The organism is Phytobacter sp. SCO41, assembly GCF_003073275.1.
Taxonomy (GTDB): domain Bacteria; phylum Pseudomonadota; class Gammaproteobacteria; order Enterobacterales; family Enterobacteriaceae; genus Phytobacter; species Phytobacter diazotrophicus.
This window is the reverse complement of sequence record NZ_CP027225.1, coordinates 4,023,880-4,485,252: the sequence shown is the minus strand read 5'-3', so window position 1 is coordinate 4,485,252 and position 461,373 is coordinate 4,023,880. Positions and strand designations below refer to the sequence as shown.

427 protein-coding genes, 1 tRNA gene, 1 other RNA gene, 1 pseudogene and 1 other annotated feature (3 of these 431 running past the window's edge) are annotated in these 461,373 nt (G+C 53.6%); of the genes and pseudogenes, 189 read left to right on the top strand and 241 right to left on the bottom strand.

The features are described from left to right. The 5 genes in view from C5523_RS21865 to C5523_RS21845 are tightly spaced (at most 26 nt apart) and all read right to left on the bottom strand, a layout consistent with a single transcriptional unit that may run on beyond the window. Window positions 1–145, bottom strand: partial view of an ABC transporter ATP-binding protein gene (locus tag C5523_RS21865; protein ID WP_041852598.1) — the start only. 551 nt of this gene lie to the left of the window's left edge; only the first 145 of its 696 coding nucleotides appear in the window; its start codon is at window positions 143–145; its stop codon lies beyond the left edge, outside the window. Beyond that, window positions 138–920, bottom strand: coding sequence for an ABC transporter ATP-binding protein (locus C5523_RS21860; RefSeq protein WP_079497600.1), 783 nt, complete (start codon window positions 918–920; stop codon window positions 138–140). The genes C5523_RS21865 and C5523_RS21860 overlap by 8 nt, the downstream gene beginning before the upstream one ends. After that, on the bottom strand, window positions 907–1,956 hold the full coding sequence (locus C5523_RS21855) for a branched-chain amino acid ABC transporter permease (RefSeq protein ID WP_108701954.1): 1,050 nt from the start codon (window positions 1,954–1,956) through the stop codon (window positions 907–909). The genes C5523_RS21860 and C5523_RS21855 overlap by 14 nt, the downstream gene beginning before the upstream one ends. Beyond that, a complete protein-coding gene (locus tag C5523_RS21850) occupies window positions 1,956–2,855 on the bottom strand; it encodes a branched-chain amino acid ABC transporter permease (RefSeq protein WP_041852595.1) in 900 nt (299 codons plus the stop codon). The genes C5523_RS21855 and C5523_RS21850 overlap by 1 nt, the downstream gene beginning before the upstream one ends. 26 nt (window positions 2,856–2,881) lie before the next feature. Beyond that, window positions 2,882–4,018 (bottom strand): ABC transporter substrate-binding protein, encoded by a 1,137-nt coding sequence (locus tag C5523_RS21845; protein WP_041852594.1) that lies wholly within the window; start codon window positions 4,016–4,018, stop codon window positions 2,882–2,884. Window positions 4,019–4,669: 651 nt separating this feature from the next. On the opposite strand from C5523_RS21845, the gene dgcN reads away from it, so the two are divergent. Genes dgcN through C5523_RS21830 form a run of 3 tightly spaced genes read left to right on the top strand, consistent with a single transcriptional unit; the run spans window position 4,670 to window position 7,523 of the window. Then, window positions 4,670–5,671 (top strand): N-acetyltransferase DgcN, encoded by a 1,002-nt coding sequence (dgcN, locus tag C5523_RS21840; protein ID WP_071195882.1) that lies wholly within the window; start codon window positions 4,670–4,672, stop codon window positions 5,669–5,671. Beyond that, window positions 5,671–6,648, top strand: a complete 978-nt coding sequence (dgcA, locus tag C5523_RS21835) for an N-acetyl-D-Glu racemase DgcA (protein WP_041852592.1) — start codon at window positions 5,671–5,673, stop codon at window positions 6,646–6,648. Before dgcN ends, dgcA begins: the two co-directional genes overlap by 1 nt. A gap of 26 nt (window positions 6,649–6,674) precedes the next feature. Next, window positions 6,675–7,523 (top strand): D-amino-acid transaminase, encoded by an 849-nt coding sequence (locus C5523_RS21830; protein WP_071195881.1) that lies wholly within the window; start codon window positions 6,675–6,677, stop codon window positions 7,521–7,523. Window positions 7,524–8,084: 561 nt separating this feature from the next. Here the strand turns inward: C5523_RS21830 and C5523_RS21825 are convergent. After that, a complete protein-coding gene (locus C5523_RS21825) occupies window positions 8,085–8,918 on the bottom strand; it encodes a glycosyltransferase family 8 protein (RefSeq protein WP_108701953.1) in 834 nt (277 codons plus the stop codon). After that, entirely contained in the window at window positions 8,915–10,297 is a 1,383-nt protein-coding gene (locus tag C5523_RS21820; protein ID WP_079497595.1) for a D-arabinono-1,4-lactone oxidase, read from the bottom strand. The genes C5523_RS21825 and C5523_RS21820 overlap by 4 nt, the downstream gene beginning before the upstream one ends. Before the next feature lie 432 nt (window positions 10,298–10,729). On the opposite strand from C5523_RS21820, the gene C5523_RS21815 reads away from it, so the two are divergent. Then, window positions 10,730–11,758, top strand: coding sequence for a LacI family DNA-binding transcriptional regulator (locus C5523_RS21815; protein ID WP_108701952.1), 1,029 nt, complete (start codon window positions 10,730–10,732; stop codon window positions 11,756–11,758). A gap of 68 nt (window positions 11,759–11,826) precedes the next feature. On the opposite strand, the gene C5523_RS21810 is transcribed toward C5523_RS21815, so the two are convergent. From C5523_RS21810 to hemB, 19 genes are all read right to left on the bottom strand, one after another. Beyond that, on the bottom strand, window positions 11,827–12,591 hold the full coding sequence (locus C5523_RS21810; RefSeq protein ID WP_108701951.1) for an HpcH/HpaI aldolase/citrate lyase family protein: 765 nt from the start codon (window positions 12,589–12,591) through the stop codon (window positions 11,827–11,829). Between the two features lie 29 nt (window positions 12,592–12,620). After that, a complete protein-coding gene (locus C5523_RS21805; RefSeq protein ID WP_052249361.1) occupies window positions 12,621–13,403 on the bottom strand; it encodes a 2-keto-4-pentenoate hydratase in 783 nt (260 codons plus the stop codon). Between the two features lie 40 nt (window positions 13,404–13,443). After that, the gene (locus tag C5523_RS21800) at window positions 13,444–14,403 is read right to left on the bottom strand and encodes a D-2-hydroxyacid dehydrogenase (protein ID WP_079497593.1); all 960 of its coding nucleotides are present in this window, start codon (window positions 14,401–14,403) and stop codon (window positions 13,444–13,446) included. Window positions 14,404–14,476: 73 nt separating this feature from the next. Further along, a complete protein-coding gene (gene tcuC / locus C5523_RS21795; protein ID WP_071195874.1) occupies window positions 14,477–15,787 on the bottom strand; it encodes a tricarballylate/proton symporter TcuC in 1,311 nt (436 codons plus the stop codon). Between the two features lie 131 nt (window positions 15,788–15,918). Next, a complete protein-coding gene (gene eno, locus C5523_RS21790) occupies window positions 15,919–17,190 on the bottom strand; it encodes a phosphopyruvate hydratase (RefSeq protein WP_108701950.1) in 1,272 nt (423 codons plus the stop codon). Beyond that, the gene (locus C5523_RS21785) at window positions 17,187–18,215 is read right to left on the bottom strand and encodes a phosphotransferase family protein (protein WP_108701949.1); all 1,029 of its coding nucleotides are present in this window, start codon (window positions 18,213–18,215) and stop codon (window positions 17,187–17,189) included. Before C5523_RS21785 ends, eno begins: the two co-directional genes overlap by 4 nt. Window positions 18,216–18,682: 467 nt before the next feature. After that, window positions 18,683–19,129, bottom strand: a complete 447-nt coding sequence (locus C5523_RS21780) for a DUF421 domain-containing protein (RefSeq protein ID WP_041852583.1) — start codon at window positions 19,127–19,129, stop codon at window positions 18,683–18,685. A 10-nt stretch (window positions 19,130–19,139) separates the two neighbouring features. Next, a complete protein-coding gene (locus C5523_RS21775) occupies window positions 19,140–19,649 on the bottom strand; it encodes a hypothetical protein (protein ID WP_071195871.1) in 510 nt (169 codons plus the stop codon). Window positions 19,650–19,755: 106 nt separating this feature from the next. Then, entirely contained in the window at window positions 19,756–20,526 is a 771-nt protein-coding gene (eutC, locus tag C5523_RS21770) for an ethanolamine ammonia-lyase subunit EutC (protein WP_041852581.1), read from the bottom strand. Further along, entirely contained in the window at window positions 20,523–21,911 is a 1,389-nt protein-coding gene (locus tag C5523_RS21765) for an ethanolamine ammonia-lyase subunit EutB (RefSeq protein WP_079497590.1), read from the bottom strand. Before C5523_RS21765 ends, eutC begins: the two co-directional genes overlap by 4 nt. Window positions 21,912–21,920: 9 nt before the next feature. Then, window positions 21,921–23,300, bottom strand: coding sequence for an ethanolamine permease (gene eat, locus C5523_RS21760; protein WP_108701948.1), 1,380 nt, complete (start codon window positions 23,298–23,300; stop codon window positions 21,921–21,923). A gap of 997 nt (window positions 23,301–24,297) precedes the next feature. Continuing rightward, window positions 24,298–25,344, bottom strand: coding sequence for a ferric ABC transporter ATP-binding protein (gene fbpC, locus C5523_RS21755; RefSeq protein ID WP_041852578.1), 1,047 nt, complete (start codon window positions 25,342–25,344; stop codon window positions 24,298–24,300). Between the two features lie 12 nt (window positions 25,345–25,356). Further along, window positions 25,357–27,435 (bottom strand): iron ABC transporter permease, encoded by a 2,079-nt coding sequence (locus C5523_RS21750; RefSeq protein ID WP_103245873.1) that lies wholly within the window; start codon window positions 27,433–27,435, stop codon window positions 25,357–25,359. Between the two features lie 71 nt (window positions 27,436–27,506). Next, on the bottom strand, window positions 27,507–28,538 hold the full coding sequence (locus C5523_RS21745) for an ABC transporter substrate-binding protein (RefSeq protein WP_108701947.1): 1,032 nt from the start codon (window positions 28,536–28,538) through the stop codon (window positions 27,507–27,509). 4 nt (window positions 28,539–28,542) lie between these two features. Continuing rightward, window positions 28,543–29,853, bottom strand: a complete 1,311-nt coding sequence (gene uhpC / locus C5523_RS21740) for an MFS transporter family glucose-6-phosphate receptor UhpC (RefSeq protein ID WP_071195867.1) — start codon at window positions 29,851–29,853, stop codon at window positions 28,543–28,545. An 86-nt stretch (window positions 29,854–29,939) separates the two neighbouring features. Then, window positions 29,940–31,481 carry an MASE1 domain-containing protein gene (locus C5523_RS21735; protein WP_107223680.1) on the bottom strand — a complete coding sequence of 514 codons (1,542 nt, stop codon included), beginning with the start codon at window positions 31,479–31,481 and terminating at the stop codon, window positions 29,940–29,942. Beyond that, complete coding sequence (locus tag C5523_RS21730; RefSeq protein WP_071195865.1) at window positions 31,481–32,110, bottom strand: response regulator transcription factor; 630 nt, start codon at window positions 32,108–32,110, stop codon at window positions 31,481–31,483. Before C5523_RS21730 ends, C5523_RS21735 begins: the two co-directional genes overlap by 1 nt. A 175-nt stretch (window positions 32,111–32,285) precedes the next feature. Continuing rightward, on the bottom strand, window positions 32,286–34,004 hold the full coding sequence (locus tag C5523_RS21725) for a lysophospholipid acyltransferase family protein (protein WP_071195864.1): 1,719 nt from the start codon (window positions 34,002–34,004) through the stop codon (window positions 32,286–32,288). Window positions 34,005–34,135: 131 nt separating this feature from the next. Next, complete coding sequence (gene hemB, locus C5523_RS21720) at window positions 34,136–35,107, bottom strand: porphobilinogen synthase (RefSeq protein WP_108701946.1); 972 nt, start codon at window positions 35,105–35,107, stop codon at window positions 34,136–34,138. 471 nt (window positions 35,108–35,578) lie between these two features. On the opposite strand from hemB, the gene C5523_RS21715 reads away from it, so the two are divergent. Further along, entirely contained in the window at window positions 35,579–38,530 is a 2,952-nt protein-coding gene (locus C5523_RS21715) for an autotransporter outer membrane beta-barrel domain-containing protein (protein ID WP_108701945.1), read from the top strand. 94 nt (window positions 38,531–38,624) lie between these two features. Beyond that, on the top strand, window positions 38,625–39,251 hold the full coding sequence (locus C5523_RS21710) for a helix-turn-helix domain-containing protein (RefSeq protein WP_041852569.1): 627 nt from the start codon (window positions 38,625–38,627) through the stop codon (window positions 39,249–39,251). Between the two features lie 17 nt (window positions 39,252–39,268). Here C5523_RS21710 and ampH read toward each other — a convergent pair whose 3' ends face one another. Continuing rightward, window positions 39,269–40,426, bottom strand: coding sequence for a D-alanyl-D-alanine-carboxypeptidase/endopeptidase AmpH (gene ampH / locus C5523_RS21705; protein WP_041852568.1), 1,158 nt, complete (start codon window positions 40,424–40,426; stop codon window positions 39,269–39,271). 196 nt (window positions 40,427–40,622) lie between these two features. Between ampH and C5523_RS21700 the strand changes: the two genes are divergently transcribed. From C5523_RS21700 to C5523_RS21690, 3 genes are all read left to right on the top strand, one after another. Further along, the gene (locus C5523_RS21700) at window positions 40,623–41,156 is read left to right on the top strand and encodes an isochorismatase family protein (protein WP_108701944.1); all 534 of its coding nucleotides are present in this window, start codon (window positions 40,623–40,625) and stop codon (window positions 41,154–41,156) included. Between the two features lie 128 nt (window positions 41,157–41,284). Further along, complete coding sequence (gene sbmA / locus C5523_RS21695) at window positions 41,285–42,505, top strand: peptide antibiotic transporter SbmA (RefSeq protein WP_041852566.1); 1,221 nt, start codon at window positions 41,285–41,287, stop codon at window positions 42,503–42,505. Window positions 42,506–42,517: 12 nt separating this feature from the next. Beyond that, window positions 42,518–43,642 (top strand): DUF1615 domain-containing protein, encoded by a 1,125-nt coding sequence (locus tag C5523_RS21690; RefSeq protein ID WP_369943692.1) that lies wholly within the window; start codon window positions 42,518–42,520, stop codon window positions 43,640–43,642. Here C5523_RS21690 and C5523_RS21685 read toward each other — a convergent pair. Further along, complete coding sequence (locus C5523_RS21685) at window positions 43,639–43,941, bottom strand: YaiY family protein (RefSeq protein WP_041852564.1); 303 nt, start codon at window positions 43,939–43,941, stop codon at window positions 43,639–43,641. The genes C5523_RS21690 and C5523_RS21685 overlap by 4 nt on opposite strands. Before the next feature lie 253 nt (window positions 43,942–44,194). On the opposite strand from C5523_RS21685, the gene C5523_RS21680 reads away from it, so the two are divergent. Next, complete coding sequence (locus tag C5523_RS21680) at window positions 44,195–44,431, top strand: DUF2754 family protein (RefSeq protein ID WP_041852563.1); 237 nt, start codon at window positions 44,195–44,197, stop codon at window positions 44,429–44,431. On the opposite strand, the gene ddlA is transcribed toward C5523_RS21680, so the two are convergent. Next, on the bottom strand, window positions 44,428–45,528 hold the full coding sequence (gene ddlA / locus C5523_RS21675; RefSeq protein ID WP_071195858.1) for a D-alanine--D-alanine ligase: 1,101 nt from the start codon (window positions 45,526–45,528) through the stop codon (window positions 44,428–44,430). The two genes, C5523_RS21680 and ddlA, sit on opposite strands and share 4 nt — an antisense overlap. 84 nt (window positions 45,529–45,612) lie before the next feature. Here ddlA and C5523_RS21670 point away from each other — a divergent pair, with 84 nt between their 5' ends. The 7 genes from C5523_RS21670 (at window position 45,613) to C5523_RS21640 (ending at window position 52,974) form a co-directional block, all read left to right on the top strand. Further along, window positions 45,613–46,296: an extensin family protein gene (locus C5523_RS21670; protein WP_071195857.1), complete on the top strand. Its 684-nt coding sequence runs from the start codon at window positions 45,613–45,615 to the stop codon at window positions 46,294–46,296. A 170-nt stretch (window positions 46,297–46,466) separates the two neighbouring features. Next, window positions 46,467–47,657, top strand: a complete 1,191-nt coding sequence (locus C5523_RS21665; protein ID WP_041852687.1) for a multidrug efflux MFS transporter — start codon at window positions 46,467–46,469, stop codon at window positions 47,655–47,657. A 257-nt stretch (window positions 47,658–47,914) separates the two neighbouring features. After that, the gene (gene iraP, locus C5523_RS21660; RefSeq protein WP_041852560.1) at window positions 47,915–48,175 is read left to right on the top strand and encodes an anti-adapter protein IraP; all 261 of its coding nucleotides are present in this window, start codon (window positions 47,915–47,917) and stop codon (window positions 48,173–48,175) included. A 100-nt stretch (window positions 48,176–48,275) separates the two neighbouring features. Next, window positions 48,276–49,694, top strand: coding sequence for an alkaline phosphatase (gene phoA, locus C5523_RS21655; protein ID WP_108701943.1), 1,419 nt, complete (start codon window positions 48,276–48,278; stop codon window positions 49,692–49,694). Between the two features lie 92 nt (window positions 49,695–49,786). After that, window positions 49,787–50,107: a phosphate starvation-inducible protein PsiF gene (psiF, locus tag C5523_RS21650; protein ID WP_041852558.1), complete on the top strand. Its 321-nt coding sequence runs from the start codon at window positions 49,787–49,789 to the stop codon at window positions 50,105–50,107. Window positions 50,108–50,197: 90 nt separating this feature from the next. Then, window positions 50,198–51,310 carry a diguanylate cyclase AdrA gene (gene adrA / locus C5523_RS21645; protein WP_108701942.1) on the top strand — a complete coding sequence of 371 codons (1,113 nt, stop codon included), beginning with the start codon at window positions 50,198–50,200 and terminating at the stop codon, window positions 51,308–51,310. Window positions 51,311–51,450: 140 nt separating this feature from the next. Continuing rightward, window positions 51,451–52,974 carry an FAD-dependent oxidoreductase gene (locus C5523_RS21640; RefSeq protein WP_108701941.1) on the top strand — a complete coding sequence of 508 codons (1,524 nt, stop codon included), beginning with the start codon at window positions 51,451–51,453 and terminating at the stop codon, window positions 52,972–52,974. A gap of 43 nt (window positions 52,975–53,017) precedes the next feature. Here the strand turns inward: C5523_RS21640 and proC are convergent, their stop codons facing one another. Next, complete coding sequence (proC, locus tag C5523_RS21635) at window positions 53,018–53,824, bottom strand: pyrroline-5-carboxylate reductase (RefSeq protein ID WP_108701940.1); 807 nt, start codon at window positions 53,822–53,824, stop codon at window positions 53,018–53,020. Window positions 53,825–53,961: 137 nt separating this feature from the next. Between proC and C5523_RS21630 the strand changes: the two genes are divergently transcribed. The 5 genes from C5523_RS21630 (at window position 53,962) to ppnP (ending at window position 56,710) form a co-directional block, all read left to right on the top strand. Next, the gene (locus C5523_RS21630; protein ID WP_041852554.1) at window positions 53,962–54,426 is read left to right on the top strand and encodes a YaiI/YqxD family protein; all 465 of its coding nucleotides are present in this window, start codon (window positions 53,962–53,964) and stop codon (window positions 54,424–54,426) included. Between the two features lie 269 nt (window positions 54,427–54,695). After that, window positions 54,696–55,220: a shikimate kinase AroL gene (gene aroL / locus C5523_RS21625; protein ID WP_041852553.1), complete on the top strand. Its 525-nt coding sequence runs from the start codon at window positions 54,696–54,698 to the stop codon at window positions 55,218–55,220. A gap of 50 nt (window positions 55,221–55,270) precedes the next feature. Next, window positions 55,271–55,462, top strand: a complete 192-nt coding sequence (gene yaiA / locus C5523_RS21620; protein WP_041852552.1) for a protein YaiA — start codon at window positions 55,271–55,273, stop codon at window positions 55,460–55,462. A 197-nt stretch (window positions 55,463–55,659) separates the two neighbouring features. After that, window positions 55,660–56,337, top strand: a complete 678-nt coding sequence (locus C5523_RS21615) for an AroM family protein (protein ID WP_108701939.1) — start codon at window positions 55,660–55,662, stop codon at window positions 56,335–56,337. Between the two features lie 88 nt (window positions 56,338–56,425). Beyond that, a complete protein-coding gene (gene ppnP, locus C5523_RS21610) occupies window positions 56,426–56,710 on the top strand; it encodes a pyrimidine/purine nucleoside phosphorylase (protein ID WP_041852550.1) in 285 nt (94 codons plus the stop codon). Window positions 56,711–56,763: 53 nt separating this feature from the next. Here ppnP and rdgC read toward each other — a convergent pair whose 3' ends face one another. After that, complete coding sequence (gene rdgC, locus C5523_RS21605) at window positions 56,764–57,675, bottom strand: recombination-associated protein RdgC (protein WP_079497577.1); 912 nt, start codon at window positions 57,673–57,675, stop codon at window positions 56,764–56,766. Between the two features lie 99 nt (window positions 57,676–57,774). Between rdgC and mak the strand changes: the two genes are divergently transcribed. Beyond that, entirely contained in the window at window positions 57,775–58,680 is a 906-nt protein-coding gene (gene mak / locus C5523_RS21600) for a fructokinase (RefSeq protein ID WP_071195852.1), read from the top strand. A gap of 123 nt (window positions 58,681–58,803) precedes the next feature. Here the strand turns inward: mak and sbcC are convergent, their stop codons facing one another. Both sbcC and sbcD read right to left on the bottom strand, forming a co-directional pair. Next, window positions 58,804–61,950 carry an exonuclease subunit SbcC gene (gene sbcC, locus C5523_RS21595; RefSeq protein ID WP_108701938.1) on the bottom strand — a complete coding sequence of 1,049 codons (3,147 nt, stop codon included), beginning with the start codon at window positions 61,948–61,950 and terminating at the stop codon, window positions 58,804–58,806. After that, window positions 61,947–63,149, bottom strand: coding sequence for an exonuclease subunit SbcD (gene sbcD, locus C5523_RS21590; protein ID WP_108701937.1), 1,203 nt, complete (start codon window positions 63,147–63,149; stop codon window positions 61,947–61,949). The genes sbcC and sbcD overlap by 4 nt, the downstream gene beginning before the upstream one ends. Before the next feature lie 195 nt (window positions 63,150–63,344). Between sbcD and phoB the strand changes: the two genes are divergently transcribed. The 4 genes from phoB to proY all read left to right on the top strand — a co-directional run bounded on the left by phoB (window position 63,345) and on the right by proY (window position 68,520). Beyond that, complete coding sequence (phoB, locus tag C5523_RS21585) at window positions 63,345–64,034, top strand: phosphate response regulator transcription factor PhoB (RefSeq protein ID WP_041852545.1); 690 nt, start codon at window positions 63,345–63,347, stop codon at window positions 64,032–64,034. A 21-nt stretch (window positions 64,035–64,055) separates the two neighbouring features. After that, window positions 64,056–65,351 carry a phosphate regulon sensor histidine kinase PhoR gene (gene phoR, locus C5523_RS21580; protein ID WP_041852544.1) on the top strand — a complete coding sequence of 432 codons (1,296 nt, stop codon included), beginning with the start codon at window positions 64,056–64,058 and terminating at the stop codon, window positions 65,349–65,351. Between the two features lie 408 nt (window positions 65,352–65,759). Further along, a complete protein-coding gene (gene brnQ / locus C5523_RS21575) occupies window positions 65,760–67,079 on the top strand; it encodes a branched-chain amino acid transporter carrier protein BrnQ (protein ID WP_041852543.1) in 1,320 nt (439 codons plus the stop codon). A gap of 79 nt (window positions 67,080–67,158) precedes the next feature. Next, window positions 67,159–68,520, top strand: coding sequence for a proline-specific permease ProY (gene proY, locus C5523_RS21570; protein ID WP_041852542.1), 1,362 nt, complete (start codon window positions 67,159–67,161; stop codon window positions 68,518–68,520). A 44-nt stretch (window positions 68,521–68,564) separates the two neighbouring features. Here the strand turns inward: proY and C5523_RS21565 are convergent, their stop codons facing one another. Both C5523_RS21565 and C5523_RS21560 read right to left on the bottom strand, forming a co-directional pair. Continuing rightward, complete coding sequence (locus C5523_RS21565; protein WP_108701936.1) at window positions 68,565–70,799, bottom strand: hypothetical protein; 2,235 nt, start codon at window positions 70,797–70,799, stop codon at window positions 68,565–68,567. Window positions 70,800–70,896: 97 nt separating this feature from the next. Then, window positions 70,897–71,190, bottom strand: coding sequence for a hypothetical protein (locus tag C5523_RS21560; RefSeq protein ID WP_041852540.1), 294 nt, complete (start codon window positions 71,188–71,190; stop codon window positions 70,897–70,899). A gap of 12 nt (window positions 71,191–71,202) precedes the next feature. Between C5523_RS21560 and malZ the strand changes: the two genes are divergently transcribed. The 3 genes from malZ (at window position 71,203) to C5523_RS21545 (ending at window position 77,184) form a co-directional block, all read left to right on the top strand. Further along, a complete protein-coding gene (malZ, locus tag C5523_RS21555; protein ID WP_041852539.1) occupies window positions 71,203–73,020 on the top strand; it encodes a maltodextrin glucosidase in 1,818 nt (605 codons plus the stop codon). 85 nt (window positions 73,021–73,105) lie between these two features. Next, a complete protein-coding gene (locus C5523_RS21550) occupies window positions 73,106–75,811 on the top strand; it encodes a DUF2339 domain-containing protein (RefSeq protein ID WP_041852538.1) in 2,706 nt (901 codons plus the stop codon). Next, the gene (locus C5523_RS21545; RefSeq protein WP_108701935.1) at window positions 75,808–77,184 is read left to right on the top strand and encodes a DUF3999 family protein; all 1,377 of its coding nucleotides are present in this window, start codon (window positions 75,808–75,810) and stop codon (window positions 77,182–77,184) included. Before C5523_RS21550 ends, C5523_RS21545 begins: the two co-directional genes overlap by 4 nt. Here the strand turns inward: C5523_RS21545 and acpH are convergent, their stop codons facing one another. After that, window positions 77,185–77,766: an ACP phosphodiesterase gene (acpH, locus tag C5523_RS21540; protein ID WP_108701934.1), complete on the bottom strand. Its 582-nt coding sequence runs from the start codon at window positions 77,764–77,766 to the stop codon at window positions 77,185–77,187. It abuts the gene before it with no gap. Between the two features lie 199 nt (window positions 77,767–77,965). Between acpH and queA the strand changes: the two genes are divergently transcribed. From queA to C5523_RS21505, 7 genes are all read left to right on the top strand, one after another. Further along, on the top strand, window positions 77,966–79,036 hold the full coding sequence (queA, locus tag C5523_RS21535; protein WP_107223661.1) for a tRNA preQ1(34) S-adenosylmethionine ribosyltransferase-isomerase QueA: 1,071 nt from the start codon (window positions 77,966–77,968) through the stop codon (window positions 79,034–79,036). 123 nt (window positions 79,037–79,159) lie between these two features. Then, window positions 79,160–80,287, top strand: coding sequence for a tRNA guanosine(34) transglycosylase Tgt (gene tgt / locus C5523_RS21530; protein WP_041852534.1), 1,128 nt, complete (start codon window positions 79,160–79,162; stop codon window positions 80,285–80,287). A gap of 22 nt (window positions 80,288–80,309) precedes the next feature. Next, window positions 80,310–80,648, top strand: coding sequence for a preprotein translocase subunit YajC (yajC, locus tag C5523_RS21525; RefSeq protein WP_041852533.1), 339 nt, complete (start codon window positions 80,310–80,312; stop codon window positions 80,646–80,648). A 27-nt stretch (window positions 80,649–80,675) separates the two neighbouring features. Then, window positions 80,676–82,523 carry a protein translocase subunit SecD gene (gene secD, locus C5523_RS21520; protein WP_072039800.1) on the top strand — a complete coding sequence of 616 codons (1,848 nt, stop codon included), beginning with the start codon at window positions 80,676–80,678 and terminating at the stop codon, window positions 82,521–82,523. 10 nt (window positions 82,524–82,533) lie between these two features. Beyond that, a complete protein-coding gene (gene secF, locus C5523_RS21515) occupies window positions 82,534–83,505 on the top strand; it encodes a protein translocase subunit SecF (RefSeq protein ID WP_041852531.1) in 972 nt (323 codons plus the stop codon). Between the two features lie 171 nt (window positions 83,506–83,676). Then, window positions 83,677–84,024 carry an HNH nuclease YajD gene (gene yajD, locus C5523_RS21510; RefSeq protein WP_041852530.1) on the top strand — a complete coding sequence of 116 codons (348 nt, stop codon included), beginning with the start codon at window positions 83,677–83,679 and terminating at the stop codon, window positions 84,022–84,024. 50 nt (window positions 84,025–84,074) lie between these two features. Next, a complete protein-coding gene (locus C5523_RS21505) occupies window positions 84,075–85,289 on the top strand; it encodes a hypothetical protein (protein ID WP_108701933.1) in 1,215 nt (404 codons plus the stop codon). A gap of 141 nt (window positions 85,290–85,430) precedes the next feature. On the opposite strand, the gene C5523_RS21500 is transcribed toward C5523_RS21505, so the two are convergent. Both C5523_RS21500 and C5523_RS21495 read right to left on the bottom strand, forming a co-directional pair. Beyond that, window positions 85,431–86,309: a nucleoside-specific channel-forming protein Tsx gene (locus tag C5523_RS21500; protein ID WP_041852528.1), complete on the bottom strand. Its 879-nt coding sequence runs from the start codon at window positions 86,307–86,309 to the stop codon at window positions 85,431–85,433. A 296-nt stretch (window positions 86,310–86,605) separates the two neighbouring features. Beyond that, window positions 86,606–87,148 (bottom strand): DUF3251 domain-containing protein, encoded by a 543-nt coding sequence (locus tag C5523_RS21495; protein WP_108701932.1) that lies wholly within the window; start codon window positions 87,146–87,148, stop codon window positions 86,606–86,608. 153 nt (window positions 87,149–87,301) lie between these two features. Between C5523_RS21495 and nrdR the strand changes: the two genes are divergently transcribed. The 6 genes from nrdR to pgpA all read left to right on the top strand — a co-directional run bounded on the left by nrdR (window position 87,302) and on the right by pgpA (window position 91,401). Then, window positions 87,302–87,751 (top strand): transcriptional regulator NrdR, encoded by a 450-nt coding sequence (nrdR, locus tag C5523_RS21490; RefSeq protein WP_041852526.1) that lies wholly within the window; start codon window positions 87,302–87,304, stop codon window positions 87,749–87,751. 2 nt (window positions 87,752–87,753) lie between these two features. Then, window positions 87,754–88,857, top strand: a complete 1,104-nt coding sequence (gene ribD / locus C5523_RS21485; RefSeq protein ID WP_108701931.1) for a bifunctional diaminohydroxyphosphoribosylaminopyrimidine deaminase/5-amino-6-(5-phosphoribosylamino)uracil reductase RibD — start codon at window positions 87,754–87,756, stop codon at window positions 88,855–88,857. An 89-nt stretch (window positions 88,858–88,946) separates the two neighbouring features. Then, on the top strand, window positions 88,947–89,417 hold the full coding sequence (gene ribE / locus C5523_RS21480) for a 6,7-dimethyl-8-ribityllumazine synthase (RefSeq protein WP_041852524.1): 471 nt from the start codon (window positions 88,947–88,949) through the stop codon (window positions 89,415–89,417). 19 nt (window positions 89,418–89,436) lie between these two features. Beyond that, the gene (gene nusB, locus C5523_RS21475) at window positions 89,437–89,856 is read left to right on the top strand and encodes a transcription antitermination factor NusB (protein WP_041852523.1); all 420 of its coding nucleotides are present in this window, start codon (window positions 89,437–89,439) and stop codon (window positions 89,854–89,856) included. Between the two features lie 74 nt (window positions 89,857–89,930). Then, on the top strand, window positions 89,931–90,908 hold the full coding sequence (gene thiL / locus C5523_RS21470) for a thiamine-phosphate kinase (RefSeq protein ID WP_041852522.1): 978 nt from the start codon (window positions 89,931–89,933) through the stop codon (window positions 90,906–90,908). Next, complete coding sequence (gene pgpA, locus C5523_RS21465; RefSeq protein ID WP_041852521.1) at window positions 90,886–91,401, top strand: phosphatidylglycerophosphatase A; 516 nt, start codon at window positions 90,886–90,888, stop codon at window positions 91,399–91,401. The genes thiL and pgpA overlap by 23 nt, the downstream gene beginning before the upstream one ends. An 89-nt stretch (window positions 91,402–91,490) precedes the next feature. Here pgpA and C5523_RS21460 read toward each other — a convergent pair whose 3' ends face one another. From C5523_RS21460 to xseB, 4 genes are all read right to left on the bottom strand, one after another. Continuing rightward, on the bottom strand, window positions 91,491–92,465 hold the full coding sequence (locus tag C5523_RS21460; RefSeq protein WP_041852520.1) for an aldo/keto reductase: 975 nt from the start codon (window positions 92,463–92,465) through the stop codon (window positions 91,491–91,493). A gap of 186 nt (window positions 92,466–92,651) precedes the next feature. Continuing rightward, on the bottom strand, window positions 92,652–94,514 hold the full coding sequence (dxs, locus tag C5523_RS21455) for a 1-deoxy-D-xylulose-5-phosphate synthase (RefSeq protein WP_107223691.1): 1,863 nt from the start codon (window positions 94,512–94,514) through the stop codon (window positions 92,652–92,654). A gap of 80 nt (window positions 94,515–94,594) precedes the next feature. Further along, complete coding sequence (ispA, locus tag C5523_RS21450; protein ID WP_041852519.1) at window positions 94,595–95,494, bottom strand: (2E,6E)-farnesyl diphosphate synthase; 900 nt, start codon at window positions 95,492–95,494, stop codon at window positions 94,595–94,597. Beyond that, entirely contained in the window at window positions 95,495–95,737 is a 243-nt protein-coding gene (xseB, locus tag C5523_RS21445; RefSeq protein WP_041852518.1) for an exodeoxyribonuclease VII small subunit, read from the bottom strand. A 329-nt stretch (window positions 95,738–96,066) separates the two neighbouring features. Between xseB and thiI the strand changes: the two genes are divergently transcribed. Both thiI and C5523_RS21435 read left to right on the top strand, forming a co-directional pair. Beyond that, complete coding sequence (gene thiI / locus C5523_RS21440; RefSeq protein ID WP_041852517.1) at window positions 96,067–97,515, top strand: tRNA uracil 4-sulfurtransferase ThiI; 1,449 nt, start codon at window positions 96,067–96,069, stop codon at window positions 97,513–97,515. Between the two features lie 29 nt (window positions 97,516–97,544). Next, complete coding sequence (locus C5523_RS21435) at window positions 97,545–98,180, top strand: hypothetical protein (RefSeq protein WP_108701930.1); 636 nt, start codon at window positions 97,545–97,547, stop codon at window positions 98,178–98,180. 35 nt (window positions 98,181–98,215) lie between these two features. Here the strand turns inward: C5523_RS21435 and yajL are convergent, their stop codons facing one another. Both yajL and panE read right to left on the bottom strand, forming a co-directional pair. Beyond that, complete coding sequence (gene yajL / locus C5523_RS21430; RefSeq protein WP_108701929.1) at window positions 98,216–98,809, bottom strand: protein deglycase YajL; 594 nt, start codon at window positions 98,807–98,809, stop codon at window positions 98,216–98,218. Next, window positions 98,772–99,683 (bottom strand): 2-dehydropantoate 2-reductase, encoded by a 912-nt coding sequence (gene panE / locus C5523_RS21425; RefSeq protein ID WP_041852514.1) that lies wholly within the window; start codon window positions 99,681–99,683, stop codon window positions 98,772–98,774. The genes yajL and panE overlap by 38 nt, the downstream gene beginning before the upstream one ends. Window positions 99,684–99,823: 140 nt before the next feature. On the opposite strand from panE, the gene C5523_RS21420 reads away from it, so the two are divergent. Further along, entirely contained in the window at window positions 99,824–100,315 is a 492-nt protein-coding gene (locus C5523_RS21420) for a YajQ family cyclic di-GMP-binding protein (RefSeq protein ID WP_041852513.1), read from the top strand. 27 nt (window positions 100,316–100,342) lie between these two features. On the opposite strand, the gene C5523_RS21415 is transcribed toward C5523_RS21420, so the two are convergent. The 6 genes from C5523_RS21415 to cyoA form a co-directional block, all read right to left on the bottom strand. Continuing rightward, the gene (locus tag C5523_RS21415) at window positions 100,343–101,707 is read right to left on the bottom strand and encodes an MFS transporter (protein WP_041852685.1); all 1,365 of its coding nucleotides are present in this window, start codon (window positions 101,705–101,707) and stop codon (window positions 100,343–100,345) included. Window positions 101,708–101,998: 291 nt separating this feature from the next. Further along, the gene (gene cyoE / locus C5523_RS21410; RefSeq protein WP_041852512.1) at window positions 101,999–102,886 is read right to left on the bottom strand and encodes a heme o synthase; all 888 of its coding nucleotides are present in this window, start codon (window positions 102,884–102,886) and stop codon (window positions 101,999–102,001) included. An 11-nt stretch (window positions 102,887–102,897) separates the two neighbouring features. After that, window positions 102,898–103,224 carry a cytochrome o ubiquinol oxidase subunit IV gene (locus tag C5523_RS21405; protein ID WP_041852511.1) on the bottom strand — a complete coding sequence of 109 codons (327 nt, stop codon included), beginning with the start codon at window positions 103,222–103,224 and terminating at the stop codon, window positions 102,898–102,900. Continuing rightward, window positions 103,224–103,838 carry a cytochrome o ubiquinol oxidase subunit III gene (locus tag C5523_RS21400; protein WP_108701928.1) on the bottom strand — a complete coding sequence of 205 codons (615 nt, stop codon included), beginning with the start codon at window positions 103,836–103,838 and terminating at the stop codon, window positions 103,224–103,226. The genes C5523_RS21405 and C5523_RS21400 overlap by 1 nt, the downstream gene beginning before the upstream one ends. Further along, window positions 103,828–105,819 (bottom strand): cytochrome o ubiquinol oxidase subunit I, encoded by a 1,992-nt coding sequence (cyoB, locus tag C5523_RS21395; protein WP_071195838.1) that lies wholly within the window; start codon window positions 105,817–105,819, stop codon window positions 103,828–103,830. The genes C5523_RS21400 and cyoB overlap by 11 nt, the downstream gene beginning before the upstream one ends. 20 nt (window positions 105,820–105,839) lie before the next feature. Then, window positions 105,840–106,787, bottom strand: coding sequence for a cytochrome o ubiquinol oxidase subunit II (cyoA, locus tag C5523_RS21390; RefSeq protein WP_041852508.1), 948 nt, complete (start codon window positions 106,785–106,787; stop codon window positions 105,840–105,842). Between the two features lie 535 nt (window positions 106,788–107,322). On the opposite strand from cyoA, the gene C5523_RS21385 reads away from it, so the two are divergent. Both C5523_RS21385 and C5523_RS21380 read left to right on the top strand, forming a co-directional pair. Next, complete coding sequence (locus tag C5523_RS21385; RefSeq protein ID WP_108701927.1) at window positions 107,323–109,029, top strand: molecular chaperone HscC; 1,707 nt, start codon at window positions 107,323–107,325, stop codon at window positions 109,027–109,029. Window positions 109,030–109,032: 3 nt separating this feature from the next. After that, complete coding sequence (locus tag C5523_RS21380; RefSeq protein WP_155525419.1) at window positions 109,033–110,361, top strand: J domain-containing protein; 1,329 nt, start codon at window positions 109,033–109,035, stop codon at window positions 110,359–110,361. Between the two features lie 32 nt (window positions 110,362–110,393). Here C5523_RS21380 and ampG read toward each other — a convergent pair whose 3' ends face one another. Continuing rightward, window positions 110,394–111,869: a muropeptide MFS transporter AmpG gene (ampG, locus tag C5523_RS21375; protein WP_108701925.1), complete on the bottom strand. Its 1,476-nt coding sequence runs from the start codon at window positions 111,867–111,869 to the stop codon at window positions 110,394–110,396. A gap of 41 nt (window positions 111,870–111,910) precedes the next feature. Further along, entirely contained in the window at window positions 111,911–112,489 is a 579-nt protein-coding gene (locus C5523_RS21370; RefSeq protein ID WP_041852504.1) for a lipoprotein, read from the bottom strand. Between the two features lie 303 nt (window positions 112,490–112,792). On the opposite strand from C5523_RS21370, the gene bolA reads away from it, so the two are divergent. From bolA to C5523_RS21320, 9 genes are all read left to right on the top strand, one after another. Further along, the gene (gene bolA / locus C5523_RS21365; protein ID WP_041852503.1) at window positions 112,793–113,110 is read left to right on the top strand and encodes a transcriptional regulator BolA; all 318 of its coding nucleotides are present in this window, start codon (window positions 112,793–112,795) and stop codon (window positions 113,108–113,110) included. A 345-nt stretch (window positions 113,111–113,455) separates the two neighbouring features. After that, window positions 113,456–114,754, top strand: coding sequence for a trigger factor (gene tig / locus C5523_RS21355; protein WP_108701924.1), 1,299 nt, complete (start codon window positions 113,456–113,458; stop codon window positions 114,752–114,754). A gap of 286 nt (window positions 114,755–115,040) precedes the next feature. Then, window positions 115,041–115,664 (top strand): ATP-dependent Clp endopeptidase proteolytic subunit ClpP, encoded by a 624-nt coding sequence (clpP, locus tag C5523_RS21350; protein ID WP_041852501.1) that lies wholly within the window; start codon window positions 115,041–115,043, stop codon window positions 115,662–115,664. 126 nt (window positions 115,665–115,790) lie between these two features. Continuing rightward, entirely contained in the window at window positions 115,791–117,065 is a 1,275-nt protein-coding gene (clpX, locus tag C5523_RS21345; protein ID WP_041852500.1) for an ATP-dependent protease ATP-binding subunit ClpX, read from the top strand. Between the two features lie 183 nt (window positions 117,066–117,248). Continuing rightward, a complete protein-coding gene (lon, locus tag C5523_RS21340; RefSeq protein WP_079497563.1) occupies window positions 117,249–119,603 on the top strand; it encodes an endopeptidase La in 2,355 nt (784 codons plus the stop codon). Between the two features lie 210 nt (window positions 119,604–119,813). Further along, window positions 119,814–120,086, top strand: coding sequence for a nucleoid-associated protein HU-beta (hupB, locus tag C5523_RS21335; RefSeq protein WP_041852498.1), 273 nt, complete (start codon window positions 119,814–119,816; stop codon window positions 120,084–120,086). Between the two features lie 207 nt (window positions 120,087–120,293). Continuing rightward, the gene (gene ppiD, locus C5523_RS21330) at window positions 120,294–122,168 is read left to right on the top strand and encodes a peptidylprolyl isomerase (RefSeq protein WP_071195831.1); all 1,875 of its coding nucleotides are present in this window, start codon (window positions 120,294–120,296) and stop codon (window positions 122,166–122,168) included. Window positions 122,169–122,312: 144 nt separating this feature from the next. Further along, window positions 122,313–122,693: a helix-hairpin-helix domain-containing protein gene (locus C5523_RS21325; RefSeq protein ID WP_041852496.1), complete on the top strand. Its 381-nt coding sequence runs from the start codon at window positions 122,313–122,315 to the stop codon at window positions 122,691–122,693. 97 nt (window positions 122,694–122,790) lie between these two features. Then, on the top strand, window positions 122,791–123,198 hold the full coding sequence (locus C5523_RS21320; protein WP_041852495.1) for a YbgC/FadM family acyl-CoA thioesterase: 408 nt from the start codon (window positions 122,791–122,793) through the stop codon (window positions 123,196–123,198). A gap of 570 nt (window positions 123,199–123,768) precedes the next feature. Here the strand turns inward: C5523_RS21320 and queC are convergent. Both queC and C5523_RS21310 read right to left on the bottom strand, forming a co-directional pair. Next, window positions 123,769–124,464: a 7-cyano-7-deazaguanine synthase QueC gene (gene queC, locus C5523_RS21315; RefSeq protein WP_041852494.1), complete on the bottom strand. Its 696-nt coding sequence runs from the start codon at window positions 124,462–124,464 to the stop codon at window positions 123,769–123,771. A gap of 67 nt (window positions 124,465–124,531) precedes the next feature. Next, window positions 124,532–126,232: an SgrR family transcriptional regulator gene (locus C5523_RS21310; protein WP_108701923.1), complete on the bottom strand. Its 1,701-nt coding sequence runs from the start codon at window positions 126,230–126,232 to the stop codon at window positions 124,532–124,534. Window positions 126,233–126,330: 98 nt separating this feature from the next. Between C5523_RS21310 and cof the strand changes: the two genes are divergently transcribed. Then, window positions 126,331–127,149 carry an HMP-PP phosphatase gene (gene cof / locus C5523_RS21305; protein WP_041852492.1) on the top strand — a complete coding sequence of 273 codons (819 nt, stop codon included), beginning with the start codon at window positions 126,331–126,333 and terminating at the stop codon, window positions 127,147–127,149. A 41-nt stretch (window positions 127,150–127,190) separates the two neighbouring features. Here the strand turns inward: cof and C5523_RS21300 are convergent, their stop codons facing one another. Next, a complete protein-coding gene (locus tag C5523_RS21300; RefSeq protein WP_071195827.1) occupies window positions 127,191–128,237 on the bottom strand; it encodes a PLP-dependent cysteine synthase family protein in 1,047 nt (348 codons plus the stop codon). A 115-nt stretch (window positions 128,238–128,352) separates the two neighbouring features. Here C5523_RS21300 and C5523_RS21295 point away from each other — a divergent pair, with 115 nt between their 5' ends. The 5 genes from C5523_RS21295 (at window position 128,353) to amtB (ending at window position 134,305) form a co-directional block, all read left to right on the top strand. Continuing rightward, complete coding sequence (locus tag C5523_RS21295) at window positions 128,353–128,811, top strand: Lrp/AsnC family transcriptional regulator (protein WP_108701922.1); 459 nt, start codon at window positions 128,353–128,355, stop codon at window positions 128,809–128,811. Between the two features lie 45 nt (window positions 128,812–128,856). Further along, window positions 128,857–130,620 carry a SmdA family multidrug ABC transporter permease/ATP-binding protein gene (locus tag C5523_RS21290; RefSeq protein ID WP_041852489.1) on the top strand — a complete coding sequence of 588 codons (1,764 nt, stop codon included), beginning with the start codon at window positions 128,857–128,859 and terminating at the stop codon, window positions 130,618–130,620. After that, window positions 130,613–132,391: a SmdB family multidrug efflux ABC transporter permease/ATP-binding protein gene (locus C5523_RS21285; protein ID WP_108701921.1), complete on the top strand. Its 1,779-nt coding sequence runs from the start codon at window positions 130,613–130,615 to the stop codon at window positions 132,389–132,391. The genes C5523_RS21290 and C5523_RS21285 overlap by 8 nt, the downstream gene beginning before the upstream one ends. A gap of 255 nt (window positions 132,392–132,646) precedes the next feature. Next, a complete protein-coding gene (gene glnK, locus C5523_RS21280) occupies window positions 132,647–132,985 on the top strand; it encodes a P-II family nitrogen regulator (RefSeq protein ID WP_002891893.1) in 339 nt (112 codons plus the stop codon). Between the two features lie 30 nt (window positions 132,986–133,015). Further along, window positions 133,016–134,305 (top strand): ammonium transporter AmtB, encoded by a 1,290-nt coding sequence (gene amtB / locus C5523_RS21275; protein WP_041852487.1) that lies wholly within the window; start codon window positions 133,016–133,018, stop codon window positions 134,303–134,305. 67 nt (window positions 134,306–134,372) lie between these two features. Here amtB and tesB read toward each other — a convergent pair whose 3' ends face one another. After that, on the bottom strand, window positions 134,373–135,242 hold the full coding sequence (gene tesB / locus C5523_RS21270; RefSeq protein WP_108701920.1) for an acyl-CoA thioesterase II: 870 nt from the start codon (window positions 135,240–135,242) through the stop codon (window positions 134,373–134,375). Between the two features lie 214 nt (window positions 135,243–135,456). Between tesB and C5523_RS21265 the strand changes: the two genes are divergently transcribed. After that, window positions 135,457–136,023, top strand: coding sequence for a YbaY family lipoprotein (locus C5523_RS21265; RefSeq protein ID WP_071195825.1), 567 nt, complete (start codon window positions 135,457–135,459; stop codon window positions 136,021–136,023). Between the two features lie 34 nt (window positions 136,024–136,057). Here C5523_RS21265 and C5523_RS21260 read toward each other — a convergent pair whose 3' ends face one another. Then, complete coding sequence (locus C5523_RS21260) at window positions 136,058–136,369, bottom strand: MGMT family protein (protein ID WP_107222594.1); 312 nt, start codon at window positions 136,367–136,369, stop codon at window positions 136,058–136,060. 165 nt (window positions 136,370–136,534) lie between these two features. Between C5523_RS21260 and ffs the strand changes: the two genes are divergently transcribed. From ffs to C5523_RS21225, 7 genes are all read left to right on the top strand, one after another. Next, an RNA gene (ffs, locus tag C5523_RS21255) (signal recognition particle sRNA small type) lies at window positions 136,535–136,631 on the top strand. An 88-nt stretch (window positions 136,632–136,719) separates the two neighbouring features. Next, complete coding sequence (locus C5523_RS21250; RefSeq protein ID WP_108702368.1) at window positions 136,720–137,271, top strand: GNAT family N-acetyltransferase; 552 nt, start codon at window positions 136,720–136,722, stop codon at window positions 137,269–137,271. A gap of 449 nt (window positions 137,272–137,720) precedes the next feature. Then, window positions 137,721–137,972 carry a hypothetical protein gene (locus C5523_RS21245; protein ID WP_041852482.1) on the top strand — a complete coding sequence of 84 codons (252 nt, stop codon included), beginning with the start codon at window positions 137,721–137,723 and terminating at the stop codon, window positions 137,970–137,972. Next, a complete protein-coding gene (locus C5523_RS21240) occupies window positions 137,969–138,187 on the top strand; it encodes a hypothetical protein (RefSeq protein WP_041852481.1) in 219 nt (72 codons plus the stop codon). The genes C5523_RS21245 and C5523_RS21240 overlap by 4 nt, the downstream gene beginning before the upstream one ends. A gap of 248 nt (window positions 138,188–138,435) precedes the next feature. After that, window positions 138,436–139,518: a LacI family DNA-binding transcriptional regulator gene (locus C5523_RS21235; protein ID WP_108701919.1), complete on the top strand. Its 1,083-nt coding sequence runs from the start codon at window positions 138,436–138,438 to the stop codon at window positions 139,516–139,518. Between the two features lie 105 nt (window positions 139,519–139,623). Beyond that, a complete protein-coding gene (locus C5523_RS21230; protein ID WP_108701918.1) occupies window positions 139,624–142,698 on the top strand; it encodes a beta-galactosidase in 3,075 nt (1,024 codons plus the stop codon). Between the two features lie 62 nt (window positions 142,699–142,760). Beyond that, on the top strand, window positions 142,761–143,114 hold the full coding sequence (locus C5523_RS21225) for a DUF1428 domain-containing protein (protein ID WP_041852478.1): 354 nt from the start codon (window positions 142,761–142,763) through the stop codon (window positions 143,112–143,114). Between the two features lie 235 nt (window positions 143,115–143,349). Here the strand turns inward: C5523_RS21225 and C5523_RS21220 are convergent, their stop codons facing one another. Beyond that, window positions 143,350–144,909 (bottom strand): EAL domain-containing protein, encoded by a 1,560-nt coding sequence (locus C5523_RS21220; RefSeq protein WP_108701917.1) that lies wholly within the window; start codon window positions 144,907–144,909, stop codon window positions 143,350–143,352. A 99-nt stretch (window positions 144,910–145,008) separates the two neighbouring features. Here C5523_RS21220 and C5523_RS21215 point away from each other — a divergent pair, with 99 nt between their 5' ends. Continuing rightward, complete coding sequence (locus C5523_RS21215) at window positions 145,009–145,725, top strand: GntR family transcriptional regulator (protein ID WP_108701916.1); 717 nt, start codon at window positions 145,009–145,011, stop codon at window positions 145,723–145,725. 1 nt (window position 145,726) lies between these two features. Here C5523_RS21215 and C5523_RS21210 read toward each other — a convergent pair whose 3' ends face one another. After that, a complete protein-coding gene (locus C5523_RS21210) occupies window positions 145,727–146,926 on the bottom strand; it encodes an enolase C-terminal domain-like protein (RefSeq protein WP_079497551.1) in 1,200 nt (399 codons plus the stop codon). Window positions 146,927–147,203: 277 nt separating this feature from the next. Between C5523_RS21210 and C5523_RS21205 the strand changes: the two genes are divergently transcribed. Continuing rightward, complete coding sequence (locus C5523_RS21205) at window positions 147,204–148,571, top strand: PTS transporter subunit EIIC (RefSeq protein WP_108701915.1); 1,368 nt, start codon at window positions 147,204–147,206, stop codon at window positions 148,569–148,571. Between the two features lies 1 nt (window position 148,572). On the opposite strand, the gene C5523_RS21200 is transcribed toward C5523_RS21205, so the two are convergent. Genes C5523_RS21200 through C5523_RS21185 form a run of 4 tightly spaced genes read right to left on the bottom strand, consistent with a single transcriptional unit; the run spans window position 148,573 to window position 151,877 of the window. After that, on the bottom strand, window positions 148,573–149,232 hold the full coding sequence (locus tag C5523_RS21200; RefSeq protein WP_162303311.1) for a methionine ABC transporter permease: 660 nt from the start codon (window positions 149,230–149,232) through the stop codon (window positions 148,573–148,575). Beyond that, the gene (locus C5523_RS21195; RefSeq protein WP_108702367.1) at window positions 149,229–150,020 is read right to left on the bottom strand and encodes a methionine ABC transporter ATP-binding protein; all 792 of its coding nucleotides are present in this window, start codon (window positions 150,018–150,020) and stop codon (window positions 149,229–149,231) included. Before C5523_RS21195 ends, C5523_RS21200 begins: the two co-directional genes overlap by 4 nt. After that, window positions 150,017–150,823 carry a MetQ/NlpA family ABC transporter substrate-binding protein gene (locus C5523_RS21190; protein WP_041852472.1) on the bottom strand — a complete coding sequence of 269 codons (807 nt, stop codon included), beginning with the start codon at window positions 150,821–150,823 and terminating at the stop codon, window positions 150,017–150,019. Before C5523_RS21190 ends, C5523_RS21195 begins: the two co-directional genes overlap by 4 nt. Window positions 150,824–150,848: 25 nt before the next feature. Next, window positions 150,849–151,877, bottom strand: coding sequence for an isopenicillin N synthase family oxygenase (locus tag C5523_RS21185; protein WP_071195819.1), 1,029 nt, complete (start codon window positions 151,875–151,877; stop codon window positions 150,849–150,851). Window positions 151,878–152,142: 265 nt separating this feature from the next. Between C5523_RS21185 and C5523_RS21180 the strand changes: the two genes are divergently transcribed. Together C5523_RS21180 and ykgO are read left to right on the top strand one after the other, a co-directional pair. After that, on the top strand, window positions 152,143–152,403 hold the full coding sequence (locus C5523_RS21180; protein WP_041852470.1) for a type B 50S ribosomal protein L31: 261 nt from the start codon (window positions 152,143–152,145) through the stop codon (window positions 152,401–152,403). Between the two features lie 3 nt (window positions 152,404–152,406). Further along, the gene (gene ykgO, locus C5523_RS21175) at window positions 152,407–152,547 is read left to right on the top strand and encodes a type B 50S ribosomal protein L36 (RefSeq protein ID WP_003859006.1); all 141 of its coding nucleotides are present in this window, start codon (window positions 152,407–152,409) and stop codon (window positions 152,545–152,547) included. On the opposite strand, the gene C5523_RS21170 is transcribed toward ykgO, so the two are convergent. Next, complete coding sequence (locus C5523_RS21170) at window positions 152,544–153,245, bottom strand: GNAT family N-acetyltransferase (RefSeq protein ID WP_108701914.1); 702 nt, start codon at window positions 153,243–153,245, stop codon at window positions 152,544–152,546. The genes ykgO and C5523_RS21170 overlap by 4 nt on opposite strands. A 99-nt stretch (window positions 153,246–153,344) precedes the next feature. Here C5523_RS21170 and C5523_RS21165 point away from each other — a divergent pair, with 99 nt between their 5' ends. Next, complete coding sequence (locus C5523_RS21165; RefSeq protein ID WP_108701913.1) at window positions 153,345–154,790, top strand: PLP-dependent aminotransferase family protein; 1,446 nt, start codon at window positions 153,345–153,347, stop codon at window positions 154,788–154,790. On the opposite strand, the gene C5523_RS21160 is transcribed toward C5523_RS21165, so the two are convergent. From C5523_RS21160 to acrA, 6 genes are all read right to left on the bottom strand, one after another. After that, complete coding sequence (locus tag C5523_RS21160; protein WP_041852467.1) at window positions 154,768–155,235, bottom strand: YlaC family protein; 468 nt, start codon at window positions 155,233–155,235, stop codon at window positions 154,768–154,770. The genes C5523_RS21165 and C5523_RS21160 overlap by 23 nt on opposite strands. Before the next feature lie 99 nt (window positions 155,236–155,334). Continuing rightward, the gene (gene maa / locus C5523_RS21155) at window positions 155,335–155,901 is read right to left on the bottom strand and encodes a maltose O-acetyltransferase (protein WP_041852466.1); all 567 of its coding nucleotides are present in this window, start codon (window positions 155,899–155,901) and stop codon (window positions 155,335–155,337) included. A gap of 68 nt (window positions 155,902–155,969) precedes the next feature. Beyond that, window positions 155,970–156,188 carry an HHA domain-containing protein gene (locus C5523_RS21150; protein WP_041852465.1) on the bottom strand — a complete coding sequence of 73 codons (219 nt, stop codon included), beginning with the start codon at window positions 156,186–156,188 and terminating at the stop codon, window positions 155,970–155,972. A 26-nt stretch (window positions 156,189–156,214) separates the two neighbouring features. Next, window positions 156,215–156,589 carry an Hha toxicity modulator TomB gene (gene tomB / locus C5523_RS21145; RefSeq protein WP_041852464.1) on the bottom strand — a complete coding sequence of 125 codons (375 nt, stop codon included), beginning with the start codon at window positions 156,587–156,589 and terminating at the stop codon, window positions 156,215–156,217. A 520-nt stretch (window positions 156,590–157,109) separates the two neighbouring features. Beyond that, on the bottom strand, window positions 157,110–160,259 hold the full coding sequence (acrB, locus tag C5523_RS21140) for a multidrug efflux RND transporter permease subunit AcrB (RefSeq protein WP_041852463.1): 3,150 nt from the start codon (window positions 160,257–160,259) through the stop codon (window positions 157,110–157,112). A gap of 22 nt (window positions 160,260–160,281) precedes the next feature. After that, window positions 160,282–161,478: a multidrug efflux RND transporter periplasmic adaptor subunit AcrA gene (gene acrA, locus C5523_RS21135; protein WP_041852462.1), complete on the bottom strand. Its 1,197-nt coding sequence runs from the start codon at window positions 161,476–161,478 to the stop codon at window positions 160,282–160,284. Between the two features lie 141 nt (window positions 161,479–161,619). On the opposite strand from acrA, the gene acrR reads away from it, so the two are divergent. Together acrR and mscK are read left to right on the top strand one after the other, a co-directional pair. Continuing rightward, window positions 161,620–162,273 (top strand): multidrug efflux transporter transcriptional repressor AcrR, encoded by a 654-nt coding sequence (acrR, locus tag C5523_RS21130; protein ID WP_041852461.1) that lies wholly within the window; start codon window positions 161,620–161,622, stop codon window positions 162,271–162,273. A gap of 125 nt (window positions 162,274–162,398) precedes the next feature. After that, a complete protein-coding gene (gene mscK, locus C5523_RS21125) occupies window positions 162,399–165,752 on the top strand; it encodes a mechanosensitive channel MscK (protein WP_075203663.1) in 3,354 nt (1,117 codons plus the stop codon). 134 nt (window positions 165,753–165,886) lie between these two features. Here the strand turns inward: mscK and rsmS are convergent, their stop codons facing one another. Next, window positions 165,887–166,054 carry a pleiotropic regulatory protein RsmS gene (rsmS, locus tag C5523_RS21120; RefSeq protein WP_071195815.1) on the bottom strand — a complete coding sequence of 56 codons (168 nt, stop codon included), beginning with the start codon at window positions 166,052–166,054 and terminating at the stop codon, window positions 165,887–165,889. Between the two features lie 14 nt (window positions 166,055–166,068). After that, on the bottom strand, window positions 166,069–166,596 hold the full coding sequence (gene priC / locus C5523_RS21115) for a primosomal replication protein N'' (protein ID WP_041852460.1): 528 nt from the start codon (window positions 166,594–166,596) through the stop codon (window positions 166,069–166,071). 69 nt (window positions 166,597–166,665) lie between these two features. On the opposite strand from priC, the gene C5523_RS21110 reads away from it, so the two are divergent. From C5523_RS21110 to hemH, 8 genes are all read left to right on the top strand, one after another. Next, entirely contained in the window at window positions 166,666–167,043 is a 378-nt protein-coding gene (locus C5523_RS21110; RefSeq protein ID WP_071195814.1) for a DUF454 family protein, read from the top strand. Between the two features lie 151 nt (window positions 167,044–167,194). Next, window positions 167,195–167,746 (top strand): adenine phosphoribosyltransferase, encoded by a 552-nt coding sequence (apt, locus tag C5523_RS21100; RefSeq protein ID WP_047371543.1) that lies wholly within the window; start codon window positions 167,195–167,197, stop codon window positions 167,744–167,746. 178 nt (window positions 167,747–167,924) lie between these two features. Next, a complete protein-coding gene (gene dnaX / locus C5523_RS21090; protein WP_041852457.1) occupies window positions 167,925–169,865 on the top strand; it encodes a DNA polymerase III subunit gamma/tau in 1,941 nt (646 codons plus the stop codon). After that, window positions 169,198–169,262, top strand: a sequence feature (DnaX frameshifting element). Its footprint overlaps the gene before it by 65 nt. A 53-nt stretch (window positions 169,866–169,918) precedes the next feature. Next, window positions 169,919–170,251 (top strand): YbaB/EbfC family nucleoid-associated protein, encoded by a 333-nt coding sequence (locus C5523_RS21085; protein WP_041852682.1) that lies wholly within the window; start codon window positions 169,919–169,921, stop codon window positions 170,249–170,251. Continuing rightward, entirely contained in the window at window positions 170,251–170,856 is a 606-nt protein-coding gene (gene recR / locus C5523_RS21080; protein ID WP_071195813.1) for a recombination mediator RecR, read from the top strand. The genes C5523_RS21085 and recR overlap by 1 nt, the downstream gene beginning before the upstream one ends. A gap of 146 nt (window positions 170,857–171,002) precedes the next feature. Then, the gene (gene htpG, locus C5523_RS21075; RefSeq protein ID WP_041852455.1) at window positions 171,003–172,877 is read left to right on the top strand and encodes a molecular chaperone HtpG; all 1,875 of its coding nucleotides are present in this window, start codon (window positions 171,003–171,005) and stop codon (window positions 172,875–172,877) included. Between the two features lie 227 nt (window positions 172,878–173,104). Continuing rightward, a complete protein-coding gene (gene adk, locus C5523_RS21070) occupies window positions 173,105–173,749 on the top strand; it encodes an adenylate kinase (protein WP_041852454.1) in 645 nt (214 codons plus the stop codon). Window positions 173,750–173,861: 112 nt separating this feature from the next. After that, on the top strand, window positions 173,862–174,824 hold the full coding sequence (gene hemH / locus C5523_RS21065; protein WP_041852453.1) for a ferrochelatase: 963 nt from the start codon (window positions 173,862–173,864) through the stop codon (window positions 174,822–174,824). On the opposite strand, the gene aes is transcribed toward hemH, so the two are convergent. Continuing rightward, complete coding sequence (gene aes / locus C5523_RS21060; RefSeq protein WP_108701912.1) at window positions 174,821–175,786, bottom strand: acetyl esterase; 966 nt, start codon at window positions 175,784–175,786, stop codon at window positions 174,821–174,823. The genes hemH and aes overlap by 4 nt on opposite strands. A gap of 158 nt (window positions 175,787–175,944) precedes the next feature. On the opposite strand from aes, the gene C5523_RS21055 reads away from it, so the two are divergent. Beyond that, window positions 175,945–177,249: an inosine/guanosine kinase gene (locus C5523_RS21055; RefSeq protein ID WP_041852681.1), complete on the top strand. Its 1,305-nt coding sequence runs from the start codon at window positions 175,945–175,947 to the stop codon at window positions 177,247–177,249. 139 nt (window positions 177,250–177,388) lie between these two features. Here C5523_RS21055 and ybaL read toward each other — a convergent pair whose 3' ends face one another. Both ybaL and C5523_RS21045 read right to left on the bottom strand, forming a co-directional pair. Beyond that, complete coding sequence (gene ybaL / locus C5523_RS21050) at window positions 177,389–179,065, bottom strand: YbaL family putative K(+) efflux transporter (protein WP_041852451.1); 1,677 nt, start codon at window positions 179,063–179,065, stop codon at window positions 177,389–177,391. Between the two features lie 232 nt (window positions 179,066–179,297). Beyond that, on the bottom strand, window positions 179,298–180,518 hold the full coding sequence (locus C5523_RS21045; RefSeq protein WP_079497546.1) for an MFS transporter: 1,221 nt from the start codon (window positions 180,516–180,518) through the stop codon (window positions 179,298–179,300). A gap of 168 nt (window positions 180,519–180,686) precedes the next feature. Here C5523_RS21045 and ushA point away from each other — a divergent pair, with 168 nt between their 5' ends. Then, complete coding sequence (gene ushA, locus C5523_RS21040) at window positions 180,687–182,339, top strand: bifunctional UDP-sugar hydrolase/5'-nucleotidase UshA (RefSeq protein WP_041852449.1); 1,653 nt, start codon at window positions 180,687–180,689, stop codon at window positions 182,337–182,339. Window positions 182,340–182,500: 161 nt separating this feature from the next. On the opposite strand, the gene ybaK is transcribed toward ushA, so the two are convergent. The 3 genes from ybaK to copA form a co-directional block, all read right to left on the bottom strand. After that, complete coding sequence (ybaK, locus tag C5523_RS21035; RefSeq protein ID WP_041852448.1) at window positions 182,501–182,980, bottom strand: Cys-tRNA(Pro)/Cys-tRNA(Cys) deacylase YbaK; 480 nt, start codon at window positions 182,978–182,980, stop codon at window positions 182,501–182,503. 186 nt (window positions 182,981–183,166) lie between these two features. Continuing rightward, window positions 183,167–183,967: a TraB/GumN family protein gene (locus tag C5523_RS21030; protein ID WP_071195809.1), complete on the bottom strand. Its 801-nt coding sequence runs from the start codon at window positions 183,965–183,967 to the stop codon at window positions 183,167–183,169. A gap of 84 nt (window positions 183,968–184,051) precedes the next feature. Then, on the bottom strand, window positions 184,052–186,553 hold the full coding sequence (copA, locus tag C5523_RS21025) for a copper-exporting P-type ATPase CopA (RefSeq protein ID WP_108701911.1): 2,502 nt from the start codon (window positions 186,551–186,553) through the stop codon (window positions 184,052–184,054). Window positions 186,554–186,661: 108 nt separating this feature from the next. On the opposite strand from copA, the gene cueR reads away from it, so the two are divergent. After that, window positions 186,662–187,078, top strand: a complete 417-nt coding sequence (gene cueR / locus C5523_RS21020) for a Cu(I)-responsive transcriptional regulator (protein ID WP_071195807.1) — start codon at window positions 186,662–186,664, stop codon at window positions 187,076–187,078. Here cueR and C5523_RS21015 read toward each other — a convergent pair. The 7 genes from C5523_RS21015 to tesA form a co-directional block, all read right to left on the bottom strand. Continuing rightward, a complete protein-coding gene (locus C5523_RS21015) occupies window positions 187,068–187,769 on the bottom strand; it encodes a DUF3142 domain-containing protein (RefSeq protein ID WP_071195806.1) in 702 nt (233 codons plus the stop codon). The genes cueR and C5523_RS21015 overlap by 11 nt on opposite strands. Beyond that, window positions 187,739–189,895: a hypothetical protein gene (locus tag C5523_RS21010; RefSeq protein ID WP_108701910.1), complete on the bottom strand. Its 2,157-nt coding sequence runs from the start codon at window positions 189,893–189,895 to the stop codon at window positions 187,739–187,741. Before C5523_RS21010 ends, C5523_RS21015 begins: the two co-directional genes overlap by 31 nt. A gap of 22 nt (window positions 189,896–189,917) precedes the next feature. After that, a complete protein-coding gene (locus C5523_RS21005) occupies window positions 189,918–190,376 on the bottom strand; it encodes an NfeD family protein (RefSeq protein ID WP_041852442.1) in 459 nt (152 codons plus the stop codon). After that, window positions 190,373–191,290 (bottom strand): SPFH domain-containing protein, encoded by a 918-nt coding sequence (locus C5523_RS21000; RefSeq protein ID WP_108701909.1) that lies wholly within the window; start codon window positions 191,288–191,290, stop codon window positions 190,373–190,375. Before C5523_RS21000 ends, C5523_RS21005 begins: the two co-directional genes overlap by 4 nt. 85 nt (window positions 191,291–191,375) lie before the next feature. Continuing rightward, complete coding sequence (locus C5523_RS20995) at window positions 191,376–192,230, bottom strand: co-chaperone YbbN (RefSeq protein ID WP_108701908.1); 855 nt, start codon at window positions 192,228–192,230, stop codon at window positions 191,376–191,378. A 58-nt stretch (window positions 192,231–192,288) separates the two neighbouring features. Then, window positions 192,289–193,059: an SDR family oxidoreductase gene (locus tag C5523_RS20990; RefSeq protein WP_108701907.1), complete on the bottom strand. Its 771-nt coding sequence runs from the start codon at window positions 193,057–193,059 to the stop codon at window positions 192,289–192,291. 28 nt (window positions 193,060–193,087) lie between these two features. Beyond that, the gene (tesA, locus tag C5523_RS20985) at window positions 193,088–193,714 is read right to left on the bottom strand and encodes a multifunctional acyl-CoA thioesterase I/protease I/lysophospholipase L1 (protein ID WP_125125191.1); all 627 of its coding nucleotides are present in this window, start codon (window positions 193,712–193,714) and stop codon (window positions 193,088–193,090) included. Between tesA and ybbA the strand changes: the two genes are divergently transcribed. From ybbA to C5523_RS20955, 6 genes are all read left to right on the top strand, one after another. Then, window positions 193,682–194,368: a putative ABC transporter ATP-binding protein YbbA gene (gene ybbA, locus C5523_RS20980; protein WP_071195803.1), complete on the top strand. Its 687-nt coding sequence runs from the start codon at window positions 193,682–193,684 to the stop codon at window positions 194,366–194,368. The genes tesA and ybbA overlap by 33 nt on opposite strands. Further along, window positions 194,365–196,779 (top strand): putative ABC transporter permease subunit YbbP, encoded by a 2,415-nt coding sequence (gene ybbP, locus C5523_RS20975; RefSeq protein WP_108701906.1) that lies wholly within the window; start codon window positions 194,365–194,367, stop codon window positions 196,777–196,779. Before ybbA ends, ybbP begins: the two co-directional genes overlap by 4 nt. Window positions 196,780–196,961: 182 nt before the next feature. Next, complete coding sequence (locus C5523_RS20970) at window positions 196,962–198,107, top strand: porin (protein ID WP_071195943.1); 1,146 nt, start codon at window positions 196,962–196,964, stop codon at window positions 198,105–198,107. Window positions 198,108–198,515: 408 nt separating this feature from the next. Further along, on the top strand, window positions 198,516–199,352 hold the full coding sequence (locus C5523_RS20965) for a MetQ/NlpA family ABC transporter substrate-binding protein (RefSeq protein WP_071195801.1): 837 nt from the start codon (window positions 198,516–198,518) through the stop codon (window positions 199,350–199,352). A gap of 57 nt (window positions 199,353–199,409) precedes the next feature. Then, window positions 199,410–200,426 carry a virulence-associated ABC transporter ATP-binding protein SfbB gene (gene sfbB, locus C5523_RS20960; RefSeq protein ID WP_071195800.1) on the top strand — a complete coding sequence of 339 codons (1,017 nt, stop codon included), beginning with the start codon at window positions 199,410–199,412 and terminating at the stop codon, window positions 200,424–200,426. After that, on the top strand, window positions 200,419–201,078 hold the full coding sequence (locus C5523_RS20955; protein ID WP_108701905.1) for a methionine ABC transporter permease: 660 nt from the start codon (window positions 200,419–200,421) through the stop codon (window positions 201,076–201,078). Before sfbB ends, C5523_RS20955 begins: the two co-directional genes overlap by 8 nt. An 87-nt stretch (window positions 201,079–201,165) precedes the next feature. Here the strand turns inward: C5523_RS20955 and purK are convergent, their stop codons facing one another. From purK to ppiB, 4 genes are all read right to left on the bottom strand, one after another. Next, a complete protein-coding gene (purK, locus tag C5523_RS20950; protein WP_071195799.1) occupies window positions 201,166–202,233 on the bottom strand; it encodes a 5-(carboxyamino)imidazole ribonucleotide synthase in 1,068 nt (355 codons plus the stop codon). After that, entirely contained in the window at window positions 202,230–202,739 is a 510-nt protein-coding gene (purE, locus tag C5523_RS20945) for a 5-(carboxyamino)imidazole ribonucleotide mutase (RefSeq protein WP_041852432.1), read from the bottom strand. The genes purK and purE overlap by 4 nt, the downstream gene beginning before the upstream one ends. 146 nt (window positions 202,740–202,885) lie before the next feature. Next, on the bottom strand, window positions 202,886–203,608 hold the full coding sequence (gene lpxH / locus C5523_RS20935; RefSeq protein WP_079498654.1) for a UDP-2,3-diacylglucosamine diphosphatase: 723 nt from the start codon (window positions 203,606–203,608) through the stop codon (window positions 202,886–202,888). A gap of 2 nt (window positions 203,609–203,610) precedes the next feature. Continuing rightward, window positions 203,611–204,105 carry a peptidylprolyl isomerase B gene (gene ppiB, locus C5523_RS20930; RefSeq protein ID WP_041852430.1) on the bottom strand — a complete coding sequence of 165 codons (495 nt, stop codon included), beginning with the start codon at window positions 204,103–204,105 and terminating at the stop codon, window positions 203,611–203,613. Window positions 204,106–204,279: 174 nt separating this feature from the next. Between ppiB and cysS the strand changes: the two genes are divergently transcribed. Then, window positions 204,280–205,665, top strand: a complete 1,386-nt coding sequence (gene cysS, locus C5523_RS20925) for a cysteine--tRNA ligase (protein ID WP_041852429.1) — start codon at window positions 204,280–204,282, stop codon at window positions 205,663–205,665. A 69-nt stretch (window positions 205,666–205,734) separates the two neighbouring features. Here the strand turns inward: cysS and C5523_RS20920 are convergent, their stop codons facing one another. The 5 genes from C5523_RS20920 to folD form a co-directional block, all read right to left on the bottom strand. Beyond that, entirely contained in the window at window positions 205,735–206,259 is a 525-nt protein-coding gene (locus tag C5523_RS20920; RefSeq protein ID WP_071195797.1) for a metal-dependent hydrolase, read from the bottom strand. A gap of 334 nt (window positions 206,260–206,593) precedes the next feature. Then, window positions 206,594–207,610: a Mal regulon transcriptional regulator MalI gene (malI, locus tag C5523_RS20915; RefSeq protein ID WP_071195796.1), complete on the bottom strand. Its 1,017-nt coding sequence runs from the start codon at window positions 207,608–207,610 to the stop codon at window positions 206,594–206,596. Between the two features lie 92 nt (window positions 207,611–207,702). Beyond that, window positions 207,703–209,202, bottom strand: a complete 1,500-nt coding sequence (locus tag C5523_RS20910) for a PTS transporter subunit EIIC (protein ID WP_041852426.1) — start codon at window positions 209,200–209,202, stop codon at window positions 207,703–207,705. Window positions 209,203–209,443: 241 nt separating this feature from the next. Then, entirely contained in the window at window positions 209,444–209,656 is a 213-nt protein-coding gene (ybcJ, locus tag C5523_RS20905; protein ID WP_041852425.1) for a ribosome-associated protein YbcJ, read from the bottom strand. A gap of 1 nt (window position 209,657) precedes the next feature. After that, window positions 209,658–210,524, bottom strand: coding sequence for a bifunctional methylenetetrahydrofolate dehydrogenase/methenyltetrahydrofolate cyclohydrolase FolD (gene folD, locus C5523_RS20900; protein WP_041852424.1), 867 nt, complete (start codon window positions 210,522–210,524; stop codon window positions 209,658–209,660). Between the two features lie 222 nt (window positions 210,525–210,746). Between folD and C5523_RS20895 the strand changes: the two genes are divergently transcribed. The 5 genes from C5523_RS20895 (at window position 210,747) to C5523_RS20875 (ending at window position 218,358) form a co-directional block, all read left to right on the top strand. Next, window positions 210,747–210,823 (top strand) — tRNA-Arg (locus C5523_RS20895). A 193-nt stretch (window positions 210,824–211,016) separates the two neighbouring features. Further along, the gene (locus C5523_RS20890; RefSeq protein ID WP_108701904.1) at window positions 211,017–212,222 is read left to right on the top strand and encodes a tyrosine-type recombinase/integrase; all 1,206 of its coding nucleotides are present in this window, start codon (window positions 211,017–211,019) and stop codon (window positions 212,220–212,222) included. 308 nt (window positions 212,223–212,530) lie between these two features. Then, window positions 212,531–214,846: a TerB N-terminal domain-containing protein gene (locus C5523_RS20885; RefSeq protein ID WP_108701903.1), complete on the top strand. Its 2,316-nt coding sequence runs from the start codon at window positions 212,531–212,533 to the stop codon at window positions 214,844–214,846. A 3-nt stretch (window positions 214,847–214,849) separates the two neighbouring features. Then, on the top strand, window positions 214,850–216,163 hold the full coding sequence (locus tag C5523_RS20880) for an ATP-binding protein (protein ID WP_108701902.1): 1,314 nt from the start codon (window positions 214,850–214,852) through the stop codon (window positions 216,161–216,163). Next, complete coding sequence (locus C5523_RS20875) at window positions 216,160–218,358, top strand: DEAD/DEAH box helicase (RefSeq protein WP_108701901.1); 2,199 nt, start codon at window positions 216,160–216,162, stop codon at window positions 218,356–218,358. Before C5523_RS20880 ends, C5523_RS20875 begins: the two co-directional genes overlap by 4 nt. 184 nt (window positions 218,359–218,542) lie before the next feature. Here the strand turns inward: C5523_RS20875 and C5523_RS20870 are convergent, their stop codons facing one another. Next, complete coding sequence (locus tag C5523_RS20870; protein ID WP_108701900.1) at window positions 218,543–218,932, bottom strand: hypothetical protein; 390 nt, start codon at window positions 218,930–218,932, stop codon at window positions 218,543–218,545. A gap of 641 nt (window positions 218,933–219,573) precedes the next feature. On the opposite strand from C5523_RS20870, the gene C5523_RS20865 reads away from it, so the two are divergent. Continuing rightward, complete coding sequence (locus C5523_RS20865; RefSeq protein WP_223878732.1) at window positions 219,574–220,209, top strand: HNH endonuclease; 636 nt, start codon at window positions 219,574–219,576, stop codon at window positions 220,207–220,209. Window positions 220,210–220,294: 85 nt separating this feature from the next. On the opposite strand, the gene C5523_RS20860 is transcribed toward C5523_RS20865, so the two are convergent. Both C5523_RS20860 and C5523_RS20855 read right to left on the bottom strand, forming a co-directional pair. Continuing rightward, window positions 220,295–220,591 carry a restriction endonuclease gene (locus C5523_RS20860; protein WP_223878810.1) on the bottom strand — a complete coding sequence of 99 codons (297 nt, stop codon included), beginning with the start codon at window positions 220,589–220,591 and terminating at the stop codon, window positions 220,295–220,297. A gap of 21 nt (window positions 220,592–220,612) precedes the next feature. Next, window positions 220,613–221,724, bottom strand: a protein-coding gene (locus C5523_RS20855) for an IS3 family transposase (RefSeq protein ID WP_108701898.1) whose coding sequence is annotated in 2 segments (ribosomal slippage) — window positions 220,613–221,463 and window positions 221,463–221,724 — 1,113 coding nt in all. Because the reading frame shifts where the segments join, the coding sequence is not laid out codon by codon here. 77 nt (window positions 221,725–221,801) lie between these two features. On the opposite strand from C5523_RS20855, the pseudogene C5523_RS20850 reads away from it, so the two are divergent. The 3 genes and pseudogenes from C5523_RS20850 to C5523_RS27815 form a co-directional block, all read left to right on the top strand. Beyond that, window positions 221,802–222,017, top strand: a pseudogene (locus C5523_RS20850) (hypothetical protein); the annotation flags it as partial. Then, window positions 222,017–222,373: a nuclease domain-containing protein gene (locus C5523_RS28030; RefSeq protein WP_108701897.1), complete on the top strand. Its 357-nt coding sequence runs from the start codon at window positions 222,017–222,019 to the stop codon at window positions 222,371–222,373. The pseudogene C5523_RS20850 and the gene C5523_RS28030, both read left to right, overlap by 1 nt. Window positions 222,374–222,641: 268 nt before the next feature. After that, window positions 222,642–222,779 carry a hypothetical protein gene (locus C5523_RS27815; protein ID WP_223878731.1) on the top strand — a complete coding sequence of 46 codons (138 nt, stop codon included), beginning with the start codon at window positions 222,642–222,644 and terminating at the stop codon, window positions 222,777–222,779. Window positions 222,780–222,870: 91 nt separating this feature from the next. On the opposite strand, the gene C5523_RS20835 is transcribed toward C5523_RS27815, so the two are convergent. The 6 genes from C5523_RS20835 to C5523_RS20810 all read right to left on the bottom strand — a co-directional run bounded on the left by C5523_RS20835 (window position 222,871) and on the right by C5523_RS20810 (window position 230,539). Then, window positions 222,871–223,971 (bottom strand): acyltransferase, encoded by a 1,101-nt coding sequence (locus C5523_RS20835; RefSeq protein WP_108701896.1) that lies wholly within the window; start codon window positions 223,969–223,971, stop codon window positions 222,871–222,873. 786 nt (window positions 223,972–224,757) lie between these two features. Next, a complete protein-coding gene (locus C5523_RS20830; RefSeq protein ID WP_108701895.1) occupies window positions 224,758–225,876 on the bottom strand; it encodes a hypothetical protein in 1,119 nt (372 codons plus the stop codon). A 21-nt stretch (window positions 225,877–225,897) separates the two neighbouring features. After that, window positions 225,898–226,119, bottom strand: a complete 222-nt coding sequence (locus tag C5523_RS20825; RefSeq protein ID WP_108701894.1) for a hypothetical protein — start codon at window positions 226,117–226,119, stop codon at window positions 225,898–225,900. 292 nt (window positions 226,120–226,411) lie between these two features. After that, complete coding sequence (locus C5523_RS20820; protein ID WP_107222570.1) at window positions 226,412–226,615, bottom strand: hypothetical protein; 204 nt, start codon at window positions 226,613–226,615, stop codon at window positions 226,412–226,414. Between the two features lie 357 nt (window positions 226,616–226,972). Continuing rightward, entirely contained in the window at window positions 226,973–230,023 is a 3,051-nt protein-coding gene (locus C5523_RS20815; RefSeq protein WP_108701893.1) for an autotransporter domain-containing protein, read from the bottom strand. A 201-nt stretch (window positions 230,024–230,224) separates the two neighbouring features. Next, window positions 230,225–230,539 carry a hypothetical protein gene (locus C5523_RS20810; RefSeq protein ID WP_041852341.1) on the bottom strand — a complete coding sequence of 105 codons (315 nt, stop codon included), beginning with the start codon at window positions 230,537–230,539 and terminating at the stop codon, window positions 230,225–230,227. A gap of 178 nt (window positions 230,540–230,717) precedes the next feature. On the opposite strand from C5523_RS20810, the gene C5523_RS20805 reads away from it, so the two are divergent. Then, window positions 230,718–231,350: a response regulator transcription factor gene (locus tag C5523_RS20805; RefSeq protein ID WP_041852340.1), complete on the top strand. Its 633-nt coding sequence runs from the start codon at window positions 230,718–230,720 to the stop codon at window positions 231,348–231,350. Then, window positions 231,347–233,131 carry a hybrid sensor histidine kinase/response regulator gene (locus C5523_RS20800; RefSeq protein WP_108701892.1) on the top strand — a complete coding sequence of 595 codons (1,785 nt, stop codon included), beginning with the start codon at window positions 231,347–231,349 and terminating at the stop codon, window positions 233,129–233,131. The genes C5523_RS20805 and C5523_RS20800 overlap by 4 nt, the downstream gene beginning before the upstream one ends. 46 nt (window positions 233,132–233,177) lie before the next feature. Here the strand turns inward: C5523_RS20800 and C5523_RS20795 are convergent, their stop codons facing one another. From C5523_RS20795 to C5523_RS20705, 20 genes are all read right to left on the bottom strand, one after another. After that, a complete protein-coding gene (locus C5523_RS20795) occupies window positions 233,178–233,378 on the bottom strand; it encodes a hypothetical protein (protein WP_108701891.1) in 201 nt (66 codons plus the stop codon). Between the two features lie 479 nt (window positions 233,379–233,857). After that, the gene (locus C5523_RS20790; protein WP_071195767.1) at window positions 233,858–235,402 is read right to left on the bottom strand and encodes a methyl-accepting chemotaxis protein; all 1,545 of its coding nucleotides are present in this window, start codon (window positions 235,400–235,402) and stop codon (window positions 233,858–233,860) included. 374 nt (window positions 235,403–235,776) lie between these two features. Then, window positions 235,777–235,995 (bottom strand): acyl carrier protein, encoded by a 219-nt coding sequence (locus C5523_RS20785; RefSeq protein WP_041852336.1) that lies wholly within the window; start codon window positions 235,993–235,995, stop codon window positions 235,777–235,779. A gap of 17 nt (window positions 235,996–236,012) precedes the next feature. After that, window positions 236,013–237,446: an AMP-binding protein gene (locus tag C5523_RS20780; protein WP_041852335.1), complete on the bottom strand. Its 1,434-nt coding sequence runs from the start codon at window positions 237,444–237,446 to the stop codon at window positions 236,013–236,015. Further along, entirely contained in the window at window positions 237,443–238,561 is a 1,119-nt protein-coding gene (locus tag C5523_RS20775) for an MBOAT family O-acyltransferase (protein WP_101999298.1), read from the bottom strand. The genes C5523_RS20780 and C5523_RS20775 overlap by 4 nt, the downstream gene beginning before the upstream one ends. A 9-nt stretch (window positions 238,562–238,570) precedes the next feature. Continuing rightward, window positions 238,571–238,693: a hypothetical protein gene (locus tag C5523_RS27920; RefSeq protein WP_255423173.1), complete on the bottom strand. Its 123-nt coding sequence runs from the start codon at window positions 238,691–238,693 to the stop codon at window positions 238,571–238,573. After that, window positions 238,690–239,829: a D-alanyl-lipoteichoic acid biosynthesis protein DltD gene (locus tag C5523_RS20770; RefSeq protein ID WP_071195764.1), complete on the bottom strand. Its 1,140-nt coding sequence runs from the start codon at window positions 239,827–239,829 to the stop codon at window positions 238,690–238,692. Before C5523_RS20770 ends, C5523_RS27920 begins: the two co-directional genes overlap by 4 nt. Window positions 239,830–240,321: 492 nt before the next feature. Beyond that, window positions 240,322–240,456, bottom strand: a complete 135-nt coding sequence (locus C5523_RS20765; RefSeq protein WP_369944954.1) for an anion permease — start codon at window positions 240,454–240,456, stop codon at window positions 240,322–240,324. Continuing rightward, complete coding sequence (locus C5523_RS20760) at window positions 240,437–240,667, bottom strand: anion permease (protein ID WP_108701890.1); 231 nt, start codon at window positions 240,665–240,667, stop codon at window positions 240,437–240,439. Before C5523_RS20760 ends, C5523_RS20765 begins: the two co-directional genes overlap by 20 nt. A gap of 132 nt (window positions 240,668–240,799) precedes the next feature. Continuing rightward, complete coding sequence (gene acnB / locus C5523_RS20755; protein WP_108701889.1) at window positions 240,800–243,394, bottom strand: bifunctional aconitate hydratase 2/2-methylisocitrate dehydratase; 2,595 nt, start codon at window positions 243,392–243,394, stop codon at window positions 240,800–240,802. Between the two features lie 64 nt (window positions 243,395–243,458). Next, window positions 243,459–244,022, bottom strand: a complete 564-nt coding sequence (locus tag C5523_RS20750; RefSeq protein ID WP_108701888.1) for an alpha/beta hydrolase — start codon at window positions 244,020–244,022, stop codon at window positions 243,459–243,461. Window positions 244,023–244,053: 31 nt separating this feature from the next. Next, the gene (gene citG, locus C5523_RS20745; protein ID WP_108701887.1) at window positions 244,054–244,926 is read right to left on the bottom strand and encodes a triphosphoribosyl-dephospho-CoA synthase CitG; all 873 of its coding nucleotides are present in this window, start codon (window positions 244,924–244,926) and stop codon (window positions 244,054–244,056) included. Next, the gene (gene citX / locus C5523_RS20740; RefSeq protein WP_108701886.1) at window positions 244,901–245,446 is read right to left on the bottom strand and encodes a citrate lyase holo-[acyl-carrier protein] synthase; all 546 of its coding nucleotides are present in this window, start codon (window positions 245,444–245,446) and stop codon (window positions 244,901–244,903) included. The genes citG and citX overlap by 26 nt, the downstream gene beginning before the upstream one ends. Beyond that, window positions 245,446–246,963 carry a citrate lyase subunit alpha gene (gene citF / locus C5523_RS20735; RefSeq protein ID WP_108701885.1) on the bottom strand — a complete coding sequence of 506 codons (1,518 nt, stop codon included), beginning with the start codon at window positions 246,961–246,963 and terminating at the stop codon, window positions 245,446–245,448. Before citF ends, citX begins: the two co-directional genes overlap by 1 nt. A gap of 17 nt (window positions 246,964–246,980) precedes the next feature. Next, window positions 246,981–247,856 carry a citrate (pro-3S)-lyase subunit beta gene (gene citE / locus C5523_RS20730; RefSeq protein WP_041852328.1) on the bottom strand — a complete coding sequence of 292 codons (876 nt, stop codon included), beginning with the start codon at window positions 247,854–247,856 and terminating at the stop codon, window positions 246,981–246,983. After that, window positions 247,853–248,146: a citrate lyase acyl carrier protein gene (gene citD, locus C5523_RS20725; protein ID WP_108701884.1), complete on the bottom strand. Its 294-nt coding sequence runs from the start codon at window positions 248,144–248,146 to the stop codon at window positions 247,853–247,855. Before citD ends, citE begins: the two co-directional genes overlap by 4 nt. Before the next feature lies 1 nt (window position 248,147). Next, entirely contained in the window at window positions 248,148–249,245 is a 1,098-nt protein-coding gene (gene citC, locus C5523_RS20720) for a [citrate (pro-3S)-lyase] ligase (protein ID WP_041852326.1), read from the bottom strand. 62 nt (window positions 249,246–249,307) lie between these two features. Continuing rightward, on the bottom strand, window positions 249,308–250,171 hold the full coding sequence (locus C5523_RS20715; RefSeq protein WP_041852325.1) for a fumarylacetoacetate hydrolase family protein: 864 nt from the start codon (window positions 250,169–250,171) through the stop codon (window positions 249,308–249,310). Window positions 250,172–250,246: 75 nt separating this feature from the next. Further along, window positions 250,247–251,488: an MFS transporter gene (locus C5523_RS20710; protein ID WP_041852324.1), complete on the bottom strand. Its 1,242-nt coding sequence runs from the start codon at window positions 251,486–251,488 to the stop codon at window positions 250,247–250,249. Between the two features lie 94 nt (window positions 251,489–251,582). Then, window positions 251,583–252,671 carry a 4-oxalomesaconate tautomerase gene (locus tag C5523_RS20705; RefSeq protein ID WP_108701883.1) on the bottom strand — a complete coding sequence of 363 codons (1,089 nt, stop codon included), beginning with the start codon at window positions 252,669–252,671 and terminating at the stop codon, window positions 251,583–251,585. A gap of 154 nt (window positions 252,672–252,825) precedes the next feature. Here C5523_RS20705 and C5523_RS20700 point away from each other — a divergent pair, with 154 nt between their 5' ends. Continuing rightward, window positions 252,826–253,752, top strand: a complete 927-nt coding sequence (locus tag C5523_RS20700; protein WP_052249353.1) for a LysR family transcriptional regulator — start codon at window positions 252,826–252,828, stop codon at window positions 253,750–253,752. A 158-nt stretch (window positions 253,753–253,910) separates the two neighbouring features. On the opposite strand, the gene C5523_RS20695 is transcribed toward C5523_RS20700, so the two are convergent. The 6 genes from C5523_RS20695 to C5523_RS20670 form a co-directional block, all read right to left on the bottom strand. Further along, window positions 253,911–255,338, bottom strand: a complete 1,428-nt coding sequence (locus C5523_RS20695) for a methyl-accepting chemotaxis protein (protein ID WP_108701882.1) — start codon at window positions 255,336–255,338, stop codon at window positions 253,911–253,913. A 341-nt stretch (window positions 255,339–255,679) separates the two neighbouring features. After that, entirely contained in the window at window positions 255,680–256,699 is a 1,020-nt protein-coding gene (locus C5523_RS20690; RefSeq protein ID WP_108701881.1) for an NAD(P)H-quinone oxidoreductase, read from the bottom strand. A gap of 23 nt (window positions 256,700–256,722) precedes the next feature. After that, entirely contained in the window at window positions 256,723–257,916 is a 1,194-nt protein-coding gene (locus C5523_RS20685) for an MFS transporter (RefSeq protein ID WP_108701880.1), read from the bottom strand. Between the two features lie 108 nt (window positions 257,917–258,024). Continuing rightward, entirely contained in the window at window positions 258,025–258,945 is a 921-nt protein-coding gene (locus C5523_RS20680) for a LysR family transcriptional regulator (RefSeq protein ID WP_079497991.1), read from the bottom strand. A gap of 71 nt (window positions 258,946–259,016) precedes the next feature. After that, window positions 259,017–260,198, bottom strand: coding sequence for an MFS transporter (locus tag C5523_RS20675; protein ID WP_108701879.1), 1,182 nt, complete (start codon window positions 260,196–260,198; stop codon window positions 259,017–259,019). Continuing rightward, complete coding sequence (locus tag C5523_RS20670; protein WP_108701878.1) at window positions 260,195–261,340, bottom strand: serine hydrolase; 1,146 nt, start codon at window positions 261,338–261,340, stop codon at window positions 260,195–260,197. Before C5523_RS20670 ends, C5523_RS20675 begins: the two co-directional genes overlap by 4 nt. A gap of 112 nt (window positions 261,341–261,452) precedes the next feature. Between C5523_RS20670 and C5523_RS20665 the strand changes: the two genes are divergently transcribed. The 6 genes from C5523_RS20665 to C5523_RS20640 all read left to right on the top strand — a co-directional run bounded on the left by C5523_RS20665 (window position 261,453) and on the right by C5523_RS20640 (window position 267,344). Then, window positions 261,453–262,346 carry a LysR substrate-binding domain-containing protein gene (locus tag C5523_RS20665; protein ID WP_103245847.1) on the top strand — a complete coding sequence of 298 codons (894 nt, stop codon included), beginning with the start codon at window positions 261,453–261,455 and terminating at the stop codon, window positions 262,344–262,346. 277 nt (window positions 262,347–262,623) lie between these two features. Continuing rightward, the gene (locus C5523_RS20660; protein WP_108701877.1) at window positions 262,624–262,857 is read left to right on the top strand and encodes a hypothetical protein; all 234 of its coding nucleotides are present in this window, start codon (window positions 262,624–262,626) and stop codon (window positions 262,855–262,857) included. 536 nt (window positions 262,858–263,393) lie between these two features. After that, entirely contained in the window at window positions 263,394–266,231 is a 2,838-nt protein-coding gene (locus tag C5523_RS20655) for a YadA C-terminal domain-containing protein (protein ID WP_108701876.1), read from the top strand. 80 nt (window positions 266,232–266,311) lie between these two features. Continuing rightward, window positions 266,312–266,773 (top strand): hypothetical protein, encoded by a 462-nt coding sequence (locus C5523_RS20650; protein WP_155525418.1) that lies wholly within the window; start codon window positions 266,312–266,314, stop codon window positions 266,771–266,773. A gap of 1 nt (window position 266,774) precedes the next feature. After that, window positions 266,775–267,116 (top strand): hypothetical protein, encoded by a 342-nt coding sequence (locus C5523_RS20645; protein WP_108701874.1) that lies wholly within the window; start codon window positions 266,775–266,777, stop codon window positions 267,114–267,116. 9 nt (window positions 267,117–267,125) lie between these two features. Further along, window positions 267,126–267,344, top strand: a complete 219-nt coding sequence (locus tag C5523_RS20640; protein ID WP_041852315.1) for a hypothetical protein — start codon at window positions 267,126–267,128, stop codon at window positions 267,342–267,344. 22 nt (window positions 267,345–267,366) lie between these two features. Here C5523_RS20640 and C5523_RS20635 read toward each other — a convergent pair whose 3' ends face one another. Then, window positions 267,367–268,272 carry a LysR family transcriptional regulator gene (locus C5523_RS20635; protein ID WP_079497913.1) on the bottom strand — a complete coding sequence of 302 codons (906 nt, stop codon included), beginning with the start codon at window positions 268,270–268,272 and terminating at the stop codon, window positions 267,367–267,369. A 110-nt stretch (window positions 268,273–268,382) separates the two neighbouring features. Between C5523_RS20635 and eamB the strand changes: the two genes are divergently transcribed. The 3 genes from eamB to C5523_RS20620 all read left to right on the top strand — a co-directional run bounded on the left by eamB (window position 268,383) and on the right by C5523_RS20620 (window position 270,841). Next, window positions 268,383–268,970: a cysteine/O-acetylserine transporter gene (gene eamB, locus C5523_RS20630; RefSeq protein WP_041852313.1), complete on the top strand. Its 588-nt coding sequence runs from the start codon at window positions 268,383–268,385 to the stop codon at window positions 268,968–268,970. Between the two features lie 112 nt (window positions 268,971–269,082). Then, on the top strand, window positions 269,083–270,060 hold the full coding sequence (locus C5523_RS20625) for a fatty acid desaturase (RefSeq protein WP_108701873.1): 978 nt from the start codon (window positions 269,083–269,085) through the stop codon (window positions 270,058–270,060). Beyond that, window positions 270,050–270,841, top strand: a complete 792-nt coding sequence (locus tag C5523_RS20620) for a phosphate/phosphite/phosphonate ABC transporter substrate-binding protein (RefSeq protein ID WP_108701872.1) — start codon at window positions 270,050–270,052, stop codon at window positions 270,839–270,841. Before C5523_RS20625 ends, C5523_RS20620 begins: the two co-directional genes overlap by 11 nt. 138 nt (window positions 270,842–270,979) lie before the next feature. Here the strand turns inward: C5523_RS20620 and C5523_RS20615 are convergent, their stop codons facing one another. From C5523_RS20615 to C5523_RS20605, 3 genes are all read right to left on the bottom strand, one after another. After that, a complete protein-coding gene (locus C5523_RS20615; RefSeq protein WP_108701871.1) occupies window positions 270,980–272,581 on the bottom strand; it encodes an EAL domain-containing protein in 1,602 nt (533 codons plus the stop codon). 109 nt (window positions 272,582–272,690) lie between these two features. Next, a complete protein-coding gene (locus C5523_RS27950; protein ID WP_155525417.1) occupies window positions 272,691–274,367 on the bottom strand; it encodes a methyl-accepting chemotaxis protein in 1,677 nt (558 codons plus the stop codon). A 402-nt stretch (window positions 274,368–274,769) separates the two neighbouring features. Beyond that, entirely contained in the window at window positions 274,770–275,186 is a 417-nt protein-coding gene (locus C5523_RS20605; protein WP_223878730.1) for a helix-turn-helix domain-containing protein, read from the bottom strand. 625 nt (window positions 275,187–275,811) lie between these two features. Between C5523_RS20605 and C5523_RS20600 the strand changes: the two genes are divergently transcribed. The 3 genes from C5523_RS20600 to C5523_RS20590 all read left to right on the top strand — a co-directional run bounded on the left by C5523_RS20600 (window position 275,812) and on the right by C5523_RS20590 (window position 277,484). Next, the gene (locus C5523_RS20600) at window positions 275,812–276,621 is read left to right on the top strand and encodes a winged helix-turn-helix domain-containing protein (RefSeq protein ID WP_103245844.1); all 810 of its coding nucleotides are present in this window, start codon (window positions 275,812–275,814) and stop codon (window positions 276,619–276,621) included. Then, window positions 276,608–277,081, top strand: a complete 474-nt coding sequence (locus C5523_RS20595) for a hypothetical protein (protein ID WP_041852308.1) — start codon at window positions 276,608–276,610, stop codon at window positions 277,079–277,081. Before C5523_RS20600 ends, C5523_RS20595 begins: the two co-directional genes overlap by 14 nt. Window positions 277,082–277,235: 154 nt before the next feature. Beyond that, window positions 277,236–277,484, top strand: coding sequence for a biofilm development regulator YmgB/AriR family protein (locus C5523_RS20590; protein WP_041852307.1), 249 nt, complete (start codon window positions 277,236–277,238; stop codon window positions 277,482–277,484). 109 nt (window positions 277,485–277,593) lie between these two features. Here C5523_RS20590 and C5523_RS20585 read toward each other — a convergent pair whose 3' ends face one another. The 6 genes from C5523_RS20585 to C5523_RS20560 form a co-directional block, all read right to left on the bottom strand. Beyond that, a complete protein-coding gene (locus tag C5523_RS20585; protein ID WP_041852306.1) occupies window positions 277,594–277,806 on the bottom strand; it encodes a hypothetical protein in 213 nt (70 codons plus the stop codon). A 163-nt stretch (window positions 277,807–277,969) separates the two neighbouring features. Next, window positions 277,970–278,272 (bottom strand): hypothetical protein, encoded by a 303-nt coding sequence (locus C5523_RS20580; protein WP_041852305.1) that lies wholly within the window; start codon window positions 278,270–278,272, stop codon window positions 277,970–277,972. A 109-nt stretch (window positions 278,273–278,381) separates the two neighbouring features. Next, window positions 278,382–278,618 (bottom strand): hypothetical protein, encoded by a 237-nt coding sequence (locus C5523_RS20575; protein WP_041852304.1) that lies wholly within the window; start codon window positions 278,616–278,618, stop codon window positions 278,382–278,384. A 221-nt stretch (window positions 278,619–278,839) separates the two neighbouring features. After that, entirely contained in the window at window positions 278,840–279,910 is a 1,071-nt protein-coding gene (gene uxuA / locus C5523_RS20570; protein ID WP_108701870.1) for a mannonate dehydratase, read from the bottom strand. Window positions 279,911–280,048: 138 nt separating this feature from the next. Next, window positions 280,049–280,459: a GFA family protein gene (locus tag C5523_RS20565; protein ID WP_041852302.1), complete on the bottom strand. Its 411-nt coding sequence runs from the start codon at window positions 280,457–280,459 to the stop codon at window positions 280,049–280,051. Window positions 280,460–280,554: 95 nt separating this feature from the next. Further along, a complete protein-coding gene (locus C5523_RS20560; protein ID WP_041852301.1) occupies window positions 280,555–280,773 on the bottom strand; it encodes a hypothetical protein in 219 nt (72 codons plus the stop codon). Window positions 280,774–281,110: 337 nt separating this feature from the next. Here C5523_RS20560 and C5523_RS20555 point away from each other — a divergent pair, with 337 nt between their 5' ends. From C5523_RS20555 to C5523_RS20540, 4 genes are all read left to right on the top strand, one after another. Then, the gene (locus tag C5523_RS20555) at window positions 281,111–282,127 is read left to right on the top strand and encodes an iron ABC transporter substrate-binding protein (RefSeq protein WP_108701869.1); all 1,017 of its coding nucleotides are present in this window, start codon (window positions 281,111–281,113) and stop codon (window positions 282,125–282,127) included. Between the two features lie 21 nt (window positions 282,128–282,148). Beyond that, a complete protein-coding gene (locus C5523_RS20550) occupies window positions 282,149–283,723 on the top strand; it encodes an iron ABC transporter permease (RefSeq protein ID WP_041852299.1) in 1,575 nt (524 codons plus the stop codon). Window position 283,724: 1 nt separating this feature from the next. Then, window positions 283,725–284,759 (top strand): ABC transporter ATP-binding protein, encoded by a 1,035-nt coding sequence (locus C5523_RS20545; protein ID WP_108701868.1) that lies wholly within the window; start codon window positions 283,725–283,727, stop codon window positions 284,757–284,759. 79 nt (window positions 284,760–284,838) lie between these two features. Then, window positions 284,839–285,273: an EamA family transporter gene (locus C5523_RS20540; protein WP_041852297.1), complete on the top strand. Its 435-nt coding sequence runs from the start codon at window positions 284,839–284,841 to the stop codon at window positions 285,271–285,273. Here C5523_RS20540 and arnF read toward each other — a convergent pair whose 3' ends face one another. From arnF to arnB, 7 genes are read right to left on the bottom strand one after another with little or no spacing between them, the layout of a single operon-like run. Further along, entirely contained in the window at window positions 285,274–285,663 is a 390-nt protein-coding gene (arnF, locus tag C5523_RS20535; RefSeq protein WP_108701867.1) for a 4-amino-4-deoxy-L-arabinose-phosphoundecaprenol flippase subunit ArnF, read from the bottom strand. It abuts the gene before it with no gap. Next, window positions 285,660–285,995 (bottom strand): 4-amino-4-deoxy-L-arabinose-phosphoundecaprenol flippase subunit ArnE, encoded by a 336-nt coding sequence (gene arnE / locus C5523_RS20530; RefSeq protein ID WP_041852295.1) that lies wholly within the window; start codon window positions 285,993–285,995, stop codon window positions 285,660–285,662. The genes arnF and arnE overlap by 4 nt, the downstream gene beginning before the upstream one ends. After that, the gene (gene arnT / locus C5523_RS20525) at window positions 285,992–287,653 is read right to left on the bottom strand and encodes a lipid IV(A) 4-amino-4-deoxy-L-arabinosyltransferase (RefSeq protein WP_041852294.1); all 1,662 of its coding nucleotides are present in this window, start codon (window positions 287,651–287,653) and stop codon (window positions 285,992–285,994) included. The genes arnE and arnT overlap by 4 nt, the downstream gene beginning before the upstream one ends. After that, a complete protein-coding gene (gene arnD, locus C5523_RS20520; RefSeq protein WP_041852293.1) occupies window positions 287,650–288,549 on the bottom strand; it encodes a 4-deoxy-4-formamido-L-arabinose-phosphoundecaprenol deformylase in 900 nt (299 codons plus the stop codon). Before arnD ends, arnT begins: the two co-directional genes overlap by 4 nt. Then, window positions 288,546–290,528: a bifunctional UDP-4-amino-4-deoxy-L-arabinose formyltransferase/UDP-glucuronic acid oxidase ArnA gene (arnA, locus tag C5523_RS20515; protein ID WP_107222544.1), complete on the bottom strand. Its 1,983-nt coding sequence runs from the start codon at window positions 290,526–290,528 to the stop codon at window positions 288,546–288,548. The genes arnD and arnA overlap by 4 nt, the downstream gene beginning before the upstream one ends. After that, window positions 290,525–291,508, bottom strand: a complete 984-nt coding sequence (arnC, locus tag C5523_RS20510) for an undecaprenyl-phosphate 4-deoxy-4-formamido-L-arabinose transferase (protein ID WP_041852291.1) — start codon at window positions 291,506–291,508, stop codon at window positions 290,525–290,527. The genes arnA and arnC overlap by 4 nt, the downstream gene beginning before the upstream one ends. A 2-nt stretch (window positions 291,509–291,510) precedes the next feature. After that, window positions 291,511–292,650: a UDP-4-amino-4-deoxy-L-arabinose aminotransferase gene (gene arnB, locus C5523_RS20505; RefSeq protein ID WP_108701866.1), complete on the bottom strand. Its 1,140-nt coding sequence runs from the start codon at window positions 292,648–292,650 to the stop codon at window positions 291,511–291,513. A gap of 666 nt (window positions 292,651–293,316) precedes the next feature. Here arnB and C5523_RS20500 point away from each other — a divergent pair. Both C5523_RS20500 and C5523_RS20495 read left to right on the top strand, forming a co-directional pair. Beyond that, the gene (locus C5523_RS20500; protein WP_041852289.1) at window positions 293,317–293,703 is read left to right on the top strand and encodes a hypothetical protein; all 387 of its coding nucleotides are present in this window, start codon (window positions 293,317–293,319) and stop codon (window positions 293,701–293,703) included. Between the two features lie 5 nt (window positions 293,704–293,708). Next, on the top strand, window positions 293,709–294,251 hold the full coding sequence (locus C5523_RS20495; RefSeq protein ID WP_107222542.1) for an RNA polymerase sigma factor: 543 nt from the start codon (window positions 293,709–293,711) through the stop codon (window positions 294,249–294,251). 68 nt (window positions 294,252–294,319) lie between these two features. Here C5523_RS20495 and C5523_RS20490 read toward each other — a convergent pair whose 3' ends face one another. The 4 genes from C5523_RS20490 to C5523_RS20475 form a co-directional block, all read right to left on the bottom strand. Further along, window positions 294,320–295,024 (bottom strand): DUF2076 domain-containing protein, encoded by a 705-nt coding sequence (locus tag C5523_RS20490; RefSeq protein WP_108701865.1) that lies wholly within the window; start codon window positions 295,022–295,024, stop codon window positions 294,320–294,322. 215 nt (window positions 295,025–295,239) lie between these two features. After that, window positions 295,240–296,889 (bottom strand): methyl-accepting chemotaxis protein, encoded by a 1,650-nt coding sequence (locus C5523_RS20485; RefSeq protein WP_108701864.1) that lies wholly within the window; start codon window positions 296,887–296,889, stop codon window positions 295,240–295,242. A 278-nt stretch (window positions 296,890–297,167) separates the two neighbouring features. Then, on the bottom strand, window positions 297,168–299,777 hold the full coding sequence (locus C5523_RS20480; RefSeq protein WP_108701863.1) for an EAL domain-containing protein: 2,610 nt from the start codon (window positions 299,775–299,777) through the stop codon (window positions 297,168–297,170). 641 nt (window positions 299,778–300,418) lie between these two features. Next, a complete protein-coding gene (locus tag C5523_RS20475) occupies window positions 300,419–301,489 on the bottom strand; it encodes an SDR family oxidoreductase (RefSeq protein WP_108701862.1) in 1,071 nt (356 codons plus the stop codon). Window positions 301,490–301,591: 102 nt separating this feature from the next. On the opposite strand from C5523_RS20475, the gene C5523_RS20470 reads away from it, so the two are divergent. Then, entirely contained in the window at window positions 301,592–302,497 is a 906-nt protein-coding gene (locus tag C5523_RS20470) for a LysR family transcriptional regulator (protein ID WP_108701861.1), read from the top strand. 145 nt (window positions 302,498–302,642) lie between these two features. Here the strand turns inward: C5523_RS20470 and C5523_RS20465 are convergent, their stop codons facing one another. Continuing rightward, complete coding sequence (locus C5523_RS20465; RefSeq protein WP_079497931.1) at window positions 302,643–302,903, bottom strand: DUF2534 family protein; 261 nt, start codon at window positions 302,901–302,903, stop codon at window positions 302,643–302,645. 378 nt (window positions 302,904–303,281) lie between these two features. Between C5523_RS20465 and C5523_RS20460 the strand changes: the two genes are divergently transcribed. Together C5523_RS20460 and C5523_RS20455 are read left to right on the top strand one after the other, a co-directional pair. Further along, entirely contained in the window at window positions 303,282–303,596 is a 315-nt protein-coding gene (locus C5523_RS20460) for a PTS sugar transporter subunit IIB (protein ID WP_108701860.1), read from the top strand. 360 nt (window positions 303,597–303,956) lie between these two features. Then, a complete protein-coding gene (locus tag C5523_RS20455) occupies window positions 303,957–305,519 on the top strand; it encodes a methyl-accepting chemotaxis protein (protein ID WP_108701859.1) in 1,563 nt (520 codons plus the stop codon). A gap of 41 nt (window positions 305,520–305,560) precedes the next feature. On the opposite strand, the gene C5523_RS20450 is transcribed toward C5523_RS20455, so the two are convergent. Beyond that, window positions 305,561–305,902, bottom strand: coding sequence for a helix-turn-helix domain-containing protein (locus C5523_RS20450; protein ID WP_041852265.1), 342 nt, complete (start codon window positions 305,900–305,902; stop codon window positions 305,561–305,563). A 423-nt stretch (window positions 305,903–306,325) separates the two neighbouring features. On the opposite strand from C5523_RS20450, the gene C5523_RS20445 reads away from it, so the two are divergent. Next, a complete protein-coding gene (locus C5523_RS20445; RefSeq protein WP_079497933.1) occupies window positions 306,326–306,580 on the top strand; it encodes a DUF1471 domain-containing protein in 255 nt (84 codons plus the stop codon). Between the two features lie 41 nt (window positions 306,581–306,621). On the opposite strand, the gene C5523_RS20440 is transcribed toward C5523_RS20445, so the two are convergent. Further along, a complete protein-coding gene (locus tag C5523_RS20440; protein WP_103245841.1) occupies window positions 306,622–308,061 on the bottom strand; it encodes a heavy metal sensor histidine kinase in 1,440 nt (479 codons plus the stop codon). 9 nt (window positions 308,062–308,070) lie between these two features. Beyond that, on the bottom strand, window positions 308,071–308,763 hold the full coding sequence (locus C5523_RS20435; protein WP_041852263.1) for a heavy metal response regulator transcription factor: 693 nt from the start codon (window positions 308,761–308,763) through the stop codon (window positions 308,071–308,073). Between the two features lie 273 nt (window positions 308,764–309,036). Here C5523_RS20435 and C5523_RS20430 point away from each other — a divergent pair, with 273 nt between their 5' ends. Beyond that, window positions 309,037–310,488, top strand: coding sequence for an MFS transporter (locus tag C5523_RS20430; RefSeq protein WP_108701858.1), 1,452 nt, complete (start codon window positions 309,037–309,039; stop codon window positions 310,486–310,488). Between the two features lie 112 nt (window positions 310,489–310,600). On the opposite strand, the gene C5523_RS20425 is transcribed toward C5523_RS20430, so the two are convergent. After that, window positions 310,601–311,899 (bottom strand): McrC family protein, encoded by a 1,299-nt coding sequence (locus C5523_RS20425; protein ID WP_223878729.1) that lies wholly within the window; start codon window positions 311,897–311,899, stop codon window positions 310,601–310,603. After that, window positions 311,896–314,106: an AAA family ATPase gene (locus C5523_RS20420; RefSeq protein WP_108701857.1), complete on the bottom strand. Its 2,211-nt coding sequence runs from the start codon at window positions 314,104–314,106 to the stop codon at window positions 311,896–311,898. Before C5523_RS20420 ends, C5523_RS20425 begins: the two co-directional genes overlap by 4 nt. Before the next feature lie 283 nt (window positions 314,107–314,389). Here C5523_RS20420 and C5523_RS20410 point away from each other — a divergent pair, with 283 nt between their 5' ends. After that, the gene (locus tag C5523_RS20410) at window positions 314,390–315,709 is read left to right on the top strand and encodes a diguanylate cyclase (RefSeq protein WP_108701856.1); all 1,320 of its coding nucleotides are present in this window, start codon (window positions 314,390–314,392) and stop codon (window positions 315,707–315,709) included. A gap of 281 nt (window positions 315,710–315,990) precedes the next feature. On the opposite strand, the gene C5523_RS20405 is transcribed toward C5523_RS20410, so the two are convergent. The 20 genes from C5523_RS20405 to C5523_RS20310 all read right to left on the bottom strand — a co-directional run bounded on the left by C5523_RS20405 (window position 315,991) and on the right by C5523_RS20310 (window position 337,138). Next, the gene (locus C5523_RS20405; RefSeq protein WP_071193947.1) at window positions 315,991–316,233 is read right to left on the bottom strand and encodes a biofilm development regulator YmgB/AriR family protein; all 243 of its coding nucleotides are present in this window, start codon (window positions 316,231–316,233) and stop codon (window positions 315,991–315,993) included. A 267-nt stretch (window positions 316,234–316,500) separates the two neighbouring features. After that, window positions 316,501–319,128 (bottom strand): fimbria/pilus outer membrane usher protein, encoded by a 2,628-nt coding sequence (locus tag C5523_RS20400; RefSeq protein ID WP_108701855.1) that lies wholly within the window; start codon window positions 319,126–319,128, stop codon window positions 316,501–316,503. A gap of 87 nt (window positions 319,129–319,215) precedes the next feature. After that, complete coding sequence (locus C5523_RS20395; RefSeq protein ID WP_071193945.1) at window positions 319,216–319,935, bottom strand: molecular chaperone; 720 nt, start codon at window positions 319,933–319,935, stop codon at window positions 319,216–319,218. A gap of 45 nt (window positions 319,936–319,980) precedes the next feature. Further along, window positions 319,981–320,553 carry a fimbrial protein gene (locus C5523_RS20390; protein WP_071193944.1) on the bottom strand — a complete coding sequence of 191 codons (573 nt, stop codon included), beginning with the start codon at window positions 320,551–320,553 and terminating at the stop codon, window positions 319,981–319,983. 252 nt (window positions 320,554–320,805) lie between these two features. Beyond that, window positions 320,806–321,384, bottom strand: a complete 579-nt coding sequence (locus C5523_RS20385; protein ID WP_071193943.1) for a fimbrial protein — start codon at window positions 321,382–321,384, stop codon at window positions 320,806–320,808. A 65-nt stretch (window positions 321,385–321,449) separates the two neighbouring features. After that, entirely contained in the window at window positions 321,450–322,040 is a 591-nt protein-coding gene (locus tag C5523_RS20380) for a fimbrial protein (RefSeq protein WP_071193942.1), read from the bottom strand. A gap of 56 nt (window positions 322,041–322,096) precedes the next feature. Beyond that, window positions 322,097–322,684: a fimbrial protein gene (locus C5523_RS20375; RefSeq protein WP_172960908.1), complete on the bottom strand. Its 588-nt coding sequence runs from the start codon at window positions 322,682–322,684 to the stop codon at window positions 322,097–322,099. An 87-nt stretch (window positions 322,685–322,771) separates the two neighbouring features. Next, complete coding sequence (locus tag C5523_RS20370; RefSeq protein WP_052249340.1) at window positions 322,772–323,227, bottom strand: helix-turn-helix domain-containing protein; 456 nt, start codon at window positions 323,225–323,227, stop codon at window positions 322,772–322,774. A gap of 611 nt (window positions 323,228–323,838) precedes the next feature. Then, window positions 323,839–325,077, bottom strand: coding sequence for an EAL and HDOD domain-containing protein (locus C5523_RS20365; protein ID WP_041852254.1), 1,239 nt, complete (start codon window positions 325,075–325,077; stop codon window positions 323,839–323,841). Between the two features lie 291 nt (window positions 325,078–325,368). Continuing rightward, entirely contained in the window at window positions 325,369–326,655 is a 1,287-nt protein-coding gene (locus C5523_RS20360; protein ID WP_108701854.1) for a Zn-dependent hydrolase, read from the bottom strand. A 24-nt stretch (window positions 326,656–326,679) separates the two neighbouring features. Continuing rightward, complete coding sequence (gene hydA, locus C5523_RS20355; protein WP_107222529.1) at window positions 326,680–328,128, bottom strand: dihydropyrimidinase; 1,449 nt, start codon at window positions 328,126–328,128, stop codon at window positions 326,680–326,682. 194 nt (window positions 328,129–328,322) lie between these two features. Next, a complete protein-coding gene (preA, locus tag C5523_RS20350) occupies window positions 328,323–329,627 on the bottom strand; it encodes an NAD-dependent dihydropyrimidine dehydrogenase subunit PreA (RefSeq protein ID WP_071193938.1) in 1,305 nt (434 codons plus the stop codon). Beyond that, entirely contained in the window at window positions 329,620–331,008 is a 1,389-nt protein-coding gene (locus C5523_RS20345; protein ID WP_223878728.1) for an NAD(P)-dependent oxidoreductase, read from the bottom strand. Before C5523_RS20345 ends, preA begins: the two co-directional genes overlap by 8 nt. A 198-nt stretch (window positions 331,009–331,206) precedes the next feature. Further along, complete coding sequence (locus C5523_RS20340; protein ID WP_108701852.1) at window positions 331,207–331,890, bottom strand: TetR family transcriptional regulator C-terminal domain-containing protein; 684 nt, start codon at window positions 331,888–331,890, stop codon at window positions 331,207–331,209. Between the two features lie 42 nt (window positions 331,891–331,932). After that, on the bottom strand, window positions 331,933–332,949 hold the full coding sequence (locus C5523_RS20335) for an ABC transporter substrate-binding protein (RefSeq protein ID WP_041852249.1): 1,017 nt from the start codon (window positions 332,947–332,949) through the stop codon (window positions 331,933–331,935). 47 nt (window positions 332,950–332,996) lie between these two features. Beyond that, window positions 332,997–334,070: an ABC transporter permease gene (locus C5523_RS20330; RefSeq protein WP_223878727.1), complete on the bottom strand. Its 1,074-nt coding sequence runs from the start codon at window positions 334,068–334,070 to the stop codon at window positions 332,997–332,999. Next, window positions 334,067–334,948 (bottom strand): ABC transporter permease, encoded by an 882-nt coding sequence (locus C5523_RS20325; RefSeq protein WP_071193936.1) that lies wholly within the window; start codon window positions 334,946–334,948, stop codon window positions 334,067–334,069. Before C5523_RS20325 ends, C5523_RS20330 begins: the two co-directional genes overlap by 4 nt. Beyond that, on the bottom strand, window positions 334,938–335,777 hold the full coding sequence (locus tag C5523_RS20320; RefSeq protein WP_041852247.1) for an ABC transporter ATP-binding protein: 840 nt from the start codon (window positions 335,775–335,777) through the stop codon (window positions 334,938–334,940). Before C5523_RS20320 ends, C5523_RS20325 begins: the two co-directional genes overlap by 11 nt. Window positions 335,778–336,059: 282 nt before the next feature. Beyond that, entirely contained in the window at window positions 336,060–336,590 is a 531-nt protein-coding gene (locus C5523_RS20315) for a chromate transporter (protein ID WP_071193934.1), read from the bottom strand. Further along, on the bottom strand, window positions 336,587–337,138 hold the full coding sequence (locus C5523_RS20310) for a chromate transporter (protein WP_041852245.1): 552 nt from the start codon (window positions 337,136–337,138) through the stop codon (window positions 336,587–336,589). The genes C5523_RS20315 and C5523_RS20310 overlap by 4 nt, the downstream gene beginning before the upstream one ends. 208 nt (window positions 337,139–337,346) lie before the next feature. On the opposite strand from C5523_RS20310, the gene C5523_RS20305 reads away from it, so the two are divergent. Both C5523_RS20305 and accB read left to right on the top strand, forming a co-directional pair. Next, window positions 337,347–337,949 carry a cupin domain-containing protein gene (locus C5523_RS20305; RefSeq protein WP_108701851.1) on the top strand — a complete coding sequence of 201 codons (603 nt, stop codon included), beginning with the start codon at window positions 337,347–337,349 and terminating at the stop codon, window positions 337,947–337,949. A gap of 584 nt (window positions 337,950–338,533) precedes the next feature. Then, entirely contained in the window at window positions 338,534–338,995 is a 462-nt protein-coding gene (gene accB, locus C5523_RS20300) for an acetyl-CoA carboxylase biotin carboxyl carrier protein (RefSeq protein ID WP_041852243.1), read from the top strand. A 38-nt stretch (window positions 338,996–339,033) separates the two neighbouring features. Here the strand turns inward: accB and C5523_RS20295 are convergent, their stop codons facing one another. The 5 genes from C5523_RS20295 to C5523_RS20275 form a co-directional block, all read right to left on the bottom strand. Continuing rightward, a complete protein-coding gene (locus C5523_RS20295) occupies window positions 339,034–339,798 on the bottom strand; it encodes a GGDEF domain-containing protein (RefSeq protein ID WP_041852242.1) in 765 nt (254 codons plus the stop codon). After that, window positions 339,792–340,208 carry a DUF1987 domain-containing protein gene (locus C5523_RS20290; RefSeq protein WP_071193932.1) on the bottom strand — a complete coding sequence of 139 codons (417 nt, stop codon included), beginning with the start codon at window positions 340,206–340,208 and terminating at the stop codon, window positions 339,792–339,794. Before C5523_RS20290 ends, C5523_RS20295 begins: the two co-directional genes overlap by 7 nt. Then, window positions 340,201–340,782, bottom strand: a complete 582-nt coding sequence (locus C5523_RS20285) for a SiaB family protein kinase (protein WP_041852240.1) — start codon at window positions 340,780–340,782, stop codon at window positions 340,201–340,203. Before C5523_RS20285 ends, C5523_RS20290 begins: the two co-directional genes overlap by 8 nt. Window positions 340,783–340,790: 8 nt before the next feature. Next, on the bottom strand, window positions 340,791–341,999 hold the full coding sequence (locus tag C5523_RS20280) for a SpoIIE family protein phosphatase (protein ID WP_041852239.1): 1,209 nt from the start codon (window positions 341,997–341,999) through the stop codon (window positions 340,791–340,793). A 469-nt stretch (window positions 342,000–342,468) separates the two neighbouring features. Continuing rightward, on the bottom strand, window positions 342,469–343,482 hold the full coding sequence (locus C5523_RS20275; RefSeq protein ID WP_108701850.1) for a malate/lactate/ureidoglycolate dehydrogenase: 1,014 nt from the start codon (window positions 343,480–343,482) through the stop codon (window positions 342,469–342,471). A 256-nt stretch (window positions 343,483–343,738) separates the two neighbouring features. Here C5523_RS20275 and C5523_RS20270 point away from each other — a divergent pair, with 256 nt between their 5' ends. The 4 genes from C5523_RS20270 to C5523_RS20255 all read left to right on the top strand — a co-directional run bounded on the left by C5523_RS20270 (window position 343,739) and on the right by C5523_RS20255 (window position 346,947). After that, window positions 343,739–344,728 (top strand): ABC transporter substrate-binding protein, encoded by a 990-nt coding sequence (locus C5523_RS20270; protein WP_172600714.1) that lies wholly within the window; start codon window positions 343,739–343,741, stop codon window positions 344,726–344,728. Window positions 344,729–344,748: 20 nt separating this feature from the next. Continuing rightward, complete coding sequence (locus C5523_RS20265) at window positions 344,749–345,591, top strand: ABC transporter ATP-binding protein (RefSeq protein ID WP_107222617.1); 843 nt, start codon at window positions 344,749–344,751, stop codon at window positions 345,589–345,591. Beyond that, complete coding sequence (locus C5523_RS20260; protein ID WP_107222523.1) at window positions 345,563–346,429, top strand: ABC transporter permease; 867 nt, start codon at window positions 345,563–345,565, stop codon at window positions 346,427–346,429. The genes C5523_RS20265 and C5523_RS20260 overlap by 29 nt, the downstream gene beginning before the upstream one ends. Window positions 346,430–346,497: 68 nt before the next feature. Next, the gene (locus C5523_RS20255; protein ID WP_041852235.1) at window positions 346,498–346,947 is read left to right on the top strand and encodes a GNAT family N-acetyltransferase; all 450 of its coding nucleotides are present in this window, start codon (window positions 346,498–346,500) and stop codon (window positions 346,945–346,947) included. Window positions 346,948–346,991: 44 nt separating this feature from the next. On the opposite strand, the gene C5523_RS20250 is transcribed toward C5523_RS20255, so the two are convergent. Beyond that, complete coding sequence (locus C5523_RS20250; RefSeq protein ID WP_041852234.1) at window positions 346,992–347,459, bottom strand: helix-turn-helix domain-containing protein; 468 nt, start codon at window positions 347,457–347,459, stop codon at window positions 346,992–346,994. Window positions 347,460–347,833: 374 nt separating this feature from the next. Between C5523_RS20250 and pheP the strand changes: the two genes are divergently transcribed. From pheP to C5523_RS20220, 6 genes are all read left to right on the top strand, one after another. Next, window positions 347,834–349,231 carry a phenylalanine transporter gene (gene pheP, locus C5523_RS20245; RefSeq protein ID WP_041852233.1) on the top strand — a complete coding sequence of 466 codons (1,398 nt, stop codon included), beginning with the start codon at window positions 347,834–347,836 and terminating at the stop codon, window positions 349,229–349,231. 165 nt (window positions 349,232–349,396) lie between these two features. After that, window positions 349,397–350,635 carry an MFS transporter gene (locus C5523_RS20240; RefSeq protein WP_108701849.1) on the top strand — a complete coding sequence of 413 codons (1,239 nt, stop codon included), beginning with the start codon at window positions 349,397–349,399 and terminating at the stop codon, window positions 350,633–350,635. A gap of 15 nt (window positions 350,636–350,650) precedes the next feature. Then, on the top strand, window positions 350,651–351,715 hold the full coding sequence (locus tag C5523_RS20235) for a sugar phosphate isomerase/epimerase (protein WP_107222521.1): 1,065 nt from the start codon (window positions 350,651–350,653) through the stop codon (window positions 351,713–351,715). Continuing rightward, complete coding sequence (locus C5523_RS20230) at window positions 351,712–352,860, top strand: Gfo/Idh/MocA family protein (RefSeq protein ID WP_108701848.1); 1,149 nt, start codon at window positions 351,712–351,714, stop codon at window positions 352,858–352,860. Before C5523_RS20235 ends, C5523_RS20230 begins: the two co-directional genes overlap by 4 nt. Window positions 352,861–353,035: 175 nt before the next feature. Then, a complete protein-coding gene (locus C5523_RS20225) occupies window positions 353,036–354,016 on the top strand; it encodes a LacI family DNA-binding transcriptional regulator (RefSeq protein WP_108701847.1) in 981 nt (326 codons plus the stop codon). 64 nt (window positions 354,017–354,080) lie between these two features. Further along, window positions 354,081–354,950, top strand: coding sequence for a DMT family transporter (locus tag C5523_RS20220; RefSeq protein ID WP_079497961.1), 870 nt, complete (start codon window positions 354,081–354,083; stop codon window positions 354,948–354,950). 5 nt (window positions 354,951–354,955) lie between these two features. Here C5523_RS20220 and C5523_RS20215 read toward each other — a convergent pair whose 3' ends face one another. Beyond that, a complete protein-coding gene (locus C5523_RS20215) occupies window positions 354,956–356,377 on the bottom strand; it encodes an MFS transporter (RefSeq protein WP_108701846.1) in 1,422 nt (473 codons plus the stop codon). 107 nt (window positions 356,378–356,484) lie between these two features. Here C5523_RS20215 and C5523_RS20210 point away from each other — a divergent pair, with 107 nt between their 5' ends. Continuing rightward, on the top strand, window positions 356,485–357,357 hold the full coding sequence (locus C5523_RS20210; RefSeq protein ID WP_041852226.1) for a helix-turn-helix transcriptional regulator: 873 nt from the start codon (window positions 356,485–356,487) through the stop codon (window positions 357,355–357,357). Between the two features lie 7 nt (window positions 357,358–357,364). Here the strand turns inward: C5523_RS20210 and C5523_RS20205 are convergent, their stop codons facing one another. From C5523_RS20205 to C5523_RS20195, 3 genes are all read right to left on the bottom strand, one after another. Continuing rightward, complete coding sequence (locus tag C5523_RS20205) at window positions 357,365–358,162, bottom strand: PhzF family phenazine biosynthesis protein (RefSeq protein WP_108701845.1); 798 nt, start codon at window positions 358,160–358,162, stop codon at window positions 357,365–357,367. A 61-nt stretch (window positions 358,163–358,223) separates the two neighbouring features. Further along, complete coding sequence (locus C5523_RS20200) at window positions 358,224–358,592, bottom strand: MmcQ/YjbR family DNA-binding protein (RefSeq protein WP_107222517.1); 369 nt, start codon at window positions 358,590–358,592, stop codon at window positions 358,224–358,226. Next, entirely contained in the window at window positions 358,582–359,172 is a 591-nt protein-coding gene (locus C5523_RS20195; RefSeq protein WP_041852223.1) for a TetR/AcrR family transcriptional regulator, read from the bottom strand. The genes C5523_RS20200 and C5523_RS20195 overlap by 11 nt, the downstream gene beginning before the upstream one ends. 194 nt (window positions 359,173–359,366) lie before the next feature. Here C5523_RS20195 and C5523_RS20190 point away from each other — a divergent pair, with 194 nt between their 5' ends. Together C5523_RS20190 and C5523_RS20185 are read left to right on the top strand one after the other, a co-directional pair. Further along, entirely contained in the window at window positions 359,367–360,467 is a 1,101-nt protein-coding gene (locus C5523_RS20190; RefSeq protein WP_108701844.1) for an MBL fold metallo-hydrolase, read from the top strand. Between the two features lie 36 nt (window positions 360,468–360,503). Then, entirely contained in the window at window positions 360,504–360,845 is a 342-nt protein-coding gene (locus C5523_RS20185) for a RamA family antibiotic efflux transcriptional regulator (RefSeq protein WP_041852221.1), read from the top strand. A 137-nt stretch (window positions 360,846–360,982) separates the two neighbouring features. Here C5523_RS20185 and C5523_RS20180 read toward each other — a convergent pair whose 3' ends face one another. From C5523_RS20180 to C5523_RS20170, 3 genes are all read right to left on the bottom strand, one after another. Further along, a complete protein-coding gene (locus C5523_RS20180) occupies window positions 360,983–361,228 on the bottom strand; it encodes a DUF1158 domain-containing protein (protein WP_041852220.1) in 246 nt (81 codons plus the stop codon). Between the two features lie 71 nt (window positions 361,229–361,299). After that, complete coding sequence (locus C5523_RS20175; RefSeq protein ID WP_071193920.1) at window positions 361,300–362,418, bottom strand: YbdK family carboxylate-amine ligase; 1,119 nt, start codon at window positions 362,416–362,418, stop codon at window positions 361,300–361,302. Between the two features lie 71 nt (window positions 362,419–362,489). Next, on the bottom strand, window positions 362,490–363,953 hold the full coding sequence (locus tag C5523_RS20170) for a PLP-dependent aminotransferase family protein (protein ID WP_108701843.1): 1,464 nt from the start codon (window positions 363,951–363,953) through the stop codon (window positions 362,490–362,492). A gap of 233 nt (window positions 363,954–364,186) precedes the next feature. Between C5523_RS20170 and C5523_RS20165 the strand changes: the two genes are divergently transcribed. The 4 genes from C5523_RS20165 to C5523_RS20150 are packed head-to-tail and all read left to right on the top strand — an operon-like array spanning window position 364,187 to window position 367,156. Then, a complete protein-coding gene (locus tag C5523_RS20165) occupies window positions 364,187–365,035 on the top strand; it encodes a transporter substrate-binding domain-containing protein (protein WP_108701842.1) in 849 nt (282 codons plus the stop codon). Between the two features lie 45 nt (window positions 365,036–365,080). Next, complete coding sequence (locus tag C5523_RS20160; RefSeq protein WP_041852216.1) at window positions 365,081–365,722, top strand: amino acid ABC transporter permease; 642 nt, start codon at window positions 365,081–365,083, stop codon at window positions 365,720–365,722. Window positions 365,723–365,736: 14 nt separating this feature from the next. Further along, window positions 365,737–366,402, top strand: coding sequence for an amino acid ABC transporter permease (locus tag C5523_RS20155; protein ID WP_041852215.1), 666 nt, complete (start codon window positions 365,737–365,739; stop codon window positions 366,400–366,402). Then, the gene (locus C5523_RS20150) at window positions 366,395–367,156 is read left to right on the top strand and encodes an amino acid ABC transporter ATP-binding protein (protein ID WP_071193918.1); all 762 of its coding nucleotides are present in this window, start codon (window positions 366,395–366,397) and stop codon (window positions 367,154–367,156) included. The genes C5523_RS20155 and C5523_RS20150 overlap by 8 nt, the downstream gene beginning before the upstream one ends. A gap of 95 nt (window positions 367,157–367,251) precedes the next feature. Here the strand turns inward: C5523_RS20150 and C5523_RS20145 are convergent, their stop codons facing one another. After that, window positions 367,252–368,019, bottom strand: a complete 768-nt coding sequence (locus C5523_RS20145; RefSeq protein ID WP_041852213.1) for an SDR family NAD(P)-dependent oxidoreductase — start codon at window positions 368,017–368,019, stop codon at window positions 367,252–367,254. 183 nt (window positions 368,020–368,202) lie between these two features. Here C5523_RS20145 and C5523_RS20140 point away from each other — a divergent pair, with 183 nt between their 5' ends. Then, window positions 368,203–369,543 carry an aspartate aminotransferase family protein gene (locus tag C5523_RS20140; RefSeq protein ID WP_108701841.1) on the top strand — a complete coding sequence of 447 codons (1,341 nt, stop codon included), beginning with the start codon at window positions 368,203–368,205 and terminating at the stop codon, window positions 369,541–369,543. Window positions 369,544–369,780: 237 nt separating this feature from the next. Continuing rightward, a complete protein-coding gene (locus C5523_RS20135) occupies window positions 369,781–369,936 on the top strand; it encodes a Hok/Gef family protein (RefSeq protein ID WP_108701840.1) in 156 nt (51 codons plus the stop codon). A 77-nt stretch (window positions 369,937–370,013) separates the two neighbouring features. Here C5523_RS20135 and C5523_RS20130 read toward each other — a convergent pair whose 3' ends face one another. The 5 genes from C5523_RS20130 to C5523_RS20110 form a co-directional block, all read right to left on the bottom strand. Next, the gene (locus tag C5523_RS20130) at window positions 370,014–370,718 is read right to left on the bottom strand and encodes an ABC transporter ATP-binding protein (RefSeq protein WP_041852211.1); all 705 of its coding nucleotides are present in this window, start codon (window positions 370,716–370,718) and stop codon (window positions 370,014–370,016) included. Beyond that, on the bottom strand, window positions 370,705–371,541 hold the full coding sequence (locus C5523_RS20125; RefSeq protein ID WP_108701839.1) for an ABC transporter ATP-binding protein: 837 nt from the start codon (window positions 371,539–371,541) through the stop codon (window positions 370,705–370,707). The genes C5523_RS20130 and C5523_RS20125 overlap by 14 nt, the downstream gene beginning before the upstream one ends. Then, window positions 371,534–372,367, bottom strand: a complete 834-nt coding sequence (locus C5523_RS20120) for an ABC transporter permease (RefSeq protein ID WP_079497972.1) — start codon at window positions 372,365–372,367, stop codon at window positions 371,534–371,536. Before C5523_RS20120 ends, C5523_RS20125 begins: the two co-directional genes overlap by 8 nt. Then, complete coding sequence (locus C5523_RS20115) at window positions 372,367–373,389, bottom strand: ABC transporter permease (RefSeq protein ID WP_041852208.1); 1,023 nt, start codon at window positions 373,387–373,389, stop codon at window positions 372,367–372,369. Before C5523_RS20115 ends, C5523_RS20120 begins: the two co-directional genes overlap by 1 nt. 78 nt (window positions 373,390–373,467) lie before the next feature. Further along, window positions 373,468–375,036 (bottom strand): ABC transporter substrate-binding protein, encoded by a 1,569-nt coding sequence (locus C5523_RS20110; protein WP_041852207.1) that lies wholly within the window; start codon window positions 375,034–375,036, stop codon window positions 373,468–373,470. 407 nt (window positions 375,037–375,443) lie between these two features. Between C5523_RS20110 and C5523_RS20105 the strand changes: the two genes are divergently transcribed. Beyond that, the gene (locus tag C5523_RS20105; RefSeq protein ID WP_155525416.1) at window positions 375,444–375,596 is read left to right on the top strand and encodes a Hok/Gef family protein; all 153 of its coding nucleotides are present in this window, start codon (window positions 375,444–375,446) and stop codon (window positions 375,594–375,596) included. 71 nt (window positions 375,597–375,667) lie between these two features. On the opposite strand, the gene C5523_RS20100 is transcribed toward C5523_RS20105, so the two are convergent. Genes C5523_RS20100 through C5523_RS20085 form a run of 4 tightly spaced genes read right to left on the bottom strand, consistent with a single transcriptional unit; the run spans window position 375,668 to window position 380,432 of the window. After that, window positions 375,668–377,179 carry an FGGY family carbohydrate kinase gene (locus tag C5523_RS20100; protein ID WP_108701838.1) on the bottom strand — a complete coding sequence of 504 codons (1,512 nt, stop codon included), beginning with the start codon at window positions 377,177–377,179 and terminating at the stop codon, window positions 375,668–375,670. Window positions 377,180–377,211: 32 nt separating this feature from the next. Next, window positions 377,212–378,630 (bottom strand): L-fucose/L-arabinose isomerase family protein, encoded by a 1,419-nt coding sequence (locus C5523_RS20095; RefSeq protein ID WP_041852204.1) that lies wholly within the window; start codon window positions 378,628–378,630, stop codon window positions 377,212–377,214. A gap of 34 nt (window positions 378,631–378,664) precedes the next feature. Continuing rightward, on the bottom strand, window positions 378,665–379,609 hold the full coding sequence (locus tag C5523_RS20090) for a transketolase family protein (RefSeq protein ID WP_108701837.1): 945 nt from the start codon (window positions 379,607–379,609) through the stop codon (window positions 378,665–378,667). After that, window positions 379,602–380,432: a transketolase gene (locus C5523_RS20085; RefSeq protein WP_041852202.1), complete on the bottom strand. Its 831-nt coding sequence runs from the start codon at window positions 380,430–380,432 to the stop codon at window positions 379,602–379,604. Before C5523_RS20085 ends, C5523_RS20090 begins: the two co-directional genes overlap by 8 nt. A 316-nt stretch (window positions 380,433–380,748) precedes the next feature. On the opposite strand from C5523_RS20085, the gene C5523_RS20080 reads away from it, so the two are divergent. Further along, window positions 380,749–381,702, top strand: a complete 954-nt coding sequence (locus C5523_RS20080; RefSeq protein ID WP_041852201.1) for a sugar-binding transcriptional regulator — start codon at window positions 380,749–380,751, stop codon at window positions 381,700–381,702. A gap of 296 nt (window positions 381,703–381,998) precedes the next feature. Here C5523_RS20080 and C5523_RS20075 read toward each other — a convergent pair whose 3' ends face one another. The 6 genes from C5523_RS20075 to C5523_RS20050 all read right to left on the bottom strand — a co-directional run bounded on the left by C5523_RS20075 (window position 381,999) and on the right by C5523_RS20050 (window position 389,264). After that, window positions 381,999–383,087 carry an ABC transporter permease gene (locus tag C5523_RS20075; protein WP_108701836.1) on the bottom strand — a complete coding sequence of 363 codons (1,089 nt, stop codon included), beginning with the start codon at window positions 383,085–383,087 and terminating at the stop codon, window positions 381,999–382,001. Between the two features lies 1 nt (window position 383,088). Continuing rightward, complete coding sequence (locus tag C5523_RS20070) at window positions 383,089–384,615, bottom strand: sugar ABC transporter ATP-binding protein (protein ID WP_172600676.1); 1,527 nt, start codon at window positions 384,613–384,615, stop codon at window positions 383,089–383,091. Beyond that, entirely contained in the window at window positions 384,615–385,223 is a 609-nt protein-coding gene (locus tag C5523_RS20065) for a DUF2291 family protein (RefSeq protein WP_041852199.1), read from the bottom strand. The genes C5523_RS20070 and C5523_RS20065 overlap by 1 nt, the downstream gene beginning before the upstream one ends. A gap of 13 nt (window positions 385,224–385,236) precedes the next feature. Then, window positions 385,237–386,178: a D-ribose ABC transporter substrate-binding protein gene (locus C5523_RS20060; RefSeq protein ID WP_041852198.1), complete on the bottom strand. Its 942-nt coding sequence runs from the start codon at window positions 386,176–386,178 to the stop codon at window positions 385,237–385,239. Window positions 386,179–386,295: 117 nt separating this feature from the next. Then, window positions 386,296–386,958, bottom strand: coding sequence for an enterobactin synthase subunit EntD (entD, locus tag C5523_RS20055; protein WP_041852197.1), 663 nt, complete (start codon window positions 386,956–386,958; stop codon window positions 386,296–386,298). 50 nt (window positions 386,959–387,008) lie between these two features. Next, window positions 387,009–389,264: a TonB-dependent siderophore receptor gene (locus C5523_RS20050; protein WP_041852196.1), complete on the bottom strand. Its 2,256-nt coding sequence runs from the start codon at window positions 389,262–389,264 to the stop codon at window positions 387,009–387,011. 257 nt (window positions 389,265–389,521) lie between these two features. On the opposite strand from C5523_RS20050, the gene fes reads away from it, so the two are divergent. From fes to entF, 3 genes are read left to right on the top strand one after another with little or no spacing between them, the layout of a single operon-like run. Beyond that, window positions 389,522–390,736, top strand: coding sequence for an enterochelin esterase (gene fes, locus C5523_RS20040; RefSeq protein WP_369943595.1), 1,215 nt, complete (start codon window positions 389,522–389,524; stop codon window positions 390,734–390,736). 24 nt (window positions 390,737–390,760) lie between these two features. After that, the gene (locus C5523_RS20035; RefSeq protein ID WP_108701834.1) at window positions 390,761–390,964 is read left to right on the top strand and encodes an MbtH family NRPS accessory protein; all 204 of its coding nucleotides are present in this window, start codon (window positions 390,761–390,763) and stop codon (window positions 390,962–390,964) included. 10 nt (window positions 390,965–390,974) lie between these two features. Beyond that, a complete protein-coding gene (entF, locus tag C5523_RS20030) occupies window positions 390,975–394,850 on the top strand; it encodes an enterobactin non-ribosomal peptide synthetase EntF (protein ID WP_108701833.1) in 3,876 nt (1,291 codons plus the stop codon). Between the two features lie 81 nt (window positions 394,851–394,931). On the opposite strand, the gene fepC is transcribed toward entF, so the two are convergent. Genes fepC through fepD form a run of 3 tightly spaced genes read right to left on the bottom strand, consistent with a single transcriptional unit; the run spans window position 394,932 to window position 397,722 of the window. After that, window positions 394,932–395,732 (bottom strand): iron-enterobactin ABC transporter ATP-binding protein, encoded by an 801-nt coding sequence (gene fepC, locus C5523_RS20025; RefSeq protein WP_108701832.1) that lies wholly within the window; start codon window positions 395,730–395,732, stop codon window positions 394,932–394,934. Then, window positions 395,729–396,679, bottom strand: a complete 951-nt coding sequence (fepG, locus tag C5523_RS20020) for an iron-enterobactin ABC transporter permease (protein ID WP_255423463.1) — start codon at window positions 396,677–396,679, stop codon at window positions 395,729–395,731. Before fepG ends, fepC begins: the two co-directional genes overlap by 4 nt. Before the next feature lie 38 nt (window positions 396,680–396,717). Further along, window positions 396,718–397,722, bottom strand: a complete 1,005-nt coding sequence (gene fepD / locus C5523_RS20015; protein ID WP_108701830.1) for a Fe(3+)-siderophore ABC transporter permease — start codon at window positions 397,720–397,722, stop codon at window positions 396,718–396,720. A 110-nt stretch (window positions 397,723–397,832) separates the two neighbouring features. On the opposite strand from fepD, the gene entS reads away from it, so the two are divergent. Further along, on the top strand, window positions 397,833–399,089 hold the full coding sequence (entS, locus tag C5523_RS20010) for an enterobactin transporter EntS (protein ID WP_108701829.1): 1,257 nt from the start codon (window positions 397,833–397,835) through the stop codon (window positions 399,087–399,089). Between the two features lie 76 nt (window positions 399,090–399,165). Here entS and fepB read toward each other — a convergent pair whose 3' ends face one another. Continuing rightward, the gene (gene fepB, locus C5523_RS20005; RefSeq protein ID WP_108701828.1) at window positions 399,166–400,125 is read right to left on the bottom strand and encodes a Fe2+-enterobactin ABC transporter substrate-binding protein; all 960 of its coding nucleotides are present in this window, start codon (window positions 400,123–400,125) and stop codon (window positions 399,166–399,168) included. A gap of 187 nt (window positions 400,126–400,312) precedes the next feature. Here fepB and entC point away from each other — a divergent pair, with 187 nt between their 5' ends. From entC to C5523_RS19970, 7 genes are all read left to right on the top strand, one after another. Continuing rightward, window positions 400,313–401,488: an isochorismate synthase EntC gene (entC, locus tag C5523_RS20000; RefSeq protein ID WP_107224720.1), complete on the top strand. Its 1,176-nt coding sequence runs from the start codon at window positions 400,313–400,315 to the stop codon at window positions 401,486–401,488. A gap of 9 nt (window positions 401,489–401,497) precedes the next feature. Further along, the gene (entE, locus tag C5523_RS19995; protein ID WP_108701827.1) at window positions 401,498–403,108 is read left to right on the top strand and encodes a (2,3-dihydroxybenzoyl)adenylate synthase EntE; all 1,611 of its coding nucleotides are present in this window, start codon (window positions 401,498–401,500) and stop codon (window positions 403,106–403,108) included. A gap of 12 nt (window positions 403,109–403,120) precedes the next feature. Beyond that, the gene (locus tag C5523_RS19990; RefSeq protein ID WP_108701826.1) at window positions 403,121–403,972 is read left to right on the top strand and encodes an isochorismatase; all 852 of its coding nucleotides are present in this window, start codon (window positions 403,121–403,123) and stop codon (window positions 403,970–403,972) included. Continuing rightward, window positions 403,972–404,718 carry a 2,3-dihydro-2,3-dihydroxybenzoate dehydrogenase EntA gene (entA, locus tag C5523_RS19985; RefSeq protein WP_071193898.1) on the top strand — a complete coding sequence of 249 codons (747 nt, stop codon included), beginning with the start codon at window positions 403,972–403,974 and terminating at the stop codon, window positions 404,716–404,718. Before C5523_RS19990 ends, entA begins: the two co-directional genes overlap by 1 nt. Further along, complete coding sequence (entH, locus tag C5523_RS19980) at window positions 404,719–405,132, top strand: proofreading thioesterase EntH (protein ID WP_041852183.1); 414 nt, start codon at window positions 404,719–404,721, stop codon at window positions 405,130–405,132. Between the two features lie 308 nt (window positions 405,133–405,440). Then, window positions 405,441–407,546 (top strand): pyruvate/proton symporter CstA, encoded by a 2,106-nt coding sequence (gene cstA / locus C5523_RS19975; RefSeq protein ID WP_108701825.1) that lies wholly within the window; start codon window positions 405,441–405,443, stop codon window positions 407,544–407,546. A 99-nt stretch (window positions 407,547–407,645) separates the two neighbouring features. After that, complete coding sequence (locus tag C5523_RS19970; protein ID WP_041852181.1) at window positions 407,646–407,843, top strand: YbdD/YjiX family protein; 198 nt, start codon at window positions 407,646–407,648, stop codon at window positions 407,841–407,843. Between the two features lie 104 nt (window positions 407,844–407,947). Here C5523_RS19970 and C5523_RS19965 read toward each other — a convergent pair whose 3' ends face one another. Continuing rightward, entirely contained in the window at window positions 407,948–408,691 is a 744-nt protein-coding gene (locus C5523_RS19965; protein WP_108701824.1) for an SDR family NAD(P)-dependent oxidoreductase, read from the bottom strand. Between the two features lie 113 nt (window positions 408,692–408,804). Between C5523_RS19965 and C5523_RS19960 the strand changes: the two genes are divergently transcribed. Further along, window positions 408,805–409,392 (top strand): TetR/AcrR family transcriptional regulator, encoded by a 588-nt coding sequence (locus C5523_RS19960; RefSeq protein WP_052249346.1) that lies wholly within the window; start codon window positions 408,805–408,807, stop codon window positions 409,390–409,392. Between the two features lies 1 nt (window position 409,393). On the opposite strand, the gene C5523_RS19955 is transcribed toward C5523_RS19960, so the two are convergent. Then, on the bottom strand, window positions 409,394–410,482 hold the full coding sequence (locus tag C5523_RS19955; protein WP_108701823.1) for an oxidoreductase: 1,089 nt from the start codon (window positions 410,480–410,482) through the stop codon (window positions 409,394–409,396). Between the two features lie 160 nt (window positions 410,483–410,642). Between C5523_RS19955 and C5523_RS19950 the strand changes: the two genes are divergently transcribed. The 5 genes from C5523_RS19950 (at window position 410,643) to C5523_RS19930 (ending at window position 416,899) form a co-directional block, all read left to right on the top strand. Then, entirely contained in the window at window positions 410,643–412,145 is a 1,503-nt protein-coding gene (locus C5523_RS19950; protein ID WP_079498411.1) for a sugar ABC transporter ATP-binding protein, read from the top strand. Further along, complete coding sequence (locus C5523_RS19945; RefSeq protein ID WP_041852176.1) at window positions 412,142–413,137, top strand: ABC transporter permease; 996 nt, start codon at window positions 412,142–412,144, stop codon at window positions 413,135–413,137. The genes C5523_RS19950 and C5523_RS19945 overlap by 4 nt, the downstream gene beginning before the upstream one ends. 18 nt (window positions 413,138–413,155) lie before the next feature. Then, complete coding sequence (locus C5523_RS19940) at window positions 413,156–414,220, top strand: sugar ABC transporter substrate-binding protein (RefSeq protein WP_041852175.1); 1,065 nt, start codon at window positions 413,156–413,158, stop codon at window positions 414,218–414,220. Between the two features lie 145 nt (window positions 414,221–414,365). Beyond that, window positions 414,366–415,610, top strand: a complete 1,245-nt coding sequence (locus C5523_RS19935; protein WP_071193893.1) for an LVIVD repeat-containing protein — start codon at window positions 414,366–414,368, stop codon at window positions 415,608–415,610. 113 nt (window positions 415,611–415,723) lie between these two features. Beyond that, on the top strand, window positions 415,724–416,899 hold the full coding sequence (locus tag C5523_RS19930; RefSeq protein ID WP_108701011.1) for an IS4 family transposase: 1,176 nt from the start codon (window positions 415,724–415,726) through the stop codon (window positions 416,897–416,899). Window positions 416,900–417,006: 107 nt separating this feature from the next. Here C5523_RS19930 and mtnK read toward each other — a convergent pair whose 3' ends face one another. Beyond that, entirely contained in the window at window positions 417,007–418,206 is a 1,200-nt protein-coding gene (gene mtnK / locus C5523_RS19925) for an S-methyl-5-thioribose kinase (protein ID WP_108701822.1), read from the bottom strand. A gap of 106 nt (window positions 418,207–418,312) precedes the next feature. Between mtnK and mtnA the strand changes: the two genes are divergently transcribed. After that, window positions 418,313–419,332 carry an S-methyl-5-thioribose-1-phosphate isomerase gene (gene mtnA, locus C5523_RS19920; protein ID WP_108701821.1) on the top strand — a complete coding sequence of 340 codons (1,020 nt, stop codon included), beginning with the start codon at window positions 418,313–418,315 and terminating at the stop codon, window positions 419,330–419,332. A gap of 114 nt (window positions 419,333–419,446) precedes the next feature. Here the strand turns inward: mtnA and C5523_RS19915 are convergent, their stop codons facing one another. Together C5523_RS19915 and C5523_RS19910 are read right to left on the bottom strand one after the other, a co-directional pair. After that, complete coding sequence (locus tag C5523_RS19915) at window positions 419,447–420,298, bottom strand: Vmh family MBL fold metallo-hydrolase (protein ID WP_108701820.1); 852 nt, start codon at window positions 420,296–420,298, stop codon at window positions 419,447–419,449. Between the two features lie 8 nt (window positions 420,299–420,306). Further along, window positions 420,307–420,960 (bottom strand): DsbA family protein, encoded by a 654-nt coding sequence (locus tag C5523_RS19910; protein WP_223878726.1) that lies wholly within the window; start codon window positions 420,958–420,960, stop codon window positions 420,307–420,309. Between the two features lie 107 nt (window positions 420,961–421,067). Between C5523_RS19910 and C5523_RS19905 the strand changes: the two genes are divergently transcribed. Further along, the gene (locus C5523_RS19905) at window positions 421,068–421,946 is read left to right on the top strand and encodes a LysR family transcriptional regulator (RefSeq protein WP_108701819.1); all 879 of its coding nucleotides are present in this window, start codon (window positions 421,068–421,070) and stop codon (window positions 421,944–421,946) included. On the opposite strand, the gene C5523_RS19900 is transcribed toward C5523_RS19905, so the two are convergent. Continuing rightward, the gene (locus tag C5523_RS19900) at window positions 421,943–422,872 is read right to left on the bottom strand and encodes a LysR family transcriptional regulator (protein WP_108701818.1); all 930 of its coding nucleotides are present in this window, start codon (window positions 422,870–422,872) and stop codon (window positions 421,943–421,945) included. The genes C5523_RS19905 and C5523_RS19900 overlap by 4 nt on opposite strands. 223 nt (window positions 422,873–423,095) lie before the next feature. Between C5523_RS19900 and C5523_RS19895 the strand changes: the two genes are divergently transcribed. Both C5523_RS19895 and C5523_RS19890 read left to right on the top strand, forming a co-directional pair. Further along, window positions 423,096–424,520 (top strand): M20 family metallopeptidase, encoded by a 1,425-nt coding sequence (locus C5523_RS19895; RefSeq protein WP_108701817.1) that lies wholly within the window; start codon window positions 423,096–423,098, stop codon window positions 424,518–424,520. Then, the gene (locus C5523_RS19890) at window positions 424,517–425,791 is read left to right on the top strand and encodes an MFS transporter (RefSeq protein ID WP_108701816.1); all 1,275 of its coding nucleotides are present in this window, start codon (window positions 424,517–424,519) and stop codon (window positions 425,789–425,791) included. The genes C5523_RS19895 and C5523_RS19890 overlap by 4 nt, the downstream gene beginning before the upstream one ends. 33 nt (window positions 425,792–425,824) lie before the next feature. Here C5523_RS19890 and C5523_RS19885 read toward each other — a convergent pair whose 3' ends face one another. Beyond that, window positions 425,825–426,277, bottom strand: coding sequence for a hypothetical protein (locus tag C5523_RS19885; protein WP_107223628.1), 453 nt, complete (start codon window positions 426,275–426,277; stop codon window positions 425,825–425,827). A gap of 205 nt (window positions 426,278–426,482) precedes the next feature. Between C5523_RS19885 and C5523_RS19880 the strand changes: the two genes are divergently transcribed. After that, window positions 426,483–426,815: an SdpI family protein gene (locus tag C5523_RS19880; protein ID WP_108701815.1), complete on the top strand. Its 333-nt coding sequence runs from the start codon at window positions 426,483–426,485 to the stop codon at window positions 426,813–426,815. 122 nt (window positions 426,816–426,937) lie between these two features. Here C5523_RS19880 and C5523_RS19875 read toward each other — a convergent pair whose 3' ends face one another. From C5523_RS19875 to C5523_RS19860, 4 genes are all read right to left on the bottom strand, one after another. After that, entirely contained in the window at window positions 426,938–427,501 is a 564-nt protein-coding gene (locus C5523_RS19875; RefSeq protein ID WP_108701814.1) for a hypothetical protein, read from the bottom strand. A 139-nt stretch (window positions 427,502–427,640) separates the two neighbouring features. Next, window positions 427,641–428,183 carry an acireductone dioxygenase gene (locus tag C5523_RS19870; protein WP_071193883.1) on the bottom strand — a complete coding sequence of 181 codons (543 nt, stop codon included), beginning with the start codon at window positions 428,181–428,183 and terminating at the stop codon, window positions 427,641–427,643. After that, window positions 428,180–428,869: an acireductone synthase gene (gene mtnC / locus C5523_RS19865; RefSeq protein ID WP_041852163.1), complete on the bottom strand. Its 690-nt coding sequence runs from the start codon at window positions 428,867–428,869 to the stop codon at window positions 428,180–428,182. Before mtnC ends, C5523_RS19870 begins: the two co-directional genes overlap by 4 nt. Continuing rightward, window positions 428,869–429,480, bottom strand: coding sequence for a methylthioribulose 1-phosphate dehydratase (locus C5523_RS19860; protein ID WP_041852162.1), 612 nt, complete (start codon window positions 429,478–429,480; stop codon window positions 428,869–428,871). Before C5523_RS19860 ends, mtnC begins: the two co-directional genes overlap by 1 nt. Before the next feature lie 126 nt (window positions 429,481–429,606). On the opposite strand from C5523_RS19860, the gene C5523_RS19855 reads away from it, so the two are divergent. Next, a complete protein-coding gene (locus C5523_RS19855; protein WP_071193882.1) occupies window positions 429,607–430,767 on the top strand; it encodes a pyridoxal phosphate-dependent aminotransferase in 1,161 nt (386 codons plus the stop codon). A gap of 6 nt (window positions 430,768–430,773) precedes the next feature. Here C5523_RS19855 and C5523_RS19850 read toward each other — a convergent pair whose 3' ends face one another. The 3 genes from C5523_RS19850 to dsbG all read right to left on the bottom strand — a co-directional run bounded on the left by C5523_RS19850 (window position 430,774) and on the right by dsbG (window position 433,632). Next, window positions 430,774–431,400, bottom strand: coding sequence for a ParB/RepB/Spo0J family partition protein (locus C5523_RS19850; protein ID WP_041852160.1), 627 nt, complete (start codon window positions 431,398–431,400; stop codon window positions 430,774–430,776). Then, a complete protein-coding gene (locus C5523_RS19845) occupies window positions 431,385–432,560 on the bottom strand; it encodes a phosphoadenosine phosphosulfate reductase (protein WP_103245941.1) in 1,176 nt (391 codons plus the stop codon). Before C5523_RS19845 ends, C5523_RS19850 begins: the two co-directional genes overlap by 16 nt. Window positions 432,561–432,888: 328 nt before the next feature. Beyond that, window positions 432,889–433,632, bottom strand: a complete 744-nt coding sequence (dsbG, locus tag C5523_RS19840) for a thiol:disulfide interchange protein DsbG (protein WP_108701813.1) — start codon at window positions 433,630–433,632, stop codon at window positions 432,889–432,891. Window positions 433,633–434,028: 396 nt separating this feature from the next. On the opposite strand from dsbG, the gene ahpC reads away from it, so the two are divergent. Together ahpC and ahpF are read left to right on the top strand one after the other, a co-directional pair. Next, window positions 434,029–434,592, top strand: coding sequence for an alkyl hydroperoxide reductase subunit C (gene ahpC / locus C5523_RS19830; protein WP_041852156.1), 564 nt, complete (start codon window positions 434,029–434,031; stop codon window positions 434,590–434,592). A gap of 374 nt (window positions 434,593–434,966) precedes the next feature. Further along, window positions 434,967–436,532: an alkyl hydroperoxide reductase subunit F gene (gene ahpF / locus C5523_RS19825; protein ID WP_041852155.1), complete on the top strand. Its 1,566-nt coding sequence runs from the start codon at window positions 434,967–434,969 to the stop codon at window positions 436,530–436,532. Window positions 436,533–436,652: 120 nt separating this feature from the next. Here ahpF and uspG read toward each other — a convergent pair whose 3' ends face one another. From uspG to dcuC, 5 genes are all read right to left on the bottom strand, one after another. Beyond that, window positions 436,653–437,081: a universal stress protein UspG gene (gene uspG, locus C5523_RS19820; protein WP_041852154.1), complete on the bottom strand. Its 429-nt coding sequence runs from the start codon at window positions 437,079–437,081 to the stop codon at window positions 436,653–436,655. Between the two features lie 132 nt (window positions 437,082–437,213). Then, window positions 437,214–437,303, bottom strand: coding sequence for a small membrane protein YldA (gene yldA, locus C5523_RS27945; protein ID WP_271851235.1), 90 nt, complete (start codon window positions 437,301–437,303; stop codon window positions 437,214–437,216). A gap of 128 nt (window positions 437,304–437,431) precedes the next feature. Next, window positions 437,432–437,842: a nucleoside diphosphate kinase regulator gene (gene rnk, locus C5523_RS19815; protein ID WP_071193879.1), complete on the bottom strand. Its 411-nt coding sequence runs from the start codon at window positions 437,840–437,842 to the stop codon at window positions 437,432–437,434. 171 nt (window positions 437,843–438,013) lie between these two features. Next, a complete protein-coding gene (gene rna, locus C5523_RS19810) occupies window positions 438,014–438,823 on the bottom strand; it encodes a ribonuclease I (protein WP_041852152.1) in 810 nt (269 codons plus the stop codon). 97 nt (window positions 438,824–438,920) lie between these two features. Next, window positions 438,921–440,294, bottom strand: coding sequence for an anaerobic C4-dicarboxylate transporter DcuC (dcuC, locus tag C5523_RS19805; RefSeq protein ID WP_041852151.1), 1,374 nt, complete (start codon window positions 440,292–440,294; stop codon window positions 438,921–438,923). Between the two features lie 403 nt (window positions 440,295–440,697). On the opposite strand from dcuC, the gene C5523_RS19800 reads away from it, so the two are divergent. The 6 genes from C5523_RS19800 to cspE all read left to right on the top strand — a co-directional run bounded on the left by C5523_RS19800 (window position 440,698) and on the right by cspE (window position 447,736). Further along, window positions 440,698–441,057: a DUF2946 domain-containing protein gene (locus tag C5523_RS19800; protein WP_369943581.1), complete on the top strand. Its 360-nt coding sequence runs from the start codon at window positions 440,698–440,700 to the stop codon at window positions 441,055–441,057. A 54-nt stretch (window positions 441,058–441,111) separates the two neighbouring features. Further along, complete coding sequence (locus C5523_RS19795; protein ID WP_107223631.1) at window positions 441,112–441,456, top strand: copper-binding protein; 345 nt, start codon at window positions 441,112–441,114, stop codon at window positions 441,454–441,456. Between the two features lie 10 nt (window positions 441,457–441,466). After that, window positions 441,467–442,723 (top strand): TolC family protein, encoded by a 1,257-nt coding sequence (locus C5523_RS19790; RefSeq protein WP_108701811.1) that lies wholly within the window; start codon window positions 441,467–441,469, stop codon window positions 442,721–442,723. Then, on the top strand, window positions 442,720–444,192 hold the full coding sequence (locus tag C5523_RS19785; RefSeq protein WP_108701810.1) for an efflux RND transporter periplasmic adaptor subunit: 1,473 nt from the start codon (window positions 442,720–442,722) through the stop codon (window positions 444,190–444,192). The genes C5523_RS19790 and C5523_RS19785 overlap by 4 nt, the downstream gene beginning before the upstream one ends. Next, on the top strand, window positions 444,189–447,308 hold the full coding sequence (locus tag C5523_RS19780) for an efflux RND transporter permease subunit (protein WP_108701809.1): 3,120 nt from the start codon (window positions 444,189–444,191) through the stop codon (window positions 447,306–447,308). Before C5523_RS19785 ends, C5523_RS19780 begins: the two co-directional genes overlap by 4 nt. A 218-nt stretch (window positions 447,309–447,526) precedes the next feature. Then, entirely contained in the window at window positions 447,527–447,736 is a 210-nt protein-coding gene (cspE, locus tag C5523_RS19775; protein ID WP_012542460.1) for a transcription antiterminator/RNA stability regulator CspE, read from the top strand. Between the two features lie 55 nt (window positions 447,737–447,791). Here the strand turns inward: cspE and crcB are convergent, their stop codons facing one another. Further along, the gene (gene crcB, locus C5523_RS19770; protein ID WP_041852145.1) at window positions 447,792–448,175 is read right to left on the bottom strand and encodes a fluoride efflux transporter CrcB; all 384 of its coding nucleotides are present in this window, start codon (window positions 448,173–448,175) and stop codon (window positions 447,792–447,794) included. 88 nt (window positions 448,176–448,263) lie between these two features. On the opposite strand from crcB, the gene C5523_RS19765 reads away from it, so the two are divergent. Both C5523_RS19765 and tatE read left to right on the top strand, forming a co-directional pair. Next, on the top strand, window positions 448,264–449,052 hold the full coding sequence (locus C5523_RS19765) for a deaminated glutathione amidase (RefSeq protein ID WP_079498388.1): 789 nt from the start codon (window positions 448,264–448,266) through the stop codon (window positions 449,050–449,052). 127 nt (window positions 449,053–449,179) lie between these two features. Continuing rightward, window positions 449,180–449,383, top strand: a complete 204-nt coding sequence (tatE, locus tag C5523_RS19760) for a twin-arginine translocase subunit TatE (protein ID WP_041852143.1) — start codon at window positions 449,180–449,182, stop codon at window positions 449,381–449,383. 75 nt (window positions 449,384–449,458) lie between these two features. Here the strand turns inward: tatE and lipA are convergent, their stop codons facing one another. From lipA to C5523_RS19700, 11 genes are all read right to left on the bottom strand, one after another. Further along, window positions 449,459–450,424, bottom strand: coding sequence for a lipoyl synthase (gene lipA, locus C5523_RS19755; protein WP_041852142.1), 966 nt, complete (start codon window positions 450,422–450,424; stop codon window positions 449,459–449,461). Window positions 450,425–450,633: 209 nt separating this feature from the next. Continuing rightward, window positions 450,634–451,587: a YbeF family transcriptional regulator gene (locus C5523_RS19750; protein ID WP_041852141.1), complete on the bottom strand. Its 954-nt coding sequence runs from the start codon at window positions 451,585–451,587 to the stop codon at window positions 450,634–450,636. A gap of 308 nt (window positions 451,588–451,895) precedes the next feature. After that, window positions 451,896–452,537 (bottom strand): lipoyl(octanoyl) transferase LipB, encoded by a 642-nt coding sequence (gene lipB / locus C5523_RS19745; RefSeq protein ID WP_041852140.1) that lies wholly within the window; start codon window positions 452,535–452,537, stop codon window positions 451,896–451,898. A gap of 88 nt (window positions 452,538–452,625) precedes the next feature. Beyond that, complete coding sequence (gene ybeD / locus C5523_RS19740; RefSeq protein WP_007373847.1) at window positions 452,626–452,889, bottom strand: DUF493 family protein YbeD; 264 nt, start codon at window positions 452,887–452,889, stop codon at window positions 452,626–452,628. Window positions 452,890–452,991: 102 nt separating this feature from the next. After that, the gene (gene dacA / locus C5523_RS19735; RefSeq protein ID WP_041852139.1) at window positions 452,992–454,203 is read right to left on the bottom strand and encodes a D-alanyl-D-alanine carboxypeptidase DacA; all 1,212 of its coding nucleotides are present in this window, start codon (window positions 454,201–454,203) and stop codon (window positions 452,992–452,994) included. 138 nt (window positions 454,204–454,341) lie between these two features. Further along, a complete protein-coding gene (rlpA, locus tag C5523_RS19725) occupies window positions 454,342–455,487 on the bottom strand; it encodes an endolytic peptidoglycan transglycosylase RlpA (RefSeq protein ID WP_108701808.1) in 1,146 nt (381 codons plus the stop codon). A gap of 10 nt (window positions 455,488–455,497) precedes the next feature. Then, the gene (gene mrdB, locus C5523_RS19720) at window positions 455,498–456,610 is read right to left on the bottom strand and encodes a peptidoglycan glycosyltransferase MrdB (protein ID WP_041852137.1); all 1,113 of its coding nucleotides are present in this window, start codon (window positions 456,608–456,610) and stop codon (window positions 455,498–455,500) included. A 2-nt stretch (window positions 456,611–456,612) separates the two neighbouring features. Then, complete coding sequence (mrdA, locus tag C5523_RS19715; RefSeq protein WP_041852136.1) at window positions 456,613–458,514, bottom strand: peptidoglycan DD-transpeptidase MrdA; 1,902 nt, start codon at window positions 458,512–458,514, stop codon at window positions 456,613–456,615. 26 nt (window positions 458,515–458,540) lie between these two features. Next, entirely contained in the window at window positions 458,541–459,008 is a 468-nt protein-coding gene (gene rlmH / locus C5523_RS19710) for a 23S rRNA (pseudouridine(1915)-N(3))-methyltransferase RlmH (RefSeq protein WP_041852135.1), read from the bottom strand. A 3-nt stretch (window positions 459,009–459,011) separates the two neighbouring features. Next, window positions 459,012–459,329 (bottom strand): ribosome silencing factor, encoded by a 318-nt coding sequence (gene rsfS, locus C5523_RS19705; RefSeq protein ID WP_041852134.1) that lies wholly within the window; start codon window positions 459,327–459,329, stop codon window positions 459,012–459,014. A gap of 262 nt (window positions 459,330–459,591) precedes the next feature. After that, entirely contained in the window at window positions 459,592–460,203 is a 612-nt protein-coding gene (locus C5523_RS19700) for an adenosylcobalamin/alpha-ribazole phosphatase (protein WP_041852272.1), read from the bottom strand. A 97-nt stretch (window positions 460,204–460,300) separates the two neighbouring features. Here C5523_RS19700 and cobD point away from each other — a divergent pair, with 97 nt between their 5' ends. After that, window positions 460,301–461,373, top strand: partial view of a threonine-phosphate decarboxylase CobD gene (gene cobD, locus C5523_RS19695; protein WP_108701807.1) — the 5' portion only. 19 nt of this gene lie beyond the right edge of the window; 1,073 of the gene's 1,092 nt are visible here — the first part of the coding sequence; the start codon lies at window positions 460,301–460,303; its stop codon lies beyond the right edge, outside the window. Beyond that, window positions 461,367–461,373: the end of a nicotinate-nucleotide adenylyltransferase gene (nadD, locus tag C5523_RS19690; RefSeq protein ID WP_108702361.1), read on the bottom strand. It continues 635 nt past the right edge of the window; 7 of the gene's 642 nt are visible here — the last part of the coding sequence; its start codon lies off the right edge, out of view — the gene reads right to left on this strand; its stop codon occupies window positions 461,367–461,369. The two genes, cobD and nadD, sit on opposite strands and share 26 nt — an antisense overlap.

Here is a 461,373-nt window from a genome sequence, read left to right as displayed (position 1 = left end):
TGACGATACCGTTCAGCGTCGAGGTTTTCCCCGCGCCGTTGCTGCCAATCAGCGTCACAATTTCCCGGTCGTTAATCTCGATATCGATGCCTTTCAGCCCCTGAATAACGCCATAAAACACTTTCAGCTCACGGGCACTAAGCATAATTTACGTCCCCCAGGTAGGCGGAGATCACCTCCGGATGTTGAATCGCGTCGGACATCAGTCCGCTGAATAACGGTTTGCCATATTCCAGCACCATGACGCGTTCACACAGGGCGTTCACGAACGGCATATCATGCTCAATTAACAACACGCTGAGCTGGTAATCCTTACGCATGCGGAAAATCAGGCTTGCCAGATCTTCTGTCTCTTTGGGGTTCATCCCGGCGGCGGGTTCATCCAGCAACAGCAGTTTTGGCCCGGTCGCCAGCGCGCGGGCAATCTCCACTTTGCGCTGGTTGCCATAGCTCAGATTGGTGGCCTGCATGTTGGCGTATTCGGCGATACCGATATAGTCCAGTAGCGCCATCGCCTTTGCCCGGGCGGCACGTTCGGCAGGGAAATAGCGGCCAATGTGCAGCGCGGCTTCCAGCAGTGAATAGTGGCTGCTGTGATCCAGCCCGACCATCACGTTTTCCAACACGGTCATCGAGTTAAACAGACGGATGTTCTGGAAGGTGCGGGCAATCCCTGCGTTCACCACCTTGTTTGGTTTTAAGCCCTTGACCGATTTGCCCGCCAGCAGCACGTTGCCGCTGGTCGGCTTGTAGTTGGCCGTGATGACGTTAAACAGGGTGGTTTTCCCGGCGCCGTTGGGGCCAATCAGGCCAAAGATTTCGGCTTCATCAACGTGAAAACTGACGTTATCAATCGCCCGCAGGCCGCCGAACTGCATGACGACCTCCTGCACTTCGAGAATCGCGTTATTTGACATCATGACGGCGTCTCCCGAAGCGGACTTGCCACACTTCTTTTTTGCCCAACAGACCTTCACGGGCGAATAACATAATGATCAGCAGCAGCAGTGAGAACACCACCATACGCAGCCCCGGATAAGAGCCCAGATCGTGGCCGAACAGCGACAGCGGCTGGTCGAGGAAACGCAACCATTCGCCGCTGCCCACAACCACGATGGTGCCGAGCAGTGCGCCCGTGGTGCTGCCCAGACCGCCGAGCACGATAATGATCAACAACTGGAAGGTCAGCATAAAGTCAAACAAACCCGGTGCGATGGTGGTCAGCAGCGAGGCCAGCAACCCACCGCCAATGCCTTCGAAAAAGGCGCTGGTGGCAAAGGCACAGGTTTTGATACGAAAGGTATTCACCCCCATGGCGATGGCGGCGTCTTCGTCATCGCGGATCGCCTTCATCATGCGGCCATACTTCGACCACACCAGTTGCAGGATCATCCCCGATGCCGCCAGGGCGAACAGCCCGCACCAGAACAGCAGATGGGGCTGCTGAGGAATATCATTAAGTCCAATGGCGCCGTTGGTGATCTGCGGGTTATTAATAGCGAGGATCTTGATAATAAAGCCAAAACCCAGAGTCACAATCGCCAGATAGTCGCCGCGTACGCGAAACACCGGGAACGCGAGGCAGACCGCCAGGAAAGCGGCGCATAGTCCGCTTATCAACAGCGCCGGTAAGAAACTGGTGTGTAACATCAGGATAAACGGGCTTGGCGCGGTCATCTCGAACATATCGATTTTGCTGTCGCTTGAGAGAATAAACAGCGCGGTAACATAGGCACCCACGGCGACAAATCCATTGGGTTCCAGTGACAACTGCCCGGTGACGCCGTTAATCAGGTTGTAGCTCACCGCCAGGATCATAAAGACAAATACGGTGCTGATTACCCGAATAATGTAATCGTTGAAAACCAGATTCATCCCGGTCAGCAGCGCAATGGCGAGCACAATAATGACCAGGTTACGCCCCTGAGCGCCGAGAGTGGTTGAAGCGTTAAACATTAGAAGCGGCTCCTTTCCAGACGTTCGTCACCCATAATGCCCACCGGGCGGAACAACAAGACCAGAATCAAAAACATAAAGGCGAAGGCGTCTTTGTAACCCCCCAGTTCGGGGTACAGCGCGACAGCGACCACTTCGGTGAAGCCAAGAATAAACCCGCCGAGTACCGCGCCGGTGACGCTACCAATGCCACCGAGCACGGCGGCGGCAAACGCTTTCAGGCCAATCAGTACGCCCATCAACGGATCGATAGTCGGGTAGCTGATGGAGTAAAAGACACCGCCCAGCGCGGCAAGACTGCTGCCCAGGGCGAACACCAGCGAGATAATGCGGTTCGCATCAATACCCATCAGGCGCACGGTATTGACGTCAAACGCCACCGCGCGGATCGCCATCCCGTAGCGGGTGCGGTAGAGCAGCCAGAGGATCGCCAGCAGCAGAAGCACGGTGATCAGCGGCACGACCCACGCCACGTTAGTGATGATGATGTGACCAAAAGTCAGGGTGTTGTTGAACCAGTCCGGCGCAGAAAAGAAACGCGAGCTGCCGCCGAAGAGGACGTTAAACAAGTTTTCCAGGAAGAAGCTGACGCCAATGGCGGTGATCAGCATGGAGATTTTTGATGCCTGACGCAGCGGGCGATAAGCCACCCGGTCGATAAACATTCCCAACAGGCCGCAAAGCCCGAGGGTCAGTAAAATGGCTACCCAGAAGGGCAGCCCAATGGAAGAAAAAAGAAACAGGGTCGCAAATGCGCCGACCATCATGACATCCGCATGCGCGAAGTTGATCAGGCGCAGGACCCCATACACCATGGTATAGCCAATGGCGATCAGGGCGTACATGCCGCCCAGACTCATGCCATTGACGACCTGCTGGAGAAAAATGGTGCCATCCATCTCGTTTAATAACCTCTTATTACTGCTTACGGATTCACCACGGTTTTGAATGCCAGTTGACCATCTTTCACTTCGTTAATCACCGCGCTACGAATGGCGTCGCCGTCTTTCAGGGTTAACGTACCGGTTACACCCTGGAAGTCTTTGGTCGCGCGGATTTTCTCGTTAACGCAGACGCGATCGTGCGGATCGCTACACTGGTTCATCGCATTGACGATCACGTTGTAGGCATCGGCTGCCATTGCGCCCCAGGTATGGGTTGGCGATTTGAATTTCTCTTCCCAGCCTTTAATAAAGGTTTCGCCTGCCGGAGTCTGCTCTTTGGCGTTCGGTGAGTAGTAGTCGGTGGTCATGTACCCGTTCACCGCATCTTTGCCCACATCAAAGAACACCGGATCCGCCGCCAGACCATCGCCGCCAACAACCGGTTTGTTTAAGCCCAACTGTTTTGCCTGCACGGCAATCAGTGCGCCTTCGGTGTAGTAGATCGGCATGTAGATCATATCGACGTTTTTGGCTTTCACGCTGGAAAGCTGCGCTTTAAAGTCTTTGCTGCCCGCAGGTGCCTGGACTTCAATAGGAATGGTGCCGCCATTTTTCAGGAACTGGGCGCGGAAGGCTTTGGCCAGGCCAACGGAGTAGTCGTTGCTGCTGTCAAAGACGATAGCCGCCGTTTTCGCATTCAGATCGCGTGAGGCCAGGTTGGCACCCACCACGCCCTGGAAGCTGTCGGAGAAACAGACGCGGCTGACATACGGGTGGTTACGGGTGACGCGGTCGTTGGTTGCGGTAGAGGAGACCAGCGGAGTTTTGCTGTCATCGGCAATTTTGACCATCGCCAGCGTATTACCGGAGGTGACTTCACCGATCACCGCGTCGACTTTGTCGCTGGAGACCAGGCGCTGCATGGCGTTCGCGGCTTCAACTTTGTCACTTTTATCGTCAATCACGATAAGCTTGACGGTGTCGCCGTTTTTCAGGGTCGGGGTGATGCTCTGAATCAGTTCCAGGCCTTTCTGCGAAGGTTGACCATATCCGCTGAGCGGCCCGCTCAGGGGCAATACCACACCGATTTTAATCTCTGCCGCCAGTGCGCTGTGCGCCCCAGCCAGGCCGGAAATCAGTACTGCCATTAAAGAGACTTTCCCACAAAAACTCTTCATTGTTACCTCACCGTCCGTCAGTTAATTGTGAATGTTGAAGCATCAAATACCGCGTAACACTGAATACTGATGCGCCTGGCACCACGCGGCCGCTTCGTCTGGAATGCGCTGCATGTCGTACTAACTTCTTCCGTAAGCGCGAGCCTGATATTTCCGTTAGAAACGAAAGCCGGAAGAAATGAATATTAATTAAGGGCCAGGCCTTTTGATTTTCCAGAGATATTTCTGGCGACAATTTCCATCAATAACGGATTCACCTTACATCCATTAATTGGATTTTTCTCATCCATTCTTCTTATAGATTTATCGTGCGTAATAGCACTGTTTTGGATCGCTAAAATAGTGCATTGCGCTTTATTGGTGCGTGAATAGTGATGAGATCACATTATGATAAATATTTTTATTGCCTGGCTGATGGGAGGGTGTGGATTTAAAGATTAATATTTTCACAAGCGTTTTCTGGATTTCTTTTATCAGAATAAAACACTGCCTATTTGCAATAAACATGGTAAATAAAGCCTGCAATAGCGACAGTTGACAATAATAAAACCCTTGTTATTCTGCATAAACAGTCAGCCTTTATTTAATTTTTTCCAGAAATGTTATTTCTGCGTTAATTTATTTTCAGTCTTATCCTGAGGGGGATAAATAATGAATATCCAAAAGCCCTATCTGCTTTTTCTTGGTGATGCGCATGACCAACTGGCAGCAAAAGTTGCCGATGGGATTAAACAATGGCACCCGGAATATTGCGTGGGTCAGTACCGTATGGCGAATTGCCATGCCGATTGCCAATTAACGGATATGGATATTGATGCTGCGGTTAAGGCGGGGGCAAAAACACTGGTGGTGGGTGTGGCTAACCGTGGCGGTATTATTTCAAAAGAGTGGATTTCAGTACTGAGCGCGGCGCTGGAAAAGGGAATGGATTTAGCGGCGGGCCTGCATAATAAACTGGCCGATGTTCCTGAGTTAAAAGCGCTGGCCGACCGGCTGGGCCGCAATTTGTTTGATGTTCGCCATCCGACGCAGCAATACCCGGTTGCCAGCGGGCGCAAACGCAGCGGTAAACGCGTACTGCCAGTGGGCACTGACTGCTCTTGCGGCAAAATGTACACCGCGCTGGCTATTGAAAAAGAGATCCTGGCGCGCGGCGGGAAAGCCACATTTCGCGCCACCGGGCAAACCGGCATTCTGATTAGCGGGGCGGGCGTGAGTGTTGACGCGGTGGTCTCCGATTTTGTCTCCGGCGCGGTGGAAACGCTCGCCCCGGCGAACGAGGCCGATCACTGGGATATTATTGAAGGGCAGGGGTCTCTGTTTCATCCCTCTTTCGCGGGCGTGACGACTGGCCTGATTCATGGCGCGCAGCCGGATGCGCTGGTGTTGTGTCACGAGCCGACCCGCACCCATATGCGCGGCGTGGATTATCCGATTCCGGACATCGCTGACTGTATGGCGCTGAACCTGAAAATGGCGCAACTGACCAACCCGGATGCCCGTTTCGTGGGGATCTCTTTGAATACTTCCGCCCTGAGCGATGCTGATGCGCGGGCGCTGATGGCTGAACTGGAAGCACGTCACGGACTGCCGGTTGTGGATCCGTTCCGTCAGGGCGTTGGCGCGATTGTTGATACGCTGGCGGCACTGTAATGGAACTGACCATCGCCCATGAACGCTGGCCATTGCGCCATGCGTTCACCATCGCCAGGGGGAGTCGAACCGTGGCCGATGTGGTGAGTGTCACCCTTCAGTTGCAGGGATTTACCGGACGCGGCGAATGTCTGCCTTATGCACGTTATGGCGAATCGGTTGAGAGCGTCATGGCACAAATCGAGCGTCTGCGCCCCGCGCTGGCGGCGGGTATGACGCGTATGCAATTGCAAAGCGCACTGCCTGCGGGGGCGGCGCGTAATGCGCTGGACTGCGCGTTCTGGGATCTGGAGTGTAAGTCGTCCGGGCAGAGTGTCTGGCAGCGGGCCGCATTACCCGCACCACACAGTTTGCATACCGCGTACACCTTATCCCTTGATACCCCGGCGCGCATGCAGCAGATGGCGCAGGAAAACGCCTGGCGTCCGTTGCTTAAACTCAAGCTCGCCGATGATGAGGACATTGCCCGGGTCAGCGCTGTGCGGGAAGGGGCGCCGCAGGCCAGACTGATTGTGGATGCCAACGAAGGCTGGGATGAGACGATCTATCTGCGTCAGGCTCCCGAACTGGCGCGCCTTGGCGTCACGCTTATTGAGCAGCCGCTCCCGGCAGGCAAAGACGCGGTGCTGGCTCAGTTGCCGCATCCGGTGCCGCTGTGCGCCGACGAATCCTGCCACGATCTTGGCTCGCTTGGCGCTATTGCCGGGTGCTACGAGATGGTGAATATCAAGCTGGATAAAACCGGCGGATTAACCGAGGCGCTGCGCGTGCGGGAAGAGGCCACGCGTCTTGGCCTGCAGATCATGGTGGGGTGCATGGTCAGCACATCGTTATCGATGGCGCCCGCCGTGGTGGTGGCGCAGCAGGCGAGCGTGGTCGATCTCGACGGGCCACTATTGCTCGCCGAAGATCGTGAAGACGGGTTGCGTTACGACGGCAGCGAACTTTTTCCCCCGACCCCGGCGTTATGGGGTTAGTGGCGTAATGATGTAAGGAGATAGACATGTCACGCACGGTTTACCTCAACGGGGAGTATGTGCCGGAAGAAGAGGCCAAAATTTCCGTTTTTGATCGTGGTTTTTTATTTGCCGACGCAGTGTATGAAGTTACGGCGGTGGTGAACGGCAAGCTGGTGGACTTTGCCGGCCATGTTGCGCGGCTCGCGCGATCTTGTCGTGAGCTGGGCTTACCTCTGACGCTTTCGCAAGACGATCTGCGCGAGATCCATCAACGCCTGATCGCAGAGAATGGGCTCACGGAAGGGGGGATCTATCTGCAACTGACGCGCGGTAACAGTGGCGATCGCGATTTTCACTTTCCGTCGGCGCAGACGCCGACCACGCTGGTGTTGTTTACCCAGGCGCGTGCGGTTGTGGACCATCCTGCTGCCAGTAAGGGCATCCGTGTGGTGACCTGCCCGGATATTCGCTGGCAGCGGCGGGATATTAAAACCGTGCAGTTGCTGGCGCCGTGTCTGGCAAAAGCCTGGGCCGAGGCCAACGGCGCGGATGATGCGTTTTTGGTGGAAGATGGCTTTATTACCGAAGGCAGCTCTTGTAACTGTTATATCGTGACGGCGGATAAAACCATCGTTACGCGGCCGTTGAGCAATAATATTTTGCACGGCATTACCCGTAAGGCGTTGTTCCGTCTGGGTGAGGAGCACGGCATCACCTTTGAAGAGCGGTTATTTACGCCGCAAGAGGCACGCCAGGCGAGCGAAGTGTTTATCAGTTCCGCCACCACCTTTGTCTGGCCGGTGGTGAGTGTGGACGGTCAGCAAATCGGCGACGGTAAGCCTGGCGAGATAACGAAGCTGTTGCGCCGGATTTACCTTGAGATGGTGGGGTAACGCATTCCCGGATGCGGCGCAAACGCCTTATCCGGGCTACCACCGGTTTTCTCCCTCTCCCCTTGGGAGAGGGTTGGGGTGAGGGGAATATGCGGCTCGGAAGGTGGGTTCCGTTCACCTTATGTTCATGGCGAAATGTCACCTCCGGACACGTGAACGGGTAAAGGGGAACACCGCGTTCCCCTTTACAATCCCCGCGGCCCCGCAAAAAATCGGTGCTTCGCACTGCGTTCGCCTCCCGCCCCGCTGCCTGCGGTCGGTTTGACTCGACGTCCTGTCTCGACAAACCTCAGTCCGCCATCCCTGGCGGCCTGCCCTTGTCATAGGGTCTTCGTCTCACCGATTTCAGCGGGGACTCAACCCCCTCGCTGCACGCTCTGCGCCAGGGGGGCACAAAGATGTCGCTGTGGTTGTCATGCGGGAAAACGAGTCAGCCATGGTTAACAAGGTTGAAGACGTTCACAGTATCTACGATTTGTAGCCCCGGTAAGCGCAGCGCCACCGGGGATTTTTCCTGAATGTGCTCTGGTGAGGGGGAGCAGACCGCACAGATTTCCCCCCCTAATGCGGATAAAACTCCCACCACAGACGGTGCAATGCGTACCACTTATCGTCCGGCTCGGGGAACTTCTCCCAGGGTTTATCAATGATGTAATGCACATTCTTCACCCGGCTGAAATCCCACATCTTCGGGTGCTGCAACGCCAGCGTCTTTAATGCGTTATAACCATAATGCAGCGGCACCCAGCGATCGCGGAAAACATCGTTGAGAAAATCCTGCTCGGCAAACACGTAATCGGAGATATCCGCCATGGCGGCCAGTTGCGTCACCATCCTGTCGTACACATCTTTATCCGGCGTCAACAGCAGAAAACCGCCATTAAGATAATTATCCAGTGTCGCCGGTGGATGCGCCGTCATCTGCGGATCTTCACACCAACTGTAATAGCAGTTTTCAGGCTGCCAGCTTTCCGGGTAGCTGGCGATACGGTTGGGATTACACCGGCACGCGTGGCAGGCGGCAATAAAGCCCGCCTGTAGCGGTAACTCGAACACTTCATCCATGTTCTGTACCATCAGCATATCGGCGTCGAGAAACGCCACGCGCTGATACTCCTCAAGTGTCCATACCGCCAGTTTGCTCCACACCTCGGCAAAACGGGCATTAGCGTAGCGGTGTGCCAGCGCGGGATCGGGGCCAAGAATCGGCACCTCCCGAACCACACATCCGGCATCGCTCAACGACCTGCGTGTCGCGGCCTCAATGCCAGGCGTCACCATCACCACCAGCGGCCACGGTGAACCGCTTTTTTGCAGCGAGTGGCGCAACGCCTCCACGCCCGGTACGTAGCCGGGCTGGGTGAGCAACGTCACCCAGGCGAATGCGGCACTCATGACAACAGCTCCGCCATAAAGTCATTGAGGAATTTACCCTGCGGATCGAGCGCCTGGCGCACCTCCTTGAAAGCAGGTAACTGTGGATAAAGCGCGGGCCAGTCATACAGGCTGGCATCGAAATATTTCCCCCAGTGGGGCTTCCCACCCTCGCTTGCCAAAAGCGTCTCCACTGCGCGCAAAAAGGCCAGCCCCTCTTCGGAGAGTGAACCATCCTCAGCGTAATAGACCACAAAACCGAAGAAACAGGTGGGCTGCTGCCAGGATGGGCTCAGCCAGGCACCTGATGGCCCGGTACAGCGCAAAATGATCGGGTAGTGCATATGAGGTTGTTCGCGGGTGTGCCACTCGCGGATCCGCGTGATAAGCGCGGGGGCGCGGTCCATCGGTACGCCAATCTCTATATTGATCTGCGGCGTGGCGATGCCGCGACAGAAGACCTGATAGACATCGCCAATCACGTCGGAGAAATCTTTAAAGCGCGTCACTGTACGAAACGGCTTACCGTTTTCATCCACGATACGGGTGTCGTTGCGCATATTTTGCAGGGTGTTTTCCACCGCGACATTCATCTGATCACTGGTCTCTTCCAGCATCAGCAGGTCACCATGGTTATCCCGCCAGGCCTGTCGCTCATCGTCATGCGCTTCACGGGCATTCCAGGCGTGGACTTTGTTTTCATCTACAAACCACCAGGCCTTGCTGAATGTCCATTGCTGATTCCAGGCCACCAGATCTTCTTCGAGCGTATCGGCACTGTGCGCGCTTTTAAAACAGGTAAACTGTGTGTAAGGACGCGTGCGTAGCGTAACGGCGCTGATGGCGCCCAGCGTTCCCAGCCCCAACTGTGCCGCCGCAAACCAGGGATGCTGGTCATCCAGCGTATGAATCTGGCCCGCTGCATCAATAAGCCGGATAGCAAGCGCCTCATCCGCCAGCGAGCTTTGCTGCATACCCTGGCCGTGCGTGCCGGTCGAGATCGCGCCCGCCAGCGTCTGCGAGGCAATCACCCCCGGCGAGGCGTGGAGCATACGGTTCATGGCGGTCAGCACTTCATAAACCTCATGCAGCGGAGTACCTCCGGCAAAGGTGACGCTATCGTCGCTCACCGCCAGCAGGCCCCGCAGACGGGAGAGATCAATCAGGATATCCTGCGGCTGGGTTATCGCGAGCATCCTGCCCGGAGACATGCGACTGCCCATGATGCGTACCCGCCCCTGACAACTGGCAATCGCCTGCTGCAACTGCGCTTCAGTTTCTGGTGTGATAACCGCGCGTTCCTGTGCCAGCGTGGCGTTTTGCGCCCAGTTTAAAACAGCGTGCTCGTCTGCAACGGGATGCGTCTGGCGGCGGGGGAAAAGCGGTTGCCGGGTGGTCATTGGCGTCTCCTTAGAATGAAATTTGTCCTCCCTAACAGCATAGCCTGTCATATAAAAGTGTGAGGAATGTCTCGCTTGTTCTTGTAAAAGATCGGTACGACGGGCAGGAGAGGCGCACAGGGAAGGGGGCGTTTTGGGGAATTAAATATCATTTTTCATTATCAATAATAATAACTCTTAATTTTTTCTTAATAAGAAAACGATTCTTAAGGCAAGTTAAAATATTTATAAGTTTGCACTATGTCTAATTAATTCAGGCAGATGTTAGTATGGTAAAACGATAGTGCCAGATATAAGAATCTGTTATTATGGCTTCTGCACAATATTCTTGATGCATTTTCACAGCGAAAAACTGTAGGGATTATAATTTAATCCCCGGCTTTCTGAATTGATGACGGGAAAACCGCGCCAGGACGACATTAAGGTGACGCAGTGACAATAAAAAAATTGGCTGCAATATTGGGCTTATCTCATACCACGGTATCGCGTGCTTTAAACGATCACCCCGCCATTAGCCAGGCCACCAAAGACAGTGTGCTACAGGCTGCCAGAGATTATGGTTATATTCCCAATAGCGCCGCGCGCGCGCTGCGTAATGCCAGTACCGGCGCATTTGGTCTGGTGATCCCGGATATTCAGAACGATTTCTTTATCACCGTCACCAATGCCATCGCGCATGTCGCCGCCGAGCGCTCCTGGCAGATGATGCTGGGCATTACCAGCGACAAGCCGGAGATGGAACATGCCGCGCTGTTGCGCTTAATGACCGCCCGTGTGGACGGCATTATTTTCGCCCCAACCGCCAACCCTCTTGCAGAAACGCAAGAGCTGATTACCCGTACGAACGCCGTCCAGCTACTGCGCAAACATCGTAGCCTGCAGGCGCCGGTTATCGCTATAGACGATCGCCACGGCATTTCGCTGGCGGTAAAACATCTGCGAGAATTGGGTCACCAGCGTATCGGTTATATTGGCTCCTCCGAAGAGTTGAGCACCGGCTATGAACGGTTACAGGGCTTTCTGCAATGTTTCACCCCGGCAGAACAGACGGCGCTCCAGGCGCTTATTCATGTCGGTCCGCCGCAGGCTGAGTTTGGCGGTGAGGCTTTCAGGCGCGTGATGGCCGCAGAGGTGCCGCCTACCGCCCTGGTGCTCGGTAGCCCACGTTATGCCATGAGCATCTTACTGGCCGCGAAAGAGAAAAATATCCGTATCCCGGACGACCTTTCGCTGGTGGCTTATGGCGATGTCTCCTGGGCCAGCCTGCTGGAGATGAAACTGACCTATATTTCGCTGCCGGAAAAACAGATTGCGGACGCCTGTGTTGCCATCATTGATCGCCTGATGAATCAGGAGCAGACGCTTGCTCCGGAGGCCTTTTACGCCTCCACCGATAGCCAGATCTTTACCCCGCAACTGGTGACCGGCGACTCCACAAAAGCGGTTCGCCCCCGTCGCTAAAAGAAAAAACCGGATGAGGCTGCCGCGCGCATCCGGAAAAGAAACACCAAAACAAGTACTTCGGGAAACTATCTGAATTTCGCCAGCAGTTGCTCCGCGCCTTTGGTCAATAGCCCCTGGTCAGAACCAATGGCAATCATCTGGAAACCCAGCTCGATATAACGGCGGGTTTGCGCTTCATCCGTACAGAGAATGCCGACGGCTTTTCCAGCCGCTTTGATGCGTCGGCCGGTCTCTTCAATCACTTTAATGACTTCCGGGTGCATCGGCTGACCAATATAACCGAGGCTGGCCGCGAGATCGCCGGGGCCGATAAAGAAAGCGTCAACGCCATCAATGGCCGCCATCGCCTCGATATTTTCCAGCGCGAGGGCGGTTTCCGGCATCACGATGAGACAAATTTCTTCCTCGCAGGTGGTGGCGTAGTTTTTTATCCGCCCAAAGCCGGAGGCACGCGGCGCGCCACAATAGCCGCGCACGCCATGAGGTGGATAGCGCACGGCAGAGACCAGCGCTTTTGCCTGTTCGACGGTATCTACCTGCGGCACCATCAGGGTATTTACCCCCGCATCCAGATAACGCTTAATCAGCGAAATATCATGATTGGGGATACGTACGATGGGCTGAGTCGGTCCGCCAGCCGCGCAGGCCTGCAACTGTGAGTAAATTTCGATGTATTCACTCGGGCCATGTTCCGCATCGAGTCCAATAAAGTCATAACCACAGCCGGAGAGGATCTCAGCGGCGATATAGCTGCCCAGTTGAGTCCAGAGACCGAGCTGTACGCTGTTGTTTTTAATGGCATGCTTGAAATGATTTTTTTGCAGTTCCATAACGGCTCCTTTAAGCCTGCGAGACTTCCTTAGTCGGCAAAGCGGGTGCTGATGAGCCCCACACCAGTGATTTCTGCATCAAAGGCATCCCCCGGCCTGGCGGATACCGCCGGACCGATAGCGCCGGTGATAACAAACTCCCCGGCGCGCAGCGGCTTACCGATACGTACCAGGTCATCCGCCAGCCATTTCAGCGCATGTAGCGGGTGGCCGAGAATGGCGGTCGCTTTGCCCTGTGAGACCACTTCACCCGCGCGCCTGGTGACCATTTCGCTGCGTGTGATGTCGCAGTCGGAGAGGGAGACCGGCCTGGTACCCAGTACCACCAGACATGCGGCGGCATTGTCTGCAATAAAATCACAGGACTTCACGTTCCAGCCGGTGACGCGGCTGTCGCAGATTTCAAACGCCGGAAGGAGGTAATCAACGGCGTCGATGATGTCGAGGATGGTGTGTTCAGTTTGCGTCAGGTCTTTTTTCAGGACGACGGCAATCTCGGTTTCCACGCGCAGATCGCTGACGACCGGTTTAGTGATTTCCGCACCGTCGATCAGCACCATGTCGGCGTAGATATTGCCGTAACAGGGGTCTGAAATACCGAACTGCTTCTGCACGGCTTTGTTGGTTAAACCCAGTTTACGCCCGACCAGACGGCGGCCCTGCGCCTGCCAGATTTTGTCGTTGTAATCCTGAATCATGTACGCAGTCGTCAGGTTTTCACTGTCGACCAGCTCGCGAATCGGATCGCCCGCTTCGTTGTTATCCCAGGCCTGGCGCAGCAAGTCTGCCGCTTTGATAATGTTGTTTTCCATTGTTCTTGCTCTAGTTATCTATTTGATTTGTAGGGTGATATCAGTCGCCTACGCGATTTTGCGGTTGTCCGGCCAGATACGCTTTGACGTTATCAACGGTGGTCGCCAGAATGCGTCCGCGCGCTTCAACCGAGGCCCAGGCAATGTGTGGGGTAATAATGCAATTCTTCGCCGTTAACATTGGGTTTTCAGGCACCGGCGGTTCTTTGGAGAGGACATCGACAGCGGCACCGGCAATCACGCCGTTATTGAGCGCATCGGCAAGGTCAGCTTCGTTAACCAGATCGCCGCGCGAGGCGTTAAGCAGCAGGGCGGATCTCTTCATTTTGCGCAGGGATTGCGCGTTGATCATGCCCTGTGTTTTGGGCGTCAGTAAGCAGTGCAGGCTAATCACATCGGCTTCGGCGTAAAGGGTATCGAGGTCGACATAGCGGACGCGGTCGTTTTCCAGCGCTTTGTTCTGGTATTCGTCATAAGCCAGTACATTCATACCCAGCGCCTGCGCCACGGCGCCGAACGCCTGACCAATACGGCCATAGCCGATAATACCCACGTTTTTGCCTGCCACTTCGAGCATCGGTTTCAGCCAGTAGCAGAAATCCGGTTTTTTCCCCCAACCACCGGCGTGGACATCGCTGTCGTGCAGGCCGACCTGGTTACAGAGTTCCAGCATCAGCGCAGTTGTAAATTGTGCGACGGTAGAGGTGCCGTATGTTGGGACGTTGGAGACCGTCACGCCGTGGGCTTTTGCCGCTGCGAGGTCAATAACGTTATAACCGGTCGCCGTAACGCCAATAAATTTCAGGTTAGGACACTGGCTAAATTCTTTTTCGCTTAAGACGACTTTATTGATAATCGCTATTTCCGCATCGCCAATTCGTTCCACCACTTCTTCCGGGGCCGAGTTGTCATAAACGGATATTTCTCCCAGTTGCGAAAGCGCATCCCACGACAGATCGCCAGGATTAAGTACGCCACCATCTAAAATAACAATTTTCATACGTTACCTTTTCCAGTTTATTTTCAGCAGTACACCAACTTAATCGATGTACTGCTGTTTGGTCAGCAATTAATTAATGTAATTCTTTGGTCTGATTAATGGCTGTTTGTTTATGGTCGAGGGTTAATACGGCCAGCAAACTTAATACAGCGTTAAATCCAAGCCAGACGCCCACCATCGCATTACTGTTAAAGGTGTGGTTAAGCCAGGTACAAATTGCCGGCGTCAGGCCACCCAGTACGGCGGCGGCAACCGCCTGAGCAAAAGAGTAACCCGCCGTACGGGCATGTGCCGGTACCAGTTCGACCATCGCGGCAACCTGAACGGAGCTGTAGCAGGCATACATAAAAGAGAACCACAGTTCAAATACGACAAATTTAAACACCGTCGGGTCGGCTGCCAGCCAGGAGAGCATCGGCCATGCGGTGAGCGCACCGGTCAGCGTCACCACGATAAGCATCGTTTTTCTGTTGACCCGGTCAGCGATCATCGCTGTGATCGGCAGCCAGAACAGGATCGACAGGCCAACAAAGAACAGCGTGATAAAGCCAACGTTCTCACCGAGGTTCAGGCTTTTGATAAAGGTGGGGGCATAGGTGGTGACCGTTTGCGCGGTGACGGTTGCCATCGCCACCATCCCCATGCAGACCACAATGGTGCGCCAGCCGGTCACCAGGCTTGTGCAAATCTCTTTTACGGTCGGTGTGGTTTTCTTCTTCGCGAAAACTTCCGTCTCTTGCAGGTTTGAACGCAGCCAGAACATCAGCGGGATAACCGCGCAGCCAATCAACAACGGAACGCGCCAGCCCCAGTCGTGCAGATCTTCGGTGGACATGTTGTAGAGCAGTACCAGGCCGATAATAGACGCTGCCATGACCGCAAACTGCTGGGAACCCACCTGCCAGCAGGTATAGAACGCACGCCGGTTCGGCGGCGATATCTCTGCCAGATACACAACCACGCCACCCAGTTCCGCGCCGGCTGAGAAACCTTGTAGCAAGCGACCAAGAATGACGATGATTGGTGCGGCGATACCAATGGAGGCATAGGTCGGCGTCATGGCGACGCACAAAATACCGATGGACATCAGGGTCAGCGCCATAATTAACCCTTTTCGACGGCCATGACGATCGGTGTAAGCCCCCAGAATAATGGCCCCGAACGGACGGGCGAAGAAGCCTAAAGCGAATGTCATTAGGGTGAGCATTAATGACACGTATTCATTATCAGAAGGGAAATAAGCCTGCGAAATATAGCGCGCATAATAGCCATAGACCATAAAGTCATATATTTCGAGGGCGTTTCCGGCACCCACCTGAACAATGGGTTTGATCTGCATTTTCTTTTTGGCTGCAGGCAATGCCTCGCCGCTGTAATCGGTCATTTGAATCTCCTGAAATTATATATCGACAATTTGGAAAAACTCATACAACCAGAACAGACATCGAAAATTCAGGTCAATGCGTAGGGCCCGGAGATAACGCCTGTTCAGCTAATCGGAATAAAATTAAAAAATTATTTATGATCTAATGCGGCGATGCCGAAAAACGTCAGAGCATTGGCCTCTTCCAGCCGAATGGCTTCATTCCATTTTGATGTACGCTCTGAGCGGGTCATTGAGCCCACCTTTAATTGCCCGGCATTCAAACCTAATGCGAGGTGGACAATAATATTGTCTTCGGTTTCACCTGAGCGCGCGGAAACGATCGAGCCGTATCCTGCTTTTTGCGCTTCGGCAAATGCATGACGTAATTGGGTAATGGTGCCAGCCTGGTTGGCTTTTAATAATACGGCGTTACAGGCTCCTATTTCCGCCGCTGCTTTTACGCGCTCGCCATTTGTCACGAAATAATCATCACCGACAATTTGCACCCGAGAACCTGCGGCTTTCGTAAAGGCGATAAGACCTTGTTCATCATCTTCTGCCAGCGGGTCTTCAATAGAGAGAATCGGGTACCGATCCAACCAGCCGAGCAACAATTCACACATGCCGTCGGAGTCATATTCCGTGGCTTCCAGCGCCAGGCGGTAACGGCCCTCTTTGCCAAACTCAGACGAGGCGATATCCAGTGCGATAGAGACATCCTGGCCCGGTACATAGCCTGCGCTTTCAATCGCTTTTACCAGCGTGTCCAGCGCCTGTTCATTGCTGCTGAACTCTGGCCACCAGCCGCCTTCATCCGCCACGCCGCTTAAATGGCCGCGCTGTTTCATGATGCGCCCTGCGCTGTGATACACCTCAGCGGTCATCACCAGCGCTTCTTCAAAAGATTTCGCCCCGTTGGCGATAACCATCAAATCCTGAATATCGATACGCCGCCCGGCGTGCGCACCGCCGCCGAAAATCTGAATTTGCGGCAGCGGCATCGCCACTTTCCGATCGCCTGCCAGATATTTCCACAGCGGCAGGTGGGCATTGTTAGCCGCTGCATAGATAGCCGCCATGGAGCAGGCGACCGAGGCGTTGCCTCCCAGACGGGAGAACGTGCCCGTGCCGTCCAGTTCAATCAGAATGCTGTCGATAAGTTTCTGATCGTTGATATCCGTGCCGATAAGCGCCGGGGCAATTTCATGTTGAATGTTATGCAGCGCTTTTTGCACATCTTTGCCGGAAAGAACACTGCCGCCGTCGCGCAGCTCCACCGCTTCGTGCATCCCGCATGAGGCCCCGGCCGGTGCCATGCCGCGACCAAAAAGACCATTTTCCAGATGCACTTCAACCTCAACTGTCGGCCAGCCACGGGAATCCCACACGCGACGGCCAATCACATTTTTAATACGACTCATAACCCGTTCTCCTTCCGCCAGAATGATGTAATGTCTTTCAATTGCGTAAATTGACGCTCCAGTAATGCGCAACTTGCGCGACGTACGTTATTCGCATGCCTGCCCTGGAGATATTCCGCCGGTGATTTGCCGTCGACGCGGGCCAGAATTAAACAGGGCAGCAGTGTTGCGACACGGGCTTCGTATTCCCCGACAGGTTCCCAGGTGATGTGGTGAAAATAGCTTTGGGACATTGCATCAAAGGCGAGCATGAGTTTTTGCTGTGTCTCCTGCGACCCGGCAATCACCGTTTTCAGCAGAAAATGATTTAAGCAAAATGCTAAATCGAATGCCGGGTCGCCATACCATGCGCATTCCGCATCGAGAATGACCGGGCCATGTGGCCCGCGTAAGATATTTTTCGGGCTAATATCACCGTGCACCAGTGCCAGTCTGGTGGATTGTGTTCTGTGTAATACCGTCAAAATAAAATCAGCATAGTGCGGGTGAACGCGGGCGATCTCCCCCAGATAGGGATCCAGACGCAGCGAAAAGAAGTTGTCGTCATAGGCGAAGGTTTTTGCCAGCGCTTCGCTTTTCGCCGTCTTCTGATGAATTTCACCTAATATGCTGCCTGTCTGCGCGGCAAAATCGATATCGATTTCTCCGCTTAACAGTTGTGATTTCCAGTTATGAAACTGCTCTGCGGGCAGATAATCCATCACAAAACAGAGCGCGCTACGGTCGATGCCTGTGATATGGGGAACCGAGTGCGGCGCAATACCGGCGACGGTTTGCATCCAGTCTATTTCGGCAAAGACACGTTCAAGCGGTGCATACCACTCTTTGGCGACTTTCAATTTTGGCAGTGCCTGTTTCAGGCAAAACTGCCGTTCCCCGGTGCTGACTTTTAAAATGTTGGAAGAGACGCCGCCCGTGAGTGGGCTGACGTGCAGGGCTTCTTCTACTTCGAGGAGGCCCATCGTTTGCAATACATCACGTATTGCATCCTGATCTATCGACAGATCTTTGAAACACGTTTCCATTCATCACCCGTAATTGATGTATTTACGTAACTGTTTCTGATGAGTAAAAAGCAGCAGGCAAGCGTTCCCCTACGACTGAATTAGCCGTGGCGCAACGACGTTAATTATTTACAGCAATAGGGTATCTATCATGGCGAAAAGAATATGCCTTGATAAATGCTTACCGTCCCGAATGTAGCTTTTTAATCATACTGTATTTATTTATGCACACGTGTGCATAAGAGTCAATCAACCTGCGGATTAATTATGTTGATGCGCCTCTCATTTATTTTTTAATGAGTGTAACTTGCTGTTTTTTCTGTTTTTATATGGGTGTGATCTTGATCGTAATTATAAGAAATGGAATTTTTAAATGTCACTGTTGCGGGTTTTATGGAAAGATAATGAAATTAAAGGGACGGACAGAAGGCAGCGCACTGTGAACTGCCTGCGGCATAATTGCAGACAGCCACAGTGTAAATCGGGTTTTATGGCGACTTCGCAATAATCGAGATATGGCCATTGCGCTCAAGGATGGCGTACTTAATATCGTCAAGTTTATCAATGCCCTGATTATTACGTGCAGAGACCATGATGTCATCATAGGTGATATCAGCCTCTTTCATTTTGCCGCGTAACATCTGGCCATGTTCCACCAGGATGACCGGAGCACCGTCGATCATGTCTTCCGCGTTATTGATATATTTTTTGAGATAGCCGAACAGAATGTCCACCGTCACCAGGGTAATGATGGTTAGCGCCGCACCGGTGACGGAAAAATCATTCCCCAGTAACGCCTGTTGTGTGGCCTCGCTGATGATCAGCAGCAAGATAAGATCAAAAGAGGTCATTTGTAAAAGTGCCCGGCGTCCGGCGATTTTAAAAACCACCATTAACACCAGATAGATGGCGATTGCCCGCAATACCATTTCCATTGTCTCGCCCTCAGGGGTAAATAAATTGCCAGATACTGGTGCTGGATGCGCCTTCCACACCAATTTGCGACGTTACGCTGCCCGGAAGCTGTGGGGTCAGCCCCAGCCAAAGATCAAAGGCGTCTCCCGGATGCGCGTGGGAATATTCCAGACGCAGTATTCCGTTTCGACTGGAGACCTGGTCTGGCTGCGGCTGAAGCGTGCGTATCTCATATTGCTGCATAAAATCGCCGCCAAGCGTGATGACGAGCTGCTCATGCTTTGGCGCCCTGACGGTAATGGCCAGCGCCATATCGCTTTGTAAACGCCCGAATCGCTCGTAATGCACTTGCAGTTGTTTATCGCCAGTTTCCTGCGTTCTGTCGCTTAAAAATCCGTGGGAAAACAGGCCTGCAAGGGCGCTGATGACAATCAAAAAAAGCAGATAAGCGCCATATTGCTGTACCCGGGATTCGAATCTCAGCCAGCGCGGGTTCTCTCTTACAGGATGATTCTGGGGATCAGGTGCGGTCTCTTTCACCTTGGGGTCTCCACAAACGTAGAATGCACACAGGGTTAACAGAGTATGGAACAAAATTTGCGTTACGCGCCGCGCTTTACCCTTAGGCGATAAAGCGCGCGGGAGGCTAGCGAACGCGTGGGGTCACGCGTCCGTGCAGGGCAGGGTTATCGCTTTCGTCTTTTAACTTCACGCCGGTAAGCCTGCGCAGGAACGCCTGTTCCAACAGCCAGGCGAGCTTAAAGGCGGCGGCGTCATAGTTCAGCCCCTCGGGGCGAATGTTCGAAATGCAGTTGCGCTCCGACTCCAGCCGTTTGCGCTCGGGTTTCCATGTCAGATAGACACCCAGGCTGTCCGGGGAGGAGAGGCCGGGGCGTTCACCAATCAGGATCGCGACCGCTTTGCTGTTGAGCGTTTCGCCAATGTCATCCCCCAGCGCTACCCGTGACTGATGCGCCAGTACCACCGGGGCAAGTGAAATCCCCAGCGTCTCCAGATAGGGCAGCAGCGCTTTAATCAGGCCGACGGACTGGCGTTGCACCGCATGTGAAGAGAGGCCATCGCCAATCACCAGCAGCAGGTCGTGGGCGGGCGTCCGACTCGCTTTTAAGGCATCGCGGCTCTCTTCGCTGAGCATGCGCCCCAAATCCGGTCGATTCAGATAGATGTGCCTGTCTGTCGCCGCGCTGTGTGCATTCAGTGTTTGCAGCCCCAGCTCGTGTAGCTGCGTCGCCAGGCTTTCACTGTCGAACGGCTGGTGGATGGCATCGCGGGCCTGAGCATGGGCCAGGCCAAAGTTCAGCACCTCACGCGTGGGCAGACTGGCGCCGCTGCGCCCAAGCGCGATGCGGGCATCGGTAAATTCGCGCAGTAATGTCCAGGCATCGGGTGGATTCATGCGCTCACTCCTTGTGGTAATGCGGTCAGCAGCGGGTGGTTCGCCCCGGTTAAACGCAACTGTCCGTGGGTATCAATAATTTGCATACGGGTGAGCCAGTCGGCGAACTCGGGCGCATGTTTCAGCCCCAGCAGACGGCGGGCATAGAGGGCGTCGTGGAACGACGTACTCTGATAATTGAGCATGATGTCATCCGCGCCCGGTACGCCAATCAGGAACGTCAGCCCGGCGTTACACAGCAGCGTCAGCAACGTGTCCATATCATCCTGATCTGCTTCGGCGTGGTTGGTGTAACAGACGTCGCAGCCGATAGGCAGCCCCATCAGCTTGCCGCAGAAGTGATCTTCTAAACCGGCACGAATGATCTGCTTGCCGTCATAGAGATACTCCGGCCCGATAAATCCGACCACGGTATTGACCAGTAGCGGGTTGAAGTGGCGCGCCACGGCATAGGCCCGTGCTTCGCAGGTTTGCTGGTCAACGCCGTGATGCGCATTCGCCGACAGGCAGCTCCCCTGGCCGGTTTCAAAATACATCACGTTGTTGCCGAGCGTGCCGCGTTGCAGGCTCAGGGCTGCATCCTGCGCCTCTTTAAGCATCGACAGATTAATGCCAAAGCCGCTGTTGGCCGCTTCGGTTCCCGCCACCGACTGAAAGACCAGATCCACCGGTGCGCCACGTTCAATCAGTTGCAGCGTGTTGGTGACGTGCGTCAGCACGCAGGATTGGGTGGGGATGGCAAAACGGCTGATGATGTCATCCATCATATGATTGAGCCGTTCGAGGACTGGCAGGCTGTCGCTGGCCGGGTTAATACCCACCACCGCATCACCCGCACCGTAGAGCAGGCCATCGAGCATGCTGGCGGCGATGCCTTTTAAATCATCGGTGGGATGATTCGGCTGCAGGCGAACGCTTAAATGGCCGGGCAGGCCGATGGTGTTGCGAAAACGGGTAATCACGCTGCATTTGCTGGCCACCAGAATCAAATCCTGGTTACGCATCAGCTTGCTTACCGCGGCTGCCATCTCCGGCGTGATGGCCGGGGCGATGTGTGTCAGCGTGGCGGCATCGGTGGTATCGGCCAGCAACCAGTCACGGAAATCGCCGACGGTCAGGTGGCGGATAAGCGAAAAGGCATCGGCGTTGTGGGTATCAACGATCAAGCGGGTAACTTCATCGCTTTCGTAAGGAATGAGCGGATTGTCCAGAAGGTCACGCAGCGGGATATCGGCAAGGGCGATTTTTGCCGCCATGCGCTCTTCCGCTGAATCTGCCGCAACACCCGCCAGTACATCCCCGGAACGGGCCGGGGACGCTTTTGCCATGACTTCTTTAAGACTGGCGAACCGGTATGTCCGGTGCGCCAGGGTCGTTTTATACATTTCGCCTCCTCAGGAGAGCGCACGCAGTTGCGGATCCATCGCCGCACGTTCACGGGCTGACGCTGTTTTACGGAACCACATGTAACCGCCCAGCATCATCAGCGCGAAAATGAGCGCCAGCAGGGTGTTGTACCAGACCATCGCGACCAGACAGAGTACCGCCATACCCAGCGCAAACGCGGGCGCTATCGGGAACAGGGGCGCTTTAAACGGACGCACCAGGTTCGGCTCGCTACGGCGCAGTTTGAACAGCGCGGCCATTGAGATGATATACATAACAATAGCGCCGAATACTGACATCGTCACAATGCAGGCGGTCAGCGGCATACCGCTAATGGTTACCAGCGAATCGGAGAAAATGGCCGCGATCCCCACCACGCCGCCGGCCAGAATCGCCAGGTGCGGTGTGCGCGTTTTACGATTCAGGTTCGCCAGGCTGGCAGGCAGATAGCCCGCACGCGCCAGTGAGTAGATCTGACGGGAGTAACCCATGATGATGCCGTGGAAAGAGGCCACCAGGCCAAACAGCCCCAGCCAGACCAGCATATGCAGCCAGCCGCTACTGTTGCCCACCACGACTTTCATCGCCTGCGGTAAGGGGTCATTAATGTTCGACAGGGCGCGCCAGTCACCCACGCCGCCGGCAAATATCATTACGCCAACCGCCAATACGGTCAGCGTAAGGATACCGCCGCCCAGCGCGCGAGGAATGGTGCGTTGCGGGTCTTTGGCTTCTTCGGCGGCCATCGACGCGCCTTCAATTGCCAGGAAGAACCAGATAGCAAAGGGGATAGCGGCAAACATCCCCGACAATGCCGGGGCGCTAAAGCTTTCTGCGCCTGCCCAGCCGTTAGCCGCGAAGTTGTCCCAGGAGAAGCCTGGTGCAACAACACCCATAAAGACCAGCAATTCAAATATCGCCAGCAGGGTGACGATCAATTCAAACGTAGCGGCAATGCCGACACCGAGAATATTCAACGCCATAAAGATGATATAGGCGCCGCAGGCGATCCATTTTGGATCGAGGGACGGAAATTGCACGTTCAGGTAGGCCCCGATAGCCATTGCAATAGCCGGTGGCGCAAATACAAATTCAATGAGCGTGGCGAAACCGGCAATAAATCCGCCAGTGGGGCCGAAAGCCCGATACGCGTAAGCAAAAGGGCCGCCCGCGTGTGGGATCGCCGTTGTCAGCTCGGTGAAACTGAAGATGAATGCGCAATACATGGCGGCAATCGCCAGCGCGACAATCAAAAATCCCATCGTTCCGGCCTGGGACCAGCCATAACTCCAGCCAAAATATTCGCCTGAAATGACCAGGCCGACGGCTATGCCCCATAAGCGGAAGCTGCCGAGTGTTCTTTTTAATGTGGTTGATTCTGTGGTCATCATTTACTGCCTCGCCATTAAACACAGTGCAATGTCAGTAGCAAAGGCAGTGCCAAGCTTAAAAATTAAATAAATTCATTTGGTTATGGATGGCGCAAGGAATGGCGCGAAAAAAACGCGGCACCGATGTAGCGCCTGACGGGTAATTCTGGTGCATGCTGCCCCGCAATGGTGAAATTTGCCGTAGGGTAAAAGCTCTTGATGTTTTTCCCAGGAGGAGCTGGCTGAAAGCGAAGCGTAAAAATAATGCCTTGAGTGAAATTTCATTAGGCATAGCAGTTTGAATCTTTTATGGTTCAGGAAAAAACAAAATATTATAGGGAGCAGGCGGGGAATAAATCCGACAATTCTTACACCCTTTTTATCCCGGCGACGCTTTACTATTATTAATTATTGACGATATTTACTGTTTTTATTTCACATAGTTTTTACATTTTAGATTTCATTACCTTATAACATTGTTTTGTCGGTTGTATCACAATGTTTTCAGGTAATTACCTGATGTTAAATTTAATCATTGAGAATGAGTTGACCTGAATTGTTTCGCACTTTAGTTTGAGAGAAAAATTTTTCAGGCAAATCCAGGATTATATTTAACTAAGGAGGGGCATATGGCCTGGCGACCAATTTTATATGTCATTTTTACGACTAACCCACGGCTGAGCAGCAGGCGAGCGCGGCTGCGTGTGGTCGCAAACCATCCATAGTGAGGCTCCTGGTCAGGAAGGTTAGGTGTTCCGGTGATGCAGACGCATCCGGGAGCATCCCCCCGGTGGCGCTGACGCTTACCCGTTCACGTGTCCGGAGGTTCCATTTCACCATGAACATACGGTGAACGGAACCCACCTCCCGAGCCGCATTTTCCCCCTCACCCTGGCCCTCTCCCTCAGGGAGAGGGAACCGATCGTGCTCGCATTTTTTATGGGGATCCCTCCCCCTCTACGATCGGGCACCGAACCCGTAACCCGGATAAGGCGCAGCCGCATCCGGGATAAACTCACGCGGTTTCGGCCAGTTCGAACATGCCATAGGGGTGGATTTGCAGGTAATACTGCTCACCAACATCCGGTTGCAGGCGGGTAGCGTTAACCTGCAACAAAATGCGCTGGCCGTGCCATTCCACAATCACCTCGTACTGCGGCCCCATATAGGCCACATGCACGATCACGCAACGCTGGCTGTCATCACCCTGTTCACCCAGCGTGATGGCCTCCGGACGGACACCCACCGTGCCGCTTCCCTGGGCCGAGAAATGTGCCGGCACAGGCAAACGGTATCCATAAATATCAACGAATTGCGGGTGGAACGTTGCCGGGAACAGGTTGGCATCCCCCATAAAACTCGCCATAAAGCGTGACGCAGGCTGGCGATACAGATTCTGCGGAGAGCCCATCTGCATGATGTGACCCTTGTTCATCACCAGCACAGTATCGGAGACGGCAAATGCCTCGCTCTGATCGTGCGTCACATACAGCGACGTGATGTTGAACTGCTTTTGCAACTCGCGAATTTTATCGCGCATGCTGCGACGCAGGTTGGCGTCGAGGTTACTCAACGGCTCATCAAACAACAGCACCTTGGGTTTGAGGATCAGCGCGCGTGCCAGCGCCACGCGCTGTTGCTGCCCACCGGAAATCTGATCCACGTAGCGGTCTTCAAAGCCTTCCAGATCCACCATCGCCAGCGCTTCTTTCACCCGCGTTTTCACCTCCGCACGTGAAACCCCCAGCATCTTGAGACCGTAACCCACGTTTTCTCCCAGCGACATATGGGGGAAGAGGGCGTAGGACTGGAACACCATGCAGATATCGCGCTGCTGAATGGAGCGATGCGTGACATCCTCACCATCAATAAAAATGTGTCCCTCAGAGGGCTTTTCCAGCCCTGCCACCAGACGCAGCACCGTGGTTTTCCCACAGCCTGATGGGCCAAGTAACGTCACCATCTCCCCCTGAGGGATGGCAAGATTAATGTTGTCGATAACCGTGTTGTTACCAAATCGCTTGGTGACATTGCGCAGTTCAACGAAATGTTTTTGTGTCATGGTCGCGCTCCGTTAGGCCTGGTTTTTAGCTTTGGAACGGGAGATACGCGCCTCACCGATCAGCCAGTCAAAGATGAAGATGATGGCGAGCATCACCACAATAAGGATTGAGCCATAGGCAATTGCCACGCCGTATTCGCCGTCTTCCACGCGGTTCAGAATGTAGGCGGTCGCCACACGCGTATCCGGCGTTACCAAAAAGACAATGGCGCTGACAGTCGTGATGGCGCGGACAAAGCTGTAAATCAGCGCGGACAAAATCGCCGGGCGCAGCAGGGGCAGCAAAATCTGCGTAATGGTACGCAACGACCCGGCGCGCAGGCTAAGTGAGGCCTCATCCAGTGATTTATCAATCTGGCCTAAGCCTGCGATCCCGGCGCGAATACCCACCGGCACGTTACGCATCACCATCGAAATAATAACAATGGCGGCGGTGCCAGTGATGTACACCGGGGCGCTGTTAAAGGCGAGAATATAAGAGACGCCCGCCACGGTGCCCGGAACCGCAAAGCACAGCATGGTGGTGAACTCGATGGTCTTTTTCCCTTTGAATTGCTGGCGGACCACAATCCAGGCAATCAGCAGGCCGAAAATGGCGGTGATCGGGGCGGCAATCCCGGCGTAAAGCAAGGTATCGAGCAGAGAAGGCCACGCGCCATCGCTCATTCCCTGGCCAAACAGCTTAATAAAGTTATCCAGCGTCAGGGTATAATCCACGCCCCAGTTCACCGTGAAACTGCCGTAGAAAATGCTGCCATAGAGCAGGGCGTTGAAGGCCACCCAGACTGCCAGTAGCGCCACTACGCTCCATACCAGCGTGACCGGCAGAGGCTGCACATCGCCGCGATAGGATTTGCCGGAGACGGTGACGTAAGAGCGTTTGCCGATCCACATGTACTGCACGCAGAACACCAGCAGCGAGAAGAGTAGCAGGAACGCACCAAGCGTACTGGCAGCCTGATAATCAAGCTGCGAACCGGTGATATAGAAGTAGATTTGCGTTGCCAGCACGTCAAAGTTGCCGCCAAGCACCAGCGGGTTACTAAAATCGGCCAGCGACTGCACGACCACAATCAGAAACGCGTTAGCCAGCGCCGGTTTTAGCAGCGGGATAAATACCCCGTTAAAGGTCTGCCAGCGGCTGGCGCGCAGGGTGTACGAGGCCTCTTCCAGTGACGGATGGATGGTCTTAATCGCCCCGTCGAGGATCATAAAGGCCATGGGAGTGAACGCCAGCACCTGCGCCAGCCAGATACCGGTAAACCCATACAGCCAGTTGGTATTGGTGAGCCCGAACCAGTCGACCATTAATTCGGTGATATAGCCGGAACGTCCCATCATCAGGGTAACGCCGAGGCCGACGACAAACGGCGGGGTGACGATCGGCAGAATCGAGAAAATGCGGCCAATAATCGCGCTGCGCTGCGCAATGCGGGTTGTGTAAATCGCCAGCACCAGGCCGAAGAAGGTACAGCCGACGCCCACGGCAATAGAGAGCCAGATGGAGTTCAAAATCACCTGAATGATGTGCGCCTGGGCGAGCACATTCATAAACGCCAGCGGGGCAAATTCACCGCTGGCGGTGGTGAACATAGGAATAAAGATGGCAATACTTGGCCAGACGATAAAGACGCCGATCAGCGCCACGATGACAATCAGCGAACCAATAACAAAACGGTCGCCGCCGAGCCACTCCAGGCGGGTGAGCGCCAGAGTCATGATGGCTGCAAGGGCGACAAACAGCACAATCACCGCATAACCGAGGCCACGTCCTTCTACGGTGGCGCTGACAGCCACAAACGCCATGCACAGTAAGGCCCAGCCGGCGTCAAAGTAGTGGCGGCCTCGCTGCTCGCGCTTCGCTTCACTCAGTGGGCGAAGCAGTAACACGGCGGGCAGCAGATACCACAACCAACTGACGTTAACGTGCGACCAGCCGTAGGCGTCGATAATTTCATCGCGCGTGGACTCCAGCAGGCCATAATCCAGGCTCCAGCTTGGCAGCAGCGCAAAGGCCAGCCCGCCAAGCAGAACCCAAAGGAATATCGCATCCCGCTTGGGGGCGGGATGGAGTGTGAGTGTGTGTGACATAAGCATTCCGGTGTTGTAGGCCGGGTAAAGCCGTTACGCCGCTACCCGGCAATATGATCGCCAATGCGCGTTTACTGGCCCATCTTCACGTCGCTAACCCATTTGTTAATGAGCGCTTTACGTACGTCCGTGGAACCGTATTTATCCATGTCGTAATTGATAAGTTTCAGGTCGTCGAGCTTGAGCGAGTTCGGGGAGGTTTCGGCGGTGGTGTTGGTCAGGATCTGGTAAGACTTGCCCTTTTTCCATGCCAGCTCCTGTGCTTCTTTTGACAGCGCCCAGTCAACGAACAGCTTCGCGTTATCCAGGTTGCGCGCCCCTTTCAGGATGCTGATACCGCCAATTTCGTAGCCGGTGCCTTCACAAGGTGAAATCAGTTCCAGCGGCGCGCCTTGCTCTTTTTCCAGCGAGTAGTCATGCAGGAAGCCAATGCCGATGGCGGTTTCGCCACGCGCGGCGTTACGTGCCGGGGCGATACCCGATTTGGTGTACTGAGAGATATTGCTATTGAGCTGTTTTAAGTAATCGAAAGCCTGGTCTTCGCCCCAAAGTTGAACGAAGGTTGCCAGCGCGGTATAGGCGGTGCCGGAACTCTGCGGGTCGGCGATTTGAATTTCGCTTTTGTATTCCGGCTTCGTCAGATCTTTCCAGCACTTCGGAATGGGCAGGTTTTTCTCTTTCAGGCGTTGGGTGTTAACGCCAAAACCGAGAATGCCCACGTAAACGGCGGAAGAGAGATTGCCTTTCACTTTGGCCGGATCGCGGAATTTCTCCATGATCTGGCCCAGATTGGCTGATTTATAGGGCTGCAACAGTCCCATCTCCCCGGCCTGCGACTGTGGATCCAGCGTGCCGCCGTACCAGACATCCGCCTGCGGGTTTTTCTTCTCCGCATCGACTTTCGCCAGCGTGCTGCCTGAGCCGTTGCGGATAAAGGAGGTTTTCACATTGTATTTCTCGCCGAAGGCCTGTGTTTCGGTTTCACACATTTCGTTGGTCGCGCTGCAGTAGACCACCAGACGACCTTCTGCTTTGGCCGCGCTGCTGAATGCCGCCAGCGCCAAACCGGTCGCCACCAGGGTAGAGAGCAGGGTAACTTTCATTGTTTTATCCTTCCTGTGAGGTTGTAGGACTGCGAGACGTCATGATGCCCGCCATCAACAAGGGCATCAGAAGTAAACCCATTAATACGGCGGCGACGGAGAGCAAGCTGAACATCCCCGACCAGCCATAGTGTTCAATCACCTGCGACAGCGGCCAGCCCGCCAGCGCTGCGCCCGCATAGGCAAAGACGCCGAGAAAACCGGTTATCGATCCTGCCGCGGCCTTATGCCCGCATTCGACGGCGGCCAGGCCGATGAGCATTTGTGGGCCAAAAACAAAAAATCCCACGGTAAAAAAGCACATCGCCAGCAACGCGTAGTGATGTACCGGCGCCAGCCACAGTGCCGCGACCGAAACAATCAGCCCCAGCGTGAAGAGCAAAATCATCGGCGCTCTCTGCCCGCTAAACAGCAAATCCGATCCCCAACCGGCGAACAGCGCACCTAACAGACCGCCGACTTCAAACAGCATCACCGTGGCATTCGCGCTCAATAAATTGACGCCGTGGCTTTCTGCCAGCCAGATGTTGCCCCAGTCATTGAGCGCAATGCGGATCAGGTAGACCAGCACATACGACACGCCCAGCAGCCAGATCATCGGGTTACGCAACATGGTGATACGTAACATCTGCCATAAGCCCATTGGGGGGCTTTGTTGTTCCTGACGGAGCTCCAGCGGGTCATGCCGCCATTCGCCCACGCTCGGTAATCCTTCTTCCTGCGGTGTACCCCGCAGTTGCATTGTCAGCCAGACGCCGAGCGCCATGCTGATTATCCCTGGTGTCAGCATCGCAGCCTGCCAGCCCCACCAGTGGGCGGCAAAGGCACATATCAGCGGAATCACGGCACCGCCAATATTGATGGACATGTTCCAGCATCCCCACCAGAAGCCGCGTTCATTGCGGGAATACCAGTGGGTGAGCAGGCGAGCACAGGGGGGCCAGCCCCAGCCCTGAAAAAAACCGTTTAACGTCCAGACCACTAACAGCAGCGGCAGTGAGTCACCAAAAGCGAACAGCACGTTCAGTAAACCCGTGGCGAACAGCCCGCAGCCCATAAAAGCGCGCTGCCCGTGGCTGTCGTGCCATAGCCCGGCGGCAAACTTTGACAGGCCATAGCTGAGGTAAAACAGTGAGCCCATCAGCCCGATGTCGCCTTTGTCTAACCCCAGATCGCTTTGTAGCGCCGGAAGCACGTAATTGACGCTTTTACGCGTCAGGTAAAACGCCGCATAGCCCACCACCATGCACAGCAGTAACCGTGGGCGAAAAGCCCGGTAACGTTGTCCAACTTCAGCAGATGAGATGGCGTGCATAGCGGTCTCCAGTTGCGCTGACTATAGGTAAGCGCAAACGAAAGCGGATGAGAGAAACTCCCCATGTGACTAAGACTTTTTCCTGGTCAGAGCGGGTTTTGTTGCAAAATTGTGGGCAGGTTAACAGTTACGTGCGTGCCCTGACGCGACTCAAGCGTTAGCTCACCCCCCAGGGCATGGACACGTTCGCGCATTCCCTGGATACCAAAGCCCGGCATCTTCTCAGCGGCTATACCGAGGCCGTTATCATGCACTTCGAGACACAGACGGCCGTTTTGCTCGCTGAGGGCGATGCGCACTTCACTGGCGCAGGCGTGTTTGCAGACGTTATTGAGTAACTCTTGCAGCAGGCGATAGAGGGTGAAAACCAGGGTTTCGCTGGCAGGAGGAGCACTTAGCCGATAATCGAAATGGCAGGCAATACCGCGCTCGGCAAAGGCAAATTCGTTAACCAGATGGTGCAGGGCTTCTTGCAGCGAGAGCTCATCCAGCACTGGCGGGCGAAGCTGGCGCAACAGTTGCCGGGTAGAGTGGTGGATGCGCCTGGCGAGTTCGTTGATTTGATTCGCGGCTTCCAACGCCCGATCTGTTTCGCCCGCCCGCTTCACCAACTGTGACTGAATTTGGATGGCGGTAATATTCTGGCCAATTTCGTCATGCAGTTCGCGGGCGAGACTTTTGCGGGTGTCCTCTTCTGTATGGATAAGTTTCTCGGTCAACACCCGGCGGGCCTGTAATTCCGCCTCCAGCCGTTTGCGGTAGTGGTGCAGATTTTGCGCCAGATGTTGCTGACGGCTGATGGCGATCCCCAGGCCAATCCCCAGTAGCGCTTGTGTCGCAAGGAAGATTTCCAGTTCCAACAGGTCGCTAAACCCCACCCCAATCTGACGGGCGATGGTGATCAACATACTGCCGAGCAGGCCAGACAGCACGCCGCCCTGCCAGCCGAACTTCCATGCCATCACCACGTTGGGTAAAAACACCACGATCAGTAACAGGCGTTCGATCTGCGGTGACAGCACCATCTGCGTGCCGATCCCGATAATAAAAAAGAGGCTGCACCAGATGATAAGCGAGGTCCGTAACGGTGGCGCTATCGTGTCAAGGCCAAGCAGATGATGGCGATGTTGCTGACGTAAGAATTCAAAAATGAGATAGACAAAGGGTGTCAGCAGCACCCCGCCAGTGAACGAAGCCAGGCCCGCCAGCAGCATGGTGCTTTGCAAAAAAGGGGCGAGCAGCAGGGTATGCAGCAGTGCGCTGGCGGTAACGGCGGTCAACAACAGGGACAATCGCTGCCAGTAGAGCGGAAAGCGGTGCCAGAAATGTTGCGTCATCAGCGCCGGAAGCAGGCTGATGATGGGCGCGGCCAGCATCGTATAGCCACTCAGGAGCTGCTCGCTGTGCAGCCATAAAATCAGCGCCAACTGGGGGAGCAATAAGGCTGGCCAGAAACGACGCGAGAGCAAAATCAGCAGTGCCAGATAGACGCCATGCGGTAGAAAGAGCACCGCCTGCTGGCCGTTATGGGTGAGGTAGAAACTGAGCGTCCACAGCATTAGCCAGCCAGGCCCCCAGGCCAGCACAATAAACAGCGAGATGATCCCGTGGCGTAATGAACGCGACATCAGTGATTCGCCAGCAGATTATGGTTAAGCGCAAAATGGACCAGCTCAATGGTGGTGGCGCAGTTCAGTTTACCGAGCACATTGGCACGGTGAACATGCACCGTTTTATGGCTGAGATCGAGTTTGAACGCGACTTCTTTGACGCTATCGCCTTTTACCAGTAAATCAAACACTTCCCGCTCGCGTGGTGTCAGAGACGCCAGGACTTTGTTCGGTTCGATCCCGCCGCGCAGCGCCTTTAGCGCATCGGCACAAAGATAATGGCCGCCAAGACCGACGGAACGCACCGCGCGCACCAGTTCTTCCGGGCCGCAGCGTTTGGTCAGATAGCCGCTGGCTCCCGCATCCAGTGCGCTTTGCACAAAGGCAGGGGTATCGTAGATGCTTAGAATGATGGCGCGAAAATCAGGGCGCTGCGCCCGCAGGCGTTTCAGCAGACTCAGACCATTTTCATCCGGCATGGCGACATCAAGGACGGCGACATCCACATCACTTTTTAATAGCGCAGGCCAGGCTTCGGCGGCGGTACTGTATTGCCCGGTGATGCTGAGATCGTCTTCAAGGCCGAGAAGTTGGGCGAATCCTGAACGCACCACCACATGATCATCCACCAGAACCACACGAATCATAACGCACTCTCATAAGCCTAAAGCTTTATGATGCCGTCTGGTTTTTGCGTGGCAATGCTCTGGTCAATGATATGTAAGCGGTGTAACAAAATTGCAATATTTAACCTGTTCCGGGAAGGGAAAGAGGGGTCGCCATTGAGGCCATCCCTGGCCATCCACGAATCCTTTCGGAGGATCAGGCTGCTGTGTCATTCAAATGTGCGGCGATATAACGTTCATAGCGGTTCGCTTTCAGATAGGTCAGGTCGACGAGCACCAGACCGTCTACGCAGTTGTTGAAATCCGGGTCACAGCCAAAATCGATAAACTGCACGCCGCCGGGGTCGCACAGCTCGGAGTATTGCTTGTAAAGCGGCGGAATACCGCAGCCCAGGTTGCCCAGCAACGACTTCAGACGCGTCAAATCTTCGGTGTAATCTTCGCCCGTAAACTGTGCCAGCACATCCGGTAGTGTCGCAGGCCAGGGGCGGCGAGATTCGGCCAGCGGCCATCTTGCCGGAAACCACAACCGATAGAAGGCAATCAGTAAATCCCGTGCCGCGGGCGGTAAGCCGCCGGAAATAGAGACCGGGCCGAACAGATAGCGATATTGGGGGTAGCGTGCCAGATAGGCGCCAATACCGGACCAGAGATAGTCGAGACCACGGCGTCCCCAGTAACGCGGCTGAATAAAGCTGCGCCCCAGTTCAATGCCGTGCTCTAACACCTCTGACATCCGTTCGTCGTAATGGAACAGGCTATAACTGTACAGCCCCTCCGGGCCATGCGCCTCCACCTGACGCGCCGTGGGCGTAAAGCGATACGCGCCGACGATCTCCAGATCGGTTTCATCCCATAAGATCAGATGCAGGTAGTCATCATCATAACGATCTGTGTCACGACGCTTGCCGCTACCTTCACCAACCGCACGGAAAGCAATTTCGCGCAAGCGGCCTAACTCACGCAGCAACGGCGCATCTTCTTGCCCCTGACGCTGCCAGAGGTAAATGATTTTGCCGTCTGCGGTGCGTCCCAGACACTCCGCCCGGCTAAGTTCGCGGCGCAGCGTAGCCCGGTCTTCCGGGCGGGCTATCGCACACTCGGTTTTAAAGACGCCCGGCGCTTTTTTGCCTAAACGTCGCACGTGTTTACGGCATTTATCCGCCAGATCGCGAGGAGCCAGCGAGGTCGAATGCCAGCTATCCCAGGGAATACGCTGACCGATGGTGATGGGCAGTTGGGTACCACGGCGACGGAACATCTGCTGCATAAGGAGCAGCATTGGCAGCGTATCGGAAAGCAAGGCGCAGCCATAAAAGAGGGGGCTGTTTCGGGCATTGATCCACACCGGCAAAAGCGGGGTGCGGAATTTGGCGGCCAGTTTGATAAAACCGGGGTGCCATTTGCCGTCGCGAATCCCTTTGCGGGTCAGGCGTGAAACTTCACCAGCCGGGAAGAAAATCAGCACGCCGCCGTTCTGCAATTGGGTTTCCATCTGCTGCAGCGAGGCCTTGCGGGTGCGACCGCCACCCATATTATCCACCGGGATAAACAGGGAGCTGAGCGGTTCCAGATGGCTCAGCATGCGGTTGGTCACGACTTTTACGTCGCGACGCACGCGAGAAACCGCATACATCAGCGCCAGACCGTCCAGCGTGCCTGTCGGGTGGTTGGCGATAATCACCAGGGGGCCTTGTTCGGGGATTTGTTCAAGATCGTATGCGGGGATGGTGCAGCGAATTTGTAGATGCTCCAGGACCTGCTCAACCATATCCAGCCCTTTCAGATGGGGATGGTTTGCAGCGAACTGCTGGAACTCTTGTTCGTATAATAAACGCCTGAGCAGATTCTTTTGCCAGGGCGCGGGTTTGGCCTGTGGCCAGAGGTCGTCGAGTACATTGTCGAGACTAAACATGGTGGCTCCTCCTGCCGTCTTGCGATGACAGTAGAAGTACGGGATGACAGTTGCATTTCAGCTTTATGAATAAATGGTAATGCGGGGGATGTGAGGAGAACAGGCCCGGCAGCCGCGCCGGGCCTGAGGGCTTACAAAATCTTACGTTCAGCCAGGTCGAGTGCGAAGTAGCTAAAGATCAAATCGGCACCGGCGCGTTTGATGGCGCCCAGACTTTCCAGTACGACTTTCTCTTCGTCAATGGCTCCCGCCTGCGCGGCGAATTTAATCATCGCGTATTCGCCGCTCACCTGATATGCGCCCAGCGGCAGCGTGGTGCGCTCGCGGATATCACGCAGGATATCGAGGTACGGACCTGCCGGTTTGACCATCAGACAGTCGGCGCCCTGGGCTTCATCCAGCAGCGATTCGCGAATCGCTTCACGACGGTTCATTGGGCTCATCTGGTAGGTTTTACGATCGCCTTTCAGCGCTGTCCCTGCCGCTTCACGGAACGGGCCGTAGAATGATGACGCGAATTTGGTGGAATAGGACATGATGGCAGTGTCGGTAAAGCCAGCGGCGTCCAGCGCCTGGCGAATCGCCTGCACCTGACCGTCCATTGCGGCGGAGGGGGCAATAAAGTCAGCGCCAGCGGCGGCGGCAACCACTGCTTGTTTCCCGAGATTAATCAGCGTGGCGTCGTTATCGACGCCGTGGTCGCAAAGTACGCCGCAATGACCATGTGAGGTGTATTCACAGAAGCAGGTGTCTGACATCACAATCATTTCCGGCACCGCGTCTTTGGCAATCCGTGACATGCGCGCTACCAGGCCGTTTTCCTGCCAGGCATCGCTACCGGTCGCATCAGTGTGATGAGAGATACCAAAGGTCATTACAGAACGAATACCGGCCCTGGCAATGCGTTCAATTTCGCGGGCGAGGTGTTTTTCCGGAATGCGCATCACGCCAGGCATGGCGCTGATGGCTTTGTAGTCGTCGATATCTTCTTCAACGAAGATAGGCAGCACCAGATCGTTCAGGCTGAGTGTTGTCTCTTCGAACATAGCGCGGAGCGAGGCAGATTTGCGCAGGCGGCGCGGACGGGTGATTAAGTCGGTCATGATTTGCCTGATGTCTTAGGAACAGAGGGCACAGTGTATCCGAAAAGTGGCCGGTATGTTTCACCAAAATCGGCGTTAAAACGGCAATATATGAAGGGCAATGCGCAGAGACATTAAAATGCATTAAATCATTCATCAGTTCAATTTTGATTGGCGTGATTTATAGTGCTTCATGATGTTATTTTTATTGTGATTGTGAATTGTATTTTTATTTCTCCTGTTAATATCTTTTTTTGGCGATTCAATATTCATTGAATTAGTATTATCTGTTTGATTTTAAAGTATTTTACAATATTTATATATTCTGATTTCTTATGTTTATGTTTTATGTGTCCGAATTCGGACTTTACGTGAACTTTAATTGAACCATTTTCTTTTTCTGCGGCATAATTTCCCCGCAAATAATTTTATTGCATTTGATGCATTAATAATTGATGGACCAACGATAATGTCCCTGAGGAGGGATGACAAATGCACTCGTGGAAAAAGAAACTTGTAGTATCTCAATTAGCATTAGCCTGCACGTTGGCAATTGCTTCTCAGGCAAATGCGACGACTTATGATACCTGGAATTATATTGATAACCCTAAGACAGCTCTTGACTGGAGCAATATGGATGCGCCAGGTACAGTAGATGGTAACTATGTAAATTATAGTGGCTTTGTATACCATAACAATGCGAATGGTGATTTTGACCAGACGTTTAAGGGTGATACCGTTAATGGCACCATCTCTACCTATTATCTGAATCATGACTATACAAATGGTACTGCTGGCTCAGATAACACATTGAACGTGACTAATTCAGTTATTCATGGCTCTATCACATCTCATCTGCCTATTGGGGTTGGCACTGATGGTAGTGCTTATCAATATCATGAATACGGCACCGATCGTGTCATTGACGAAAACTGGCATGATGGCGATGTATTTACGCTGAATATTTCTAACTCCATCATTGATGATGACTATGAAGCACTGTACTTCACTGATTCTTATCTTGATGGTGACGTCACGAAATCCACTCATGAAACGTTCACCACTGCGGCAGGTGAAGGTTATCAATTTGCGGACGGCGCTGGTCTTGGTCTTGCAGTAAACCTTGATGTTGAAAGCAATATCAATATCTCTAACAACTCTCGTGTTGCAGGTATCAGCCTGACGCAAGGTAATACTGTTAACAACGCTTATACAACTGAATCCCATACCTGGGACAACAATATTAGCGTCTCAAATTCTACCGTGACTTCTGGTTCAGTTGAGTCACTGGAAACTCGTGGTTTCTATGGCAACTCAAGAGAGCCGAGTGAATACAGCGGAGACGGTACCGTTAATGACGTAGCACTGTATTTCAGCGATAGCTCAGCATCTCACTATTCAATGAAAAACAACGTCAACTTTGATAATTCAACCCTGCTCGGCGATGTTGTTTTTGAAAGTACGTTTAACGCTGGGTTCTATCCTCAAGGCTACGACAGTAATTCTGTTGGCTCTAAAGATACCAACGGTGGCTGGGCTGACGACGCACTGAATGTTGATGAGCTCAATATTACTCTGGACAATGGCTCTAAATGGACAGGTTCTGCGACCACTTCTGCCAACGTTGATGTTGAGTCTATGCCTTCAACTGATTGGTATGATGTTACAGGTAATAGCCTTTACCCTGGCGCAATTATCGAAGCAAATGCCTGGGGACGTACAACTGATAATAAGGTCTTCCAGAGCGGTGTATTCAATGTAGCGTTGAAGAATGGCTCAACATGGAATACTGTCAATGCTTCTAATATTGACACCTTGACTATAGACAGTGGATCTAAAGTAAATGTTGGTGATTCCACACTTATTTCCGATTCCATTAAATTAACAAATAACTCTTTGCTGAACATTGGTGAGGATGGTCATGTTGCGACCGATAGCCTGTCTATTGATAACAGTACCGTAAAACTGGCCGACGATATTGCCTCGGGCTGGAACTATTCAGCTGCGCTGTACGCTAACACCATTACCGTTACGAATAATGGTCTTCTGGATGTTAACGTTAATGAATTCGATGCTTATCCGTTCCAGGCAGATACCCTGAATCTGACCAGCGCCACCGATACTCGTGGTAATATCCATGCAGGTGTGTTCAATATTCATAGCAGCGACTATGTTATGAATACCGACCTGGTGAACGATCGTACTTCGGATAAAACCAAAGCTAATTACGGCTACGGCGTGATTGCGATGAATTCCGATGGTCACCTGACTGTTAACGGCAACGGAGACATCAATGGCGGTAATGAACTGGATAATAGTGCTACCGACGACGTAACCGCTGCCAAAGGTAACTACAAAGTTCGTATCGATAACTCTACTGGTGTAGGCCGTATCGCTGACTACAAAGGTAAAGAACTTATCTACGTCAACGATAAAAACACCACTGCAACCTTTAGCGCAGCAAACAAAGCTGATCTCGGTGCGTATACCTATCAGGCTGAGCAGAAAGGTAATACCGTCGTTATGCGCCAGATGGAGCTGACCGACTACGCGAACATGGCGCTGAGCATTCCTTCTGCAAATACCAACATCTGGAATCTGCAACAGGATACTCTGTCTACCCGTCTGACCAATGGTCGTCATGGCCTGGCTGACAACGGTGGCGCATGGGTGAGCTACTTTGGCGGCAACCTGAATGGCGACAACGGCGTGATCAACTACGATCAGGACGTTAGCGGCATCATGGTCGGTGTTGATACCTTCGTTGACGGTAATAACGCGAAATGGATCGTCGGTGCGGCAGCAGGCTTTGCGAAAGGTGATGTAAGCGATCGTTCTGGTAAAGTTGATCAGGATAGCCAGTCCGCGTACATCTACTCTTCTGCGCGCTTTACTAACAACATCTTCCTGGATGGTAACCTGAGCTACAGCCGTTTCGATAACGATCTGTCTGCCAGCATGTCCAACGGCCAGTATGTTGACGGCGACTCCTCAACGGATGCATGGGGCTTCGGTCTGAAACTGGGTTACGACTGGAAAGTTAACGACAAAGGTTATGTTACTCCGTATGCCGGTATTTCTGGTCTGTTCCAGTCTGGTGATAACTTCCGCCTGAGCAACAACATGAAAGCGGGCGATCAGGACTACGATAGCCTGCGTTATGAACTGGGCGTGAACACAGGTTATACCTTCACCTATGGCAGCGATCAGGCTCTGACTCCGTACTTCAACCTGGCATACGTTTACGATGACTCTAACAACACTGCAAAAGTGAATGGCGATTCTATCGACAACGGTGTTGAAGGTTCTGCAGTTCGTGTTGGTCTGGGTACGCAGTTCAGCTTCACCAAAAACTTCAGCGCATACACTGATGTGAACTATCTGGGCGGCGGCGACGTTGAACAGGATTGGGGCGCAAAAGTTGGCGTGAAATACACCTGGTAATAAATCTGGCAGGGAATATATTTTCCCTGCTATTTTATCAGTATCCAAATTCCCGCCACGGATTGGCGGGAATTTTATTTTATAAGGGACTTGAATGATTTCATTAAGTAAGCCGCTTGCGGAGTTATATTTACTGGATGAATGTTTTTCCGCTCATGGTATTCCTTTTGAGTTAGCCAATGACGCCATTCTGACTTTCAATAAAATCGACCCGAATAACATTACCCTTGTCCTTCTGCAGGGTGAAATAGCTATTAGTCGAAAATATAACGATGTGCTATTAGGTATTGCCAGGGCACCGTTTATCAAAGGGCTAAGTACAGGCCTTATTCAACGCCCATCCGAGTATATATACACCGCGCAAAACGAATGCTCGGGATATTACTTGTCTTCTGATTTAGCGATGACGCTCATAGATAAAAACCAACTGTGGCGTGAAGCGTTTGCGTGGCTGACATGGTGGCACCGCATTGCTGAAACCCGCGATTGTCAGCTTATTGGCAGCAGTACCTACGACCAAATTCGGGCATCGCTGTTAACCATGTCTGACTGGGACGAACAGCTTAGAGCGCGCGTTGGGGTTATTCAGTACATTCAGCGACGCACCGGGGTTTCTCGCTCTGTGATTGCCGAAGTCCTGTCCGCACTGCGTAAAGGAAACTATATCGAAATGCATAAAGGCAAGCTGTTGAAAATCAACCGCTTGCCTTATGAGTATTGACCAACTGCCTGGCCAAATCAGGACGAAGGTGCAACCACCGGTTTATTGTTGCTCAATTCACTAACCAGATCGTTTACGCCATCGCTCATATTCACGAAACGCGTTAATGGCGAACGCGTGATCACCACGAACACACCGACATTACTCTGCGGGATCATCGCCATATAGGTAATGAAACCGCCACCACCACCCGTTTTCTGAATAATTCCCGGATGCCCGTCTTTCGGTGCCATATACACCCAGCCCAGGCCTAACGCATCGGCTTTACCCGGCACATCCATTCCGATAACACGTGTAAGCTGATTGCGCTGATAAATCAGCGTCTGCATACGATCTGCCTGGCTGTTACGGCTGTAGAAATCAGAAGAGAGGAATTGCTGCATCCAGCGCATCATATCGCCCGGTGTTGAATAAACACCACCGCTACCAATAGCCGCCAGGGTGTTATCGCACGGACTCGCGCCTTTTTCCGCCACCATCAGGCGACGACACTGGTCAGGTGATGGCGTAAACGTGGTGTCTTTCATCCCCAGCGGACGCGTAATTTGCTCTTCGAAAAGCTGAGAGTAGGGTTTCCCCGCCGCATTCGCCAGAGCGTCGGCCAACAGATCAAATGCCAGGTTAGAATACGCCGCCTGGGTTCCCGGTGCCGATTTTAAGGTCGCCGTAGAGAGCCAGTTCCAGCGCTCTGTGCGGGTCGGCCAGGTAAATACGGTTCGCTTTGCTGCACCACCCGGTTGTTCACGCGGCAGTGCGCTGGTATGTGTCGCCAGGTTAACCAGCGTAATCGGCGCACCCTGATAAGTCGGCACACGCGCACCCGGTGGCGCATATTTGCTTAACGGATCGTTGAGTTTCACTACGCCCTGATCGAGGAGCTTCACCAACATTTCGCTGGTCATAAGCTTGGAGAGCGAGGCAATGCGAATAACCGAATCAAGCTGCGGGCGCACGTTCGAACCAGGACGCGTTTCACCAAAGCTTCTGAATACCCGCTGGTTACCGTCAATCGCCACCATCGCCATCCCTGTTGCGCCACTGCCATAAAAAATATGGTTGGCATAACGATCAACAATATCAGACGCAAATTCAGCATCAGGCGACTGTTGTGCTGCATGCGCGCAAGTCAGTGTTAACGCGTAGAGCGTCGCGGAGAAAAACAAACAACGTTTCAACGAAAGCATCCGTAAATGAAAGAAATGGATAATGCGTATTTATACTACCAGGCGGCATATTTCAAAGCACCGAAAAGCGCATTATTTTGCGAAATAACGTAACGAGGGGTAAACATGAACTTTTTTCCGGACCACAAAATAGCCGCTTCGTTGTGATACCCTTTTTCTTTCCGCGGCGAATTTCTGGAGGCGATCAATGTCAGGTAAGCGAGTGGTGATGGTAGTGGATATGCAAAACGGGGTTTTTGCGACGCCACGTTTTCGACGCGAAGCGTGTGTAGCGCGGATAAATCAGCTCACACGGGCGGCGGATACGGTGATTTTTATCCAGCATATCGAAAGCGGTGGACTGGAAGAGGGGAGCGAAGGGTTCCAGTTGCTGCCCGATCTTTACCAGCCTGATAACGCTTTGTATGTCACCAAAACCGCCTGTGACAGTTTTTACCGTACCCTGCTGGCGGATGTTTTACGCGAGCACGATATCTCTGCATTCGTCATGTGCGGCTGTGCGACAGATTATTGTTTCGATACCACGCTGAAAAATGGTGCCAGCCGTGGGTATTCAATTACCGTAGCTGAAGACGCCCATACGACAGCCAACCGACCAGCGGCTCCGGCTGAAACACTCATCGCCCATTATAATGAAGTCTGGCGCACACTTACGGTGCCGGATAACCCCGTTTTTGTGAAACCCGTCGAAACAATTCTTCACGAGTGGCAAACGAACTAAGGCGTTACGCTCAGGTCTGATTCTACAGTTCTCACAACGCTCCCCCACCGCAGGAAGCTCCTGTGGCGGAGGTGTGTTGTGCGCCGTATGAGTAATGCACAAAAATAAGAAGTGAGCAGGAGAGTATTATGTTTAAGTCTTTTTTCCCAAAGCCGAAGCTGTTCTTTCTCTCGGCCTTTATTTGGGCACTGATCGCAGTCGTTTTCTGGCAGGCCGGTGGGCAGGTCTGGATAATGCGGCTGGTTGGCGCTTCTGAGGATGTTCCCATCAGCGCGGCGCGCTTCTGGTCCCTGAACTTCCTGCTGTTTTATGCCTACTACGCATTATGCGTTGGCCTCTTTGCGCTATTCTGGTTTTTCTACGCACCGCATCGCTGGCAGCGCTGGTCAATCCTGGGAACGGCCTTAATCATTTTCGTGACCTGGTTTCTGGTGGAAATCAACGTCGCGATTAACGCGTGGTACGCGCCATTTTACGATCTTATTCAAAAAGCGCTGAGTGCGCCGAATAAAGTCAGTATTGGTCAGCTTTATAGCGAAATCGGTGTCTTTTTGTGGATCGCCCTGATTGCGGTCACCGTTGCGGTGCTGAACAACTTCTTCGTGAGCCACTATGTCTTTCGCTGGCGTACGGCAATGAACGAATTTTATATGGAGCACTGGGACCAGTTGCGCCATATCGAAGGGGCGGCGCAGCGTGTTCAGGAAGACACCATGCGTTTTGCTTCTACGCTTGAAGACATGGGTGTTAGCTTTATCAATGCGGTCATGACGTTGATTGCTTTTTTACCGGTTCTGGTGGCACTGTCGCCACACGTACAGGAGTTGCCGCTGGTGGGGCATCTGCCGTATGGTCTGGTGATTGCGTCCATCGCCTGGGCGCTCTCCGGCACCTTTTTACTGGCGTTTGTCGGGATTAAACTGCCGGGGCTGGAGTTCAAAAATCAGCGCGTAGAAGCCGCATATCGTAAAGAACTGGTGTATGGCGAAGATGACGTCAACCGCGCGAAACCTCATACAGTGAAAGAGCTTTTTTCTGCCGTCCGACGTAACTATTTCCGTCTTTATTTCCACTATATGTATTTCAACATTGCCCGTATTTTGTATCTGCAGGTTGATGTGGTGTTCGGTCTGGTTGTCCTTTTCCCGACCATCGCCGCCGGGGCGATTACTTTTGGTCTGATGCGCCAAATCACAAACGTATTTGAACAGGTGCGCAGTTCATTCCAGTATCTGATAGCTTCCTGGACCACGCTGGTGGAACTGATGTCCATCTATAAACGTTTGCGCAGCTTTGAAAGCGAGTTGAATGCACCGCCAGCATCGCAAATGACCAACACTTTCAGTTAAGCAAGGAACGATATGCCTGTTTGCGCGCCGCGTCTTATCGCGACCACAATGACACTGCTGGCGGGAATGATTCTCGCCGGTTGTACGACACCGAAAAACACAACCAGCGCAGAAGAGACGAAGGAGGCCGAAGCGGAGAAGCCCCGCGATGTGGCGAGCGTGGTCAGAGAAAAAATGCCCGCGAGTGTGAAAGACCGGGATGCGTGGGCGCAAGATATTGCCACCACTTTTAGCAGCCAGTCGATTGCACCGACGCTGGAAAATATCTGTTCGGTGCTGGCGGTTGCGCAGCAGGAGTCTAACTATCAGGCCGATCCGCAGGTGCCGGGGCTGAATAAAATCGCCTGGAAAGAGATTGACCGCCGTGCGGCACGTTTACATATCCCACTTGCCCTGGTACATACCGCGCTGAAAATTGAATCGCCCAATGGCAAAAGCTATAGCGAGCGTCTGGACAAGGTTCGCACCGAAAAACAACTGAGCGAGATTTTCGACGATTTTATCAACGTCGTGCCGATGGGGCAGACGCTTTTTGGTTCTTATAACCCGGTGCATACCGGCGGGCCTATGCAAATTAGCGTTGCGTTTGCTGAGAAGCACACCGACGGCTACCCGTGGAAAATGGAAGGCACGGTGCGACAAGAGGTCTTTACCCGTCGCGGTGGCCTGTGGTTTGGCACATACCACCTGCTCAATTATCCGGCAAATTACACGGCACCCCTTTATCGCTTTGCTGATTTTAATGCCGGACATTACGCCAGCCGTAACGCGGCATTCCAGAATGCACTAAGCAAAGCGACCGGCGTTAAACTGGCGCTGGACGGCGATCTGATTCAGTACGGCAGCAACGATGCAGGTGCAACGGAGCTGGCAGCCAGAAAACTGGGGGCGAAACTGGGAATGAGCGACAGAGATATCCGCCGACAGTTACAAACCGGGGACAGTATTGCCTTAGAGAAAACGGCGTTATACCAGAACGTTTATCGTCTGGCAGAACAGAAGAGCGGAAAGACGTTACCGCGAGAAATGCTGCCGGGGATCCAACTGGAAAGCCCGAAGATCACGCGCAACCTTACAACTGCCTGGTTTGCTAAGCGTGTCGATGACCGCCGGGCGCAATGTATGATGAAAAACTAATGATGGCGTCGCCAGCGCAATACCAGGGCAATCACGCCCAGAAATGCGCTGCCAATCAGGAAAGGCACCAGACCAAAAATGGTGCCAACACCTAACCCCATCTCGACGTGTGGTCGGTTGGTGTCCTGCATTTGCATCAAATGTTCAAAGACCCCGGGCGCATGCACCAACAGGTTCAGCAGTTGCGCGCCCGCCCAGAAGCAGAGCAGCACAAACACGGCATAAGCGATATTACCGGGCGTAGAGGCGTCGCGAGTTTTTTTACCCGAAAAGGGTTTCGACAGGGTAAAGTCAGCCATATAGACCTCCGCTACGTTTAATTACGTTGGCTCATTGCCAGTGAATCGGTGTAATTTTGACAGTTCAATTAAATTGTCAACATCGGAATGGTGATAATTTCGCAGCGGGAATGATTCCGGATGTGTAAATTTTGTACGCGCTCACATTTCTGTAACATTTAGACCATCAAATTAACATTTCAGAATTTCCGTATGCGCCACAGACGTGCCATGACAAATATGCGAGGATGGCGTTTTTATTGCCGGAGTTGTCATGAAGCTGCCTTCAAAAATACGCCGTGACTGGCACTACTATGCGTTTGCGATTGGTTTGATCTTTATTCTGAATGGCGTTGTGGGTTTGCTGGGTTTTGAAACGAAAGGCTGGCAAAACTATGCCGTCGGGCTGGTGACCTGGGTTATCAGTTTCTGGCTTGCCGGGTTTATCATTCGCCGCCGCCCCGAAGAAAACGAAGAAGCGGCGAATGAGGACGAAAAAACGCAGAATTAACCGTTCATCGAACTTTTCAGCGCGCTATCGGCCTGATGGCGCGCCAAAGCCAGTTCAATCAGGCGCGTGATCAAATCGGTGTAGCCGAGACCGCTCGCCTGCCACAGTTTCGGGTACATGCTGATATTGGTGAAACCAGGCAATGTATTGATCTCATTGATAATCACTTTGTTGTCCGGTGTCAGGAATACGTCGACGCGTGCCATACCCGCGCAGCCCAGAGTCTGATACGCCTGTACGGCGATGGCGCGAATATGATCATTCACTTCGGGGGCGATCGCCGCCGGTACAACCACTTGCGCACCGTTATCGTCAATGTATTTGGTATCGTAAGCGTAAAACTCACTGTTAAGCACAATTTCGCCACAGGTACTGGCTTGCGGATCGTCATTACCCAGCACCGCACATTCGATCTCGCGACCGGTGATGCCGGTTTCGACCACCACTTTATGGTCAAATTCGAACGCCAGGCTGACGGCGGCATGGTACTGCGCTTCGTTGGAGACTTTACTGACGCCAACGGAAGAGCCCTGGTTGGCTGGTTTTACAAACAGCGGCAGCCCAAGTTTCGCCTGTATCTCTGAGAACGTCATACGATCGCGATTGCTGCGGGTTAAGGTGACAAACGGCGCAATAGCGAGACCCGCATCACGGAGCAGACGTTTGGTCACGTCTTTGTCCATACAGGCGGCGGAGCCCAGCACATCTGAGCCGACAAACGGCAGGTTTGCCATGCGCAGCAGGCCCTGTAGCGTACCGTCTTCACCCTGCGTACCATGGACAATCGGGAAAATCACATCCACTTGTGGGAAGGGTTTGGCATCCGTGGCATTCATCAGTTGCTGTGACGGTTGTCCCGGCACCAGCGCAACGCTGCTTTCAGAGGGATTAAGTGCAATTCGCGCCGGATCGCTGGCATTTTGCAGATAATTATTCGCGTCGTTGATATGCCACTGACCCTGCTTATCGATCCCCAGCAATACAACATCGAAACGCGATTTATCCATTGCATCGACGATATTTTTTGCCGATTGCAGCGACACTTCGTGTTCAGCCGACTTGCCGCCGAACACGACCCCTACCCGCAGTTTTGCCATCTCAACTTTCACTCACATGAATCAGAAAGCACATACCATATCACTTCTGCCATACTGTTTTGCAGTGATTAATGGAGGGGATGCGTGAAAGGGAAAGGCTTCATCGGTTTGTTTATTTTGCTCGGCGGACTGGCGGCGGGTTGGCGCTATTTGCCCGCCTACTACAACCCCTTCGCACCATTACAACTTAATGATCCGCCAGGCCGTATTACCCAATTTAAGTTACGCCGGCTCGATCCGGGGCAGTGCGTTGAGTTGCTGCAACAGGCAAACCAGCAGCAACTCATTTCCTCAACATCTGTCGCCGATACCCAGGGTGACTGTCCGCTGAACAATGTGGTACGGGTGCGCGATTTTGGCCCGGTCAAACTTAGCAGCAGTTTTCTTGCCAGTTGCCCGCTGGCACTCAGTTCAGCGCTTTTTGTTGAACAACAGGCCCGGCCGCTAACGCAGCAATTTATGGGCAGTCCGCTCATTCGCATCGACCATCTGGGAAGTTACGCCTGCCGTAATATCTATAATCGACCCGATGCCCGTCTTAGCGAACACGCCACTGCTGAAGCACTGGACATTAGCGGTTTTCATCTGGCAAACGGTCAACAGGTAACGGTACTGCGAGGCTGGACGCGCGATGATACGCGCCCCTGGCTACAGGCGATGTTAAGCGCGAGTTGTGGGTATTATGGCAATGGCCTTGGGCCGGAGTACAACGCGGCGCACGCCAACCATTTTCATCTTGGGATGCGTGGATTTGGACTATGCCGCTAAAGCATAAACTACCGTGATAAGTGTGGTTGATATTCAGGGCTGTGGCCTGTGGCAGAATAGAGAAGATAAAACACCAAAAAAAAGCTAATCGCACCTCTGGTGCGTATTCTTATTACTGTTCTTGTTAACCTGTGTCTAATTTGCCAAAAACTGAATAATAATTGCTGTTTATGGAATCCTGGAGAATTAACCTTATTTCCGTATGGTTCGGCTGTTTTTTCACCGGTCTTGCCATCAGTCAAATCTTACCGTTCTTGCCCTTATATGTCTCCCAACTGGGGGTCTCTTCTCACGAAGCGTTGTCGATGTGGTCCGGGTTGACCTTTAGCGTCACGTTTATGGTTTCCGCGATAGTTTCACCGCTATGGGGCAGCCTTGCTGACAGAAAAGGGCGCAAGTTAATGCTATTGCGCGCCTCTCTGGGGATGGCAATCGCCATTTTACTGCAGGCTTTTGCGACAAATGTCTGGCAATTGCTCATCTTACGCGGCGTCATGGGGCTCACGTCTGGTTACATTCCCAATGCGATGGCGCTGGTCGCCTCTCAGGCTCCCCGTGAGCGTAGCGGTTGGGCCCTAAGCACACTCTCGACGGCGCAAATCAGTGGGGTGATTGGCGGGCCGTTAATGGGCGGTTTTCTGGCGGACCATTTTGGTTTACGAACCGTTTTCTTAATCACCGCAACGCTGCTGATCGTCAGTTTTCTGGTCACACTGTTTCTGATCAAAGAGGGGGCGCGTCCTAAGGTCAGCAAGGCGCAACGGCTGAGCGGCAAGGCCGTCTTTTCCTCGCTACCTTATCCGGGCCTGGTGATCAGTCTTTTTCTGACGACGCTGGTTATCCAGTTATGCAATGGCTCTATCGGGCCTATCCTGGCGCTGTTTATCCAGTCTATGACGCCCGACAGCAGCAATATCGCCTTCCTCAGCGGGATGATTGCCGCCGTACCGGGTGTTTCCGCGCTTATCTCGGCGCCGCGTCTGGGAAAACTGGGCGATCGAATTGGTACGGCGCGCATTCTGATGGCAACGTTAGTCTGCGCCGTGGTGCTATTTTTCGCCATGTCGTTTGTCACCTCGCCGCTACAACTGGGCATTTTGCGTTTTATGCTTGGCTTCGCCGATGGGGCGATGTTGCCTGCCGTTCAAACGCTGCTGCTTAAATATTCCAGCGACCAGGTGACCGGACGTATTTTTGGTTATAACCAGTCGTTTATGTATCTGGGTAACGTGGTCGGGCCGCTGATGGGGGCGTCTGTCTCGGCGATGGCCGGATTCCGCTGGGTATTTGTCGCCACGGCGCTGGTGGTTTTATGCAATATTTGGCAACTGGCGCTGGCATTACGTAAAGCGCGACGTTGAACGGATATCCAGATCGGAAGCTTCTGGCTCCGCTCTGGATATAAATTTTCTTTATAGAAAAATATATTCTTTTATCTCCCGCCTCGCTTTGACACAGGAATAAATTTACGTCTATGTCAGAGAAACGTTTCGTTACTGGCTTTCCTGTTTTACGGTTCTACATAGCGCAAATTTAGCGAAAAATAATAGATGCATCCACTTTGCAACTACAGAACAGAGTGCTAACGTCATCGAATATCACATAAGGAAATAGCGCTATGAAAAATCTCATTGCAGAGCTGTTGGTAAAACTCGCGGAAAAGGAAGAGGAATCCAAAGAACTGGTTGCGCAGGTGGAAGCGCTGGAGATCGTGGTCACTGCACTTTTGCGTCAGATGGCGCTGCCTGAGCAACAGGCGCTTATCCAGAGTATTGAAGGCGCGATGGATGATGTTCATCCGGGAACGGACGTTTCCGATCATGATACGGAGTTGCTGCAACAGTATATAAAAAAGCTTTTAAGGCACCCGCGCAACTGAGACTTTGAGATAAGTCACGCTGTCATCTCACTGTCATACGCGGTGCCTATAGTCGCTCTGTTTTATTTCTTTTTAAGTATTTATACACGGAGAAAATAAAGTGAAACAGAGCGCATTATTCGTCGCCTTATTCCCTATGCTATTTACCCCTGCTATTTATGCGGATACCACTTCCGCCACCACTGTGCTTGAGAATCGTGCCGCACAGGGCGATATTACGACGCAAGGCGGCGCCCGCCGTTTAACTGCCGATCAAACTGACGCAATACGTTCCTCGCTCAATGACAAACCGGCTAAAAATATTATTCTGCTGATCGGTGATGGCATGGGCGATTCAGAAATTACCGCTGCGCGAAATTATGCCGAAGGGGCGGGCGGTTATTTTAAAGGTATCGATGCGTTACCACTGACGGGTCAGTACACGCATTACGCGCTGGATAAGAAAACGGGCAAACCCGATTACGTGACCGACTCTGCGGCATCCGCAACGGCATGGTCTACCGGCGTGAAAACTTATAACGGCGCATTGGGTGTCGATATCCACGAAAAAGATCATATGACGATCCTGGAGATGGCAAAGGCCGCGGGTCTTGCTACCGGTAACGTCTCTACCGCTGAATTGCAGGACGCTACGCCTGCCGCGCTTGTTTCCCACGTGACGTCGCGTAAATGCTACGGCCCGAGCGTTACCAGTGAAAAATGTGCCAGCAATGCGCTGGAAAAAGGCGGCAAAGGCTCCATCACCGAGCAGTTGTTGAATACGCGTGCCGATGTCACCCTCGGCGGCGGTGCGAAGACCTTCAGTGAAACGGCAACCGCCGGTGAGTGGAAAGGCAAAACGTTGCGTGAGCAGGCACAGGCGCGTGGCTACCAGTTAGTGGGGGACGCCTCGACGCTGGCGGCTATCACCGAAGCGAATCAGGATAAACCGCTACTGGGGCTGTTCTCCGATGGCAACATGCCGGTTCGTTGGGAAGGCCCGAAAGCCACATTGCACGGTAATCTCGATAAACCTGCGGTGACCTGTACGCCAAATGCTAAACGTACCGATAGCGTACCGACGCTGGCGCAGATGACCGAAAAAGCGATCGACCTGCTGAGCAAAAACGAGAAAGGTTTCTTCCTGCAGGTGGAAGGCGCATCGATCGATAAACAAGATCATGCTGCCAACCCGTGCGGCCAGATTGGTGAAACTGTCGACCTCGACGAAGCCGTGCAAAAAGCGCTGGCCTTCGCCAAAAAAGATGGCAATACGCTGGTCATCGTTACCGCTGATCATGCTCACGCCAGCCAGATTATCCCCCCTGACACCAAAGCGCCTGGCTTGAGCCAGTTGCTGAACACCAAAGACGGTGCGGTGATGGCGATAACCTATGGTAACTCTGAGGAAGAGTCGATGGAGCATACCGGTACACAGGTTCGTCTGGCAGCCTATGGTCCACATGCGGCTAACGTTGTGGGCCTGACCGATCAGACCGACCTGTTCTTCACCATGAAAAACGCGCTTGGGCTGAAATAAGTTGCTGCCCGGTGGGAAATCTCTCCTGCCGGGTGGTTTTTTCTCCATGACAGACCATCCTTAAGGGGCAAGGCTTACAGAAGGATGGTGCTATGAAAATAACATTACTTGTTACGCTCCTGTTCGGCCTGGTGTTTGTTACTGCACTGAGTGCCGCTGAGAAGACTCTTACCCCTCAACAACAACGTATGACCCTCTGCAATCAGCAGGCTACGGCGCAGACTCTTTCCGGTGATGCCCGCAAGCGGTATATGAGCGATTGCCTGAAAAACACCAAAACCGAGCCCGGACAAAAAAGTCTGAGTCCCCAACAGCAAAAAATGCGCGAATGCAACGCACAGGCGACGCAGCAGTCGCTTAAAGGCGAAGATCGCAGCAAATTTATGAGCGCCTGCCTGAAAAAAACAGGCTAATCCAAACGGGTGAGCTCGCCACGCGACTCACCCGAAATTTCATACTTTCCCCGCATGACCCCTCTCTATAATTTGGGAAAATGTTTCAGAATGTTCCCAATAATGATGAATGATAATAACTTTTATACAACAGAGAGTGGCAAGGAGAGACGTAGCGCTCTGCACGATGACGATCCCCATTCAATGGGGCTCCAGTTCGCGCAGCGGGAACGGCTGCCACGGGCGGTAGGGCTGGCCTGCCTGTTTATGCCGCTCGCTGGGGTACTGGTATTACAGCCGGTTGCGGGAGGCTGGTGGATTTTATTGGTTTTATGGACTTTCGTCTGGCCGCATCTCGCCTGGCAACTGGCGGCCCGCTCAAGCGATCCCTACGCCAGTGAAACCCATAATTTGAAGGCAGATGCCCTGCTGGCCGGAATGTGGATGGGGCTCATCGGTGTGAACCTGCTCCCCTCTATCGCCATGGCAATGGTGGTTTTTATCACCACGATGGGGGCAGGCGGGCCGCGACGGTGCCTTGCCGGGGTTATTTTGATGGTGGTTGCCTGCCTGGTTACCCTCCAGCTTACGGGTATTGCCATTACCCCCGACAGCCCGTCACTGATTATCTGCCTGACGGTGCCGGTACTTCTGCTGTATCCACTCCTCTTTTCCTGGATGACTTTCCGTAACGCCGCGAGGCTTGAGGAGCATAAACGCCGCCTGCAGGTGATGAGTATCCGTGACGGTATGACTGGCGTTTACAATCGTCGCCATTGGGAGAGTCTGTTGCGTGATGAATTTGACGATTGTCGCCGTCATCAACGGATCGCGACGCTGTTGCTGATCGATGTCGATCATTTCAAAACCATTAACGATACCTGGGGACATGACGTGGGGGATGAGGCGATCATTGCCATCACCCGTCACCTGCAACTCACTTTGCGCGGTAGCGATCTGATTGGGCGTTTCGGTGGTGATGAATTCGCCGTCATCATGTGCGGCACGCCGCCTGAAAACGCGATTGCAGCCATGGAGCGTGTTCATGACCGCCTTACCGCCTTCCGCCTGCCTTCTGCTCCGCAACTGGCGCTGCAAATCAGCGTCGGTGTTGCCCCTCTGACCGATGAAATGACCCACTACCGGGAGTGGCTAAAATCTGCCGACCTGGCGTTATACAAAGCGAAAAAAGCCGGGCGCAATCGCACCGAAGTGGCTGCCTGACTCCTCGCCTGGTTGCTATAGGCCTATTCTCTGCCAGGCTTAACAGGTCATCATTACAGATTGAGTGCTTTTTATTTCCTCGTGGTGTGCGCTGTCTGGCGTTACGTCCGTATCTCCAACACTGACACGAGAGCAATGTTATGAGCTACCAATACGTCTTAGATATCAATTCACTACCGGAGAGCAAGCCGGTAAAAGTCGAAGTGGCGGGTACCGCCATGATCCTCATTCGCACCTTAACGCAGGTGCGCGCATTCCAGAGCAAATGCCCCCATGCGGGAGCTCCCCTTGAGAAAGGGGCTGTCTGCGAAGGGCGGCTGGTTTGTCCGTGGCACAAAGCTGAATTCGACATTAAGAATGGACAGTGGCTTGAGCCGCTAGCGCTGACCAGCCTTAAACAATATCCGGTACTGCTGGAACAAAACCGCGTTCTGGTTAATCCACGTCCGATGTCCCCTGCCAGCAGGCCGCTGATCCGCGGTGAACAGGAACAGACCACGGTTATTTTGGGTACCGGGGCCGCGGGGAGTTCCGCCGCCATAACGCTGCGCGACTCGGGTTACTCCGGGCGTTTAGTGCTTATCGATAAAGAGAACGATGCTCCCTATGACCGTACGGCACTGAGCAAATTTGTCCCCGCAGGCAAAATGAAAATCAGTGAAGTGCCGCATGTGCTTGATGATGCGTTTTACCAGCAGCCGGGCGTTGAAAGCCTGCGAGAAGAGGTGACCGACCTCAACAGCCGCGAGCGCTTTCTTACCCTGGCCAGCGGGCAAAGGCTCCATTTTGACAAACTGTTGTTGGCGACCGGTGGGCAGCCGCTGTGTCCTGATATTGAAGGTAACCACCTGCAAGGCGTTCATGTTCTGCGAGATCTCCATCAGGCACAACAGTTGCTCAACGATGTGGAGCAGGAACATCAATTAGTGATCATCGGCAACAGTTTTATTGCCATGGAGCTGGCGGCAGCCTTACGCAACCAGGATATTGACGTGACGGTGGTGTCGCGCCACGAATTGCCTTTTGTTCCGCAGTTTGGTGAAGAGGTGGGCCAACACTTTCTCAATATGCATAAGCAGAATGGCGTGAAATTTGTGACCGGTGAACCGGCGGCACTGGAGGGCAACGGGCATGTGCAGGGGGTACGCCTGAAAAATGGCCTGACGCTGCCTGCACATGTGGTGGTGTTTGCCACCGGGGTTCGTCCGTTTACCGATCTGGCTCATGATCTTCACCATGAAGAAGACGGTAGCCTGACGGTGGATGAAACCTTATGCGCCGCGCCGGGAGTGTGGGCGGTGGGCGATATCGCCAGTTATCCGGCGCCGGAAGGCAGACGGCGAATTGAACACTGGCGCGTGGCGCAGCAGCAGGGACGACTGGCGGCTAAAAATATTCTAGGTGAGCACCATGCGTTTGATCGGGTACCGTTTTTCTGGACCACCCATTTCGGTACGCGCTTTGAATATCTGGGTTATGCGCGGGAATGGGACAGTGTGAAAATGCTTGGTTCGTTTGAGGATAAGCGTTTTGCGGTGCTTTATGGCGAAGAGGGGATGCTGAAAGCGGTATTGAGCTGCGGTGAAAATACCGCAACGGCAGAACTGTTGGTGAAAATGCAGCAGCCGATGCCTCTGCGTCAGGCCAGTGAGATGCTGGCCTAGCACATGACTGCGCCGTAGGTGGCCCGGCGGCGCAGTCACGGTCTTATTTACTCATCTGTTCGGATTTCGACATACAGGCCTGAATGGCGTCGATAACGGCCGCGCGGAAGCCTTTCTCTTCCAGTACCTTGACCGCTTCGATGGTCGTACCGCCAGGGGAGCAGACCATGTCTTTCAGCTCGCCCGGATGTTTGCCGGTTTCCAGCACCATTTTCGCCGATCCCATCACCGCCTGCGCGGCAAACTTGTAAGCCTGCGCGCGTGGCATTCCGCCCAGCACGGCGGCATCGGCCATGGCTTCGATAAACATAAACACATACGCCGGGGCGGAACCACTGACGCCTACCACCGGGTGAATCATCGGTTCGGCAATAACCTCAGCAGCACCAAAGCAGCGGAAGATGTTAAGTACGTCGGCGATATCTTCCGGTGTCACCAGGGCGTTCGGCGTGATGGAGGTCATACCGGCATTTACCAGCGACGGTGTGTTAGGCATGGTGCGGACGATTTTTCGATCGTGGCCCAACGCCCGCGCCAGTTGATCGAGGGTGACGCCTGCGGCAATCGACACGACCAGAGACTCTTTATTCAGGCTGGATGCGACGTCGCTAAGCACCTTGACCATAATATTCGGTTTTACGGCGCCAAAGACAATGTCGGCTATCTGGGCGACTTCCTGCGCGCTCTGTGCGGCGTTAATGCCGTACTGGTCATGCAGTGCGGCGACTTTTTCTGGCGATGGGGTATAGACCCAGACCTGTCCAGGTTGTACCTGGCCGCTGGCGATCAGACCGCCGAGAATGGCTTTGCCCATGTTGCCGCAGCCGATAAAACCGATTTTTTTCTCCATTACGTCTGTCTCTCTGCTGTTACGTGTTGTGAGGTATAGCTTAACGTGGAAAGGCTTACAGGGCGAAAGCTAACGTCATGCTTTGCGAAGCGGGGCATTTAACGCGACAATGCCCGAAATGAGAGTGAGGAGCGATGATGGCGATTTGGGTTGATGCGGACGCCTGTCCGAATGTGATTAAAGAGATTCTGTTTCGTGCAGCCGAGCGCACACAAACGCCAGTGACGCTGGTGGCGAACCAAAATATCCGTGTGCCCCCCTCGCGCTTTATCCGTTCCGTGCGCGTTGCCGCGGGGTTTGATGTCGCCGATAACGAAATTGTGCGTCTGTGTGAGGCGGGCGACCTGGTGATCACGGCAGACATCCCATTGGCGGCGGAAGTTTTAGCGAAAGGCGCGGCAGCCGTTAACCCGCGCGGTGAGCGCTACACCGAAGCGACGATTCGCGAACGTCTGACGATGCGAGATTTTATGGATACGCTGCGCGCCAGCGGGATTCAGACCGGTGGTCCGGATAGCCTGTCCCAGCGTGACCGCCAGCAATTTGCCGCCCAACTGGATAAATGGCTGCTCGAGCGCCAGCGCCGCAAGGCTGACGAGTAGTATCATCAACGGTTATGAGAATATGTTACGCTAAACGAGCCTGTGGGCTTGTCAACAGACAATCTTTTAAAGTAAGGTTATCGCTACATAGGTTGCATTAAAATCTTTACACTCAAATGTGGCGTCGTCTCTGGGTTCTAATGAGGAAAGATGCAAGTTGTTTTTGAAGCGTAACGATTTGTTTACGATTACTCAACGCCCGGCAGGGTGATTTACCATTATCTTATTTTCTTTTTTTCACCTTGCGATATCAGAGGGAACACCCGTTCATGACGTTACCCATTTTTTTAGTTGGCGCACGTGGTTGCGGTAAGACTACCGTTGGTCATGCGTTATCACAGTTACACCTTTGTCAGTTTGTCGATACAGACCACTGGTTGCAGGAGCAGGCGCAGATGACCGTTGCCCAGCTCGTAAGCAAAGAAGGCTGGCATGGTTTTCGTGCGCGTGAAACCGAAGCTCTGGAAGCTGTTACCGCGCCTGCGCGTGTTGTTGCCACTGGCGGCGGTATCATTCTGAGCGAGTACAATCGCAAATTTATGCGCGAGCAGGGCGTGGTGATTTATCTCTCTGCACCTGTCCCGGTACTGGTTGATCGTCTGGAAGCGTACCCGAAAGAGAGCCAGCGTCCGACCCTGACCGGTAAGCCTGTTCGCGAAGAGGTGGGCGAAATTCTTGCGGTCCGTGATGCCCTCTACCGTGAAGCTGCACATCATGTTGTGAATGCCGCGCAAGATCTTGATTTGGTGATCGCTGAAATTCAGACGGCTCTGCGTCTGGCGCGCGCCAGTTAGCGAAACGATTGTCTATACTTAAGGCCTGACCCCGTAACTGAGGTAACGTCATGCCTGGTAAACCACCTTATCCTCGTGAAGCCCGTGTTGTTGCTGTCGAAAAAGGCACAGCCGGGCAGACCGTCACCTGGTACGAATTACGTGCCGACCATCCTAAACCTGACTCTTTAATCAGTGAGCACCCCACTGAGCAAGAAGCCCTGGATGCTAAAAAGCGGTATGAGGATCCAGATAAAAACTGATTGCCTTGAAAAAGTTCTGAAACATGAAATAAGCGGGGCCTCATCACATTTTTCACTCTGGCAAGATGGATGAGGACCGTCAATAATCAGACATTACTGGCGTATTTGGGAATCTTTAAGAACCTGGAAGTTGCCTGTGCATTTAGGCTGCGTCAAAGCATTAACGAAAAAGCAGTGTTGCAAGGTGGATGAACAAGATGAGTTCAACGATGGCGATCCTCACCGTGGGGGTGGTGCCTGTTCAAACGATATTACCGTTGCTGACCGAGCATATTTCTGAACAGCAGATAACCCATTTCAGCCTGCTGGGTAAAATGGATCCCCAGGACGTCCTGACAGATTACAAAGTTGATCCGGGCGAAACGCCGCTGCCTACGCGCCTGTGCGATGGCAGTATTGTGATGGTCTCGCGAGAGAAAGTGGAGCGTGATCTGCAAAGCGTTATCGAAGTGATGGACAACCAGGGCTACGACGTTATTTTGCTGATGAGTACAGCAGATATCCGTGGGCTGAATGCGCGTAATGCCATTTTGATCGAACCACAGCGTATTATTCCGCCCCTTGTTGCCTCGATTGTTGATGGCCATCAGGTAGGGGTGATTGTGCCGATTCCTGAACTGATGGAACCGCAGCAGCGAAAATGGAGCGTGCTGGAAAAGACGCCATTTTACACGCTGGCACACCCGTACGAGGCGACTGAGTATCAACTGGTTTCGGCGGGAAAAGAGCTTATTGAGCAGGGTGCGGACGTATTAATGCTTGATTGCCTCGGTTTTCATCAATGGCACAGAGATTTACTTCAAAAATCATTGGATGTACCAGTATTACTTTCTAATGTTCTGGTGGCGCGGCTCGCCTCGGAACTGCTGGTATAAGCCGTGTTACCCTGCAATTTCGCGTGACAGAAGCGAAGTCTGGCCTCTATAGTGTTTTTCCAGACATTTTCTTTATAAGGGCCAGTTCATGCTTCAAAGTAACGAATACTTTTCCGGTAAAGTGAAATCCATTGGTTTTACCAGCAGCAGTACTGGCCGCGCCAGTGTGGGCGTGATGGTGGAAGGTGAATACACCTTTGGTACCGCGCAGCCGGAAGAGATGACGGTCATTAGCGGTGCGCTTCATGTTCTGCTGCCTGGTGAAACCGAGTGGAAGACTTACTCTGCGGGTGAAGTGTTCAATGTTGCCGGCCAAAGTGAATTTCATCTGCAGGTAGCCGAGCCGACCTCTTACCTCTGCCGTTATCTGTAAAAAAACGCCCGGCTTAACCGGGCGTTCTGCTTTTTAGCGTCTGATTTTTTGTCTTAGCGCTGAGCTTCGCCGCCGAGCCCTTCTACCAGGCTGTGGATCAGCGTCGCCAGTTCACCGGTCATCAGAATAAAATCGGCATCAAAGCGCTGGGCGACATCATCGCGGTCGATATCCTCGTTCTGGTCGCGTAGCTCGTCACCAAATTTCAGGCGTTTAATCGAGCCATCATCGCACACCACAAACTGAACGCGTTGCTGCCAGTCGAGCGCCAGTTTGGTTACCACTTTACCCGCTTCGATATGCACGGCGATCTCATCGCTGACCAGTTCCTGTTTTTTACAGCGAATCACGCCGCCATCTTCCAGAATAGCTTTCAGTTCGGCCTCGTCGAGAAGCTGGAAGCCTTGTGCCACCGTACCGGAACGTACCCATTCCGTCAGTGTCAGTTCAATAGGGGTTTCCAGCGTCAGCGGGACAACCGGCAGAGAACCCAGGCTTTTACGCAGCAGCGCCAGCGTGTCTTCCGCTTTTTTCGCGCTGGCGCAGTCCACCATAATGAGACCATTAACGGTATCAATCCACATCATGGTCTGGCTAAAACGACTGAAGGCGCGCGGCAGCAATGAGTGCAGCACTTCGTCTTTCAGAGAATCTTTTTCGGTTTTTTTCAGCTTGCGGCCCTGGTCGGCCTCAAGACGGGAAATTTTGGCTTCCAGCGCCTGTTTGATCACCGGCGCAGGCAGGATTTTCTCTTCTTTGCGCGCGCAGATAATAATCTGACCGTTCGCAGTGTGGGTCAGCGCATCACTGTGTGAACCCATCGGTGGAACCCAGCCGGTTTTCGCCATATCCTGACTACCGCACGGGGTAAACGATAGTGGGGCAAGCTGTTTTTCCATCTCTTCCGCCCGCAGCGCTACATCGCGGCTGAGACGGTATACCATTAAATTTTTGAACCACAGCATGATATTTTCCACGGTCTAGTCGTTAATTGCAGCGGGCATGATAACCAATTGTCGCCGCGCTTGCATGTGAATGCGTTGTCCAACTATGAGGAGCATTATGTGCGTATTGGTATCGATTTAGGCGGCACAAAGACGGAAATCATTGCGCTCAGCGATAGCGGCGACGAGCTGTTTCGCCATCGTCAGCCGACTCCGCGTGATTACCATCAAACCCTTGATCTGCTGGTCTCTCTGGTGGCGTTGACTGAGAAAGAAACCGGGCAAACGGGCACCGTCGGTATGGGGATCCCCGGCTCTATTTCTCCCTATACGGGCGTGGTAAAAAATGCCAACTCAACCTGGCTCAACGGTAAGCCGTTCGATAAAGATTTAAGCCAACGTTTAAACCGGGAAGTTCGTCTGGCGAATGACGCTAACTGCCTGGCCGTTTCTGAGGCGGTGGATGGCGCAGCGGCCGGTGCGCAGACCGTGTTTGCGGTGATTATCGGTACAGGCTGCGGAGCGGGTCTGGCGTTTAATGGCCGCTCGCATATCGGCGGCAACGGGACGGCGGGCGAGTGGGGGCATAATCCGCTGCCGTGGATGGATGCAGATGAATTGCGTTATCGGGAAGAGGTGCCGTGCTATTGCGGCAAGCAAGGGTGCATCGAAACCTTTATCTCCGGCACGGGCTTTGGTACCGATTATCAGCGCTTAAGCGGACACACGCTTAAAGGCAATGAAATCATCCGCCTGGTGGACGCGCAGGATCCGCTTGCCGAGCTGGCGTTAAGCCGTTATGAGCTGCGTCTGGCGAAGTCGCTGGCCCACGTGGTGAATATTCTCGACCCGGATGTCATTGTGCTTGGCGGCGGGATGAGCAATGTCGAACGGTTGTATAAAACCGTGCCAAATCTGGTGAAAAACTGGGTTTTCGGCGGTGAGTGTGAAACCCCGATCCGTAAAGCGCTGCACGGTGATTCCAGTGGTGTGCGTGGTGCGGCATGGCTGTGGCCACAGGCGTAAATTAACGACTCCCCGGCGGCGCTGTGCCAGCCGGGGCGACTAAATTGTGGTCTGGTTACTCTCAAAAACGAAACGTTCGCTAGCCCGGAAAAGGCCCTTGCACCGCATCCGGGTATTCACTGGTTACGTGTGTGGCACCGAAAATGCGCTATCCAGCTTGCTGTAACCCAGCCCGTTAATTTTCCTGACTTTAATCTGCACCGGAATACGCTCCTTCATCGCCTCAACGTGACTGATAACGCCTATGGTTTTTCCACTGGCGTTCAGTGCGTCTAGCGCATCCAGGGCAGTATCCAGTGTTTCGCTGTCGAGCGTACCGAAACCTTCATCGAGGAAGAGTGAGTCGATGCGGGTTTTATGGCTCACCAGGTCCGACAGCGCCAGCGCCAGCGCCAGGCTCACAAGAAAACTTTCGCCGCCGGAAAGGGTGCGGGTATCGCGTATCGCATCGGCCTGCCAGGTATCGACGACCTCCAGCTCCAGCGCTTCGCTGACCTTGCGTTTAAGCAGATAGCGCCCGTGCAGGCGGTTCAATTGATTGTTGGCCAGCCACACCAGGTTATCGAGAGTTAACCCCTGGGCGAATTTACGGAATTTATCCCCTTCTTTTGAGCCAATCAGCGCGTTGAGATGCCCCCAGTCGTCACAGCGCAGCGCCGCGCGTTCAATATCCAGCATCAGCGCCTGCTGGCGCTGGCGATTGTCTGCATCCTGTTTAAGTTGCTGTCGGCACTCCCCCTGGCGGGTAGTGTTTTCACGCAACTGGCGGGCCAGCAACTCCAGCGCTTCACGGGATTTTTCGGCGTCCGTATCGTCAGTCAGGGCGGCAGGAGGCTGCGCGCTATGCGCCGCGAGAGCCTGTTCAGCGTTGGCGACCAGTACCTGTGCCTGTTGTTCGTCACGGTCGAGACGCTGACGAAGCTGCTCCAGGCGCGCGCGCTCGTCATCGCTCAACAGCGCAGCAAGAAAGTCTTCCCGATCGGCAAACTCACTGTTTGCCAGCGCATCGGCAAACTGTTTCTCCAGTTCAGCCAGGCGCTCCGTCTCATGTCGCAGTTGCTGTTGCAGCGTTTGCCACTGACTGTGCAGCGACACGCAATCGTTATGTACCTGCCGCCAGTTGTCCAGGGCAACGGTTTTTATCGCGTCCGGTACTGCCTCTTCCGGCAGCGTGTCGAGAAGCGGTGTTAGTTGTGCAATCTGCTCGTGCAATGCGCTAAATGCGCTCTGTTTTTCCTGCCAGAGTTCCGCTTCCGAGGTACGTGCTGCCAGCCATTGTGCCTCTTCACCTTCTGGCGGCAGTGTCAGCCCCAGTGGCTCCAGCATCGCGGCCAGACTGGCCCGGCGCGCCTCTGCCGCCTGCTGGTATTGCTGAACCTGCAGGCGCAACTCGTTGATCTGGCTTTGTAATGTCAAACGCTGGCTCAACTGATAGAGCTGATGTTCGTAGGCATCCTGCGCGCTTAACCAACTGGAGATGTCTTGCTGCGGCCGCAGGGTGACATTCAACATCAGGCACAATTCCTGCCACTCGTTGGTAAGCGTTTGCTCCTGCTCGCGAAGTGATTTCGCTTCGCGGTCGTCTTTTTCAATGCGCTCACTTATCCCCTTCAGACGCTCGCTGAGTGCCACGCCATCCTCTTTTACCTGACGGACTTCGAGATCCAGCGCATCGCGGCGGGCATGATTCACGCCGGGGACGATGGCCTGATATTCAGCAATCGCAGGGTGCGATGTCGAACCACAAAGCGGGCAGGGATGACCCGGTTGCAGACGGGCGCGTTCGCTTTCCAGGCTGTGGATGCGGTCTTCCAGCTCGCAAAGGGTGCGAACATCCGTCAGCAATTGGTTTTTTTCTTTATAAAGCTCACGCTTACGCGCCAGCTCGGCCGTCAGTTTTTCCTGCTCAGCTTTCAATTCGGTCAGGCTTTGCTGCCGCTGGACGAGATGTTTTTGTAGCGGGGCAAAACGTGCATGCAGGGCGGTCAGGCGTTGACGCAGCGGGCGGTTCTGCGCACAGAGCGTCATCGCTGCGTTAACCTCATCGGTGGTCATCTCCAGCGAGACGGTCATCAGATTACGTAATTTGTACTCGTTTTGCTGAATGCGTTCCTGCAGGGCATGCCACGGCTTTTTGTCATCTTCCTGCTGGCTTAGCATCGCCCGCCAGCCGGTTAACTCGGTCTGCCAGCGCTGGAAGCGTTTGTTGTCTTCAAGCCAGAGCGACAGCGTTTTTTGCGACGCCATCAACTCCTGATGCTGGCGTTCGGCGCAGGCGCGGATCTGGGCCCGCAGCGCGAGGCTCGCCTGTAAGCGAGTATTTACTTCTTCATTCTGGCGACGACTGCTGTCCTGTGCTTTTCGCTGCTCCAGTAACCGTTCCCAGACGGGCCGCAGCAGCAGGGCCGGTTGAACCCGCGCAAGCCGCGCCAACTGAGGCTCGGCGGCAGTGCGTGCCTGTTGTGTCTGCTGCCGGGTTTTGTGTGCCTGGTCGCAGGCGGCTTGCAATTCACCGCTGCGAATAAGCCAGTTCAGTTGTGCCTGCACACTCCGCTGCCCGTCTAACAGACGCTGTTCTTCGTCAGTGAGTGCCTGCACACTTGCATTCAGGGATTCCCGCTGCTCATCGGTAAGCAGAACCACGCCTTCGGCCTGCGCCTGCAGTTTCTCCAGCTCGATTTTGGCGACTTTATGTTTTTCAAACACGTCGGCAGAAATCTGCCCGTAGATTTCGGTGCCGGTCAGTTCTTCGAGCAGTTCTGCGCGCTCTTTCGGTTTGGCGTTGAGAAACGCGGCGAATTGCCCCTGGGAGAGCAACATGGAGCGGGTGAAACGGCCATAATCGAGCCCGGTTAAGGCGGCAGTTAGCTCCAGTTTGTCTTTTACTTTGTCGGCGAGGATCTTGCCGTCAGCACAGCGGGCCAGCTCTACACGCGGAACCTGTAAATTACCGTCCGGCTGATTACGCGCACGGCTCTGGCTCCAGAATGCGCGATAAGCGACCTCTTTAACTTCAAATTCGACCTCTGCCAGGCAGTCGGCGGTGTCACGGGTCATCAGATCATTCTGCGACTGTGAAACGGTATTCAGACGCGGTGTCTCGTGATAGAGCGCCAGGCAGATGGCATCCAGCAGGGTCGTTTTCCCGGCGCCGGTTGGCCCGGTGATGGCAAACAGGCCGTTACTGGCAAACGGCTCGGCGGTGAAATCAATCTTCCATTCGCCTTTTAATGAGTTAAGGTTTTTCAGGCGTAGGCTGAGGATTTTCATGCGTCATGCTCCTGATTGAGCGAGTGGAGCGTTTCGGAAAAGAGCGACTGCAGGCGGGCAATCTGAATGTCATCGAGCTCCTCCTGCGCCAGGCGACGCGCGAAAACCTCTTCCACTTTTAACTCGCTTAAGGTTTCGCGGCGCTCACCTGCGAGGATGCGCTCCCGCTGTTCGCGGCTGCGGCGAACCAATAACACCTCGACCGGCAGATCGGCGGTGAGTGCCTGAATTTTTCGCTGCATGTTGCTCAGATAATCCTCGGTCGCGATCTCGATATCCAGCCACACGGGAGCGTCGGTTGGGCTGCCACGCCACTGCTCAAGTTGCTGACGAATCGACTCAATATCACCCTTGATAACCGCCAGTTGCTGTGTAACAGGGACTTCCAGCGCTGTCACATCCGCCAGTTTTCCTGCTGAAAATGTCACCAGATTGACATATTTGCTGTTACCGGTTTCATCAAAGCTCAGAGCGATAGGCGAGCCGCAGTAGCGGATATGCTCTTGCCCACCTGGCTTTTGCGGGCGGTGAATATGCCCAAGCGCGATGTAATCCGCAGGCGGAAAGTTTTGCGCGGGGAAGGCATCCAGCGTACCGATATAGATGTCACGTACGGCGTCACTCTTACTGGCACCGACGGTGGTCAGATGCCCGCTGGCGATTATCGGCAGCACGCTGTCGCCGCGTAATTCGCAGGCGGCCTGATACTGTTGCTGGTAGTAATCGGTGATGGCTTGCAGCAAATGTAGCTGTTTTTCTTGCCCGGAAAGTCCCGCCTGGCTGGTCATGATGTCGCGTGGACGCAAAAAAGGCACCGGGCAGAAAACCGCGCCGGGCGAGCCGTCACGCAACGGTAAATAAAAAGGCGCGCTGCCTGCGCTGGCAACAACGGTTGTCTTCAGCCACGCAAGAATATCTTTCGATTCATTAAGGGTGGCTACTGAATCATGATTACCTGCCAGCACAACCAGATGACAACCCGTCTGCTGTAATTTCACCACAAAACGGTTGTACAGCTCGCGCGCATAGCTGGGCGGGGAGCCGGTATCAAAGATGTCGCCCGCGACAATAATGGCGTCGACCAGGTGCTCCTCAGCGGTGGCCAGCAGCCAGGTGAGGAAAGCGTCGTGTTCGGCGGCGCGGCTTTTACTGTAGAAGTTCTGACCCAGGTGCCAGTCCGAAGTATGAAGGATGCGCATAGCGGTTCCGTGGCAAAAAAGCGTAAACGCGATTATAACATTCAGGGGCACACGAGCCGCCAGTGAAAGAATTTCCCACTGTCATAAAACAAAGGCTTGGGTCACCTGTTGGTCATTTGTTTCATAAATCTGTCACAAAAGTGACGCATAATGGCGCCGCACTTAGCTGATGACTTAATTTAAACAGGGCAAATTATGGCAAGACGCATTCTGGTCGTAGAAGACGAAGCGCCAATCCGTGAGATGGTGTGTTTCGTGCTCGAACAAAACGGCTTTCAACCTGTCGAAGCGGAAGACTATGACAGCGCGGTGAACCAACTTAATGAACCCTGGCCCGATCTGATTTTGCTCGACTGGATGCTGCCAGGTGGCTCAGGTATTCAGTTCATTAAACATCTCAAGCGTGAAGCGATGACCCGTGATATCCCGGTTATGATGTTGACCGCCCGTGGTGAAGAAGAAGACCGCGTGCGCGGACTTGAGACGGGCGCGGACGATTACATTACTAAGCCGTTTTCGCCCAAGGAACTGGTGGCACGTATTAAGGCTGTCATGCGTCGTATCTCGCCGATGGCGGTAGAAGAAGTCATTGAAATGCAGGGCCTGAGCCTTGATCCGAGCTCTCACCGTGTAATGACCGGTGAAAATCCTCTGGACATGGGGCCGACGGAGTTTAAGCTACTGCATTTCTTTATGACGCATCCTGAGCGTGTGTATAGCCGCGAACAACTGCTGAACCATGTCTGGGGAACGAATGTGTATGTTGAAGACCGCACGGTGGATGTTCATATTCGCCGGTTGCGTAAAGCGCTGGAACACAGCGGCCACGATCGTATGGTTCAAACCGTTCGCGGCACGGGTTATCGTTTCTCGACCCGTTTCTAAAATCTGAAAGGAGTGTGACGCGTGCTGGAACGGCTGTCATGGAAAAGGCTGGTACTCGAACTCATCCTTTGTTGTCTACCCGCTGCACTGCTCGGCGCTTTCTTTGGTTATCTGCCCTGGTTTTTACTGGTGGCAGTCACCGGGTTACTGGCCTGGCATTTCTGGAATTTAATGCGTCTTTCCTGGTGGTTGTGGGTCGATAAAAGTATGACGCCGCCGCCGGGCACGGGAAGCTGGGAACCCCTGCTTTATGGTCTGCACCAGATGCAGATGCGTAATAAAAAACGCCGTCGTGAGCTGGGTAATCTGATCAAACGTTTTCGTAGTGGCGCGGAGTCGCTACCTGATGCGTTAGTGATGATCACCGAAGAGGGGACAATGTTTTGGTGTAATGGCCTGGCACAGCAATTGCTGAATCTACGCTGGCCGGACGATAACGGACAAAACATTCTCAACCTGCTGCGTTATCCGGAATTTACCCGCTATCTTAAAACGAAAGATTTCACCCGCCCGCTGAATCTGGTGCTGAACAATGGTCGCCATCTGGAGATCCGCGTGATGCCCTACAGCGAGCAGCAGTTATTGATGGTGGCGCGTGACGTCACGCAAATGCATCAGCTTGAAGGGGCCCGGCGTAACTTTTTTGCCAACGTCAGCCATGAGCTACGCACACCGCTGACGGTATTGCAGGGCTATCTGGAAATGATGCAGGAGCAGACGCTGGAAGGGCCGCCGCGTGACAAGGCGCTGCACACCATGCGTGAGCAGACATCGCGAATGGAAGGTCTGGTTAAACAGTTATTGACATTATCCAAAATAGAAGCGGCGCCGACGTTACCGCCGAATGAAACTATTGATGTGCCGATGATGCTGCGTGTTGTGGAGCGCGAGGCGCAGACGTTAAGCCAAAAGAAGCATGAGCTTGAATTCGTGGTCGACAACGACCTGAAAGTGCTGGGGAATGAGGATCAGCTACGCAGCGCGATTTCCAATCTGGTCTATAACGCCGTGAACCATACGCCAGCGGGAACACACATTACCGTGCGCTGGCAGCGTGCGATCTCTGGAGCACAGTTTATCGTTGAAGATAATGGGCCGGGGATTGGGCCTGAACATATTCCTCGCCTGACAGAGCGCTTTTACCGCGTTGATAAAGCCCGCTCCCGGCAAACCGGTGGTAGCGGTTTGGGGCTGGCTATCGTAAAACACGCGCTTAACCATCACGAAAGTAAGCTCGAAATCGACAGTACGCCGGGTAAAGGCACCCGTTTCAGTTTTACATTGCCCGCACGTCTCGTCGTGAAGAACGCAAGCTGACACCTGAGGTGTCAGTTTTTCTTTCCACTTCTGTCATAGACCCGCTTTTCACACTTCGTTTTTCCCGAATCTTCAAACAGATTATGTCTCTGACTATTTTTTGTTCGCATGATTAGCCATCCGTTTTTCTTATATACAGTATCTTCATCTGGCATTTATTGTAGAGTTGGTATAACCATCTGGTTTTGCGATCCCTTATTGCCTTTAAACGTTATAAGCGTTTAAATTGCGCCCCGTATGTCGTCAGACCGACTGTATTTGCGTGGTAAATCGAAAAACTATTCTCCGTCACGCAGCGCGGGAAGTGTTTCCCGCTACGTTTAAAGGTTATTTCCGCCGTAATGTTCCGCTGAAATAAGGCGAAAATTTCAACACTTACAACATCACATCCACAGGCAGTAAACGTTTATGACCCATCATTTAAAACCACGAGACATTGTTGCTCTGGGCTTTATGACTTTCGCGTTGTTCGTCGGCGCCGGAAATATCATCTTCCCTCCGATGGTTGGTTTGCAGGCGGGCGAGCATGTCTGGACTGCCTCAATTGGCTTTCTGATTACCGCTGTGGGCCTGCCGGTGCTGACGGTCGTCGCGCTGGCGAAAGTGGGCGGAGGGGTGGATAGCCTCAGCACGCCGATTGGTAAAGTAGCCGGCGTACTGCTGGCCACCGTCTGCTATCTTGCCGTGGGGCCGCTGTTTGCCACGCCGCGTACCGCGACGGTATCGTTTGAGGTGGGGATTGCGCCGCTGACCGGTGAAGGCTCACTGCCGCTGCTGATTTACAGCATTATCTACTTTGCGCTGGTCATTCTGGTGTCGCTCTATCCGGGCAAATTGCTGGATACCGTCGGGAATTTTCTCGCGCCGCTGAAAATTATCGCGCTGATCGTTCTCTCTGTTGCCGCTATCATCTGGCCAGCCGGTCCGATTAGCCATGCGATGGATGCCTACCAGCATGCGGCGTTCTCGAACGGTTTTGTGAATGGCTATCTCACCATGGATACGCTGGGCGCGATGGTGTTCGGCATCGTTATCGTTAATGCGGCACGTTCACGTGGCGTAACAGAAGCCCGCTTGCTGACCCGCTATACCGTCTGGGCTGGCCTGATGGCCGGTGTCGGTCTGACGCTGCTCTATCTGGCGCTGTTCCGTCTGGGTTCTGATAGCTCGACGCTGGTGGATCAGTCTGCCAATGGTGCTGCGATTTTGCATGCATATGTTGCCCATACCTTTGGTGGCGCTGGCAGCCTCCTGTTGGCTGCGCTGATTTTTATCGCCTGCCTGGTTACGGCGGTGGGGCTGACCTGCGCCTGCGCGGAGTTCTTCTCGCAATATCTGCCGCTCTCTTATCGTGCGCTGGTGTTTATCCTGGGGATCTTCTCCATGGCGGTGTCGAATCTGGGGCTGAGTCATCTGATTCAAATCTCTATTCCGGTGCTGACAATGATTTATCCGCCGTGTATCGCACTTGTGGTGTTAAGCTTTACGCGCTCCTGGTGGCATAATTCGACCCGCGTAATTGCACCGGCGATGTTCATCAGTCTGGCGTTTGGCGTACTGGACGGTATCAAAGCATCTGCATTTAGCGATATGCTTCCGGCCTGGACTCAGCGTCTGCCGCTGGCAGAGCAGGGGCTGGCCTGGTTGATGCCAACAGTGGTGATGGTGGCTCTGGCTGTGTGCTGGGATCGTGCCGCCGGGCGTCAGGTGACATCCAGCGCCCATTAATTGCGCAATAAGGTTTACTAACCACGGGACGTAAAGTCCCGTGGTTTTTTGTTTTTTTTAGATCCTGGAACAGGAAACCATGGAAAGTACGAACAAACTAAAGCGAGGTCTTAGTACCCGGCACATTCGCTTTATGGCCCTGGGGTCGGCGATTGGCACCGGGCTGTTTTACGGTTCAGCCGATGCCATCAAAATGGCCGGGCCAAGCGTATTGCTGGCCTATATCATCGGTGGTGTGGCGGCGTATATCATCATGCGCGCGCTGGGCGAGATGTCAGTACACAACCCGTCCGCCAGTTCATTTTCCCGATACGCGCAGGAAAACCTCGGGCCATTGGCCGGTTATATCACCGGCTGGACCTATTGTTTCGAAATCCTGATTGTGGCGATTGCCGATGTGACCGCCTTTGGCATTTATATGGGGGTCTGGTTTCCCGCCGTACCGCACTGGATCTGGGTGCTCAGCGTGGTGCTGATCATCTGCGCCATCAACCTGATGAGCGTGAAAGTCTTTGGTGAGCTGGAGTTTTGGTTCTCTTTCTTCAAAGTCGCTACCATCATCATTATGATTGTCGCTGGTTTTGGCATCATCATCTGGGGGATTGGCAACGGCGGCCAGCCTACCGGTATCAGTAACCTGTGGACCAACGGCGGTTTCTTTAGTAACGGCTGGTTGGGGATGGTGATGTCGCTGCAAATGGTGATGTTCGCCTACGGCGGTATTGAAATCATCGGCATCACCGCCGGGGAAGCGAAAGACCCTGAGAAATCTATTCCGCGTGCGATTAACTCCGTACCGATGCGTATTCTGGTGTTCTACGTGGGCACGCTGTTTGTCATCATGTCTATCTACCCGTGGAACCAGGTGGGGACCGACGGCAGCCCCTTCGTGCTGACCTTCCAGCATATGGGGATCACTTTCGCGGCCAGCATTCTTAACTTCGTCGTACTGACAGCTTCATTGTCGGCGATTAACTCCGATGTGTTTGGCGTGGGGCGTATGCTGCACGGTATGGCGGAGCAGGGCAGTGCGCCCAAAGTGTTTGCCAAAACGTCCCGTCGCGGCATTCCGTGGGTCACGGTAATGGTGATGACCATCGCGCTGCTGTTTGCGGTTTACCTCAATTACATCATGCCGGAAAACGTCTTCCTGGTGATTGCCTCTCTGGCGACATTCGCCACCGTGTGGGTATGGATCATGATCCTGCTGTCGCAAATTGCCTTCCGTCGTCGTTTGTCGCCGCAGGAAGTGAATGCCCTGAAATTCAAAGTGCCGGGCGGCGTTGCCACCACCGTGGCTGGCCTGGTTTTTCTGGTCTTTATTATCGCCCTGATTGGCTGGCATCCGGACACGCGCATTTCGCTGTATGTGGGTTTCGCGTGGATTGTTCTGCTACTGATTGGCTGGATGTTTAAGGCAAAACCCGTTCTCAATAAATAAAAAGACGCCCGGGTAAGCATTACCCGGGCGTCATAACGTACTGCCTATTGCCCGGATGCGGCTAAATAGGCTTTAAGCTTTGTTATTTGTTTCTGAATATACTCTGCTTCAGGGTATTTTTTCTCGAGCTCGCCGTAATAGGCCAACGCTTTGTTACCGTCCTGCGAAACGCCAAAACCATAGCCGTATAGCGACGCAAGTATTTCTAACGCGCCGCTATCTTCTTGCTGTTCTGCCGCTTTATTTAGCCAGTACAGCGCTTTTTTCATGTCAGCGGTTGGATAGCGGTATTTGGCATCGCAACTGGACATGACTTTTTGGCAAACCTCAGGCGGCAGAAAATCTATCCCCGCCCGATACTGCGCCTGAGCAATGCCTGCTTCTGCCGCCTGCTCGTTGTACTGCAGATATTTCGGGATATCTTGTGCAATGACATCCTTTTGGCCCTTCAGGTAGAGCTGAGCGAGCCAGTCCAGCGCCTCGCCGTTTTTCTGCTTCGCGGCCTTTAGCATCCAGGTTTCAGCCTGTTTAAATTCAGAACAGCCGTCATAATACTGACCAAGCTGAACCTGTGCTTTGATGTCACCTTTTTTAGCCCGCGCCTTCACACCATCGGGATCTTCAAGAAGCGTTGTTATATTGCAGCCAGCAGCGATCAGCTTGCCACTTTTATATTTCTTAATGGACGGTTGGTTGTTAACAAATTTATTAACGTCAGATAAACCTTCACTCCATTTTTCCAGTATCAACTCACCGGTCTGTGGATCATATTCTTTACGCAGACCATGCTCGAAGCCCTCTTTATAGCTTGTTTCGAGGATCAGTTTACCGGTGGTTTCGTCCCATTTTTTAGAGGGACCTGATTGTTGATAGTCGTCGTAGTGCGCCTGGGAGATAAGTTTGCCGGTTTTTATACTCCAGTGCTTTTTGACGCTCTGGTTGCTTCCTTTTTTATAAATAACTTCGCTTACCGGGGCGCCACTTTCTGTCCACTTTTTATCCAGTGAGAGCTTGCCATGGTTATATTCTTCCTCGCTGATAAGTTGGCCGTTTTCAGTCCATTTCTGGTGCTTACCATTTTTTTTGCCATTCTCATCGTACTGTTTGAGGGATGCTTTTTGGCCGTTTTGATACCACCTCTCAGCAGAGATATGCTTATCCTGTTTGTAGATTTCTTTGGATATTAGGGTACCGTTTTCACGATAAACTTCCTGGAGACCCTCTTTGTTGCCCTGTTGGTCATATTGTCTCAGGATCCGAAGCTGACCATTGGCGTAGAACTCTTTGCTATCGCCGACTAGTTTTCCCTCTTTATAGAAGTTTTCGAGCTTTATTTTACCGTCAGCAAAGTAATCAATGTATTTTCCATCATATTCGCCGTTGCGGTAGCTGTGTTCCCGCAGCAGCTCTCCCTTGCTGCCATAATGTTTGCATGGGCCGTCAGTATGATGCCCATCTTTAAAAGTACTTTCACTTGCTAGTGTGCCGTTCTCATTCCATTCGAGGAATTTGCCATCCGGCGCGCCGTTTTTATAGGTAAATTTCTGAGAGGGCTTGCCGTTTTCATGCCTGGAATTCATTTCCCCCTGTCGATAGCCGTTATCGTCATAGGTAAATTGTGCCGATTTTTGGCCTGAACGATGCCAGGCGGTAAAGGGGCCGATAAATTTTTGTGAGCTGAAATCAGGTGTATCCGTATAGCCTTCAAAGGCTTTTGTTTTACCTTCGCCAGAGGTATCAAGATTATCACCAAGATACCAGCCAGTGACTTTCCAGGTATTTTTACCTTCGGTCAAGGGAAGCCGGATAAAGAAATTAGCATCATCAACGGCTTGATTGCGATTGACGAGATAGAACTGTGAGAGATCGCCGCCAACCCACAGTATCGTGTCGTCAACCACGAATTTGCTGTCACATATATCTTTATTACAGACTTCAATATTACTGGCCATCTGTGAGCCTTCGCTATCACAAGATGATGCGGTAAAACGGAAATAGTACTCATTGTCCGCTTTCTGCCAGATTTCGTTAAGTCGTTTTTTATAATCATCCTGCGACAGTTTTAATGAATCGGCAGTCACATAGATCGTATCTTTATGACAGGGCGAATCGCTACTGAGATAAATTCTTGCAGCACTTATAAGACCACCTTTTCTGTCTAATGCGCCGCTGGTCATTTTTATGTTGTCAATTTGCGAAACGAATTGAATATTATCCTCAGCGAAGACGGAACCGCTTAGAGCCGCCAGCAAGGTAAACGTGAAAATAGTTAACTTCATTGATCATCCTTTATCAAATATTAAAAAACAAACAGCAAAATCACCCTGATTCGCTGATGATGGTAAACGGAATGCACTACGTCCGCTTACATCCCTCTCAATTTTTCAGATAAGGTAAAGCGCTTTTGCATGCGGTCAGAAGCTTGATGCCCGAAATACACCCCGGACCATTGCCATAATGCGAAAGGCCGCACAGCAGGCTGGTAACAAAAGCCAGCGAGAGCGCCATCATCATCGACGGTACCCGGCGTAAAACCCGGCGGATCACATTTGGCTTTGCGAAAAATATGCGCAGCGAGTTTTCTGCGCCCTGGTTCTCAACCCCATAAAAACGCAGAAAAGATGAGCTGTCGAGACGAGATTTGTGCAAGAGTGAGGTCATTTTTGACATAGGGGAAAGTCGATGTTGCAAGCCTGGCATCTGCCTGTCGCGCCGTTTGTAAAACAGAACAAAGACCAACTGGTGATGACACTCTGGCTAACCGGAAGTAAGCCTCCGTCTCGCGTCACGTTACGTGCCGAGATAGATAATGAAGAGACCTCGATACCGATGCGGCGGGTCCGCCTGACGCCAAAACCTGGCGTGACGGCCTGGCGTGCAGCCATCTCACTGCAAAGTGGCCAGCCGCGGCGTCGTTACAGCTTTAAGCTACTCTGGGACGACCGCCAGCTCTGGTTTACCCCGCAGGGGTTCAGCCTGTTTCCCCCTGCACGGCTGGAGCAATTCGCCGTCGATTCCCCTGACTGTGGGCCGCAGTGGGTAGCAGAACAGGTGTTCTATCAGATCTTCCCCGATCGTTTTGCCCGTGGTGAACAACATCAAGATCAACAGAACAACGTTTACTATCACCATGCCGCAGGCCAGGAGATCGTGCTGCGCGACTGGGATGAGCCGTTGAGCGGCGAGGCCGGCGGCTCGACCTTTTATGGCGGCACGCTGGACGGTATCAGTGAAAAGCTGCCTTATCTGCATGAACTGGGGGTAACTGCGCTCTATCTGAACCCGGTCTTTGTCGCCCCTAGCGTGCATAAATACGATACGGAAGATTACCGTCACGTGGACGCACGTTTCGGCGGCGATCAGGCACTGCTTCGCCTGCGTCGGAGTACCCATCGTCTGGGGATCCGTCTGGTACTGGACGGGGTCTTTAATCACAGCGGTGATTCACATGCCTGGTTTGACCGACACAACCGCGGCACCACTGGTGCCTGTCATAACCCCGCTTCCGAATGGCGTGAATGGTACAGTTTTGATGAGGATGGCCGCGCGCGTGACTGGCTGGGCTATTCCAGCCTGCCAAAGCTGGACTACCAGGCGCAAACTCTGGTGGACGAGATGTACCAGGGCGAAGACAGCGTGGTACGTCACTGGCTGAAAGCGCCCTGGAATATGGATGGCTGGCGGCTGGATGTGGTGCACATGCTGGGTGAGGGGGGCGGTGCGCGCAATAACCTGCAACATGTCGCCGGAATAACCAAAGCCGCCAAAGAGACACTGCCTGAGGCCTATATCGTCGGCGAGCATTTCGGCGATGCGCGCCAGTGGCTACAGGCGGACGTGGAAGACGCCGCCATGAACTACCGCGGTTTTACCTTTCCGGTATGGGCGTTTCTGGCGAATACCGATATTTCGATGGATCCCCAGCGTATTGATGCGCACACCTGCATGGTGTGGATGGATAACTACCGCGCCGGGCTTTCGCATCAGCAACAGTTACGCATGTTCAACCAACTGGATAGCCACGACACACCGCGTTTTAAAACGGTGTTGGGGAAAGATGTGGCCCGGTTGCCGCTGGCGGTGGTTTGGCTGTTTACCTGGCCCGGCGTGCCCTGCATTTACTATGGTGATGAGGTTGGGCTGGACGGTGCCAACGATCCCTTCTGCCGCAAACCCTTCCCGTGGGACAAAGCGAAACAGGACACGGAACTGCTGGCGCTCTATCAGCGGCTGGCCCGTCTGCGCAAACGTAGCCAGGCGCTCTGTTACGGCGGCTGTCAGGTTATCTACGCCGAAGGGAACGTGGTGATCTTTTTGCGTTTGTATCAGCAAGAAAGGGTGCTGGTGGCGATTAACCGTGGCGAGCCCTGCGAAGTTGTCCTGCCGGAATCGCCGCTACTGGATGTCAAAGTCTGGCACGGTAAAGAGGGCAAGGGCACATTGCAGGATGGGGTGCTGTCCTTACCGGCAATCTCTGCCTCTGTGTGGCAGGGGAACTAACACCTACCAGAAAGCGCAGCGGGAATAGCGCAATTCCGATACTTTGTGCCAAAGTATATGCACGCTCCGGAATGAAGGTGAAATCATGGATGGACTGGTACTGATAGCCTGTACTGTGTTGTTTCTATTGCTGGTGGTTATCCCGGTAATGTCGATTCTGGCTTACCGGCGTAGTAATGCGGCCAGAGATGAGCTGTCGCGCCTGCGCCAGCGCGTGGCTCTGCTTGAACAGCAGATGAGTGGTTATGCGCCGGGACATGCGCCTGCAGCGCAGGAGACCGCTTCTCCTGTTGACTCGCCTGAGGTTATCGTACCTGATGTTGTCGTACTTGAGGTTTCAGTTCCGGAACCGCAGCCAACGCCTGAACCCGAACCGGTTCCTATCGAACCGGCTCCGGTGAATGTCTGGGCGCGAGGGACGCCGGCGGCAACCGTGTCGGTCAGAGGTTCCGTTCCCCTACCGGAACGCGAGGAGCCCGCGTCTGGCAGCCAGGCTGGCGGTATGGTCACCGCGCTGTTGCGCTGGTTTATGCAAGGAAACCCGCTGGCAAAGCTGGGTATCATCCTGCTGTTTCTTGGGCTGGCCTTTCTCTTTCGTTATAGCGTTGAACGCTCGCTCTTCCCGTTGGAGCTGCGTCTGGCCGTTGCCGCGCTGGGTGCGATGGCGCTGTTATTCCTCGGCTGGCGTTTGCGACACAAGCAGCCTGTTTTTGCCTTAATTCTACAAGGTGGTGCAACAGGCGCGCTCTATTTAACGGTCTTTGGCGCGTTTCGACTGTGGCAGATGCTCCCCATGTCGCTGGCGTTTGCGCTGTTATTGCTAATTTGCGCGGCCAGCGTCGGGCTGGCGGTGCTACAGCGCGCGTTGAGTCTGGCCATGCTGGCGAGTCTGGGCGGTTACGCCGCGCCGCTGCTGCTGTCTTCGGGCGGCGGCAGTCATGTCACGTTATTCTCTTTCTATTTATTACTGTCTGTCGGTATCCTGGCGATCAGCGTCTGGCAGCACTGGCGCGAACTCAACCTGTTGGGGATGTTCTTCACCTTCGGGGTGGGGGGAGTGTGGGGTATCGCCGACTACCGGCCTCAGTACTATCTGAGCTGCCAGCTCTTCCTGATTGCTAATCTGTTGATCTTCGGCGTATTGAGCGTGGCGCTGTCACTGCGTGCGCAAAAGAAAGGCAAGCGCATTATCGATGGCGTGCTGCTCTTTGCCCCGCCGCTGATAGGGTTTGGCATGCAATATGCCATCACACAGCACCTGACATATGGCCCGGCACTCAGTGCGCTGGGTTACGGCGCGTTTTATATGCTGCTGGCCTGGAGCGTCGTAAAACGCTTTCCTGCGGCGGGAAAACCGCTTGTTCTGGCGGCGCTGGCACTTGGCGGCGCATTCACCACGCTTGCTATTCCGCTGGCGCTTTCAGCCCGCTGGACTGCGATGGCCTGGGCGCTGGAAGGGTTGGGCGTACTGTGGCTTGGCGTGATGCAAGGGCAGCGTCGCATGAGCTATAGCGGTACGGGTTTGTTGGTACTGGCGCTCGGCAGCGCGCTATGGGCGATGACCGACGGCACAACGGCGTTCTCGGTGATGGTGATTTTTGCGGTATTGAGCGCGACCTGGCTGGTTGCCGCCAGATTGTGGCGTCGCCTGCCGGCACCAGGCAGCCTGGTGCTGTTGGCGGGCGGTATCGCCTTCTGGCTGGTGGCGCTCTGGGGCGCGTCTGACTGGATACTCAATAAAGGCATTCCGGCGGCGGTACTGGGACTGCTGGCGCTGTCGGTTTGGGGCTGGCGCTATATGGCACGGCGGCTTCACTGGCGGGCGTTACACTATGCTGTATGGCTGCTTTGGCCCGTGATGCTGGTGGTTTTGCTCTGGCAGTTGACTATCGAGCGACAATTGTTGGGGGCGGGCTGGCAAAACCTCGCCTGGTGCGTGGCGCTGCCCTCGGCGTACTTACTGTTATTGCGGGAGCGCAGAGTTCCTGCCCGGTTGTCGCAAGGGCTTCATATTTCGCTACTATGGATGATTTTACTGGCGGCGGGAACCGAGCTTTTCTGGTTTGTTGATGCACTGCCCTGGGGAATGGATGCCTGGCGTATCGGCTTGCCGATGGCGGCTGGCGGCATTGTTATTCTGCTGCTTCACGGCGGCATTCGTCGCAACATTTGGCCGCTACGCGTCTGGCCTGCACTCTATGGTCAATTGGGGCCGCTGCCGCTTATCCCGCTGTTAGTTTTTCTGCTGGTGGCAGGCAATATGCATGACGGGCGCGTTATTCACTCCCTTTATCTGCCGCTGGTTAATCCGCTGGAGGAGGGGGCAGCCTTCGCGCTGCTCGGCGTGTGGTTCTGGTGTCGTTATGCGCGGCCGCGCCTGCCTATGACCGTTACGCCATTGATTGCACCTGCGCTGCTGGCGCTGGCTTTCTGGTGGATTAACGGACTATTGCTGCGCCTGCTTGCGCACTATGGCGGTGTGGACTGGGATAGCGAAAGCCTGTGGAATTCGCGTCTGATTCAGACCAGTTTCGCGCTGTTCTGGATGCTGGGTGCGCTGGTGGTAATGCTGCTGGCTACCCGGCGTGGGTCACGGCACCAGTGGCTCGGCGGCGCGGCGTTGCTAGGGGTTGTCATCGTGAAATTAATGCTGGTAGACAGCGCGGGCGGTGGCGGCCTGGCGCGGGCTATCGCCTTTATTGGCGTGGCGGTGCTGGTGTTAATCGTGGGGTATTTCTCTCCCTTACCGCCTAAAGGGGCGAAGGCGTTCAGCGAGGAAGAAAAATCATGAAATGGAAGATAGCGATTTTTACCGGCGCGTTATGGTGCGCGGCGTTACCGGGGCTTGCCCAGGAAACCGCCCCGGAGTCGCCGCAGGATTATGCCTGGGGCAGGTCGCTTACGACAGCGGCCTCATCGCCCTGGTACCGGGTTGCGTTACCCGACGACGTTTACCAGCAAAGCGTCTGGCCCGATCTGCGCGATGTTCGGGTGTTTAACCATCAGGGTGAGCGTGTGCCCTTTACGCTCCAGGTGCAGCAGGAGGCGCAGCCCGCGCCGAAGGAGCAGGCTTTACGCCTTTTCCCTCTTGCAGCTTCACCTGTTGAAAAGCTGTCAGATTCCGGGGAACGGGTCTGGCTGCGCTCCCCGGAGGGTTATGAAATCAAGCTTGAAGGGGAACGCATTAACACGATGGGCGAGAGCTATCTGCTGGCGCTGCCGGATAACGTGCAAAGACAGAACGTCACACAGCTTCAGCTTAGCTGGGATAAACCGGCGGTGAACTGGCAGGGGAAAGCATCGCTCTACTACAGCAATGATATGAAAGAGTGGGATTTAATGCAGGCGGATGCGCCGCTGATGGACGTCGCGAGCGGCAGCGATCGCCTGACGCTGAATACCATCAACATTACTCTTTCGATGGTTACCAATACCCCGCGCTATTTACTGCTGGTGTTTGATAAGCCGCAGTTGCCTGTCACGCTTACCCGCGCAGTGGTGATAGAAAACCCGCAATCGACGGAGATAACGAACGTGGCCCTGCCCGCCGCCGGGCGTGCGCTCTCGCAGGATAAGATGCTTTACCATTGGGCCAGCCCGCAGCCTGTGACCTCCATTTCCCTGAGTCTGGAAGAGGAGGGTACGCTGCCGGTAGAGATCGCCTGGCGCTCCGGCGCCGATGAGGCGTGGCGACCGCTTGCGAAAACAGTGCTGTGGAATTTAAATAACCAGATATCAGAGCCAATCCCCGTCACGGTGGGTAACGTGCAGGAGATTCAGGTGACAACGGTCAACGCTCACCTGCCGAAAGTCGTGCCGCAATTGACAGGGCTACGACCAGGCCAGACGCTTATCTTTAATGCCCAGGGGAGCGGCCCGTACATTCTTGCGTGGGGGAATAAAGCGGCGCAAAGCGTGGCAACGGATCTCGATGCGTTGATTCCTGCGGCTTTACGCCAGAAGCATGCGCCGGAAAGCCTGCCAGAGGCGTGGGTCGGCGACGAGGTAAAACTGGGCGGCGAAGCGCGTCTGAGCGCCATCTCACCGATTGAGCAGCGTAGCCAGTGGCTTACCGGCCTGGTCTGGGCCGCGCTGGTGCTGGGGGTACTAGCGCTGGCATGGATGGCGCTGCGCATCTGGCGCGAGGTGAAAGAGAAGGCGTAATTACAGCGTTCTGGCTTCTGCCTGCGCCATCATGTGTGGGTAGAATTGCCAGAACTTCTCTTCCAGCGCCTCGTAGTGGTTATCCAGGTCCTGCCACGAGTCACGCAGGGCATCGAGTCGCGGTCGGCGGCTGGCCATGCCGTTTAGCACCCGTTGGATAAAATCCATCTCCCGGTAGCGCTCCAGCCAGCGCTCCGACCATAAATAGTCATTTAAATTGACGAAACGTGGCGGCGCCTCCGGCAGGATCACACTGACTTGTGCATGCGCGTAGCCGACAAATTCGCTAAGCGGCATTGAGGGCGAGATCTGCTCCCAGTGGCGCGAGACGAAATGATCCCACATCACATCAAGCGTGATTGGCGCGACACGGCGTGTTTCAGGACGAAACCAGCCGCGCGCTTCTTTGACTTCCGGCAGGTTGTCGGTCAGTACGTCGATACGGCGGTGCATATGGATGCCGGAAACCACGTCGGGCGCGTAGAGTTCATCCGGGTTGCCGCGAACAAAATCCGCCAGCAAATTACCGGAAAGCGAACTATTGGCGAGGTGAGCCAGGTGCAGGTGTGCGAGAAAATTCATCGTTATACTCGTTTTTGTTCAGGTCGCATATCGTAGCGGCGTGGGTCATTCACCAGCGATGATTGGGAATTTCCTGTGCTGCCGCCATTTGTAATGCGAATTATTTAGAGTATATGAACTCTCCGGAGGGGTAAAGGTTGCAGGGAGAACGCCCCGGCACTAGACTACCCGCCTCTTATTTACGTCTCGAGTTAGTGTCATGCGCGTTGCCGATTTTTCCTTTGAATTACCTGAATCCCTGATTGCCCATTATCCGCAGCCTGAGCGCAGCAGTTGTCGCTTGCTGTCGCTGGACGGGCCGACAGGCGCGCTTGCGCACGGTACGTTCACGGATTTACTCGACAAACTGAATCCTGGCGACCTGTTGGTCTTCAATAATACCCGCGTGATCCCGGCGCGCCTGTTCGGGCGCAAAGCCAGCGGCGGTAAGATTGAAGTGCTGGTTGAGCGTATGCTTGATGATAAGCGCATTCTGGCGCACATCCGTGCCTCTAAAGCACCGAAACCGGGCGCGGAACTGTTGCTGGGCGATGACGAGAGCATCCATGCCACTATGGTGGCCCGTCATGATGCGCTGTTCGAAGTGGAATTTAACGACGAACGTCCGGTGCTTGATATTCTTAACGCCATCGGCCATATGCCGTTGCCGCCTTATATTGACCGTCCTGACGAAGACGCCGACCGTGAGCTTTACCAGACGGTCTATAGCCAGAAGCCGGGTGCGGTTGCGGCGCCCACCGCCGGTCTGCATTTTGATGAACCGCTGCTGGCGCGTTTGCGCGAGAAGGGGATTGAGATGGCATTCGTTACGCTGCACGTCGGGGCGGGAACCTTCCAGCCGGTGCGCGTGGACAGCATCGAAGACCATATTATGCACTCTGAGTACGCCGAAGTGCCGCAGGAGGTTGTCGATGCGGTGCTGGCGGCCAAAGCGCGTGGCAATCGTGTTATCGCCGTGGGGACCACCTCCGTGCGTTCGCTGGAGAGCGCGGCGCAGGCGGCGAAAAATGCATTGATCGAGCCCTTCTTTGGCGATACGCAAATCTTTATTTTTCCGGGCTATCAATATCAGGTTATCGATGCGCTGGTGACCAATTTCCACCTGCCGGAATCGACCCTGATTATGCTCGTTTCGGCTTTCGCTGGTTATAAGCACACCATGCACGCCTACCAGGAAGCGGTTGCGCACAAATATCGCTTTTTTAGTTACGGTGATGCGATGTTTATCACGTACAATCCGCAGGCAATTAATGAACGTCCGGGTGAGTGATCTCCCCTGACCGTCGTAGCCCGGCTAAGCGATAGCGCCAGCCGGGGCACTATTAGCACCCTGGCGTGATGCCGGGGTGAATTGTTAACCATCAGACTGTCTCTCTGATGCAGGAGAAATGAAGTGAAATTTGAGCTGGATACCACCGATGGTCGCGCACGCCGTGGCCGTCTGGTGTTTGATCGTGGCGTAGTGGAAACGCCTGCTTTTATGCCTGTCGGCACCTACGGCACCGTTAAGGGGATGACGCCGGAAGAAGTGGAAGCCACTGGCGCGCAGATTATCCTCGGCAATACCTTCCACCTGTGGTTGCGTCCGGGTCAGGAAATTATGAAATTGCACGGCGACCTGCATGACTTTATGCAGTGGAAAGGGCCGATCCTGACCGATTCCGGCGGCTTCCAGGTTTTTAGCCTGGGTGACATTCGTAAGATCACCGAGAAAGGCGTGCACTTCCGTAACCCAATTAACGGCGATCCGATCTTCCTCGATCCTGAAAAATCCATGGAAATTCAGTACGATCTCGGCTCCGATATCGTCATGATTTTCGATGAATGTACGCCGTACCCGGCAGACTGGGACTACGCTAAACGTTCAATGGAGATGTCGCTGCGCTGGGCAAAACGCAGCCGTGACCGTTTCGACTCGCTGGAAAACCCGAATGCGCTGTTTGGCATCATTCAGGGGAGCGTTTACGAAGATTTACGCGATATCTCTGTGAAAGGTCTGGTAGAGATTGGCTTTGATGGCTACGCTGTCGGCGGTCTCGCTGTGGGTGAACCAAAAGCGGACATGCACCGTATTCTGGAACATGTTTGCCCGCAAATACCGGCGGATAAACCACGTTATCTGATGGGCGTGGGTAAACCAGAAGATTTGGTAGAAGGCGTTCGTCGCGGCATCGATATGTTTGACTGTGTTATGCCAACACGTAATGCCCGCAATGGTCATCTGTTTGTGACCAACGGCGTGGTGAAAATCCGTAACGCGAAATATAAGAGCGATACGGGTTCACTCGACCCTGAGTGTGATTGCTACACCTGTCGCAATTATTCCCTCGCTTACTTGCATCATCTCGATCGTTGCAACGAAATATTGGGCGCGCGACTCAATACCATTCATAACCTGCGTTACTACCAGCGCTTGATGGCGGGTTTACGTAAGGCTATTGAAGAGGGTAAATTAGAGAGCTTCGTGACCGATTTTTACCAACGTCAGGGGCGAGATGTTCCGCCTTTGAATGTTGCTTAATTTTAATAATGAGGGAATTTGAATGAGCTTTTTTATTTCTGATGCGGTAGCAGCAACAGGCGGCGCGGCAGGTGGCAGCCAGAGCCCGATGTCTCTGATCCTGATGTTGGCGGTGTTTGGTCTGATTTTTTACTTCATGATCCTTCGCCCACAGCAGAAACGCACCAAAGAACATAAAAATCTGATGAACTCCATCGCGAAAGGTGATGAAGTGCTGACCAACGGTGGTCTGGTTGGTCGCGTAACCAAAGTAGCGGAAACTGGCTACATTGCTATCGCGCTGAACGATACCACCGAAGTGGTTATCAAACGTGACTTCGTAGCTGCCGTTCTGCCGAAAGGCACCATGAAGGCGCTGTAATTTCTTGTTTTCCCAAAGGGAACTGCCGTGTTAAACCGTTATCCTTTGTGGAAGTACATTATGCTGGTCGTCGTCATTGCCGTCGGCCTGCTCTACGCACTTCCCAACCTGTATGGTGAGGATCCGGCTGTTCAGATCACTGGTGCGCGCGGTGTCGCCGCCAGTGAGCAAACGCTGATCCAGGTCCAGAAAACTCTACAAGAAGAAAAAATCGACGCGAAGTCTGTGGCACTGGAAAACGGCGCTATTCTCGCTCGCTTTGACAGCACTGACGTTCAGTTACGCGCGCGTGAAGCGCTGGTGTCTGAGCTGGGTGACCAGTTTGTCGTGGCGCTTAACCTTGCACCGGCCACCCCGCGCTGGCTGAGCGCAGTCAATGCCGAACCCATGAAACTGGGTCTTGACCTGCGTGGCGGCGTGCACTTCCTGATGGAAGTGGACATGGACACCGCGCTTGGCAAACTCCAGGAACAGAATATCGACAGCCTGCGTAGCGATCTGCGCGATAAAGGCATTCCTTACACCACTGTGCGTAAGGAAGATAACTATGGCCTGAGCATTCTCTTCCGCGATGCCAGCGCACGTGACCAGGCGGTCACTTATCTGACCCAACGTCACCGTGATCTTGTTATCACCAGCCAGGGCGACAATGCGCTGCGTGCGGTGATGTCCGACGCGCGTCTGAGCGAAGCCCGCGAATACGCGGTGCAGCAAAACATTAATATCCTGCGTAACCGTGTGAACCAACTCGGCGTCGCTGAGCCGCTGGTACAGCGTCAGGGTTCAGACCGTATTGTGGTTGAGTTGCCGGGTATTCAGGATACGGCGCGTGCGAAAGAGATTCTGGGTGCAACGGCGACGCTGGAATTCCGTCTGGTAAACAGCAATGTTGATCAGGCCGCCGCTGCCGCGGGCCGCGTTCCGGGCGATTCCGAAGTGAAGCAGACCCGCGAAGGCAACCCGGTTGTGTTGTACAAACGGGTGATTCTGACCGGTGACCATATCACGGACTCCACGTCCAGCCAGGATGAGTACAACCAGCCACAGGTGAACATTTCCCTGGATAGCGCTGGCGGTAACATCATGTCTAACTTCACTAAGGATAACATCGGCAAACCGATGGCGACCCTGTTCGTGGAGTACAAAGACAGCGGTAAGAAAGACGCCAATGGCCGCGCTATTCTGGTGAAAGAGGAAGAGGTGATTAACATCGCCAATATCCAGTCTCGTCTGGGTAACAGCTTCCGTATCACTGGTATCAGTAACCCGACCGAAGCGCGTCAGCTCTCTCTGCTGCTGCGTGCCGGTGCGCTGATTGCGCCGATTCAGATTGTTGAAGAACGTACCATTGGTCCAACACTGGGGATGCAGAACATCACTCAGGGGCTGGAAGCCTGTCTGGCAGGTCTGGTGGTCTCCATCATCTTCATGATCTTCTTCTATAAGAAGTTTGGTCTGATCGCGACGAGCGCACTGATTGCCAACCTGGTACTGATTGTCGGCATTATGTCCCTGCTGCCAGGGGCGACGCTCACCATGCCGGGTATTGCGGGTATTGTGTTAACCCTTGCGGTCGCGGTCGATGCTAACGTACTGATAAACGAACGTATCAAAGAAGAGTTGAGTAACGGTCGTTCGGTGCAGCAAGCCATTGATGAAGGTTATAAAGGCGCGTTCAGTTCCATCTTCGATGCGAACGTCACCACGCTGATTAAAGTCCTGATCCTGTACGCAGTGGGTACGGGCGCCATCAAAGGCTTTGCCATTACAACCGGTATCGGTGTGGCAACGTCGATGTTTACTGCCATTGTCGGCACCCGTGCCATCGTGAACCTGCTGTACGGCGGCAAGCGCGTTAAAAAGCTGTCTATCTGAGGAGTGCGTTGTGGCACAGGAATACACTGTTGAACAATTGAACTACGGCCGTAAAGTCTGGGACTTTATGCGCTGGGATTACTGGGCGTTCGGCATCTCAGGTCTGCTGTTAATCATCTCTATCGCTATCATTGGCGTGCGCGGGTTTAACTGGGGTCTGGATTTTACCGGCGGTACGGTTATCGAAATCACGCTGGAAAAACCAGTGGATATGGACCAGATGCGTGAAGCACTGCAGAAGTCGGGTTTTGAAGAGCCGCTGCTGCAAAACTTCGGCAGTAGCCGCGACATCATGGTACGTATGCCGCCTGTACACGGGGAAACCGGTGGTCAGGAGCTGGGCAGCAAAGTCGTTAAAGTCATTAACGAAACCAGCAGCCAGAATGCAACGGTCAAACGTATTGAGTTTGTTGGCCCGAGCGTGGGGGCAGACCTTGCGCAAACCGGTGCTATGGCGCTGATGGTGGCGCTGATTTGTATCCTTGTTTACGTCGGGTTCCGCTTTGAGTGGCGTCTGGCGGCAGGGGTAGTTATCGCGCTGGCGCATGACGTCATCATTACCATGGGCGTGCTGTCGCTGTTCCATATCGAGGTTGACCTGACTATCGTGGCATCGCTGATGTCCGTTATCGGTTACTCGCTCAACGACAGTATCGTGGTGTCTGACCGTATTCGTGAAAACTTCCGCAAGATCCGTCGCGGAACCTCTTACGAAATCTTTAACGTGTCGCTGACCCAGACGCTGCATCGTACGTTGATCACCTCCGGGACAACCTTAGTCGTGATCCTGATGCTGTATCTGTTTGGTGGTCCGATTCTGGCGGGCTTCTCCCTGACCATGCTTATTGGTGTCACCATTGGTACGGCGTCCTCGATTTACGTGGCCTCTGCGCTGGCGCTGAAACTGGGCATGAAACGCGAGCATCTGATTCAGCAGAAAGTGGAAAAAGAAGGGGCGGATCAACCGTCAATTCTGCCGTAATCCGGCTCTCCGCTTAAAAAAACCGCAGCCGCAAACTGCGGTTTTTTTATGGCTGATGCGGCTGCGTTACGTCGACGGGGACTTTCTCCGTCCAGATGCGGGAATATTGATAAAAACGCTGGTGCGCGCGAAACTGACGCTAATCCAATATTTATCCAGGTACTGACACATATGGCGATTATCCCTAAAAACTATACGCGGCTGGAAAGCGGCTACCGTGAAAAAGCATTAAAACTGTTTCCATGGGTGTGCGGGCGCTGTTCGCGGGAGTTTGTTTATTCGAACCTGCGTGAACTCACCGTTCACCATATCGATCACGATCATACCAATAACCCCGAAGACGGCAGTAACTGGGAATTGCTTTGCCTGTTCTGCCACGATCATGAGCATTCGAAATATACCGAAGCGGACCAGTACGGTTCGACGGTTGTTGCAGGGGAGGATGCGCAAAAGGATATTGGTGAGGCGACCTATAATCCGTTCGCCGACCTGAAAGCGATGCTCAACAAGAAAAAATAAAACAAAAGTGAAAACCACGGATGGTTTTCTGACGAACAAGGATGTCTGCTATGAGTAAACCTCACTATTTTACATTCCGCTTTCGCGGTTTTGCCGTGGGTAACGATCCCGAAAGCGGCTATCTGCGCCTTATTACCCGCCATCACACTTTTTATACCGATAAGCGCTTTTTCAAGGATGATTCAGGCTTTGACCAGCTTCAGCCAGACAGTCGAATCTACCTTGGAACCCACCGTTTAAAAGATGGCAGTTACTGGATTGACTGGATAACTGATGGCACGACGACGCTTGAGATCGCTCACGCACGTCCCGCGTTACTTTTCCCGCTTAGCCGCCTGCTAACAGGAATTCCGGCTTTTTTTATCTCTGGCTCAATGATGTTTAGCTGGGGATTTGCTTTTCTTATGCCGCTGCTGTTTCTGGCCGTCACGATGATGCTGCTAACCTGGGGACTGGCGGACCTTCATGCGGTCTGTTTGCGCTTTTCCCCACGGGTTCGTGATCTTCTGGCAAAGCTTGAGCAGACAAAGCGGGGTGATACCTCCTTTTGCGAAGATATTGGTCGGGCGCTGTTAAACCCGCCGTATCCCGATTCGATGCCGGAAGGCTTCTCTGACTTTGGCCCAACGTTGAGTGAAATAAAACAGACGGTCTCGGCTGTCAGAAGCGGGGAGTGGAAATCGTATGTTGCCGACAATTCCGGTGCGGCGCTGGTATATGTATGTCAGGGGCGAGGGTTATCGCTGTCATGGCGGATGGGAGATCCGGCGCTGCGCAGTCAGATCGATAAAATTTTGCCTTTTTTCTACCGGACCCACGCGCCTTTTATCAGTCAGGGCGATCATGTTCTGACCATTTTCAACCACCATTCAAATAAAGCGATTGGCGTCTATAACTTTACCGATGGCGGCTGCTACATCGCCAACGGCAACTGGTATCGTAGTGACCAAAGCATGGCGGCATTTTATCGGGGGATGTTGTTTATCTTCGCCCCATGCATGATGGCGCTGATGATGCTTTTTAGCGCGGGCTTTGCATTGAGCGCGGGCGACGTATGGCGCTGGCATGCAGTTTGCGGGGCACTGAAAAGTATGTTTTCCGTCCTCTGCATCCTCTGTGGCGCACTGCTTGGGGGAAGCGACCTGGCTATTCAACTGACACGCTTATGCTCATCTCGGGTCAGCGACTGGCTACGCCTGCGCAGGCGGCTTGAAAAATTGCGTCAGGAACAGCAGCACCCACCTTACATTCAGGAGATTTGGTAATGTTCGCTACCTTTCCCCGGCGCTGCCTGTGCGTGGCGCTTTTGTTGGCGCTCGGTTACTGGCTGAGCCCGTTTACTGTTTGAAAATAAAAAGGCACCGACGCAAATCGCGTTCGGTGCCTGATTTTAAGCCGAAAAGCGCTTAGAAGTTGTAACCCACAACCAGGTATCCACCCCAACCCGTAGAGCGTACGTTCTCTTTCATCCAGACCAGGTCGGCATCATTATTCCACTGACCACCATTGTGCCAGTAACGCGCAACAGCAGAGTAGTGCCAGTGATCGTAGCTCAGAGACAGGATGTGGCTGGACGCGATAGAGTTGTTGGTGCGCTGCTTGATGCCGTTTTCAGCATACGCACTCTTATCGCCCAGATCTGAACCCCAGTCAAAGTTGGTGAAACCGATATAGCTCAGGTTGCCGCCCCACAGGGAGGTGATCGGCACAAAGTATTTCACTTTGAAACGGTAGCCGTCCCAGTCGTTCTGGTTTTCTGCACCGTAGTTCTGCCACTGGTATTTCGCGTACACGTTCAGAGACAGGCTCATCGGCAGACCGGTATCGATGTCAGTACCCAAGCCCATGTACCAGGTGCTCTGGCGGCCGGATGCGTTGCGACCCATGTCGTAGATGTAGTTGTTCGCGAAGTACCACTCTTTGAACGGGCCAAAGCTCAGGTCGGTACCGGTCAGCTTATCAATCGAGAAGCGCGGTTCAATTTCCATGAACAACGGCGAGCCGTGGTTCCAGATACCTTTTGCGTCGGTGTTACCACCGAAGAAGACGGGGGCATCGGCATAGCCATAAAAATCGAACCAGTCTTTTTTAGCAAATGCTTCATATTCCAGATAGGTATCGTTACGAATCTGCGGTCCGAAGCGGGTGTGATAGCTGCCTACCACGTTAACGCTCTGGTGCCACCAGTCAGACACGTATTCCGGTTTGCTGTTATCCGCTGCATTCACGGAGAAAGAGGTCGTAAAAGCCAGTGCAGCGCCGGCTGCGAGTAATGTTTTCTTCATAATTATGCCACTGATAAGAGATCCCTTACGGGAATGAAAGAATGCACGCATTGCGTTTCTAAATATTTCATGTTTCTGCGGGCTTATTATAAGTATCCTTGCTCACAAAAATATGTGTTGTTTCACATTAATGAAACACACGTAATCGATTGCGTTCACGTTTGCGCGTATTAAGCAGCGGGGATTGTACTGATGATCATCATTGTTGCCAATAAATGACACCCACCAGATTCTCATCCGGCGGGTGTTCAGACGTAACAAAGTGTGAATAAGAGCGACGGCGTCGCCGGGGAAAATTATTGCGGATTGGCGGGCTGAATATCGTGGATGCGAACGAAACCTAACTGATCCGGCGTGATGCCATTGAGTTGTAGCGCGACGTCAACATCACTTGGCGCGAGCGTGCTGGCCGGAGCACTAATGAGCTGGTTTTGCACGTTAACTTCCTGAAAGTTCTGCGTGGTGCCCTGAATTTGTCCCCACTCAACGGTGCCGCTGAATGCCGGGAGTGGATCGTTAGACTCCCCCTGAATTCGCAGCGTGGCCCGCGTGCCGTTCGCATTTGGCGTGATGTCTTTCAGCGTCATACGTAGCATACCGATCTGGCTGTTCAGCCGGGCAGGGGTGTTGGAGCCGGGTAGCAGGTAGACACCATTGGTGGATTTAGCATTCAGCGCGTTTTGCTGGGTGATTTTCACCGTCTCTTTGTTCAATTTGGCCATTTCATTGTTCAGGGTGCTGACATCCTGATGCAATTGGCGGACCTCGCTTTGCTGTGCACAGGCGCTAAGGGCGAAAACGCTTCCCAGCAACAGGGATCTTAGGTAACGTCTTGTCATTCTGTCTGTTTCCTTGAAGATGAGGATGTTCTTTATGGTAGATCGCAACAGCTACGTTGCCATCGATCCATTGTCTCAAAATCGGCTCGTCTTTGTTGTCATGCCAGTTCAGGGTAAAATAGATTTCAGTTAACTCACTCGCCAGGACGTCGTATGCATTGCCCATTCTGTTTCGCCGTGGATACCAAAGTAATTGATTCTCGCCTTGTCGGTGAAGGTTCCTCTGTTCGCCGCCGCCGCCAGTGTCTGGTATGTAATGAACGTTTCACCACGTTCGAAGTGGCTGAGCTTGTCATGCCGCGCGTTGTAAAAAGCAATGAAGTTCGCGAACCGTTCAACGAAGATAAGCTACGCAGCGGCATGTTAAAAGCGCTGGAAAAACGCCCGGTGAGCTCTGATGACGTTGAGATGGCGTTAAATCACATCAAGTCACAATTACGTGCTACCGGTGAGCGAGAAATTCCCAGCAAAATGATCGGCAATCTGGTCATGGAACAATTGAAAAAGCTCGATAAAGTTGCCTATATCCGTTTTGCGTCGGTATATCGCAGTTTCGAGGATATCAAAGAGTTCGGCGAAGAGATCGCCCGTTTACAGGACTGATCATGCACGACGAAATGTACATGGCGCGCGCGCTTAAGCTCGCGCAACGCGGGCGTTTCACCACTCATCCGAACCCGAATGTCGGCTGCGTGATTGTGAATAACGGCGAAATCGTCGGCGAAGGCTTCCACTATCGTGCGGGTGAACCGCACGCTGAGGTACATGCATTGCGTATGGCGGGTGAGCGCGCTCGGGGTGCTACCGCGTATGTGACGCTTGAGCCGTGCAGCCATCATGGGCGTACACCGCCGTGCTGTGAAGCACTCATTGCCGCTGGTGTCGCTCGCGTTGTGGCGGCCATGCAGGATCCGAATCCGCAGGTTGCCGGGCGGGGGTTGTACCGCCTGCAGCAGGAGGGCATCGAGGTCAGTCATGGTCTGATGATGTCAGAAGCCGAAGCGCTGAATAAAGGTTTTTTAAAACGCATGCGTACCGGTTTCCCCTGGAGCCAGCTTAAACTTGGCGCATCCCTTGATGGCCGTACCGCGATGGCCAGCGGCGAGAGCCAGTGGATCACGTCGCCGCAGGCGCGACGCGACGTACAGCGTTTACGCGCCCAGAGCCACGCGATTTTAACCAGTAGCGCGACGGTACTGGCGGATGACCCCAAACTGACCGTCCGCTGGGACGAGCTGAGCCCTGACATACAAAAGCTTTATCCGCAGGAAAACCTGCGCCAGCCGGTGCGTATTGTCGTGGACAGCCAGCATCGTGTGACGCCTGAGCATGCCATCGTTCAGCAGCCGGGAGAGACCTGGTTTGCGCGGACGCGCCACGATAGCCGAGCCTGGCCTGAATCAGTACGTGAGATCCTCGTGCCGGAACACCGTGGTCATGCAGACCTGGTCACGCTGATGATGATGCTGGGCAAACAGCAGATCAACAGCATTTGGGTAGAAGCGGGGGCTAACCTTGCGGGCGCGTTGCTGCAGGCGGGGCTGGTCGATGAACTGATTGTCTATCTTGCGCCGAAACTGTTGGGCGCGGATGCTCGGGGGCTGTGCGTGCTGCCAGGGCTGGAAGCGCTGGCCGATGCACCCTCTTTTAAATTCAATGAGATACGTCAGGTTGGGCCAGACGTCTGCCTGCATCTTACCCACGCGTAGCCTCTGCTGTAAAAGGGAGGCAGCGCGTGAAATATTATGATAAAATCCGCCCCCCTGCGGGGTCTGAACTGAACCTGTGAAGGAAGAGTATGAACATTATTGAAGCTAACGTTGCTACCCCGGACGCTCGCGTCGCCATCACCATTGCGCGTTTCAACAACTTTATCAATGACAGCCTGCTGGAAGGTGCGATTGACGCCCTGAAACGCATTGGTCAGGTAAAAGATGACAACATTACCGTTGTTTGGGTGCCAGGCGCGTATGAACTGCCACTGGCGGCTGACGCGCTGGCGAAAACCGGTAAATATGACGCGGTGATTGCGCTGGGTACCGTTATCCGTGGCGGCACCGCGCACTTTGAATATGTGGCTGGCGGTGCAAGCAATGGTCTGGCGCATGTCGCTCAGGACAGTGGGATCCCGGTAGCCTTCGGTGTTCTGACCACTGAAAGTATTGAACAAGCCATCGAACGTGCTGGCACCAAAGCCGGTAACAAAGGTGCAGAAGCTGCACTGACCGCGCTTGAAATGATTAACGTATTGAAAGCCATCAAGGCCTGAATTTTGTAAGGGGAATTCCGTGAAACCTGCTGCTCGTCGCCGCGCCCGTGAGTGTGCCGTCCAGGCGCTCTACTCCTGGCAGTTGTCCCAAAACGACATCGCTGATGTTGAATACCAGTTCCTGGCGGAACAGGACGTAAAAGATGTGGACGTTCTGTACTTCCGTGAACTGTTGACCGGGGTGGCGACTAACAGCGCGTATCTCGACGGCCTGATGAAGCCGTACCTGTCCCGTCTGCTCGAAGAGCTGGGCCAGGTTGAAAAAGCGGTGCTGCGCATTGCTCTGTTCGAGCTGTCTAAACGTGATGATGTCCCGTACAAAGTTGCGATTAACGAAGCTATCGAACTGGCGAAAACCTTCGGCGCAGAAGACAGCCACAAATTTGTAAATGGCGTGCTCGACAAAGCAGCCCCCGCGATCCGTCCCCACAAAAAATGATCCGTAAGCCGGAGCCGGGCGTTGTTTTGACACGCCCGATCCGGCTTTTTCTTTTCTTTGCTGAGGCATAACGTATGGCATGCGGCGAATTTTCCCTGATTGCCCGTTATTTTGACCGTGTAACAAGCTCGCGCCGTGACGTCGATACCGGCATTGGCGACGACTGTGCACTGCTCAACGTACCCGAAAAGCAGACGCTGGCAATCAGCACTGACACGCTGGTGTCAGGCATCCATTTTCTTCCTGATATCGAACCGGCTGACCTGGCATATAAAGCCCTGGCGGTGAACATTAGCGATCTGGCGGCCATGGGGGCTGATCCGGCATGGCTAACGCTGGCGCTGACCCTGCCGAATGTCGATGAAGACTGGCTTAAAGCGTTTAGCGATAGCCTGTTCGAGCAACTCAATTACTACGATATGCAACTCATTGGTGGTGACACAACCCGTGGCCCGTTGTCGATGACGTTGGGTATTCATGGCTATGTTCCCGCCGGGCGCGCTTTAAAACGTAGCGGCGCTAAGCCTGGTGACTGGATTTATGTCACAGGCACACCGGGCGATAGCGCAGCCGGGCTGGCTATTTTGCAAAAGCAGTTGCAGGTTGCCGACGCACAAGATGCCAAATATCTGTTGCAGCGCCACCTGCGCCCTGTACCGCGCGTTTTACACGGGCAAGCGATGCGCAATCTGGCAAGCTCGGCTATCGATCTCTCCGATGGGCTGATCTCGGATCTTGGACATATTCTCAAGGCCAGCGGTTGCGGTGCGCGAGTCGATCTCAATGCGTTACCTTATTCGCAGGCGATGTTGCGTCATGTGGATGCGGAACAGGCTCTGCGCTGGGCGTTGTCAGGCGGAGAAGATTACGAGTTGTGCTTTACCGTACCGGAAATTAACCGGGGCGCGCTGGAGGTAGCCGTGGGCCATCTGGGTGTGCCTGTGACCTGTATTGGGCAGATGAGCGCGGATGTGGAAGGACTGAATTTTACCCGTGAAGGTAAAACTGTGACGCTTGACTGGAAAGGATATGACCATTTTGCCGCGCTTTAAAGACATTGCCAAAAGCCGTTTGAAAATGAGCAACCCGTGGCATTTGCTGGCTACGGGTTTTGGCAGCGGATTAAGCCCTGTCGTGCCAGGCACAATGGGCTCTTTGGCCTCTATCCCGTTCTGGTATCTGATGACCTTTCTGCCGTGGCAGCTCTATTCATTGCTGGTGATGCTGGGGATTAGCGTGGGCGTTTATCTCTGCCATCGTACGGCGAAAGATATGGGCGTGCACGATCATGGCAGCATCGTCTGGGATGAATTTATCGGGATGTGGATCACCCTGATGGCACTCCCGACGAATGACTGGCAGTGGGTAGCCGCCGGTTTTGTGATCTTCCGTATTTTCGACATGTGGAAACCGTGGCCGATTCGCTGGTTTGATCGGAATGTGCATGGGGGCATGGGGATCATGGTTGACGATATCGTGGCCGGGATTATCTCCGCAGGTATTTTGTATGCGGTCGGTCACTACTGGCCTATTGGTATTCTCTAACCGTTGCTTTTATCAGAGGTTGCCCGGATGGTAAGGCGTTTAACGCCGCATCCGGGACATTTCAGACCGTTCAAAAAACCACTGACGAATCACTTAAACCCGACCACCGGATGCTGTTTGTACGGTGTTTCCATTTCGGCGATCTGCTCTGGTTTTAGCGTTAAATCTACCGCCTGTAATAGCTCTTCGAGTTGCTCTTCGCGTGATGCGCCGATAATCGGGGCGGCAATACCGGGTTTGCTCAGCAGCCATGCCAGCGCGACCTGCGCGCGCGTAGCGCCCGTTTCTTCGGCAATGGAGCCCAGACGCTCAGCAATCTGCGCGTCGTTCTCATCGCTTTCGTTGTAGAGTTTTTTCCCCACTTCGTCTGATACGATTCGCGCGGTGGTTTCACCCCAGGGACGAGTCAGGCGACCGCGCGCCAGCGGACTCCACGGGATCACCGCCACCCCCTCTTTATAGCAGAGCGGCAGCATTTCACGCTCTTCTTCACGGTAGATGAGGTTGTAGTGATCCTGCATAGTGACAAAGGGCGCCCAGCCGTGCTGTTTTTGCAATTCCAGCGCCTGTGCGAACTGGTGAGCGTGCATGGAAGACGCGCCGATGTAACGCGCTTTCCCGGCTTTTACGACATCATTGAGCGCTTCCAGCGTCTCTTCAATCGGCGTGTTGTAGTCCCAGCGGTGGATTTGCAGTAAATCGACATAGTCCATCCCCAGGCGTTGCAGGCTATCATCAATGGAGCGCAGAATTTGCGCACGTGAGAGGCCTTCTTTGAGCGTGCCGGATGCATGATAGACCTTGGTGGCTACCACCACGTCTTCACGGCGGGCGAAGTCACGTAGCGCACGGCCCACGATCTCTTCACTGCTGCCATCGGAATAGCTGTTTGCGGTATCGAAGAAGTTAATGCCGCCATTCAGGGCGTGCTGGATAATCAGACGACTGCTCTCTTCCGGCAGCGTCCAGGCGTGGTTGCCACGATCTGGCTCGCCAAAGGTCATGCAGCCAAGGCAAAGGCGGGAAACTTTAAGATCTGTTTTTCCTAACGTGTTGTATTGCATGGGTCCACTCCTGCTTATACTCGTTATATTTCGAGTGACAGGTGCGTTGCCTGCGTCAGCGCGCCCCAGTCACATAGGTGTCTATGCTCCTGGGGACTTACTGACTTGCCGCCTTCCTGCAACCCGAACTATTTAGAGTAGGATTACAAACATTACCGTTAAGCATAGCAGGAGCGACAGGGGAGGTTATGCGAGCCAGCTTGTGATACGTGCTTGAATACCCGCAGCATCCAGCCCCAGTTCGGCACGCGCTTCATCCTGGGTTCCCTGCGGAATGAAGAAGTCCGGCAGGCCGAGGTTCAGGACAGGAATCGGCTTACGCTGCGACATCAATAGCTCGTTCACGCCGCTGCCCGCACCACCGATGATGGCGTTTTCTTCCAGCGTAACCAACGCCTCATGCCGTGCCGCCATCTCCAGAATCAGCGCGTTATCAAGCGGTTTAACGAAACGCATATCGACCAGTGTGGCGTTGAGTGCTTCCGCGGCTTTTGCGGCTTCCGGCAATAAGGTGCCGAAGTTAAGGATGGCGATTTTCTCACCTTCGCGCTTCACTACGCCTTTACCTAACGGCAGTTTTTCCAGCGGTTCGAGCGTCACACCAACCGCGTTACCACGCGGGTAACGCACGGCGCTCGGGCCTGCGTTGTGGTGATATCCGGTAAACAGCATCTGGCGGCATTCGTTCTCGTCGCTTGGCGTCATGATAATCATGTCCGGGATACAGCGCAGATAGGAAATATCAAACGCCCCCTGGTGAGTCTGTCCATCAGCACCGACGATCCCTGCACGATCAATGGCGAACAGCACCGGCAGTTTCTGGATAGCGACGTCATGGATAACCTGATCATAGGCGCGCTGCAGGAAGGTGGAGTAGATAGCGACCACTGGCTTATAACCGCCAATCGCCAGCCCGGCGGCAAAGGTCACCGCGTGCTGTTCAGCGATCGCAACATCGAAATAGCGATCCGGGAATTTGCGGGAAAACTCCACCATGCCTGAACCTTCACGCATCGCGGGGGTAATCGCCATCAACTTGCTGTCTTTTGCCGCCATTTCGCACAGCCAGTCACCGAAAATCTTCGAATAGCTCGGCATGCCGCCACTGCTTTTCGGCAGGGTACCGCTGGTCGGGTCGAATTTCGGTACCGCATGGAAAGTGATTGGGTCTTTCTCGGCGGGCTCATAGCCACGGCCTTTCTTGGTCATGATATGCAGGAACTGCGGGCCCTTCAGACCACGCATATTCTTAAGCGTATTGATAAGCCCCATAACATCATGGCCGTCAACCGGGCCAATGTAGTTAAAGCCCAACTCTTCAAACAGGGTGCCGGGCACTACCATGCCTTTGATGTGTTCTTCGGTACGCTTGATGAGCTCTTTGATTGGCGGCACGCCGGAAAGCACCTTTTTGCCGCCTTCGCGCAGCGTGGAATAGAGCTTACCGGAAAGTAACTGCGCCAGATGGTTATTCAGCGCGCCGACATTTTCAGAAATCGACATCTCATTGTCGTTCAGCACAACCAGCATATCCGGGCGGATATCGCCCGCATGGTTCATGGCTTCGAATGCCATCCCGGCGGTAATCGCGCCATCGCCAATCACGCAAACGGTACGGCGCTGTTTACCCTCTTTCGCGGCGGCAACGGCAACACCAATGCCCGCGCTGATGGATGTGGAGGAGTGACCGACGCTTAACACATCGTATTCGCTCTCACCTCGCCACGGGAAAGGGTGCAGGCCGTCTTTCTGCCGGATAGTACCGATGCGGTCGCGTCGGCCTGTAAGAATTTTGTGCGGATAAGCCTGGTGGCCAACGTCCCAGATTAACTGATCAAATGGCGTGTTATAGACATAATGAAGCGCCACGGTCAGTTCAACCGTGCCAAGCCCGGAGGCGAAGTGTCCGCTGGAGCGGCTCACGCTGTCGAGCAGGTAGCGACGCAGTTCATCGCACAGCTTCGGCAGGCTCTCTTTTGGCAGCGAACGCAATTCCGCAGTGGAATCGACAAGTGCCAGGGTCGGGTATTTGGCTATATCAAAACTCATCAGAGACTCATCGTGTTGCTCGTCATCCATTGGGCGATGTTTTTGCCTTTCGGCAACCCGGACGATTCGGAGCGTATTGTTTATTTATCACGCTGGATTATGTAATTCGCCAGTGCTTCCAGTGCCGTTGTATCCAGTGATTGCGCCGCCAGGAGATCCAGAGACTGGCGAGCGTCGGCAATCAGATCGCGGGCTTTAATCCGGGCTTGCTCAAGGCCCAGTAACGCAGGATAGGTGCTTTTGCCGAGCTGCTGATCGGCACCCTGGCGTTTACCAAGTGTCGCAGTATCGCCGACAACATCCAGGATGTCATCCTGAACCTGGAAGGCCAGACCGATGCTTTCGGCATACTTATCCAGCACCGGCAGCCATTGATGTCCTGAATTACCCGCACTGAGTGCACCCATTCTTACCGCCGCGCGAATCAATGCGCCCGTTTTATGGCGATGAATGCGCTCCAGCGCGGCTAAATCGACCTGCTGACCTTCTGCGGCGAGATCCAGAGCCTGACCTCCGCACATGCCGGCAGCACCGCTGGCAATCGCCAGTTCGCGTACCATGGCAAGGCGGTCCTGCGTTGCCACTTCTGGCATGGGCGCATCACTGAGGATAGTAAACGCCAGCGTTTGCAGCGCGTCTCCGGCCAGTATCGCATTGGCTTCGCCGAATTTGATGTGGCAGGTGGGCAGGCCACGACGTAAATCATCGTCGTCCATGGCAGGCAAGTCATCGTGAATCAGCGAATAGGCGTGAATACACTCAACCGCTGCAGCAGGGGCATCCAGGGTTTCCCGGCTGACGCCGAACATACCGCCGGTCGCATAGACCAGGAACGGACGCAGGCGCTTACCGCCTAATAATGCGCCATACTGCATGGCCTCAACCAGAGGAGTGTTCTGAAAGGGAAGAGGGGCAATAAACCGCCGCAGTGCATCGTTGGCATGTTCGACACAGGCCTGTAATTGTTGGCTAAAGTCCATTTACTCGTTATCCGGTGTGAACGGCGTGAGAGGTGCCTCTTCATTGTCGGACAGCAAAATCTGTACGCGCTGTTCCGCCTGCTGGAGTTTCACTTGCCCCTGACGGGCAAGCTGTACGCCGCGTTCGAATTCATTAAGGGCCTCTTCCAGCGGAAGATCGCCGCTTTCAAGACGGGTAACAATCTGTTCCAGCTCGCTCAACGCCGTTTCAAATGTGGCGGGTGCGTCGTTTTTCTTTGGCATAGTGAATGTCTGACTCTTATTGATACCGACTACGATATGGTAGCGAAGTCGTGAGGCTTAGCAAATAACGCGCAATGGTCATGCAAAATGCGCAGGAGCTTCGCGATGGTGGTATACTTCCGCGCCTGGATGGCAGCCGCGGTATACACTTCATCCTTCAAACTGCTTCTTTGTTGGCTGCCTTTGTTCACCCCAGTCACTTACATGAGTAAGCTTCTGGGTTCACTCAGTTGCCGCCGCGAAGCATTTTGAATGATTTTGTGTATAAGGGCTGCTGTACTATTTTCCATTTCTAGCCCCGTCGGGCTTACCAACGAACCATTGCCGCCATGAAGTTTATCATTAAATTGTTCCCGGAAATCACCATCAAAAGCCAATCTGTGCGTTTGCGCTTTATTAAAATTCTCACCGGGAACATTCGTAACGTTCTTAAGCAGTATGATGAGACCCTCGCCGTTGTCCGTCACTGGGATAATATCGAAGTGCGCGCCAAAGATGAAAACCAACGTCTGGTGATTCGTGACGCGCTGACCCGTATCCCGGGTATTCACCATATTCTGGAGGTGGAAGATGTCCCGTTCACCTCTTTGCACGATATTTTCGAAAAAGCGCTGGTGCAATACCGCGACCAGATCGAAGGCAAAACGTTCTGCGTGCGTGTAAAACGTCGTGGCAAGCACGAGTTTAGTTCTATTGAAGTGGAACGCTACGTCGGCGGCGGTTTGAATCAGCACGTAGAGTCCGCCCGCGTGAAGCTGACGCACCCGGATGTCACCGTGAATCTCGAGATCGAAGATGATCGCCTGCTGCTGGTAAAAGGCCGTTACGAAGGCATCGGTGGTTTCCCGATTGGTACGCAGGAAGATGTTCTGTCGCTGATTTCCGGCGGTTTCGACTCCGGCGTCTCCAGCTACATGCTGATGCGTCGTGGCTGTCGCGTACATTATTGCTTCTTTAACCTGGGCGGCGCGGCGCATGAGATTGGCGTGCGTCAGGTTGCGCATTACCTGTGGAACCGCTTTGGCAGCTCCCACCGGGTACGTTTTGTGGCGATCAATTTTGAACCAGTGGTTGGCGAGATCCTCGAAAAAGTCGATGACGGCCAGATGGGCGTAGTGCTCAAACGCATGATGGTGCGTGCTGCATCCAAAGTTGCCGAGCGCTATGGTGTGCAGGCGCTGGTAACGGGTGAAGCGCTCGGTCAGGTCTCCAGCCAGACGCTGACCAACCTGCGCCTGATTGATAATGTCTCCGATACCCTGATCCTGCGTCCGCTGATCTCTTACGATAAAGAGCACATCATCGATCTGGCGCGTGAAATCGGTACCGAAGATTTTGCCCGTACGATGCCGGAATATTGCGGTGTTATTTCGAAAAGCCCGACGGTGAAAGCCGTGAAGGCCAAAATCGAAGCGGAAGAAGCACATTTCGATTTCGAGATCCTGGATCGTGTGGTTGCGGAAGCCTCGAATATCGATATTCGTGATATCGCCGCGCAGACCAGCGAAACGGTTGTTGAGGTCGAAACGGTCAGCGGATTTGGCCCGAACGATGTGATTCTCGATATCCGTTCTATTGACGAGCAGGACGATAAACCGCTGGCGGTGGAAGGTATCGACGTGGTGTCGCTGCCGTTCTATAAGCTGAGCACCAAATTCGGCGACCTCGATCAGAGCAAAACCTGGTTACTGTGGTGTGAGCGTGGGGTGATGAGCCGCCTGCAGGCGCTCTATCTGCGTGAGCAGGGTTTTGAGAATGTGAAGGTGTACCGACCTTAAATTCAGTAAAACAAGGATGTTTACCCATAATGGATTATGAATCTGTATCCGCACGTCATGATGACGTGCGCTTTTCAATTAACGTACCCGCGCAGTCTTTATCTTTTGAACATTATTTACGAGGCTTGGGTTTTTGCCGTGCGACATTACCTGAAACTCGTCGCCGCTTTGGCAGATTGCCCTTGTTTATCATTACGGCATTCTTTATGTGGCTGGTAATAGCCCTTGCGGTTTCACTGTTTAACGGCAATTTTCATTTCCGTTTTATGGGCTGGGTTGCAGACGATACAACAGATGATTATCTCTTTTATTTTCGCGATGGTGCGGCCCTGTCGCTATTGGTGCTGTGCTATATCGCAGGTGTATTGACCGTAAAGATAACGATGACCCGGCGTTACAGGCAATGGTCACGCAGATATTATGAAGTCAATGATGCCAACCGTTATGGCTACTCGCTTGAGCTGACAAATGAAGGGGTACGGTGGACGCATGCTGATAATCACGCTTCTCACGCCTTTATGGCGTGGAGTAAAGTCACATCAGTAATGAGTGATGGTACGCTTGATTATATCGTCATGGGGCCGGCAGGGTTTTTATGGATCCCCATTCATTTACCGGATTACCCACAAGAAAAGGTAATCGCGTTTATTAAACAACATCTGTAATCCGTTTAGCGGCGGAAACTACTCCCGCCGCCTGTTCAGGCTTCGTAGTAATTATAAATCCCCGCCGCCATCACCAACTGCGATGCCACTTCATAGGCTTTTTCCCGCCCGACCAGCAGATCAATAATCTTTAAGCCAAAATCAATGCTCGTGCCTGGCCCCTGACTGGTGAGCAATTTTACGCGTGGATCCCAGACAACGCGTTTGTCCTGCCACTGCTCCGCCGGTATTTTCTCTTTCAGCGCCGGGAAGCCGGTCATATTGCCTAGTGGGAACAGGTTGTGAGGCACCAATACGGTAGCTGTCGCTGCGCATATGGCCGCGACGATACGTCCGGAGGCATGGAATTGCCGTACGGTCTCTACCAGCAGTGGGCTGTCACGGAAACATTCTGACCCCTTAATTCCGCCCGGTAAGACGATAATGTCGTAATCACCGTCTGCCACAGAGACCAGCGGCGCATCTGCCAGCAGCTTGACCCCACGCGAGCAGGTGATCGCAAGATTACCGTCACTGGCAACGCTGGCGGTGGTCACGCTGATGCCGCCACGAACAAGCAGGTCGATAGTGGTGACCGCTTCGGTCTCTTCACTACCAGGGGCGAGACATACCAGAGCTGATGCGCTCATACTCACTCTCCTTACGTTTCACTAAGTCATACAGGCGGGCGTTTTCCGGCACCGCGATACCGTGGGCACGGGCGCGTTTGAGCAGGTAGCCTGTGATGTAATCGCACTCGGTATGACGCATGGCGCGAATGTCCTGCAGCATTGAGGAAATATTATCCGCCGTGTTATCAATCACCTGGTATACATAGCTGAGTAACTCATCTGCCGAGATATGGTGGCCTTCACGTTCGATAACGGCAGCGACCTCGTGGGTGATTTTCTTGATTTCATCGGGAAAGTTACGTAAATCGCCGTTTCGGCAATTTTCCAGCGCGCTCAGCGGATTCACCACGCAATTAACCGCCAGTTTGCGCCAGAGGGCCGGGCGAATGTTGTTGTGCCAGGCGACGTCCGGAAGCACCTCCTGCAGACTATCAGCCAGATAGCTAAAGTCGCCGTCCTGCTGCCTCGCCGGGCCAATATGCGTCGTGCCGCTGGCAACATGCACAATGACATTGCCGTCGCGGCGCGCCGCGTGCGTCGTGGTGCCAATCAGTAAGGGCTGCGACAGTGATTTCAGCTCTTCTACCGTGCCCATGCCGTTATGAATCAGCAAAATGGGTGTGGTGGCTGGCAACATCGCTGCCAAACCTCTTACCGCGTCAGAAACCTGCCAGGCTTTAAGCGTGACCAGCAATAAGTCGCTGCTCGCCAGAAATTCGGGATCGTTCGCGGTCAGGGATTCGTTAAAAATGGAGCCGTCTTCATCAACCAGGTTCACACTGCAAAAGGGTTGCGGTACGCGCAACCAACCCTGTACTTCGTGTCCATGCTTGCACAGAGCAGTTAACCACAATTGCCCTAAAGCACCGCATCCGAGTACGGTAATTTTCATTGTTCCTCCTCACCTGCAACTGCGCCAGGTGTCACTGCTTACAGTATAGCGCCGTCAGCACTGCATTCGGCTATTACAAGTTGAGTTATGCTTGGTTGCGGGTATTATGCATCGCAATAAACACTGAGGGAGAAGAAAAGATGCCATCTTTCGATATTGTTTCTGAGGTTGATCTTCAGGAAGTCCGCAATGCCGTTGAAAATGCGACCCGTGAAGTCGAAACACGCTTCGATTTTCGTAACGTTGAAGCCACTTTTGAGCTGAATGAACAGAATAAGACGATCAAAGTTCTCAGTGAGTCCGATTTTCAGGTCAATCAATTGCTGGATATCCTGCGCGCGAAGCTGTTAAAACGCGGTATCGAAGGCACATCAATTGATGTTCCGGAAGAGTTTGTCCACAGCGGCAAAACCTGGTTCGTTGAAACCAAACTCAAGCAGGGCATTGAAAGCGCCGTTGCCAAAAAAATCGTTAAGCTGATTAAAGACAGCAAACTGAAAGTGCAGACGCAAATTCAGGGCGAAGAGATTCGCGTCACCGGGAAATCCCGCGACGATCTGCAGTCGACAATGGCGCTGGTACGCGGCGGTAATCTGGGACAGCCTTTCCAGTTCAAAAACTTCCGCGATTAATAAAAAAGCGGGATTTCCCCGCTTTTTTTATGCCCCTTTGATGGCTTGCTCAACCTCAAAACGGTTGGTGACTTTGCTGTCTATTTTGACGTAGGCGCTGCGTTCCTCCGCGACGACCAGCACTTCGCTTACCCCGCTAGTTGCCAGCAGCCGCGCCTGCAGTGAGGCATCTGGCGTGACACCTTCCGGTATCGCAATACGCAGGCTACTGACATAGGGCGGTTCCTGCATACTTCCGGCGACCAGCAGCCAGATCATGGACAGCAGCGCGCCTGCCAGAAAGACCGTCTGTGAGTCGAACAGGCCGTCGACCCAGCCACCGAGCGCGCCGCCAATCGCCACCCCAAGGAACTGGCTGGTGGAGTAAATCCCCATCGCCGTGCCTTTGTATCCGGCAGGGGCTTCTTTGCTAATAAGCGACGGTAGCAGGGCTTCCATCAGGTTAAAGGCGAGGAAGAAAATCTGAACCCCCAGCACCAGTTCCCAGAAATGGGGACCCGCCCCCCAGAGCACGATCTCCGCAATAAGCAGCAGCGCGACGCAAAATACAAACACGCGCTTCATGCGGCGCTTCACTTCCGCATAAATAATAAAAGGCACCACGGAAACAAACGACACCAGCATCGTAACAAGATAAATTTTCCAGTGATCGCGGGCGGCAAATCCGGCGGCTTCAAGCATGCCCGGCAGGGCGACGAAGGTGGACATTAGCAGGATATGCAGACACATAATGCCGAAGTTCAGTTTCAGCAGTTTCGGACTGGCGATGACCTGACTAAAGCAGCCTTTTACCATCCCGGAGTCCCGGTTAAGCACGTGGTTGTGGCTGTTTGGCACCACCCACAATGTTAATGCGATACCCAGGGTCGCCAGCGCGGCAATCAGCCAGAAGAGGGCGTGCAGACCCAGTGTGTGGGTGATGATCGGGCCAAGCACCATCGCGATAGCAAAGGTCACGCCGAAACTGACGCCAATAAACGCCATGGCTTTCGTGCGATTTTGTTCACGGGTTAAATCAGAAAGCAGAGCCATCACCGCGGCGGCAATGGCGCCGGAGCCCTGGAGCGCGCGCCCAAGAATAATGCCCCAGATGGAATCTGAGAGGGCCGCAATAATGCTGCCGATCACAAAGATGGCGAGGCCACCGACGATAAGCGGTTTGCGACCAACGCGGTCTGAAAGCAGACCAAAGGGAATTTGAAACACCGCCTGTGCCAGGCCGTAAATGCCAATCGCCAGACCAATCAGCGCCTCGCTGGCACCCTGTAATGCCATGCCATACGTGGTCAGAACGGGCAGGACCATAAACATGCCAAGCATGCGCAAGGAAAAAACAGTCCCTAAACCCCAGGTTGCGCGCAACTCGCCTGGCGTCATTTTATAATCGTTCATTACCACCTCAATCGAAAAACAGGCCATAGTTTAGGCGGGGCGCCAGGCGCGGTAAATAGGTGATTGTTTAATAGATATTACGAGGCTGTGAACGGTATTTATTTCGCTGCCAGCACACATTAACTACCCAGCCGAAACGGACCGACTCTGGAAACGTGCCGCGAAAGAATTATAAAGGCCATATCGTGGTAAAGAGACGAGGGGAGGGGGCTATGGGGAGGTGGAACGCTGTAGCCAACTGACAGACATAAAAAAGCCGGGTTATCCCCGGCTTTTAAAAGGCGTTATCCGTTACCAGACAGCCGCGAGCAGACTGTGAGAGTCAGGGACCATAAAATCCACTGACATCATCACGCTTAACGCGGTAATTGCGATGATGGAAAAGCCGAACAGCTTACGCGCCCAGACTTTGTCATCTTCCACTTTGTAGCCACGCAGCGCCATACCCAGCCACCATACGCTTACGGCCGCGGCAACCACCAGATATTTGTACCCGGCGTAACCGCCAAGGGAGAGCATCAGTGTTGCGACCGCAAAAGCGATGATATAGAGCGTGATATGGTTTTTGGCGACCGAAATGCCTTTCACCACCGGTAGTACCGGGATGTTTGCCGCCTGGTAATCTTTAAAGCGGAAAATGGCGATGGCGTACGAATGAGGCATCTGCCAGAGGCTGAAAATCGCCAGCAGAATAGCCGCACCGCTGTCAAACCCGCCGGTGACGGCACAGTAGCCAATCACCGGAGGCGCTGCGCCGGAAAGCGAGCCGATCAGCGTGCCGTAGACCGAGTGGCGTTTCATATACAGGCTATAGACGCCCACATACACCACAAAGCCCATCACCCCCAGCCAGCAGGCCAGAGGATTCGCGCCAAACCACAGCAGCATGAAGCCAGCAATACCCAACAAGGCAGCGTAAACCAGCGAGACTTTCGGCGAAATCAGGCCCCGGACCAGCACGCGGTTTTTCGTCCGCTCCATCTTCTTATCGATGTCACGGTCAATGTAGTTGTTAAATACACAACCGGAGGCGACAACCAGCGACACGCCAACCAGCGTGTAGACGAACAGCGGGTAATCAATATGGCCTTTAGAGGCCAGCAGGAACCCACCGATCACCGAGATCAGGTTGCCAAAAATAATGCCAGGTTTCGTTACTTGCAGGTATTGCTTCAACATACTCGCCGCTCTTAGTGAACCATCATGTTGTAGTTGAGGTTCCACATGATCCAGATGGAGCCGACTACCAGGATTGCGATGATAATCACGGTAAAGACGAAAGCTGTCATATTCCAGCCTTCATCGGACTTCGTGTTCATGTGCAGGAAGCAAACCAGATGCACCAGAATCTGCACAACCGCGGTAACCAGTACGGTGCCCAGAATCGCAGCATGAGATGCCGTGCCGCTCATCACCATCCAGAACGGAATAACCGTCAGGATGACCGACAGGATAAAACCTGTCATGTAGGTTTTTACGCTACCGTGGGAAGCGCCATGTTCCGTTGAATGACTCATTACATCGCCCCCATCAGATAGACTACAGAGAACACACAGATCCACACCACGTCCAGGAAGTGCCAGAACAGGCTCAGGCACATGATACGGGTACGGTTAGTGCTGGTCAGGCCGCGAAGCGAAACCTGGAACATCAGCACTGCCATCCATACCAGACCCGAGGTTACGTGCAGACCGTGGGTGCCGACCAGCGCGAAGAACGCGGAGAGGAAGCCACTGCGGTCCGGACCCATACCTTCTGCGATCAGGTGATGGAATTCATAAATCTCCATGCCTACGAACCCGGCACCGAACAAGAAGGTCAGTGCCAGCCAGGAAATAACCTGGCTTTTGTTGTTTTTGTACATGGCGATCGCGGCCATGCCGTAGGTGATGGAGCTGAATAACAGCAGTGCGGTTTCTACCAGGACGAACGGCAGCTCGAAAATGTCCTTGCCAGTCGGGCCACCCGCCGTGCCGTTCACCAGAACGGCATAGGTAGCAAACAGGCATGAGAACAAAATGCAGTCGCTCATCAGGTAGATCCAGAACCCAAATACCTTAGTCGGGCCTGCATCGTGGTGCCCATGTTCGTGCGCGTGGGCATTCGCATGCGTTAAAGTATCAGTTGCCATTTTTCAGCCCTGCCTTAGAAATCTCATCGAAATGCTGTTTTTCCAGTTTTTCGATTTCTGCAACCGGTACGTAGTAATCCACGTCCTCGTCGAAGCTTTTCACAATCCAGGTAATGATCATGCCGGCGAAGCCAACAATCGCCATCCACCAGATGTGCCAGATCATCGCGAAACCAAACACCGTTGCGAAGGCGGCAATCACAACGCCCGCACCGCTGTTTTTCGGCATATGAATTTCTTCATAATGCGCCGGTTGCTTGTACGCTTCGCCTTTTTCTTTCATTTCCCAGAAGGAATCACGTTCGTGAATCTCAGGAACCACAGCGAAGTTATAGAACGGCGGCGGAGAAGAAGTCGCCCATTCCAGCGTACGGCCACCCCACGGGTCACCGGTCAGGTCACGGTTCTGGTCGCGGTCGCGAATAGACACGTAAATCTGAATCAGCAGGCAGAGGATACCAATAGCAATCAGTGCCGCACCGCAGGCTGCAATCACCAGCATAGAGTGGAACTGCGGATCAATCTGCTGGCTCAGGCGACGGGTCATACCCATAAAGCCCAGCACGTACAGCGGCATAAATGCCACGAAGAAGCCAATGATCCAGAACCAGAATGCGCGTTTGCCCCAGGTTTCATTCAGCGTGAAGCCAAATGCCTTCGGCCACCAGTAGGTCAGGCCTGCGAAGCAACCGAACACCACACCGCCGATAATCACGTTATGGAAGTGGGCAATCAGGAACAGACTGTTGTGCAGGACGAAGTCCGCACCCGGCACCGCCAGCAGAACGCCGGTCATACCGCCCACCGAGAAGGTGACGATAAAGCCGATGGTCCACAGCATCGCAGAGTGGAACACGATGCGACCTTGGTACATGGTGAACAGCCAGTTGAAGATCTTCACCCCGGTCGGGATAGCGATGATCATCGTCGTAATACCAAAGAAGGCGTTTACGTTCGCGCCTGCACCCATCGTAAAGAAGTGGTGCAGCCAGACGATGAACGACAGGATGGTAATACAGATGGTCGCCCATACCAGCGAAGTGTAACCAAACAGACGTTTACGCGAGAAGGTCGCTGCGATTTCGGAGAATACCCCGAATACCGGCAGAACCAGGATGTACACTTCCGGATGGCCCCAGGCCCAAATCAGGTTGATGTACATCATCATGTTGCCGCCCATATCGTTGGTAAAGAAATGGGTACCGATATAACGGTCGAGGGTCAACAGCGCGATGGTCACGGTCAGAATGGGGAACGAGACGATAATCAGTACGTTGGCGCACAAAGATGCCCAGGTAAAGACTGGCATCTTGAACATACCCATGCCCGGCGCACGCATCTTCAGAATCGTTACGAAGAAGTTGATACCGGTCAGCGTCGTACCGATACCAGAGAGCTGGAGTGCCCAGATCCAGTAATCGACCCCGACACCAGGGCTGTATTCAATTCCCGACAGCGGCGGATAAGCCAGCCAACCCGTCTGCGCGAACTCACCGACGCCCAGAGAGATGTTAACCAGAATCACACCGACAACCGTGAACCAGAAGCTCAGGTTGTTCAGGAACGGGAACGCCACGTCACGCGCGCCGATCTGTAGCGGAACCACGAGGTTCATCAGACCGATAACGAATGGCATCGCCACGAAGAAGATCATGATCACACCGTGAGCGGTGAAAATCTGATCGTAGTGGTGAGGTGGCAGGAAACCTGCTTCCCCGGCAGAAGCCAGCGCCTGCTGACTACGCATCATCACGGCGTCTGCAAAGCCACGCAGCAGCATAACGACTGCAACCGCAACATACATAATGCCAAGACGTTTGTGGTCTACAGAGGTAAACCATTCATTCCACAGCCATGCCCACTTTTTGAAGTAAGTGAGCAGACCGACTACCGCCAGTCCCCCGACGATAATCGCAGCAACCGTGACCATAATAATGGGTTCATGGTACGGCACTGCATCCAGTGTAAGTTTTCCGAACATCGTATTCTTCCTCGACCCCTTTAGTGAGAGGCTTCCGCGTGGCTCATGTCCATGCCTTCCATACCTTCATGCGAGGCGTGCTCACCTTCTGGCTGGGTCATGTCCATGCTCTTGCCGTGGCCCATAAATTTGTTGATAACGTCTTTAAACAAATCGGGTTTCACGCTGGAGAAGTATTCAACCTTATTGTATTCGCTTGGTGCGGCAACTTTCTCGTAAGCATCCATGTCAGCCATGGTGTTCTGAGATTGTTTCACTTTAGCGACCCATTGGTCGAACGCTGCGCGGTCCGGCGTGGCGATAGCTTTGAACTTCATACCGGAGAAGCCTGGTCCGCTATAGCTGGCGGAGATACCGTCGTAGGTACCGGCTTCATTGGCGATAAGATGCAGTTTGGTCTGCATACCCGCCATCGCGTAGATCTGGCTGCCCAGACGCGGGATAAAGAACGAGTTCATCACGGAGTTGGAGGTCACCTTGAATTCCACCGGAGTGTTCGCCGGGAAGGCGATTTCATTCACAGTAGCAATGCCTTGTTCCGGGTAGATGAAGAACCATTTCCAGTCCATGGCGACAACTTCAATGGTGACAGGTGTTTCGTCATGCGCCAGCGGTTTGCTCGGTTCGAGCGAGTGAGTAGTTTTCCAGGTGAGTACAGCAAGGAACAGGATGATCAGAATCGGCACCGTCCAGACCACAGCTTCAACTTTGTTGGAGTGTGACCAGTTAGGGCTATACTTCGCATCTTTATTGCTCGCACGGTACTTCCAGGCGAAACCAACGGCCATCAAGATGGCGGGAATAACGACAATCAACATCAGGCCAAATGCCGTCAGTATCAGCGAACGTTGCTCCAGTCCAATCTGTCCTTTGGGGTCAAGTAGTGCAGAATCACAGCCACTGAGTAAAATCGTGCCTGCAAATAATGACAACCATCCCAAACTTTTATTGTATTTCCTGAGTCTCATTTACCGACCTCAATTCCACGGGGATCTGGTGGCGTTTAAAGTGTGCGGGCATTTTACGGGAAGGTTACATTACTGTAAACATGAATGGCGTAGTGTCAGTATGGTGTTACTGGGTTCTGCCGATTATGTCACACGAAATGCAACAACCTGTAAAATCGGGTGTTCGCACAGCCTGCCATTAAGGTTATAACGAAATCCCAGGAATACAATAAGGGGGCGGGTAAATTGGTATAACCAATCAAAATCATAAACAATTGCTTAACAATATTTCAGCATTTATTGAACATTACTGGAAACATATAATTAATAACCGTGCTGAATCGTTCAAGAGTAACCCTTAATTAATACCGCACAAAATAATTAAAGAAATTTTCTTACCCTCTCGATAAATATTCGTATGTTGAATATTTTATTCTTGCTCGTTTATTGAACGAAATAATAACTGAAAGGTAATATCTAAAGCGAATCCGCATAACTTGCTGATTATTATATTGCGATTCGTTTTTGCTTTTTTATCAGCGACTAAGGGATGGAAATGGCCATAACAGGAAACGACTCGCCAATTATTGGGATAGATCTGGGAACATCGAACAGTGCAGTCGCGTGGTTTGACGGTGAAAACCCACAGTTGCTCACGGGCGCGCTGGGCGAACGATTGACCCCCTCAGTGGTTGGACTGGACGATGACGGTAGTCTGCTGGTGGGTGAAGCGGCGAAAGCGCGACTGGTCAGTCATCCTCACCTGACCATTGCCAGTTTCAAACGCTACATGGGAACAGATAAGACGTGGAGTCTGGGGGCACGCCGGTTCCGGGCAGAAGAGCTGTCGGCATTGGTGCTACGTAAACTGAAGACTGACGCGGAAGTTGCGCTGGGTGGCACTGTTTCTCGCGCCGTCATCACCGTACCGGCTTATTTTAATGACGTTCAGCGTAAAGCGGTTAAAGCGGCTGGAAGACTGGCCGGGCTTGAGGTTGAGCGCTTGCTGAATGAACCCACCGCGGCATCGTTGGCATATGGGCTTGCGGATAATCGCGAGCAAAAATTCCTGATTTTCGATCTCGGCGGCGGCACCTTCGATGTCTCCATCGTCGATATGTTTGAAGGGGTGATTGAAGTTCGCGCCAGCAGCGGCGATGCCTGGCTTGGTGGCGATGATTTTACCCAGGCTATTCGTCAATGGATGCAGGAGCGTTACCCTGCGCTAGCTCATCCGAATACAGAGTGTGCGGCGGAGTTAACCCGGATTGCCGAAGCGTTCAAATGCGCACTGAGCCAGCAGGATGAGACCAGCGCGACGCTGAGTTATAACGGTGAAGAGTACTGTTGGACATTAACGGCTGAGACCTTTGCTGGTTGTGCCGCCTCACTTCTCACGCGGCTAAAAAAACCGGTTGTACAGGCTTTGCAGGACGCGCATTTCGACCCCGAACACCTCGACCATGTCATTCTGGTGGGGGGCGCCACCCGGATGCCGATTGTTCGTCAGATGGCGACCCGCATGTTCGGACGCTTCCCGCGTAGCGAATTAAACCCCGATGAAGTGGTGGCCCTTGGTGCCGGTGTTCAGGCCGGACTGATTGCCCGGGCATGCGCGCTGGATGATATTGTCCTGACCGATGTCATGCCCTATTCCCTGGGGATCGAGGTTTCACGCAGAACTGGCGACAAAATCGATACCGGCCATTTCCTGCCGATTATTGAACGCAACGCCTTTGTACCAGTGAGCGTGATGAAAACCGTGAGCACGCTGTTTGATAATCAACAGTATCTGGAGATAGAAGTTTACCAGGGGGAAGCCCGTCGGGTCAGCGACAATCTGTTGCTGGACAAAATGAAGATTAATGTCCCGCGTCGTAAAGCCGGTGACGTGAGCGCTGACATCCGCTTCACCTATACGCTGGACGGCATTCTTGAGGTTGAATGTAAAGTTCAGGGTGAAGAGACCGCATCAACCCTGGTCATTGAAAAAGTGCCCGGCCAGCTCAGCGAAGAGGAGATACGTGAACGTCTTCGTCAGCTTGATGGCCTGAAAATGCATCCCCGTGATGTGCCAGAAAATCGTCATTTACTGGCAGAGGCTTCTCGTTGTTACGAACGGCATCTTGGGGAGCGGCGACAAATTATCGATCACTATACCAGCCTGTTTGAACAGTCACTTGATCGCCAGGATGTACGTATGATTGCCGCCGCGCGGGATGAATTGCGTCAGGTGCTCAACCAATTTGATGATGGGATGTAAGTGATGTCGACAATGTGGGAAACACTGGGCATCGAACCAACAACCGATGAGTCCACCATTCGCCGGGCATACGCGCGAGAGCTTAAGTTGCATCGTCCCGATCAGGATCCGCAAGGCTACCAGCTACTGCGTGAAGCGTTCGATGCGGCGAAAGCATTCGCAAAAGGCGAGATAATCTGGCTGGACGAGGACAATGTGAAAGCGGTCATCAATCTGGACCGGGCGTTGTCTGAGTTACCGCAAGCTGAATCACAAGAGGCCGTGCAGCCAGCGCTCCCACCGCAGCCAGACTGGCAGCGAGAAACCCTTGAGGAGGATGCCGAGCGCTTTTCCGTTCAGTTACTTGCTGATGAAAGTGACGCGCTAAATGCGCTGCGATTCTATCTTGATCACCACCTGCCTGATGCCCTGGAAGCCCGACGGGTATTTAGCCTTGAGCTGGCCCAGGCGTTGAGTCAACGACCGGGCATTTCCCGGAGTCTGGTGAACAATGTGTCGGACATTATGGGATGGGATCTGGGTGGGTATCGCGATTCCCAACTGCCTTATTGGATCGTTCACGCCCTGGAAACGCAAATTGAGGCGACTGCTGCGGACCATCATTGGGACTATTTACGCCGACAGGCTAGCCTGGATCGACAGAGCCGTCTGGCCTGGCGAATCCTCAGTGGCGAAATAGCACATTTACCCTGGTGGGCGCGACTCATTCCGGATTTTGTTCAGGGGTTGTTGAATCAGGTGGCTGAGATCAAAAATGCTTATCCACAGTTGCTGGAACGGGTTAACCCGGCGCTGCTCCGGCTCCTTTCGACTCCCACGCCAGCCGTCTCCTGGGGGGCGCTGATCGCTATCTGGTTCTGGGGATTCGCTCTTTATATCCAGGTGCGGGCTGATGAACATTTGGTCTGGCAGGCGGTAACCATGGTGGGGATTGTGATCCTGTACTTATGGGGGGCGCCTGTGTTGCTGGCGTGCTACGAACGTAAGGCACTTCTCGCACGCATAAGCCATATTTTCTTCTGGCTACTTTCATGGGTCATTATGGCGGTCCCGTTGTTCCACATCTACGCGCTACTGTATCACTATCCGCCAGCGAGTGCGGGCGTTGCGCGGGTCTGTATGTTTACTGCGGTGATTGCTTACCCTGTCTGGTGGCTGGTGCGCAGTAATTTACATCAGTGGTACGCAATACCCTTTAATGGCGTCGTGAAACTGATCATGTTGCCTATCTTGTTTCTCAAGCAGTTGCCGCCGATGGTCAATGTCGTCGGGCTTATCATCCTGCCACCGTTATACAGTTACGTGATTAAGTGGCTCTATTTTTTCAATTAATTACTGTGCGAGCGCCAGCGATGCTGGCGCTTTCAGACAACACGTGTTTTGCGTAGCGCCAGAAAATCTAATAATCCGCCATAGACAATACCCACCAGCGCCAGTAATGCGCCGAATTCCAGCAACGTACTGCCAATGTCGATATGGACCCATCCGCTGGCGTTCACTATCAGGATGATCAGCCAGAAACCCAGTAACAGACAGCCAGTAGAAAGCAGGCGTAATGCCAGGCGGTAGGCTTTGGCAAACTCAGTGCGTGGCATAAAACGTTCTGTGCGCTGCGTGAATTCAAGCGTCTCTTTACAGAGCAGCAGCATCAACAGACCTGGCAGGGCAGCCGCGATAGAGAACAGGTAAAACATCGACCAGCCATGGGCTTCAACAAACCAGCCTGCCAGCGGCCCAACGTAAACCCGACCAACAGCAGATAACGCGGAAAGCAGGGCAAACTGAGTGGCAGAAAAGGACTTGTTGCACAGTGTCATTAACAGCGCAACGAAGGCAGACGTGCCCATACCGCCGCAGAGATTTTCCAGAAAAACCGCTGACGCCATGCTGATCATATCTTTCGGCGTCACGGCAAGCAGCCAGTATCCCGCATTCGAAATGCCTTGCAGCAGACCGAAAATCAGCAACGCGCGAAACAGCGACAAGCGTTGCATTAATACACCGCCCCAGAGTGCGCCAATAATAGTGGCGATAAGCCCAAGGGTTTTGTTGACTACGCCCACTTCACCGGCATCAAACCCGACGCCGCGAATCAGAAAGGTGGTGGTCAGGCTCATCGCGAACGCGTCACCAAGCTTATAAAGGACAATCAATAGCAAGATAAGCCAGGCATTATTGCGACCGAAGAAATCACGCAGCGGTTCGACAACGGCTTGCTCCAGTGAACGCGGTGCCGGGATAGCGTCGGTCGGTTCAGGGGCCAGCAACGTTGCGATAATGCACGGGATCAACAGTCCGGCCATCAGCCAGTACATGCCTTGCCAGCCGAGCCAGCGGTCCGCCAGCCACAGCGCCAGACCACCAGACACTAACATGCCTAAGCGATAACCCAGAACGCTGATTGCCGCCCCGGTTCCGCGCTCCTCTGCCGGTAGCACATCCGTTTTCCACGCATCGAAAACAATGTCCTGTGAAGCAGAACAAAAAGCGATAACGACGGCCAGACCTGCCATCCAGCGCAAATGACTGCCTGGCTCAAGAAAGCCCATCGCAGCGACCGCGACAAGTAAACCCAGTTGTGTCAGGAGTAGCCAACCGCGGCGTCGGCCAAGGAAGGGCGGGGTATAGCGGTCCATCATTGGCGACCAGAGAAATTTAAAAACATAGGCCTGGCCGACAAGCGAGAAGAAACCGATGGTTTTCAGATCGACGTTAGCTACTGTCATCCACGCCTGGAGCGTACCGGATGTCAGCGCCAGTGGTAAACCTGAGGCGAAGCCCAGCATCAGCAGAATGGCTGATTTGGGTTGCTGAAATATACGAAGGTAATGACTGGACATGGTTGAGTACTGGCCCGGCGAACCGGGCCAGCGTGCGGAACTTAACGCGTGTTCTGCTTGATGAACTGATGAATTGTGGTGTCCTGAGACATATCCGCGATGGTGTCGGTCAACACGCTGTTAACGGCATTCGTGATCTTGTCGTTAGTCGCCTGGAGTGCGCCTTCAACGTTATAGCTGGCACGATAGTTTTTCGTCATTTTATTGCCGTTAGCTGCGGTTGCGATGATCGCAATATCCGCTTTCGTGGCAATGCTGTAACGCAGGTTGCCCTGAGAAACATCGGCATACAGCTGGTTAACAATGATTTGCAGGTTAGCCGCACCGCTTGGGCCGATCATATAACCGCGCGCAGTCATTTGTTTTTCCAACACTTCTTGTAGCAAGAAGCGCAGGTCGCGGGATGCCGTTAGGGTAACCAGTTGGTTATCGCGGGTGACTTTTGCCAGTGCCTGGTCAGGACGCTGGTCTGCGCCAGTGATGCTCACTGTAACGCCCATCAGGCTAGGATCCTGCTGTGGCAGCGTAATCTTCGGTGACACTTCAAGAGTGGTTGGCGGGGTGGCGCACCCGGCCAGCATAAATAAAGCGACCAATGGGAAGAGAAGTTTTTTTAACATGTTCAGGCTCTCAGTGGATCTTAAGCTTAGATAGGGAAAATTCTTGCCATCATAACATCGCCGTCAACAAGGGGAAGTCCTCAATGCATGTAAATTCATCGCCTTGTGCTTTTTTTAACCGCACGAACGATTTGCTCTGTCGAACATGACGTCATTTTTGACCTTTTCAGTAGAGTTCATACCTTTGACTGAGAAAATAGGACGAAAGCTAAATTTTTGTTGTTTTCTTGTTATGAACACGATAAAAGCGGCTAACATTTAAAGGGATGGGTCGCATCTCAGCGTTGTCGGAGGAGTCCTTTCATGATGATACGTGAGCAGATAGAAGATAAATTAAGGGCAGCGTTTGAACCCGTGTTCCTCGAAGTTGTTGATGAAAGCTATCGTCACAATGTACCGGCCGGTTCCGAAAGCCATTTCAAAGTTGTGCTGGTCAGTGACCGCTTTTCCGGGGAGCGTTTCCTCAACCGTCACCGTATGATCTACGGCACCCTTGCGGCGGAACTCTCGTCCACCGTTCATGCACTGGCTCTGCATACCTACACGATTAAGGAGTGGGAAGGTCTGCAGGACACCGTTTTCGCCTCGCCGCCATGCAGGGGAGCAGGCAGCATCGCGTAAAACGCATTTGCAACTGCCTGAGCTTTTCCAGTATGTTGCGTACAGTTTAAGTAAAAACGGCCTGCGGGCCGTTTTGTTTTGTCTGAGTTTTGAGCGAGAAGCGCAATTTTTAGGTCAAAATTACCTCGGAATTGTGAAAAATGGCGCAACAATGCGGCGTTCCCGTTCTCGACTCACTAAAGTGATGCCGCTATAATGCCGCGTCTTTATATATGAACGTCTTCGGGATGATTCTGGTGACAGGGAATGTATATCTGATTTGAGAGAGCATCCCGGTTCTGCGAAGCCCTATGACAGCTTCCAGAGTAGAGTTGACCGAGCACTGTGATTTTTTGAGGTAACAAGATGCAAGTTTCAGTTGAAACCACTCAGGGCCTTGGGCGCCGTGTAACGATTACTATCGCTGCTGACAGCATCGAGACCGCTGTGAAGAGCGAGCTGGTTAACGTAGCGAAGAAAGTACGTATTGACGGCTTCCGTAAAGGCAAAGTACCGATGAATGTCGTTGCTCAGCGTTATGGCGCCTCCGTACGTCAGGACGTACTGGGCGAACTGATGAGCCGCAACTTTATTGACGCGATCATTCAGGAAAAAATCAACCCGGCTGGCGCACCGAACTATGTTCCGGGCGAATACAAACTGGGCGAAGACTTTACCTACTCCGTAGAATTTGAAGTTTATCCGGAAGTTGAGCTGAAAGGCCTGGAAACTATCGAAGTTGAAAAACCGGTTGTAGAAGTGACCGACGCTGACGTCGACACTATGCTGGACACCCTGCGTAAACAACAAGCAACCTGGAAAGATAAAGATGGTGCTGTTGACGCGGAAGACCGTGTGACTGTTGATTTCACTGGCTCTGTAGACGGTGAAGAGTTCGAAGGCGGCAAAGCCACTGATTTCGTGCTGGCGATGGGCCAGGGTCGTATGATCCCAGGCTTTGAAGACGGCATCAAAGGCCACAAAGCGGGTGACGAGTTCACCATCGACGTGACCTTCCCGGAAGACTACCACGCTGAAAACCTGAAAGGTAAAGCGGCGAAATTCGTTATCAACCTGAAAAAAGTTGAAGAACGTGAGCTGCCGGAACTGACCGAAGAGTTCATCAAACGTTTCGGCGTTGAAGATGGTTCTGTTGCTGGTCTGCGTGCAGAAGTACGTAAGAACATGGATCGTGAGCTGAAAGTCGCAGTGCGTAACCGCATCAAGTCTCAGGCAATCGAAGGTCTGGTGAAAGCGAACGAGATCGAAATCCCGTCAGCCCTGATCGACAGCGAAATCGACGTTCTGCGTCGTCAGGCTGCTCAGCGCTTCGGTGGTAACGAGAAACAAGCGCTGGAACTGCCGCGTGAGCTGTTTGAAGAGCAGGCTAAACGCCGCGTGATCGTTGGTCTGCTGCTGGGCGAAGTGATTCGCACCAACGAGCTGAAAGCTGACGAAGAACGCGTGAAAGGCCTGATCGAAGAGATGGCTTCTGCTTACGAAGATCCGACCGAAGTTATCGAATTCTACAGCAAAAACAAAGAGCTGACTGATAACATGCGTAACGTCGCTCTGGAAGAACAGGCTGTTGAAGCTGTACTGGCAAAAGCAAAAGTGACTGAGAAAGCAACCAGCTTCCAGGAACTGATGAACCAGCAGGCTTAATTTACTCATCCGGTATAAAGAGTAAACAATAAGCCCGTCACCTTCTGGTGACGGGCTTTTTTTATCGCATTGATGTTATCAGAAGTGTGCTAAAAGGGCGTTTCAGTGTTAGCGTAACAGCAAAAGGTTGTTATGCTTGAAATAAGGTGTGGTCATCCCCATTAAGGGACTATCGACTGTGAACACTCTGGCTGATAATCCGTCCGTGAGGGGTCGTAGTCAGACCTGGCTCACTCAAGTACAATCAGTACAGCAGGTTATTTATTTTTAGATCCAGGAGACGGACATGTCATACAGCGGCGAACGAGATACCTTTGCACCCCATATGGCCCTGGTGCCAATGGTTATTGAACAGACCTCACGCGGTGAGCGCTCTTTTGATATCTACTCCCGTCTTCTTAAGGAACGTGTCATTTTCATGACGGGTCAGGTTGAAGACCACATGGCAAACCTGATCGTGGCGCAGATGTTGTTCCTGGAAGCGGAGAATCCGGAAAAAGATATTTACCTGTATATTAACTCTCCGGGTGGCGTTATCACCGCCGGAATGTCAATTTACGACACCATGCAATTTATTAAGCCTGACGTCAGCACCATTTGTATGGGCCAGGCCGCGTCCATGGGCGCATTCCTGCTGACGGCGGGAGCAAAAGGCAAGCGTTTCTGCCTGCCAAACTCACGCGTGATGATTCACCAGCCGCTGGGTGGTTACCAGGGGCAGGCGACGGATATTGAAATCCACGCCCGTGAAATCCTGAAAGTGAAAGGGCGTATGAACGAACTCATGGCGCACCATACGGGTCAATCTTTAGAGCAAATTGAACGAGATACAGAACGTGACCGTTTCCTCTCTGCGAACGAAGCCGTCGAATACGGTCTGGTTGATTCAATTTTGACCCATCGTAATTAATGCTCAGGCCGGAGTAGTGCCGCTATAATGAATATCGAGTGGCACTACGCTGGCAAGCGTTTTGCGCCTGGAATGGCATTTGCGTCGTCATGTGCGGCACAAAGAACAGAAAAGAGGTTTTGACTCATGACAGATAAACGCAAAGATGGTTCGGGCAAACTGTTGTACTGCTCTTTTTGCGGCAAAAGCCAGCATGAAGTGCGCAAGCTCATTGCCGGGCCGTCCGTGTATATCTGCGACGAATGTGTTGATCTGTGTAACGACATTATTCGCGAAGAGATTAAAGAAGTTGCGCCGCATCGCGAGCGCAGTGCACTGCCGACCCCGCACGAGATTCGCCATCACCTGGACGATTATGTTATCGGTCAGGAACAGGCGAAAAAAGTGTTGGCCGTCGCGGTATACAACCACTACAAACGTCTGCGCAACGGCGACACCAGCAATGGTGTTGAGCTGGGCAAAAGTAACATTCTGCTGATCGGGCCAACCGGTTCCGGTAAAACGCTGCTGGCTGAAACACTGGCGCGCCTGCTGGATGTTCCGTTTACCATGGCGGATGCCACCACACTGACCGAAGCGGGTTATGTGGGTGAAGACGTTGAAAACATCATCCAGAAACTGTTGCAGAAGTGCGATTACGACGTACAAAAAGCGCAGCGCGGCATCGTCTACATTGATGAGATCGATAAGATCTCGCGTAAGTCTGATAATCCGTCTATCACCCGTGACGTATCCGGTGAAGGCGTACAGCAGGCATTGCTGAAACTGATCGAAGGTACCGTGGCAGCCGTGCCGCCGCAGGGTGGTCGTAAACACCCGCAACAGGAATTCTTACAGGTTGATACCTCCAAAATCCTGTTCATTTGTGGTGGCGCATTCGCCGGTCTGGATAAAGTGATTTCCCATCGTGTTGAAACCGGTTCTGGTATCGGCTTTGGCGCGACGGTAAAAGCGAAATCCGAAAAAGCGAATGAAGGCGAACTGCTGGCCCAGGTTGAGCCGGAAGATCTGATCAAATTTGGTCTGATCCCGGAATTTATTGGTCGTCTGCCGGTGGTGGCAACCCTCAACGAGCTGAGCGAAGAAGCGCTGATTCAGATCCTGAAAGAGCCGAAAAATGCCCTGACTAAACAGTATCAGGCGCTGTTCAATCTTGAAGGTGTGGATCTGGAGTTCCGTGACGAAGCCTTGACCGCTATCGCGAAGAAAGCGATGGTGCGTAAAACGGGTGCGCGTGGTCTGCGTTCCATCGTTGAAGCGGCGTTGCTGGACACCATGTATGATCTGCCGTCTCTGGAAGAGGTCGACAAAGTGGTTATTGATGAGTCCGTCATCGCCGGGCAAAGCAAACCGCTGTTGATCTACGGTAAGCACGAAGCGCAACAGGCATCTGGTGAATAATTCACCAATCCATACATACAGTTAATGAAAAAGGGGGGATTTTATCTCCCCTTTTATTTTTCCTGATTCTCGCCGTTGAATGTGTGGGAAACATCCCCATATACTGCTTTACATGTTAATGGTGCGTGTTGCACAGTCACGTCACCGGATTACCTGGCGGACATTAAACTAAGAGAGAGCTCTATGAATCCTGAGCGTTCTGAACGCATTGAAATCCCCGTATTGCCGTTGCGCGATGTGGTGGTTTATCCGCACATGGTCATACCCCTGTTTGTAGGGCGGGAAAAATCTATCCGTTGTCTTGAAGCGGCCATGGACCATGATAAAAAAATCATGTTGGTTGCACAGAAAGAAGCCTCAACGGATGAGCCGGGTGTAAACGATCTTTTCACCGTCGGGACCGTGGCCTCTATTCTGCAGATGCTGAAACTGCCTGACGGCACTGTCAAAGTGCTGGTGGAAGGTCTGCAGCGCGCGCGCATTACCACGCTGTCGGATAATGGCGAACATTTCACGGCTAAAGCGGAATATCTCGATTCCCCGGCCATTGATGAGCGCGAGCAGGAAGTGCTGGTACGCACTGCCATCAGCCAGTTTGAAGGCTATATCAAGCTCAACAAAAAAATCCCACCGGAAGTGCTGACTTCGCTGAACAGCATTGACGACCCTGCGCGTCTGGCCGATACCATTGCCGCGCATATGCCATTGAAACTGGCCGACAAACAGTCCGTTCTGGAGATGTCCGACGTTAATGAACGTCTGGAATATCTGATGGCGATGATGGAATCGGAAATTGACCTGCTGCAGGTCGAGAAACGTATCCGTAATCGCGTTAAAAAGCAGATGGAGAAATCTCAGCGCGAGTACTACCTGAATGAGCAGATGAAGGCCATTCAGAAAGAACTCGGCGAGATGGATGACGCGCCGGATGAGAACGAAGCGCTGAAACGCAAAATCGACGCGGCCAAAATGCCAAAAGAGGCAAAAGAGAAGGCCGAAGCCGAACTGCAGAAACTGAAAATGATGTCCCCGATGTCTGCGGAAGCCACCGTGGTCCGCGGTTATATCGAGTGGATGATTCAGGTTCCGTGGTATGCGCGCAGCAAAGTGAAAAAAGACCTGCGTCAGGCGCAGGAAGTGCTCGATACCGACCACTATGGCCTTGAGCGTGTCAAAGACCGCATCCTTGAGTATCTCGCGGTACAAAGCCGTATGAACAAACTCAAAGGCCCAATCCTGTGTCTGGTTGGACCGCCGGGGGTGGGTAAAACCTCTCTGGGTCAGTCCATCGCCAAAGCGACAGGACGTAAGTACATCCGTATGGCGCTTGGCGGCGTGCGTGACGAAGCGGAAATTCGCGGTCACCGTCGTACCTATATTGGCTCCATGCCAGGCAAACTGATCCAGAAGATGGCCAAAGTGGGCGTGAAAAACCCGCTGTTCCTGCTCGATGAGATCGACAAAATGTCTTCGGACATGCGTGGCGATCCAGCATCTGCTCTGCTGGAAGTGCTTGATCCGGAACAGAACGTTGCATTTAGCGATCACTATCTGGAAGTGGATTACGATCTCAGCGATGTCATGTTTGTCGCGACGTCTAACTCCATGAACATTCCGGCACCGCTGCTCGATCGTATGGAAGTCATCCGTCTTTCCGGTTACACGGAAGATGAGAAGCTGAATATTGCTAAGCAGCATCTGCTGACGAAACAGATCGAACGTAATGCGCTCAAACCGACGGAACTGACCGTGGATGACAGCGCCATTGTCGGCATCATCCGTTATTACACCCGTGAAGCGGGCGTGCGTAGCCTTGAGCGTGAAATCTCGAAATTGTGCCGTAAAGCGGTGAAACAGCTACTGATGGATCCGACACTGAAACACATCGAGATTAACGGGGACAACCTGCACGATTACCTGGGCGTTCAGCGCTTTGACTATGGCCGCGCGGATGACGAAAACCGTGTGGGTCAGGTAACCGGGCTGGCGTGGACCGAAGTCGGCGGCGACCTGCTGACCATCGAAACCGCGTGCGTACCGGGCAAAGGCAAGCTGACTTATACCGGTTCGCTCGGTGAAGTTATGCAGGAATCTATCCAGGCTGCGCTGACCGTGGTGCGTGCACGGGCGGAAAAACTCGGTATTAACGGGGATTTCTACGAAAAACGCGATATTCACGTTCACGTACCGGAAGGGGCTACGCCGAAAGACGGCCCGAGCGCCGGTATCGCGATGTGCACCGCGCTGGTTTCTTGCCTGACTGGCAACCCGGTACGTGCTGATGTGGCGATGACGGGTGAAATTACCCTGCGTGGTCAGGTTCTGCCGATTGGTGGCCTGAAAGAAAAACTGCTGGCGGCGCACCGTGGCGGGATCAAAACCGTGCTAATTCCTTACGAGAACAAACGCGATCTTGAGGAAATTCCGGAAAACGTCATTGCCGACCTGGACATCCATCCGGTTAAGCGCATTGACGAGGTTCTGGCCCTGGCATTGCAAAACGAACCGTTTGGTATGCAGGTCGCGACCGCAAAATAGTGACCGCGCGCAAAGAGCGTTGATAAAAACAAGGCTGGTAAGGCATTTCGGACTTGCCAGCCTTTTTTTGTATAGCTAATTTAGATTGCTGGTTGGGTGTGTCATCATCAACTGGTGTTGTAAGGGCATGACAGGCCTGATATAACTGCTGCGCGGTCGCGCTGTGAAGGACTCAGGCGCGATATAAATTATAAAGAGAGGAAGAGAAGAGTGAATAAATCTCAACTGATAGACAAGATTGCCGCGGGGGCTGACATCTCTAAAGCGGCTGCTGGACGTGCGTTAGATGCTTTAATTGCTTCTGTTACTGAATCTCTGAAAGAAGGGGACGATGTAGCGCTGGTAGGTTTTGGTACTTTTGCTGTTAAAGAGCGTGCTGCGCGTACAGGTCGCAACCCTCAGACCGGCAAAGAAATCACTATCGCCGCAGCTAAGGTTCCGGGCTTCCGCGCTGGCAAGGCACTGAAAGACGCGGTTAACTGATCGCTTCCCTGTGGGAGGTGAAAAGTACAAGGGCGCATCGAGAGATGTGCCTTTTTTATTTATTCAGTCACTCTTATCTGAGTTTCTGCGAGTTGTGGGCTGACAATTGCCCCCTTTTCTTGTCAAAATACGACCCTATACGCAGCGTCGGGAAACTGAGTGACTGCGAGAGGTCTACAGTCACCTACAGCGGAGTGTTGTTACACCATGATGGACAATTTACGCACGGCAGCAAACAGCATCGTGCTCAAGATCATTTTCGGCGTCATTATCGTGTCGTTCATTTTGACCGGCGTCAGTAGCTACCTTATTGGCGGTAACAATAATTATGCCGCAAAGGTAAATGACCAGGAGATTGGTCGCGCACAATTCGAAAATGCGGTTGCCAGTGAACGTAATCGTATGCAGCAGCAACTGGGTGACCAGTTCTCAGAGCTGGCCGCGAATGAAAACTATATCAAATCCATGCGTCAGCAGGTGCTGAACCGCCTTATCGACGAAGCACTGCTGGACCAGTACGCGCATAACCTGCATCTGGGCATCAGCGATGAGCAGGTTAAGAAAGCGATTTTCTCCACCCAGGCTTTCCAGACCAACGGTAAATTCGATAACGACCGTTTCAACGGCATCGTCAACCAGATGGGTATGAATGCAGATCAGTATGCACAGGCGCTGCGCAACCAACTGACCTCTCAGCAACTGATCAACGCGATTGCGGGTACGGACTTCATGCTCAAAGGTGAGACGGATGAACTGGCGGCGCTGGTTTCCCAGCAGCGCGTTGTGCGTCAGGCGCTGATCGACGTGAATGCGCTGGCGGCAAAACAGACCGTAAGCGATCAGGAGATCGCCGGCTTCTATGAGCAGAATAAAACCCGCTTTGTCTCCCCGGAGCAGTTCCGTGTCAGCTATATCAAGTTGGATGCGGCCAACATGCAGCAGGACGTCAGCGATGCGGATATTCAGTCTTACTATGATCAGCACATGGATCAGTTCACGCAGCCGCAGCGTAATCGCTATAGCGTTATTCAGACCAAAACAGAAGATGACGCGAAAGCCGTGCTGGACGCACTGAGCAAAGGGGCAGATTTTGCCGCACTGGCGAAAGAAAAATCCACCGACATTATCTCTGCCCGTAACGGCGGTGATATGGGGTGGCTGGAGCCGGCCACCACACCTGACGAACTGAAAAATTCAGGTCTGAAAGACAAAGGCCAACTGTCAGGCGTGATCAAATCTTCCGTTGGCTTCCTGGTTGTTCGTCTTGATGACATTCAGCCTGCAAAAGCTAAACCGCTGAGCGATGTTCATGACGAGATCGCCGCGAAAGTGAAGCAGGATAAGGCACTGGATGCCTGGTATGCCCTGCAACAGAAGGTGAGCGAAGCCGCAAGTAACGATAATGAATCTCTGGCGGGTGCTGAGCAAGTTGCCGGGACAAAAGCCGTTGAAACGGGCTGGTTTAGCCGTGACAGCCTGCCGCAAGAACTTAATTTTAAACCGGTTGCCAATGCTATTTTTGACGGTGGTCTGGTGGGTGTGAACGGTGCGCCGGGCAGTAACTCTGACATTATTACTGTCGATGGCGACCGCGCCTTCGTGTTGCGTGTGAGTGAGCATAAAGCAGAGGCGGTTAAGCCACTGGAAGAGGTTAAAGCTCAGGTCAGTGAGATCGTTAAACATAACAAAGCGGAGCAGCAGGCCAAACTGGATGCTGACAAGCTGATCGCTGAACTGAAAGCGGGTAAAGGCGATGATGCGCTGAAAGCCGCAGGGTTAAGCTTTGGCGCGGCGAAAACCTTGACTCGTACCGGTCAGGATCCGATTAGCCAGGCGGCATTCAGCCTGCCGCTGCCGGAGAAAGACAAACCGGGTTATGGCGTAGCGAACGATGCCCAGGGCAATGTCGCGATTCTGGCGTTAGATGAAGTGAAAGCTGGCACCATGCCGGACGACCAGAAGAAAGCGATGGTTCAGGGTATTACCCAGAACAATGCACAGATCGCTTTCGAGGCGCTGATGACCAACCTGCGTAAAGAAGCCAAAATCAAACTTGGCGCGATTATGGAACAGCAGGAATAGCGAGACGCTTCCCACAAATATTGCAACGCTTTGCAATTCAAAAGGCCGCTTTCGCGGCCTTTTCCACATTTGCGCTTCGCCATTTGTCCCGTTTTTCCCGGTTGTTTATCGTAGCCTCGTTGTTAAACACCAAGGAGAAACAGCATGAAACATGGAATCAAAGTACTTTTACTGACCCTTTCTTTTGCCTGTGCTGGCATCAGCCATAGTACGCTGGCAGCCCCCAATGGCGGTGGTGCGAAAGCGCCAGCGGTGCAAACCAAAGCCGATAACGGTGCGACGCCGGGTGCTAAAACCCCCGACACGGCAAAAAGCACTGATGATGACGGTACAAGAGTTAGCATTAATACCGCCAGCGCTGAGGATCTGGCTCGGGTGATGAATGGCGTGGGCATGAAAAAAGCGCAGGCGATTGTGAGCTACCGGCAAGAGTACGGTCCCTTTAAGACTCTGGACGATCTGAAGCAGGTGCCTGGTATGGGGAGCGCGCTTGTTGAACGCAACCTCGGAAATCTGACCCTATAAAAGATGATGCTTGCGTAGTGGCGAAATTTTGCCAGACTAGAGAGGTCATACCAGTTATGACCTCTGTTCCTATAACAAAAGAAAAGGTTAAAGCGCTATGCAGACTCAGATCAAAGTTCGTGGTTATCACCTCGATGTCTATCAGCATGTGAACAATGCCCGCTATCTGGAATTCCTGGAAGAAGCGCGTTGGGATGGGCTGGAAAACAATGAAAACTTTAAGTGGATGACGACGAATAACATCGCGTTCGTGGTCGTCAACATCAATATCAATTACCGTCGTCCTGCCGTGCTGGGCGACCGCCTGACGGTGACCAGCCACGTTAAACAGATTAACGGACGAAGCGGCGTGCTCAGCCAGGTCGTGACGCTGGAACCGGGAGGTGAAGTGGTGGCCGATGCGTTAGTGACCTTTGTGTGTATTGATCTTAAAACGCAAAAGGCGCTGGCGCTGGAAGGGGAGTTACGTGAAAGGCTGGAAGAGATGATCCGCGAAGAGGCGTGACAGTCGCAAAAATCTCCCGGATGCGGCATAAATGCCTTATCCGGGCTACCACCGGTTTTCTCCCTCTCCCTCTGGGAGAGGGTTGGGGTGAGGGGAATATGCGGCTCGGAAGGTGGGTTCCGTTCACCTTATGTTCATGGCGAAATGTCACCTCCGGACACGTGAACGGGTAAAGGGGAACACCGCGTTCCCCTTTACAATCCCCGCGGCCCCGCAAAAAATCGGTGCTTCGCACTGCGTTCGCCTCCCGCCCCGCTGCCTGCGGTCGGTTTGACTCGACGTCCTGTCTCGACAAACCTCAGTCCGCCATCCCTGGCGGCCTGCCCTTGTCATAGGGTCTTCGTCTCACCGATTTCAGCGGGGACTCAACCCCCTCGCTGCACGCCCTGCGCCAGGGGGGCACAAAGATGTCGCTGTGGTTGTCATGCGGGAAAACGAGTCAGCCATGGTTAACAAGGTTGAAGACGTTCACAGTATCTACACGATTATCGCAGTGGATACAAATTGTAGCCCGGGGAAGCCATGTTCCCGGTTCATACCGCAGCGCATCCGGGAACCCAGAAGGGTACGTTACTTCAACCCGGTTTTCTTTTTCATGGCAGCCATCACCGCAGTCTTATCGGCCAGGTAATGGCTCAGGCCATTCGCCCGCAGGTTACAGGCGGCGCACTGTCCGCAGCCATCGCCTTTGATGCCGTTATAGCAGGTTAACGTCTCATTGCGCACCAGTTCCAGTTTGCCCCAGTAATCTGCCAGCGCCCAGGTTTCGGCTTTGTCTATCCACATCAATGGCGTTTCAAAGCGAATATCTTTCGCCATGCCCAGAGTAACCGCATGGTTCAGGGCTTTGACAAACTCGTCTCGGCAGTCCGGATAACCGGAAAAATCAGTTTCGCAAACGCCGGTGATCACCGCTTCGGCCTGCACCTGATATGCGTAAATGGCCGCCAGGGTCAAAAACAGAATATTGCGCCCGGGTACGAACGTATTCGGGATACCACTGGCATCAGGCTGATAATCCGGTACCGGGATGCTGTCGCGCGTCAGGCTGCTGACGGCCAGTTCATTCAGTAACGTTACATCCAACACTTTGTGCGCACGTGCGCCTAACTGTAATGCCAGTTCACGCGCCACATCGATTTCCGCACGATGACGCTGACCATAATCGAAGGTGACACAATGCACTTCATCGTATTGTTGCAACGCCTGAACCAGACAGGTTGTGGAATCCTGCCCGCCACTAAACACGACTACGGCACGTTTCATAATTATTCCCGGTATTCATTCATAAAGGCGATATGGTAGCGCGTGCGGATTGCCCCGACCAGCTTCTTCACCGCGCCGGTGCCGGTAGCCAGGCCTGGGTAAAATCAAACCAGCCACGGGTGTTCAGGCGAATGCCTTCTACGCCTGGTGGCGCGCTAATCCGATACTGATAATTAAACAGCGGTGTCAGTATTGCCTCATCCATCAGGTGGCTGAATACCGCCTGCAACGCCTCGCTACGCGCAGTTTCGTCCGCCACGCTTTGCACGGCATCGAGCGTAGCCTGCAAATGGGAGAATTGCGCACGGCTGAGTACATTGGGCCAGACCGGGTCGCAGCGCAGCCACTGTTCCAGCGCATATTCCGGGGCTTCGCCAATCAGCCTGTCGCCCATCAGTAAGTCTGCCTGCGCCAGCGCACTGCACCCATCCCAGGTTTTCGCATCATGAAAAATCAGCGTGACATCGCAACCCTGTTCGGCCAGATAACGTTTGAACTGTTGCGCCATAGTGTGTAATTCCACCGGAAGATGGTAAAGCAAAGTTAACGTGGGCGGTAACTCAACGCTCTCTTCCGGTGGCCACTGCGGAATCGTCCAGCCAGGGAGAAGTTCTTTACTGGGGGTAATGAGGTTTTCATCCAGCGGCAGTGTCTCCAGCAGCGACGTCTGATGGATGATTTGCACAAGGCGTCGTGACTGTGCCGGGGTGAGATTCGCGCCAATACGCTGTGTCAGATAACAAAACCCAAGGCTGACACTGTTACTCACTTGCTGCAAATGCACGAGTTCATCAGGCTCGCCAATCGCAATCTGCACCGGGTGGCGACAACTGGTCCCGAGATTCTGCTCAAAAAGCTGCGGTGTAATCCAGAACTCCACCGCTTTCAATAATGGATGAGTGAGGTGGTACTGCTCATGACTTTCCAGTCTGACCAGTTCCTTACTGAATGAGGCCAGACGGAACGGCCCGGTACCGATTAGTGGCATTTGCGGATGCGCCAGCGTGGTGGCATAGCTGGCAAGCCGGTGCGCCAGCCAGAAATCCGGATGGTGCAACGTAAATGTCAGACAGTGGGAATGGGTCGCCTCCACGCTTTTGACGCTGGCGAACAGCGTCCGTAAGGCGGGCAGTTCAAGGAGTAGCATGAAACGTGTTTGTAACTGGCGAACATTCACGACATCGCCGTTATGCCAGTGCAACGTCGTGCGGATATGAAACCGCCAGGTCAGCTTGTCCTCGCTAATATCCCAGTGGTGCGCTAAATCCCCCTGCGGTAAAAAGCTATCGTCAACGAAACGCGTCAGGCCAGAGAAGATTTGCCCGGCAAGATGCTGTTCCGCCCGACCGGGTAAGAAACCCTGCCGTAGCGGCTCCAGAGGGCGGTAGTAAGGAATGCGTAACGTCGGGGTATCGTTTTGCCAGAGCCCGCCAAGGAAGGGGTTCAGTAAAATGCGCAAATCTTCCGGCGCGAGCTGCGCCAGCGCCAGCGCGTTTTGCTGCTGGCCCTCATTCAGCGCCTGCTCCATCATCTCCTGGCGCAGGGATTCCGGCGTCCGCAAAAACTGCAACGCTGCACGCTTACCCCGCCCGGAGTGGGAATCCCAGTTCAGCCAGCCGGCTTCCTGCATCTGGCGTAATAGCGTACGCATATGGCGTTCGCTGCAAAAACAGCGTGCGGCAAGTTCGGCCACGCTGACCTGTTGCGCTTCTCCTGATGAGACCTGCCAGAGGCGCTGGTATTGATTGAGTCTGTTAAGAAGTCGCATAAACCCGGAACAATTCTCTCTATCTGCTCACTATTACTTCCGTATATATCAGGCAATACTTCTGCGCAATACACGGCGATCACATCTGGAGATGAAATATGGCCCGGCTGGCTGCTTTTGATATGGACGGTACTTTGTTGATGCCCGATCACCGCCTTGGTGAGCAAACTGTAGCAACGCTGCGCCGTCTGCGTGAACGCGACATTACCCTCACTTTTGCGACCGGCAGGCATGCGCTGGAGATGCGCAAGCTTATCGACATCCTCGCGCTGGACGCTTTTTTGATAACCGGTAACGGTACGCGCGTCCACTCTCTGGAGGGGGAGCTTTTACATCGCCAGGACCTTGATCCCGAAGTGGCTGAACTCGTACTGCACAGCAAATGGGATACGCAGGCCAGCATCCATGCGTTTAACGATGACGGCTGGATGACGGATAAACCTGTCCCGGAGGCGTTGGACGAGCATATCTACAGTGGATTCACTTACCAGTTGGTGGATCTCAAGCGACTGCCTGCCCATGACGTGACCAAAATCTGTTTTGTGGGTGAACATGACGACCTGTGCCGTCTGCGGATCCAGATGAATGAAGTGTTAGGCGGACGCGCCAATTTATGCTTTTCCGCCTCTTACTGTCTGGAGGTATTACCGCTCGGCTGCAACAAAGGTTCGGCATTGACCATGCTCAGCTCGCTGCTGGGCGTGCCGATGCAGGATTGCATGGCGTTCGGCGACGCTATGAATGACAGAGAGATGCTGGCAAGCGTAGGGCGCGGCATGATCATGGGAAATGCCATGCCACAGTTGCGCGCCGCGCTTCCACACTTACCGGTTATCGGACACTGCCGCGATCAGGCCGTGTCGCACTTCTTAACGCATTGGCTGGATACACCTAATCTTCCTTATTCCCCCGAATGATGAGATCTTTTCCAGCGGCCAGGTGTGAATGCCTGGCTTTTTTATTTTATCAGCGAGTTAATTTCTTCCCGCCACGGGCGAATATCGCCGATATTGGCTTCGACCCACTGCGGGTTGTAGTAGGTATCAAGATAACGTTCGCCGCTGTCGCACAACAGGGTCACGATAGAGCCACTCCGCCCCTCGTCGCGCATACGCGCCGCCAGTTGTAAGGCTCCCCACATATTGGTGCCGGTCGATGCGCCAACCCGACGCCCTAATTGTGTCTCCAGCCATTGCGCCGTTGCCACACTGGCGGCATCCGGCACTCGCAACATCTCGTCTACCACGTCAGGAATAAATGACGGTTCGACGCGTGGTCGGCCAATGCCTTCAATTTTGCTACCCACAGAGGAACGCAGCCTGGCGTCTCGGGTCTGCCAGAAATTGAGAAACACCGAGTTTTCCGGATCCACGACCATCAGTTCGGTGCTGTAGCCCTGACAGCGAATGTAACGCCCGATAGTGGCCGATGTGCCGCCCGTACCTGCGCTCATGACGATATAGTCCGGCACCGGATGCGGCTCGTTTTTCATCTGGCGAAAAATGCTATCCGCAATGTTGTTATTACCGCGCCAGTCGGTGGCGCGCTCGGCATAGGTAAACTGATCCATATAGTGGCCGTTCAGTTCACGCGCCAGGGTTTCTGAGGCCGCATAAATCTCGCAGGCGCTCTCCACGAAGTGACAGCGACCACCGTAGAATTCAATCTGCTCGACTTTTCGTTTTGCCGTGCAATAAGGCATAACGGCAATAAACGGTAATCCCAACAGACGGGCAAAATATGCTTCTGATACCGCCGTTGAACCGGATGACGCTTCAATGATGGTGGTGCCTTCTTTAATCCAGCCATTACACAGGCCATAGAGAAAGAGTGAACGCGCCAGACGATGTTTGAGGCTTCCGGTTGGATGCGTACTTTCATCTTTCAGATAGAGCCTGATGCCGGGGAAAGCAGGCAGCGCGAGACGGATCAGGTGCGTGTCCGCAGATCGCTGATAATCGGCATTGATTTCGTTAATGGCGTGCTTAACCCAGTCACTGTTCATACATCGTTTCCATTTATCATTTTGTGCCCAGATTAGCGGAAAACGCAGGAAAAATTGTTGCCATTTAAACTTTGAAATAGACTGTTAAGAGAAAAACTTTCTCCGGGAAGGCGTAATGCTAGATAAAATAGATCGTAAGTTGCTTTCTTTGCTCCAGCAGGACTGCACACTCTCTTTGCAGGCGCTGGCGGATGCCGTTAATCTGACCAGCACGCCATGCTGGAAACGACTAAAGCGGCTTGAGGAGGAGGGGATCCTGCTCGGACGGGTAGCCATGCTGGATGCGGAGAAACTTGGCCTGAGCCTGACCGCATTTGTGCTGATCAAAACCCAGCATCACAGCAGCGACTGGTACTGTCGCTTCACCGCCGTGGTCTCGGAAATGCCGGAAGTGCTTGGATTCTGGCGTATGGCGGGAGAGTATGATTACCTGTTACGCGTTCAGGTTGCGGACATGAAACGTTATGACGACTTCTACAAAAAACTGGTCAATAGTGTACCTGGCTTGTCCGATGTGACATCCAGTTTTGCGATGGAACAGATAAAATACACCACGGCTTTGCCCATTGAATAACCCTCCCGGCGGTAGCCGGAAAACTCACGTTCAGGATGTAACCGCGTGCGATTATTTGCTCAGTTAAGCTGGTACTTTCGCCGGGAGTGGCGACGCTATCTCGGTGCTGTAGGCCTGCTTATCATTATTGCGATTCTACAACTCGTCCCGCCTAAGGTGGTGGGGATCATTGTCGATGGCGTTACCCGCCAGCACTTTACCGCATCGCAGATCATGATGTGGGTCGGCACACTGGTGCTGATTGCTATCGTCATCTACCTGCTGCGCTATGTCTGGCGCGTCTGGCTGTTTGGCGCGTCCTATCAGCTCGCCGTCGAGCTACGCGAAGATTTTTACCGCCAGCTCAGCCGCCAGCATCCGGAATTTTATCTGCGCCACCGTACCGGCGACTTGATGGCGCGGGCTACGAATGACGTTGACCGTGTGGTGTTCGCCGCCGGGGAAGGCGTGCTCACGCTGGTGGATTCACTGGTGATGGGCTGCGTGGTGCTGGTGGTGATGTCCACGCAGATTAGCTGGCAACTGACGCTGTTGTCGCTGTTGCCAATGCCGATTATGGCCATTTTTATTAAACGTTACGGCGACCAGTTGCACCAGCGCTTCAAGCTGGCGCAGGCGGCGTTCTCCTCGCTTAACGATCGTACTCAGGAGAGCATGACCAGCATTCGCATGATCAAGGCGTTTGGTCTCGAAGACAGGCAGTCGGCGCTGTTTGCCGCGGAGGCCGCCGATACCGGGGCGAAAAACATGCGTGTCGCCCGCGTCGATGCCCGTTTTGATCCGACCATTTATATTGCTATCGGCATGGCAAACCTGCTGGCGATTGGCGGCGGGAGCTGGATGGTGATTCAGGGCTCGCTCACGCTGGGGCAGCTTACCAGCTTCACCATGTATCTTGGCTTAATGATTTGGCCGATGCTGGCGCTGGCCTGGATGTTTAACATCGTTGAGCGCGGCAGCGCCGCCTATAGCCGTATTCGCGACATGTTGGCGGAAGCGCCGGTGGTGACCGACGGTACCGAACCGGTTCCGGAAGGGCGCGGTAGCCTGCAGATTACGATTCGCGAATTTACGTATCCGCAAACGGCACAGCCGATTTTGAATAATGTGAATGTCTCCCTGCTACCTGGCCAGATGTTAGGGATTTGCGGGCCAACGGGGGCGGGTAAATCCACCTTGCTCTCTCTGATTCAGCGCCATTTCGATGTTGAGCAGGGGGACATTCGTTTTCATGGGGTGCCGCTGACGCAACTAAAACTGGATGACTGGCGCAGCCGCCTGGCGGTGGTGAATCAGACACCGTTCCTGTTCTCCGACACTGTCGCCAATAATATCGCGCTGGGTAAACCGGGGGCGACGCAGGACGAGATTGAACATGTGGCGCGGCTTGCCAGCGTGCACGAGGATATCCTGCGCCTGCCGCAGGGCTACGATACCGAAGTCGGCGAGCGCGGCGTAATGCTCTCCGGCGGGCAAAAGCAGCGTATCTCAATTGCCCGCGCGCTGCTGCTGAACGCAGAGATTCTGCTGTTGGACGATGCGCTCTCTGCCGTAGATGGCCGCACCGAGCACCAGATTCTACATAACCTGCGTCAGTGGGGAGAAGGGCGTACGGTAATTATCAGCGCCCATCGCCTGTCGGCGCTGACGGAAGCCAGTGAGATTTTAGTGATGCAGCATGGACATATCGGGCAACGTGGGCAACATGAACAGCTTGCGCGCCAGCCCGGCTGGTATCGTGATATGTATCGCTATCAACAACTGGAAGCGGCGCTGGATGACACGCCAGAGGAGGCGGTTGATGCGTAAGTTAATGCAACAGTGGCCCACCCTGAAACGTTTGCTGGTCTACGGTTCTCCCTGGCGCAAACCGCTGACCAAAGCCGTCGTGATGCTGTGGGTCGCGGCGGCGGCGGAAGTGTCCGGACCGGCGCTGATCAGCTATTTTATCGACAATATGGTGGCGAAAAGTTACCTGCCCGTTGGGCTGGTGGCGGGGATGGTCGTTGTCTATGTCGGCCTGCAGGTGCTGGCGGCCGGGCTGCATTATGCCCAGGCGCTACTGTTTAACCAGGCCGCCGTCGGCGTAGTACAGCGGTTGCGTACCGATGTGATGGATGCTGCTCTGCGACAGCCGCTGAGCGCCTTCGATACCCAGCCGGTCGGGCAGATCATTTCGCGCGTGACCAACGATACCGAAGTGATCCGCGATCTCTATGTGACGGTGGTGGCGACAGTATTGCGCAGTGCGGCGCTGATTGGCGCGATGCTGGTGGCGATGTTCAGCCTCGACTGGCGTATGGCGCTTGTCGCTATCTGCATCTTCCCGGCGGTTATCATCGTGATGTTGATTTATCAGCGTTACAGTACGCCAATTGTGCGCCGTATGCGGGCCTACCTGGCGGATATCAACGATGGCTTCAACGAAGTCATCAATGGGATGAGCGTGATCCAGCAGTTTCGCCAGCAGGCGCGTTTTGGTGAGCGCATGGGATCGGCAAGCCGCTCCCATTACCTGGCGCGAATGCAGACGTTACGTCTCGATGGCTTCCTGCTGCGTCCTTTACTGAGCCTCTTTTCCGCGCTGGTGCTGTGCGGCCTGTTAATGCTGTTTGGCTTTAGCCCGGCTGGCACGATGGAGGTTGGGGTGCTGTATGCCTTTATCAGTTATCTTGGTCGCCTGAATGAACCGTTGATTGAGCTGACGACCCAGCAGTCGATGCTCCAGCAGGCGGTAGTGGCCGGGGAGCGTGTCTTTGAGCTGATGGACTGTCCACGCCAGACCTATGGCTACGACGATGAGCCGCTAAAAAGCGGGTCTATTGATATCAACGATGTCTCGTTTGCCTATCGTGATGACCGTCTGGTGCTGCAGGACATTAGCCTGAATGTACCTGCCCGCAGTTTTGTGGCCCTGGTGGGGCATACCGGTAGCGGTAAAAGTACGCTGGCAAGCCTGCTCATGGGCTACTACCCGCTGACCAAAGGAGAAATCCGCCTGGATGGCCGGCCACTTTCCGCGCTGAGCCACAGCACATTGCGTAAAGGAGTAGCGATGGTGCAACAAGACCCGGTGGTGATGGCGGATACCTTCTTTGCCAACGTCACGCTGGGGCGTGACATTTCCGAAGAGCAGGTCTGGCATGCGCTGGAGGTGGTGCAATTGGCCGGGCTGGCGCGCGAAATGCCGGAGGGGATTTATACCCGCCTTGGCGAGCAGGGGAATAATCTCTCCGTCGGGCAGAAGCAACTGCTGGCGCTGGCGCGTGTACTGGTTGATACGCCGCAAATTCTGATTCTGGACGAAGCAACGGCGAATATCGATTCAGGCACCGAAAAGGCCATTCAGCAGGCGCTGGTGGCGGTCCGGCAGCACACGACACTGGTCGTGATTGCACACCGGCTGTCGACGATTGTCGAGGCGGAAACCATTCTTGTCCTCAATCGCGGTCAGGCCGTTGAACGTGGTACGCATCAGCAACTGCTTGAGGCAAAAGGGCGCTACTGGCAGATGTATCAACTGCAACTGGCAGGGGAGGAGCTTGCCGCCAGTGTTCGAGAAGAATCGCTAATCGCCTGATGCACCAAAATTAAGCATGCTACTAACAGGATCCGCTGTTGGTGCAAAAAAGTAACGCACCACGCACTGTCGTGGTGCGTTTTTCTTTTCCAGGAACAATCTGAACCATTCCCATTTTCATCGCTGCGCTATGACATCCTTCTTAGACGGCTTAACAGCCTGAAATTTTCCCGTTTTTCATTTTTGGCACACCGCTTGCAACATCTCATGCGTATTAGCTGCGGCCATTATCGATTTTCGACTGGAGGGGGATCTATGAAGCTGGTTACCGTGGTAATTAAGCCATTCAAACTGGAAGACGTTCGTGAAGCGCTGTCTTCAATTGGTATTCAAGGGTTAACCGTGACCGAAGTGAAAGGTTTCGGACGTCAGAAAGGACACGCTGAGTTGTACCGTGGTGCGGAGTACAGCGTTAACTTCCTGCCAAAAGTGAAGATTGATGTGGCAATTGCTGACGATCAGCTCGATGAAGTCATTGATGTCATTAGCAAAGCGGCCTACACCGGAAAAATTGGCGACGGCAAAATTTTCGTTGCCGAGCTGCAACGCGTCATTCGTATTCGTACCGGCGAAGCCGACGAAGCGGCACTGTAATACCTGGCACACAGTGAGGGGATGGGTAAAATGAAGAAAGCACTATTAAAAGCGGGTCTGGCCTCGCTGGCATTACTGCCGTGTCTGGCTATGGCAGCCGATCCGGTTGTCGTCGATAAAGCCGACAATGCCTTTATGATGATTTGCACCGCGCTGGTGCTGTTTATGTCAATTCCGGGCATCGCCCTGTTCTATGGTGGTTTAATCCGCGGTAAAAACGTCCTTTCTATGCTGACACAGGTTGCGGTTACGTTCGCACTGGTGTGCGTGCTGTGGGTGGTTTACGGCTACTCTCTGGCCTTTGGCACTGGCGGCAGCTTCTTCGGTAGCTTCGACTGGGTGATGCTGAAAAATATTGAACTGAAAGCGCTGATGGGCACCATCTATCAGTACATTCACGTTGCGTTCCAGGGCTCGTTTGCCTGTATTACCGTCGGCCTGATTGTCGGTGCGCTGGCAGAACGTATCCGTTTCTCCGCAGTACTGATTTTCGTCGTGGTATGGCTGACGCTGTCCTACGTGCCGATCGCACACATGGTCTGGGGTGGCGGTCTGCTGGCAACCCATGGCGCCATGGATTTTGCGGGCGGTACAGTCGTTCACATCAACGCAGCCGTTGCAGGCCTGGTGGGTGCTTACCTGATTGGCAAACGCGTCGGTTTCGGTAAAGAAGCGTTTAAACCGCACAACCTGCCGATGGTGTTTACCGGTACAGCAATCCTCTATTTTGGCTGGTTCGGCTTCAACGCCGGTTCTGCGAGTGCTGCGAACGAAATTGCGGGTCTGGCTTTCGTTAACACCGTCGTGGCAACAGCGGGTGCGATCCTCTCCTGGGTCTTCGGTGAGTGGGCGCTGCGCGGCAAACCGTCTCTGTTGGGTGCCTGTTCTGGTGCGATTGCTGGCCTCGTGGGTATCACCCCGGCGTGTGGTTACGTTGGTGTAGGTGGCGCGCTGATCGTGGGCATCGTTGCAGGTCTGGCGGGGCTGTGGGGCGTTACCGCGCTGAAACGCTGGCTGCGTGTTGACGACCCGTGTGATGTCTTCGGTGTTCACGGCGTGTGCGGTATCGTAGGTTGTATCATGACAGGTATCTTCGCAGCCACTTCACTGGGCGGCGTGGGTTATGCCGAAGGCGTGACCATGGGCCATCAGGTTCTGGTACAACTGGAAAGTATCGCCATTACTATCGTATGGTCTGGTATTGTCGCCTTTATCGGTTACAAACTGGCTGATATGACAGTGGGTCTGCGTGTTCCGGAAGATCAGGAACGCGAAGGGCTGGACGTCAACAGCCACGGCGAGAACGCCTACAACGCCTGATCGAACTGAGTTATCTCCTGAGCAACATAAGCCTCCCCATTGGGAGGCTTTTGTTATTGTACTGCGGTCAGACCGCCGCATCGCGGTTACGCATTACCCCTTCCTGGACGGTAGAGGCGACCAGGATGCCATCCCGGTTGTAAAACTCTCCGCGGACAAAACCGCGTGCGCTCGATGCCGAGGTACTTTCCACGCTGTAAAGCAGCCAGTCGTTTAAATCGAAAGGGCGATGGAACCACATGGAGTGGTCGATGGTTGCCACTTGCATGCCTTTTTCGAGAAAACCTACGCCATGGGGCTGGAGCGCAACCAGCAGGAAGTGAAAGTCAGACGCATAGCCGAGCAGATATTGCTGGACGCGTAAATCCTGCGGCAACGTGCCATTGGCGCGCATCCAGACCTGGCGGGTTGGCTCGGCGACGTGTCCTTTTAGCGGGTTGTGAAATTCCACGGGGCGGATTTCAATCGGTTTGTCGCCGAGAAATTTCTCTTTTACCAGCGGCGGTAAAAACGCAGACAGCTCGCGGGCAATTTCCGTTTCGGATTTCAACGACTCCGGTGCTGGCGCATAAGGCATCGCCTTTTGATGCTCATAGCCCGGTTCCGGTGCCTGGAATGACGCCGTCATATAAAAAATCGGTTTCCCGTTTTGAATGGCCGCCACGCGACGAGCGCTAAAACTATTACCGTCACGTAACACTTCGACGTCATAAATAATGGGTTTCTGGCTATCGCCCGGACGCAGAAAATAGCTGTGAAACGAGTGCACCAGCCTGTCTGCCGGTACGGTTTCTTTCGCCGCGTATAACGCTTGCCCAACCACCTGACCACCGAACACCTGGCGCAGACCTAAGTCTTCGCTCTGCCCTCGAAACAGACCTTCCTCTATTTTTTCCAGATTCAACAATGACAGCAGATTTGTAAGCGCCTGACTCATAGGTGTCCTCAATAAAAATAAAACCGACGCAGCGGATTCCTTGATCAGTATAACCTGGAAATAAAAGTGGTCCGATGGGTGCAATAATCTGAATAGATGGGGGTTTGCAGGCAAAAATCAGTGACATGTGCCACACTTGAACACGTTACGATGGTCCAACCACACATTCTGGCAGAAAACATTCTTGCTGGTGCATAGAAGATAAGGAGAACTCATGAAACTCGTGCACATGTTAAGTGGTTTAGCAGTCGCTGTAGCGCTGACTGCCTGCGCAAAAAAAGCCGCAGACATTCCAACGCCTGCACCAAACCCGCAGGCACCTGCGGCGAGTACGGCGGCGATAACCCAACCTAACGTCTCTGGTACGGTATGGATCCGCCAGAAAGTGGCGTTACCGCCTAATGCGGTCCTGACCGTCACTGTCTCTGACGCCTCCATGGCCGATGCGCCGTCTAAAGTGATTGCCCAAAAAGCGGTTCGCACCGAAGGTAAACAGGCGCCGTTTAGCTTTGTCTTGCCGTTTAACCCGGCAGACATCCAGCCTAACGCGCGTCTGCTGCTGAGTGCGGCTATTACCATTGATGACAAAATGGTCTTTGTAACCGATACGGTTAAACCGATCATTAACCAGGGCGGTACGAAAGCTGACCTGACACTGGTTCCGGTCCAGCAGACCGCTATTCCATTGCAGTCAGGCGGTGGCGCGACAACTACCGTGCCTTCAACATCCCCAACCCAGGTAAGCCCTTCTACGGCAACGCCTGCACCGACGCAGATGTAATGTGCGTGCCTCCTCTCCTGCGGGAGAGGAGGTTTCAGTAAATCCAGCGATAGCGCTGCATATCAATTTGTCCACTGCCGGATACCGCTACGCCTTCTTCCATTAATGCCTGTCGCTGACGTTGTAAATCCGGTCCGCTTAATGAAATTGAGCCGTGGCGATTAACCACCCGATGCCAGGGTAAAGTACTGCCCTCCGGTAAACGCTTTAGCACGCCACCGACCTGTCTGGCTGCACGTGGCGACCCCGCCAGCCTGGCGACATCACCATAGGTTGTGACATAGCCCTCTGGAATCGAGGCGACGATTTGCCATACCCGCTGTGGAAAAGAATCGTGATTATCCATACTGCCTTCCTGACTGACGAAAGGTCAGCATAAACAGCCTGGTCGTGACTGTGAAGGGGAGATTGCGCAAGAAATCGGCATCCGTCAGGGTGCGGCTTGCAATTGCGGCATGGGACATGGATAATGCGCCAGCGCGTTGGTTAACAACGCTCTCAATGGGGGCTCTGTTGGTTCTCCCGCAACGCTACTTTGTTTACCAGGTCAGGTCCGGAAGGAAGCAGCCAAGGCAAAGGACGTGTGTGCCGGGATGTAGCTGGCAGGGCCCCCACCCATTTCTGGTACCTTCTTTTATCTTGCCCTCTGTGCGTTTTCTGTTTTATGGTCAATTTACCGCCGTTTATGCAGAAAGGATGCCTGTGACCACACCGCAACTCGCCACCGAACGATTACTCCTTCAGCCGCTGGTTTCCGCCGATGCGGAACAAATTCAACGTGTCTTCCCTCGTTGGGAGATTGTGCGTTATCTGATTGGCACGATCCCCTGGCCTTATCCGGACGATGGCGCTGCCCAGTATGTTAATCATGTCGCTTTGCCAGCGGCAGAAGCGGGAAAGGGCTGGTACTGGACGATTCGGCGTAAAGCCGAGCCAATGCAACTGATTGGCGTTATATGTCTGATGGACCTGCCCGATAACAATCGCGGATTCTGGCTGGTGCCAGAGTGGCAGGGACAGGGCCTGATGTCAGAAGCCAGTGATGCGGTGACGCGCTACTGGTTTGAGGAATTAGATAAAGAGGTGCTACGTGCGCCAAAGGCTGCCGTGAACACACGGTCAGTTAATTTTTCGCAGCGTAGCGGTATGCGTCTGGTCCGTCGCGAAAAAGCACACTATGTGGCGGGTGAACTGGATTCCGAACTTTGGGAAATCACCCGCGAGGCGTGGCGGGATTTACAACGCTAACTCAGCGGTTGCCTCCGGTAACGGTGCTGCGCGATTTTTGAATTTCCATGGTGTTGCCTGCGGAGGAAACCAACGCCGTTTTATTAGAGTAGAGCTCCATATCATGCATCTCTTTTTGCTAAGTGATAATTAGCGGTTAAGGTTCTTCTTATTCGCATTATGCTAGTGCTGGCGAAGGGCAAGTAAAGCAATTTGCTGACTCGTTACACCAACGCTACCTCGAAAAAACACGCCACCGTCACCCCTTTCCGTGGCTGCCGTTATCCATTGCCAACATTAATAATGCATTGTCATATATTTGAAATATTACTTTCACTTAAATGTCATAAAACAAGGTTAAAATATTTGTGGATATTTTTAATTTGTCATAAGCTTTTAATATAACTCTGGATCAGTATGTTAACTTCGTGTATTAATACTTTGCTAACTTCACACGGGAAGGGATAATCATGACCAGTGCGGTATTGAACGTCAAAATTGATCAGACGTTAAAAGAAAAGCTCCGTCATTACGCAGAAGAAAATAATGAGAACCTCAGTACGGCGACTGAAAAACTGCTGCTGTTGGCGTTTCAGTCAGTTGAACAGGGCGGAGTATCGGAAGAGGATATCGATAACCAACACCTTGAAGAAGAAAGTACTGCTCCATTAAATCCAAAAGAGATCAAGGCATTACGTAAACTTCTGAAGAAGAAAAAATGAACCAACAACTGCTCTCAACGGCCAGCAATTATTGCGAGGCCTGTGACCTGTTACGATCAGGTTTTGTTAAACATGTTCGTCTGAACTGGAATATTGGTAGCGATGAGTTCTTTCGCATCGCTACCGACTGGTGTGATGCTGGCGCAAAAATAAAAAAAGAAGGCGATAGTTTCGTTATTTCTATTAAAGGGTTTCCTATTCCGCGTCAGCAGTAATTGTATTGTCATGAAACTGTCATTTAAATTGCACTCAGTTTTGTGATGATGATACAAAATATAATTCAGTTGTAACCATCTCATCATCACGGACGATGTTTACGACGGGCCAGTCTGGCTCGTCGACATTTCTTATCCCCGCTTTGTTTGCCTGACGCGTATAGCTTTGCTGGCATTTCTTACGCCTGCATAACAGTTGCTGGCGTAATCGGGTACACTGACGCGAAATCCGTCGCCAGATGAGTGCCATGAAAACCATTACGCTCTATGATGTCGCCCGCCTTGCCGGGGTCTCTTACCAAACCGTTTCGCGCGTTATCAATCAGGGCGAACATGTGTCTGCCCGGACGCGGGAGAAAGTGCTGGCGGCGATGGCGGAACTGCACTACATCCCCAATCGCGGGGCGCAGCAACTGGCGGGGAAACGGACCAAAACGCTGGGTCTACTGACTTCCGACCTGGCCCTGCATGCTCCCTCTCAAATTGCCTCGGCGGTAAAATCCCGCGCCACACAATCCGGCGTGAATGTGATCATTTCCATGCCGGAAGTGCAGGACACCCGGGGATGTACTGCTGCGTTGCAGGATCTACTGGCCCAACGGGTCGATGGGCTGCTGGTTAACGTTCCGCTGGATGATGAACAGGCAGAGGCCTTATCGGCACTGGCAGGCCCGGTGCCGGTCCTCTTCCTTGATGTCAGTGAAACGGCGGCCGTCAACAGTCTGATTTTTGATGCAGACCAGGGGGCACGGCTTGGCGCTGCGCACTTGCTGGAGCAGGGGCATCAGCGTATTGCGTTGCTGGGGGGGCCACAGTCATCGGTCTCTGCAAGGGCAAGAATGTCAGGATGGCTGGCGGCACTGGCGGAGTCGGGGCTATCGCCCTGTGGCTGTGAATACGGCGACTGGAGCGCGGCATCCGGCTATGAAAAAGGGCATCTGCTTCTGGCGGCAGATACGTCGCCGCAGGCTATCCTGGTCGCCAACGATCAGATGGCCCTTGGCGTGATACGTGTCTGCGCGGAGCGGGGCTTAACCGTACCGGGCCAGATTTCAGTGGTCGGTTATGATGATACCGCCGACAGCGCCTGGTACTCACCGCCGCTCACGACCATCCGCCAGGCGTTCAAAATCGCGGGCGAGCGTAGCGTAGAATGGCTCCTTGCACGCCTCGCTGGTGACGAAACCGTGATTGGCCAGACGCGGCTGCCGGTAACGCTGGTGGAGCGCGCCTCGACCTCACCGGTAACATCGATTAACGTCAGTGGCGAAACGCTGGCCAGACGACTGAATGAGCTGGCACAACTCGCCGCGCAGCTCGATCGTCGTTAACGCTTTTGTGATCCTTTTCGCTTTGCTGCTCGTAAACCCTTTACGTTAGCGCTGATTCGGTGCATTGTGCATAAAATTGTGAGCGCTTCGCAAAATGAGGTCAATATGTCTGTTTCCGCGTTAAGTTCGTTATTCGCTCGTCGGGACTGGGAAAACCCGGTCATCACGCACTGGCACCGTTTACCGGCGCACGCGCCAATGTCAAGCTGGCGGGATGTGGGCGAAGCGCTTCGTGATGAGGTCCCGTCAACCCGTCGTTTACTTAACGGCGACTGGCAGTTTAACTTCTTTTCATCACCCGAATCTGTACCGGAAAGCTGGATCACGGCCGATCTCACCGATGCGGTGCGAATGCCGGTGCCGTCGAACTGGCAGATGCAGGGCTTTGATACCCCCATTTACACCAACGTGACCTATCCCATCGCGGTGAATCCACCGTTTGTACCGCAGGACAATCCGACCGGTTGTTACTCGCTCACATTTAATGTCGAAGAACAGTGGCTGGCGAACGGGCAAACGCATGTTGTTTTTGATGGGGTCAACTCCGCGTTTTATCTCTGGTGTAATGGCCAGTGGGTCGGCTATTCCCAGGATAGCCGCCTGCCTGCGGAATTTGATCTGAGCAACGTGCTGGTGGCCGGGGAAAATCGTCTGGCGGTTATGGTGCTGCGCTGGTGCGATGGCAGTTACCTTGAAGACCAGGATATGTGGCGCATGAGCGGCATTTTCCGTGATGTCTCCCTGCAGCATAAACCCCATACCCGCATTGCCAATTATCACTACACCACCCAACTGAATGCGGAATTTACCCACGCGCAATTGCAAACGGAGATAACGCTCGCCGGGGAATTTGCTGGCTGCCAGGTGGTCGTCGCCTTGTGGCGAGGGGAAGAGAAAATCGCTGAGGCCAGCCAGAGACCGGGTAGCGCAGTGGTGGATGAGCGCGGAGCCTGGGCCGAGCGCGTAAGCGTGACGATGCCCGTTGAGCGACCGCTACTGTGGAGCGCGGAAACGCCTGAGTTGTATCGTTTGACGATGGCGCTGTATGACGGTGAAAACCATCTGCTGGAAGTGGAAGCGTGCGATGTGGGCTTCCGCCATGTTGAGATCAGCGAAGGGTTGCTGAAACTGAACGGTCAGCCGCTGCTGATCCGTGGCGTCAACCGCCATGAACACCATCCGGAAAACGGTCAGGCGATCGATGAAGCCACGATGCGCCGCGATATCGAACTGATGAAGCAGCACAATTTCAATGCCGTACGCTGTTCACATTACCCCAACCACCCGCTGTGGTATCGCCTGTGCGATCAGTACGGGCTCTATGTGGTGGATGAAGCAAACATTGAAACGCACGGCATGGTACCGATGAGCCGTCTGGCGGATGATCCGCAATGGCTACCGGCGATGAGCGAGCGTGTTACCCGCATGGTGCAGCGCGATCGTAACCATCCGTCGATCATTATCTGGTCGCTGGGAAATGAATCCGGTCATGGCGCGTCGCATGACGCGCTCTATCGTTGGGTGAAAACCACCGATCCAACACGTCCGGTACAGTACGAAGGCGGTGGCGCCAATACTGCGGCAACAGATATCGTCTGCCCGATGTATGCCCGCGTCGATCAGGATCAACCGTTTCCGGCGGTGCCGAAATGGTCGATAAAAAAATGGGTCGGAATGCCGGATGAAACCCGTCCGCTGATCCTTTGTGAATATGCGCATGCCATGGGCAACAGCTTCGGCGGGTTTGCCAAATACTGGCAGGCTTTCCGCGCTTACCCCCGCCTGCAGGGCGGGTTTGTCTGGGACTGGGTTGACCAGGCGCTGACCAAACTCGATGAAAACGGTGAGCCATTCTGGGCCTATGGCGGTGATTTCGGCGATACGCCAAATGACCGACAGTTCTGCATGAACGGGCTGGTCTTCCCGGACAGAACCCCGCACCCGGCGCTCTATGAAGCGCAACGCGCCCAGCAGTTTTTCCAGTTCCAACGGGTCAGTACCTCACCGCTGGCAATCGAGGTAACGAGCGAGTATTTATTCCGTTCGACGGATAACGAAGTTCTGCGATGGTCTGTTACCCGTGATGGCGAGGTGCTGGCGCAAGGGGAAGTGGTGCTGGCGATTGCCCCGCAGGGAACCCAGCGTATTGAACTTAACTGCCCGCCTTTGGCCGCGCAACAGGGGGATGTCTGGCTGAATGTGGATATCTATCAGCGTGATGCGACAAGCTGGTCACCCGCGCAGCACCGCTGCGCCTGGGATCAGTGGCAACTGCCGACAGCGCTCGCATTACCAGGAGAAAAAGCCGCACAACCGCGGCCCGCGTTACAGACTGACACTGCACATTTCGTGATTGAGCAGGGCGTGCATCGCTGGCAGTTCAGCCGGACGAACGGCCATCTGACGCAGTGGTGGCGTGATGGTCAACCGACGCTCCTTGCGCCGGTACTTGATAACTTTACCCGCGCTCCGCTGGACAATGATATCGGCGTCAGCGAGGCCACGCGCATCGATCCCAATGCGTGGGTGGAGCGCTGGAAAGCGGCGGGAATGTATGACCTGACGCCAGTGTTGTTGCAGTGCGAGGCGCTGGAAAACGCCACCGATGTGGTCATCGCCACGCGCCATGCCTGGCAGTACAACGGGCAGACGCTGTTTATCAGTAAAAAAACCTGGCGAGTGGCTGGCGATGGCGTTCTGCATGGCGATGTTCAGGTGCAACGCAATCTGGATGTGCCGCCGCCTGCGCGTATCGGCTTGCAGTGTCAGCTTGCTGAGGTTGCAGAGCAGGTCAGTTGGCGGGGACTTGGGCCGCATGAAAACTACCCGGATCGCAAACTGGCCGCGCGGCAGGGTCGTTGGACATTACCGCTCGCGCAACTGCATACGGACTATATTTTCCCGACCGAAAATGGCCTGCGTTGCGACACGCGCGAGGTGAATTATGGTGCGCATCGTCTGAACGGGCAGTTCCACTTTTCCCTGAGTCGCTACAGCCAGCAGCAATTAAGGGAAACCTCTCACCGCCATTTGCTGCGTGAAGAGGCCGGATGCTGGCTGCAACTGGATGCCTTTCACATGGGGCTCGGTGGCGACGACTCCTGGAGTCCGAGTGTGTCCCCGGAATTTATCCTCAGCGACGATGTCGTGCGCTACACCTTCTGCTGGTCTCAGGGCTAAACTTAGTCAGCCAGACGCAGCGGGAATCGTCCCGCTGCGCGGTTCACTTCGGAGGCTCACTCATGAAGTATGTCGATGGGTTCGTGGTGGCGGTTCCGGCAGATAAGAAAGACGCTTATTTGCAACTCGCGGCCAGGGCCGCCCCGCTGTTTAAAGCGTTTGGCGCAACGCGGATTGTGGAGTGTTGGGCCGACGACGTTCCGGCTGGAAATTTCACCGACTTTCGTCGGGCGGTAAAAGCAGAAGATCATGAAGAGGTGGTTTTTAGCTGGATTGAATATCCCTCTAAAGAGGTGCGTGATGCCGCCAATCAAAAAATGATGGCCGATCCCCGCATGCGTGAGCTGGGAGACCAAATGCCTTTCGATAGCAAGCGTATGATTTATGGCGGCTTTGTCCCATTGCTGGACGAATGAGCCTCAGGACACTTCTCTAACCATCCCCTCTGGCGTAATGCAGGGCTTGCGGTATGTCGGCTGAGAGCCGTCTGAGACCCTGTACTTTGCCAGCCCAGTGTCATGATTCTCTTTTCACGCTGCGGATGCGCACCACCGGACTGTATTTCAGCCAGTGGCGCACATCATGCAGCGGTGAGAATGGCTTTTTCATTGCGCTATCTCCACGAGTAAACCCGTTTCACAGGTCACAAACTCAGGAGATATTCCGGTTGCTTTCTGCCCAGCATAGAAACGCGTCTTTCGGCAGCGCTTTGCTGTATAGCCAGCCCTGGCCGTACTGCACGCCATGTTCGCTAAGCCATTTGAGCTGGCCTTCGGTCTCGATACCTTCGGCCACCATCGCCAGCTTTAGCGCTTTGGCCATTTCGATGATATGGGTGGTCATGTTTTTGTATTCCAGCGCATCCACAAAGGATTTGTCGATTTTGATAATGTCGACATCCAGATTTTGCAGATAACTGAGGCTGGAGTAACCCGTACCAAAATCGTCAATATAGATGGCATGTCCGGCCGCACGTAATGCTGTGATAGTGGGCATGCAGGTTGTGGGATCGGCAAAACCATGTTCGGTCACTTCCAGCGCGATTTGTGACGGCGAAATTTGCCAGTCATTAACCCGTTGCTGTAACTGTGCCGGAAGTGTCAGGGTTAAGAGATCGGAGGGCTCAAGGTTAATGGAGACATGCAGATCCGGGTTCTTCTGTAGCCAGGGTCCCATGTCCTCAAACACTTTTTCGATAATCACCTTTGTCAGTTGCGGCATCAGCCCCGTTTGCTCAGCCAGCGGAATAAAGGTGTCCGGCGCGAGGTAACTGCCATCCGACTGTCGCCAGCGGGCCAGCGCTTCCGCACCGACAATCTTCCCGTCTGCCAGCGTCACAATTGGCTGGTAGAACATCTCTATTTCCCGTGCGCGAATGGCATCCTGCATACGGTGTTGCGGTGATTGCAGGCGACGCAGCATGCGCAATAAAAAGAAGGCCAGCACCAGGCTCAGCAGCAGGCCAACAGGCACCCAAATTACCAATAACCGATGCCAGCTCTCCTTAAGCGGCGTCAGCGATGCCCAGGTGATGATGGTTACCCCCAGTTCGGGCACCTGTAACGTATTCCACGCTTCGCCGCCGATAAGCCTTTGAGTGGGGGTATTGAGGTCAATCTGCTTTAGCATCTCCGGATCCAGCGTACGGTTGCTGGCAATCACCCGTCCGCTGTTCGTCCCGACCAGCGCAATATTGATAGGCCACGGGCCATACGAGAGCACATCAATAAAAGAGAGTGGATCGGTAATAACAATATAGCGACGAGTGCCAAGGCCGACCATTGCACGTGTCAGGCCCAAATCGTTATGGCTGGTCAGCCAGGCGCGAAAACCATCTTTAGTTACCCTTTGCGGCGCAGGAAAGGGAGCGCTGCTGCTGTTTCTCTCCAGTGAAGAACAAAGCGGGATCGTTCCTTCGAGGTAAATGACCTCCTGGACATAACGGAATGTATAAGAGATACGTCGCATGGCCAGCAGGTGATCCTGACTACACGAAATACCATCGTAAGTTTCCAGTTGACGCAAGGCCGTTTTCCCCTGGCTCACCACGCGGTCAGCACGCATTTTTACTAATGCGGAGAAAGTATTGAGTTCGTTCATAAACGACTCTTCAGCCTGGCGATGCGCCAGCCAGACGCTTAAAGCCACCGGCAAGAGAACGGCGAACAGCAGTACGCCTGTAATAAGGCTAACTAATCGTCGGTTTGTCATGACCAAAAATCCCTGTTTGATACTGAGAAACAAGCGTATTTGAGACCAGCAAGTGTTATAACACGCGTCAATGAGTGATTTCTTTCAGGAATTGCAGGGATGAAGAAAAAAGAATTTGTGACGCAGGATCTCTTAAGTAAAATTTATCAAAATAACGACGCCGGCCCACGCAAACTTCCCCCTGAAAGGCAGCTAGCCGAAGAGTATGGCGTCTCCCGTTTTACCATCCGCCAGGCGGTCGAAAAGCTGGCAAGTATTGGCGTCGTGCGGATCGTACAAGGTTCCGGGATCTGGATTAACGAGCAGGCGCGCAACAACCCGCTGGTCTATAACTCCATCACTGAAAAGCGTTTCGATCAGATCCATTTTCGGCTGATTAGCCTGCACAAGAAACGTCCCGATCGCGATGAACAGCAGATCTTTGGGCTGACGGATGACAGCTTTATCTGGCAATTTTGTCGGCTGCGCTTTGTGGATGAAGAGGCCGTACAAATTGAAATCTCCCGTATGCCTGCTGCTGATTTTGCCGATCTGAATCAACAGATCATTGAGAGTTCACTGCAACAGTATGTCTTAGGCAAGGGGTATCAAATCTCACATATGCTGACGACCTACCGGGCGGTTAATGTGAGTCGTGAACAGGCGGCGCTGCTGGGTTGCAAGAAAGGCAGCCCGGCGATGCACATCAGTAATCGCGGGATTCTGGACGGCGGCAGGGTGTATGAAATTAGCGATATTATCGACATCAACTACACCTGCACCTATGTGATCCCGCATAACCGGGCGAACCTTGCCTTCCGTAAAGGCGACACCTGATTTAGGGCGTGTGGATTGCGCCATCCGGCAGGCGACTTTGCGTCCATTCATGCGGGCGGTACACCACCGGGTAACGCAGACCTTCCTCTTCATTAAAGGTCACGCCAATACCCGGCGTTTGCGGCGCATAGACAAAACCGTCTTTCACCACCGGAGCGCCGGGGAAGACGTTGTCGGTTTGTACGGAGCGTGGAATGTACTCCTGTATGGCCGCGTTATGCAGATGAATATTGAGGTGCGTATTCACCGCGACGCCAATGGGTGACATATCGCCCGGACCATGCCAGGCGAGGCGTACGCCAAAGGCCTGACACAGTATGGCCAGTTTTAACGCCGGGGTGATGCCGCCGATTTGCGAAATATGGCAGCGAATAAAATCTATACGCCGGTTCACTATCACATCGTGCCACTCGGCCGGATTATTAAAGAGCTCCCCCATCGCCAGCGGCACACAGCTATGCTGGCGTACCTGTTCAAGCCAGGCGCTCTGCTGCGGCGGTAAAATATCTTCAATGAAATAGGGCTGATACGGCTCAAGCTGCTTTGCCAGTTGTATCGCCTGCTGGGGGAAAAGACGTTCGTGCACATCATGCAGAATGTGCAGGCTATAACCGTATTTTTCCCGCAGCGCCCTGAACATGGCGACGGTGTTGTCCATGTATTCTTGCTGATCGAACCAGGCGCCGGGCGTTGGGTTTTCCGGCGTATGTAACTGCGCTGGCGTGCCGCCGTAGAAACCCAACTGGCAGCGAATATGGCGATAACCCTGTTCGCGCAGGCGGTCTACGCTGGCAAAGAGTTCCTCCAGTGTTTCACCGCTGGCATGGCTGTAAGCGGCGATGGCATCCCGGGATTGCCCGCCAAGCAGTTGATAAAGCGGCATACCGGCTAGCTGGCCTTTGATATCCCATAGCGCCATATCGACGCCGGAAATCGCATTATTCATCACCGGACCGTTTCGCCAGTAGGCATTGACGTTCATCATTTGCCAGAGGTCTTCAATGTGGTTGGCGTCACGGCCGATCAGAAGAGGCTTTAGATACTCATCGACCATGGTTTTGACCGCCAGCGGACGTTGCTGAAAGGTGGCGCAGCCGTGGCCTGTGATGCCTTTATCGGTCATTACCCGCACGGTAATCAGATTATGTCTGTCGGGGCGAGTGATAAAACATTCGATATTGTTAATTACGGTTGGCGTCACTGGGAAACTCCTTTACAACGACGTGATATGCCGGAATGGGTATTATCATCCCCTTAATTTTGCGCTGAGGTAAACCGTTTTTTTGATAAATTTTTTGGTCAGTTATTCCTTTTAAATTTAATTAAAAACCGTACCAATTTTGATTTTTATGTCTTTTTAAATGTTATGTAGTGGTAATTTGTGATGCTCATCATGTTTTATTGGTTTGTTTAGTTTTCTCTCTTTCTCTACCCTTGGATACAGATATTAAAACGACAATATTCCTGCAGGAGCATTTATGGGGACGCAAGAAGCCATCAACAATATTATTCGTCTGGTCGGTGGACAGGATAATATCAACAATGTCTGGCACTGCATGACACGCTTACGCTTTGATCTGGTTGATGATAATAAAGTTGATCAAGGCGCCATCAAGGCATTGCCGGGGGTTCTGGGCGCACAACTGCAAAGCGACCAGTTCCAGATTGTTATCGGGCCGAAGGTCAATAGCTGGTATGAGCAAATGCTGACGGTGCTGGGAAAAGCCCCGCAAGGCGAGACGCATATCAAAGGGCGTAAAAGTCTGGTCTCGATGTTTATGGATACGGTATCCGGCGTTTTTGGCCCTATCGTGCCTGCGATTGCCGGTGCCGGGATGATTAAAGGCCTGCTGGCCGGGCTGATAGCCCTGAAAGTGGTGTCGGCGAAAAGCGACACCGTGGTGGTGATTGATTTGATTGCCAGCGGTGTCTTTTATTTCCTGCCGTTTTTCCTGGCGGTCTCGGCGGCAAAAATTTTCAAGACCAATGAGTACCTGGCAGCGGCAGTCGCAGCCTGTCTGATGTATCCGTCGCTGATCGATGCCGCAAAAGCCCTGGCGGCGCATCAGGAAGGGGCGGTGAGTGCCTTCTGGCTACTCAACGCGCTACCGGTTTCAGTGTTTAACTACGCCTCAAGCGTCATTCCGGTCATTTTCTCTATTCTGGCACTGAGCTATATCCACCGCTGGGTGGACAGGATAATGCCGGACGTATTAAAAACGGTCTTCACGCCTACGCTGACTTTGTTCCTGGGGGCGCTGGCGGCGCTGGTGATTATCGGGCCGATTGGGATCTGGTTGGGGAAAGCGCTGGCTTTCTTTATTCAGGGACTTTTCGGTATTTCAGCCAGTTTTGCCGGGCTGGTCGTGGGGGCCATTCGCCCGGTAGCCATTCTCACCGGCATGCATCACGCCATGACGCCCATCGCCTTGCAAAACTTTAGTGAGCATGGCTATGACATGCTGATGCCGATGATGTTTATGGCGAATATGGCGATTGCCGGTTCGACGTTCGCCATCTGGCGGATAAGTAAAAACCGTCAGGAGAGAACGGTGACCCTGTCGGCGGCGATCTCCGCGCTGTTGGGGATTACGGAACCCGCACTCTTTGGTGTCCTGACGCGTTACAAAAAGGCGTTTATTGCCGCCACGGTGGCCAGTTCCCTGGCCTCTGCGTTTATCGCCTTCTTTGGCGTGCGGTTGTATGGCTATATTTTATCGAGCATTTTTAGCCTGCCGGCGTATATCGGCCCATACTTCGTCTTTGCGCTCTCCGGGGTGGCGATGGCGCTGGTGCTCTCCTTCCTGCTGACCACCGTGCTGATCGGCAAAGACGCGGTGGAATAACTTACCGTCGGTGCGCCAGTCGGCGCACCAGGCGATCGCCTGCCATCTGCACCCCCTGTACCATTGCCAGTAAAATCACCACAGTACCCACCATCACCTGATCGTTAAAGCGCTGATAGCCATAACGAATAGCGAGATCGCCCAGCCCACCGCCGCCAATAACGCCCGCCATAGATGAGAAGCCAATCAGCATCACAACGGTGAGCGTAATGCCCGCGAGCAGCGTTGGCAGCGCTTCAGGCAATAGGGCTTTCGCAATCACATGCCAGACGTTACCCCCCATCGATAAAATGGCTTCGATGCGTCCGTAATCCACCTCATCCAGTGCGCTTTCCGTCAGCCGTGCAAAGAAGGGAAACGCGCCAATGGTGATAGGCACTATCGCGGCGGTGCTGCCAAGAGTGGTACCGATCAGCAGGCGCGTGAAGGGGATAAGCGCTATCAACAACACGATAAATGGCAGCGAACGCCCGAAATTGACGACGGCCCCCAGCAGCGCATTGACACGTGGTAAGGGGAACAGGCCATCACGGCGCGAAAGAAACAGAATAACGCCCAGCGGCAGGCCGATAAGCACGGTAAACAGCGACGCCAAAGCAACCATGTATAACGTCTCCAGCGTGCCGTTGAGCAGCAGCGGCCAGAGGTCTTCCCAACTCATGCTACCCCGCATAAAGGCCTCCCGTTAAAACCGTGGCGGGCAAGGAAATCCTGCTCAGCCTGTGGATCGTGCAATAGCGCATGGCGCAGTTTGGACCAGGGCGCAACCAGCAGATCGGCGATTTTGCCGCTCTCCCGTACTTCGCCGTTTTCCAGCAATGCCGCGTGATCGCACAGAGTTTTTACGACATCCAGTTCGTGGGTGATCAGCACGATGGTCAAATTCAGCTTCTGGTTGATGTCTGCCAGCAGCGCCAGGACAGACGCGGTGGTTTCCGGATCCAGCGCGCTGGTGGCTTCATCGCACAACAGCACATCCGGCCTTGCCGCCAGCGCCCGGGCGATACCGACACGCTGCTTTTGCCCACCGGAAAGTTGCGAAGGAAAAGCATCGGCTTTATCGCTCAGGCCCACCAGATGCAGTAGCTCCTCCACACGTGCATGGCGCAGCGGTTTCGGCACGCCGGCGATTTCCAGCGGAACGGCGACGTTATCCGCCACCGTACGTGCGTGCAGCAAATTGAAATGCTGGAAAATCATCCCGGTGCGCAGCCGATGCTCGCGCAAACCGGCTTTATCCAACTGCGTAATGTCGCTGCCGTTGATGATGATGCGGCCCGAAGTGGGCCGCTCCAGCAGATTCAGGCAACGGATTAAGGTGCTTTTCCCCGCGCCGCTGCGGCCCAGGATGCCGTAAATAGCCCCTTTGGGGACATGCAGCGACACGTTGTTCAGCGCCGGTCGGCCTGTTCCGGCATAGGTTTTACTCAGCCCTTCAATATCAATCATGACTGCGGGGCAACCGGGATCACCGAGCCGTTGTAGGTTTTACGAATGAACTCTGCCACTTGAGGAGAGGTGAGATCTTTGGCCAGTTCTTTGATGCGTGGGTCGTTTGCCAGCGACGGGTTGGTTACCAGAATATTGGCGTACGGGTTATGCTCCGCACTCTCCAGTCCCAGCGCATCTTTGGCGGGCGATAAACCTGCTTCCAGCGCGTAGTTGCCGTTGATCACCGCCAGGGCGACATCATCCAGCGAGCGCGGGATCTGTGGGGATTCCACTTCGAGGATCTTTAAGTGTTTCGGGTTCTCAACGATATCTTTTGGTGTGGCCAGCGTGCTTGCCGGATCGGTAAATTTCGCATCCAGTTTGATTAACCCCTGGCTTTGCAGCAGGAACAGCGCACGGCTCAGGTTAGTGACATTGTTCGGGACCGCGACGGTGGCGCCATCCGGTACCGATTTAAAATCTTTGTATTTGTGCGAATAGATGCCCAGTGGTTCGATATGTACCGTGGCGGCGACGGCAAAGGTTTTACCCAGCGCTTTTTCCTGGCTTTTCAGGTAAGGCACATGCTGGAAATAGTTGGCATCCACATCACCACTCGCCAGCAATTCATTGGCATTTGCGCCACTGGTCAGCTCAACGATTTTGATATCCAGTTTCGGATCCAGTTTTTTGACATAGTTCAGGATCTCCGCGTGTGGAACCGGGTCCGCTGCGATACGCAGTGCTTCTGCCTGTGCAGTACCCCATGCCAGAGAAAGAGACAACGCTACCCCTGCCAGTTTAAAAGCGGCATATTTCATGATGTTTTTCCTGTGTTGTTATGGTTTATACGATCAATTGTTCACTGCGCTCACGCAGTACATCGCGGTAATAACGTTCGGCGACATCCGGGTGCGAACGTAAACGCCCTTTCAGGTAGTTCCAGCCGACATCGCGTAAAAGTGGGTTTTGAGGATCGCTTTCCGGCCCTTGCGCCTCACGCGCCAGCGCTTCCGGCAGGGCGTAAACGGGAACCACGGCGTCCAGTTGTGCGCCAAGGAAAAAGGCAATCGACAGGCGATCTTGTCCGGCGGGCGGCGATACCACGCGGTGGACCGTGGCGCGTAAATAGCCATTGGTCGCCAGCTCCAGCAGCTCACCGATATTGACCACAAAACTACCCGGCAGCGGTACGGCATCGATCCAGTGATCGGGGGAGACTTCGACCTGCAATCCTTTTTGCTCGTCCTGGAGCAGGAAACTCAGAAACCCAGAATCTTTGTGTGCGCCGACACCCTGATTACTCTGGGTGTTATCCTGACCGGGATAGCGAATCAGCTTGATATGTTCATTGGGCTTGTCGCCATACAGTGCGTCGAAGGCATTAGCAGGCAGGCGCAGCGCTTCGGCAAAGGCACGCAGTAACACGATGGCCATCTCGGTCATCGACTTTTGCCAGTCGAGCAGCGTGGTTTTCAGCTCTGGTTGCTCCGCTGGCCACAGGTTCGGCCCCTGCAAGCGCCGCCAGCGCGGGTCGCTGTCGCTCAACAGCAGTTCCGGGCGTTCCGCGCCGATATCGAACTGTTCTCGCCAGTCTGGTTTACCACGGGTGATTTCCGATGCCGCGCGGTTGTAGCCGCGAAAATGGGGGGAGTGAATCATCGCCACCTGCTGTTTTTGCTCATCGCTGAGGGCAAAAAAGCGGCGGGCTTCGTGTTGAACGGCGCGCTGCAGCTCGTCATTCACACCGTGATTAATAAGATAAAAAAAGCCGATGTCGCGTGCGCTGGTGCGCAGCTGATCGAGAAAGGCATCACGTTCAGCGGGGTTGAAGTAGCGGGCCAGATCGAGGATGGGTAATGTTGTCGCGTTCATTGTGTTCTCCGAATAGTCGTTCGCAGGTGATCATTTTTAGAGTCCGGGGTTGGGCACAACAGCAGCGCATCATGATGCTTTCCTCACAAGTGATTTAGGTTCAGCTTGCCTTAAGGCAAAAAAATCAACCAATAACATTCTTTTCTAATTTATGACCGTGCAGGGTTCGTTGCTTTTGCGAAAAATGCATTTAGCGCAGGAGTTGCTTAGGGAAAAGAATTTCGCTAGACTTTTGTTATGTTATAACAATACGTGCGAGAGCAAAATGAAACCTGATATCCATCCGCACTACCGCACGGTAGTGTTTCATGACACCAGCGCGAACGAATATTTTAAAGTCGGTTCGACGATCAAAACCGATCGCGAGATTGAACTGGAAGGGGTGACATACCCTTACGTGACTATTGACGTCTCTTCTGTTTCCCATCCGTATTACACCGGTAAACAGAAAGTGGTGGGTAATGAGGGAAGCGCGGCGCGTTTCCAGCAGCGCTATGGGCGTTTTATTGGCACAAAAAGAGGCTAACGCATGCAGGTACTGAACTCGTTACGCAGTGCGAAACAACGCCACCCTGACTGCCAGATAGTCAAGCGCAAGGGGCGTTTGTATGTGATTTGCAAATCCAATCCGCGTTTTAAAGCTGTGCAGGGAAGAAAGAAAAGGCGTTAATCGCGCAGGCTCTCAAGGGATTGCAACTGTTTGCCGTCGGCAGTGAAATTTCCGGCGGCAAGCCACTGTCGAAACGCCTTATCCAGGCGTGGCCATTCGCTATCAATAACAGAAAACCAGTCGGTATCCCGATTGTGTCCTTTCTGAACCAGCGCCTGGCGAAATCGCCCTTCATACTGAAAGCCCAACCGAAGTGCGGCACGACGGGACGGTTCGTTCAGGCTATTACATTTCCATTCGTAGCGGCGATACCCCAGCGTCTCCAGGGCATATCGCATCAGTAGCCACTGCGCTTCCGTAGAGGCGCGGGTGCGCATAAGCAGAGGAGAGAAATGCACACTGCCCACCTCAATAACGCCATTGGCGGCGTCAATACGCATGAGCGAAAGTGTACCGACAGGCGACTGCGTGCGGTTATCGATAACCGTGAAATGAATAGGGTCCTTTAATTCACAGACGCTTGTTACCCATGCGGTGAAGGCGTCGGGATCGTTTTCCGGTTCACGCAGCAGCCAGGTCCAGCTTCGGTCATCTCCGGCCAGACGATGGGCGGCAAACAGTGCCGGCGCGTGTTCGACCCTCAGCGGCTCCAGGCGGCAATACTGGCCTTCAAGCGTCACGCGTTCAGGAAAAGGGCGGGGCTGCCAGTCGGGAAGGGCATCGCCCACGGGTTGTCCGTATTGATTCAGTTGGCACATAGTGGCTCCTCTTTGCGATTCACCTAGCGTAGAATTTCACTGGTTCCATAAGAAGTGCCATCAAACTATATTTTCATGGGTCCACTAAGGAGCGGCGCGATGAATATTCCCGATGACGCTTTACAGGCACTGCTGCGCCCGGCGCTGGCTGAACGTGCCGGATTAACGCGGCAGCGGGCGCTATATATGGCACTGCGGGATGCTATCCGTGGTGGAACGTTAAAAGCGCATTCGCTGCTACCGGGCTCACGCGTGCTGGCAAAAACACTCGCCGTTTCCCGAAATACGGTAAACGCCGCGCTCGAACAACTCGCTATTGAGGGCTTCGTTCAGCGTGAACGGCAGGGAACACGGGTATTGATGTTGGCCAGTGCGCCTGTTGTACGTAACACGCCTGTGATATCCCTCGCACAACGGGTCCGGACCCTGCCGCAAGGGGTGAAGCGAAATTCCCCCGCACTTGCTTTCACCCCCGGTCTACCGGCGGTGAACTATTTCCCCACGGCAATCTGGCGAAGGCTGAGTGAGCGCGTCTGGCGTGACGAGGGCAGTGCGCTGCTGGGTTATGGCGAGTCTGGCGGAGAGCGGCGACTGCGCGCGGCTATCGCCCGACATCTCGCGCTGGCCAGAGGCATTCATTGTGACGTCGAGCAGATTGTAATTACCGAAGGCGCCCAGGATGCGCTGATGTTATGTGTTCATCTTCTCTGCGATCCGGGAAACAGTGCCTGGGTAGAAGAGCCGGGCTATAACGGTGCAAAAAGCGCTTTTTTGGCAGCCGGGTTGCAAGTGAAAGGGATCCCGGTGGATGAAGAAGGAATGACGCTGGCGGAGACGATAACGCCGCCGCGCATTATCTATACTTCGCCGTCACATCAATATCCGCTGGGCTATGTGATGAGTGCTGCCCGTCGTTTGCAGTTGCTGGAGGCGGCTACGCGGACCGAAAGTTGGATCATCGAAGATGACTATGACAGTGAGTTTCGCTATCACGGCGACCCGGTACCTGCCATGCTGGGAATGATCCCCAATCCACCGGTGGTCTACCTGGGAACATTCAGCAAGACGCTGTTTCCATCGTTACGTATTGGTTTTATGGTGATGCCGCCTGCGTTGGCGAACGCGGCGGCATCGGTTATCAATAGTCTGTTGCGCGGTGGGCATCGTAGCGAGCAACTGGCTCTGGCGCATTTTATTGAGGATGGTCACTATGCGCGCCATCTGGCGGCGATGCGCCGATTGTACCGTAAACGACAGGCACAACTGCGTGAGGCGTTACAGAACGGTCTTGATCTGGAACATCGGGTGTTGGGAGGCGAGGGCGGGCTGCATTTGACGCTTTCAGTACCGGGAATGAATGACCTGAATGTTGTGCGTGAGGCGCGCAGGTTTGGTCTTGCGCCTCATGCATTAAGCCGTTTTTATTTACAGCCATCACCGGTATCAAGTGGGCTGGTTCTCGGCTACGGTAATACCTCTGCCAGCCTGTTTCCCGGCGGTGTTCGTACGCTGGCGCGGCTGATTACGCAGTCTCGGGGCGGGTAAGGGTAAATACGTCGTAGAAAGAGAGTTCCCCCTTGCGGGATAACATCTGCTGGAGCTGTGTTTTACGCGTAGTATCGACCGCAGGCGAAGTAAGGATGGCGCTGATAAGCTCTTGCGGCACATAACGCGTGTTGTACCATTCGCCGTTATAACAGACGCGAAAATCGAGCACATCAATATCTTCGTAGCGATAGCGCGGGTAGACATCAAAGAAAAAGAAGCCATTCAATAAGACGAATAGCACCACCAGCAGCCACACGGAGTCCACCAGTGTTTCTGATTGCAACATAACGGCAAGCGTGGCCAGCCAGGCTATATACATGCCGACAAACAGGCCCGGATGTTTGCGAATAAAGCTGATGCTAAAGCGCGGACGGTTGTCTCGCTTTTCGCGCTGGTTAATGTCGTCGATTGTTTCGCTGAGCAGCCGCTGGATCTCTGTCATCTCACGCCTTCGTCTTTGGGGATATACCGATTAGAGCGTATTTTAGGTTGCCATTTTGTGTGAAAAAAGTAACAGTTTATCGACAAAAAAAGATAACAGTTAAATTGCTTCACCCGGAATGGCTTTAATAACTCGGGCGGGGTTGCCACCGACGACCACATTCGGCGGAACGTCTTTTACCACCACCGCACCGGAGGCGATAACCGCATTATCGCCAATGGTCACGCCTGGATTGATTACCGCACGTCCACCAATCCAGACGTTATTGCCAATGCGAACCGGTTTGCCGTATTCGAGACCGCTGTTGCGCGCATTGGCCTCCAGCGGATGTGTTGCCGTATAGATATGTACACCTGGCGCTAACATACAATTGTCGCCAATATGGATGGGGCAGACATCCAACATGACACAATCAAAATTGGCGTAAAAATCCTTACCCAGGAAAATATTGTAGCCATAATCACAGCGAAAGTTTGGTTCGATATAAACACCTGAACTTTGGCCGAGTAATGCAGCAAGAATCGCACTGCGTTCCGCTTTTTCGTCAGGGGCCGAATGGTTATAACGATGAAGCAGCGCTCTGGCATGCATGCGGTCAGCTCGCAGCGTATCGTCCGCAGGTCGATACGGTAAGCCGGAAATCATTTTAACTTTTTCTTCGCTCATGAAGATAACGTGCGCCTGCTAATGCCGCTGGATAAAAAATTAAAACCGTAAATAAACGTCGGGAAGACTTAGCGTACGAATTTCCACACAGAAGGAGGGATTTTGTCATACAGTTTATTCATGGTTAGCTCAGCCAGACGATGATCGGCTGCTGAATAAAACACCGTCAGTTCATGGTCAGGCAGTTCGTATTTATTTTTTTCAATAACGCGTTCGAGCGTGTCAATTGTCTGACAACGTCGTAATCGCATCAAATAATCAATTTTGGTTAATGGCTTATCAGACATGATTTTACCTTTACTGGTTGAAATATTTAACAGGAGTGACTAACAGGGTTAGCCTTGCTCACATTGACGAAACAGCGGAACAATCGGTTTCCCGATTTACGCCATTTCTGCAAGTCTTGTGTGTTGATACCGTAGCTACTGAACAGCATAAACGTATCATCAAGGTATTCGTCTATCTGCTCAATCAGTTTATTATCTTCATTATACTTAATTTTATAATTAAGTGCGAAGGTTGCTATATGTTCAATCAACTCATTTAACTGCAAATTGATTGCCGAAGTAGGATCGTTAACCCATCCATGATGGCTTTCTTCAAGATTCAGGAGACAATCATGGTACAACGTTTCGCAGAGAAATTTAAGCTGCGCGATATCATGCCTTTTTGGCGAGTATTCGTCCATAACACATCCCCTTCTGAGTCGCTTTTTTTACTCACTGAACACTGCTCCGGGGTGGAAACGTCTGATCTGACCAGCAGCATATGCTGCTTTTCCTCATTGATTTAACTATAAGCCAGTCTTAAAAAGATTTCATTGCGCTATTACGAAAAATTACAATTATCGCGTTTTGCTCTCCGAAAATGGAGGGATCGCGCAGTTTATTATCATGTTTTATGTGAGAATTTCCGACATCGAAATCAAAACTTTCCTTACTCTTCATTAGGTTAGTCAATGGTGCTGGATATTTAAGGTTATTTAAATATTCCAGAATCACTAATTACCAGGAATATTCTTACTTAAACTGATTGTACCAGATAATTAAGAATTTTACCTAAGGATATAAGGTGTTCTCCTAATGGAGTATTAATTCTGTACGCTATTACGACTGCACAAAATAAACGAAGAGACAATACGTACTTTTAATGATCAGAACAGCGAATAAGAAAAAGGCCGCTTTCGCGGCCTTTTTCATTCATGACTATCAGTGTTGCTCAACCTTATGGCTGTGCTCAACATCGTCACTTCTGCGGCTAAAGCGGCGGCGCACCACCACAAAGAACACAGGAACGAAGAATATTGCCAGTACCGTCGCGGTAATCATACCGCCCATTACACCGGTACCTACGGCGTTCTGCGCACCGGAGCCTGCACCCGTACTGATAACCAGCGGCAGAACCCCAAGGATAAACGCCAGCGAGGTCATCAGGATTGGACGCAGACGCATACGTACCGCTTCCAGGGTCGCTTCAATAAGCCCTTTGCCCTCTTTATCCATCAGATCTTTGGCGAATTCGACGATAAGTATCGCGTTCTTCGCCGACAAGCCAATGGTTGTCAGCAGGCCCACCTGGAAGTAAACGTCGTTAGTCAGACCGCGTAAGGTCGCGGCCAGCAGCGCACCAACAACCCCGAGCGGAACTACCAGCATAACGGAGAACGGAATTGACCAGCTCTCGTACAGGGCCGCCAGACACAGGAACACCACGATCAAGGAAATGGCGTACAGCGCAGGGGCCTGGTTACCTGACAAGCGTTCCTGATAAGACATACCTGTCCAGTCATAGCCAATACCCGTCGGCAGTTTACCGGCCAGTTGTTCCATCATCGCCATTGCTTCACCGGTACTTTTACCCGGAGCAGCCTGGCCGAGGATTTCCATGGATGGCAAACCGTTATAGCGTTCCAGACGCGGAGAGCCGTACTCCCAGTGCGACGTCGCAAAGGCAGAGAAAGGCACCATCGAGCCGCTTGCCCCACGGACATACCAGTTACCGATATCACTCGGCAGCATACGGTATTTCGCGTCAGACATAACGTACACTTTCTTCACACGACCACGGTCGATGAAGTCGTTGACGTAGCTGCCGCCCCATGCCGCGCCAAGCGTGGTATTGATGTCACTTAAGGAGACACCCAACGCCTGTGCTTTTTCCTGGTCGATATTGATTTTGAACTGCGGCGTATCTTCCAGGCCGTTCGGACGCACACCCACCAGCAGATCCGGATGCTGCGCAATCTCACCGAACAACTGGTTACGCGCCTGCATCAGCTTGTCATGCCCCAGGTTCGCCTGGTCAATCAATTGGAAGTCAAAGCCGGTCGCCGTACCCAGTTCAACGATCGCTGGCAGGTTAAAGGCGAAGACCATCGCATCTTTAATTTGCGAGAAGTGCGCACTTGCACGACCTGCAATTGCCGGTACTTTGTTCTTCTCACCCGGACGTTCATCCCAGCCTTTCAGCGACACGAACGCCAGACCGGTGTTCTGACCACGCCCGGAGAAGCCGAAACCGTTAACGGTAAACACAGAGTTCACGTTATCTTTTTCGTTTTCCAGGTAGTATTTCGACACTTCATCCAGCACTTTCTGCGTACGCTCTTGCGTCGCGCCCGCCGGAAGCTGCGCCATAGTCAGGAACACACCCTGGTCTTCATCTGGCAGGAACGAACTTGGCAGACGAACGAACAGGATGGCCATGCCAACCACGATAAGAACATAGAGCAGCAGGTAACGCCCCGTACTGCGCAGAATGTTACCTACGCTGTCGGTATAGTGGTGCGTGCTCTTATCAAATACGCGGTTAAACCAGCCAAAGAAACCTTTCTTGCCTTCACCGTGATCGCCTTTGGCAATCGGTTTTAGCATGGTCGCACAGAGCGCTGGCGTCAGGATTAACGCTACCAGCACAGAGAGCGCCATTGCTGAAACAATGGTGATAGAGAACTGACGGTAAATCGCACCGGTAGAACCACCGAAGAAGGCCATCGGGATAAATACCGCCGACAGAACCATCGCGATACCGACCAGCGCGCCCTGAATCTGGCCCATGGACTTACGCGTGGCTTCTTTTGGCGGCAAGCCCTCTTCGGACATGACACGCTCAACGTTCTCTACGACGACGATGGCGTCATCCACCAGCAAGCCTATCGCCAGCACCATACCAAACATGGTGAGGGTGTTTATCGAGTAACCAAATGCTGACAGTATGGCGAAGGTACCCAAGAGGACGACTGGCACCGCGATAGTTGGAATCAGCGTTGCGCGGAAGTTCTGCAGGAACAGGTACATAACCAGGAATACCAGTACGATCGCTTCAACCAGCGTTTTCACCACTTCGTTAATCGAGATCTTAACGAATGGGGTGGTATCGTACGGATAAACCACTTTCAGCCCGTGCGGGAAGAACGGCTCCAGTTTGGCGATAGTGGCGCGCACCGCGTTTGCGGTATCCAGCGCGTTCGCGCCGGTTGCCAGCTTAATACCAAGACCGGATGCGGGTTGACCGTTGTAGCGGGCGATAACGTCGTAGTTTTCGCCGCCCAGCTCAATTCTTGCCACGTCACGCAGACGAACCTGCGAACCATCCTGGTTAACTTTCAGCAGGATCTTACCGAACTCTTCCGTGGAGGTCAGACGTGTCTGCGCGATGATAGAGGCGTTCAACTGCTGGCCTTTCACCGGCGGCGTCCCACCTAACTGACCTGCTGCGACCTGGGCGTTCTGCGCTTTAATAGCCGTAATGACATCAACAGGAGTCAACTGGAAGTTATTCAGTTTGTTCGGGTCCATCCAGATACGCATTGCATATTGCGCACCGAACAGTTGTACGTCACCCACACCTTTGGTACGGCTGACCGGGTCTTTCACGGTGGCGCCCACGTAGTCGGCAATATCTTCCTGCGTCATGGAACCATCGGTACTGATCATACCGAGAACCATCAGGAAGCTACTGGACGACTTCTCAACGCTCACACCCTGCTGCTGAACTTCCTGCGGCAGTAATGGCATTGCCAGTTGCAGTTTGTTCTGCACCTGTACCTGGGCGATATCCGCGTCGGTACCAGAGTCAAAGGTGATGGTGATCTGTACCGTACCAGAGGAGTCACTGGTGGAGGACATATACAGCAGGCCATCGATACCGTTCATGTTCTGTTCGATAACCTGCGTAACGGTATCCTGCACCGTTTTTGCATCAGCACCTGGGTAGGACGCACTGATCTGAATTGCCGGTGGCGCAATCGTTGGATATTGCGCGACAGGCAGCTTCAGGATCGCCAGTCCCCCCGCAAGCATGATGATTATGGCGATCACCCAGGCAAATATGGGGCGATCAATAAAGAAATTTGGCATGTCTTAACGGCTCCTGTTTAAGTTAAGACTTAGACGGCTGTGACTGCGCGCCGGCCTGGGCTTGCTCTTTATTCTCAGCGGTCACTTCCTGTGCTTTTACCTGCGCACCGGGTCTTACTTTTTGAAGGCCTGTCACAATCACGCGATCGCCTGCTTTCAGGCCATCTGTCACCAGCCATTTATCGCCAATGGCCTGAGTCGCGGTGAGTTTACGGATTTCGACTTTATCGCCTTCACCTACGACCATCGCGGTAGCATCACCACGCGGGGTACGGGTCACACCCTGCTGTGGAACCAGCAGTGCATTAGGATTAGTGCCTTCTTCGAGTTTCGCGCGTACGAACAGACCTGGCAGCAGCGTCATATCCGGATTCGGGAAAATGGCGCGCAGGGTAATAGAACCGGTGGTTTGATCAACAGTGACGTCAGAAAACTCCAGTGTACCGCTCTGCGGGTATTTCGTGCCGTCGTTGGTCACCAGCTCGACTTTCGCTTTACCGTTTTCCTGTTTCAGCGTGCCGTTCGCCAGTTCCTGTTTCAGCCGCAGATAGTCATTGCTCGACTGTGTAACATCAACGTAGATCGGGTCGAGTTGCTGAACGGTTGCCAGCGCGGTTGTCTGCCCGGTCTGCACCAGCGCACCTTCGGTCACGGACGATTTACCAATACGGCCGCTGATCGGAGAGGTGACTTTGGTGTAAGCAAGGTTGATACGCGCGGTTTCAACCGCGGCTTTTGCCGCAACGACAGCCGCATCGGCCTGCTGTGCGTCAGCCTGAGCGGTATCATAATCTTGTTGGCTGATGTACTTGGTACCCAACAATTTCTGATAACGGGCAGCGGTCATGCGTGCGATATTTGCCGCAGCCTGCGCTTTTGCCAGATCGCCTTTCGCGCTTTCATAAGAAGCCTGATAAGTGGCCGGATCAATCTGATAAAGCGAGACACCCGCTTCTACATCACTACCTTCTGTGAAGTTGCGCTTTAAAATAATGCCACTGACCTGAGGACGGACTTCCGCAACGCGAAACGCGCTGGTTCTACCTGGAAGTTCGGTTGTGATCTGCAGAGGTTCTGTTTTTAGCGTGACGACGCCGACTTCTGGCGCCTGACCCGCAGCACCCTGCTGAGCGGGTTTTTCATCACATCCTGTAAGCGCTAAGCTGCCTGAAAGCATCAGAACGACCGCCAGAGGCGTTAACCCTCTGTTTTTGTTCATATGTAAACCTCGAGTGTCCGATTTCAAATTGATCAATGGATCAAATGTCCCAAACCCATTGCTGCGTTTATATTATCGTCATGCTATGGTACAAACATTCATAAATGTATGTAAATCTGACTCCTGTCAATTCACCAACATATGGCACGAAAAACCAAACAGCAGGCACAAGAGACACGCCAGCACATCCTTGATGTGGCCTTGCGTTTGTTCTCCCGGCAGGGCGTATCAGCGACCTCACTGGCAGATATTGCACAGGCAGCGGGGGTAACCCGTGGTGCGATTTACTGGCACTTCAAAAATAAGTCGGATTTATTCAGTGAAATCTGGGCGCTGTCAGAATCCAGCATCAGCGATCTCGAAACTGAGTATCGGGCAAAATTCCCTGACGATCCACTGTCAGTTTTAAGGGAAATTTTGGTCTATATCCTTGAAGCAACCGTAGTCGAAGAGCGTCGCCGACTCATGATGGAAATCATTTTTCACAAGTGTGAGTTTGTTGGCGAAATGACGGTCTTGCAAGAGGCGCAGCGTAATTTGTGCCTGGAGAGTTACGACCGCATCGAGCATACACTTAATGAGTGCATTAAAGCCAAATTGCTTCCTGAGAGCTTACTCACCCGCCGGACGGCAGTACTGATGCGTGCCTATATTTCCGGTGTGATGGAGAATTGGCTTTTCTCGCCCCAATCTTTTGATTTAAAGAAAGAAGCCCGAGACTATGTCGCGATATTACTGGAGATGTGCCAGTTTTGTCCAACGCTGCATAATAAAGCGTCAGGCCTTTCAGCCTGAGTCAGAATGAGCGGAAAAAGCGACTGCTAACATTACGTTACTAGGTTGTAACTTCACGGCGTGATATTCTTCGCGCGTGGCTAGCTTCGGCCATCTTTCCTGTTCACAGATTAATCACGCAAATGATGCTGCAATCCACACGCTCAAAAAGCGCGCTCCCGGTTTTGGCTGCCGCGCTGTTTTTTGTCCTTGCCTTTATTACAGGCAATGCCTTCGCGGCCCCGACAAATAACGACTTACCTGCTCGCTCCGATGTCCAGAGTCAGCTCGACGCTCTGAATAAGCAAAAAGATCCCACCGCTACGGATAAACTGGTTATTCAGGATTTAACGGAAACCCTGGATGTTCTGGATAAAATTGAACGGGTTAAGCAGGAAACTGTTCTCTTAAAACAGAAAATCACCCAGGCGCCGGACAAACTGCGTCAGGCGACTGATGCTCTCAATGCACTCAGTGATAAAGATAACGACGATGAAACACGCAAAACGCTGGCAACGCTTTCTCTGCGCCAGCTTGAGTCGCGCGTGGCACAGTTACTGGATGACTTACAAACGGCTCAGAACGATTTATCGAATTATAACAGCCAGTTAGTCTCGTTACAGACGCAGCCGGAGCGTGTGCAAAGTTCCATGTACACCGCTTCGCAACAGTTACAGCAAATCCGCAATCGTCTTAATGGCACGGCGGCAGGTGAGGGGGCTCTGCGTCCGACGCAGCAGACACTTTTACTTGCTCAACAGGCATTGCTGAATGCGCAAATCGAACAGTTGCGTAAGAGTCTCGAAGGTAATACTACGTTGCAGGACACGCTGCAGAAGCAGCGTGATTACACTACTGCGAACAGCAATCGTCTTGAACATCAACTGCAACTGTTGCAGGAAGCCGTCAATAACAAGCGGCTGACGCTGACAGAAAAAACCGCCCAGGAAGCCGTAACGCCCGATGAAACCGCGCGTATCCAGGCGATGCCGTTAGTGAAGCAGGAACTGGACGTTAACCACCAGCTTAGCCAGAAGCTTATTACCGCGACAGAAAACGGTAACTCGCTGGTGCAGCAAAACATCAAAGTAAAAAACTGGCTTGACCGCGCGCTGCAATCTGAGCGCAACGTGAAAGAGCAGATTTCAGTACTTAAAGGCAGCTTGCTGCTGTCGCGTATCCTTTATCAGCAACAACAAACGCTCCCTTCCGCTGATGAGCTTGAAGATATGACCAACCGCATTGCGGACCTGCGTCTGGAGCAGTTTGAAGTCAACCAACAGCGCGATGCCCTTTTCCAGAGCGATGCATTCGTGGCAAAACTGGAAGAGGGGCATTCGAGTGAGGTTAACGACGAAGTGCATGACGCGCTGTTACAAGTCGTGGATATGCGTCGTGAACTGCTCGATCAACTGAATAAGCAGCTTGGTAATCAGCTGATGATGGCGATTAACCTGCAGGTTAATCAGCAGCAACTGATGAGCGTGTCGAAAAGCCTTCAGGAGATCCTGACGCAGCAAATTTTCTGGGTAAACAGCAACAAGCCAATGGACGGGGACTGGGTTAAATCTTTCCCACAGGCGCTGAAAGACCAGATAAGCAAAATGAAAATCACCGGTAACTGGGAAAAAGCCTGGCCTGCGGTGGCCATTGCTTTCCTCACAGGCCTACCCCTGTTACTGATCGCTGGCTTAATTCGCTGGCGTCTTGGCTGGTTGCGCAGCTATCAGGCGCGTCTTGCGACCCAGGTAGGCCAGTTACGCAATGACAGTCAGTTACATACGCCGAAAGCGATTCTTATCGATCTCATTCGCGCGCTGCCAGTCTGCCTGATCATTCTGGCTATCGGCCTCATTTTACTGACGATGCAGCTTAATATCAGTGAATTGCTGTGGGCGTTCAGTAAAAAACTGACCGTATTCTGGCTGGTATTTGGCCTGTGCTGGAAGGTGCTGGAAAAAGACGGCGTGGCGGTCAACCACTTCAACATGCCGGAACAACTGACCAGCCACTGGCGTCGGCAGATTGTGCGCATCAGCCTTGCGCTGCTGCCACTCCATTTTTGGTCCGTGGTCTCTGAGCTTTCGCCACTGCACTTGATGGATGATGTGCTTGGACAAACGGTGATCCTGCTTAACTTGCTGGTCATCACCGGGCTGGTATGGCCGATGTTCCGGGAAAGCTGGCGGGATAAAGAGTCTCATAGCATTCGTCTTATCACCATCACCGTTCTGGCGATTGTTCCGATAGCATTGATGGTGCTGACGGCAACTGGCTATTTCTATACAACGCTGCGCCTGTCCGGACGCTGGATTGAAACTGTCTATCTGGTCATCCTCTGGAACCTGCTTTACCAGACTGTGTTGCGTGGCCTGAGCGTTGCTGCGCGTCGTATTGCTTACCGTCGTGCGCTGGCCCGCCGCCAGAACCTGATAAAAGAAGGGGCCGAAGGCGCTGAGCCGCAGGAAGAGCCGGGTATAGCCCTGGAGCAGGTCAACCAGCAGACATTACGTATTACCATGTTGCTGATGATCGCCCTCTTTGGCGTGGTGTTCTGGGCGATTTGGTCGGATTTGATCACCGTTTTCGCTTACCTGGACAGCGTTGTCCTGTGGCACTACAACGGCACGGAAGCAGGCGTCGCCGCCGTAAAAAGCGTGACCATGGGGAGCATGCTGTTTGCCTTGATTGCCACGGTGGTGGCCTGGGCGCTAATTCGTAACTTACCCGGTTTGCTGGAAGTTATCGTTCTTTCGCGGTTGAACATGCGCCAGGGGGCGTCCTACGCCATTACCACCATTCTGAACTATGTCATCATTGCCGTTGGTGCGATGACGGTGTTCGGGTCGTTGGGTGTCTCATGGGACAAACTACAATGGCTGGCGGCAGCTCTCTCGGTTGGTCTGGGTTTTGGTTTACAAGAGATTTTCGGTAACTTTGTCTCCGGCCTGATTATCCTCTTCGAACGTCCGGTGCGTATTGGCGATACCGTCACCATCGGCACTTTCTCCGGGTCGGTAAGTAAGATCCGTATTCGTGCCACCACGATCACCGATTTTGACCGCAAAGAGGTCATTATTCCCAACAAGGCGTTTGTGACCGAACGTCTGATCAACTGGTCGCTGTCAGACACCATTACCCGCGTGGTCATCCGTCTGGGCGTGGCGTACGGCTCCGATCTGGATAAGGTGAAAGAGGTATTGTTAAAAGCGGCGATGGAGCATCCCAAGGTGATGCACGATCCGGAGCCGTCGGTGTTCTTTACCACCTTTGGCGCGAGTACGCTGGATCATGAACTGCGTCTGTATGTACGTGAACTGCGCGATCGTAGCTATACGGTGGATGAGCTAAACCGCACGATCGACAGACTGTGTCGTGAAAATAACATCAATATCGCCTTTAACCAGTTGGAAGTGCATTTACGCAATGCGAGCGGTGACGAGCATACGGAAGTGAAGCGCGAGCTGAAAGGCGACGATCCGACGCCTGCGCAGAGTTGATTCAGATATCTCTCTTGTCGTAGCCCCGGTAAGCGCTGGCGCCACCGGGGATTATTCCCGGATGGCGGCGTGACCGCCTGTTCCGGGCTACGGTTTTCTCCCTCTCCCCGTGGGAGATAGCCGGGGTGAGGGCATCAGGCCGCACCAGGCTTAACCCTCACGCTCCTCACTTTGCGTTCAAAATCCCGCTGCACAATTTCCAGCGCTTTGAGCACGGTTTCCGGCGCAATAGCATGCTCTTCCAGCAGCATAATCAGATCGACCGCCAGCTTGACCTCATCCGGTGCATCTTCCAGCGACATACTCTCTCCTCGGGTTAACGTGTCAGGCGCGCCAGCACCCGCTCAATATTATCCAGCGCCTCGCGACAGCGGCGCAGCCTGCCTTCAAATGCGGTGATTTCTTTATGTAATTGCTGCTGTTCGGCGAAAGTTTCGACCTTTGCCAGACGCGTTTCCCGCTCACGTTTCATCGCCATCAGACGTTGTTCGAATTCCTGGTGTTGCAGTCGCTTACGCTGCCATTTTTGAATGCCGGGCGCGGAATTATCCCACTCACGCAGCGACCATGAGGCCGATTCGCGACTCAGGGCGGCAATCTGTGCCCCAAGGTGCTCTGCAAGCCATGCCACCTGCTCGATTTGCTGTGCGTCGACGGCATGGCGAAGCGCGCTCAGACTGTGCCGGGCTTCTTGCAGGCAGGCATCCATTGTGGTGCTACGTGTGCGGAACAGATGACGATCAAAACGTGGGCTCACCGTGGCGTGCTTTGCCTGAGGAGCGATTTGTCGCGCCAGCTCGTCCAGCTTTTGTTCCAGAGCCTGTAAAAGCAACGCGCTTCTCACGATTATCTCCCCTGTAAATGACGCCGACTATGCTACATTAGCCGCTCATCAATGATAATGATTCGCACTATGCAACGGACTATTTTAATCATCATTGGCTGGCTGGCGGTAGTGCTGGGTACTCTCGGCGTCGTTTTGCCATTGCTGCCGACCACGCCGTTTATTCTGCTGGCCGCCTGGTGTTTTGCGCGCTCGTCGCCCCGTTTTCATCAGTGGTTATTGTACCGTTCCTGGTTTGGTGGCTATTTGCGTCACTGGCAAACCTATAAAGCGATGCCGCCTGGCGCCAAACCCCGGGCCATCGCCGTGATACTGGTCACTTTCGCCATTTCGCTGTGGATGGTGAAGATTATATGGGTGCGATTGCTGCTGCTGGTTATTTTGTCTTGCCTGCTGATTTTTATGTGGCGACTGCCCGTGATTGACGCAAAGCAACAAAAACCATAAAGCTCACCGATGGAAGTTGCAATTGTCGCGTTCTGCCAGTAAATTCGAGCGTTTTCGAGCACAGGCGCGACTGGTTAAATGTTAACCGCAGGTTACATGCGAAACCTCCGTGTGCGCCGTGAGTAACACCGTTTCTATCAGGCAAAAATCCATGACAGCGACTGCGCAGCAGCTTGAATTTCTCAAAAACAGCATCAAAAGCATTCAGGATTATCCGAAGCCGGGCATCCTGTTCCGTGATGTCACCAGTTTGCTGGAAGACCCGAAAGCGTACGCTCTCAGCATTGAACTGCTGGTTGAACGCTACAAAGACGCCGGGATCACGAAAGTAGTAGGTACAGAAGCGCGTGGCTTCCTGTTCGGCGCACCGGTTGCGTTAGGCCTGGGTGTTGGCTTTGTACCGGTACGTAAACCGCGTAAACTGCCGCGTGAAACCATCGCGGAAAGCTACGAACTGGAATACGGTACCGATCAGCTGGAGATCCACATCGATGCGATCCAGGCTGGCGATAAAGTCCTTGTGGTTGACGATCTGCTGGCGACCGGCGGCACCATCGAAGCAACCGTAAAACTGATCCGCCGTTTGGGTGGCGAAGTGACCGATGCAGCATTCATCATTAACCTGTTCGATCTGGGCGGTGAACAACGTCTGGAAAAACAGGGGCTGACCTGCTTTAGTCTGGTGCCATTCCCGGGGCATTAATTATCAGACTGCTTTATTTGTCATTTTAGCGCCGGGCAGTGCTCGTAATCCTCACGTACTCCGTGTACGTTCCGGTTACAGTGCGCTGTCCGTCACTAAGAGACAACCTCGCTGATTAAGTGAGGTTGTGATAGCATTCCCCCCTATTAATCCACCTCCAGCGTTTCAGAGCCTGCCAATGAGTTATCAGGTCTTAGCCCGTAAATGGCGACCCCAAACTTTTGCTGACGTCGTCGGCCAGGAGCATGTGCTGACCGCACTGGCGAACGGCTTATCCTCAGGACGCATCCATCATGCCTACCTGTTTTCCGGTACGCGTGGCGTCGGTAAAACCTCTATTGCCCGACTGCTGGCAAAAGGGCTGAATTGCGAAACAGGTGTCACGGCGACGCCTTGCGGCGTGTGCGATAGCTGTCGGGAAATCGAACAGGGGCGCTTTGTTGACTTAATCGAAATTGATGCGGCATCCCGCACCAAGGTCGAAGATACCCGTGACCTGCTGGATAACGTGCAGTACGCCCCCGCGCGCGGCCGTTTCAAGGTCTACCTTATTGACGAAGTGCACATGCTCTCGCGCCACAGCTTTAACGCGCTGTTGAAGACGCTTGAAGAGCCGCCTGAGCACGTCAAATTCTTGCTGGCGACGACCGATCCGCAAAAATTGCCGGTGACGATTCTGTCGCGTTGTCTGCAGTTTCATCTTAAAGCGCTGGACGTTGATCAAATCCGTCACCAGCTTGAACACATTCTTGATGCCGAAAGTATTCCCCACGAATTGCGTGCGCTCCAGTTGCTGGCCCGCGCCGCAGACGGCAGCCTGCGCGATGCGCTGAGCCTTACCGATCAGGCAATTGCCAGCGGTGATGGGCAACTGACTGCGCAAGTTGTCAGCACGATGCTCGGGACGCTCAATGACGACCAGGCACTGGCGCTGATTGAAGCGCTTGTGGCTGCCGACGGCGAACGGACGATGGCGCTGGTAAATGAGGCTGCCTCCCGTGGTGTAGAATGGGAAGCCCTGCTGGTGGAGATGCAAACGCTGATGCACCGCATCGCCATGGTTCAGCTCAGCCCTGCGGCGCTCGGCAGCGATATGGCACCCATTGAACAACGCATGCGGGAACTGGCGCGCATAGTGCCGCCGGGCGATGTGCAGCTCTACTACCAGACGCTGCTCATTGGCCGCAAAGAGTTGCCGTATGCGCCGGACAGACGTATGGGTATGGAGATGACCCTACTGCGTGCGCTGGCGTTTCATCCGCGTGAGCCATTAACGGTGCCGGATGCGCCCCAGGCTTCTTTCGCGCCAGCCGCGCCTGCTGCGGTGTTGAATTCGGCGCAGGTTCCGGTGCAGGCGGCGCCATCGCAGCCGCAACAGCAGCCGCAACATGATGTCGCTCTGCCCGATGCCACCAGCCAGGTGCTGGCGGCCCGTCGCCAATTGCAGCGCGCTCAGGGAGCGGACAAAACAAAAAAGAGTGAACCGGCAGCCGCAGTCCGCGCGCGGCCGGTGAACAATAGCGCGCTGGAGAGACTGGCGTCAGTCACCGAGCGCGTGCAGTCGCGCCCGGCATCTTCTTCACATGAAGAGGCTGCGGTAAAAAAAGAGGCCTACCGCTGGAAAGCGACAACTGTCACCGAAGAGGTGAAAGAGACGGTAGCCACGCCGAAGGCGCTAAAAAAAGCGCTTGAGCACGAAAAAACGCCGGAGTTGTCGAAGAAACTGGCCGAAGAGTCGCTTGAGCGTGATGCCTGGGCGGCGGAAATCAGCCAACTCACCCTGCCAAAACTGGTTGAACAGGTGGCGCTCAACGCCTGGAAAGAGCAGGATGAGAGCCGAATTTGCCTGCATTTACGTTCTGCTCAGCGGCACCTGAATTCGCCGTCTGCGCAAAAAACGCTGGCGGACGCGCTTTCGGCATTACATGGCAACACGGTTGAATTGACTATCATTGAAGATGATAATCCGGCGGTGCGCACGCCACTGGAATGGCGTCAGGCCATATATGAAGAGAAACTTGCGCAGGCGCGCGAGGCGATTATTACGGATAACAACATTCAGACACTGCAACGCTTCTTCGATGCGGATCTGGATGAAGAGAGTATTCGTCCCATTTGATGGTAAGCTGGCTTGCTGTCAACCTTAACTATGACTTACTGAGAGAAGAGCCTATGTTTGGTGGAAAAGGCGGTCTGGGTAACCTGATGAAACAGGCCCAGCAGATGCAAGAAAAAATGCAGCAGATGCAGGAAGAAATCGCAAAGCTGGAAGTGACCGGTGAGTCTGGTGCTGGCCTGGTGAAAGTGACTATTAACGGTGCGCATAACTGCCGCCGCGTAGAGATCGATCCGAGCCTGCTGGAAGACGATAAAGACATGCTGGAAGATCTGGTGGCTGCGGCGTTCAACGACGCTGCGCGCCGCATTGAAGAAACCCAGAAAGAGAAAATGGCTTCTGTTTCCTCCGGTATGCAACTGCCGCCGGGCTTCAAGATGCCGTTCTGATGCAGACCAGTCCGCTGTTAACGCAGCTTATGGAAGCGTTGCGCTGCCTGCCGGGCGTTGGCCCGAAATCGGCGCAGCGCATGGCGTTTACGCTATTGCAACGTGACCGCAGCGGTGGAATGCGCCTGGCGCAGGCATTGACCCGCGCCATGTCGGAAATCGGCCATTGCGCCGATTGCCGCACCTTTACCGAGCAGGAGATCTGCAATATTTGCAGCAATCCGCGCCGTCAGGAAAATGGTCAAATCTGTGTGGTGGAGAGTCCTGCGGATATCTACGCCATTGAGCAGACCGGCCAGTTTTCCGGACGCTATTTCGTGTTGATGGGCCACCTGTCGCCGCTCGATGGTATCGGGCCGGACGATATTGGTCTCGATCGACTGGAGCAGCGTCTGCAGGCGGAATCGATGCGAGAGGTGATTCTCGCCACCAACCCGACGGTAGAAGGTGAGGCAACCGCCAACTATATTGCCGAGCTTTGCGCGCAATATGGAGTGGAAGCCAGTCGTATTGCTCACGGCGTTCCCGTTGGCGGTGAGCTGGAAATGGTTGACGGCACCACGCTGTCCCATTCGCTTGCGGGTCGCCACAAGATTAAATTCTGACCAAACGGAGGCTGCGACACGTGGCCTCCGCTTGAAAAAATCCTTCTCAATCCCCATCTCACCCTCATCATTTCAATAGCCTGTACATTCGCGGCGCGAAGAATGACGGCTATTACTTTTTAATGGCATTGTTGAGGTCGACTTACATGAAAGGACAAGAAACCCGCGGTTTCCAGTCAGAAGTAAAACAGCTTCTGCACCTGATGATCCATTCCCTGTATTCCAATAAAGAAATCTTCCTGCGTGAGCTTATCTCCAACGCCTCGGATGCGGCGGACAAACTGCGTTTTCGCGCGTTGTCCAAACCGGATCTGTACGAAGGCGATGGCGAACTGCGTGTGCGCGTCTCGTTTAATAAAGACAACCGCACATTGACCATTGCCGATAACGGTATCGGGATGAGCCGCGACGAGGTCATTGAGAACCTCGGTACGATTGCCAAGTCTGGCACCAAAGCATTTCTGGAATCGATGGGCTCCGATCAGGCGAAAGACAGCCAGTTGATTGGTCAGTTCGGGGTGGGCTTCTACTCTGCGTTCATCGTTGCCGATAAAGTCACCGTGCGCACCCGTGCTGCGGGCGAAAGTGCTGATAATGGCGTGTTCTGGGAATCTGCTGGCGAAGGTGAATATACCGTTGCCGACATCAATAAACCGGAGCGTGGTACTGAAATCACGCTGCATCTGCGCGAAGGCGAAGATGACTTCCTGAACGACTGGCGTGTGCGCTCGATCATCAGCAAATATTCCGATCATATTGCGCTGCCGGTGGAAATTGAGAAGCAGGAAGAGGTCGACGGCGAAACCGTGGTCTCCTGGGAAAAAATCAACAAAGCACAGGCGCTGTGGACCCGCAGCAAGTCGGAAATCAGCGACGACGAATATAAAGAATTCTACAAACATATCGCTCATGACTTTACCGACCCGCTGGCCTGGAGCCATAACCGCGTGGAAGGCAAGCAAGAATATACCAGTCTGCTGTTTATCCCTTCGCAGGCGCCATGGGATATGTGGAACCGCGACCATAAACATGGCCTGAAACTGTACGTACAGCGCGTCTTTATCATGGACGACGCCGAACAGTTTATGCCGAACTACCTGCGCTTCGTGCGCGGCCTGATAGATTCCAACGATCTGCCGCTGAACGTTTCCCGCGAAATTCTGCAGGACAGCACCGTTACCCGTAATCTGCGTAATGCGCTGACCAAACGCGCCCTGCAGATGCTCGATAAGCTGGCCAAAGATGACGCGGAAAAATACCAGAGCTTCTGGAAACAGTTCGGCCTGGCGCTGAAAGAAGGCCCGGCAGAAGACAATGCCAACCAGGAAGCGATTGCCAAACTGTTGCGTTTTGCTTCTACCCACACGGACTCTTCCGAACAGACCGTATCGCTGGAGGATTACCTCTCGCGCATGAAAGAAGGGCAGGAGAAAATCTACTTCATCACTGCCGACAGCTACGCGGCGGCGAAGAGCAGCCCGCATCTGGAACTGCTGCGTAAGAAAGGTATCGAAGTTCTGCTGCTCTCCGATCGTATCGACGAGTGGATGATGAGCTATCTGACCGAGTTCAGCGGTAAGCCGTTCCAGTCGGTCTCTAAAGCTGACGAGTCGCTGGATAAACTGGCTGATGAAGTGGACGAAACCACCAAAGAAGCAGAAAAAGCGCTGGAGCCGTTTGTTGAGCGCGTTAAAACCCTGCTGGGCGACCGCGTGAAAGAGGTACGACTGACGCATCGTCTGACCGATACCCCGGCGATTGTCACCACCGATAACGACGAAATGAGCACGCAGATGGCGAAATTGTTTGCCGCTGCGGGCCAGAGCGTGCCGGAAGTGAAGTACATCTTTGAACTGAACCCGGATCATCCGCTGGTGAAACGCACCGCCGATACTCAGGACGAGACGAAGTTTGGCGAATGGGTCGAACTGCTGTTGGATCAGGCGCTGTTCGCTGAACGCGGCACGCTGGAAGATCCCAACCTCTTTATTAAGCGTTTGAATACCTTGTTAATGTCGTAAATTCACCGTTATCCTCTCCCCGCAGGGGAGAGGATATGGCGCAGCGCACTTTTTTCTCCTTCGTTCCCCCTGAAGAGGACTGTTGTGGGGAGGATTGCCGCATTTTTTAAACATTCTTTCCCACTAACCGTTTCAGCCCCGTAGCCTTCCTTGAGCCATACTCATTCTGGTGGTATCGTTTAGCGCTTTTTTGAAAAATTGAATCGACATTTGAGGGGATTTCCGCAATGCGTATTATTCTGCTTGGCGCTCCAGGCGCGGGTAAAGGAACTCAGGCACAGTTCATTATGGAGAAATACGGTATTCCGCAAATCTCCACGGGCGATATGCTCCGCGCCGCTGTGAAATCTGGCAGCGAACTGGGCAAGCAAGCAAAAGACATCATGGATGCCGGTAAACTGGTGACTGACGAACTGGTTATCGCCCTGGTGAAAGAGCGTATTGCACAGGAAGACTGCCGCAATGGTTTCCTGCTCGATGGCTTCCCACGCACCATCCCGCAGGCTGATGCAATGAAAGAAGCCGGTATCAAAGTCGATTACGTCCTGGAATTTGACGTACCGGACGAGCTGATCGTTGACCGTATCGTAGGTCGTCGCGTACACGCCGCTTCTGGCCGTGTTTACCACGTTAAATTCAATCCGCCGAAAGTGGAAGGTAAAGACGACGTGACCGGCGAAGAGCTGACCACCCGTAAAGATGACCAGGAAGAAACCGTCCGTAAGCGCCTGGTGGAATACCATCAGATGACTGCGCCGTTGATCGGTTACTACTCCAAAGAAGCGCAGGCGGGTAACACCAAATACGCGAAAGTTGACGGCACCAAAGCCGTGGCTGACGTGCGCGCAGAGCTGGAAAAAATCCTCGGCTAATCGCCTCTATCCCCGGTGTTCGCCGGGGATAATCTTCCAATCGCTGTGATTGGTTTCGTTTACGCGCTTTTCAGTTACAATCATTAGCCAGTTCAATGGTTAAGAGGCGCGAATGAGTCAGACGAAAGCAGGTATTCTGCTGGCCAATCTTGGTACCCCCGAAGCACCCACTCCCGAGGCCGTTAAGCGCTATCTGCGGCAATTCTTAAGCGACCAGCGCGTCGTCGATACGTCCCGTTTATTGTGGTGGCCTTTGCTGCGTGGCGTCATTCTGCCTATTCGCTCTCCGCGCGTCGCAAAGCTCTATCAATCCGTGTGGATGGAAGAGGGCTCGCCGCTGATGGTCTACAGCCGCAGGCAGCAAGCCGCGCTGGCCGCACGTCTTCCTGATGTCCCCGTTGCGCTGGGAATGAGTTACGGTTCGCCGTCGCTGGCGAGCGCAGTGGAGGAACTCCAGTCACAAGGCGTTGAACATATCGTCGTGCTGCCACTCTATCCGCAATACTCCTGTTCAACGGTGGCGGCGGTATGGGACGAACTCGCGCGTATCCTTGCCCCAAAACGCCATATTCCCGGTATCTCGTTTATTCGCGACTATGCGGATGATCCCGCTTATATCAACGCGCTGGCGAATAGCGTGCGTGCCTCATTTGCCCGCCATGGCGAACCCGACTTGCTGCTGCTCTCTTATCACGGCATTCCGCAACGCTATGCGGATCAAGGTGATGATTACCCGCAGCGCTGCCGGGATACCACACGTGAGCTGGTTTCAGCCCTGGAACTGCCGCCAGAAAAAGTGATGATGACCTTCCAGTCGCGCTTTGGTCGCGAGCCCTGGCTAACGCCCTACACCGATGAGACCATGAAAATGCTCGGTGAGAAGGGCGTAAAACATATTCAGGTTATGAGCCCGGGTTTTGCCGCCGATTGCCTTGAGACTCTCGAAGAGATCGCCGTGCAGAACCGTGAGTTTTTCCTCGAAGCGGGCGGCGAGAAATATGAATATATTCCTGCACTTAATGATTCCCCGGATCATATCGAGATGATGGTCAGTCTCACGGAGAAATATCGCTAACGGTTGTTTTCGCAGAAAAATCGTGCGCCATCGCGTAGCGCACGATCTGCGGTCTCCATCATTCGTGAGTAATGCAGAAACGCGTGCAGCGTTCCCGGATACATTTGATACCGACAATGCGCGTTATGTTCCCGAATGATCGCGTAGAGGGTTTTGCTGTCATCTATTAAGGGATCATATTCGGCACTGGCGATAAAACAGGGAGGGACAGCCTGCGTCAGGTCGTTGTTAAAGATGCAGTAGTAAGGTGATTCGCGATCCTGTTCATCGCGCAGATAAGCCTGATCGTAACTTTGCAAATCTTTCCGGGTTAAACCATCCCAGGGGCCGCCATAGAGCCGGCGGCTACGTGAGTCCTGTAAACCATAGAGGCCGTAATAGAGCAGCAGCGCTGTCATTTGCCCGCAGTCAATGTTGTGATCACGTATCCATAATGCGGTTGCCATCGCCAGCATGGCGCCAGCAGAGTCTCCTGCGAGACCGAAACGCTGCATATTCAGGTTAAAGGTGTGAGCGTGTTGCGCATAAAACTGGCATACCGCTACAGCTTCCTCTATGGCTTGTGGAAATCGCGCCTCAGGTGAAAGCGTGTAATCGATCCCGACCACCGTACACTGTGTATAGTGCGCCAGCAGTCGCATGATACGATCGTGTGTGTCGAGGTTTCCCAGCACAAAACCCCCACCGTGAAGATAAAATAGCGTCGCCTGACTCTCTGGTTTTGGCGAAGCGTAAATGCGCGTACAAACGGTGCCATAGCGCGTGGGTACGTCAACGTCTTTAGTCGGTATGTCTGGCCCTCCGGCGTTCCAGTAGCTCCGTTCTTCGTTATAGGCCCGGCGCTGGGTGGGATAATCATTGCCGTCTGGTTCGGGCTGTGGGTTTTCCTGTTGAAAGTGTAATACTTGCTGCATTTCAGCAGAGATACGCTCAAGGACGCGTATTTTATTCCCTTTATCCATGGTGTCCTCCGGTAAATAATCCTTCATTGTAAGGGGCAAGGTGACCTGAACCGGGATCTGCGTAGCCGATATTGAACATGTATACGGTGTAATGCCGATCGCCAGACGCGGGGAATGTGCTACCATTCTTCGCCCAATCCTCACCCGTAACGATGACCATGAAATTTCCCGGTAAACGTAAATCCAAACACTATTTTCCCGTTAACGCCCGCGATCCGTTATTGCAGCAAATCCAGCCAGAGAATGAAGTCAGCGCCTCCTGGGTGGTGGGTATTGACCAGACGCTGGTGGATATCGAAGCGAAAGTGGATGACGCGTTTATCGCCCGTTACGGTCTGAGCGCGGGTCACTCTCTGGTCATTGCAGACGATGTGGCCGAGGCGCTATATCAGGAACTGGTGCGCGAAAACCTGATTACCCATCAGTTTGCTGGCGGCACCATTGGCAATACCATGCACAACTACTCGGTACTGGCGGATGACCGCTCGGTCTTACTGGGTGTGATGTGCAGCAATATTGAGATTGGCAGCTACGCCTATCGTTACCTGTGCAATACCTCAAGCCGTACCGACCTGAACTACCTGCAAGGCGTAGACGGTGCAATAGGCCGCTGTTTTACCCTGATCAGCGAGTCGGGCGAGCGTACGTTCGCTATTAGCCCCGGTCATATGAATCAATTGCGTCCTGAAAGTATTCCTGAATCGGTCATCGCTGGTGCTTCTGCCCTGGTACTGACCTCTTACCTGGTGCGGTGTAATCCGGGTGAACCGATGCCGGAAGCTACCATGCAGGCCGTGGCTTACGCCAAAAAGCATAACGTGCCGGTGGTGCTGACGCTCGGCACGAAATATGTGATTGCTGATAACCCCCAGTGGTGGCAGAACTTCCTGAAAGAGCATGTCTCCATTCTGGCGATGAATGAAGAAGAGGCGCAGGCGTTGACCGGAGAAAGCGATCCGCTGCTGGCCTCGGATAAGGCGCTGGATTGGGTCGATCTGGTGCTTTGCACCGCAGGTCCGGTGGGGCTGTATATGGCCGGCTTTACCGAAGATGAAGCGAAACGCAAGACGCAGCATCCTTTATTGCCAGGGGCGATTGCTGAGTTTAATCAGTATGAATTTAGCCGCGCGATGCGCCATAAAGATTGCCAGCAGCCGCTGCGCATTTATTCGCATATTGCCCCGTACATGGGCGGCCCGGAAAAAATTATGAATACCAACGGGGCGGGAGATGGCGCGCTGGCGGCATTGTTGCATGATATCACCGCCAACAATTACCACCGTATCAATGTGCCAAATTCCAGTAAGCACCAGTTTACCTGGCTGACTTACTCGTCGCTGGCGCAGGTCTGTAAATATGCCAACCGTGTGAGCTATCAGGTATTGAACCAGCATGCGCCGCGTTTGTCCCGCGGGCTGCCAGAGCGTGAAGACAGCCTGGAAGAGTCGTACTGGTCACGGTAGTTCTGTGCGAAGCCTTTTAATGGCTTCCCGGATGGCGCTGGCGCTTATCCGGGTTACCATTCGGAGGTGCGTGCGGGCTACGGTTTTCGCCCTTTCCCTGGGGGAGAGGGCGGGGTGAGGGCATCAGGCGGCCAGGCCTTTACCCGGTCATCGCTTCAACAACGGGGGGCTTCTCAATCAACGTCAGCATGGTGTTCGCAATCTCTCGCTCGCCCATCACCACCTGGTTTGCGCCACGTTCGACAATGTATTCCACCTCGTCGTCATAATGGGCGCGGGCGATAATCTCAATATTCGGACACTTCTCGCGCGCCGTTGCGACAATCTCGCCCGCTTCATAGCCGTTCGGAATCGTCAGCAGCAACCAGCGGGCGCAATCCAGATGCGCGAGATTCATGATCTCCTCGTTGGCCGCATTCCCCAGCACGGCACGAATGCCACGCTCGCGCAGTTCATCCACGCGGGTGCGCGATGTCTCAATGACCACCAGCGGGATCCCCTGGGCCATCAGCTTCTCGCCTAACAGGCTGCCGACACGACCAAAACCCACCAGCAGCGCGTGATTGCAAATATCCACCGGGATCTGCTTCTCGTCCTCAATGGCTTCTTCGAGGGTTTGCTCTTCCAGCGTTTCGGTTTTATCGAGATATTTTTCCAGCAGCGTGAACAGCACCGGGTTCAGCATAATGGAGAGAATTGCCCCTGCCAGCACCAGGTTTTGCCCTGCCTGCGGCAGTAAATCCAGCGCCATACCCAGCCCGGCGAGGATAAAAGCAAATTCACCAATTTGCGCCAGACTGGCGGCGATAGTCAGGGCCGTACGCGGCGAGTGACCGAACAGGCGAACAAGGAAAAAAGCGGCAACCGATTTACCAAAAATGATAATTGCCAGCGTGGCCAGCACCGCCAGTGGTTGATTAATCAGTACCATGGGGTCAAACAGCATGCCCACGGAAACAAAGAAGAGCACTGCGAAGGCATCACGCAGCGGCAGGGTATCGTGTGCGGCGCGGTGGCTCAGTTCGGATTCATTCAATACCATCCCGGCGAAAAATGCACCCAGTGCGAAGGAGACATCAAAAAGCTCGACAGCCCCGAAAGCGATACCGAGCGCCAGTGCCAGAACCGAAAGGGTAAAAAGTTCGCGAGAACCTGTTGCCGCGCTGCGCGCCATAATCCACGGCACCAGGCGGCGGCCCACCAGCATCATAATGGCGATAAAGGCGACCACTTTACCGATGGTTATTCCCATATCGACGGCGAGCGTCGCCAGCCCCACGTTGCCTTTTTCCACCATTCCGGCAACGGCAGGTAACAGAACCAGCGTCAGGACCATCACCAGGTCTTCGACAATCAGCCAGCCGATGGCGATTTGCCCGCGCTGGCTATCAATTAACTGTCGTTCTTCAAGCGCACGCAGCAGCACCACGGTACTGGCGGTGGAAAGACACAGCCCAAACACTATGCCGGTCATCAGCGACCAGCCTAATGTTGCGGAGAGCGCCATACCCAGGAGCGTGGCGACGGCAATTTGCGCTATCGCTCCGGGAATGGCGATGGACTTTACCGCCATCAGATCCTTTAAAGAGAAATGCAGCCCCACGCCAAACATCAGCAGGATCACGCCCAGCTCCGCCAGTTCCGGCGCCAGCTTGGTATCGGCGACAAAACCTGGCGTAAAAGGTCCGGCCAGCACACCCGCTAACAGATAACCCACCAGAGGAGAAATTCGAAGTTTATTGGCAAGCATGCCGAGGATAAAAGCGAGAACAAGCCCGCCGACAATGGTGGTGATAAGCGGTGTGGCGTGATGCATTCCGTCTCCTTTCGTTGATGCGTGGATCCATTTTGGTTTATTAACCAAAACCCAGGTTACAGTTTATGACAATTTTAAGCATCGTGTTCATGAATAATCGTTGAATTCTGAAGAAAATGGCACGTTGGGCGAAATTAAACGGCAACCCGGCCATAGAGAGCAGAGATCCCGTTGTAAGTGCATGTTTGCCTGAGAAGTATGAGGCCAAAGCCAGGCTTTGGCCGGAGGGAAATCACGCTTTATGGCGATTATCGGGCAGGAATATGGTCAATATCCCCAATAAGGGCAGGTAAGCACAGATTTTATAGACCAGATCGATACTGGTATGGTCGGCAACGACCCCAAGTACTGCCGCTCCAAGCCCACCCATACCAAAGGCAAAACCAAAAAACAGCCCGGAAACCATACCGATACGTCCTGGAAGCAGCTCCTGAGCGTACACCAGGATGGCGGAAAACGCGGATGCCAGCACAAAACCAATGATCACCGTCAATACACCCGTCCAGAACAAGGTTGCGTAGGGTAAAAGCAGGGTAAAAGGCGCAACACCAAGGATAGAGCCCCAAATCACATATTTTCGCCCGATCTTATCGCCGACAGGCCCGCCAATTACCGTGCCTGCCGCAACAGCGAACAAGAAGATAAACAGGTGAATCTGCGCATTCTGGACGGATAAATCGAACTTATGCATCAGATAAAAGGTGAAATAGCTACTGATGCTCGCCATATAGAAATATTTCGAGAAAATCAGCACTAAGAGGATGCACACTGCCAGAACCACTTTATTGCGCGGCAGTGGATTGATTACCGTCGCCGCATTTTTCCCTTTGTTGACCCGGTGCTGTGCGGCATACCAGCGGCTCACCTGCGCCAGTACCACGATAGCCAGCAGCGCCGCGAGCACGAACCAGGCGACGTTACCTTTGCCGTAAGGGGCAATGATAATGGCCGCCAGCAGAGGGCCAAGCGAGCTACCGAAATTCCCGCCTACCTGAAAGATAGATTGTGCCAGCCCGTGACGTCCGCCAGAGGCCATACGCGCCACGCGAGAGGATTCCGGATGGAACACCGACGATCCCGTGCCCACAAGTGCGGCGGCAATCAGCACCGTTTCAAAACTGCCTGACAGCGCCAGCAGAACCAGGCCGCTGAGGGTAAAGCACATGCCGACAGGAAGCGACCAGGGCATCGGATGCTTATCCGTCCAGTAACCGACAACCGGCTGTAGCAATGATGACGAAAGCTGAAAAGTCAGGGTTATCATCCCAATCTGTAAAAATGAGAGAGAAAACTCATTTTGTAGCAGCGGGTAAATCGCCAGAATCAGCGACTGGATCATGTCGTTAAGCAGATGGGAAACGCTAATCGCACCAAGGATGCCAAAGGCGGTGCGCGCCTTAGGGACTGCCCCGGAAGACGGGGTCAGTGGCTGAGGAGTTTCACTGATTGCCATAAATACTCTGTCAGGTTGAGCGATGTAAGAATTGTCAGAACTGAAATAGTTATCTGGCTAACATACCTGCGGATAAGGTTTGAAGGAAGTCGCAATTCTGAAAACTTATTTGTCTATTCTTTCAGAGCACAGTACTTTTGCGGTTGTTAATGAATCAGGGAGAGAAGCATGAAATTGTTAAAAAAGAGCATGGTGCTGGCGCTGCTGGCCGCCTTTACTCTGGCAAGTGGTTCGGCTCAAGCTTATGAGCAGGACAAAACCTATAAGATAACCATCCTCCATACCAACGATCATCACGGTCACTTCTGGCGCAACGATTATGGCGAGTACGGCCTCTCAGCACAAAAAACGCTGGTGGACGGGATCCGCAAAGAGGTGGCGGCTGAAGGTGGCAGCGTCCTGTTGCTCTCTGGCGGCGACATCAATACCGGCGTGCCGGAATCCGATCTGCAGGACGCAGAACCTGACTTTCGCGGCATGAATCTGATTGGCTACGACGCAATGGCGGTGGGCAATCACGAGTTTGATAACCCGATGAGCGTGCTGCGCCAGCAGGAAAAGTGGGCCAAATTCCCGTTCCTTTCCGCCAATATCTATCAGAAAAGCACCGGTGAGCGTCTTTTTAAACCGTGGATGATTTTTGACAGGCAAGGGCTGAAAATCGCCGTGATCGGTTTAACCACCGATGACACGGCAAAAATCGGTAATCCCGAGTATTTTACCGATATCGAGTTCCGCAAACCGGCGGACGAAGCAAAGCTGGTGATTGAAGAGCTGCAACAAACCCAGAAGCCGGATGTGATCCTTGCCACCACCCACATGGGGCACTATGACAATGGTGAGCACGGTTCCAATGCGCCGGGCGATGTGGAAATGGCGCGCAGTCTGCCTGCCGGGTCGCTGGCGATGATTGTGGGTGGTCACTCACAAGACCCGGTGTGCATGGCATCGGAAAACAAAAAGCAGGTGAATTACGTACCGGGTACGCCCTGTGCGCCGGATAAGCAGAATGGTATCTGGATTGTTCAGGCCCACGAATGGGGCAAGTACGTAGGACGTGCAGACTTTGAGTTTCGTAATGGCGAAATGAAGTTGGTGAATTATCAACTGATTCCGGTGAACCTCAAGAAGAAAGTCACCTACGATAACGGCAAGAGTGAGCGCGTACTCTTTACCCCGGAAATTCAGGAAAACCAGCAAATGCTCTCCCTGCTGACGCCGTTCCAGAATAAAGGTAAAGCGCAGCTCGAGGTTAAAATCGGCAATACCAACGGCCACCTCGAAGGCGACCGCAGTAAAGTCCGCTTTGTACAGACCAATCTGGCGCGTCTGATTCTGGCCGGGCAGATGGCGCGTACCAATGCCGACCTGGCAGTAATGAGCGGCGGCGGTGTGCGTGATTCCATTGAAGAGGGTGCTATTACCTATAAAGATGTGCTGAAAGTACAGCCTTTTGGCAACACCCTGGTCTATGCGGACATGAGCGGTAAAGAGCTGACGGATTATCTCACTGCGGTGGCGAAAATGAAGCCGGATTCCGGTGCTTATCCGCAGTTTGCCAATGTCGGGTTCGTGGCGAAGAACGGCGTACTGAGCGACCTGAAAATTAAAGGTGAGGCTATCGACCCGGCGAAAACCTACCGTCTGGCAACGTTAAGCTTTAACGCCACCGGTGGTGACGGCTATCCGCGCATTGATAATAAACCGGGTTATGTCAATACCGGCTTTATTGATGCCGAGGTGCTTAAGCAATTTATTGAGCAGAACTCGCCGCTGGATGCGAATGCTTACGAGCCGAAGGGTGAGGTGAGCTGGCAGTAACACTCAAGTAGATCCTCTTGTCCTGTTCCCTCTCCCCTTTGGGGCTGAGGAATCCCCACAAAAATGCGAGCACGAACGGTCCCCTCTCCTCTTTGGGGAGAGGGTTAGGGTGAGGGGAAAAAACTGCCTTCACCAATAGCGCCCTGTCTTCGCAAAAGTCGTTAATCCCGGCGGGCGATATCGGCAAACTTCGCGTCCAGCATTTTTGCCAGATCGCTCGCCGCCAGTTCAATATCCAGCCCGCGTTTGCCGCCGGAGACAAAAATAGTGGCGAATGTCTGTGAAGGGGCGTCAATCAGCGTGGGCAAACGTTTCTTTTGCCCCAGTGGGCTGATACCACCCACCAGATAACCGGTTGTGCGCTGTGCCACCATCGGGTCGGCCATATCCACTTTCTTCGCGCCCAATGCTTTCGCGACCTTTTTCAGATCCAGTTGCCCGGCAACCGGCGTCACCGCAACGGCCAACTGTTTCATATCGCCATTGACCGCAACCAGCAGCGTTTTGTACACCTGATCGGCATTCAGACCGAGCTTGCGGACCACCTCGTCTCCAAAGTTTGTCTCGTTCGGATCGTGGTCATAGGTGTGTATCTGGAAAGGAACCTTGTTTTTTTCTAATAACTTAACGGCGGGAGTCATAGCAATCCTTCAAACCACAGTAATTTCACGCAGCCAGCTTACGCCCGATTTATCACGCAAAAATAGTACTATCTTGCGCAATAGTATTGGCAGTGACGAAAAGTTTGAGCGACAATCCGCTAGTCCGAAGCACGAGCTTCGGTATAACTATAAAAACTGAAATTCCTCTTTGACGGGCCAATAATCTTATTGGCCATTTTTTTGCGCTAACAGCGACGGCAAATTCCCTTCACCATACAGATGCAGCGCACCTGCGGCGACCACATAACGCCCCGGCGGTAACGCCAGCAGCCGTTCACACCAGGCGCGGTTACGCTGATGCATCAGCACATCATGCAGCGACTGACTGAACGTCGACGGTAGCGACAGCGGCTCACTGGTGGGGGGCGAGTCCAGCCACCAGCTCATCATCACCTGCAGCAGCCGCGCATTTTCACGCCAGTGGGTCAGCGTATCCTGTAACAGTTCAAGACCGCCATCCGCCAGTTGACGCAAAATTGCGACCTGGTTCTCCGTCCCTTCCAGTTCAATCACCGGCGTTGAGAACTGACGCGCCGCCTGTAGCAACTGATAATCGATGCCGTAGTCGGGGCGAAGGCCCAGCCGCTGTGCCTGCATGGCTTGTAACACCAGTGCAATATGCCAGGCGGGACGTGTTTCAAACTCACTCTGCGACAGATCAAGACCTTCGATGGTCTCTCTCAACTGGGTGAGAAGCGCAGGGCTCAGGCGTTCGGCCAGGGGTGGGCTATCAGGGATATCGGCAAAGGGTGAACCGCTGCTGGCGACATCGGCTTCGACAATCAGCGCATCGGCTTTGCGCAGTTTTTGCAGCAGTTGGGCGGGCAGGGGGGACATCCCCTGAGTACCCATATGGATGCTGCCAATCAGATGCAGATGGCGATTGCCCGACAGCGTAATATCCACCGCGGGCCATGGGTAACGGCGCGTGCGAAAAAAGCTTTTTAACCAGTCAAACAGGCCCATACGCGCTTCCTGAAATGAAAACGCCATGCTAGCGCGTAGGGGAGAAAGGTGCAATTGCCCCGCCGGATGGCGGGGCGGCCGCGGTCAGTCTTTCGGCGTAAAGCGTAGCAGGCGGTTAGCATTGCTGACCACGGTAATAGAGGAGAGCGCCATCGCGGCCCCCGCCACCACCGGGTTAAGCAGGGTTCCCGTCAGCGGCCATAAGATCCCGGCGGCAATGGGAATACCAAGCGAGTTATAGACAAACGCGCCAAGCAGGTTCTGTTTCATGTTGCGCAGCGTTGCCTTCGAAATAGCCAGCGCGTCCGCAACGCCCGTCAGGCTATGGCGCATCAGGGTGATGGCGGCAGTTTCAATCGCGACATCACTCCCGCCACCCATGGCGATACCAACATCGGCCTGAGCCAGCGCCGGGGCATCGTTGATGCCGTCACCGACCATCGCCACACGGCGACCTTCGCGCTGTAATTTGGCAATGGCCTCGGCTTTACCATCCGGTAAAACCCCGGCAATCACTTCATCGATTCCGGCTTCTTTCGCAATGGCTTTAGCCGTAGTGGGGTTATCTCCGGTCAGCATCACCAGGCGATAGCCAGCAAGATGCAGGCGTTGCAGGGCATTGACGCTGTCTTCGCGCAGCGGATCGCGAATGGCGAGCAGGGCGGCAATTTTGCCATCAACTGCCAGCAGTACCGGGGTGGCCCCTTGCGCGGCCTGGGAGGCCATCTCGTCTTCCAGTTCGCGTACGGTGATCTGCTGTTGCGACAGCAGCGCCTGGTTGCCGAGCAGTAAGCGGCTGCCTTCTGCTTCGCCGCTCACGCCAAGGCCGCGCCACGTGCGGAAGCTCTGCACCGTCGGCAATGCCTCAGCGCCCGCTTTTTCGAGGATGGCGTGCGCCAGCGGGTGGCTGGAGCCTTGTTCCAGCGCGGCGGCAAAGCGCAGCGCCTGGTGTTCGGTAAAGCCATTCGCTGTTTTGATGGCCACCACTTGCGGTTTGCCGCGGGTCAGGGTGCCGGTTTTATCAAACACCAGCGTGTCGAGAGTGCTCGCTCTTTGCAGCGCATCGGCATCGCGCACCAGCACGCCAAACTCCGCCGCGCGACCCACGCCCGAAATGATCGACATCGGCGTTGCCAGCCCTAATGCACAAGGGCAGGCGATAATCAGAACCGTGGTGGTAATGACCAGCGTATAGACGATTTGCGGCGCCGGGCCGAAGAGATACCAGATAGCGCCGCTGAGCAGGGCTATCGCTACCACGACGGGCACAAACACCGCCGAAATTTTATCGGCCAGTTGCCCGATTTCCGGTTTACTACTTTGCGCCTGCCGCACCATGCGAATAATGCGCGACAGCGTTGTCTGGCTGCCTACCGCGCTGGCGGTAAACAGCACGCTACCGTCCTGTACCACCGTTCCGGCGTGCACGGCATCGCCAATGCTTTTCTCCTGGGGAATCGGTTCGCCCGTGAGCATGGCTTCATCAAACCAGGCATCGCCCTGGCTTATTTCTCCATCGACAGGCACCCGATCGCCGGTGGTTAAACGCAGTGTCATGCCGGGGTGAACGTCGGCGAGGGGGAGCATTTTCTCGCCCTCGTCGGTTACCACACGGGCGGTGGGGGGCGTCAGATCGAGTAATTTTTCCAGCGCTTTTGAGGACCGCTGGCGCGCACGCGCTTCCAGCATATGGCCGAGGTTGATCAAACCAATGATCATCGCACTGGCTTCATAATAGAGATGGCGTGCTTCCATCGGGAACCACTGCGGCCAGATGTTTACGCTCATCGAGTAAAGCCAGGCTGCACCGGTACCGAGCGCCACAAGGGTGTCCATGGTGGCGGTGCCGTTGGTCAGGCTTTTCCACGCGCTACGATAAAAATGGCCGCCCGCGACAATCATCACGCCCAGCGTCACCAGGCCAATAAACAGCCACAGGGAGCGGTTGGCGTCGGTGACCATCATGTTGTCACCCACCATCCCCCAGACCATCACCGGTACGCCGACCAGCAGGGCGACAATGGCCTGCCAGCGAAAACGCTTCATGGTCGCGTTGGCCGTTTCCTGCTGACGTTCGCGGCGTTTTATGTCGTCTTCTATGGCTTCCGCACCGTAACCGGCACCTTCGACGGCGCTCACTAAATCCTGTGCGGAGGCGCTACCCATCACCAGCGCAGTGCGCTCCGCCAGATTGACCCGTGCCTGCGTGACGCCCGGAACCGCCTGGAGGGCTTTCTGGACGCGGGAGACGCAACTGGCGCAACTCATGCCATTGATTAACAGTTGCTTGCTGTCATCAAGGTCATCCGTTGCCGGAAGCTCAGGAGTGGCCGCTGTCAGTGCTTCCGACGGGGTTGATGACTCTGCCAGCGGTTTAGCCTTTGGGTGGCTAATGCTCGCTCCGTACCCGGCTTGTTTGATGGTATCGATAAGCGCCGAAGCGTCGGCGCTGCCGGTGATCTGCGCATGGGTAAGGGTAACGTCTGCCTGCTCAACGTCAGCACGTTGTTCCAGACTCTCTTTAACACGTTTAACGCAGTGGCCGCAGGACAGTCCGTCCAGCTCCAGCTCTGTAATGTGAGACATAATTAATTTCCTGTATGATGGGCCGTATAAAGATTGACCTGATTAATTACATGTACTAACTGTGTAACAGGTTAAACCTTCCATCAAGGGGAAGGTCAAGGGGGAAAGGTGAATATCAGTATTGTGGCGAAAAAGACCGGCTTAACCAGCAAAGCGATTCGCTTTTATGAAGATAAAGGGCTGGTGACGCCGCCGCTGCGCGGGGAAAACGGCTACCGCAGCTACACGCAGCAACACATCAATGAACTGACACTGCTACGCCAGGCGCGCCAGGTGGGGTTCAACCTCGAAGAGTGTGGCGAACTGGTGAATCTGTTTAACGATCCGGCCCGTCACAGCGCGGATGTCAAAGCCCGCACATTGCAAAAAGTGGCAGAAATTGAGCGTCATATTGTCGAACTTGAAGCGATGCGCAAGCAGCTTATGTCGCTGGCGGAATCCTGCCCTGGCGATGACAGCGCCGACTGCCCGATTATTGATAATCTTTCCGGCTGCTGCCATCACAAGGCACACGCTAAGGGTTGAGCATAAAGATCACCGTGCCGCGATACCATGGCGAGGCGGCGAGGCGCTGTTCCTCTTGCGGATCCCAGACGCCGTTTTGCACGCGTCCGACTTTAAACGGAATGCGTAACCCGGCCAGCGCAGGAAGGTAGGCGGTATAATCCTCGACGGTGTTGCGCCCCTGATAGCTTTGCACCACCAGTTCATCCACCGGCAGGGCGTTCAGCGTTTTCACGCTGCCGGTTTTCGCCCAGTCCAGCAGCCCCGTCACCCCCAGCGCGAACTGCGGCGAGAGGATTTCCCGCAACCGGTGCAGAAACTGCGCGTAATGATCGAGGCGGTGCGTGGCGGCATCAAAATCAATCTGCAGACCCGTCACGTTGTTACCGGCAGCCTGCCAGCGCAGTAACAGACGGTTCAGGCGTGCCAGCATCTCATCAGAAACATCCAGCGTCGTCAGGCGCACGGTCAGCCAGATATGGGGAAACGTCAGGCGGCTAACCGGTAATCCTTTGCGTTCAAATACGGCGGTGCCTGAGAGGGCAATCACATCGCCCTGATGCAGATAGACGGTGCGGGCGTCGCGCAGTGCGTCACCTGTCTTAACGCCCGACCATAGCCAAAAATCCTGCCCGTCTGCGGCATTCGCCACAGACATAAACAGGGAACTGATAAAGGCGATTACCAGTAATACTTGAGGCTTTTCGCCCATACGCTTCCTGGATAATCGCGCTTGAGTTGCAGGAACCAGGCTTTACGCACGGCTTTATCGACATCTTCGCCACCGCAATCATTGTAGCCCGATGGCGCATAGCACATCACCGCGCGGTAAAGCGCATAGCTCTTGTCTTCCGGTTCGGCCTTCGTGTCGTTAATCACCTGTTGGTACCACGCCAGACGATGTGGTTTTCCGGAAAAATCGTCCTGACGTGTGGCGACATCCAGCGCATCGTTGCCGCCACGGTCTTTCGCCAGGCTGACTTCGGTTTGCGTGGTGCGGAAAAACTCACCCAGGCAGTTAAGGGCATGGCCATCCTGCGGATTCTTACTCAGCACGCCAACGGTGTCATTCAACGATGCGCAGGCATAGGCTTTTTCCGGGTCTGTGCCTGTCCATTTAAAGACGCTGACATCCACATCGTCAAACGCTTCGCCGGGAATGGCGGCGGTGATGGCCGTGAGCAGGGATTTATCCTGCAACCAGTCGGCATAGTGGCCCTGTGCCAGATCCTGCGTCAGCAAGGTATGCAGGGCAATGGTGCGCTCTTCGTTGTTTGGCCCCTTGCCCGCCTGCTGGCGTAACAGCTCAGGAGTGGCTTTGGTTTTCAGCACCAGTGAGCGGTAGCGCAGATTCGTGATGCGGCTATCGGGAGCGAAAATCTTCTCCAGCGCATTGCTGTTGACCAGCGTGGCCGCCAGCTTCGCCTGCAGTAACTGTTGTTGCTCAACATCTTTGCTGAGATCCAGCAGGTGCAGCCAGTGATCGCGTGCGGCATCCCATTGCTGCTGGCCCATCAGTGCATCGCCGTAGAGCGCCTGTTCGCTAAACGCGAGGATATTGTGCTCGGGCAGGCTCTGCGCCGGAGTAATGTCTTTCACCACCGCCGCGTAATCCTGCTTGTTGTAAGCGAGCATCAGGCGCAAATAGTTCCACAGATCGGCGCGTTTGTTTTTTTCGAAATCGGCTTTAAGGCCATCGAGATACGCCTGATCGACACAGTGGGCGTGATTTTCGCACTGATTATCGCGCATCAGCCTGAGCGTCTGGATAAAGGTCAGCAACGACGCATCGGGCGCACTTAGAAAATAGCTGTCTCCCCAGGTCAGGTCTTTGCTGAGCAACTTATTGTCGCTTTCGTTAATCAGGGCGCTCAGCGCATCGCTGTCGGCAGCCTGCGGCAGAATGTGTTCATAGAGTGTTGCCAGCGTATTCCAGTCCTGCAGATACCAGTTGATACGGCGCAGCAGCCCCTGTGTTGAGTCGGCGTATTTTCCCTGCGGCCATTTTTTGAGGTAGGTATCCGCGCTGTCCCGCGCCTGTTGCGCCAGGGCTTTATCCACTTTAGTGACGTCGAAATCACCGTATTCGCCGTTAGCATTTTCACTGCTGGCGTTGAGCGCGTTACGCATCAGCATGTAGCTGGCGGTTTCGGCGATCCACGGCTGCGGGTTCGTGCTAAGGGCGGTAAAGCTCTGCCTGGCTGCGGTGTAATTCCCTGCGTAAAACTGGTTTGCGGCCTGCAAATAGTCACGAAACGCAGCGGCAGAGCCTTCCGGTACGGTGAGTTTGTTGAGTTCATCCTGAGCATTGCTGCTGCCATCGACAAGCAGGCGCGTCTTCGCCAGCGTCTGACGTAGCTCGGGGGTCAGTGTTGTATCGGCCAGCAGCGCGGCGAAAAAATCCGATAGCGTATCGCTATTGAGCGACACAAAGCGGTTTTCGTTTTCGTCCTGCAGCGCCGTCAGGTGAGTGATTGCCTCGGCGTCGAGGCCCAGGGTCGCGATTTGCTGGCTGAGGGGATCCTCGCCAGGCGTCGTGTCCGAGTCGTCATCCACCGGGGGATCGTAATCCAGCATATGCATGCCGAAATAGAAATCCCGGCTGCGGGTAATATCCGTCGGGACAGGCTGGCGCAGGGATGAAAAGCCTTTTTGCTCATCCAGCAGTCGCAGCAGGTTATCGCGGGTATCATTCGCCACGCCAAGGACCGGCGGGCTGACCAGAAAACAGCCCGGGCTCGCCCAGGCACAAGAATCCATATCCATTGACGCCAGCGCAGCGCTGCTGGTGGCAAATGAGAGGCACAGGCCCAGCGTGAGGTGGCTTTTTTTCACCATCTTTCCTTGCGTATTATTACGATTATTCGACCGCAGCTTTGATGTGCAGCGTAATGCCTTCGACGGCGATAACTTCGACTTTGCTTCCTGCCGGTAAATCTGACCCGGCACTCACCGGCCAGGAGCTGTCTCCCACCCGCATGTGCCCGCGCCCGTTGACCAGCGCATTATCGAGGATAAAACGGCGGCCCACCAGTTGCTGTCCGCGCTGATTAAGCGACGCATCTGCCGGTTTCTGGTCACGTACCCGTCTGGATAGCCACAGCCACCACAGCCAGGCGGCGATAAGCGTGAGTACCGCGAAGATCACCCCCTGTAATTCCCAGCCGAACGGAACCAGCCAGACCAGCAGGCCGGTGACCACTGCCGCCACGCCGCTCCACAGCAAATAGCCGTTGCCGCCGAGCATCTCAGCGGCCAGAAGCAGGCCGCCAAGACTCAACCAGAAAATGTAGGCATGTTCAAAGAGCACGGCTATCATGATTTTTTCCGTTCACTGGTGCTGTCTTTTACCAGCTCCGCGATCCCGGCAATCGAGCCCATCAGGCTGCTGGCATCCAGCGGCATCATCACGACTTTACTGTTATTAGCAGAGCCAATTTGTTGCAGCGCTTCGGTGTATTTTTGCGCCACAAAGTAGTTAATTGCCTGCACGTCGCCCGCCGCAATCGCCTCGGAGACCATTTTGGTCGCCCGTGCTTCTGCTTCTGCCGAACGTTCACGGGCCTCTGCTTCAAGGAACGCCGACTGCCGTTCACCTTCGGCTTTGAGGATTTTGGCCTGCTTTTCACCTTCCGCTTTGACGATTTCCGCCTGGCGAATCCCTTCGGCTTCCAGGATGTAAGCACGCTTGGTACGTTCGGCTTTCATCTGGGCGTTCATTGAAGAGACCAGCTCCGCCGGTGGGCGAACATCGCGGATTTCGATACGGGTGACTTTGATGCCCCACGGATTGGTGGCTTCGTCCACGATATGCAGCAGGCGAGTGTTGATGCTGTCGCGCTGAGAGAGCATTTCGTCGAGCTCCATCGAGCCGAGCACAGTACGGATGTTGGTCATGGTGAGGTTAATGATCGCCAGTTCCAGATTGCTCACCTCATAGGCGGCTTTCGGGGCGTCGATAACCTGAATAAAACACACCGCATCGATGGTGACGTTGGCGTTATCTTTGGAAATGACTTCCTGGGATGGGATATCGAGAACTTGCTCCATCATATTGATCTTACGACCAATACGGTCCATAAACGGTACCACAAGGCTCAGACCCGGCTGGAGAGAACGGGTATAACGACCGAAGCGTTCTACCGTCCACTGATATCCTTGCGGAACGATTTTGACACCCGCGCCTACAATGACCAGCGCGACTAAGATAAGAACGGGGATGACGATGAGCATCAAATAAACCTCCTGTTTAATTTGATGTCATTCTAACCAAATTTGGGGATCTTAACAGCGCGACCCCCAAATTTAGCGGGCGGGACTAGTAAAGCAGGGAGTAGAGCTGGCGACGGTATTTCGAGGCCAGTGCATCGCCGGTACCCAGCGCGGCCAGGATCTCCTGCAACATTTTGCGCGCCTCACCGTCTGCTGCGCCTAAATCTTTACGCAGATGACTGAACAGCAGCTCCAGCGCCTCTTCATTGCGGACAACCTGATGCAGTTGCAGCGCCAGTTGCGTTGCCAGTTGCGCATCCGCCGGGTTCTTCTCGACCTGCTCTTGCAAATGCTGAATTTCCGGGGTGTCCGCGGCTTTTTTCAGCAGCTCGATTTGCGCCACCAGCCCTTGATAGCGGGTGTCCTGATCCTGCAGCGGAATGGTTTTCAGCACCGCTTCGGCATCATCAGAGCGGTTGAGCGCAATTTGCGTCTCCGCCAGCAGCAGGCCGATTTCACTGTTCTGCTGCGATAACTGCCAGGCCTCTTTCAACAGCGGCAGCGCTTCGGCATGTTTGCCTTCTTCCATCAGTTGCATGGCCTGTTGCGCTTTTAACTCTTCTTCGCGCGGCAGGACTTTATCCAGCAGGGCGCGTATGGCCTCTTCTGGCTGCGGCCCCTGGAAACCGTCGACCGGCTGGCCGTTCTGGAACAGGTAGACCGTTGGGATCGCACGTAAACCAAACTGTGACGCAAGCATCTGCTCAGCATCGCAGTCCACCTTCGCCAGAATAAATTGCCCGTTATATTGCGCCGCCAGGCTTTCCAGCACCGGGGTCAACTGCTGGCAGTGCTGGCTACGCTCGGACCAGAAATAGAACAGCACCGGCGTGGTCATTGACTGTTCAAGCGTCGGGTGAAGGTTTGCTTCGTTAATGTTGACGATGTTCTGTACAGACATGGGTCATTCTCTGTTTAAGTGTTTATTGATACATGGGGACAGGCGCTGTGCCTTCAACTCACCCGTGTAAAATTTTATCCATTGCGCGTCCCGGCAGTATGCGTTTCAGCAGGCTTACCACCCAGGTGACGACCGTGACCGGATAACGCAGTTTGGGTTTCGGACTTTCAAAAGCATGGCGTACTTTAGCGACGACCGCCTCCGGGCCGAGGGTAAAACGTGCGGCAATACCGGGGTTTTCCACCGGTTTGTCACTCTGCGTCTGGTTGACGTTCTCCGTAAAGCGGGTGCGGATAGGGCCTGGCTCAATCAGGCTGACCTTGATGCCGCTGTGGCGCAGTTCCATACGCAGCGCATCGGACCAGGCTTCCAGGGCGTACTTACTGGCCGCATAAGCGCCACGACCGGGGGTCGAAATCAGCCCCATTACCGAAGACGTCATCACAATGCGGCCTTCGCCGTGCGGGAGCATGGCGGGTAACAGGCGCATGGTGAGCTGGTGTGTGCCAAAAAAGTTGGCGGAAAACTGTTTTTCCATTTGCTCGCGGCTGATGGTAGACAGCGGGCCGTACAGGCCAAAGCCCGCGTTATTAAAAATGCCATACAGACAGTTTTCCGTCAGGGCAATGACCTCGTCAGCGGCACGTTCTACGCTTTCGGGGAGGTCGAGATCCAACAGCACGCCGGTAAATCCGGCCTGATTCATACGTGCAACATCCTCGCTTTTGCGGCAGGCCGCCAGGATGCGAAAGCCCTGACGCTTGAGTTCATGGGCGCTTTCCAGACCGATACCGCTGGAACATCCTGTTATTAAGATCGTTTTTTGCATAACTTTACCTGAAAGCGTCCCTGATAAATCAGGAGTCGTGATTAACTAATGGAGCCAACCGGGTCGCCATCCAGTCGGCAATAAAAGGCTGAGCGTCACGGTTCGGGTGGATCCCATCATCCTGCATCCATTGGGGTTTGAGATAGACCTCTTCCATGAAAAACGGCAACAGAGGAATATCAAACTCTTTGGCGAGCTTAGGATAGATGGCGCTAAATGACTCAGTATAACGGCGTCCATAGTTGGCGGGCAGCCGTATTTGCATCAGCAAGGGTTCGGCGTTTGCGGCTTTTACCGCCTGCAAAATGGTACGCAGCGTTTGTTCCGTTTGTTGGGGCGCAAAGCCGCGCAGACCATCGTTACCTCCCAGCTCAATCAACACCCAGCGAGGCTGATGCTCTTTAAGCAGCGCGGGTAAGCGTGCCAGCCCCTGTTGCGAGGTGTCGCCGCTAATGCTGGCGTTGATGACGGGCGGTTTTTGTTGCCACTTCTCGTTGAGCAACGCAGGCCAGGCGGTATTGGCCGCCATGCGATAGCCCGCGCTCAGGCTGTCTCCCAGAACCAGTAACGTGTCCGCAGCGGCGGCACGCAGGCTAAACAGAAGCAAAAACAGGAAGGCCAAATGCCAGCGGAAAACATTGTTGAAGTTCATCATCTTAAGAAGTCCGTCGGTCAGGGGGAGCATGAACTTTCCATCCTCACCGGAGTTGAGCTTGTTGTCAAACGGGCGCAAACCATCGCCCTGATTGGTGAATCAGGCTCGGGTAAGTCAACACTGCTGGCGATTCTTGCCGGGCTTGATGATGGCAGTAGCGGCGAAGTGAACCTGCTGGGCCAGCCGCTTCACGCGATGGATGAAGAGGCGCGGGCAAAGTTACGTGCCGCGCACGTCGGTTTTGTTTTCCAGTCTTTTATGCTGATCCCCACCCTGAATGCGCTGGAAAACGTCGAGCTTCCGGCGCTGCTACGGGGGGAAAACAGCGCGCAGAGTCGTGCCAGTGCTAAAGGGCTACTGGAAGAGTTGGGGCTGGGGAAACGTCTCGATCACCTTCCCGCGCAGCTTTCCGGCGGCGAGCAACAGCGTGTGGCGCTGGCCCGTGCGTTTAATGGTCGCCCGGCGCTGCTGTTTGCCGACGAACCCACCGGCAACCTCGACAGGCAGACCGGCGATAAGATTGCTGATTTGCTCTTCTCGATGAACCAGCAATATGGCACCACCCTGATTCTGGTCACGCACGATCCTCAACTGGCGGCGCGTTGCGACAGGCGTTTACGTCTGGTGAACGGCGAACTGCGGGAGGAAGCATGATCGCCCGCTGGTTCTGGCGCGAATGGCGCTCTCCTTCATTGCTGATTGTCTGGCTGGCGCTAAGCCTGGCGGTGGCCTGTGTGCTGGCGCTGGGCAATATCAGCGACCGGATGGAAAAAGGATTAAGCCAGCAGAGCCGCGAGTTTATGGCTGGCGACAGGGCGTTGCGCAGTTCACGTGAAATTCCGCAGGCGTGGCTGGAAGAGGCGCGAAAAGAGGGGCTTAAAGTTAGCGAGCAAATCTCATTTGCCACGATGACCTTCGCCGGTGACACACCACAACTGGCAAACGTGAAAGCGGTGGATGACAGTTATCCGCTCTATGGCGACCTGCAAACCACGCCGCCTGCGGTCAAACCGCTGGCTGGAACGGTGCTGCTGGCTCCACGGTTGATGGCGCTGTTAAACCTGAAAACCGGCGACTCGATTGATGTGGGGGATGCCACGCTGCGTATCGCCGGGGAGGTGGTGCAGGAGCCAGATTCCGGTTTTAACCCGTTCGAAATGGCGCCGCGATTATTAATGAATACGGCGGATGTGGCGAAAACAGGAGCGGTACAGCCGGGAAGCCGCGTCACCTGGCGGGTAAAATTTGCCGGGACACCCGCACAACTGGAGGCCTACGAAAAATGGTTACTGCCGAAGCTTAAGCCGGAACATCGTTGGTATGGCCTTGAGCAGGATGACGGCGCGCTCGGCAAGTCATTACAGCGCTCCCAGCAATTCTTGCTGCTGTCGGCGTTGTTAACCCTGCTGCTGTCAGTCGCGGCGGTGGCTGTCGCGATGGGGCACTATTGTCGCAGTCGTTACGACCTGGTGGCCATTCTCAAAACGCTGGGGGCGAGCAGGTCGCAGTTACGCAAATTGATCATCGGCCAGTGGCTGATGGTGCTCGCGCTGTCGTCCATCACCGGTGGCGCGATGGGGCTGTTGTTTGAAAAAATCCTGCTGATCTTGCTCAAGCCGGTTCTGCCGGTGGCACTCCCTGCCGCCAGCGGCTGGCCGTGGCTCTGGTCGATTGGCGCCATGCTGGTGATTTCGTTGCTGGTGGGGATACGGCCCTGGCGCTTGCTGCTGGCAACGCAGCCTTTGCGGGTATTGCGGCGTGACGCTGTCGCCGATGTCTGGCCGCTGAAATTTTATATTCCCGTTATCAGTATCGTGTCTGTGTTGCTGCTGGCCTGGCTGATGGGGGCCAGCATGCTGTTGTGGTCGGTGCTGGCGGGGGCGGTGGTCCTGGCATTGCTGTGCGGTGTAGTCGGCTGGCTGCTGCTGCGGGTAATGAAAAAGCTTACCCTCAAAACATTGCCGCTGCGTCTGGCGGTCAATCGTCTGCTGCGCCAGCCATGGTCGACGCTGAGTCAGTTATCGGCTTTCTCGCTGTCATTCATGCTGCTGGCAATGTTGCTGGTGCTACGTGGCGATCTGCTCGACCGCTGGCAGCAACAGCTTCCACCGGAAAGCCCGAACTATTTCCTCATTAATATTGCCCCGGAGCAGGTCGAACCGGTGAAAGCGTTTCTCTCTGAACACCAGGTGGTAACCCAGGCGTTCTGGCCTATCGTGCGTGCCCGACTGACGCAGATAAACGGTCAAAGTACGGAAGGGAACCCGGATGAGGCGCTGAACCGCGAATTGAATTTGACCTGGCAGGGGGCGGATGCAAACCACAACCCGGTTACCGCGGGCTCCTGGCCACCAAAACCCGGTGAGGTCTCGGTCGAAGAAGAACTGGCAAAACGCCTTAAGCTTAAGCTCGGCGACAGCGTGACCTTTATGGGTGATACCCAGGATTTCAGCGCTAAAGTCACCAGCCTGCGCAAAGTGGACTGGGAAAGTCTGCGTCCCAACTTCTTCTTTATTTTCCCGCAGGGGGCGCTGGACGGACAGCCGCAAAGCTGGCTGACCAGTTTCCGCTGGCAGAATGGCAACGGTATGTTGACCCAGCTTAACCGCGAGTTTCCCACCATCAGCCTGCTGGATATTGGCGCTATCTTAAAACAGGTTGGTCAGGTGCTGGAGCAGGTGAGTCGGGCGCTGGAAGTGATGGTTGTGTTGGTCACCCTGTGCGGCGTGCTGCTGTTGCTGGCCCAGGTGCAGGTGGGGATGCGCCAGCGTCATCAGGAACTGGTGGTGTATCGCACGCTCGGCGCCGGCAAGCGACTGTTACGCACCACGCTGTGGTGTGAATTTGCCCTGCTCGGGCTTGTCTCCGGGCTGGTGGCGGCGATCGGTGCGGAAACGGCGCTGGCGGTGCTGCAAACAAAAGTCTTTGATTTCCCCTGGGAGCCGGACTGGCGGTTGTGGTTAACGTTACCGCTGTGCGGCGCCGTTTTGTTATCCGCATGCGGTGGCTGGCTGGGCACACGGCTACTCAAAGGGAAAGCGCTGTTCCGCCAGTTTAACCAGTAAAATCATGTCATTTTGATTACACGTCGGTTAAATAATCGGCGTGTATTTTTTTAAGTGCACAAATTGCTAACTACCTGATTTTTAAGCGCACAAAGTACGAAAAACTCGACAACATGGCGTGCTTAATCGGCGTTAATATTCAGCTGGCAACTATTTGGCTGCTTATTAACCAAGGAAACAGCATGGCACATAAAATAAAAGCGCTGGCGATAACGATCGGCGCGGCACTGGCGATGACCTCATTTGCAACGCAAGCAGAGATCACGCTGTTGAAACAAGATCCGCAGGCGGGCGATCCGTTAAGCCGTCTGAATTTCACCGTGGGCGGCAGTATTCGTCCGCAGTTCAATATGATGACGGGAGATGGGGATAAAGGCTCTTACAAACGTAACGGCTTCGACGGCGGTACCCGTTTCCGCTTCGCCAGTGATTACTATCTGTTTGATGACATCAGTTGGATTAACTACTACGAGCTGGGCGTCAATATTCCGGCGGTGTTTGACTGGGATAACCACTATGCAAAAGGTGCCCACGACACCACGCGCCGTATGCTCTATACCGGACTGAAAAGCAAAACCTGGGGGACATTAACCTACGGTCAGCAAAACAGCATTTACTATGATGTGGTAGGGGCGAAAACCGATATCTGGGATTACGACATGATCGGTCAGGCGCCGGGTAACGGTATCAACGGCGACTATGATGGCTCTTATCGCTCACGCAATATGCTGAAATATAAGAATACGTTCGGGGATGCAGATCTTTACGCCTCATATCTGTTCGATGATAACGAATATCTGCCGGGTAACGGTCTGCGTTACAAACGTAAAGGTGGTGGCTCGCTGGGCCTGGATTACCATCTGACTAACACCCTGACATGGGGCGCGGCCTGGAACTATACCCGTGCCGAAATGCGCAATCCGGGCAATGACGACAGCAAAACGTACGACCAGAATATTCTCGGTACTGCGCTGAGCTGGACACCGGATAACTGGACCTTCTCCGCTGGCGGCGGGTGGTATCAGAACTTCCTGCTGAGCAAGAAAAACACGGTTCACAATTACTTCGCGGGTGATGCGTGGGGCGTTGAATATTTCGCCGGTTATAAGATCCCGGTTAATCAGTACGCTGTGAAATCTGTCCAGCCGTACTTTATGGGCGATCGCATCGAATACGTGAATGGACGCAACTATCAGCGTATCGATAACGGTGTAGGTATCAGCTTCCAACTGGATTATGGTTTCCGCGTGGATTACGAACACGTGTTTACCTCCAGCACCGACGATCTGGGCGATATGAACCTGGTGCGTCTGCGTTACGACTTCTAAAATTCCAGGCATTTGGCTATCTGACTTGCCAGTTTGAACCCGGCAGTGCTCGAAACCCCACGTACTGCGTGTCCGTTCCGGTTTCTGCGCGCTGTCCGTGTTCAACCTGCCTGCGCCGATAAGGCCAACTGACCCGGAATTAGCGTCCTGCACTTCTGCTTAGCAAAGATCTCACTTTGCTTATCTAAAAAAAGCATAAAGGAAGGCGACTGAATTTCGCTTTTCTTTATGCTTCATCGCCTTAGCTTTGCAAAATCTCCCATCATTCAGTGACATACTTCACAACAACATGAATTTATTTCAATTACCGCTGCGTTATGTTTATGCCATCTTATCCCTGTAATGAATATGGAGCGCGCCGCGTCGACGGTGCGCCACACAGCAGACACACTTCGTTAGGGAGAATGTATGGGACGTCGTCTCGGTTTACGTGCCACCGTTGGGGCGCTACTTCTGGCATGCGGTTTATCTTCCGCGCAGGCCAATAGCGATCCGCACACCATAGTCTTCGGCGTTGCGCCGGGGCCATACGGCGACATGGTCAAACAGGCCATTGAGCCGTCACTGAAAGAAAAAGGCTATAAAGTCGTGGTGCGCGAATTCAGCGACTACGTGCAGCCGAATATGGCGCTGTCGAATGGCAGTATTGATGCCAACCTGTTCCAGCACTCGCTCTATTTCGATAAATTCACTGCGGATAAAGGGCTGAAGCTGACCAAATTGATCACCGTACCGACGGCGGGCATGGGCTTCTATTCCCACAAAATTAAAAGCCTCGATGAGCTGAAAAAAGGCGACATCGTTACGCTGTCCAACGATCCGACTAACCTGGCCCGTGGCCTGCGTTTCCTGAAATCGCTGGATCTGATCACTATTAAAGACAATATCGATCCGACCAAAGCCTCTGAACGCGATATCGCCAGCAACCCGAAAGGGCTGGTGTTTAAACCTCTGGAAGCCGCACAGTTGCCGCGTACGCTGGATAGCGCCACCGCAGCCCTGGTCAACGGTAACTTCGCTATTGCCGCTGGGCTGGATCTTTCTACTGCGATCAAGCAAGAACATCTGGATGAGAACCTCAAAAACATCATTGCGGTACGCAGTGAAGATGCGGATAAACCCTTCGCCAAAGACATTGTTGAGGTCGTGAAATCTCCGGCTTACCGTGCGGTGATTGACGATCCGAAAAATGTTTACGGTGCCTTCCAGAAACCGGAGTGGATGACTGCCGCTGATAAAAAGTAAAGGCAGCGCTGGGTTAACAGGCAGGCTGCGGCCTGCCTTTTGCTATTTGAGGGACACATGATTGAGATAGATAAGGTGTGCGTGGATTTTCCCGCCGTACGGGGAGCGAAACCCATGCGTGCCGTGGACAACGTCAGCTTGCGTATTGCGCCCGGTGAGATTTTTGGCATTGTTGGCACCAGCGGCGCGGGGAAAAGCACTCTGCTGCGTACGTTGAATGCCCTGCAACGCCCAAGTGAAGGCTGCGTCAAAGTGAACGGCGTGGCGATTTCAAAAATGGAAGGCCTGACGCTGCGTAAAGCCCGTCAGCGTATCGGCATGATCTTCCAGCACTTCAACTTGATGCATACCCGCACCGTCGCGCAAAACGTGGCGTTCAGCCTGAAAGCGGCGGGGTGGGATCGCAGCAAAATCGCCCCGCGCGTCACGGAAATCCTTGAACTGGTGGGGCTGGGCGACAAAGCAAACCGCTACCCGGTACAACTGAGCGGCGGGCAGAAGCAGCGTGTCGGTATCGCCCGCGCTATCGCTAACCACCCGGACGTATTGCTGTGCGATGAACCGACTTCGGCGCTGGATCTGGAAACCTCGGCCACCATTCTCGAACTGCTCAAGCAGATCAACGCACAGCTCGGTATCACGATCGTGCTGATCACCCATGAGATGAACGTGATCAAATCCATCTGCGATCGCGTGGCGGTCATGTCCGGCGGTAAGGTGGTAGAAACCGGCGATGTGTTTGATATTTTCGCCCATCCGCAGCATGCCTTTACTCAACAACTGGTTTCACGCACGTTAAATCTGACATTGCCGGACCGTCTGCGGGAGCACCTGCCGGGGCAATTGTTGAAAATCCTGTTTATTGGCGATTCTGCTGAGCAGCCGGTTCTCTCCGATGCGGCCATCAACTTTGGTGTGGCGGTTAATATTCTGCACGGGAAAATCGAGTATATCGGTGAGCGCGCGCTCGGCATTTTGGTGGTGCAACTTACCGCAGAAGACCCGGCTGTTGTCGAACAGGCGGTAGACTACATTCGTAACCGTACCGCTCAGGTGGAGGTGATCCGTGGATAATTTACTGGCCGATTTGAGCCTCGCGTTTGGTGAAACCTTCCAGATGCTGAGCATCTCAACGGTGCTGGCGATCATCGGTGGCCTGCCGCTGGGGTTTCTGATCTTCGTGACCGACCGAAACCTCTTCTGGCAAAACCGCGCGGTCTATCTCATCAGTTCCGTGCTGGTGAACATCATCCGCTCCGTGCCTTTTGTCATCCTGCTGGTTCTGCTGCTGCCGTTAACTCAGTTTTTGCTTGGCAACACCATCGGGCCGATTGCCGCATCGGTGCCGCTGTCCGTGGCGGCGATTGCCTTCTATGCCCGTCTGGTGGACGGCGCGTTGCGTGAAGTGGACAAAGGCATTATTGAAGCGGCGGAAGCCTTTGGCGCCAGCCCGATGCGCATCATCTGCACGGTGCTGTTGCCGGAAGCCAGCGCGGGCCTGCTGCGTGGGTTAACCATCACGCTGGTGAGCCTGATCGGTTACTCGGCGATGGCGGGGATCGTGGGCGGTGGTGGTGTCGGTGACCTGGCTATCCGTTACGGTTACTACCGCTACGAAACCAAGGTGATGATTGTCACCGTGGTCGCGCTGATTGTGCTGGTGCAGGTCGTGCAAATGCTGGGCGACTGGCTGGCACAAAGGGCGGACAAGCGCGACAGGCATTGAGATGTTCCCGGATGGCGGCGTGACCGCCTGATCCGGGCAACAAGCTGAACCCTGGCCCCGGCAAGCGCAGCGCCGCCGGGGAGCCCGTCAGGCAAGTTTTGCCTGTGCCCAGGCGATGCCGCTGGCATACTCCGGCGGCAGCAGAGGCACCAGCGCTTCCAGCGTCGCGCTCAGTCGGGCGGTGTCGCTGTCATTCAGGTTAAGGTGCCCCACCTTACGGCCCGGACGCACCTCTTTGTCGTACCAGTGCAGATGCACCAGCGGCAGTTTTAACCAGTCATAATTCAAATCGCTGCCGATCAGGTTCACCATCACCGACGGGCTGTTAACCACCGGTGGCGGCAGCGGTAAATCCACCACCGCGCGCAGATGCAGCTCAAACTGACTGATAGACGCGCCGTTTTGCGTCCAGTGGCCGCTGTTGTGCACACGTGGCGCCAGTTCATTGATCAGCAAGCCCGCCGGGGTCACAAAGCACTCCATTGCCATCACGCCCACATAATTCAGCTCGTGCATAATGGCAGAGAGCATACTTTCCGCTTGCTGTTGCTGGCGCATGTCGGCCTGCGGAAAGACCACGCTGGTGCGCAGAATACCGTCCTGATGCAGATTGTGAGTCAGCGGATAGAACACCGTGCTGCCGTCATGGCCGCGTGCGCCCACCAGCGATACCTCACCGGAAAAATTGATACCCTGCTCAACGATGCATTCGCCGTAGCAATCCTCCGGCAATTGTTCCGTTTCGTCTGCACGCAGACGCCACTGACCGCGGCCGTCGTACCCGCCCACGCGGCGTTTGACAATCGCCAGCTCGCCCAGCGTATTGAAGACCGCAGGCCATTCGCTTTTGTCTGCCAGCAACTGCCACGGTGCGGTGGCAAGCTTAAGTTTGTCGAACAACTGCTTTTGCGTCAGGCGGTCGGCAATAATCGGGAACACATCGCGATTCACAAACGCCGGATGACGCGCCAGCTCGCGGGTCAGCGCGGTTTCCGGCCAGCGTTCGATCTCTGCGGTAATCACGCTCTGGGCGAACGGCACCGCTTCCGGGTCTGCATCGAGCCCCACGGGCCACACGGCGATGCTCAGCGGTTCGCCTGCCTGGCGCAGCATCCGACCAAGCTGACCGTTACCTAAAATGCAAACCTGTTTCATGCAACACCCCGTGGATCCGGGTTTTCCAGCACTTCATCGGTCTGGGCGCGGCGGAAGTCGGCCAGGCGCTGATGCAGTTCGGCGTCGTGCTGGGCCAGAATTTGCGCGGCCAACAGGGCGGCATTCGCGGCCCCGGCTTTGCCAATGGCCAGCGTACCGACCGGAATACCGCGCGGCATCTGGACGATAGAGTAGAGGCTATCCACACCGCTCAGCGCGGCGCTCTGTACTGGCACACCCAGCACCGGCACTAATGTTTTCGCTGCAATCATCCCCGGCAAGTGCGCCGCGCCGCCTGCACCCGCAATGATCACCTGAAAACCGTTCTCTTCGGCGCTTTCGGCAAAGCTGAACAGTTTATCGGGGGTGCGGTGAGCGGAGACGACTTCAACGTGGTGCGGGACATTCAGGATATCGAGAATTTCGGTGGCGAACTGCATGGTCGCCCAATCGCTTTTCGATCCCATGACAATGGCGATACGCGCCGGTTGGTTAACAGAAGACATGCGTTAAGAAAACTCCTGTGGGTGTGACTACGGACAGCTTTTGAGGGCACAAAGAATAGCACGGAAAACGGGCAAGGAAAACGGTTGCGTGGCGATGAATGCTGCAATCCGCTGTTGCGGAGCATGCGCATCAGCGGTTCAAATTCTTAGAACGGAAAAGGGATCAGCTCGACGTCGTCTGCGGTCACTTTCACCATAGAGCCCTGGGTGTGCCAGGCGCCGAGGACAACGCGCATGGCGGGTTTACCGTTTGCGATAAGCTCGTGCACGTCCGGGCGATGAGTATGACCGTGAATCAGGCACTGAACCTGGTGTCTTTCCATCGCGGCAACCACTGCCTGCGGATTAACGTCCATAATGGCCAGCGATTTGCTACTGTTGGCGGCTTTGCTTCCCGCGCGCATTCTGGCTGCGATACGTTGGCGAACAAACAGCGGCAGGGCAAGAAACAGCCTCTGTAGCCAGGGCTTGTGGACTTTGGCGCGAAACGCCTGGTAGCCTGCGTCGTCCGTACAGAGCGTGTCGCCGTGCATAATCAGCACCTTGCGACCATACAGATCGAGCACTTTCTCTTCCGGCAGAAGCTGCATGCCGCTTTCGCGCGCATAGCGTTGGCCGAGCAGGAAGTCGCGATTGCCATGGATGAAGTAACAGGGCACGCCACTGTCGACCAGCGCCTTAATGGCGGCGGCGATGTCACGGTGCAGGGGAGTGGGGTCGTCGTCGCCAATCCAGGCTTCGAACAGGTCGCCCAAAATATAGAGCGCGTCAGCCTGTCGGGCTGTGCCTGTCAAAAAACGCAGAAAACCGGCGGTGATCGCCGGTTCTTCTGTTTGCAGATGAAGGTCTGCGATAAAAAGTGTCGCCACGATTACTCGCTGACGGTCACGCTTTCAATCACGACATCTTCTTTCGGCACGTCCTGATGCATACCGCTGCGGCCGGTAGGAACGGCTTTGATTTTGTCTACCACGTCCATGCCTTCAACCACTTCGGCAAACACACAGTAGCCCCAACCCTGCAGGCTTTCGCCAGAGAAGTTCAGGAAGTCGTTATCCACGACGTTGATAAAGAACTGTGCAGTTGCGGAGTGCGGAGCCTGAGTACGCGCCATTGCCAGCGTGCCACGGGTGTTTTTCAGGCCGTTGTTAGCTTCGTTTTTGATCTGGTCTTTGGTTGCTTTCTGATGCATGCCCGGCTCGAAGCCGCCGCCCTGGATCATAAAGCCATTAATGACACGGTGGAAAATGGTGTTGTTGTAAAAACCTTCACGGCAGTAGTCCAGGAAGTTTTTAACTGTTTCAGGCGCTTTATCATCAAAAGTTTTGATTACGATGTCGCCGTGATTAGTGTGGAAAGTAACCATTTTTGCATCCTGTTCCGGTAGAGTAGTGCGCAGACCCGACTGTGGGTCAGTGATAGTCGCTTGTTATAGCATAACCGGGAGGTTGGATCACCTTGCAAAGTGTGCTGCTTCGGGATTGAATTACAGGTAATATATGCGTTTTTCCGTTCCACACACGTCTACATGGAATCTTCGATGTTAAAAATCTTCAATACACTGACGCGCCAAAAAGAGGAATTCAAACCTATCCATGCCGGGGAAGTCGGCATGTACGTGTGTGGTATCACTGTTTACGATCTCTGTCATATTGGTCATGGCCGTACTTTCGTGGCGTTTGATGTGGTCGCTCGCTACCTGCGTTTTATCGGCTATAAGCTGAAATACGTGCGCAATATTACCGATATTGACGACAAAATTATCAAACGCGCCAATGAAAACGGCGAAAGCTTTGTGGCGCTGGTTGACCGAATGATCGCGGAAATGCACAAAGATTTTGATGCCCTCAATATTCTGCGCCCGGACATGGAACCGCGTGCGACGCACCATATCCATGAGATCATCGAAATCACTGAACAGTTGATCGCGCGTGGTCACGCCTATGTTGCTGACAATGGCGACGTGATGTTCTCTGTGCCGACGGACCCGAACTACGGTCAGTTGTCGCGCCAGGATCTCGACCAGTTGCAGGCGGGGGCGCGCGTAGACGTCGTTGACGTGAAGCGTAACCCGATGGACTTCGTGCTGTGGAAGATGTCCAAGCCGGGCGAGCCGAGCTGGACCTCGCCGTGGGGCGAAGGGCGTCCGGGCTGGCACATTGAATGTTCCGCGATGAACTGCAAACAACTGGGCAACCATTTCGATATTCATGGCGGCGGTTCTGATCTGATGTTCCCGCACCATGAAAACGAAATTGCCCAGTCAACCTGCGCCCATGACGGCGAGTATGTGAACTACTGGATGCACTCCGGCATGGTGATGGTCGATCGCGAGAAGATGTCCAAATCGCTGGGTAACTTCTTTACCGTCCGTGATGTGCTCAAATATTACGACGCCGAGACTATTCGCTACTTCCTGATGTCCGGCCACTATCGCAGCCAGTTAAACTACAGCGAAGAGAATCTCAAGCAGGCGCGTTCAGCGCTGGAACGTCTGTATACCGCGCTGCGCGGTACCGACAGGTCTGTTGCGGCGGCCGGTGGCGAGGCGTTTGAAGCGCGCTTTGTTGAGGTCATGAACGATGACTTCAACACGCCGGAAGCCTATTCGGTGCTGTTTGATATGGCGCGTGAAGTGAATCGCCTGAAATCAGAAGATATGGCGGCGGCGAATGCGCTGGCCTCGCATCTGCGTAAGCTCTCTTCTGTACTGGGGCTGCTGGAACAGGATCCCGATGCGTTCCTGCAAAGCGGTGCGCAGGCAGACGATAGCGAAGTGGCTGAGATTGAAGCGTTGATTCAACAGCGTCTGGATGCGCGTAAAGCGAAAGACTGGGCAGCAGCAGATGCGGCGCGTGACCGTCTTAATGAGATGGGTATTGTGCTGGAAGATGGCCCACAGGGTACGACCTGGCGCCGTAAGTAATTACTGCTCCTGAGGGGAACGCGATGTTCCCCTTTCCCCACAGCGGATAAGGCGGTTACGCCGCCTGAGTTATCGGGACCGCCAGTGCCACAGCACGCCCATCAGAATGAGCCCGGGCACCCACACCCACAGCAATTCCGAAATGATCACCTGATGCCCGTAAGGCGTCATATACCGCGACAGGGCGAAAGGCGCGACCTTAATCACCTGCCAGGGCGCAAAAAAGCGTTCATCTGACCACGGCCAAAGCCAGCCGACCCCTTTGCCGCCGGTGGTAATCGAATCCAGCAAACTGTGCGACAGCAATGAGACGGTCAAAAAAGCCCAGCAGCGCATCAGGCTCGCTTTAAACCAGCGTCGCCCCAGCCATGTCACCAGAATCGGCACTACAAAGGCGAATAACAGCGAATGGGTGAAGCCGCGATGACCAAACACATTGCCGTACGCCACGCCAAATTTGAATGCCAGCACATCGGCATCCGGCAACATCGCAAGGGCAACGCCTGCCAGCAATAATCCCCTGGGAATCACCTTATTGCCCAGTCCTAATCCAAGGCAAAGTGGCACGGCGGCGTGAGTAATAACGGTTGGCATTGTCAGTCCTTGAACAAAAGAAAAGAGTATAAACGAGACGGCTTACATCGCCGGATGTGTGTTTTCTAAGAAGTCAGGGTATAAAGAAAAAAATATTTTTGCCATGCGGCAGGAAATTAACATCAGCGTTTTCTGATAGTTGGTCTGCCGTATAAACAGGGTGATGTTATACAAAAAAACCGAAATACCCGCTCTGATGCGCAAGGTGACTTATCCGGCAGAGTGCGCCATGACACCTGAAAAAATGAGGGATGTGGCGAATGCTGCCGCCGTAATGCAACGCGAATGACTCAGTATATGCATCCATTAAAAATGCGGGTCAATACTCGCTTTATTATGCGGATTCCCGCACTACCAGTTGCCCGGAAAGGGTAATCGTCTGCGTCAGCAAATCTGGCTCTTTCAGCTTACGTATAATCAGCCCCGCAGCCTGACGCCCCGCCTCTTCACTGGCCGACGAAACATAGGTAAAAGAGGGGGAGGTGAGGTTCACGTGGAGCATATCCTCGAAGCCTATCAGCGCCACCTGTTGCGTCAGGAAGACATCTTTACCGATGGTGCGCCCCACCTGATGAATACCGCTGATAGAGCCAATCACCGCGTTCGGCGAATGGCATAGCAGGGCGGTGATGGTGTTGTTTTTTTCCAGCAAATGACGCGTTGCCAGGCTGGCTGATTCAGTCGATTCACTGCAGGCGGGAGCATACTCATCGCGCAGCACCATACCGTATTGCTTGAGGGCACTATGTACGCCCAACAAACGCTGGTGGCGTACCAGGTCTTTTTCCAGACCGCCGATATAGGCGATGCTGCGATGCCCGCGTTCAATAAGATAGCGCGTGGCAAGGCTTGCGGCCTGGCGGCTATCGCGCATCACCAGATTACAGCTCTCGGCAGGCATGGACTGGGACACTACCACCATCGGCAGCGGACACTGGCTGATTTTTTCCGGTAAATGCGGATTAAGGGGATCCGAGGAGAGATATATCACGCCCGCCACGCCCTGTTGCTTAAAAGAGAGCAGGCAGCGTTCCAGGTGCTCATGATCATCCAGCGGCTGCCCCAGGAAGACCATATAGCCCTTACGTTCCAGCTCCTGGACAATGCTCGCCATCACCTTGATGGAAAAGCTGTCGCTGAAATCACGCAAGATCAGGCCAATCAGGTTCGAGGTATTGGCGCGCAGATTAGCGGCCGCGACGTTGTGCACATATCCCAGCTCATTGATAGCCGACTGAACTCTCTCGATGGTGGCATCGGAGATTTTTCCCTTTTGGCGCAACACCAGAGAGACGGTTGAAACCGAAACGCCCGCCAGTTTAGCGACATCAATGATGCTGACCTTTTTCAATCGTGCTCCCTGAAAGTACAGAATAATCAGTCAGAAATAGTAAAGCCTCCTGCATAAATACAGGAGACTTATTTCACCTTACCAGCACAAGGTTATTTGCCAAGCGATGTCGCCATAGCCTGAGCAATAAACTGGGCTCTGGCGCCGAAGATCACCTGCACGCCTTTATCCCCGACAAAGACCACGCCGCGTGCGCCCACACCGTTAAGTCCTTCTTTATTCACCTGGCTGCCGTCCAGCACTTCAATACGCAGGCGGGTAATACAAGAACCAACGGAATCAATGTTTTTCGCCCCGCCCAGCAGGTCAACAATCTCGGTAACCAACTCCTCGTCCGTTTTGTCTTTCGCATCCGCAGACACTTCGGTACGGCCCGGTGTTTTGACATCAAAGCGACGGATAACAAAGCGGAAAGTAAAGTAGTAGATCAGCGCCATCGGCACGCCAATGATCACCGCATTCAGGTAGTTTGTCTCATAGCCATTAAACGACGGCAGAATACCAAACGAAATGTAGTCGATAAGACCGGCTGAGAACGACTTCGCGATATGCGCATGCATCAGGTACATGGACATGTAGGCCAGGCCCGCCATGATCGCATTGAACACATACAGAATCGGCGCGACGAAGATAAAGGTAAATTCGACCGGCTCAGTGATGCCCGTTAAGAAACAGGTCAGCGCGGCGGAGAAGAGAATACCCGCAGCGATTTTTTTGTTTTTGGTATGCGCTTCGTGGTACATCGCCAGACAGGCGGCAGGCAGTGCGAACAGCATCAGCGGGAACTCGCCCTGCATGAATTTGCCGGCGTTCTGATAGGTGTCGCTACTGAATGACTTGGTGCCTTCTTCCAGCATTTTGAACCAGATTGTCTGGTCGCCGTGGATAACCTGGCCTGCCTGAGTGGTGTAGTCACCGAAGGAGTACCAGAACGACGGATACCAGATATGGTGCAGACCGAGCGGGATTAGCGCACGTTCCGTCAGGCCAAAGATAAAGGTTGAGGCTGCCTGATTATCGCCGTTAACGATAACGGAGAGCGCGTCAATGCCCGCCTGGATATGTTGCCAGACGTAGGGCAGCAGCAGGCCGAGAATAAACGACATAAACGCGGTGGCGATGGCGACAAAACGCTTACCGGAGAAGAAGCCCAAAAATTCAGGTAACTGCATGGTGTGGAAGCGGTTATAGCACCAGGCTGCGAGGATGCCGCAGATTAAGCCGCCAAACACTCCCATTTGCAGCGACGGGATACCGACCACCATCGCATATTTCCCGCCCTGTGAAGCCATTTCCGGCGTAATCGATAGCACGGTGCTGATGGTAATGTTGGTGACAAACACCGACACGGCCGCAGAAAGGGCGGCAATTCCGGATTCAGAGGCCAGACCAACCGCCGAGCCGATGGCGAACAGCAGCGGCAGGTTATCGAAAATAACCCCACCGGCATTCATCATCAGCGGTAAATGAAACTTATCGCCAAACGCCAGCAGCAGACCGGCGGCCGGCAGTAATGAGATGGGCAGCATTAACGCACGCCCAATCATGGACAACTTTGAGAGTGATTTAATAAACCCTGATAACACATTCATCGTGTGATTCCCCCGAATCCAGGCTTTTTTGTTGCGCGAAATACGCACATTTATTGTGAGTAGAACGTTCTAGTAAAACGTTCTACTTATCGTGTTAGAAGCGATTCTTCTCCGCAACTGAAATTTCACTTTCGGTCATAGCAAAATGTGATTATTTGAAGGCGATCAATTATTGACCGTGCGGACACTAAGGGAAATAGGGAGGGAAACAGGCCCGATGAACGGGCCTGTAGAAAAGATATCAGGCGACTACAGTGACGCTTTGTCCCTGAAATACAACGGTTTGCCCGGCAACGATCTTGCAACGCTTACGGGTTTCGACCTTGCCGTCGACCTTGACCAGACCGTCATCGATAGCGATCTTCGCCTGCGCGCCGCTTTCGCTCCAGCCTTCCAGTTTCAGCAGATCGCACAGTTCAACGTGCGGATGCTTGCCCAGTGAGAATGTTGCCATCTTATGCTTTCTCCACGTCGTGGTACTCTTCGCACGCCTGTAGTGTGTTCTGAATCAGGGTTGCGACGGTCATCGGGCCTACACCGCCCGGCACCGGCGTGATATACGAGGCACGCGCGGCGGCGTCTTCGTAAACCACATCGCCAACCACTTTGCCGCTTTCCAGACGGTTGATGCCAACATCAATCACGATGGCGCCTTCTTTGATCCACTCACCCGGAATAAAGCCTGGTTTGCCAACCGCTACGACCAGAAGATCGGCGTTTTCCACATGGTGGCGCAGGTTTTTGGTGAAGCGGTGGGTCACGGTGGTGGTGCAACCGGCCAGCAGCAGTTCCATGCTCATCGGGCGACCGACGATGTTAGATGCGCCGATGACCACGGCGTTCAGGCCGTAGGTATCAATGTTGTAACGCTCAAGCAGCGTCACGATACCGCGCGGGGTGCACGGGCGCAGACGCGGCGCACGCTGGCACAGGCGGCCAACGTTATACGGGTGGAAACCGTCGACGTCTTTATCCGGCGAAATGTGTTCCAGCACTTTGACATAATCGATACCGGCAGGCAGCGGTAACTGAACCAGAATACCGTCGATTTCGTTATCGGCATTGAGCTTGTCGATAAGTGTTAATAGTTCGGCTTCGGTGGTGGTTTCCGGCAAATCGTAGGAGCGGGAGATGAAACCCACCTCTTCACACGCTTTGCGTTTGCTGCCGACATAAATCTGCGACGCAGGGTTGCTACCGACGAGGATAACGGCCAGACCAGGGGCGCGTTTTCCGGCTGCCAGGCGGGCTTTCACCTTTTCAGCAACCTCAGAGCGCACCTGCTGCGCAATCGTTTTACCATCTATAATCTTTGCTGCCATCAGAGAGAAGATTCCATCTGTAACTAAAAAGAAGTGGGGATGTGTATATTTTGTCAGAAGTGGGCGGCGCTGTCAGTTACCGTTTATGTTTCGTGCGTAAAGGCAGGGCGGTGAAAGTGCGCAATGGTGCTCACTTCGCGAGCATCTGAGAGCAAAGTCATTGACTCGACAGGTGTTGACCGTATAATCCCGATCCGCAACTCTCCCGTAAGGGATATCAGTGCGCCCTTAGCTCAGCTGGATAGAGCAACGGCCTTCTAAGCCGTAGGTCACAGGTTCGAACCCTGTAGGGCGTACCATTTTCAAGTAAACTGACGTCAACCGACGTCTTTTTTTATGCCTAAAATTCAAGGGATTGGCTGAATTTAGCGCGTCGTTATTCTACCGGACTCTACTCGTATCAACGTACATCAAGTAGTATTTGTTGGTATATGTGATGGTATCTCCCCGTTCGATAAAATCTTGTACCAACAGCCAGCATGGGGGCCTCAAATGGCATTAACCGATGTGAAGGTAAGAAGTGCGAAGCCAATGGACAAGCCTTATAAGCTTACTGACGGGGAAGGGATGCATCTGCTGGTCCATCCTAATGGGTCTAAATACTGGCGATTGCAATATCGTTTCGATGGGAAACAAAAGATGTTGGCACTCGGTGTTTACCCGGAAATCTCGTTGTCCGAGGCCCGGCAGCGCAGAGTTGAAGCAAAACGGCAAGTGGCCAATTCCATTGATCCCAGTGAGAAGAAAAAGGTAGAGAAGCAGGCGCGTAAAGTCGCTGTAGAAAATACGTTCAAATCTGTTGCACTGGAATGGCATGAATACAAGCGCCCCAATTGGTCAAAGGGGTATGCCGAAGATCTGATGGAGGCATTTGAGAACGATATATTTCCTGACATCGGCAAACGACCAATAGCAGAGATTGAACCGTTAGAAGCTCTAACCACATTACGCAAACTTGAAAAGCGTGGCGTACTCGATAAATTGAGGAAGGTTCGTCAGGCCTGCAAACAGGTTTGCACTTATGCCATCGTTACGGGTAGAGCGAAAAACAATCCCTTTGCCGAACTTGCCAGCGCCCTGACTACGGCGAAATCAACTCACTATCCCCATCTTCTGGCGGATCAGTTGCCAGATTTCTTGAAGGCCTTAGAGGCTTATTCGGGAAGTCCAATAACACGGCTTGCGACGCGCATTTTGATGCTAACGGGAGCTCGTACCATTGAACTTCGTCTGGCAGAATGGAAAGAGTTTGATTTTGACAAGCGCGTTTGGGAAGTTCCGGTCGAAAGGATGAAGATGCGGCGTCCTCATTTGGTGCCTTTATCTGATCAGGTTATAGAGGCATTGCGTGAACTCCAGATTATAACCGGCAGGTATAATCTGGTTTTCCCGGGTCGTAACGACATTGTTAAACCAATAAGCGAAGCCAGCATAAACCAGGTACTAAAACGAATTGGTTATCATGGAAAAGCGACTGGGCATGGGTTCAGGCATACGATGAGTACGATTCTTCATGAGGAAGGATTTAACACGGCGTGGATTGAACTTCAGCTTGCGCATGTGGATAAAAATACCATTCGTGGGACTTATAACCATGCACAGCATTTAGAGAACAGGAGAGGGATGTTGCAGTGGTATGCTGATTATCTAGAATCATTAACAAACAGCTCTTCGTTACCTCGCAGAAAAGAGGCATAGAGGAAAAGGAACCTGCGCAAAAAAGTGTGCAGGTTTTTTTTGATATTTCTTTTGCATGAAATAGATGATTTTCCGACAATTAATTTTAAGTTAATTGGTTGCGGTTTTCGGATCTCTTACCACATTCACGTAGATTGTTGGCACACTATTCAATGATTTTATTATTTAAATCAGTGATTTGATTTTTATTACGATTTGCTTTTAACCCTCGCAGTTTAGACGTATTATTTTGAGAATATTCCCCTTGTCCTGATTTCTCTCGCCATTCGGTCGGTGTATGTGAAAAGTCATTTTTAAGGTTAATGCTCATGGAGTTATGGATATTTTTAGCAGCGATTTATGTTGTTTATTTTTTGTTTTTCAAAAAGAAAAAGCATAAATCTGCAGGGTCTCCTGTTTCCAGAAGCGTCAAAGCACCACCAAAAGCAGCAGAATGGAGCGCTGACACCAAGAAAAAAGGGACGGTTGTGCAAAAAGATGATAGCGAAGATGACAACTTGGCAACTTTTACACTGAGCAGCGGTCAGGGTGTCGAACTTCGGGTGACAACCAATCATTACCGGAATACCTCAAAGTCAGCAGGTGCATTAGCTCGATGGGTACTTCCGGGTGAGATGATAACTGTAGCTGGTGTAACAATTACCGGTGGTCACATTTATCTGGGGCAACGTATGAAGCCCACTGGACAGGAGCTAAACGGCTATTATGACGATGGAAGTGAGGCATCGTTAATTGATGACACATGTAAGATACAACCCACTTCTTATCTTTACGAAGACAGTTCATTAGGATACTGGCCAAGTTTTTCCTCTCTTTCCCCAGAAGCACGCGGTGCGTATGTCAGTTGGCTTGCCAGTGATAGGTCCGACTCATTGTGTCCTATAGGCTATGTCTTTATATATCTCTACGGTCTGGAAAGAAAAGCGCTTGTAGATTCCGCTGACCAAAATTTCCCTGATGCTGAATTCCTTAACCTGTTCAATGAAGTCGGTCGGTTAAGGTCGGTATTCAGCGAGAACCGTTCCTTCCGTGGATATTCGACACAGTTGCTCGAAGCCATGTCTATTCTGCGACCGGACATGGATTTAGCCACAGATCTCGATAGTGCATCAGGTTTCAGTAATGGCATGCAATTTAAGCTGGCTTTGGCTAAAACTGTACATGAGGGAATGCCTGTATCAGCCGAACTGGCGTTGGCTTGGGTAATAAACCATACCGAATATGCGCTGCGTACCCCCGCTCGCCGATGTGCCAAAGAGTTTGCTGCGCTTTTCAAACGGCGTTACACCCTCAAATATGGTGAAGGGATGGTCGTTAAGGCGAATAAAACACGTCTGCGGTTAGATTACACACCTGCAAGCCCCAGTTTGCGAGGCATTCGTCTTCCTGTTCCTGACTTGCCTGACCCAAGTGCATTGAAGGGCCCGGTTCAGAAAATTATTGCCCTTGCCGACATATGTACAGATGAACTTGATGCATATAGTCGCTATCTTGGCAGGAAAGGCACCTCAGTAAATGATACTGCTGCAATTATGTTGCTGCCTTCAGAGATCGTTAATGAAAGCGCAGAAAAAATATTAAGCTCATTCAAACGCTGGGCTGATGAGGCGATCCTCAATAAGGAGGGGTTAGTCTCAGTTGCTGATTTTTGGGCCCATATGAATGCCAGCTGTCCAGCGAAGATTAATAAAAAAGAGGCCGACTTGATGCAGGCCTTTGCACAGAAGATGGGTTACTGTCTGGCACCTGATCCGTATTACCACCATGTGAAGGCAGACGTCGATGGTGCTCTTGTTCTATTCCCTGCCGGTGAAGGTGGACGCTTCTCACCTTCTCCTGAATTTATCTCAGCTGTAATGATGCTCAGATTAGGTGCGATGGTCGCCTTGATTGACAATTCTCTTGATCAAGCCGAACAGAGAGTGCTTGAGAATGCCATCAACAACAATACTGGCTTCACCGATGATGAAAAGCGTTCTCTACATGCGTATTTAACGTGGCAGCTTCATACCCCAGCCAATATGACGGGAATGAAAAGCAGGATTGAGTTGCTGGGGGCTGCGGAAAAATCAGCGGTGGGTAAAGTTATCGTTAGTGTTGCCTGCTCGGATGGCACAATAGCGCCTGCCGAAATCAAACAGCTTGAGAAGATTTATTCAAGTTTGGGTCTGGACCCCTCATCTGTCTTGAGCAATATCCATCAGCATTCCGCAACTGAACATGATCTCGTCTCGTCTGTACCAACTGATCAGCCAACGGCAGGGTTCGCACTGGATGCTAATGTACTTGCCCGCCACGAATCTGCCACGAATGATGTTCGTAAATTACTGAACACGATTTTCACTGAAGAAGAACCGGAAGAACCAGAAAGCGCTCCAGCCTCATTAGCAGAGGAAGGAGGCCTTGACCCCGCACATAGCCAGCTTTATCGCAGTTTGCTGGAGAAAGAACAGTGGTCCCGGAAAGAGGCGACAGAATTGTGTGTAAATTTGAATTTGATGCTCGGCGGTGCGCTTGAGGTGATCAATGACTGGTCCTATGCGGTGGTTGATGCTCCGGTACTGGACGATGCCGATGATGATATCTGGGTTGACCTGGAAATTGCCAAAGAATTAGAGGGATAGTGAATGTCTGTAACACGTATAAGAGTGAAAGAACGCGACGCTATTATTCAGTCACTTAAGTCAGGTGTAACGCCAAGGATAGGCATTCAGCATATCCAGGTTGGCCGCGTGAATGAGATCACCGCTCTCCACCAAGATATTGAGAGGATTGCTGACGGTGGTGCAAGCTTCAGACTTATCATCGGTGAATATGGTTCTGGTAAAACGTTCTTTCTGAGTGTTGTGCGCTCTATTGCGCTAGAGAAGAAGCTGGTGTCAATCAGTGCAGACCTTTCTCCTGACAGACGCATTCACTCATCGGGAGGTCAGGCTCGTAATCTCTATTCTGAGCTTATGAAAAACATGTCCACCAGAAACAAGCCGGATGGTAATGCGTTACTTAGCGTTGTTGAAAGATTCGTTACGGAGGCAAGGAAGGAAGCTGACACGGACGGCTCCGAGGTTTCATCAGTTATTCATAAACGCCTGGCAGCACTATCAGATATGGTCGGCGGATATGACTTTGCGAGGGTCATTGATGCATTCTGGCGGGGGCATGAGCAGGATAACGAAACGCTAAAATCCAATGCTATTCGCTGGTTGCGGGGAGAGTACACTACTAAAACTGATGCCCGTAACGATCTCGACGTTCGGACTATTATCTCAGACGCTTCATTCTATGACTCTTTGAAGCTGATGAGCCTTTTTGTCCGCCAGGCAGGCTATGCCGGTCTTTTGGTCAGCCTCGACGAAATGGTGAACCTCTTTAAACTGAATAATACGCAAGCAAGAACAGCGAACTACGAACAGATTTTGCGGATCCTGAATGACTGCCTGCAAGGCTCAGCCGAGAATATTGGTTTTATCCTCGGGGGGACGCCAGAGTTCCTTTTCGATCCGCGCAAAGGTCTTTACAGCTATGAGGCGCTCCAATCACGTCTGGCGGAAAATCGGTTCGCGCAAAAAGCAGGAGTGATTGACTACTCGTCTCCCACTTTGCATCTTGCCAGCCTCACCCCTGAGGAACTGTATATTTTACTGAGAAATCTTCGCCATGTTTATGCAGGCGGAGATCCAGAGAATTATCTGGTTCCAGATGAGGCACTGACTGGATTTCTGCATCACTGTAGTAAAACCATTGGAGACGCTTACTTCCGTACCCCCCGTAATACCATAAAAGGTTTCCTGGACATGCTGGCCGTGCTGGAACAAAACAGAACGATGAACTGGCAAACACTAATCGAGGGTGTGGCGATTGAAGAGGACAGACCCAGCGACATGGATGATGTCATTGTGGAGGAAAGTGACGACGACGGCTTGGCGAACTTTAAGCTATGAGCAGTGCCTATGATAGTCTCGATCCCCGCGTCCGTAAGTGGGTTTACAAGCAGGATTGGTCTACATTAAGGCCCTTGCAGGAGAGTGCCATCCCGGCAATTTTAGCCCGTGATCGAGACGTGCTAATTAGTGCAGGTACAGCAGCGGGTAAAACAGAGGCTTTCTTTCTTCCTGCCTGTTCGGCAGTTGCAGATCTCACTAATGGATTTGGCATCGTCTATATCAGCCCGTTGAAGGCATTGATTAACGATCAGTACCGTCGTCTTGAGAGCCTTGGAGATGCATTGGAAATGCCAGTGACTCCCTGGCACGGGGATGTACCACAAAGCAAAAAGAAGAAGGCTCGGACAAACCCTGCTGGCATTTTACTGATTACACCTGAGTCACTTGAGTCTTTGCTCATAAATTCAATGGGCTGGCTCAAACAGGCGTTTTCGTCAGTCGCATACATCGTTATTGATGAGTTTCATGCTTTCATTGGCTCAGAGCGTGGTGTACAGCTGCTTTCTCTGCTCAATAGAATTGACCATGTGCTAGGACGCCAGGTAAATCCAATTCCCCGCGTTGCGTTGAGTGCCACGCTGGGGGAACTGGAGAAAGTGCCCGAAATGTTGCGCCCGGACAAACGACTCCCCTGCGTAACTGTTACAGATAGTAATAGCACGGCCACTCTTCAGGTACAGGTCAAAGGGTACCTGGAGCGAGTGATCCAAAAAGAGGATGAACTTCAGAGTTCAGCTGAACATGACGTTTGCGCTGATATATTTAGACTTTGCCGTGGCGATTCTCATTTGGTTTTTGCAAACAGTCGAAAGCGTACTGAAAGTATTGCGGCAACGCTGAGCGACATGTGTGAAGAACATATTGTCCCCAATGAATTCTTTCCCCACCATGGTTCCCTTGCCAAGGAATTGCGTGAGGCGCTTGAAACTCGTCTTCAGAAAGGAAATTTACCCACCACAGCTATTTGTACAATGACGCTTGAGTTGGGTATTGATATCGGTAAGGTTAAGTCGGTTATACAAGTTACGCCTCCGCATTCTGTTTCCAGTTTGCGTCAGCGTATGGGGCGTTCTGGGCGACGCGACTCCCCATCAGTGCTGAGAATGCTAATTACAGAAAATGAGCTTACCGCGACTAGCAGTATCGTTGACCACCTACGGCTGCAATTGGTCCAGTCGATGGCAATGATCAGATTGATGATCTCTAAACAATGGTTTGAACCAGCTGATGCCCAACAGATGCATTACTCTACGCTGCTACACCAGATTCTTGCTATTACGGCACAATGGGGCGGAGTTCGTGCCGATCAGCTCTGGTCACAACTATGCCAGACAGGGCCGTTCAAAAATGTAGATTTAAACGATTTTAAAAGTCTGCTTAAACACATGGGAACCTGTGGCCTGCTCACTCAACTTGCTAGTGGCGAAATGGTTGTTGGGGCAGAGGGGGAGAAACTGACTAACCATTACACGTTTTATACCGTGTTCAATACACCAGAAGAGTTCCGCATTGTTACCGGAAACAGAACCCTTGGAACAGTTCCTGTGGACTCTCCACTGCTACCAGACCAACACATAATCTTCGGTGGGCGGCGCTGGAAAGTTACAGAGATCGAGACAGAGAAAAAAATTATCTATGTAGAGGCAACCAAAGGCGGTCAGCCACCACAATTTAGTGGGGGAGGAATGTCTGTTCATGATGCTGTTCGTCAGGAGATGCTCGCTATCTACAGGGAAAATGATTACCGCATAGCGATAGGTAGCAAGAGAGTAGATTATGCCGACGCTACCGCCAGAGGCCTCTTTGCAGAAGGCTGTAGTAACTTCCAGCGTTATAACTTGCAAAATGAGTATCTTATTACGAGTGGGCAACACTGTTACGTAATCCCCTGGATGGGGGATAAAGTTGTGAATACGATTACAGCCTTGCTCATACGTTGTGGCTTTAAAGCCAATTCATTTGCTGGTGTTATAGAGATCGACAATTCAAGTGTAGCCACCGTTCAACACGCGCTTAAAGCCATGCTGTTATCAGGCTTGCCATCAGCGTTTGACCTTGCCACAGATGTTCCAGAAAAGTATTTGGATAAATATGACGAGTATTTACCAGAGTCCCTGCTTGCGAAAGGGTATGGGGAAAAAGCGTATGATATTGAAGGTACTTGTATTTGGTTGAATCAGTACCTTCAGTAAATTAGCTACGTAATAAGGGCAATCTGCTCTCCCGTAGATCGGGGCCGATTGATGTTAGCAATGTTCTCACTTGGCACGGATCGGACCAACCAGCTGGTTGAACTCACAGCGAAAAGCGGAAGTTTGCAACTCCAACAACATGACTAACATTGAGGTGTCTTAATCAATCGAGAGCAGATCTGAGTTACTTTAGTTGCTTCAATGGATAAGAGTTAGTGGTATTGGAACCGTCACTGTAGAGCTCGGTAATAATAATTTTTTTACCATCAATAGCATATTTGACCGTACTATCTGCAGGATCATCCCGCCAGCGACCGGTGCTGTCAGGATTGTCAGATGCCCACATAACTTGATCACCTATAAGTTTGCACTTGATTGCCCAACGGGTGCCATCGTTCTGTCGGATATAATGTACGTAGGCAATGCCTGATTCGACTTTATCCAACTGCATGATCTTATGGTCACGACCAAACATCGCAGCAGAAGCAGCCTTGCAAACCTGACCTACCGTGACTTCAGAAGCCTGTACCGGCACAGTAAACATCAGTGGAACAAGAAGTAAGAGTTTCTTCATACGGATCAATCCATTTTGTTTATTTTCAGGAATAACAGTAAATGTATATTTCGGCAGCCTAAAGCGTTTCTTGACGCTAATTTAGCTTTGCGATGACAGGACTGCTTAACTTAGTCCCTAGCGTAATCTCAAACTCTGCCTGACTGTCAGATTTGCTCTGACTTGCTCCCCGTTGAACAACACAGATTGTTCCACACCTGGACACAGAAGGAGTTCATGCTCGGCAAGGTCTGTAGTGAGCGAGAAGCGGAAGTTGGCGCTAAAAAGATGACTACCGATGCCGTGTCGATTCAGTCCTTGTCCTAGGGGATGTTGTCATGATCAATCTCCTTTGGGTTAGGAGATGTGATTATGGTTATCTCATATGAGTGAGGAGCGGGAGTTGGCGATTGTTGTCATCCGTCAGTAAGGTATTACTAGCATTATCATGTGTAAATTTAGGAAGCAGGCCTGCTTGAAATGGGGAGGCATTGTTTATTGTGCCCCAATCCTAATGCTGGCATAGTGCAAGGATAAAAAACGAAAAATTCATATAAAGGTCTCTCGTATGAGCGAATCACGTAAGCGATTTATATTATCTAAAGGTGCGGTTTGCAATAACTGGAACTGGAGTTGGTCATTTGCTAACCATGAAGAAAAAAATGGTTATCTTTGGTGCGTGGGATTTCAATACTGACAATGATAAATCGTTGATAATGCATAAAAGTTGGGAATATAAAAACAATCGCCGACAACCAGGATACTCTCAAGCAATCGAGCATTTGAAATTATTAGATCAAGGATATAGCCTATATATCTTTCATCAAGAAAATATTGGTGATGATGAAGATGAACCAAAAATTGGAAGAATTAGTGACAATATTTTAAAAGCTCACATAAAACATGATGGAGAAGCTTGGTATGCATACCGAAATGTATTCGACTATTTACCAGATGAAATAGGTGAAGAAGAAGAGTATTTTGAAGGGACTCGAAATTTAGTGTCTGTAAATTCTTATGAACGAAATAAGGATGCTAGAGAGAAATGCATTAAAATTCATGGTTATAAATGTAAAGCTTGTGGTTTTGATTTTGAAAAGAAATATGGTGATCACGGTAAAGGCTTTATCCATGTACATCATATCATACCCTTGAACATGATAGGAAAACGTTATAAGGTCAATCCAGAACATGATCTGATTCCTTTATGTCCCAATTGCCATGCTATGGTACATCGCTTTAAAAACAATGAATTAGATTTAGAAAAACTGAAGGAAATTATATCATTGTGCAAATAATAATATTAACTACCTTCTCGCCTTTAACCGTCATCAAGTAGCTGACATTAAATTCCTAGCGAGTAAACAACCTCAGTATCTGATTCTAATCGCCCATAAATACGCCTCTACCTACTCTGCGTAATTCATTTAACCACTGAATGACTTTTCCCCTATTTACTTCTCTAATAGGATATTTTTTAGCTTTACAAATTTCTTGAGCACCAGGAGAAAATGATGATGTTGTTACAATGATTCCACCCTTAGCATTTTCATCAATAACATCTGCCCAGAGAGATTTTACCAACACCTTGTCAATTTTTGATTTTGTTCGTTTGCATTGAATAAGCTGAACGGGAGGTGTGCTGGCATTTGCATTAGGGTGCCAAACTCGAACATCAATGCCACTGTAAATAGACCCGTTTTAGTTCCAGGCATTTTTTGAGATCCCGGCCAAATGATTGTGTTGCCGATATTCCTCCGGCGTCATATTGTTCAGTGATTGATGAGGGCGTTCACAGTTATATTCTGACACCCATCTTGCCGTGATTTCCCGCACTTCATTCAGCGTTCTGAACAGATAAAAATCGAGTATTTCTGTACGGTATGTTCGGTTAAAGCGCTCAATAAAAGCATTCTGCGTCGGTTTACCCGGCTGAATAAATTCCAGTTTTACTGCATGTTGCTCTGCCCATTCAGCCAGTACAAGTGAGATAAATTCCGGACCATTATCCATGCGTAGCATGACCGGATAGCCGCGATTTGCCGCGATCCTGTCGAGTACACGGACCACGCGCAGAGCTGGCAGATTCAGATCGATTTCAATCGACAACGCCTCACGGTTAAAGTCATCAACGACATTGAACGTGCGAAAACGACGACCACAGACCAGGGCATCATGCATAAAATCGACAGACCAGCTCTGGTTCAGCGCTTCCGGTGTGGCCAGTGGCGAGGGATTACGCACTGGCAACCGTTGTTTGCCTTTACGGCGAAAATTCAGCTTCAGCAGACAATAAATACGATGGATCCTTTTGTGATTCCACGGGTATCCCTGCCGCCGCAGAACCTGGAAAAGTTTTGGAAAACCGTACCGTGGGTATCGCTCTGCCATTGCCTGCAACGCGACAATAACGGGTTCGTCACGCGTGGTATCCGGACAGTAATGGTAAACCGTTCTGCTCAGGTTCAGACTCCGGCAGGCCTGACGGATACTGAGTCCAAATGTTGTTATCAGATGAGTGACCAGCTCACGCTTAAAGGCTGGTTTTAAAGCTTTTTTTCGATAACGTCTTTCAGCGCCCGGTTCTCAAGGCTCAGGTCGGCAAACATCTGTTTGAGACGCCGATTCTCGTCCTCAAGATCCTTGATCTTTTTAATATCAGAAGCCTCCATGCCGCCGTATCTGGACTTCCAGTTGTAGTAGGTGGCTTCAGATATACCGGCCTCCCGGCAGACATCTTTAACAGTTCGTCCGGCTTCAACCGATTTAATTACGGCAATGATCTGATGCTCAGTAAAACGGGCTTTACGCATAGCGATCTCCTTTGTTGGCAGATTGATTATGCCGGAGGATCTCTAAATGTGAATGGCACGATTATGCGGGATACTTACAAACCTGTCTCGACTGTATGGAGGTCACCTATACCGACTTCATTATCGGAGAGAAAACCACTCACGGGGAGCCGCGGCATACCTCCGATTTGGATACCGTTAAAATGTACGATTTTCTATGCAAAGTCGAAGCCTGGTGCGCGCAATTCGGCCTGGCTCTGACGATTCCACAGAACTGCGAGTTTCAGCAATTATGCGATAAGCAGGAGGCGTAATGACTGATTCATGTAAAGCAGCTCGTGGTCGTAAATGTACAGTCCGGATCCCGAGTTATTGCAATGGCAACCCAGTTGGGACGTATAACCCACAAACAGTCGGTGGAATAATGTATTACATGCATTTCTACAAATTCACACTATCGCAGGCAATGCCGAAAGGAATCCTAATCGCTATAGCGACACTGGTCGGTGGCCGGTTCGGGAAGCAAAATCCTGGATATAACGGTGATGTCAAAACGTGTCGTGATAACGATGACGGCTCCGGTTTGCTGAAAATCTATATCACAGTATCCATCAAAACCACACAAACCGGACGGGTCCCGTATTTTAATTTCAGAGTGGTAGGATATTGATATGAAATTTTTTACAGTATCAGCACGTAGGGGTTTTACCTGGACAATAATGTATTGGATGCGTATAAAACAACTGGCTCATTACCTGCGGACCCGTGAGAAATCAGCGAAGCTGATTATTTTGAGTTTTTAATCCACCGTCAGGTTATGCAGCCATATTTGACGAGAGCGGACCGCGTATTGAACGACTGCCAGATCAGGACCCTATGGCGATAGCAGAAAATCAACGGCGGCTATTGTTATCATAAATCGCCCCGACCATTTCTGTATGGCAGACAAAAATCCCGGTGGGGAACTGAGCGATTCAGAGACCACAGACCCGCATGCCTGGTTGGGTTACAGTGATGCGCTGGATATCACCCTGCCAGCTATTCATTGTCCAGAAAAACCCGACCCAACCACCTGAACAGCACGCTGCTCTGCATTATGAAACAAACCAGGCTCTTCTGGCGCAGATGGCTATGCCTTTTCTGCGCCAGAAGAGAAGAAACTCTAGACTATCTTACTAAGTAGGAAAGTCTTAATCGTGCCAGTAGCCCTGAGGCAATCATGCTAAGGAGCAACGCAACCAGCGCCATTATCATAGACATCACATATTTCTCGAGCAACGAGGAGAATTTAGGAATCACCATGAACATGCATTTCATAATCATATAATGAGTCAAATAAATTCCAAATGAACATCTTCCAATTCTCTCAATGATGTTTGATTTTATTTTTGCGTTCCTCAGGAATATAAATAAAAAAACTGCAGATGGGAGGAGGAATATAGATGAAGAGTAGTTGCTAAGCACTCTCCAGTCATTCTCATTAAAAAAACCAGAAGTGAACATGAAATTTTGACAAATGACGCTAATAATAGCGCTAATGACGGCTACCAGTAGTGCTAAATAAGGCTTGGTTTTGCAAATCATTAGTCTGTCGTTATGAATAGCGTAACCAATAACCATGTACATCAGAAATGTTGCTTTGTCACCTGCATCAAATAATTCAAAACCCTGAATATCTATAGTTGTCATTACTTTTGATAGTGGGCCACATAAAAACAATAATGAAATAGAGAACGTAAGAGCCTTGCCAGACATTGATCTAACAGCAAGTCCAATTAATGGTGATGCTAATAATAAAGGTATGTAAGCGCACAAAAACCATAAGTGTATTGCCTTGTCATAATTAAATGATGTTAACATATTATTAAACAACAATGCGTCTTTTATTTCAAGAAGTGCATTCTTACCATCAGCTATGTAGAATACGCTATTTGTCACTATAGAATATATTGACAGGATGATTGTTAACCTGAAGCATCTCTTAAAAAGTTTGGCTGTATCAAATGTGTCCTTTGATAAGAGCAATGCTCCTGAGCATAGAAAAAATAACAGCACGCCATTTCGGTCTAGCGAGTAGAACGCAGTTTTTAAAATAAACCCATAAAAGTTAGTTCCTGCCATTTCCCTTGCGTGGGTCTCTATAACAAGAAAGATGGCCAGACCTTTTGATAAATCCAAATAATTATGACGTGATTTATCAGTTGTTAAGCTGGCGCTCTTTTTTCCGGATTCTTCGACTTCTAAAGGGCTAAAAATTGTGCTGCTCATCCATATGTCTCTTTTGTGTTATTGATTTGAATGGAAATAGAAAGATTATGATAGTTCAACAACTGTTGTTTTGGAGGTAAGTTTTTAAATGAACTTAAGATTGTTGATTTAACTAGCTGATATGTCATACAGCGCTGAGATGATGCTCAGATACCTGATTGGGGTCTTGCCATCTCACGATCACATCCTCTTCGCCATAGATTCGAAAATTTCCACCGTAGCTGCTGGCTAAAATGGTATTCAAGATGCTGTTTTTATAAACAGTGTTTCAGTGGGTGGCTAAGCCCTACAGAAACGATGTTTTTGTCGCGTTTCGTGACGCTATTCAGCTTAATCCTAAGGATAGAAATTGTTAAAAACAGAAGAAGTAAACGAACGATTGGTGGTAGGCGGTTCAGTCAAAATTGTGCGTGAATATGTTTAGGTTGAAGTTGATAATCCGGTATTTGAGTCAATAAGCGTATTTGACGAAGATGGCCATTTCCTTGAGAAAGCGAGCGCTCCAAAAATGGAAACTGTCAAAGTTCCAAAGTAAAAAACGTTGTAAGGTTTGTTGAAGGTAAGCGTACTCATTATGGATATATAGCACAGGAAGTTAAAGCATCGCTAAACAGGATTGAAACTGGTGATTTTGGCGATTAATTCGAAGGTGAAGATGGCTTTCTTGGGTTGCTATATGACCAGTTCATTTCTCCAATTGTGTAAGCACTACAAGATGCAATTTCAAGCATTGGAAAACTGTAAAGTAAATAAATTTAAGGGGTGATATACATCACCCCCAATTTTTTATTTCTTCATTTCGCTCAATTGTTTTTCTAATTTTGAGACTCTCTCATCAAGAGCTAGCAGGTCGTTTATTTTTTTACCATTTATATATACATCGCCATTAATGTAAACTCCGCCGTCATTATCAACAGCAAATATTTCTTTAGTGTTATCATTCGAAACTATGCGAGCGCCACCCTGTCCATTTCTTATGGAAATCCAGTTTCTCTTATCATCTGATTCGTTCCATCTCAGGCCACCATAAATTTCGCCTGATTTACCTTCGTTCAGGATGATACCAGTGCCAACACCTTCTGAGCGGGCTTGCATGATACCTTCTCTGAATAGAGACTTCCTGAAATCAAAGCCCATTTTGGCTTTATCAAAGTCAGCAACGATAAGTCTTCCGTAGTCAGCTATGGAGTTTTTGAAATAAATTCCACTTTCCCATACACCGCGTCTCTTTTCGGCAGGAACGTCCTTATCGGTATCTTCACTGCGTACTTCCATAGCCATAGAGTTAGGATTACCGAAGCCAACTACCTGCAAACCAACTTTTGATTTGTTAGGAAAGACGCCTGGCTTTCCGCCGTTATGCACATCAATTTCAACACCAACAAGTTGGTTGTCATAATCGTCCGGGTTGAACGTGAAATCAGAGCCAGCAGGTGCCAGATCATGATACTTACCGTCTTTTACAAAGGCTTTAAAGTCAGACCTTGCACTAAACAATGCCCCCCATGCTTGTGAATCTTTAGCTATTGCAGCGGAATCGCCCCAAATAGAAACGGCATTAGTGTTAGGCTTAAAGTTCCATACTTCACTTAGGAAGTTTTGATAGCGGTTGTCAATGCTATTATCATTATCAGCATTTTGATTTGGTAAATTATGAGCGTTTACGGGTTCACCCTTCCAGTTATAGAACTGGGAATTAGGCTCAATGACATCCGTTATGATTTCATGACCACGGAGTGCTGTGTTAATGCCTTCGTATTGTGTCCAAATACCATTTGCTCTTGGGTGGTTTCCCCTTACAGTAACCTCATTTAATTTTTCGTTACCTTTATCATCTTGTGAATAGCCTGGCCCTGATATGAATAGGCAACTTAATCCAAAAACAAAAAATGAATTAATTTTCATCTTAAAAATTCCTCTCCATTATTACATTTCCATTTGTGGCAGGATGGTATGTTGCCAGATTTTGGGGGTTGCTATAATTAGCATAAAGTTTTTCAGTGTCTGAAATAAAATATTAAGTTTTATCCTTGTGTTTTCTCCATTTTTCTGTTTTATGTGATTATCAATTGCTGATGGCGCAAGAACGGAAAATAATATTATTGAAAAAGTAAAGGATATATTTTTAATTATTTTACCAATCTTCATGATAACTTTCTTTTGATATCACCGGTGGCGCGATTCTACCATGACATAAACATGGTTGGTAGCTTGCCAGATCCACTGGCGTAGCGAGTGAGTGCTTCGCAACCACTGATTCATCTGGAAGATAGGCGCAGCTAATGTGAGGTAGATTTGAGACACGCAAGCTTTGCAACTCTTTGCATGTATTCGCATCATAGGACATGTGAACGCAGAAATGACAAGGTAAATTACTGTGAACTTAGGTAGTTCCAGGAACGGCTAAGCCGTAGGCCACAGGTTCCAATCCTGTCGGTTTTCATCCACACAACGATTCGTTAAACCTGATGTGGTATGGCTGTTCCGCTGCTCTTTGTGCAAACGCCTTTTCGGAGCCCTTGCGTAATTCCAGCCGCGCGTTGATGGCTTCTGCCGTGATAGCACATCCTGTATTTTCTAACTCCATCACTGCGTAACCGATAGCTTTCGCCATCTCCTCTTTACTCTGTTCTGTTGCTCGCATAAAACCACCTCAACGATAAGGAAATCCACTTTCTCTGACTATTACACCTTCATGCGCAAGGTTACCAGGTGGTTCGATTTTCTCAGGGGGTTCCATGGACGCTTTTGGTGGTTAACTTAATGTATTTATAGAGTTATATGATTTATATATGGCCAGGTTGGGAGCCAGACTGCCAGATTATGGAACCATTACACTGAGGGAAGCAGCCAGAATTACAATCTGCGTGGGCGCGAGTTATGTCATTTACCTATTTTCTTTCCGTAGCGCGGATACTGACGAGTAAAACTCTTGACTATCCCTTCGCCCTGTTAACAAAAAAGCCGCCCATCGGGGCGGCCTGGTAACACGCTATATCACTTAGAATGACCAGCGGAGATTGGCGTTCACGGCGTTGACACGGGTGTCGGAACCGATTTGTCCTTTATAACCGACATTCAGCGTCGCTGAGTGCGGCAGTGTAAAGCTGACGCCTACGTCGCCTACCAGCATATCCTTGTCAACCGGGTTACCTTCGCTCGTGAAGCCGTCGCTGCCAGCAAACGCCATACGCGAGGAGGCTTTTCGGTCACCGTAGGCGTGCTGCCAGCCTAACGAGCCGTAAAGGCTGACGTTTTTCGGCAGTTCAGTCACCGCGCGTGCGCCGAGCGTCGAGAAGAAGGTATCAACCGTGTCGTTACGCACGCTCAGGGCTGCAGCACCGCCGTCCTCTTTGAAGTCATCCGTGTTCAGACGGATATAGCTCAGGTTAACGAATGGCTCGATATTTTGCTCCGGCTGGCCGAAGCGGTAGCCTGCTTCGGTGAAGGCCTGCAGTGAGTTGGCATCGTAATTGGCACTCAGGCGATCCGAGTAGCCGCTGAAATCAACCTTACGTTCGGCGTCAATTTTATGCCAGGTGTAAACCAGTGAGCCACGCAGGGAGAACGCGTCCTGACGCGCCGCTGCATACAGGCCGAGATGGTAATTATCGATATCCATTGAGGAGCGACGGCTGTCGACATCGTAATTTCCACGGCTGTAACCGAAGAAGCCGCCCACTCTTACGTTATGACTGTCCAGTTTGCGATCGGCACCCAGCAGGAAGCCCGCGGTGTTACCGTCCAGCTTACCGGTATTACCGTCGCCGTCGGTTTTCACCCAGGAGCCGAATGTCTGTCCCCACACACCGTTGTTCTGCACAGGGGCGGACTGAGCAAATGACATGGCCAGCGGCGGGATCGGCAGCGTGTCATTGTCGAATGAACTCGCCATGCGCTGATTCAACACGTTAAACAACTGAGTGCTGCCCGCAATAAGCGTGGACTGAACGGAAGGGTAAGCCTCGCCCGAGAGCTGATTGAACGCGTCGCGTGCTTCCGGTGCGCTTAACATCAGCAGCGAGTTATAGAGTGCCAGCGATGGGCCGCTTTGTGTGAGGGTCGAGAGTGCGCCTGCGGTATTCCACTGGTTGCTCGTTTGTGCCACAGTCTGGAAGATGCCCGGTTTGCCGCTACCGGGGTTGCCCGCACCCGGATTGCCGGGATTCTCGCCGCCCGGATTACCCGGGTTTTCACCGCCGGGGTTGCCCGGGTTTTCACCGCCCGGATTGCCCGGATTCTCACCGCCCGGATTGCCCGGATTCTCACCGCCCGGATTACCCGGATTCTCACCGTTCTCTTTCTGCGTGATGCTCAGGTCTACGGCATTCGCGCTCTGATTCAATGCCACATCCAGGAAGGCAGATTTAGAGACCGCAGAGGCGAACTGACCATCAATACCGCCTGCCGAGTTGAGAATGCGATAGACCTGGCCGCTCTGGTAGCTGGTCTGCGGATCGAGTGCGGTGACCTGCACGGTAGCCTGATTGCTGATGGTGGTTTTACCTTCCACGTTCAGCAGATCGCTGCGCCCGTCACCGGTAATATCGACATCATAGAACGACTCGCCGATAAAGTTCAGGTAGCGTTTCAGCGTCAGAGTGCCGATGCCGCCATCACCCGGAGAAATATGACCGCCGGAGAGGATCTCTGTTTGCCCGAGGGTGCCGTTGCCGCCAAGGGTACCGCCCGCTTTAATCGACGCGGCGCTACTGTAGCCAAGGCCGTTGCTGACGTCACTCCCGGCGGTGGCGTTGAGGATTAACGTCCCGCCGTTTTCCGCGCTCAGGGTCTGGATATCAAAAATATTGGTTTCAGGCTGCGTGTTGACATCACTGGCAATAATGATTTTGCCGCCACGGGCGAGGACATTCGCTTTGAGTCCGGTCAGGTCGCCGTTGAGTGTCGTCTGCCCCGAGGCGTTGATGACATCACCTTCGCCACTCATGGTGTTGGCGAACAGATAATTATCATCGGTGTGATTGAAGTAGACGTAGCTGCCGAACAGCCCACCGCGCAAGACAACTGCCGTCTGGGCATCAATGGTGCCCGCGCCACCTGCTGCGCCTAACGTTGGCTCAGTAAGGCCGGTACCGGTATCTATATTGCCGCGGCTACCGATAACCAGCGCTCCGCGGTTGGAACCCGATCCGGTATCGCCCAGTACGATCGCGTTACTGCCTGCGGAGATCACCGCCCCATCCACCGCTGACACGACGCCGTTACCGTAATCGCCCACGAGGATATTGCCACCGCTGGTGAAGCGGGAATTATTGCCCGCGACGTACAACTCGGCGGTTTTGCGCGTACCGGGAACACCCTCGACCTCAACGCTGCCGACGTTAACTGCGCCGCCGTTGAGCACGTCGAGATCGCCGTTAAGTGTCAGTAACTGGGTGACGTTCCACCGGGAGTTTTCACCCGTCACTGTGGCTTTCGGGTTCAGCTTGTCCGTTTCATCCGGATCGTAGCCATCGCCGATGCGTGCCTGGAGGTTGGTGGTAAGGAGCGCGCCATCCTCGATTGAAACGGTAGAGCGTGAACCCGCGGTGGTGCCAACGCTCAGATAGTTGCTGGTGACGCGGGAGTTCGCGCCAGTGGCGATAAGGTGGCTGTCATAGCCCCGGGTGGTGCCCACCACAATCTCTTTCGCGCTGGCCAGCGCACCATTTTCGACCCGTAGCGTGCCGAGGCCAAGGTCCATACTGCCGTGCAGTACGAATTGATCGTTCAGGGCGTTCAGCTCAGCATCCGGTCCGCTGACCGTCACCGTGCTGTTGAAAATCTGACCGTTATAGAGCCTGCCGATATTGACGTTGTAAGCCGTTATTTTCCCGTTATTGATGAGTAAGTTGCCGCTCTGCGTGCGGCCCACATAGACATCGTCGGTATAGACTAACGACTGCGTGACCTGGGTATCGCCGTCAAAAATCACATCGGCAGCCCGGGTATCCTCGGGCATCAATAACATCAGCGGGGCAGAGAACAGGGCGAGGTAAAGTTTAGAAAGTGAGGTTTTCACTTTTAATTGGTGCGAGAAATTGTCATTCACGTGCTATCTCCAGATTGATTAACGTGATGTCGCGAAGGTCATTGTTTTATAGAGATTAAATTCACTGACTTGTATGACGCTTTATTTCGCGAATTCAGGCGTGCAGGTAAATTATCCGGCGAAACGAAAACCTATAACTCCCTGGTTATTACGCTGCGGCGGGTGAATATAGAGAACGGCAATAACGTTCTCTGCGACAGATTATTTATGGGTAACAACCGGCGTACAGGTTGGTGCGCTCAGGGTCGGCGCAGAACCTAAAATTCCCGGCATCATCATGGATGAGCAATCAAAAATACGGCCTTTTTCTGTGGTCGCGCGATAGGTAAGTTTTTGCCCGCCCAGCGCATCAGGCTGAGCACCATTCACCTGGGTAACGGTAATTTCATCGGATGATCCCAGTCCCAGCATTTTTGCTGTTTCCGCCTGAAGGAGCGGAATAGCCTGATCGGTTTTCAACGTTGAACAACCCGCGACCATAATTGTAACGGCGAGTGCGATGAGTGGCTTTTTCATAAATTATCCTTGTAATCAGTCCGTATCGATTGCGCTATGGCAAAACATTTCTCTTTTTTAAGAACTGAAATAAGATATTTCTCTTTTCTGGAATACAAAACCCTCCTAAAGTAGGGAGTGTTGTTGATGTGGAAATTGGCAGAATATCGCCCTTTCCACTCACCAAAAGGAGATACCTTTGGGAAAATATTATGCGTTGGTTATTGATGACCACCCTTTGGTCGGCAGCGGAATTGCTAATTTTCTGGCGTCCCATTTAGGGTTCAGATCAGTCATGGTGGTGGCGGATGAGGAGAGCTGTTATCGGCATATCCGCGACAATGGCCCGCCAGACCTGCTGATCATTGATTTCTGGCTTTCATCTTCTACCGCACTGAAATTACTAAAAGAAATTAAGAACAACTTTCCTAAAGTGCGTTTGCTAGTGGTAAGCGGCGACGAAAATAATGATATCCGGATGAAAGTGCAGAATGCCGGGGGGCATGGTTTTGTGCTGAAAAACGAGGCGCCGGAATTATTTGGTGAGGCAGTTCAAGCGCTTATGAATAATCAGACATGGTTTCCGGAACCTCATGCTGAGATAAATGAAAAAGACAGTGCTATATTGCAAAAATTTAACTTAACGCCACGTCAGGGAGAGGTTTTACAGATGATGATGCGTGGATTGCCCAATAAAAGGATCGCTTCGCAACTTTCAATATCAGAGCCTACGGTTAAAGAGCACATCAGCAATATTTTAAAAAAACTGGGTGTGAATACCCGTGTGGAAGTCATTACACTTCTCCACGGCCAGCGGGACGAATCATCATGAAATGGATAGCCGATGTGGGTAATAGTGCCATTTCATCGCGCGCGCAGATCCGCCTGCTCAATAATACCTTTATCCGCCTGGTGTTCAGCTTTACTGCTGTGCCTTTTGTCGGCATTCCATTTGCAATCTGGATATATTGGTTAGGGGGAAACACCGGGCCAACCCTTGTCTGGATCGTTATTTACCTGCTCTGCGCAGGGTTAATCAGAATATGGCACCGACGCTATCTGCGGGAAATCAAAGAAAATAATGCAGATGATGTTCTGCGCCGCTGGCTGCCGAACCTTAATAAGGTCGCCTTCGCTCACGGGATGGGTATTTCTTCGCTTTACCTGATTACCCCGCAGAACCAAAACTTTGATTTTTTCCTGCTGCTGAATATCAGCATCGCTGCGATTGTCGCCGCCAACGCGACGCATTTAACACCGGTCATCAGTACCTTTAAACGGTTTTTTTTCTCTTCCTGGGGATTCTTAAATCTCGGCATCATCTGGCGTATGGACGACGTGATGTTGATCGTTCTGATGCTGAACCTGCTGTACGGTTTTGCGATCTACCGTCACGCGTTAACGTCGCATGCCTTTTTTATTCAGCAGGCCAGGCTGGAAGAGGAGAGTGCGCGTCTGGCAGAACAATTTCGCCAGGCAAAAGAGGAGGCTGAGCAAGCGCTGCGGGATAAAAATCAGTTTCTGACCACAGCCAGCCACGATCTGCGCCAGCCCGTACACGCCATGGGTTTTCTTATTGAGGCGATTATTCATAAAAACAGTAATGACGCGCTGATGCCGCAGTTGCTGGACTTGCAGCAAAGCGTGCGCTCCGTTCAGTTGATGTTCAATTCGTTACTTGATCTGAGCAAGATTGAATCGGGCAATATGATGACCACCACAACCCATGTGGACATCGGTGCGCTGCTGGATTCAGTCATCACGCTGTTTCGCGAGGAGGCGAAAAGCCGGGGACTGAAGCTCCGTACCTGGCGGCCCGGTCGGCGCATCTACGTGATGGGCGACCCGCTGCTGGTGCGCCAGTCGCTGATCAATCTGATCCAGAATGCCCTGCGCTACACGCCGCGAGGGGGCGTGCTGGTGGCGATCCGCCCGCGCGGTGAAGCGTGTCTCCTTGAAGTGTGGGACACCGGGGTGGGCATCGCCGATGACGAAAAAAACAAAATCTTCTCCCCTTATTACCGCCCCGAACTGGCGTGGAAAATCGACAGTGCCGGGCACGGCCTCGGGCTTGCCGTGGTGGCGCGCTGCGCGAAACTGATGAACGTCACTTACGGTATGCAATCTATTGAGGATAAAGGTTCCCGCTTCTGGATGCGCTTTCAGCAGCATCAGGGAGAGAGTAAAGCGCTCGATCCCACCCCAGCCATTGACGCCGTCGTACCGGTTACCCGCCGGGCATCGCTACGGGGAAGCTGTCTTGTGGTTGATGACGATCCGCTGGTCACCTCCGCCTGGGAAAGTTTGATGAGCAGTTGGGGGATCGTTGTACGCTGCGCCGCCTCCGCCGAAGAGGCTTTTGCTATTGTCGACGGGGGATTTACCCCAAGCGTCGTGCTGTGCGATCAGCGATTGCGCTCGGGCGAAAGCGGTTTTGAAATCCTCAAGGCGCTACTTGAACGCCTGCCAAAGGTCAGCGGGGCGATGGTCAGCGGCGAGTTCAACTCTCCGGTACTGCGCGACGCAGAAGAGGAGGGGTATCTGGTGCTGCGCAAGCCGCTGGAGCCTGCAACGCTGCATGCTCTGTTAACACAGTGGTCGGCCAGCCAGTAAGCGGCGCGCGATCGGCAAAAACGGGGGAGTGACAAATCTTCGCCGCTTAGAAATAGTGTGTTCTGGCGACAAAAACGGCGGCGGCGATAAGAGTCAGGACAACCGCAAGGCCCTTCATTTTATGCGTTTTCTCGAAAATGACGGCAATAAGCTGGATAACGATGATGCAGATAAAGATCAAAAGCGAGGTCAGGTCGCTGTTGCTGGTATCTGCGGTGATTGAACCCGCAGATAGTGAAGGATCCATTTCACTCATCCATGAATATTTATCGACGGAGATCAGGCATAAAAGTATAAGACCCAGGCAGTACGTCAACAGTAAAACAATCCTTACTAACTTATTCATGTTATCCCCAAATCAGTCTGCTGAATCGCTGCCAGTGATTGACAATAAAGTCGCCATACGACGTATTTCTCTTAATTTCTTCCAGCGTCGGGATAAGCCCCCTATTGTAACGTGCGCCGATAATCCGGACATCTTCCATGCTTAACATTGCGGGCAGTTTGTCATAATCGGCCAATTCCGGTGCAGAAATTTAAAGGATAACGTCACGGGTAGTCATAATACTGAGAGGCGATATCCGTCGGAATAGCAGATATTTAATACTGTAATCTGCCTTGCGCTTTATCTGACAGGGAATGGCTTTCTGGATGAGGGGGGCCTGGAATGACGATGTTAATTACCGGGAACCCTCGTGCACGGGTTCCCGGTGTGTTACGGATCGATTAGCGGCCCGTATTAAAGAAGGCCACGGTTTGGGTCAGCCGCCGGGTCTGTGCTTCCAGGGCGCTGGCGGCGGCAACGGCATGCTGAACCAGTTGGGAGTTCTGATGCGTCACCGAGTCGATTTGTACGATCGATTCATTCACCTGACTTATCCCGATACTCTGCTCATCGGTCGCCACCGAGATTTGCGACATGATATCTGAAACGCGCTGCACGGCTTCAATCATCTCGTCGATATGGCTTCCGGCGGTTTTGATCTGGGTAGAACCACTGTTGACTCGCGCTACCGACTCTTCGACCAGCACTTTTATCTCCTGTGCGGCTTGAGAGCTGCGCAGGGACAGATTTCGCACTTCACTGGCCACTACAGCAAACCCTTTTCCTTGCTCACCGGCGCGCGCTGCCTCAACGGCTGCGTTCAGCGCAAGAATGTTGGTCTGAAAGGCAATGCTATTGACCACCTCAATAATGTTGGCGATTTTACCGGCGCTTTCAGAAATGCCACTCATGGTGCCGTTCACATTCTGCATCATCACGCCGCTACGCGAAGCGATATCCACCGCGCCTCGTGCCAGCTCGCGCGCCTGCCCGGCATTTTCTGCGTTTTGTTTTACGGCAGCGGTAATCTCTTCCATGCTGGACGACGTTTTTTCCAGCGACACGGCCTGCTGCTCGGAATGTTCAGCAATCTCCTGGTTTCCGGCGACGATCTCATGGGTGCTAGTGTTAATGACTTCCGCGACGCCCCTGATCTCCGCGATAACCGAGGTCAACTGCTCGCGCATGACTCCCATTTCATGTACCAGACTTTCGTTATCGTTGGCTTTCTTGTTCACCGCCTGCGACAGGTCCCCGGAGGCGATCCGCGAGACGACTTCTGCGGCATAACGCGGTTCACCACCGAGCGTTTTCAGCGTGCTGCGATTAATGGAATAGACAAGAATCGAAAGTACAAGGCTGATGACAACGAATTCAATCATATTCTGGTAAAGCGAACTCATAAACGCTTGCTGAATATCATCGACATATAAGCCGGTAGTGATTATCCAGCCCCAGGGTGTCCACGGAATACTGTAGGCAACTTTAGGTTGCGGCTCTGTTTCGCCGGGGCGCGGGAAAATATACTGCGTGAAACCGGCGTTATCATTTTTGGTAACCGCCACCATATCCCGAAAAATATAAACCCCATTTGCATCGGAAATATCTGGTCCTTTGCCAATGAGCGCGGCATTTATCGGGTGCATGATGACCTGCGCCTGGTTATTCAGAATGGTAAAATAACCGGTTTCACCATAACGCAAATCTTTAATAGTCTGAAGGGCCCGTTGCTGAGCCTCCTCTTGTGAAATCAATCCTTTGTCGGCAAGTGCAGCCTGCGTTTTTACAACGTTAAGGGCTAACTGCGATACATGCATTAACTCCCGTTCTCGCAATGTGAGCTGGTTCTCTTTAATTTTTACAGAGCCGAAAAATAACGTTCCGGCAAGACATAACAGCGCGACGATGAGTGGGATCCACAGTTTCTGGGCAAAGGATAATTTCATAGCATGCTAACCTGTTGTTGTTTTATATGGTTGGTTTAGCGTCGGCAACCCTGGTATCAGACCGCGCTATATCTTTTATCGGGAATTAAAGAAAAGAAATTAATCGATAAAATCGATATAAATATTAAATATGTTCCTTTTTTGTTATAAAGAAATTAACTGCTTGGTAAATAAAGAGTTAATATTAGTAACGCGGCTGACGATTTTTATGTCATCAAGATAAATATGAGGGCGATCACACTAATATTTTTAATGGGATTAAAGTTATTTAATAACAAGCGAAATAGGGAGTGTCAGGGGAGATGAAATGGTATAAAAAAACCCCGAATCAAATCATTCAGGGTTTTCACAAAAGCCATTAACCTCACAAACGGTTAACGGTTTTCTTCAATGTAGCGCGCCAAATCCGCAGGGGTTTTCAGCACGGTGGCGACTTCGGTCGGCGGGATCATGCAGCCGTAAACGTCCTGCACTTCCAGCACCAAATCGACCGCCAGAATTGAGTCGAGAATATCAGACTCAATCAGTTCATCATGAAAGCCCACTTTGCGGGATAACACTTTTTCAAACAGGGCGAGAATTTCTTGTTCCATAATAGTTTCCTGGCTAATTAATTCGTGCGGGCATGGGTGTCCAGCAATTTACGATCGATTTTGCCGTTCGGATTAAGCGGCAATGCATCTTTAATAATAATTTGTGACGGCACCATGTAATGGGGGATCACTTTCGAAAGGGATGTTTTGATCACCTCTGGTGCCAGATCCGTCACGCAGAATGCCGCAATTCGCAGAACGCTTCCGCATGATTTCATCAGCGGCAGCACAACCGCTTCACTGATGCCGGACATCGCCAGCAGGCGATTTTCAATCTCGTTGATTTCAATACGGTAGCCGTTCAGTTTGATCTGGCTATCGTTGCGGCCCTGGCAGTAGATAAGACCGTCTTCGTAACCCAGATCGCCAGTTCTGTAACCGCGATATTCTTCACTTTCGCGTCGCAGCAATTTTGTCGCGTTCTCTTGCGGCAGGCCGAGATAACCGCGCATCACATTTTTACCCCAGATGATCAACTCGCCATCGGCGGTAATTTCCATGTGGGTGTCCGGCATCATCACGCCAACGGGCAGCAGCGGGTTGTCGTTATTGAGAATTTCATCGGTGATTTCAACCACCGTGGTGGCGATAGTCGCTTCCGTTGGGCCGTAGGAGTTAAGGATTTTGGCCTGCGGGAAACGGCGGCGTAACTGTTTTACCAGCGCTTTATTTAATACTTCGCCAATGAAGATAAAGACATTCAGTTCAGGCAGATAGTCGCTATTAAACTGGGGCGACAGCAGGCGCTGATAGGCAAAAGAGGGGGTAGAAACCCAGACGGAAACATCGTTCGCTTTCAGGCGATCCAGCCAGTTTTCCGCCGCGATATCTTCTTTCGCGTTCAGCACAATATGCCCGCCAGTAGCCAGATTCGCCAGCAGGGGGATCAGCGAGAGATCGAAGCTGAACACCGCGTGGTTCATCAGCACCGGTTTTTCCGGCAAGGAAAAGTCCTGACTTACCCACTTCATGAAATGCCAGACGCTTTCACGTCCAATCTGCACCCCTTTCGGTTTTCCGGTGCTGCCGGAGGTAAACATGATGTAGGCAAGATCTGGCTCGGCCAGTACCTGGCCGGTTATACCGGTCGCGATAAATTTTTTCGCGGCCACATCATAATAGAAGGGGGCATTGGCGAGCTGGCAAATCTCTTTGAGACGCTCCTGCGGATAGATGCAGTCCACCGGAATGTACGGAATATTGTGCAACAGGCAGCTATAGAGCGCGACGGCAAATTCCGCCTGCTGATGCCCGTACAACACCACCGGCGTACCGGCAGGTTGGTTGCATTGTTGGTAACGTTGCGCCCAGTCAGTAACCGCGACGGAGAGCTGTTGCCAGGTGATGGCTTCATCGCTACCGCTGATCGCCAGTTGCTGAGGGGACGCGGGATCGCGTAATGCCGCACGCAAGAAGTCTTGTAGTTCCAGAAGTTCGGAGTCATTTTTCATAAGGGAGACATTCCACTAAAGATGTAAAGGGAGGCCGCGGCGCTTCCCAGCGTCAAAATTCGTCCCACAAACACAGAAACCGGATGTTGAAGTCCGTTGCTCAAAGCCGGATGGCGTTTGGCAAACCATTGCAGCATGTTGTGAACAACGGAAATGGCGCCAAACAGCGCGCCGCTAATGACGTAGTGTCGTTCGAGTCCATTCCATGCCCCCATACAAAACAGGGTGCAGAAGATGCCAATATTTTGCGCCAGCGTTTTGTTCTGGCGGAAAAAATTGTGCTTCATCAGATTCATATAAATCGGCATAAAGACCACATCCCTCAGCCATTCAGAGAGGCTGATATGGAAGCGGCGCCAGAAATCCTGCGGGGTTTTCGCCAGAATCGGCATATTGAAGTTTGCCGGAATGTTCAGGCCAAATAAGCGGCCCGCCCCGATAGCCATGTTGCTGTAACCCGCAAAATCAAAGTAGAGATAGGCGCTGTAGGCAATCGACATCACCACGCCCACTTTCAGGGTAAACGCTTCATGGCTCCACGGCTGAACAACCAGGGTATCGACCAGCATGGCGAACAAGAATTTCTGGATAATCCCGGTAATAATTTGCTCTAAAGCCACTAAAAACTGCTCACGAGTCAGCGTGAAAACCGGTTTATTGATATCCGTCATCCAGGTCCGCCAGCGATACATCGGGCCGGCCAGGATAATAAACGGCATAAACAGGTAGCAGAAATAGTGCAGAAAATTCTGGCCATCCTTTTTACTGCGGTACAGCAGCACATCGATGGCGCGGAAAGTCATAAAAGAGAGCCCGATCATGCCCCAGTGGTTGTTCAGATGTAATTTCACCAGAAACAGCGGCAGCAGCGTTAATGTGACCGCCTGCCAGGTTTTTAACCAACCTTTCTCTTTTAATGTGACAAGAATATAAAAACTGAAAAACACTGCCGCCGGGACAATATAGTCGCCTTCGAAGATATACCCCCAGCCTAAAGCCGCCAGCACGGAAAAAGCGGATATATATGTCAGTCGGTGACGCAATACGCGGTTAACCAGCGCAAACACCAGCGCTGATGAGAACAAATAGAAGAAAAACATGCCTGAGCTGTACATTATTCGTCCTCAGAACTTTTGATATTCAAAATGCAATTGCAAACTCATGCTGTCATCCACGGAGGTCCACGCGACAATGGTTATCGCCAGCAGGAGATAAAGTAAAAACAGGCGAATGGCGGTTTTCATCATTTAAAGTTCTCCGCGATAAAGCGAACCATAGGGACCCATGCCGTTTCCGATGGGTGCAGACGATCCCAGTTCCAGCCGTTTTGATACGGCATCGCATACATATCTAAATAAGGCACCTGGTTTTCCGTCAGGATTGCCTGAATTTGTTTATCAACCGGCTGGAACGTATTGGTATTGGTCAGCGCCCACGGGTTAATCGGGTCGACAATCGCAATCACCTGGACATGGCGCTCTTTCAGGAGTTTGATGGTGGCGCGGAAAACCTCGATTTGCTTTGGCACGACAGGCGTGTCATCCCACTGCTCAGGAGTATCCCCGGCCTCATAAACCGCCTTATCCATCCACATCGTGGCTGCACTTTGCTTGCGTACTTTGTTGAGTTCACGGGCATTCGCCAGCTCTTGATCCCAGTCGGGCATCGTTATGTTGCCAGGCTGTGCGGGCCAGGGTTGCGCGGCAGGCTGTGGCTCAATATTGAGCAGGTCCAGCCAGTCGTTTTTTATCATGGTGCAGAAGTTGGCAAACTGATAGCTCACCTCTTCCCAGATCAGGTCCGGATGCCAGCCATAAATGGCCATTTCACCAAAACTCAAATGGCTGATATCGTCCGCTTCAATATGTTTTAAGTAATTGACCAGCAAAGGACGAGCCTGCTTGTCTTTCATTAATGGATCGAAAATCGAACCCGGGAAATTATCCGCAAAGATCGCCGGAGGAAGCCCATTTGAATAAAAGCTATCCGGTGCCAGGAGCAACACCACTTTACTGTTTGCGTTAAGGCTGTCTTTAAAACGGGAGAACAGTAAAAATTGTGTGACGTCGTCGACATAACTATCGCCATATGCCACTAAAGGTCTGTGCAATTGCTTATTGAAGTAATTATAGGCAGCGTAATGTTCATTTTCGGAAGTAGAAACTTCTGATGCCCCGATAAAGAAAATCGCATTCCCTTGTAATGCATGGGAAATGGTGGCTATTTTTTCTGCTTGCTCTTTTGGTGTGCCTTCCATCGATTTAATCATCGGCTGGAATTTAAGCGGCGGATCAAAGCTCGTCACCACCGGGTGAACGCTCAGAACCAGGATGGCGAGGAGAGCCATCAGGATATGTAGGCACAGAGTATTTTTGATTTTCATTATCATTATAAAAAAGTAAGACTACATGACATTAACTTGTTTAAAATTTGTTGATTCTTAGTGTTACAACAAATAGACAACAAATGGGACAATGGGTATTTGGACTTTATTCCAATCTATCTTCTTTGACATTCTATACCAGGTGCATCTGAAAAGATGAGCATTGCTGTGTAACGGTATGTACAGCATTAGCGTGTTAATAATAAGCGCTGCATTTATAAAGAAAAGAGTGTGCCGGGGTTGGTTTCGCCATGCTTACTGCGAGTGGTAATCAACAACGATAAAGGCTCAGGTACATCGACCTGACAACCTTTGGCAATGCGGTTTCGATAGAGGCGTTACACAATTGTCCGCTCCGGGAGAGGAGCGGACGTATCTGTTCTGTACTATTTCACAGGTACAGGGCGGCGATGGAGAACATCCTGCGTCATCCGACGCATCTGAGCCATAAGACATCAACACGACGCAAGTAAGATCAGCATGCTCTTATCATTAGAGCATGCCACTCGATTTCAAATACGCCCACCACGAGAACCCGACGGTAATATGAATAACAAACGTTAATATTGCGACAATCGTACCCGTTATCCACCAGGATTTTATATCGTTATAGCCAGCCGCAAAAATAATTGGCCCTGCCGCGCCGCCATAATGGGTAATGCAGCCACCGGATGCAAATAAATAACGAATTTTCAGGATAGGGTTTGCTCACCAGACCAATGATCGCCGCAAGATAAATACTGGCCAGTACCCATGCCTCTTTTGAAAGGCTGTCAGGCGGCGATGTCATGAATGAAAGGCTGATAATGAAAGCGAGGAATAATAATTTAGCGCTCACTTTAATTAACCCATTCCTTTGACAATATCAGAGGTCTCATTTAAAAATGAGACCTCTGCCAATTCAAAAAAACAGGTAATGAGAAGGCGAAAAACATGCCCGGGAATATTACCGGGCATGTTTTTGAGACGATTATATTGTTACCACGTCAATTCGCTGCTTTTCCGCTACTTGATACTCTGCCAGCGTATGGAAATTTAAGTAACGATAGGTCTCTTCACGGGTGTCATTGATTTTGTCCATATGCCAGTGATACTGCTCAACCGTCGGCATTTTTCCAAGCATGGCCGCGATGGCACTGAGCTCAGCCGACGCCAGGAAAACATTTGCATCGGTACCAAGGCGGTGTGGGAAGTTGCGGGTAGATGTTGAAACAACGCTGCTCCCTTCCTTGACCCTGGCCTGGTTACCCATGCAGAGAGAACAGCCCGCCGGTTCGATGCGTGCGCCGGAACGGATGAACTTATTAAAATAACCCTCGCTTGAAAGCTGTTGGGCATCCATTTTGGTTGGTGGGGCAATCCACAGGCGGCCAGGGATCTCTTTTGCATCCGCCAGCAGCTTCCCGGCGGCCCGGAAGTGACCAATGTTTGTCATACACGAGCCAATAAACACTTCTTGTACCGGTGTGCGCGCAACCTCAGACAGTAAACGGGCGTCATCCGGGTCATTGGGCGCACAAACGATCGGCTCCGTAATTTCAGTCAGGTCGATGTCAATAATTGCGGCGTACTCGGCATTAGCATCAGCGCTGAGTAATGACGGATTGGCCAGCCATGCTTCGATCTCTGCAATACGCTTTTCAAGGGTCGGCGCGTGCTGATAACCCTGGCTAATCATCCAGCGCAGTAATGTGGCATTGGAACGCAAATATTCGGCAACGTTCTCTTCTTCCAGGCGTAGCACACAGGCAGCCGCTGAGCGCTCTGCGGAGGCATCCGCCAGTTCAAAGGCCTGCTCAGCCTTCAACATGTGTAAACCTTCGATTTCCAGAATACGACCGGAAAATATATTGCGTTTGTTTTTCTTCTCGGTGGTCAGCAACCCTTGTTTAATGGCGTAGTAAGGGATCGCGTGAACCAAATCGCGCAGGGTGATCCCTTTTTGCATTTCACCCTTAAAGCGGACCAGCACAGATTCCGGCATATCGAGCGGCATAATTCCCGTGGCGGCGGCAAAAGCAACCAGCCCGGAACCGCCCGGAAACGAGATCCCTAAGGGAAAGCGCGTATGTGAATCCGCGCCCGTACCGACGGTGTCCGGGATCAGCATACGGTTCAGCCATGAGTGGATAATCCCATCGCCGGGTTTCAGCGCAACGCCTTTTCTGCTGGTAATGAACTGCGGCAGCGTCTCATGCAAATTAACATCGACAGGTTTGGGATAGGCTGACGTATGGCAAAAAGACTGCATCACCAGATCGGCAGAAAACCCTAAGCATGCAAGGTCCGTCAGTTCATCACGTGTCATCCCGCCGGTGGTATCCTGCGATCCCACGGTGGTGATTTTAGGTTCACAATATTGCCCAGGACGAATACCTTCCACGCCGCACGCTCTGCCCACCATCTTCTGCGCCAGCGTAAACCCGGCTGAGGATGGCGCAGGCGCTTTGGCTTTCCTGAAAATGGACGTTGCCGGCAGGCCTAAAGAGGCCCTGGCTCTTGCCGTTAAGCTGCGGCCAATGATCAACGGGATGCGACCGCCCGCCTGGACTTCATCCAGCAAGACGTCTGTTTTCAGGCTAAATGAGGCAATAAGCGTCTGATCGTGATGGTGGCGAATCTCGCCCTTGTGCGGATAAAGATCAATCACCATACCTGTCGATAAACCGGAGACATCCACTTCAATGGGTAATGCGCCGGAGTCCTCCAGGGTATTGAAAAAGATCGGCGCAATTTTTCCGCCTAAGACAACGCCCCCGCTGCGTTTATTGGGGACAAAGGGAATATCCTTCCCGATATGCCAGAGGATGGAGTTTGTTGCGGATTTTCGTGAAGAGCCGGTGCCTACCACATCGCCAACGTAAGCAAGAGGATACTGCCGGGCTTTTAGTTCCCGGATCTGGGCGATTGGCCCGTATTGCCCCGGTTGGTCCGGGTTCACACCTTCGCGGGCAGAACTCAGCATGGAGAGCGCATGCAGGGGAATGTCCGGACGTGACCACGCCTCAGGGGCTGGCGAAAGGTCATCGGTATTGGTTTCGCCGGGCACTTTGAAGACTGTCAGCGTGACTTTTTCCTCAAGCTTCGTGCGTTCGCTAAACCACTCGGCATTCGCCCATGACGTAATAACCGCTTTGGCATGCACATTCCCGTTACGGGCTTTTTGCTCGATATCGTTAAATTTTTCAAAGATAAGAATGGTATGGCTGAGTTTATTCGCCGCTAACTGAGCCAGTTCACTATCGTCCAGCGAATCAATGAGCGGCTGAATGTTGTAGCCCCCCTGCATGGTTCCAAGAATAGTGATAGCGTCCTGCGGCGTGATACCGAATTCACTTGTTTTTGCTTTGATAATTTTATCAAGGAATTCTGCTTTCACTTTTGCAGCAGCATCAACGCCGGGAGAAACCTGGTTAATTAACAGGTTAATTAACGCCTCTCGATCCTCGCACCGTTTATTTTCGAGGAGGGCAATTAATTCTCTGACCTGTTGCGCAGTTAAGGGTTTAGCGGGTATTCCATTTTCTGCGCGCTCAGCGACATGCTTCTTATATTCTTCAAACATAAAATATCCTGACCTTATCATAAGGAAATTAAAAAATGTGCTATGGTGTTTTTACATCAAATAATCATGTTGCTATTTTTAATAGCCCTTCTCCAAATTCAGATATTCTTTCAAGGCCATATTTCCACTCACCAAAACCTGATTCCGAATTAATATGACCAGCGTCACCCATGTCGATAAGCTCACATCCCCAGCAGTCGGACCAGAATAGCGCGCGGTTGAAGGACATCAGCGGGTCATTACGACTGGCAAAGACAAGGCCCGGCACGTTCAGCTTTGACGCGGTGACGATCTCTTCAAGTTCGAACCAGGAAGGTTCCGCCGGTGCGACCATGACAATTCCGGCAATATTTGACGCCTGACGCTGAGCCTGATACCAGGAGGCAAGGGCACCAAAGCTATGCCCAATTAAAATAACGGGTAATTTGCACGTGGTTAATTCCCTGCGGATCGCGGCACACCAGTTTTCAATATCCGGCTGGATCCAGTTTCGTTGGCTTATTCTTTTCCAGCGAGGTAACTGGCGTGCCCAACTGGTTTGCCAGTGGTACTCGTCGCTATCCCTCAATCCCGGAACCAGAATAGTGGTAAAAACATCATCCAGTGCTAACAGGTGCGATATTGTCATGGTAAATTCCGTCAATCTTTCGTTTTCGCCCTCAGGCTGGAAAACGGGAAAGGAGCCAGGTTACGGCCAGCAGATCGGCGCTTCCTCCCGGACTTAAATTCCGGGCGATGAACGCCTTGTCCATATTAAAAAGAGCCTGCCTGAACCTGTTGCCGGTAAGATGTTTAATACGCAGAAGTCGGGCCGCATACCGCCTGGCATAGCGCAATCCATCAAGGCCGCCTCGCGAGAGGATATTGGTGTCAGGATTATGGGCAATTAAGGAAAGCAAAACCCGCAGCAAAGACTCCTCTGGTGAATAACCCGACGTTATGGCTTTTTCCCATGCGGGTAAGCCGTAGTGCCTGACCGTCACAAATCCGCTTTCCGCTTCACCACGGGCGCCCGTGAAGCCATGATCCCGAAACAGTTGCTCACCTTTGGTCTTCGCATCGCCATGTTGTTTCAACTCACGGCTCACCATACCGGCGCAGATCAGGCTCATTTCACGGCAGAGCGCACTGCGATCGATCGCTTCGCCTTTGCCTTGCAGACGCCCGGCGGCAGAACAAAGCAGACCAAGCGAAAAGATCCCCCCTTTATGGGTGTTGATGCCCCCCGTCGCGCGAAACATGGCCTGCTCACAGGCAAGCCCGATAGGGCGGATAGCCCGAAGTGTCTGGCCGGGCTCCTGTCTGGCCGTCTGCATCCCTTTGGAGACAAACAACGCAAACCACGGGGCAATGGCCGCGATACTGGACATAAAGAGCTTCATATTCATATCCGTATGCGAACCATTGTTATGACGGTCTACCAGCCCCGGTTTGGGGGTCAAAATCACTTCGCGGTACATCGCCTCTGCGGCGAGCTCAGCAACGTTAAGCCCCTCAACCAACGGTTCACTTCTGATGGCAGAAATAGTCATTGATCCTGGCCTCCATGACAGTTTGCAGGGAATGAAGCGAATGGCGCCGCATGCGTGAACATACATGTGCGGGTTCATCACAGATGAAGCAACGTCTTTTGTTTTCACCTACGGATTTACGGCTCAATAAGCCATTCTCCGGGCAAAACACATCGATATCCCACAACCTGCCCAGAGGATGGCTCTCCTCAAGAAGGATGGTGGCCTTTTTGACCTCCGATGCGGGTGCATTAACGGACCAGAATGACTCCGGTCCGGTGATAAGCAGGCGAGCGTCGTGCCGGACGATCTCCCAGCCATTAGCGAGAATAAGCCCCGAAAGAGCCTCATTCGCCACCTCCATTACAGCCCTGGAGACCGGCGTGTCTTTGACCTCGCCCGGCCAGACCAGGGTCGTTGAAATGAGCGTCTGTCCCCACTGCGTTAACCAGCGCTGCTGTTGCTCTGCGCGGGCGTCTCTGGAGGCTAATAGCTGCGCTAATGAGACAGGTAAACACGCTGCGTTTGCCATCGCGTTCATTACTCTTTTACCTGCCGGACGACATCAATGACGCTTCCATCACGGTAACGAACAATGCCCACGATTTTGTCGGTAAACTCGATGGCTTTTGGGTGACCGCAGATTTCCAGAGCGCGCTGGTGCAGCGCCTCAATACTCAGCACAGGCAAGCCTGCAGCCACTAACCGCTGATGAATTTCAGGACGTGAAGGGTTTACGGCAATACCATGATCGGTAACCAAAACATCAATGCTTTCGCCCGGCGTTACGCAGGTGGTTACCTGCTTCACCACCGTTGGAATTCGGCTACGGATAAGCGGAGCAACCACCACCGTCAGGTTTGCGGCGGCAGCCACATCACAGTGACCGCCGGAGGCACCGCGCATCACGCCATCAGAGCCCGTCAGCACGTTAACGTTGAAATCAGTATCAATTTCAAGGGCGCTTAAAATCACGATGTCGACCTGGTCGCAGCATGCCGCTTTGGATGACGGATTCGCGTAAACGTTGGTGGAAATCTCAACATGGTTTGGGTTTCTGGCTAAAGAAGCGGCGGCGGCGCCGTCAAAACTCTGGGTATCCAGCAATTTGGCGATCAGCCCCTTTTCATGAAGATCCACAATGCTGCCGGTGATGCCGCCTAAGGCAAAACTCGCCGTGATGTTTTTATTTTTCATGCGCGATTCTAAAAAGCGCGTACAGGCCGTTGATGCCGCGCCAGAACCGGTCTGAATGGAGAAACCCTGTTCGAAATAACCGGAGTGCTCGACCACATCCGCCGCCGAGCGCGCAATCATCAGCTCACGAGGATTGCTGGTTACGCGGGCCGCACCGACGCTGATTTTTGCCGGGTCGCCTACGCTGTCAATTTTTACGATGTAATCGACCTGGTCCTGAACAATGCTTGCGGGCATATAAGGGAAGGGCTCGATGGATTCGGTCAGCAGTACTACGCGTTTAGCGTACTGCGCATCGACCATCGCATAGCCGAGCGAGCCACAGCGTGATTTACCGCCGCTCCCACTCGCATTACCATATTCATCAGCACATGAGACAGCGAGGAAGGCGACATCAATATTAATTTCACCTTTCTGGATGAGATTAACGCGACCGCCGTGCGAGTGAATCTCTACCGGTTGCGCCATCAGGCCATGCGAAATCGCATCGGCTAATTCTCCGCGCATGCCGGAGGTGTAAATTTTAGAAATAACACCGTTACGAATATGCTGAATTAAGGGGGCGTTACAGGTCATTAATGAACTGGATGCCAGGGTAATATTTTTCAGACCCAATGCAGCGAGTTTATCAACGACAAGATTGATAACTTTATCGCCTTCACGAAAGGCATGATGAAATGAAATTGTCATCCCATCACGTAATTCGCAGCGGTCTATCATCTCGTCCAGACTGTCACAAAGTTTACGCTGGTGCTTTTGCCCGACATCTGCCAGATAAGGTGTGGTCGCGTTGGCATGGGTAAATGTCACATATTTTTTTGATTGCCCGACCTGTTCTTGTAAAGCTTCGATTAATTTCATCTTTATTATCCCGTCGATTAGTGGCGAATGCCTGATGCTTTTCTTCTCTCAAGAACGACCCTGGCGTGATTGATGATTGGCGCATCGATCATTTTGCCATTCAGAGAAATGACACCCAGCCCGCTACGTTCACCTTCTTCGGCGGCAGCGATGACGCGTTCTGCATAATCAACCTCTTCCTGGGTTGGCGCATAGGCGTTATGCAGCAACTCAATCTGCCGTGGATTAATTAAAGATTTACCGTTGAAGCCCATGCGACGAATTAAATCCACTTCTTTTAAGAAGCCTTCTTCGTCGTTCACATCGCCATAAACAACGTCAAACGCATCGATACCCGCGGCACGCGCCGCATGGAGAACCGCACAACGCGCATAAAACAGTTCAGTACCGTCTCCGCGTTCTGTCTGCATATCCATCACATAGTCAAATGCGGCTAACGCAATACCCATCAGTCGCTCTGAGGAGCGGGCAATGGCAACAGCATTGATAACGCCAATTGCAGATTCGATAGCCGCCATCACCTGTGTGGAGCCAACCTCACGGCCACAGCTTTCCTCAATGCGCACAATTTCACGTTCAAGCTCATGAATATCTTCTGGCGTATCTGTTTTCGGCAAGCGAATAACATCGACCCCGGCGCGGACCGCCGCCTCAAGATCTTTTAAACCGAATGGGGTGTTTAATGGATTAATGCGCACCACCGTTTCAATATCTTTATACATGGGATGCTGGAGGGCGTTAAAAACCAATATACGAGCGCTGTCTTTCTCCCTTAACGAAACCGCATCTTCAAGGTCAAACATGATTGAATCTGGTTTATAAATAAACGCGGTCGATAACATGGAAGCGCTTGAGCCCGGTAAGAAAAGCATACTGCGGCGTAATTTTTTCATTGTAATTTCTCCCAGTTAATTTCATCGCTACAGGTTCCTCGCATGATGGCGATTTGCATCCGGGAGCGAATAACACAATCCAGTGCGCCTTTGTCATCAACAATGATTTGCCCGTGGGTGACATTGAATGCAGCCAGCGTTTCTTTGACGACCTGAGTAATTTGTTCGCCAAATTGCTTCATCACTTCGCTATTAATAACAATATCCAGCCCGCTGTCAGAAGGGCTAACTTTAACCATGAGGTCGCTCGATTCCAGCGTGCCTGCCAGAGCTGCCTGTATAATTTTCATGTTAGAGTCCTACGCTAATGCTCATAAGATTCCCTGCCAGATGTTGTTCCGGCAAGTCAGGGTGATTTGCTTTTAGCCAGTTATATAAGTAAGGCATGGTGCTTTCGGGCACCATATTTCTTGCGACTGACAGTTTGTTCTTATTCAAGAGGGCGCGAACAGCCGATGCTGAGATTGGATAATTATTTTCATCGGTTTTTCTGTCGATTTCATGCACTTTAATGGCGGTGGAGGGAATGACCAATTCATCTTCAAGCCAGTGGTGCATAGCCTGGTTATACTGGGCTGTAACTTTACAATATGGCTCAGTGCCAACGAAACGATGTGTAATACCCAGTGCGGGCGCAATATAACGTCGGAACATAATTAAATCGATCGCGGAATAGACATCATTCACCACCTGTTTCTCTTTTAAAAAATAGCTGGGGAAAGTGCCGCGAGAAATAATGTATCTGGAACCGGGATGTACCGTTACGTTAGTGAGATGTTTTACCCCGTCACGCACCATTGCAATGCGCTCAGTAAAGGAGAACTGTGATAAGTTTTCTTCCACAACAAATACATGCAGCCAGTCGCACGCACGGGCGGCCTGCTCGATAAGGAACTGGTGCCCTAACGTGAAGGGGTTCGCATTCATAACGATACCGCCAATATTGGCCGCCGGGACGAAAAATTCTGCGCGCAGTTTCTTACAGTAACGGTGAATGCCAACCGGGGTGTTTTCCATTAACGCGGCTTTGCCATCAAGGGTGGCTAAAGGAAAGAAGCCGCAACCACGGAAAGATTTAACGTTATCAGGGCAGGTTAAAAGGAACAGATGATGATCACCGTTCTGGTTTGCCAGATTTTCCGCTTCGCGAATCAACTGTAATCCCAGCGATGTTCCGCGCCATTCAATATGCACAGCGATACATTTTAATGTATTGCCCGCCAGGCCCGCACAGGCAATTAATTCTTTGCCAGCGCGCGCAATGACGAATTGCCCGACATCATCATCTATTCCTAATCCATTACTTTTCAGAAATGCGATAATCTCGTCTTTGAGAACACCGTTGCTAGTTTCAACCGTATCGAATTCTAGCGTTTTTTCGGCATACATCTAAATTTCTCCTGACCTGGTGTTCATCGATACTGAATGACGCATGTGTTATGACGAGCGAATTAAAGGGCAAATGCATTGGATGGCGACGTTGACTCGACAATGGTATTGGTCAGCCTGCCTAATTTCTCAATAGCGACTTCGACACAATCACCTTCATGCATGAATAAAGGCGGATTGCGTTTTTTACCAACACCACCCGGTGACCCCGTAATAATGACATCGCCAGGGCTAAGCATCGTGAAGGTGCTGATATAAGCAATGAGATCGGCGACTTTGTGAATCATGCTGGCTGTTGAATCATTCTGCACCAGCATGCCATTCAAATACGTCTGAATGGATAATGCGTGCGGATCGGGGATTTCATCAACGGTTGTCATGTAGGGCCCGAATGCGCCGGTCTGACGCCAGTTCTTACCGGCAGTAAACCATGCGTGCTGCCAGTCGCGAACCGAACCGTCCATATAACAGCTATAGCCCGCCACATGGCTTAACGCATCGCTACGATTAATATTCTCGCCCGCTTTTCCGATGATGACGGCCAGTTCGCCTTCGTAATCAAATTCCTCAGTAAGATTCGGTTTGATGACCGGCCGTGCGTGGCCTGTCTGCGAATCCGGGAAGCGGATAAATAACGTTGGCGCGTTGTTGGTTTCGGAGAACTCCTTTCTTTTTTCTGCATAGTTCATTCCCACGCAAAAAATTTTTCCAGGCTCCTCAATAACCGGTAAGAACGTAATATCTTTATCTGTAATATCCGCCGGGTAGTCAACATATTGCTGGGCGACATCGAGAGCATCCCATTGCAGGAGATCTTTTAATGTTGGATATTGCTGACCAATTTTTTGACCAAGGTCGATAATACCTGCTTCGGTATAAATACCGTAGCTTTTACGACCGTGATGAATGTAACTTGCAAGTTTCATAATGACACCTAATTCTGGCTTTTAAACTTTATTTACTCACGCCAGTTGATGGCGTGAGTGGTATATCGATTGCGGTTATTTTGACGTTTCTGGCACCAGATTCGCTTTCGCGCCTGAGGCAAGATGTGTTGCGACAATCATACCCAGCACCAGCAGAGCAATAATAAATGCGGTCATGCCTGCCCAGCCGGTTGAGTGGAAGACGAAACCGTTCAGGAAGCCAATAACAGAGCCACCCATGTAGTAGAAGAATAAATAGAGGGCGACGGCCTGCCCGCGAGCATGTGTGGCGTTCTTACTTACCCAACTCAGACCGATGGAATGGCAACCGAAGAAGCATGCCGTGAAGATGACGGCACCCAGGATAAAGGTGATGACGTTAGAGGTTAGCGTCAGCAACATCCCCAAAGACATGATGGCGAACAACACGCGAAGCACATTCATGCTGCCATATTTCGCAGAGAACCGCCCGGCCTGTGGCGCCGTGAAAAAGCTTAACGCAAAGCTGAAAGAGAGCAGCCCGGCGTTGGCAGGGGAAATATGGAACGGCTCGCCCTTAAGGAAGAAAGCCAGATAGTTGTAGAGAGAGGTGAAGGTACCAAAAATGATAAAGCTAATAACAAATGCCAGAGCGAGTTTTTTATTTTGGAAATGCGACGCGGCGCCCTTCACAACACGGAATACATTCAGGGTTTCCGTCGGTTTGAAGTTTTTGGAGGCGGGCAGAATAAAGTAAACCAGTAGCGCAACAACAATCAGGCTTGCCGCAAAACCGTAGAAAATCGTGTTTATGGAAATGTGTTCAATCAACTGGCTGGCCACGATACGGCCCGACATTCCACCCATTGAGTTGCCAAACACAAAGTAACCGGTGACTACGCCCGCAACGACCGGGGCCACTTCTTCGCTAATATAAGCCGTTGCCGCAGCGGCAATGCCGCTCAGCGCGAGGCCAATAACGGCACGTAACGCCACCAGCATCGCCCATGACTGGACCAGCGGGCACAGAATGGTGAGTAACCCACCCAGTAACAAGGAGACAATAATCAGGCGCTTACGGCCATAATGATCGGAAAGTGTACCCGTGAACAACAGACCAATGGCAAGCAGGGCGGTTTCTGCGGAAAGAATGATACTGACCTGACTGACCGGGACATCATATTCAACCGCGAGAACAGGTAACAACGGTTGAATGAAAAATAAAGACGCTAATTCAGCCAAACCTGACAGGGCTAAAGCAAAGATGACACGGATGTATTGGCTCGCTGTTACATCGCCGGAACCGCCTGAAATATTTTTAACGTTCGTTATAGCCATAATATCCTCGACATTATTTTTCTGGTACAGAGCATCTTAGCCGTTACAGGCTAAAGGTATTAATCGGTAAAACTTCTAAAAGGCTGGCTGATGTTCAGATAACTTCCGCTAAAGCGATTTCCGGAACATAAACACTACCCTCAAACAATTTACGGGTCGTTCTGATTACAGCAGCGCGGGTGTTTTCGATTTTATTTCCGTCTTTTAATAATGAGACTGTAATTTTTCCGCTTGGGTGTTCAATATTAACAATATTGGTAAATGCATCTTTCGGTTGGTCACTAATGATTTTCTGGGCAACAGAGCCATCAATGATGGTTGCTGTTGAAATACCAATAGATCCGGTAATAGCCAGCGATTTATGGCAATTATGCGGCATGAAATAGCGAACCTTAATCGTGCCGCCCGCCGTAGGTTTGCTCAGAAGCACAGGTTTGGGAATCACTTTGTCGCTGACATCGCCAAAACCCATGGCCTCGCCAGCCTTGCGACGGATTTTTTCAAGCCGTTGCATAAACGCCAGATCGGCTTCCAGCTCCGCAGGGGATTCACCACCGGTTTTATCCATCTGCTGTGCATCGATTAAGATCATCGGCATCGCCATATCAATGCAGGTGACTTCCACTCCGTCAAAAATATCCGTTGTGTTACCGGTCGGGAGTAATTTACCGGTTTTACAGCCTGCGGAATTGAGGAACGTTAAACCGACCGGCGCTGCGGCGCCAGGCACACCATCAATTTGCGTGTCACCCTCATAACACACCTTGTAATCAGGGGTTTGCACTTCGGCGTCAACAAATGTTCCGGTGTTGAGATTACGGATGCGAACCGTGGTGACTGGGTTTTTTGCCGCAACCAGCCCTTTTTCAATGGCAAAAGGGCCAACCGCACATAACATATTTCCGCAGTTGGGCGTGGTATCCACACGGCGCTCTTTCACCATGACCTGGGCAAACAGATAGTCAATATCCGCATCCGGGCTCTCTGAACGGCTCACAATCGCCACTTTACTGGTTTGCGGGCTGCCGCCACCGATGCCATCAATTTCCAGCTCATGGCCGGCACCCATCAGCGCCAGCAGAACCGCATCACGTTCCTGAACATCGGTGGGCAAATCGCTTGCCAGAATAACGGGTCCCTTAGAAGTACCGCCGCGCATCAGTACGCAAGGTATGTTGAACATAGGTTTTCTCTTTCCACACATTAAATGATGCAGTAAGCGTCCCATATGCGGATAAATAACTCTAATGTCAAAAAACGAAGGATTAATGCGTTTTACACATTAATAAGCTGTCGGTTACGATGGTTTAATAGCGGGGTAAACGTGGGGGATAAACATGCAGCATGAATTACAGGGTATTCAAGCGTTTGTTAAGATTGCGGAAATTGGCTGTTTCACAAGGGCGTCACAATTTTTACACATCTCCCAGCCTGCCTTAACAAGGCGAATAAAAAAGCTTGAGGAGAGTTTGGGCACAACGTTATTTGAGCGGTCGACCAGACGAGTAAAACTGACCGCCGTCGGGCGAGATTTTCTGCCTAAGGCAAAGAATCTCATCGATTTTTATGAAAGCTCTATTCTCAGCATTAAAGAGATGGCAACGCATCAAACGGGGGTTATTACGCTCTCCTGTTTACCTACCGCCGCGTTCTATTTCTTGCCCTCCGTTATTCGTGATTACAATGAACATTACCCGAATATTCGCATCCGCATTCTTGAGCATAGTGCCAGCGACTGCCTCGAAGCCGTGCTTAATGGCGACGCAGATTTCGGCATAAATATGATAAACATCACACATCCCAATATAGAGTTTACCCCTCTGGTGAATGAACCTTTTGTTCTGGCCTGTAAACGCGATCATGAACTCGCCAAAAAATCGCTGGTGATGTGGGAAGATCTTGCCGGGCTCCGGCTTATCGGCGTCCGCAAATCGAGCGGCAACCGGCTTCTGATCGACCAGGCGCTCGAAGGGTTCGACTGGCAGCCGAACTGGTTTTATGAAGTCAGGCATCTCTCTACATCTCTCGGGATGGTGGAAGCGGGTCTGGGGGTTGCGGTTGTCCCCAGCCTGGCAATGCCTACCGATGAGCATCATGTGCTGGTTAGCCGCCCTCTTATAGAACCCGTTATCCGAAGAACGCTTGGCTTAGTGTTAAGAAGGGGGGATTCATTGAGTCCGGCGGCCGAGAAATTTCGCGAGATGTTGATGAAGCTATGGTCGCAGGATAAAACCAGCCCCTGGATTGGTAAATTCAGTCATTAAGCGCAAGGGGAGCGGCTGCCGGGCATGGGAGTGTCAGAATCGAGGGCTGCGAAGCGCAGCGATGCGGTGTTGCACTTACGCGTCACGGACACCTTCATGTTGTAAAACACTGCGGTGTCCGTGACGTTATAGATGTTCGTTCTTATGCCCGCTCTGACTCACTGTGCCCTGGCGGGGATGAGCTTTCTTGCAAAATCTGCGCGGGTGCTTTCTCGCCGTACCGTGGTGCCAGGGAGCGTGAAGTGACTGACCACCTCATTAAGGATTTCGGTTCTGGCGTTGAGATTATTGGCAGACGTCGTCACCTGTTGGACAAGTCCGGCATTTTGCTGTGTCACTCTGTCCAGCTCCGCAACCGCATGGTTGAGCTGTGAAATCCCCTTACTTTGTTCATCGGAGGCCAGTGCAATCTCGCCGATAAGCGTATTCACGCTGGCGACATTCCCTTTCACCTCTGTCATTGCCGCACCCGCAGCATCGGTAATCTCTTTGCCCTCATGCACCGAAACGATGGCTGATTTTATCAGGGACTCGATTTCCCGTGCGGCCGTTGCGCTACGCTGGGCAAGGGAACGCACTTCCGTCGCCACCACAGCAAAACCGCGCCCCTGCTCACCGGCTCGCGCCGCTTCTACTGCTGCGTTAAGCGCAAGGATATTGGTCTGGAAAGCAATGCTATTGATGGTTGAGGTGAACTGGCGAATCTGCTCAGAGCCGTCCGCGATACGGTTCATGGTGCTGGCAAGATTCTCAACCAGTTCGCTGGCTTTTTCCGTCGTTTCTGCGGTCGTCACTGACAGGTCGCGAACCTGGCGGGCGTTATCCGCGTTATGGCTTACCGTTGAGGTTAACTCTTCCATACTCGTCGCCGCCTGTTCCAGAGAGGCCGCCTGCCGCGTGGTGCGGTTTGCCAGGTCGCTATTGCCCGCCGCGATCTCACTTGCTTCGCGATGAAGCGCGTCACTGTTTTCGCTTATCGCGGTGACCGTCTTAAGGAGGCTGTGCTGCATTTCCCGCACCAGGGGGATCATCTGGCCGACGCAGTTACGTCCAATATCTTTCGGCTCACGGGTAAGGTCACCCTGCGCAATAATCTGGAAGTATGAACGAATATCGCCAACCGGTTTGACCAGATGGATGACCAGATAACAGTCACAGAACAGAACCAGCCCGCCGAGCGCAAACAGCGCGATGAGCAGCACTATATTCAGTCGCTTACCGTCAGATGAATTCAGCGCACTGTCGAAAACGGCATGCTGTGTCAGGTCTTTAATACGCGCCGTGGCTTCTGTTTGCCAGTTAGCGGAGGTGTCCGATAACGCCTGGGACAGCGTCGCCCATTCCGGGCCCGCCGGGATTTCATTTTTAAGCGCCTGTTTTTCAGCGTCTGTGCCATGTTGTAAAACCAGCGTGGCGTGGGCGAGGAAAAGGGCCTGTTGTGTCTGCGCCGCGCTCTGCTCGGCGTATTTATTCATGTTGTGAGCTGTGTAAGCGGCATAGCCACCGGTCGCGGTGATAAGTGCAAATGCCGTGAGCAGGATGCATAGCACAACGCGGCGGATGGTGAAGTTTTTTAATGAGTTCATAGTCGCGCTCTGTTTTAGAGAGGTGGCAAAGGGCGTAAACGGCACGCAATGTAAATCGCTCGATATTTGATAGTGTGCGATTTAGTTGGAGTCTAACAGGAGTGCTGATAAATAAATACAGGGGAGAGAGAAATAATTTTGCTAAGAAACTATATACATTTTGCATCCGATAACCGTGGCGCAAAATGGCCGTTGTTTTTTATAGGAATATGCAAAATATGCAAACTTTAATCGTTTATTCCTTGCTCAACGATAGGCGTTACTGTGGTGACGGAGGCGATCGGCCTCTTCTCGCTTCTCTGTTGGCGATGCCTGCCCTGGGCCAGACATCGCCGGTGCGTTTACTGCTCTATCACCAAAACCACTTTCCCGATATGTGCGCTGGCATCCAGCATTCGGTGTGCTTCACTTGCCTCGGTCAGTGGAAAGGTTTTAAAGACTTGCGGCTTCACCGACCCGGTTTCAATTAACGGCAACACGTTTTCGGTGAGGGCATCAATCAGCTCGGCTTTTTCCGCTGGGGTACGTGAACGCAGCGTGGAGCCCAGATGCGTGAGCCGTTTGCTGAGCATAGGGAACAAATTAACCTCTTTAGCTACGCCGCCAATCACGCCAATCTGCACAATGCGACCGTTCATCGCAGCAGCGGCATAATTACGGGCAACGTAATCCCCGGCCACAATGTCGAGAATAATATCCGCGCCATGCCCGTCGGTCTCACGATGAACGGCATCCACAAAATCCTCCTCTTTATAGAGGATGGCGGCATCCGCCCCCAGTTTCAGGCTGGCCTGGCGATGCGCTTCTGAGCCAACCGTGGTGATGATTTTTCCGGCGCAAAAGGCTTTTGCCAGCATGGTTGCCGTCGTACCAATACCGGATGCGCCGCCATGAATCAGGATAATATCGCCCGCTTTAAACTGACCGCGCTGGAACATATTGAGCCAGACCGTCATAAACGTTTCGGGTAACGCGGCAGCTTCGGTCAGGCTAAGTTCAGGCGGTAAGGGCAGGATATTGATTTCATCCGCCACGCAGTATTGCGCATAGCCACCGCCTGGGATCAGCGCGGCCACATGATCGCCCGGTTTAACGCGGTGTACTTTGCTACCGATGGCCACGACAACACCGGAAACCTCCAGACCGGGGATATCTGATGCGCCAGGCGGTGGCGCATATTGCCCTTTGCGTTGCATCACATCAGGACCGTTGACGCCCGCCGCGGCAATCTGAATCAGCACTTCATTCTCTTTAGGGCGCGGTACCGGGCGCGTTGTTGGTTTCAGCACCTCCGGACCACCGGGCTCTGTAATTTCGATGGCAGTCATGGTGTCGGGGATCACGTTCGTTTGTTCAGACATATTATCTCCTCAGTCCGTGCGTTTTAGCGATGCGACGGCGTTGATGTACTGATTAAAAGATGGGCGCACAGCGCCGTAACGGCAAAGAGTGCCCCGGTCAGCGCCAGCCCGTGCCAGCCGAGTGAAGCTGATGTGGTGGCCGCAACCGCCGTTCCCGTTGCGCCGCCAAGAAAATAGCTGGTCATAAACAGGGTATTAAGGCGGCTACGCGCGGTGGCCGAAAGCGCGGTAATACGACTTTGATTCGCCACCAGGCCCGCACGGTTACCGATATCAATCGTCGCCATTGCCACGATGAGTAACCACAGATGTGAAGCGCCGACGCCTACCAGCGCAAAAGCCGCCACCAACAGCAGTGCGCCAGCGAAAAGCATCTTGCCGGAACCCACGCGGTCGACCGCGCGGCCAATCGCCGGGGAAGCCAGCAGACCGGCGATTCCGACGAAACCAAATGCCCCCACGGCGTCCGGGCCAAATTCATACGGCGGGCGCGCCATCAACATAGCGAGCGTAGACCATAATGCGGAGAAGGCGGCAAACATCAGAAATCCCGTAGCGCAAGCGGCGCGAACGGTGGGTTCATCTTTAAACAGTGCCCACAGTGATGACAGCAAGGCGGTATAGGGGAGTGATGTAGCCTGCGCGGTTGACGGGAAGCGGAGGATAATCACCACCATCACCAGTACATCGATGGCGACGGCCAGCAAAAACATCATACGCCAGCCCTCACTGGCACCGACAAAACCACTTAAGGTGCGGGCAAACAGTAAACCTGCCGAGAGGCCGCTCAACAGCGTGCCTACAACCCGTCCACGTAGGGTCGGATCGACCAGACCCGACATGGTGGGGATAATAATTTGTGCGCTCACGGCACTGGTGCCGACCGCGAAGCTGGCCAGTTTTAACAGGTTAAAATTGGGTGCGACGCCCACCGCCAGCAGGCTGACCATATTGCATGCCAGCAGCGCGATGATGAGTCGTTTACGATCGACCCGATCGCCGAGTGGAACCAGCAGGAACAGGCCGCTGGCGTAACCAAGTTGCGTCAGCATGGCAATCTGGCCCGCCTGCGCATCGGAGCGCCCGAAGGTTGCCCCCATGCTGGCGAGTAGCGGCTGGTTGTAATAAAGCGTTGAAACTGCAAAGGCGCAGGCCAGGGCCATCAAAAAAACGGTGGTGGCCGAGAGCGGCGCTGACGATGAAGAAGAGGTAACCATGGTGGCATCAATCCCGTATCAAGAGTTGCCACCACTCTATACGGCACGATGCAGGATGATAACGCCGTTTCGGACGCAACATCTTTGCGCATTATGCAAAGATGAAGTTCAGGGTTCCCAGACAGGCGGTGTGCCGATGGCCTGGCAAAGTGCCGCATTAAAGGCGCGGACTTTGGCACCGGGCTGTGGCAACGCGCGCAGCAGATGAATGCGCGACGGAGCGGCATTCCAGGGTTCGCCGTCGAGCGAAAGACGCGTGAGTGCGCCCGCTTTCACATCCTGGCCGACAATCCAGGTGGGCAGAAAGGCGATGCCCATGCCCGCCAGTGCCGCGCTGCGTAAGGCTTCAAAATCATCGCAGCGAAAGAACACCCCGGCACGTTGCGCTTCGCTGTGCGAAAAACCGGGGATCTCCTTCCATCCCAGCAGGTCGGTGCCGTGCAGTTTATCGAGCAGGCGGTGCGAGACCAGTTCGCTGGCATTGACCGGCTGGCCTGCACGCGCAAGGTAAGCGGGGCTTGCCACCAGCAGGCGTGTCAGCGGCGCGAGCGTCATGGCGATAAGCGTGCTGTCCGGCAGGTCGCCCATGCGAATCATCACGTCCAGCCGCTCTGTGACCGGATTGTAAAGCCGTTCGGTGAGATCGAGTTCAACGCGCAGCGCCGGGTGTTCCGCTTCCAGCGCTGCGATGACCGGCAGAACGTATCGCTTGCCGAAAGAGGGCAGGCACGCGATGCGCAGGGTGCCGGACACGGAAATATCAAATGCTGAGACCTCCGCGTGAACATCAGCCAGCTCATCAAGCAGGCGCAGCGCCCGCTGGTACAGTTTCTGCCCCGAATCTGTCAGCGTCAGTGAGCGCGTTGAGCGAATAAACAACGCGACACCCAGCTCATGTTCCAGCGCATCAATTTGCCGCACCACGGCAGACGGGGTTTGTGCACGCTTACGCGCAGCAGCGGAAAAGCTGCCGCTGCGCACGACATCGGCGAAGACAGAGAGATACTCGGCAAAATTGGGCGTTATCATCTTTGCGCATTTCGCAAAATTATTCACAATACGCACAACATATCACGCTGCGTGCCGATGTGCTCGTTGCCTTACTGTTCGATGAATGACTGTTGCTCATTCGCGCAGGTTTTTTTGCCTGTTACCCATGTCACCCCCATCGCCACGGCCAGCAGTAAGAGCAACAGAGGGGGAAAACCGCCTGTTCCAGTGTGTTGTAACACTATGCCACCCAGCACGCCGCCGCCAGCAATCGCCAGGTTCCACACCGTTACCAGCATTGATTGCGCGATGTCTGTCGCCGCTTTGGCGCGGATCACCATCGCGGTCTGAAACAGGGTGGCGGCCCCACCAAAGGCCAGCCCCCACAGCGTCACCGCGACCCAGACCGTGGAGGCGCTGCTCGCATTCAGTTGCAGTAGCAGGGCGGCCAGCATAAACAGACCAACGCTCAGCACGGTGAGTCGGTGCAGGTGGCGGTCAATCAACACCCCCGTTACCGCGATACTCGCCAGTGAACACAGACCAAACAGTAACAGGACAGCATCCGTTCTTGCCGTTAACCCTGCGGGGGCCAGAAACGGCGAAATATAGGTGTAGAGCAGGTTATGCGCCAGTACGAAACAGAGCACTAGCAGCAGGACGCCGCCCACGCCGGGCAGTTGTGCGACGCGGCGTAGCGATAAGCGCTGTTGTACGGCTGCCGTGCCATGATCCGGGGCGCTCAGCCGCAGAACGATGATCAACAGCAGCGACATTACGCTAAGCATCGCAAAACAGAGTCGCCAGCCAATCAGGTTACCCACGAAAGTGCCGATGGGCACGCCAATGGAGAGCGCCAGCGGTGTGCCTGCCATGGCAATGGCGATCGCTTTTCCCCTTTTATGGACGGGGGCCATCGAGGCGGCGAACCCCGCCAGCAGCGCCCACAGAATACCGGCTGCGATGCCAGCGATACCGCGCGCAGCGAGCAGCAGCCAATAATCGGTGGCAAACGCGGTGACGGTATTTGCCAGCGTGAACCCGGCGAGCGTCAGCAACAGCAGGCGGCGGCGTCGCCACCCCTGCAGTAACGACATCAGAGGGATGGCGGCGATAAACGAGCCGATGGCATAGACCGTCACGCTTTGCCCGGCCGCCGCGGGCGTGATGGAGAGATCGTCTGCCATGAGCGTCAGCAACCCGGCAGGCAGCGTTTCGGTGACAATAGTGACAAATGCCGCCATCCCCAGCGCCAGCAGCGGCAAAATGGGCAGTCGTTCCGCGCCTGTCATGATGCCTCCCGCAGGCCGTGGTAGACCGCATCGCGCAGATCATTCACAAACTGTCCCGACATGCCTTCATACAGCGTATTGCTAAAGGCCACTACGCTGAGTGCCTGCTTCTGGTCGACAAACCAGGCGTGGCCGTAGGCGCCACCCCAGCGCCAGGTGCCGGGGGATTCCGGTGAGGCGGCGAGTTGTGGATCGCGAAGAACGGAAAAGCCCAGTCCAAAGCCCACGCCGGGGGCGTCCGGGAGTTCATGTGGCGCAATCTGATCGCGGCCCATTTCCGCTACCCATTCGGGGGCCAGCAGGGAACCGCCACCGCTGCGCAACGTCTCAAGCAGGCGCATCATATCGCCCACGGTGCCGACCATTCCCGCCCCGCCCGACGGGTACGCCTGGCTGTTGTAGACCCGTGACGGGCTGTAGCAGATACCCACAGTGTTCTCAAAAGGGGCTACAAACTCCCCCTCTTGCAGGCGGTGCGGCTCCGGCTGGTCATTTACATAGGCGGTGGCGACCTCTTGTTGTGGGGCTAGCGCGAAGGCGGTGTTGTGCATGGCCAGCGGCCCGGTAACCAGCGTTTTTATCGCCACATCCAGCGGTTGTCCCTGTACCTGCTCAATCACCGCCCCCAGCACATCGATGGCCAGCGAATAACACCACGCGGTTCCCGGCGCATATAGCAGAGGGACCGTGGCAATACGACGGACGTTTTCGTTAAGCGTTACCCCGGATGCATCCATCCCATCAGAAACCCCTGCGCGGGCGTAGGGGCCGTTCGCATCCTCTTCAAGGAAGCGGTAACCCAGACCGGCGCTGTGGCTCATTAACTGGCGCAGCGTGATGGTGGCCTGGCCGCCATTCGGCAAGGGCGGGGTAAAGTCAGGCAGGTAGCGGGTGATGGCCTCATCAAGATGCAATTTCCCCTGCTGCACCAGCACCATCGCGGCGGTGGTAACGATAGGTTTACTGACCGACGCAAGGCGGAAACGGGTATTCAGCGTCATCGGGCGCTGCGTTTCCCGGTCGGCGTAGCCTGCCGCCTGGTGATAAAGCGTTTGCCCATGGTGGGCGACCATGACTTCCACGCCCACCAGGCGGCGCTCATGCAGAGCCTGGCGGACAACGCGTTGAATGAAATCGTGCATATGTTCTCTCCTCAGTGTTCAACGTTTCCACAGTAGAAGCTTCGCGATTGCGGAAAAAGAGGGGTATATTTCATGACACTGCGGAGATAAATGTCCGTAATAGCGGGGGCGTATGGAAAGTCTTAACGGGTTTGTGGTGTTTGTGCAGGTGGCGGAGATGCGCAGCTTTGTGGCCGCCGGGCGTAACCTTGGCGTGTCGGCCTCGGCGGTCGGCAAGAGTATCGCCCGTCTGGAAGATAAGCTCGGTGTACGGTTGTTTCACCGCAGCACGCGCAGTATCACGCTGACGGCAGAAGGGCATTTACTGCTGGAGCGCAGCCGACGCATCCTCGCGGAAATCGAGGCCGCACAGCAGGAACTCACCCAGGCGGCGGAGCACCCGGTCGGACGTTTGCGACTCAGCTTGCCGCTGGTGGGCTCGCTGGTACTACCCGTACTGGGTGATTTTATGCGCCAGTACCCGCAGATCCAGTTGGATCTGGAATTTACCGACCGCATGGTGGATGTGATTGCCGAAGGCTATGACGCCGTGCTGCGCATTGGCCCGCCAGCGGATTCGCGCCTTTCTGCCCGCAAATTGGGCCACTTTCGTACCGTGGTCGTGGCATCGCCGGAGTATCTGGCCCGCTGTGGTGAACCGCAAACCCCTGCGGATCTTACGCGCCATGCCTGCCTGCAATACCGTTTTCCCTCAAGCGGCAAACTGGAGCGCTGGGTGATGCGTGGCAACGAGGCGGAAAACGAACTCGCGCTTCCGGCGACCATGGTATGCAATAACATTGAAACCCGCGTCTGCTTCGCGCTACGTGGGCTGGGCATTGCCTGGTTACCTGACTTCGCCATTCGTGAAGCGCTGGAAGAGGGGGCGCTGCGGGAAGTCCTGGCCGATTACGCCAGCCACACCGGCGTGGTACATCTTCTGTGGCCTGCCAGTAAACATCCCTCGCCAAAGTTACGTGTACTGATCGATTTTCTTAGCACGCGGCTCTTCCCTCCAGCAAAGTAAGAAGCGTCATCAAGTCAAAAAGAGCCACAGCCGTGCGCGCTGAGTACGGTTTGGGGGCTGAGGAATCCCCCACAAAAATGCGAGCACGAACGGTCCCCTCTCCTCTTTGGGGAGAGGGTTAGGGTGAGGGGGAAATGCGGCTCTGATGGTCATTCCGTTCACCTTATGTTCCTTGCTTTTCTGTCGCGACAGAACCCGTGAACGTGCCAGGGTGGCTCACCGCCACCACCCTGGCGACCCGGGCTCCCGGCAAAGAAAATCGCCGCTGGCGCGATCCATGATGCTTATGTCGTCTGACTTTCGGGTCGGGGACCAGCCTGCGTCCTTGCAGGCTATCCCCTCCGCCCGCTTCCCTGCGGGCGGCCCCGGTCAGCCGCAACGCCTCATCGATTTTCAGCCGGACCCTGTCATCGCTGCCACTGTTTTATTTTTATTAAGCGGCGTTGTCGCTGTAAAACGTAAGATTACTGGGAATTCCTCAGGTTTGGGGATGAGTGTCATTTTCTTTTAATGACTTTTTGTAGTCTTTGTTATTTCTTTTTCTTGCTTGATTGATTCATGTCTGGTCTTTGGTGATGTGAAACTACGTCTTTTTTGTCTTTTTCCTCTTTCTGACACTCTTCCACCTTACCTTTTTCTCAACACTGCCAAAAACCAGTCGTTTTACAGGTTAACACTTACCTTTGTTCAGTTTTGTTATCTTCTTATGCTGGTTTTTATCTTTTATTTATTGTTTTTAATGGTTTTATCTCCTTTTTTACCATCTTGTTGAAAAGAGTTATCAGTTATTTGTTTGGCGTGTTATTTATCACTCATGTGACTATTTGATGTCTTTAGAAAAACTTTTTAAAGCTATGAAATATTTTAAGACAAAAATATTAGTCTTTTCAAAGTCATCTTTAAAACCCATGTGTAGCTAATAAAGAAACAGTTGATAAGTCTTTTGTATGTCTGTAGTCTTCGCGACATTGAAGTCTTGATTAACTCTGGGGCTAGCGACATTGTCTGTGCCTCATTTTCAACTTAACGAATGATGGTAAGCACATAATGAAACGTAATACGGTTGCCAGACTGACGACCCTTGCCGTGCTGGTGGGTTCGATTTGTTCTGTGAACGCAACGATCTACCCTGGCACTATTGAACAATACGTTGCCGATATTCAGGCCACACGGCATGATCTCAACCAGGCCGCAGATGTGAATCGCAGATATAAAAACACCCATAATCAGATAGCGATGCTGACCGATGCGGAGATCAAAGAGTGGTCTAATGCAGGGCAGACGATGAATATCGCGTCCAGACATATGGCTGCCTTGCAGGCGGTCACAGGATTTACGCCTGCTCTGGTGCCGCAGGCCATTCCGACGGTGCAGCAGCAGACCCCGCAGCCGATGAAAGTGCCGACCCTGACAGCGCAGGCGGTACCGAGCGTGCAGCAGCAGACCCCGCAGCCGATGAAAGTGCCGACCCTGACAGCGCAGGCAGTACCGACCGTGCAGCAACTGACGCCGCAGCCGATGAAAGCGCCGACGCCGATCCCGCAGGCGGTACCGAGCGTGCAGCAACTGACGCCGCAGCCGATGAAAGCGCCGACACTGACTCCGCAGGCGGTTCCGACCATGCAGCAACTGACGCCGCAGCCGATGGCCGTGCCGACCCTGACTCCGCAGGCGGTTCCGACCGTGCAGCAGCAGGTCCCGCAGCCGATGGCCGTGCCGACGCCGATTCCGCAGGCCATTCCGACTGTACAGCAGCAGACCCCGCAGCCGATGGCCGTGCCGACGCCGATTCCGCAGGCGGTTCCGACCGTGCAGCAGCAGGTCCCGCAGCCGATGAAAGCGCCGACGCCGATCCCGCAGGCGGTACCGAGCGTGCAGCAACTGACGCCGCAGCCGATGAAAGCGCCGACACTGACTCCGCAGGCGGTTCCGACCATGCAGCAACTGACGCCGCAGCCGATGGCCGTGCCGACCCTGACTCCGCAGGCGATTCCGACCGTGCAGCAGCAGACCCCGCAGCCGATGAAAGCGCCGACCCTGACTCCGCAGGCGGTTCCGGGCGTGCAGCAGCAGACCCCGCAGCCGATGGCCGTGCCGACCCTGACAGCGCAGGCGATTCCGAGCGTGCAGCAGCAGGTCCCGCAGCCGATGAAAGCGCCGACCCTGACTCCGCAGGCGGTTCCGTCCGTGCAGCAGCAGACACCGCAGCCGATGAAAGCGCCGACGCCGATTCCGCAGGCTGTTCCGGGCGTGCAGCAGCAGACGCCGCAGCCGATGAAAGCGCCGACGCCGATCCCGCAGGCTGTTCCGAGCGTGCAGCAGCAGACCCCGCAGCCGATGAAAGCGCCGACCCTGACTCCGCAGGCGGTTCCGACCGTGCAGCAGCAGACGCCGCAGCCGATGGCCGTGCCGACCCTGACAGCGCAGGCAGTACCGAGCGTGCAGCAGCAGACCCCGCAGCCGATGAAAGCGCCGACCCTGACTCCGCAGGCGATTCCGAGCGTGCAGCAACTGACGCCGCAGCCGATGAAAGCGCCGACCCTGACTCCGCAGGCGGTTCCGACCGTGCAGCAGCAGACACCGCAGCCGATGAAAGCGCCGACGCCGATCCCGCAGGCGGTACCGACCGTGCAGCAGCAGACCCCGCTGCCGATGAAAGCGCCGACCCTGACTCCGCAGGCGGTTCCGGGCGTGCAGCAGCAGGTCCCGCAGCCGATGAAAGTGCCGACCCTGACTCCGCAGGCGATTCCGAGCGTGCAGCAGCAGACCCCGCAGCCGATGGCCGTGCCGACCCTGACAGCGCAGGCGGTTCCGACCGTGCAGCAGCAGACCCCGCAGCCGATGAAAGCGCCAACCCTGACAGCGCAGGCAGTACCGACCGTGCAGCAGCAGGTCCCGCAGCCGATGAAAGTGCCGACCCTGACTCCGCAGGCGATTCCGAGCGTGCAGCAGCAGACCCCGCAGCCGATGGCCGTGCCGACGCCGATTCCGCAGGCGATTCCGACCGTGCAGCAGCAGGTCCCGCAGCCGATGAAAGTGCCGACGCCGATTCCGCAGGCCATTCCGACTGTACAGCAGCAGACACCGCAGCCGATGAAAGTGCCGACCCTGACTCCGCAGGCGGTTCCGACCGTGCAGCAGCAGACACCGCAGCCGATGAAAGCGCCGACGCCGATCCCGCAGGCGGTACCGACCGTGCAGCAGCAGACGCCGCAGCCGAACACTGTTTCAGCACAGACTCAACATGCATCAGTGACAGTACCGCTGAAAACCTATCCGCAGACCACTGTAACGACAATGCCTGTACAGACTGTTATCACCGGGACGAAAGTGACCACCATCAATAGTCAACCTTCCGGGACGCCGCAAACTGGCGGGAATATTCAGGTGATTAATGTTGTGGGGCAGCCGGGTAAAAATGGCACCAACGGTACGAATGGTACGAATGGTACGAATGGTACGAACAGTGCGACGACATTAACGGTCAATGCCTGGACGGTCGATACGGCAGCGCGGACCCAGATTAGCCGCAACAATACCGCCATTTACAACAACACCACCAACATTTATCAGAACCGTAGCGCTATCTCTGCGAACCGTTCCGCGATTGCGGCCAACAAACAGCGTATCGATCAGAACAGCAAAGATATCCATGAAAACCGTAAAACGATCAACCAGGTGGGAGCGATGTCGCAAGCGACCAGTAACCTGCATTATGCTGGCCACCAGTCCGGGTATGCGGTGGCGGTGGGTGAATATGACAATGAAACTGCCGTTGCAGGCGGCCTGAACTTTGGTCTGACGGCGAAGACCTCGGTAAGCGTGCAGGTCTCCTATGACGGCAATGCGACAGGCGGCTCTGTCGGTTTATCGGGCTCCTGGTAATCACCCCACGCCGATACTGAGTAAGACGGGCGCAGTCACGATAAGCGTTAGGGTAACGCGTAAATGGAGAGAGACGTTTAATGAAGTTACCAACACGCATGAACATCGTGACGGGCGCCCTCCTGGCGCTCTGCGTGACGCAGGCTTATCAGTTGTTTTTCGTCTCAGATAATTTAAGCGATTCGGGCTGGGAGGCGAGTGATTCGCACTCGCCGTTTTTGAAAAGTATGCAGGCCTTTAAGCATGCGCTGATGTTTGCAACGGAGAGCGACGAGGTCGTGGACTATAGCGGGTGGTTTGAGGAAGACGAAAGCGTACAACACGTCGCCCCCACGCCATGCGAAAACAGTCTCCAGCGCCCGGAAGCGGGCACTTCAAACAGGATATTCGCCGCTGAAACAGACGTCTGTGACAATCCTGTTTATCGCGACTCTTCTGGCTGGCATTACAACCGAATCATGTTCAGACCCCATGAATCTAAACGACTTACAAAACACATTCAAAACCGGGTGTGCAACATTAAAGAAAAGGAATATCAGTAAGATGCGTAACATTTTAAGTGTGATTATATTGGCGTTTATGGTGACGGGGTGTATGACATCTGCGCCCATAACATCTACTCAGACCCGCAGTGAAGACGCAGCTACCTCCGCAGCTTCCGTTCCTGCGCAAACGTCAGCGCTGCGTCGCTGGTCCGGCTACGGCATTACCTTTGAGTATGTAAGCAAAGAAGAGGCGTTTATTGACGGTCAACGCGCCGACATTATCGAACGCGAACCTGGGGCAACGGTTTACCAGTCAGGCGACAAGACGGTGATTCACTATTTTCCTCAACAAAAAGCGTATTACAAACACGGTACAACGCTGGTGGGTTATCTCAAGTAAGGTCTGCTGATGAACAAGAATGAACGTTTTAACCAGTTAAATGCCGTTTCAGCGCTTCTCGGTGAGGAGACGCTGGAAACGGTATTGATGATGGACTCTCGTTTAATGATGCTCCCACTTGATGGAATGGCGTCGATTACCGTCACCCTGACCTCGGTCGAGGGGGTATCGTTGACGGCAAAGCGCTCAGGAAAACAGCAGGATGTGCGCTGGCGGGTTAAAGATTAATGCCTGGATGCCGCGCTACTATTTATCCGATTATTGCGGTGTTGGCCTGAGGTGCCGTCAGTGTTTCCTGCATACATTCCATAAACACCCGCATCGCCGGGCTGACAAATTTCCCCGCATGGTACGCGCACAATGCCTCGATCGTAAGTGCCGGGAGCGAAAAGGGCAGTTCAACCAGCGACCCGCTTGCCAGTTCATTTTCAACGGTAAAGCGCGGTAAAAATGAGATCCCAAGATTACCTGCAACACATTGTTTAATACTCTCAATACTCCATAACTCGATGGTGTTATCGAGAGTGATCTGGCGCTGACGCAAAGTGCTTTCAAAAATTTGGCGAAAGATGCATTGCGGTTCGTTGATGATAAAGCTGGCGGGGATATGCTGGCCTGAGCGGGTGAAATCGACGCCGTTAAGTTGTGGTGAGGCGACCAGAACTAAGGGCTGTTTGCCATAGCTTTGCATGGTCAGGGCTGAATCGTTGCCCACACGGTAAAAGATGCCAAGGTCCACCTCATCTGCCAGCAGTGCATCACGGATAGCGTAGCAGTTGAGTGACTGCAATGAGAGGCGAACGCCAGGCGCGCGTTGCTTAAACTTCTGGAGTACAGCGGGAATTTTATACGATAGCAGCGTTTCCCCGGCGGCGATACGCAGTTCGCCCGCTGGCTCGTCTTTGTCCAGCGCGGCCTGGCGTAGCCCGTCCATCACCCGCATCAGTTCATAGACATGCGGCAAAATATTACGTCCGGACTCGGTCAGGATCATCCGACGACCGATTTTTTCAAACAGCCGGAGCGACAGTTCTTGTTCCAGTTGCTGGATCTGAAAAGTGATGGTGGACTGTGTGCAGCAGAGTTTATTGGCTGCTCGGGCAAAGGATCCTTCTTCGACCACGGTTTTCAGTGTCATCAGACGACGCAGATCCATTCCTTCCCTCTTAAATTCATCGAAAATGTCGAAGTAAGAATAACAAATATTTCGATTTTTTTAAGTATTTGCGCAGGGTAGTTTAAACAAAAATTTTCTGAGGGATCCTTGTGAATACTGCCGTTATCACTGCTTTTCTGACCTATACGGTTATCTCTGCCATCACCCCCGGCCCTAATAATATCCTGGCGCTCAGTTCGGTGAGTGCTCATGGGCTCAGGCGCAGCGTGCGCGTGCTGGCGGGAATGACCTGTGGTTTTCTGGTGATTATGCTGTTATGTGCAGTTTTCACCATTACGCTCACCCATGTATTGCCCGCCGTCACTGGTTGGCTCAACATTCCTGGCGCACTCTATATTGTGTGGCTGGCACTGAAAATTGTACGCAGCGATCCGGCGACAGCGCAGGGAACGTCAATTTTACTGAGCTTCTGGACCAGCTTTGCACTGCAGTTTGCCAACGTCAAAATCATCCTTTATGGCATTACGGCGCTCTCTGCTTTTGTTTTGCCCTATACCCATAATATCGCCGTTGTTGCGGTGATGAGTGTAAGCCTTGCCCTTATCGGCGCGGCGGGAAATTTTTGCTGGGCGGTAGCAGGGCACTTGTTTCAGGCGTTACTGCGTCGCCATGCTCGCGCGGTGAATGCATTGCTGGCCTGTCTGCTTCTTTACAGCGCCATTCGTCTGTTTATTTGATAGCTGCGTATAGCGCTTTTTCGCAATAGCTCATCCATTTAAATACTTTGTTATTTCCAGCTTTTTCTCCCATCGTCGGCACAGAAAAAGGCTGAAAAAGGGCATTGAGTGGATGGCAAAAAGTAAGGCGGTTTACCTACACGAGCAGCAGCGCGCGTTTATCCGGCGGCTGTCCGGTTCCTGGCTGTGGCGCAGTGAATTTCCAACCTGGGCATTGATAGTCGTTATCTATGGTGGCTGGTTTGCCACGCTGGCCTGCCATGAAACGCTGGGTTTATTGCCCGCCACGTTACTGCTTATCTGGTTTACCGCCTGGTATATGTCATTGCAGCATGAACTTATTCATGGTCACCCCACGCGCTACCCGTGGGTCAACCAACTGCTCGGGCTGATGCCGCTGGCCGTCTGGTATCCGTATGGGTTGTACCGCGATTCTCACCTTGCGCACCACCGCGCCCACCTGCTGACGTTGCCGGATGACGATCCGGAATCCTACTACTTTTCCGCCCATCGCTGGCAGCGTTTACCCCGCTGGCAGCGCCGCCTTATCCAGTTACGTAATACCTTTCCGGGGCGTTTGCTGCTGGGCCCGCTATTCGACATCGTGCAAATGGTTGTGGGTATGATCACGGCATTTCGCACCCGCCAGCGTGATGCTATCGCGATGTGGCTGGTTCACGGGCTGTTATTGGTGGTGACCTTTGCGTGGATTGCCCACTGCGGCTTTTCGCTCATCTGGTTTGTGCTGGCGGTCAGTTATCCGGCGCTGGCGCTCACCAAAGTGCGCTCGTTCCTGGAGCACCGGGCAGAAGAAGACCCGCTGGCCCGCTCGGTGATTAACGAAGCCGCCTGGCCCTGGCGCGTGTTATTCCTTAACCTGAACTATCATTCTGTGCATCACGACTTACCGGGCGTCCCCTGGTACGGATTGCGCACGGTCTACTTATACGATCGCGCCGGTTATCAGGCACGCAACGGGGGATTTGTGGTGCGTGGGTATGGCGTATGGCTGCGGCGTTTCCTGTTCCGCGCTGTCGATGTGAACGCGCATCCGGGGTTTACCGCGAGCAATAACAATCATGCGCCATGAAGTTGCTTTTCCCATGTACGACCTGCACCGCCCGGACACCCTGGCGCTTATTCGCGCCGTGAGTGAACGGCTGGCGGCGAAGGGGATTACCGTCAACGCGGTCTGGCCGCAAGAGGCACTGCTTTCCCACTGGCGAAGTGACGCCCTTTTACTAAGCCAGACCTGTGGTTTTCCGCTGGTCACGCAGTTGCCCGACGTGCAAACGGTCGGCTGCTTTCATTATTCTGCTCCCGGCTGTGACGGCTTTCACTACCGCAGCCTGCTGGTGACGCGCGAGGAAAACACCCGGCCAACGCTGGCGGATTTCCGTGGCCGCGTGGCGGCCTGTAATAGTGTGGACTCCCAGTCGGGCTACAACGCATTACGCAAAATGGTGGCACCGCTGGCAGAGGGCGGGGCGTTTTTCTCATCCGTGGTATTGAGCGGTAGCCACCGACAATCACTGGTGGCGATTGGGCAGCGAAGGGCGGATATCGCGGCCATTGACTGCGTGAGCTGGGCGTTATTAGCGCGTCATGAACCTGAACTGCTGGCCGGACTGGTGGTGATTGGCTCAAGCCCGCTGGCCCCAGGACTTCCACTTATCACCGCAAAACAGACATCGGCACAGAGCCTTTTACTCCTGCAGGAGGCATTATTTGAGCTGGTCAACGATGCGCGTTACCAGGCGGTCTGCGACGCATTGTTGATAACGGGGTTTAGCCCGGTTGCGCGCGAGGCTTATTCCCCGCTGCTCGCCTGGCGCGATGAGGCGGCGGCGCTGGGTGTAACGCAGTTGTAGCCTCCCGGACAACACAGGGCATTTTACGCCTGCACATTCAGTGTTAACCTCGCTTTTCCTTACTGTGCAGAAGGTTTCCCCTGTGCCCATTGACACTGTTTGTGCTTTCCTGGCCGGGGTGGTTTTTTGGGCTGGCCCTTAAGCTGGCGACGACACAGCGCTAACCTCAAGCCTCATCCGCTTAATAAAGTCTTCTGCAGGCAGTGGACGGCAGAAATAGTAACCTTGCATGAAATCGACATTTTTTGCGCGCAGGTAATCTACCTGCGCCTGGGTTTCTACCCCTTCGGCAATCACCTTGAGCCGCATTTTTTTCGCCAGGTCAATGACGCTTTCCACCAGGCGAGTATCGGTATTGTTGTCTATCTGGCTGACAAACATTTTGTCGATTTTGAGAAATTCAGGCTGCAGTGCGCAAATATAGGCGAGGTTTGAATAACCGGTGCCGAAATCATCGAGCGCCACGGATATGTTGGCGCGACGCAGGGCGGCAAGCCATTCGTTCAATTGTGGCGTGACATGCAGCGGATGTCGTTCGGTCACTTCAACCACGATATGGCGTTTTTTCGCCTCCAGGTTGTGCATCATGTCGCTGATATCAATTTCAAAATGGGGATCAAGGCAATTTTGCGCACTGATATTAATGCAAATATAGAGTCCATCGGGAAAGTGATGGATAGCCTTCTGAAAATCGGCGGTGATTTGCTGCATCAGCAGCCGGGTTAATGGGCCAATCAGATGATGCTGTTCGGCCAGCGGAATGAAAATATCAGGTGAAACATAGCCATACGTGGGGTGTTTCCATCTGGCGAGTACCTCAAACCCGGCGATCTTACCCGTATCACCTTTAAAGAATGGCTGATAAAACGGATGAATCTGCCGTTGCGTAATCGCCTGCTGTAACGTCTGGAAGGGCGATGTGAAATAGCCCATCAGTCGCCAGAAGAGATAGCCGCACATTGTTGCAACCAGCAGGGCAAACGCGAGTATCGACGTGTTTTCCGCAATAAAGCGATACAAGGGTATCGCCACGGGGTATTGCCAGGCGACCGAAATCGGGAAGGTCGCCGACCTCAGGTGCATAAAGTGGTCGTTGTCCCCGGAGGCATAAATAATACTGCCGTCACTCCAGACCTGCGCGCCGCCAATTTGCAGATACATATTTCCCTGCACACCATCAAGGTTAAAGGCATTGTTAATAAAAGTGGCGCTGATATTGACCAGTAACGTATTGTTTTGAATATTGGCCAGATAATAAAGGGTTGGCATATCAAACAATAATGTTTCAACGGGAGCTTCTGTTGTGCCGATATGTGAAAACAGCCGTTGTGGAATTATTTTCCTTTGGGCCGCGGTTAATGAGGAGCAACCAATCGTATCCCCTTGCACAAAACTTATTGCCTGAATATGGGGGAAATGGTTCAGCAAAAACGCCTGTTCACGAGAGAGGCTGCCACTGCATATGACCTGTTGCGCCTGCAGGCTACTTTTAGCGGCATCGCTGGCTTCGCCCAGCAACTCCTCGGTATAGGTGAGGATGCTTTGTGCCGCGACGCGGGCATTTTCCCGTTCTGAATGTAGCTGATGCATCGCTATCAAACTAAGCCCTGATGCCAGCAAGACCAGTGATAAAAATACAGCGGCAATTAATTTCACCGTGCCTGTCATCACGACGAAACCAAAATACGTTTTCTGTTGCAGTTGTGAAAACAACGTTGCTGCTTTAATCAGGTTTGGCATAGTCCGGTGTCGTTGTCATAAAACAGAGTCAAAAGGGTGGCAATCGGTGGTTGTGTCGTCAGGCAATCAGCAATTACGATTGCCTGACGAGATTTAGAAAAACGGAGACTCAGAACTTAACCCAGTCGCCATTGTCATGGTTGCTGGCTTTTTTCGTCGGTAGTACTGGCAGATTACTGCGCGACAGCATCCGTTTTTCACTCTGAATGGCGGTCTCTTTAGCGACCCGGAAAATAGAAACCACTTTTTCGAGCTGTACCGCCTGATCTTCCAGCGAGCTGGCAGCGGCGGAGGACTCTTCAACCAGCGCGGCATTTTGCTGCGTGGTGGTGTCCATCTCTGCCATCGCCTGGGCAATTTGCGAAATGCCCCGGCTTTGTTCATCGGTTGCCGCGGCAATCTCGCCCATGATGTCGCGTACCTGGGCTACCGACGTCTCGATTTTGGACATGGCTTCACCCGCGCTTTCGACCAGCGTGAAACCACTGTCGACATACACCACGGACTCCTGAATCAGGTTTTCAATCTCTTTTGCCGATTGCGCACTGCGCTGGGCGAGGTTACGAACTTCGGCAGCGACCACCGCAAAGCCTTTCCCCTGATCGCCTGCGCGCGCGGCTTCAACCGCCGCATTGAGCGCCAGGATATTGGTCTGGAAGGCAATGCTATTGATAACCGTGGTAATTTCAGAAATGCGGTGCGAGCTGCTACGCACGTTCTTCATGGTGTCGATAACCTGCTGCGAGATCTGGCTACCCTGGCTGGCATTTTGCGATGCCTCTTCTGAGAGCAGACGGGCATGGCTGGCATTTTCGGCATTGAGCGCCACGGTGGAGGTTAGCTGCTCCATACTGGCGGCTGTTTCCACGACGGCGGCGGATTGCTGTTCAGTACGAGATGATAAGTCCATATTGCCTGCGGCAATTTCCGAGGATGACCGCGCCACACTCTCCACGCCATTACGCACGTCATAAATGATGTTTTTCAAATTCTCATTCATGGTGGCAACCGCCTGCATTAACAGGCCCGGCTCATCGCTACGGTTGCTGGTCAGCGTACTGGTCAGATCGCCTTTCGCAATTTGTTCCGCCACATACAGGGTTTCATTAAGCGGGCTGGTAATGGTGCGGGTGATCCAGAACGCTAAAGCGATACCGGCCAGGATACCAATCAGCGCTACCGTACTCATTTGCCATTGCACATTGCTGACGACCGTGGCGACAATTTGCTGCTGAAGATCAAACAGAGCCTGAATGGCGTTAGTCAAAACCACTGCCCGGTCAGTTAGCTGAGATGACAGGGTGGACTGTTCCGTCCACACATTGCGATAGTGCTCGAGTTCCGCAGCAATATGCTGGAAATAAGGCACATCATCGGTAAGCCAGCTTTTCTGGTCATCCGGCAATTGCAGAAGAAGCTGTTCCGTTGCTGTTTTACAGGCGGTCAGGCGAACAACAATCTCCTTTTGCAACTGTTCCGTCGGGTGGCTTTTATAGACCGTGACCTGTGAGTCAATATCACTCATCAGGAAAGCCACTTGCTCGGCGAGAAGTGCCTGGCTTTGAGTGAGTGCACTGTTTTTACTGGTTTTATCTGCCAGCGCGGAGTCGTCGTTGAGTTCCTGCGTATCCAGTTTTTTCTCGCTCAGCTTCTTCGTGTTCAGCGCTTTGGTGAACAGATTTAGCGTTTCGACATAGTCGTTAACCGCACCTGCTGTTTTGTCCAGAGCGCTTTTACCCTCCACCGACCAGGTGAATGTATTAAGCTGGTTGATAGTGTCCTGCATACGACGTACAGAGGTATTTATTTGATCTAAATATTTTTGATCAAGCGTATACTGAAAATTAGTTCGGCCAAGCCTTACGCTTGAAAGTGAATTAAAAAGATCGGTTGAAAGCTCGTTTTTGGTAACTTTATCCTGAATATTGTTTAAGCCAAACATACCGGAGGTCAAAACCGCGATTGTAACAAACAATACGATCGAGAAACCTAACAGTAATTTCCTGCCAACTTTCAGGTTTAAAAAAGGTTGTATCAGATTCATTTATTCTTCCAGTATCGGCATTACCGTCATTGGACGGTTTCATTGCATCAGTATTAAAGGGGGCAGATTACGTCCCGCGATCGGATTACAATAGAAAAAAAAGCCCTTTGCACGGGGGTGCGCAGGGCAAATCCCTGGCTGGCATCACTCTCGCAGGGTATCTGGCTTCTCCTCTTTTTTAATAGAGTGAGTCGGGAGTTCACTCACTCGATAATAAATTGGGGTAACGTCCTCATAATTTACGGTATAGCCTCGGCCTTTCTTATTTATGATAAAGTCACGGGGCAGGCCGATAAGAGTAAGCTTTTTGCTTAAGTTATTTAAAACCTGCCATAGCCGTTGCGAGGAAGGACTTAAGTTGCTCACTTCCCAAATGTTATGAAATAATTCTTCTTTACTGATGTTGTTATGTCGACCATATTTCAATAAGTAAAGAAAAAGATTCATCATCGTATCGTTAAAAACAACAGAGGCAAATATCAAATTGTTATCAGATTGGCTGGTTGGTAACCTGTACAATCGACGACTGTTAATGTCGAAATGTATTTCTTTACCAATCATAAATCCATATAAGCGATAGCCCATTCTGTCATGCTCGCATTAAAATAGATCGGCCTGATGCCGCGACACAGAGTGCTTCTCGATAAACCATACATTTATAGGGTGATTATATGGCTGATACCGAGGCTTTCCAATCTCCGATCCGCTGCGCTATTTCGGGGTGGATGCCACTCCACGCCTCAATCATTTAATCTCATCTAAATAGAACCTTTAGTTTTTTGTCCTGAAAAGTGGCTTTATCTTTCCTCTTTTAGCTGTTAAAGATTCTTTTTTTAGTCATCAAGATTTATAACTATATTTTTGTTAGAGGCTGGTCATTCATGCTGACATCAGCTTCTTGTTTTCGCCTCTGAGCCTGGCAGCGCCCTGTCTGGCGGAGAACATACTTTTGGTTCAATCAACGTGCCGGATGTCAGCTACTCTAGGGAATGTGAAAAAAAAGTGGAGTGACGTTATATGATTTATACTGAATGGAAAGCGATCCGCAGGCAGGAATACGTAGGTTTAGTATTTGAGAAAATGATAATAACATGCTGAAAATTAACAATAAAAATCTGAATCAGATTTTTGTGCGCGCGGTTGTTTCAAGGGGAGTCAGTGTGCGTATTTCTCTGATGATCACGCTATGAAGACTGCATGGTTGATTAACGATGTTGTCCTGTTTGAACCCGATGAGCGACGTCTTTGCGCGATACAAAACTACCCTGCCCAATGCATTATCCTCCACGGCCCGGTAAACGAATGCTTGTTGCAGCTTCTTTTACATAACGGAGAGGTGCTTTCGCAGCGTTTTTTATTTGATGCGGTATGGGGAAAGCAGGGGGCGGTAGTCACAACCAACGCTTTATATCAGGCTATTGCGTCAGTCAGAAAAGCGTTGAAGTCTGCAGGACTCGCCGATGATGTGATTAAAACAATTCCCAAGGCAGGGTTTAAATCTGTCGCGCAAATTTGCGCGGGGGAAGCGGCCGATTTTCTGCCACAGAGGACAGTTATCCCTGAGCCTGTTGAGGCCGGGTATATGCCCGTTGCGAATGACAATATAATCATCAACAAGCAAGACTCAAGATGGGATGCGCTATTACATTCACCTGTTGCCTTTTTTATGGCAGGCCTGCTTTTTTGTCTCTCATGTGCTGTGCTCTACGGCTCACTTAATTATGATAAAGCCGTGTTTGCGGATTATCAGCAGGTTGGAAAAATCGGCAACTGTGAGGTTTTTTCTTCCTGGTACGATGTGGAGCACAGTCGCAGTCAGTTTAACGCGTTATCGGCGCGTTATCCCATCACCTGTAAGCCAGGGGACAGTGCCTATATGACTGTCAATCGCCTGCAACAGGGAATATCAATCTTCATATGTGATAAAACACCTGATAGCGCTAATGCACATTGCAGGACCCTTTTTTATCGGCAGAAATATCATGAAAACCAATAAACTTTTTCTGCTCTGGGGAGCTATCTTAATCGCCATTGCGACGCCGCTACTTTGCGCCGGGTATCTCAGCTATCAGCGTAACCATTTTACCTGTGATGCACATGCCATTATTGTCGATGAGGATGCCATAATGGATATCATTACCAATTATTCATTCGATGGCGGTAGTGGTAGTTATGAATCATCGGGGAAATATATAAAAGGGACACAGCCGGCGCTGTCTACCAGTAATAACGTCTCTTTTAATTATTGGTATGAGAATGGGAAAATGATTATGGTGTCGAACGACACCAATGAACTGCCAAAACGGACGGAACCTTTACTGGACCAGATGCCTGATTTTTACCATCTTCGCGATCGTGGTATCAGTATCGATATCGTGCGAGCGAATGCGGCAAGTTACTATTTTGTCTATGGTCATACGCCAGTATTTTACTGTACAAAAAGCCGGAATGATTGATGTATGGCAAGCGGCAAAGCGCGTCTGGACCAGACGGTCAAAAAATTTCATCAATGACATTGCGGGTAATGAGATTGCTGTCTAATTTTATTCTTGGTTTGGTTCTTCTGACACCTTGCAGAGAGCCGTAGTTTACTTTTTTACAGGAATGAATATGCAGAGCACGACAACTGAGGAACAACTAAACGCCTTTTTTGGTCGCGATCCTCATGCTTTCGAGGCGGAAGAACAGCTTATCGCAGAAATCACGCAGAGCCTCCGTGCTCACAAGGCTGATGTAAGCAATAAAGACCTTATCTTTGCGCTCATTCAACTGCTTGAAATTGAAAAAGATGTCGTCAAACTGGATATCTATCGCAACGCGCTTGAAATGGTTGTTCAGAAAACCCCCGACGACGTTTAATTCAAATTTTCTGTTTCCCTGCCTGAAAACATGCTGCCTTCGCAATGAAATCGAAGGCAGCCATCAATCGTACTTGTCTCCGTCACGCCAGGATAATGCCGGGGAACCATTACAGCGGCTTTTTGCGCCGCTGTATCAGATAGTGTCGGGTGGCTTCCAGAACGCTTCTCTGGCGGGAACATGTTGCCATGACTTCCTGCGCGCGAAGCACCATGACGAGGTTATCTGCCTTTATGGGCAGGCGCGAATTCATAAGATAAGTGGCGGCCAGGCCAATCGCCTCATGGATTTCCTCTGGTTGAACTTGCTCATTTTCGTTCAATTACTCTCCCGTTGCTGAGATGACGAACGTCTTCTAAAGCCGTCAGGCCAGATCAAATTCACAATGAGCATTATGTCGGAACATGCTGACGCAAGTCTGATTAGAAGGGTACAGGTGGAATCGCAAACCTGTTAACCATACAGGTTAAACAGGGCGTGTATGCTTAGTGTTTGATTGCTTTGCTGATACTTAACAGAGTGTCGTCACGGAGTCGACTTTTGCGCTGGGTCGTTTGCAAAGACCAGGCGCTTTTTTTGCTGTGCTCGGGCTGCGTACGGAAATGGTGCACACCACTGATTGCGCTTCGCCAGGCTTCCTGCCTTTCACTGTCGGTTTCACTACTTAGGTTTTCCTGCAATTGCACAATTAAGGCATCGAAAGAAATATCATCCGCTGATTCCAGAAGCGTAAGAATCGCTTCTCCCATGACAGTATCTACAAGTTTGTCCTTATCATTTTTACTCATTTCGCCTCTCAAAATTTACGACACTGTTTTACACAAGCCCTAAACATTATGCACACTCAGGCCAAACCTGCCTCTTTTTGTTGATCTTATTTAAAAGATGGCCGCGCTTTCACTTCTGACCTTTGGTAAAGATCAGCGCCATTAAGGCGTTAAGTTGCGCTTCGGTTGCCGCGTCCGTCTCAGTCGCGATGCGGGCAGCAATTTTAAGGCAGATGGTGCGTTTGCTGATGGTTTGCTTAGCGTGCAACATCTCTATCACAAGCGCGCCTAACCTCTCTTCACACGAGCGCATCTGTGTTAAAGGGCACTTAATGGCACCATCATCGCTGTCACGGGTACCCTTCACGACGGCCTCATTCAGTCAGGATCTATAGCCAAAGATTTGGCGAACGCCATGCGGCAGGCAAGTTGATCCATAAGCGTAATCGAAACGCTAAAAAATGCAAAAATCCAGGGGTGATTTATTGAATGATAAGAGGGGAATTACCCGGTGCGGTGATGGCGAGGAGAGGAAGATGTGAAATGTGGGGTAACCGCCTGCCCAACTATGCGCAGGCGGCAAACAGGTTAATGCTGTTTCTTCTGCAGCGCTTCCCAGAGGCCGACAAGATAGGACACACCCAGAGCACGGTCATATAAGCCGTAGCCCGGACGACCGGTTTCCCCCCAGATAAAGCGGCCATGATCCGGGCGGATATAACCCTCGAAGCCATTGTCATGCAGCGCCTGCATCACCTTGTACATGTCCAGCGAACCGTACGGAGAGGGATGTGCGCACTCGTAGAAATCTTTGTCTTTGATGAGCTTAATATTGCGCACATGCGCAAAATGGATGCGTTTACGGCGTGTGAACTCCGCCAGGATGTCGTAGACATTATTTTCCGGGTCTTCACCGATGGAGCCTGTGCACAGCGTAATGCCATTAGCCGGGGAGTCGACGGCGTTACAGATCCAGTCAAGGTCGTCGCGGTTTTTTACCACGCGCGGCAGGCCGAAGATCGAATACGGCGGATCGTCCGGGTGAATAGCCATTTTCACGCCAACCTCTTCACACACCGGAATGACGCGCTCAAGGAAGTAGACCAGATTGGTGCGCAGCGTCTTATCGTCCACGTCTTTGTATTTCGCGAACAATTCCTGCACGCCGGCCAGACGTTCAGGTTCCCAGCCGGGCAGGGCGAAACCGTTAGAATTATCCAACACTTCGCGCACCACTTGCTCAAGACTCTTGTCGATACCTTTTTTCTCAAAGGCCATGGTCAGCGAGCCATCCGGAAGGACGTAATTCATCTCGGTCTTCATCCAGTCGAATACCGGCATGAAGTTATAGCAGATCACCTTCACGCCAAAACGGGCGAGGTTACGGATGGTCTGCTGGTAATTTTCAATGTACTGATCGCGGCTGGGCAGGCCAATCTTAATGTCGTCATGGATGTTAACGCTCTCAATAACTTCCATCTTGAGGCCTGCCTGATGGGCGAGACCAACCAGGTGTTTAATTTTATCGACAGGCCAGACGTCACCGACAGCGACGTCGTAAAGCGCGCCGACCACACCTTCAACCCCCGGTACCTGGCGGATATGCTCAAGCGGAATTTTATCCTCGTCTGGCCCAAACCAGCGCATTGTCATTTGCATCACAGTTGTCCTTTTATTCAGTCATGTTTTTGTGACTACCATACTAGTATCTTTCAATGGCGAGTAAAAGGGGCAAATGCGCAAAATCACGAGGTAAATGTAGAGAACCCCTGGCCCGAAGTCAGCCAGGGTGGGGGGTTATTTCAGGTTGAACGTCAGATAGCCCATGATGCCATCGCTTGGGCCATCTTTGGGGTGATGCACGCCATCCATGACAGGAATGACCGGAAAATCGAAAGGGGAAACGCCTTCAATGCAGGCGACATTAACGCCAAATTGCTCCGGGTTGGAGCGGCGCTGGTGAAAGGTATAAATCCCACAGACGGAGCAAAAATAGTGAGCCGCTGCCTGGGTATTAAACCGGTACTCGGTGAGTTTCTCCTTGCCCCGCGTCACTTCGAGCCCGGATAATTGGGCAGAGACAGCTACCGCACCGCGCATCCGGCAAAACGAGCAGTTACAGCGGCGTAAGGTATTAAACCCATCAGTGAGTTCAACGGTAAAAGCGACGGCACCGCAGTGGCACTGCGCGTGAAGCTTTTCTGACATAACAATCTCCATGGTGACAAAAGAGGATGTAATGAGTGTAGCCGTCTGGCGTTTAACGCGGTTGAGTTGTCAGGGGAAGAACGGGGCAGGAGGCGTTAGCTTTGCTTTTTCTTCTTGTATTCAGCAATGGCCTGATTAATGTTATTGGTTTCGATAGAGTCGACCTTTTCGTTATCAGAGAAGACATCATAACGGCCTTCATTGTAGCGAAAAAGAACAGTGACGCCCTGAAAGCGAACTCTTTTTTCCTTTACCGTAATGCCACGACTGCGCATGGCAATTTTTGCGATGGTATCTATTTTTTTACCGTTCATGATGAGTCAGCGTGCCTTTTATTATTAATTATAGTGTCCCTGCTGGCATCAGGGATAGAATGATATTAATTTTATAAACCCGGAAAAGAAAGGACGATAACAAAAAATGGACGCTGGAAAAAGTTGATAAATTTCAGACGGGTTAAGGTTTTCTTAATCTTTGGATGTTCTCGAAATTCAAAACGATATGTTTATTAAAATATTTAAAATTCGGCAGTATTAAATAGCGAACTCAAATATTGAGAATTATTTCGATTCTCATTCCGATATCTGTGCGTTTAAACTCCAGCCAGCTTGCAAACGCTTCGTTTAGACACACCTTTTATAAGGAATAAATATGAAAAATCGCTTTTCTGCCATGTGTTCGATAGCTTTGGTCATCTCTTCTGTTTTCGCGGGTTCTTCTGCTTTTGCGGCCGACAATGATGACGGCATTGTCATTTATAATGCCCAGCATGAAAATCTGGTTCAGTCGTGGGTTGATGGTTTCACGAAAGAGACCGGGATTAAAGTGACCCTGCGTAATGGCGGCGATACCGAGCTGGGTAATCAGCTTGTCCAGGAAGGGAGTGTTTCGCCTGCCGATGTTTTCCTGACTGAAAACTCTCCGGCAATGACCCTGGTCGACAACGCAAACCTGTTCGCTCCGCTCGATGCCGATACTCTAAAACAGGTGCCTGCCGCTTATCGTCCGGCCCATGGCCGCTGGATTGGGATTGCCGCGCGTAGCACCGTGTTCGTTTATAACCCGAGCAAAATCAGCCCGGCCCAGGTGCCGACATCTCTCATGGATTTAGCGAAGCCGGAATGGAAAGGGCGCTGGGCGGCCTCTCCTTCGGGTGCCGATTTCCAGGCGATTGTCAGCGCTATGCTGGCGTTAAAAGGCGAACCGGCGACCCTCGACTGGCTGAAAGCGATGAAAACCAATTTTGTTGCTTATAAAGGTAACAGCACTGTCTTAAAAGCGGTGAATGCCGGGCAGATTGATAGTGGCGTTATTTACCATTACTACTATTTTGTCGATCAGGCAAAAACCGGTGAGAACAGCAAAAACACGCAACTTCACTATTTCAAACATCAGGATCCGGGTGCCTTTGTCAGTATTTCCGGTGGCGGTGTTTTAGCTTCCAGCAAACATAAAGCGCAGGCCCAGGCCTTTATTAAATGGATCACCGGCAAAACCGGGCAGGATATTCTGCGCACCAACAACGCGTTTGAATATGCGGTGGGCGTGAACGCTGCCTCAAACGAAAAACTGGTACCGCTGAATAAACTTGAAGCGCCGAAAGTTGAACCGTCTACGCTCAACAGTAAAAAAGTCACCGAGCTGATGACCCAGGCGGGTATTCTTTAAAATAATAACAGTGAGCGCCTTATGTCTGGTTTGAGCATTCCGTTGGCTGGAAAACAGCAACGCCAAACGCATCAGCATCGCCCCGCGCGAATGTTGGTGATATTAGCCATGCTGGTTTCCCTGTTGGCGTTACTGCCCGTTGGGTTTGTGATTGCGACAGGTATTGATACGGGATGGGAGAGCGTTAAGGCGCTCGTCTTTCGCCCGCGTGTCGCGGAGTTACTGGCGAACACGCTGCTGCTGATACTTTTTTCGCTCCCCATTTGCGTTTGTCTTGGCGTAGCGCTGGCCTGGCTAACGGAGAGAACCGCACTGCGGGGGCGTCGCGTCTGGTCGTTGTTGGTGGTTGCGCCGCTGGCGATCCCGGCTTTTGTGCAGAGCTACGCGTGGGTGAGCGTTATCCCGTCTTTACATGGGCTGGCGGCCGCCGTGTTTATCTCCGTGCTGGCTTATTACCCGTTTATTTATATGCCGGTTGCCGCTGTTCTGCGGCGACTGGACCCTAACCTCGAAGACGTTGCCGCATCTTTAGGCATTGCTCCGTGGCAGGTTTTCTTTCGTGTGGTATTGCCGCAACTGAAACTGGCTATCTGGGGCGGCGCGCTGCTGGTGGGCCTGCACCTGCTGGCAGAGTATGGCCTGTACGTGATGATCCGCTTCGATACCTTCACTACCGCTATTTACGATCAGTTCCAGTCCACCTTTAGCGGCCCGGCGGCCAATATGCTGGCGGGGGTGCTCGCGCTGTGCTGCCTGGGGCTTCTGTTGCTGGAAGGGGCAACCCGCGGCAAAGCTCGCTATGCCCGCGTGGGGGGAGGCTCCGCCCGCCGTCAGAATATCCATGCACCCGCAATGGCAGGTCATCTGCTGGGACAACTCCTGCTGGCTTGCGTGGTCGTGCTGGCGTTGGGAACGCCCATCGCGGTGCTGGGGCGCTGGCTGTGGGCGGGCGGCCTGGCGGTCTGGCAGAACGGTGATTTGTGGTTATCTCTGCATCAAACGGTGGTCCTGGCGTCGGCCGGGGCACTCATTACCACTGGCTTTGCTATTCCGTGCGCGTGGCTGGCGGTTCGCCATCCGCGTCGCCTGTTCCGGCTGCTGGAAAGCATGAACTATGTGGCCAGTTCACTGCCAGGGATCGTGACGGCGCTGGCGCTGGTGACGGTCACCATTCATTACGCGCGGCCCATTTATCAGACTGAAGTGACGCTCTTTCTGGCGTATATGCTGATGTTTATCCCCCGGGCGCTGATCAACTTACGCGCCGGTATCGCCCAGGCGCCTGTCGAACTTGAACATGTCGCGCAAAGCCTCGGCGTGTCGCCAGGATGGGCGCTGTGTCGCGTGACAATGCGCCTGGCGGCGCCCGGTGCGGCGGCTGCCGCGGCACTGGTCTTTCTGGGGGTGAGCAACGAACTGACGGCGACACTGCTGCTCTCTCCGCTGGGAACCCGCACGCTTGCCACCGGTTTCTGGGCGCTGACCAGCGAGATTGACTACGTTGCTGCGGCCCCGTATGCCCTGTGCATGATCCTGATTTCTCTTCCCCTGACGGGCCTGCTTTACAAGCAATCACAAAAACTATCGGGTCGTTAAGATGTTCGAGCTTATTAATGTGTCGAAAAAATTTGGCCACACTCAGGTGCTGGATAACATCACGCTTTCACTGTCACCCGGCAGCCGCACCGCGATAGTGGGGCCATCAGGCTCCGGTAAAACCACCCTGTTACGCCTGATTGCCGGGTTTGAGATGCCCGATAGCGGCCAGATAACGATGCGCGGCACGCCGCTGTTCAGCCCGACAGTATCGGTTCCGGCGCATCAGCGAAAAATTGGTTTTGTCCCGCAGGAAGGGGCGCTTTTTCCGCATCTGACGGTTGAAGAAAACATTGGCTGGGGGATCCGCGCCTCGCGCCAGGAACGGCGTAAGCAGGTTGAAGCCCTGATGGACCGCGTCTCACTGGACAGGCAACTGGCGCGCCACTGGCCGCATGAAATCTCCGGTGGCCAGCAGCAGCGCGTGGCACTGGCGCGTGCGCTGGCGCAGCAACCGGCGCTGATGTTGCTGGACGAACCATTCTCGGCGCTGGATACCGGACTGCGCGCCACAACCCGTAAAGCGACCGCCGATCTTCTCTCTGAGGCGAGCGTTGCTGCCGTGCTGGTCACCCACGACCAGAACGAAGCGCTCTCTTTTGCCGAGCAGATTGCCGTCATTCGCCACGGGCGGTTTGCCCAGGTGGGGACGCCGCAGGCGGTCTATTCGCAGCCGATCGATGAAGAGACGGCGCTCTTTTTAGGGGATGCGTTAATCCTGACGGCGGAGGTCGCCAACGGCAAAGCCAGATGTCTGGTCGGCGATGTGCCGGTGGATGACAACAGGGCGCAGGGGGTGCGGCGCATCATGCTGCGCCCGGAGCAACTGATGATTACCCCGGCGTCAGCGGGTGAAACTGCGTTGCAGGCGACGGTACTGGATATCGATTTTGGCGGTTATCTTTCGACGCTGACGCTGGGGTTTACGGATCGTGCGCAAACGCTCACCCTTAATACCGTCACCCCACAATTATTATTGCCAGGCACTCCGGTTGCGCTCAAAATTACAGGCCATGCGCGGGTGTTTGCGGCATAAAAATAGCCCGCCGATTTGCGGCATAATCTCTTTTATCCGCAGGAGTCTATATTGATGGTAATAATGAATGGGAGAGCGCATGTTTTCACTCAGTAACTGGTTTATCTGGGCGCTACTGTCCGCCTTTTTTGCCGCGCTGACCGCCATTTTCGCTAAAGTCGGGATTCAAAATGTAGACTCCGATTTTGCGACTTTAATCCGCACCGGGATTATTATCGTTATTCTGGCGGCTTTTATTTACTTTACCGGTAAGTGGCAGAACCCCTTGCTGATTGGCAAACGTACCTGGCTTTTTCTGATCTTATCGGGTCTGGCGACGGGAGCATCCTGGGTGTGTTATTTCCGGGCGTTAAAGATCGGCGAAGCGTTTAAAGTTGTCCCGGTCGATAAAATGAGCGTGGTGATGGTGGCGATTTTCGCTTTTATTTTTCTCGGCGAACGGCCAGGGCTCCGTGAAGCAGGGGGACTGCTGCTGATTACCGCAGGCGTATTATTACTGGCGCTGCGGCGATAATCAGCCGGGCTTTTTATGTGCGGGCAGAAAAATAACCAGGACGCCCGCAATAATAATCAGCACGCCCGTTAGCGACTGAACGGAAAATACGCCGCGCATGCCGGGCAAAATAAGGGACGCCGACCACACCAGAATATAGCTGAGACTCAGCAGGGCATAGGCTTTGCTCAATGCCAGATGGTGTAACGCCAGATACCAGAAAAACATTGAGGCCAGATAACCCGCAAGCCCGGCTAGCAGCAGCATTGTTTCCAGATGAACGGGCCACAGCGCGCCGATAAAGGCATAAAACTGTGACACCGGCGGAAGGACCGCCATGGCATAGCCCATTGCAAGCTGCGCCGCACTGGTTAACAACACGCTGACCAGCGTCAGAAGAATACCTTTCATGCTGCACCACCCAGAACCACAATGCCCACAATAATTAACCCCACGCCAAGCCAGTGGCGCAGGTTAACCGGTTCACGCCAGATCCCCCAGGCGGCAAGCGTCACCCAGACAAAATTGAGGCTTAACATCGGGTAGGCGATGCCAACGGGGACGCTCTGTAAGACCAGCAGCCAAAAAATCATGCCCAGGCCGAGGCAGGCCAGCGCCAGCCCGAGCCAGGTTAAGATATGACGACGGCGGCCCACCCTGAGGGCAGGCCGCGTCGCTTGCTTTTGGCACAACTGTCCGGCAAAGCTCAGCAGGCTTGCCAGCATAAGCAGAAACCAGATCATGGTTGTGGCGCATATTCAATAAGTGCGATTCGCCCCTGAACAAACACATTTGACGGGGGAGGAATCGGCAGGCTATTCACACTTTCACCGCGTGAAAGCAGCACCACCAGCGTGACTTTGCCTTCCTGACGGTGTTGTTCCAGCCAGTCGTTGAAATCTTTCTCAGCAATAAATTTGTCTTTCGCATCCGGGTAGCTGAGGCCATATTGCAGCTCACCGGTCTGGCCAAACATAATAATATCGCTGCGTTTGAGTTCCCACGCCAGGCCTGCGGCGATGCCGACATTATCACTGAGTATATAGCGGCTGGATGCCAGTGACTCTTTTGCCATGCCGATCGCGAATTGCGGCTGTTTTGACTCCATCACCCGGTTAGGGATGGCGAAACCAACCAGCAGCGCAAGCCCGGCTGGACACAATGCCGAGAGCATCCAGCTTTTTTCGGTATTGCGCAGGGTGTACCAGCCCACCAGTGCCCAGACAAAAAAGGCCATGGCGGCACAAAACACTTTATAGCTTTCGAGTGTTGTCCATACCGGGTTTTTCAGTGGTCCCCAGGGGGAGGCAATAAACGCGGCAACCAGGCCAAACAGACCAAAGCCAATGTTGAGCCAGGCATTCACGCGCAAAGCACGGTAGCCTCTCTCTGCGGCCTGCACCGAATAACCCGCCATCAAAATCGCCAGCGGCGCGAAGCAGGGCAGGATGTAGGTCACCAGTTTGCCTTTCGCGATACTGAAAAACAGAAAGGGCATCACTACCCAGCACAGCAGGTAGAGCGTCGCGCGGTTATTCTCACGGGTGAACCATGCCAGACGAAGCGAACCGGGTAACAGCCCCAGCCAGGGCAGACTTCCCAGTAAGACAAATGGCAGGTAGTACCAGAACGGGGCTTTGTGCTGCGCATCCGCCATGGCAAAACGCTGAATATGCTCCACCCAGAAGAAGTAGTGCCAGAAATCCGGCTCGTGTTGGGCAATCGCCAGCCCCCACGGCAGGACAACCAGCACGCAACTGGCGATGGAAAGCCAGCCCCAAATCAGCACCTCTTTCCATTTTTTCTGCGCGATTGCCCAGGGTAAAACGCTCAGAACCGGCACGGCCAGCGCCAGGAATCCTTTGGTCATGACGCCCATGCCGCAGGTCAGGCCCAGCAGCACGTAGCCCGCCGCTTTTACGGAGGTGGTTTTGGCCTGAACGGCAATCCAGAACGTGCACATCCCGGCAACCAGCCACAGAGCAATCATCGGGTCGAGCACCGCATAGGTGCCGATACCGTAGACTTCCAGCATGGTGATGAAAATGATGGCGGCCATCATCGCCACGCGTTTATCGCGCCAAAGCTGCCAGGCAAACCATGAGACCATCCCGGCAACCAGCGCGGTTGAAAAGATAACCCCGGCGCGAACGGCAAAGTTGGTTTCGCCGAACAGCCACTGGAATATGGAGTTCACCCAGTAACCGGCGATCGGTTTTTCAAAATAACGCAGGCCAAGAAAATGCGGCACGGTCCAGTTTCCGCTGCTGAGCATTTCACGGCTGATCTCTGCATAACGCGTTTCATCAGGCTGCCAGAGTAAACGCCATTCGACAGGGATCAGGTAGTAGAGGACAAACAGGGCAAGTACAACCAGACCGTAGCGTGACGACTTCGTCATTCCGTTCTCTCCATTTGCTGACAACCCAGCCATCCTTCCCGGCCGGCAATTTCACCTCGCACCACTTTGCCCGTAGGCAAGGTGCGTAAATTAGCAGGTAACAGTTCACCCAGCGGGCAGAACTGAATATTCGCCTCGGCGGCGCGCTGGAGTAAATCTTCAAACTCCAGGCGATGGGCGATGCCTTCGACTTCGGCGTGAATGGTATAAACCGGCACGCCGGGATCATCGAGCATGCGGGTCAGGATGAAATCGTTGAACCCGCTGGCGCTTACGTCACCCCCGACAACTTCATCCCAGGTCGGTAGCGTCACCGGAATTTGCACCGTGCCCGTCTGGCCGACGCCCGTTATCGGTAAAAAGGGCGCGCTGCCCCGGCAGTCGCTGTTATAGCGAAAATCAAAAGCTTCTTTTGCCTTAATCACCCGTTGATCGGCACGCCAGCCAGCCACGGCTGAACAGGTAATATCCGTGCCGATTATCGATTCCAGCTCTTCTTTACCCAGTGCGATTTGGTGGAGCAACTCATCGCTGTCCCATACGCCGCACCAGGTCTGCCAGGCGTGGTGATCCCACGCATGCAGCCCCACTTCGTGGCTGGCGGCGGCGCTGCGGATAATATCCGCGTTGGCGCGCCCGATATTCCTGCCGGGCCACGCGGTGCCCGCCAGTAAAATATCCCAGCCATACAGCGAGGCTGCTTTAGAGCGCAGCATCTTTAGTAAGAACTTCGGCTTAACCAGCCGCCAAAGATGCCGTCCCATATTGTCCGGCCCCACACTAAAGAAGAAGCTTGCGCGAACGCCGTAGCGATTGAGCATGTCCAGCAGCGAAGGCACCCCCTTACGGGTGCCGCGGAAGGTATCGACGTCTATGCGCAGGCCGACTTTTCTCATGGCTTCTGTTCCGTGACCTCAACGGTGCGTAAAAAGAAGTCCAGCGTCTCTTCAACGGTCTGGTGCATTTCTACCGTCGGCTGCCAGTCAAGGCAGCGTTTAGCGTTGCGAATGCTCGGCTTACGGTGCTCAACGTCCTGGTAGCCTTTACCGTAGTAGTCGCTGCTTTCTACTTCGCGGAAGCCAGCAAACGGCGGGAAACGGTCGCGCAGCGGGTGACGTTCGAAGCAGTCGAGCAGCATTTCCGCCAGCTCTTTGATGCTCGCTTCGTTGTCCGGGTTACCGATGTTGATGATCTGCCCGTCACAGCGGCCATCTTTGTTTTCGATGATGCGGAACAGGGCTTCAATACCATCGCTGATATCGGTAAAGCAGCGTTTCTGTTTACCGCCTTCGATCAGCTTAATCGGCGAACCTTCGACCAGGTTGAGGATCAACTGGGTGATGGCGCGGGAGCTGCCGATACGTGCGGCGTTCAGGTTATCCAGACGCGGCCCCATCCAGTTAAACGGACGGAAGAGGGTGAATTTGAGGCCGGTTTTGTCGCCGTAGGCCCAAATCACGCGGTCCAGCAACTGTTTGGATACCGAGTAGATCCAGCGCTGCTTATTAATCGGACCCACCACCAGATTGGAGGTGTCTTCGTCAAAATTCGCGTCGGTGCACATGCCGTACACTTCCGATGTGGACGGGAAGATGATGCGTTTGTTGTACTTCACGCAGTCACGAATAATTTTCAGGTTCTCTTCGAAGTCCAGCTCGAACACGCGCAGCGGGTTACGGGTGTACTCGATTGGGGTCGCAATGGCCACCAGCGGCAGTACGACATCACATTTCTTAATGTGGTATTCGATCCATTCGGAGTGAATGCTGATGTCGCCTTCCACAAAGTGAAAGCGCGGGCAGTCAAGGAAACGGCTGATCGCATCGGAACCAATATCCAGACCGTAAATCTCGTAATTATCATCCTGCAACAGACGTTCGGTCAGGTGGTTACCGATAAAACCGTTTACCCCCAGGATCAGCACGCGGGTACGACGTTTCACGGCAACAAACGGACGGCTGGAGAGCAGCGCACCCGGTACCAGACCCATCGCCGGCGCAAGCTGAGTACCCTGCATGTAAACGCCGTTTGCGCTCTGGCCGGTAATGATTTCCAGTGCGCCTTCACCACAAGCCACCACCAGCGGGGCGACGGACAGCACGGTGCCCGGCTTCGCCGCCGCCAGATCGGTACGCACGCGGGATTTCCAGACGATAAATTTGTTGGTGCCCACATAGCCAAACGCGCCCGGCCACGGATCGCTGACCGCACGCACCAGGTTATGCAGCTCCTGCGCCGGTTTTTCCCAGTTCAGACGACCATCTTCCGGGGTACGACGGCCAACATAGGTGGCCTGAGACTCATCCTGTGCACGTTCCTGCGTCTGGCCGCTGCGGATTTTCGGCAGCACATCGTTCAGCAGGGTTTGTGAGGCTGAACACAGTTTTTGATGCAGGGAGAGCGCCACGTCAGTGTCGCTAATCGCCACACTCTGTTGCGCCACGATATCGCCTGCATCGGCACGTTGCGTCATGCGGTGCAGGGTGACGCCGGTCTCTTTCTCGCCGTTGACCAGCACCCAGTTCAGCGGTGCGCGACCACGGTATTTCGGCAGCAGCGAACCGTGCAGGTTGAAAGCGCCTTTTGTCGGCAGGCTCAGAATGTCGTTGCACAGCAGGTTGCGGTAGTAGAAGGAGAAAATCACCTCTGGCGCGAGCGCGCGAATGCGCTCAACCCATAGCGGGTGGTTCACATCATCCGGGGCATAAACTGGAATTTCCTGCTCAGCCGCGAGGCGCGCCACGGATTTAAAAAAGTGGTTTTCCCCCGCATTGTCGGCATGAGTAAAAATGGCGGCAATTTCAAAGCCTGCTTCCAGCAGTGCCTGTATGCCCGTGCACCCCATATCGTGATACGCAAAGACGACGGTTTTCATGACTCAATTTCCTCAATAGAATTTGGGGTTTCCTGACGGATAACACGCTGAATAAAGTAACGGGGGCGGGCACGGACATCGTTATAGATGCGGCCAACGTACTCGCCGAGTAAGCCCATGCCAACGAACTGCGCACCAATAAAGGTGAACAGGACGGCGAAAAGGGTGAACACACCTTCGGCAGCCCACTGCGGCCCAAGAGCAAGACGCATGACGACTAAAACAACGGAGAGTGCAAAACCCACCAGCGCGATAACGCTGCCAAACACGCTCAGCATGCGCAGCGGCGTGGTGGTCAGGCAGGTCACCAGGTCATACATCAGGTTAATCAAACGCATAAAGCTGTATTTCGAATCACCGTACTCGCGCTCCGCGTGATGCACGGGAATTTCTGTGGCCCGGCGGGCGAACATATTGGCGAGGATCGGAATAAAGGTGCTGCGCTCGTGGCAGTGCAACATCGCATCGACAATATGACGACGATAGGCGCGCAACATGCAGCCGTAATCGCCCATCGCTTTACCGGTGGTGCGCTGAATCAGGTGGTTGATCATGCGTGATGCCGTTTTGCGAAACAGGCTGTCCTGACGGTTCTGACGAACCGTACCCACCACGTCATAACCTTCTTCTGCGGTTGCCACCAAGCGAGGGATCTCTTCGGGTGGGTTCTGTAAATCCGCATCCAGAGTGATGATCAGATCGCCGGTAACATGGCTAAAACCGGCCATGATTGCGGAGTGCTGTCCATAGTTGCGGTTAAGCAACACGGCCACGATATGGCTGCCGTCGGCCTGTGCGGCCTCGACCAGCATTTTGGCGGAATCATCACTACTGCCGTCATCAACCAGCAGAACTTCGTAATCCTTACCCAGCAGATCGCAGGCGGCGGTCGTACGACGAATCAGTTCTGGCAGGCTGTCCTGTTCGTTAAACACAGGGATCACAACGGATACTTTATTAATGGGGCTGGTTTCAAACATCGTTATTGCCCTGCCAACTGATGAAGTGCGGCGATAACACGGCTGGTGTCGTCATCGGTCATATCCGGGAACAGCGGCAGCGAGCAGATACGCGCGCTATTCCACTCCGTATTGGGTAATGAAATGTCAGGGAAATTCTCGCGGTAGTATTTCTGCGTATGGGCGGCGCGGAAGTGCAGGCCCGTACCGATGCCCTGTGCTTTCAGGGCTTCCATCAGCGCGTCACGGGTCAGGCCGCAGCGTGTTTCATCAACGCGAATAATAAACAGATGCCAGGCGTGAACGTGCGGCCAGGCCGGAACCGTCAGTGGCTGGAACGGCGTATCAGCCAGCTCGCGTAAATAGCGCTGGGCTATCTCGGTACGACGCTGGTTGGCTTCGTGAAGCTTGCCGAGCTGCACCAGTGCCAGCGCGGCATTGATATCCGCCAGGTTGTATTTGTAGCCAGGAGAGATCACTTCCGCCTGCGGTGCGCGACCGTGTGTCTGGCGATCGTAGGCATCGACGCCAAGACCGTGGAATTTCAGGCTGCGAATACGCTGGGCCAGTTGCTCATCATCCGTCACCACCAGACCGCCTTCGGCACAGGTCATATTTTTAATGGCATGGAAGGAGAAAATCGCGGTGCCGCGACAGCCGACATGATGACCTTTGTAATAGGTTCCGGCGGCATGTGCGGCATCTTCAATCACGGGAATATTGTATTTCTCGCCCAACGCGCGAATTGCATCGATATCGGCAGGCGCGCCGGCGTAATGAACGGGAATAATGGCCTTTGTTTTTGATGTAATCGCGGCCTCAATGCTCTGCGGGGTCACCATCAGCGTGTCACGGTCAACGTCGATCATGACCGGGGTTGCGCCGAGCAGCACAATCATATTGAGGGTAGAGACCCAGGTCATGGAGGGGGTAATCACCTCATCACCGGCACCAATGCCCATCGCCATTAACGTGACATGCATACCGGCTGTTGCCGAACTCAGGGCAATGGCATGCTGGTTGCCCGTCAACTGGCAAAATGCTTCTTCCAACTGTTGGTTTTTGGGACCTGTCGTAATCCAACCCGACTTCAGAACGTCCTGAATCGCCGTTAATTCTTCGTCGCCCATAGAAGGACGTGAGAAGGGTAAAAATTCACGCATTACTTTTCCTTACCGTTGCTGGCAATGAATTCGCACTGTAGCCAGGGAAGCAGCAGACTCATTTCGTTGAGAGTACTTAGTACTTGCCTAGGCTAAGGCTTATTTATTAACTCAACCTTAAGAGATTGCATATTTTCATTAACGTTCACTTAAGATCGTTTCTGTTTAACTGGCGTTGAGGAAATAAATATTAGCAGGCGATGTTTTTGTTATTTTTATTATGTTTATCATGGTTTTATGTTTATTTTGGCACAAGAGGGGTAAAATAACTTAGCGGCGGCTTGAGCAACCGTAAAGATTTTTTTGTCGCTATCTCAATTTTGTTTAATTTATATTTATAGTCATCCTTTTGTCATTATGCTGTCACTAAATTTAGGGGGCGTTAATAATGAAAACATGGGGCTACTTTAAAAACGAGAATAGTCAGATTTGGCTTTTAGTGCTGTAACAAATCGCCATTAAGGTGATATGGATCACAAAAATGGCTGTTTTTTGCGCGGTCAGGATCTAACCGCTAACATTTCAACAGAAAATCATTTCAAATCATTTAATTACAATCGTTATTGGTTTCCATTTTCCCGACGCCTGAAAAAAATCATAAGTTTTTAGCAATATTTTTCTCGCTCATTCGTCTACCCGATTACAACACTATGAAGGAGAGACAACATGAGAAGATTTGGCAGCCACCGACGCCATCCCGGTAAGTTTGGTGTGATGTTTATTGTTTTTGCCGTCGTGATGACGCTGGTGGTGATGACCCTGTGGAACGCCATTATTCCGGGTCTGTTTGGTCTGAAAACCATCGGCTTCTGGACCGCGCTTGGACTGCTGGTGTTATGCCGTGTGCTGTTTGGCGGTATGGGCATGGGGCCGATGATGTTCAGAATGGCGCGCGATCATCGTCAATTGCATGAACGGTGGATGAACATGAGCGAAGAAGAGAGACAGGCCTTTTTCCAGAAACGCCACCGTTGGGGTGGGCGCGATGGCTGGCGCTGTGGCCCTGACATGCCAACAGAGAATGAATCACCGAAGCCGTCGGACAATGCGTGAGCATAATGGATAAGGCCGACAACGCCCGAACTGTGCGGCTCCTTGAAGCGCTCTCAGCGTGCCGGACAACGCTGAGAGCCTTTATCCGCCGCCGTATTCCGCAACGAGAAGACGTGGACGATATTTTGCAGGATGTGACGCTGCAATTGATCAACGTCGAACAACCGGTTGAGAATGTCTCCGCCTGGCTGTTTCGCGCGGCGCGCAATGAAATGATCGACCGCGGACGCAAAAAGCGGGAGTGGTTATTTTCGGACGACGAGGAGGCTGATGATCAACTCTATGATGTGCTTTTTGGCGATGTGCAGACACCCGAAGAGGCACGCTTAAGAGAGATTTTCTGGGATGAACTGGAAAGCGCGCTGGCGGCGCTTCCTGCGGCCCAACGCGAGGTATTCGAAAAAACCGAACTGGAAAATTACAGCTTCAAAGCCCTTTCCGCTGAGACGGGGCTGCCCGTACAGACCTTGCTGTCGCGTAAGCACAAAGCGGTACGCTATCTGCGAGAGCGACTTTCCGCGCTCTATCACGACATCATGCTGCCCTAGTCAAACACCGACAAAAAATCCCCGCCGCACCGGGCTGGTGTGGCGGGGATTATCATCATTGCGATTAATCAGATAAAGCTGTCGTCGTCGTTATTGCCGCCGAAATCGTAGTCATCATCCTGATCGAGGAAACGGCTATTGTCGTCGTTGCCCTGGTCAAAGAAGCTGCGGTCGGAGGCATTGGTGAAGCTGTCCTGATCCTGAAAATCGTTAGTGAAATTCCGATCACCGGCGACATCTGAGACCTGTTCGACAGGCTGCTCAATAATGTTCACGATCTCTTGTGGCTGGGAGTGGTGGAACATACTGGTCAGCATATCGGCCAGCACGACCCCACCGGCCACCCCGGCTGCGGTTTGCAGCGCACCGGCCATAAAACCACCGGAGCGGGCTGCCGGTTGCGCATATGTGGGCGCCGCTTGTTGCTGTGGCGGCTGTTGTTGCGGCGCGCTGTTCCAGTTGTTGGCTGGCTGCTGTGGCTGGCTTTTTCCACCGCCAAACAGGCTACTCAGGAAACTGCCGCCGCCGCTTTGCTGGTTGTTTTTCAGGGAGGCCACTTCATTCTGGAGATCCTGAATCTGTGCATGAAGGCGTTTCAGCGCAGCTTCCTGAATCAGCATCGACTGGGCCATATAGTAAGGCGCAGAGGGCTGCTGGCGCACAAACTCAGCGATCATATGATCGGCCTGGCTATCCCGTGCGCCGCTTTGCTGTTCCGCCTGTTTCAGACGCTGGAAAAGCCCCTCAATAAGCCGTTGTTCTTCATTTTGCATAGCAAAAACCTCAGGAGTGCATGGAGTTGTGGCAATGGCGTGCGTGCCTGTGCAGGTATCGGTTACGCGCGCCTGTAAGAGTTATTTTAGCCGATCAAAGTTATACGAAATGACAAGCAAACGCAGAATGATGAGAAAAGAAGAAGAAGGGGAGAGGGCTTTAAAATAAAAATGGCCGGTGTGTACCCGGCCATTTTCTCTGAGGTGACCCGTGCTTAGAAGGTCTGCCAGTTATCGTTACTTGGGGTGGATACAGGCACGCGCTGTGTCTTCACGCTGGTTTTCTTCGCACTGCGTGTGGCGGAAACCACACCGTTGCCCAGATCAAAGCGATCGACGGTCTTGTTCAATCTTTCCGCTTCGGACTCAAGAGAGACCGCATTGGCGGTGGCTTCCTGTACCAGCGTGGCGTTTTGTTGCGTCACGCCATCCATCTCGGTCATCGCCAGTCCGATTTGTTCAATACCACGGCTTTGTTCATCTGAGGCAACGGAGATTTCGCCCATCAGGCTGTTTACCTGGGCGACAGACTGGATGATCACGGACATGGCGTCACCGGCCTCCTGTACCTGCTCCGCACCAGTTTTGACTCGGTTGACCGATTCGCTGATCAAGGCTTCAATCTCTTTTGCCGCCTGCGCACTGCGTTGCGCCAGCAGGCGTACTTCGCTGGCGACCACCGCAAAGCCACGCCCTTGCTCGCCAGCGCGAGCCGCTTCCACTGCGGCGTTCAGCGCCAGCAGGTTGGTCTGGAACGAAATACTGTTAATCACGCTGGTGATATCGGAAATTTTTTGCGAACTGTCGGTAATCCCGTGCATGGTTTGCACCACAGTTGAGGTGATGTCACCGCCTCTTTTCGCCGTTTTTTGTGCTTCCTCAGTCAGTTTGAGAGCTTCACGCACGTTCTGGGCGTTGTTTCTGACAGTGGAGGTCAGTTCTTCCATACTGGCGGCCGTTTGTTGTAGAGCGGCGGCCTGCTGCTCAGTACGGCTCGACAATTCTTCATTACCACCGCGGATTTCACTGGTGTTGGCAAAAATGCTGGCGGAACTATCCTGGATGGTTTTTACCGTTGTATGCAGGCTTTCCTGCATTTTTTGTACATAGGGAATCAACTGCCCGGCGCAGTTACGGCCAAACGTCTCAAGCTGGCTACTTAATTTTCCTGCGGTCAGCAACTCAAGATGATTTTTTAACATCCCAAGCGGTTTAACCAGGTAATTTACTAAATAACGGTCGGTCAATAAGAGCGTCACCAGACCCGCCAGTAATGCGCTGATGAGCACTATTTTGTTATAGGACATCTGGTCTTTGGTTTTCACCAGAATGGCATCTGACTGAATCGCCTGAGTATATTTTTCAGCGGTTGCACCAAACTGCACGCTTAAAGGCGGGTAGGTTTTACGAAATAACTCGCGGAATTTATCCGGCTGATTATTTTTCGCCGCATCGTACATGGGCACAATGGCGTTAGTCAGCAACGCGTCCCAGTCATTGATCATCGCTTTTATGACGTCATCGCTCACGCCAGGATGTTGCGCATCGCGAAACTGCGCAAGCATATTCTGGCTGGTTGCCAGCGCTTTTGCGGCAGAATCCATTGTTTTGGCTGCGTTTGCTTCATCGCCGGTCTGGCGATAATCCATTGCCCGTAACATACGCGTCATGGTACGAAAATATTGGTCATTGCCTTTAACCAGCATGGCATAGGCATTCTTCTGTGACGCGTTTTGTGTGAGTAACTGATCAATTGTGGAAAAGTTATAAAAAGTAAGCAGGGTAGCCATTCCCCAAATAATACTGAAAACAACCAGTATCAGTAATATCATTTTCCTGATGGTGATATCGCGTAAAATTTGCATAGCTACCCCCGGTAACTGAATATAAAATATATTTGCAGACGAGCAGCCCGGTTGAACAGGCCTGGTGTTAAAGTTCTTATGCAATAAGGCATAAAATTAAATTTCGCAGACTAATCGTTATCCTTCGAAGGGATGTTTACGACACGCGTAAAACATCGGTAAAGATATTATGTTTAGGGCTTGTAAATAATGTTCTGGTAAGGTTAATGATGGTAACATAAAATTTATATACGCTAAAGTCGTTATTGCATCCTGGCGTAGGATCACAAATCTATGATTTAAAATTCCTCTTCGGTTATGGCTGGTTTTTTCTTTTTGAAATTTTGGTTAAGTTCAATTTTATCAAGAGTCGTTGGGCGGCTAATAAAATACCCCTGTGCGATATCGCACTCGAACGCTTCAAGTTGCTGTAACTGAGTGAACGTTTCTACCCCCTCGGCAGTGACCTCAAGGTTAAAATCTTTACCCAGTCCGATAATCTTCTCGACAATATTTTTTGCACTCTCAGAGTCGCCCATCGCCATAATAAAAGACTTATCGAGCTTGATGCCATCAAAAGGAAAACTCCGTAGATAATTAAGTGAGGCATAGCCAGTGCCAAAGTCATCCATCAAGAGTCTGACACCGAGGCTTTTTAATTGTTGCATGATTTTTAAAGCATTTTCTGGCTTGCTCAGGGTAGCGTTTTCGGTAACTTCAAGTTCGAGACGCGAAGCGTCAAAACCCGTTTTAGCCAGTATTGCTTTGACGCGAAGAACAATGTCGCTGGCCTTAAATTCAACTGGCGATATATTTACTGACAGGGACAGGTCTGCTGATTTATCTCTCACCTCGCGACATGCTGTTGTCAGAACCCAATCTGTTAGCGAGATAATTATTCCGGTCTCCTCAGCCAGAGGAATAAATTGGTCAGGCATAAAAAGCCCATGCGTCGGATGCTGCCAACGTACAAGTGCTTCGAGTGACGTTATCTTCTGCTGACTTATATCGTAGCGAGGCTGATATAAAAGAAATAACTGATCCTGTTTTATTGCCTCACGGAGTTCTTGCTCCAGTTCTCTGCGTTGAACAATTTGTTCAGCCATATCAGGTTCATAAAAAACCCAATAGGCATGCGGGTCATTTTTCGCTTTATACAGCGCGATATCAGAATAGCGGAGGAGATCGCTTGCGGTAACGGCATCTTGTGGTGCCAGGGCAATGCCCATGCTGACGTCGATAATAATCTCGTTACCACAGATATCAAAAGGACGGTTCAATTCCTCTACAATCCGCGAGCAAAAACCTTCAATATCTTCACGCTGGTTAAGGTCTGCGGCAATGATGATAAATTCATCTCCGCCCTGGCGTGTAACCAAATCAATGCTGCGCATGCAGTGGCGCAGGCGATTAGAAGCTTCACTGAGCACCTGATCGCCCACCGTATGGCCGTAGACATCGTTAATGATTTTAAAATCATTCAGATCGAGACTGATCATCGCCAGCGCATTTTTCGATTCGTTTTTTGATTGCAGTCTGCCCTCAAGGAACTCTTTCATCCGGACGCGGTTAGGCAGGCCGGTTAATTCGTCATGATGTGACAAATACTGAATGCGTTCGCTGGCCTCCACTTCCAGAGTGACATCTGTTGCGGTACCACGAAACCCCAATGAGCCATCAATCAGGGTGACGCGTTTGAGAGTTAAATTACAGTAGCGTTGGTTTCCCTGAGCGGAAAAATAGCTGCAATGGTTAAGGGTGAGGAAGTTACCTGCATAAGGAAGATCCAGCCATTTGGTCAGTGCCGGGTTGTCTTGTGACAGAAACGCCCGCAGCGAGCGGCCTATCCAGTCATCAATACGGTGACCGGTAATAACCGGGAAGCGCACAGATATCCAGGTAAGTTGTAAGAGCTCATCGGCTTCCCAGATCCAGTCTGTCGTTGTTTCCACCACGTCACGAAAACGGCGCTCGCTAATGGCGAATGCCCGGCGGCTTTGTTCCAGCAGGAATGTTTTTTCGTCATTCAGCCTTGCTTTTAAAAGCCCTTTGCGCACAAGAGAGAGCGCCAGAAGGACCGATGTGAGCATCAGCAGAACAAGAAGAGGGAGTACCCATGTGAGCAGCGTGTCACTGGGATTTTTATTGTTCCATTCAAAATAGATTTCGCCCCCTGTTACTGGCCATAACAAACCCGCTGTATGTGGTGGACGGCGTATGGGTTTTGACGCAAGGAGATGCAAATCCTTAATGGCATATTCCTCACCCATAGCGGCGAGTTTTTTAGGCGTCAGTTTATCAACAAAGATCATAATAGAATGATCCGCAGGCGCTTTCGCAAGAACAGCCCTATCCTCAGTGGTAATCCAGGCCGCTGAAATCAGGATTAATTCATTATTGGCAAAAACGACGCGCGAAACGGCTGTACCGTTGTTCACTTTCAGTGCCGTGCTTAATTCTGTATTAAGGTTTTTCCCCAGCCAGTCCTCAAAAGGGACCAGGTTAAGAGTGCCATTAATGACGCTGTAGCGCGTTTCTTCTTTAGGGGAGAGTACAAACACGCCTTCGTAACCGAATTTCGAATACAGTGATTTACCCAGGTTTTGTTCATCCCACGCCCAGCTTAAGTCTATCTTGCGATGGAGATTATCCCAGGCTTCGTTCCACGCGGCGTAATCGGCAAGATGCAAACGAAGGTTTTCCTGACGATTGTCGAGCGCTTTCATTAGCAGTTGTCGGGTTTGGTGGCGGGTGTTACGCGCCAGATCATTTTCTGTCTGAATGAGCGCAAATATTGTCGTTAAAAAAATGAAGCCCATAAGCATCAGTACCAGCGTCACGGTCTGCTTCATGATGCGATGCGTATCAGGTGCAGACGCAGGAGCGTACTGGTCATCGAAAATGTTCATACTTCACCTTTTCTACGCGTTTTAATTAGCAAAATATGTTTTTCTAGTTATCTGTATTAACGGCAAGGGACAATTAAACTTTAAATAAAAATGCGTGTTTTTATACGTTCGGCTAAGTTTGTGATAGACATCATTTTTTATGCAAGAAAAACAAAAAATGTCGTTTTTAATATTAAGATAACCTTAAGGTTAAGAAAATTAATACATCGTCTGGTAGTGGTTATTTTGCAACGTTTTTAACTTTATGATTTTATTGTTTTTCTTATTTTGGTGTTTTGATGTTTTCATAATGAGACTGTCTTGGTGTAATCAAATAATAACGTTAATTGCAAGTGGTTAGTCTCAAACCGTAAGAAAAGCGTTTATTTTTTCGTGACACCCGTATTGAATGTGCAAAAATGAGGGCGGTATTGTCTTGTTTAAGAATACGTTATGATGATTTAAAAAGAAATTTTATAAACCCCCAGTGAAACTATGTGCATTGTTATTCATGCTTCCAATTGTCATTTTCAAGAAGGCAATGTGGCGGGGGAAGGCCTGTTATCGTGAGATAAATACCTTTCAACACATGGCGCAACACGACCGACAGATTATAAAAATCAGGGACGAAGATGATCGCCCCTGGCTTCATCATCAAGACATTAGCGATCCGGAATAATTTTTTCCGCCTTCAACGTATCAAACAGGTGGGTAAACGAATCCAGTGTGGCCCGGTAGCCGGTAAACCCGGCCTTGCGGCTTTTGCTCATGTCGGTGAAGGCTTCCATTGGGCGACCGAGGTCCGCGTCGGTGTGCCACCAGGAGGCCAGTCGGCTGATATCGGGCTCGGCAAGCGAGTAGCGGGCGGCAATCTCGTGCCATGCGGCGGCTGCCTCCTGCATCCGTCCTTCCAACGGCATCATGGTCTGCGGATTTCCGCCAGACTCGATGCCAAAATAGGCGGCCAGGCGCGGCCAAAGCCAGTTCCAGCGGAATACATCGCCATTAACCGCATTAAAATCTTCGTTTGCCGCATTCGGGCTTTGTGCCGCCCAGGCAAGTTGTTCGGCGAGCAGGTTTGCATCAGTGACATCGGAGACGCCATGCCACTGTTCCGGCGAGCCCGGGAAAATAAACGGCCAGCCTTTTTCCCGGCACAGGGTGGCGTAGACTGCCAGCGTCAGACCCATGTTCATTGCGTTACCAACCGCATAACCGATGATGGTGTGCGGACGGTGCACACTCCAGCGATAACCGTATTTTTCCGCGCCGGCAAAGATCTCATCTTCCTGAGCATAATAGAAATTATCCACGGGCTGGCGCCCCTGCTCTTCACGGAAAGGCGTAACCGGTACGGCGCCTTTGCCATAGGCCTCGAACGGACCAAGGTAGTGTTTTAGCCCGGTAACCAGTGCGACATGCGCGCCGTTCAGGCGGTGACCCAGTGCCTCAATCACGTTTTTGACCATCGCGCCGTTGACGCGGATGTTCTCTTTTTCATTTGCCTGACGCGACCAGACGCTGAAAAACAGTGCGTCAGGCTTTATGCCCGCCAGCGCCGTATTCACCGCCTGCGGGTCCGTCAAATCGGCGGTCAGACGGGTGCAGCCTTCCGGCACCGCGCCGCGCCCGCGCGACAGCCCTGAGACCTTCCAGCCTTCCTGCACCAGCTTTTGCGCCAGCGCGCGGCCAATCACCCCGCTGATGCCGACAATCAGTGCCTCTTTTTGCATTTCACTCTCCTCATGCGTAAACGTTATGAGTAGACTAATCGAGAATTTTGTTCTTATTTCTGGCATTAATTCACATCATTCCTAACCTGAGTTCACGAATCAATGCACGATCAACGACTGAAGGACATTGTCCCCTTTGTTGCCAGTATAGAAGGGGGGAGCTTTGCCGCCGCGGCGGAGCGCTTGCATGTGACCGGATCTGCTATCAGTAAAAGCGTGAGTCGGCTGGAGGCGCGGCTGGGCTCAACGTTGCTGGAGCGGACAACCCGACGCCTGAAACTGACCGACGCCGGGCATGCGTATTACCAGACCTGTATTCGCATAATGGAAGAGCTTGCGGAGGCGGAATCGGTACTGGCGGCGCAACGCACTATTCCGTCCGGGCGGCTGCGGCTGGCCGTGCCGAATACCTATGGCAGGCTGTGTGTCATGCCGTTATTAATTACGTTTTGCCAGCAGCATCCGGAGATAGATATCAGCATGACCTTTTCTGACCGTTTCGTGGATCTGTTTGATGAAGGGATTGATGTCGCGGTGCGGATTGGCAAAACGGCGGAGATGCCCGCATCGCTGGGGTATCGGCAACTGGGGCGAGAGAAGATGGTGTTCTGCGCTTCACCCGCATATCTGGCGCGCGAGGGGCGCCCGGAAAGCGTCGGGGCGCTGTTGCAGCATAGGGCTATTTTGTACGAGCGCGTTGATGGCAGCAGTAAGCCGTGGCAGCTAGTCACCGAGGATGGGTATCCGGACTGGCGTACCGTGCCCTACCATATGGCGCTGGGGGATGTGGATGCCCAGTTACAGGCAGTGCGTAGCGGGTTAGGCGTTGCCCAGATGCCGACATGGCTGATTCGCGATGCCCTTGCGCGTGGGGAACTGGAGATAATTTTGCCGCATGTACAGCCCGACGGGCTGGCATTGACGCTGGTATGGCCGCGCCGTAAGCAGCTCTTGCCAAAGGTGGATGCGCTGCTCTGTGCGCTGAGCGGGCTGGATATCGGCGGGTGAAGTGAGGTAGGGCGGGTTGTTGTGCGGTCTGATGCCCTCACTCCGGCCCTCTCCCACAGGGAGAGGGGGGCTATTTCGTGCGGCCTGAACGTCTGGTCGCCCGGATAAGGCGTTTACGCCGCCATCCGGGAAACCAGCACCGAACCTAACCGCGATCATCCTTTGGTCCAAGGAACCAAAACGCGAAGGGCAGCGAACCGATGATGGTAAACATCAGGCTGTAAATAAACACCCACGCGCCCTGAATCACAAACATCGACACCGACCACTCGTCCATCGGCAAATCGTACTGATCCACCACCCCCTGGAAGGCGGCTTCTGAGATAACCGACACGGCGACCACAAAAACAATCGCGACGGCGATAAGGAATTTTTTACCCTCACGGGTACGCAATTTTTCCAGCATGTAAATCTCCTTATTGTTCTGTGCAGCCCGCAGGTAATGATGAATATCCATCCGGCGACGGCTGCTAACCAGATGCACTATTTCGCTGCTACGGCGAGAGCCTTTTCCACATTCTATGCTGCGGGCTTCCCTGCCTGACCCCAGGATGGCGCTACGCGCGTATAAAAACGGCCATCATACGGTTTATAAATCGGAAGTGTATCTTATTCTCATCTCAGATGTTACCGCTGATCGACCTGGAGGAGGAGAGGTGTTTATGCGGAGAATTTGCTCAGGTTGATTAAATATTAATCAAATATATTCGTAAACATGATGCAGGGCGCATTTTTTAAGCCAGGGCAGGCATAGCGTATCGGTAACTTCCAGGAGGGCACTACCATGAAAAAGTTATTAATATGTTGCCTGTTTGGTAACACGGCGGTAACGCTGGCCAAAAAAATGCAGGATGTTGCAGATGCAAACCGGTATCAGATTCAAATTAGCGGAATAGGGGCTGAGGCATTTGCCAGTGTGGCGCCTGCCTTTGATTGTTTCCTGGTGGCACCGCATATTCAATATAAAAAAGAAGAACTGAAAAAAGCGATTAAAGAAGGCCAGCATATTGAGGTTATTGCCGGCTATCCGTATGCCGCCATTGATGCAGAGAAAATATTAAAATTTGCCATCGATCGTATGGAGGAGTTGGTTGATTAATGATTTATTGAGAAATCTCCAAATAGGGCGTGCAAAAGGGCTCAGGGATGAGCGGGCAATGGTGTTATTAGTTTGCTGATGTTACCGATTGGTTGAATTGTTGTAACTTTATGAAAAATAACTTTTTAATATACTGATTATTCCCCTGGTTGCTCACGACGCGTTTCCTCATGTCTGCTCTGGCGCAACCTGTCCACCTGGTCAAACCATCGCTATTTCATATTTTCCCCGGTTTTTTACGCTACGTATATTAACCCTGTTCGCTATTACGCATTCGTGCGCTTGCAGTTGTCTTCTCGGGGCTGATACGAGTGTGTTTTCGCCGTTAAGGGGTTTCGGAATTCATTTATCGAGGGATATATGCGAGTAAAAAGACATTTCTCTCTGGGTGCGCTGCTGGGCACCGGCTTTGCCGCGATTATTGCTATCGGTCTGTTGGTGGCGATTTTTGGTCGTGCTGAATTGAATAACACCAGTCAACATATTGAGTTCTACGAGAAGTACCATCTGACTAATCTGCTGTCGATGCAGGCATTAAAAGACAATCTCAATAACGCCACCAAGGCGACGTTCATCATGGTGTTTCAGGATGATGAAAAGAGCCAGATGGAAGAGGAAAAACTGACCGAACTGTCGATTAAACGCAACGACGAACTGGTGGCGCAGTTGCAGGCGAATGTGCAGGATACTGACGCACAGAACATGCTGAACAATTTTAAAGCCACACAGGTGGAGTACGTGAATGTTGTGCGCCAGACCGTGGGGCTGGCGAAGAATGGCCAGATGCTGGATGCCCAGTCGCTGGCGGTCGAAAAGATGCAGCCGTTACAGATTCGCCTGTTTGAAGAGATTTCCGCGATGATCCAGACCCAGCAGGCCAGCACGACCTCAGCGGCGGCGGCCTCCACCGCAAGCGCCCGCTCCGCTGGCGACGCCCTGCTGATGATTGCTGCGGTGGCGGCATTACTTGGGATCGCCATTGCCTGGCTTTTCACCCGCTACATCAAGCGACAACTGGGGGGAGAACCCGCTTATGCGCTGCAGGTCGTCCATGAAATTGCGCAGGGAAATCTGGCCACCCGGATCATGCTTGCCCCTGATGACAGCACCAGTTTGCTGGCAGGGATGGATGAGATGCGACAAAGCCTGAGCGGTATCGTCAACCAGGTGCGGGAAAGCAGTGAGTCGATCTCGGCGGGGGCAAACGGTGTGGCGGAGGGCAGTACTGACCTGAGCCAGCGTACCGAACAGCAGGCGGCCAGTTTGCAGCAGACGGCCGCATCCATGGAACAAATCGGCCAGGCGATTCGCCAGAATGCCGATACGGTGCGGGTCACCAATCAGCAGGCGGCAACGGCCAGCGAAATTGCCGCAAAAGGGGGCGAGGCGATTGAGAATATCGTGCGTACGATGGATGAGATCAGCCAAAGTTCCCGCAAAATCAGTGAGATCATTACGGTGATTGACAGCATTACCTTCCAGACCAATATCCTCGCCCTGAACGCCGCGGTAGAGGCGGCGCGTGCTGGGGAACAGGGCCGGGGTTTCGCGGTGGTGGCGGGTGAGGTGCGTTCGCTGGCCCAGCGGTCGGCGTCTGCGGCAAAAGAGATAAAGGCCCTGATTATGGATAGCATCGAGCGTGTGGATAATGGCACGGCGCTGGTGAATCACGCGGGCGCGACCATTGGCGAACTGGTGCGGCAGTCGCACCATGTGGCGGGGATGATCGACGAGATTGGCGTGACGACGCGTGAGCAGGAATCAGGTGTCGGACAGGTGAATGAAGCGATTACCCAACTGGATAAAGTGACGCAGCAAAACGCGGCGCTGGTGGGGGCGTCAAGTACGGCGGCGGAAGATCTGCGCGATCAGGCGCAGCATCTGGTCACGCTGATGAGCGTGTTCCGTACCGTAGCCGTGTAGCTTTGGCCATACAGGGGGCGGCCGGATAGTGGGTGAGGGACCTACTCCTCACCCGATTGATGATAGCGACGCCATGCGCCCGGCGGCATACTGTATTTGCGGGTAAAAACCCGGGTAAAAGTTTGCTGGGAGTCGAAGCCGTAGCGGGTGGAGATGGTGATGATCGACTCCTTTGTCACGCTCAGGTCGTGGGCGGCGCCTTCCAGCTTTTTGTTGCGAATATACACACCTAACGGAATATCAATAATCTGATGAAAGAGGCGCTGTAAATGCCATTTGGAATAACCTGCCCGGTGGGCAACATCATTAATTCGTAAAGGTTTGTCAATATTATTATCAATCCATGTCTGAATATCGAGGATAACCGATTTTTGCATGGCCATAATATATGCCCCTCTTTGCTAAATATGAATGCGCGTCGTCTCTTTGAACAGCAAGAAAAAGCGCAACATAATTGCCCGACGTATTACCCAGGAAGCTGAGTTTAAATCAGCGTGGCTGTCGTTAGCGTGACGTGAAAATGACATTTCTGTCAGGTTTGTGAACAACGCGGCGGGTGGCAAGCCCTGGCGGGTGATCGATTAATAAATGCTGAAAATACTGGCGAGTTATTTTTATATTTGTCGTATTTCAGAGGTGCGAACAAACCCTGATAATAAGAATATTTAAAGGATAAATTAAAATAAATGTATATTTTTGTTATCTGACGCATCTGTTATTTTGGCGTCAGTGAACTGACAGCCAGCCTTTCTAAAATCATTCATGTCAGCGGATATTCCTGACTATTCTCTTTGCGAGGTGGAAACATGAAGATGACGAAAGGCATTATGACCGCAATGATAGTTGGCCTGTTTTCCGCCGGTGCGCTGGCGGCGGTCCCTGTAGAGTCTGGTAGCGGTCTGCAAAAAATGGGTTCGGTCTCGGCATCGGGCGCGACAACGCTGTCTGGTTTGCATGAGGAGCTGGCGCAAAAAGCCGAAGCGGCGGGAGCAAGCTCGTATCGCATCGTGGCGGCCGGGGGCGAAAACCAGATGCACGGTGTGGCGGTTATCTACAAGTAAGTCGAAAAACAGGAGGCTTAGCCTCCTGTTTGCTTTTCTGTTCAGGCGTTTTTGAACTGTGTCTGCTCATCAAGCGCCGGTTTGTCACCTGGCGCAACAGTATCTGTTTTACCGATTGCCAGTGACAGACCAAAAGTATTGCTGCCGTTTTCACTCCGAACAAACACATCGCCACGGTGCATCAATGCGACCGCACGAACAATGGATAAACCCAGACCATGATGCGTATCGCTACGCGTGCGGGACGAGTCGATACGATAAAAACGCTCAAACAGGCGATCCAGATGTTCTGCGGCGATCGGTTCACCCACGTTGGCGACGGCTATGATCGCATGCTCATGCCGCTGGCGAATGGAAACGGTGACCGTGGTATTCGGTTTTGCATGGCGAGCCCCATTTTCCAGCAGGTTTGCCAGTGAACGGTGGAACAGCCGACGGTCGATACAGGCAATGATATCGCCTTCCACGTTGATAGTGAGGTTCTTCTCGGCAAAGGAGGGTTCGACATATTCGGCGGTTTTCCACGCCTCCTCGCGCAGCGATACCTCGGTAAGCTGGGTGGCGTGTTCCCCGGCCTGGGCATGTGAGAGAAAGAGCATGTCATTGACAATCGAGGTCATACGCGCCAGTTCTTCCAGATTGGATTCCAGTAAATCTTCCAGTTCACTGACGGAACGTTCGCGGGATAATCCCAGTTGTGTCTGGCCTATCAGGTTAGTCAGCGGTGTGCGCAGCTCGTGGGCGACGTCAGCGTTGAAACTTTCCAGTTGCCGCCAGGCTACTTCCTGGCGTTCCAGCACACCGTTGAATGCTTCCGCCAGCGTTTGCAGTTCATCCGGCAGGGTTGTGGTGTCGAGGCGCTGTCCGTGATCGCCGGGGGCAAGTTTGTGCGCCTGCTCGCTCATTGTATTCACCGGGCGCATTCCAAACCGTGCAATCATAAAACCTAATACGGCAACCAGCATCACCCCGAGGGCGGTGATCAGCAGCAGCGTGCGGGTGAACTCTTCCAGCGTGCCCATATAAGGCGTGGAATCGATGGCAATCACGTAGCGGATCGCCGGGCGTTCCCCTCGCGCCGGAATTAATTTGATCAGGATAAAGAGCGAACAGGACTCTTTCATGGCGCCCGGCGCTTCGCTAAATCCGTCGGCGAGTGTCGTCCAGTTGACCCCTTGCGGTGGCTCGCCGCCCACCTGAAAGCGGGGATCATCGCTGAGAACCCAGTACTGTACACGTCCGCCTTCCGCCGTGGTCATATCGGCGAGTTTGGTGGCGAGCATTTGCCAACTGTGCAGCGTGGTGCGCGATAGCAGCCACGGCTCCATCAGCGATTCCCTGAAAAGCAGCTCGTTGTGCATCTGTTTTTGTAAGGATTCATGCAGGGTGCTGCGCAGCAGAAAACCGATCGCCGAGACGATAAGCACAGAGGCGAGGGCAAACATTAATGCAAGGCGTCCTGAAATCGAACGTTTGAGCATAGACTGACTCTATTTAGCGGGGCTCTCGGGCCGGGTTTCAAGGACATATCCCATGCCCCGCACGGTATGCAGCAGTTTTACGGGGTAGGGGGCGTCCACTTTGGCCCGCAGACGTTTAATCGCCACCTCCACAACGTTGGCATCGCTGTCAAAATTCATATCCCACACCTGTTCCGCAATCATCATTTTGGAGAGGATTTCACCTTTATGGCGGGCGAGCAGGCTTAACAGGGCAAACTCTTTGGCTGTCAGCTCAAGACGGTCTCCGGCGCGTGAGACGCGACGGGCGAGCAGGTCGAGATGTAAATCATGGATCTGCAACTGCGTGGTGTCGGCACCATCACTGGATCGGCGGCGCAACAAGGCCTGAATACGGGCGACCAGTTCAATCAGGGAGAACGGTTTGGGAAGATAATCGTCTGCCCCCTGACGTAGCCCTTTAACCCGTTCATCGACGGAGCCACGGGCAGAAAGCATCAGCACCGGTGTGTTTTTACTGGCACGTAACCCTTTTAGCACGCTGTAACCGTCAAGACCTGGCAGCATGACGTCGAGAATGATGGCGTCATAGTCAAATTCAACCGCCAGGTGCAAACCTTCTGTACCGCTGGCGGCGACGTCAACGGTAAAACCCAGCTCGCTGAGCGCACGATAAATATAGGACGAGGTTTTTTCCTCGTCTTCGACCAGCAGAAGTCGCATTGTGCTCTTCCTTTGTCGCAAAGGACAAATGTGATGATGCTGGGGATTTTATCGCGTTATTGCCAACACCTGGCTGACATTTTACTGACATTTTTGTCAGCTTGCGCCAGAGAAAATCGACGAAGACGGAGAGCGATAAATTGCAAAATATCAATCTGCGGACAATCAACAATAAATTGGGTTATCGGACGGTTTGCATTTTTGGTATAACAACTTTCTATTCTTGTCAGACCTCTGCCAGACAGTAGAGGTTATCCATGTTGAGGACACGTTATGGCCTCGTCTGAGACAACCCAGACGCAAACGCCACGGGAAAAAGTGACCCGTTCCGGGCGGATTTCCGGGTTGGCATTGCTGGTCGCCAGCGCGTTTTTTATGGAGTTTCTTGATGGCACGGTGATTGCGACTGCCCTGCCGGACATGGCGAAAGCCTTTGGTGTTTCCGCTATCGATTTGAATATCGGTATTAGCGCCTATTTGTTGACGCTGGCGATGCTGATTCCGGCCAGCGGCTGGGTAGCGGAACGCTTTGGCGCACGGACGGTTTTTAGCCTGGCGCTGCTGATTTTTACCGTGGCGTCTTTGCTTTGCGGCCTGACAAATAACGTCACCGGGTTTGTGCTGATGCGCATCCTGCAAGGGGTGGGGGGCGCAATGATGGTGCCGGTAGGGCGTCTCGTTGTTTTGCGTACCACGCCGAAAGAGCAGTTGATTAAAGCCATCGCCACTTTGACCTGGCCTGCGCTGGTCGCGCCGATTATTGGCCCGCCGCTGGGGGGCTTTATTACTACCTATGCGAGCTGGCACTGGATCTTTTTCCTCAATGTGCCGCTGGGGTTGGTGGCTATCGTTCTGGCCTTGAAAATGATGCCGGGGCTATCGGCTGATGAAAAACGTCCGTTCGATGTGGTGGGTTTTATCGCCACAGGGCTGACCATGCTGTGCCTGGTGGCGGGGCTTGAGATGTTGAGCCAGCAGCATGTGAGCATGGTTAGCGCCGGGGCGACGCTCGCCGTTGGTCTGTTGGCGCTGGTGTGGAGTATTCATCACTTGCGCCGTGCTCCTGCGCCGCTGATTGGCCTGAGTTCGCTGTCGGTACACTCTTTCCGCGTTACGATGCGCGGCGGGTTTATTCTCCGTGCCACTATCAGTTCCGCGCCCTTTATGTTGCCCCTGATGTTTCAGGTGGGCTTCGGGATGAGCGCGTTTGAGGCCGGGTCGCTGGTACTGGCGGTCTTTGCCGGTAACCTGGCGATGAAGCCTGCCACGACGCCGCTAATTCGCCGTTTCGGTTTTAAAAAGCTTTTGATTGGCAACGGTGTTGTCTGCGTGTTGTCGCTGTTTTTCTGCGCTTTTTTAGCGCCAAATTCACCGCAGATGCTTACCCTCGCGCTGTTGTTTATCGGTGGGTTGAGCCGCTCAATGCAGTTTACCGGCATCAGTTCGCTGGCATTTGCCGAGGTACCGGCGGCAGAGATGAGCTCCGCGAACACCCTTTTTAGTACCTCGTTGCAACTGGCTAACGGCCTGGGGGTAACGCTGGGGGCGCTGAGTATTCGCGCAGGCGCGCTCATCACCGACAATCTGGGGTATGGCGATATTCAGGGGATGGCCTTTAAGCTGGGGTTTGTGATGATTGCGCTTATTACGGCGGTTGGGCTGTATGACATGACGCGCCTTGAAAGCGGGGCGGGGCGAAATGTTTCGCAGAAACCGAAGAAATAAAGAGAGGGGCAAACAGCCCCTCGCAGGCGCATCCATTGATCGTGAGTGAAAAAAACTTAGCGAGTGCTTTGGCTGCCCCCAGGATGCGTCAATTTTCGTTACATTATGGCTGTTATTTTTCTGGGTGAGCCTGCGGCTGGATAACGAGCGGCAGTGAATGGATCTCAGAAGCCATTAATTTGTCGTTCTCCAGATCATACGGCCAGACGTGCAGCATCAGTTCAGGTGAGAAGACAAAGGGTTTTAGCGGCGCGGGAAAATCCCTTGTTTTAGGGTAAATCAGCACCATCTCCCCCTGGCCTGCGAGATAGTTGTGACCGTAGGCCAGCATCTGGTAGAAATCCTGCTGCGCCAGGTCATATTTTTTGTCGCGGGCTTCGGTATTCAGACGCTTCCATTTGGTATCCAGCAGCCATTTCTTCCCGCTGTGCTCCAGTAGCAAATCCGGTTTCAGCCTGAACATGTTATTACCATCATGGGTGCAGAGGTATTCACTCGCAGCCTGAGTACGCAGATGTGCTGTCGGGGGAAGCTGTTGTTTGAGTGTTCGCGCGACATGCTGTTCAAACAGGCGTTCCATTGGAAAGAGTAGGCTTATACCGTTCGACTGCCCCTGAATCGCCAATGGCATCTGTTCCCCAAGGATGAGTTCGCACCATGGACGGACGGGCTGGTAGTGGGCAAGCAGTCGGTCGTTACGCCAGTGGGAAAAATCGAGGCGTACCTGTCGGCTGGGTAGGATCTCCTGCATGATGACGCGCAGTTCATGCGCCAGTCGCCAGTTATCGGCCTCCCTGGTCTGCTGGCACACTTTACCCAGCGCCAGACGTAGCAGCCGGTTCTCCGGCCGGTCTGGCAAAAAAAGTGTGTGACGCTGATGAAAGCGGTGCGCCCGCCCCGGTGGTTGTCGCATCTGTCGGGCCATATCGAGTTGACCCCGCAGATAAGGCTGTTCTTCCTCAACCTGCTGATAATCAAAACGTAATCCACGTTTAAGTAACCGATCAAGCGAAAGTAAAAACTGGCGCATGATCCATTCGGTGAGCGGAAAACGAAACAGTTGCAGGTCCGCTATCCCGGTTTCCCGGTAGGGCAGATTGAGTGCGGAGGCAATAAGCTTACACAGTAGCGCCCGGCTTTTTTCCGGTGAGTCTTCCTCGGCAAAATGTTTGGGCAGAATTTCAATGTCTGTGCCACATGGGGTATGAATAATGCCGACATAGCTGTCCAGCCGCAGCCAGCGGCGGTCTTCCACTTCCACCAGTCTGGCACCTTGCTTGCTGAACCCGGCCTGCAATTGGCACAGACAGTCAAAAGCGCTGGCACCGATTTGCGCACGATCGAGGGTGTCCGGCACATCCGAGGTGGTCAGGCGCGCGTGCTCGCGAACCGTTATCCACTTTTGTTTCACTCGGCCTCCCGGAGAATCAGACGATAACTCTCCAGGCACATAAAGGCCGCCTCGTTAAATTGCCAGCGTCTGTCAGTGAGTTCTGCGGCAACCTCTTTGCCAAACAGTTTTTCCAGCGACTGGCTCTCTTTGGGCGGGCAGATAAAGCGTGGCGTGCGGTTATCGGAATGATGACCGTTCAGCACCCAGTTAATACGCTGCCAGTCTTCAAAGAAGTACTCCTGCAACAGCGGAAGGACCTGGTTTTTGAAAATGGATGCCAGTGTCTGCAAAGTGGGGACTGCCTGTAGAGGCATAAAGTATGCGTGGCCCAGACAGTGGTCACGATCCAACAAGACTTCAATGCGCTGGTTGATAACACGTAATAGATCGCCGACGTTAATATCACCCTCTTCATGATAAATGACGACGTTATCCAGCCGTTCCGGCTGCGGGAGCATTTCAACAAAGGTGAAGCGGCGGCGCAGGGCGATGTCCAGCCCGGAAAGCGAGCGGTCGGCGGTATTCATGGTACCGATGATATAAAGATTGCCGGGTACGCTGAAACGTTTCTTCGAGTAGGGCAGGGTAACGCTCAGCGCTTCGCTTTGTCCCTGGCGTTTCGAGGTCTCAATCAGGGTGATGAGTTCGCCAAAGATACGGGAAATATTCCCACGGTTAATTTCATCGATAATCAGGACATGAGGGGCGGGGGCTGTTTTTTGTGACTCAGCTAAATTGAATCCAACATCACGCAGGTCATTGAGTAAGTCAGAAGCAACAATACGACGCAGAGGATACATAGTTTTCGGACGTAACATACAATCGCCGTTCTGCTTGCGGATATCATAGCGGATATCTTTAAGCAGCCAGTTCACAGGGAGCACATGTTGATAATCTTCACGTACGCCTTGTGGGACGTCCTCCTGATAAAAATAGGATCCTGTTACAACGCCCATGGCACAGATTTCTGTTTGGCTGGCAAGGCAGAGAATAATGTCTCCCTCTTTTGCCGTCTGACTGAAATAGGTGAGGGAATTGCGATCTTGTGGGCCTAATTTGTGTTCTGAAGCATTCAAATTCGCTGAGCGCAAATCGCCAACATGACCCCAGCCAATGCGTGCTTCGTTGTGGCGAAAACAATAATCACGCGTATAGCCGCTGGAATTTACTTCTTCAATTGATAATTTCCAGACTTGTGGTGTTTCATCAATGCCCAGTTTGATTTCGGCTGAACGATCGCGCCTGGCCTGAATACACGCTTTTTTGAATATGCCATCTTCTATACGGTATTTGAGCTGGCTGCCCTCATCTGTAGCGTCTTCCTCAATATCCGCGCGAATACCTTCGACAAAATCTTCGTAGCTAAAGCTTTGGTGGAAGGTGACGAAATCGATATGTCCTGCATCTGCCAGTTCATCAAAACGTGCTTTGAGCAGGTGGCGCTCGTCGCGATGGGCATCCAGAAAGACGGGGTCGAGGATGGTCAGTGCGTGGTTAACCGTATTCCAGGTCTTGCCGGTTCCCGGAGGACCATAAAGGATCTGATTTAATGCAGTGACAGGCTGGTCGAGGGCGGTCTTGCCCTCGTCAACGGTAATGTCATCCAGACTTTGCGGGCGATCATCGTCTTTTTCTGCCTCACTTTCTTTCCACAGAGCCAGACCGTATTCAATCAGTGATTTGTTGCCTCGTTCAGCAAGCAGTTTGCGATAGGCTTCGGAGTGAGTGAGATATCGATTCCCTGGCAATAAGCTCTGTAACGCCTGCAGTTTGTAAATCGACAATACGCACGGATGTGCATGATCCTGGTAGAGAAAAGCGAGCTTCCATTTTAAGGCAACTTCAAAGTCAAGGTTCTCGATGGTTTCTGTGTCGCCTGTCTGGGCCGCATGAGCGATGGCCAGGATGTGAGCTTTGATGGCGGCGAACGCTTCTTCTGCCGTGTGACCGTATTTATTTTTCCAGGAATAGCGGCTATCAGATGAGATAAAACCACGCTCACCTTTGGCCTCAGCTTTGCGCTCGTAAATACCAAATTTCGAGGCATCGCCGCCTTTAATCGACCCCAGAAAACGACCTTCACCAAACTCCAGCCAGTAAGCCAGCGTATTTTTATCGCCCAGGCAAATGTACTGTTCAAGCGTCAGGTTTTGCAGTGCGGAAAGGGGCCACTTGATGTGAAAATCCGCCAGTATCTTTTCTCGTTGTTCTGCTGTAACGGTCATAGCACTCTCCATCCCATGGGTAAAACAGTTGAGTCATTATGCACAGGTGCCCTGACAGGCTGTGTCACTCTATTTTTAGAGCGAATATTTAATAGGACGCTCTTTTATTACCGGGCCCGTTTCAGTTTTTTCTTCGTTGTTATCGTTACAGCGAATTAGTAAAACGTTAACATTTACTGTATCAATGATAGTGAGTTTAGCGCTTCGCTGAAACGTGTAGTCAGGCGTCAACACCACTTTGCCCTTGCTGTCCGGGCGGTTTTTGGACATGCGGATAACATTCATGAACGATAAAAAAAAGCCGTCGCCTCTCCAGGATGTGGATGTACAGCATCTGTATGATTTATTGAATCAAAATTCGGATTGGGTATGGGAAGTGGATGCGCAAGGACGTTATACCTGGGCCTCCGATGTGGTCACCAGCTTGCTCGGCTATCCCCCGAGTGAAGTCATTGGTAAGACGCCATTCGATTTTATGCCCCCCGGCGAGGCCGAACGCGTTGGACGCGCTTTTATGGAGATCGTGCAAGAGAAAAGGGCTTTTTCAGGCCTGGTGAATCGTAATCAGCGTGCCGATGGGCGCATTGTGGTACTGGAAACCAGCGGCGTTCCCCTTTTTGATGAAAACGGTGAATTACGCGGCTATCGGGGTGTGGATCGTAATATCTCGACCCTTGGCGAGCGCGTACTGCAACTGGAAACTATCTACGACACCACCCCCGTGGCGCTGTGTATGATTGACCGTCATGGCCGCCTGGTGATGTCGAATAAAGCGATGAACCATCTGCTGCATAATGACGGGCATGAGCTTGCGGAGAGCTATCTTTCCGAGCATATGCCAGAGTTCTGGCATCTTTTCGAGGAAGATTTTGCGCTGGCAGACATGGGCGAGGCCATTCCCCGTCGTGAAATGATCTGGCATGACCGCTGCTACGATGCGCAATCTATTGCTGTGACAGATGCGAGCAGTAATGTTGTGGGGCTGTCGATTACCTGGGTGGATATCACCGCGCGTCGTCAGGCTGAACAAAAACTGGCGGGCGCGAACCTGGTGTTACAGCGGCATGCTCAGCATGATCACCTGACCGGCTTGTTTAATCGCCGGTATATGGATGAGTGCCTGCTGACGGAAGTCACACGTTCTTATCACGGCCACTTTCCGCTCTCGATCTGTCTGGTGGATATCGACTTTTTTAAACTCTATAACGACAGCCAGGGACATCAGGCGGGCGATGAATGCCTGCAAATCGTGGCGAAGGCGCTGGTTACTTCCCTGGTTCACCCGGATGCCAATGTCAGCCGCTATGGTGGGGAAGAGTTTCTGGTGATATTACCGGATACCAATAAATCGGCTGCATTATCGATTGCCGAGCGTCTGCGTAAGCAAATCAACGCGCTGAAATTGCCGCATGCCGCAAGCCCGATGGGTTTCTTAACGATCAGCATTGGTGTGGCAACGCTCGATTGTGAGAGCATCTTTTCTGAGGACAAGCCGCAACATATGATTGCCAGCGCGCTGATCGGTAAAGCCGATACTGCGCTGTATGCGGCGAAAAAGCAGGGACGTAATCGGGTGGTTGCTGCGGACACACATGCAGGGTGAGTCGATACCGATCGACGGTTCAAAAAATACCCCTTCTGAAGATAAATCCATGGCTTCAGAAGGGGAGACCATATGGCCATTCGTTACAAAAGCCTCTTAAAAATAATTAGCGTGATTATAAAAGCCATATGTATAAATATTTTTCATGGATAATGATGATGAGCACTAATCTCTTATAAAAAGTGTGGCTTCTGCGTGTTGCGGGAAAAGGGGAGTGGTCGGACCCGGAATAATGTAGAAAAAAACCTCCACCCGCATGTGGAGGAAACGAGACGCAGAGCTTAGATATCATCCGGCGTGGCATGCACCACGCGTTCGAGTGCACTTCGGTAAATTTCCAGTTTTGCCATGTCTTTTTCGGTTTCCAGCCTGACCAGCAACTCCAGAATAATGTCCTTATTTGTGGCCATGGATTTACGGGCCAATAGCGCGGTGCGGATCCTGGCAATAATCTGCTGCCCGGTATCGTTAGTGTCCAGATGCGGGGCTGCGGGGGATTCAATATCCATTTCATGAACGCTCATCAACAAATGCACCTGTCAAAAAGAGGCTGATTTCTTTCCCACGATGGCGGGAGTGTTTCGTTTTGCCTGATAAAAGTAGACAGGGAAGGGTATCTTTACAAATGGGAACACTATAAAAATGCAGTTAATTTTCATCTATTAATATAACGTGAAGTTATATAAAGTGCGGTGTTGTTGAAAGCATATATAACTTATTGTTAATAAAAGAAAAGCATCCATAGCGGCAACTATGGATGCTTTGACGAAAACCGTTTGCTGCGCTTTCGCTTACTGAGCGCTGGCCAGTTCGGTGTTTGGACCTTTAGTTATCGGGCCTTGCACCGGCAGACATGGACTGGTGAACTGCTGGATATGGCTGGTCTGGGCATCGCTTTTCGTTGGCGCCAGCATATAGTTCACTTTACAGCTTGCATCGGTGCTATTGCCCCATTTTACCAACAGCGTGCCTTTGTCTTCCTTGACGCGGGCATAGATTGCCCCGGTCTGGTTTACGACCCCGATAGAGGTATTGTTTTCATCAAGAACCTCTGCCCCGAAAGGTAAGTTTTCGCCGCCAAAAGAGGTGGCAATCAGTACCGGTGTCCCTTTGTTGGTGTTGAATTTCACTTTCACTACAGCGCCCGCACGCGGCGCGATTCGTTGCGCCGTATTATCAAATTCTACGTCCAGTGACGAACCTTCCGGGTCAATGGCGACCTGGTTCATCTGATACGCAGACAACGACGGGAAGAGGGCATAACCGAAGCTGTCGACGCTAGTACCTGCGTAACCGCTAAGTTTGGCGCCTTTCGCGTTTTTCGCTTCCACCAGCGCATAGGTGTCACTGTTATAAGGGGTAAAGGTCACCCCGCCGGAGTGTGCTACCAGAGCGCCAGAGAAACCCAGCGACATACTGTGGTAACCACTGCCTGTGCTATAACCACCATTCACCGTCGCTATGCTGCCTGTCATGCCGCCGCTGATGTTACCTGATGTGCCACCCTGGTCGTGTGAGGCGGTAAGGTTATAGTTATATTTGCCGTCTTTGCCCATAGAGCCAGACAACATGGCCTGCTCAGACTTGCCGCCATTATTATCCTGGTTGTAGTTCAGGCTGAAATAAGGGGCCTGCGTTTCCCAGCTTTCCCAGAGAGGGAAAGAGACGTTAAAGTACCAGGATGTCTGATCACGTCCGTCGTTGGTTTTACTGCGACCAACGTTGATGCTGTAATTCATCCGCTTCCAGTTATTGGAGTAGCCTATCTGGTACTGTTTGTTATAGCCCTTCTTGTCACTGTTCCAATAGTTTTCCAGCGTGGCACTGACGAACAGGCTGCCCCATTTTTCGGGTAATCCCTGGTTAAAGCTCACGTTAAAACGGTTTTTCGAGCGCCAGATGCTATTGGGATCGTAGCCGTTTGCCACCACTTCACGGGTTTGTAAGGCGGTTAAAAGTTCCATATAGCCTGCCGTTGAGTAGCGGTAGGCGGCAAGGGTTACGTTACTGTTGGTTTCACTGAACAGTTTGCTGTAGCTAATACGGTAGCTCTGGCCGGTTTTCTTGCCGCCAGCCCGGTTACCCAACTGGCTGATAGCATGGGTGGCATCAACGCTGATGGCACCCGCTATGCTGCCTGTCGCCAGCCCAAGCTGATAAGCCTGATAATGCTCGCTTACCTGTGCCCCGGCATAGCCAGTGAAAATATTCGTCAGGCCGCGCGTATAGGTGGCTTCATAGAACATGGGGTCATCAGAGACGCCAGCGTTGCGCAATTTGCCCGCAGTGACGCTATAGCGTTGGGAGCCGGGGCGCAGCAACTGGGCGACAGAGGCGTAGGCAATGGTGTATTGCTGGGTGCTGCCGTCGGCTTCCTGTATGGTGACTTCCAGATCACCACCGTAACCTGCAGGGTAGAGATCGTTAATAACGAAGGCGCCGGGGGTGACGGTCGTTTCATAGATAATATTGCCTAGCTGCTTAACGGTGACTTTGGCATTGGTTTTGGCCACACCGCGAATATCCGGTGCGTAACCGCGCTGTGATTCCGGAAGCATACGTTCGTCACTGGCGATTTGCGCGCCTGTGAAGGGCAATGAGCTGAACAGTTGCCCGGTAGTGTTATATTCACCAACAACCGCACGGCCGCGAATAGCATTAATGTCACGCTGTAAGTAGCTATTAGAGACCTGGTATTCGCCGCCCATGCCATCCTGCCAACTATAAGAGCCGTTGTGGCGGAAGTACCAGGCACCGATATTTAACCCGGCATTAAGCGAGGCATAGACAGAACGGTTGTTGCCACCGTTGCTGTATTTTGAATCGTAGGCGTTTGCATAGTAGCCGAAGAGGAGCGCCGGAACGCCGCTATCCCACAGTTCCGGGTTGACCGTACCGCGGGCAATACGGTTGACGTATACCTGCGGTACCTCGATGTAAAGCTCCTGCTTGTTACTGTCAAATTCGAACTTGGCCTCTGGAATAATTTTTTCCAGATTGGCGCAAGTTGCCGGGGTCGCGAGCGCCTGGCGCATTTCAGACGGCAGATTGTCTTCGTTAAAGTTGATAAGCTCAATCAGGCGCGGTGTCAGGCACGGGTAAACTTGCCGGTCGTCGTCGGCTTTGAATTCCACCTCTTCATTGGCCGCTTCTGCGCCGTTGATAAAGATACTCACCCGATAGATACCGGGTGAGGCGCTAGAACCAAAGGAGAAACGGCTCAGGTCGACTTTACTGCCGCTATCCAGACGTAACAGGTCGGATTCAAATTCCACAACGTTGCGTCGTGCATAGTCGCGGGGTTTATCGTCTTGCGCTTCCGCAATACCGACCGGGAACGCTATCATTAACATTAAAGCCAGTGGCGATAACCGAGCTTTAAACAATAATGGGTGATAGCGTACGGTGGATATTTTCATAATAACTCCCGAAAAGTCTTCGTCCCTGAATGCATTTTTATTTTTGTGATAAAAACATTCTTCGTTAATTATTTGTGCCGCCGGATATTATGGTTTGGCTTTAAATTCGGTATAGCCGCCATAATCGTTCACCGTGGTATAACTTAATTGGTTTATACTGGTTATTGAACTGTCCTGAATTTCATGAAATTCCGTCGCGCCGGGCGCAATCATTTTGCCTTTGGTGGCCATTTTTTTACCGCCAGAGGTAAATATAATATTGACCAGGGAAACGTAGAATTTCGATGAATTGGTCACTTCTACGCCGCCGCTTTTCATTTTCCAGTGCAGCGTTTCCATTGCGTCCGCTGCTGAACCAGGAAGATCATTCGGACGGTAGAACAATTTTATACGTGAACGAAAAGCAATATTAAGCTTACTTTTCTCGTCCATGTCTTTAGCTTTTGCCGGGACTTCCAGCACGTTTAAGTAAAATACAGACTCGCGGTCTGTTGGCAGTGTCGCCGAGCCCAAGTAACTGATACGCAAGGTTTGCGCTTTACCTGCGTCAATGCGATTAATTGGCGGCGTCAAAATAAAAGGGGTATTTTGACTGGCGGCATCATCCGGGTTTCCGCTATCAATCCAGCTTTGTATTAATACTGGGTTGTTATTTTGATTGGATACCGTCACCGTGACTTCTTTTTTTCCGGCTGGGTAAACTACGCGTGTGCCATCTAGCACAATACTGGCGTTGGCAATATTACCAAGACCCGTCATCAATATTGCTCCTAGTGCAACGGAGATAATTTTGGCGTAATAAGACATATCCAGTTCCTTTGGAAAAAAGGGGGGAAGCCCCCCTGTTTTTAATTATTGGTAAGCTAACTCATAAACAGCAACGCCCTTCACGAGACCCGCTGTCGCCGCTCCAGAACCGTTGTTTTTATAGCGCACGCTATACTTCATGGTGGCTGAGGTGGCATTTGCAGCAACGGTGGTAAATTTATAGCCAGTATCGCTAATGGATTTACCTAACGGCACGGCAACACCGCTTGCAAAGTCCACCAGCTCAAGGCCAACGTTGGTTGCTGCTGTTGTGCCTGTTTCCTTGTTTTTCAGCGTTGAGGTGGCTGTATCGATGTTTGCGGAGTTATCCGGGAAGTACGCGGTCACGCCAAACGCGGTCGCGGAGGAAGTACAACCGGTCAGATCTAATGTGAAATCCTCGGAACCAGCCGTAGAGCCTACGGTCGCCAGATAGCTTTTCGGTACGGTTCTTAATGTTACGGTGCCGGTAGCACTGGCACTGCCGTTCAGTACAACCTGGCAGGTCTGGTCAGAGATTTTACCGGTAAAAGTAATGGTACCGCCAGTTGCTGCATTTGCGACATTCGCCAGAGACATTGCGGAGGCAATAGAGGCGACTAACAGAATCTTTTTCATAAATATTCCCTTTGATATGAACTTACTCGTTGTGAATGATAATTATCAGCAATAATTACCGCTGCGTAATTATCAATTTCTTATTAAGTACTTCAGGATGAATAACTGCGATATCCTTTTTCTACCTAATGCTTTCCCTACTTTCCAATTATGTATTTATGGAATGGTTTTGTACTGCAAAAATCATTTGTAATATAATTCGTAAATAGCAATACCCCTGACCTTACCCGCTGTTACTGGGCCCGCTATAGCTTATTGATAGGCTAATTCGTATACTGCCATGCCTTTAACTTTGCCCGGTGTGACCGCTGTGTCCCATCTTATATAGCTCACGCTATACCTCAGGGTAGTCGACGTTGCGCCCGCATCAACCGTCGTATATCGATAGCTTTCATCAGTAACGGGTTCTCCCAATCTGATCTCTTTCTCACTTGTTCCGAACGTTTGATATATTGTCAGGTAAACCCCTTGTGCTGCCGTTACACCTGTTTCCAAATTTTTTAAGAAGCTATAATAGTTGTCCATTTTTTCTATATAAGCAGTAGGTGGGAAATAGGCCAATATGCCAAATGCGGTAGAGCCAGCCTTACAGCCATTTACTTTTAATGTAAAAACTGTCTTTCCTGTCTCGCTAAACTTTTCTGGTAATCTTTCTTTTGGCACGGTTGGTAATGTTACCGTCCCGCTTGCACTACCGTTGTTCAGTACAACCTGACAGGTCTGATCGTTGAGTTTACCGCTAAAATTTACCGTGCCGCTGGTGGCGGCATTGGCGGCATTTACCAGAGATATTGCCGCAGTGACTGATGCCATTAAAAGTAATTTTTTCATCGATATTCTCTTCGATATGTTCCTGTCGTTTTAAATGATCATCGGTTATGCGTTTTATCTTTTGGTTATTGATAGGCTAATTCGTAAATGGCGATACCTTTGACTTTACCGGCTGTTGCGGGAGAACTGCCCGTAGTACGGTAGTTAATGTAATTTACGTTGTATTCAAGGGTCGCAGACGTTGCATTGGCGGCAACGGTAGTATATTGGTAGCTGGAATCAGTAATTGATTTTCCTAAATTGATCTGCTTCTCGGTAGTGCCGTCTTTTTTATATATTGTAAGCATAACCCCATCGGCTGCCGTTGAGCTGCTTTCCATATTTTTCAGGAAGCCATAAGCAGAGGTGGTTTGTATATATGGACTATTAGGGAAATAAGCCAATACACCAAATGATGTTGTGCTGGCCTTACAGCCGGTTAACTTTAATGTAAACGGTGTCTTACCAGCCTGAGCATACCTCGTGGCGAGCTTTTCTTTTGGCACCGTTGGCAATGTCACCGTACCGCTTGCACTGCTACTGTTGTTCAGTACAACCTGACAGGTCTGGTCGTTGAGTTTACCGTTAAAGTTTACCGTACCGCTGGTAGCTGCACTGGCGGTATTTACCAGAGATATTGCTGCTGTGACAGACGCCACTAAAAGTAATTTTTTCATCACTATTCCCTTTGGTATATTACTATTCCGTAAGTTAATTATTGGTGACATATCTTCTATTGATACGCTAATTCGTAAATGGCGATACCTTTGACTTTGCCAGGTGTTGTGTCGTACTGAGAGCCACTGGCCCAACCGTTTTTGTATCGCACTGCGTAATACATAGTCACCGATGTAGCACCAGCGGCAACGATGGTATATTTATAGCTGGCATCAGTAATTGGCTTTCCTATTCTTAAAGGCGTCTCGGTGGTACCGTTTTTTTGAAGTATTTCAAGGACGACACGTTCGGCAGCCGTTGTGCCCGTTTCTAGATTTTTTAAAAAACCGCCACTATCTGTATACGCAGTCGCAGGAAAGTAGGCGGTCACGCCAAATGTGGTCGAACTTGCCTTACAGCCGGTTAATGTTAATGTAAACGGTGTTTTTCCTGCTGTACGCCCACCGCCACTTGTCAGTAGCTCTTTCGACACGGTGGGTAATTGCACCGTACCGCTTGCGCTGCTTCCGTTATTCAGCACAACCTGGCAGGTCTGGTCGTTGAGTTTACCGCTAAAGTTAACCGTACCATTAGTGGCCGCGTTGGCGGTATTTACCAGAGATATTGCTGTTATAACCACCGGCACTAAAAGTAAGCTCTTCATCGATTTTCCCTTCGATTTAACCCTGTCCATTAGTTAATCATTGATGATACTTTCGAGTAAAAGTTTTAATTTAAGTTGTGATGTTTTCTACTCAATCATTCTGCTCATGGATGATTCAAAGGTCTTTGTACGCTGTAATGGATACTCTGCGCCGTTTTTAGAGAACTGCCTGCGCTTACAGTAGAGTTCCATCACCATTTCGTTAGCGATCATGTAGCCTTTGCCGGTAATACGCATAATAAAGTTATCCGGCAGACCAACCAGCGCCAATTTATTTTTCAGATTATGCATCACCTGCCACAAACGCTGGCTGGAACAGCTCAGCCCGTTATTTTCCCAGACCTGGATTTGCAGGGTTTTATCCGGGACAATTTCACCAACGGCATGTGCCAACAGGTACTCCAGCAGGTTTGCCATGGTTGGTCTGAGGTATTCAACCGCTTTTCCCGGTGTTTCGGGGAGCAGTAGACATCTTTTAAACGGCAGGAACTCAACTTCGTTGCGTTCGCCAAGACGATATCCATACACTGTGAGTTTGACCATTGTCCTTAATCTTCCTTCTCATCCTGGAAGGGCTGATTAAGACTGACTGGCGCTCCTGCCTGCTTAATCATAATTCTTCTCTGTGTTGCTGACGGGGTGAATGTTATTGATTTTTCCGTTCGTTAATCAACTTTATTTCATTAAACCATAGAATCAAGGTGGAATACTAAGTTATTGACTATTCCTAGTGTAAAATTTTATTGATCTTGTAACAAGCGAAGCTTTGTATGGCGAGATTGATTTTAATCGTGTCTGAACTCACAAAATCTTCATCCTTTTATACTAAAATAATTATCCTGTTTTTTAGCCTATTAATGGATTTTAATTCGAATTGTTTTGTTTGTGTTAATAATTAAATGGGGTAAATAAATGGGGATTATATTGGTATTCAATGTATTGATGTGTTGAATATATTTCAGGGGCAGTAAAGAATAGCGATTCCCGTAATAATTAGGAAGCGAAAACAGAGTGAATAGCATTTTTGATCCATTAGTGTGAATAGAAGTTGTACATCTATTTATTAATGAAATAGAAACGAGCGTTGTGGGAGTGGCAAAGAGGTGGGTTTGTAAAACATGTTTCAATGCGAACTGCTTACAAACCCGGGGGAGTTAGCTGGTAATTCCCGTTGGGATATCATCTGCCCACTGTGTTGCCGTGGTGATCAATTCAGCCACCACGCTGCGGTTAAAGCCGAGCCGATGGCCCAGCGCGCTGACATCTTCCCATTTATGGTTTTCATACAGTTGCGCCAGGTGCAGATAAGGATAGAGCGGGCCACGTTTCTCTTTAAGCGCCATCATTACATTGCTTGAGACGTCAATCTGGCCAATCAAATCCGCCATCGGCATTTCGAAAATATCGTCCAGTTGCGAGAACAGGCCCACAATAAAGGCATCGTCCGATGAATGACGGCTGATGGAACGGGCGGCAGCCAGCTCGCAGAACTTTCCGCGAATCAGGCAGCGGTGGTAGATTTCATCGGTCTTGCCGACATTCACCGACGTCAGGCAAGCCACCAGCACGAACCGGCGTAGCTCATTGGCGCCAAGATAAAAGATGATGTCTTTGAGCGACTGGCTGCGAAAGTTTTTAATGCCGCGCGCGTTGAAGACGATGTTCTGCGCATAACGCATCAGCTTGAAAGAGAGCGCAAGATCCTGTTTTAGCAGCGCTTCGATTCTGGCGAAGTCCGGTGAGTCAGTGTTCACTTCCTTCATCAGCTTTAAGGTTACGGACTGATTCTGGATAAGCTTGTTGTTAGCGTGAATGACCGGCTTGCTGAAAAAGTGCCCCTGAAAGAGGGTGCAGCCGAGGTTGCGGTAGCACTCATACTCTTCCTGCGTTTCAACCTTCTCGGCCAGAAAGACTGTGCCCTTGAGCAGCTCGGCTTTGCTTTCAATGTACTCTTTGATCTCTTCCGGCGTGCTCATGCGCACATCAAATTTGATGATGCTGACATAGGGCAGAAAATCGTTCCATGTATCGCCGAGTTCGAAATCGTCCAAGGCGATACGAAAACCGTGCTGATAAAGCTGTTTTACGGTCTTAAGCAGGCGTGGCGTGGGTTCAGCCGTTTCGAGTATTTCCACAATCACGCGATCTTTGGGCAAGGTCTCCGCCATGCCCTGTATTAACAGTTCATAGGGGAAGTTAACGAAGATCGCGCTGTATTCCTTGAGACGGCCCAGCGGCGCACCAAGAAATTGTTCTACGATAATTTGGGCAGTGGCATATTCCGGAGTAACGTCGGGAAACCGGTTCGTCATGCTGTCTCTGAACAACAGCTCATAACCGACTGTGTTCATATTTTCGTCAAAAATCGCCTGGCGGGCGACAAAAGAAAACATTGGATACTCCATACAGATGCCTGTAGATATCAAAACCCGGTTAAACAGGTATGTAACCGGTTAATCCCCCAGCATTTTCTCTTACCGATGAAAGGGAAGCCTGGACGAAAATGGCAAAGACGCATGTGGGTCTTACAGAAGGCAGTATCTTTTGTAAACTTCTTAGGGACTTAAGTCAAATCCCATCTACGTTTACAGGGCATTATTGAACCGGTTTTCTGAAAAAATGTTCAGTTCGCTAAAAAAATAACCCGATTGCCTGCAACCGGGTTTTTAATGAGGGGAACCCGGTTATGACCGGGAGACAACTCCGGCTTTTTCCAGCATAGCGTGTAACAAGACATTTGCCCCGGCCGTGACCTGTTCCGGCGCGGAATATTCTATCTCATTGTGACTGATGCCATCTTTGCAGGGAATAAAAATCATGCCAGCAGGTGCGAGCATACTCATATACACCGCGTCATGTCCGGCGCCTGAGACAATATCCATAGAAGAGTAGCCTAATTTTTGCGCTGCCCGTCGTACGGCCTCTTTACAATCCGGGTGGAAAGGCGCGGCAGGGTAGTGGGAGACCTGTTGCAGCGCTACGCTCAGCCCGGTTTGTTGTTCAATCTGTGCAATGTACGCTTTTAAGGCCGCATCCATTTTGTCCACCTCGGCGTCGGTCATATTGCGAAAGTCGATGGAGAATTTCACACTGCCGGGCACGACGTTGCGGCTGTTAGGATGCACCTGCACCATGCCCACGGTCCCGCGTCCGTGAGGCGCAAATTGCCCGGCAATATTGACTACTTCCTGCATGATATGTGTGGCAACTTGCAGGGCGTCTTTGCGCATCGCCATGGGCGTTGGTCCGGCGTGGGACTCCATCCCCGTGACGGTACAGTCATACCAGCGAATACCGAGCACTGCCTGCACCACGCCGATGGTGATGTCCTGATCTTCAAGGATGGAGCCTTGCTCGATATGGGCTTCAAAATAGGCGCCGATAGGGTGGTCGCCCGGTACAACGTCACCCGTATAACCAATTTTGAACAGCTCATCTTTCACCGATTTTCCTTCGGTGTCGGTTGCGGCATAGGCTGTCTCCAGCGGGAAGATGCCCGCGAAGACGCCGGAGCCCATCATGACCGGCACAAAGCGTGAGCCTTCTTCGTTAGTCCAGAAAACCATCTCTACCGGCGCTTCGGTTTCAATACCGCGATCGTTCAGGGTACGAATAACTTCCAGTGCCGAGAGCACGCCAAAGTTGCCGTCGAACTTGCCCCCGGTTGGCTGGGTGTCGATATGGCTACCGGCGACAATCGGTTTTAGAGCATTGTTGCGGCCTGGGCGGCGCATGAAGACATTGCCGATCTGATCTATTTCGACCGTCAACCCGGCCGCTTTGCCCCAGCCGACGACCAAATCTCGACCCTGACGGTCGAGGTCGGTCAGCGTTAAGCGGCAGACTCCGCCTTTGGGGGTAGCGCCAATTTGCGCGAGGTCCATTAACGATTGCCACAAACGCTCGCCATGAACCCGCAGGTCACTGATATCGATGCTGTTCGTATCTGGTGAAATGACTTCACTGCTCATGATTCTTTCCTCAATGTCGGGTGATTAGCGGGCGACGGCCTGCGGGGCGCGCTGGCGCTCCCATGCAGCCGCTGCGCTGAAATCCGGGCCGAACGCCGGACGTTTGATATAGCGCCCCGCCCCTTCGCGGGCGCGCAGGTCGCCATCAGCCCATACCAACTGGCCCTGGCTGATAGTGAAGGCCGGTACGCCGGTTACCGTGCGGCCTTCGAAAATATTAAAATCGTTGCGCGAATGATGAGTGCTGGCGGAGAGCGTTTTGCTGCCCGCCGGGTCCCAGAGCACCAGGTCTGCATCGGCACCCTGTGCCACACAGCCTTTACGCGGATAAATATTGAAGAGGCGCGCGGTATTGGCGGAGGTAATCGCCACGAACTCGCTCGGTGTCAGGCGTCCGCTGTTGACTCCCGCATCCCAGATGACCGCCATTCGTTCTTCCACGCCGCCGCAGCCGTTGGGAATTTTTGTGAAATTATCGCGGCCCGCCGCTTTCTGGTTGGCGCAAAACGTGCAGTGGTCGGTGGCGGTGGTGTGGAGCTGACCGGATTGCAGGCCGTGCCACAGCGCTGATTGGTGGGATTTATCGCGAAACGGCGGGCTCATGACGTGAGCGGCGGCAAAGCCAAAGTCCGGATGGCGGTAGACGCTGTCGTCAATGACTAAATGCCCGGCGAGAACTTCGCCATAGACGCGCTGCCCACGACCACGCGCGCGGGCGATGGCTTCAGCGGATTCGCGGCAGGAGACATGTACCACGTAAATTGGCACACCCATAATGCTGGCGACCGTGATGGCGCGGTTGGCGGCTTCGCCTTCCACTTCCGGCGGGCGGGAGAGGGGGTGAGCTTCCGGCCCGGTGATGCCTTGTTTGAGCATCTCTTGTTGTAGCAGGTAAACCATCTCGCCGTTTTCCGCGTGTACTGTCGGCATCGCCCCCAGTTCCAGGCAGCGGCGGAAGCTGTTCATCAGGGTTTCGTCATCGCACATGATGGCGTTTTTGTAGGCCATAAAGTGTTTGAAGCTGTTAACGCCTTCCTGTTGGACCAATGTGCCCATGTCCTGGCGTACGCTTTCGTCCCACCAGGTTATAGCGACGTGGAAGCTGTAATCGGACGCCGCTTTTTCCGCCCAGCCGCGCCATTGCTGATAAGCGTCCATCAGCGGTTGCTGTGGATTAGGGATGACGAAATCGATGATAGTGGTTGTGCCGCCCGCCAGTGCGGCAGCGGTGCCGCTGTAGAAGTCATCGACCGTGGTGGTGCCCATAAACGGGAAATTCATATGAGTGTGCGGGTCAATGCCGCCGGGCATGACATACAGCCCGCCCGCGTCTACGGTTTCGGTTGTGGCGGGGATGTCCCATTGGGATGCATCGCCGACGGCCGCAATGACGCCGTCGACACAGAGCACATCGGCACGACGCTGATGGTCGGCGTTGACGACGGTTCCGCCTTTGATCAACAGGTTACGCATTCGTTTTCTCCTGTAGTGCTTTGGTTTGATTAGTTATGTTCTTTTCCCCTCACCCTAACCCTCTCCCCAAAGGGGCGAGGGGACTGGATCGAGCCCACTCTCACTGAGTGACAGGATTCGCGCCGGGCCTGCTTTTCTCCCTCTCCCTTGAGGGAGAGGAGCGGGGTGAGGGGGAGCAGGCCGCACACCGTCAACTACGCTGATTGCGCCATCGGGTTATTCGGGTGCGTCGTCCAGTTGGCGTACTGGTCCGTCACCACCTTGCCGGTACGCTTATCCACTTCGCCGGGTTGCAGACTGCGCAGTGAAATGCAGTTCTCCACCGGGCAAATAGAGGCGCACAGGTTGCAGCCGACACAATCCTCTTCGCGCACTTCGAAACGCCGTTCGTCACCCGTGGTGGCGGAAATCGCCTGGTGCGACGTGTCCTCACACACCAGATGACAGCGCCCGCACTTAATGCACGACGCCTGGTCGATCACCGCTTTATCTACGTGATTGAGATTGAGATAGCGCCAGTCGGTAACGCTTGGCAGCGCCATGCCGCGAAAGTCTTCGAGGGTCCGGAATCCTTTCTGGTCCATGTAGTTCTCAAGGCCGCTTATCATGTCGCGCACAATCTGGAAGCCATGAACCATCGCGGCGGTACAGACCTGCACCGTTGCGCACCCCAGCGCGATAAACTCCGCCGCATCGCGCCAGGTGGAGATGCCGCCAATGCCGGAAATCGGCAGACCACGGGTTTGCGCGTCGCGGCCAATTTCCGAGACCATATTCAGCGCAATCGGCTTCACCGCCGGGCCGCAATAGCCGCCGTGTGAACCCTGGCTGCCGGTATGCGGCGACATCAACATCTGGTCGAGATCGACGCCAATCACCGAATTGATGGTGTTGATAAGCGACACGGCATCCGCGCCGCCCGCTTTCGCGGCTCTCGCCGGGTAACGAATATCGGTGATATTCGGCGTCAGTTTGACGATCACCGGCAGGCTGCAATATTGTTTGCACCAGCGGGTGACCATTTCGATATATTCCGGTACCTGGCCGACCGCCGCGCCCATCCCGCGCTCGCTCATGCCATGCGGGCAACCGAAGTTAAGCTCGATACCGTCTGCTCCCGTGGCTTCTACCTGCGGCAGAATGGTTTTCCATGCTTCTTCTTCGCAGGGCACCATGATCGACACCACTACTGCCCGGTCGGGCCAGCGTTTTTTGACGCGGGTAATCTCTTCAAGGTTGATGGCCAGCGTACGGTCAGTGATGAGCTCGATATTATTCAGCCCCAGAACGCGTCGATCGGTCCCGAGTAGAGTGCCGTAGCGCGGCCCGCTGACATTCACCACATGCGGATCCAGCCCGAGCGTTTTCCACACCACGCCGCCCCAGCCCGCCTGAAAGGCGCGTTCCACGTTGTACTCTTTGTCGGTGGGCGGCGCAGACGCCAGCCAGAACGGATTGGGGCTTTTGATGCCCAGAAAATCGGTATGCAGACTAGCCATGAGAGTGCTCCTGAAATGAGGTGGCGTTAGCGGCGTCGGAGATAGTGAGGGCCAGCGCGATAGAGCGGGCGGCGAGTTTGCCCTGGCGTACGGCATCGACCGTCAGGTCAAGGCCGCCTGCACAGCAGTCACCTCCGGCCCAGACATCCGCCAGCGAGGTGCGGCCGCACTCGTCGGCGGCGATACGCCCGTGTTTAAGTTGGATGGCTTGCCCGACAGGGGTACTGTCGAAGGTCTGACCGATGGCTTTAAGCACCATGTCGGCCTCCAGCGTGAAGGTCTCATCGCTGACTTCCCCTTGCCGCACCACGCTGAACGTCACGCCGGTCAGTTGGTGATTGCGCTGCTCAAAGCGCAGAGGGGTGGCCCACAGACGTATCGTTACACCATTAAGCTGTGCCCACTGGCGCTCTTTTTCTGAGGCTTTCATCTGTGCTTCGCCACGGCGATAGACCAGCGTGACCTCCTGAGCGCCAAGCTTTTTCGCCTGAACGGCGGCATCGACGGCGGTCATTCCGCCACCAATCACCACCACTTTGCGGCCAACGGGGAGCTCGCTGAGATCCGCGCACTGGCGCAACCTGGCAATGAAATCCACCGCTTCACAAACGCCTTCAGGTTCTGCGTCCCCGGTTTCCAGTTGGTTAACACCCGCCAACCCAAGGCCGAGAAATACTGCGTCGTGGCTGGCCCGTAACTGCGCGAGGCTGAAATCTTCGCCCAGTGTTTGACCCGTGTGCAGCGTAATACCGCCGATGGAGAGCAGCCAGGCCACTTCGCGTGCGGCGAAATCGTCGGTCACTTTGTAGCTGGCAAGGCCGTATTCATTCAGGCCGCCTGCTTTGCTGCGGGCATCAAAGAGATCCACGCTGTGGCCTGCTATCGCCAGATGATGAGCGACGGTAAGCCCGGCGGGACCGGCGCCGACCACGGCAACACGTCTACCGGTTTCAGGCCCGCGAACGAACAACGGTTTACCGGGGTTAGCAAAAAAATGATCGGTGGCGTGGCGCTGAAGCAGGCCGATATTAAGTGGGCGACCATCCTGAGCGTTACGTACGCAGGCCTGTTCACACAAAGTTTCGGTAGGGCAGACGCGGCTGCAGATCCCGCCTAACACATTGGCGCGTAAAATGACCTCTGCCGCACCGCGATCGTTGCTCTGGGCGATGCGCTGGATAAAGCTCGGCACATCAATATCCGCCGGGCAGGCCCGGGAGCAGGGGGCGTCAAAGCAGTAGTAACAGCGTTCTGCTTCAATCACCGCCTGGGTGGCCGTTAACGGGGGCGCGCAGTCCGCAAACTCGCGGGCATACGCGTCGGGAGCAAGCCGTGCGGCCTGGATCCCCTGGGCGTGGCTACCTGAATCGTTGCTCATCATGCTTCTCCTGAATTGTCAGTGGGGTTATCTCTCCCCGCGTTAAAATCCTGACCAGATGGTTAAGTTTTCGCGTAATAACCATGCTAATTACGTGCCATTTGCGACAAGTTTGCTGCATGACGCGTAAATTCAGGGACCCAGAGAAACATGAATAAAATAACCGGACTTTTACTGCTGTTTTTTGGTGCATTTCGCACCTTATTTGACGCTGTTTGCTGCATTTTGCTGCAAGATTCCTTCAAGGCCGCAGATCCGCCAGACGCAACGCAAAACATGTTCTGTCGCCCGTTGCTGTGCCGTCTTGCTGTGTGAGTCCTCTCCCAGCACGGCGGCAATCTGGATATCAAAATCCGCATAGGTTTGGGTCATCGACCAGACGGTAAAAAAGAAGTGGGTGGTGTCCATCGCAGAGAGCTTGCCGAGCGCAATCCAGCCATCCAGGATGCGGGCCTTTTCCGCTACCAGTTGTCGAAGTTGGGTCTTTAGCAGCGGGTGAACCACCTGCGCGCCTTGCAGGATCTCATTGGCGAACAGGCGGGAGGCTTCCGGGCGGGCGAAACTAAAGCCGATCTTTTTACGGACATACTCTTCCAGCGCGGTTTTGGGATCGGCGCTGGCAGAGATCCCCTCCAGCGGCGCCAGCCAGTCGTGCAGAATGCACTCCAGCACGCGCAAATAAAGGGTTTGTTTATTGCCAAAATAGTAGTGCAGATTGGCTTTGGGCAGGTCGGCGGCATCGGCAATCTGTTGCATGGTGGTGCCGCGAAATCCATAACGGGCGAAGACCCGTTCGGCTGCGGGCATAATGATCGCCTCGTTATCCTGGCGAATACGCCCTTTCTCCAGCGAGATCGCAATGCCGCTCAGCAGGCTTTCGTTCATGACAGGCTCCAGTGAAATCCGCCCTCCCTGGCGGGGGAGGGGTTATTTCAGCTTCGCCGCGGCATCCCAGACGGTATGGGTCATCGCGCTGTCACCCGGATCTTTTTTGATTACCGGGGTATCGCCACCGCTGTGCAGTAAAACATCAATGGTGCGACGGTAGGCCGCCGGGTCGAGATAGCCGATTTTCGGTGTGTTGGCGTTAGTGATGAGCTTCGCCACGTTCTCCATCTGGCGAGTCTGTACCTCTTCGGTGGCGGCGCCGGACGCATCTTCAGCAACCACGATTTTCGCCGCCTCTTGTGGGTGTTTCACCGCATAATCCCAGCCTTTGAACGAGGCTTTGAGGAACTTCGCCATTTTGGCGACGAACGCCGGGTCTTTCAGGCTGGAATCCAGCACATACAGGCCATCTTCAAGAGTGGAAACGCCCTGATCCTCATACGGGAAGGTGATCAGATCCGCTTCTTTTAAGCCTGCGTCGATCAACTGCCAGTATTCGTTGTAGTTCATGGTGGAGATACAGGCTGCCTGATCCTGCAACAGTGGATCAACGTTAAAGCCCTGTTTGAGGATGGTAATGTCTTTGCCCGGTTTCAGGTTCAGTTTGCTCATCCAGTTGAAGAAGGGGTACTCATTGCCGCCGTACCAGACGCCCAGCGTTTTACCTTTGAAGTCGGCAGGCGTTTTAATGCCGCTCGATTTTTTACAGGTCAGCATCATCCCGGAACGATCATAAACCTGGGCAATGTTCACCAGCGGCACGCCCGCCTCGCGTGAGGCCAGCGCATCCGGCAGCCAGTTGACGATGACATCTGCTGATTTGCCAGCAATCACCTGAACCGGGGAGATATCCGTACCGCCGGGTTTGATCGTGACATCCAGTCCTTCCTCTTTATAAAACCCTTTTTCCTGCGCCACGTAGTAGCCAGCGAATTGCGCCTGCGGTACCCATTTCAACTGCAGCGTGACTTTCTCTGCTGCGTGTGCTGAAAAGGTAAAAGCCACAGACATTGCCGCCAGCAACAACCCCCGGCGAAAAGCGGAACGTTTCATCATGGGATAACTCCTCGGGTTAGTGTGCATCATCATGTTCTTATGTTGTTTTACTTTTCCGTTGCCATCCCGCGAATCGAGGGATGCCAGAAATTTACGCGGCGATCGAGCCGGACCAGCAAGGTGTAAATCAGCGAACCGGCCAGCGATGACACCACAATCGCTGACCACACGATGGGCATATGCATGCGTGCCGATTCTGTGGAGATACGAAAGCCAAGCCCGGCGGTCGGTGAGCCAAAATATTCGGCGACGATGGCGGTAATCAGCGCCAGGGTGGCGTTCACTTTCAGGGCGCTAAAAATAAAAGGCAGTGCGGCGGGCAGGCGCAGCATGCGCAACTGCTGGTGGGGCGTTGCGGCGTAGCAATACATCAGCTCTTGCTCAAGCTTGCCGCTTGCTTTCAGCCCGGCAAGCGTGCTGACCAGCGCCGGAAAAAAGGTCACCAGAATGACCACGGCAGCTTTTGACGGCCAGTCGAAACCAAACCACATCACCGCGATAGGCGCGACGCCAACCAGCGGTACGGTGCTGGTCAGGCTGGCGACCGGCAGCAGCCCGCGTTGCAGGAAGGGTAAGCGGTCGATAAGCAGCGCCACGCCAATGCCTAAACCACAACCCAGCAGATATCCCACCAGCACCGATTTGAGAACCGTTTGTACCAGGTCACCCGCCAGTAGCGAGACGCCGTCGACTAACGCCGTGAGAATATCCAGTGGCGCAGGCAGGATGACCTGCGGAACGGCAAAGCCGGTGACCAGAATCTGCCAGAACCACAGCAGCCAGATGCCGAGCAGCGCGGCGACGGCGGCAGGCGGGACCGGGGCGCTCGCCAGTCGCTGTACGCTGACGGCGGCAAGCAGCGCCAGGGCGAGGGTGCTCAGGCCATTAAACGGCAACAGCGCAAGCCAGAGTGCGCTGCCTGCGAGCGCAGCGGCGAACAGCACGCTACGTAAAGCCGTCTGTGAACAGGCCAGCAGCGAACAGACAACAAGCAGCAGCGCATGGAAACGAAGCCCATAAGCGGCATCGCTGTCTCCGCTTAACTGAATCAGCGACAGAACGGCAACAATGAAGGCGCTGACTAACAGCAGGGTGCCTGGCGTTGTATTTTTTTTCATCATGCCCCCTTACGCTGGCGCATCACCAGCCGTTCGGTCAGGGTTACCAGCCCGGTTAATGCCAGGCCCAGCAGGGAGGCCATCACCAGCGCAGACCAGATCTGAATGGTGTTGCCGTAATAGGAGCCGGTGAGCAGCCTTGCCCCCAGCCCGGCCTGTGCGCCGGTGGGCAGCTCCGCCACCATCGTGCCGACCAGACCACTGGCAATGGCGACGCGAAAGGCCGGAAAGAGATAGGGCAACGAGGAGGGCAGACGCACCATCCAGAAGATATCGACCCGTCTGGCGGCATAGGTATGCACCAGTTCCATCTCCATTTTTTGCGGCGAACGCAGCCCCTGCACGGTGGCGATAGTGACCGGGAAAAAGCACAGGTACATGGCGATGGTGGCTTTGGGGAGCATACCCGTAACCCCCAGACTGCCGAGAATAATCAGCACGATGGGGGCAATCGCCAGTACCGGAATGGTTTGCGAGGCGACAATCCACGGCATCAGCGCTTTATCGAGCGTCCGTGAATGGACAATGCACACCGCCAGCAGTACGCCTAACATCACGCCCATGGCGAAACCGGTCAGCGCGGCGCTGGCGGTCACCCAGGTATGCAGTAATAGGTTGCGCGGCGAAGTGAGCGGCCACTGGGTGATGCTGTTCCAGATATCAATAACCAACTGATGCGGCGCAGGCAGCAGCGGGCGGGTGGCATTGAGGGAGGCGGCAATCAGGTCTGTGCTTGTCCAGGGGCCGCGCGGGGTCAGTACACGGTCGATCACCCCGGAAGCATTCAGGGCGAAAGCCAGCACGTACCAGAGGATCAACGCCACCAGCAATACGCTGCCGACGGGCAGAACGTGCAGATGTAGACGCTGACTAATGGTCATGATGTCCCTCCACCAGTGCTTCGCGCACATCGGCGGCGAGCTGTAAAAACGCCGGGGTATCGCGAATGGCAAGGGAGCGCCCGGCGGGAAGCGGGGAGTCAATTACCTTCACAATCCTGCCCGGACGCGGCGACATCACCACAATTTTGGTCGACAGGTAGACGGCCTCGGAAATGGAGTGGGTCACAAAGACCATCGTGCGCTGTTCGTTAAACCACAGTTGTTGTAACTGCTGGTTGAGGTTGTCGCGCGTCAGTTCATCCAGCGCGCCAAAGGGTTCGTCCATCATCAGAATTTTGGGTTCAAAACCCAGCGCACGGGCAATGGAGACGCGCTGTTGCATGCCGCCGGAAAGCTGCCACGGATATTTTTTCTCAAAGCCTTTTAGCCCGACGCGTGCCAACTGCTCGCGGGCGATTTCGTCGCAGCGCTCCGGCGGCACGCCCTGGATTTGCAGCGGCAGTTTGACGTTGGCCAGCACGGTGCGCCATGGCAAGAGGACCGGGGCCTGGAAGACATAGCCGTAGGCCCCCGCCTGGCGTGCCTCCGAAGGCGACATATCGTTAACCAGCACTTCGCCGGAGGTGATGGGTTCGAGGTCTGCAATGGCACGCAATAACGTGGTTTTGCCACAGCCGGAAGGGCCGATAAACGAGACAAACTCCCCCTGGCGAATGGTCAGGTTAATGTCTTTGAGCGCATGTACCGGCTGGTCGGCTGCCGGGTAAATCACGTTGGCCTGGTTTACCCTGATGGCAGGCCGTGCGGTGGTGGTTGCCGGTTTTAACGGTACGACCGCAGATTCCTCTGCATAGATCAACTGGCTCATTCCAGGCCTCCCCTGTTTTTTGACTAACTGGTTAAGTTTGTTTCTCTATGCCATTTTTGTGCCAGGCGTTAAAAGGCGGTTTTTCGCGCTTTTTGGCTGCAAAATAAGGTTTTTTGATGGCTAAATTGGTGCAAATGTCGACAATGGTGCGTGGTCGTGGGGCAAGGCGGTGTGGGGAAGTCAGGGCGAATTCGGTGAAAAAATAAGCGGTAGTATGCAGGTTACACGCCCCCTTCGCAAAGGGGGAGTGACAGTCTGGATGTGGCGGTGTGGCAGATGAGGTTATAGCCCGTATAAGGCGGCTATCAGTCCGACGATTCCGCCTGCGGCCAGTAAAATCAGCGGCGAAAGGCGGGTTTTCAAAAACAGAACAATACAGACCGCGATCGTGGCGAGTTGCAGATAATCATGGATCACCGCCCCGGCGACCAGCGCCCCGCCGGAGATAACCAGCCCGACCGTCAGCGGGATTAACGCATGGTTTAATACGCGTTTCATTTTCTCGTCGGTGTTCTTATTCCATAAGGTTACGCACGCCACCACGATCAGTGACGAGGGGACGAACTGGCAAACGGTCGACACCATCAGTCCGGCGATGCCCGCAACACGCCAGCCGACCAGTGAGGTAATCATCATATTGGGGCCAGGCGCGGCCTGGGCGAGAGCGAACAGTTCGCTGAACTCCCGTGAGGTCATCCAGTGGTGCACATCGACCACCTGGCGTTGCAACTCAGGGATAATGGCATTACCGCCGCCCAGGGCTAAAAACGAGAGCTGTAAAAAAATGAAGGCGAGGGAAAACAGCGTTGTCATGATGTGTGTTTCCGGTAGCTCAGCATAATACTCAGCGGCACGGCGACCAGTAAGACCGGCAGCAGCGGCAGGCGGAAAAGGGCAATCGCAACAATGATCCCGCCAAGAATAAGCCACGATGTCAGCGCACGCGGCATTGAGCGCAAGATTTTCAGGCCAGTAGCAATGATAAGCCCCGCGGCAGCGGCGGATATACCGGCGAAGACCGAGGCGACCAGCGGGTTGTCATGCCAGAGCAGCCAGATATTGCCAAGACAGACGATAACCAGCAGCGGTGCGGTCAGTAACCCCACCAGCGCGATAAATCCCCCTTTTATGCCATGAAATTCCACCCCGGTGGCGACGCACAAATTCACGGCATTTCCGCCAGGCAGAAACTGACACAGCCCCAGCAGTTCGGCAAAGCGTTGTTCTGATAGCCAGCGCTTTTTTTCCACCAGCGCCCGGTGCATAAGCGGCAACACCCCGCCAAACCCGGTCACTCCTAACATAAAACAAGCCAGCCAGAGCTGCCCCAATGTGGGTTTCGCGTCAGGCGACGCGGACATCTTCTTATTTTCTTGCACAACGACCTACCTTTAATGGCCGGATCCCTGGCGATCGATAACCCATTTGTAATCTTGATGAAATTACAGGAATTTCATCGGCAGAAAAATGATCGCCGCCGGGATCCGCAGCGACAGATATCGCAAGAGGGCGAAGGGATGGTGGGATTTCATCTACGCTAAGGAGATGGATCAACATGCAGGAGGTGCTATGGCTGATATGAATCGTCGCTGTTTTATGAAGATGCTCTCTGGCGCTGCACTGACGACCCCCTGGCTGCTTGAGGCGGCTGAAAAGGGGCAGTCCGCGGCAGCTTCGGCTCCCGTGACCGGGGCTTTCTTGCTTTCGCCAAAAGAGTGGGTACCCAATAATCCTGTGTTGCCCGTATTGCTGTATCGTCAGGTGATTCCGGGGCGGGCAACAGCCCAGGACGCGCAGCAGTTGTTTGCGAAAAATGGCTGGCCGCCGCAATGGGTGGACGGGGTGTTTGATTACCACCACTACCACAGCACGGCGCATGAGGTGCTGGGGTTTGTCGGCGGTGAAGCCAGGCTGATACTGGGCGGTCCGGGCGGTAAAGAATTGACCGTGCGGGCGGGCGATGTGGTGGTATTACCTGCCGGGACGGGGCACTGTAATCTCGGCAGTAGCGCGGATTTTTCCGTCGTCGGCGCGTATCCACCAGGGCAGGATTTCGATATTTGCCGTGATGCAGCCGATGCGCAAAGGTTAGCCGCGATTGCCAGTGCGACCTTCCCCCATAGCGACCCGGTTTTTGGCGCACAGGGATTGCTTTTAGAGCAATGGCTTTAATCGCGCTGCCAGGAATTTTCTTGTTTTATGGCAGGGCTAACTTTGCGGTCTACGCTTAAAGCGCATTAGGAATGCAAAGCTCTCTGTGTATGTAATGATGGTCTTCTCTATTGAAAGACATTGTTGGATAAAAGGTTTTGGACATGTTGCGGCCAGCTCGTGAGAGCTGGCTTTTTTTTGGACATTTAGTGGTTTTTTTGGAACCTTTAGGAAATTATGATCGCCGTCATAATTCTGAAAAGCTGGTATGATCTGCTTATTGCCAGGAATTTTCCGATAGACTACTATGGCTTCACCCCCAGACAGAGCTAACGCCACAATAGATAGTGAGTGCCGGAGATAAGCGCCGGGAGGGTAAATAAACTTGAAGTATTTGCTCGACTTAAAACACCAGGCCCTGGCATCTGCCAGGGCTTAATCGTTTTTAGCGCCGCTGTTTTTCTTCACCCTGCGCATTCCGTTATTCCCCTTCGATCGCCGGAGATCCTGTTTATCGTTGCGCTTTGCAATAACCTCTTCTATACACTGCATATTCACGTCGTTACACTTGCGCGACATCCGGCACTGAACCACTGAGAACCCCTATGGATATTGAGAAAATCAAGCAACTGATCAAACTGGTCGAAGCGTCAGGCATCTCCGAACTGGAAATTTCCGAAGGCGAAGGGTCGGTGCGTATCAGTCGCGCGGTCGCTACCCCTGCGACACAGCATACGTATACCCTCCCCGTCATGCCGCAACCAGCACAGTCAAACGCGGTTGCGCCAGTCGTAACCACAGTGGCGGCAGAGTCTGCTGCCGCACAAATCAGTGGTCACATCGTGCGTTCCCCAATGGTCGGGACCTTCTATCGCACGCCGAGTCCGGATGCCAAAGCGTTCTGTGAAGTCGGCCAGAAAGTGAATGTGGGCGATACCCTGTGCATTGTTGAAGCGATGAAAATGATGAACCAGATCGAAGCGGACAAAGCAGGGGTAGTGAAGGCGATTCTGGCGGAAAGTGGTCAGCCGGTTGAGTTTGACGAGCCGCTGGTCGTCATTGAATAACGCGACTGACGACCGGCATATCAGGATGCCCTGCTACCCTAACGGACGAGTGCGATGTTCGCCTGGACCGGGGGGGCCTGGCGAAAAAAGTCCTCATGCAGCGCAACCTGGTTACGCCCGCGCTTTTTCGCTGTATAAAGCGCGGCGTCGGCGGCGCTGTACAGGTTTTCAAAATCACTGTTTTTCATGCCAAGGCTGACACCGAAACTGGCGGTCACCAGTTGTTGCGGTAAGACATCCAGCGGCGATGCATTCAGGGAAGAGTGAATGTAACTGGCAATGATCATCGCATCTTCAATGCGGGCTTCCGGCAGTAAAATCGTAAACTCTTCACCGCCGACGCGACCAATGGACGCACTTTCCGGCAGCGCGCGGCGAATGCGCGATACCAGCGCGCAAATCACCCTGTCACCCGTGGGGTGACCATATTCATCATTGATGCGTTTGAAGTGATCAATATCCAGCAGGATCAGAGCGACGTTTGCCTGCGTCAGGGATTTATTGATGTGGTTGATGATGGCGCTGCGGTTAAAGACGGCGGTGAGCGGGTCGTGCGTGGCCTCATACTCAAGCTGCGCCGCCAGTTTTTGCAGTTGCTCATTCATACGGTTCAGTTCACGTTCCGCACGGTCGCTGCGGCTGATCACGCGGTAGGATTCGCGGATCAGGCGTTGATAATGCTTCGCCACGCTCCACAGTTTTTCACGACAGGCGTCTGCGGGCAGCGTGGCGTCTGCCGCTGCCAGGCGAGCCTCTTCGAGTACGGAATATTCCTCCTTGAAAAGCTCATTAATATCTAGCATGCGTCAAGATCCGGGATAAGAAAGACCGCCAGGGAAGGGAAGTCGATACGTAACTCCTGACCGAATTCTTCGGAAATATCGTCTTCTTCGTCATAGTACCAGTGCAGCTCGCAGGCGATACCGCCTTTCGCAAAGCCGTTCAGACACTCGAACAGTTCAAATAACAGCTTGGTGCTGGAGCTATTGAAATAGCTCAGCGCGACATGCAGACGAACCGGTTCATCGGTGGCCGGTTTGTCTTGCAGCCAGTTCTCAATGGCCTGCAACAGCGGACGAAAGAACGCCGCGGCATTTTCAGGATAGGCTTCACCTTTAAGCACCAGACGATGTGCTGAAAAATCAAAATTCACTTCCGGTGTGGCCTGGGTTGCGGGCTGCTCAATGGAAGAGGTTAATGTCATATCAGTCATGGCAAAACGTTGCCTTTAGGTGAAAGGCGGACAACGGACTGGCCGCCAGTGGATGAATGCGATACTCCAGTGGCTCACTGGTATCCCGCGCCATGGTCAACAAACCAATGTTCGCGCCCTTGCTTGTGGCAGGCGCTTCACTGCGTAATCCCTGTTTCCAGGCATTGCGGATTTCCGCCTGGGTCATTGTGCGCAGGACTTCGAGGTTTGTTTTTAGCAAAGAGGATTCTTCCGGGCCAACCAGATTTGCGGTTTCGAGGTAATAATTTGCCTGGTCGGTGTGAAAACACAGTGAACCATAGCGCAATTCATCCTGGCCCGTGCACAGAAAGCGTTCATCCGATGAATAGCGAACGATGTTTTGCCCCATCTCGATAAAGACAGAGAATAATTTGCGACGCGTCGCAGAGGAGGCTTCATGTTTATCCAGCCACGTGCGCATCACGTCACCCATCGACACAATGTGCTGTTGGGAAAAATAGCCCGTGTAAAAAAGCTCGACAGCGCTTTGCCGCTGAAGAGTGAAAAGGGGGAGCAAAACCGCTTCTTTGACCTGCAGGTCGCTTATTTTCATTTAATTTATCACCAACGGAAACCAAACCAGGTCATGTCATCACGCGCGGATTGCTTGCCCTGCCAGCTCGTCAGCGCCAGGAGTAGCGCCTCGGAAATGGACGACATTGGCAGCGCACGTTGCTGCAATAACAATGACTGAATACGCTTCTTACCAAACATTATTTCCCGCGGACCGCCAATCTGGTCGGTTACGCCATCGGTTACGATCAACAACTGATCGCCGCGACGTAACGGACGCTGATGACGACGCCACTGATAATCTGTGGCCGTATCTGAATAGCCGATACCTTTGCGATCGCCGTCAAGATTAACGACCTCTTCGTCGTCCGCGCCGAGCATAAAGGCATGCATACGCGCGTTAGACCAAATGAGCTGCTCATTTTGCGTATCGACAAACACGGCGATGGCGTCACAACCGTCGTTGGACTGGCCCATATCTGCGGTGGGATGACTCTGGCTCAACGTCTGTTTTATATAATGGTTGATTGACGCGAGCAGGCGATCTGGCTCGTGGGCCTGCGCCTGAGTCAGCGCTTTTTCGAGCGCAGACGAAAAAATAAAGGTCATAAACGCACCGGGAACGCCGTGCCCGGTACAGTCGGCCAGCACCAGAAGCCAGCCGTTTTCGCAGCGCTGAAAGGCGTAAATATCGCCGCCTACACAATCACGTGGGTGCCAGTACAGACACCAGTCATTCAGCGTTTGCTCAATGTTTTGCCGTGAGCGGCTGAGCATGGACTCCTGAATGATGCGCGCATATTCAATGCTTTGCATGATTTGCCTATGCTGTTTCGCTTGCAAATCCGATACCGTGCGAATCAGATCAAGACCGAGGCCAATACCGATGTATTGGTTATCTTCGGTCAGGATAAACCCCTCGGTAATCGCTTTATCGCCCGTTTCGATGACGCGCTCGGCCAGGTAATCCAGGCCTGCGTCAGCCTCGACAATGAGCGGCGTTTTATCCATAAACGCGATGCAGCTTTTCTGGTCATACAGTTCATGGAAAAACGGACGGCTCATCTGCGAAAGAAAAATGTGGCGGTTAATCATGCCAATAGGGCGATTCTGTTCAAGAACGGGTAAGCCAATCAGTGACTTATGTTCGGAGAACATCGACATGACCTGCACATTATTTGCTTCGGGGGTTACGTGCGGAACGGCAATACGTAACACGCCCGCAGTAAGCTGCCGCGATGAAAGAGGTATATCCATGATCCTGCTGTTTTCCTTGATAAGAATAATCTGAGGATAAAGCCTGATTGTGACGGTTTCATTGCAGCGGATTACAGATGATTATTACGGTAGATTATTGTTCCTAAAGGCAAATCACAGCCACTTTGCCAGAGGCAAAAAAAAGCCCGCACGTGACGCGCGGGCAAATAATACTGGAAGCAATGTGAGCAATGTCGTACCGAATACCTGAGCGATTTACTCAACTACTCGGTGATGAGAAAGATAATCTTTATCATCTTGGTTATCAACCCCAAATTTTGTGCAACTTTCAAAAAAAAGTGGCGGGGAGGGGTCTGCGGCTGTTCCCTCTCCCTCAAGGGGTGAGGAATCCCCACAAAATGCGAGCACGATCGGTCCCCTCTCCTCTTTGGGGAGAGGGTTAGGGAGAGGGTGAAAAGCGGTTTCCTCGCCCCTGGAGTGAGGGGAAAAGGCCACTTTGCGGGAAAACCTACAGCCCCAGCGCCTCAAACTGTTTCCAGCTCACCTCGTCAACGTAGATTCCGTTCTCCAGCCGCTGTTGCCTGGCGCGGGCTTCCGGTTCGCCGGGAAGCAGAACATCGTGCCCCTGCTGGTCGTGCTTTATCCAGTCCAGTTGAGCCATCACCTCCTTAACATAATTCTCGCCCGCGCCCAGCCGGGCAGGATCGAAAATAATAGAAAGCATATTATTGATGATGCCCTTGCGCGGCGGGATCTGGTGGCTCTCGGTCTCGCCGCCGGTTAGCGCGGCCCCCAACAGGCTGCAAATCAGCGACAGCCCTGCGCCCTTATGCCCGCCGAAGGCCAGCAACGCGCCATATGGCTCCTCCATTAGCCAGCGCGGATCGGTGGTGGGATTACCGTCTGCATCCACCGCACAGCCTGGCGGAATGGCGCGCCCCTCATTCCAGGCAATGCGCGCTTTATTCCCGGCGATGGCGCTGGTGGCGAAGTCCAGAATCACCGGCGCTCGCCCGCTGACCGGCACGCCCACGCAGAAGGGATTGGTGCCAAGGCGCGGGTTGCGTCCCTCAAACGGTAATACCGCAGACGGCGCGGCGACATTAGCAAAATGGATCGACACCAGCCCCTCCGCGGCGACCTGTTCGGCCCAGGCGCCGATACGCCCCAGATGGTGTGAATCTGCAAGGCTTACCAGCGCGACGCCATATTGCTGCGCGCGTTCAATACCCGCCGCCATCGCCTGCCTGCCGAGAACCTGGCCAAAACCGTAGCCGCCATGAAAAGAGAGCAGGGGGCCAGCATCGCGAATCAGCCGCAACTGCGCCGACGGTTGTAAATCGCCCGCCAGAATGGCGCTGATATAGCGTGGAAGCAGGGTAACGCCGTGTGAATCGTGACCTTTTAGCGAGGCGTCGACGAGGTTGTCAGCGACCTGGCGGGCAATGTCTGGTGGGGTATTTACACGCACGAGATGCTGTTCCAGCAGTGTGCGCAATTGCTGGTGGGTTAATACGGACATAATTAATCTTACCGCAAGCAGGGTTATTGAGTGTATTTTGACTATAGCGAGGATGCTTTTTTTACATAACCATCAAAAATAACTTAGCTTTGCCACTTTTTAACTATTCATCTCCATAAAACACCGCAAATCTCTATTGTGAATTTTTAGCTAAGCATTGCGAATAAAATCATTTCCTTTTTAATGCCCCGCCAGCCAATCATTTTCCGGATATGACTTATGAAACCTCCGGGGAAAGGACATGAATAAAATGAAAATGATCGCCAGCGCAATGTTGACCGTCGCGCTGAGCGGTATTAGCGCATCGGCGCTGGCAGAAGGAAAAATCAGCATTGCACAGCAGTTTGGTATTGGTTATTTGATTCTTGATGTGGTGCGTGACCAACAGCTTATCGAAAAAGAGGGGAAAAAAGAGGGGCTCGATATTGAGGTTGACTGGCGCACCATTTCCGGGGCGACAGGCATGAATGAAGCGCTACTTTCCGGCGCGCTGGATGTGGCGTCTGCCGGGGTTCCACCGCTTCTGACCCTGTGGGATCGCACCAAAGACAAACAAAATGTGAAGGCGATTGCCTCATTAGGATCGATGCCTAACTACCTGCTCAGCAATAATCCGGCGGTGAAAACCATAAAAGATCTTAGCGATAAAGACCGTATCGCAGTACCCGCAGCAGGGGTGGGATTCCAGTCGCGAACCTTGCAAATTGAAACCGCCAAATTATATGGCAACGCCGATTTCAAACGTTTCGATAATATAAGCGTCAGCTTGCCACACCCGGATGCCAGTGCCGCATTAATTGCCGGTGGCTCGGAAATTACAACTCATTTCTCCAGCCCGCCATTCCAGTATCAGGCGCTGGAACACAGCAACGTACATAAAATTCTCAGCTCTTATGATGTGCTTGGCGGACAGGCGACATTTAACGTGTTGTACACCACGCAAAAATTTCATGATGAGAATCCAAAAACCTATAAAGCCTTTTATCGTGCGCTGGTCGAAGCAGCAAAAATTATTAATGCCGATAAAAATGCAGCCGCAGAAACCTATATTCGGGTAGAGAAATCTCGCCTGCCGCTGGCGCTGGTACAAAAAATTGTTAATGACCCGGAAATCAGCTTTACCGTCTCGCCTGAACGTACGGGTGTATACGCCGAAAAACTTCATGAGCTGGGCGTGTTGAAAAACAAAGCCGACTCCTGGAAAGACTATTTCTTCAACGAAGCGTGGGAAAACCCAGGCAGTTAAGCCGCATGGCGGAGGCAACGATGGCTCAGACAAAGTCCGACGGACCACTGCTGCAGGTCAGAAATGTGGATATTGAATACCGCACCCGTGAACGCCAGGTGCGGGCTACCCATGATGTCAGCTTTGATGTCTGGCCAGGCGATCGCTTTATTTTGCTCGGACCATCCGGGTGCGGAAAATCCAGCCTGCTAAAAGCGGCAGGGGGTTTTCTTGCACCGCGCGGCGGGGAAATGTTGCTGGAAGGACAACGTATTCGCGCCCCTGGTCCGGAGCGGATGATGGTTTTCCAGGAGTTTGACCAGTTGCCGCCCTGGAAGACGGTGCTGGAGAACGTGATGTTTCCGTTGCTGGCAAGTCGCAAGGCTACTCGCCCGGAAGCCCGAGACACGGCGCTGCATTTCCTGAGCAAGGTGGGGCTGGCGGACTTTGCCGATGTGATGCCGCATATGCTCTCGGGGGGCATGAAGCAGCGGGTGGCGATTGCCCGGGCGCTGGCAATGAAACCGCGTATTCTGCTGATGGATGAACCCTTTGCCGCACTGGATGCCCTGACGCGTCGCACGATGCAAGAGGAGTTGCTCGCCCTGTGGGAGGAAGAACGCTTTACGCTGCTGTTTGTGACGCACTCTATTGAGGAAGCGCTGGTGGTGGGAAGCCGAATTCTGGTGCTATCGCCGCACCCTGGCCGGGTACGTGCTGAACTCAATTGCCATCAATATTCCCTGAATGACTACGGTAGCGAAGCGTTTCAACATGCCGCCCGTCATATTCACGATTTGTTATTCCCGACCACGGCGAACGACCCGCGGCCCGAACAGAAACAGGAGCGTGCCTATGTCGCAGCCACCTTACATTCGTCCTGAGTTTGAGCGTGAGCTTGCGCCGCTGCGCGATCTCCCGGTTGAGACGCCGTTACCGCTGGGCCAGCGCTTATGGAATCAGACATGGCTGCGCAAATCATTGATTCTGTTTTTGGTACTGGCGTTATGGGAGCTGGCCGCGCGGGTGGCGCAAAACGATTTGATGTTGCCAGGCGTGGTGCAGACAATGCATGCTCTGGCAGAGGATATGCGTAACGGCGAGTTGCCGGAGAAGATCGTCAACTCGTTTAGCACATTACTAAAGGGCTATTTGATTGGCAGCGTGCTGGCCCTGTTGGCGAGCGCGCTGGCAGTCACCACGCAGTTTGGCCGTGATCTGCTGAGCACGCTAACGGCGATGCTTAACCCATTACCCGCTATTGCGCTGCTGCCGCTGGCGCTGTTGTGGTTCGGGCTGGGGAATGTCAGCCTGGTGTTTGTGCTGGTACATTCGGTGATGTGGCCGATTGCGCTTAATACCTGGTCAGGGTTCAGTGGCGTGCCGGAAACGCTGCGCATGGCCGGGCGCAATTATGGGCTGAGTGGTCCACGTTATGTTTTAACCATTTTGATCCCGGCGTCACTACCGTCGATCCTCGCCGGGTTAAAGATCGGCTGGGCGTTTGCCTGGCGTACACTGATCGCCGCTGAGCTGGTGTTTGGCGCCTCAAGCGGCCAGGGCGGGCTGGGGTGGTATATCTTCCAGAACCGCAATGAATTGTTTACTGACAGGGTATTCGCCGGGCTGGTGACGGTGATTGCGATTGGCCTGCTGGTGGAGGGGGTGGTGTTTGCCACTCTGGAGAAGGTGACGATTAAGCGCTGGGGAATGCAGCGTTAGCGTTTTCTCTTCTTCTCTACAGGGCGAGGGGCCGATTGCGCGCTCTGTATCAGCCGTAAGAGGGAAGAATGATCCAGGTAGAAAGAGCCGATCCGCTATCGGCAGACTCGCAGGCGCTTATTGAAAAACTCTCTGCCGTGCTTGCGCGCATCACCGGCAGCAGCGGCAAGCGATCTTTTAACATTGATGACCTGCAATCCGCGCGTTCAGTATGGGCGCTGGCCCGAAACGCGCAGGGTGTTGCGATAGGCTGTGGCGCTATTCGCCCGTTAACCCAGGAAACGGCGGAACTGAAAAGGATGTATTCCACGGGGAGCGAAGCGGGGGTGGGCAGCGCAATACTGTGCTTTCTGGAAGAGGCGGCAAGGACGCTTGGCTATCGCGAAGTTACCCTCGAAACGCGGCGCGTCAACCACAAGGCCGTGGCGTTTTATGAAAAGCATGGCTACACCGTTACCGACAATTACGGTGTCTATATTGGCAGGGCTGAGGCGGTCTGTTTTATCAAGCGCCTGTAAGGTCCGGCAAGGCGCTACGCACTGGCAGTAGCGCGCTTATCTCATTACTTGCGCAGCAGCTTTTGCAGCCGTTTTTTCTGCCACCCGCTAATCAGATTGCCAAAGACAAAAACACGCAGCCCACGCACCACCAGTAATGCGCCCCAGATGGCAGCCACCCAGAGCGACCAGACGCTCTCTGGCGAGGTGGTGCGATTGAGGATATAGAGTAAAACGCAGACCACCACCGCGGTTAATATCGAGCGGTACAGGCGGCTCTCTTCTTCCAGTTGCTTTCTGGCTTCCGTAATGCGCTGATCCAGCGCTTCATCGCCTTCGCTTTGTGTGCTGCCGGACAGTTCGCTAACGCTCACTTCAAAAACGGCAGCCAGGGCGCTGAGTGTTTCCAGGCTTGGTTGCTCCTGGTTTTCAATGCGCTGTATGGTGCGCACGCTTAATGCAGCCATTTCCGCCAGTTGTTCCTGTGACCAGGCACGGGCAAGGCGAAACTCTTTCACTCGATTGGTACTCATCAGAATGTCTCCGTGGTAAGCAGGATGACAGCGTCGCCCAAAAGCAAAAATAGCGACACGACATGCACCCGACAGTAACCTGACAGCGGCATGACACGGCGCTTGCCGACCCACTTTGCTCTCTGATGTCCCGATATTCAAGCATAACGCGTGATGCGTTTTTCTCAGTTTTCTTCTGTCGTAAATACACGGCTTTTTGCCGGAGGGCTTCTCAAGTCATCTATGCAGAACGGGTTATTATCCCGTGCGTCTCCATGGCAGGCGATATTGCGTGCCTGCTCACGACGCCTTTTTGGCGACCCTGACTTTCTTGCTACGCCGTGCCGTAAATGTTAAAAGGTGCGGCTTTACGAAAACACGAAAAGGGGAAAGACGTGAAAAACGCGTCAAGGGTATCTGAGCATTCAGCAGATACCGCGTCGGAATCGGGGCCGACGCTGCAACGAGGACTAAAAAACCGCCATATTCAATTAATCGCCCTGGGGGGCGCTATCGGTACCGGGCTGTTTCTGGGTATCGGTCCGGCAATTCAGATGGCGGGGCCCGCCGTGCTGCTGGGCTATGGCGTCGCGGGCATCATTGCTTTCTTAATTATGCGCCAGCTTGGTGAGATGGTGGTTGAGGAGCCGGTATCAGGTTCATTTGCCCATTTTGCCTTTAAATACTGGGGACCTTTTGCAGGCTTCTTATCCGGCTGGAACTACTGGGCGATGTTTGTGCTGGTGGGCATGGCGGAACTGACCGCCGCCGGCATCTATATGCAGTACTGGTTTCCCGATGTCCCCACCTGGATCTGGGCTGCCGCCTTTTTCATCATTATTAATGCGGTCAACCTGGTTAACGTGCGTCTGTATGGCGAAACCGAGTTCTGGTTTGCTCTTATCAAAGTGCTGGCGATCATTGGCATGATCGGCTTTGGCCTGTGGATGCTGTTCGGCGGCCACGGCGGAGAAAAAGCCAGCTTTGACAATCTCTGGTCTCACGGCGGCTTCTTCGCTACCGGCTGGAACGGCCTGATCCTCTCCCTTGCGGTAATTATGTTCTCTTTTGGCGGCCTGGAACTGATTGGGATCACGGCGGCAGAAGCCAGCGAGCCGCACACCACTATCCCGAAAGCGGTCAACCAGGTGGTCTATCGCATTCTGCTCTTTTATATCGGTTCCCTGGTGGTTCTGCTGGCGCTTTATCCGTGGGTTGATATCAAAGCGGATAGCAGCCCGTTTGTGATGATCTTCCATAACCTGAACAGCAACCTCGTGGCATCGGCGCTGAATTTTGTCATCCTGGTGGCCTCACTGTCGGTCTATAACAGCGGTGTGTATTCTAACAGCCGCATGCTGTTTGGTTTGTCGGTACAGGGAAATGCGCCGGCGTTCCTGACCCGCGTCAGCCGTCGCGGCGTGCCGGTGAACTCACTGTTCCTCTCCGGGGCGATCACGTCTCTGGTGGTGCTGGTTAACTACATCCTGCCAAAAGAGGCGTTTGGACTGTTGATGGCGCTGGTGGTGGCGACGCTGCTGCTGAACTGGATCATGATTTCGCTGGCGCACCTGAAATTCCGCGCCGCGATGCGCCGTAAAGGGCGCGATCCCCAGTTTAAGGCGCTGCTCTATCCCTTCGGCAATTATCTGTGCATCGCCTTTATGCTGATGATCCTCATCCTGATGTGCACCATGGACGGCATGCGCCTGTCTGCTATTCTGCTGCCGGTGTGGATCCTCTTTCTGTTTGCTGCTTTCCGCCTGTCACGCCGTTCTGCAAAACGCGCGTAATGATCGCTGCCTCGCCGGATCTGGCGGGGCATTTTCTCCTTGGTAAATTTATCGTGATTGATCTCCCACAATTGCGTCAGCGTGCAGGATAAATAAATTGTAATCGATTACTTTTCTTCTTGATGTGTTTTGTAATCGATTACTTTTTAAAGGTGAGGCAAAAAAATGGTGTCAACAACCGAAAGTAGTGGAAATCTGGTCCAGCATCGACTGCTGGTACCGCGGCTGTCGCTGATGATGTTTTTACAGTTTTTTATCTGGGGGAGCTGGTCTGTCACGCTCGGTCTGGTGATGACGCAGCACAACATGTCGCTGCTGATTGGCGACGCATTTTCCGCCGGGCCTATTGCGTCTATTCTGTCGCCGTTCGTGCTCGGCATGCTGGTGGACCGGTTCTTCGCCTCGCAGAAAGTGATGGCGGTGATGCACCTGGCAGGGGCCGCGATTTTGATGTTTGTGCCGCAGGCCCTGGTGGCGGAAAACGGCGCCATGCTGATTGCGCTGCTGTTTGGCTATACGCTGTGCTATATGCCTACACTTGCGCTGACCAACAATATTGCCTTCCACAGCCTGAGCAATATCGATAAAACTTTCCCGGTGGTACGCGTGTTCGGCACCATTGGCTGGATTGTGGCGGGGATCTTTATCGGCGTAACGGGTATTTCCTCCAGCGTGACCATTTTCCAGGTGGCGGCAATCTGCTCCGTAGCGCTGGCGCTTTATAGCCTGACGTTGCCGCATACGCCGGCACCCGCTAAAGGGCTGCCTGTCGCTATGCGCGATCTGTTCTGTGCCGATGCATTTGCCTTACTCAAAACCCGTCACTTCTTTGTTTTCTCGCTCTGCGCGACGCTGATTTCCGTCCCACTCGGCACCTATTACGCCTATACCGCCTCGTATCTGGCGGATGCTGGTGTGGCGGATGTGAGTACCGCCATGTCATTCGGCCAGATGTCTGAAATCTTCTTTATGCTGGTGATCCCGCTGCTGTTTCGCCGTCTTGGCGTGAAGTACATGCTGCTTATCGGCATGTGCGCCTGGTTTGTGCGTTACGCCTTTTTTGCCCTCGGCGTCAGTGAGCAAGGGCGCTTCCTGCTCTATCTCGGCATTTTGCTGCACGGTGTCTGTTACGACTTTTTCTTCGTTGTCGGCTTTATCTACACCGACCGCGTGGCGGGCGAAAAGGTAAAAGGCCAGGCGCAAAGCATGATTGTGATGTTTACCTATGGCATTGGCATGCTGCTGGGCTCACAAATTTCCGGCGCGCTGTACAACCGCCTTGTCGCCGGGCAGACACTGCCGCAGGCGTGGGTGACCTTTTGGTGGATCCCGGCGATTGCCGCGGCCGTTATCGCGCTGATTTTCCTTCTTTCTTTTAAATACAACGACCAAGAGCACGCATAAGCTGTGGGAGGTGCTATGAAAACCATTCAGGGGCCGGGGATTTTTCTGGCGCAATTCATTGGGGAGAAACCGCCGTTTAATACGCTTGAAGGGCTGGCCGGTTGGGCGGCAGGGTTAGGGTACAAGGCGCTGCAAATCCCCTGTAACCATCCGGCGATTTTTGATGTCGAACAGGCGGCGCAAAGCCAGAGTTATTGTGATGATGTGCGCGGCGTGCTGGCGGAGCGCGGTCTGGTGATTAGCGAGCTTTCCACCCACCTTGAAGGGCAACTGATTGCGGTACACCCGGCTTATGACGCGGCGTTTGACGGCTTTGCACCCGCGGCGCTGCGGGGAAACCCGGCGGCGCGTCAGGCCTGGGCTATAGAAAAACTGTTTCAGGCGGCGCGTGCCTCAAACAACCTTGGGTTACGCGCCCATGCGACCTTCTCCGGCGCGCTGGCCTGGCCTTATCTCTACCCGTGGCCGCCCCATAACGCCCTGTTATTTAAAGAGGCGTTTGCTGAATTAGCCCGCCGCTGGCGACCGGTGCTGGACCGCTTTGATGAACAGGGGGTGGACCTGTGCTATGAAATTCACCCCGGTGAAGACCTGCATGACGGCGCCACTTTTGAGCGTTTTCTTGACGGCGTAGGCAACCACCCGCGCTGCAATATCCTGTACGACCCGAGCCATCTTCACCTGCAACAGCTTGATTATCTGGCGTTTATCGATATCTATCATGAACGCATCAAAGCTTTTCATGTGAAGGACGCGGAGTACCGGAAGGAGGGCCGCAGTGGCGTGTATGGCGGCTATCAAAACTGGGTCGACAGGCCCGGCCGTTTTCGTTCGCCGGGCGACGGGCAAATCGATTTTGGCGCGGTGTTCAGCAAGCTCACCCAGTACGGCTATGACGGCTGGGCGGTGCTGGAGTGGGAATGTTGCCTGAAAGCGGGAGAGACCGGCGCGCGGGAAGGGAGCGAGTTTATTCGCCGTCACATCATCCCCGTGTCGGCATACGCGTTTGATGATTTTGCCGCCGGGCAAGAAGACCGGGGTAGTGTGCGCAACATGTTAGGACTGGGGAGTATGGAATGATTCAGGTCGGGATTATTGGCACCGGGTTTATTGGCCCGGCGCATATTGAAGCTATTCGGCGGTTGGGCTTTGTTGAGGTGGTGGCGCTGTGCGATGCGGATCTGGCGGACGCGCAGCAAAAGGCGCGGCAGCTTGGCGTGCCGCACGCCTATGCCAGCGTGGAGGCACTGCTGGCGCATCCGGGGTTACAGGTGGTTCATAACTGTACGCCGAATCATCTGCATGCAGAAATTAACCGCCAGGCCCTGCGGGCCGGAAAGCATCTGTTTTCGGAAAAACCGCTGTGCATGACCGCCGAAGAGGCGCGTGAACTGGTGGTGCTTGCCGAACAGGCAAAGGTGGTGCATGGCGTCAGTTTTGTCTATCGCCAGTTTGCGATGGTTCAGCAGGCGGCGAGTTTGCGCCGCTCCGGGCGGCTCGGCAGGCTGTTTTCCGTCTACGGCAGTTATCTGCAAGACTGGATGCTGCTGGAAACGGACTATAACTGGCGCGTCGACGCGGCAACCGGCGGGCCATCGCGGGCGGTGGCCGATATCGGTTCGCACTGGTGCGATACATTGCAATTTGTCACCGGACGGCGCATAACCCAGGTGATGGCGGATCTCTCTATTGTCTGGCCGACACGCAAAGCCAGTCGCGGGGCTGCAACCTTCACTTCTACTCAGCAGGCCGCAGAGGTGGAGGACAAAACCGTGACTACCGAGGATGCCGGGTCGGTGCTGGTCCGTTTTGATGATGGCAGTAAGGGCTGTTTTAGCGTGTCGCAGGTGAGTGCGGGGCGGAAAAATCGCCTCAGTTTTGAAGTAAACGGTAGTGAGTGCTCACTGGGTTGGGACCAGGAAGTGCCACAACAGCTTTGGATTGGCCACCGCCAGCAGCCTAACCAGATACTGACCGATGACCCAGGGCTGATGTCGCCGGATGTCGCCGCCAGCGCCCATTTCCCCGGCGGGCATATCGAAGGCTGGCCGGATGCGTTTAAGAATATGATGCTGAATTTCTATCGCGCGGTGCAGGACGGGAAAATGCCAGCCCGCGATGAGGCGCGGTTTGCCTCGTTCTATGATGGGGCCAGCGTGATGTTTATTATCGATGCCATCCTGCAAAGTCACCAGCAGCAAAAGTGGGTGACAGTGGCCAGTTGAGGTAGGTCGCCCTGGGCGGGTTGTCCCGGATAAGGCGTAACCGCATCCGGGACAACCCTGGCGGCGCTTACGCCTGCCATGCTATCCGGATGCGGCACCAGGTGTGCATCGTGCATGCCATCCGACGTTGTGGTAGCCTGCTAGCCAGACGCTAACCGCAGGAAATATCGACGTTATGTCCATTCAGAAAATCGCCAGGCTGGCTGGCGTTTCCGTCGCGACCGTTTCGCGCGTGCTCAATAACAGTGAATCTGTTAAAGAAAAAAACCGCGAGCGCGTGCTCAAAGCCATTGCCGAAAGCAATTATCAGCCGAACCTGCTGGCGCGCCAGCTTCGCACCGCCCGCAGCTCAATGATTCTGGTGCTGGTTTCCAATATCGCCAACCCGTTTTGCGCCGAGGTGGTAAAAGGGATTGAAGAGGAAGCGGAAAAAAACGGCTTTCGTATCCTGCTGTGCAATACCGGTTCGGACATGGCGCGCTCCCGCTCGGCGCTGAACCTGCTTTCCGGGAAAATCGTCGACGGCATTATCACCATGGACGCCTCCTCGCGCTTGCCGGAACTGGCGACGCTTATCGGTAACGCCCCCTGGGTGCAGTGCGCGGAATATGCCGATGACGGCGATGTCTCCTGCGTGGGCATCAATGATGTTGGCGCCGCGCAATGCGTGATTGATCGATTACTGGCGCGCGGCTGTCAGCGTATCGCGCTGATTAACCACGATCTCAGCTATAAATATGCCCGCTCGCGGGAAGAGGGCTACCACAGCGGACTTAAGGCGCACCAGTGTGAGTATGCGGTTGTTGAGTATGCCTGCGACCTGAGTTTTAGCGCCGGGAAAGCGGCCATGCAGGCGCTGCTGCGCCACACTGAACGTCCCGATGCGGTCTTTGCGGTGTCGGATACCCTTGCGGCGGGGGCCGTGCTGGCCATTCACGAAGCCGGACTGAAAATGCCGCAGGATATTGCGGTGGTTGGGTTTGATGGCACAGAACTGGCGGAAATGGTGACACCGCCGCTGACGACCGTTTATCAACCGTCAAAAGAGATTGGTCGCAAAGCCGTGGGGCTGCTGCTCAATAAAATCGATAACCCCGAGGCCCCGGCGGAGAGGATCATGATGGACTGGCAGTATATTTCCCGCGCCAGCGCCTGATAATATTGATGTGATTTTTTTGCCAGCCTTTTCGCTGGCTTTTTTATACCCTGGGAGCTTTGCCATGAACCGGCAACGACAAGCAGAACTGTTTCTGGTCATCACCACCATCATTGCCGCCTGCGGCTGGATCTTTTCCCGCGAGGCCATCTCCGGGATGCCCGTATTTGCCTTTCTGGGGCTGCGCTTTTTAGGCGCGGCGCTGGTATTGCTGCCATTTTGTCGCGGGCAGCGTATTGCGCTGGCAAAATTGCGCCAGGTCTTTATCAGCGCGTTGTGGATGGCACTCACGTTGTGCCTGTGGATTTGGTCGGTGTCGACCACGCCATCGCTGGGCGAGGGGGCATTTATCATGAGCCTCTCTATGCTGTTTGTGCCGCTGGTGGCCTGGGCTATGATGGGCGTGCGTCCGGCCCGCGCCTATTGGGAGTGCCTGCCGCTCGCCTTTATTGGCCTGGCGCTGTTAAGCCTGCATACGCCGATTGTCTTTCATCCCAGCCAGGGCTGGTTTTTGTTGACCGCTTTTGTGCAATCCATTTCGTTTTGCTACACCAGCCGCATTGCCCGTGATGTCCCGCTACTCCCGCTCACCACGGTGCAACTGGCGGTGACGGGGGTTGCGGGCGTGTTGATCTCACTTTTATTTGAACACTGGACGCAGCCGTTTACGGGCACCACTGCACTGTGGTTGGTCGCCAGTATTCTGATTGCCACCAGTCTGCGCTTTGGCCTGCAATTACAGGGGCAGAAATATGCCGCTGTCGCCAGCGCTGCCATCATCATGGTGCTCGAACCGCTGCTAACGGTGATCGTTGCTGCCCTCTGGTACAGCGAACGTCTGCCGCTGCAAAAAATTATCGGCGGCGTGCTGATTCTTGTTGCTCAGATCTGGTTTCGCTGGCGGCTGGTGGCACGCCTGCCGTCTAAGATCTAATCCCCTCAGTTTGCCGGGCAGCGGGGGGCGAGCTGCTGGCGCGCGCCAATCGCGGCGACGGCAAGCATAAGCATCATCACGATCTCTGCCACTAAAAACCCGCCCAGCGCTTCGTTATAGTTGCCCAGGGTGAGGTTAAGCAGATGCAAAAACAACCCGCCGAGTACTGCCGGGCCCAGGCCCAGCGTGGCCTGTTGCAGCGTACTGAGAATGGCGCTGCCCGACCCTGCGTCCTGAGTGGCAATGTCACGCATCCCGATACGGTAAAAACTGTTCACGATCAGCGCCTGGCCGTAGCCAATCAGCGCGGTAGAAGGCGCAAGGTTTAGGGCGTTGAGGTGCCCATGGGTCAACCAGAGCGTGGCGAACAGCGCCAGCAGGCCGCTTACTTGAATCGCGATGCCACTCAGCAGAATGGTACGTACGTTGTGGCGGGCAATCAGTTTCGGCGCATACCACGCCGAGGCGAAATAGGTCACCCCAAGCACAACAAAACTGTTACCGGACTGCCACGGCGCCATGCCTACGCCTGCCTGTAATGTCAGCGCCATACAGAACATAAAGCCGGACCAGGCGCTGAAAAACAGCAACGCAATTAACAGGCCGAAACGGATGCTGGGCAATTTGAGTAAACGTGGCGGCATCAGCGGATGCAGCCCTTGCTGTTCCTGACGCAGCGCGCCGGCACGCATCCACAGTGTTAGCGGAATTATCGCCAGTAATGCCGCCTGGCTTTGCCATGGCCAGCCTAAATCCGGGCTGAGGGAGAGCGGGAAGAGCAGGCAGCATAAGATCAGCGCCAGCGCGAAGGTGCCCTGCCAGTCAATGCGCGTTGGGGTTTCATTGCGGGTTTCCGGGATATAGCGATGGCTCAATGCCAGCACCAACAGGCTTATCGGCACGTTAATAAAAAAGGCGTTTCGCCAGCCGAGCCCGGCGATATCTGCCGACACCAGCCAGCCGCCACCCATCTGCCCGATGATAAACGCCACGCCGCCAATCCCCCCATACAGGCTGATAGCGCGGGCATGGGCCGTACCTTTGAGGGTCACGTGCAGCGTTGCGAGAATTTGCGGCATGATCAGCGCCGCGCTCATCCCTTGCAGGGTACGCGCCGCGAGCAGGGCGGTGATGGAGTTGGCGATACCGCACAGCAGCGAGGCGATCCCGAACAGCGCCACGCCCCATAAGAACATTTTGCGGCGGCCAAAGTTATCACCCAGTTTACTCCCCATCGCCAGGCAGACGGCAAACGCGACGCCGTACAGCGCAACAATCAGAGAGAGTTGCGTGGTATTGGTGTGCAGCGAAAGCGTGATGGAATCAAGGGCGACGTTGGTGATCGAGGTATCGATCAGCGGCAGCATTTGTCCGGTCAACAGTAATAACAAGCCCGCACGACCGGGTGAAACAGCAGACGTATTCATGGTAACTCCATTGCGTCATTCATCGGATAGACGTAGCATCGCTGATACGAAAAACGGGTACCAGTTCTTGCTTATACTGGTACTGGCAATACCATGCTGGAGGTTTTATGAGCCTGATGTCGGAACGATCCCCTCTGTTGAGCGTCCAGGATGAGAACCGCAAACAGCTCGGCGCGTTTTTACGCTCCCGCCGGGAAAGCCTTGACCCGCAGCGTCTCGGTCTGCCGCGCAGTGGACGGCGTCGTACGCCAGGCTTAAGGCGTGAAGAGGTGGCCTTGCTCGCAGACGTTGGCGTGACCTGGTATACCTGGCTTGAGCAGGGCAGGGATGTGAACCCGTCGGCCAGCGTGATGCAGGCAATCGCCAACGCGCTGGAGTGTTCGGCAACTGAAACCCGCCACCTGTTTTTACTGGCGGGGCTGACGCCTGCGGAAACGCCTGTGGTGCCGCAGTGTGAAGGCATCAGCATCGGGACGCGTAAAATGCTCGATAGCCTGTTACCCCAACCGGCCAGCATCCAAAAATCCAATTTTGATATTGTGGCGTGGAATGATGCTTTTTCGCGGATGATGGGCGTTGATTTTCACCAAATACCAGAAGATGAGCGCAATTGTATTTATCTCTATCTGACCAACCCGACCTGGCGTAGCCGTATTGGGCGTAAGGAGAGTGTGCTGCCGACCTTTGTTGCCTATTTCCGGGCGGCGATGGCGGAACATCGGGGCGACCCGCAGTGGGAAGCGAAGCTGGCGCGCTTTTGCGCAGTATCGGAAGAGTTTGCCTCGCTGTGGCATAAGCGCTACGACGTGCGCGGCGTTGAAAATCAACTGAAAACCTTTACCCACCCTGAATTAGGCGAATTTTCTTTGCAGCAGATGTACTGGTTTTCAGCGCCGCGTAACGGCTCGCGGCTGCTGGTCTATTTACCGATAGATGAGCGGGGCGAGCAGGCGCTGGCATGGCTGGCAGAGCACGCTTAGCCGCTTCTCAAAGATAGAGTTTTCCGGCCAGGACCGTATGCGACTGGCCTGCCAGCGCTACCCGGCCTTCTGCGGTGAGCGCAATCTGCAATTCGCCGCCGCGCGGTGAGGCCTGCCAGGCACTGAGGGTGCGCTTATCGAGACGCGAACCCCAGTAGGCCGCCAGCGCGCAGTGCGCGGAACCGGTCACCGGATCTTCATTTACCCCCACCCACGGCGCGAAGTAGCGAGAGATAAAATCATATTTGCCATTACAGGGTGCCGTAATGGCCACGCCGCGTCCGGGCAGTGCGCCAAGCGCCTGGAAGTTGGGTTTGAGCTGCTCAATGACCTGCGCGTCTTCCACCACAATCATCGCTTTCGGGCCAAATGTCCCGCTGGCAGAGACGTCACTGGCGTTGAGACCCAGGGCGTCCAGTAAAGCGTTATCCGGCGCATAATGCATATCCGGTACTAAGAGCGGGAAATCCAGTTCGATAGTGTCAGGGCGGGCGGTGGCTTTAAGCGGGCCGGAAAGGGTGGTGAAGACAACGCTTTCTCCAACAGCAAGCTGCCCGGTCTGGCGCAAAATATGGGCCGTGGCGAGCGTGCCGTGACCGCATAAATCGACCTCAGCCTGAGGAGTAAACCAGCGCAAACGGTTATCATCGCGTGCCAAAAACGCGGTCTCAGAGACGGCCATCTCTGCCGCAATCTGCTGCATGGTGGCGGTTTCAAGCGCCTGGGGCGTGATACACACGCCCGCCGGATTGCCGGAAAAAGGGCGTGTGCTGAAAGCATCAACCTGGTAAATCTCAAGTTCCACTGCGCGTGCTCCTGTCGGAAAACAAAACGCTACGGTAACGCGTTTTCGTTTTTCCGAACAGTCAGCGCGGACGCAGACGTTGCTGATCTTTTTTCGCCAGCGTGTCGACCACCAGATCCCGCGAGTCGTTGATCAGATCGACAAGCAGAGCGTCGGTGATATCCTCGCCAGCAAAGATGGAGATCCAGTGCTTTTTATTCATGTGATATCCCGGCTCAATGCTGCGATAAATCTGTTGATTGAGCAGGGATTTTTGCGGATCTGATTTCATGGTCACCATAGGCCGACCATGAGCGGTGGTGATCATCATGAAAATCTTGCCGCCGACTTTGAAAATGTCGTGTTCCGGGCCAAACGGCCAGCACGGTTCAGTGAACGGTAGTTCCAGCGCAATGCGACGTGCGGTCTCTTGCAGGGTTTTACTGTCCATCGCAGTTATCCACGGTGAGCGCGCGCCACATGGCTTCAAAGCCCAGCCGTTTGGTCTCTTTTGCTTTTTGCGGGTCGCGATTGGCGAAATCCATTGTGGTTTCTGCCAGCGTCAGAAAAATGGCGTCGCCAAAGGGTGAAAGCGCTTCGGAAAGAAATTCAGGCCTCACCGAGCGGTGGCAGATTTCATGTAGCTCAGGGAACATATCGATAACCTGCTGGCGCGTTTCCGGGGTGATTTTTTCGCTCACCGAAATCTGGCGAATCGCGTTATGTGCCGACGGGTGACGGATGCCCCAGTCGATATAGCTGTTCCAGATGGATTGGGTATGTATTTTGGAATTGCTGTGCGACCTGTCGAGGCTGTCGATCATGGTCTGGCAAAGGTCAGATTTTAAATGCAGGTAAAGCGCATTGAGCAGATCGTCTTTGGTGGCAAAATAACGAAACAGGGTGCCTTCAGCCACGCCCGCGTTACGGGCAATCACCGCGGTCGAGGCGGCAATACCGGTTTGCGCGATAGCGACAGCCGCCGCATCCAGTAATGCTAATTTCTTATCTTCACTCTTCGGACGAGCCACTACACTTTTCCTCATACATTTTGAAAAACCACGATTGAACCATGCCCACTGTGACGCTGCAACGCTGAACATCAAAGATTGAAAATCATCTTGACGACTTTCTATTCATTTCTATAATGAGTGCTTACTCACTCATAATCAAGTCCAGTCTATTTCAATGTGCCAACGGAAGGGACATTTTCTCGGATCAGGGTATGCATCGTCTCTTACTTAGCGTGGTTCTTATTATGCTCGTTGTATCTGCCGCCAGTTTGCCTTTTGTTTTGAACGCCGGATTTGGTCAGCGCCCGCAGGGTGAGCAACTGACCAGAGTAGAGCAGTCCCCGCACTACCGGGACGGTGAATTTCATAACCAGTTGTCTACGCCCAGCTACACGGGGCAAAAAAGTATGGTGGCGGCAATGTGGGAGTTTTTAACCACCCGCCGGGAAAATGCGCGCCCGCAGCGGCCATTGCCGATGGTGAAGACCGATCTGGCAAGCCTGCCGCTGGAGCAGGATACGGTCGTATGGCTGGGCCATTCATCCTGGTATCTGCAACTGGCCGGGAAACGCATTCTTATTGATCCGGTGCTCAGCAATTACGCCGCGCCGTTCTCGTTTCTGAATAAAGCCTTCGACGGTGACTATCCGTGGACGGCAGAGGCCATGCCGGATATCGATCTGCTGATCATATCCCATGACCATTACGACCACCTGGATTACGCCACCATCAGGGCGCTGATGCCAAAAATCAAACGGGTGGTAGTCCCGCTGGGTGTGGGATCGCATCTGCGTTACTGGGGTATGAATCCGGACATCATCCAGGAAGCGGACTGGCAACAGAAAATCACGTTTAGCAATGATCTGGAGGTGCATGTGCTGCCTGCACGGCACTTTTCAGGGCGCGGTCTGAAACGTAATCAGACGTTGTGGGCGAGCTTTATGTTCGTCACCCCGGATCGCAAGCTCTATTACAGCGGCGATACCGGTTACGGGCCGCACTTTAAAGCCATCGGCGAACAGTTTGGTTCGGTGGATCTGGCGATTCTTGAAAACGGTCAGTACGACCAGGACTGGAAGTACATCCACATGATGCCGGAGGAAACGGCGCAAGCAGCGGAGGAGTTAAATGCGCGGGCGGTACTGCCGGGCCACGCCGGACGATTCGTGCTGGCAAAACATACCTGGGACGACCCTTATAAACGTCTGGCGGCGGCAAGCCTCGGCAAAGGGTATCGATTGTTAACGCCCACCCTCGGCGAAGCGGTGCATGCGGCGGATAACGCCCAGCAATTCCGCGCCTGGTGGGAATAACGGTTTATTTCGAAGAGCAGAGAGGGGGAGCGCTGTATGACTATTTCCGCTCAGGTTATCGACACTATCGTCGAGTGGATCGACGACAATTTACACCAACCATTGCGTATTGATGATATTGCGCGCCACGCCGGGTATTCAAAGTGGCATCTGCAACGGCTGTTTTTGCATTACAAAGGTGAGAGTCTGGGGCGCTATATTCGCGAACGTAAACTGTCACTGGCGGCGCGGGATTTACTCAATACCAATGATAAGGTCTACGATATTTGCCTGAAATATGGCTTTGATTCGCAGCAGACCTTTACGCGGATCTTTACCCGCACGTTCAATCAGCCGCCGGGCGCCTGGCGCAAAGAGAATCATCCGCGCGCGCATTGACGCATAAGCCCGGTGGCCTAAGGTCAACCGGGTTTTTTTTTGGCCTGGATGACACCGCCCGGTGTGCCGCTTCTCTCTTTGGGGTAAGGGGAAAAACATCCCGGATGGCGGCGCAAGCGCCTGATCCGGGCCAGTCCTTAAGCCAGCGAAAACCAGCGGCGCCAGATAAAGCGCACCACGTAGAACTCGATTGCACCCAGTAGTAGAAACCACAGGCAAAACAACACGGTATAGAGCTGATTCAGGTCCTGAAAATGGAAGGTATCCAGCAGTTTTTGCGCCAGTACCAGCCCCAGAGAAGGGGCGGGTAGCAGCAATACCGAGATGAAAGCCATCAGCAGAATACCTGCCGCGGTGGTTAATGTTTCCAGTGGGTGCTTCATGACAGTTAATCGCTTGTTAAAAACGACATTGTCCGGGAAAGTGCGTAAGGGTGCAATCTCCCTGCACCGTTCTAGCCCGCCGCCCAAATCTCGGTGTGTTTTTGCACCAGGCCGATCAGCGAGCCGCCGTCGGCGACAAAATCGCGCATCATTTGTGATTCGCTCTTCCCTCGTTTGACGAAGTTCATCAGCTCGGAGATAGCGCTGCCTGCGTTGAGCTTATCTGCCCATGGCGCAACTTTTTCCAGCATTCGTTCGATGTCGTCGGCTATTTTACGCTGCTCGCCGGTGTGGACATCGGTAATGATCCCCTCCAGACCAAAACGGCAGGCCTGAAAACGGTTGAATTTGTAGAGCAGGTAATCGCGCTCCTGATGTTTGAACGGGCGCTCTGCCAGCAGCCAGTGGGCGATAGCCTGAATAAATCCAGTGACATTAATGGCATGCGACAGGGTCAATGGCGTATCCATTACCCGCACTTCGACGGTGCCAAAATGGGGGCTCGGGCGAATATCCCAGTGCAAATCTTTAATGCTTTCAATCATGCTGGTGTAGCTCAGGCGACGAAATAGCCCTTCAAACTCTTGCCAGTTACTGACCCAGGGCATGGGGCCATTATCCGGAAAAGAGGAAAAAATATTCAGACGCGATGAGGCGAAACGGGTATCGGTACGCTGCACGTATGGGGAAGCGGCGCCAAGCGCGATAAAATGCGGCACAAAGCGCGATAAGCCATGAAGAAGATAAATGGCGTCATCGCCACTCGGACAACCCACATGCACATGTTGGCCGAAAACGGTCGCCTGCTGCATCAGGTAGCCAAACATTTCCAGCGTCCGGTGATAGCGTTCATCGTTGCTGATCTCCTGACGCTGCCATTTTTGAAAAGGGTGCGTGCCGCCGCCGCAGATCTGTACGTGATGCTCGTTTGCCGCCTGCAAAATAATCTGCTGCATGGCAGAAAACTGGTGTGCCGCCTGATTGATGTCGCGACAGACCCCTGTCGCAATTTCCAGCATACTTTCCGTGATGTCGTGCTTGACCTCACCGGCTTTGACCTGTGCTTTTACCGCATCGATCAGCCGCGAGGAGTCCTGACTAAGGTCGTATCCCGGTGGGTTAACGACCTGCAACTCAAGTTCAATACCCAGGGTAAAAGGAGTGGAAACGTGAAAGTCGGGTAGAGGCATATTTTCTTATCCTTTCCTTGTGAGGTTGGGATTAAGTATAGGCATGCCCTCTAAACCCGCCTTTATGCGAACTATCCGATTTGCTCCAGTTGTCCACGCAGCACTTCCACGCCGGGCACGATGGCATCCGGATTGATGGCGTGAAACCCCATCCGGAAATAGTTATCCGGGGGGGCGTCGTCAAGAAAATGCCGCGCCCCCGGTTCAATTAATACCCCCGCATGGGCTGCGCGCCAGGTGAGTTGTTGGGTACTGATATGCTTTGGCGTACTCAGCCAGAAGGCGTTGGCATGTTCGCTGCCACCGAAGGTTTTGCATTCGGGCAAAAAGGTTTGCAGCGCGTTATGTAAGGTATCCCAACGGCGCGCGGAGTCTTCGTGGTAGCGGCGCAGGTGCGTCTCGTAATGGCCCTGAGCCAGAAAATGGGCCATTTGATATTGAATGTTGGTTGGTGGATGGCGATACACCAGGCGGCGCAACGCACGGGCTTCGTCGATGATTTCCGGGGCAGCCACCATAAAACCGAGTCGCAGACCCGGCGAAAGCGCTTTTGACAGACTGCTGACATAGATAACGCGGCCGCTGCGGTCACTGGCTTTCAGCGCCGGTAACGGATTTTGCGTAAAGTTACTTTCCGAGTCGTAGTCATCTTCAATGATCACCGCGTCATGCCGGGTAGCGTATTCGAGCAACTGGACCCGGCGCGCTTTACTCATGGTGACGCCCGTCGGCACCTGATGACCCGGCGTCACGTAGTAGTAATCACAGGGCGTTTCGCCCAGCACAATGCCTTCTTCATCAACCGGATGCGGAACGATATGGGTATCGTTAAGCAGAAAGGTGTTGATCGCTTCACGAAATCCCGGATTTTCGACCGCCACACGCGTCTGCCGGGACATCAACAGGCGGGTCAACAAATAGAGGGCGTTCTGTGACCCCAGCGTGATGAGGATTTCGTCCGGAGCGGCCGCGATACCGCGTTTCGGCAGCACCCGGGTGCGGATCTGCTCAACCAGCATGGGCACATCCTGATCGATATGATCGATAACCCAGGAGGGGTCTCGCACGCCGCCGTGCAGCCAGTTTGCCGCAGCGCGCCAGAAGGCGAGGGGGAACTGTTGTGTGTCCGGCTGGCCGTAAATAAACGGGTAGCGATAGTGCATCCAGCCAGCCGGTTTAAGGATAGATTCCTGCTGGCTGGGCGTGATTTGCAGGCGGTTGCCCCATCGTGGTGCAGCGCTTTCGCATTCAGGTGCAGTTTGCGACACGTTTTGGCCGGCGTGGTAGTAATCCGGGTGCAGGTAATACCCGCTGCGTGGGCGGCTGACCAGATACCCTTCGTTGACCAGGCTTTCAAACACCAGCGCCGTGGTATTGCGAGAAACATTAAGCTGACCAGCCAGTTGGCGACATGAGGGAAGGGGCGTATCGGCCGGAAAAATGCCGCTGAGGATGGCGTTTATCAGTGATTCACGCACCTGTTCCTGTAACCCACGCTGACCATCAAAATTGACATGCAAAAGGTGACGAATCATGACGCACTCCGCTGGAAAAGACATGGATATATTTGAGCAAATTCCATACCAGCTTCCCGTTATCTGACACATTCATTTACCGAAACTGGCTCTATTCAGAAAGCAAAAAGGCTCCCTATTGTAAAAACGCAGTCACAAAAGCGCGGTCAAGAAACGCAGTCGGCATATTTATTGCAATAGTTCCAGCATGTCTGGGATGAACCTTTCTGGCATATTTAATTAAGGGTAGAGAAATGAAAAAAGTATTCGGCAAATATTGTCTTGCAGCCATGTTCACTTTGGCTTTTTCTTTACACGCAGTCGCAGCAGATTTACCCGAAATCGAAAAGTCTGGCACGTTGAAAGTGGCGACCGAAGATGACTATGCGCCCTTTAACTTTATGAAGGATGGTAAATCAGAAGGGTTTAACAAGGATATGCTCGACGAGTTGCGTAGATACGCAAAATTCAATATCAACCAAAGTATTTTACCCTGGACGGGGCTGCTCGCCGCCGTCTCTACCGGACAATACGATATGGCGTTAACCGGTGCGGTGATTACCGATGAACGTCTCAATGTATTTAATTTCACCCCGCCATGGGCGTCTGCCCAGCATTATTTTGTGAAACGCGCAGATGATAAGACATTAAATACCATCGCCGATTTGAGCGGTAAAAAAGTGGGCGTCCAGGCGGGCAGCGCATTACTGGCGCGTCTGCCGGAACTGAAAGCGATGCTGGAGAAAGTGGGCGGTAAACTGGGCCCGGTTGTGGAATATCAATCTTACCCGGAAGCCTATGCCGATCTTGCCAATAAACGCGTCGATTACGTGATTAACGTGGTTATCTCCGTCAACGACCTGGTGAAAGCGAAGCCGAAAGTGTTTGCCAAAGGGCTGCCGGTCTCTGGCCCAGGCTACATGGCATGGCCAATCTCCAAAAGCTCCCCGGAATTACTGGCGTTCATGACCAAATTTATGAATCACATGACCGAAACCGGCAAGCTGGCTGAGTTGCAGAAAAAATGGTTTGGCGAAACCTACGATCTGCCGAAAGAGCCCATCACCAGCGCCGATCAGTTTCATAAGTTAGCGGGTTTATAAGTTCAATGCGGCGGGTAACCGCCGCCAGTTAGAAAAGGGGGCACCATGGATTCAATGGCATGGCAGTTATTAATTGAAGGCGCATGGACGACCCTCTGGATTTCGGGCGTGGCTATCGCGTTCGGGGTGGTCATCGGTCTGGTGATCGCCTTTATTCGAATGATGAAAATCCCGGTCGTCGACCAGGTGCTGGTGGTCTATATCAGTCTGGCGCGCGCCACGCCGCTGGTGACGCTGGTTCTGTTCCTGTTCTTATCGCTGCCGACGCTTGGGATAAACCTGGATAAAACGGCGGCGGCGATTGTGGCGCTGACGTTGAATACCTCCGCCTTTAATGCCGAAATCTGGCGTAACGCATTTCGTAACTTCCCTCGAGAACAGCGGGAAGCTGCCGAATCTGTCGGTATGCGGCGCTGGACCTATTTCCGTTACATCATGCTGCCGCAGATGTGGATTGAAAGCCTGCCTGCGCTGGTCAATGAGATGTCTTTCCTGATTAAAGGCAGCCCGGCGATAGCGATAATCGGCGTGGTAGACCTGACCCGCGTCACCAATCGCATCTCTTCGGTGACCTATGAACCTCTGTCGCCCATTCTGGCGGCGGGATTGCTCTACGTCATCATTATCGGCTTGTTGCTGAAATTGCAGGGCATGGCGGAACGTAAAGCGAAGCGCCTGGCGCGATAAAAGCAGGAGGGTATATGAGTCAGTGGAGTATTGTCTGGTCAGCACGCGAGAGTTTTTTTAATGGCCTGCTTTCAACGCTTGAGCTGTTTATTATTGCAGCCGTTGTCGGTTTATTTATCGGCATTTTGCTGTGCTACATTATGGAATACCAAAATCGCGTTATTGACAGAGTCATTATTGCTTTCGTCAGCCTGATGCGTGCTGTTCCCTTTTTGATTCTGGCCTATTTGCTTTATTACGGTCTGCCGCAGTTGGGTATTAGTATGGAAGCCTGGACTGCCGGTCTGTTGGCGCTGGTGATTTATCATGGTGCCTATTTCTTCGAGATATTACGCAGCCAGCGTCGTATATTTTCTGCGGGTTATATTGAAGCCGCTGTGTCGCAGGGGTTTTCTCGCTATAAAATCTTTCAGCGTATCGTCCTGCCCAATATTTTCTCTTCTGCGCTGCCGCTGATGGGTAACCAGTTAATTATCTGTCTGAAAGACACGGCTTTCCTGTGCATTATTACCGTACAGGAGATCACCGCCGCCGCGAATAGCGTGCAGTCGACGTATTTTATTCCGTTTAACGCCTTTATCGTCGCCATTGCGCTGTACTGGGGCATCAGCATTTTACTTGAATTGCTGATTAAACGACTAAGCCAATATGGAAACAAGCGAGGAATGACCCATGCCTGAACAAAGTGCGGTTAGCGTTAAGAATCTGTCCAAGCAGTTTGATAACGTTGAAGTATTGCGTGATATCAACCTGACGGTGGAGAAGGGCACGGTGGTGAGTATCCTAGGTTCTTCCGGTTCCGGGAAATCGACCTTGTTGCGCTGTATGAACTGGCTGGAGCAGCCGGATCGCGGCGAAGTGCGCATTAGCGGTCAGCGGCTGGGTATTGATGACGCCTCAGGCAAGGCCATGTCACATAAAGAGTTGTCCAAAATCCGCGAACGCGTGGGAATGGTATTCCAGAGCTTTAATTTGTGGCCGCATCTGACGGTGTTACAAAACGTCACCGAAGCGCTGATCCACGTGAAAGGCATGAAGCGGGACGCGGCTGACGAGATTGGTCGTCGTCAGTTAGATAAGGTCGGGATGAGCCATAAAACGGATGTGTATCCGATTACCCTTTCCGGCGGACAGAAACAGCGTGTGGCGATTGCCCGTTCGTTGGCGATGTCGCCAGAGGTGATCTTGTTCGATGAACCGACATCGGCGCTGGATCCTGAACTGGTCAATGAGGTGCTGGGAGTGATGAAAAACCTCGCCGCCGAAGGATACACGATGGTGGTGGTAACGCACGAGATGGATTTTGCCCGTCAGGTGTCGGACGAGGTGGTGTTTTTGGAGAAAGGGTTGCTGATCGAGAAGGCATCGCCAGAGAAGTTCTTTACCAATCCGGATTCGGACCGGGTACGTAAGTTTTTGCAGTCCAGCCGCTAATGTCCCTTCTCAAGGATAGACCCGGTAAGCGTCAGCGCCACCGGGGAATAGCCTGGATGCGGCGCATGCGCCTTATCCAGGCTACCACAGATATCTTAATCCCGGTCAATGGCAAACGGCTGCCAGGCCTGACGCACCGGCATGACTTCCACCCGGTTAATATTCATATGGTCTGGTAGTGTGGCGATGTAGAACATCTGTTCGGCGATATCCTGTGCGCTGAGCGGCGTGGTGCCACGGTATAAGTTATCGGATGCCGCCTGATCGCCTTTGGTGCGAACCAGCGTGAATTCGGTTTCCGCAATACCCGGCGCCAGATCGGTCACCCGCACACCTGTACCCAGCAAATCGCAGCGCAGGTTATAGCTAAACTGTTTCACAAACGCTTTGGTTGCGCCATAAACGTGGCTACCCGGATAGGGCCATTGTCCGGCAATCGAACCAATATTGATGATACTCGCCCCTGCGCCATGCTGAATCAACGTGGGCAGCAGCGCGTGAGTCACATTGACCAGCCCGGTGACGTTGGTATCAATCATGGTCTGCCAGTCTTCCAGCTCAACGTTTTGTGCGGGTTGCGGTGAAAGCGCCAGCCCGGCGTTATTGATAAGCGTGGTGATATCGGCGAACGCGGGTGGGAGCGCGGCAACGGCCTGCTTCACTGCATCTTTATCGCGTACATCCAGCTCAATAATGTGAACGGGTACTTCTGCCGCCAGCGAATCCTGCAACGCCTCAAGGCGTGCCAGACGGCGTCCACTCAGTACCAGCGACCAACCTGCTTTGGCAAAGACCCGCGCGGCGGCTTCGCCGAACCCGGATGTCGCGCCGGTAATAAAGACCACTTTCTTTGCTGTTGTCATCTCTCTCTCCTGTGCTGGTTTCTTCCGCCACTATAAAAAACGCGCGCGCAGGAGAGACAGAGCCAGTTGGTGAGTAAATATGTGACACGTGTGTCACATGCCGCTAACAAGACTGGCTCTACCTGACTGCGCCAGGTGCGCCGCATGATGGAATCAACAACAACGGTATGAAAGGAGCAGGGTATGAAACTGGCACTTCAGAGCGAGATGGCGATAACCAACGATGATGTACGTCAGCTAGACCGTTCGTATGTGTTCCATTCATGGTCGATGCAAGGCAACCTCAATCCGCTGGTGATCGCCGGTGCACAAGGGTGCGAATTGTGGGATTACGATGGCAATACGTATCTGGATTTCAGTAGCCAACTGGTAAACGTCAATATCGGTTATCAGCATCCGCGGGTTCTGGCGGCGATGAAGGCACAACTGGAATCATTGACCACTATCGCGCCGGCGACGGCAAACCTCGCACGCGGCGAAGCGGCAAAACGGATTGTTGATCTGGCGCCCGAAGGCTTTAGCAAAGTGTTCTTTACGAACGCCGGGGCCGACGCCAACGAAAACGCCATGCGTATGGCGCGTATGTATACCGGGCGTGACAAGATTTTTTCTGCCTACCGTTCTTACCACGGGAATACCGGTAGCGCCATTGTGGCCACGGGCGATCCCCGTCGTATTCCGAATGAATATGCCCGTGGACACGTTCACTTCTTTAACCCGTACCTGTATCGCAGCGAGTTTAACGCCACCACCGAAGACGAAGAGTGTCAGCGCGCGCTGGCGCATCTGCGCCGGATGATTGAGTGTGAAGGGCCGAATTCTGTTGCCGCTATTCTGCTGGAGTCCGTACCGGGTACAGCCGGGATTCTGGTGCCGCCAAAAGGCTACATGCAGGGGGTGCGCGCACTGGCAGATGAGTTCGGCATTGTGCTGATTGTCGATGAAGTGATGGCCGGTTTCGGTCGCACAGGTAGCTGGTTTGCGTTCGAGCAGGATGGCATTGTTCCCGATCTCATCACCTTCGCAAAAGGTGTTAATGCGGGTTACGTACCGGCGGGCGGCGTCATTATTTCCGAGAGAATCTCACATTACTTTGACGACCACTTCTTTGCAGGCGGCCTGACCTATTCCGGCCATCCGCTGGCGATGTCGGCCATTGTCGCCACGCTCGATGCAATGAAAGATGAAAAAGTGGTAGAAAACGCGGCAACGGTGGGGGACGGCGTGTTGCGCTCTGGCCTGACGTCGCTGGCGCAAAAACATGCGTTGATCGGTGATGTGCGTGGTCGTGGTATGTTCCAGGCGCTGGAGCTGGTCACCGACCGCGTAGCGAAAACGCCAGTAGCCGCAGCCGATATGGCGGCGATCAAAGGCGCGTTGCTCAACGCCGGGATTTTGCCTTTTGTCGCTGAAAATCGTATTCACGTGGTGCCGCCTTGCACTATGAGTGCCGCCGAAGTGCAAAAAGGGTTAGCGATTTTTGATGCCGTGCTTGGGCAGTTTGGCAGCCTGGCGAAGTCATAGCGTCACGCCTGAACATATTCTGAAAAGTGAATTTAACTGGATATAAATACAGTTTTTCTTTCGTGCGAAGGGAAGGAAGAGGTTAGGATGCTCGCGGGTGCCTGAGGCTTTCTGAGCCAGGCATTTGCAGGGTTCAGAAAGGTGAAAGCCCCAGGAGATAGTGTTATCAACCTGAGGCTTACATCCCAACCCTGAACAAGTTGGATGTTAGTCTCTTTTTTGCACGGAGGCAACGACATGCTAACGAAGTACGCCCTGGTGGCGATCGTGGTGCTGTGTATGACAGCACTGGGTTTCACGCTGTTAGTACGCGACTCGCTTTGCGAGATGACGTTCAAACAACGGGATACGGAGTTTAAAGCTGTTCTCGCTTACGAATCGAAGAAGAAGTAGCTAACCTGAATTGCGGGGAGCCATCCCCGCAAATTCGCTTGTCAGGTGGGATCCTCACGCACCCAAACCCTTTTCACTTACCCCATACGGTGTTCGCCACGTGCCAGCGCATCCCGGTCAAAAAAGCGCTCGATTTTGCCGTTCGCCATAAAAGCAGCCCGGTCTGACATATGCGCGATGACATCGGCGTCGTGGCTAACCAACAGATAACTCATATTGTGCTGGTCTTTCAGACGGTTCAGTAAGTTGAGTATTTCTGCCTGGATCGACATATCCAGCGCTGAGGTTGGCTCATCAAGCAGAAGAATCTGTGGTCGCAACAGCAATGCCCGGGCGATCGCCACACGCTGACGCTGACCACCTGAGAGTTGATGTGGGTAGCGTCTGGCAGCATCCGCAGGAAGCCCTACCTCTTCCAGTGCCGTGCTGACGCGCTGGTCTACCGCTTTCTCACGGTGAATTTGTAGCGGTTCTGCGAGAGTACGATACAGCGTATGGTTGGGATGCAGTGAAGCGTACGGATCCTGAAAGACCATTTGTACATTGCGTCGCAATGCCCCCTGATAACGCGTGCCCGCTTTTATCTCTGAGCCGAAGAGTGACATTTCACCACGCCAGTCACGCTGCAGCCCTGCCAGTACGCGCATCAGGGTGGATTTACCGCAGCCTGATGCGCCAATCAGACTAAACGTCTCGCCCTGTTCGAGGCTAAAACTGGCATCACGGACGACGGTTTTTTCCCCGAAGCTTACTTCCAGATGGCGAATTTCAGCGATGACCATGGTCTGACTCCGTAAAGATTTGGCTGCGATCAAGTGTCGGGAGCATTTGTCCATAGGTCTGCGCCTGTGGTCGACAGGTCCACAGCGTGCGCGTGTAAGGATGCGTGGCATTGGGAAGTTCGCTGGCGGTCATTTCATCCACCTTTTGCCCCTGGTACATCACCAGCACGCGATGACAGTGCTGCGCGACCAGCGGTAAATCGTGACTGATAAGCAGCATGGCCATTTGCCGCTGCTCACACTGCGCCACCAGCAGTTCAAGGATTTGATTGCGCAGGCGCGCGTCGAGCGCTGAGGTCGGTTCATCCGCTATCAGCACCTGTGGGTCGTTAACCAGCGCGATGGCGATCATCACACGCTGGCCCATACCACCGGAAAGCTCTCCGGGGTAGCGTTGCAACACCGCCGGTTCCAGCTCCACGGCGCGCAATGCCTCGTTTATTTTTTCCAGCCGCTGTTTGTGGTTCAGACGCTGATGAAGCGTCAGGGCTTCGTCCAGTTGTGCCTGCACAGTTTGGACTGGATTAAGCGCATAGCGCGGGTCTTGCAGTACCATCGCAATGCCATTGCCACGCAGGGCGCGCCACGCTTTATTCTCCATGGTCAGTAAATCATGCCCGGATACGCTCAGCTCACTGGCGCTGACCTTGCCGGGTTTACGTACCAGCCCCATCAGGGCACGGGCGGTCATTGATTTACCGGAACCAGATTCGCCCACCAGCGCGAGGCGTTCATTGCCCAAGGTGAAACTCAGGTTATTGACCACGCGGGCGCCGGGATAATCAACATTAAGGCCCGATACGATAATCCGTTTTTCAGTCATGTTGTGGCTCCAGTACATCACGCAGGCCATCGCCCAGCAGGTTAAACGCAAGACTCGCCAGTAAAATGACCGCGCCAGGGGCTGCGGCAATCCACCATTGATCGAAGATGACTTGCATACCATCGGCGATCATGGCGCCCCATTCCGCCATCGGTGGGCGAGCCCCCAGGCCCAGAAAACCCAGTCCGGCGGCGGCAAGGATAATGCCCGCCAGGTCCAGAGCCAGACGCACAATCGCGGATGGCAGGCAGAGTGGCAGAATATGCCCCAGTAACAGCCGCCAGCCGCGAATTCCCATCATCTCAGCCGCTGCCAGGTAATCGCTGTGACGAAGTCGCTGGATCTCGCTACGTGCCTGACGCGCATAGGCAGGCCAGGTAGTCAGCGCGAGGGCGAGTGCGCCATTGACGAGGCCCGGGCCAAGCATGGCGACAAACGCAAACGCGAGGATGAGACGCGGCATGGACATGACCACATCGGTAAAGCGCATCAGAACGCGTTCCAGCCAGCCACCGTAATAGCCAGACAAAATACCGACCAGCAGGCCGGCAGGCAGCGTAATGAGGGTGACCAGGGCTACCAGCCCCAGCGCCGGACGCGTGCCATAAATGAGCCGTGACAGCAAATCACGGCCATAGCTGTCGGTTCCCAGCCAGTGTGTAGCCGAGGGCGGCTGTAAGCGCGACGCGGCATCCTGCCAGTTGGGGTCTTGCGGTGCCAGCCACGGCGCCAGAATGGCAACCAGTAGGAGTAACACCACAATAATCAATCCGCTAAAACCCGCAGGCGAATGGCGCAGACGGCGTAAAAAGAGAGTCGTCGGCATTAGCGAATCCTCGGGTCAGTGAGCCGTACCAGCATATCGGCGAGGTTATTTATCAGGACAAAGCAGACACCGATAACCAGTGTGCCGCCCATAATCGCCGTGGTGTCACCGGCAAACAGCGCGGTCGTGAGATAGCGGCCAATACCCGGCCAGGAAAAGACGGTCTCTGTCAGCACCGCGCCTTCCAGCATGCTGGTATAGGACAGCGCAACCACGGTCAGGAGCGTGCCGCGAATATTTGGCAGGACATGGCGCAGCATGATTGTCATCTCGCCAGCCCCCTTTGCGCGTGCCAGCAAGATATACTCTTTATTCATTTCGCCAAGGCAGGCCGAGCGGGTTAGTCGCGTAATGCTGGCCAGAGAATAGTAAGCAAGCAGGGTGACCGGAAGTACCATATGGCTAAGGGCATTTCTGAATGCCTGACTGTCACCGGAAAGCCAGGTATCGATAAGCACAAAGCCGGTCTGCGGGGTGACAGTGTACTGATAAATATCATCCAGCCTGCCGGGGCCTGCGCTCCATTGCAGGTTCGCGTAGAACAGCGCCAGCATTAACAGACCGAGCCAGAAGATAGGGACAGAGTTACCGAGCAGGGTAAAAGTGCGCACGGCCAGATCCAGCGGGGAACCGGCAAAACGGGCACATAATACGCCCGCGAGAATACCCAACGCGGTACCGATAACCAATGCCAGGGTAGCCAGTTCCAGCGTGGCAGGAAAGGCGGAGAGCAGATCCTGCAAGACGGGCTGTCCGGTGGCGCTGGCGGTGCCTAAATCACCGTGAGACAGGTCGAGTAAATAGTGCCAGAACTGCACGGGCAGCGGTTGATCCAGCCCGAGTTGGTGGCGGACCTGGTCATAGGTCGACTGGCTGGCATGGTCACCGACGATTTGCAGCACACGGTCAACGGGCGAGAGTGCCGAGAGTGAAAAGGTAACCAGTAACAGACCAAATAACGTCAGGGCGAGGGTTATCAGGGTCTGGATAACCCGTAACAGCCTGGGTGAGATGTGGGACATGACTAACTCTTAATGGCATCGTTCTTTAATGATGACCCTCTCTCGTAATGAGAAAGGGTCAACGGCGCAATCGCTAACTTACTTGGTTACGCGGTCATACCACACCATATCGGCATTTAACCCTTGCTGGTAGCCTTTCACATTATCACGTACCACGATTTGCGTTTTCCCTTGATCAACAAAGATATAAGGGGATTTATGCTGCAATTCTTGCTGCATTTTTTTGTAGAGCTCCAGACGTTTGGCGGCATCCGGCTCGGCAACGGCCGCGAGCGTGGCTTTGCTTAATTCAGGGATCTGCCAGCCATTCAATCCGGCAACCGTACTGGATTTCCCGTCATTATAGGCGAAGGCGCTGGCGTTGGAGTGGGCGTCAAAATAATCGGGGATCCACAGACGAATCGCCGCCTGATGCTGTTTGGCACGCACGCGGGCATAGACCTGGCTACCCGCAGCGGGTAACAGATCTACCTTCACGCCGCCCTGAGCAAAACTGGCTTGCATAGACTGGGCGATGGTAATGAACGGCGGTTTGTTTTCGACGTCCAGGGTGAAGTGCGCATCCTTAATGCCCGCTTTGGCGAGGATCTCTTTTGCTTTTGCCGGGTCGAATTTAAACGGGTTATCTTCCAGCGCGCCTGGCAGGCCGACTGGCAGGAAACTCTGGTGAACAAAATATTGCCCTTTCAGCAGATCTTTGGTGATGCCGTCGTAATCGACCAGCCAGCGTGCCGCCTCCCAGAATGCGGGATTGTTCAGCAACGGGTTCGCGCTGTTACCGGCGTTAAAGACCAGATAGTTCTGCTCAGCAGACGGAATACTCAGCACCTTAATGCCTTTCTTATCTGTCAGCGCGCTAATCTGATCGGCACCGAGATCGCGCGCCACATCGGCATCGCCCTGTTGAATTAACAGACGACGGGAAGCCGGATCCGGTACGTTTTTAATAATGATATTTTTCAGTTTGGGCGCGCCGCCAGGCGAAGTGGGATTGGCGTCCAGTACGATAGCCTGATGCGGTTGATAAACGCGCATTTTGTACGCGCCGCTGCCCGCAGAGTGCAGTTTTAGCCAGGCGTTACCAAAATCATTGTCTTTGACGTTCGCGCTGACCAGTTTCTCATCTACGATTGAGGCGATAGGCGTGGAGAGAATATTCAGTGCCACTGCCGGGCTTACATCCGCCGTCCAGTGCAACTGGATCGTATGATCGTCGATTTTCTTTAACTGGCTGGCGATATTGTCCGGTTCCCAGCCCAGGACGTTAAGAATAAAGGCCGGGGATTTGTTCATGGTGACCGCGCGGGTATAGGAGAAAATCACATCCTCAGGGCGCAGCGGGTTACCGGAAGCAAACTTCGCGTCACTTTTCAGTTTGATGGTCAGGGTTTTAGCGGCCGCATCGGGCTGCCAACTTTCTGCCAACACCGGGTTAATCTTTTCAGGGTTCTCACGATCCGGCTGGACCAGGCGCTCGTACAGGCTTGGAACGGTCTGGATACTGGAAAGCTCATTGGCTTCTGCCGGATCCAGGCTGACAATATCGTCCAGACCTTGTGCAACAACCAGGGTATCTGGCGGCGTTGCCGCATAGCTGGTGGCAGAGAGCAGCGTCATGATGACGAGAGGCAGCAGTTTTTTGGTCATATGAGATCCCTGTAAAGTTAATTTAGTGTCATTATTTTGTATCGCTAAAGTAGGCTGCTTCCGATTTTTCTTAAAGTTTAAATTCGTCTTTATTTATGCGCTTAAGGCATAAGCCAGATTATTTGGCTATGAAAATGGAGCCAAACAAAGATGAAAAAGCGGTGGGATTTTTAGCGTTTTTATGTTTTCTGAAAAATTGAGTTTAACTGGATATAAATACAGTTTTTCTTTCGTGCGAAGGGAATGAAGAGGTTAGGATGCTCGCGGGTGCCTGAGGCTTTCTGAGTCAGGCATTTGCAGGGTTCAGAAAGGTGAAAGCCCCAGGAGATAGTGTTATCAACCTGAGGCTTATCATCCAACCCTCGACAAGTTGGATGTTAGTCTCTTTTTTGCACGGAGGCAACGACATGCTAACGAAGTACGCCCTGGTGGCGATCGTGGTGCTGTGTATGACAGCACTGGGTTTCACGCTGTTAGTACGCGACTCGCTTTGCGAGATGACGTTCAAACAACGGGATACGGAGTTTAAAGCTGTTCTCGCTTACGAACCGAAGAAGTAGCTAACCTGAATTGCGGGGAGCAATCCCCGCAAATCATCTTGTCAGGTGGGATCCTCACGCACCCAAACTCTTTAGCCTGCCTGCGTTTTTTGTGTGCGGGCAAGCTGTACTGCGCTTTGCCAGTCATGCCAGCGTTTTTGCAATCTGTCGTGACGCTGTTCATCCGGTGTGAACGTCGCATGTTCGGGAAGATACTGGCGAAGCTGTTCTGTATCGATCTGCAACAGTGCCTTTCGTGCCAGCAGTGCCGCTCCCATAGCTGATAGCTCCGGGATGTCGCTGCGCATCACCGGGCAACCCAGCAGGTCGGCCTGATATTGCATCAGCCAGTCGTTCCTGGTAGGGCCACCATCGACCATCAGCGCTTTTAAGGCGAAATCGCCGTGCTGGCGCATGGCAACCACCACGTCGGCAATCTGGTAGGTGATCGACTCCAGCGCTGCGCGAACCAGATGCGCGCGCTTGACGCCACGGCTCAGGCCATGAATCAGACCACGCGCATCTTCGTCCCACCAGGGGGCGCCGAGGCCCGTCAGTGCCGGAACAAAATAGACGCCGAGTGTTGATTCCACTGAGGCCGGTAGCGTATTCAGCGCTTGCGCCAGTTCTGCTTCCGGCAGCTCGCTTAAGCCTGTGTTTTCCGCCATCCATGCCACTGCGTCGCCGGTATGAGGAATGTTGCCTTCCAGCCCGTACACCAGCCGTTCGCCATCATGCCACGCTACGGTGGTCGCCAGTGATTTCACGTCACACTGAGCGGAGACCACCGGAGCCATTACCGATGACCCCGTGCCGTAGGTCGCTTTCACACACCCGGCGGCGCCAAGGCCGTGGGCGAACAACGCGGCGTGCGAATCGCCGATCATCGCCAGCACCGGGATACCCTCCGGGATGGCGTCCAGCCCTTTGGTGTAGCCAAACAATCCACTGGAGGGGCGAATTTCCGGTAGCGCCTGACGGGGGATCTGGAAGAGTGTGAGCATCTCCACGTCCCAGTCGGCGGTATTAAGATTCAGTAACTGTGTGCGCGAGGCATTCGAGTAGTCGCAGCAAAATGACTCGCCCGCCGTCAGGTGCCAGAGCAGCCAGCTATCTATTGTGCCAAGACAAATTTCACCTTGTTCCGCCAGCCCCCGACTATTGGGCAGCGAATTTAACAGCCAGCGCATTTTGGATGCGGAAAACAGCGGGGCGACGGGCAGCCCCGTCACCGCTTTAATTTTAGCGTCCTGACCTTGCTCGCGCAGAGCATGGCAAAAATCTGCCGTACGTGAACATTGCCAGGTTATGGCCGGACCTAACGGCAACCCGCTTGCGCGATACCAACCAATGGCCGTTTCCCGCTGATTGCTGATCGCCAGCGCCGCTACTCGCTCGGGGCCAACCTGCGCAATCACCTCGCTTATTACCGCCAGTGACGCCTGCAATAGCGCTTCGCCAGACTGCTCTACCCAGCCCTCACGGGGTGTCTGGATGGTCAACTGGCGCGCGCTTTTCGCCACCACATTGCCCTGAGCATCCAGCGCGACGGCTTTGGCGTTCGTTGTCCCTTCATCAAGCGCGATGACAATATCTTTCGACATGGTATTTCTCCATCAGGCCCATGCGCACTGCATTACTGGTGCAGGTAAGTATCAACGCCGAGATAGCGCGTGAAGGCTTCATGCAGGATGGCGCCACTGGCCGCGTGGTTCATCGCCACGTGGTGCTCAAAACCGTTACGGCAAATATAGGTGAGCAACGCTTCCAGATGCGGAACCTGAATGACTGCGCGACAACCGACAGTATCCAGCGGATCGTCGACGGATTTGCCTTCGCCCACGTAGGCTTTGATTTCACCGGTTAAATCGTCAGTGCTCAGACGGAAATAGGTGAGGGGGCCGGATTTCAGGCGGCCATGCACCGCGCCACAGGTGTTCTCTTTACCCACGGTTGTACCGATGATGTCCGCGGTGCCCATATGCGGAGTTTCCAGGCTGGCGGCAGCGAAGTTACCGCAGTGAAACAGCACGCATTTGTCGCGATCGTCGCCAAAGTTGTTGTTCCAGTCGGCAATCGAGGCCGGGCTCATATTGGCGCTTGCCAGTGCGTACATAGAAAGCGCGCCCATCACGTCGACTTCACAGGCTGACGGCATCAGTTGACCGGACATCACGCTCATGATGGAGCAGACGTTAATGCCCAGGTTTTCCTGCAACGAGGTCCAGCACTGAATGGCCGTGGTGTCGATATCGTTGGCGATAACCCATTCGCTGATAACCACAAACAGCTTCGCCATGGTGACCAGTTTGTCGGCGGCGATACCGCTGGCATCGGCGTTATCCATCAGCAGACGGCGCTTCTCATCAACGCGGATATCGTCGTCACGCAGCAATTTGATACGGGTGAAGACTTCGGACAGATCCAGGGTTTCCACTGCAATGCCCAGGCGTTCGAGCAGTTTTTCGCTGTAACGTACGGTGTTGAAACCGGCCGGACGTGCGCCGATGGCCCCCACGCGAACGCCACGCATGCTGCTCACCACGCGGCAAATTTGTTCAAAACGTTTCAGATCCTGCTCGAAAACCTCGCCGCTCAGGGCGCAAACGTGTTGTGTTGTCAGGGTGAACGGGATGCCGTACTGGCGCAGGTTGTTGCACAGGGAGATCTTGCCGCAGAAGCTATCGCGACGCGTCGCCAGCCCCATCTTATCCAGGTTGTCCTCTTCCGCCTGGACCAGCACCGGGACGTTCAAGCCGGACAGGCGCAGGGTTTCCGCCACCGCTTTTTCATCGCCGAAGTTTGGCAGAAGCACAACCACGCCGTGAATTTCATCACGGTGGGCGCGGAACAGTTCGGCACAGATTTTGGCATCCTGGCGGGTTTCAACACCGCCGAGCTCGGTCTGGGTCTCATCAAGCATAATGGTTTTAATGCCAAGACGGCCAAACAGGGCGACCGCCTGTTCACGGGCTTCTGCCACCAGGTAGCTTGGGAAAAATCCGCGGTTACCAATAATCACCGCCATGGTCAGTTGTTGAGGAATTCGGGACATTGCTCTCTCTCCAGTAAGTTGTTCTTTATTATTCTTATTGCCGTGTCAGCAGTTCACGGGCGTTTTTCACCACACCTGCGGCATCAATCTCATGGCGCGCGCGGGTGGAGGCCCGATCGGCGGCGATCGCATATTGACCATCAGGGATACCGAGGCGGCGCAGCGGGATGCCGTGTCCGGCTTCTGCCAGTACTTCGGCGACCAGGCTGCCCACGCCGCCGTTGACGTTGTGCTCTTCAACGCTGACGACCGCTTTACAGGTGTTCAGTGCGGCCAGTAATTGCGAGGTATTACACGGACGAATAGACGGTACACTGATAACACAGGCCTCAATACCGGCTTCTGCCAGTTGTGTGGCGGCGGCGACAATTTCATGGACTGTCGATCCCATCGCCACCAGCGCAATGTCTTTCCCTTCGCGCAGCACATCAATGTCACCCGGTTTGAACTGATAACCTTCATCATGCAGCTCCGGCAACGCTTTACCATCGAGGCGGATATAGACCGGGCCGACGTGGTCCAACGCATAGTCAATTATTTGACGGCATTCAACAGGGCAGGAAGGAGCGTAAATTTCGATGTTGCCAAAACCACGCAACACGGAAATATCGTCGATGCTATGGTGCGTACTGGCCAGCGGGCCATAGCTGGCACCGGCATTCAGGCCAAACAGCTTCACGTTGGTGTTGTTGTAGCAAATATCTACTTTGATCTGTTCGTTAGCACGCGAGATCAAAAATGGCGCGGCATTACAGGTCACCGCAACTTTGCCGCCAATGGCAAGCCCTGCGGCGGCTCCCACCAGTGTTTGCTCGGCGATACCGACATTCACCAGGCGGCCTGGGAATTTCTTCATAAACGGTGAGATCTTGGCCGTGGAGGTGGAGTCTGCCACCACCGGCACCAGGTCTATCCCGCGGTCAACCGCGTCGATAAACGCATTCACCATCACCGTTGCGAGATGTTCGCTATTACTCATCTTTCAGTTCCTCCAGCGCCAGTTCAACTTCTTCACCTTTCGGCACCCGGTGGTGCCATTCCGGGCGTCCCTGAATAAAGGAGATGCCAGCGCCTTTGGTGGTGTAAGCAATCACGACGTGCGGTTTCCCCGCAGGCTGCAATCCTTCCAGCGTCGCCACCACGTCGGCCATATCGTTACCTTTACACTCGGTAACCTGCATGCCAAAGGCGCGCCATTTTTCATCCAGCGGATCGGTGTTCATGATCTCTTTGGTTGGGCCGGCCAGTTGAAGGCTGTTTTTATCGTTAATAATGATCAGGTTATCGAGCTGGTAATGGGCGGCGACCAGCGCGGCTTCCCAGTTACTGCCCTCCGCCAGTTCACCATCACCGGTGACGACAAACACCCGGCGTTTGCTGTTGCTGCGTTTGGCCGCCAGCGCGATACCGACCGCAACGGGCAGACCGTGGCCCAGTGCGCCGGTATTGAGTTCGATACCCGGCGTTTTATGTTTTACCGGATGGCCCGGCAGATGCGAATCGGGATGCTGATAGGTTGCCAGCCAGTCGACAGGGATAAATCCGGCTTCCGCCAGAATGCAGTAATACCCCCCCACCGCGTGACCTTTTGACTGGATGTAAATGTCGCGTTCATCGCTCTCTTTCAGTTCTGGCGAACAGTTCAGAATGCGGAAGTAGAGCGCAGTCAGCAGCTCAACCTGGGATAGGTCTGCGCCCGTGTGCCCACCTGCCGGGCTTTCGGCATTCAGCACGATGATGCGACGGCGTACGGCGCGTGCTTTTTTTTCAAGCTCCTCAACAGAGAGCGAAAACGGATTCATAGTCCACCTCTTGAATTTATAATCTAACTTGAATAAATATTCAATCAGGGTGAAAAAGCACACCTGCGCGCCCTTTTGCGGTCGATCCCACAAGGTTAAACGTCAGGTTGTAATTGCTTTGAATATATATTCACTACTGATTTATTATTCATGAGTAAAGATATGCCTTGTCCGGAGGTTTGTCTACGCCTTGTGAAAGCAAATTTGGAAGAAAGGAGAATAGGATCACATTTGGATCCTCCCGCCCGGTATTGCGCAGCTTGTTATCTATTCGGGTATGAATAAAAATGACAGGAGAGAATTGAAGGGGAAACCAATGTCAAAGCAGGATGAGCAGCGTTTGCTGGTGAAGATCGCCACGCTTTATTACAACGAGAACAAAAAGCAGTCAGAGATTGCCTCGCTGTTGAACTTGTCGCAGTCATTTGTCTCACGCGCACTGACGCGCTGTCAAAAAGAAGGGCTGGTGAAAATTACCGTGGTGCAGCCCACCAATATTTTTGTGTCGCTGGAAAAGGCCATTGAGCAACAGTATGGCATCCGTCAGGCAATTGTGGTGGATGTGGGGGAAAACGCCAGCAATGCGCAGATAAAACATGCCATTGGCAGTGCGGCGGCGCACTATGTGGAAACCCGCGTCCGCCCGGAAGACCTGGTGGGGATCTCGGCCTGGAGTAGTACCATTCGCTGCATGGTCGATGAAATGCACCCGCAAAATATCCGCGCCCAGGGTGTTATTCAGCTTCTTGGCGGGGTGGGGCCGAACGGCAACGTGCAGGCGACCATTCTGACTCAACAACTGGCGGAACATTTAGGCTGCCCGGCCTGGCTGCTGCCTTCACAAAGTATTGAGCACTCGGTTGAAGAGCGCGCACGGCTGGTTAATAGCCCGGATGTGGCGGCGGTGGTGGCGAAATTTGCCGAGGTCGATGTGGCGATTGTCGGGATTGGCGAGCTGGAGCCGTCACAATTGTTGAAAAATTCCGGCAACTACTACAACGAAGATATGCTGCATTTGCTCTCCGAACGTGGCGCGGTAGGGGATATCTGCCTGCATTACTACGATGCGTCGGGCAAACCCGTCCTTACCCAGGAGGAGGACCCGGTGATTGGCATGGAGCTGGAGCAAATTCGCGCCTGCCAGCAGGTTATCGCGCTTGCGGGCGGGCCGGAAAAGCACAATGCCATTCGCGGCGCGTTGCAGGGGAATTATATTGATGTCCTGATCACGGATTACGCCACCGCGCGTAGTCTGGTAAGCCACGGCTGACCTGGGTTACGCCGCCTCCGGGAGTCCCGGGTGCGCTGCGCTTACCCGGGCTACGACCGGTTTTCTTCCTCTCCCCCGGGGCGGAGGAATCCCCACAAAAATGCGAGTACGAACGGTCCCCTCTCCTCTTTGGGGTGTACGGTCCGGAGACATAGTGAACGCTTGTTCGGGGACATGGTAGACACTTACAACTGAGGCATAAGAACCCGTGAACGTGCCAGGGTGGTACACCGCCACCACCCTGGCGACCTTTTGTCGATATCTGAGGCCTGAAAAACCAGGCCAAGCCGATAAAACTACTTACTTTCTATCACTGCTTTTTGCGCAACCACCGCCGCTTTTTGCTGCATACGGTTCTGCATCTGATCGATGATGACCGCAACGATAATCACGATACCTTTAATCACCATCTGCCAGAATTCACTCACGCCCATCATCACCAGCCCGTCGGCGAGGAAGCCGATAACGAAGGCGCCGATCAGTGTCCCGAGCACGGTGCCGCGCCCGCCTGCCAGCGAGGTTCCGCCAAGCACCACCGCAGCGATGGCGTTCATTTCAAAGGCTGTACCGTTCGCCGGGTGGCTTGCCAGCAACTGTGCCGACACCACGATCCCAGCCAGCGCCGCACAGAACCCGGAAATGGTGTAGACCCAGATTTTGACCTGCCTGACCTTCACGCCGGAAAGCTCTGCCGCACGCTCGTTATCGCCGATGGCATAAACGTGGCGGCCAAAGGGCAGGCGACGCGCGACATAGGCAATCACCACCGCCAGCACGATCATCAGCCAGATAGCCCACGGAATGCCAAACAGCGTACCGGCGCCAATCTCATCAAAGCCGATATTGCCCAGCAACGGATTGCCGGAAAGCCCCGGAAAGGTTTGCCCGTCTGAGGTGAGCATCGCGGCACCACGCAGGACATACATCGTACCGAGCGTACAGATAAACGGCGCGACGTTATAGCGGGTAATTATCCAGCCATTCACCGCGCCAATTAAGCCGCCGATCAGCAACACCAGCGGCACAATCACCCAGACGCTGGGGAAAATGGCGATACCAAACATCGGCAGCACAATCCCTTTGGTGATCATCCAGCCGGCAATCATCCCGCACAGGCCCAGCGTTGCACCGATGGACAAATCGATCCCGGCCGTGATGATGACAAACGTAATGCCCAGCGCCAGGAAGGCGTTGATGGCGATATGTTTAATCATGATCACCAGGCTGCCCGTCGAGAGGAAGCCGGGTACCGTGGCGGTAAAGAAGCCAACAATCAGGAACAGTGCGATAAAGGTTCGCAGCTTTAACAGTAGAAGCAGAATGCTTTCGCGTGACAGCGATGCGCTTGCGCGCGGGGCCACCGCCACAGATTGTGTTGTTTTCATATCAGAACCCCTGAGCACTTGCCGTTACCAGCGCCGATTCTTCGGCCCGATCGCGCACGATATCGGCAGTAAGTTTGCCGCCGGACATCACCAGAATGCGGTCAGATACCGCCATGATTTCTTTCAGATCGGAGGTGGAAAAGACCACTGCGATCCCCTGTTCGGAGAGCTGCACCATCATGCGGAAGACGTCGGCTTTCGCTCCCACGTCAATCCCGCGGGTCGGTTCATCCAGAAACAGGACTTTCGGGTTGGTTAACAGCGAGCGACCAATGACCACTTTTTGCTGATTACCGCCGCTCAGCGCCTGGATTTCCACATCCGGCGTTGAGACCTTAATCGACAGATTGCCAATCGTGCTGGCCACCACCGCCTGCTCATCTTTTTGCGAAATGGTGATCCCGCGCTGCAACCGCCGCCACAGGCTGGCGATGGTCAGGTTGGTTGCCACCGACGATATCGGGAAGATACCGGTACGTTTGCGGTCTTCCGGTACCAGGCTCATCCCCATGCGGATACGATCCGCCGTTGCCAGCCGCTGCGGCACAGGTTTGCTGTCGAGCCACAGTTTGCCCAGGTAGTTGCGTTCGGTACCGAGCATGCATTCAAACAGCTCTGTGCGCCCCGCGCCCATCAGGCCGTAAATACCGACAATTTCCCCGCTGTGAACCTTAAAGGTCACATCGTCCACCACCGCATTGCCCGCGCTGTTAACGCAGGTGATGTGCTCCGCTTCCAGCACCGGCGCGCCAAAGGTACGGCCCGGTGCCAGGAAGTTGCTCACCGGATCGCTGCCCAGCATTTCGCGAACGATCCACGGGACGTCGATGTCGCACACTTTCGCTTCGGCCTGAAACTTGCCGTCGCGCAGAATGGTGATGACATCGCCAATGGCCATTAACTCTTCCAGACGGTGCGAAATATAGATAATCGACACCCCCTGGCGGGTCAGCTCACGGATCACGCGAAAGAGGATCTCCACTTCCGTTTTACTCAGCGCCGACGTGGGTTCGTCGAGGATCAGGATGTCCGCGTCTTCCGCCAGCGCCTTGGCGATTTCCACTAACTGCTGCTGGCCTACTTTCAGGTTGCCCACCAGCTCTTTCGGTGAAATAGGCTGGTCGAGACGTTTTAACAGCTCGGCGGTCCGTTTTTCCTGTTCCGCTTCGTTGATAGGCGCAATCCCTTTTTGCAACTCGCGTCCAAGGAAAATGTTCTCGGCGACGTTGAGGTTTTCAAACAGGTTCAGCTCCTGGTGCACCATGCCGATACCCAGTGCGGCAGCGGCACGGGTACTGGAAATCTGCACCGGTTTGCCGTTGAGTTCGATTTCACCCAGGCTCGGTTGCTGTACACCCGCGAGGATTTTCATCAGGGTGGATTTCCCTGCGCCATTCTCGCCGATGATCACATTCACCTTGCCGCGCCAGACGTTGTAGTCCACGTTGTCCAGCGCGATGGTGCCGGGAAAGAGCATCGAGATGCCGCGCGTGCGCAGAATAATGTCATCCACAGGTACATCGCTCATTACTGTGTCTCCTGTTTCAACTCCAGTGCCGCGGCATCTGTTGCCTTACCGCTCTTAATCGTGACGGCCATCAGCACAGTCGCCTGTTTACCCACCCAACTCTCATCCACTTTGGGTAAGTGCTTGATGGTTTCGCGGTTGTAAGCCCGTGATAACTGCGCAAATTGAACCTGGTTGGTAAAGTCTTCAAATTTAAAGCCTGTGGCATCGCGAATGGCATTGCCCTGGATAACCGGCCCGGTCTGCACTTCCAGCGGCTGGCCATTGAACGTAATGATCAGCTTTTGTTCACGTTCATTACTGACATCGACGCGTTCGACCTTGCTTGTCAGGTGAACAAACACGCTTTGTGGTTTGTCGCTTGTCGCCTTCAGTTGTGTGGTGAGTGCGGTGGCGTCCAACGCATGCTTGTGGGCGGCGTCGATGACGCGTTCTTGCCATGTTTGTTGCGCGATCTGCTGTGGGGTCATGTTATCGAAGCTGGCTTTCGCATTCGGATCGGCAGGCATTATCGGCTTGCCGTTTGCATCCAGATCCACCACTGTGCAGGCCGTCAGCAACAGGGTGGTGCACCCTACGAATGCAGCACCCCATTGTTTTAACGACATAACATCTCCGCTCTTACTTGCTCAGGTTGAACATTTTCAGTTTGCTGGCGTTGCTTTCGTCGATCAGCATGCAGTCCATAAGCTGTTTCTCTTCTTTCTGGGCTTTGCCGTTTTTCAGGAAGTGATCGGCCTGTTCGACTGCCATTTGCGCCTGTTGCCAGCCTGGTTGCAGAACGGTGGCTTTGATGTTGCCTTTATTGATGATGGAGTCACGCACGTAATCGCTGCCGTCAAAGCCAACCACAATGACGTTGGTTTTCCCGGCGGCTTTCAGCGCGGCTTCTGCGCCGAGCGCCATGGTGTCGTTACCGGAGATAACACCCACGATGTCCGGGTTGGTTTGCAAGATAGCTTCCATACGGGTGAAGGCTTCGGTCTGGCTCCAGTTCGCGGTCTGTTGCGCCACCATTTTCATATCCGGAAAATCATCCAGCACATCGTGGTAGCCCTGCGAACGGACGCTGGCGTTGGTATCAGACTGACGCCCTAACAGTTCGACATACTTGCCTTTACCGTCCAGCAATTTGGCGAATTTTTGTGCGCCCAACTGTGCGCCCTGATAGTTGTTAGAGACGATTTGCGCGACAGCAACGCCGGTTTTGTTGATTTCACGGTCAATCAGGAAAGCCGGTACGCCAGCAGCTTTGGCTTTTTCCAGCGGGCCGACGGTGGCGTCTGCGCCGGCGTTATCAAGGATGATCGCTTTCGCTTTACGGGCAATCGCCGTTTCGATCAGTTGGTTTTGTTTGTTTACATCATCATCATGGGAAGCCACGAGGGTGGTGTAGCCAAGTTCTTTGGCTTTTGCCGCCGCGCCGTCTGCTTCCGCTTTAAAGAATGGGTTGTCGTGTGAGGGGGTGATAATGGCGATCAGTCCGTTATCCGCGGCAAACAGCGAGCCGGAAGCGGCGATCAGGGAAGCCAGTACAGCAGATTTCAGTAGGGTCGTTTTCATCTTTTTCTCCACATTGAATATTTATTCAATAATGATTTATTATTCAAGTTAACGATAAAACGGCAATGCTGAACTGTCTATGGTTTGTGCAGCAAATTTCTTAAAAGGAGAAAACGATCACGATCCTGTAGGAATACCGCTCACCAGAGTCAGGATCTGTTCTGCATGAGAAATCCATGCAATATCGACGCACATCCCTGCGTGATGGCGGCTGAATTGCGCATTGATGCGCAGGGTGAGTGATCCGTCATTCAGGGCAATGAGCGGCGCGCTATGGAAGCCGGGAAAGGGAAAAGCAAGGGTGGAAAAGGCTTTGAAAAGACTCTCTTTTGCGGAAAAAGCAAGCGATAACCCCAGTTCAAAGGGAAGCGAGGCACGCTGTAGTAACGCGTATTCTTCGGCATTCACGATGCTTTCGGCGATCTCTTTACTCAGTTGAGGAGAGAATACGCTCTCAATATCCACGCCGACACAGGCAGATGAGACAACGGCGACAGCGGTCTGCCCGGCATGGCTGATGCTACCGTAAAGTCCGGCGGGCCAGAGCGGTTCGCCGCCAGCACCGATACCCGGCACGGCCTGATGACCATAATTTCGCAGGGCATGCACGGCGGCAATCCGCCCGGCCAGATGTTCGCTTTTACGCTTGCGTCCGGCGTTTGCCAGGCGGTCATGGTGGGGCAGCCACAACAGGTCGCGCTCTGCAAAGGTTGCGGGGTCGAAGGTGATGAAATGGACCGGGTGGGAATGAAGGGTAAGCGTGGAGTGAAGGATATCCATATTTCGCCTTACGCCCGCCCTCTCCCCGCAGGGAGAGGGAAGGTTAGTGCTTAAAAGTGGGTATTGATACCCATATACCAGGTGCGACCGGACTCGTTGTAGGTATTGGCACCTGCGCCGTACATCCAGCCGGTAGTGCCGCCGGTGCTCTGCGCGTTACCCATACGCCAGTGACGTTTATCAAAGACGTTGTCGACACCGGCGGTCAGGCTCACGTATTTGTTCACATCCCAGGTACCGCTCAGACCAACGATGCTGTACGGGCTGACTTCGTCCTTAGCAGAACCGGTCACCGGGTTACCCTGGTAGTCATATTTCTTCGGCTGTTGTTTGCCGTACCAGGTGAAGGTGGACTGCACGGAAACATCCTGCACAACCTGCCAGCTCAGCGTTGAGTTGAGGGTATATTCAGGGATGATCGACAGACGTTCACCGGTGGTTTTGTTCTTACTTTGCAGCATGTAAGTGACGTTGTTGCTCAGGGTTACCGCGTCGGTGACCGGAATGTTCAGCGTACCTTCCAGGCCTTCAACGACCGCCTTAGGTACGTTTTCCCACTGATAGATATCGGTTTTGGTGCTGCCGACTTTGGTCTGGCTTAACGGCGAATAGCCTGCTTCAATCTTGTTGCGGTAGTCGTTACGGAACCAGGTCACGCCCGCCAGCCAGCCTTCATGTTTGAACTCCAGACCAATCTCTTTGTTGATACTGGTTTCCGCTTTCAGGTCGTCGTTACCCATCATGTAGCAGCCCACGCCGGTGCCGCTGGCGTAACAGCCCTGACCCTTACTGTACAGAATGTAGTTCGGGTTGGTCTGGTACAGGCTCGGCGCTTTATACGCGCGGGCGATCCCCATTTTCAGGGTAAAGTCATCACCCAGACCTTGAGACAGGTTCAGCGACGGGCTCCAGTTGTTGCCGACCACTGTATGGTGATCGAAACGCAGGCCTGGCGTCAGCATGGTGGTGTCGGTCACTTCCATATTATCTTCGGCGAAGACAGAGAAGATTTCCGCGCTGGAGTAAGGGCTGCGGCCCGTGCTGGCGAAACCGGAAATCGGGCCGCCCTGCAGCGCCTGGGTGTTGGACGCCATATCCTTCATCCGCTGCTGGTTCCATTCGGTACCGACGGTAAGGTTCTGGTTGATCAGCAGGTCAAACGGCACGCTCACTTCGCTGTGCAGCATCACGTCTGCCAGATCGATATCTGAGAAATGGTTGCTGTTGAACAGGCCTTCCAGCCCGCCCGCCAACCCTTCGCCGAGACGTGAGTTGCGGGTGTGCTCATACTGTGCCCAGTTATTGGTGGTCACACCGTTATCCCAGCCGCCCGTCCAGTTGATGGAATAGTTCTGGCGATAGAGGCGGTTGGTCTCCTTGCCGTAGTTTTCCTTCACGTAGTTGTTGGTGCTGCTGTCGTTGTTGGTGTTCTGGGTGTCGCCCGCGTAGAGGTTCCCCTGGCGGCTGTAACCGGCCTGGAACTCCAGCGCTTGTCGCGGCGCGAAATCCCAACGCACGACGCCGTTAATATCTTTGTTCTCCACCCCTTCACGCCCTGCGGCCATAGTGTTGGAGTAGATACCGGTACGTTCAGACTGGTGATCCTGGTTAATGTCCCAGGCATCGGCCTGCGTTTTATTCAGGTTACCGTACAGACGGAAGCTGAAATCGCCGCCCAGCGGGCCGCTCAGGCTAAAGTCGGTACGTTTAGTCGCGCCTTCATCTTTGTGCTCAGGCGCATTGAAATAACTGTTCCATGAACCGTGCCATGCCTGATCGGTCGATTTTTTGGTGATGATATTCACCACCCCTCCCGCAGCACCATTGCCATAACGCGCAGCGGCCGGGCCACGAATAACCTCAATACGTTCAATCATGTCGGCCGGTACCCAACTGGTATCGCCACGGGTATCGCGCTCACCGCGCCAACCCTGACGAACAGAGTTACGGCTGGTGACCGGTTTTCCGTCGACCAGGATAAGGGTGTTTTCCGGCCCCATCCCACGGATATCAATCTGGCGGTTGTTACCACGTTGACCGCTGGTAGAGTTACCCGTCAGGTTAACGCCGGGCATGGTGCGGATGATTTCGGAAACGTCACGTGCGGGTGGGTTTTTGCGGATCTCATCAGCGGTGATGGTTGATACCCCTGGCGCCTGCAGATTTTGCTGCGCGGCGGTAACCACAATGGTGTCATCATTACTGGCTGTCTCGTTGGTCGTCGTCTCTGCCGCGAATGCGGGTAAAGCCACGCCGTAAATTCCCAGATTGACCAACAAGGTCAGGGAACGCATTTTGTTTTTCATTGTTTTTCCTGCTTTTCTTGCCGTATTCCCGCGCGATCCATCCCCAGACGGGTAAGAAACACGGCACGCCATTGCCATTCAAATGCGAAGGGGGCTCATCCTGAGAAAATCCGCAAAAGACGGCATTGTGATTATGAAAGACGCGCTCGCCAAAGCGCGACAATACGCTATTGCAAATGAAAATAGTTATCAATAATATTATCAATAATTGTTAATCTGCAAGCAAAAATTTCCACAGTGAATGTGAGGTTATAGCGTTGGCATTGATAGCGGGAAGCGAGGCCTGGTGGAAGGCGAAAACGGGGCCAGAATGGTGTCTGGAAAGTGATGGAAATTATCAGGTTACCTTCTGGTGGCGTGACCCGGCGGGTACCGAAACCACCTCCAGCACTACCCATGTCTGGATCTATATCACTGGCGTCACTGACCACCATCAGCAGGCGACGCCGCAGTCGCTGGCGCGCATTCCCGGAACGGATGTCTGGTGCTGGCAAACGCAACTGGAAGCAGGGTGGCGTGGAAGCTATTGCCTGATCCCCTCCGATGGCGCTGACGACTTCTCGCCGCAGGTGTTTGCCCAATTGCCGCCGGATCGTATGGCACTGCGCGAAGGCTGGCGCAAACTGCTGCCACGCGCGATTGCCGATCCGCTTAACCCGCATAGCTGGCGTGGCGGGCGAGGCCATCCCGTATCGCCGTTGGCGATGCCCGGTGCTCCGCATCAGCCAGGCTGGGATCGGCCCGATGCCGTATACACCCCGGCGACGGTGATGAGCTGGCATAGCCAACGCCTGAATAACCATCGCCGCGTGTGGGTCTACGCCACCGGCGATGACCCGAGCGCTGAGCGCCCGCTGGCGATACTGCTCGACGGTCAGTTCTGGGCCGAAAGCATGCCTGTCTGGCCCGCGCTGGCAGCCCTTACCGAACAGGGTTTATTGCCGCCTGCCGTCTATCTGCTTATCGATGTGATTGATACCACCCACCGCAGTCAGGAATTGCCCTGTAATCCCGATTTCTGGCTGGCGATTCAGCAGGAATTATTACCGCAAGTGCAGGCGATAACTCCCTTTAGCGATGATGCTGGCCGCACGGTGGTGGCCGGGCAGAGTTTTGGCGGTTTGTCAGCGCTCTATGCCGCTTTGCACTGGCCGCAGCGTTTTGGCTGTGTGCTGAGTCAGTCGGGTTCCTGTTGGTGGCCAACGCGCGACGGCCAGCAGGATGGCCTGCTTATCGAACAACTCAAACGCGGCGAGGTATCCGCGCAGGGGCTGCGTATTGTGCTGGAAGCCGGGGTGCGCGAGCCGATTATTTTCCGGGCCAATCAGGCCCTTTATGCCCAATTACAACACACACAGCAGACGGTTTTCTGGCGTCAGGTTGACGGCGGACATGATGCGCTTTGCTGGCGCGGCGGGCTGACCGCAGGGCTGATGACCCTCTGGCAACCTTTGACACGCGCGACGCAATAAGCGCAATTACGACAGGAGCCTGGTATGGAATGCAGCAACCCCTTCGATAATCAGCAGGGGCAATTTTTTATTCTGCAAAACGCGCAGCAGCAGTTCAGCCTGTGGCCACAGCAGTGCGCGCTTCCGCAAGGATGGCGCATGGTATGTCAGCCCGCCTCGCAGGAGGTGTGTAACGCCTGGCTCCACGCCAACTGGCAGAGTTTAACCCCGGCGCATCACGCCTGCTAAGGAGACGCGAATGACCACACGTTTACCCCTCGTGGCCGCGCAGCCTGGGATCTGGATGGCAGAAAAACTCTCCACGCTGCCCAATGCCTGGAGCGTGGCCCACTATGTCGAGCTGGACGGCGAACTGGACGCACCGCTACTGGCGAAGGCCATCAAAGAAGGCCTGGCCCAGGCTGATACTTTGCGTATGCGCTTTACAGAAGACAATGGCGAGGTCTGGCAGCAACTGGACGATGATAGCGTGTTTGCCCTGCCGCAGATTATTGATGTTCGCCATCATGCCGACCCGCATGCGGCCGCGCTGGCATTAATGCAGACCGATCTCGCGCAGGAGCTTCGCGTGGACAGCGGCAAACCGCTGTTCTGCCATGTGCTTATTCAGGTCGATAACCACCGCTGGTTCTGGTATCAGCGTTATCACCATTTGCTGGTAGATGGCTTTAGTTTTCCCGCCATTACCCGCCAGATTGCCGCCATTTACCGTGCCTTGCGTGCGGGTAACGCCATTCCCCCAACACCCTTTACCCCCTTTGCCGGGGTAGTGGACGAATATCAACGCTACCGGGAAAGCGACGCCTGGCAGCGTGACAAAGTCTTCTGGGCGGAACAAAAACGCATATTACCCGCACCGGCTTCCCTGTCACCTGCGCCACTGCCGGGCCGTGCGGCGACGACCGATATTCTGCGTTTGTCATGTCGCCTGAATACCGCCGCATTCCGTCGCCTGACCCAGGCGGCGAACCAGTGCCAGTCAGCCGATCTGGCGTTAGCGCTGGTGGCGTTGTGGTTAGGCCGACTCTGTGGGCGGCTGGATTATGCCGCCGGGTTTATTTTTATGCGCCGGATGGGCTCAGCGGCGCTGACCGCAACCGGGCCGGTGCTCAATGTGCTGCCGCTGGGCGTGCATATCGAGGAGACGCAAACCCTGGCGGAACTGGCCAGTGCCCTTGCCGGGCAACTGAAAAAGATGCGCCGTCATCAGCGTTACGATGCCGAGCAAATCCAGCGTGATGCCGGACGCGCTGCCGGGGATGAGCCGCTCTTTGGCCCGGTGTTTAACGTCAAAATGTTCGATTACCTGCTGGATATTGACGGGATTGCCGGACAAACCCATACACTGGCGACAGGCCCGGTCAACGATCTGGAGATTGCGCTCTTTCCGGACGAAGAGGGCGGCCTGACGCTGGACGTGCTGGCTAACCGCAGCCGCTACGATGAACGCGTGCTCAATAACCATGTCGCCCGCTTGCACAGCCTGTTGAGCCAGTTTGCCGCGAACCCGGCACTGCGCTGCGGTGAGGCGCAGTTGATCTCCATTGATGAGTGGCAGAGTATCGAAAAAATTAACGATACCGGCATGATGTTGCCAGCCACAACGCTGAGCCAATTGGTGGCCGAACAGACGGCAAGAACGCCGGATGCTCCGGCGCTGGCCGATGCGTGCTGGCAATTAACCTACCGGGAGATGCGTGAGCAGGTGGTGGCGCTGGCGCAACTTCTGCGTGAGCGCGGCGTTAAACCTGGCGACAGCGTTGCCGTCGCGTTACCGCGCTCTGTGTTTTTGACGCTGGCGCTGCACGGCATTGTTGAAGTCGGGGCTGCCTGGCTGCCGCTCGATACGGGTTACCCGGATGAGCGGCTGCACATGATGCTGGAAGATGCCAGGCCGCGTCTGCTTATCACCTCTGATGACCAGCTTTCACGTTTTAGTGGTCTGCCTGGCCTGAATCACCTTTGCTACAGCGCACCGCTGGCGGTGACGGGCGGCGAACCCCTGGCGCTGTCCCGCCCGGAACACACCGCCTATATCATTTTTACCTCGGGGTCTACCGGGCGACCGAAAGGGGTGATGGTTGGGCAGACCGCTATCGTCAACCGTCTGTTGTGGATGCAAAACCACTATCCGCTGAACGCGCAGGACGTCGTGGCGCAAAAGACGCCGTGCAGCTTTGATGTCTCCGTGTGGGAGTTCTGGTGGCCGTTTATTGCCGGCGCGCAACTGGTGATGGCGGAACCGGAGGCACACCGCGATCCGCAGGCGTTGCAACGCTTCTTCGCCCGTTTTGGCGTGACCACCACGCACTTCGTGCCGTCCATGCTGGCTGCGTTTGTTACATCGCTGACGCCAGAAACGGCGCAAGCAAACTGCCGCACATTGAACAAGGTCTTTTGCAGCGGCGAAGCGCTTCCGGCGGCCCTGTGCCGCGAGTGGCAACAACTGACCGGCGTGCCTTTGCATAATCTTTATGGGCCTACAGAGGCCGCCGTCGATGTGAGCTGGTATCCGGCGTTTGGCGATGCGCTGGCGGCGGTGAAGGGCAACAGCGTACCGATTGGCTACCCCGTGTGGAATACGGGTCTGCGTATTCTGGATAGCATGATGCAGCCGGTACCGCCGGGTGTGGCGGGGGATTTGTACCTGACCGGTATTCAACTGGCGCAAGGCTATCTGGGGCGACCGGATCTTACCGCCAGCCGCTTTATCGCTGACCCCTTTGCGCCCGGCGAGCGTATGTATCGCACTGGTGATGTGGCGCAATGGCTGGAGAATGGCGCGGTGGAATATCTGGGCCGCAGCGACGATCAGCTAAAAATTCGCGGCCAGCGTATTGAGCCTGGTGAAATAGACAAGGCGTTACAGACACTGACAGATGTCGCGCAGGGCGTCGCCCATGCCTGCGTGCTCAATCAGGCGGCGGCAGGCAATGGTGATGCGCGCCAGTTGGTGGGCTATGTGGTCTCAGAGAGCGGTCTGCCGCTGGATCTCACCGCGCTGCGCGAGCAACTGAGTACGCAGCTACCGCCGCATATGGTGCCGGTGGTGCTGCTGCAACTCAGCGAGCTTCCGCTGAGCGCCAATGGCAAGCTCGACAGAAAAGCGCTGCCTCTGCCTGAGCCCGCGCGTGAGCAGGTCGGTCGGGCGCTGAATCCGGGCGTGGAAGTGCAGATTGCACAGGCTTTTTCCGCGCTGCTCGGCTGCGAGGTTCAGCACGCGCAGGCCGATTTCTTTGCCCTCGGCGGTCACTCTTTGCTGGCGATGCGCCTGGCTGCACAACTGAGCCAGACGTTTGCGCGCCCGGTGACGCCGGGGCAGGTTATGGTAGCCTCAACGGTCGAGAAACTGGCGGTCTTGCTGACGCAAACACAGGCCGATAGCCAGCTTGGTCTGCAAACCCTTCTGCCCTTGCGTGATGGCGACGGGCCGGTGCTGTTCTGTTTCCATCCGGCTTCTGGTTTTGCCTGGCAGTTCAGCGTGCTGGCGCGCTATCTCTCGCCGCGCTGGGCGATTATGGGTATCCAGTCTCCGCGTCCTGATGGGCCGATGCAGCAGGCCGCCACACTGGATGAGGTGTGCGAACACCATCTTGCGACACTGCTTGCACAGCAGCCACATGGGCCTTATCACCTGTTTGGTTATTCGCTGGGCGGAACCCTGGTGCAGGGGATTGCCGCCCGGCTGCGGGCGCGCGGGGAAACGGTCGCATTTTTAGGGCTGCTGGATACCTGGCCGCCGGAGACGCAGAACTGGGCGGAGAAAGAGGCCAACGGGCTGGATCCTGCCGTGCTGGCGGAAATCGAGCGCGAGCGACAGGCGTTTCTGGCGGCGCAAAAAGGACAGGCCTCGACGGAACTGTTTGCCGCGATTGAAGGAAACTATGGCGATGCGGTACGTCTGTTGACCACGGCCCACAGCGCGAAATTTGACGGTAAAGCGACGCTCTTTGTCGCCGAACGCACGCTGACGCCGGGGATGGATCCACAACAAGCCTGGTCGCCGTGGGTGAGTGAACTGGAGGTTTATCGTCAGGATTGCGCCCATGTGGATATCATTTCCCCGCAGGCGTTTGAAGCGATTGGCCCGGTTGTGCGGGAGCTGTTGGGGTAGGGGGAAAATGTCCCCGGTGGCGCTATCGCTTACCGGGGTTACGGTGGTCGCCCGGATGCGAAGTCGCCATCCGGGACAGCATCAGAGCGAACGTCGTCCCAGCGGCACCACCAGCGGCGTACCGGCGATCGGATCTTCAATAATCATACAGCGCAAACCGTATACCGCTTCGATAAGTTCCGCGGTCACAATCTCTTTCGGCGCGCCTTGCGCCACTATCTTGCCGTCTCGCAGGGCAATCAAATGGGTAGCGTAGCGACAGGCCTGATTCAAATCATGCAGCACCGCCGCCAGCGTATACCCCTGCTCGCGGTTTAACGCGCTGAGCAACTCCAACAGATCAATCTGATAGCTGATATCAAGCCAGGTGGTCGGCTCATCAAGCAGCATGATCGAGGTCTCTTGCGCCAGCACCATTGCTATCCACGCGCGCTGCCGCTGGCCGCCGGAGAGCGTGTCCACACTCTGCAACGCCAGCGTGTCCACCCCGGTGGCGCGCATGGCGCGGGTAACCGCCTGCTCATCCTCCTGACGCCAGCGGGTAAACAGCGGCTGGTGCGGATAGCGGCCACGGGCGACCAGCTCCTGAACGGTGATATCACCAGGCGTAGTGGCATTTTGCGCCAGCAGCCCGACACGTCGCGCCACCTCTTTACTGGCAAAACGCTGGATCCGCTCGCCGTCCAGATAAACATGGCCTTTCTCTGGCGTCATCAGGCGGCTCAGGGTGCGCAGCAGCGTCGATTTCCCACAGCCGTTCGGCCCAATAATCGCCGTGAAATGGCCATCGGGAATCGAAACGCTCAGGTCTCTGGCGACAACTTTTTTACCGTAGCCCAGGGTTAACTGTTCGCCATGCAAACGGGCCTGAGTATCGATCATTTCTTGCGGGACTCCTGAATTAACAAGGCGATAAGGTAGATACCGCCAATGCTGACGGTGACGACGCCCACCGGCAACTGATAAGGGATAAACAGCCGTTGTGCGCAAATGTCCGCGGCCAGCAGCAGAAGGGCACCGCAGAGGGCCGATTGTGCAAGGCCCCAGCGTGTGGTGGCGCTGATGCGCCGGGCAATATGCGGCGCGACGAGCGCGATAAATGAGATAGGCCCGGCAAGTGCCGTGGCGGAGGCGGTCAGCACAACGGCCACCAGCATCAGCAGCAGGCGCGAACGCTCCACGCTCACGCCAAGGGCGCAGGCGCTGTCATCCCCCATATCCAGCAGCCGCATACGGCGGGAAAGCAATGCTGCGCCGATAAACATCAGCAGAATAAACGGCGCAGAGGGGAAGGTTTTGGCCCAGGTCAAACCATTAAGCGACCCCGCATTCCACAGCCCGGCAGTAAGCGAGGTTTCCAGCGAGGCCTGTAAAATCAGCCAGGTGTTAAAAGCCATCAACATCGCCCGTACGCCGATGCCGACAATAATCAGGCGGAAGGTTTCAATGCCGTTGCGCCACGCCAGCGACCAGACGATGAACGAGGTCAGAATGCCGCCCGCCATAGCGGCGAGCGTAATCGCCGTCAGATGCTGACCAAAAAACACCATTGCCACCAGCACGCCACTCCATGCCCCGGTGTTAAAGCCCATCACATCCGGGCTGCCTAACGGGTTTCGCATCAGCGACTGGAAGATAGCGCCGCTGACGCCCAGCGCGCCACCGATCAGCAGCGCCATCAGAACGCGGGGCAGCCGCCATTCGATGACCACAAGCTGCATGGCGCGCGGCGCACTCCCGGTGAGCGCATTAATGACCTGGCTGCTATCGAGCATCACCGCACCGCTGCGCAGACCCCAGAGGGCAAAGGCCAGGCTTGCCAGCAGCATCAGCAGACAACTGATGATCAGACGACGGGACGGGGCGGTCACAGGCCACCTCCGCGCGTGCGGCGAACCAGGATAATCAGAACCGGTGCGCCAATAAAAGCGCTAACAATTGACACGCGCAGCTCACCCGGCACCAGCAGACGGCCAATAATATCGGCAAACAGCAACAGGGCAGGGGTGGCGATGAGGGTCACCGGCAGCGACCAGCGGTGATCGGCCCCCACCAGCCAGCGCGAAAGGTGCGGCATCATCAGCCCGATAAAGGCGATGGGGCCGACCACTGCGGTCGCGCTACCGCAAAGTACGGTGATGGCCAGCAGACCAGAAAGCTGCGTGCGCGCCACTTTGCTGCCGAGCGCAGTCGCGGTATCGCTGCCCAAATTGAGACTGTTCAGCGCCCGGCTGGAGAGGAGCGCAATACTTGCAGCCAATAGCACCGGCAGAAGCACAATTTTCACTGTTTGCAGGGTGCGAATATCCAGTGATCCGGCCTGCCAGAAGCGCAATTGATCGTAGACATCGGCGTTGAGTAGCGAAATGCCGCTGGAAAGCCCTTCGAGCACGGCGGCCAGCGCCACACCCGCCAGCGTCAGACGTACCGGGCTCAGTTGCCCTCCACCCTGGCTGCCAGTAAAGGCCACGATCAGCGAAGCGATCAGTGCGCCACCAAAGGCCAGCGCCAGTTGTTCAACGGGGGAGGCGGCGCCAAACAAGGCCGCACCCAGGACAATGGCGAAACTGGCCCCGGCATTTACGCCCAGCAGGCCCGGGTCGGCCAGCGGGTTGCGGGTGAGGGTTTGCATCAGCGCGCCCGCCAGGCCCAGTGCGCCGCCCGCGAGTAATCCGGCCAGGGTGCGAGGCAAGCGTGCGTCGCGAATAATGGTGCAGTCTGCGCTCTGGCAGGTGCCTGTCAGCGCATCAACAATCACGCTGGCGGGCACCGTTTTCGCACCGACCAGCATACTGAGCGCCATTGCCACAATAAGCAGTATCAATAGCCCGAAAAGCGTGAGAGCACGCCTCGAGGAACGGGGAAGCGACATAAAACATTCCTGACTTGATAATGATAGTAATTATCGTTATCGATCTTGTTTGCTTATGTTACCATGCACGCCCTGGAATGGATAAAAAAAGATTGCCTTAAGGCGTTGTAATGAACCAACAATCCCGGCTGCTGAATGTAAGCCTTCTGAAGACGCATCCGGCCTTTCGTGCCGTGTTTCTTGCCCGTTTCATCTCAATCTTATCGCTGGGTTTGCTGGGCGTTGCCGTCCCGGTACAGATTCAGGCGATGACCGGTTCAAGCTGGCAGGTGGGCCTGTCCGTTACCCTGACCGGCGGCGCGATGTTCGTTGGATTGATGACGGGCGGCGTTCTGGCCGACCGTTATGAACGCAAAAAATTGATTCTGCTGGCGCGAGGCACCTGCGGCATGGGTTTTATCGGCCTGTGGCTTAACACGCAGTTGCCGGAACCGTCCCTGCTGGCGATTTATTTGCTCGGTTTATGGGACGGTTTTTTCGCATCCCTCGGCGTGACCGCGCTGCTGGCGGCAACCCCGGCGCTGGTCGGGCGTGAGAATTTAATGCAGGCCGGGGCGATCACCATGCTGACGGTGCGCCTGGGTTCGGTTATTTCCCCGATGTGCGGCGGCCTGTTGCTGGCAACGGGCGGGGTGGCCTGGAATTACGGGCTGGCGGCGGCAGGGACCTTTATCACCCTGTTGCCATTAGTGAGTTTGCCTGTGTTGCCGCCTCCGCCACAGCCGCGTGAACACCCGCTGTCTTCGCTGGTGGCGGGTATGCGTTTTTTGTTCAACAGCCCGCTGATTGGCGGTATTGCGCTGCTGGGGGGCTTGTTGACCATGGCCAGCGCCGTGCGCGTGCTGTATCCCGCACTGGCCGTTGAGTGGCGCATCCCGGCGGCGCAAATTGGCGTACTGTATGCGGCAATCCCGCTTGGCGCGGCGACAGGCGCGTTAACCAGTGGGCGGCTGGCGCAACATCCGCGTCCGGGCCTGTTGATGTTGGGCAGTAGCGTGGGGGCGTTTGTTGCTATTGGGTTATTCAGCCTGATGCCTTACTGGGTGCTGGGCGCGGCGTTTCTGGCCCTGTTTGGCTGGCTGAGTGCGATCAGTTCACTGTTGCAGTACACGTTGATTCAAACGCAAACGCCGGAAGCGATGCTGGGGCGTATCAACGGTCTGTGGACGGCGCAAAACGTCACGGGCGATGCGATTGGCGCGGCAGTCCTGGGCGGGCTTGGGGTTGTGATGACGCCAGCGGCCTCGGCGAGTAGCAGTGGTTTTGTGCTGGCGATGGTGGGTGTGATGCTGGTGCTGACGTTGCGCGAATTGCGTCGGTTTCGCCAGATTCCGCTGGCTTCCCCGGATGGCGGCGCAGGCGCCTGATCCGGGCTACGCGCCTGGAAAACGATTCTGTCGTGAACGTAGCCCGGCTAAGCGAAGCGCCAGCCGGGAGGGCGTATTAGCCAAAAAGCGCGGACAGCCGCGCTAATACCCGCGTTGCACTGTAGTAATCGAGACGGAACGTTTCGGCGCCCAGCGCATAAACACGCTTGTTCTGAACCGCGTTCAGATGGGCAAGCAGCGGGTTGGCATTCAGCGCGTCAGCATCTTTTTGATCGCTGGCGAACAGGAACAGCGCTTCGCCGTTCAGACCGTCCGCCAGATTTTCACCGCCCAGTTGCACGATGTCATGACGTTTACCCTGGCTTTGCAATGTCTGCAATCCTTCCGGCAGCGGTGCGAGCGCAAAACCCAGTTGTTGCAGTAGCTTGCCCTGGGCGGACTCCGTGGTCCACAGATTCGCACTGTGCGCCGCCGGCGTATAAACCAGCGCATTAACCGGCTGCGGCGGCAATTTTATGCGCGCTTTAACATCGGCCATTTGCTTATCGAACTCAGCAATACGGGCAGCGGCCTGTTTTTCCTGGCCGGTGATTTCACCCAGTTGGCTAAGCAGCGCCTGCCAGCTTTTATCGTCGTAATTGATGACCAGGGTCGGCGCAATGGTCGAGAGCTGATCGTAAAGCGATAACGCAGAGTCACCGCCGGTGGCGCTGATCAGAATCAGATCCGGCATCTGGGCGGCAACGGCTTCGGCATTCGGCTCGCCAATATAAATACGCGCGACGTTACGCGATTTCGCCACTTCGCCCCACTGGCGTAAAAAGCCCTGATCGTCGGCGAATCGATTGTTCGGTGTTGTAGCGCCGCTGGCGATAACCGGGGCATCGATAGCCAGCAGTGAACCCGTTAGCGTCACGCTGGTGGAGACAATACGCAGAGGTTTGTGGTCGAGTGTATGGCTGCCTTTGCTATCCGTCACCTGACGCGGCCAGTCGGTGGCGGTTGCTGCGGAAAGTCCGAAAACAAAAATACCCAACATGATAAGGGCCTTGCGGCAAAAGAAAGGGAGTCTCACGGAGTCACATCCTGTTTTTGTTGAAGTTAATGCTTCTCATTTTCATCATTGCGCGTGATGGATGCAAGCGTTAGTCGCAAGGGAGTTGGGCGCACCAGTTGACATGTCGGGTCATTACCTTTAGCTTACCGAACCAAAATTCAAATGATAATCATTCGTAATATATTTATCATTTTTGGAGGATGATATGGATACGTCATTGGCTGAGGATGTACAACAGGCGGCGAAAACCCTGGCGTCGGACCAGTTCTTCTTTATGTCGCCGTTTCGCAGTTTTATGACATCGGGTTGTTTTGCCCGTATCAGTGAACCGGCGGTGGAAGGGGATAGCCCGGACAGCGCGTTTCAACGGAAACTGGCGCAGGCTTTTGCCGATGCTAAAACGCGGGGCATTGCCAATCCGGTGGTTGTGGGGGCCATCCCTTTCGATACTACCCAGCCGTCTGAACTGTTTATTCCCGCTTCCTGGCAGACCTTTTCGCGCCCGTCTAAGCAGCGCTCCTCCCGCTATTTCTCCGGGCACGACATGCCTGACGTCACCAGACGTACGGAAATTCCGCCGCAGGATGTCTTTATGGATATGGTTGCCCGTGGGGCCGCGCTGACCGCCACACCGGAGGTGGACAAAATAGTCCTCTCGCGGCTGATTGATATTGCCACCGATGCGCACCTCGACAGCGGCATCCTGCTGGAGCGCCTGATAGCCCAAAACCCGGCGAGCTTTAACTTTCATGTTCCGCTGGCGCAAGGAGATGTGTTACTGGGCGCAAGCCCGGAACTGTTGCTGCGTAAAGAGGGTGATCAATTTAGCTCTCTGCCGCTGGCAGGGTCGGCGCGGCGTCAACCGGATGACATGCTGGATCGCGAAGCGGGCAACAGACTACTGGCCTCGGAAAAAGACCGTCATGAACATGAACTGGTCACTCAGGCGATGAAAGCCTTACTGGCACCGCGCAGCCGCGCCTTGAGTCTGCCGGATTCCCCGCAACTGGTTACCACCCCGACGCTATGGCATCTGGCGACGCCGATTGAGGGAACCGCGCTACCGGGTGAAAACGCCCTGACGCTCGCCTGTTTGTTACATCCCACGCCTGCACTGAGCGGTTTTCCGCATCAGGTGGCGAAAACGCTGATTGCCGGGTTAGAACCCTTTGAGCGTGAATTGTTTGGCGGCATTGTCGGCTGGTGCGACGCCGAAGGTAACGGCGAGTGGGTCGTGACTATCCGCTGCGCGCGCATTCACGAAAACCGCGTTCGGTTATTTGCCGGTGCGGGCATTGTCCCCGCGTCGTCACCGGCGGCGGAGTGGCGCGAAACCGGCGTCAAGTTGTCCACCATGCTGAACGTTTTTGGCCTGCATTAAGGAGCGATGATGACCATTCCCTTTACCCCCTGGCCGGATGAATTCGCCACGCGCTACCGTGAAAAAGGTTACTGGCTGGATGTGCCGATGACCGACATACTGACCCGCCATGCGCAAAGTGACGCGGTGGCCGTAATTGAGGGTGAGCGCAGTTTTAGCTACCGGCAGCTTCATCAGGCTTCTGACAATCTGGCAAGCGCGTTACAGGCGCAGGGTATTCAGCGCGGCGAAACGGCGCTGGTACAGCTTGGCAATGTGGCTGAGTTTTACATCACCTTCTTTGCGCTGCTCAAAATCGGCGTTGCCCCGGTGAATGCGCTGTTCAGCCACCAACGCACGGAGCTTAACGCCTATGCCGTGCAGATCAAACCAGCATTGCTGATTGCCGACCGTGCGCATGCGCTCTTTGCGACCGATCAGTTCTGGCAGGATTTCACCGCCGAACATGCATCGGTGCGCGTGTCGCTATTTCTTAATGACAGCGGTGAGAAGTCGCTGACGGCGGCGATTGAGTGCCCGGCAGATACCTTTATCGCCACGCCGACGCCGGCCGATGAAGTGGCCTTCTTCCAGCTTTCTGGCGGCAGTACCGGCACGCCGAAGCTGATCCCTCGTACCCATAATGACTATTACTACAGCATCCGCCGTAGCAACGAAATCTGCGGGATTACGGCAGATACCCGTTACCTCAACGCACTGCCCGCCGCCCACAACTATGCGCTGAGCTCCCCAGGCTCGCTGGGGGTGCTGTTGGCGGGCGGCTGCGTAGTGCTGGCGAATGATCCCAGCGCCACGCTCTGCTTCCCGCTCATCGAAAAACACCGCGTCAACGTTACGTCGCTGGTACCGCCTGCGGTCAGCCTGTGGTTACAGGCGATTGCCGAAGGGGCCGACAAGGGGCAACTGGCTTCGCTCAGGCTGCTACAGGTGGGGGGCGCGCGTCTGTCTGCCACGCTGGCGGCACGCATTCCCGAGGAGATGGGCTGCCAGTTACAGCAGGTTTTCGGCATGGCGGAAGGGTTGGTGAATTACACCGCGCTGGACGACACCCCGGAGCGCATTTTCAACACCCAGGGCCGCCCGATGTGCCCGGACGATGAAGTCTGGGTGGCCGATGAAAACGGTCATCCGCTGCCGCGTGGTGAAGTGGGGCGACTGATGACGCGCGGGCCGTATACCTTTCGGGGCTACTTCAACAGCCCGGAACATAATGCCAGCGCCTTTGATGCCAATGGCTTCTACTGCTCCGGCGACCTGATTTCTATTGATGACGCGGGTTACATCACTGTGCAGGGGCGCGAGAAAGATCAGATCAACCGGGGTGGCGAGAAGATTGCCGCCGAAGAGATTGAGAATTTACTGCTGCGCCACGAGGCGGTGATCCACGCCGCGCTGGTCAGCATGGAAGACAGCCTGTTGGGGGAAAAGAGCTGCGCGTATCTGGTGGTCAAACATCCGGTACGGGCGGTGGAGATCCGTCGTTTCCTGCGTGAACAGGGGGTGGCGGATTTCAAACTACCGGACCGCGTTGAATGCCTGGCGGCACTGCCGCTGACCCCGGTAGGCAAAGTGGATAAGAAACAATTACGCCAGACGCTGGCAGAACGCGCCCAGGCGTAACGAGGAGAAAAGATGGCCATTCCCAAACTGACCGGCTACGCACTGCCAACCGCGAATGATATCCCGGATAACAAAGTGCAGTGGGCCTTTGAACCTGACCGCGCCGCCTTGCTGATTCATGATATGCAGGAGTATTTCCTCAATTTCTGGGGCGATAATTGCCCGATGATGGAAAAGGTGGTCGCCAATATCGCCGCGCTGCGCCAGTTCTGTAAGCAGCACAATATCCCGGTTTATTACACCGCTCAGCCAAAAGAGCAGAGTGATGACGATCGCGCGCTACTCAACGATATGTGGGGGCCGGGGTTGACCCACTCGCCAGAGCAGCAACGGATTGTGGCGGCGCTTGCCCCGGACGAAGCCGATACGGTGCTGGTGAAGTGGCGTTACAGCGCCTTTCACCGTTCGCCGCTGGAGCAGATGCTGAAAGAGACCGGGCGTAATCAGCTCATCATAACGGGCGTATACGCCCATATCGGTTGTATGACGACTGCCACTGATGCCTTTATGCGCGATATCAAGCCCTTTATGGTGGCCGATGCACTGGCGGATTTCAGCCGCGAAGAGCATATGATGTCGCTGAAATACGTGGCGGGCCGCTCCGGGCGTGTGGTGATGACCGAGGCGTTACTTCCGGTGCCCGCCAGCAAAGCGGCGCTGCGCGCACTGATCCTGCCGCTACTGGATGAATCTGACGAGCCTTACGATGATGAAAATCTGATTGATTACGGGCTGGATTCCGTACGCATGATGGCGCTGGCGGCGCGCTGGCGCAAAGTGCATGGCGATATCGATTTTGTGATGCTGGCGAAAAACCCGACCATCGATGCCTGGTGGGCGCTGCTCTCTCGCGAGGTCAACTGATGGACTTTTCAGGGAAGACCGTCTGGGTGACCGGAGCCGGAAAAGGCATCGGTTACGCCACGGCGCTGGCGTTTACTGACGCGGGCGCGCAGGTAACGGGGTTTGACCAGGCTTTTGACGGTGAACACTACCCTTTTACCACCGAGATACTGGACATTGCCGATGCAGAACAGGTCTCGCGGGTCTGCTCTCGTGTGTTGGCGCGGAATGCGCGGCTGGATGTGCTGGTCAACGCGGCGGGCATTTTGCGTATGGGGGCAACGGATGCGCTTTCGCAGGAGGCGTGGCAGCAGACTTTTGCCGTCAACGTTGGCGGGGCGTTTAACCTGTTTCAGGCGACCATGGCGCAGTTTCGCCAGCAGCGGGGCGGTGCGATTGTCACCGTGGCCTCCGATGCCGCGCACACACCGCGCATCGGCATGAGCGCTTACGGCGCGTCGAAAGCGGCGCTGAAAAGTCTGGCGCTGACGGTGGGGCTGGAGCTGGCCGCCAGCGGCGTGCGGGCGAATCTGGTCTCACCTGGCTCTACCGATACCGATATGCAGCGTACTTTGTGGACCAGCAGCGATGCGGAACAAAAGCGTATCGCCGGCTTTGGCGAACAGTTTAAGCTGGGTATCCCGCTGGGGAAGATTGCCCGCCCGGAAGAAGTCGCCAGTACCATTCTGTTTCTGGCGTCTGACTATGCCAGCCACATCACGCTACAGGATATCGTGGTGGATGGCGGCTCGACGCTGGGGGCATAAATGATCTGGAAGCGCCGTTTAACGCTTGATGAACTCAATGCCACAAGTGTCCGCACGCTGGTCGGCCATTTAGGGATTGTCTATACCCGCCTGGGTGATGATGTGCTGGAAGCCGAAATGCCGGTGGATGCCCGCACATATCAACCTTTTGGTTTGCTGCACGGTGGGGCTTCCGCCGCGCTGGCGGAAACGCTGGGGTCGATGGCCGGCTATATGATGACTGTCGATGGTCAGTGTGTGGTGGGGACGGAGCTTAATGCCACCCATCACCGTGCGGTGTCGCAGGGTAAAGTGCGTGCCGTCTGCCAGCCGCTGCATCTGGGCCGTCAAAATCAAAGCTGGGAGATTGTGGTGTTTGACGAGCAGGGACGGCGCTGCTGTACCTGCCGTTTAAGCACTGCGGTGATTGGGTAGCGAGATTGCCCCTTGTCCTAATCATGGCCTGAAGTGGACTGGAGCAGGTTTTCTCCCTCGCCCCTTTGGGGAGAGGGCCGGGGTGAGGGGAACAGGCCGCACCCTTCTCCCAAATCCAAACCCGCTTCCTCCTCTCATTCTTCTCCCCCCATACTCATTCAAATACGCCCTATAAGTGATCCCCGTAGCACACTGAAATAAATGCCCGGATTGATAGCGAAATTCCAATGTTTCAATGTTGTTAAAACACGCAAAGTGTTCTAGAAACAAAATGTAACATTCTCCTCTTTCGCAAACGGATAATCGCTATGAATAACTCAGGGAAATACCTTATTTGGGCATTGCTCTCCGTTGTCGGGGCGTTTGCCCTTGGCTACATCGCACTTAATCGCGGTGAGCAGATCAACGCCTTGTGGATAGTCGTTGCCGCAGTTTGTATCTATCTGATTGCCTACCGTTTTTATGGGTTATATATCGCCAAAAACGTGCTGGCCGTCGATCCGGGTCGCATAACGCCCGCCGTGAAATACAACGACGGGCTCGATTACGTCCCGACGGATAAAAAAGTGTTGTTTGGTCACCACTTTGCAGCAATCGCCGGGGCAGGGCCGCTGGTGGGTCCGGTGCTGGCAGCCCAGATGGGCTATCTGCCGGGGATGATCTGGATCCTCGCCGGGGTGGTGCTTGCCGGGGCGGTACAGGATTTTATGGTGCTGTTCGTCTCGACTCGCCGTGATGGACGTTCATTGGGTGAGTTGGTCAAAGAGGAGATGGGGCCAACGGCTGGGGTTATCGCACTGGTGGCGACCTTTATGATCATGGTGATCATCCTGGCGGTGCTGGCGATGATCGTGGTGAAAGCACTGACCCACAGTCCGTGGGGGACCTACACCGTTGCCTTTACCATTCCACTGGCGATTTTCATGGGGATCTACATCCGCTACCTGCGTCCTGGGCGCATTGGTGAAGTTTCCGTCATTGGCCTGTTTTTCCTGATTTTTGCGATTATCTCCGGCGGATGGGTGGCGGAAAGCCCGACCTGGGCCCCGTTCTTTGATTTCACCGGGGTACAGTTGACCTGGATGCTGGTGGGCTACGGCTTTGTGGCCGCCGTACTGCCGGTCTGGCTGCTGCTGGCACCGCGTGATTACCTTTCTACCTTCCTGAAAATTGGTACTATCATCGGCCTGGCGATCGGCATTCTGATCATGCGCCCGACCCTGACCATGCCTGCACTGACGAAATTCGTTGATGGCACCGGCCCGGTCTGGACCGGCAACCTGTTCCCGTTCCTGTTTATCACCATCGCGTGCGGTGCGGTGTCGGGCTTCCATGCGCTGATCTCCTCTGGCACCACGCCGAAAATGTTGGCGAACGAAGGGCAGGCCTGCTTTATCGGTTACGGCGGTATGCTGATGGAGTCGTTCGTGGCCATTATGGCGCTGGTGTCGGCCTGTATCATCGACCCGGGCGTCTACTTTGCGATGAACAGCCCGATGGCGATACTGGCACCTGCCGGGACGACCGATGTGGTGGCCTCTGCCGCGCAGGTGGTCAGCGGCTGGGGCTTTAGCATTACCCCGGACACGCTGAAACAGATTGCCACGGAGGTGGGCGAGCAGTCGATTATCTCCCGTGCGGGCGGTGCGCCAACGCTGGCGGTGGGGATGGCCTATATCCTGCACGGCGCGCTGGGCGGCATGATGGATGTGTCGTTCTGGTATCACTTCGCGATTCTGTTTGAAGCGCTGTTTATTCTGACGGCGGTGGATGCCGGTACCCGTGCCGCACGCTTTATGCTACAGGACCTGCTGGGGGTGATTTCACCGAACCTGAAACGCACCGACTCGTTACCGGCAAACCTGATTGCAACCGCGCTCTGCGTACTGGCCTGGGGTTACTTCCTCCATCAGGGGGTGGTCGATCCGTTGGGCGGCATCAACACACTTTGGCCGCTGTTCGGTATTGCTAACCAGATGCTGGCGGGCATGGCGTTGATGCTCTGCGCGGTTGTACTGTTCAAGATGAAACGTCAGCGTTACGCATGGGTGGCCCTGTTGCCCACGGCCTGGCTGCTGATTTGTACCCTCACCGCCGGCTGGCAGAAAGCGTTCAGCCCGGACAATAAGGTCGGCTTCCTGGCGATTGCTAATAAGTTCCAGGCGATGATCGACAGTGGTACTATTCCGGCACAGTACACCCAGTCACAGCTTTCCCAGTTGGTGTTTAACAACCGTCTGGATGCCGGGCTGACCATTTTCTTTATGGTGGTGGTTGTGGTGCTGGCGTTCTACTCGGTGAAAACGGCGCTGGCGTCGCTGAAAATCGACAAGCCAACGTCACAGGAGCGTCCGTATGAGCCCATGCCGGAAAATCTTGATGAGATTGTGACTCAGGCAAAAAGCGCACATTAACCTTTGCCCTCACCCCGGCCCTCTCCCACAGGGGGAGGGTGTCAACGTTCCCTCTCCCTGTGGGAGAGGGTTAGGGTGAGGGGTAACGAGAGATGAAATATGTTCGACACCCTTTCTAAAGCAGGCAAATACTTAGGCCAGGCCGCCAAAATGATGATTGGCGTGCCGGACTATGACAACTACGTTGAGCATATGCGTATCACCCATCCTGATCAGACGCCGATGACCTATGAAGAGTTCTTCCGCGAGCGGCAAGAGGCACGTTACGGCGGCAAAGGCGGGGCGAAGTGCTGTTAACCCTCCCCCTGTTCCTGTTTACTGTCATAAACGTCGGCCCGTTCTTCACGGGCCGCTTTTGATATTGCGTTACCTCTGCCGGGTGGCAGAGGTCGGCCTGATCCTCAGGCGTTGAGGCCACCGTCCACATCAATCCCGGTTCCGGTGATGTGTTTTGCCGCCGGGCTTGCCAGGAAAGTTACCGCATCGGCGATATCTTCTGCTTTACCGTAATGTCCAAGCGCAATCAACTGACGCTGGGTTTCAGCGCCTTCGCCATCCGCCGGGTTCATGTCGCTGTCAGTGGGGCCAGGGTGCACCAGATTGACGGTAATGCCACGCGGGCCAAGATCGCGCGCCAGCCCACGGGTTAACGAGTTGAGAGCGGATTTGGTCATCGAGTAAACGGCAATTCCTTGCAGCGGGACGTGGTTGGCGAGGCAACTGCCGATGTTGATAATGCGCCCGCCGTCCGGCAGATGAGCAATCGCCGCCTGGGTAGCAATGACCACGCCGCGAATATTCACATTGATTAACGCATCGATATCTTCATCGGACATCGCTTCCAGCGGCCCACCGCGCGCTATCCCCGCGTTATTCACCAGAATATCCAGCCCGCCCAGTTTCTCAACCGACTGAGCGATCGCTGCACGAATGGCCTGCGGACTTGCGCTGTCGGCCTGAATGGCGACCCCATTGCGCCCGAGCGCGCGAATGTCATCGGCCACCGCCTGTGCTTTTTCGACTGACTTTTCAAACGTTATCGCCACATCTGCCCCTGCGCGGGCTAATGACAGGGCGATGGCTTTACCTAAACCACGACTTGCGCCTGTAACCAGCGCGCGTTTACCGGAAAGTGAAGATGACATGGTGACTCCTGAATTAATTATGTGTTGATCGATACATAATTACAGTAAACGCACTTCCCTGTGGCCGTCAATGGTATTAATATATCGATCAGCACAAAATGTTGGAGGCCACCATGAGCCGTGGAAGACCACGCGAGTTTGACCGTACAGAAGCGCTGAACCAGGCGATGAAAATCTTCTGGCAGAAGGGCTATACCGCCACGTCCATGAACGATTTATATGAGGCGATGGGCATTAAATCTCCCAGTCTGTATGCGGCGTTTGGCAGTAAAGAGGATTTATACGAAGAGGTATTGCTGCACTACGAGCAGTCCGTTGCGCCGGTTATCTGGGGGCATATGACCAGCGAACCGTCGCCGCGTCAGGCGGTGTGGCTGTGGCTGGAGCGTTCTGCCGACATGCTGACGCAGACTGATATGCCGCACGGTTGTATGGTCACACTCTCGGCGGTAGGCAGCGAAGGTAATGACAGGCTGGGCGACCTGGTGCGTCGCATGCGTGCTGCGGGTTTTTCCCTGTTAAAAACGCGGCTGGAGCAGGCGCAAAAACAGGGTGATTTGCCCGGTTCGGTGGATGTCGAGGCGCTGACGCGCCTCTATGTCAGTATTCAGCAGGGGATGTCGATTCAGGCCCGCGATGGCGCGAGCCGTGAAATCTTGCTGAGCATTGCCCGCTCCGCCATGGCCTTATGGCCCGCCTGAATCAGCGGGTAAAATGTTCGACTTTTTCAAACGCTGCGCGCAGCGTGGCGGGAGTAAGCTCGCCCGGCAGATAGTGAATGGATTCGACCGGGCGCAGGGTATGGGCAATCACCCGCTCCAGCTCGTCATGATTGTTGATGTCCACCTCCAGGGCCGCCAGCGTGGTGGGCAGGTTAAAACGCTTATAGGCGTTCACGAGCTGCGCCAGCACATCATCCTGACCGAGCAGGGCGCTTTGCACCAGAATACCGTAGGCTACTTTTGTGCCGTGCAGGAATTTCTCTGTTTGCGGCAATACTGTCAGACCGTTGTGAACGGCGTGCGCCGCGGCAACACGGGTATAGCGCTCGCCGAGCCCGCCCACCATACCGCCACCGGCGATAATCGCATCCACCACGTCACGAAACGCCTGCGTCACGTCGCCACGCGCCTGATCCGCCAGCGCTTCTTCGCTACTGGCGAGTAGCACATCGCGAATCGCCAGCGCGTTATTAATCCCCAGACGTACCGTCAGCGGCAGCTTTTCCGGCACAGGCGCCAGCACCACCGCTTCATACCATTTCGCGAGTGTATCGCCGATCCCCGCCAGCAGATATTCCGCAGGGGCATTAAGGATGATCTGCGGTTCGACCAGCACCAGGAAATTGGCGTCATCGAAAATCTCGAACTGTAGCGCCTGACCGGCGTCGTTGTACCAGACGGAGAGCGGCGTCCAGGCAGCACAGGTTGCCGCAATGGTCGGAATTGCCACCACGGGCAAACCTAAACGACGCGCCACCGCTTTGGCTGTATCCAGCAAGGCGCCGCCGCCTACGCCTATCACGACCGCGCGATCGTCACCGGACAACTGCGCCAGCTCCGCCACGTCATGCTCGCTGCAATGGCCTTTGAACAACAGATGCTTCGCGCCCGGTGCGTTAAAGCCCTCCGGCAGGAACGGACGCGCCCCTTCAATGGCGCGCTCGCCGTAAATCCACACCGCACGGGAAAGTTGCTCAGCCGTATAAAAATCATGGAGATGCGCGAGACTTCCCGCGTGTGAGAAATAGTTAGCCGGGCCGGTGACGACGCGAATATTGGTGTTGCTCATTTGTTGTGTCCTTGTGTACTATCGCTAACCTGATGTTATGTCTGGACATCCGGATGGCTAATATTATTTTGCTTTATCTTATGCCTTTTCTGTCGTTGCCAGTCAAGGCGGCCTATGAAAAATTCGTCAAATAAACTTATTTATCAGGAACTCGCGTCGGATGAGCACTAACCACCTCGAAATGCGCACTATCAGCCTCGCGTTTGGCGGGTTCAGCGCATTGTCGCATGTTGATTTCACCCTGCGCGGCGGTTCCGTTCATGCACTCACGGGCGCGAACGGTGCAGGAAAATCGACCCTGATGGCGGTGCTGTGTGGCACGCATGACCACTACGAGGGCGAGATCGCCATCAATAACCAGCCGGTCTCCATTCGCACCCCGCGTGACGCGAAACAGCTTGGTATTCATCTGGTGCAGCAGGAAGTGGACGTGGCGCTCATCCCCGGCCTGTCGATCGCTGAAAACATCATGCTCGACAGACTGGCGGAACCGGGGCACGCCTGGCACTGGGGCGAAGTGCGTAAACTCGCACAGGATGCCCTGGCACAACTGGATGTGTCGCTGGATGTGCGTCGCTCTATCGATACCTGCACCCTGGCGGAGAAGCAGCAAATCCTGCTGGCGCGCGCGTTGTCTCATCATTGCCGCTTTTTGATTCTGGATGAACCCACCGCCCCCCTCGATCAACACGAGAGCGAGCGCCTGTTCACCGTGGTGCGACGTCTGCAACAGCAGGGCATCGGCGTGGTGTTTATCTCCCACCGCATCCATGAACTGAAAGCGATTTGCGACACCCTGACCGTGCTGCGTGACGGCAAGCTGATTGAGTCTGGCCCGATGGCGGAACTGAGCGGCGAGCAAATCGTTGAGAAGATGCTCGGTCATGAACTGAGTGATATCTACCCGCCCAAGCGCCCGCCGCACAGCGATGAAGTGCTCTTGAGTATTGACGGCCTGCATGACGAGAAACTGCTAAAAGACATCTCTTTGCGCCTGCGCAAAGGGGAGATTCTGGGCATTGCCGGGCTGGCTGGCGCGGGTAAAACCGAGCTGTGCAAGGCGCTGTTTGGTGCGAGCAAAAGTAAAGTCACGCGTGGCGAGCTTAATAGTCAGCCGTGGCGACCACGCGACCCGGCGGATTCCGTATTACGCGGTATGGCGCTGGTGCCGGAAGAGCGGCGCAAAGAGGGCATCTTCATTGAAGAGCCTATTGCCATGAACCTTTCGGTGAGCGCGGACAACTCTTTTTCCCGCTGGAGCCTGTTCGGCCATCGTAAGTCCTGGCGTTGGGCGCAAGAAGTGATAGCCCGCGTCGGCGTGCGCACTACCGGGCCGGGGCAGACCTTGCGTCGCCTGTCCGGCGGTAACCAGCAAAAAGTGGCGATTGGCAAATGGCTGCGCGGCAACGCCAACGTGGTGATTTTTGACGAGCCGACCAAAGGGGTCGATGTGAAAGCCAAAACCGACCTGTTCCAGTTGATTGACGGGCTGGCGCGGGAAGGAAAAGGCGTGATTTATGCCTCCGGGGAGTTTTCCGAACTGGTGGGCCTGTGCGACCGCATTTGTGTGCTCTGGGATGGGCGCATTGTCGCAGAAGTGAAGGGCGAGGAGGCCCGCGAAGAGACCTTACTTTATTTTTCCACCGGAGGAACGGCAGCGTGAGCAAAGCCCTTTCAGTTAAGGCTGCGGTGTCATCCCGTCAGCAGTTTTTCGATTTTCTTTATAAATGGGGCATGCTGCTGACGGTGGTCGCGCTGGTCGTCATCTTCGGTCTGGCATCGGATAACTTCCTCGACCCGTTCAACATCATCAACATCTTACGCTCCATCGCCATCGTCACGGTAATTGGGGTGGGGGTCTCCATTTCGCTGACTATCGGTGGTTTCGATCTGTCCGTCGGTTCAACCGCTTCACTGGCAAACGCGCTGGTGATTTCACTCTTCGTCTGGCATGGCTTTGGTACCACCGAAGCCATTCTGGTGACGCTGGCGCTCTGTACGCTGGTGGGGCTGTTTAACGCGTTTTTAATTGTGGTGCTGCGTATTCCCGACATGCTGGCGACGCTCGGCAGCCTGTTTGTGATTCAGGGCGTGGCGATGACCTACAGCTATGGCGGTTCGATCACCGAAAACATGGTGCTACCGAGTGGCGACATGGCAGAAGGGGCGATCCCGGCGGCGTTTGGTTTGCTCGGCCAGGTGCCGACCATTGTCATCATCATGCTGGCGGTGACCATTGTGGCGCAGCTTGGCCTGTCGCTGACCACCCACGGGCGCCGTATGTATGCCATTGGCGGCAACCCGGAAGCGGCGCGTTTATCCGGTATTCGCACCACCCGTTACAAAGTGGCGGCCTATGTGATTGCCTCACTGCTGGCGGGCTTAGGCGGTATTCTGCTGGCTTCGCGCATTGGTTCTTCGCAGGTGAACGCCGGTGGCGGCTACCTGATGGATGCGGTTGCGGCGGCGTGGATTGGCTTTTCGCTGGCCGGTTCCGGCAAGCCGAATGCGCTCGGCACGCTGGTGGGGGCAGTGATTCTCGGCGTGCTCTCTAACGGACTGGTGATGCTCTCCGTGCCGTATTACGCCATGGACATTATTAAGGGGCTGGTGCTGGCCGGTGCCCTTGCGTTGACTTACTTCCAGCGTCGTTAATTATTCAGGGGATAACAGATGAAAAAGATAGCACTCTCTTTACTGACGCTGGGATTACTGAGCGCGCTGCCGGGTTATGCGGCGACGCCTGCCCCGGTTCCGGACGCCATTGCTAACCATAGCGGCCCGATTCGCATTGCGCTGATCCGTAACCTCGGTTCCGATGACAACACCACCCAGTTTGTGTCCGGCGCGTTGCAGGAAGGCAAAAAACTCGGGTTTAAAATCAGCACCTTTCTGAGCAACGGCGATGACGCTAAGTTCCAGGACTTCGTGAACCAGGCCATCACCCAGAAATATGATGGCATCATCCTCTCGCAGGGCCGTGATCCGTACTCCACTGCGCTGATTAAAAAAGCGGTCGATGCCGGGATCAAAGTCTCGGTGTTCGATACCGCTGTGAACGGTGAAATCCCTGGCGTGACCGTCACCCAGCAGGACGATGCCTCTCTGACCAAGCTCTCCTTTGGCGCGCTGGCTAAAGACTTCAACGGCAAAGCCAACATCATCAAGCTGTGGGTCGCCGGTTTCCCGCCAATGGAGCGTCGCCAGGCGGCTTATGCTGAGCTGCTGAAAGAGTATCCGGGTATTAAAGAGCTGGAATCTATTGGCGCGGTCTCTTCCGACGTGCAGGGCGATACCGCCAACAAAGTGGGCGCGGTGCTGGCGAAATACCCGAAAGGGCAGATTGATGCTATCTGGGGTACCTGGGACGCCTTTAGCCAGGGGGCTTACAAGGCGCTGAAAGAGAACGGCCGTACCGAGATTAAGCTCTACAGCATCGATGTGTCTAACCAGGATCTGCAACTGATGCGCGAGTCCAACAGCCCGTGGAAAGTGAGCGTGGCGGTGGATCCGAAGCTGATTGGCGCGACCAACGTGCGTCTGGTTGCCAACAAGATTGCCGGCGAACAGACCCCTGCGACCTACGACTTTAAAGCCGCCGCCATTCCACAGGCGCTGCTGGCGGCGCAGCCGGGGGCGGTGAACGTGGCATCACTGGCGAAAATCATCCCAGGCTGGGGCCAGACCGAAGACTTTATCGCGCCGTGGTTCGCTACCCTGGAAGCAAAAGCGAAGTAACGGATGCTTTCCCCCTCCCTCACCGGGAGGGTGGCCTGCTCTTCTTCCTGTCCTCAGGGGGAAGGCAGTTTGCTTTTCTCCCTCTCCCGTGGGAGAGGGTTGGGGTGAGGGCATCAGGCCGCGCCCCGGCTTAAAAGGAACAACAATGGCAACTGAACTCCCACGCCCGGAATACAGCCGTAATATGCGGCTGATTGGTCATAGCGACCAGGGTGGACGCCCGGATGGCGTACAACTGATGGTGCATCGCGGCTATGCCTACATCGGCCACATGGTTTCGCAGGGCTTTTCTATTGTCGATGTGCGCGACCCCAAAAATCCCAAACCTGCAGGCTATGTTCCGGCCCCTCCCGGTACCTGGAACGTGCACTTGCAGGCGCATGACGATCTTCTGCTGGTGATCAACGCCCGCGACCTCTTTGCTGACGCCCGCTTTGCCGATGAAAAAGTCTATTACACCCGCTCGGTGGGTGAGACGGTCAGTGACGTACAGGACAAAGGCTGGAGCGCCGGGCTGCGCATTTTTGATATCTCCACGCCGGATAAACCACGTGAAATCAGCTTTCTGTCACTCAGCGGCATCGGTATTCACCGCATCTGGTACGTAGGCGGACGCTGGGCCTATGTCTCTGCGCTGATTGATGGCTTTACCGATTATATTTTCCTGACTATCGATCTGGCCGATCCGCGTAAACCGGAAGTGGCGGGGCGCTGGTGGCTGCCGGGGATGAACCAGGCGGCTGGCGAAACGCCGGACTGGGAAGCGGGGAAACGCTATGCGCTGCACCATGCGATTATCGCGGGCGATACCGCCTACGGGAGCTGGCGCGACGGCGGTTTGACGCTGCTGGATGTGAAAGACCGCACTCAACCGACGCTCATTAGTCACCGCAACTGGAGCCCGCCGTTTGGCGGTGGCACCCATACCGCGCTGCCGTTGCCGGATCGTGATCTGCTGGTGGTGCTTGATGAAGCGGTGCTGGATAACCAGGAAGACGGTGAGAAGCTGATTTGGCTGTTTGATATTCGCGAACCGTCAAACCCGGTCAGTATATCCACTTTCCCGCAGCCGGATGAGATTGACTATGTGGCGAAAGGGGCGCACTTCGGACCGCATAACCTGCACGAAAACCGTCCGGGGAGCTTTATCAGTTCGACGCTGATTTTTGCCACTTATCAGAACGCCGGTGTGCGTGCCTATGACATTTCCAATCCCTATCGTCCGGTGGAAACCGGGGCGCTGGTGCCTGCCGCTCCGGCGAAAATGATGGATACGCGTCCGGGCCGCCCGCAGGTGATTCAGTCCTGTGATGTGTTTGTGGATGCGCAGGGGGTGATTTACAGCACGGATTACAACGGCGGTTTGTCGGTGATCGAGTATCTGGGGTGACACAACCCTCACCCTAACCCTCTCCCTGAGGGCTGAGGAATCCCCAGAAAAAGTGAAAGGCACGATGAAGTGTGATCTACTGGCTGCGCTAACAAATCAGAAGAGACCTCATCGTGCCTTTAAAGACAGTGTGCCAGAAATTCTTTTCCTCGTCTTTACGCGGGATTCATTCTTTCCGCATTAATGTCCTCACTTCCATGGCTGTTGCGCTCTGCAACGGTGCTGAACTCACCCTGACCAGTCTCGGACGCTCCCTTCCCGGTTCCGCTCACGTCAAAAATAAAATCAAACGGGTCGACCGTGCCCTCGGTAACTCCGCCCTTCACCGCGACCTTCCCCGTATCCAGATGCAGCTCACCCGTGCCATTACCTCCCTCATGCCGTTCTGCGTTATTGCTGTCGACTGGACCGGATGGCCTGATAAAAACTGGCATCTGCTGCGCGCAAGTCTGGTCTGTAACGGCCGCTCACTTCCGCTGATGAGCGAAGTCGTTCCGGCTGAACTCGCCCAGAACAGCAGGATACAGTGCGCCTTCCTCGACCGCCTCCATGCGGCTGTTCCGCCGGAAAAAGCGGTCACGATTATTACCGATGCCGGCTTTCGCACCGACTGGTTCCGTCACATCAGTCTGCTGGGCTGGTCCTTCGTCGGTCGGGTCAGAGGGCTCGTGTGCTTCCGGATGGACGGCGATACACGCTGGATGAAAATCAGCGACCTTCATGCCGGCGAATACCCGGTAGGAGTGGGTTATGGCGTCCTGGCCCGGAAACCCCGCACGCCCTGTTACGGTCACTTTTATCTGCAGAAACGCCCGGGAGCAGGCCGTCACGGCAAAGGGGGGATGCCAAAAACGCAGAGAGAGCATCGTCGCAGCGCACAGGAGCCGTGGCTGCTGTTCAGCAATGTGGCAGGTATGGAGCCAGCACAGATAATGACGCTGTACAGTCGCCGGATGCAGATAGAGCAGAACTTCCGGGATGAAAAAAGCCCGCGCTTCGGGTTCGGACTGAGGCTGAGCCGCAGCCAGGGCAATGGACGTCTGGCGGTACTGAGCGTCGTGGCGGCCATGGCGAGTCTGGTGATGTGGCTGGCAGGGTATCTGGCGGAGAAAAAGCAGCGCCACCTGCGCTATCAGGCAAACAGTATAAAAGACAAAAGGATCCTGTCTTATGTGAGGCTGGCGGTTGAGGTTCTGCGGCATGAGCCCGGAATACTAAGGCGGCTGAATATCGCTAATGCACTGAAAATGTTAGGTAAAGAGTACAGTAATATGGTCATGGTGAACTGACCATATTACTGGGGATCTCTCAGCCCTGAGGGAGAGGGGATCGAGCTGCACCCGCTTTTCTCCCTCTCCCTGTGGGAGAGGGCCGGGGTGAGGGCACCAGCGCGCACTCAACTATACTGACGCACCCGGGCAATCAGTTCATCCACGCTGTCAATACGCGGGGCGATCAAAATCAGCACCTTGCCGAGCGCAATAGCATGGCGCAGGCATTCGTGGCGCATCTCTTCATCGGCGATGGTGTCGATATCCGCAACATGCGAGAGGCCCACGCTGCGGCGAATCAGCTCGGTACCGCAGAAGCCGACCGCATCCGTCCACACTTTTTTGAGAAACTCAGACGCATAGCCCGGTACGCTCAGGGCGGCATCTTGCGTTTTCTCGCGTGCCAGCGCCTGGAAACGCTCGGCGAATGTTGACCAGAGTTCCTGAATATCTTTCAGACGCTGCTCACGCGCCGCTGCCGCATCCCGAATGCCCAGGTGGCCCGGCAGGCCGCAGTAGTTAAGCAGCAAATTCCCGATTGCCGTACCGATATCAAAGCCGATTGGACCAAAATAGCCGAACTCGGCGTCAATGGCTTTCAGGCTGCCTTCGGCAACGAAAATGGAACCGCTGTGAATATCGCCGTGCAACAGCGCTTCGGCATGCGAGAAGAAGCTGTGCTTGAGGGAGGCGACCGCCAGCTTTAGCTGCGTATCCTGACGCAGGGCATTGACGTCGGCCTCCAGGGCTGCCGGGTAGTTATTACGTTCATGGACCTGATAGGGATCGTTAAAGAACAGGTCTTCGGTGATCTCGCACATTTCCGGGTTAATAAACTGCGCGACCTGGGCTTTTTTCACGTGCGGATGCAGGTAAAAATCGCTGGTATGGAACAGCGTTTGCGCCAGATATTCACCTAACTGGCGTGCGGCCTGCGGGTAGTAAACGTTTTTTATCAGCTCGCTGCGCCAGATGCGATGGTTAGAGAGATCTTCCATAACCATCACCGCCAGCTCCGGGTCGTAATGCAGAATATTGACCGTGTGCTGCGGGGCGTGTTTATAGTGCTCAACCAGCGTTTGGGCCTCCAGGCGTGCGCGATCAAGGGTTAGCGGCCAGGACTCCCCAACGCAGCGCACATAGGGCAGCGCCTGTTTAACGATAATGCGGCTTACGCCCTGACTATCAAAAATCTTAAATACCAGGTTCAGGTTACCGTCGCCGACCTCCTGCGCTTCAACCAGTTCGGACGGCGTGTCCAGACCACCAAATTGTTGTGCATACGCCACAGCATCCTGGGCGTTGAAGGTACGGTATTGCGACATTGCCAGTTCCTCATGTTCTTATGCTAATAAAGCCATTCAGACGTCTATACATCTGGATTTCATCCTGACACAATACGATACAACAACGCAACAGGGATTTAACGCTATGCAGACATTACAGACCACCAGCCTGCGGGTTGTTGATAACCAACTCTTTATTCTTGACCAGCAGGCGCTGCCGCAGGAAAAACGCTGGCTGCCAGCGGATTCGGTGGCTTTGCTGGTGGAACATATTCATGCGTTACGCGTGCGCGGCGCGCCGTTGATTGGCCTCTCCGCCAGTCTGCTGTTGGCGCTATTGGCGGAAAAGGGGGCGAACCGTGACGTGCTGGCCCAGTCGCTGGAGACCCTGCGTGCTTCGCGCCCGACGGCGGTCAACCTGATGAACAATCTCGACCGAATGAAACAGGCGCTGGCACACGAAGATTTCGTTCCGGCGCTGGTGGCAGAGGCGCTGCGCTTGATTGCAGAAGATAAAGCCTTGTGCGACAGCATCGCGCAGGCAGGCAGCGAGCTTGTGAAACCGGGCAGCCGCTTGTTAACGCATTGCAACACCGGGGGGCTGGCGACCGCTGGCGTCGGTACGGCGCTGGGTGTTATTGCGCTGGCCCATCAGCAGGGCAAGGTGGCGAATGTCTGGGTGGATGAGACGCGTCCGTTGTTGCAGGGCGGGCGTTTAACGGCCTGGGAGTTAGGCGAACTTGGGGTGCCCTATCAGTTAATTACCGACTCGATGGCCGCCAGCCTGATGGGCAAAGGGCAGGTGGATGCGATTTGGGTGGGGGCAGACAGGATTGCCGCTAACGGCGATGTCGCCAACAAAATCGGCACCTACTCCCTGGCGGTATTAGCGAAATTCCACGGCATTCCGTTTTATGTTGCCGCACCGCAAACCACGCTGGATCCGAACTGCCCGAACGGCGAGGCGATTCCTATCGAGCAGCGCGCCGCGAGTGAAGTGACGGGTGTTGCCGGGAGCTTTGGCGCCGTGCAGTGGGCGCCGGAAAATGCGCGGGTCTATAACCCGGCTTTTGACGTCACGCCCGCCGCACTTATCAGCGGCTGGGTGCTCGACAGCGGCGTGGTCACACCTGAGCAGGTGAGTGGCGGGTTTTTTGCCCGCTGAGTCGGTCTTTGGCCCTCATCCGTTTTCTCCCGGATGGCGGCGTAAATGCCTGATCCGGGCTACCGTCTGAAAACGTAGCCCGGCTAAGCGCAGCGCCAGCCGGGATGTTTGCCGTTACCACTTCATCTCGCCGGTGTTCACCTTTGCGCTCAACTCCAGCGAGCTCTCATCCGCAAGCCCAGGATACGCAGCTTTCATCGCCTCGATCACGGCCGCTGAGCCCTTCTGATGGTTCAGTGTCTGTTCGAATGTTTTCAAATAATCATGGGTGAAAGTAATCGCCCCATCGCCTGCCGGGCGTTCACCCAGGTAGTGACCCGGAATAACCTGTCGGGGTTTCAGTGCCTGCATTTCGCGTAATACGTTCATCCATCCCTGGCGAATGACCGGGGTCTGGGTATCTGCCGTCCAGACATGAATTCCTGACGCAATACCGGTGCCGCCTAAAATGGCCTTGTTCGCCGGGATCCAGATATAGGCGGCATAATCACCTGCGTGTTTCAGTTCCAGCGTTTCCCCGTCGATGGTAAAACGCGTGGCGGTGGTTGCCTGCGGAACGATAAGTGTCGTTGGCGCGCCATCTTTCATCTGCGGCCCCCAGAAGGCCAGTTTGGCCTCTTTCGTTGCCTTGATATGGTCAACCACCGCTTTGGACGCCACCACTTTTGCCTGTGGGAAGGCTTTTACCAGCGGTTCGAGACCAAAATAAAAATCCGGGTCGCCAGAGGTGATCACAATCTCTTTTAGCGTTTTGCCACGCGCTTTGATGAGCTTCACCAGTTCCTCGCCATCTTTAACGCTGAACTGCGCATCAAACAGCACGGCTTCTTTTGGCCCGGAGACCAGCGTTGAAGAGACCGGGAAAATGCCTTTCTCCTGTGGGTTATACACATCCAGTTGCAGCGGAGCAGCAAACACCGGTGCGGCGGCCAGCGACAGTAACAGGGTGGCGGACTTTGTGTTCATGACATTCCTTAATGGCTAAGTGAAGAGAGAAGGGGATTAACCAGTGTGAAAAATGCCTCTGGTTGCCCGTAGTAACGCGAGACAGGTAAGAGCGTGTACTGCCCGTCTTTGTTGATGAATACCGCGGTGGGGAAGCCCTGGCCGCCCGTTTGTGCCATCAGCATTCGTCCATGTTGAATGGCATCCAGCGCTTCATTTTCCGGAATTTGCCCCAGCATGATGTCTGACCCAACGGATCGACTAAGTACTTCATTGACCACATCGGCGCGGGTAATGTCCTGCCCCTGTTCGTACCAGGCGCGCTGTACAGTATTCAGAAACTGGATATCGCTACCGGGAGTCGCAAAGCGTTGTGCAGCCAGAAGCCCACGGCTGGCGGGGAGGGAATCCAGCACAATCTCGCTGTTCGCCAGCAACTGCGTGCGGTAATCGCTGCCGAAAGTCATGCCGGTTAAAGCAGCGATACGCGCATCATGTTCATGAACATGCGAGAGCCACCCGGCGTCGAGCTTTCTGCGCCGGGTGCCGATGAATAATCCCCCCGGTAAAATATGCTGTTGCGTAAAAGCCTGTGCCACACGGTTGAGCAAGGGCAATGCGCCATAGCTCCAGCCGCAAAGCGGATCGATTATCCAGTAAAGGCCGGGTTGAAATCCCATCATGCAGTTCTCCAGAGAGTCAGTGATCACCATTCTACGGATTGCAGCTTCTGCTACTATTCCTGAAACAATTCATGCTGTGTTTCGTAAAACGATCAAATGGAGTGGCAATGGACAGGATCATGGCGGCAATGACCTACAACCGGATTTGCGAACTGGGCAGCCTGAGCGCGGCGGCACGTTCGCTGGGTATTTCACGCCCGATGGTCAGCCGCTATCTGGATGAAATGGAAAAATGGGCCGGGGCGCGCTTGATTCATCGCTCGACGCGGCGGCTAACGTTAACCCCCGCCGGTGAGAAAATCCTTGAGAAAACGCGGCAACTGGCTTCTCTGTCGCAAGACATTGAAGGTGACGCCACGCGCCTGACACCTTCGGGCACACTGCGTATTGCCTGCGCCCACTTTACGGCGACCCACCTGCTGGGGCCGGTGATCCCGGCGTTTCTGGCGCGCTACCCGGCGCTGCGCATTGAAGTGGATATTAATAATCAGCCGGTCAGCCTGGTGGGTGAGCGCATCGACCTTGCGATACGGATAACCAATTCCCCCGAACCTGGGGTGATTGCCCGCGCGCTGGGGGAATGCCGTTCGGTATTGTGTGCCTCACCGGGCTACCTTGCGAGAGCCGGGCAACCTGAAACCCTTGACGATCTCGCTCAGCACAATTGTCTACATTACAGCCGCTTTTCAGGACAATCATGGACGTTTCGCGATCCGGAAAAGGGCACTGTTGCCGTTGCGGTTAATGGTAATTTCAGCGCCGGGATATCGTCTTTGCTGTGCGATATGGCGATGGCGGATGTAGGGCTGGCGCTGGTGCCGGAAATTGAGGCGCGCATGGGGCTTCAGAGCGGGCGACTGGTCAGCGTACTGCCGCAACTGGAGCCGCAGCCGCTGGGCATTTATGGGTTATATCAATCCCGCGATCATCAGCATGCGGCGCTCGGCCTGTTTCTCGATGCGCTTAAGCAGCATCTCGCCGCTTAAGCCTGGGTCAGTTCCGCCATCCACTGCTTATGTTCTCTGTCCAGCTCCAGGGCGGTAAGTTCGAGGAAAGCATTGACCGCAGTCGGTCGGTGTTTGCTTCCCGGCACCTGAATCTGCAAAGTGCGCTGGCTTAGCGACGAGTTATTGATCGTTTTAAGTGTCATGCCATCCTGCTTTGCGCGCCACAATACGCTGAAATGGCTGCACACGGTCAGAGCATCGGGTGTATGACGGGTAAAACCGTACAGGGCGGCAAAATTATTGCTGCTGAAAGCTGGTTCCAGAAAGGTGCCCGCCATGCGACAGGAGAGATCAAAAAGCTGGCGCAGCGTGGTGCCCGCCTCCGGGAGAACCAGCGGATAGTGGTGCAAATCTTCCATCGCCACACCCGGCTGCGACACCAATGGATGCTCATCCGCCAACAGCAACAGTACCGGCGCGGGCCAGGCGGCAATAATTTCCACGTCCCGTTCAGGCGCGAGGCTGAACTGAAACGCGACATCACAATCATTGCGCCGGACCCACTCCGCTACCTGCATCGCCGTGCCGACCTGCAAATCAAAACTCACCGCAGGGTGTTGCTGACGAAAACGCGCCAGTACCCCTGGCAACAGGTCAAACGCCATGCCCTCGGTACAGGCAATACGTACCAGGGCTTTGCGCACCGCTTTCAGCCCCTGAATTTCGGCCATCGCAAATTCCATATCGCGCATGTTTTTGCGCACATGGTTAGCCAGAATCTGCCCGGCATCGGTTAAAACCATACCGCGCGAATGCCGTTCAAAGAGCGTGACGCCCAGCCGGGTCTCCAGCTTGTGGATTTGTCGGCTGATGGCGGAACCCGCCACGTAAAGCTGTTCGCTGGCGGTGCTGAGAGAGCCGGTGGTGGCCACAGCAAAAAAGTAGCGTAGTTCATTGCTCAACATAGATGAATCCTCTGCGATGCCCTGAGATTGTGCAGTGTACCCTTATCAAAAAAGCAACGCCAAATTACAATTATTATTATTGTGGCAAGGCTCTGTTCTGGTTTAGAACAAAAAGACAACAACATCTCATTGCGCCATCGGCAGCAAATGAACCCTGAAAAATTCGCGTTGCAGCCACGCAACTGCGGCTCGACATTTGACGGGGACAGACAGGGCAAACAACATGACAACACAACAGATCGTCGACCAGGCGCTGGCGTGGTTCGACAGCGGCCATTTTAAAAGCATCCTTGCCAGCCGGGTGGCAATCCCCAGCGAAAGCCAGCGTAATGACAGGGATGACGCGCTCACACGCTATTACAACGACGTATTCATTCCCGCTTTTCAGGAATTGGGCTTTACGACCGAGGTGATTGCTAACCCGGTCAATGCCGCCCGACCATTTTTACTCGCCAGTCGCGAAGAAGACCCGACGCTGCCCACCGTGATGTGCTACGGACATGGCGATGTGGTCTTCGGTGACGATGCGCGCTGGGCCGAGGGGCTTTCGCCATGGACGCTGGTCGAGCGTGATGGCAACTGGTACGGACGCGGTACGGCTGACAACAAAGGTCAACATTCGGTTAACCTCGCCGCACTGGAGCAGGTTTATCACGCGCGTAACGGTCGGCTGGGGTTTAACTGCGTCTGGCTGTGTGAAATGGGTGAAGAGGTGAGTTCGCCAGGGCTGGCCGCCATCTGCGAACAACTTAAAGCACGCATCAATGCAGACCTTTTTATCGCCTCTGATGGACCGCGCCTGAGTGCAGAGCGCCCGACGCTATTCCTCGGTTCACGTGGCTGCGCCAACTTCCGTTTGACCATTAATGCGCGCGCCAAAGATTATCACTCTGGCAACTGGGGCGGGCTGCTGAGCAACCCCGGTACACAACTGGCAAACGCCATCGCGAGCCTGGTGGATGGTAAAGGCGAAATCCAGATTGCGGCGCTGAAACCGCCCGCCTTAACGCCGGAACTGAAAGCCATTCTGGCGGATATCACCCCGGCACGTGGCGAAAACGATCCCATCACCGACCCGAACTGGGGCGAGCCCGGATTGTCGGCGGCAGAAAAACTGTTTGGCTGGAATACCCTGGAAGTGCTCTCTTTCCTGACAGGGAATCCGGCACAGCCCATGAACGCGATCCCGGGGCAGGCGACAGCGGTCTGCCAGTTGCGCTTTGTGGTGGGGACCGACTGGGAACATCTGGAGCAGGCGGTTCGTGCGCATCTGGACGCGCACGGCTTTTCTATGGTGACCATCAGCGAAGTGCGCAGCACCCCTGCAACGCGCTTTGATCCGACCGATCCGCTGGTGAACTGGACGCTTGAGGCGATGGCGGAGACGACCGGCAAGAAACCGGCCCTGTTGCCGAACCTCGGCGGCTCGCTGCCTAATGATGTGTTTGCCGGGATTTTGGGCCTGCCAACGCTGTGGGTGCCGCATTCGTACCCGGCCTGCGGCCAGCATGCGCCGGACGAGCACCTGCCGATTGCCATTGCCCGCGAGGGGCTGGCGATCATGACCCGCCTGTTCTGGGATTTGGGCGAGCGGGGAGCGGCACTGCTTGCCAGCCATCAGGCGCATCAGAATGGAGGTGCAAAATGACAACTCTCGCCCGTGAGACAGAGCAGGGCAGCGTGCGCCCGAACCTGGCGAAAACGCTTTTTGCCACCTGTATTGGTAATGCCCTGGAGTGGTTTGATATTGCGGTGTACGGCTTCTTTGCCAGCTATATTGCCCAGGTCTTTTTCCCGACGACTAATCCAACGGTCTCTCTGCTGCTCGCTTTCGGTAGCTTTGGTATCGCCTTTTTGATTCGCCCGCTGGGGGCGGTGGTGCTTGGCGCTTATGCCGATAAACACGGTCGTAAGGCCTCGCTGCTGCTCTCTATCAACCTGATGATGCTGGGCGGGGCGATGATCACCTTTATGCCCGGTTATGCCACCCTCGGTTTGGCCGCGCCGCTGCTGATTTTGCTGGCGCGCCTGATTCAGGGCTTCTCCGCAGGCGGTGAGTTTGGTAGTTCGACGGCGTTTCTGGTGGAGCACTTCCCGGAGCGTAAGACCTTTATCGCCAGTTGGCAGTTCGCCACTCAGGGAGCCAGTACACTGATGGCATCCGCCTTTGGTCTGGGGCTGGCACACTGGCTGACGCCGGAGCAGTTGCTGGACTGGGGATGGCGCGTGCCGTTCGCCTTTGGTCTGCTGATTGGCCCGGTTGGGCTGTGGATCCGTCGCCATGTGCACGAGCCTGAGGCGTATGTAGAGATCGAGAAACCGCGTCATCCGGTGAAGCAACTGTTGGGTTCGCAAAAACGCCTGTTGGCGCTGGCGATTGGTCTGATGGTGGTCTCCACGGCAATTAACTACATGCTCAATTATGTGCCGACCTGGGCGACCAAAAGTCTTGGCCTGCCCGCGTCATCCGCCTACAGCGCGACGTTGCTGGCCGGGGTGATTCTTACCGTGGTGACGCCAATAGGTGGCCTGTTGGCGGAGCGTGTCGGGCGTGAGCGTCTGTTGTGGACCGCGTTGGGCCTGCTGGCGTTTACGCTGCTGCCCGCGTTCTGGCTGACCAGCCTGAACGTCACGCCCCTGTCGCTTTCACTGCTGGTGGGATGGATGGCGTTGTTGAAATCCATCTACTTTTCGACCATTCCGTCGGTGATGGCGGATATTTTCCCGGTATCGACCCGGGCCAGTGGGATGTCCATCAGTTACAACATCGCCGTCACGGTATTCGGCGGGTTTGCGCCATTCATCTGTACGCTGCTTATCAGCGCAACCGGCAGCCACTTCGCACCGGGCTTCTACCTGATGGTTACCGTGTTCCTGAGCGTTGCCGCGCTGTGGCATACGCAAAAACAACTTCGTTAATCAGCAAGCTGCCCCTCTCTGTCCGGAGAGGGGTTATCCCTGTGCGCCGGAACCCGGCAAAATCACCTGAGAATTATCAATTTCACTGTTTGGCGTCTGCGGCGCACTTTTTTTGCTGCTGACGATATTGTTTTCATAACGCGGCGGAGTAATGACCGGATAGACGTAGCTTTCCTGTTCCGAACATTGCACAGGATCGCGCGAACCCGCATAAAACAGATAGTACTGATGGGAGTTGGGGAAATAGGCCAGATCGTCGCCATTGCCAAAGGTGGTGGTCCAGAAGGGCACTCCGGCTTTGGTGTGGCTTTGCAATTTGCCCGAGGCGACCTGGAAGTGATCGCCCCATTTCATGGTGATGAGATAGTAATCAAAAAAGGAGACGGTGATGGCCCCACGGGGCGGGCAGTTAAGTTTGACGGCGTCATCCGCACGTGCCGCCAGTGCTGGTAAAGTCAGTAATAATAAATACAGGGGATATTTCACGCATCCATTCTCGAGGCCGTAAGGTCAGGAGAGGAATCCTACGGTGTTGGGCCGTGGCATGACCAGCAGCAAGCTGTTACATCTCCCTCTAAAGTTAATCAAAATATGACGTTACTCTTATTCGTCCGTTAATTTTCCTCTACCATCCATCATGACTGTGAATATCCCTTTTCGGGGATATAGGCGTTTAAAGGGAGAGTCGCTGATGGATATGAATTTTATCTGGCTGAGTATCACCAGTCTGATATTAATGGCTATTGCCATTCCGCTGCTTTTGCAGAAGGTGAAACCGAACCGCTGGTATGGGATAAGAACCGCGCGAACGCGCAATGATGACAAGCTGTGGTATCGGGCCAATCGTCTGTATGGCATCGCGATGCTGACAGCGGGCGTGGTATTTTTTGTGCTCTCGGCCATTCTCGGGAACTGGCGTCCGGGTGAGGATAACCAAAAGATAAGCCTGGTGTTGTTTATGCTTGAAGTGCTGGTGCCTGTGTTTTTTACCCAAGCGAGAGCGAGGATCCTGGCGCGGAAATGATGCGCCTGGCGTTTCCCGGCTGGCGCTGCGCTTAGCCGGGCTACGAGCAAGCTCGATTCAGCGAGCGGTGGCCCGGGTAGGGCGGTTACGCCGCCATCCGGGGGCAGGTATCGTTGCATCCCTTAAACACAGGGTCCCTTCGCGCAACCGTACATCATCACCAGCGGGAAAATGGGGATCATCAACGGCGCCATATAGCTCACATTCTGTTCGGTTTTGTCGGTGATCGTCACCGTCACAGGAGGATCCAGTCTGGTCGCATCAGCGGTAGAGTAATGCAGGCTCCCATCATAAGTGCCTTTGGCTTTAAACACGGCGACCATCGTTTTTCCGGACTCCATCACATGCGCGTTATAATGATATTTGAGCCTGTCCTTCTGGGCGGATGTTAACTGTGTCGCATCGACAATCGCGCGATATTCCGCCGTGACATCTTTATCTTTCACCACAAAGTAGACCGCCACACCGGGGCTTTTATCCCCGAACTCGTCATAAAAGGCTTTGTAGTCGTTATAAACATCACGGGTCTTATCACGTTTAAAGACATAGCCGTACTTGTCTGACATGACCGTAATATTATTTTCCGTCACCCGCAGGTAGTCGAGAGTGTCCTCTTTCGGCATTGGCACCGTGGTGGCGCAACCGCTCAGCACCATCGGCAGGAGCATCAATATGATTTTCTTCATTCTTCCTTCCCTGTGAATCGCATTCGCAAAAAGAGCAAGTATAGGCCGGGTTTAGCAGGAGAAAAGACAGGCTACAGGAATGGGTAGGGGCCAAAAAAAGCCCCGCGTGAATGCAGGGCCACAACAAGGGGGCGGGAACTCACGCCAGCCGCGGATAGTTTTCCGCAATCGCATCGCCGGTGAACTGTGCGATCCAGCCTTCCGGGTTGTCGAAAATGCGAATGGCGGTAAAGTTCGGCTCGGAACCCATATCAAACCAGTGCGGGGTACCGGCGGGCACGGAGATCAGGTCGTTCTTCTCGCACAATACCTGGTACACCTCGTCACCAATATGCAGGCAGAACAGCCCGGCGCCTTCCACGAAGAAGCGCACTTCGTCTTCGCCGTGGGTGTGTTCGTTGAGGAATTTTGCGCGTAGCGCCTCTTTTTGCGGATTATCGGCACGCAGGCTGATCACATCCCAGCTCTGGTAGCCCTTCTCGGCAACGAGTTTGTCGATCGCGTGCTGGTAGGCGACGATCACCGTCTCCGGTGATGGATCTGCGCCCAGGTCACGGTCGGCTTCCCAACGTTCAAAGCGGACGCCTTTGGCGTTCAGCTTTTGCTGAATCCCGGCGGCGTCGGTGCTTTGCCAGACAGGCTTGCTGGCGTCTTTGTCAGAATAAATCGTCAGTGCGCTCATGAGGGGATCTGCTCCGGCTTAATGTGGTCGAAAGAGGGAACCTGGTGATGATGGCTCGCCGCGTCATGGTCGCCGCGAATCAGTTGTATGGTTCGTAAACCGGCCTGCGCTGCGGCGTCCAGCTCCTGATGGATATCAGAGAGGAACAGGATCTGCCCCGGCGGCACGCCCAGTTGTTCAGCGATATTGCGATAGGACTGAACCTCGCGCTTCGCCCCTACCAGGGTGTCGAAGTAGCCGCTGAACAGATGAGTAATATCACCTTCGTCGCTGTAGCCAAATAACAGTTTTTGCGCTGCCACTGAGCCAGAGGAATAAACATAAAGATCAATACCTTTGGCTTTCCATTTTTCCAGCGCGGGCAACACGTCCGGGTAAAGATGACCGGTGAAGTCGCCATTGACGTAGCCATCACGCCAGATAATGCCCTGTAGCGCTTTCAGTGGCGTGGATTTGCGGTCCTCATCCATAAACTGCACAAGCGTATCAAGCAGATCGGCGGTGGTTGCCTCCGGCTGGGCTATCTCTTCACGCAGGTTATCGAGGATGGTTTTTACCGGCTCGATATACTGCTGCGCGTTCAGAAAAGCCGGCAGACGTTCGCGGGCATAGGGAAATAATACGTTGTGCACAAAGCGAATATCGCTGGTGGTACCTTCTATGTCGGTAACTATCGCGCGGATCATTATTTCTCCAGCAGACGGCGCTGCATTTCGCATTCAAATAAAAATTCCAGCCCTTCCAGATGGCGACGCGCTTCAGCCACATCGCGCCCCCAGCAGGTCAGACCGTGACCACGCAGCAAAAAGCCATAGTTCAAGGGGCGTTCTTGCGCGTAATGTTCAATATGGCGGGCGAGGGCATCAATATCCTGGGCGTTATCGAAAATTGCAATCGGCACGGTATCAAGATGCGTGGTTTGCCCGCGCAGGGATTTTTGCATTTCGAAGCCGCTGATGAGCAATTCAGGGGCACGCTCAACGCGTGACAGTACGGTGGCATTCACCGTATGGACATGTAGCACCGCATTCGCATCCGGGAACAGGCGGTAAATCAGCGTGTGCAGGCCCGTCTCCGCTGACGGCTTACGCCCCGACGGCGCATGGTTATCGGCGATCGACACTTGCAGGAAGTCGGCTGTCGTCAGGCTGCCTTTGTCTTTGCCGGATTCGCTCAGCCAGCACCATTGTGCATCTTCACGCACCGACATATTGCCACCGGTGGCAGGGGACCAGCCTTTCTGGCCTATCCAGTGACAGGCGTTAACGAGCTCATGGAGTTGCAGGTTGTTTGTCATAGTCTTCCTGGGTTGCGCGTCGGCAGGAATAATCTTATGGTTTAGACGTCTAAGCGTCTTGATTGCCAAATACTAACATCGTGTTATAGTGGCAGCAACATCAGTATTACAAGCAGGCACGCAACCATGAGCGATAACGCACTGATTCCCCAAAGTAAACTTCCCGCTTTAGGCACCACTATTTTCACGCAAATGAGTGCGCTGGCGCAGCAGTATAAGGCCATCAACCTGTCTCAGGGATTCCCGGATTTTGATGGTCCACGCTACTTGCAAGAGCGGCTGGCTTACCACGTGGCACAAGGGGCGAATCAGTACGCGCCAATGACCGGGGTGCAGGCGTTGCGCGAGGCCATTGCAGATAAAACCGAAGAACTGTATGGCTACAAACCGGACGCGGGCAGCGATATCACAGTGACGGCAGGGGCGACCGAGGCCCTGTATGCAGCGATCACCGCGCTGGTGCGTAAAGGCGATGAAGTCATCTGCTTTGATCCAAGTTATGACAGCTACGCCCCGGCGGTGGAGTTGTCTGGTGGTGTGCTAAAACGTATTGCCCTGCAACCGCCGCATTTTCGCGTGGACTGGCAGGCATTCGCTGCACTGCTGAGCGATAAAACCCGTTTGGTTATCCTTAATACGCCGCATAACCCGTCCGCTACGGTGTGGCGCAAAGAGGATTTCGCGGCGTTATGGCAGGCGATTGGCGAGAAAGAAATCTATGTGCTGAGCGATGAAGTCTACGAACATATTTGCTTTGCCGAAGCGGGCCATGCCAGCGTGCTGGCGCACCCGCAACTGCGCCAGCGGGCGATTGCCGTTTCTTCGTTTGGTAAAACCTTCCATATGACCGGCTGGAAGGTGGGGTACTGTGTGGCACCGGCTGCCATTAGTGCCGAGCTGCGTAAGGTGCATCAATACCTGACCTTCTCGGTCAATACGCCTGCGCAACTGGCACTGGCGGATATGCTGCGAAGCGAGCCGGAGCATTATCGCCAGTTGCCTGCGTTTTATCAGGCTCGTCGCGATGTGCTGGTCAATGCGCTCAGCAGCAGTCGGCTGGAGATCCTGCCGTGCGAAGGCACTTACTTTTTGCTTGCCGATTACAGCGCCATTTCCGATCTTGATGATGTGAATTTTTGCCAGTGGCTGACAAAAGAAGTTGGGGTGGCGGCTATTCCGCTGTCGGTTTTCTGCGCCGACCCCTTCCCGCATAAGCTGATTCGCCTGTGTTTTGCAAAGCAGGAATCGACGCTGCTGGCAGCCGCTGAACGGTTATGCAAGCTATAACCGACGCTATTTAACCGTCCACGCGCGCGAGAATCGACGGCCTGCAAAGAGTTCTGTCAGGCCGTTAATCTGTTTCAGGCGCAGCACTTCATCGCTGTCCATTCCCAGCTCCTGGCCAATCTGCTCTTCTGTCCAGCCTATCCGTGAGAGCTCACGAACAATTTCCGACATCTCATTGATTTGATGGCGACCACGTGCCCGGTTATGCCGGATGGTGGCCGCCATACGATCGGACTTGCTGGCTCTGTCGCTGTTCAGGCAAGTAATCGGGAGATAGCCTTTAAGTTTACTTTTTAGCGCCGCCCGACTTTTGCCCAGTTCGTGGCGGTGAAAACCATCGACAATTTCGAAGTGATGAGGTTTGTCTTCCTGCACCACGATGGGTTGGGTGAAACCGTCGGCCTCCAGCGATTTCAGTAACAACCGTTTCTCCGGCGGTGCAACATTGTTAGGGTTGTAGTCATTTGGGGAAATGTGGTCGTTCTTCACCCATAAAACGCAATCGACAGGCTGATCGCGAAACGGGCTTAATGCGTGGAGAGTACGACGAAAATCATTGATAGCTTCAATCCGTTCTTCCTCAGGTAATGCGCCGAGAAATACTTCAATTTCGCTGATTAATCGCTGTTGCATAGAATTCCCCACTCCTTACGTTTGTTTTTGATTCGTTCGTGATACCGCTTGTAGTTGCTTGTTTTGGTGGGGCTAAAAGAGAGTGCCCTGCACCAGTAATCGTTATTGAGTAGCACTTTGCAGATGCGGCGCCAGGAAGGTATATCCTTTGCGCCAACATCCCCGGGCTGGCTATCGGGGATGAGTGGCAGGCCCTGTTTTTCAAACCAACGCAAATAGACGGCAATTTTGTTGCGATAATGCTCCGCAGATTGCTCCGGCATGCTGTCGAGCAAGAAAAGGACATATTCCCGCCAGCTCAAATGCGCAGGTTTAGTGAGTTTTCGGTGACCATAGAAAAGGTTGTCCTGACCGGCATAAATCCCGCCGCTGCTGACGCCGCTGACCCGCTCGCACATGAGTGCCCAGCGCTCAGGTTCAATAACGTGATAGAGCCACAGTCCCTGGCGTTGCTCAGGGCCGAAAGGTTCACAAATACGCATATAGCGCGTGGGCACGCCTGCCTGATACATCAAATCATATAATGGGTTATAAGGCGTTTGGGTCTTACCAAACCAGGTCCAGATATCGGCTATTTTCCAGTCATAAATTGGGTAAATGTACCAGGCATGCCCGCGTGGGGCAGCGGTAGTCCAGGGCTTATCATCGGCGAAACGCATTTTGCGTGCCGACGCGATAGCCATAAAGCGGTTGTAAGATTCGTCAGCGCGAATACCAATCATCATGGCTGCCGGGCGATGATTGGCAAACCAGTCGGCAAACTCACTGACAAACGATTCAAAGGTCATGCCGTGTTGATAAAAAGGCAGCTCGGCAGGATCCGTTATCGCATGTTCAGGAGGTTGCCGTACCCATTCAACGCCGGGTTGCCAGCATTGCCAGGTGGGGGAAAATTGCGATAAACCATTTTGTGTAGTCAGTGGCAAGGCAATCCAGAAGAAGCGCTCTGTAATATCGCTGTATTCAGCACGCATACGTTCAACATACTCGATGGTATAGCTAAACTGAGCCTCCCAGTCGATAAATAAGATGTTGATTTTCTTTTTTAGCTGACGTGCCAGTTGCGCCGTCAGATTGAGCATGATGCTGGAATCTTTTCCACCCGAAAAAGAGACACATACTCTCTGAAAGTTTTCCAGTGTCCATTTAATTCTTTCCATGCTGGCGTCCAGAACATCCTGTTCCAGAATTTTTTTGTCAATTTTCACCGTCAATTAATCCCAGGCGATTACCTACTTAGGCTGGGAATGATAATGAAATTAAACAAAGAGTTAATCTTTAATTTTCTATAGATTTCAATGATATAATTATTTTAAATGTTTTGGGGTATTTATATTCATTACGTTTGTGATTTTGTTTATTTGTTCGCTGTTTTGCTACAGGTGTTTATTATTGGTAACAAAAAAAGAGTTCCGGAGAAATAATCATAACTTTCGCTGATGTTTTTCTCCGGCTCACATTTTGCCATTATTTTTTTTTTTTTTGCTCTTACTCGCCAAAAATCAGCTTCAATTTTTCTTCATCAGGCAGTCCAACTTCCTGCTGCAGCACATTGTCTTTATTCATGTAGTAAATGGCCGGAGTGGCATTTGCCCCCAATTCGTCCATTAATGTTTGATTACTTTTTAGTACATTCATGATTGTCGGGGGAATGGTTTTGGGTAAATCCAGCGTCATTTTCCCGAGATATTGCTCATAGTCATGCCATTTTTTGGCCGGGTCGCTATCGCCCAAAATGGCCGCCGCCGCCGCCGGGCTTTCGGGTTTGATGACCCCAACCAATAATGTGCGGATTTGTACTTTACCGGCCTCAACCCAGGGACGTGACTGTTGCCAGAATCGGCTGCAGTACGGGCAGAAAGGATCGGCAAAAACGTAGATCACACGCGGTGCGTCCTTTTTGCCATCAAGGATCCAGGTTGATTTTTCCATCTGCTGCCAAAGCGCCCGACCTGCCGGCGAGTAGATCTCATCCTGAATCATTTTCTCACTCAGATTGGTGCCAGCGGCGTCATACATATAGCCAGAAATCGCCTGTTTGCCGTCTGGCGTAACATAAATGGTGACGCCCATATCCTGATATTTCCCCAGATAGCCTTTCATACCGCCCGGCGCATCGAAGGATTTAATGATAGTGATACCTTGTTTTTCAATGGCTTGTACGGGCGCAGGCAGCCCTTCTGCCTGAACATAGAAAGGCAAAAGAGAAAGGGCGAGTAGACGTTTAAGCATAAAAAACCTTAAGTAACAATGAGATGAATTTAACGACGGTAAAACCTATTACAACCATAGGCAGTATCTGGAGCCCGTGCATTGTTATGTGACAGCGAGAGTGTTGTAATCCCCACTGTCTGTGCGATAACTTTTATCTTGTCGCGCAACACGATGCCAGTATGACTGGCGCTGAAGCACCCACGGGTATTTCAGGTCTAAAGCCACCCGTGAGGTGGCTTTTTTGTTTTTACCGATGGGATCCCCGTCGACCTTATGCACGTTCATGTTCGGTACATTAAGCAGTTTTGTGCGGGTTGTTAGCTAACGCTTATTGATTTGATAATGCAAACGCATTAGCCGAATCGGAAAAAAATCGTTAACTTACACCTCAACGAAAACACGGAGGAAGTATAGATGTCTTTAATTAACACCAAAATCAAACCTTTTAAAAACCAGGCGTTCAAAAACGGTGAGTTCGTAGAAGTTACTGAGAAAGATACCGAAGGCCGCTGGAGCGTCTTCTTCTTCTACCCGGCTGACTTCACTTTCGTATGCCCGACGGAACTGGGTGACGTTGCTGACCATTATGAAGAACTGCAGAAACTGGGCGTAGACGTTTACTCTGTTTCTACCGACACCCACTTCACGCACAAAGCATGGCACAGCAGCTCTGACACCATCGCTAAAATCAAATATGCGATGATCGGCGACCCGACTGGCGCCCTGACCCGTAACTTTGAAATCATGCGTGAAGACGAAGGTCTGGCTGACCGTGGTACCTTCATCGTTGACCCGCAGGGTATCATCCAGGCTATCGAAGTTACCGCTGAAGGTATCGGCCGCGACGCATCTGACCTGCTGCGTAAAATCAAAGCAGCACAGTATGTTGCTTCCCACCCAGGCGAAGTATGCCCGGCTAAGTGGAAAGAAGGCGACGCGACGCTGGCTCCTTCCCTGGATCTGGTTGGTAAAATCTAAAATTCACGGCGTCTTTCGCGCTACAGATGCGTTGGCTGCGCTTAATCACCCCGGTCACTTACTTTTGTAAGCTCCCGGGGATTTATAAGCTTGCCGCCTTTCTGTAACACGAAAGCCTTGTGAATTGAAATTCCCGTCGTCTTTCGCGCCATAGCGGCGTTGGCGTCACCTGCTCGCCCCGGTCACTTACTGCTGTAAGCTCCCGGGGACTCTCAGGCTAGCCGCCTTGCTCTGACGTGAAATTCTCGGAAATTGCGTAGTACTATCTGGGCGCTTTCGCGCCCATTTTATTCCAACACCATGATTCAAGTTGCATTGGAGCCGTCGTAATAAGGCAGCTTGCATGATGATGTTTTAAGCCCAGGAGATTAAAAATGCTCGACACAAACATGAAAACGCAGCTCAAGGCTTACCTTGAGAAACTGACTAAACCTGTTGAGCTGATTGCCACGCTGGATGACAGCGCCAGATCGGCAGAGATCAAGGAACTGTTGGCTGAAATTGCTGAACTGTCAGATAAAGTTTCTTTCAAAGAAGACAACACGCTGGCAGTGCGCAAACCGTCGTTCCTTATTACCAACCCAGGTTCAAACCAGGGGCCGCGCTTTGCAGGCTCGCCGCTGGGTCACGAATTTACCTCACTGGTTCTGGCACTGTTGTGGACCGGTGGTCACCCGTCGAAAGAAGCGCAGTCTCTGCTCGAACAGATTCGCGATATCGACGGTGATTTTGAATTTGAAACCTATTACTCACTGACCTGCCATAACTGCCCGGATGTCGTACAGGCGCTTAACCTGATGGCAGTGCTGAACCCGCGCATTAAACATACGGCGATTGATGGCGGCACCTACCAGAATGAAATCACTGACCGTAATGTGATGGGCGTTCCGGCTGTCTTCGTCAATGGTAAAGAGTTTGGTCAGGGTCGTATGACGCTTGCTGAAATCGTGGCCAAAATTGATACCGGCGCGGAAAAACGTGCCGCAGAAGAGCTGAACAAGCGTGACGCGTATGATGTGCTGATTGTCGGTTCCGGCCCGTCTGGTGCGGCGGCAGCAGTTTACTCCGCACGTAAGGGTATCCGTACCGGGCTGATGGGTGAGCGTTTTGGTGGTCAGGTGCTGGACACCGTGGACATCGAAAACTACATCTCCGTGCCGAAGACCGAAGGTCAAAAACTGGCGGGCGCGCTGAAAGCCCACGTGTCGGAATACGACGTTGATGTGATTGATTCGCAAAGTGCGACCAAACTGACCCCGGCTGCCGTGGAAGGTGGTTTGCATCAGATTGAAACCGCATCCGGTGCCGTACTGAAAGCACGCAGTATCATCATTGCGACCGGGGCAAAATGGCGCAACATGAACGTGCCGGGCGAAGAACAGTATCGTACTAAAGGTGTGACCTACTGCCCGCACTGCGATGGTCCGCTGTTTAAAGGTAAACGTGTTGCGGTCATCGGCGGCGGTAACTCAGGTGTGGAAGCCGCTATCGATCTGGCGGGCATTGTAGAACATGTCACCCTGCTGGAGTTTGCGCCCGAAATGAAAGCTGACCAGGTGCTGCAGGATAAAGTGCGTAGCCTCGGTAATGTCGACATCATCTTGAATGCGCAAACTACCGAAGTGAAAGGCGATGGCAGCAAACTGACGGGGCTGGAGTACCGCGATCGCGTGAGCGGCGATGTGCATCATATCGCGCTGGCCGGTATCTTCGTGCAGATTGGTTTACTGCCGAATACTACCTGGCTGGAAGGTGCCATTGAGCGCAACCGTATGGGCGAAATTATCATTGATGCGAAATGTGAAACCAGCGTCAAAGGTGTGTTCGCGGCGGGTGACTGCACCACGGTGCCGTACAAGCAAATTATTATCGCCACTGGCGAAGGTGCGAAAGCCTCTCTGAGCGCATTCGACTACCTGATCCGCACTAAGCGTGCATAAGAAGAAAGTAAGACATCCCAACGCATTCGAGTTGCATAACGCTAACGCGCAGGCAACCCGAAGAACGAAGGGACAATACCTGCAATAATCAAGAGGCTGCCTGAGGCAGCCTCTTTTTTTTTACCGTACTACCAGCACCGGAATCTGTGCATGGCGTACTACGCTCGAAGCGTTCGACCCCAGCAAATGCGTAGTGATAGAGGGGTTGCGTGAACCAATCACCACCATATCCGCATGTAACTCTTCGGCCATTTCATTGACCACATCGCGTACGCTTCCCAGACGGACATGGGTGTGGATACGTTCGGGGCTGATTGAAAAGTGGCTTATCATCGTGGTCAGCCGGGTTTGCGCTTCATGCTGCAAGTGTTCTTCAAAACGACGAATATCGGCAGCGAATCGGTGCAGGCTGAGGCTGGAAGAAGCAGGCAGAACGTGCAGTAAATGAATGACGCCCGTGTCCTGAGCAAGGAACTCGGCGTGGCGCACGGCTTTGTCGCTTAACTCCATTTCGAAAACATCTACCGGCATAATGATTGTCTGATACATAAACGTGTCTCCCTGTAGATTATGTCACTGGTATTTGAGCAGGAATCACAGAATGATTCTGCTACGTCGCTGGCAATTATTTATTTGAGCTGGAGTTTTCGTAGAAATGAGGATTTTCCGGTAAACCGGGCGTTACCAGTGTCGTTCGAGATAAAGCACGGCCGCGACGATAATCGCCGCCACGATCAAAAAGATAAGGGCGATAATCCATGTTTCGCTCATATGCGAACCCAGGGCAAGAACCTCTTACCACAATAGAGGCCTGAACGGGACAACGAAATGCGACATTCGGGTGAGCGGGAAAGGGAAAGAGGATGCGGTCTGCATCCTCTTAACAGCGTATGGCGTGCTTAGCGCAGATATTCGCCAGCGGCTTCCGGCTGGTAGATTAACTCCAGCACTTCGAGATCGGTCGTCGCACCGCCGGGCAGTTCCCAGTGGATGCTATCGCCGACGCGTAAGCCCAGTAATGCCGCACCGACCGGAGCCATCACGGACAGTTGCGTCGCGCTATCGGTCATTTGCGCCGGGTATACAAGGGTACGTGTGCGGATATCGCCACTTTTAAGCTCACGGAATTTTACCGTGCTGTTCATGGTAACCACGTTGGCTGGCATCGCTTCGGGGGCGCACATCTGCGCGCGATCCAGTTCGTCATTCAGCACCTTCGCGACCGGCAGACTGGCATGAGCGGGTTGCTCCAGCAGACGGTCAATGCGCTCAGCGTCAAGTTCATTGATGATAATTGCAGGTCTGGACATCTATTACTCCATGTCATGAGGCGAAATCCCGCCAGATTGATCCAAAGAAAAACCCTCGCCGTCTGGCAGCGAGGGTTTAACTCTTCGGATGATACTGAGACTGCACGCAACTTTGAAGTGACTTAGCTCACATTTGCCGGGTTTATGTGTTTAAGCGGAAAGAGGGGAAGATTAATAACCGACGCTGTCGATAATAAAGTCGTTCCCGCAGTTACCCGGATGTGGTTGCGCCAGCAGGGATTTCGCGGAAAGTGGCTCGTTGATTGCCCGCGCATCAATGGCGACTTGCATTTCGGTAAGATACGCCGGATTACCGTTACAGGTCAGTTTTACCGCTTTAACACTGTTATCGCCCCAGGCCTTAGCAACGGCGGCGTCAAAATCGCTACGGCTGACGTGTTTACCGTAATTGTTCGCCAGAAAAAGCCCCAAAGCACTGCGTTTCACTTCCTGATTCAGACGCACCATCGTCCCGAATAAAGCATCCGGGTCGAAGCCGAAGCAAACGCCGTGTTTGGCGTATTCGTAACGTTCGAGACAAGATGTGCCACCTGCGCCGGGCATAACCGTGTTGAGCTTATTCGCCACCTCCAGTGACATCCCGGTTTCGGCAGCAGAACATTTCTGGCTGATTTTCGCCTCCGGCATATTGGGAACAGGTCGCGTGGCGCAGCCATATCGCATCCAGCGCTTTTCATCCACGCCGCGGGCGGCAATAGATTTCGGCAGGCCTGGCCACAGGCCGTGAACGGTCAGAAAATCGATTTTTTGCGGTAGCTCTTTTTGCAGTCGGCATTCCTCCGGCTCGCGCCCTCCGCGGTCATGCTGACTCTGGCAAAAGCCGGTTTGCCACGAAAGTGCCAGCACGTAGCGGTCAAAGTCACCGTACTGTTTGGGCTCGAGTGGGGCAGCGTGGACGGGGGTGAGCGACAGCATCGCCATGGCGACACCCAGACTGGCGACGAGTCCCTTTCTGAACATTTCTGATCCTGATGATTGTGTTTAAATAATTTCCGTAGGTTATTAAAGCACAAAAAGCGCCGGAGGGGCGCTTTTTGCGTTATGGCAGGACAGACCGTTAGTGCACGGCAGCGCCGGGAACCAGGATCTCTGTTGCCACGATCACCACAATCAGACCCACAATGACCGGTACGGATGTCCGTTTAACCACTTCAAACGGAGAGATATTGGCCATACCTGCTACAGCAACCACCACGCCGGATACCGGTGAAATGGTACGGCCAAGGTTAGAGGCCTGCAGCATCGGAATAGAAAGGTACGCCGGGTTGATGCCTGACTCATGTGCCAGTTTCGGGATCATCTCGACAAACGCGTAGAACGGCGCGTTACCAGAGCCCGTCGTCATCGCCGCCAGCATGGTGAGAATGACCAGTACCAGCATCAGAATGATACTTGCGGAACCAAACGAGGTGGCAATGGAGATAAGACTCTGGATAAAGCCAATCGTGCTGAGACCCTGCGCGAAGACACCGGCGGCAACTAACAGCATTACCACGCCAGCAAACGCATCTGCCATGCCGCGATAGGCTACTTCCAGGCCGGAAAAGACGTTCTGTGTATTGAAACCGCGGAAAAACTCCAGCACTGCGGCGAGCAGCATGCAGATCACCAGAATTGTGATGATATGCAGTTCCGGACCCCATTTACCGTCGAAAATCAGCACGCCAATGATCGGCGTAAACGGCAGAATGGCATAAAAAGATGGGGCGGTGGTGGTGATGTCTTTCACATCCAGCATCTCTGCGGTGATGTTCTCTTTTTTATCCAGATAGCGCTGCCAGAAATAGTGGGCGATGGCCATAAAGATAATGGCAGCGATGGAGATCGGCAGCGTCGTTTTAAACGCGAAGTCGATGAGCGGCATTTCAGCGGCTTTCGCGGCTAAAACGACATCCCCGGAGGTAGGAGATAAAATAATCGCGGCCGGAGAGGCACAAATAGCAGCGGCAGCCCCGCGGCTTATCCCCACGTTCACCATCACGGGGAAAAGCGTTGCCATTAATAACACGCCAAGGCCAGTGGCGGAGGAGACCGCCAGGGACATCAGGCAAGCAACGAAATAGGCGGCAATCATTAATAAATAGGGCGAGTTAATAAAACGCAGTGGGCGGGAGGCGAGCTTCACGACCATATCGTTGGCACCGATATGGGTCATATAGGCGGCAAACCCACACAGCATCATAATCATCATGCCCAGGTCGCCACCGCGGCTCATCAGCAAGATTTTGATGTATTCAACGATGTCTGTTGCGGTGTAACCCGTGCTGGTAGCACTGCCCGGCAGGACTTTATGCCCCATCAGCGCACTGACGATTAATAACGCCAGCCCGCCGACAAACAGCACGCCGGTGGCAGAGTAACCTTTGATGATATAGCGTGCGACACCCACGATTACCACGACGCCAATCAGAAGTTCAATAAACGTTAACATAATGTTCTGGATCCCAGCGTAAAGAACATGAAAAATGACTACCGGAAAAGGAAGAAACGCAATGTGCCGAATAACCGCTAATGAGTAGATGATTAAAATCAAGGAAGATTCGTTTTGCGTATATTATCGCGCATTTTTGCTTATTTTCCGCAAAATGACAAAAATACCGTTGCGGAAGTTCGCCAAAAAACAATGGGCGTAATGGGATCTAAAAAGAAAATAAAAAGTTAATAAAATTAGTTTCTTTGGTTGCGAATGAATAAGCCACGTAAATTAATCAAAAAAAGCTTTAAAAAGAAAAATATCGGCGCCTATACTCGCTCCCGGTTCCCGTATTGATTGACAGGTTATTATGCACACTGGCTGGATTAGTCGTTTACGCGTAAAGAGGCGGCATCTGACGATGTTGCTGATCGCGTTCGGCTGGCTATTGATCCAGAGTCAGGTGGCCATAGCCTCGCATGATTGCGACCTGGATGTGCAGGGCGAAACGGTAATGACACAGCATTACGATCATATGATGACCGATAATGCGATGCAGCCGCCTGCCCATCAAATGAAAGCGCCTCTGTGCGACAAGCATTGCGTACCGGATGTGGCGCAAAAAGATAGCGGTCATCAGACGCCAGTCGCGCTACCTGTCAACATGACACTGGTCATCGCCAAACCCCTTTGTGTTGATACCGTCCGTGAGGGCTGGTCGCTCACACCTCCCGCAGCAGGGCCGCCGGCAACCATCCGTTTTTGCCGGTTTCGCGAGTAGAAAACTGTTAATTCGTTGAATTTTAATTAATTTTCGATTAACAGGAGTTTTACTATGCGTTCTTCTATTTTTCGCGCGCTGACAGGCGTGCTGGCTGTACTCTCTTTTTCTGCCGTGCAAGCGCACGCCATGAACCACGACATGAACCACGACATGGCGCAGCACACCGCCATGCAGGCGCATGTTTACCACGCCCAAGGCGTTATCAAAAAAATCACGCCACAGTCCGTTTCTATCGCTCATAAAGCCATCCCTGATCTCAACTGGCCGCCGATGACCATGCAGTTTGATCTGTCGGAAGCTGCGCCATCGCAGTTGGCTGTGGGCGAAAAGGTTGACTTCGCGTTTGTGCAGAACGCGAACGGTTACCAGATCGTTTCTCTGACGCCGCAAGAATAACGGGGGCAGGATGAAACGATACTCCCTGAGCCTGGCGCTCGGCGGGGTGTTGCTGGGCCTGGTGTGCTCCGCCGTTTCGGCGGAGCCACTGACGCTCACGCAGACCCTCGCCGCTGCAGAACGCTACTCTGCCGAATTATCCGCTAACCGCTATGAAGCGCGGGCGCTGGATGCAATGGCAGATTCGGCCCGTCAACTTCCCGACCCGAAGCTGAAATTCGGTATTGATAACCTGCCTGTACAGGGCAGTAACGCACGCCGTTTTACCCGTGAAGGCATGACCATGCAGCGCATCGGCGTGATGCAGCAATACGTCAGTGCCGAAAAACGCGATCGCAAAGCGGACACGCTGCTGGCACAGGCGCAAAGCGTGAACGCGAAATCCTCGGTGGCGCGTGCGAATTTGCAACGCGATGCGGCGCAGGCGTGGCTGGATCTCGCGCTCTCCACACGCGCCCTGCAAACCGCGCGCAAATTGCTGGCGGAAACGACCGCACAGCAGGGGGCGCAAAAAGCCAGCGTCAGTGCGGGTAACGCGGCACCTGATAGCGTGCTTGCTTTCCAGATTGGCCTGAGTGCGATGCGCGACAAAGTTACCCTTGCGGAACGTGACGTGCAGGTGGCCCGGACTCGCCTGACCCAACTAACCGGACAGCCCGTTACCACTATCGCTGGTGACTTACCTCGCTATGAACGCCTGCCTGCCGACGAGCAAACACTGGAACACGGCGTCGCACTGCATCCGGAAATGATTGCCGCCGCCAGCGAAGCTAACAGTGCGAAGGCCCGCTCTGCCGAGTCCGCTGTTGCCGCCATCCCGGATGTGGAAGTGGAAGTCTGGTATGGCCGTCGCGCCGAAGGGTATGAAGACATGGCCGGGGTGATGTTTACCGTCGACCTTCCCCTTTTCAAATCACAGCGTCAGGACAAAGACCATGCGGCGGATATCTCCCGCTCAATGCAGGCCAACGATCAACTGGCACAGACCGAACGCGAACATGTGGCGCAGGTTCGCACCTTGATTGCTGAGTACAACGCCGCCCAGGCGCTGTGGATGCGCCAGCGCGACGACGTCTTACCGCTGGTACGCAAACGCGCCTCGCTGATGGCGGCGCAGTATCGCGCCGGGCAGACACAGTTGCCGGAATTGCTGGATGCGCGCCGCACGGTTCTTGACAGCGAACTGGCGGTTTATCAGGCAGAAAAAGAGATGGCACGGACATGGGCCGCCATCCATTGGTTGATTCCTCAGGAGCTGGCGCAATGAAAAAAACAGTCTTAGCGATTCTGATTGCCGCCTGCGTGGCAGCGGCGGCGGGCTATGTCGCAGGCCGACAACAGGTCGCGCCGACAGCAGACACCCACGACCACGCCAGTGCTAACGCGGAACGAAAAGTCCTCTACTGGTACGACCCCATGGTGCCGGGGCAGCGCTTCGATAAACCGGGGAAATCGCCTTTTATGGATATGCCGCTGGTGCCGCGTTATGCGGATGAAGGGCCAACCGACAATGGTGTCAGCGTAAGTGCGCGTCAGCAGCAAAACCTGGGGATGACCACGGCGAGTGTTGAGAAGCGCGTACTGGCTCCCGCTTTTTCTGCTTTTGCGACGGTGACAACCGATGAGCGCAGCATCCAGACAATCTCTGCTCCCGCCAATGGCGTAGTAGAAAAACTGTTTGTTCGTGCGCCTCAGCAGTGGGTGAAAAAAGGCGAGCCGCTGGCGCAATTATGGATCCCGCAATGGACGACGGCGCAACAGGAGTATCTGGCAGTACGTCAGCTAGGTGACGGTGCGTTGACACGTGCGGCGCGTGACCGACTGGCGTTGCAGTTTATGCCAGAAGCGACAATTCTGGCGGTAGAGCGCAGCGGCAAACCGCAAACTCGCCTGACGCTGCGCGCCGATCGCGCGGGTTATGTCGTGAAACTGGATTCACGGGAAGGGGCGCAGGTTGCTCAGGCACAAATGCTATTTGAACTTGCCAGCCTTGATCCCGTCTGGCTGGTGGTGGATTACCCGCAAAGTCAGGCACAAACCCTGAGTGCAGGCAGCGAGATCATCGCGCGCTCCTCAAGCTGGCCGGGCGAGCAATTTCATGGCCGGGTGAGCGAGCTACTGCCACAACTGGAAACCACCACGCGCACATTAAAAGCGCGCATCGTGCTGGATAACCCACAGCAAAAACTGAAACCCGGCATGTTCCTGACGGTGACGCAGCCGGAAACGTCGCAGCAGCCTGCGGTACTGGCGATCCCGGAAGAGGCGTTGATTGAAACCGGGGTGGCAACCAGGGTCTTGCTCGCTTCTGGCGAGGGGCACTTCCAGGCGGTGAAGGTGACGACAGGCAGAACATCGCAAGGCTGGACGGAGGTACTCTCCGGTCTTAAAGAGGGGGACAGCGTGGTCACTTCCGGGCAGTTCCTGATTGACTCCGAAGCCAGCTTACGCAGCGCCTTACCGGGAGACACGGCGCAGAGTGCGGTTTCCGACCAGAAACAGGCGCAAGAGTACGAAACCACCGGGGTGATCAAAGCCATTGATGCGGGCAGCATCACGCTGGCGCATCAACCCATTCCAGCGCTGAATTGGGGGGCGATGACGATGGATTTCACACTCAAAACGCCGGTTGCCACCCTCAAACCCGGTGACCGCGTGATGTTCAGTTTTACCCTTGATGATGAAAACGGCGCGGTGATCACCCACCTGATGCCTGCGACGGAGGCGATGAAATGATAGCCGCCATTATTCGCGCCTCTTTGCGTAACCGACTGCTGATCCTGCTTGCCGCGCTGGTATTGACGGGGTGGGGCATATGGTCGGTGCAGCGTGCACCGCTTGATGCCTTACCGGATCTATCGGATGTGCAGGTGATTATTCGTGCCAGCTATCCGGGCAAAGCACCACAGATCATCGAAAACCAGGTTACCTGGCCGCTCACAACGGCAATGCTATCCGTGCCGGGTGCCAAAACGGTACGCGGTTACTCGATGTTTGGCGACGCCTACGTTTACGTACTGTTTGATGATGATACCGATCTGTACTGGGCGCGTTCGCGGGTGCTGGAGAATTTAAGCCAGATCCAGACGTCACTGCCTGCCGGGGTTAACATGGCGCTGGGACCGGATGCCACCGGGGTGGGGTGGATCTACGAGTACGCGCTGGTTGATCGCACAGGGAAACATAACCTTGCCGATCTGCGCGCATTGCAGGACTGGACGCTGAAATTTGAGCTGAAAACCGTACCCAACGTGGCGGAGGTGGCCAGCGTCGGCGGGATGGTTCGCCAGTACCAAATCGTACCGGATCCGGCTCGTATGCGGGCGTTGAATATCACCCATGCGCAGTTAATCACCGCCGTTCAGTCGGCGAACCAGGAGAGTAGCGGTGCGCTGCTGGAGATGGGCGAGGCCGAATTTATGGTGCGCACCACCGGTTATCTGCAGACGCTGGAGGATTTCCGCCATATCGTCATTACCAGCCGCGAGGGCGTGCCGGTTATGCTCTCAGATGTTGCCAGCGTGCGGCTTGGACCGGAGCTGCGCCGTGGGGTTGCGGAGTATAACGGTGAAGGGGAGGTGGCGGGCGGCATCATTGTGATGCGCTATGGCAAAAATGCGCTTGAAACCATTCATGCGGTAAAAGCAAAGTTACAGGCGGTGCAGAAGACCCTGCCTGCCGGGGTGGAAATCGTTCCTGTATATGATCGCTCTACCCTGATTGAGCATGCGGTAGAGACCTTGACCCATAAACTTATTGAAGAGTTTATTGTGGTGGCGCTGGTTTGTACGCTCTTCCTGTTTCATTTCCGCTCGGCGCTGGTGGCGATTGTTTCCTTGCCACTTGGCATCCTTGGCGCGTTTATTGTTATGCATTATCAAGGCATTAACGCCAATATCATGTCACTGGGCGGGATTGCCATCGCCATTGGCGCGATGGTGGATGCCGCGATAGTCATGATTGAAAACATGCACAAAGTGATGGAGCAGTGGCGGCACGATAACCCCGGACGCAAACTGGTGGCGGCGGATTACTGGCGTTTGTCGGAACAGTCTGCGGTGGAAGTTGGTCCCGCGCTATTTTGCAGCCTGCTTATCATCACCCTGTCGTTTATTCCGGTGTTTTCGCTGGAGGCGCAGGAAGGGCGAATGTTCTCGCCGCTGGCGTTTACAAAAACCTGGTCAATGGCCGTGGCGGCTGGCCTGGGTATCACTCTGGTGCCGGTGCTGATGGCACTATTTATTCGTGGAAAGATCCCGGATGAAAAAGCCAACCCCATTAACCGTTTTCTTATTCGTCTCTATGAGCCGCTGCTGGACCGGGTACTGAACTGGCCGAAAGCGACCATTGGTGTTGCTTTGTTGTTACTGCTTGCCACGCTCTGGCCGCTCAGTCGCCTGGGCAGCGAATTTATGCCACCGTTGAATGAGGGGGACCTGCTCTATATGCCGTCGACACTACCGGGGATTTCGGCCCGGGAAGCGGCGAGACTGTTACAGCAGACGGACCGACTGATCAAAACTGTTCCGGAAGTGGAAAGCGTCTTCGGTAAAGCGGGCAGGGCAGAGAGCGCAACAGACCCCGCACCCTTAACCATGATTGAGAGCACCATTCGCTTTAAACCTCGCGAACAGTGGCGTCCAGGCATGACGCCGGAAAAACTGGTCGAGGAGCTCGATAAAACGGTTAGCCTGCCGGGGATTGCCAATGTCTGGGTGCCGCCGATTCGTAACCGACTGGATATGTTGGCGACCGGGATCAAAAGCCCCGTGGGGATAAAGGTGAACGGTAATAACATTGCCGATATCGAGCGAGTGGCCCAGCACATCGAGCAGGTCGTGAAAACCGTGCCTGGCGTGACGTCGGCGCTGGCAGAACGACTGGCGGGCGGGCGCTATGTGGATATCAATATCAACCGCCAACAGGCCGCACGCTACGGCGTTTCGGTCAAAGAGTTGCAATCGCTGGTCTCAACTCTGGTGGGCGGGGAAAACGTCGGCGAGGTTTTGCAGGGGCGTGAGCGTTTCCCGATCAATATTCGCTATCCACGTGAAATCCGCGATAACGTCGACGATCTGCGCGCGCTGCCGGTGATCACTGAAAACGGCAGTCAGATCGCGCTGGGCGAACTGGCGGATATTGTGGTGAAAGAGGGCCCACCGATGCTGAAAAGTGAGAATGCGCGCTTGTCGAACTGGATCTATGTCGATTTGCGTGGTCGCGACCTTAAATCAGCCGTGGACGATATGCAGCAACGGGTTGCTGAACAGGTGAAATTGCCGCAGGGGGTTACGCTCTCCTGGTCCGGTCAGTTTGAGTATCTGGAGCGGGCGACGGCGAAATTGAAAGTCGTCTTACCCGTCACGCTGATGATTATTTTTGTCCTGCTGTTTATCACCTTTAAGCGCATTTCCGACGCGTTATTGATCATGGGAACGTTGCCGTTCTCGCTGATTGGCGGCGTCTGGTTGTTGTGGCTATTGGAATACAATTTGTCCGTGGCGGGCGCCGTCGGCTTTATTGCGCTGGCGGGAGTGGCGGCAGAGTTCGGCGTGATAATGGTGCTGTACCTCAATCATGCGCTGGAGAAGTATCGCCAACGCGATCCGGATGGCGGCCAGGCGATGTTAAGGCGGGCCATTCATGAAGGGGCGGTGCTGCGCGTGCGGCCCAAAGTCATGACTGTTGCCACCATTATGGCAGGCCTGTTGCCGATAATGTGGGGCGGGGGAAGCGGTTCAGAGGTGATGAGTCGTATTGCCGCGCCCATGATCGGCGGCATGGTCACCGCGCCGTTATTGTCGATGTTTGTGATCCCGGCGGTGTATCAATTGCTTCATCGTCGTCGCTAATCCAGCGTTAAAATGCCGCGTCTCGTTTCCGGGACGTAGCATTTTTGGGGTGGTTAATTCTTAACCATTGATGCGGATCCCAAATAAACGGTAGCTTTGAAAAAACTTAGCGACATTTATCACTTTTTGATGAATAACGACTGGACAAAAGTCTTCACAATTGTTGTACTGTAACTCGACACAGCATTTGTGTCGTTTTTCATGTAAAGGTAATATTGATGTCTAAGATTAAAGGTAACGTTAAGTGGTTTAATGAATCCAAAGGATTCGGTTTCATTACTCCGGAAGATGGCAGCAAAGACGTGTTCGTACACTTCTCTGCAATCCAGAGCAATGGTTTCAAAACTCTGGCTGAAGGTCAGCGTGTAGAGTTCGAAATCACTAACGGTGCCAAAGGTCCTTCTGCTGCTAACGTAATGGCTATCTAAGTTAGCAATAAGACAGAATTTCAAAACCCGCCTCTAAGGCGGGTTTTTTTTGCCCTTAATTTGCATTCACGCTGGAAAACAACCAGAACGCGAGCGCCGTCATCGCAAATGATCCGAGCAGATTAACGGCCACGTTGAGCAAAGCCCAGCTAAAGCGCCCTTCCTGCAGTAAAAACACCACTTCGGCCGAAAATGTTGAAAAGGTCGTCAGACCGCCGCAAAAACCAGTGGTCAGTAACACCTTCCACATCGGGTCGATATGGGTCATGCGGTTAAACCAGGCCAGCCCCATGCCAATGATAAACGCGCCGGCTAAGTTCGCGGTCAGAGTCCCAAGGGGAATAGCGTGATGGGCGGGGTTAAATTTCATGCTGAGCGCCCAACGCGCCACGCTGCCAGTACCACCACCAATAAATACAGCTAAAAGAAGTTGTAACACGAGGAAATCCTGCTATTTGATTTGTTAGAGTGGTGAGTGTAGCGCCGAAGCGCAAGGCTGGCTATGGCGACAGAATCAGGAGAAAACGATGATTGTTGCAGCAGGGCAATTTGTGGTTACCCCGGACTGGCAAACGAATGCCCGGACGTGTGTAACATTGATGTCGCAAGCGGCACGCCAGCAGGCGTCGCTATTGGTACTTCCTGAGGCGTTACTGGCGCGAGATGACAACGACCCTCATATGTCTGTGAAATCGGCTCAGACGCTGGATGGCGGCTTTTTAAGCCTGTTGCTGGAAGAGAGCCGCCACAACAAGCTGACAACCATACTGACCCTCCATGTGCCTTCTGCGCCAGGCAGGGCGGTCAATACGCTGGTGGCGCTGCGCGAAGGGCGCATCATTGCCCATTACGGAAAACTTCATCTGTACGATGCATTTAACATGCAAGAGTCGGCTCGCGTGGATGCGGGGCATGAAATCGCACCATTAATTGACGTAGACGGGATGAAGGTTGGGTTAATGACCTGCTATGATCTGCGCTTCCCCGAGCTGGCATTGTCATTGGCGCTACAGGGGGCAGACATTCTGGCGCTTCCTGCTGCCTGGGTTCGGGGCCCGCTCAAAGAGCGGCACTGGGCGACGTTGCTGGCTGCACGAGCACTGGACACGACCTGTTATATCGTTGCGTCAGGGGAATGTGGCAATAAGAATATTGGCCTGAGTCAGGTGGTCGACCCTCAGGGGGTGGTTATTGCCGCAGCGGGAGAAGCCCCGCAGCTCATCATGGCGGAGATTACGCAGCAGCGCTTATCGCAGACACGGGAAAAACTACCGGTACTGCGCAACCGCCGTTTCGCTCCACCGCAACTGATGTGATGTTTTTTTAAACAACGCTTGATTCATCTCGTTACAGATTGCTATTGTGTGCGCGCGTCGAATGACCGTTAATGACATCAGGTTATAATGGTGCTTTACGCAGTCCGATTTATGAAAGAAGGTATCTATGGGTGAGATTAGTATTACCAAATTGCTGGTCGTGGCCGCACTGGTCATTCTGCTGTTTGGTACCAAAAAACTTCGTACGCTGGGCGGTGATCTGGGCACAGCGATCAAGGGCTTTAAAAAAGCCATGAACGACGATGACACCACGGCAAAGAAAACTGCGGAAGACGACGTTCCAGCCGAAAAGCTTTCTCATAAAGAGTAAGCCTGTTCGTGCAGCATAAAAAAACCGGCGCAATGGCCGGTTTTTTTATGGCAAGTGTAATCAGATATTACCGCATTATTTGACTTCAATACCTTTAGCTTGCAGGTCAGCGTGGTAGGACGAACGCACGAATGGACCGCATGCGGCATGGGTGAAGCCCATCGCCAGCGCTTCTGCTTTCATTTCGTCAAACTCTTCCGGGCTGACATAACGCTGTACAGGCAGGTGGTGACGGCTTGGCTGCAGATACTGGCCCAGCGTCAGCATGGTGACGCCGTGACGGCGCAGATCACGCATAACCTCGACGATTTCCGCATTAGTTTCGCCAAGTCCCACCATCAGACCAGACTTGGTTGGGATCTCCGGATGCGCTTCTTTAAAGCGTTCCAGCAGTTTCAGCGACCAGTTATAGTCTGCACCCGGACGGACCTGGCGGTAAACGCGCGGTACGTTCTCCAGGTTGTGGTTAAACACATCCGGCGGGGTAGCTGTCAAAATATCCAGCGCGCGGTCCATACGACCACGGAAGTCTGGTACCAGCGTCTCAATCTTGATTGCGGGGTTTTTGTCGCGAATCGCACTGATACAGTCAGCGAAATGCTGAGCACCACCATCGCGCAGATCGTCACGGTCTACGGAGGTAATCACGACGTAACGCAACGCCATATCAGAGATAGTTTGTGCCAGTTTTTTCGGCTCATTGGCATCCGGCGCAACAGGGCGGCCGTGCGCCACATCGCAGAACGGACAACGACGCGTACAGATAGCGCCGAGGATCATAAAGGTTGCCGTGCCGTGATTGAAACACTCTGCCAGGTTCGGGCAGGACGCTTCTTCGCAAACCGAGTGTAGCCCGTTCTTACGCATGGCCGCCTTGATACCCTGAATACGGGAGGAGTCAGCCGGAAGTTTGATTTTCATCCATTCCGGTTTTCTTAACAGGGCTTCGCGCTCTGTTGCCACGTTTTTAACCGGGATAAGGGCCATTTTATCGGCATCGCGGTACTTAACACCGCGTTCCATCACAATGGGTTTACTCATAGCGTGCGTGTTCCAGTTGCGGATAACGAAGTAAGTGTTTCAATTCAAGGGAATGTTGTATTTATCAACTATTTTTGAATTAATGACGTGCAGTATAGCACTGATAGAGGGCAGAAAGCAGCCTGGCAACTGGGCAAAATGTAAAATAGTTGTTGTTTTGTACCCTTTGCCCAATGGTAATTAGCCGTTTTGCCAGGCTGATATGAACTTCAGAATGCGCGGCGAATAACGTTGATAACGTTTTCAAGCACGGGGTCGCGAAGGCTTAACTTGTTGTAATACAGAGAAACATCCAGTCTTTCGTTACTGACTGGCGGAAAATCAATTTCCACCAGAGGCCAGCACGCGCTAAAAAGCTTGAACAGACGAGTCGGCATCAGCCCCAACATATCGCTGTTGCCAATCAGTGCTGCGATAGTGAACATATTGTAACTGCTAAAGCTGACGTGACGTTCAGGGAACAGATCCTGAACACGCTGACGCAACGCACTCAGGTTTTGTCCCTCTAGCATCAATAAGGTGTGTTCATAGTGTTGCAGGACATCTTCGTTGATCGTCGAGCGCAGGCAGGGGTGCCCTTCGCGACACACCAGCATCAGCCTGTCTGTATAGAGCGCATGATGGCTGAGAGTGCGTGCCGACGGGATATTGGTATCGATGATGAGATCGGTCTGGAACTGACTGAGCTGATTTTCGGCATCATGGATAGGGATGTTACGCATTACCAGATGTGGTGCGCTCTCTTTGATCGCCTGCCAGATGACGGGAATGACAATCGCGCCCAGCGAAGGCGGTGTGCCTATGGTAATGGTTCGCTGTTTATCATAACTTCCGGTGAGATCCAGCGCACCGAGAATCGACTCCAGACCCTGGCTGATATACTCATGTAAATGCGACGCATAGGCTGTTGGCGTCACGCCCTGGCCTTTACGAATAAAAAGCGGATCGGGAAATATTGTTCGTAATTTTTGAATGGATTGACTAATTGCGGACGGCGTCAGGTTAAGCACTCGCGCGGCATTCACAATCCCTTTGTGTACATATACTGCCTCAAAGATAGTCAATAAATTGAGGTCTATATTGCGTAACGTTCGGAAGATTTGCGGTTTATCATCTTCGGGTCGCTCGGCTATTCTCTGTTCCGGCAAGTTATTATAATCCACGCTTGTGCTCCGTAATCATTCACAATATGAATGATAGTTGAATTTATTATTTATGGTGATGTGTAATTTAAGCCGATTTTTTCTTCACATATCATCATTATGGATGGTTTTCAGCATGATGCAGGACATTAAGCTTAAATTTAATCCGGCTATGCGCAATTCGACGTAGCAGCAAATGTGCCACGCGTTGCGAATTAACCTGATCAGGCAGGTATTTTGAAAATAGAGAAGAGCGCTGCGGTTGTAAAGTATAACTGGGGGAAATATATAACGACTTGCTTAAAAAGCAAGCCGCTATACATCATATATTAAGTAGCGGTATATATATGCGGCGGATTGTTTAGCTGTGCTAAAAGATGGCTAATAAGCATAGGTCTTATTTTGTCCATATTGGCATCAGGCGTGAAATGTTTTACCTGTGTCATTTCCATCCCCGCATACCCACAAGGATTGATGCGTAAAAAAGGGGTTAGATCCATCGCTATATTTAACGCCAGGCCATGAAATGAGCAACCTTTACGGATGCGCAACCCCAGCGAACAGATCTTTTTATCCTGCACATAAACACCCGGAGCATCGGCGCGCGCACGCGCCTCAATACCCAATTCCGCCAGCGTATCGATGACAGTTTGTTCCATCACGGTGACGAGTTCGCGGACGCCAAGTTTGCGACGCTTGAGGTTTATTAATATGTACATGACCTGCTGACCGGGACCATGATAAGTGACCTGGCCTCCGCGATCGCTTTGTATTACCGGAATATCACCCGGCGAGAGGACATGTTCAGCTTTACCTGCCTGGCCCTGGGTGAATACCGGGTTGTGTTCAACCAGCCAGATTTCGTCAGGCGTGCTCTCGGTGCGGGTTTCCGTGAATTCATGCATTGCCTCCGACACAGGGTCGTAGGGTTGCAGGCCAAGGTTACGGATTAGGATTGTATCCTGAGACAAAACAGCATCTCCGGGAGAAGAAAAGGTGAGGGGAGTATATCACAGAGAGGGTGTTACCCGACCAGCGGCCCGGTAACACCTGGCTTCATTACAGCACCATACGAACAATTTCGATATTGCCCAGTTCTTCGTACAGAGTCTCAACTTGCTCAATATGCGTGGCGGTGATGGTGATGGATACCGAGTGGTAATTGCCTTTGCTGCTCGGTTTTACCTGCGGAGAGTAATCACCGGGCGCATGGCGCTGTACCACTTCAACCACCAGATCAACCAGCTCTGGTTTCGCCAGTCCCATCACTTTGTATGTAAAGGGAGTCGGGAATTCAAGCAGTTCTTTGAGATTGGTTTTCATGTCAGCTCCGGCGTAAAAATAATAACTCCTGCCGAAAGGGCAGGAGTTTATTGAGATGCTTAGTATATGGGGACGTAAATCACACTTTCAAGTGTTCGTTTTTTAGCCGAACCAGTGGTGGAACATCAGCTTGATATAGTCGATGATTTTGCCGAAGAAATTCCCTTCCTGGATTTCCTGCAGCACGACCAGAGGGCGTTGTTCGATGGTTTTGCCGTCCAACTGGAAGTTAATCGTGCCAACCACCTGATTTTTCTGCAACGGTGCGTGCAGTTCGCTGGTGCTTAAAACATAACTTGCTTTCAGGTCTTTCATGCGACCACGTGGGATTGTCAGGTATACGTCTTTATCAACACCCAACGAAGCGCGATCGTTATCACCGAACCAGGCTGGCTCAGAGGCGAATTCTTTGCCTGCTTTCAGCGGGCTTACGGTTTCGAAGAAACGGAAACCCCATGTCAGCAGTTTTTTACTTTCGGCCTCACGCCCTTTGAATGTTCTGCCACCCATGACTGCGGAGATCAGACGCATCTGGCCTTCGGTTGCAGAAGCCACCAGGTTGTAACCCGCTTTGTCTGTGTGACCCGTTTTAATACCGTCGACATTCAGGCTGTTATCCCACAGCAGGCCGTTACGGTTGGTCTGGCGGATACCGTTAAAGGTGAACTCTTTCTCTTTGTAGATGGAGTATTCGTTTGGCACATCACGAATCAATGCCTGGCCAATCAGAGCCATGTCACGCGCTGAGCTGTATTGACCCTCTGCATCCAGACCATGAACCGTCTGGAAGTGGGAGTTCTGCAGGCCAAGCGCTTTAACGTAGTTATTCATCAGACCGACAAAGGCGTCCTGGCTGCCGGCAACATAATCGGCCATCGCCACACAGGCGTCGTTACCAGACTGCAGGTTGATACCACGGATGAGCTGGGAAACCGGAACTTGCATACCCGGTTTCAGGAACATCAGAGAAGAGCCACGGAACACCGGGTTGCCGGTCGCCCATGCGTCATTGCCGATAGTGACCAGATCGCTGTCTTTGAATTTACCCGCTTTCATTGCCTGGCCGATGACGTAGCTGGTCATCATTTTCGTCAGGCTGGCCGGATCGCGGCGTGAATCGGCGTTCTGTTCGGTCAACACCTTGCCGGAGTTGTAATCGATGAGGATCCAGGATTCGGCATCAATCTGTGGGGCGCCAGGAATCATGGTCTTGATGTTGAGATCATCGGCATGGGCTGCGCCGAGGGTTGCGGCAGTGAGTGCCGTGGTGAGCGCCAGGCGCTGTACGAAACGAACGGAGAGAGTGGTCTTCATGGTCTGAACAACGACATCCGTGATGGAGTTAAAAAAAGTGCCCTACTATAGCAAAAGCTATTCTGACAGGCATCCGACTTTCCGCATGACTTTGTTAATGCTGTTTACACTGGTTGACAAAGTCAGATGCCAAATCTGTTATTGCGCGTTGGTCACGAAAGACTGTAACTGCGCTTCATTTTGCAGACGCTGTTGTAATGCACTGGCGTCCGACTTATTGGTAAATGGACCAAGCTGAATACGCCACACAGCACCGTTTTGTACCACCCGCCCCGGCACAGAAAATTGCTGGGCCAGGCGCTGCTGGTACTGCTGCGCGCGAGTTTGATCGCTGACTGCGCCAACCTGCACCATATAACTTCCGCTGGCCGCAACCGGCGCGGCTGATGTCGCAACGTGGCCCTGTACTGAACCTGGCGCGGTGATCGGCGCCGTCACGGGGGCGGTGCGTGTTACCGGTGCCGCTACCACTGGCGCAGCGGCACCGGGGGGCGTGGTCTGCGTCGTCACCGCGGGCGCTGCGGGTTCGCTGCCCTCAAGTACGCCAGCATGCAGCGGCGTCGGCGCACCCAGGAAACCGCCGCTACTTACTGGCTTTGTGTTTTCATCCCCTTTCAGCGTTGAATTGCTGATCATTCGCACATTGTCAGGAGCAGGCTGCGGTTGTGACGCGCCATTACCGCTTAAATCCGGTAGTGCCGGCAGGGCATAGGTCTGCTTCGCGATAGTGGTACAAACCGTACCCGGACCGGACATGGAACCGTCCTGCGCCACAATGATCGGGTCGATGCGCACTTTGGTATTGTTCGACGTATTCAGGCGATCCGCTGCCGCACGTGACAATGAGATCACGCGATCGTTACCATAAGGGCCGCGATCGTTGATGCGTACCACCACCATGCGGCCATTGGCCAGGTTGGTAATACGGGCATAACTCGGAACGGGCAGCGTCGGATGCGCGGCGGTCAGTTGTAACGGATCGAACGCTTCTCCCGTCGCGGTTAAATTGCTGCCTGGCTCCGCATCGTAGATAGCGGCGAACCCAGCCTGGCTGAACTGCGAAGGGTTCTGCACAATTTTGTAGCTTTTGCCGTCGCGCTCGTAATCCTGGTTTGCCGAAGGATTCGGCGTCTCAAAACGAGGCTCCGCGCCGCTGATTTCAACGACCGGACCGCTGCACACCGGAGTAGGCGGCGCGACCATCGTCTTTTGCTGACCATCATCACTTGAACATGACGCCAGCAATACTGCTGCTATACAGACACCTGGCCATTGCTTACGCATTGCGCACCCCTTATACGCTTTTTGATAACATCTTCCTGTGGGTATGAATCGACATCACGATACCAAACCCCGCCATCAGTACAATCAGGGCCGAGCCCCCGTAACTTACCAGCGGCAACGGTACGCCCACCACCGGCAAGATACCACTCACCATACCAATATTTACGAATACATAAACGAATAAAATCAACATCAAACCGCCCGCCATGACCCGGCCAAAGGTGGTTTGCGCGCGCGCGGCAATCCATAAGCCACGCATGATCAGCAGTACATAAAGCCCGAGCAGGATCAAAATACCAATCAGCCCCAACTCTTCGGCAAGGACGGCAAAGATAAAGTCGGTGTGGCGTTCAGGTAAAAACTCCAGCTGTGACTGCGTACCGTGCAGCCAGCCTTTCCCCTGCAACCCACCGGAGCCGATGGCGATTTTCGACTGAATAATATGATAGCCTGCGCCGAGCGGATCGGTTTCCGGATCGAGCAACATCATCACGCGCTGGCGTTGATAATCGTGCATCAGGAAGAACCACAATATGGGTATAAATGCCGCTATCAGCAGAACGGCCACTAAGATGAGGCGCCAGCTCAGGCCGGATAAAAACAGCACGAAAAGACCGGACATAGCGATAAGAATGGCGGTACCGAGGTCGGGCTGGGCGGCCACCAGCAGCGTTGGCATAAATATCAGCACCAGCGCAATCGCGGTGTTTTTCAACGATGGCGGACAGACATCGCGGTTAATAAAACGCGCCACCATGAGCGGTACGGCAATTTTCGCAATTTCCGAGGGCTGGAAACGCACGATGCCTAAATCAAGCCAGCGCTGAGCACCTTTGGAGATCGCCCCGAAAGCATCAACGGCGACCAGCAGGATGACGCAAAAAACATACAGATAGGGTGCCCAGCCTTCATAGACGCGTGGTGGGACCTGCGCCAGTACAACCATCGCGATAAGGCCCATGGCTATCTGGCCGACTTTACGCTCCGTCATGCCGATATCCTGCCCGCTGGCGCTCCAGATAACCATCGCGCTATAGAACAGCAGAGCCAGCACAATCAGCAAGAAGGCGGGATCGATATGGATTTTATCCCAGAACGATTTTTTGTTCGGATTATCCGTCATGATTATTGGTCCTCTGCCGCTGTTGATGCCGGGTTTTCCGACGGCAATTCAGTGTTGTTGTCGCCAAGCATTATATGGTCAAGGATTTGGCGCATAATCGTACCGACCGCAGGGCCGGCGCCGCCGTTTTCCAGGATCATTGCAACCGCAACCTGGGGATTATCATAGGGCGCGAACGCCGTCATCAGCTTATGGTCACGCAGACGTTCGGCGATGCGATGTGCGTTATAGGTTTCGTTAGCTTTCAGCCCGAAGACCTGGGCTGTACCGGATTTCGCCGCGACTTTGTACGGTGAACCGGCAAAATATTTATGCCCGGTACCGTTCGGGCGGTTCGCCACGCCGTACATCCCATCTTTGGCGATTTCCCAGAAGCCGGAGTGCACATCGCCAACCTGTTTTTGCGGCGGCTGTTGCCATGGAACCTGTTTACCGTCTTCCGTCGTACTCATTAACAAGTGCGGCACTTTGACAATGCCGTCGTTAATCAGCGTCATCATCGCTTTGTTCATTTGTACTGGCGTTGCGGTCCAGTAACCCTGGCCAATCCCGACGGGAATCGTGTCCCCCTGGTACCAGGGTTTCTTAAAGCGTTTAAGCTTCCATTCGCGCGTTGGCATATTACCCGAGCGCTCTTCGGCCAGATCGATACCGGTATACTGACCGTAACCAAACTTGGTCAGCCACTCGGCAAGGCGGTCGATGCCCATGTCGTAGGCGACCTGATAGAAAAAGGTGTCCGCTGACTCTTCCAGTGATTTGGTGACATTCAGGCGGCCATGCCCCCACTTTTTCCAGTCACGATAGCGTTTTTCAGAGCCTGGCAGTTGCCACCAGCCCGGATCGAAAAGGGTGGTGTTGCGAGTGATCACCCCGGCGCTCAGGGCAGAGACGGCAACATAGGGTTTCACCGTCGATGCAGGCGGGTAAACCCCTTGCGTGGCGCGGTTCACCAACGGTGTGTTCGGATCGTTGAGCAGCGCGGTGTAATCCTTGCTGGAGATGCCGTCGACAAACAGGTTCGGATCATAGCTCGGTGTAGAGACCAGCGCGAGAATGGCACCATTGCGCGGGTCGGTCACCACGACCGCCGCACGGCTGCCCTGCAACAGGGTTTCGATATATTGCTGCAGTTTTAAATCCAGCGTCAGGTAGATGTCATGCCCGGCTTGCGGTGGCACTTCTTTTAACTGGCGAATCACGCGCCCGCGGTTGTTAACTTCGACCTCTTCGTAACCGGTCTGTCCGTGCAGCACATCTTCGTAATAGCGTTCGATGCCGAGCTTGCCTATGTCATGCGTGGCGGCGTAGTTCGCCAGCTTGCCTTCTTTATCCAGCCGTTCGACGTCTTTATCGTTTATTTTGGATACGTAGCCAATCACGTGCGTCAGCGCTGAGCCGAACGGATAGTAACGGCGTTTATAGCCTTTTACTTCCACGCCAGGGAAGCGATATTGATTGACCGCGAAGCGCGCCACCTGAACTTCGTTGAGGTTGGCTTTGACCGGAATCGAGGTAAAGCGATGGGAGCGGGAGCGCTCCTTTTTGAAGTTAGCAATGTCCTCATCGGTCAGGTCCACCACGTCACGCAACGCATTGAGTGTTTGCTCAACGTTGTCGACCTTTTCCGGCATCATCTCAATCTGATAGATCGTGCGGTTCAGCGCCAGCGGCGTGCCGTTGCGATCGTAGATAATGCCGCGGCTTGGCGGAATAGGTACCAGTTTGATGCGGTTCTCGTTAGAACGCGTCTGGTAGTCAGCATGACGGACAATTTGCAGATTATAAAGGTTGGCGATAAGCACGCCGGTGAGCAGCAAAATCCCTGCAAAAGCGACAAGGGCCCGGCGCACAAACAGCGCAGACTCAGCCGAATAGTCGCGAAAAGAATTCTGTAATTTCATCCGCTGCTTAGTTTACCTGGTGGTCATTACTCACGATGATAAGGATGGTTGGTCGTGATGCTCCATGCGCGATACAAGCTTTCCGCCACCAGCACACGCACCAGCGGGTGAGGAAGCGTCAGCGCAGAGAGTGACCAGCTTTGTTCTGCCGCAGCTTTACAGGCGGGGGATAACCCTTCCGGCCCGCCGATAAGCAGGCTGACGTCACGTCCATCCTGTTTCCAGCGTTCCAGTTCATTTGCCAGTTGCGGCGTATCCCAGGGTTTACCGGGGATATCGAGGGTGACGATCCGATTTTTACCTGCCGCAGCAAGCATCAGTTCACCCTCTTTGTCGAGAATACGCTTGATATCTGCGTTTTTGCCGCGCTTGCCCGCCGGGATTTCCACCAGCTCAAAAGGCATATCTTTCGGGAAACGACGCAGATATTCAGTAAACCCGGTTTGTACCCAGTCCGGCATTTTTGTGCCGACGGCTACCAGTTGCAGCTTCACGCATTAACCCCAGAGTTTTTCCAGCTCATACAGGCGACGGCTCTCTTCCTGCATCACATGGACGATGACATCACCCAGGTCTACGACGATCCAGTCAGCGACATTTTCACCTTCCACTCCCAGAGGAAGCATACCCGCAGCACGAGATTCCTGAACCACATGATCCGCGATGGACATGACGTGGCGTGTGGATGTGCCGGTGCAGATAATCATACAGTCGGTGATACTGGATTTGCCGTGAACGTCGAGTGCGACGATGTCCTGACCTTTCAGGTCATCAATTTTGTCGATTACAAAATCCTGGAGTGCTTTACCCTGCAAGTGTTCCCCCTGGGGTGTACATGAAAACGGTGTAAATAAATGGCCTGACATTATACCTGAACTGCGACCATTGTCGGGACAAATGTCCGACCCTGGCTTTTAAAAAGTGGGCTATCATCCCACCCCATGAGTGAGATTGCATCGCCATTTTTGTAAAACAATTTCTATAAGGCCGCAGATAGCGGTGCGGAGGATAGCAGCCTGTCCGTGTGTGTCAATGACCTGACCCGCGGGAGAGGCGTGCCGGGTGAAAAAACGGCCGTTAATCCTCCGCTTGCCACACCGCGCGGCTGTTGAGAACGCGTAACATGGAAAAATCATCATGGATATCCATTGCGCTCCAGGTGCCCTGGTCTACGCGAAAATGCCATAACGACGCCGCTGGCATCTTAAGTAAACTGGCGATGAGCAGACTCAATACGCCCTGATGGCTGACGATCAGCAGATTTTCCGCCGGGCCCCAGTTGGGGAGCTGGCTGATAAAATCTTGTACACGTGCGGAGAACGCCTGAAAACCTTCTCCGTTGGTCGGAATGGCGTTCTGCCAGTCGGCGCACCATGCGGCATAGCTCTGCGGATCTTCCCGGGTAAGGTCCCGGTGGTGGCGCATCTCCCAGTCGCCAAAAAACATCTCATTGAGCAACGGCGTTGCGTGTTGAACGATATTGCGATCGCTCAGGACCAGCCGTGCCGTGTGTTGCGCACGTTCGAGTTCGCTGCAGATCACCCGGTCGAAAGGCACTTCACGAAGCAGGTGATGTAGCGTTTGCGCCTGTGAAATCCCCTTTGCGGTTAGCGGGGTAGGTGAGTGCCCACTGTAGAGTCCTGCAACATTTGCTTCGGTTTCGCCATGTCGAATCAACCAGAGTCGCATTGTTTTCTCCCGTGCGGTTTTCTGCACGAAGTTTATCATTACACCCTTATTCCTGGTGGCTTTTCGTTTAAAATAACGCTTTTGCCCGGAGCAGAAGATGGCTTTATTTCACAGCGCACACGGCGGAAATATCCGTGAGGCCGCTGCTATGGTGGGTGTTTCAGCCGAGGATTTATTGGATTTCAGTGCGAATATCAACCCGGCAGGTATGCCCGCGTCATTGAAACACGCTTTACTGAATAATTTTGCCGTGGCTGAGCGCTACCCGGATCCTGAGTATCAGCAATTACATCAGGCGCTTGCCGCACATCATCAGGTTCCTGCCGACTGGATCCTCGCGGGCAACGGTGAAACTGAATCAATATTTACGTTGGTGAAAGGCCTTCTGCCGCGCCGGGTGATGCTCGTCACGCCGGGGTTTGCCGAATATCGCCGCGCCTTGCAGCTTTCCGGGTGTGATATCGTCGATTATGTGCTGCGTGAAGAGGATGGCTGGCAGATTACCGGGGCGATTCTTGACGCACTCACCGGTGGCGTTGACTGCCTGTTCCTCTGTACTCCCAACAATCCCACCGGCCTGTTGCCAGATGCTTCACTGTTGCATGATATTGCCGCACGCTGTAAGCAGCTCGGCATCACACTGGTGCTGGATGAAGCCTTTATGGATTTCCTTAGCGATCGCGACGGATTTATCCCCCATCTGGCGGACAATCCGCATATTTGGGTGCTGCGTTCCCTGACCAAATTTTACGCTATTCCGGGGCTACGTCTGGGGTATTTGCTCAGCAGTAACACACATCTTGTCACCCGTATGCGCCAGCAGCAGATGCCCTGGTCTATTAACGCGTTTGCGGCGCTGGCGGGAGAGGTGGTTTTAAACGATAGCGCGTATCAAAAAGAAACATGGCAATGGCTCAACACGGAACGACCGCGCTTGCGTCAGGCGCTGGAAAATTTGCCTGGGTTATTCGTCTGGCCGGGCGTGGCGAATTATCTCTTCTTGCGCTGTGATGCAGGCATTGACCTACAGCAGGCGTTGCTCCGCCAGCACATTTTGATTCGCAGTTGCGCCAACTATCCTGGGCTCGACGAGCGTTACTACCGTGTTGCGGTACGCAGCGCGTCAGAAAACGATCGGCTGATTGAGGCGCTGGATAGCGTCCTCAGCGA

Bases quoted from the DNA above. Each gene is read 5' to 3' on its own strand.
- C5523_RS20475 (WP_108701862.1), bottom strand. From the start codon at position 301,489: ATGCAAAAAGAGGCACTGATTGTCGGCATCAGCGGGGTGATTGGCCGC.
- dgcA (WP_041852592.1), top strand. From the start codon at position 5,671: ATGGAACTGACCATCGCCCATGAACGCTGGCCATTGCGCCATGCGTTC.
- adk (WP_041852454.1), top strand. From the start codon at position 173,105: ATGCGTATTATTCTGCTTGGCGCTCCAGGCGCGGGTAAAGGAACTCAG.
- C5523_RS21640 (WP_108701941.1), top strand. From the start codon at position 51,451: ATGAGCTACCAATACGTCTTAGATATCAATTCACTACCGGAGAGCAAG.
- C5523_RS21220 (WP_108701917.1), bottom strand. From the start codon at position 144,909: ATGACAAACCGACGATTAGTTAGCCTTATTACAGGCGTACTGCTGTTC.
- C5523_RS20360 (WP_108701854.1), bottom strand. From the start codon at position 326,655: ATGAGCAGTGAAGTCATTTCACCAGATACGAACAGCATCGATATCAGT.
- C5523_RS20260 (WP_107222523.1), top strand. From the start codon at position 345,563: ATGTCGCAGCCACCTTACATTCGTCCTGAGTTTGAGCGTGAGCTTGCG.
- C5523_RS20445 (WP_079497933.1), top strand. From the start codon at position 306,326: ATGAAGATGACGAAAGGCATTATGACCGCAATGATAGTTGGCCTGTTT.
- C5523_RS20835 (WP_108701896.1), bottom strand. From the start codon at position 223,971: ATGAGCAGCACAATTTTTAGCCCTTTAGAAGTCGAAGAATCCGGAAAA.
- C5523_RS21110 (WP_071195814.1), top strand. From the start codon at position 166,666: ATGCAACGGACTATTTTAATCATCATTGGCTGGCTGGCGGTAGTGCTG.
- C5523_RS20155 (WP_041852215.1), top strand. From the start codon at position 365,737: ATGAGTCAGTGGAGTATTGTCTGGTCAGCACGCGAGAGTTTTTTTAAT.
- recR (WP_071195813.1), top strand. From the start codon at position 170,251: ATGCAGACCAGTCCGCTGTTAACGCAGCTTATGGAAGCGTTGCGCTGC.
- cstA (WP_108701825.1), top strand. From the start codon at position 405,441: ATGAATAACTCAGGGAAATACCTTATTTGGGCATTGCTCTCCGTTGTC.
- C5523_RS20830 (WP_108701895.1), bottom strand. From the start codon at position 225,876: ATGAAAATTAATTCATTTTTTGTTTTTGGATTAAGTTGCCTATTCATA.
- C5523_RS21225 (WP_041852478.1), top strand. From the start codon at position 142,761: ATGAAGTATGTCGATGGGTTCGTGGTGGCGGTTCCGGCAGATAAGAAA.
- yajC (WP_041852533.1), top strand. From the start codon at position 80,310: ATGAGCTTTTTTATTTCTGATGCGGTAGCAGCAACAGGCGGCGCGGCA.
- C5523_RS21295 (WP_108701922.1), top strand. From the start codon at position 128,353: ATGCTAGATAAAATAGATCGTAAGTTGCTTTCTTTGCTCCAGCAGGAC.
- C5523_RS20545 (WP_108701868.1), top strand. From the start codon at position 283,725: ATGTTCGAGCTTATTAATGTGTCGAAAAAATTTGGCCACACTCAGGTG.
- C5523_RS20565 (WP_041852302.1), bottom strand. From the start codon at position 280,459: ATGTCAGAAAAGCTTCACGCGCAGTGCCACTGCGGTGCCGTCGCTTTT.
- dxs (WP_107223691.1), bottom strand. From the start codon at position 94,514: ATGAGTTTTGATATAGCCAAATACCCGACCCTGGCACTTGTCGATTCC.
- entD (WP_041852197.1), bottom strand. From the start codon at position 386,958: ATGGATATCCTTCACTCCACGCTTACCCTTCATTCCCACCCGGTCCAT.
- sbcC (WP_108701938.1), bottom strand. From the start codon at position 61,950: ATGAAAATCCTCAGCCTACGCCTGAAAAACCTTAACTCATTAAAAGGC.
- C5523_RS19850 (WP_041852160.1), bottom strand. From the start codon at position 431,400: ATGCAACAGCGATTAATCAGCGAAATTGAAGTATTTCTCGGCGCATTA.
- cyoB (WP_071195838.1), bottom strand. From the start codon at position 105,819: ATGTTCGGAAAACTTACACTGGATGCAGTGCCGTACCATGAACCCATT.
- C5523_RS20330 (WP_223878727.1), bottom strand. From the start codon at position 334,070: ATGATGAAAAAAAATACAACGCCAGGCACCCTGCTGTTAGTCAGCGCC.
- C5523_RS20450 (WP_041852265.1), bottom strand. From the start codon at position 305,902: ATGGCCATGCAAAAATCGGTTATCCTCGATATTCAGACATGGATTGAT.
- C5523_RS20665 (WP_103245847.1), top strand. From the start codon at position 261,453: ATGGAAAGTCTTAACGGGTTTGTGGTGTTTGTGCAGGTGGCGGAGATG.
- citF (WP_108701885.1), bottom strand. From the start codon at position 246,963: ATGAAATTAATCGAAGCTTTACAAGAACAGGTCGGGCAATCAAAAAAA.
- C5523_RS20255 (WP_041852235.1), top strand. From the start codon at position 346,498: ATGATCCAGGTAGAAAGAGCCGATCCGCTATCGGCAGACTCGCAGGCG.
- C5523_RS20770 (WP_071195764.1), bottom strand. From the start codon at position 239,829: ATGAAAATCAAAAATACTCTGTGCCTACATATCCTGATGGCTCTCCTC.
- C5523_RS21550 (WP_041852538.1), top strand. From the start codon at position 73,106: ATGGATGGACTGGTACTGATAGCCTGTACTGTGTTGTTTCTATTGCTG.
- uspG (WP_041852154.1), bottom strand. From the start codon at position 437,081: ATGTATCAGACAATCATTATGCCGGTAGATGTTTTCGAAATGGAGTTA.
- C5523_RS19950 (WP_079498411.1), top strand. From the start codon at position 410,643: ATGAGCACTAACCACCTCGAAATGCGCACTATCAGCCTCGCGTTTGGC.
- C5523_RS20135 (WP_108701840.1), top strand. From the start codon at position 369,781: ATGCTAACGAAGTACGCCCTGGTGGCGATCGTGGTGCTGTGTATGACA.
- eno (WP_108701950.1), bottom strand. From the start codon at position 17,190: ATGAGTCGTATTAAAAATGTGATTGGCCGTCGCGTGTGGGATTCCCGT.
- sfbB (WP_071195800.1), top strand. From the start codon at position 199,410: ATGATTGAGATAGATAAGGTGTGCGTGGATTTTCCCGCCGTACGGGGA.
- mtnA (WP_108701821.1), top strand. From the start codon at position 418,313: ATGCAGACATTACAGACCACCAGCCTGCGGGTTGTTGATAACCAACTC.
- arnT (WP_041852294.1), bottom strand. From the start codon at position 287,653: ATGACGAAGTCGTCACGCTACGGTCTGGTTGTACTTGCCCTGTTTGTC.
- C5523_RS20240 (WP_108701849.1), top strand. From the start codon at position 349,397: ATGGTGTCAACAACCGAAAGTAGTGGAAATCTGGTCCAGCATCGACTG.
- C5523_RS21805 (WP_052249361.1), bottom strand. From the start codon at position 13,403: ATGGAAAACAACATTATCAAAGCGGCAGACTTGCTGCGCCAGGCCTGG.
- acrA (WP_041852462.1), bottom strand. From the start codon at position 161,478: ATGAACAAAAACAGAGGGTTAACGCCTCTGGCGGTCGTTCTGATGCTT.
- panE (WP_041852514.1), bottom strand. From the start codon at position 99,683: ATGAAAATTACCGTACTCGGATGCGGTGCTTTAGGGCAATTGTGGTTA.
- yaiA (WP_041852552.1), top strand. From the start codon at position 55,271: ATGCCTGGTAAACCACCTTATCCTCGTGAAGCCCGTGTTGTTGCTGTC.
- C5523_RS20420 (WP_108701857.1), bottom strand. From the start codon at position 314,106: ATGACCGTTACAGCAGAACAACGAGAAAAGATACTGGCGGATTTTCAC.
- C5523_RS20335 (WP_041852249.1), bottom strand. From the start codon at position 332,949: ATGATGAAACGTTCCGCTTTTCGCCGGGGGTTGTTGCTGGCGGCAATG.
- C5523_RS19855 (WP_071193882.1), top strand. From the start codon at position 429,607: ATGAGCGATAACGCACTGATTCCCCAAAGTAAACTTCCCGCTTTAGGC.
- C5523_RS21785 (WP_108701949.1), bottom strand. From the start codon at position 18,215: ATGGAAACGTGTTTCAAAGATCTGTCGATAGATCAGGATGCAATACGT.
- C5523_RS21010 (WP_108701910.1), bottom strand. From the start codon at position 189,895: ATGGTGAAAAAAAGCCACCTCACGCTGGGCCTGTGCCTCTCATTTGCC.
- C5523_RS19795 (WP_107223631.1), top strand. From the start codon at position 441,112: ATGCGTTCTTCTATTTTTCGCGCGCTGACAGGCGTGCTGGCTGTACTC.
- C5523_RS20695 (WP_108701882.1), bottom strand. From the start codon at position 255,338: ATGAACTCATTAAAAAACTTCACCATCCGCCGCGTTGTGCTATGCATC.
- fepG (WP_255423463.1), bottom strand. From the start codon at position 396,679: ATGCTGCTGGCAAGCCTGGCCTTTGCCCTCTGGGGTCTGCGCAGCGGT.
- ushA (WP_041852449.1), top strand. From the start codon at position 180,687: ATGAAATTGTTAAAAAAGAGCATGGTGCTGGCGCTGCTGGCCGCCTTT.
- C5523_RS20910 (WP_041852426.1), bottom strand. From the start codon at position 209,202: ATGAATGTGTTATCAGGGTTTATTAAATCACTCTCAAAGTTGTCCATG.
- C5523_RS19905 (WP_108701819.1), top strand. From the start codon at position 421,068: ATGGACAGGATCATGGCGGCAATGACCTACAACCGGATTTGCGAACTG.
- C5523_RS20130 (WP_041852211.1), bottom strand. From the start codon at position 370,718: ATGGTCATCGCTGAAATTCGCCATCTGGAAGTAAGCTTCGGGGAAAAA.
- C5523_RS20050 (WP_041852196.1), bottom strand. From the start codon at position 389,264: ATGAAAAACAAAATGCGTTCCCTGACCTTGTTGGTCAATCTGGGAATT.
- C5523_RS20305 (WP_108701851.1), top strand. From the start codon at position 337,347: ATGGCTGATATGAATCGTCGCTGTTTTATGAAGATGCTCTCTGGCGCT.
- C5523_RS20410 (WP_108701856.1), top strand. From the start codon at position 314,390: ATGAACGATAAAAAAAAGCCGTCGCCTCTCCAGGATGTGGATGTACAG.
- ybaL (WP_041852451.1), bottom strand. From the start codon at position 179,065: ATGCATCACGCCACACCGCTTATCACCACCATTGTCGGCGGGCTTGTT.
- C5523_RS20395 (WP_071193945.1), bottom strand. From the start codon at position 319,935: ATGTCTTATTACGCCAAAATTATCTCCGTTGCACTAGGAGCAATATTG.
- C5523_RS20785 (WP_041852336.1), bottom strand. From the start codon at position 235,995: ATGGAACAAGAAATTCTCGCCCTGTTTGAAAAAGTGTTATCCCGCAAA.
- C5523_RS19700 (WP_041852272.1), bottom strand. From the start codon at position 460,203: ATGCGACTCTGGTTGATTCGACATGGCGAAACCGAAGCAAATGTTGCA.
- ybcJ (WP_041852425.1), bottom strand. From the start codon at position 209,656: ATGGCAACATTCTCACTGGGCAAGCATCCGCACGTTGAACTGTGCGAT.
- C5523_RS21615 (WP_108701939.1), top strand. From the start codon at position 55,660: ATGAGTTCAACGATGGCGATCCTCACCGTGGGGGTGGTGCCTGTTCAA.
- ybeD (WP_007373847.1), bottom strand. From the start codon at position 452,889: ATGAAAACCAATCTCAAAGAACTGCTTGAATTCCCGACTCCCTTTACA.
- C5523_RS20285 (WP_041852240.1), bottom strand. From the start codon at position 340,782: ATGAAAATAAGCGACCTGCAGGTCAAAGAAGCGGTTTTGCTCCCCCTT.
- dcuC (WP_041852151.1), bottom strand. From the start codon at position 440,294: ATGTTAACGTTTATTGAACTTCTGATTGGCGTCGTGGTAATCGTGGGT.
- C5523_RS20400 (WP_108701855.1), bottom strand. From the start codon at position 319,128: ATGAAAATATCCACCGTACGCTATCACCCATTATTGTTTAAAGCTCGG.
- C5523_RS21400 (WP_108701928.1), bottom strand. From the start codon at position 103,838: ATGGCAACTGATACTTTAACGCATGCGAATGCCCACGCGCACGAACAT.
- maa (WP_041852466.1), bottom strand. From the start codon at position 155,901: ATGAGCGAAGAAAAAGTTAAAATGATTTCCGGCTTACCGTATCGACCT.
- C5523_RS20870 (WP_108701900.1), bottom strand. From the start codon at position 218,932: ATGAAGAAACTCTTACTTCTTGTTCCACTGATGTTTACTGTGCCGGTA.
- entE (WP_108701827.1), top strand. From the start codon at position 401,498: ATGACCATTCCCTTTACCCCCTGGCCGGATGAATTCGCCACGCGCTAC.
- C5523_RS20295 (WP_041852242.1), bottom strand. From the start codon at position 339,798: ATGCTAGATATTAATGAGCTTTTCAAGGAGGAATATTCCGTACTCGAA.
- citE (WP_041852328.1), bottom strand. From the start codon at position 247,856: ATGAAAAAATTACGCCGCAGTATGCTTTTCTTACCGGGCTCAAGCGCT.
- C5523_RS20705 (WP_108701883.1), bottom strand. From the start codon at position 252,671: ATGTTCAACATACCTTGCGTACTGATGCGCGGCGGTACTTCTAAGGGA.
- yldA (WP_271851235.1), bottom strand. From the start codon at position 437,303: ATGAGCGAAACATGGATTATCGCCCTTATCTTTTTGATCGTGGCGGCG.
- C5523_RS19875 (WP_108701814.1), bottom strand. From the start codon at position 427,501: ATGAAGAAAATCATATTGATGCTCCTGCCGATGGTGCTGAGCGGTTGC.
- xseB (WP_041852518.1), bottom strand. From the start codon at position 95,737: ATGCCAAAGAAAAACGACGCACCCGCCACATTTGAAACGGCGTTGAGC.
- C5523_RS20435 (WP_041852263.1), bottom strand. From the start codon at position 308,763: ATGCGACTTCTGCTGGTCGAAGACGAGGAAAAAACCTCGTCCTATATT.
- C5523_RS20670 (WP_108701878.1), bottom strand. From the start codon at position 261,340: ATGCACGATTTCATTCAACGCGTTGTCCGCCAGGCTCTGCATGAGCGC.
- eutC (WP_041852581.1), bottom strand. From the start codon at position 20,526: ATGAATCCACCCGATGCCTGGACATTACTGCGCGAATTTACCGATGCC.
- C5523_RS20375 (WP_172960908.1), bottom strand. From the start codon at position 322,684: ATGAAGAGCTTACTTTTAGTGCCGGTGGTTATAACAGCAATATCTCTG.
- rnk (WP_071193879.1), bottom strand. From the start codon at position 437,842: ATGTCCAGACCTGCAATTATCATCAATGAACTTGACGCTGAGCGCATT.
- C5523_RS20035 (WP_108701834.1), top strand. From the start codon at position 390,761: ATGGAATGCAGCAACCCCTTCGATAATCAGCAGGGGCAATTTTTTATT.
- C5523_RS20180 (WP_041852220.1), bottom strand. From the start codon at position 361,228: ATGAAGCACCCACTGGAAACATTAACCACCGCGGCAGGTATTCTGCTG.
- C5523_RS20230 (WP_108701848.1), top strand. From the start codon at position 351,712: ATGATTCAGGTCGGGATTATTGGCACCGGGTTTATTGGCCCGGCGCAT.
- C5523_RS20100 (WP_108701838.1), bottom strand. From the start codon at position 377,179: ATGTCGAAAGATATTGTCATCGCGCTTGATGAAGGGACAACGAACGCC.
- ddlA (WP_071195858.1), bottom strand. From the start codon at position 45,528: ATGGCAAAACTGCGGGTAGGGGTCGTGTTCGGCGGCAAGTCGGCTGAA.
- mtnK (WP_108701822.1), bottom strand. From the start codon at position 418,206: ATGTCGCAATACCGTACCTTCAACGCCCAGGATGCTGTGGCGTATGCA.
- C5523_RS21505 (WP_108701933.1), top strand. From the start codon at position 84,075: ATGAGTAAACCTCACTATTTTACATTCCGCTTTCGCGGTTTTGCCGTG.
- proY (WP_041852542.1), top strand. From the start codon at position 67,159: ATGGAAAGTACGAACAAACTAAAGCGAGGTCTTAGTACCCGGCACATT.
- C5523_RS19940 (WP_041852175.1), top strand. From the start codon at position 413,156: ATGAAAAAGATAGCACTCTCTTTACTGACGCTGGGATTACTGAGCGCG.
- arnE (WP_041852295.1), bottom strand. From the start codon at position 285,995: ATGATCTGGTTTCTGCTTATGCTGGCAAGCCTGCTGAGCTTTGCCGGA.
- acrR (WP_041852461.1), top strand. From the start codon at position 161,620: ATGGCACGAAAAACCAAACAGCAGGCACAAGAGACACGCCAGCACATC.
- arnD (WP_041852293.1), bottom strand. From the start codon at position 288,549: ATGAGAAAAGTCGGCCTGCGCATAGACGTCGATACCTTCCGCGGCACC.
- C5523_RS21735 (WP_107223680.1), bottom strand. From the start codon at position 31,481: ATGTCGCGTTCATTACGCCACGGGATCATCTCGCTGTTTATTGTGCTG.
- C5523_RS20700 (WP_052249353.1), top strand. From the start codon at position 252,826: ATGCAGCATGAATTACAGGGTATTCAAGCGTTTGTTAAGATTGCGGAA.
- C5523_RS20140 (WP_108701841.1), top strand. From the start codon at position 368,203: ATGAAACTGGCACTTCAGAGCGAGATGGCGATAACCAACGATGATGTA.
- C5523_RS20775 (WP_101999298.1), bottom strand. From the start codon at position 238,561: ATGTACAGCTCAGGCATGTTTTTCTTCTATTTGTTCTCATCAGCGCTG.
- C5523_RS27950 (WP_155525417.1), bottom strand. From the start codon at position 274,367: ATGCAGGACACTATCAACCAGCTTAATACATTCACCTGGTCGGTGGAG.
- dgcN (WP_071195882.1), top strand. From the start codon at position 4,670: ATGAATATCCAAAAGCCCTATCTGCTTTTTCTTGGTGATGCGCATGAC.
- C5523_RS20485 (WP_108701864.1), bottom strand. From the start codon at position 296,889: ATGCAAATTTTACGCGATATCACCATCAGGAAAATGATATTACTGATA.
- dnaX (WP_041852457.1), top strand. From the start codon at position 167,925: ATGAGTTATCAGGTCTTAGCCCGTAAATGGCGACCCCAAACTTTTGCT.
- C5523_RS20560 (WP_041852301.1), bottom strand. From the start codon at position 280,773: ATGAACGGTAAAAAAATAGATACCATCGCAAAAATTGCCATGCGCAGT.
- C5523_RS21730 (WP_071195865.1), bottom strand. From the start codon at position 32,110: ATGATTCGTGTGGTTCTGGTGGATGATCATGTGGTGGTGCGTTCAGGA.
- ppiD (WP_071195831.1), top strand. From the start codon at position 120,294: ATGATGGACAATTTACGCACGGCAGCAAACAGCATCGTGCTCAAGATC.
- C5523_RS21420 (WP_041852513.1), top strand. From the start codon at position 99,824: ATGCCATCTTTCGATATTGTTTCTGAGGTTGATCTTCAGGAAGTCCGC.
- C5523_RS21715 (WP_108701945.1), top strand. From the start codon at position 35,579: ATGCACTCGTGGAAAAAGAAACTTGTAGTATCTCAATTAGCATTAGCC.
- C5523_RS21325 (WP_041852496.1), top strand. From the start codon at position 122,313: ATGAAACATGGAATCAAAGTACTTTTACTGACCCTTTCTTTTGCCTGT.
- eat (WP_108701948.1), bottom strand. From the start codon at position 23,300: ATGACCACAGAATCAACCACATTAAAAAGAACACTCGGCAGCTTCCGC.
- C5523_RS21195 (WP_108702367.1), bottom strand. From the start codon at position 150,020: ATGATTGATATTGAAGGGCTGAGTAAAACCTATGCCGGAACAGGCCGA.
- ribD (WP_108701931.1), top strand. From the start codon at position 87,754: ATGCACGACGAAATGTACATGGCGCGCGCGCTTAAGCTCGCGCAACGC.
- C5523_RS20250 (WP_041852234.1), bottom strand. From the start codon at position 347,459: ATGAGTACCAATCGAGTGAAAGAGTTTCGCCTTGCCCGTGCCTGGTCA.
- rsmS (WP_071195815.1), bottom strand. From the start codon at position 166,054: ATGTCGCTGGAAGATGCACCGGATGAGGTCAAGCTGGCGGTCGATCTG.
- C5523_RS20465 (WP_079497931.1), bottom strand. From the start codon at position 302,903: ATGCTGGAAAAATTGCGTACCCGTGAGGGTAAAAAATTCCTTATCGCC.
- tesA (WP_125125191.1), bottom strand. From the start codon at position 193,714: ATGATGAACTTCAACAATGTTTTCCGCTGGCATTTGGCCTTCCTGTTT.
- C5523_RS21015 (WP_071195806.1), bottom strand. From the start codon at position 187,769: ATGGGCGAAAAGCCTCAAGTATTACTGGTAATCGCCTTTATCAGTTCC.
- C5523_RS20320 (WP_041852247.1), bottom strand. From the start codon at position 335,777: ATGAGCCAGTTGATCTATGCAGAGGAATCTGCGGTCGTACCGTTAAAA.
- lon (WP_079497563.1), top strand. From the start codon at position 117,249: ATGAATCCTGAGCGTTCTGAACGCATTGAAATCCCCGTATTGCCGTTG.
- C5523_RS20145 (WP_041852213.1), bottom strand. From the start codon at position 368,019: ATGACAACAGCAAAGAAAGTGGTCTTTATTACCGGCGCGACATCCGGG.
- C5523_RS21265 (WP_071195825.1), top strand. From the start codon at position 135,457: ATGAAACTCGTGCACATGTTAAGTGGTTTAGCAGTCGCTGTAGCGCTG.
- C5523_RS21030 (WP_071195809.1), bottom strand. From the start codon at position 183,967: ATGGGCCTGTTTGACTGGTTAAAAAGCTTTTTTCGCACGCGCCGTTAC.
- C5523_RS20345 (WP_223878728.1), bottom strand. From the start codon at position 331,008: ATGATGAGCAACGATTCAGGTAGCCACGCCCAGGGGATCCAGGCCGCA.
- C5523_RS20215 (WP_108701846.1), bottom strand. From the start codon at position 356,377: ATGAATACGTCTGCTGTTTCACCCGGTCGTGCGGGCTTGTTATTACTG.
- C5523_RS20120 (WP_079497972.1), bottom strand. From the start codon at position 372,367: ATGCCGACGACTCTCTTTTTACGCCGTCTGCGCCATTCGCCTGCGGGT.
- C5523_RS20125 (WP_108701839.1), bottom strand. From the start codon at position 371,541: ATGACTGAAAAACGGATTATCGTATCGGGCCTTAATGTTGATTATCCC.
- C5523_RS20680 (WP_079497991.1), bottom strand. From the start codon at position 258,945: ATGATAACGCCCAATTTTGCCGAGTATCTCTCTGTCTTCGCCGATGTC.
- C5523_RS20555 (WP_108701869.1), top strand. From the start codon at position 281,111: ATGAAAAATCGCTTTTCTGCCATGTGTTCGATAGCTTTGGTCATCTCT.
- amtB (WP_041852487.1), top strand. From the start codon at position 133,016: ATGAAGAAAGCACTATTAAAAGCGGGTCTGGCCTCGCTGGCATTACTG.
- arnA (WP_107222544.1), bottom strand. From the start codon at position 290,528: ATGAAAACCGTCGTCTTTGCGTATCACGATATGGGGTGCACGGGCATA.
- citC (WP_041852326.1), bottom strand. From the start codon at position 249,245: ATGTATGCCGAAAAAACGCTAGAATTCGATACGGTTGAAACTAGCAAC.
- C5523_RS21500 (WP_041852528.1), bottom strand. From the start codon at position 86,309: ATGAAGAAAACATTACTCGCAGCCGGCGCTGCACTGGCTTTTACGACC.
- C5523_RS20875 (WP_108701901.1), top strand. From the start codon at position 216,160: ATGAGCAGTGCCTATGATAGTCTCGATCCCCGCGTCCGTAAGTGGGTT.
- sbmA (WP_041852566.1), top strand. From the start codon at position 41,285: ATGTTTAAGTCTTTTTTCCCAAAGCCGAAGCTGTTCTTTCTCTCGGCC.
- C5523_RS20455 (WP_108701859.1), top strand. From the start codon at position 303,957: ATGCGAGTAAAAAGACATTTCTCTCTGGGTGCGCTGCTGGGCACCGGC.
- yajL (WP_108701929.1), bottom strand. From the start codon at position 98,809: ATGAGCGCATCAGCTCTGGTATGTCTCGCCCCTGGTAGTGAAGAGACC.
- C5523_RS20675 (WP_108701879.1), bottom strand. From the start codon at position 260,198: ATGACAGGCGCGGAACGACTGCCCATTTTGCCGCTGCTGGCGCTGGGG.
- C5523_RS19955 (WP_108701823.1), bottom strand. From the start codon at position 410,482: ATGAGCAACACCAATATTCGCGTCGTCACCGGCCCGGCTAACTATTTC.
- C5523_RS20970 (WP_071195943.1), top strand. From the start codon at position 196,962: ATGGCACATAAAATAAAAGCGCTGGCGATAACGATCGGCGCGGCACTG.
- arnB (WP_108701866.1), bottom strand. From the start codon at position 292,650: ATGCGTGAATTTTTACCCTTCTCACGTCCTTCTATGGGCGACGAAGAA.
- C5523_RS19935 (WP_071193893.1), top strand. From the start codon at position 414,366: ATGGCAACTGAACTCCCACGCCCGGAATACAGCCGTAATATGCGGCTG.
- C5523_RS20595 (WP_041852308.1), top strand. From the start codon at position 276,608: ATGAAAACCAATAAACTTTTTCTGCTCTGGGGAGCTATCTTAATCGCC.
- C5523_RS20405 (WP_071193947.1), bottom strand. From the start codon at position 316,233: ATGAGCGTTCATGAAATGGATATTGAATCCCCCGCAGCCCCGCATCTG.
- C5523_RS28030 (WP_108701897.1), top strand. From the start codon at position 222,017: ATGACTGATTCATGTAAAGCAGCTCGTGGTCGTAAATGTACAGTCCGG.
- ppnP (WP_041852550.1), top strand. From the start codon at position 56,426: ATGCTTCAAAGTAACGAATACTTTTCCGGTAAAGTGAAATCCATTGGT.
- C5523_RS20640 (WP_041852315.1), top strand. From the start codon at position 267,126: ATGAACAAGAATGAACGTTTTAACCAGTTAAATGCCGTTTCAGCGCTT.
- nrdR (WP_041852526.1), top strand. From the start codon at position 87,302: ATGCATTGCCCATTCTGTTTCGCCGTGGATACCAAAGTAATTGATTCT.
- C5523_RS21215 (WP_108701916.1), top strand. From the start codon at position 145,009: ATGAAGAAAAAAGAATTTGTGACGCAGGATCTCTTAAGTAAAATTTAT.
- C5523_RS20115 (WP_041852208.1), bottom strand. From the start codon at position 373,389: ATGTCCCACATCTCACCCAGGCTGTTACGGGTTATCCAGACCCTGATA.
- tomB (WP_041852464.1), bottom strand. From the start codon at position 156,589: ATGGACGAATACTCGCCAAAAAGGCATGATATCGCGCAGCTTAAATTT.
- C5523_RS19960 (WP_052249346.1), top strand. From the start codon at position 408,805: ATGAGCCGTGGAAGACCACGCGAGTTTGACCGTACAGAAGCGCTGAAC.
- proC (WP_108701940.1), bottom strand. From the start codon at position 53,824: ATGGAGAAAAAAATCGGTTTTATCGGCTGCGGCAACATGGGCAAAGCC.
- arnF (WP_108701867.1), bottom strand. From the start codon at position 285,663: ATGAAAGGTATTCTTCTGACGCTGGTCAGCGTGTTGTTAACCAGTGCG.
- C5523_RS19785 (WP_108701810.1), top strand. From the start codon at position 442,720: ATGAAAAAAACAGTCTTAGCGATTCTGATTGCCGCCTGCGTGGCAGCG.
- C5523_RS19970 (WP_041852181.1), top strand. From the start codon at position 407,646: ATGTTCGACACCCTTTCTAAAGCAGGCAAATACTTAGGCCAGGCCGCC.
- ykgO (WP_003859006.1), top strand. From the start codon at position 152,407: ATGCAGGTACTGAACTCGTTACGCAGTGCGAAACAACGCCACCCTGAC.
- pgpA (WP_041852521.1), top strand. From the start codon at position 90,886: ATGACCATTTTGCCGCGCTTTAAAGACATTGCCAAAAGCCGTTTGAAA.
- C5523_RS20225 (WP_108701847.1), top strand. From the start codon at position 353,036: ATGTCCATTCAGAAAATCGCCAGGCTGGCTGGCGTTTCCGTCGCGACC.
- C5523_RS20460 (WP_108701860.1), top strand. From the start codon at position 303,282: ATGAAAAAGTTATTAATATGTTGCCTGTTTGGTAACACGGCGGTAACG.
- C5523_RS20190 (WP_108701844.1), top strand. From the start codon at position 359,367: ATGCATCGTCTCTTACTTAGCGTGGTTCTTATTATGCTCGTTGTATCT.
- C5523_RS20580 (WP_041852305.1), bottom strand. From the start codon at position 278,272: ATGAGTAAAAATGATAAGGACAAACTTGTAGATACTGTCATGGGAGAA.
- C5523_RS21700 (WP_108701944.1), top strand. From the start codon at position 40,623: ATGTCAGGTAAGCGAGTGGTGATGGTAGTGGATATGCAAAACGGGGTT.
- C5523_RS21285 (WP_108701921.1), top strand. From the start codon at position 130,613: ATGCGTAAGTTAATGCAACAGTGGCCCACCCTGAAACGTTTGCTGGTC.
- C5523_RS21170 (WP_108701914.1), bottom strand. From the start codon at position 153,245: ATGTGCCAACTGAATCAATACGGACAACCCGTGGGCGATGCCCTTCCC.
- C5523_RS20090 (WP_108701837.1), bottom strand. From the start codon at position 379,609: ATGAGTAATAGCGAACATCTCGCAACGGTGATGGTGAATGCGTTTATC.
- C5523_RS19845 (WP_103245941.1), bottom strand. From the start codon at position 432,560: ATGGAAAGAATTAAATGGACACTGGAAAACTTTCAGAGAGTATGTGTC.
- C5523_RS21630 (WP_041852554.1), top strand. From the start codon at position 53,962: ATGGCGATTTGGGTTGATGCGGACGCCTGTCCGAATGTGATTAAAGAG.
- C5523_RS21180 (WP_041852470.1), top strand. From the start codon at position 152,143: ATGAAACCTGATATCCATCCGCACTACCGCACGGTAGTGTTTCATGAC.
- thiL (WP_041852522.1), top strand. From the start codon at position 89,931: ATGGCATGCGGCGAATTTTCCCTGATTGCCCGTTATTTTGACCGTGTA.
- C5523_RS21205 (WP_108701915.1), top strand. From the start codon at position 147,204: ATGGGGACGCAAGAAGCCATCAACAATATTATTCGTCTGGTCGGTGGA.
- acpH (WP_108701934.1), bottom strand. From the start codon at position 77,766: ATGAATTTTCTCGCACACCTGCACCTGGCTCACCTCGCCAATAGTTCG.
- C5523_RS21260 (WP_107222594.1), bottom strand. From the start codon at position 136,369: ATGGATAATCACGATTCTTTTCCACAGCGGGTATGGCAAATCGTCGCC.
- malZ (WP_041852539.1), top strand. From the start codon at position 71,203: ATGTTGCAAGCCTGGCATCTGCCTGTCGCGCCGTTTGTAAAACAGAAC.
- rna (WP_041852152.1), bottom strand. From the start codon at position 438,823: ATGTTCAGAAAGGGACTCGTCGCCAGTCTGGGTGTCGCCATGGCGATG.
- C5523_RS20165 (WP_108701842.1), top strand. From the start codon at position 364,187: ATGAAAAAAGTATTCGGCAAATATTGTCTTGCAGCCATGTTCACTTTG.
- C5523_RS20310 (WP_041852245.1), bottom strand. From the start codon at position 337,138: ATGTCCGCGTCGCCTGACGCGAAACCCACATTGGGGCAGCTCTGGCTG.
- hemH (WP_041852453.1), top strand. From the start codon at position 173,862: ATGAGTCAGACGAAAGCAGGTATTCTGCTGGCCAATCTTGGTACCCCC.
- C5523_RS19900 (WP_108701818.1), bottom strand. From the start codon at position 422,872: ATGTTGAGCAATGAACTACGCTACTTTTTTGCTGTGGCCACCACCGGC.
- yajD (WP_041852530.1), top strand. From the start codon at position 83,677: ATGGCGATTATCCCTAAAAACTATACGCGGCTGGAAAGCGGCTACCGT.
- C5523_RS20470 (WP_108701861.1), top strand. From the start codon at position 301,592: ATGCACGATCAACGACTGAAGGACATTGTCCCCTTTGTTGCCAGTATA.
- C5523_RS20990 (WP_108701907.1), bottom strand. From the start codon at position 193,059: ATGCAAAAAACGATCTTAATAACAGGATGTTCCAGCGGTATCGGTCTG.
- brnQ (WP_041852543.1), top strand. From the start codon at position 65,760: ATGACCCATCATTTAAAACCACGAGACATTGTTGCTCTGGGCTTTATG.
- C5523_RS20820 (WP_107222570.1), bottom strand. From the start codon at position 226,615: ATGCGAGCAACAGAACAGAGTAAAGAGGAGATGGCGAAAGCTATCGGT.
- C5523_RS20790 (WP_071195767.1), bottom strand. From the start codon at position 235,402: ATGAAATTATCCTTTGCCCAGAAACTGTGGATCCCACTCATCGTCGCG.
- C5523_RS21300 (WP_071195827.1), bottom strand. From the start codon at position 128,237: ATGAACAGTGACTGGGTTAAGCACGCCATTAACGAAATCAATGCCGAT.
- rlpA (WP_108701808.1), bottom strand. From the start codon at position 455,487: ATGCGTAAGCAATGGCCAGGTGTCTGTATAGCAGCAGTATTGCTGGCG.
- C5523_RS19915 (WP_108701820.1), bottom strand. From the start codon at position 420,298: ATGAACACAAAGTCCGCCACCCTGTTACTGTCGCTGGCCGCCGCACCG.
- C5523_RS20385 (WP_071193943.1), bottom strand. From the start codon at position 321,384: ATGAAAAAATTACTTTTAATGGCATCAGTCACTGCGGCAATATCTCTG.
- copA (WP_108701911.1), bottom strand. From the start codon at position 186,553: ATGTCTCACATTACAGAGCTGGAGCTGGACGGACTGTCCTGCGGCCAC.
- purE (WP_041852432.1), bottom strand. From the start codon at position 202,739: ATGTCTTCTGTTAACCAACCGGCGCGTATCGCCATTGTCATGGGATCG.
- C5523_RS20490 (WP_108701865.1), bottom strand. From the start codon at position 295,024: ATGCAAAATGAAGAACAACGGCTTATTGAGGGGCTTTTCCAGCGTCTG.
- dsbG (WP_108701813.1), bottom strand. From the start codon at position 433,632: ATGCTTAAACGTCTACTCGCCCTTTCTCTTTTGCCTTTCTATGTTCAG.
- entS (WP_108701829.1), top strand. From the start codon at position 397,833: ATGAACCAACAATCCCGGCTGCTGAATGTAAGCCTTCTGAAGACGCAT.
- C5523_RS21085 (WP_041852682.1), top strand. From the start codon at position 169,919: ATGTTTGGTGGAAAAGGCGGTCTGGGTAACCTGATGAAACAGGCCCAG.
- C5523_RS20885 (WP_108701903.1), top strand. From the start codon at position 212,531: ATGGAGTTATGGATATTTTTAGCAGCGATTTATGTTGTTTATTTTTTG.
- hemB (WP_108701946.1), bottom strand. From the start codon at position 35,107: ATGACCGACTTAATCACCCGTCCGCGCCGCCTGCGCAAATCTGCCTCG.
- C5523_RS19890 (WP_108701816.1), top strand. From the start codon at position 424,517: ATGACAACTCTCGCCCGTGAGACAGAGCAGGGCAGCGTGCGCCCGAAC.
- C5523_RS21685 (WP_041852564.1), bottom strand. From the start codon at position 43,941: ATGGCTGACTTTACCCTGTCGAAACCCTTTTCGGGTAAAAAAACTCGC.
- citD (WP_108701884.1), bottom strand. From the start codon at position 248,146: ATGAAAATTATACAGGCAGCTCTGGCAGGCACGCTGGAATCGAGCGAC.
- aroL (WP_041852553.1), top strand. From the start codon at position 54,696: ATGACGTTACCCATTTTTTTAGTTGGCGCACGTGGTTGCGGTAAGACT.
- C5523_RS21000 (WP_108701909.1), bottom strand. From the start codon at position 191,290: ATGCTCATCGTCATCCCCGTTCTTATCTTAGTCGCGCTGGTCATTGTA.
- ampG (WP_108701925.1), bottom strand. From the start codon at position 111,869: ATGTCCAGTCATTACCTTCGTATATTTCAGCAACCCAAATCAGCCATT.
- cof (WP_041852492.1), top strand. From the start codon at position 126,331: ATGGCCCGGCTGGCTGCTTTTGATATGGACGGTACTTTGTTGATGCCC.
- ybbA (WP_071195803.1), top strand. From the start codon at position 193,682: ATGCCAGCGGAAAACATTGTTGAAGTTCATCATCTTAAGAAGTCCGTC.
- C5523_RS20795 (WP_108701891.1), bottom strand. From the start codon at position 233,378: ATGGATCCTTCACTATCTGCGGGTTCAATCACCGCAGATACCAGCAAC.
- adrA (WP_108701942.1), top strand. From the start codon at position 50,198: ATGTTCCCAATAATGATGAATGATAATAACTTTTATACAACAGAGAGT.
- C5523_RS21150 (WP_041852465.1), bottom strand. From the start codon at position 156,188: ATGTCTGATAAGCCATTAACCAAAATTGATTATTTGATGCGATTACGA.
- C5523_RS20265 (WP_107222617.1), top strand. From the start codon at position 344,749: ATGGCTCAGACAAAGTCCGACGGACCACTGCTGCAGGTCAGAAATGTG.
- C5523_RS20430 (WP_108701858.1), top strand. From the start codon at position 309,037: ATGGCCTCGTCTGAGACAACCCAGACGCAAACGCCACGGGAAAAAGTG.
- entF (WP_108701833.1), top strand. From the start codon at position 390,975: ATGACCACACGTTTACCCCTCGTGGCCGCGCAGCCTGGGATCTGGATG.
- C5523_RS20965 (WP_071195801.1), top strand. From the start codon at position 198,516: ATGGGACGTCGTCTCGGTTTACGTGCCACCGTTGGGGCGCTACTTCTG.
- C5523_RS20060 (WP_041852198.1), bottom strand. From the start codon at position 386,178: ATGAAAACGACCCTACTGAAATCTGCTGTACTGGCTTCCCTGATCGCC.
- ribE (WP_041852524.1), top strand. From the start codon at position 88,947: ATGAACATTATTGAAGCTAACGTTGCTACCCCGGACGCTCGCGTCGCC.
- C5523_RS20275 (WP_108701850.1), bottom strand. From the start codon at position 343,482: ATGTCCGTATTAACCCACCAGCAATTGCGCACACTGCTGGAACAGCAT.
- C5523_RS20550 (WP_041852299.1), top strand. From the start codon at position 282,149: ATGTCTGGTTTGAGCATTCCGTTGGCTGGAAAACAGCAACGCCAAACG.
- phoB (WP_041852545.1), top strand. From the start codon at position 63,345: ATGGCAAGACGCATTCTGGTCGTAGAAGACGAAGCGCCAATCCGTGAG.
- C5523_RS20440 (WP_103245841.1), bottom strand. From the start codon at position 308,061: ATGCTCAAACGTTCGATTTCAGGACGCCTTGCATTAATGTTTGCCCTC.
- C5523_RS21860 (WP_079497600.1), bottom strand. From the start codon at position 920: ATGATGTCAAATAACGCGATTCTCGAAGTGCAGGAGGTCGTCATGCAG.
- cyoA (WP_041852508.1), bottom strand. From the start codon at position 106,787: ATGAGACTCAGGAAATACAATAAAAGTTTGGGATGGTTGTCATTATTT.
- uhpC (WP_071195867.1), bottom strand. From the start codon at position 29,853: ATGCACGCCATCTCATCTGCTGAAGTTGGACAACGTTACCGGGCTTTT.
- mrdA (WP_041852136.1), bottom strand. From the start codon at position 458,514: ATGAAATTACAGAATTCTTTTCGCGACTATTCGGCTGAGTCTGCGCTG.
- C5523_RS21690 (WP_369943692.1), top strand. From the start codon at position 42,518: ATGCCTGTTTGCGCGCCGCGTCTTATCGCGACCACAATGACACTGCTG.
- mscK (WP_075203663.1), top strand. From the start codon at position 162,399: ATGCTGCAATCCACACGCTCAAAAAGCGCGCTCCCGGTTTTGGCTGCC.
- C5523_RS21045 (WP_079497546.1), bottom strand. From the start codon at position 180,518: ATGGCAATCAGTGAAACTCCTCAGCCACTGACCCCGTCTTCCGGGGCA.
- C5523_RS20590 (WP_041852307.1), top strand. From the start codon at position 277,236: ATGCAGAGCACGACAACTGAGGAACAACTAAACGCCTTTTTTGGTCGC.
- C5523_RS19990 (WP_108701826.1), top strand. From the start codon at position 403,121: ATGGCCATTCCCAAACTGACCGGCTACGCACTGCCAACCGCGAATGAT.
- C5523_RS20890 (WP_108701904.1), top strand. From the start codon at position 211,017: ATGGCATTAACCGATGTGAAGGTAAGAAGTGCGAAGCCAATGGACAAG.
- ahpC (WP_041852156.1), top strand. From the start codon at position 434,029: ATGTCTTTAATTAACACCAAAATCAAACCTTTTAAAAACCAGGCGTTC.
- C5523_RS20540 (WP_041852297.1), top strand. From the start codon at position 284,839: ATGTTTTCACTCAGTAACTGGTTTATCTGGGCGCTACTGTCCGCCTTT.
- C5523_RS20750 (WP_108701888.1), bottom strand. From the start codon at position 244,022: ATGACAATATCGCACCTGTTAGCACTGGATGATGTTTTTACCACTATT.
- C5523_RS20160 (WP_041852216.1), top strand. From the start codon at position 365,081: ATGGATTCAATGGCATGGCAGTTATTAATTGAAGGCGCATGGACGACC.
- C5523_RS21385 (WP_108701927.1), top strand. From the start codon at position 107,323: ATGGCCATAACAGGAAACGACTCGCCAATTATTGGGATAGATCTGGGA.
- C5523_RS20185 (WP_041852221.1), top strand. From the start codon at position 360,504: ATGACTATTTCCGCTCAGGTTATCGACACTATCGTCGAGTGGATCGAC.
- C5523_RS20270 (WP_172600714.1), top strand. From the start codon at position 343,739: ATGATCGCCAGCGCAATGTTGACCGTCGCGCTGAGCGGTATTAGCGCA.
- C5523_RS20715 (WP_041852325.1), bottom strand. From the start codon at position 250,171: ATGAAACTTGCAAGTTACATTCATCACGGTCGTAAAAGCTACGGTATT.
- C5523_RS20095 (WP_041852204.1), bottom strand. From the start codon at position 378,630: ATGTCCCGAATTCCTCAACAACTGACCATGGCGGTGATTATTGGTAAC.
- ppiB (WP_041852430.1), bottom strand. From the start codon at position 204,105: ATGGTTACTTTCCACACTAATCACGGCGACATCGTAATCAAAACTTTT.
- iraP (WP_041852560.1), top strand. From the start codon at position 47,915: ATGAAAAATCTCATTGCAGAGCTGTTGGTAAAACTCGCGGAAAAGGAA.
- C5523_RS20280 (WP_041852239.1), bottom strand. From the start codon at position 341,999: ATGGATATACCTCTTTCATCGCGGCAGCTTACTGCGGGCGTGTTACGT.
- bolA (WP_041852503.1), top strand. From the start codon at position 112,793: ATGATGATACGTGAGCAGATAGAAGATAAATTAAGGGCAGCGTTTGAA.
- C5523_RS20810 (WP_041852341.1), bottom strand. From the start codon at position 230,539: ATGAAAAAGCCACTCATCGCACTCGCCGTTACAATTATGGTCGCGGGT.
- C5523_RS27815 (WP_223878731.1), top strand. From the start codon at position 222,642: ATGGCAGACAAAAATCCCGGTGGGGAACTGAGCGATTCAGAGACCACA.
- C5523_RS20070 (WP_172600676.1), bottom strand. From the start codon at position 384,615: ATGAGCGATGTACCTGTGGATGACATTATTCTGCGCACGCGCGGCATC.
- C5523_RS20825 (WP_108701894.1), bottom strand. From the start codon at position 226,119: ATGAAGATTGGTAAAATAATTAAAAATATATCCTTTACTTTTTCAATA.
- C5523_RS20500 (WP_041852289.1), top strand. From the start codon at position 293,317: ATGAGAAGATTTGGCAGCCACCGACGCCATCCCGGTAAGTTTGGTGTG.
- C5523_RS20480 (WP_108701863.1), bottom strand. From the start codon at position 299,777: ATGAACATTTTCGATGACCAGTACGCTCCTGCGTCTGCACCTGATACG.
- entC (WP_107224720.1), top strand. From the start codon at position 400,313: ATGGATACGTCATTGGCTGAGGATGTACAACAGGCGGCGAAAACCCTG.
- C5523_RS21780 (WP_041852583.1), bottom strand. From the start codon at position 19,129: ATGGAAATGGTATTGCGGGCAATCGCCATCTATCTGGTGTTAATGGTG.
- C5523_RS21240 (WP_041852481.1), top strand. From the start codon at position 137,969: ATGAACCAACAACTGCTCTCAACGGCCAGCAATTATTGCGAGGCCTGT.
- C5523_RS20080 (WP_041852201.1), top strand. From the start codon at position 380,749: ATGTCAAAGCAGGATGAGCAGCGTTTGCTGGTGAAGATCGCCACGCTT.
- C5523_RS21165 (WP_108701913.1), top strand. From the start codon at position 153,345: ATGAATATTCCCGATGACGCTTTACAGGCACTGCTGCGCCCGGCGCTG.
- C5523_RS20880 (WP_108701902.1), top strand. From the start codon at position 214,850: ATGTCTGTAACACGTATAAGAGTGAAAGAACGCGACGCTATTATTCAG.
- citX (WP_108701886.1), bottom strand. From the start codon at position 245,446: ATGAACGCGATGGCAAACGCAGCGTGTTTACCTGTCTCATTAGCGCAG.
- C5523_RS21810 (WP_108701951.1), bottom strand. From the start codon at position 12,591: ATGGAACTGCAAAAAAATCATTTCAAGCATGCCATTAAAAACAACAGC.
- cspE (WP_012542460.1), top strand. From the start codon at position 447,527: ATGTCTAAGATTAAAGGTAACGTTAAGTGGTTTAATGAATCCAAAGGA.
- mtnC (WP_041852163.1), bottom strand. From the start codon at position 428,869: ATGATCCGCGCGATAGTTACCGACATAGAAGGTACCACCAGCGATATT.
- htpG (WP_041852455.1), top strand. From the start codon at position 171,003: ATGAAAGGACAAGAAACCCGCGGTTTCCAGTCAGAAGTAAAACAGCTT.
- C5523_RS21005 (WP_041852442.1), bottom strand. From the start codon at position 190,376: ATGATAGCCGTGCTCTTTGAACATGCCTACATTTTCTGGTTGAGTCTT.
- C5523_RS20655 (WP_108701876.1), top strand. From the start codon at position 263,394: ATGAAACGTAATACGGTTGCCAGACTGACGACCCTTGCCGTGCTGGTG.
- C5523_RS19895 (WP_108701817.1), top strand. From the start codon at position 423,096: ATGACAACACAACAGATCGTCGACCAGGCGCTGGCGTGGTTCGACAGC.
- fepD (WP_108701830.1), bottom strand. From the start codon at position 397,722: ATGTCGCTTCCCCGTTCCTCGAGGCGTGCTCTCACGCTTTTCGGGCTA.
- C5523_RS20625 (WP_108701873.1), top strand. From the start codon at position 269,083: ATGGCAAAAAGTAAGGCGGTTTACCTACACGAGCAGCAGCGCGCGTTT.
- tig (WP_108701924.1), top strand. From the start codon at position 113,456: ATGCAAGTTTCAGTTGAAACCACTCAGGGCCTTGGGCGCCGTGTAACG.
- C5523_RS20315 (WP_071193934.1), bottom strand. From the start codon at position 336,590: ATGACAACGCTGTTTTCCCTCGCCTTCATTTTTTTACAGCTCTCGTTT.
- fepC (WP_108701832.1), bottom strand. From the start codon at position 395,732: ATGATCGATACTCAGGCCCGTTTGCATGGCGAACAGTTAACCCTGGGC.
- citG (WP_108701887.1), bottom strand. From the start codon at position 244,926: ATGACTATTTCTGCCATCAGAAGTGAACCGTTGGTTGAGGGGCTTAAC.
- clpX (WP_041852500.1), top strand. From the start codon at position 115,791: ATGACAGATAAACGCAAAGATGGTTCGGGCAAACTGTTGTACTGCTCT.
- C5523_RS20290 (WP_071193932.1), bottom strand. From the start codon at position 340,208: ATGACTGATATGACATTAACCTCTTCCATTGAGCAGCCCGCAACCCAG.
- dacA (WP_041852139.1), bottom strand. From the start codon at position 454,203: ATGAAGACCACTCTCTCCGTTCGTTTCGTACAGCGCCTGGCGCTCACC.
- tcuC (WP_071195874.1), bottom strand. From the start codon at position 15,787: ATGACCGATTACAGCGGCGAGGCATTGCCTGCAGCCAAAAAGAAAATG.
- C5523_RS21320 (WP_041852495.1), top strand. From the start codon at position 122,791: ATGCAGACTCAGATCAAAGTTCGTGGTTATCACCTCGATGTCTATCAG.
- C5523_RS20690 (WP_108701881.1), bottom strand. From the start codon at position 256,699: ATGTCTGAACAAACGAACGTGATCCCCGACACCATGACTGCCATCGAA.
- ispA (WP_041852519.1), bottom strand. From the start codon at position 95,494: ATGGACTTTAGCCAACAATTACAGGCCTGTGTCGAACATGCCAACGAT.
- C5523_RS20370 (WP_052249340.1), bottom strand. From the start codon at position 323,227: ATGGTCAAACTCACAGTGTATGGATATCGTCTTGGCGAACGCAACGAA.
- C5523_RS20800 (WP_108701892.1), top strand. From the start codon at position 231,347: ATGAAATGGATAGCCGATGTGGGTAATAGTGCCATTTCATCGCGCGCG.
- C5523_RS20865 (WP_223878732.1), top strand. From the start codon at position 219,574: ATGGTTATCTTTGGTGCGTGGGATTTCAATACTGACAATGATAAATCG.
- aes (WP_108701912.1), bottom strand. From the start codon at position 175,786: ATGGATAAAGGGAATAAAATACGCGTCCTTGAGCGTATCTCTGCTGAA.
- C5523_RS21310 (WP_108701923.1), bottom strand. From the start codon at position 126,232: ATGCGACTTCTTAACAGACTCAATCAATACCAGCGCCTCTGGCAGGTC.
- C5523_RS21230 (WP_108701918.1), top strand. From the start codon at position 139,624: ATGTCTGTTTCCGCGTTAAGTTCGTTATTCGCTCGTCGGGACTGGGAA.
- C5523_RS21245 (WP_041852482.1), top strand. From the start codon at position 137,721: ATGACCAGTGCGGTATTGAACGTCAAAATTGATCAGACGTTAAAAGAA.
- C5523_RS21665 (WP_041852687.1), top strand. From the start codon at position 46,467: ATGGAATCCTGGAGAATTAACCTTATTTCCGTATGGTTCGGCTGTTTT.
- C5523_RS21055 (WP_041852681.1), top strand. From the start codon at position 175,945: ATGAAATTTCCCGGTAAACGTAAATCCAAACACTATTTTCCCGTTAAC.
- C5523_RS19765 (WP_079498388.1), top strand. From the start codon at position 448,264: ATGATTGTTGCAGCAGGGCAATTTGTGGTTACCCCGGACTGGCAAACG.
- C5523_RS21200 (WP_162303311.1), bottom strand. From the start codon at position 149,232: ATGAGTTGGGAAGACCTCTGGCCGCTGCTGCTCAACGGCACGCTGGAG.
- C5523_RS20615 (WP_108701871.1), bottom strand. From the start codon at position 272,581: ATGCCAAACCTGATTAAAGCAGCAACGTTGTTTTCACAACTGCAACAG.
- C5523_RS20710 (WP_041852324.1), bottom strand. From the start codon at position 251,488: ATGGCTATAACGAACGTTAAAAATATTTCAGGCGGTTCCGGCGATGTA.
- C5523_RS21725 (WP_071195864.1), bottom strand. From the start codon at position 34,004: ATGTTTAGTCTCGACAATGTACTCGACGACCTCTGGCCACAGGCCAAA.
- C5523_RS21545 (WP_108701935.1), top strand. From the start codon at position 75,808: ATGAAATGGAAGATAGCGATTTTTACCGGCGCGTTATGGTGCGCGGCG.
- C5523_RS20175 (WP_071193920.1), bottom strand. From the start codon at position 362,418: ATGCCTCTACCCGACTTTCACGTTTCCACTCCTTTTACCCTGGGTATT.
- C5523_RS21710 (WP_041852569.1), top strand. From the start codon at position 38,625: ATGATTTCATTAAGTAAGCCGCTTGCGGAGTTATATTTACTGGATGAA.
- C5523_RS20235 (WP_107222521.1), top strand. From the start codon at position 350,651: ATGAAAACCATTCAGGGGCCGGGGATTTTTCTGGCGCAATTCATTGGG.
- mrdB (WP_041852137.1), bottom strand. From the start codon at position 456,610: ATGACGGATAATCCGAACAAAAAATCGTTCTGGGATAAAATCCATATC.
- C5523_RS21460 (WP_041852520.1), bottom strand. From the start codon at position 92,465: ATGCAATACAACACGTTAGGAAAAACAGATCTTAAAGTTTCCCGCCTT.
- C5523_RS20780 (WP_041852335.1), bottom strand. From the start codon at position 237,446: ATGAAAAATGACTCCGAACTTCTGGAACTACAAGACTTCTTGCGTGCG.
- C5523_RS21750 (WP_103245873.1), bottom strand. From the start codon at position 27,435: ATGTCACACACACTCACACTCCATCCCGCCCCCAAGCGGGATGCGATA.
- C5523_RS20660 (WP_108701877.1), top strand. From the start codon at position 262,624: ATGATGCTTATGTCGTCTGACTTTCGGGTCGGGGACCAGCCTGCGTCC.
- C5523_RS21845 (WP_041852594.1), bottom strand. From the start codon at position 4,018: ATGAAGAGTTTTTGTGGGAAAGTCTCTTTAATGGCAGTACTGATTTCC.
- C5523_RS20210 (WP_041852226.1), top strand. From the start codon at position 356,485: ATGAGCCTGATGTCGGAACGATCCCCTCTGTTGAGCGTCCAGGATGAG.
- C5523_RS20085 (WP_041852202.1), bottom strand. From the start codon at position 380,432: ATGAATCCGTTTTCGCTCTCTGTTGAGGAGCTTGAAAAAAAAGCACGC.
- C5523_RS20390 (WP_071193944.1), bottom strand. From the start codon at position 320,553: ATGAAAAAGATTCTGTTAGTCGCCTCTATTGCCTCCGCAATGTCTCTG.
- C5523_RS21800 (WP_079497593.1), bottom strand. From the start codon at position 14,403: ATGAAAATTGTTATTTTAGATGGTGGCGTACTTAATCCTGGCGATCTG.
- C5523_RS20605 (WP_223878730.1), bottom strand. From the start codon at position 275,186: ATGATTGGTAAAGAAATACATTTCGACATTAACAGTCGTCGATTGTAC.
- cyoE (WP_041852512.1), bottom strand. From the start codon at position 102,886: ATGTTGAAGCAATACCTGCAAGTAACGAAACCTGGCATTATTTTTGGC.
- C5523_RS21435 (WP_108701930.1), top strand. From the start codon at position 97,545: ATGGATTATGAATCTGTATCCGCACGTCATGATGACGTGCGCTTTTCA.
- ahpF (WP_041852155.1), top strand. From the start codon at position 434,967: ATGCTCGACACAAACATGAAAACGCAGCTCAAGGCTTACCTTGAGAAA.
- C5523_RS21850 (WP_041852595.1), bottom strand. From the start codon at position 2,855: ATGGATGGCACCATTTTTCTCCAGCAGGTCGTCAATGGCATGAGTCTG.
- C5523_RS21825 (WP_108701953.1), bottom strand. From the start codon at position 8,918: ATGAGTGCCGCATTCGCCTGGGTGACGTTGCTCACCCAGCCCGGCTAC.
- folD (WP_041852424.1), bottom strand. From the start codon at position 210,524: ATGGCAGCAAAGATTATAGATGGTAAAACGATTGCGCAGCAGGTGCGC.
- hydA (WP_107222529.1), bottom strand. From the start codon at position 328,128: ATGCGTAACCTGTTGATCAAAGGCGGAACCGTCGTCAACGCCGACCAT.
- clpP (WP_041852501.1), top strand. From the start codon at position 115,041: ATGTCATACAGCGGCGAACGAGATACCTTTGCACCCCATATGGCCCTG.
- C5523_RS20380 (WP_071193942.1), bottom strand. From the start codon at position 322,040: ATGAAAAAATTACTTTTAGTGGCGTCTGTCACAGCAGCAATATCTCTG.
- C5523_RS20340 (WP_108701852.1), bottom strand. From the start codon at position 331,890: ATGAACGAAAGCCTGCTGAGCGGCATTGCGATCTCGCTGGAGAAAGGG.
- C5523_RS19910 (WP_223878726.1), bottom strand. From the start codon at position 420,960: ATGATGGGATTTCAACCCGGCCTTTACTGGATAATCGATCCGCTTTGC.
- C5523_RS20365 (WP_041852254.1), bottom strand. From the start codon at position 325,077: ATGTTTTCTTTTGTCGCCCGCCAGGCGATTTTTGACGAAAATATGAAC.
- C5523_RS21560 (WP_041852540.1), bottom strand. From the start codon at position 71,190: ATGTCAAAAATGACCTCACTCTTGCACAAATCTCGTCTCGACAGCTCA.
- C5523_RS21250 (WP_108702368.1), top strand. From the start codon at position 136,720: ATGCCTGTGACCACACCGCAACTCGCCACCGAACGATTACTCCTTCAG.
- arnC (WP_041852291.1), bottom strand. From the start codon at position 291,508: ATGTTTGAAACCAGCCCCATTAATAAAGTATCCGTTGTGATCCCTGTG.
- ybaK (WP_041852448.1), bottom strand. From the start codon at position 182,980: ATGACTCCCGCCGTTAAGTTATTAGAAAAAAACAAGGTTCCTTTCCAG.
- C5523_RS21190 (WP_041852472.1), bottom strand. From the start codon at position 150,823: ATGAAATATGCCGCTTTTAAACTGGCAGGGGTAGCGTTGTCTCTTTCT.
- glnK (WP_002891893.1), top strand. From the start codon at position 132,647: ATGAAGCTGGTTACCGTGGTAATTAAGCCATTCAAACTGGAAGACGTT.
- psiF (WP_041852558.1), top strand. From the start codon at position 49,787: ATGAAAATAACATTACTTGTTACGCTCCTGTTCGGCCTGGTGTTTGTT.
- C5523_RS19790 (WP_108701811.1), top strand. From the start codon at position 441,467: ATGAAACGATACTCCCTGAGCCTGGCGCTCGGCGGGGTGTTGCTGGGC.
- rdgC (WP_079497577.1), bottom strand. From the start codon at position 57,675: ATGCTGTGGTTCAAAAATTTAATGGTATACCGTCTCAGCCGCGATGTA.
- C5523_RS27920 (WP_255423173.1), bottom strand. From the start codon at position 238,693: ATGATGAAAACCGCCATTCGCCTGTTTTTACTTTATCTCCTGCTGGCG.
- C5523_RS21495 (WP_108701932.1), bottom strand. From the start codon at position 87,148: ATGACAAGACGTTACCTAAGATCCCTGTTGCTGGGAAGCGTTTTCGCC.
- purK (WP_071195799.1), bottom strand. From the start codon at position 202,233: ATGAAACAGGTTTGCATTTTAGGTAACGGTCAGCTTGGTCGGATGCTG.
- queC (WP_041852494.1), bottom strand. From the start codon at position 124,464: ATGAAACGTGCCGTAGTCGTGTTTAGTGGCGGGCAGGATTCCACAACC.
- C5523_RS19860 (WP_041852162.1), bottom strand. From the start codon at position 429,480: ATGACAAACAACCTGCAACTCCATGAGCTCGTTAACGCCTGTCACTGG.
- C5523_RS20645 (WP_108701874.1), top strand. From the start codon at position 266,775: ATGCGTAACATTTTAAGTGTGATTATATTGGCGTTTATGGTGACGGGG.
- acrB (WP_041852463.1), bottom strand. From the start codon at position 160,259: ATGCCAAATTTCTTTATTGATCGCCCCATATTTGCCTGGGTGATCGCC.
- C5523_RS19870 (WP_071193883.1), bottom strand. From the start codon at position 428,183: ATGAGCGCACTGACGATTTATTCTGACAAAGACGCCAGCAAGCCTGTC.
- C5523_RS21160 (WP_041852467.1), bottom strand. From the start codon at position 155,235: ATGACAGAGATCCAGCGGCTGCTCAGCGAAACAATCGACGACATTAAC.
- C5523_RS21820 (WP_079497595.1), bottom strand. From the start codon at position 10,297: ATGACCACCCGGCAACCGCTTTTCCCCCGCCGCCAGACGCATCCCGTT.
- apt (WP_047371543.1), top strand. From the start codon at position 167,195: ATGACAGCGACTGCGCAGCAGCTTGAATTTCTCAAAAACAGCATCAAA.
- C5523_RS20075 (WP_108701836.1), bottom strand. From the start codon at position 383,087: ATGAAAACAACACAATCTGTGGCGGTGGCCCCGCGCGCAAGCGCATCG.
- C5523_RS20650 (WP_155525418.1), top strand. From the start codon at position 266,312: ATGAAGTTACCAACACGCATGAACATCGTGACGGGCGCCCTCCTGGCG.
- tatE (WP_041852143.1), top strand. From the start codon at position 449,180: ATGGGTGAGATTAGTATTACCAAATTGCTGGTCGTGGCCGCACTGGTC.
- C5523_RS21370 (WP_041852504.1), bottom strand. From the start codon at position 112,489: ATGTTAAAAAAACTTCTCTTCCCATTGGTCGCTTTATTTATGCTGGCC.
- C5523_RS20620 (WP_108701872.1), top strand. From the start codon at position 270,050: ATGCGCCATGAAGTTGCTTTTCCCATGTACGACCTGCACCGCCCGGAC.
- entH (WP_041852183.1), top strand. From the start codon at position 404,719: ATGATCTGGAAGCGCCGTTTAACGCTTGATGAACTCAATGCCACAAGT.
- ybbP (WP_108701906.1), top strand. From the start codon at position 194,365: ATGATCGCCCGCTGGTTCTGGCGCGAATGGCGCTCTCCTTCATTGCTG.
- C5523_RS20220 (WP_079497961.1), top strand. From the start codon at position 354,081: ATGAACCGGCAACGACAAGCAGAACTGTTTCTGGTCATCACCACCATC.
- accB (WP_041852243.1), top strand. From the start codon at position 338,534: ATGGATATTGAGAAAATCAAGCAACTGATCAAACTGGTCGAAGCGTCA.
- C5523_RS20105 (WP_155525416.1), top strand. From the start codon at position 375,444: ATGCTAACGAAGTACGCCCTGGTGGCGATCGTGGTGCTGTGTATGACA.
- C5523_RS20325 (WP_071193936.1), bottom strand. From the start codon at position 334,948: ATGACCATTAGTCAGCGTCTACATCTGCACGTTCTGCCCGTCGGCAGC.
- C5523_RS19800 (WP_369943581.1), top strand. From the start codon at position 440,698: ATGTTGCTGATCGCGTTCGGCTGGCTATTGATCCAGAGTCAGGTGGCC.
- C5523_RS21235 (WP_108701919.1), top strand. From the start codon at position 138,436: ATGAAAACCATTACGCTCTATGATGTCGCCCGCCTTGCCGGGGTCTCT.
- C5523_RS20495 (WP_107222542.1), top strand. From the start codon at position 293,709: ATGGATAAGGCCGACAACGCCCGAACTGTGCGGCTCCTTGAAGCGCTC.
- cysS (WP_041852429.1), top strand. From the start codon at position 204,280: ATGTTAAAAATCTTCAATACACTGACGCGCCAAAAAGAGGAATTCAAA.
- C5523_RS19965 (WP_108701824.1), bottom strand. From the start codon at position 408,691: ATGTCATCTTCACTTTCCGGTAAACGCGCGCTGGTTACAGGCGCAAGT.
- C5523_RS20685 (WP_108701880.1), bottom strand. From the start codon at position 257,916: ATGGTTACCTCTTCTTCATCGTCAGCGCCGCTCTCGGCCACCACCGTT.
- C5523_RS21565 (WP_108701936.1), bottom strand. From the start codon at position 70,799: ATGAAGTTAACTATTTTCACGTTTACCTTGCTGGCGGCTCTAAGCGGT.
- C5523_RS20065 (WP_041852199.1), bottom strand. From the start codon at position 385,223: ATGTCGTTAAAACAATGGGGTGCTGCATTCGTAGGGTGCACCACCCTG.
- preA (WP_071193938.1), bottom strand. From the start codon at position 329,627: ATGGCTAGTCTGCATACCGATTTTCTGGGCATCAAAAGCCCCAATCCG.
- tesB (WP_108701920.1), bottom strand. From the start codon at position 135,242: ATGAGTCAGGCGCTTACAAATCTGCTGTCATTGTTGAATCTGGAAAAA.
- C5523_RS20635 (WP_079497913.1), bottom strand. From the start codon at position 268,272: ATGGATCTGCGTCGTCTGATGACACTGAAAACCGTGGTCGAAGAAGGA.
- C5523_RS21405 (WP_041852511.1), bottom strand. From the start codon at position 103,224: ATGAGTCATTCAACGGAACATGGCGCTTCCCACGGTAGCGTAAAAACC.
- queA (WP_107223661.1), top strand. From the start codon at position 77,966: ATGCGCGTTGCCGATTTTTCCTTTGAATTACCTGAATCCCTGATTGCC.
- fbpC (WP_041852578.1), bottom strand. From the start codon at position 25,344: ATGACACAAAAACATTTCGTTGAACTGCGCAATGTCACCAAGCGATTT.
- C5523_RS21680 (WP_041852563.1), top strand. From the start codon at position 44,195: ATGAAGCTGCCTTCAAAAATACGCCGTGACTGGCACTACTATGCGTTT.
- C5523_RS21765 (WP_079497590.1), bottom strand. From the start codon at position 21,911: ATGTATAAAACGACCCTGGCGCACCGGACATACCGGTTCGCCAGTCTT.
- C5523_RS21745 (WP_108701947.1), bottom strand. From the start codon at position 28,538: ATGAAAGTTACCCTGCTCTCTACCCTGGTGGCGACCGGTTTGGCGCTG.
- lipA (WP_041852142.1), bottom strand. From the start codon at position 450,424: ATGAGTAAACCCATTGTGATGGAACGCGGTGTTAAGTACCGCGATGCC.
- C5523_RS20600 (WP_103245844.1), top strand. From the start codon at position 275,812: ATGAAGACTGCATGGTTGATTAACGATGTTGTCCTGTTTGAACCCGAT.
- C5523_RS19880 (WP_108701815.1), top strand. From the start codon at position 426,483: ATGGATATGAATTTTATCTGGCTGAGTATCACCAGTCTGATATTAATG.
- sbcD (WP_108701937.1), bottom strand. From the start codon at position 63,149: ATGCGCATCCTTCATACTTCGGACTGGCACCTGGGTCAGAACTTCTAC.
- C5523_RS20170 (WP_108701843.1), bottom strand. From the start codon at position 363,953: ATGATTCGTCACCTTTTGCATGTCAATTTTGATGGTCAGCGTGGGTTA.
- C5523_RS21830 (WP_071195881.1), top strand. From the start codon at position 6,675: ATGTCACGCACGGTTTACCTCAACGGGGAGTATGTGCCGGAAGAAGAG.
- C5523_RS20995 (WP_108701908.1), bottom strand. From the start codon at position 192,230: ATGTCTGTACAGAACATCGTCAACATTAACGAAGCAAACCTTCACCCG.
- C5523_RS20920 (WP_071195797.1), bottom strand. From the start codon at position 206,259: ATGCCAACCGTTATTACTCACGCCGCCGTGCCACTTTGCCTTGGATTA.
- C5523_RS21185 (WP_071195819.1), bottom strand. From the start codon at position 151,877: ATGAACGCGACAACATTACCCATCCTCGATCTGGCCCGCTACTTCAAC.
- acnB (WP_108701889.1), bottom strand. From the start codon at position 243,394: ATGTTTGAAGAATATAAGAAGCATGTCGCTGAGCGCGCAGAAAATGGA.
- C5523_RS21415 (WP_041852685.1), bottom strand. From the start codon at position 101,707: ATGAACGATTATAAAATGACGCCAGGCGAGTTGCGCGCAACCTGGGGT.
- uxuA (WP_108701870.1), bottom strand. From the start codon at position 279,910: ATGCAAATGACAATGCGCTGGTTTGGGCCAGACGAGGATAAAATTCCG.
- entA (WP_071193898.1), top strand. From the start codon at position 403,972: ATGGACTTTTCAGGGAAGACCGTCTGGGTGACCGGAGCCGGAAAAGGC.
- C5523_RS21380 (WP_155525419.1), top strand. From the start codon at position 109,033: ATGTCGACAATGTGGGAAACACTGGGCATCGAACCAACAACCGATGAG.
- thiI (WP_041852517.1), top strand. From the start codon at position 96,067: ATGAAGTTTATCATTAAATTGTTCCCGGAAATCACCATCAAAAGCCAA.
- C5523_RS19780 (WP_108701809.1), top strand. From the start codon at position 444,189: ATGATAGCCGCCATTATTCGCGCCTCTTTGCGTAACCGACTGCTGATC.
- C5523_RS20150 (WP_071193918.1), top strand. From the start codon at position 366,395: ATGCCTGAACAAAGTGCGGTTAGCGTTAAGAATCTGTCCAAGCAGTTT.
- C5523_RS20110 (WP_041852207.1), bottom strand. From the start codon at position 375,036: ATGACCAAAAAACTGCTGCCTCTCGTCATCATGACGCTGCTCTCTGCC.
- C5523_RS20200 (WP_107222517.1), bottom strand. From the start codon at position 358,592: ATGGACAGTAAAACCCTGCAAGAGACCGCACGTCGCATTGCGCTGGAA.
- C5523_RS21855 (WP_108701954.1), bottom strand. From the start codon at position 1,956: ATGTTTAACGCTTCAACCACTCTCGGCGCTCAGGGGCGTAACCTGGTC.